Origin of the sequence: Streptomyces sp. NBC_01390, from assembly GCF_045040105.1 — a bacterium.
In the GTDB taxonomy this organism is placed as follows: Bacteria; Actinomycetota; Actinomycetes; order Streptomycetales; family Streptomycetaceae; genus Streptomyces.
This window is the reverse complement of the sequence record NZ_CP109551.1, coordinates 7,682,696-8,144,068: the sequence shown is the minus strand read 5'-3', so window position 1 is coordinate 8,144,068 and position 461,373 is coordinate 7,682,696. Positions and strand designations below refer to the sequence as shown.

The following is a 461,373-nucleotide window of genomic DNA, read 5'->3' as shown; positions in this document are numbered from 1 at the left end:
CAACCTGCGCCCGTCCCGGTACTGGTAGACCTTTCGGACCTCGTATCCGTCGTCTCCGATCTCGTTGTAGATCCTGATCGCCTCGGACTGGAAATCGTGCAGCCAGTCCACCTTCCAGTACTCCATGTCCTCAATCCGTCCTGGGCCCTCACGCCTCTACCGCCACTCACCGGGCTCTGCGCGGATCAGAAGTTCCTCGGACCATGTCTGTGCGAGACCCCCGATACCGTATGGCCTTTGCCAGAACATCTGCCTCACGGGGAGTCCACTGTGCGCCGCTCTTTGCCCGCTGCTGTCGCGCTCGTCGCGTCCGCGTCCCTGCTGTTGACCGCCTGTGGTGGCGACGACAGCGGATCGAAGGACAACGACAAGATCGCCGGGGCCGACACCGGGAGCGAGACCTCAGCATCGTCGACGGCAACCGCTCCGGCCTCGACGTCGGCTGCTTCCACCGACCAGCCCAAGATCGAGCTGCCGTCCGATCTGACGTACAGCTTCGAGTGGCCCGAGACCGGCAACAAGGACAAGGACGCCGTCCTCAACAACAGCAAGCAGTTCATCAAGGCCGTGGACATGGCGATCGCCGAGCAGGACCCGTTGCATAAGGCGTACCTCTACTACTCCGAGGGCGACGCGGCGGCCGGAAGTGAGAAGTTCATCCGGTGGTTCGTGGACCACAAAAGCCGCATCACTGGCACCAAGCGGTACTTCGACGCCAAGGTGAACGTCAACAGTGACGGCACGGCCGGCCTCGTGTACTGCGAGGATCAGAGCAAGGCGTACGACAAGAGCCTCGAGACCGGCGAGACGGATGTGACCGCGCCGTCAAAGGACAGCTATGTCCTGTACAGCAGCCGCCTGCGGGCCAACGAGAGCGACATTTGGATCACGGAGACCCTCACATCCCAACGGGGAAGTTCCGTCTGTCAGTAGCTGGCTGCGCGGCTTCGTGCCCGTCGGCAGTGAACGGGGATGGGGCGAGCAGCGGCCTGCGCCCGCAGGCAGGTACGGCGGGCAAACTTTGCCGTTGCCACAGCGCAACCTTGGCAGCCTGGCGGAACCACCGGTCCCACCGATAGCGTCTAGATTTTGCTAGCACATCTGTCTCACGGGGAGTCTCTGTGAAGCGCCGCTCTTTGCCCATTGCTGCCGCGCTCGTCGCGTCTGCGGCCCTGCTGTTGACCGCCTGTGGTGGCGACGACAGCGGATCGAAGGACAACGACAAGATCGCCGGGGCCGACACCGGGAGCGGGACCTCGGCATCGCCGACGCCGTCCGCCTCGGCATCGACCGCCTCCACCGACCGACCCAAGATCGACCTGCCGTCGGATGTCACGCTCACCTTCACACCAGAGCAGACCGGCGACGCCGTCAAGGACGCCGTCCTCAAGGACAACGCGGAGATGATTCGCGCACTCGACGCGGCCATCGTCGCCCAGAACCCTCGACTCGCCGCCCTGGAGTTCTACACGGAGGGCGAAGGCGCGGTGGCCGCCGAAAAGTGGGTGAAAGCGTTCACCGACGTCGGATGGACGGTAACCGGCGCCGTGCGTTATTTCGATCGCCAGGTCACCGTCAGTTCCAAGGACAGCGCTTCGCTGACTTACTGCGGGGATGAGAGCCAGGGCTTCAGCAAGGTCATCAAGACCAACGAGGTCAAGAAGACACCGCCGAACAAGGACAGCTACGTCGCCTACGGCGTTCAGGTACAGAAGAACAAAGCAGGCGTATGGGAACTTGTGAAGATCCAGTCCACTCGTGGAGTTGACAGGTGCCAGCCATGACCCCACTTCTTCGTCTCACCACGACTGTTCTGATCGCAGGCACAACGTGTCTGGCCGTGTCCCCTTCCGCCATGGCCGCCCAAGATCCCCCTGGGGCAGGGTCGTTCGGCAACGGACCGAGCGGTAATGCCACCGACGACGGCACCCTCTCCGCCACCGCCGGAGCCGTCGTCTTCGACCGTTCCAAGAACGGGTCGGGGCAGTCGGCCGGGCCTGTTGCCGCTACTACGTCCTGGACGCCGCCTGCTTGTTGGTACGCCCCGACGTATTCGCCTGCGCAACTGGAAGAGGTCAAGGTTCCGGTGTGGGAGGCGGGGTCCACCGGCAATGAGTGGGACAGCGCCCAGCGCAAGAAGTACCTGAACGAGGACGATCACTCCAAGGACTTCAACAAGGACAAGGCCGGCAAGGGCTACTGGTGGGGCTCCTACGTCAACAAGTCCTACCCGCCGGGCTGGGACTCCTGCACGGAGGACTACTTCTGGGTCGACACCGGCGACGCCCCGCCCGCCAACATCCCCAACACCATCACGCCGGAGATCCTCGCCGGACTCGCCTACAACGAGATCCGTGTCCCCGGCACCAAGGTGACCCTCGCCCCCGCCGGCCCCACCAAGGTCAACCTCCCCACCTGGGCCTGGCTCGACGCGGCCCAGTTCAAACCGGTCTCCGTCACCGCCTCCGTACCCGTGCTCAACATGACGGCAACGACCGTCGCCGAGCCGGTGTCCCTGAAGATCGAGCCCGGTACCGCCGACGCGCAGGTCTACCCCGCCTCCGGTGTGTGCACGTTCGTCAACGGGCGGATCGGGGAGCCGTACGCCACCGGGAAGGCGAGTCAGACGCCGCCCTGTGGTGTGAAGTACCTGCGCTCCTCCGGCGACGGGTCCTACCCGCTCCGGGCCACCATCACCTGGAAGATCCACTGGACCGGTACGGGCGTCAACGCCCCGCAGGCCCTGCCCGACGGTGAGTTCGGGGCCGAGCAGGCCGTCGTCGTTCAGGAGATCCAGGCCGTCAACCGCTGAGCCGACTCTCCGGTCGACGCCAACCCGTACTTCGCCGCCGTCTCTCGCGGCAGCGTCGCCCACATGCGCGTGCCGCCGCCCGGTTCGCGGGACGCGCCGAAGCCCCAGTCGCCCTCGCAGGCCCGGCATACGCAGGCCAGGACCCGCAGGGAGGCTCGGCGGCGGGTGTCGCACGCTGCCGCGAGGTTCGGTTGGGTGTGCCGGGGGTGGCTGTCGTAGACGATCACCCGGAGGGTGCCGGAGCGGTAGCGGAGGGCGAGGTAGAAGTCCATCGACTCGGTGAACTGGCATGCCGTCGCGGTGAGTTCCGAGACAGCTTGCAGGGCCGGGTCCAGCATGTCCGCCAGGCCATGGCCTCGTAGGAACGCCGTTGTCGCCGCCCTCGCCATCGCCGGGCTCGCGAGTGCGGCCGGGAGGGTCAGGCTGTAGCGGAGGGTTTCGGGAGTGGGGCGGGTGGGGTCCGCCGGGAAGGCGGGGGTGGCTGGGCAGCGGGAGTTGGGTGTGGGCATGGCAGGGCTCCTCATCCATGAGTAGCGGGTTCATCACCTAAAGTAGCGTCCTGGGTGGCTAATGAACCATGCAATTCAGGAAATTGACCCATTCGTGGCTCACTGGTGCTCGATGACGGCAGACTGCTACCGACCCGCAGGGGAAGGAACGGCATGCCACCGAGGACGACACCCACCGAACGCCAGAAACGTCTGGGCAGCGAGCTGCGCAAGATGCGGATGGCCGCCGGGATAACGGCGGACCAGGCTGCCGGGCTGCTCGGCCTCGACCGCGCGAAGGTCTCCAACATCGAGACGGGCATCCGCACCATCAGTTCGGACCGGCTGCGCACCCTCGCCTGCAACTGCGACTGCTCGGACGAGGCTTACGTGGAAGCCCTGGTGAGCATGGCCCGGCCTCGCGGGAGAAGCTGGTGGGAGCGTTACCGGGGCTCCCTCACCCCAGGGCTGCTCGACATCGCCGAGTTGGAGTTCGACGCGACGCGGATGCGTACTGCCCACATCGCCCACATTCCCGGCCTGCTCCAGACCAGCGACCACGCCCTCGAACTCTTCAGGGCCGTACTGCCGCCGTTGCCTCCGCACGAGGTCGCCCTGCGGCTCGCGTACCGCGTGGAGCGGCAGCAGGTCCTCGAAGCCGAGAATCCGCCCGAGTACGTCGGAATCGTGCATGAGGCCGCGCTGCGCATGCAGTTCGGCGGGCCGAAGATCGCGCGCGCCCAGCTGGAGCATCTGCTCACCGTGTCCGAGCGTCCTGCCGTACGGCTGTTGGTGATTCCGTTCGCCGCCGGCACGTTCCCCGGCGCCGGGCAGACCGTCAACTACCTCGAAGGTTCCGTCCCGCAACTGGACACCGCGCAGGTCGACAGCACCCACGGGCCGGAATTCCTGAGCGAGGAGGCGCAGTTGGCCAAGTACCGTACCCACCTGGACTGGCTGGAGCGCATCGCCCTCTCGGCGGACGCCTCCCGCGACTTCATCCGGGACATCGCCAACAGCCTTTGAGGAGACACCAGATGGCCGACATCACCTGGGAAGAGCCCTTCTGCGGCGAGGGAGCGAGCTGCTTCCGCCTCGGCACCGACCCCACCGGCAATGCCTACATAGCCGTAGCCGGGGCCGAGGACAGCTACCTCACCGACACCCGGGAGGCGCTCCGTACGCTCATCCGGGACATCAAGGCCGGCAAGGCTGACCACCTCCTCTGATCCTGTCCCCTGGGCTCTGCAACATTTCCCCCCGCCCACCGCGTCAGTGAGGTGAAAGCAGTTCACGCGCGGCGGACGTCAGCGTGCCGCAGGGTCAGGGGGAACGTATGAGAAAGGTCCGCTCGGACGAGTACGCGGAGTTCGCGGCGGCGCGTGCCGGGCAGTTGTATCGGTCCGCGTGTCTGCTCACCGCCGGGGACACGTACCTCGCCGAGGACCTGGTGCAGGAGACCCTCGGGCGGTTGTACGTCAACTGGGGGCGCGTCTCCCGGGCCAACAACCCCGCGGGGTATGCGCAGACCGTGCTCACCCGCACCTTTCTCACGCATCAGCGGCGGCGCAGCAGTACCGAGCGTGCCACCGACGTGCTGCCCGAGTCGGCCGTTCCCCCCGACGGAACCGACGTGACCATGCGGCTCACCCTGGTCGAGGCGCTCGCCCAACTCCCGCCCAAGGACCGGGCGGTGGTCGTCCTGCGCTATTGGGAGGACCGTTCCATCGAGGAGACGGCGGGCGCGATGAACGTCACCTCGGCCGCAGTGCGCTCCCGTTGCCTCCGTGCCCTCGCCCGGCTGCGCGTCCTCCTCGGTGAGGAACTCGGTGAGTACGCGGTCCGCTGAGGCCCCGTCTCTCCTCCCCCGTCCCGGTACACAATGCCCGTACACAGCAGAAGTGGTGGTTCGTCATGTCCGTTGAACATCGAGACGACCAGTTCGAGGACCGGCTCGGCGCCGCACTGCGCAACGCCGGTGGTGCCTTCGACGCCGATCGTGCCGCCCTCGTCGCCGGCGGTGAGACCCGGGGTCGCCGGCTCCGTACGCGCCGCCGGACCGCGGTCGTGAGCGGCGCCGCCGCGATCGCGCTGGTGGGGGTGGGTGGCGCGCTGATCACGCCCTGGGGTGGAGACGGCAGCGGACAGCGGTCCGTGGGGGCCGCCGGAACGACCGTCGGCCCCGGTGACGCCACCGGCACACCCACCGGCGCATCCACTGGCACCGCCACCTCGCCCGCCGTCTCCGGCGATCAACTGCTCGACATCTTCAAGGGGTTGCTGCCCGAGGGCAAGCTCAGTGAGGTGGACGCGCGGGGCACGGACTCGAAGCAGGGGCCGGCCGTGTACGCAGTGTTCGACGACGGGAAGGGTGCCGGGGCTCTCTCCCTCGGCTTCGGCCGCGTCGCGCCCGGGAGCGATCGGGCCCGGCAGGCGACCACGTGCCCGGACACGGCGTTCGTCCCGTACGACGACTGCGCGCGGAGCACGCTGCCCGGCGGCTCGGTGCTCATGATTCTCAAGGGGTACCAGTACGCGGACCGGCGCGTCGACACGAAGCTGTGGGAGGCGGTCCTCGTCACGCCGGACGGGGGACAGCTGACGATGAGCGAGTGGAATGCCGCCGCCGAGAAGGACGTGCCCATCAGCCGTCCCGAACCGCCTCTGTCGAGCGGCCAGTTGAAGACCTTCGTCACCGACCCCGCGTGGCTCAGGGCCGTCAACGCCCTTCCGGAGGCCTCTCAGCCGCAGGAGTCGCCCGGCGCGCCTCCCGAGATGGAGAAGGGCGCCCTCCTGACGACGCTCACCGGTCTGCTCCCGCAGGGCCTCCACGTCTTCCGCAAGGGTCCTGAGGAGTCCGGCTACGGCTATGTCGTCGTCGACGACGGCAAGGGCAAGAGCTTCGTCCAGATCAATGTGCAGCCCAACATGAAGGACGTCGAGGACGAGCTCTTCGGCGAGGGCTCGGGCGCCGTGACCCTGCCGGACGGTGTCAAGGTCGTCGTCCGTCAGGGTGCCGGCGACGACAAGGGCAAGGGGCTCGTCATGCGGACCGCCGACGCCATCTGGCCCGACGGTCTGCGGGTGGTCGTCAGCGCCTTCAACTCCGCCAGCCAGATCACCGGCCCGACCCGTGACAACCCCGCCCTGACCCTCGACCAGCTCAAGAAGATCGCCACCGACTCCAAGTGGCAGCAGCTGCAGCCCGTCCCCAACTGAGCCTCCGCCGACGGGACTCGGGCTCAGAAGAACTCCGACCACGGCTGGTCCCAGATCTGCTTCACGCACAGCACCAGGAAGAGCAGACCCGCGATCACCAGCATCGCGTTGCTCAGCAATCGGTTGCGCCATTCGGCGGGCGTGCGGGAGGAGTTGAGCAGGACCAGCAGTGTGCCGGCCAGGAAGGGGAGGAAGGCCGCGCCCAGGACGCCGTAGAGGATGATCAGGCGGAAGGGCTGGCCCTGGAAGAGCAGGACGATGGGCGGGAAGGTCAGCCACAGCAGGTACGCGCGGAACGGCCAGGATCGTTCCCGGGTGCCGGAGGCGACCTCCTCGCCCGTCGTGCGTCCCGTCCCGCCTGTGCCGCGTGTACCCCGGAAGCGTTCCACGAAGTCGGCGAACATCAGGCTCACGCCGTGCCAGACGCCGATCAGTGATGTGTAGGAGGTGGCGAAGAAGCCGATCAGGAAGAACTTCGCGGTCGCCGAGCCGTACTTGTCCGCCAGGATGTCGCTCAGCTGGACCAGGCCCTTGTCGCCGCTCGCGATCGCCACGTTCGCGCTGTGCAGCAACTCCGCGCCGACGAACAGCATCGACACCACGAAGATGCCCGTCGTCGCGTACGCGACACGGTTGTCGAGGCGCATCACCTTCATCCAGCCGGTGTTGGTCCAGCCCTTCGCGTTGACCCAGTAGCCGTACGCGGCGAGGGTGATGGTGCCGCCCACACCGCCGACCAGGCCCAGCGTGTTGAGGATCGAGTCCTTCTCGTCGGGGAGGACGGGCAGCAGGCCGGCGAAGGCGTCCCCGAGGTTGGGGGTGACCCGGATCGCCAGGTAGACCGTGACGACGAACATCACGCCCACCAGCACGGTCATGACCTTCTCGAAGACCTCGTACTTGTTGAACCAGACGAAGACCAGGCCCGACAACCCGCACAGGATCGCCCACCACTTGAGGTCCATGACGTCCGGGAACAGTGCCTGCAGCGGCAGCGCGCTCGACGACATCGCCGCCGCGCCGTAGACGAAGCCCCAGATGACGACGTACGCGACGAAGAAGTACGTCGTCCAGCGGCCGAGGCTCGCCCAGCCGTCGAAGAGGGTTCGGCCGGTGGAGAGGTGCCAGCGGCCGGCCGCCTCGGCGAGGGAGATCTTCACCAGACATCCGAGTACGGCGGCCCACAGGAGGGTGTAGCCGAAGTTGCTGCCCGCGATGAGTGTCGCGACCAGGTCACCGGCGCCGACGCCGGTCGCGGCGACCACGATGCCGGGCCCGATGTACTTCCAACTGGACTTACGGGGAGCCGAGTTGGGGCTTGTGGAATCGGAGACGAACGTGGCTTCCGGGTCGGTCGTGGGCCCTGTCGCCCCTGGTTCGTTTGCTTCTGTGGAGTTTCCTGTGGTGTCCGCCATGTACGTCAAGAAAGCGCAAAGGGGCTGGTCGCACAAGAGGGCGTTCCGGAGCCGGACGGTGGACGGCCGGGGCATCCGGCGTCCGGAACACGCAGGCCGCTACGGCTGTCGCCGACCACAGCCGTCGGACCCGCAGGTGCCGAGCTCGAACCACACGGTCTTGCCCGGCCCGTCCTGGTGGCAGCCCCAGCGCCTCGCGAGCGCGTCCACCAGGAACATTCCCCGGCCGCTCTCCCCGGTGCCGGCGCACAGCACCTGCGGAGTGCCGCGGCCGGTGTCGGTGACCTCGCAGCGCAGGACACCGTGCGACGCGGACAGGGTGAGCCGGAACCGGCTCGCCGCGTGCAGCACCGCGTTGGTGACCAGCTCACTGACGAGGAGTTCCGTCACGTCGACGAGGTCGTCCCCGGCCGCGAGGCCGTCCCCGGGCCCGAGGACATCCTGGGCCGCGACCGCTATGTCGTCCCGGGCCGCCGGGCCGTCCCGGCCGGCAGCTTCGTCGCGGAGTTCGTCCCAGGGTTCGTCCCGGCCGGTCAGGCCCCACTCCTCCAACTGCCTGCGCACCTCCGCCCGTGCCTCGCGGGCGGCGGTGGGCCGCGGGTCGTACTCGACGCTCAGATGGCCCGCCCCCAGCGGAGGTTGGGGGTAGGAGCCATACCGAGGGACGGGACCCGGGACATGTCCCCCGGAGCCCCCGGAGAGTTGCAGCATGCCTTCAGGATCGCCTCCACGAACGCCCCCGCGCGCGGGGAGAAATACCTGTTTTCCGCGCCCGCACCCCCAAGTCCGCATCCCCAAGTCCACACCTCCAAGCCCGCCCCTCCGCAGTAGGGGTCGTCAGCGGTGCGTCGTCACCCAGGCCGCGATCTGGGTGCGGTTGGTGAGGTTGAGTTTGCCGAGGATGTGTTCCACGTGGCCCTCGGCAGTACGGCGGGCGATCACCAGGCGGTCGGCGATCTGCTGGTTGGCCAAACCCTCGGCGACGAGCGCGGCGACCTCGGTCTCCCGGCGAGTCAGACTCGTACCGCAGCTGGAGCCGGAGCCGTGACCCGAGCCGGAGCCGGGGGCAAGGCTGGTCAAGTGTCCCGTGCCGGGCGGCGGTTCATGTTTCCGGCCTGTCGACTCCCCCTCCCGCAGCGCGTACTTGACGATCCCGGCGAGGTCGAGGCTCTCCCCCCGGTGGTATGCCCGCTCGTACGCCCGGCGCCCGAGGCCCTCGCGTGCCCGGGTCTCGGCGTCCTGCCGTACGGAGTCGTACGGGGTGGACCGGACCCGGTCGGCGCCGCCGAGGAGGACGGCGGCGCGTTCGTGGGTGTGGTGGTGGGCGGTCTCGATCAGGGCGAGCAGGTCCAGGGTGGGGGCGAGGCCGAGGAGGTCGTGCAGGGTGTGCCCGGTGCGCAGCGCCTCGCGGGCGGGCGGTTCGGCCCGGCGCCAGTCCCCACGGACGGTGTGAGCGAGGGCGAGGGCCCGCAGGACGCCTGAGCGCACCCATTGCTCGCCGTACTCCTCGCACACGCGCAGGGCGTTCTCGCAGACGGCGACGGCTCGGTCCGCCTCGCCCAAGGTAGCCAGCGCGGTGGCCAGTTGGACCCGTTCGAGCCCGGCGAGGCTCGCATGCCCGCCGGTTACGGGTCCCTGCGCCACGGCGTCCTCGAAGTGCCGCAGGGCAGCGGTGGGTTCACCTCCGATGAGCCGGCCGACCCCGACGACGTACCCGGCGTGCGCCGCCTCGGCGGCGTCCCCGAGTCGCTCGGCGAGGGCGAGCGCCTCCTCGGCCCGGCGCCGTCCTCGGGCATGGTCCTCCGGCGACGCGGTGAGCAGGCCGGCGACCCAGAGCGCCCGGGCCCGCTCCCGGCTGGGCCCGGGGTTCGCGTCGAGGGCGCGGTCGAGCCAGTACCGGCCCTCGCCGGACGCGCCGCACGCGTACCAGTGGAACCAGAGGGTGCCGGCGAGACGGAGGCCGGCCCGGGCGTCCTCGGGCCTGCGGCCGTCCGACCCCGGGCCCGTTACGAGGCCGAATTCCAGGGCCGCACGAAGACCGGCCCGGTCGGCGTGGAGGCGGGCGGCCATGCGTGGTTGGTCCGGGCCGAACCAGGCACGCTCGTACGCCGACGCGCGGCTCTGCGTCCAGTCGCGGTGCCGGAGCCGGGCGGCCCGTTCCGCACCGGGCCGCTGCCTCAGCCGGCCGAGGCCGTACCGCCTGAGGGTGTCGAGCAGGCGGTACCGTACGCCGCCGTCGGGGCCCTGTTCCCGGCTCAGTACGGACTTGGCGACCAGCCCGGTCACGGCCTCCAGGACGTCGGCGGTACCGTCCCCGCACACCGCCTCGGCCGTCTCCAGGTCGAAGTCTCCGGCCAGCACCGAGGCCCGCGCCCACACCAACCGCTCCTCCGGCGTGCACAGTTGGTGGCTCCAGTCGATCGTGGCCCGCAGGGTGCGGTGGCGAGGGTGGGTGTGGGTGCCGGTGCGGGTGTGGGCCGGCGGTTCGTCGGCGGCCAGGTCTTCCAAGTCATCCAGGTCTTCCAGGTCACCCGGACTGGTCAGGGCCCCCAAGTCACTCAGGTCGGTCAGGTCGTTCGCGTGGGTCATGCGGGCCGCCGCGAGTTCGATTGCCAGGGGGAGGCCGTCGAGGCGGCGGCACAGGTGGGCCACGGCCGGGCGGTTGGCGGGGGTGAGGGTGAAGCCCGGGACGACTGCGGCGGCCCGGTCCGCGAAGAGGCCGAGGGCCGGGTGGCGGTGGGCCGCGGAGAGGTCGCCGTCCGGGTCGGGGACGGGCAACGGCCGTACGTCCAGCAGGTGTTCCTCCGTCAGGCCCAGACGGTGCCGGCTGGTGGCGAGGATCCGTACGCCCGAAGTGCGTCGCAGAAGTGCGCCGACGGCTTCGGCGCAGGCCCTGTGCAGGTGTTCGCAATTGTCGAGGACCAGCAGGAGCCGACGCGTTCCCAGCTGATCGGCCAACGCGGAAAGAGCGTCCAAGTTGCCCTGGACACCCGGAGAATTTGGGGATCGTGGGTAGCAGCCCAGCGCCTCGGCCACGACCCCCGCCACGAGGTTCGGGTCGGTCACGTCGGCCAGGTGCACGAACCCGACGCCGTCCGGGAAGGCGCGGGACACTCGATCCGCGACGCGTGCGGCGAGGCGCGTCTTGCCCACGCCGCCCGGCCCGGTCAGCGTGACCAGGCGGGCCCTGGCCAGCAGCGCGCGGGCTTCGGTCTGTTCGGCGCGGCGGTCGACGAAGCCGGCTGTCCCGACCGGCGGTCGGGCCGGTGACCGGCGATCCGTCCGTGGCGCTGATCCGCCCATGATCAGTACCTTCCAACAGCCCCCGGCAGGACAAACAGGCAGGTCACACACACGTGTGCACTTGCGCGAGAGCCGCGACGGGCGGGCGCCGGTACGCGTATCCTTCCGGCCCCCACAGCTCTTTCCGGCCCGTACGGGCGACCGGTTCACGCCATCACTCTTTATGCGGTCTTGACCTGCCCATGTCATGGCCGCACGATGGCGCAACACCCGCACCAGTCCGTCGCACGGAAGAACCACCCCCCGCTCCACTCCCCCCACTTCCGGAGAACCCGGAACTCCCGGAGAAATCAGGAGACTTCATGCGACTTCGTATACGAGGCTCAGGCGCTCTCGGCGGCAGACGGTCCGCCGCCGTCGGGTTCCTGTCCCTCGCTCTCGCCCTGGGCGTCGCCTCCACCACCCCCGACGCCACCGCGACCAGCGCCAAGCGCCCGGCGGCCTCGGTGGACGACATCCGCCAGTACGAGATCAACTTCGCGAACTCCACGTCCGACGTCCGCACCGACATCATGGCGTCGGGCGTGACCGTGGACGAGGCCGACGAGGAGCACGTCGTGGTCTCCGGCCGCGCCGACCAGGCCAGGAAACTGGCCCAACGCGGCTACGAGATCACCCTGTTGGGCTCGGCGCCGAACCGCTCCAGCAGCGCCGACGACGTACGGCTGCTCGACTTCCCGACAGCCGACTCCCGCTATCACAACTACGCGGAGATGACGTCGGAGATCAACTCCCTCGTCGCGGCCAACCCCTCCATCGCCAGCCAGCGGGTCATCGGGACCTCGTACTCGGGCCGGAACATCGTCGCCATCAAGCTCAGCGACAACGTCGGCACCGACGAGGCCGAGCCCGAGGTGCTGTTCACCCACCACCAGCACGCCCGTGAGCACCTCACCGTCGAGATGGCGCTCTACCTGCTGCGCAACCTGACCTCCACCTACGCCACCGACTCCCGGGTCAAGGCCATGATCGACTCCCGTGAGATCTGGATCATCCCGGACCTCAACCCGGACGGCGGCGAGTACGACATCGCGACCGGTTCGTACCGTTCGTGGCGCAAGAACCGCCAGCCCAACAGCGGTTCGTCGAACGTCGGCACGGACCTCAACCGCAACTGGAACTACCGCTGGGGCTGCTGCGGCGGTTCCTCCGGCTCGACCTCGTCGGAGACGTACCGAGGTGCGTCGGCCGAGTCCGCGCCCGAGGTCAAGGTGGTCGGCGACTTCGTCCGCAGCCGGGTCGTCGGCGGCGTCCAGCAGATCAAGACGGGCATCGACTTCCACACGTACAGCGAGCTGGTGCTGTGGCCCTTCGGGTACACGACCGCCAACACCACGACGGGCATGACCCAGGACGACCGGGACGCCTTCGCCACGGTCGGCGGGAAGATGGCCGCGAGCAACGGCTACACGCCGGAGCAGTCCAGCGACCTGTACATCACGGACGGCTCGATCGACGACTATCTCTGGGGCACCCAGAAGATCTTCTCGTACACCTTCGAGATGTATCCGACGTCCAGTTCGGGCGGCGGTTTCTACCCGCCCGACGAGGTGATCGACCGGGAGACGGCCCGTAACCGGGACGCGGTTCTGCAGCTGTTGGAGAACTCCGACTGCATGTACCGGTCCATCGGGAAGCAGGCGCAGTACTGCTGAGCGGGGTCTGAAGCGAGATTGTTTCTTCAGGTACTTCAGGTAGTGGGGAACTGCGGGTCCGTCGTGGCTGGTCGCGCAGTTCCCCGCGCCCCTTAAGGGGCGCTCTCCTCAGCGTCTTCCTCGTCCGCGTCCTCGAAGTAGGTGTCGAGGACCTTGTCCAGCTCCGTTTCCCACTCCTGGTGCTGCGACTTCGCCTTCGCCTCGATCTCGACCGGGTACCAGCGGCGGTCCGGGGTGTGGACCGTCACCGTGAACCGCTTGCCGAAGCGTGACGTCTCCGTCTCGACGGCCCCGATCTCGTCCCAGCGGAACTCGCACTCCTGGTCGTCCAGGTAGAGCCGTACGCCTCTGTGGTCGGCGATGATCTTCGCCCGGCGGTCGGACGCCTCGAAGACGGGGCCTTCGGGGACGTCCGCTTCCGCCTCAGCCTCTGTCTCCGGCGCGGCTTCCTCCTCCGGTGAGGTCGCCTCCGGCTCCGCCGGGATCGAGTCCGGGACCGAGTCCGTAACCCCGTCCTCCGGCTCCGCCGGCACGGGTGAAGTGAGCCCGGGGATGGCCGCCGGGTCGATCGCGGCGGTTTCCAGGGGCTGGCTGCTCGAACCTATGCGCTGCTCCACAGGCGGAAGTATGGCGGACATTGCTGTGTCATGGGACAGCAGGGGCCGGTGAGATCGAGATTGGCCGGACCGGAACACCGGCACATCTACACGAACAGGCTCAGGACGGCCGCCACGGCGAACCCCGCCAGCGACAGCACCGTCTCCAGCACGGTCCACGTCTTGAGTGTGTCCCGTTCGCTGATCCCGAAGTACTTGGCGACCATCCAGAAGCCGCCGTCGTTGACGTGCGAGGCGAAGATCGAGCCCGCGGAGATCGCCATGATGACGAGGGCGGTGAACGCCTGCGTGTGGTCGCCCTCGCTGAGCAGCGGCGCCACGATGCCCGCCGTCGTCACGATCGCGACCGTCGCCGAGCCCTGGGCGACGCGCAGCACCACGGAGATCAGATAGGCGAGGACGATCACTGGCAGGCCGACGTCGTTGAACGTGTCGGAGAGTGCCTGCGCGACCCCGCTGGCCTTGAGGACCGCGCCGAAGATCCCGCCGGCGCCGACGACGAGCAGGATGTTGCCGACCGGCTTGAGGGACGCGGTGGACACTCTCTCCAGCGACTTGCGGGACCAGCCGCGACGCAGGCCAAGCAGGTAGTACGCCATGAGCAGGGCGATCGTGAGGGCGACGAACGGGCTGCCGAGGAAGGTGACGAACGAGCGGAAGGTTGAGGGGTCGAGGGCGATCGAGGAGAACGTCGCGGCGAGGATCAGCAGCAGCGGCGTACCGATGATGGCGAGGACCGTGCCGAGCGGTACGGGGGTCTCCTGGGCGGCGACTCCCGCCTCGCGCTGCTCGTCGAGAACCGTTTGCCTGGCTTCCTCGGCGGCCTCCAGCATGTCCTGGGGGACGGGGACGAAGATCCGCTTGCCGATCCACGCCGACCACACCCATGCGGCGGCCACGGCGGGCAGTCCGCAGACGACGCCCATGAGGATGACCCAGCCGAGGTCGACGTGCAGAAGCCCGGCGGCGGCGACCGGGCCGGGGTGCGGCGGCAGGAAGGCGTGCGTGACGGAGAGACCGGCCAGGAGGGGCAGACAGTAGAGCAGGATCGACTTGCCGGAGCGCTTGGCGGCGGCGTACACGATCGGCGCGAGGACGAAGATGCCGACGTCGAAGAAGACGGGGATGCCGAAGACGAGGCCCGTCAGGCCCATTGCCAGGGGCGCTCTCTTCTCGCCGAACAGGTTCAGCAGCCGGGACGCCAACACCTCGGCGCCGCCGCTGACTTCGAGGATCGCGCCGAGCATCGTACCGAGGCCGATGATGATGGCGACGTGGCCGAGGATGCCGCCCATGCCGGACTCGATGACGGAGACGGCGTCGGAGCGCTGGACGGTGCCGAAGAGTTCGGTGACGCTCAGGCCGGCCCCTAGGCCGACGGCTATCGAGACGGTCAGGAGGGCTACGAAGGGTTGGAGGCGGAGTTTGATGATGAGGAGGAGCAGCAGGGCTATGCCGAGGGCGGCGACGGTGAGGAGACCTGCGGTGCCGTCTATGAGGAGGAGTAGTCCGCCGGTGTGGGGTGGGGTCTCGGGCATGTGGGGGTCCTCTGATGGGTTTTGTGGCGAATTTGGGCAGGGGGGAGCGCATTCGTGGCTGGGTGCGGGTTGGGTGTGGTTGCTCGCGCAGTTCCCCGCGCCCCTATAGGTGGCCTGCGGCCCCTATAGGGCGCGAAGGGGTGGGACTCAGTCGGCCAGTACCGCGAGGGCGTCGATCTCGATGAGGAGCCCGGCGGGGAGGCCGACGTAGACCGTCGTGCGGGCGGCCGGAGGCGCTGTGAGGCCCTGGTCCTCGAAGTAGGTGTTGTAGATGCCGTTCATCTCGGCGAAGTGGTCCACGTCCGTCAGATAGACGCGGATCATCATCGCGTCGTCCCAGGTGGCGCCGCCCTCCTCCAGGATCGCCTTGACGTTGGCGAGCGTCTGGAGGGTCTGTTCGCGCAGCGTGGGGCCGGCGGGAGTCGGGGGCTTGCCCTCCTCCGCCGGGAGGAAGCCGACCTGGCCGGCGACCTGGAGGATGTTCCCCTTCCGCACACCGTGGGAGAACTTGGCGGGCGGGGTGGTGTGGGTCCTGGGGGTGAGGGCTGTTTTGCTCATGTCTGTCATGAATCGGTGTCCTTCGCGGGCGTGGGGGTTCTGCCGGAGTACTCACCGCTGATGGCGTCCGCCGTACGGCGCACCAGCGGAAGCAGGGTGAGGAGTTCGTCGGCGGTGACGACGACGTTGGGGGCGGAGACGGACATGGCGGCGACCACCCGTCCGTCGGGACCGGTGAGGGGGGCCGCGACGCAGTTGATGGACTCCTCGTGACCGCCGAGGTCGGTGGCCCAGCCCTGGTCGCGCACCTTCTCCAACTCCCGGACGAATGCGGGGGCGTTGGGGGTCGAGCGGGAGGTGTACATGGGGTAGTCGAGCTTGTCGGCGACGGTCCGCCGCTCGGCCTGAGGCAGGTCGGCGAGGAGCAGCTTGGCGACGGCGGCGACGGTGATGGCGACGGGCTTCCCGATCCGCGAGTACATGCGCACCGGGTAACGGCTCTCGACCTTGTCGATGTAGAGGACCTCGCCCTCCTCGTACACGGCGAGATGGACGGTGTGTCCGCAGATCTCGTTGAGGCGTACGAGGTGGGGGTGGGCGATCTCCCGGATGTCGAGGTTCTCGACGGCTTCCTGGGCGAGGGCGAAGAGGCGGGCGCCGAGGCGGTAGCGCTGGTCGGACTGGCGGTAGACGAGTCCGTGTTCGTGCAGGGTGCGCAGCAGCCGAAGGGCGGTGGACTTGTGGACGCCGAGCCGGTCGGCGACCTGACCGAGGTCGGCGGGGCCCTCTGCGAGCAACGGCAGGATGCTCAGCGCGCGGTCGACGGTCTGGCTCATGGGGTGCGTACCTCCTCCGGGGCCTGCTCGGCTTGCGTCCAGCCGGGGCCGAGTCGAAGTGTCTCCCACGCCCGCTCGTCGAGAGCGGTCAGCCGGTCGGCGTGGTCCCGGGCGGGCGGCGCGGCGAGGTCGCCGGGGGCAGTGAGGACGGCGGCGGCCATGAGGTGGCCGTGCCGGATGCGGTCCCTTACGGGGAGGGCGCGCAGGGTGGCGGAGAGGAACCCGGCGGCGAAGGCGTCGCCGGCGCCCACCGCCGCGACGATGTCGACGCGGGGCGCCCGGACGTGGGTGGCGACGCTGTCGGCGTCCTCGGTCCCGTCCGGCGCGCCGGGGCTCCTGTCGAAGGCGAGGGCCCCGCCCCTGCCCTGCTTGACGATCACCAGCTCCGGCTCGGGCAGCGCCTCCGCGACAGCACGCGCCCCGACCAGCCCCCACGCGTCCCGGGCCTCGTCGGCCCCGACGAAGACGAGGTCGGCCCGCCGCGCCAGGTCCAGCAGTACGCGGGGGCCGTCGGTGTCGGCCCACAGTCCCGGCCGGAAGTTGACGTCGAAGGAGACGAGTGGCCGTCCGGGCCGGGCCTCGGTCAGTTCCCACAGCAGGTCGAGACAGTCGCCGGACAGGGCGGCCGTGATCCCGGACAGATGCAGCACACGCCCCGCGCGGGCCGCCTCCATGTCCACGCTTCCCGTCGACATCACCGAGGCCGCCGACCCGGCCCGGTAGTACGCCACCTCGTGCGCGTCGGTCGCCCGGTCCCCCGCCGTACGGAAGTACACGCCCGTCGGACGCTCCGGATCACGCCGTACGCACGCCACGTCCACGCCGTACGACCCGATCGCCTCGATCAGGTGGTCGCCGAAGCCGTCGTCGCCGACGCGGCTGATCCAGCGGGCGGTGTGTCCGGCGGCGGCGACGGTGCATGCCACGTTGGACTCGGCGCCGCCGATGGCCCGCTCGAAGGACGGTACGTCGGCGAGGCGGCCCGGCCGGGAGGGAAGGAAGGTGACCATGGACTCGCCGAGCGCGACGACGTCCACGACGTCGGGGGCGTTGCAGGGTCCCGTGATGGTCACGATCGTCGTAGCTCCTCGGTGGTGCGGGGGAGGCGGCGGCTCCGTTGACCCCGCGTTGGCGAGATGTTAGACAGCGGTAAGCGATACACGCAATGGTCGTTGCAAGGAGTGCAACGAGCTGGATGAGGCGATGAGGGAGGCCCCATGGGCACCGAGGACGTCGGGAACATCGAGAGCATCCAGAACACGGGGGCCACCGTGCGCGCCGACCGCGCCGGGGCGCTCGCCCGGCTGGCCGACGAACGCGTCGACGCCCGCTTCAAGGGGCTCCCGCCGGACGCGGACGGTCTGACCGTCGGCGAGCTGGCCGCACAGCGCCGCAACCTCTTCACCGGCGGCTTCACCACCCCCGTACTCGCCCTCTCCGCCGAGCGCCTCACCCACAACCTGGAGCTGATGGAGACGTACGCGGCCCGCCACGGTCTCGTCTTCGCACCGCACGGCAAGACCTCCATGGCCCCCCAGCTCTTCCGCCGCCAGCTCGAGCACGGCGCCTGGGGCATCACCCTCGCGGTCCCCCACCAGGTGCGCGTCGCCCGCGCCTTCGGTGTCCAACGGGTCTTCCTGGCCAACGAGTTGGTCGACCCGGCGGCCCTGCGCTGGATCGCGGCGGAGCTGGCCGCCGACCCGGACTTCCACTTCGTCTGTTACGTCGACTCCGTGCGCGGGGTGGAACTGATGGACGCGGCCCTCACGGGGGCGGGCGACCGTCCGCTGGACGTGGTCGTCGAACTCGGCGCCGGTGAGGGTGCCCGGACCGGCGTGCGTACGGAGGCGGAGTGCGCGGCGGTCGCGGACGCGGTGGCCGCCGCGGCGACCCTGCGGCTCGTCGGGGTCGTGGGGTACGAGGGCGAGGTGCCGGGGGCCGACCCGGAGCGGGTGCGGGCGTGGCTGCGGCGGCTGGTGGCGCTGGCGGCGGACTTCGACAAGGCGGGGCGGTTCGCCGGGGCCTCCGTTGAGCAGATCATCGTGAGCGCGGGCGGCAGCGCCTGGTTCGACGCGGTCGCCGACGTGTTCGTCGAGATCCCCGAACTGTCGCTCCCCGTATGCAAGTTGCTGCGCTCGGGGGCGTACGTCTCGCACGACGACGGCCGCTATCGCGAGGTCACGCCGTTCAACCGGGTCCCCGAGGAGGGGTCCCTGGAGCCCGCCTTCCGGCTGTGGACGCAGGTCGTCTCCCGTCCCACCCCCGAGCAGGCCTTCACGAACGCGGGGAAGCGGGACGCGGCGTACGACCTGGACCTGCCGGTACCGCAGGTGGTCCGGAGGGAGGGTGCCGGAGAGCGGCCGGCGACCGGCATCTCGGTCACCGGCCTCTCCGACCAGCACGCCTGGCTGCGTACGACCCCGGAGGCGGATCTGGAGGTGGGCGACTGGCTGGGCCTGGGCCTCTCCCACCCGTGCACGTCGTTCGACAAGTGGCAGCTGATCCCGCTCGCGGAGGCGGACGGCACGGTCGTCGACTACATCCGCACGTTCTTCTGACTCTTTCAACTTCCAAGGAGGCCGACGTGGAAGAGCTCGTCTTTCGGGACGCGGACGTCGTGGACGGTTCCGGCGGTCCGTCCTACCGCGCCGATGTGGTGATCGACGGCGGCACAATCGTGTCGATCGTTCAGGAGGCGGCAGCTGCGGGCTGCCAACGCCCCAAGGCCCGGCGGGAGTTGGACGCGGAGGGGCTGACCCTCTCCCCCGGCTTCATCGACATGCACGCCCACAGCGACCTGGCCCTGCTCCGCGACCCCGCCCACAGTGCGAAGGCCGCACAGGGGGTGACCCTCGAAGTCCTGGGCCAGGACGGGCTGTCGTACGCCCCGGTCGACGACCGCACCCTCGCCGAGGTCCGTCGCGCGATCACCGGGTGGAACGGCCACGGCGACGACATCGACTTCGACTGGCGTTCCGTGGGCGAGTACCTGGACCGTCTGGACCACGGCTTCGACGGCGAGGGCATCGCCGTGAACGCGGCCTACCTCGTCCCCCAGGGCACGGTCCGGATGCTCGCCGTCGGCTGGGAGGACCGCGAGGCGAGTCCTCAAGAGCTGGACCGTATGCGGCGGTTGGTGGCCGAGGGCCTGGAACAGGGCGCGGTCGGCATGTCGTCGGGCCTGACCTACACGCCCGGCATGTACGCCAAGGACGCCGAACTGACCGAGTTGTGCCGGGTGGTGGCGTCGTACGGCGGCTACTACTGCCCGCATCACCGCTCGTACGGGGCGGGGGCGCTCACGGCGTACGCGGAGATGGTGGAGCTGGCCCGTGAGGCGGACTGTCCGCTCCATCTCGCCCACGCCACCATGAACTTCGGCGTGAACGAGGGTCGGGCGCCGGAACTCCTGGCCCTCCTCGACAAGGCGCTGGCGGCGGGAGCCGACCTCACCCTGGACACGTATCCCTACACTCCCGGCTCGACAACTCTCGTGGCGCTGCTGCCGAGTTGGGCGAGCGAGGGCGGCCCGGAGGCGATCCTGAAACGCCTGACGGACCCCGCGACCGCCGAACGGGTCCGGCACCACCTGGAGGTCGTCGGCGCGGACGGCTGTCACGGCGTGCCGGTCGACTGGGAGACGATCGAGATCTCCGGCGTGACGGACCCGGCGCTGAGCGGTTTCGTGGGCCGTACGGTGCGGGAGTCGGCGACCGCGCGCGACGAGACCGCCTGGACGACGGCCCGCCACCTCCTCCTGACCGACCGGCTGGGGACGACGATCCTCCAGCACGTCGGCCACGAGGAGAACGTCCGCGCGATCATGCGCCACCGCGTCCACACGGGCGGCTCGGACGGCATCCTCCAGGGCACCAAGCCGCATCCGCGCGCGTACGGCACGTTCCCGCGGTATCTCGGGCGGTACGTACGGGAGTTGGAGGTCCTCACCCTGGAGGAGTGCGTGGCCCACCTGACGTCCCGCCCGGCGGCGAGGCTACGACTCCCCGACCGGGGCCTGGTCCGCGAGGGCTACCGCGCCGACCTGGTCCTCTTCGACGCGGCGACGGTAGCGGCCGGCTCCACCTTCGAGTCGCCGCGCACGCTGCCGACGGGCATCCCCTACGTACTGATCAACGGCCGGTTCGTGATGGAGGACGGCCGCAGGACGGACGTACTGGCGGGGCGGGCGATCCGCCGCTCGGCCCCGCGCCCCTGAAGGGGCGCGGGGAACTGCGCGACAAGCCACGACGGCGCCGCAGACGCGCCACGACCGATCCCGCCCCGCGCGGAGCGCTACGGCTTGGGCAGGGTGCAACCGCTCGCGCTCAGGTTCAGCTTGTTGTCCAGGCCGAAGCAGGCCGGGATCTGGTAGGTCTCCTGGCCGTAGTTGATGCCCTCGCGCACGGTCACCGCGCCGTTGGCGTCGACCTCGCAGGGGTTGTTGTCGGTGCAGCGCGCACCGTCCTCGTTGCCGGTGTTGTTGACGGCGACGACGTTCCCCGTGGCGTTGTCGACGACCGGCGAGCCCGAGGTGCCGCCGATGGTCTGGCAGGCGGAGGTGTAGCGGACCGAGTCCTTCCAGGTCCACTCGCCTTCCTTGAGGCGGTAGGCGAAGCCGTCGACGTTGCAGGCGTACGTCCGCTTCCAGTAGCCGGAGACGACGGTGATCGCGGTGCCGGCGACCGGGTGGGTGGTGTTGAGCGTGAGCGGGTTGATGTTGTACGAGCTCTTGATCGCCGCGTAGGTGGTCGTGAGCTGGTAGATCGACACGTCGGTGTCGGTCATCGTCGCGTACGCGATCTTGCTGGCGCGCAGGGTGGCGACGCGGGTCGCCGCGGCGTTGAGCAGCCCGAAGGTACGGGTGGACGCCTGGTCGACGATGACCTCGCCGGCCGCCGGGAAGCCGGTCTCCAGGCAGTGGCCGTTGGACATGACCAGTGCCGGGTCGTCGGCCTCGGAGTTCGGGAAGCGGATGAGCGAGCCGGAACAGTTGGAGAGCGAGACGGTGCCGGCGAAGTTGACGGCCTGGATGGCCGGTGCGGCCTTGGCCGCCGGTGCCGCCTTGGTGACGGCGCTCTTCGCGGCGGGCGCGGCCGTGTCGGCCTGCACGGCGAACGCGGGTGCCGCTCCGGCCCCGGTGATCACCAGGGCTGCGAGCGCGGCAAGGAGAGGCTTGTTCATGTGTGGGGGTCCCCTCGTACGAAGGAGCGACCGGAGGTTTTCCGGTCGCTCGCTTTTTGTCATGCACATTGTGATGGGGGAGGGGCGACTGGGGCAAGGAATCGTTTCCGGCCGGGAGTTGGCGGAATCACGCCCACGCGGCGGCCGTACGACCGGGGTCGGCGGGCCGACTCCACGCGGATTGTGACGTTGATCTCATCGTCGCGGAGCGTGTGCGGGGATCCGACTCCGCAACAGTCCGGCAGACCACCTCTCACAAGCCGCACACAGGTTCGAGCCCATTCCGGCCACAGGCGGGGCGGCTACCGGGCGTGACTGCCCCCGTCACAAAGCCTTGTCGCGGGAATCACCGGCATGCCTATGGTGGCGTCCGCTTCCGGCAGGACCTGACCAGTCCACTCGCCGGGAGTGTCCGGCGTATCCACGGGGGGATCGCCCAACACCACGCGAGGCCCCATGCGCGGGCCCGACGTGTCCCTCCCAGGAGTGCGCCCGCAGCCACCCCCTAGAGAGAGGGATACGCGTGTCGCGTAGACCTGTACGAAAGCAGGGCAGACGCCCAAGATGGCTGGCCGGTCTGACGACTTCTGTCGTCCCGCTCGCCTCCCTGGCCCTTCTCGCCTCCATGGCCGTGCAGCCGGTTTCGGCCGTCGGCCAGGATCCGCGTACCAGCCCGGTCGTCGACTCCTACGACGGGTTCGACGCCAAGGGCGCCGAGCAACTGCGCTTCGACCAGTGCCTGATGGCCGACGGGCTGCGCAGGGGCGGGCCGAATCAGTTCGGTCTGGCCAGCACCTCCCTGTCGCTGCCGGCGGACCAACTGCACCAGAAGGCGGACCGCACCTACGGCACCGGTGCGTTCGCCCTGGCATGGGAGAAGGACAGTGCCGACTCAGACGCCTGGGTGAAGAAGGCGACCGACACCCGGCAGTCGTGGAGCACCGCCGTCAGCGGCCTGACCAACTACCCCGGCGCCGCCGTGAAGGAGGACTTCTTCGACAAGACGGGGCTGCTTCCCTGGCTCTACCAGTCGTACTTCAAGTCGGTCGACCTGCAGTCGCCGTTCTACGACCCGTCACCGCAGGCGGACGACCAGACGAAGAAGGCCGCCCTCGCGATCGGTGACCCGCTGTACACCAGCGGTGGGACGAGCCAGGAGCAGGAGGCCTGGAAGCTCTGGAAGAAGAACTCCGGGCCCATCGTTCCGAACGAGATATTCGTTCCGCGGGTGTTCGCCGACGACGCCCGTGTCTTCCTCGCTTCCGGCGGCTTTCCCAGGACCGCTCCGGCGCCGGACACCCCGGAGTACCGCGTCGCGGTGGAGGACCTGAAGACCCGGTTCGCCTCGTGCGCGTGGCACGGTCCGATCGACCCGGACCGGGTGCTCGGCAAGGAGGTGGCGCAGGCGTCCGCCGAGTGGCAGCAGGAGATCGCCTCGCAGGCCACACAGCGCGGCCAGATCCTCACCGCCGGCAACAGCGCCGGAAAGGCGCTGCAGGACGGCGCGTTCGCCCTGGGCAAGCTGCTGGGACAGTCATGGATCGCGGACTACTCCACCCGCTGGCAGGACTACTACACCGAGGGCGGCTTCAACTGGATCGGCGACGGCCAGCTGGAGATCCAGGTGCCGGGCGCCACCGGCAAGTGCATCGAGGTCACGGGCGCCGCGAAGACCAACGGCACCCCCGTACAGATCAACACCTGTAACAGCGGGGTCGGCCAGAAGTGGCAGGTGTGGGCCTCCTACGACGGCGGCCACACCCTGCAGAACCCGAACTCGGGCAAGTGCCTGGAGGTGCTGAACGGCGGCAACGCCGACGGCACGAAGATCCAGATCCGCGACTGCGGCAGCGCCAAGGCCCAGCAGTGGAAGTTCGACGTGCGCAGCGCCACCACGCTGGTGAACGCCGCGTCCGGCAAGTGTCTGCATCTGCCGACGTTCGACAACAGCAAGGACGCGGTGCTGTCGGCGTGCAACGGCTCCACCGCGCAGAAGGTGCGGATCGTCGCCAAGACCCACACCGGCAGCGCCCCGGCGAAGGCCGACGTGGACAAGGCCAAGGCGGCCGTCACCGCCGCGCAGGCGGAGGCGAAGAAGCAACTCGCCGCGATCAAGACGCAGTTGACGACGGCGCAGAAGGCCGTGACCGCGTCGGACAGCGCGCTTCAGGCCGCCTACGGCATCGCCGACACCAATGGTGCTCCGCGGGGTCGTGGTCTGCTGGTGGGGCTGCAGAAGGACCAGGTGACCCGGGGTGCGGCTGCCGCGCTCCAGGCGCTGGTGAAGGCCGGTGAGACGGCGGAGGCCGCGACGCGTGCGTCGGCCGCGGACAGCGCGACCATCGCGCAGCGCGCGTTGGCGCAGGCCGCGCAGTCGAACGCGGAGTTCCGCAAGATGGCCGCCGAGGCGGCGGAGGCGCAGGCCAAGGCCGCGGCGGACGCGGCCAAGCTGCACCGCGACAACGCGAAGAAGGACAAGGAGACCGCGGAGGCCAAGCTCCTCGTCGCGGTGAAGGCCGAGGGCGACGCGAAGGCGGCGGCCGCCGACGCGCACGCCAAGCGGCTGGCGGCGGAGGCCGAGGAGAAGACGGCCAAGGCGGAGAAGGCGGAGGCGGCCGCCAAGCAGGCCGAGGCCGCCGAGCACCGCAGGAACGCCGAATCGGAGGCGACGAAGGCCAAGGAAGCCAAGGACAGGGCCGAGGCTTCGGAGAAGACCGCCCAGAGCAGGCGCGACGACGCGGTCGCCGCCAGGGACAACGCCAAGGAGCTGCGCGACGACGCGTGGGACGCCGAACAGAAGGCGGACACAGCCCGCGCGAAGGCCGACGCGAAGGACGCCTACGCCGAGTCCCTCGACGCCGGTGACGCGGCCGACGCGGCCCGCGCCGCGGCGAACAACGCGGACAAGGCGGCCGACGACGCCGAGGCGGCGGCGGGCCGGGCCCGTTCGGAGGCGAACGCCGCCACACAGGCCGCGGCCGACGCGGACGCCGCGGCGACACGTGCCGAGGCGGCCGCGAAGCGCGCCCGTTCCGACGCGGATGCCGCGCAGGCGGCCAAGCTGAGGGCGGACGCGGCTGTCAGGACGGCCACCAGTGCCGCCGCGGACGCGATCACGGCTGCGCAGCATGCCGCGGCCGAGGCGAAGACGGCGGTACAGCTGGCCGACGAGGCCGAGCAGCACGCCAAGGACGCCAGGACCCAGGCCGACGGCGCCAACAAGGAGGCCGGCAACGCCGTGGCCGCCGCGGCGAAGGCCGCCGGGTTCGCGCACGTCACCGCGCAGGCCGCTGTGGACGCGGGCAAGGCGGCCCAGCAGGTCGCCGCCCCCGCCAACGACGCGATCGAGCTCGGCTCCGCGTACGTCGACAGCGACTCCGCGGCCGGTCTCGTGGTGCTGACGGGTCAGTCGTCGAAGACGATCGCCGAGCAGCAGCAGGCGGTCGCCGACGCGCACGCCAAGAACGCCGCCGCCGAGGCCGACGCGGCGAAGAACCTCGCCGACCAGGCGAAGGGCGACGCCAAGGAGGCGTACACCCACGCGGCGAACGCCGCCAGGTACGCCGCCGACGCCCGCACCTACTCCAAGGAGGCCCTGGGCTACGCGGCCGACGCCGCAAAGGCCGCCGCGGCGGCGCAGGCGTCACTGGCCCGCACCATCGAGTACGACCGGCAGGCCACCGCCGACGCCGTGGCCGCCGACAAGGCGGCCGGCAACGCCGAGGGCTACGCCAAGGACGCCCGCGCCTCCGCCGACGCGGCCGCACTCGACGCCGAGGCCGCCCGCTCCGCCGCGGCCCAGGCCGAACAGGCCGCCAAGGACGCCCGCGCCGCCGCCGTCCGTGCCGACGCCGCCGCGACCGAGGCCGAACAGGCCGCCAAGGACGCCGACAAGTACGCCAAGGAAGCCCAGGACGCGGCCGACCGGACCGAACGGGAGGAGGCCAACCAGGATCGCTCCGAGGGGGCCGGTACGGGCATCCCCGGCGTGTTCGCCGTCCCGGACGAGTCCACCGTCGAGATCGTCAGCTCCAAGCAGATCGGCGTCTGCCCCGGCATGCCGGAGGCCGCCTTCCAGGGCTGCGACGCGAAGTACGACCTGGTCGTCACCTACGAGGCCGACTTCTACCTGTGCACCGACGACCAGGCCCAGGCCACGGCCGACGGTTGCCCGAAGAAGGCATGGATCTTCCTCCAGCGGTCGACGCTGGAGAACATCAAGATCAACGGCTGGACACACAAGTTCTCCGGCAAGGACATCGTCCGCGCCGGCTGGCAGAACCTCTTCGGTGACGTCGCCGGATCGATCCTGTTCTCCGTCTTCGCCGAAGACCTGCTGGACTGCTGGCACGGCGACAAGACCGCCTGCGCCTGGAGCCTCGCCACATACGTCCCGGTCGAGGGCCTGCTCGCCCCGATCGCACGCGCCGTCACGGCCCTCGACGCGGCCGCCAGGACCGGCATCGGCTTCACCGACGCGTGGAAGGCCCTTCGCGCGCTCCACCTGTCCGACGAAGCCATCGCCGGGATCGGCGCCAAGGCGCTCGAGGCTCTCAACAGGGTGCGGAAGTCGTGCGGCGACAGCTTCCCCGGCAGCACACGCGTACTGATGGCCGACGGCACGACCAAGGCGATCAAGGACGTCAGGGTCGGCGACGAGGTTCTCGCCACCGATCCTGAAAGCGGCCGCACCGAGACCCACACCGTCTCCCGGACCATCTACACACCGGACGACACCGACTTCGCCGACATCACGATCGACGTCGGGCACGGGCGGATCACCGCCACGCAGCACCACCCCTTCTGGTCACCCAGCGCCGGACGCTGGATCGACGGAGGGGACCTGCGGGCCGGACAGACACTGCGTACCAGCAGTGGTGCGACCGTCACCGTGCTCCGCGTCCACAACTTCCACCAGCTCCACTCGGCCTACAACCTCACTGTCGACAGCGTCCACACCTACTATGTGCTGGCCGGAACGACACCGGTTCTGGTGCACAACGCCAACGGGTGCCCGACCGGAACGATGGTGCTCGGCATCGGCCGGCACTCGGAAGCGCTGGCCAAGGAGATCCAGGGGGGATACACCTTCAACGGCGACGCGTTCGCGGAAGTGGTCGGCAGGGTCAACGGGAAGCCGGTCGCCCTCTGGATGACCGAGGTGTCGAACGTCCTGCGCAAGAACGGCGCGGTCGCGGTCAGTCTGAAGGGCTTCGACGGAGAAACACCCGTTGAGCAGTTCGCCCTCGCCTACAAGGCCTGGCGCTCCGGCAACTGGGCCGCCACTCAGTGGGAAATGGGCCAGATCGGCCTCCAGATACAGCTCGGGAACTTCAAATGGAGCAAGCTCACGTTCTACGACAAGGAGGGCAAGGTAGTGCCGCGGGACAAGATGCCCGAACCGGACTGGGACGCACTGAATGGGTGAGATGACGCCGGGTTCCACCGGCTCCGAGATGTTCCGCTCGGACAGGCATTTCAAGGTCTGGCAGTACGCCGTCGGTCATCGCAGGCTGCTCCTCCGCAGCAGCCGGGACAGGCCGCCGGACACCCGGATCGAGATCTACTTCGCCAACGTCGATCTCATGCTTCTCCGTCCCGACTACGACGGTCTGGTCATCCGCCGGGCCGACGACGAGGAATGCGGCAGGGTCGGCCTCGACTACGGGGTGGAGGTCAAGCCCGGTCGTCTGTTCCTGCTGGGTGGTGACCTGAGGAGCTTCGTCGTCTCGGCGCCTCCGCAGTGGCACGAGGACGAGGGCGCGATGGACGACCCCTCGTGGTTCGGCCCCCTGCGGGGAACGAACTGAGGACTGCCCGGGAGGTCCCCTTCACGAAGGGGACCTCCCGATGCCGTCCGGCACCGCCGCACACCCTCCCGTCCCCCTACGGGTGCGGCCTCTCCCCTGTTGGTCAGTCAGCTCGCGCTCGTGAGTCGCACGTGGGCTTCGCTCACGCGAGGCCCGCGGCGGGATCAGACGGTGAGGACGACCTTGCCCTGGAGGTGCCCGGCGTCGAGCAACCGGTGGGCGTCGGCGACACGTTCGAACGGGAACGTCTCCTGCACGTGGACCCGGAGCCTGCCCTGTTCGACGAGGTCGACGAGACCTCGCAGGCCGACCGGATCGGGGTCGACCGCGATGCCGCTGAAGCGCATGCCGGCCGCCTCGTACCTGGCGATGAGCTTCACATCCTCCTCGGCGACCGCCGTCACCAGGTGACCGCCTGGGCGCAGCACTTCGAGCGACCGCTCGACGGTGTCGCCGCCGATCGTGTCGAGCACGACATCGATGTCGCGGACCGCTTCGGTGAAGTCGACCGCCGTGTAGTCGATCACCTCGTCGGCGCCGAACCCCTCGACGAGCTTCCGCTTGCTCCCGCTGGCGGTCGTGATCACATGCGCGCCGAGCGCCTTCGCGATCTGGATCGCGACATGGCCGACCCCGCCACCACCGCCGTGGACCAGGACGCGGTCGCCCTCGCTCACGCCGGCGAGGTCGACGAGGCCCTGCCACGCCGTCAGCCCGACCACCGGCAGCGCCGCCGCCTCGACGTGCGAGAGCGACGCCGGCTTGCGTGCCAGATGCAACGCCGGCGCCGACACGACCTCGGCGTACGCGCTCGCCGCCCGCGGGAACATCGGCATCCCGAACACCTCGTCGCCGGGCCTGAACCGCCATGTCAGCGGCCCCTCCTCGACCACGCCGCTGATGTCCCAGCCGAGGACGAACGGCGGCCGGCCGAGCAGCGGGGGGAACTCTCCGGCGCGCAGAAGGGCTTCGATCGGGTTCAGCCCGATCGCCCTGACGCGGACGAGAACCTCGCCCGGGAAGGGCTGGGGCTCGGGCGCGTCCACGATGGTGAGCGCCTCGGGACCGCCGAGCGACTGCTGGGTGATGACTCGCATGACTCTCCTGGCTCTGGAAGGGGGGAGAGGATCCAGGCTAGGTATCCGACAGGAACCGCCAGGTACCTTCGGCGCGGGTACCTTTGGCGCCATGAGCGGTTTCGGTCCCGGTGGTCCCTTTCTCGCCGACTGTCCGGCGCGTCTGACGGTCGAGCTCATCTCCGACAAGTGGACGGCGGTCATTCTCTACGGCCTCAGCAAGGGCCCGGTGCGCCATGGCGAGTTGATCGAACTGATCGGCGGTATCTCCCGCAAAGTGCTCACCCAGACACTCCGGCGGCTCGAGGCGCACGGACTCATCCGCCGCCATGCCTACGCCGAGGTGCCGCCCCGCGTCGAGTACGAGCTCACCCCGCTCGGGGCGACGCTGATCGATCCGATCCACATGCTGACCGAGTGGGCGAGGGCGAACGGCGACGCGGTGCTCGATGCGCTCGACGCCGATCCCGAGCCGGTAACCCGTAGCGACTGAGGCCCCCGCAGGCCACTGACCTTTCCGCCTACCTGAGACGCAGAGGTCATGGGCGCGGACACGGCACGCGTGTCTCCCGAGGACGCGACGAACGCGTACGGTTCGCCGGCCCCGAGTCGCATGACCGCTTCCCACTGGCCGCAGCAGGGCGCTCTCCACGGTCAGCCGGGAGCGCGCGGCGGGCTGGGCGATCGCCGCCCTCAGTTCCTCGGCGGTCATCGGGCCGACGGGATGGGACGCTGCTCGCGAGGGCCTGACGCTACTGGAGGTGAGGGCGGTCGGGTCGTGGTGACGGCCCCGCCCACGCGGGCCTCGAAGCACTCCCGTTCGCCGTCGGCCGACGCGGGACGGAAGCAGGCCCGGACGGTGCTGCCGGGGCGGACTTCGGTCATCTCCGTATAGATGAAGGTTGCCGCGTCGTCCTTGTTCCTGATGCGCACGCTGTGGGTCGGGCCGCCTGCCGTGACGTCGATCCCGTCGCCGATCTCGGTCCCCCAGGTCCGGGCCCAGCTCGCGCCGCACTTCTTGCTGTGTCGCAGCTCGACGTGGGCGCCGGTGGCAGTGCGGTACGAGGCGAGAGTGTCGGGGCCGATGCCGCAGATCAGGCGCATCGGGTCCCGGCCCTCGCAGGCGGCTCCGTGGCATTGGGGAGCGAGGGAGAACGGGACGGAGGCCGGCAGCGGTTCGTTCTCCTGAGCCTCCGAGTCCGAAAGCAGGAAGAACAGCAGGGCCGCAGCACCACCGACGATCACGGTGTACGCCGACGCCAGCACCACCAGGAGCCTGCCTCCGCGCAGGCGCCGCTGCCCGGTCCCGGCGGGCGGCGGCGCCTCCTGAGGATGTGGCCGCGGCGACTCGTCCACGGGAGGGTCGGGCGCCGGGGCCACCGCGCGTCCGCTCCAGTACGACTCGGCGATCTCCCACAGGGCCAGCAGCCGCCCGTCCGGTTCGTTCGCGAGCCGGCACAGTTCCTGTACGGCCTGGCGAGGAGGCAGGCTCTTGCCGTTGAGGTAACGCTCCCACGAGGACTTGCTGTACGCCGTCCGCTCCGCCAGCGCCGCCATGCTCAGCCCCGCACCGGCCCGCAGCTCCCGCAGCGCCGCGGCCAGCCGCGTGTGTTCCGCGGTCACTTCGCATCCGCCGACCGCAGGGCCTGCCAGGTGGGCGGGTCGACGACTCCGTTCACGATCAGCCCGTTCTGCTTCTGCATGCGCTCGACCGCTCGCCGTGTCTTCGGGCCGAAGACGCCGTCGATGTCCCCTGGCGCGGTGCCCGCCCGGTGCAGCAGGCACTGCGCCTCGGCCACTTCGAGCCCCACCTGCGTGTTGGACAGGAGGATGTGCGTGGTCCGGCTCAGGCCCGCGTACCAGCGGCCGTCACGCTGCTCCAGCCGGCAGGTGTAGATGACCGGCACCAGGGACTCCGACACGGTGGCCGGGGCCGCCGTGACAGCATCGCTGCGGTCGTGCGCGAGCTGGGCACGGGCCTCGGTGAGCCGCACGGCCAGCAGGAGCGCCACGGAGACGGACAGCACCGTGACCACGGCTCCCGCCGCGACCGCGGCGCGCAGGTGACGCCCACGATCAGGGCCACCGTCACCACACCCACCGCCCCGGCGACAGCACCGACCACCATCCCGCGCCTGCTCGACGCGCTCTTCTTCCGGCGGTGCCCACGCGCCGCCTCCCCCTGCGCACCCGCACCGACGGCTGTCATCGCCGGCAGCTCGGCCGTCGCGTCGTACGCGTTCTGCCAGCCATGGGCGGCAGCCGGGTCCGCGTACGCGTCGTACGACGGGGCGGGGCGGGGGTCGACCTGCGGGTGGTACACGGTCTGCGACTGCGGGGAACCGGCGGAATCCGGGCGTGCAGCGTGACCGCCGTACCCGTCGACCCCCTCGGCCGGCCCGACCGCATCAGCCGCATCGGCCGCGGCATTCGCGCCGTACGTCCCGTTGTCCGCGCCGTGTGTCCCGTTCTGCCATGACATGAGCGCGCATTCTAGGGACGAAAGGGTTTGCGGAGACAGCTGGGGACAGTTACCGCCGGGAACATGCCGGGCGAACCACTCCACCCGTGTGCCTCCCGAGGACGTGGCGAACACGCACGATTCGCCGGCCCGGAGCCGCATGACCGCTTCCCGCTTCCCGCTTCCCACGGGCCATGGCCGAGCCACCGGAACGTCCGCTCTGCGTCCTCGGGCCGTCGCGGACTGGGCAGCTTCGCGGCATACCGCACAGCTCTTCCGCGAGGCCCGGATCACCGGCCGTGCGCAAGCACCTCCCCGGCGACCCAAGCCCGGAAACGTCGCCGACAGGCCTGGCTGGGAGAAGGAGACCGACCCTCCTCGCCTACGGGTGCAGCTTCTCCCCCTTCACCAGCATCGCCACGAACTTCTCGATCCGACGCGCCCGGGTCTCGGCCCGCTTCGCTTCCTGGACACGGTGGAGGATCGAGTAGCGGTTCTGCCGGTCCAGGGTCTCGAAGAACGCCGCCGCGGCCGGGTCGGCAGCCAGGGCCGCCGCGAGGTCGTCCGGCACCGTGGCGGTCCTCGGGCTGTCGTACGCCGCCTCCCAGCGGCCGTCCGCCTTGGCACGGTCGATCTCCGCCAGCCCCGGCGGACGCATCCGGCCCTGCTCGATCAACGCGGCCACCTTGTCCCGGTTGACCTTCGACCACCTGCTGCGCGCCCTGCGCGGCGTGAACCGCTGCACCCACCACTCGTCGTCGAGCCCGGCCTTCTGACCGTCGATCCACCCGTAACAGAGCGCCACGTCGAGCGCCTGGGCGTAGTCCAGGGCCACGATTCCGGGGCCCTTCTTACGCAACTTCAGCCAGATACCGGCCGAGGCCGCGTGGTTCTCGCCGAGCCATGCCTCGAAGGCCTCGGCGGAGTCGAAGACGACGGTCTCCCTGTCCTGAGTCATCCGGGCAGCGAACCACACGGGACTGACAACGGGCCTGACAAGGGGACCGAAAGCGGGTACGCGACCAGGCCCGGCCCATGGCCTCAGAACCACTGGAACAGTATGGGAATCAGCGCAGGTAACCCAGGCACCAGCAGATAGAGGGCGATCCCGGTCTTGACCTTACGGGTCGTGACCGGGAGTACGGAAACCGCCCAGACCTGCGCTATCGCCGCGTCGCGCTCGCCCTCGGGAAGAGTCCGGTAGAGCAACTTGACGTGGTCCTGCTTGACGACCAGGGCGGAGTGGTAGCCGATCGAGGACGGGTAGACGATCACCAGCGTGTCCACCACCATCACCACCATCACGACGAACACCATCCACGACGCCGCCGACAGCCAGACCATGAAGAGGACCAGCAAACCGATCAGGTGGGCCACCGCCGAGCCGTAGGTCCACAGCATGAACTGCCGCAGGGGGCGTAGTCCCCGGAAGCCGTCGCTGTCGAACTTCATGTTCGGGGTCACTCCGAAGCCGATCGCCTCGGAGCGGTACAGATAGACCGTGAAGACGACGCCCATGACGAGTTGCTTGGCCAGGAAGTAGAAGGCGTACGTGCCTGCCGCGCACAGACCCACGGCCAGTTCGGGGTGGGTGTGCTGGTTGGCCCACCAACCGTCGTAGACCTTGGAGCGCCAGACGGAGTCGGGAAGTTCGGTCGGGTTCCAGGTCTCCAGGAGGCCATGGGTGTTGACGAGGCCGTACAGGAAGTAGGTGGCGGTCGCCATGGCGGCCATGAGGGCCGCCGAGAGGTCCCGGCGGCCGAGCAGCATCAGCCACCAGTTGGTCCGGTCGGCCAGCAGGTTGAGCCGGCGGACCTGGCCTTTGGTCAGTCTCTCCGCCCCTCCGTTGCGCACGTTCATCTGCACGAAGTCGCCGATGGCCTGCACCTGCTGGACGCAGAAGACGGGCGTGACGAACACGACGGCCAGCACGATGATCCCGGCCGGGTCCTGGAGCAGCGACAGACTCACGCCGCTCAGCTGGGCGTCGTCGGAGAACAGGTAGTCCAGGGCCCATCGTGTGTCCGTGTCGGCCGGCGCTCCCAGCACTCCGCCCGCCCCGACCAGTATCAGCAGCGTGAGCGAGCAGGCGAGGCCGAGCAGCCGGATCTTGGCCTTGGCCGTCAGCGGCCAGTACAGGAGGCGGATCCGTCGGCGGACCACCCGCCGACGCGCCGGCGGCAACGTACGCAGTCGGCGCATCACCCAGCGGTAGCCGAGAGGCTCGGTCGGACGGAAGACTCTTCCGATCAGCTGTGGCCGCAATGCCCGGAGCTGTTCCATCCCCGCCCCCCGACGGCCACACACCCGATGGTTCTCATGACCGGTGTCCTGTTTTTCCCCGTCTCAAGTGGTGGAAAACACGACGCGGACCGCGTTACCCGGCCGTAAGCTCGCGGACATGCAGCTGATCCAGTCGACCAAGCTCGCCAACGTCTGTTACGAGATCCGGGGCCCGGTTCTCGAAGAGGCGATGCGGCTGGAGGCGGCAGGGCACCGCATCCTCAAGCTGAACACCGGCAACCCGGCCGCCTTCGGCTTCGAGGCTCCGCCCGAGATCCTCGAGGACATCCTCCGGAACGTGTCGTCGGCCCACGGCTACGGCGACGCGAAGGGGCTCCTGGCGGCTCGCCGGGCGGTCGTCATGCACAACCAGACCCTCGGCATCGAGACGGACGTCGAGCACGTCTTCATCGGCAACGGCGTCTCCGAGCTGATCGTGATGGCGATGCAGGCCCTGCTCGACGACGGCGACGAGGTGCTCGTCCCCGCCCCCGACTACCCCCTGTGGACGGCCGCGGTCTCCCTCTCCGGCGGTACGGCGGTCCACTACCGCTGCGACGAGCAGGCCGACTGGATGCCGGACCTCACGGACATCGAACGCAAGGTCACCGACCGCACCAAGGCGATCGTCATCATCAACCCGAACAACCCGACGGGCGCGGTGTACGACGACGCCATGATCCGGGGACTGACGGACATCGCCCGCCGCCACAACCTCCTCGTCTGCTCTGACGAGATCTACGACAAGATCCTGTACGACGGCACGACGCACACCTCGACCGCGAAGATCGCCCCCGACCTCCTCACGCTCACCTTCAACGGCATGTCGAAGGCGTACCGCGTCGCCGGCTACCGGGTCGGCTGGATGTCGATCTCCGGGCCCCGCGCGCACGCCGACTCGTACATCGAGGGCCTGACGATCCTGGCGAACATGCGCCTGTGCGCCAACATGCCGGGACAGCACGGAGTCGTCGCCGCGCTCAGCGGGCGCCAGACCATCAACGACCTGGTGCTGCCGGGCGGGCGGCTCAAGGAACAGATGGACGTCGCGTACGAGCTGCTCACGCAGATCCCCGGCGTCAGCTGTGTGAAGCCGAAGGGCGCGCTCTATCTCTTCCCGCGTCTCGACCCGAACGTCTTCAAGATCAAGGACGACCGGCGCATGGTCCTGGACCTGCTCCGCCGCGAGAAGATCATGGTCGTGCACGGTACGGGCTTCAACTGGCCCGAGCAGGACCACTTCCGTGTCGTGACGCTGCCCACGGTCGGTGACCTGCGCGACGCGGTGACCCGTATCGGCACCTTCCTGGAGGGCTACAGCCAGCCTTGAACCCACCGGGAGCCACATTCCGTGACCGGGCTCAACTTTAGACTAAATCCAAGCTAGGATGGCTTCCTGTCAGCGCACAGGAGGCCATCTCCCATGTACGAACCGATCCGCACGCCCTCGGTCCACAGCACCCGCACCGCGCTGGCCGACACCGCCTCGGACTTCCCCCACAGGTCGCGCGAGGAGGAGCTGGACATCCAGCTGGCCGTTCACCTCGCCGCACTCCTCACCGCCACCGACGAGCTGCGCGCCCTCGCGCCCTCCGCCGACCTGGACACCGCCGCGGAGCGCCTGGCCGGCGAGGTGAGCAGGCTGCACCGTGGCCGTACGCCGGTCCGCGCGTCCGCCCCCGCGGCCGCCGCCCCCGACCTCACCGTCCTGCACCAGCGCGCCCACGCGCTCGCCGGACGCGCGCTGGTCGTCGCGGCCTCCCGTGCCGACACGGCCGCCGCGATTCTCGCCGCCGAGCGCATGGACGCCCACGCCGAGGTGATCGAGCCCCACGCCCTCGCGTCCCACTGAGCCCCGCCTCCTCCTGCGGGCTCCCCCGACGGCCCCGGTCCGCGTGCTCCCGCAGCGACGCGCGGACCGGGTGCCACAGCACTGCGTTCGCTTTAGCAGGGGTTCTTGTGACGCCGGGTTGTGAGGTGTGGGTGGGTGTGGTGCGGTGCGCTGTGGGGGCTTGCGATTGTGTGCGGCCGCAGGTGCATCGTGGCTTGTCGCGCAGTTCCCCGCGCCCCTGAGGGGGGCTGCCGCCCCTCAGGACGCCGTGGCTGGAATCCGTTGCGTACCGGGACCGGCGCTTCACCCTCTGTTCATTCTTTTGGCCGGGGAACGTTGGATTCCGGGAGCACGCTCCCGCTGTGAGACGAATCGCAGGGATTGTCCTCGCGGTCCTGCTGATCGGCGGCGTGGTGGCAGCCGTCGTGGCGGGCCGGGACAACGGGGACCAGAGCACGGCAACGAAGACCGTGCGTGGAGTGATCGGGTCGGAGAAGGCCGAGTTCTTCGCCGATCCCGACGTGGTGAAGGCCCTTGCCGCCAAGGGCTACACCGTGCGGACGGAGACCTCCGGGTCATGGGCGATGGAAGGGCTCGACCTCAAGGGCTACGACTTCGCCTTCCCGTCCAGCCAGGCGCCCGCCGACGAACTGGCCGCCAAGTACAAGGCACGGCAGCCCCTGCCGCGCCCCTTCTACTCGCCACTCGTCGTCGTGGCCCACGAGAACGCCGCCGAGGTGCTCGCGGCCAACGGACTCGCGACGCTCGACAAGGGGCAGCATCGCGGCACCCTCAAGATGGCCGCCTATCTCCACGCGGCCGAGGCCGACCGCACCTGGCAGCAGCTCAGGGGAGCCGACAAATACGGGGAGTTGACCGGCACCCTCTACATCGCCTCCACCGACCCGGAGAGTTCCAGCTCCGGCGCCCTCTACCTCGCGGCCACGAGCTACGTCGCGAACGGCGGCCGGGTGGTGGCGAGCGACGCCGACATCGCCCGTACGGCGCCCCTGATGCACAAGCTGGTCAGCGTCCAGGGCGCCCAACAGCCCAGCTCCGACGCGGCGTTCAGGGACTTCGTGAGCGGCGCCGGAAACCCGCTCGTCCTCGTGTACGAGTCGCAGGTGGCCGCGTTGCTCGGCGATCAGCAGAGCGCCGACGACCTCACCGTGCTCTACCCGGACACCACCGCCAACAGCGACCACACCGTCGTACCGCTGACCGAAGAGGGCCGCGCGCTCGGTGAACTCCTCAGCAACGACCCGGTGTTGCGCAAGCTCGCCGTCCGGCACGGGTTCCGGCCGCAGGGCGACGCCGCCGAGTTCGTCGCCTCCACCGCGGCCCACGCCGCCTACCTCAACCAGAGACTGACCGGCGTCCGGCAGGCGCCCGTGCCCACCTCCCAGGTGCTGCACGAGATGGCGCGCCGGGCCCGAGGACAGTCGTGACCAGCAGCAGGGGGGATCACACGTGAATTTCCAGAAGCCGGACCAGAGCACGAGCCAGATCAGCGGTCAGAGTGCCAGCCAGAGCGCCAGCCAGAGCGGCGACGACATCTTCACGCTCACCCCGCCCGAGCCCGTCGCCGCCGTGCCGCGCGAGAAGGCCGGCGGGCTCGTCCCCGTCGGCGACGACGTCCGTACGGACATGGCCCGCAAGGCCGCCGAGTACGTCGGACAGCTCGCCGCCCTCGACGCCCGCTCGCCCGAGTTCGCGGGCCGGGTCGGGGAGATCACCGGCCTCGGCGCCGGCGAGATGCGGACCGCCGCCGCGCAGTCCAACCGCATGCTGGAACGGGCCGTGCGCAGCCTGCCGAGCAAGGGTGGGGACGCACAGTCGCAGGTGGCGGGCTCGCTCGTCGAACTGAGGCGTGTCGTAGAGGACTTGGACCCGCGTGACCTGCCCACCGGCAAGGGACGGAAGTTCCTGTCCAGACTGCCCGGCGGCAACAAGCTGCGCGACCACGTCGCCAAGTACGCCTCCTCGCAGGCGACCCTGAACAAGATCGTGGGCTCGCTGCGCGGCGGACAGGACGAACTGCGCAGGGACAGCGCGGCGTTGCAGACCGAACGCGTCCGTCTCTGGGAGACGATGGGCAAGCTCCAGGAGTACGTCGTCCTGACGGAAGCCCTGGACGCGGCCGTCGAGCAGCACATCGGCGGCGTCGACACAGTCGATCCGGCGGGCGCCGACAACCTGCGGGCCGACGTGCTCTTCCCGGTCCGGCAGAAGCACCAGGACCTGCTGACCCAGCTCGCGGTGTGCGCACAGGGCTACCTCGCCATGGACGTCGTACGCCGCAACAACGACGAACTGATCAAGGGCGTCGACCGCGCGGCCACCACCACCGTGTCCGCGCTGCGTATCTCCGTGATGCTGGCCTCCGCCCTCGACAACCAGAAGAAGGTCATCGAGCAGGTCAACGCGCTGCGCGGGACGACCGAGGACCTCATCCGGGGCAACGCCGAGATGCTCGCCACGCAGAGCGGCGAGATCCAGCGCATCGCCGCCGACCCGGCCGTCGGCGCGGAGACCCTGCGCAACGCCTTCCAGCAGATCTACCGCACCCTCGACACCATCGACACCTACAAGGTCCAGGCGACGGAGGCGATGGCGGCGACCGTGGAATCGCTGACCGCCGAACTCCAGCACGCGAGCGCCTACTTGGACCGCAGCCAGTCGCGCAGCGCACTCGACGGAGGCCAGATATGAGCAGGAGACACCGGCTCACGGCCACGGCTTTCCTGGCGCTCGCCCTGCTGACCGCCTGCACCACACAGCAGGACCCCAAGCCACTGTTCGACAACGGCTCCCCCAAGCCCGGCACCCTTCGCGTCCTCGCGTCCAGCGAGCTCTCCGACATGAAGCCCGTCCTCGACCGGGTCGAGAAGGACACCGGCATCAAGGTCCGGCCCACCTACATGGGCACCCTCGACGCGATCGACATGCTGGCGGCGGGGAAGACGGACGGCCGGTACGACGCCCTGTGGCTGTCCTCCAACGACTATCTGCGGCTACGTCCCGACGCGGCGAAGAAGGTCGTGTCCGAGACGCCGATCATGTCGAGCCCGGTCGCCATCGGCGTCAAGGCCGCCACCGTAAAGGAGTTGGGCTGGCAGCCCGACCAGGTCACCTGGTCCCAGGTGGAGGTGGCGGTACGGGACGGGAAGCTGACGTACGGCATGACCGACCCCGCGCGTTCCAACTCCGGTTTCTCCACGCTGATCTCGGTCGCCTCGGGGCTCTCCGGGGCGCAGTCCGCGCTGACCGACGCGGATGTGCAGAAGGCGTCTCCTCGGTTGAAGGAGTTCTTCAAGGGGCAGAAGCTGACGTCGAGTTCGTCGGGCTGGCTCGCCGCCGCCTACGACCGGCGCGGCACCGTCGACGCCCTGCTCAACTACGAGTCCGTCCTCAAGGGCATCCCCGGTCTCACGGTGATCCGGCCCCGCGACGGGGTCGTCACCGCCGACTACCCGATCACCTCGCTCGCGTCGACCGACGCCGCGACCCGGGAGACCGTCCGCCGGCTGACGGAGGCCCTGCGCACCCCGGCGACACAGCGCCGGATCACCGACGTCACGCACCGCCGTCCCGTCGTCGCCTCCGTGCCGTCGGCGGCCGGCCTGGACACCGCACGCCGCCGTGAACTCCCCTTCCCCGGCAGCCGGTCCGTCGCCGACGGCCTGCTCGACGCGTACGAGAACAAGCTGCGCCGCCCCTCCCGGACCGTGTACGTCCTCGACACCTCGGGCTCGATGGAGGGCGACCGGCTGGCCGGCCTCAAGGCGGCGCTGCGCGGCCTGACCGGCGACTTCCGGCACCGCGAGGAGGTCACCCTGATGTCGTTCGGGTCGGACGTGAAGAGTGTGCGGACCCATGTCGTGAGCCCCACCGATCCGAGCAGCGGACTCGACGCGATCCGCCGGGACACGGACGCGCTGACGGCGGACGGCAACACCGCGATCTACACCTCACTGGAGAAGGCGTACGAGCAACTGCGCGCCGACCGCGACACGTTCACGTCGATCGTGCTGATGACGGACGGCGAGAACACGGCGGGCGCGAAGGCTGCGGAGTTCGACGGCTTCTACCGACAACTCACCGCCCAGCAGCGGGAGATACCCGTGTTCCCCATCCTCTTCGGTGACTCCGACCGCGCCGAACTGTCACACATCGCCGAATTGACCGGCGGCCGTCTCTTCGACGCCCAGAAGGGCTCGCTCGATGGCGCGTTCAAGGAGATCCGTGGCTACCAGTAGACAGGCGGGACAGTCCGGGCCCAGAGGCATCCTGGGGTTCCTGGAGTCCCGTAAGAACATCGCCGGCAGCGCGTGCGGGCTGGTGGGCCTGGTGCTGACCTTCACGGGTGTGGCCGGCCCTTACTGGCCGGTCGTCGTCGCGGGACTGTACGGCGCGGGCGCGCTGATCGCCCCGCCGGAGCGGCAGCCACTGCCGGACTTCCCGGACCCGTCGGCGCAACTCTCCGCCCAGCTCGACGAGTTGCGGGGGGACTTCGGGCGGCTCGACGAGTATCTGACGCAGGTCGAGCTGGCGCCCGTGGCGGCCGGGCAGGTGACCGAACTGACCGGGCTCGTCGGCGCGTTGCTGGAACCCGGGTGGGTGTCGGAGGCGCTGGCCCAGGACCCGGAAGGGGTGCACGCGCTGTCGCGGATCGTGCGCCAGGACCTGCCCGAGGCCGTCGACAGCTTCGTACGCGCGCGGTGGTGGACGCGGCTGGCGCCGGGCCAGGAACCGCCGGAACGGCATCTTGAGCGACAGCTCGGGCTGCTCAGGCAAGAGGCGGAGACTCTGGCGGCGGGCCTCAGGGAGATCGAGGCCCGCCGCCAGGAGTCGCACACCCGCTACTTGGAGGGCCGGGGGCCCAAGAGCGGCGGGCTCGGCGACTGACGTACAGCGTGTCGCCGTATCCGCTTACCCGCTGCGGTGTCTGCCGTGCCTGCCGCCCTGTTGATCAGGGGCAGCTGATGCGGGTGTCGCCCGGGTCGGTGGTGCAGGTGTCGAAGCCGGCGCCGCCGTTGGCGGTGTCGTTGCCGCTCACGCCGTCGGCGGTGATGAGCCGGTCGTTGCCGATGTACCCGGTCAGGGTGTCGTTGCCCGGGCCACCGTTCAGGGTGTCGTCGCCCGAGCCGCCGTCGATGTTGTCGTCGCCGTAGTTGCCGTGGGCGGTGTCGTTGCCGTTCGCGGCCCGGATGGTGTCGTTGCCGCCGAGACCGCAGATCACGTCGTTGCCGCTCGTCCCGGTGAGGGTCTCGGTGGCGCTGGTGCCGATGATCGTGCAGCCACGGGCGTTGTTCACGGTGGTGGTCGCCGTGGCCGTGTTGTTGCCCGGGGCGGGGTCGCTCTGGGTCGCGGCGGCCGTGACGGTGTTCCTGAGGGTGCCGGTGGCGCGGGGTTCCACGACGACCGTCACCGTGGCGCCGGAGTTGCCGGCGAGGGTTCCGACGTTGCAGGTGGCGCCGGTGGCGCTGGTCGTGCAGCTGCCCTGGGTGGTGGTGGCGGAGACGACCGAGGCGGCGGGGCCACTGAGCGTGTCGGTGAGGGTGACGCCGGTCGCCGTCGCGGCGGCCGTGGTGTTGGTCACCGTCATCGTGTAGGTGGCACGGTCACCGATGGTCACCGTGCCGGGGCCGCTCTTCGTGACCGACAGGTCCGGGGCCGGCGGGGGCGGAGGCGTGCTGCCGCCGCCCTGGAAGCGGGCCAGCGCGAAGTCGGTGTTCGGTCCGCCCGCGCCGGCGGCGACGATCCTGCCCACGGAGTCGAGCTTCACGCCGTACGCCGTGTCGGCACCGCCGAAGTCCGCGGTCGCCCGACCGCCGGTGCCGAAGCCGCTGTCGAGGCTGCCGCCGGTGGTGTACCGCAGGACCGTGAAGTTGCCGTCGCTGCCGCCCGCGGCGACGATCCGCCCGTCCGGCTGGAGCGCCACGTCGGCGGCGCCGGCGGCGGGCGTGATGACCTGGCCGTCACCGTCGAAGCTCGTGTCCAGGCTGCCGTTGGAGTTGTAGCGGGCGAGCGCGGCCCGGTCGTCGCTGGAGCCGGCCGCGACGATCTTGCCGTCCGGCTGGACGGCCAGGGACTCCACGGCCTCGTAGCCGCCGAAGTCGGTGCGGACGATGCCGTCGCCGTCGAAGCTCGTGTCCACGCTGCCGTTGGAGTTGAAGCGCATCAGCGCGAAGTCGAAACGGGTCGAACCGACCTGGCCCCCGACGACGATCTTCCCGTCGGGCTGCAGTGCCAGCGCACGGCCGTCGCCGCCCTCCTGCGGGACCGGCCCAGCCGGGTTGGCGGTGACTGTGCCGTCGCCGCCGAACGTGGTGTCCGGGATGCCGTCGCTGGTCAGGCGGAGCACCGCCATCTCGCCGCCCGTGTAGCCGGCGGCGACGATCCTGTTGTTGGAGTCGATCGCCACGTCAGTGGCCTCGGTCGGGCCGGCGATGTCGGCGAAGACCCTGCCGTCGTTGCCGAAGCTGCTGTCGATGCTGCCGTCGGCGTTGTAGCGGGCCACCACGAACCAGCAGCAGTCCTCGTACTCGCGCCAGCTCATGCCCACCACGACGATCTTGCCGTCGGACTGCAGCGCCACCGCGTTGGCCGCGCTCCACTGGAGGCTGGGGCCCATGTTGTTGATGGGGGTCGTCACCGTGCCGGCCGCGTCGCCGCCCTGGCCGCCGAAGCCGGGGTCCAGGGTTCCGTCGGGGTTGTGGCGGGTCAGCGCGAAGCGGCTCTCCAGCACCGAGTAGTCGGCGGAGGCGCCGACCGAGACGATCTTTCCGTCGGGCTGCACCGCCACGTCACGGGCCTGGTCGTCGTCGGCGAAGCCGGTGAGCACCTTGCCGTCGCCGCTGAAGGTGGGATCCAGGTCGCCCGGAGCCGCGATCGCGGTGCCCGGAAGGGTCAGGACGAGCGCGAGGCCGATGGCCGCCACGAGGCCGGTGCGGGCGGCCCGAGGTCTCAGAGATCTCAGAACTCTCAGAGGCGTCGGAGCTTTCAGAGTTCTCGGAGGTCTCGGAGGTCTCAGACGGGAGGTGAGTGCTGTGAGTGAGGGGAGAGATGTGAGCATGTCGGCAGCTTTCCGCCGGACACGCCGCATGCCGCTCGCCCGAGGCCCGTATTGCGCCCTCTGGCCGCCGGAAAACCATCACCACGGGTGACCAATAGCACGCACAGACGAAAAAACGGGTCGTGGAAGGTCGGCGAAAGGCCCGGGAAATGTCGGGGAAAGGTCCAGAAAAGGCAGCCCCGCGGCCGGCCGTGACGACATCGCAGGTCAGGGCAAGTCCGACCGGCCGCGGAGATTCAGGGGGTGTGGGCCTCAGCCCAGACGCTGCACCAGCGCCCGGTACTCGTCCCACAGTTCCTTCGGGGTGTGCTCCCCGAAGGTGTTGAGGTGCTCAGGAACCAGTGCCGCCTCCTCGCGCCACACGTCCTTGTCCACCGTGAGCAGGAAGTCGAGGTCGGACTCGGAGAGTTCGAGACCGTCCGTGTCGAGCGCGCCCTTGGCCGGCAGCACACCGATCGGCGTGGCGACGCCCTCGGCCCTGCCGTCCAGCCGGTCCACGATCCACTTCAGGACACGGCTGTTCTCACCGAAGCCGGGCCACACGAACTTGCCCTCGTCGTTCTTGCGGAACCAGTTGACGTAGTAGATCTTCGGCAGCTTGGACTGGTCCTTGTCCTTCGCCACGTCGATCCAGTGCGCCATGTAGTCGCCCATGTTGTAGCCGCAGAACGGCAGCATGGCGAACGGGTCGCGGCGCAGCTCACCGACCTTGCCCTCGGCGGCGGCCGTCTTCTCGGAGGCCACGTTCGCGCCCAGGAAGACACCGTGGTTCCAGTCGAAGGACTCCGTGACCAGGGGTACGGCGGTGGCGCGCCGCCCGCCGAACAGGATCGCCGAGATCGGCACGCCCTTGGGGTCCTCCCACTCGGGCGCGATGATCGGGCACTGCGCGGCGGGGGTGGTGAAACGGGCGTTGGGATGGGCAGCCGGAACACCGGACTCCGGCGTCCAGTCGTTGCCCTTCCAGTCCGTCAGATGGGCCGGAGTCTCCTCCGTCATGCCCTCCCACCAGATGTCGCCGTCGTCGGTCAACGCCACGTTGGTGAAGACCGAGTTGCCCCACAGGGTCTTCATCGCGTTGGCGTTGGTGTGCTCACCGGTGCCGGGCGCGACGCCGAAGAAACCGGCCTCGGGGTTGATGGCGTAGAGCCGGCCGTCCTCCCCGAAGCGCATCCACGCGATGTCGTCGCCGATCGTCTCGACGGTCCAGCCACTGACCGTCGGCTCCAGCATCGCGAGGTTCGTCTTGCCGCAGGCCGACGGGAAGGCCGCGGCGACGTACTTGGACTCGCCGCGCGGCGGGGTCAGCTTCAGGATGAGCATGTGCTCGGCGAGCCAGCCCTCGTCCCGCGCCATCACCGAGGCGATACGCAGGGCGTAGCACTTCTTGCCGAGCAGCGCGTTGCCGCCGTACCCGGAGCCGTACGACCAGATCTCGCGGCTCTCCGGGAAGTGCGAGATGTACTTCGTGGAGTTGCACGGCCACGGCACGTCGGCCTCGCCCTCGGCCAGCGGCGCCCCGAGCGTGTGCACAGCACGCACGAAGAAACCGTCACTGCCGAGTTCGTCGAGGACCGGCTGCCCCATGCGCGTCATCGTGCGCATGGACGCGGCGACGTACGCGGAGTCGGTGATCTCCACGCCTATCGCCGAGAGGTCCGAGCCGAGCGGGCCCATGCAGAACGGGACGACGTACATCGTCCGGCCCTTCATCGAGCCGCGGAAGACGCCCTTGTCCCCCGCGAAGATGTCCCGCATCTCGGCGGGGTCCTTCCAGTGGTTGGTCGGGCCCGCGTCCTCCTCCTTCTCGGAGCAGATGAAGGTGCGGTCCTCGACCCGGGCGACATCGGTCGGGTCGGAGGCCGCGTAGTAGGAGTTGGGGCGTTTGATCGCGTCCAGTTTCCTGAAGGTGCCCTTTTGGACGAGCTCTTCGCACAGTCGCTCGTACTCGGTCTCGGATCCGTCACACCAGACCACGTTGTCCGGTTGCGTCAGTTCTGCGATCTCGTTGACCCACGAGACCAGTTGCTTGTGATTGGTCGGGACGGTGTCGGAGAGGAAGGTGCCAGAGAGAACGGGAGCCGCGATATCGCGCGCCACGATTGCTCCTTGAATGAGGGTTTTTTGTTGACTGCCCCTTGGGGGCCACGACCCGGATGCTTCACGGTGATGATCAATGGCGCTCATCCGGTGCCGACTGCACTCATTTGATCATCCGACCGGAGCGCCCATCTGTCCAGAGGGCCTCACACCTGAGCGACGTGACCATCGCCACTCACCCTTTACCCCCTCTAGAGTTTTCTCCGCGTCACCACGCATTCACCAGCCGTACCCGAGACCCAACACACATGAGAGGCTGGCCACTTCCACCCCCCTCCCGCCGCCGGACTGACGCGTAACTTACGGTTACGTAGGTACGATGGCCGTCATGACTGCGTCCGCCCCCGACGCGCCAATGGACTCGCCGGCCGCCGGCCGGGGCCCCATGGCGCTCTCGCTGCCACATTCCGATGAGATCAAGCCCAAGCTGCGAGGCTGGCTCCACCTCGGCATGTTTCCGGCCGTACTCATCTCCGGCCTGGTACTCACCGCGCTCGCCAGTTCGAGCCGGGCTCGCATCGCCTGCGGCATCTTCACCCTGACCGCCTGCCTGCTGTTCGGCGTGAGCGCGCTCTACCACCGGGGCACCTGGAGCCCGCGCATGGACGGCGTCCTGCGCAGACTCGACCACGCGAACATCTTCCTGATCATCGCGGGCACCTACACCCCGCTGACGATGCTGCTGCTCCCGGCGAGCCAGGGGCAGTGGCTCCTGTGGGGCATCTGGGGCGCGGCCCTGGCCGGCATCGCCTTCCGCGTGTTCTGGGTCGGCGCCCCGCGCTGGCTCTACACCCCCTGCTACATCGCGATGGGCTGGGCGGCCGTCTTCTTCCTGCCGGACTTCATGCGGGCGGGCGGCATCGCCGTCCTGGTGCTGGTCATCGTCGGCGGGCTCCTCTACAGCGCGGGCGGCGTGATCTACGGGCTCAAGCGCCCCAACCCGTCACCGCGCTACTTCGGCTTCCACGAGGTGTTCCACTCCCTCACCCTGGCGGCCTTCATCGCCCACTACATCGGCATCTCGATGGTGGCGTACCAGCACGGATAACCACTGACCTCCACTCTCCGGACGGCCGCGACTCCCGAGTCGCGGCCGTCTTTCGCGTACCCGCACACCCGCACTAGTTGACAGCCTCCATCTTTTGAGAGCTACTCTCATTTCATGGCTACTGTCACTGGAACAGACACGGGCACGGGCACAGACACCCCACCACCCCTCGACCCCCGCCGCTGGTGGGCCCTGGGCGCCCTGGTCGCGAGCATGCTCGTCCTCGGCTTCGACATGACGATCCTCAACGTGGCGCTGCCGACGATGGCGGAGCAGCTCGGCGCGAGCACCGGCGAACAGCAGTGGATGGCGGACGCGTACATCGTCGTGTTCGCCGCGCTGATGCTCCCGGCCGGCCTCCTCGGCGACCGCTTCGGACGGCGCCGGATGCTGATCGCCGGGCTCGGCGTCTTCCTCGCCGGATCGCTCGTCGGCGCGCTGGCCGGGGACGTCAACTGGATCGTCGCGGCCCGCGCCCTGATGGGAGTCGGCGCGGCCCTGGTCATGCCCCTGGCCCTCTCCGTACTGCCCTCGCTCTTCCCGCCCCACGAGCGCACCAAGGCCGTCGGCATCATCTCGGCCGGCTCCGCGCTCGGCATGCCGCTGGGCCCGATCATCGGCGGCTGGCTCCTCAACCACTTCTGGTGGGGCTCGGTCTTCCTGATCAACGTCCCGATGGTCGCCATCGGCATCGCGGCCTGCGTTTTCCTCCTCCCTGAGACCCGCGACCCGGCCTCCCCCAAGGTGGACGTGACCTCCACCGCGCTCACGGCGACGGGCCTGGGCGCGCTCATCTACGCGATCATCGAGGCCCCGACCCGAGGCTGGACCGACGCCCTCGTCCTCACCCTGTTCGCCGCAGCGGCCGTACTCCTCACAGCCCTGGTCCTACGCGAACGCCGAGCCACCCGCCCCATGCTCGACATGACACTGCTCTCCCACCGAGGCTTCCTCCTCAACACGGTCGCGGCGACGCTGGTGATGTTCGTCCTGTCCGGCCTGATGTTCGTCCTCCCGCCGTATCTCCAGGCGGTCCTGGGCACGGACGCCCTGGGCACGGGCGTACGGCTGCTGCCGCTGATGGCCGGCCTGTCGGTGGCCGCTAGGGCGGCCCAGCCGGTGAACGCCCGGTTCGGCTCCCGGGCGACGGTGACCGCCGGCCTGGTGGTCCTGGCCTTCGCGGCGATCCTGGGCAGCCGTACGACGGTCGACTCGACCTACGGCTACACGGCCCTGTGGCTGACCATCGCCGGCCTCGGCTTCGGCTTCGCGGTCGTCCCAGCGATGGACGGCGCCCTGGCCGCCCTACCCTCCGACCGCGCGGGCAGCGGCTCCGGACTCCTGATGACCCTGCGCCAGGTCGGCGGCGCGATCGGCATCGCCCTGCTGGGCAGCCTGTTGGCGAGCACGTTCCGCGACCGCCTCAATACCACCGGCCTGCCCTCCGACCTGGCGGACACGGCCGGCGACTCGGTGGTGGCGGCCCACCTGATCGCCGAGAGGACGGGCTCGACGCAACTCCTGACCTCGGCGAACAGCGCGTACGTCCATGGCATGGGCGTGGTCCTGCTGGTGAGCGGGGTGGCGGCACTGGCGGCGGCACTGCTGGCGGGGGCGTTGCTGCCGAACACCCCGACACACACGGGGGCGGAGCCGAAGCCCGCGACACCCTCGACGTCTCCCGCCCCGACCCCGACGCCTGGCACGACCGCCGAGACGGCTGGCGAGATGGTCGCCGAGACGGCTGTCGAGATGGCTGGCGAGGTGACCTCCGACATGGCTACCGACTTGGCTACCGACCGGCCCGATGGCCGACAATGAGCACATGACGGCCGCACGCACCTCTCCCCTCGCCGACCGCCCCCAGCTGGGCCTCCGCGAGCGGAAGAAGATCAAGACCCGGATGGCGATCCGTGCCGCGACGTACGAACTGATCGAGAACCAGGGGTACGACGCCACGACGATCGAGCAGATCGCCGAGCGCGCCGAGGTGTCGCAGTCCACGGTCTTCCGCTACTTCCCCACGAAGGAGGACATCGTCCTCACGGACGAGTTCGATCCCCTGATCGAGGAGGAGCTGCGCGCCCGCCCGACGGACGAGCCCTGGATGGACTCCCTGCGGTTCGTGATGAAGAAGGCCATCAGCTTCGGCCTGGACCAGGAGCCGGAGGCGACCCGCCTACGCAGCCGCCTGATGATGGAGGTCCCGGCGGTCCGCTCCCGAATGATCGAGAGCATGTCCGTCACCGGCTACCTCCTCTGCCGCATCGTCGCGGACCGCACCGGCCGCGACCCCGCCGACCTGGAGGTTCGCGTCTACGCGATGTCCCTGATCGGCGGCCTGTCGGAGATCACCCTGTACTGGGCGCAGGGTGGTTTCAAGGAGAACCTGAGCGACTTGATGGACCGGGCGCTGAACGTCTTGGAACACGGGCTGCCGCTCCAGAATCCATAAGGCTAGGCAGCTGGCCCCCCCTGTCATCCTGACCGGACGAGGGGTCCAGAACTCCTAATGGACCTCCTCGTCGAAGTCGCCCCCGAGTTTCCCTTGTTCGTCCCACCCGGCCGAGATGGGGGCGCGACGCCCTCGCCAGGGATTACGAGTCCACGGACATCGACGAGACTGCGCTGGCCTCGCAGTCTGCCGTCGAGTGGCGCGTGATGCTCAGCCGTGATGGGGGGTGCTGCGGTAACGGGAGCCGTGGGCCGTTGGCCGTGGCGTACATCTACAGCACGCAGCCGGAGGGCCAACTCCGGGATGTACTGGACCTGAAACGAACGGTCAGCCGAGGATGATCGGATTGGTGAGTGCGGCGACGTGCCCGTTGGGATGGCGGATCTCTACGCGGACGAACGCCGACTGCTCCGCCGTCGTATCCCACTGCACCGAGCCCGCCTCATCACCGGGAAGGGATGCCCGGTGGACCTTCCCTCGATCGGTGTGGAAGCTGACGGTCCCCGCCGGCACACCTCGTACTGCCGCGTGCACCTCCACCTGCGCACCATGAGTCGTGAGCCGCAGCCGCTCTCCCACCCCGGCAACGCGACCATCGGCATGAGCGCTGAACGACACATCCACATCCGCCGACTCCGCGATCCAGCTGCGGCCGGCACGGATCCCGGCCAGGACCGCGTCCGTGCTCAGTTCCTCGGCGAAGACCACGGTGTGAGGGATCCCGATCTGCCCTTCCAAATGGGTGTCGCTGTTGCCCATCGCCGGCCGCCACGAGCCCGTGTGGAGGTCCGCCGCGAGGCTCCGCCCCCACTCGGCCAGGGCCGCCTCGTTGTCAGCGTTCCAGGGCCGGTCCGAGGTCCACGGTCCGTTCCACACCTCCACCACGTCGAAGCCGAGGAAGGGAAACATGAAGTCGCCCGACGGATACGGCGCATGAGGATGCGCGGCAACACACAGGCCCCCTGCTCGATGGACCTGGTCCAGGCACTTGTCCACCAGTCCGTCCCTGACCTGGTGGTTCCAGTCGACGAGCTCGCCGGGATTGAGCCCGAGCGCGAGCCAGTGCCCGGTCTTCGTGGTCACCTCTTCACCGAGAAGGATCAAGAAGTCATCGGCAGCCAGATGCCCCCAGACACCTGGGGCCGCGGCTGAGTTGTGCTCCGTCGTCGCGATGAAGTCGAGCCTGGCCGCGCCTGCCCGAACGGCCAGCTCTTCGGGGGTCAGTTCCCCGTCCGAGTGGACGGAGTGGACGTGACAGTCCCCGCGGTACCAGGCCGCCCCGCGCCCGACCGCCCGTGCCGACGGGAAGCTCAAACTCGACAAGGTTCCCTCCTCAAAGCCCCATCGAGCCAACGCGCGGGCAGCGCAACCCGTTCCATCCCGCTACTGAGCACCGTCTCAGCCGAGACATCAGACCAAGATCTCATTCTGAAATGATCAGTTAGTCGTGGACTAATCGCCCAGGCCCCGTTGACAGTTAGCACCAGTTGCGACTGCGGGCGGACGTCTTGAACATCAGCTTGGGAAGCTGCGAGCATTTGGACTGGTTCGGCCGCTGACCTGGGCGAACGTCGGCCGTGCTCCTTCCGGAGATCTGTTCATTTCACCGTGGTTCCCCGCTGCTCCCCGCTCATTCTGGTGCGGTAGTGGTGCATAGCTGCGGCGTCCAGGTGATCAGCCGGGCTAACGCGACATCCAAAGGGCAGCGCGGAGACCAATGCTGGCCAGCTCTGTTCTATGGCTCAGCCCTCGAAGTTGGTTGCGAGCTCCATATACGCCGCCTCCAACTCCCCTTCGGTATCAAGCACAAGGCAACACACGGGGCACGCGAACGCCTGTGCGTGGGCGGTGGTGGGCTCCCACTCGTCGTGTTCCCCGCAGTAGACGCCAGCGTTGCATTCTTCGACAACGCAGACGTCGTGCTCCAGGTAGCCGTACATATCTCCCCACGCCGGACAGGCCGGGCAGGGCTCCCACCGCCACAGGTAGGTACCGTATCCAGCAGCCTCGTACGGCCGCGGACGCCACACCACGTCACTCGACGGCTCCGACAGAGTGAACTCCAGCTCTGACGAGAGAGCGCCTCGGAAGGCTCCTTCCACATTCCGGGCCACCAGGGTCTTCACCGCTACCGCATCGGTCGGTGACACCTCGCTGTCTCGGTCCATGGACAGGTAGCCGTACGACTTGAGCAGGTCCGCGGCGGCACGCTGAGCCCGCATGCTGGTGGTGTGCAAAGCGGCCGAGACGACGGCGCAGTGCGCGACGCTCAAGGCGTGTCGCGCAGCCTTGTCCCTGCCGAGGGCGTCACCCCACAGGGGAATCCTGGAGATCGCGTCGGCCGTTGTGGCTGCAGTGCTCTTGGCGGCGTCCATAGCGGCACGTGCAGCCTCCTTGGCCTCGGCTTGTGCCAAGTCTTCCGCAGCTTGCTCCATGCCGATCTTCGGGATGGCCGGCATGGCTGCGACCTTGCTGAGATCATGGAAGGCACGGGCGTAACCCCTCCAGAAGTCAGGAGCGGGCGTGTCGAGTTCCTTACGAACGGCCTCAGCTACCTGGAGGGCCGTTGACACTACATGCTCAGCGGTGGCCGGGTTGTGGTGGGCCAGGTGAGCGATGCCGTTGCGGGCTTCCATCACCGGCGTGAACACATCGAGCGTGACGGGCATGCGGCCCTGCATCACGACCTCCGCATCCTTGAATGCCTCGGCCATGCCGATCGTTCGGGCTTGCTCCAGCGGCTTGACTCCTCTCTCTCCCGCGAAGCCAAGTGTGTGGAAGCGCAGCGCCCGGTCCCCATGAGCTGAGATCAACAGCGGGTCGTGGTGGCACAGGACCGCCTTCAGGCAGAACTCGGAGCCCATGCCAGCATGCAGGACTGCGAAGAGACGGTTCCCGCCACGCCAGGAGTCGAGGGCGGATCGCATCATCTGCGCAGCCAGGTCTGTGAATCGCTCGGCGTTCAACTGGTGTTATCCCCCTCCGATTTGGCCCCCATCACCACCTACTAGCCTCGATCTTGAGGCTAGTAGCCGAACCATCCGTTCCGGGACGGCGCGGCCATACCGAGGACTTCGAGTTCGTAGCGGTTGTCGAGTTCGAGGCCGCAGGTGTCGCAGTCGAAGTAGTCGGGGAAGTCTCCTTCCCGACGGGAACGTCTCCCCTTCTTTGGACGCTTAGGCTGGTTTCCAAGGGATGCCGCGACATCGCCGTCTGCTCCGCATACAGGGCATTTCACCGACAGGTAGAGGCACTCGCCGTACTCGCTCCTGTCGGCCTCTGGTTCCACCATGTCGGCCTTCGCGATTTCTTCCGGTGTCTTCCCGTAGTAGAGGACCCGATACAGCTTCTTGGCGCACCTAACCTTCACGGCCACCGCTATCTTGGCTACTTGAAAGCTTTCGCTGCGGAAGTCCTCGGCCACGGGTTCCAGGAGACCGTCTTCCCAGTTCCCCAGCTGCCGCTCATCGACAGCCTCGATGCCCACTCCTTCGGGTGCCTGCTCTGCCGCACTCTGGGCTTCTCGCTGCATCTGTTCGAGGTCCAGCCTTGTGCCTGTCCACGGTCCCCAGAAGGTTGGGATGTTTTCCTGGAGATCTGCCAGGACAGCGTCCGCCACGGTGACAGCGATGGCTAGGGCGTCATGGGTGACGGCGTCGTCGTGAGCGCCGAGGTGCGCCACACCGTTTCGGGCCGTCAGGAGCGGGTCGAGGTCTCGTTCCTTGACCGGCATGGTGATGAGAGCAGCGGCGCGCTTGAAGGCGTCAAGGGCTCCGATGGTCTTGACCTTGGTTTCGGGAGAGGCTGCATAGGTGCTCTGACCGGTGGCGTGGAGGAGACTATTGAAGTCGCGGCCGTCGACGAGAAGGGATGGGTGGCGGGCGGCGAGGAGTGCTTTGAGGAGGTGTTCGGTGCCAATGCCTCCATGGAGTACAGCCATGTCGTTGTCGCTCGTGCACCAGGCGCTCATGGCCCGGTTCATCTGGCGTTGAGCGGAGGCGAGGAGGCTGGTCTTGTCCATGCCTGTAGTCCTGTTCAGGTGGCTTGGCTACTGCCAGGGGGTGGGGCCGGTCCGCAGCCCCAAGCGGCAAGGATGCCACGCCACGATCCACGACGCGGATGCTTCGTGGGCGCAGCCAGCGCGCCGGTGATCGACCGTTAGGTGTTGGCTCGTTCCTTGGGTACTGCCGGGGAGTCACTTGGCCCCGCTGGAGGACCACTTTAAGAGAGAGACGGGGACGTCGGGCCGGGGACGTCGGGCCGGTGACCTGGGGCTTCGATACCTAGTGAGGCGGCCGGTAACGCGACCGAAGTAGACCCCCGTTGACGTGGCGGACCCCTGCATCTGGCACGGCAGTGGCATGGACCTCAGCCGACGACAGTCAGCCACGATGGCGGGGGCGTCGACCGATTAGGCGCGCGTGTGCCTCGCTGCACCCCACCGGCCTCAAGCACGCTATCGGGGCGTGTCGTCGACCAGAGCAAGCGGCCATGGGCGGCCCGTGACGACGGCCGGAGCCCTCAGCTTGGGAAGCTGTCTTCTCTACGGACGGTTGCCGGGCAGCTCTGTGGCGGAACAACTTAGTAGCTGTTGTCGTTCCGATCTTGAGGGGTGTGCGTCGAACGGGAGTCTCGATCGGGTGGTTGGCGCCGGCTGCGGGCATGAAGGCAGGGCCTCTTGGTAGCTCGGGGTTGCGAAGCCAACCGAGATCCAGGAGACCCTGTTGCCGCAGTTGTACGTGCACACGCCGGTGGAGTTCAACTCGGCTGCACCGACGTGTGATTGTGTCGCCCACCGGTTCGGAAACGCAGCCGATCACCCGGAACGTGTTCGGCGGTATCCCTCGGACATGACGGACGCGGAGTGGACCGTGGCCCGGCCGCTGCTGCCCGTGCCGGGCTGGCTGCGCGGCCGGGGCGGACAGCCGGAGGCGTACTGCCACCGGGCAATACTCGACGCGATCCGCTACCTGGTCGACAACGGCATCAAGTGGCGGGCCATGCCCGCCGACTTCCCGCCGTGGGACCGGGTCTACGCGTTCTTCCGCCGCTGGCGCGACCACTGGCTGGTCAAGGAGTTCCACGACCGGCTGCGCGCAAGGATCCGCGAAAGGGACGGGCGCGACACGGAGCCGACGGCTGGCGTGATCGACTCGCAGTCCGTCAAGGCGGACGCCGTCGTCGGTGCGGACAGCCGCGGCTTCGACGGCGGAAAGCTGGTCAACGGGCGCAAGCGGCACGTCGTGGTCGACACGCTCGGCCTGCTGCTGGGCGTGATGGTCACCGCCGCGGACACCGGCGACCGCGCCGCCGCCCAGGTCCTGCTGCGGCAGGTCGCCGACGCCCACCACCGGCTGGAGCTGGTCTGGGCCGACGGCGGCTACACCGGCAGCCTCGTCGAGCGCTGCCTCACCGTGCTCGCCCTGGTCCTCGCGATCGTCAGACGCAGCGACGACATGCGCGGCTTCGTGGTCCTGCCCAAACGGTGGATCGTCGAGCGCCTCTTCGCCCACCTGATGCGCACCCGCCGCCTGGCACGCGACTACGAACGCCGCACCACCAGCGCCGAAGCGATGATCTACTGGTCGATGACCCTGCTCATGACCCGCCGCCTCGCCCGGCCACACCCGCAGCGAGCGTGAACCGTCCCGGCTGCCCCTCGGCCAGCCAGCCCCGCGCGACCAGTCGCTTCGCCTTCGACCGCAGCGCCTCCACCTTGGCCGGCACCACGTCAAGACCGAACAACACGGCCAACTCCTGGCAGGTCAGCGGACCTTGACGGAGCCGGTCCCGGTCCGCGAGCGCGGTGAGGATGCGCTGATAGTCCACCGACAGCACCGACCAGGCCAGCCCCTCACGCCACATCGGAACCTGCGACTTCCTCTTCGCTGCCTCCGGCACCTGCGGCGTCTTTCCGGTCTGCTCCCCGGCGGCTGGCGCGGTCCCCTCGGCCCGGGCGGGGTCCTGCCCGCTCTCGTCCACGGGGGCCAGCACCTCGCCGACCCGCGAGCAGGCGATGGCCCACTCCCTCCATTCCCGCTCGGCCACGGCCAACTCGGCCTGGACACGGTCGGCTTCCTCCCGCAGCTCGTCAACACGACGGCGAGCACCCAGCTCACGCTGTTCCAACAGCCCAACCACCGACGGCATCCACGACCTCCCGGGCAGCGACAACACGACAGGCCACAACTCCCACGGGATCGCCGACCCTACGCCTGACCAGCGGAAACGCAGTCCTCAAGTCCGGAAAGACAACAGCTTCTTAGGGACGTGGCCGACCAACGGCTTGATGAGGGACCACGCAGGCGTTTGGCAGATCCCAATGATTTACCGGGAAGGATCGATGCATTAATAGCCAACAAGACATTGTCCACCACAAGCCTGGGGCTATGATCTGCCCATGATCTGCGAGGCTCGCGCCAAAGTGGCTCCGTAAATCTGCGGAGCCGACCGCCCCAGCCGCGACGTACCCACTTCTCTGGCATCAGGCAGACGATTGCTGTGCGCGCGGCACGGGCGCCGGCCGGGCTGGAGCGGGGCGTAGACAGGAGCGCAGGCCCGGCCGGGGGCTGGGCCGCGCGCGGTGAGCGGAGCGAGCCGCCTTGAACCAGTAGAGAAAGTTGTAACTCAGTCGGTCTCCTGGGGTTTGTCCGATCCCGGGTGATGCTTGACAGTTCGATCCGAGCAGATGGTTGACGGATCGTTCGCGCAGGTCGGTCTCGTGTCCGTGTCAGGCTTCTGCCGAACCGGTCATCCCGGCCGGTTGCCAACCGCCAGCAAGTGGGAGCTCGCCGACAGCAGCTCCGGATAGGGCTCCGCCATGCGCGCCGCAGTCAAGGCCGACTCGTAGAGCGGGGACTCCCCCAGGGACTCGCCCGTGTGGCGTTCGGTCGCGGCCAGGAGGGACCAGGCGGGGCCTTCGATGCCGTAGACCTGGGTGTTGGTGAAGTTGGCGGTGGTTACCTCCTCGAGGAGTTGGGCGCCGGTGTGGAAGTACGCCTTGGTGAACGCCTTTTTTCCGTCGTGGACTTGAGTGGCGAGGATGCCGGAGATGCTCTCTCGCAGGGGCTCCTTGTGGAGGTGGGCGAAGGCCGTGTGCTCGAACAGGGAGGCGTAGCGGTTGATGCCGGCCGCCGCGAGGAGACCGCCCGGTTTGAGGACGCGGTGAGCCTCGGCGAGCGCCCGGTCGCGGTCGGTGCGGTCCGGGAGGTGGTAGAGGGGGCCGAGGAGGAGGACGACGTCGTACGAGGCGTCCTCGGCCGTGAGGTGGCAGGCGTCCCCCAACTCCACCGTGGCGCCGATCCGTTCGGCCTGGGTGAGGTGGCGGGGGATCGGGTCGACGAGGTGGACGTCGTAGCCGTCCGCCACCAGCCAGCGGGCGTGGGCGCCTGGGCCGCCGCCCACGTCGAGGATCCGGGCGGGCGGGGGCGGCAGGTGGCGGCGTAGCAACTCCTGTGTGCGGACCAGCTCCAGGCGGCCGTCCGCCGTCGTGGACAGCCGGTCGGCCTCGTCGATGGTCTCCGTGTAGAACGTCACGATCTCCGGCGCTACCCCAGGACTCGTCATACGGGCATTCTGGTGGCGAACCGGTGGACCAGTCCAGTGATCGGAAACGAGACCTATGCCGCAGCTGAAGTACGAGCAGATCGCCGAAGATCTACGCACTCGGATCGCGAACGGCGAGTTCGGTCCCGGCGACCTGCTGCCCTCCGGCCGCGACTTGGCCGAACAGTGGGACGTATCGAGAGCCACCGTCGTCAAGGCGTACGACGTCCTGCGCAATGACGGCCTGGTCGCCGCTCGGCAGGGTGCCGGATTCATCGTCGCCGAGACTCCCGTAGCCCGGCCGGCGGGTGCACGTCGCGCCGATTCCACACGGGTGACGGGCGGCGCCCCGTACCGACGCCTCGGCGTCCCGGACCGCGCGGTGCCACCCCCTCGCGTGGTGAACGCCCTGGGATTGAAGCCGGGTGAGGAAGCGCTGCGGAGGGTCCGGCTCGTGTTGCTCGACGACGGCTCCCCGCACACATTGGTAAGGGCCTGGTTCCCGCCCGCCATCGCGGACGCGGCCCCGCGCCTCGCCCTCAAGGGGCCCATCGCCGAGGGAACCACGCACTACGTGCGACGCGAGACGGGCCGTATTCCGGCGGAGGGAACGGACACGACGACGGTACGGCTGGCCGACGACGAAGAGGCCCGCTTGCTGGAGGTGGAGCAGCCAACGGCGGTAGCTGTCGTGTTGCACGTGGCCCTGGACCAGAATCACCGACCGCTCGTCTGCGAGGAGGGAGTGACGGCCTCGCATGTGTTCGAGCAGGTCGACAACTACCCCATGCGGTAGAGAAACTGACGTTTCGCTTGACTGGACCGGTCCACCGGTCCAATCTCTTTTTCAGCGCCGCGCACCTGACCGCTACGCGACGCAGTCACTCCATGCCCGGCAGCGGGCAGGAGAGACCCCGGCGACCGCTCGCGACGGCCCCGGGGCGTGGCCGATCTGACAAGGAGACCGACAATGCACCTTGTATCACGGGCACTCGTACGGATGAGGGCGGTACTCTTCGGGCCGCCCGACTCCGGCCACGCACCCCACCAACCGGCCACGGCCCCGGGGGCGTCCCTCAACCACCCCTCCCCCGAGACATGGACCGCCTTCCCCTCAGGCACCCCGCGCCGCCGAGCCCGCTGTCCGTGGCCCGGCACCGAGCTGCCGGAGATCACCGCCGATGACATCGCCAGCACCCTCGTCGGGGCGTACGTCCTGACTGCGGAGGCGCGTCAGCAGCTCAGGCAGGCGCGCCAGTTCGCGGAGGTGAGCTGATGGTCGGGGGACGGGTCCGGGCCGGAGTCCGGCGGGCCGAGATTCCCATGCTGCACGCGTACCGGCTGTGGTTCGAGCACACCCGCAAATGCGGCGGTGGCTGCAAGGGAGCCCGCAAGGTCCAGGACGGTTGTGTGGCCGGGCGGGAGCTGTGGGGTGCTTACCGGCGCGCCCGGAACGAGAAGAACGTGACGGTGACTTCATGACGTGGACCATCCAGCGGGCACCCGGGCGGCCTGTGCGGCGAACCGACGACGACCGGATCGCCGTACCGCTGCGGCTGAACCGGACCGGTAGCGAGCAACCCACCGGCCCGGATGCCGGCACCGTCACCGTCACCGTCACCGACATGGCCCTCACCCTCGCCGAGGCCGAGCACCTCCACGCTGCTCTCTGCCGTGCCCTCGACGGCCAGTCCCCGCCTCCGGCCGCGCCGGAATGTCGTAACTCCGTCCAGACCTCGCCCGGCACCGCTCACCTCAGCGGTCGCGCGTAACCGTGACGCGTGGCCCCGTACCCGACGGATGTTCGCCGGGTACGGGGCCACGGGCCTGCGGTGGCGCGCGCAAGTTCTACCGCACCCCGTTGATCGTCAACGGCGCTTGACATCCCCCTTCCCGCAAGCCACCCCGTCCCCGTTCGGGTCCAGCTTCAGAGGGTCGTCCTGGCCGTTGACCTTCAGGCGGCCGTAGTTGTTCTCCTTCAGCCATGTGCATCGTGACGCGGTCGTCTTCGTCACCTCCGCCGGGAAGTTGGTCGGTACGCACACGTTGATGGAGCCGTAGTGGCGGTCGCAGCCCGAGATGGTGGGGCTGATCTTCTGCGACGTGCGCTTCTTGCCGGGGCCCGTGACCTTGCCCGTCAGGTCGTCCGCGAAGGAGTGGATGTGGGCCGAGGGGGTCTCCCCGGAGTCTGCGGACATGGACATCGACATCGATGTGGATGTTGACGTTGACGACAGGGCTGCCGGGCCCTGTAGGTGGATCCACTTCGCCACCGACGGGACTCCGTTGGCGTCGACCGCGAAGAGCATGTACCAGCCGGGCGGGGCCAGGTTGGGGTTGCTCGTCACGTTGAGGTCGATGTTGTTGCCGTCGACCGACAGGGGCAGGTCGACGAAGCGCTGGTTCGGGTCGGAGGAGTGGGTGACCGCGGCCGGGCGGATCAACTCCGCCTTGACGATGGGGCGGTCGACGGTGATGCGCTGGGTGTCGCCGTAGTTCCACTCGCCGTCGATCACCGAAGTGATCGTCGGACGCGTGCCCTTGAGGAGGTACGGCGGGGTGTAGATCGACACGTTGTGGTTCCAGGTGCCGTTGCCCGGGTTGTCGCCGGTCGACATCACCCGGCCGTCGGGCAGCAGGAACGACGACGAGTGGTAGCCGCGGGCCTGCGGATCGGCGGACACCGGGTCGAAGGTGTTCGTCGCCGGGTCGTAGATCGACGACTCGAAGACCGGGTTGGCCCGGTTGTGCAGCGCCCCGCCCGTCTCCAGCACCTTGCCGTCCGGCAGCAGTACGGCGGACACGTACATCTTGCCCTGGTTGCCGGTCTCGGCCACCTGGCCGTTGCCCAGGTCCACCGTGCCCTGCGGCAGCGGCGGGCCGGCGACGTACGCCGGGTTCGCCGCCTTCAGGTCGATGACGTCGGTGAGGCGGTTGGCGTCGGGGTTGGACTCGATGTTGCCGCCGCCCAGAGTGAGCACCTTCTGGTTCTGGGCCGGGGGCAGCAGCACGCTGGCCGACTGGTCGCGCTGGTCCTTGTTCTGGAGGCCGGAGATCGCGGTCGTCGTGTTGGCCGCGTAGTCGTAGATCGCCGCGCCCGTGCCCGGGGTGCCGTTGCCGAAGACATGGCTGCCCGAGTAGAAGAGGCGGCCGTCCTGCATCAGGATCATCGACGGGTACAGACCCCAGTACGACCAGGTCTGGTTGACCTTCCACAGCGGCTGCCACTGCTGCTCGGCGTTCGACCAGTACTCGGCGGTCACCGACCCGCTCGAGTCCTCGCGCAGCCCGCCGAAGGAGATCACGTCACCGTTGCCGAGGACGGTCGCCGACGGGTACCAGTGACCGTCGTTCATGTCGTTCGTCTTGCTGTACGACTCGGTCACCGGGTCGAAGATGTACGAGTCCTTGTAGCCCTCGTAGCCGTGCCCGCCCGCGACCGGGTACGCCTTGTTGCCGCTCATCACCAGCACGCGCCCGTCCTGGAGTTGGACGTGCCCGGAGCAGAACATGTCCTTCGGCGTGGGGATGACCTTGTACGTGCCGGCGACCGGGTCGTACACCGCGCTGGTGAACGTGCCCGCGTTGAACTGCTCCTCGCTGTTCCCGGAGCCCGCGATCAGCAGCACTTTGCCGTTGTTGAGGACGACGGAGTGCATGGAGCGGACCGGGTTCTGCGTGGGCAGCACGGTCCACTTGCCGTTGGCGCACTCCTCGGCGGTGCCCGTGCAGGACGCGGGCGGGATCGGGTCGGTGACCTGCTCCATCGTGTAGTCGTCGGTCGTGGCGGATCCGGTGCCGTACACCGAGACGCCCCAGGTGATGCGGTCGGTGCCGGCCGGGACGGCCGGCGTGCGGACCGTGGCCTGGGTCCAACTCGCCTGCATGTCCAGGGTTTTGAGGTCGGTCCAGTACTGCCAGCCGAGTGTGGTGTCGTGCCGGAAGAGGGTGAGGGAGGCGTCGGGCGTGGTCGTCTTGTACCAGAGCCCGAGGTCGTACTGCTTACCCGCCGTCACGACGGGCGCGCAGGTCGTGTCCTCGGTGATCAGCGCCTTGCGGTCGCCGCTCACCCGCCGGGTCACCGAGACCTTCATCGCCTTCGAGCCCGAGTGGGCGTCGGCGACCGTGGCGAAGGTGAAGTCGTTGTCGCCCCAGCCGGACTTCTCCCAGCAGTACGGCATGTCGCCGGTGCCCGCCGTCTCGAAGCCGGGGTTCAGTACGAGGTTGGCGGCGGAGGCGGGCTGGGGCGAGGTGAGGAGGAGGCCCGCGGTGAGGGCCCCCGTCCCGACAAGTGCCGCTGTCCGTCTGCCCGTTGTCCGCCATCTACCGAATCTACTGAAACCACCAAATCTGCTGAGACTACCGAATCTGGCGGCTCTGCCGGATCCTGTCATGCGGCTCTCCTTGCTGTTTCGCCTCCGTGCCCGGCCCCTGAATGACCCCGGCGCGGCAGGTAGACCAGCGCTTCGGTGCCGACGAAGCGCAGAATGAAGGTCGTCACCAGCGCGAGCGCGGTGGCGGGCAGCGCGCCCATCCCGAACCGGTCCACGAACAGCGCGATCAGCGGCAGCCGCAGTACGAGGTCGAGGTTGGCGAGCAGTGCGAACCGGCCGGCGCGGTCCCACCAGCGCCGGTGGCGGCGGCGGTCGCGGAACAGCAGGTGCTCGATGAGCAGGAAGTTCCAGGCGACGCCCAGTTGGTTGGCGAGGATCTCCGCCGGTACGTAGTGCAGGCCGGCCGCGGTGAGCCCGTACAGGCCGAGCAGGTTGGGCAGGAAGCCGGTGGCGCCGATCAGGCCGAAGCCGATCATGCGGGCGGCGGGTGAGGCGGTGCGCAGGCCGAGCAGGTGGCGCAGGAAGCGCAGGCCTTCCTGGGCGGTGGACTTGGACTCGCCAGCGTAGCGGTCCTGGAAGACGAAGGGGACCTCGGTGACCTTGCGGGGGCGGCTGCGCACGGCGAGTTCGAGGAGGATCTTGTAGCCGAGGGGCTGGAGGATCCCGGCGGTGACGGCGCTGCGGCGGATCGCGAAGAAGCCGCTCATCGGGTCGCTGATGCCGTGCAGCCTGCGTGGGAACAGGGACTTGGTGAGCCAGGTCGCGCAACGGGACACGGCTACCCGGTAGTTGCCCGCGAGTCCGGCGCGGCTGCCGCCCTTGATGTAGCGGGAGGCGACGACGAGTCCGGCGTTGGAGCGTTCGCCGGTGGCCACCAACTCCGGTACCAGGGACGGCGGGTGCTGGCAGTCGCCGTCCATGACGACGATCCAGTCGGAGGTCGCCGCCTTGATGCCCTCGACGACGGCGCCGCCGAGTCCGCCGACCGCTTCCTCCCGGTGGATGACGGTGACCGGGAACGGGCAGTTCTTCGCGGCCTCGGAGATCACCTGGGGGGTGTCGTCCGTGGAGTCGTCGACGAAGACGACCTCGCAGGGCAGCCGTGCGGGCACCGACTCGGTGATCCGGTGCAGCAACTCCCTTACGTTCGCTGACTCGTTGAAGGTCGGTACGACGATGGTGACGGCGCCGGGCTCGGGTACTTCGGCGGTGCGTACGGCCGGGTCGCCGAGCTCGCCGGGGACTGTGGACTCGAAGCTGCTCATCGGGCGCCTCCCGCGGCGTCGATCCTGCGGATCTCGATCCGGTCGTCACCGGCGCCGAAGGTGGCCACCGGGGTCGAATGCTCCATCGCGGCCTTGACGTTGGGCAGGTCGACCGCGTCGCGCCGTACTGTCGGTGAGGCGACGACGTAGTCCAGGTCCTGCCAGCCCCTGGGCATCGTCTTCGTCACGGCCGGGTCGAGATCGGCCTTGTAGAACCAGATGACTCCGAGTCCGGGCCGGTACCCGTCGTGTACGAGGTCGAGCCAGAGTGCGTCGTCGACGAGGACGCGGGTGCGCGCGGGGTCGTCGACCTCGGTGGCGAGCCAGCTGGAGGCGGCCCGGTAGGGGGCGTTGGCGGAGGCGGTGACGGCGGTGCGGTCGCCGTCGTACCAGCGCGGTACGACGTAGGCGGTCGCGGCGGCCACGAGGATCGCGGCAACCGCGTACCGCGCCCAGGTGAGTTGACGTTTCTCCTCTTCTCGGCGGCGTCTGCGCAGTACCGCGTGGGCGATGCTGGCGGCGCCTCCGGCGAGGACCAGGGCAAGGAAGGGCAGGGCCTGGATGACGTACATGGCGGGTAGATAGCCGCTGGGGCGCATGGCGACCAGGGCGAGGATGCCGACGGTGAGCGCCGGGCCGGCCAGCGCGCGGGCGGTGACCGACCAGCGCCAGGTGACGATCAGGAGCAGGGCGCCGGCGAGGCCGCCCAGCGGCAGGATCCGGTCGTAGTAGAGCCAGGACTGCAGGACGCCGTACGAGCCGGAGCCCTGGTCGAGGATGAAGCCCGAACCTGGCCTGGTCATCTGGTACTTGAGTCCGTCGAACAGCGAGACATGACCGCCGCCGGGGAACAACTCGCCCTTGAGGAGGGCGAAGAGCGGGTACGAGAGGCCGATCAGGGCGCATGCGGTGATGGCGCCGGTGAGGGCGAACTTGCGGGTGTCGCGGTGGCCGTGGCGCCACATGGTGACCAGCAGGGCGGGGAGGATGACGAGCATCGTCTCCTTGGTGAGGACCGCCGCGGCTGCTGCGAGGCCGGCGGCGAAGTGGTGCCACAGATGGCGACTTGGGCTGGCGGCGAGGGTGAAGGCGACCAGTACCCACATCACCGCGATGTTGTCGAGGAAGATCTCGCGTTGGAGCACGACGGACAGCGGTGAGAGCCCGAACAGGGCCATGGCGAGGCCGGCCGCCCAGCGGGGCAGCGACAGCCGGCGCCCGAGGACGTAGACGAGGACCGCACTGATGGCGCTGATCAGCAGCATCGCGACGCGCATGGAGCCGACGGTCATCGAGTCGGGGCTGATCAGCGACGGTATCCAGGTGAGGGCGGCTATCTGGATCCAGCCGAGGGGCGGGTGGTCGTACCAGTAGGTGTAGTGGGCGAGGCCCTTGCCCTGCTGTACGGCCCAGGCCTGCGCGAGGTAGGTGCCCTCGTCGTCGCTGAGCGTCGGGTAGTCGGCGATGTTCCAGCCCTGGATCACCATGATGGCGATGAGCAGGAGACCGCAGGTCAGAAGGTCGGGGCGGGCGGATCGGAGGCGGCTGAAGCGGCTCGGCGGCGGAGTTGTCCGAGGGGCCGAACCGGTTTCGGGCGCAGGCTGCCGCTGCGCGGGGACCTTGGTGGTGGTCGCCGCGGGAAGGGTGGAAGTCACGCAGGAACGTCCTCTCGGGACTCACTGGTTCTGCCGACGGACGGCCACTGACCGGCCTGGGTGAGGTGCGCGCCGACGTGACTGGTCAACTCCCAGTCGGTCTGGCCGCGTTGCTCGCGCCAGACGGCGCGGACGGCGGCCCCGGCGAGGAGCACCTGGTAGAAGGGGCCGCCCACGACGAGCTTGAGATAGTGGACGAACCTGACGCGAAGCCCGTACTGCCTGCCGAAGTCGTGCAGTCCGACGAGCTCGAAGACGAAGGTGACCAGCGCGGTGACGGCCGGCAGGAAGGTGATGAAGGCGATCCCGACGGGCACGTCGAGGAAGAGCGCGACGGCCACGTTGAGCGGGATCACCACACCGGAGATCGCCTGCAGATACGGCGTCATCAGCGTGTAGCGGGCGAGCAACCGCTGCCCGAATCCCGGGAGTTGCTTCCAGTCCTGCTTCCGGTACACCTGAAGGAAGCCCTGGTTCCACCGGGTGCGCTGCCTGAGCAGCGACATCAGTGAGCCCGGGGTCTCCTCCTTGGTCACCATGTCGGAGTCGTAGGCGACGACCACCTTCTTGCCGGTGCTGGACAGCCGTACGCCCAGATCGCAGTCCTCGGCGAGGCAGTTCGGGTCCCAGCCGTCGGCCTCGCGCAGCACGTCCGTCCGTACGAAGACGGTGTTGCCGCCGAGCGGGATGAACCCCTTCTGCGCGTGCAGATGGAGCCGTGACCGGAACCAGAAGAAGTACTCCAGGCAGTTGCGCAGGCTGTACCAGCTGGAGTTGAAGTTGATGAGCTGCACCCCGCCCTGGACCACGTCGGCGCCCGTCGTGCGGAACGCGTGGTCGACGTGGGCGAGCAGCTCAGGGTGGACCTGGTCCTCGGCGTCGAAGACCCCGACGATGCTGCCGCGGCAGTGCGGAAGCGCCGTGTTCATGGCCTTGGGCTTGTTCTTCTTGTCGTGGGTGTCCACGACGACCCGGACACGTGGGTCGCTCTCGGCGGCCCGGTCGGCCACCTCGGCGGTCTCCGGGTCGTCGTGCCCGACGATGACGATGATCTCGAAGTCGGTGTGCGTGGATTCGAGCAGTCGCTGGATCGTGTGATCCAGTACGGCCTGCTCGTGCCGGGCCGGCAGCAGGAGCGAGAACGACAGCTCCTCGCCGCCGTCCGGTCTGCTGAATCGGGTCGAGGCGAGCACCTCGGGTGTGCGCCAGGCGTGCATCTGCCACCACAGGGTGAAGGCAGCCATCCAGAACAAGGCCAGTGACACGGAGGCGATGAAGACAGAGATGAAGACAGACGTGAGCAACAGATCCCCCCAGATCCAAATACCCCCTGTCGCGACAGCGAGTTACCGCTGCCGCGTTCCGGTGGAGAGACTAGGAGGGAACTGTGAAGGGCTGGAGTTGTTCTGATAAATAGCTTGTTTCCGAACGGTAGACCGCTGAGCCGGATGTATCGGAACATGTGCACAAATTTGCCCGGCCCAGAGCGAGTTGGAGGGGCGGGTTCCACCCGATTCCCGCCGGTTGGCGCCGTTCTCAGCCGTTCAACGCGACGCGCAGCCGCTCAGGATCGGTCGTCGGAGCGTTGCAGGTGAAATTACGGCAGACGTACGCGGTCGGTTCACCGCCGACGAGAATCCGTCCGGCGAGCAACGGCAGCTCGTCACTGTCCGCAGTCCCCACGGCGACAACAGTCCCCGGAGCGGTACCCAGAAGTGCCGTACGGTGCAGGGCGGTTGTGGCGGGATCATCGAGCGAAGGCCCGACGACGGCAACCTCCCGGGGCCCGTCGAGCAGCGCCTCCGCGACAGCGAGCCCATACCCGATGAACCGGGGCACACGCGGCCCGAGCGCCTTCACGACTCCCAACGCCCGCTCGGCGGCGGCCCGGTGGGGCTCGGCCCCGGTCTGGGCGGCATAGCCGAGCAGCGCCCCCGCGGCCGCGGTCCACCCGGAGGGCACCGCGTTGTCGGTCGGGTCCTGGGGCCGCCGGATGAGCTGCTCGGCATCGCTCGCGGTGTCGTACAGGGAACCCGACTCCGCGTCGACGAACCGTACGAGGATGTGGTCGAGCAGGAACCCGGCGAACTCCAGCCAGACCCCCTCCCCCGTCACGGAGGTGAGGGCGAGGAACCCCTCGGCGACATCGGCGTAGTCCTCCAACACCCCGGCGTTCGCCCCGACTTGCCCGTCCTTGCTGGTACGGGCGAGCTGGGCCCGGTCGTCCAGGTGAACCCGTACGAGAAGGTCGGCTGCGGCCAGCGCGGCGTCGACGAGGTCGGGCCGCTCGAAGTAGGCGCCGGTCTCGGCGAGCGCGGCGATCGCGAGCCCGTTCCAGGCGGCGACCACCTTGTCGTCCCGCCCGGGAGCGGGCCGCTCACCACGGGCAGCCAGCAACCGCGCCTTGATGGAGTCGACCTTCTCGGCGTCGAACACGCCCTCGTGCTGCGGGAGTTGGAGAACAGAGGCGCCTTCCTCGAAGGTGCCCTCCGTGGTCACCCCGAAGTAGTGCGCGGCGAGTTCCGCGTCCTTCTCGCCGAGCACCTCGGTGAGCTGGGCCGGTGTCCAGACGTAGTAGGCGCCTTCGACGTGCTTGCCGGTCCCGTCGTCGCTGTCGGCGTCGAGCGCGGAGGCGAACCCCCCTTCTGCGGTGCGGAGTTCACGCACCATGAAGTCGGCGGTCTCCAGAGCGACGCGCCGGGCGAGTTCGGAGCCGGTGGCGCGCCAGAGGTGGGCGTACACGCGGCACAAAAGGGCATTATCATACAACATCTTCTCAAAGTGGGGAATCTGCCACTCCCGGTCGACGGAGTACCGGGCGAAGCCGCCGCCGAGCTGGTCGTAGATCCCGCCCCGGGCCATGCGCTCGCAGGTGTCCTGGGCCATCTGCAGCGCGCCCTCGGATCCCGTACGGGCGCCGTGCCGCAGCAGGAACTCCAGGACCATGGACGGCGGGAACTTCGGTGCCCCGCCGAATCCGCCGCGCTGCGCGTCGTACTCCCGGGTCAGCCCGAGCAGCGCCCGCGCCTGCTCCTCCTCGCCTGGCACCTCGGTGCCGCCGTACTGGACCTCCCGCTCGGCGAGATCCCGGGTGATCTTCCCGGCGACCTCGGCGACCTCGTCGCGCCGGTCGGTCCAGGCGGCCCGGACCCCTTCCAGCACCTCCCGGAAGGAGGGCATGCCGCTGCGGGGCTCGGGCGGGAAGTAGGTACCGAAGTAGAAGGGTTCGGCGTCCGGGGTCAGGAACACCGTCATGGGCCAGCCGCCCTGGCCGGTCGCCGCCTGGACGGCCTCCATGTAGACGGCGTCGACGTCGGGGCGCTCCTCGCGGTCGACCTTGACGCTGACGAAGTGCTCGTTGAGGTAGTCGGCGGTGACCTGGTCCTCGAAGGACTCGTGAGCCATCACGTGGCACCAGTGACAGCTGCTGTACCCGACGCTCAGCAGGACCGGTTTGCCGCTCCGCCGCGCCTCCTCGAACGCCTCGGCCGACCAGGGCCACCAGTCGACCGGGTTGTCGGCGTGCTGGAGGAGATAGGGGGACGTCTCATGGGCCAGTCGGTTCGCCATGGGGACCATCCTGCCGCAGGACCGGACGCGTCAGGCGCCAGGCGTGTCCCAGACGGTGACGTTCAGTTTTCCGGTGCCCCTGCTCGGCGCCGTGACGACCTTCAGGTACGCGACGCGGCCCTGGTCGGTCATCAGGCAGAAGCGGTCGCCCGGCTTCGCGTCCGACGTGTAGCCGCCGTTGGTGTTCACGGCGTCCGCGCACTCCTCGGCCGTCGGAGCGGCGCCCGATCCGGGCAGTGGAGCCAGCATGGACCCCGAGCCGGGCACGAACAGATTCGGGTCGCCGAGGGACGCCCCGAAGACGATGTCGGCGCCTTTGAGGGAGCTTCCCGAGACGATCGGTTCGGACGTGTCGAGCTCGATGTAGGAGCCGCTGTCGGTCGTGTCGGCGTCGACGACCTTCGGTCCGAACCGGGCTCGCACGGTGTCGGCGCTCTTGGGGGGCGCCGCGGGCGACTGCTCCTGGCCGGTGTTGTCCGCAGGAGCGGACGACCTGGTCGGCGTCGGCGCCGACTCCACGTTCTTGTCGTCCGAGGAGTCCGGCCGGCTCACCAGCACGGTGACAATGAGTCCCACGACGGGGATGACGATGCCGACGACCCACCAGGCCCAGCGCGGCGGCTGCGGTGCCTGGGGTGGTGTGGGCGGCGCCGTGTGCCACTGCCCGTGCGGCGGACCGCCCGGTGGCTGGTTCGCGCTGGTCATGTCTTGTTCTCCCCGTTCGATGTCTGCGATCACGATAGCTGTGCGGCGTCCCTCCCGCATCAACCGCATCTGCGGTATCTGCGGTATCTGTCGCGTCAACCGGCCTCACCGGCACGGCGATCAGGGACCCACGCCCCCTCGCCCCGATGCGCCGTCCGCAGGACACTTGACCAAGGAACCACCGGGGAGCAGCCGTTGCTGCCGAATTGCCGTCAGATTTGCTGCCAGAGGGGGACACACCATGCGGGACAGCCACCGGGCGGAAGCCGAGCGGCTGTTGGGCCGGGCCGTGGAGGAAGAGGTGCGGCGGTCCGGTGGGCGTACGGACGGGAGTGTGCTGCTCACGCGGGCGCGCGGGGCGCTTGACGCGATGGCGCAGTCGTCCGCGGAGGAGTACGAGGAGTACACGCGGGCGCTCGACGAGGCGAAGGCCGGGCAGCTCACCTTCGGGCAGCGCTACGCACGGGAGGGCGCCGGAACTCCCTTGCTGGTGGCGGCTGTTGCCGCGGTCGCGGCGGGCATCGCCGACCTGGCGCTCGGCACCGGGGCGGGTACCGCCGTGGGCGCGGCGCTGACCGTGGGGGTGGTGGGCGCCGTCGCGACCGTGCTGAAGGTGACGGCCTCCCATGTGCCGGCCGCTCATCATCGCGCCGGCGCTGTGGGTCAGCCCGGCGGTCCCGAGCAGCTGCGGCTGAGCTGGCTGACGGCGCTGGAGGTACGCGGTATCCGCCCGTTCCTCGACCAGCAGCGGGTGCTCAGCGCGTCCACCGGGCCGAAGAAGTCGGGGCCGAAGCTGCGCGGCAGCGACAAGAGTGCGGCGGCCCGCAGGCGCAGTGTCCTGGAGCAGTCGTTCGCCCAACTCCCTGATCCGGACGAGCCGTTCGCGGGTCGGCGTCAGGAACTGGCCCGGATCCGGCAGTGGGTGCACGCGGCCCGCGCGAGTACGGAGACCCGGCCGACCCTGGTCGTGCTGCACGGCGCGTCCGGCAGTGGCCGCAGCGCGCTCGCGATCCACGCGGCGCACGATCTGCGGGACCAGTTCCGGGGGGCGTGCGTGGTGGATCTGCGCGGCGACAGCCCGGAGGAGGCACCGCTGCCCACCCGGGACGCGCTGCTGCATCTGCTGAACCGGCTCGGCGCGTCCCGCGAGCAGTTGCTGTTCCGTGAGCGTTCGTCACCGGAGCAGCAGGTCAGAAGGCTGAGCGAGTTGTACAACCAGCATCTGACCAGTGTCCCGGTGACGATCGTCCTTGACGACGCCCAGGATCCCGAGCAGGTCCGCACCCTGGTCCCGGAGCGTTCCGACAGCCTCGTCATCGTCACCGCGCGCGAGCCTCTCGCCCTCCCGGACGACCTGCCGTTCTGGGTGCATCAGCTGCCCGTGGAGGCGTTGGACGCGGCGGGCGCGGAGGAACTGCTGAGCGCGTCCTCGCGGCCGGAACCGGGGTCGGGGCCGGCATCGGGGTCAGTGGCGGCGGCCGGGTCGGGGCGGGATCCGTACGACGCCGAATCCGAGGAGCGGATACGGGAGTTGTGCGGCGGGCTGCCTCTCGCCCTGCGTATCGCGGGCTCCTCGCTCGGGTCGCGCAGTCGGCGTCAACTGGCCGCGGACCTGGGCGCGTACGGGCCGGTGGAGCCGGTCGAGCGGGTGCTGTGGCTGCGTTACACCGACCAGTCGGAGCAGGGCAGGCGGCTGCTGCGCAGGCTGGCGCTGGCCGGGCGGGCCTCGCTCGGCGCCGCCGCGGCGGCGTCCCTGCTGGCCACGGACCGGACGGAGGCGACCCGTCAGCTGGACGCGCTCGCCCGCGCGGGCCTGCTCGACCATGTCCGGGGCAGCCGTTACCGTCTGCACGACCTGGTCCGTGCCTTCGCGCAGGCCCGCCTCCTGGACGAGGAGGAACCGGCGGAGCGCACGGCCGCGCAGGAACGTCTGATCGTGAGCTACGGCGAGCTGGCCGACTCGGTGCTGCGTCTGGTCGACGGCAACATGTCGACCCGCTCGGACCGCTTCAGCCCGCACGGCTTCACCTCTCTCGACGAGGCGCTGCGCTGGCTGGACGACGAGTCGAGCTTCATCACGGCGACGCTGCGGCACGCGGAGGGCGTCAACCAGGCAGCTGTACTCAATCTGCTGGGCGCGCTGTGCGACTACTGCCTGCTGCGCGGCGACCTCTACCGGCTCGGCGAGATCAGTGAGCTCGCGGAGTCGGTGGACCAGGGGCTGCTGGTCCGTTCCGTGCAGTGGCGTACGGGTATCGCGGCCCGTCAGCTGGGCGAGCTGGACAAGGCGCGTACGACGCTCACGTCGGTCGTCGAGCTGTACATGGAGGCCCATCACGACGCGGGCGCCGCCCGGGCGCTGTGCTCGCTGGGTATCACGCTGCACCACCAGGGCAACCTGGTCGAGGCGGCGGCGAAACTCCAGGAGGCCCTGGATCTCCAGCAGGCTCCCGAACTGGCGACCGACCGCGCCTGGACGATGCACGCTCTCGCCGCCGTCGAACGCGACCGCTCCCGCCTCGCCGAGGCCTGGGACCTGCTGACCCGTTCCCTGGTCCTGCACCGCGAGGGCGAGTCGATCCACGGCGAGGCGTGGGCCCACTTCCAGCTCGGTCAGCTGGGCCTGCGGATGGGCGACGTACCGCGCGCCGAGTCCGAACTGCGTACGGCCCTCGATCTGTACGGCCGTACGCGCGACGCCCGTGGTGAGGCCTGGGCGCTGACCCAGCTGGCCCGGGCGCGGCTGGTCGCCGGGGACGCGTCGGCGGCGGTGGACGGGCTGCGGCGGGCGGCGGCTGTGCACCGGGACAACGAGGACGCGCGCGGCGAGGCGTGGTCGGTCTACTACCTGGGCCAGTCCCTGGAGGAGACGGGCAACCTGGATCTGGCGGTGCGCGAGCTGGAACGTTCCCGCACGATGTTCTCGCGTATCCGGGACGTCTACGGCCTGGCCTGCGCCCGCCATCACTCGGCGCGTGTCACCCGCGACCAACGGGCGGTCCAGACGGGCTCGTTGCGCAACTCCGGCTTCGCCCGGCAGCTCCTGGTGGACGCCCGCGCCGACTTCCAGCGCATCGGGGTCGCCCATGGCGAGGCCTGGACGTGTCTGGAGCTGGCGGTGGTCGACGCCGGCAACACTCGTACTCAGCAGGCGCTGGCCCTGTGCGACGAGGCGATCGGCCTGTTCACCTCGTACGGCGACCGGCGCGGCGAGGACTGGGCGCGCTTCCTGCGCTGCACGCTCCTGCCGTACGCGGCCCCGGGCGGTGTCGACATCGGTACGGCGGTGGCTCAGGAGGAGCTGACCCAGCTCTCGCGTGGCCGCCATCCGTCCCGCGACGAGAAACTCGACGACTACGTCGACGCCTACCAGCTTCTCCTGGAGCGCGGCGTGGCCCTGGAGTCGGGCTGGCAGGCGTGGCGTCTGGGCATGATCCCGAACCGGCACGCCCGGGAGGTCATGGGAGTGCCGGTGGCGGCGGCCGGCCGACGGTAGCCGGGCGGCAGGCGGGAGGTGCGGTCACCGGGTGCCGGGCACCCGGTGGTGCGGCCTCAATCCCGCCCGGATCCCTTGGCGGAGCTCTTGGTGGCTCCGTCGACCGTCTCCTTGGCCGTTGCCCTCGCCGCCGTGGCCTTGGCCGCTTCGTCGGTGGCGCCGGGGGTCCCCGCGGGGTCCGGCGCCTCCTTGAACTGGATCCTGCCCATCTGCTTGTTCATGGACTTCATCAGGGCCCACACGGCGAGAGCCATCACCGCGAACACGATGAAGCCGAGGACGCCGGGGGTCACCTTGTCCTCGTCCACCTCCGCCGCGAAGGAGACGAGGTGCGTCATTGCCAGGCTTGCGCTTGCACTCATGTCAGGCATTGTCGCGGATGCCCGCAAAGAGGTCGTCCTCGGGGAGGGAAGTGTCCACGAGCGACTTCGCGAGCTCGTACTCCTCCGTCGGCCAGACCTCCCGCTGAAGGTCCAGCGGCACCCGGAACCAGCCCCCGTCGGGGTCGATCTGTGTGGCGTGCGCGAGCAGCGCCTTGTCGCGGATCTCGAAGAACTCCGCGCACGGAACATGCGTGGTCAGCGTGCGCTCGGTGCGCTCGAACTCCGACCAGCGCTTCAGCCAGTCCCCGTAGGGCGACTCCAGGCCGCGTTCGAGCAGCGCGTTGTGCAGCGCCTCGGTGCGCGGCCGGTTGAAGCCCTGGTTGTAGTACAGCTTCTGCGGCTGGAACGCCGGGCCGAACTCCGACTCCGGGTAGGCCTCGGTGTCCGCCGCGCCGTCGAAGGCCACCATCGAGATCTTGTGGGTCATGATGTGGTCGGGGTGCGGGTACCCGCCGTTCTCGTCGTAGGTCGTGATGACCTGCGGACGGAACGCGCGGATCTGCTTCACCAGCTCTCCGGCCGCCTTGTCGACGTCCTCCAGGGCGAAGCAGCCCTCGGGGAGCGGCGGCAGCGGGTCGCCCTCGGGCAGGCCGGAGTCGACGAAGCCGAGCCATTCCTGCTTGATGCCGAGGATCTCGCGGGCCTCGTCCATCTCCTTCTTGCGTACCTCGTGGATGTGCTCCTCGATGTACTTGTCGCCCTGCAGCTTCGGATTGAGGATGGACCCGCGCTCTCCGCCCGTGCAGGTCACGACGTGCACGTCCACCCCCTCGGACACGTACTTCGCCATGGTGGCCGCACCCTTGCTCGACTCGTCGTCGGGGTGCGCGTGCACGGCCATCAGTCGCAGCTGATCAGTCAAGACTCAATCCTCAGTAAGTCGGCGCCCGGTGTGAGTGGGCATTCAATGGGGGCCGTCCCGAAGGGACGTCGATGAGGGGCGGCGGTCGGGTGGCGGGTGGGAGGCTTCTATAGTGACCGAACCGAGCGGCCATTAATTCCGGGGCCCGGCCTTTCAGGGCTCTCGCGGAGAGGACGATCATGAGTACGGCGACCACGCGACTGCCCGAGGGACGGTACGGCCGCTCCACGGACGAGCGCGCCGACCGCAAACTCAGGATCGCCGCCGCCGCACTCGGAGCGGTACTGCTCGTCGTGGTCGGCTGGTTCGGCTACCACTATGTCGTCGGTACCAAGATCAGTGCCGAGATCATCACCTTCAAGACGTACGAGGACTCGGTCAGGGTTCATCTGGAGGTCCGCAAGGACTCCGGGACCCACGGCTACTGCACGGTCCGCTCCCAGGCCGAGAACGGCGCCGAGGTCGGTCGCGCCGACTTCCGCTTCGACGGCGACGCCACCCGCATCGACAAGGCCGTCACGCTCCGTACGACGTCCCAGGGCACCACGGCCGAGCTGCTCGGCTGCCACGCCGACTGAGGCCGCCGACCAGGGCCGCCACCGAGGCCGGCGCCGGGGAAATCCGCGGGGTCACTCTCATCACACAACCACTGACCTGCGTCGACATACTTCTGACGGCTTATGTCCTCCCCCTCTCGCCGCTGAATTGTTAGGCTCGTGGTTTCGCCCATCCGTGAAGGAACATTCTTCTGGGTAGGGCGATGCTTTGTATTCCCAGTACCTACGAGGAGCACCTGTGACCCAGACCAGCGAGAACGTCACCTGGCTGACCCAGGAGGCGTACAACAAGCTCAGGGACGAGCTTGAGCACCTTACTGGTCCTGCGCGCACGGAGATCTCCGCCAAGATCGCCGCCGCGCGTGAGGAGGGCGACCTGCGCGAGAACGGCGGGTACCACGCGGCCAAGGAGGAGCAGGGCAAGCAGGAGCTCCGTGTGCGCCAGCTGACCCAGCTCCTGGAGAACGCGAAGGTCGGCGAGGCTCCGGCGGCGAACGGCACGGTCGCGCCCGGCATGGTCGTGACCATCGCCTTCGACGGCGACGAGGACGACACGCTGACCTTCCTGCTCGCCTCCCGCGAGTACGCCAGCTCCGACATCGAGACCTACTCGCCGCAGTCCCCGCTGGGCCGGGGAGTGAGCGACAAGAAGGTCGGCGCGGACGCCCAGTACGAGCTGCCCAACGGCAAGCTCGCCACCGTGAAGATCCTCAAGGCCGTGCCCTACCAGGCCTGACCTTTCGGAATCCCCTGCCTCGGCCCTTGCGATGCCCCCGGCGCCCTCCTGGCGCCGGGGGCATCGGCATGTCAGCTCTCCACCCGGCGGTACTTGCGGACCGCGAGCGTGCGGAAGACGACGATGATCACGACCGACCAGATCAGCGACGCCCACACCGGATGCTGCATGGGCCAGGCGTCGGACGCCTCGAAGCCCGGGGGAAGGTTCCCGAACAGCTCCCGCGCGGCCTGCACGGTGGCGCTGAAGGGGTTCCACTCGGCTACGTGCTGCAGAAAGCCCGGCATCTGGTTGGCGTCCACGAACGCGTTGGAGATGAACGTCAGCGGGAACAGCCAGATCAGCCCGCCCGAGGTCGCCGCTTCCGGTGTGCGCACGGACAGGCCGATGAGCGCGCCGATCCACGAGAACGCGTACCCGAGCAGCAGAAGCAGGGCGAATCCGGCGAGCACCTTGGCGATGTTCTCGTGCGTACGCCAGCCGATGATCAGGGCGACGATCGCGAGGACGACGAGAGTGAGCGCTGTCTGCACCAGGTCGGCGACGGTGCGGCCGGTCAGCACGGCGCCCCGCGCCATGGGCAGCGACCGGAATCTGTCGATGAGCCCCTTGTGCATGTCGTCGGCGATGCCCGCTCCCGCACCGGCGGTGGCGAAGGTGACGGTCTGCGCGAAGATGCCCGCCATCAGGAACTCGCGGTATGCCTGAGTGGAGGTGGACGAACCGACCTGGATCGAGCCGCCGAACACATAGGTGAACAGCACGACGAACATGATGGGCTGGAACAGCCCGAAAATGATCATCTCGGGAATCCGGCGCATCCGAATCAGGTTCCGGCGGGCGATGATCATCGAATCGCTGACGGCGCTCACTTGGTGGTCCCCTTTTCGCTCTGCTCGCCGTTCCCGCCGTTCTCACCGTTCTCGCTGTCCTTCACCTCGGCCACGTGGCCCGTCAGGGAGAGGAAGACGTCGTCGAGGGTCGGGCGGCGCAGGCCGATGTCGTCGATCTCGATGCCGCGGGAGTCCAGTTCGCGGATGACCTCGGCGAGGAGCTTCGCGCCGCCGGTGACGGGCACGGTGAGCTTGCGCATGTGCTCCTCGACGGTGACCTCGCCCTGGCCCTTGCCGAAGCCGTTGAGCACCTCGGACGCGGTCGCTATGTGCTCGCGCTCGTGCACGACGACCTCGACGCGCTCGCCGCCGGTGCGAGCCTTGAGCTGGTCGGAGGTGCCCCGGGCGATGACGCGGCCTTGGTCGACCACCGCGATGTCGTGCGCGAGATGGTCGGCCTCCTCCAGATACTGCGTGGTCAGCAGCAGGGTCGTCCCCCCGGAGACCAACTGCTTGATGACTCCCCACAGTTGCTGGCGGTTGCGCGGGTCGAGGCCTGTCGTCGGTTCGTCCATGAACATCACCGGCGGGGAGACGACCAGGGCCGCCGCGAGGTCGAGCCGGCGGCGCATGCCTCCGGAGTAGGTCTTCGCGGGGCGGTCGGCGGCGTCCGTGAGGTGGAACTGCTCCAGCAGTTCGGCCGCGCGGGCCTTCGCCGGCTTCGCCTTCATCTGGTACAGCTGACCGACCATCTGGAGGTTCTCGCGGCCGGTCAGATACTCGTCGACCGCCGCGAACTGGCCGGACAGGCCGATCGAGCGGCGGACCGCGTCGGGGTGCTTCAGGACATCGATGCCCGCGACGACCGCCGTGCCGCGGTCGGGCCGCAGCAGGGTCGTCAGACAGCGGACGGTGGTGGTCTTACCTGCTCCGTTCGGTCCGAGCAGGCCTAGGACCGTGCCTTCTGGGACGTCCAGATCGACGCCGTCCAGAGCTTTCACGTCGCCGAAGGTCTTCACCAGACCTTCGGCGTAGATGGCGCCTGGCATATCAGTTCTCCACGTCGTTGGGGGATTGCCGCAAGAAGCCCAGATTTTTCTCCTTTGCCCCACCCGGCGGGGAAGAGGAGGATGAGCAAGCGCATGAGAAGGCGAGTGCGGTGGCGTGACACACACCATAACGCGATGTATCGCGTCTCTCAAGGTATTTTTCCAGAGCCACCCGTCCGAGTGACAGCGGGCCGTCGGGCCGTGGCCCGCCGAGGCTCCGGTCTCAGCCGATGACCGTGTAACCGGCCTCGCGCAGCGCCAGACCGACCTCGGCGCAGTGCGCCGGCCCCTTCGTCTCCAGGTGCAGTTCGACCTCCGCCTCCGTGAGGCCGAGTCGCGGGTCGGTCCGGACATGGCTCACGTCGAGGACATTAACGTCGACCACTGACAACACCCCGAGAAGCGTCGCGAGGGCGCCCGGCCGGTCCGTCAGACGCAGCCGAACCGCCAGGTAGCGGCCCTGTGCGGCCATGCCGTGGCGCAGGATGCGCTCCAGCAGCACCGGGTCGACGTTGCCACCGGACAGCACCGCGACGACCGGCCCCTCGAAAGTCCCGGGCCGGCTCAGCAGCGCGGCGACCGGGCTCGCCCCCGCCGGTTCCACGACGAGCTTGGCGCGCTCCAGGCAGAGCAGCAGCGCGGCCGACAGTTCGTCCTCGCTGACCGTGCGGACCTCGTCGACCAGCTCGTCGATGATCCCGAACGGCACGTCACCGGGCCGCCCGACCTTGATCCCGTCGGCCATCGTGACCGGGTTCGCCACGGAAACCGGCCGCCCGGCCGCCAGCGAGGGCGGATACGCCGCCGCGCCCGCCGCCTGTACGCCCACGATCCGTACGTCGGGCCGCACCGACTTCACAGCGACGGCGATGCCGGCGGCCAGGCCGCCCCCGCCGATCCCGACGAGGATCGTGCGGACCTCGGGGCACTGCTCCAGGATCTCCAGACCGACCGTGCCCTGCCCGGCGATGATGTCGGCGTGGTCGAAGGGGTGGATGAACACCGCGCCCGTCCGGTCCGCGTATTCCTGGGCGGCGGCCAGCGTCTCGTCGACGACCTGCCCGGACAGCCTCACCTCGGCGCCGTACTCGCGGGTAGCGCTGATCTTGGGCAGCGGCGCGCCCTGCGGCATGAACACCGTGGCGTTCACCCCCAGCAGCGCCGACGCCAGCGCGACCCCCTGCGCGTGGTTGCCGGCACTGGCCGCGACGACACCGGAGGCCCGCTCCTCGGGCAGCAGCCCGGCGATACGGACGTACGCGCCCCGCAGCTTGAAGGACCCGGTCCGCTGGAGGTTCTCGCACTTGAAGTGCACCGGCGCGCCCACCAGCTGGGACAGGTGCCGGCTGCCCTCCATGGCGGTCATCCGCGCCACGCCCAGGAGCATCTTCTGGGCACCGCGTACGTCGTCGAGAGTGACGGGGCGCAAGGAGTGCAAGGAGTCAGCCGTGCTGTAGCTCATGACTCAAGTCTCGCAGTTCACAGGCGCGGACTCTCGGTGTGACCAAGCTCCGAGACCTGTTTACTCAGCGTCGGTACGGCCCGCCTTCCGGCCGCGTACCCTGTCCCCCAACCCAGCACCCCCTTTCATGAAGCGAGCCCCCGGCCATGCCCACAACACCTGAGATGTCGATGGACATGACGACCGTCGATGACGCCGGTCTCCTCGACACGTTGCAGCACGAGGTCGCAGTGTTCGCGCGCCGTGCCGAACAGACCCGGCTCGGGGGAGTCGGGCAGGTGCGCAACTCGATGGACCGCGCCGCGTATCTGCTGCTCAACCGCCTCGACAAGGAAGGCCCGATGGGCGTCAAGGCGCTCGCGGCGAGCATGGGCATCGACTCGTCGACGGTCACCCGGCAGGTGGCTCCGCTCGTCGACACGGGCCTCGTCAAGCGCACCTCGCACCCCGAGGACGGCCGCGCCGTGGTCCTCCAGCTGTCCCCGCGCGGGCTCGCGCGGCTGGAGGAAGTGCGGTCCTCCAGGCGCCAGTTGATGGCCGAGCTGACGCAGGAGTGGGCACCGGAGGAGCGTGAGGTGTTCTGCACGCTCCTCACCCGCTTCAACACCGCGCTCTCCGCCCGTCAGGCCGCCCAGGGCATCCCGGTGGGGGAAGCGGGACCCGCCTCCTGACGCCGGCGCCGAAACCGTCGCGCACGCGCGCGTGCCTGCCCGCCGGTGGACTGCTGCTTCCTGACTCTTGACGACGGGCAGCACCTGGCCTCAGATGAGACCGGGGCCTTGTCCTACGGCGGGAGGCACGGTGCGAGAACCGCAGACGTCCCCCGGTACCGGACCGGGCCGGGACTTCGAGGCGTTCGTCGCGGGCGCGGCCGGCCGGCTGCTGCACACGGCCACGCTGCTCACGGCGGAGGCGCCGCGGGACAACCCGCGCGCGCGGCGCCTGCTCACGTACGCCTTCGCGCACACGTACGCGAGCTGGGACCGGATGCGCGGCGAGGACCCGTACGACCGGGCCCGCCAGTACCTCGCCGTCCGCTTCGCGCGCGGGGCGTGGCACCAGTACGGCGGCCTCGGCCGGGCCCGTCCGCACCCCGGCAGCGCCCTGGCCGTACTCACCCCCCAGCAGCGGCTGATCCTGGTCCTGCGGCTGTACGAGGGGGTCGGCGAGGAGCAGACGGCGGCGCTGCTGGGGCTGCCCACCGAGCGTGTCCACGCGATCTGTGACCGTGCGACGGCGACGCTGCTGCACCCGCCGCCGGGCCCGGCGCCGCCCGTGGTGGCCGGGCCGAAGGTGGTGCCGTCATGAGCCGGCGGGACCGGGAGGTCGCCGCGCGGCAGATCATGGAGGGCCGGCCGCCCCCGGTGCCGCCCGACCTGTACGTGGAGGTCGTACGGCGCGGCAGCCGCATGCTGCGGCGCAGGCAGGCGGCGCGGCGGCTGATGTGGCTGCTGCTGATCGCCGCGGTGCTCGTCTTCAGCGTGTGGGCGGCGACGGTCCAGCCCTGGGTGGAGCCGCCCTCGCAGACGACTCCGCCCGTGACCGGCTGGTGAGACCCGGTCGCGGTGACCGGGTCTCCGGCCGGCCCGGGACAGGTCCTAGCCGAGGGCCTGCTGGAGGTCCTCCAGGAGGTCGTCGACGTTCTCGATGCCCACGGAGAGGCGGACGAGGTCGCCCGGCACCTCCAGGGCCGACCCTGCGACGGACGCGTGTGTCATGCGCCCCGGGTGCTCGATCAGGGACTCCACGCCACCGAGGGACTCGCCGAGGGTGAACACCTTGGCGCGGTTGCAGACCTCGACGGCCGCCTCCTCGCCGCCCTGGACCTGGAACGAGATCATGCCGCCGAACGCCCGCATCTGCTTGGCCGCGACCTCGTGACCGGGGTGCTCCGGGAGCCCCGGGTACAGAACGCGCGTCACGCGCGCGTGCCGGGTGAGCATGTCGGCGATCCTGGTGGCGTTCTCGCTGTGGCGGTCCATCCGGACGGCGAGCGTCTTGGCGCCGCGCAGCACCAGCCAGGAGTCGAAGGGCCCGGCGACCGCGCCCATCGCGTTCTGGTGGTACGCCAGTTCCTCGCCGAGTTCCTGGTCGCCGGTGACCAGGGCGCCGCCGACGACGTCGGAGTGACCGCCCATGTACTTGGTCAGGGAGTGCACGACGACGTCCGCGCCGAGGGCCAGCGGCTGCTGGAGGTAGGGCGTGGCGAAGGTGTTGTCGACGACGAGCCGGGCGCCGGCCTCACGGGCGATCTGGGCGACGGCGGCGATGTCGGTGATGCCGAGGAGCGGGTTGGAGGGGGTCTCCACCCACACGACCTTGGTCTTCGGGGTGAGGGCGGCCCGTACGGCGGCGGGGTCGCTGGTGTCGGCGACCGACCATTCCACGCCCCACCGGGCGACGACCTTCGCGAAGAGGCGGAACGTGCCGCCGTAGGCGTCGTTGGGGATGACCACGTGGTCGCCGGGGCTGAGCAGCGTACGCAACAGGCAGTCCTCGGCCGCCAGTCCGGACGCGAACGCGAGACCGCGGCGACCGCCCTCCAGGGCCGCGAGGTTCTCTTCGAGGGCGGTGCGGGTCGGATTGGCGCTGCGGCTGTACTCGTAGCCGCCGCGCAGCCCGCCGACGCCGTCCTGCTTGTAGGTCGAGACCTGGTAGATCGGCGGGACGACCGCGCCGGTGAGGGGATCCGCGGTGTTGCCCGCGTGGATCGCGAGTGTCTCGAAGTGCTGACTGATGTGCCTGTCGCTCATGTGCACCGAGGGTAGTGCGCTCCTGGGACTGATGTCGGCCGGCGCCTGTGGGACCGGGTGCGGGGCGGCCCGGACGGGCCTGGTTCGCCAATTGTCAGAGGCGTCTGGTTCGCTTGGGGTATGGAGATTCTCTGGGTCCTGATGGCGCTGGTCATGCTGGGCTTCGTGGTGTTGCCGTTCCTGCGGCGCAGGAGTGCCGGTATTCAGCAGGTCGCCCCCGGGGACCCGGACGCCGCGGACCCGGCGAACTACGGCTTCGTCCGGCAGGAGGCGCTGGACATCCGGATGCCCGGCCCCGACCAGGATCTGCTGGACGTCCTGGACGTCGTGCAGCGCACACAGGACTACAGAGCGGCGGCGCAGCTCCTCGCCGGCACGGAGAAGGACGGTGAGCGGCGCTGGCAGCGTGTGCAGGCCTTCGCGGGCGCCGCGTCGCTGGAGCTGCGGCAGCGCCCCGGCGGGGTGAGCGAGACGCCGGGCGGCCAGTGGCTGCGGGTGTGGCGGACGGAGTCGCCCAAGGACGCGGGCGGCGCGGCGGTGCACGCGGAGTTCCTGGTGCAGCAGGCGTGGCGGACGTCGACGCCCGGGACGGACGAGTTCCGGATCATCATGGAGGAGGCGAAGGCGGCGTGCGGCGACGCGGCGCTCCTCTCCCCCGGTGACCCGGTCCCGTACATCGTGGAGCTGTCGGTGGCGCGCGGACTGGCTTACTCCCAGCCCGAGTTCGAGCAGCTCTGGCTGAAGATCCTCGACCGTGCTCCGGAGCACATGGGGGCGCATCTGGCGGCGCTGCACTACTGGTGCGAGAAGTGGCACGGCTCGCGCGCGCTGGCGATGTCGTTCGCGGAGGCGGCGGCGGCCCGGGCTCCCGAGGGCTCGCTGCTGGCGGCGATGCCGCTGTTCGCGGTCTTCGAGCACCTTCCCGAGGTGAACCTGGTCAGCGGCTTCTACCAGAGCGAGGTGGTGACGAAGGCGATCCACGGCGCTCTGTACGCGGTCCACGCGGCCCGTCCCGACGACCCGATGCTCGCTCATGTCCGCCATCTGCTGATCTTCTTCCTGGTGCGCTCCGAGCGCTGGGCGGAGGCCATGAACCAGCTGGTGCACGTGGACGGCCACGTGGGCGCGCTCCCCTGGACCCTCACCGCCGACCCGGCGTCGGAGTTCGCGGTGTACCGGGCGCTGGCGGTGGCGGGGTACGAGGCGAACGGCGGAAGCCCGGCGACGCTGCTGCGGTGAGGGAGGGGAGTAGGTAGGGCAGGGGACCGGGCAAGGAATGGTTCGGGGAGCGTCCGCGAGGGGCTTCGAGGGTAAGCGGACACCGGGTGGCATGATCATGTCTTGCCTGCCCCCGGGGCCCGTACGACCGAGTTCGCCGAGCGCGCGGCGGCAGCCGCACCCCTGGGCAGCCTGTTGACGGTCCTGCCGTTGATCGCCCACTTCGAGCACGACGACTCGAAGGACACCGCCGCCGACAGCACGCCCGAGATGATCGCCCGGGTGAACGCCGACCCGGCCCACCCGCGCCTGCCGGAACTGCGCCACCTCCTGGCGTACTACCTCTCGCTCCAGGACCGCGACGAGGCCGCGATCGAGCAGTTCAGGCTGGTCGACGGGTACGTGGAAGCCCTGCCGTGGCGCTACCACGGCACGGGAATGGCGGCCCGCTACTGCCGTATCCGCAACCTGTCGGCGCGGGCGGTCGTGTCGGCGGAGACGGACGTGGAGACGGGGCTGGAGTAGACGGGGGCGGGGCAGGAGCGGGGGCGGGGCTCGGGTGAGCTGAGCCCTCTGTCCCCAGCTCCCTGTCCCCGGCCCCCTCCGCGGTCAGCCCTCCGCGCGAGCGGGCAGTCGCCAGCCCGGGCGCGGGAAGTGGCAGGTGTAGCCGTTCGGGTAGTTCTGCAGGTAGTTCTGGTGCTCGGGCTCGGCCTCCCAGAAGGGGCCGACCGGCTCCACCTCGGTGACGACCTTGCCGGGCCACAGGCCGGAGGCGTCCACGTCGGCGATCGTGTCCTCGGCGATCCGCTTCTGCTCGTCGTCCACGTAGTAGATCGCCGAACGGTAGCTGAGGCCGATGTCGTTGCCCTGGCGGTTCTTGGTGCTCGGGTCGTGGATCTGGAAGAAAAGCTCCAGGATCGCGCGGAAATCGGTCGCCTCGGGGTCGAAAAGGATCTCAATGGCCTCCGCGTGCGTGCCGTGGTTGCGGTACGTCGCGTTCGGCACGTCACCACCGGTGTAGCCGACCCGGGTCGCCGTCACGCCGGGGAGACGGCGGATCAACTCCTCCATCCCCCAGAAGCATCCGCCCGCCAGCACGGCCCTCTGCGTCTGCGCAGCCATTGCAGCCCTCCAATTCCTGTCGGCTCGATCACTCGGGCTACCCGGCCCACACACCACCGGCAGCCCTCGCCCGCTTCTTCAACGCGCGAGGGTTCCGGGCAATTCCGGGCGGCACGGTGGGCATCCTGCCCGGCCGACGGACGGGCGCACGGGCGTACGCAGGACCGCTACCCCTGGGCGCTGCCGCGATCGCGGGCCACCGGGACCTGGGGAACGGCCGAGTTGGGGTCGAACCCCGCGAACGCCAGGCCGATGACGAAGCCCGCCACCTCCTCCAGCTGACGGACGCGATCCAGAGCGCCCAGAGTCGCCGGGATCCCGCCGGCGTCCCGTACCAGTTCACCGACGACGCTCAGTGCCGCCGTGTCGTCGCCGCACATCGCCACCGTCACCCGGGGCCCGCCGGCGTCGGGCGGGCTCGTCCACTGGGCGGCGGGGAAGAGATGGAACGCCTTCACGACCCCGGCTCCTGGAGCGAGCCCGGCGATCCGCTCCGCCATCGACTCCCCCTGTCCGGTGAGCAGCGTGCCGACACCATGTGCCACGGCGTTCGTGGGATCGATCAACGGCGTCCCGTCGAGTACGCCGTCCGCCGCGCCCACCAGTTTCAGCGCGTCCTCGACGCCGTCCCACGACACGGCGAGCAGCACCGCGTCTCGCCCGGTGACCACCTCACGCGGCGGGACGGCAAGCACACCGTGCCCCAGCCGTTCGGCAAGACTCTCCGCCTTCGCCCGCGACCGCCCGCCGATCACCACCTCGTGCCCCGCCCGCGCCCAGCCCTCGCCCAGGCCCGCCGCGAGTGTCCCTGTCCCCAGGATCCCGATACGCATCGTCGCCACCTCTCACACCGTGGTTGGTTGGGTAGGCACGGTATGCGGGGCGATACGCACCGATCGGTGCGTGACCGGCACAGGATGATGGGCGGCGAGATGACCGATCACGACGCACACTGCCTCGACTTCGTCGCCGACTGCCGTCTGCGCGCGGCCACCGATCTCTTCACCCACACCTGGGATCCCGTCGTACTGGCGGCTCTTCGCCCGGGGCCGCGTCGGCGCCGTGAGCTGCGTACGGCGATCGGCGGCATCAGCGACAAGGTCCTCACCGAGTCCCTGCGCCGTCTGCTCACCGCCGGACTCCTCGAACGCCACGCCCACGCCGAGGCACCACCCCGCGTCGAGTACGCCCTGACCGGCCTCGGACGGAGCCTGGTCGAGGGCCCGATGGCGGTCCTGGGCCGCTGGGCGATCGAGCACGCCGACGAGCTTCTCGAAACCCGGGAGAGCGGTACGCCACAGGGTTTCTGAGCACGGTCCGACTCAGGAATGTGCCGAGGCCGGGCCCCCTCCGTGTCAGCTCCTGCGTCAGTTCCTACGTCAGCTCCATGTCAGCTTCTGTGTCAGCGTCAGCTTGCGGAGCGCGGGGAGCAGCTCCGCGAGCCGCTCCAACTGGTCGCGCTGGGAGCGGAGGCCAAGAGCCCCGAGACGGGTGACGATGTGCCGAGCACCGGCAGCCGCGTACTCTTCCAGACGCTCTCGGACCTGGGCGGCGGAGCCGGTGACGACTGCCTGGATTTTCTCCAGCTGATCGAGGGGCATGCCGTATGTGGCCTGAGCGTAGGCGTCCATCTCCCGGCGGCCGCGTTCGGCGTCGTCATCGATCCGTACCGAGACGAACAGGGCGCAGGTGATGTCCTCGGCCGACCGGCCGGCATCGGCACCCGCGGAGCGGATGGCGGCGACGCCCGACGCGTAGTCAGCGGGGTCGGGTGGGTAGGGCAGCCATCCGTCGTACAGCCGGCCGGTCCGGGCCAGCGCCGAAGGGGTGGCGCCCCCGAGCCAGACGGGCGGGCCGCCGGCGCGAAACGGCCTGGTCATGGGCGGGATGTCATCGAGCCGGAGAATCTGGCCGTGGAAGTGGGTAGCGCCGTCCCACAGGGCCCGCCACAGTGCGACGGTCTCGTCCAGCCTGGTGAAGCGTCCTGCCCAGGGCACTTCGGACAGCGTGTACAGGGGTTGCCCGAAGCGGCCGGGGAAGCCCGCGCCGACGGTCACGGTGAGCCGGCCGCCGGACAGCAGGTCGATCGACGCCAGTGACTGTGCGGCCTGGACCGGCCGCCGAAGGAACGGCAGCAGTGCGGCTGTTCCCAACGTCACGCTGTCCGTCGTCGGGGCGAGCGCGGCCAGCATCGTCAGGGCCTCGACGCGGGGGCTGATCAGGGAGTCGTTGACGAAGAGCGAGGAGAAGCCGAGACGTTCGGCCCGACGGCCGAAGCCGATCAGCTCTCGGGGGTCGTCGGTCTCGCCCCACTGGGCGGTTCCGGTCGGAAGCAGCACACCGATGTCCATGCCGGAGATCGTCGTCTTCGGTGTGCGGGGCGACAATTCCCCGCAAGGAATGGCCGGGCCCCCACAGCCCCCGTTACAACGGTTGTCATGGATTTCCCCAGCGCTCTACGCGAACGCCGCACCCGCCGTCACATCAGCCAGCTCGATCTGGCGCTGCGGGCGGGGACGACCCAACGGCATGTCAGTTTCATCGAGTCAGGCAGGTCCGTTCCGGGCCGGAACATGGTGGTACGCCTGGCCGAGTCGCTGGAACTGCCGCTGCGCGAGCGCAACGAACTGCTGACGACCGCCGGGTACGCGCCCGTCTACGTGGAGAGTTCGCTCGACGACCCGGGACTGGCCCCCGTACGCACCGCGATCGACCACATCCTGCGTGGACATCTGCCGTATCCGGCGCTGGTGGCGGACCGGCGCGGTGACCTGATCGCCGCGAACTCGGCATTCGACCTGATCACCGAGGGCGTTGCCGCCGAGCTGGTGGGACCGGGGACGAACGTCTACCGTCTGGCGCTGCATCCCGACGGTCTGGCTCCCCGCATTCTCAACCTCGCCGAATGGGCGCGGCACATCCTGGCTCGACTGGGTCATCTGGAGGAGCTGCGCGCCGAACTCGCCGAGTACGTCCCCGAACCGGGGCCGACCGACGGCCTGCTCGGTTTCGCGGTTCCGCTCCGTCTGCGGTCGTCGTACGGGGAGCTGCGCCTGATGACGACGGTGACGACCTTCGCCACGGCGATCGACGTGACGCTCGCCGAACTGAAACTGGAGGCGTTTCTGCCGGCTGACCAGGCGACGGCGGAAGCTCTCGTGGCAGCAGCAACTGCGGCGGGACCCGATGCCTGTTGACACCGGGGCCCGCCGTATCAGGTCGCTTCTGGCCCTGAGATCAAGGAAGTTGACGATCCACGACTGGACGAGCCACGACTACTTGACCGGCTTGTAGAACGCGTACGTCGCGGAGTACGGAACGCTCACCTGGTCAGTACCGGTGCAGGCGGCGGCAGGGGCCACGCCGCCGTGCGTGTTGAGGCGCTGGATGTAGGAGACGTCGGCGAAGACGCCCGCGCCGCGCGTGGTGGTGGACTTGAGGAGGAGCTCCGGGATCGTGCCCGTCTTGGGGGAGTTGGCGACGGCGGCGGCGTTGACCGCGCTGCCGTCCACCGTGGACACCCAGACCGGGCCGCGGGAGTGGAGGGCGACGGTGCGGTGGGAACGGTCGCCCCTGGCCCACAGGGTGGCGGCGGGCTCCAGCAGCTTCCAGGCGCCGTCGGTGCAGGTGTAGGTCTGGACGCCTTCGGCGGAGAAGACACCGGTGAGTCTGTTGCCCTCGGGGACCTTCAGTGCGGCCGGAGCGTCGACGCCGTGACGGGCGGGCTGCACGGGTGCGGCCTGGCCGACGGTCGCGCTCGCGAGCGTGCCGGCGGTTACGGCGGCGAAAGCTGTGGTGGCGAGGACGAGTCGCTTGGCGAGTTTCATCGGGCTTGTCTCCAGAACGTTTTCTGAACGCTGAACCATGAACTGTGAACTCGTAGCTGTGAGTTCGTAGCTGTGAACTCCGTCGATCTTCCGGGCACGGTAATTGCTCCCGTGCCGTCGGACCCGTGCCGAGCCGTGAAGAACAGCGACAAGGAGGTGAACAAGTTGTGTGCACCGCAGCCGAGTTGAGCGCGATACCCACGTGACCCTCCGGTCGGCCCGGGCTGCCCGGCGGAGATCATCACGTCTCACGAGGAGGGAAGTATCGCCGTACGGGTCCCAGCTGGACGAGGGCCTACAGGGCACCCGCACGGGCACGCCGCCGCGCACTCCGGGCCCGGGCCCGGGAGGGGAATCATCAGCCGCCGCGGGAAGTTCACGAGGCATGGCTGTCATCCACAACACGACCATGTCCCCCGGCAAGCTGGAGCTGCTCGCGGCCTGGCTGCCCAGCCGGCCCTGGTATGTCGCATCGGGTCGGGAGCCTGAGTTGACCAAGGCCGGGGGTTTTCGGCTCGATGATCCCGAGGGGGAGGTGGGTATCGAGTTCATGGTGGTCACGGATACGTCCGGCGACACCCCCGTCTCCTACCACGTGCCGCTCAGCTACCGGGGCGCGCCGCTGGGCGGAGCCGACCAGGCACTCGTGGGGACCTCCGAGCACGGGGTGCTGGGCAAGCGGTGGATCTACGACGGGGCCCATGACCCGGTGCTCGTGGCCCAGTTGCTCGCGTTCCTCCAGGGCCGAGCCGAAGCGCAGGCCCAGAGTGTGAGCGGCACTCCCGACCCCTCGGTCACCGGTCACTTCACGGGGGCCGGCTTCTCCGCCGAGGTCGCGTCCCTCGCGGTCACCGACGGCCAGGACGGCACCGCCGTAGTGGTGGAGCCCGGGGCGGACAGTGGGCCGGAGAGCACCCTGGCCCTGCGGGTGACGCGGACCCTCCCGGCGCCGGAAGAGCGGGCCGAGGGTCTCGCCACCGCCGGGACCCGGGGACAGGTCACCGCGGGCTGGCGTCTGCCGGACGGCAGCGAGGGCCGCGCCCCGTTCGTGCTGGTCGGCGACGCCCCGCACTGAGGAGACCGCACGGCCGTACGGCTGGACAGCTGTACGGCGCCTACCGTCCACCGTCGCGGTAGTACGACGCGACGGCCGGCTGCCCGGTGTAGTTGGGGCCCGCGTCGGGATTGGCCCCGAGGTAGGTGAAGGGAAGCCGGACCGGCCTCCCGCCCCGCAGGCTGAGCCGATGATGCCGGGCCGAGTAGTCGAAGCCGGCGGCGCGCAGGGCCGCGAGGACGGGCCGGGAGGCGTCGGTGCCGTCGGGGCGCCGCAGGGTCGCCGGGTCCAGGTGGGCGACCAGGAGGCCGGTACTGGTGAGCCAGGTGGCCGCCCGTTCCAGGAGGGCGAGGCGGTCGCCGATGTAGTGGAGGCCGTGGACGCAGGTGACGAGGTCGTACCGGCGGGCCGGGGACCACTGACCGAGGTCGGCGGTGACGAGTTCGAGGCCGTCGGGCAGTTCCGCCCGCCGCAGCGGGCCGACCAGGTCGACACCGGTGATCACGGCTCGGGGAAGCTGCCGGGAGGCGGCGCGGAGGGCCTGTCCTTCGCCGCTGCACAGGTCGAGCCAGGAGGGCGCCGGGCCGCGACTGTCGAGGAACTCGGCCGGGTCGAAGCCGAGTTCGCGCGCGTAGCTGTTGACGCCGGTCAGGACCCGCTCCCGGTTCATCGTGCTGTTGGCCACGACGGAGTGCCCGGCCAGCCGGTCGTCGTCGATCAACCGGTGCGGCGGTGGGACGTCCGTTGCCGGCGAAGTACCGTCGATCACCTGCCCCATTGTGCGGCACCTTCGATCGAGGGGGGCGGCACAGCCGTCCCGGAAATCACCAGCGGACGCAAATCCTCCGTCCTACGATCGCTCACATGCTGCTTCGAAGAACGTTACGGATGATCACTGTCATCGCTGTGGCCCTCGCAGCGGCGGTGCAGGGAGGTGCCGCGAACGCGGCGCCCGCCGCCCAGGAGAACCAGCCACCGTCACCTGAACGGCAGTTGCTCTACTACAACCACGCCTACGGGGTGTTCGACCGGGAGACCGCCGACGCCATCGAGCACTCCACCTATCTGCGGGAGTTCGCCAACTTCCAGGTCCGCACCACGACCGGCTCCGGTGGCGAGACCTGGACCGGCCGGTATCTGATGGGCCGCGAGACCTACTTCGAACTGTTCGGCGTCGGCGACGTTCCCGGCCAGGACGGCCTCCTCGGCTCCGCCGGAACGGGGCTGTCGACCGAGCGGGCCGGTGACCAGGCCACGGTGATCGAGCGGTTGCGGGCGGAAGGCGTCCCCGACCCGGTCCTGTTCCTCCAGACGCGGGACTTCGGCGACGGCGTCCCGGTGCCGTGGTTCGACGCGGTGCTCACCACCCTCGAGTACGACGGCTACGACGCCTGGGCGATGGAGTACCGGCCCGAGTACTTCGCCGACCCGCGCGGCAACACCGAGCCCCCCGCCTTCCCCGGTGACGTCGGCCGGGAACGCTATCTGTCCGACCTCTACCGCGACCACCTGATGCGTGACGTCACCTCGGTCCGCTTCGCGGTCACCGCGGGCGACCTCGCCGACACGGTGCCGCTGCTGCGGGCCGGCGGCTTCGCCGTCAGGTCGGTGGCGAACGGCGGCATCGTCGCCCAGGGCGGCGGCACGACGATCCGCTACGACGTCGTCACGCGCGAACACGCGGGGATGCGGCGGGTCGAGATGTCCCTCAATCACCCCGTGCCCTACCGCCACGAGGAACAGCTCGGCCATTCGACCCTCACCGTCGGCCCGGGCGCCCGAGCGGTGTGGACGTTCGACGACACCAGCGGAACCAGCTGACCGACGGCCGGATCACCTGAGAACGGAGAGGACTTTCCCCCGTTCCCGCGCCTGACATCGGTAGAGGGCCCCGGCGTCAACCACCCGCCGGGGCCCTCTACCGAGCATCACGCGAACATCTGGCCGTCAGGACGTCAGATCGTCGCCGTGTCGATCACGAAGCGGTAGCGGACGTCGCTCGCCAGGACCCGCTCGTACGCCTCGTTGATCTGCGAGGCGCTGATCAGCTCGATCTCCGAGCCCAGGTTGTGCTCGGCGCAGAAGTCCAGCATCTCCTGGGTCTCCGGGATGCCGCCGATGCCGGAGCCGGCGAGGGTCTTGCGGCCGGCGATCACCGAGAAGAGGTTCAGCGCGACGGGCTCCTCGGGGGCGCCCACGTTCACGAACGCGCCGTCCGTCTTGAGGAGGGACAGGTAGGCGTCCAGGTTCAGCGGGGCCGAGACCGTCGACAGGATGATGTCGAAGGTGCCGCGCAGCTCCTTGAAGGTGGCCTCGTCGCTGGTCGCGTAGTAGTGGGAGGCGCCCAGCTTCAGGCCGTCCTCCTTCTTGCGCAGGGACTGCGAGAGAACCGTCACCTCGGCGCCGAGCGCGTTCGCGATCTTGACGCCCATGTGGCCGAGGCCACCCATGCCGAGGATCGCGACCTTCTTGCCGGGGCCGGCGTTCCAGTGCTTCAGCGGGGAGTACGTGGTGATGCCGGCGCAGAGCAGCGGCGCGGCCACGTCGAGGGCGAGGCCGTCGGGGATGCGGACCGTGTAGTTCTCGTCCACGACGATCTTCTCGGCGTAGCCGCCGTACGTCGGCTCGCCGTTCTTGTCGAGGGCGTTGTAGGTGCCGACACCGCCCTTGAGGCAGTACTGCTCAAGGCCGGCCTTGCAGTTCTCGCACTCGCGGCACGAGTCGACCAGACAGCCGACGCCCACGTGGTCGCCGACCGCGAACTTGGTGACTCCGGAGCCGACCGCCTCGACGACACCGGCGATCTCGTGGCCGGGGACCATCGGGAAGATGGCCTCGCCCCAGCCCTCGCGGGCCTGGTGGATGTCGGAGTGGCAGATACCGGCGAACTTGATGTCGATCAGGACATCGAACTCACCGACCTCTCGACGCTCGATGGTGGTTCGCTCCAGGGGAGCCTTGGCGGAGGGGGCGGCGTATGCAGCGACAGTGGTCATGCCGGGGGTTCTCCTAGGGGGGATTCCGTGCCCGGCCGCCTTCTGACCGGGCACGACGGCCAGTCTGCCGAACGTTCCCCCGTTCGCCCAGTCCACGCCTTTGCGTACGTCCACCGGTCCTACCACTGGCGGGGTCAGGCTCGTGTTCGTACGACCGGGAATACTGGACCGTATGGACGAACATCCCGAATCCGCTTATCAGGCGAACGCCCCAGGCGACGGGCGGCTCCCTGGGGGTGCCCTGGACCGGCGTGCCGAGCTCAGTGAGTTCCTGCGCACCCGGCGGGCCCGGCTCAAGCCGGAGGACGTGGGGCTGCCGGACTTCGGGCGGCACCGCCGGGTACCGGGGCTGCGCCGCGAGGAGCTGGCCCAGCTGGCCGGGGTGTCGGTGGCCTACTACACCCGCCTCGAACAGGGCAACGGGCAGAACGTGTCCGCGGAGGTCCTCGACGCCATCGCCCGTGCCCTGCGGCTGACGGGCGCCGAGCACGCCCACCTCACCCACCTCGCCAAGCCGAAGCAGCACAAGAGGAAGCCGTCGGTGCGGACGCAGGTCGTGCGCGGGACGCTGCTGCAGCTGCTCGACACGATGGACGGGGCGCCGGCGTACATCTCCGGGCGGCGTGCGGACATCCTGGCGTGGAACGCGATGGCGGCGTCCCTCTTCGGGGACTGGGCCGAGCTGCCGCCGCAGGACCGGAACTGGGCGCGGCTTGTGTTCCTGCGGCCCGAGTACCGCGAACTGTTCCTGGACTGGGAGCAGAAGGCGAGCGACATCGTGTCGTATCTGCGGATGGACGCCGGCTGCTTTCCGGAGGACCCGAGGCTGGCCGCGCTGGTGGGCGAGCTGTCGGTGAAGAGCGAGGAGTTCCGGCGGCTGTGGGCGACCCACGACGTCAAGGAGAAGGGCTACGGGGTCAAGCGGTTCCGGCATCCCCTGGTGGGTGAACTGACCCTGAACTACGAGTCGTTCAGGCTTTCCGACGACAGCGACCAGATGCTGATCGTCTACGGCGCGGAACCGGGGTCGCCCTCGGCGGACGCCCTGCGGCTGCTGGCCAGCTGGGGCCGGGACGCGACCCGGGCGGGCACGGTTTCCTGACGGCGGCACGCGAACGGCCCGCCGGGGGAGATCCCCCCGACGGGCCGTGGCGTCAGCGCGTCACCTGCGGCTCACTTGCCGTAGTACGCGTTGTAGACCGAGATCGTCGACTTGTTGCCCTTCTTGTCGCTGATCTTGGCGTGGAAGGAGATCGCCGCCCCCTTCGCCGGGTTCACGACGGTGACCTTGCCGTTCGTCACCGTCAGCTTCTTCCAGGTCTGGCCGTAGTCGTACGACGCGTACACCGACAGCGTCTTCAGGTTGCTGCCGCGCGCCGCGCCCTCGACGACGACGGGGAACGTGACCTTCGTACCGGCCGCGACCTTGTTGTCCAGGCCGACCGGCGCGTTGAAGCGCACCGAGGACACCGGGAGCTTGGCCCCGTCCACCCCCGGCTTCTTCGACCGGAACGTCCAGCTCGCGTCGATCCGGGTGGACGCCTGGGCGATCTTGACGCTGCGCTTGACCGACGTCGTCAGCTTGTACGCGGCGTCGCCCGCGGGCACCGTGAACGCCTTGCCGCCGAACAGCGGGTCGTCGATCGTGGCGACCTTCTGGCCGTTGCGGTAGAGCGTCGTCGCCACCGATGTGAAGTCGGACGAGCCGGGGTGGCCCGCGCCGTCGGAGAACAGCGGCACCAGACCGTAGATGAAGTTGCCGTCACGGTAGACGCCGTAGTCCGGGAGCAGCCGGGGCCCGAAGACGGCGGTGTTCCAGGTGCGCGCGTACTTGCCGCCCCCCTTCAGCGTCTGCGGAAGAGCGAGCGTGTAGTAGGCCTCCGGGATCGAGAAACCGTCCGCGTCCTTGCCGTTGAACTGGGTGAAGTCGAACAGCCACTGGACCTTCTCACCCGTGGACACGTACTGGGTACGGGTGCCCGGCAGCGTCTGCTCGACGAGTGTGCCGAAGGCGAAGTCCTCGGGCAGCAGGGCGCTCGCGCCGAGTGCGCCGGTCCTGTTGGGCTGTCCGCCGCCGAGCCGGTTCGACACCGTGGCGAAGTCGCTCGCCTTGAAGTGGCGGACCTTGTCGCCGGTGATCTTCTTGACCTTGGCGGTGGTGATCGCGTCGTACTCCGCGCCCGTGCCCTTGGTGAACTGGCCGAACCAGGTCTGCGAGAGGCCGGTGACCTCCGCGCCGAGGTGGGCCATCCGCACGTTCGCGAAGGAGTCGAGGTTCACCCCGACACCGATGCCCGGCGGGTCGTACGTGTAGTCGATCATCACGGACAGCGGCTTGGCGTCCGCGTCCGGCACCGTGATGTCCGCCGGCTTGGTGGTACGGGCGTCGATCGTCACCGAGGTGTTCTTGGTGACCGTCAGCTTCGGCTGGACCACCCAGTCGAGGCCCTCACCGCCCAGGTCGGGCTTGGTGAAGTCCTTCGCGATCCAGCCGTCCAGGAGGTACGTGCCCTTGGGCAGACGCATGGTCGTGGTGCCGGTGGTGGCCGTCGGGACCTGGTAGTAGCGGTCCTGGGCCAGGCCCGCGTAGCCGAGGACGACCGTGTTGTACTCGCCCGTCGGCTGCCCGGCCTTGTCGATGTGCTTGATCGTGACGTCGTACGACTCGACCTCACGGTTGACCGCCGCCGCCGTACGGACGCTCTGGGCGCCGGCCGTCGCCGTCACGTACGAGGAGTACGCGCCGTCGAGGGTGCCGCCCAGCTTGGTGTTGACGGTGTAGCCGACCGAGGCGCTGCCGCCCGCCGGGACCTTCAGGGTCGTCGCGGCCAGCTTGAAGAAGCCGGCCGGAGCGGGCTGGCCCTTCGGGTTGGTCGCGGTCGCCGTCAGCTTCAGCGTGACGTCGGCCGTGCCGAGGTTGCGGTAGGTCAGCGGCTTGGTGACCGGGGTGTCGTCGGTGTGCGGCCATGCCTGCGTGCCGAAGCTCACCGACACGGGGTCGGCGATCACGGTCTGCTTGATGGCCTTGTCGACCTGGATCCGGCCCGAACCCTGCTGGAACGGCGTGTACTTGCCGCCCTTCGCGGACCCGGTGAGCGCGCCCTTGAGCTCGGCGTACGTCCAGGTCGGGTGCTCCTGCTTGAGGATCGCCGCCGCGCCCGCCACATGCGGCGTCGCCATCGACGTACCCGAGATGGTGAGGTAGCCGGCCGGCTTCTCGCCGACCTCCTGCTCGATGACGCTGCCCTTGGCGGAGGCGGCCGTGATGTCCACGCCGGGCGCGGTCACGTCCGGCTTGATGGCGCCGTCGCCGACCCGCGGGCCGGTGCTGGAGAAGTCGGCCAGCAGGTCCTTGTCGTCGACCGCTCCGACGGTGAGCGCCGCGTCGGCGCTGCCGGGCGAACCGATCGACTCCGGGCCGGAGTTGCCCGCCGCGATGGCGAAGAGGATGCCCTTTTCGGCGGACAGCTTGTTGACCGTCGCCTCCAGCGGGTCCACCTCGGGGGTGTCCTGGCCGCCGAGGCTGAGGTTGACGACCTGGGCGCCCTGCTCGGCAGCCCACTCCATGCCGGCGATGATGTTGGAGTAGTCACCGGAACCGGTGTCGTCCAGGACCTTGGCGCTGATGATCTTGGCGCCGGGTGCGACGCCCTTGTACTTGCCGCCGGACTTGGCTCCGGTGCCCGCCGCGATGGACGCGACGTGCGTGCCGTGGCCGAACTTGTCGGTGGCGCTCGCGGCCGTGGAGAAGTTCTTGGCCGCGATCACCTGGTCCTTGAGGTCCGGGTGGGTGGCGTCGACACCCGTGTCCACGACGGCGATCTTGACGCCCTTGCCGTCGTAGCCGGCCGCCCACGCCTTCGGCGCGCCGATCTGCGGCACGGACTTGTCGAGGCTGGCCTTGGCGGTGCCGTCGAGCCAGACGTGCGCGATCCCGGCGGCGGTCTTGTCGCCGTTGGTCACCGCGTCCCAGAGTTCGGGAGTGTCCTTCTGCGGAGTCTGTACGGCGTCCGCGTTCAGGAACTTCAGCGTGTGACGGAGGGTGCCCGCGTCGCGGACGTCGGCCTTGGTGGCGGTCGCCGCCCCCGTGTAGCCGACGATGACCTTCAGTCCCTTCTGCTGGGACCTGCGGGTCGCCGCCTTGTTCAACTCCGTGACGTCGAAGAGGCGTTGGTCGAGCTTGCCGCTCGACACGAGCCGGGCGGCGTCGGCCGGTACGACGAGCGTGTGCCCGTCCGTCTTGCGGATCTGTACGGGTATCCTGTCGCGGCCCGCCGCCCGCTCCAGGCCGACGACACGGCCCTTGGCGTCGACGGCGACCCGGTCGCCGGTGATGAGTGTGATGCGGTGCGCGGGCTTGAGCTTCTGGGCAGCGCTGGTCACGCGCTGCTGCTCACCCTTCGCGTTCGTTTCGGCCTTCGCGGAAGCCGGGCTGGTCATGCCCGCCGCGAGAGCAACTGCGGCTGCCGTGGCGACGGTTGCCACGCATGCCCTTTTCACTTGTGTGCGCAAGTCTCCCCCAGGAGCGCTGGCTGAGTACCGGGCAGTTCCCCGTTCACCCGGCAAGGGGGGAGTCCCGTACGCATGAGCGCACACCCCCCGACCGGAATTATGCCGAGGGGTGATCAGCCGCTCAATAGACTGGACGATTACGCGTTGGCTGTTACGAGCCAGTGACGAAACCTTGCGCGCTCTACGTACCGGCGTTCTCCTTCACGGTGATCTTTCCCTTACGGATGGTCGCCACCCTCGGGGCTTTCCTCGCGATCGCCGAATCGTGCGTGACCATGATGAAAGTGAGCCCGAGGTCCTTCCACATGGTTTCGAGTACGTCCATGATCTCGTCGCGCATCGACTCGTCGAGGTTGCCGGTGGGCTCGTCGGCGAGCAGCACCTTCGGCTGCTTGACCAGCGCACGAGCGATGGCGACACGCTGCTGCTGACCGCCGGACATCTCCCCCGGCAGATGTCCGAGCCGCTCGCCGAGCCCCACCGACTTCAGTGCCTCGGCGGCCCGGTCGCGCCGTTCCCTGCCCTTCACGCCCAGCGGCACGAGAGCGGTCTCGACGTTTTCCTGGGCGGACAGCGTCGGAATGAGATTGAAACTCTGGAAGACGAAGCCGATGTTCTCGCTGCGGACTTTGGTGAGGCGGCTCTCGGACAGTTTGGCGAGATCTGTTCCGTCGAGATCGATGCTTCCCTCGGTGGGCCGGTCGAGTCCGCCGAGCATTTGCAGCAGGGTGGACTTGCCGCCGCCGGTGGGGCCCTGGATGACCAGGCGGTCGCCGTCGGCGATGGTCAGGTCGACGCCGGCGAGGGCGTCGACTGTTTGCTTGCCTCGGGTGTAGCGCTTGACCACACCTTTGAGTTCATACATGTCGGTGGCTCCTGGGTGAGGTTGGGGGTGCGAGCTGTCATTCGTCGGCTGCCGGCGGGTGGGGGCTGGTCGCGCAGTTCCCCGCGCCCCTGACAGCCCCCGTCGGCCGTAGCCGAACCCAGCGCTACTCGACTCGCCTGAGCGCGTCCGCCGGGCGCAGCCTGGACGCGCGCCAGCCGCCGAAGGCGCCGGCGATCAGACCGCCGGCGACCGCGAGGCCGACCGCGAGGGCGATGGTGGAGAGCGCGACGGGCGCGGTGAGCGCGACCGAGAGCGCCTTGGACGCGGCCTGCCGCCCGAAGCCGCCACCGGGGAAGCCGCCGCCTCCGCCGGGACCGCCGTTGCCGCCCGAACTGCCCACCTCCGCCTGGAGTTCCGGGCTGATCGCGGTGACGACATACGCACCGGCGAGGCCGAGCGCGATACCGAGGGCGCCGCCCACCAGCCCGTTGACGACGGCCTCACCGACGACCTGCCGGGTGACCCGGCCCGACTTCCAGCCGAGCGCCTTCAGCGTGCCGAACTCGCGCACCCGCCGGGAGACGGCCGAGGAGGTGAGCAGGCCGGCGACCAGGAAGGCGGCGACGAGCACCGCGATGGACAGCCACTTGCCGACGTTGGAGGCCAGGTCGGAGGCGGTGGACAGGGACCCGGAGACGGTGCTGGCGAGATCGGCGGACGTCGTGACCGTCGTACCCGAGATGTTCTTCTGGATCGTCGACTTGACCGCGCTGATCTGCTGGGAGTCGGTCGCCTGGACGTAGATCGTGGTGACCTTGTCCTTGGAGTCGCTGAGGGTCTGGGCCTGCTGCAGCGGGATGTAGAGGTTGGCGGCCGAGTCGCCGCTGTCGGGGGTCGCGATGCCGATGGCCTTGTACTTGACGCTCTTGATGGTGACCGTGCTGCCGACCTTGAGCTTCTTCTCCTTGGCGTAGGCGGCGTCGACGACCACGACCTTCGCGTTCGTCTCGGAGGTCGTGAACGTACGGCCGCTGGTGATCTTCGAGGAGGTCAGCGGGCCGAGGGCCGGCTTGGTGACGTCGGTCCCGTACACCGAGTAGTTGTTGACGTCGAAGTTGGCGCCGCCGCCCTCAACACGCCCCTGGGGAGCGCCTGTTGAGCCGCCGCCGCGGTTTCCGCCGCCCTGGTTGCCGCCGCCGCTCTGCTGGTCCTGCTGGAACTGGCCCTGCCGGAACTGACCGCTGACCTTGATGACCTGGAGGCTCAGTCCGCCGACGGCGTCCGAAACGCCCTTCTGCGTATCGACCTTGGTGACCGTGGAGGCGGCCAGGGTCTGGAAGCCCTGGACGAACACCCGGTCGCTGCTCTGCTCGGCGGTGGAGTCGTTGTTCTGAGCGTCGAACTGGAAGCGCGGCCGCTGGGTGTCCCCGGTGCCCGTCTGGGCCGGGGCGGCCTTGGTGACGGTCATGTCGGTGCCGAGCCCGTACAGCGACTCCAGGACCTTGTCCTGCGCCTTCGACATGCCCGAGGACACCGAGGTGACCACGATGACCAGGGCGATGCCGAGCGCGAGCCCGGAGGCGACGACGAGTGCCGCTTTACGGCGGCGGCGCAGTTCGCGCCTCAGGTAGGTGAAGAACATGGCCGCAAGCTAGGTACAGCGTGTGATGACGCGATAAGCCCCGCATAAGAGATGCATGAGAAGGCTGTGATCAGCCCAGGAAACACCGATGCCGCCCCTGGGGGCGGCATCGGAAAGCTGTGCGGTGAGTGTGAGTCGGGCGGGCCCTGAGGAACCTCAGACCGCCGAACCCGCCTTCCAGTCCGCCCAGTTCAGGTTCCAGCCGTTGAGTCCGTTGGCCGGGTCGACGGTCTTGTCGCCGGTGTTCCGGACGTCGACGACGTCACCGATGATCGAGTGCTCGTAGAACCAGTAGCCCGCGGAGTTCTTGTCGTTGGCACCCTTGGTGTCGTTCAGGCCAACGCAGCCGTGGCTGACGTTGGCGCTGCCGAAGGTCCCGTCGGGGCTCCAGTAGTTGCCGTGCACGAAGGTGCCGGAGGTGGTCAGCCGGATGGCGTGCGGCACGTCCTTGATGTCGTACTCGCCCTTGCCGTCGTCGTCGGTGAAGCCCACGGTCGCGCCGTTCATGCGCGTCTCCTTGAACTTCTCCGACATGACCATCTTGCCTTCGTACGTCTTGTTCTCCGGCGAACCCGAGGAGATCGGGATGGTCTTGACGACCTTTCCGTCCTGGGTGACCTTCATCGTCTTCGTCTTGGCGTCGACGATGGAGACCTGGTTACGGCCGATCTGGAAGGTGACCGTCTTCTGCTGGACGCCGTAGACGCCCTTCGCGCCCTCCACGCCGTCGAGCGCCAGCTTCAGCGTGACGGTGGAGTTCTCCTGCCAGTAGTCGTCGGGCCGGCAGTCCATGCGGGTGTCGTTGAACCAGTGGCAGACGACCTCCTGCCCGCTGGTCGAGTTGACCGTGACGGCCTTCTGCACGGCCGCCTTCTCGGTGATCGCCTTGTCGAAGTTGATCGACACGGGCATGCCCACACCGACGGTCGAGCCGTCCTCGGGGGTGAAGTAGCCGACGAAGCTGTTCGCGGCGGCGACCGTGGTGAACGAGGCGTTCTCGTGCGCCGCGCGACCGTCCGCGTCCTTCGCCTCCGCGGCCACCTTGTAGGTGGTGGCGCGCTCCAGCTGGGCGCTCGGCTTCCAGCTGGTCTTGTCGGCCGATATCTCGCCGGCGACCGCCTTGCCGTCCGCCGTCGTCATCTCCACGGCCGTGAGGGTGCCCTTGGTCACCGCCACCTGGGCCGCGTTGTTGATGGAGGCGTTGTTGGAACCGTCCCCTGGTGTGATCTTGATCTGGGCCTCGGAGGTCTTCGCAGCCGCCGCCTCGTCGGCCTTGGCCTGCGAGGTGTCGGTACCGCTGTCGCCCTTGGAGGCACTGTCGCTGTCGCCTCCGCTGCACGCCGAGAGCACCAGCACGCCACCGAGCAGGGCGGACGCGGCCATCAGACCCTTGCGCCGCCTACTGTCCGTCATCACACGCTTCTCCATCGTTGCCGTATCCCAAAACCACGAGTCCCCGTACGGAACCTGGAACCTGCAAGTCCCCTTGACAATCTTCAACGCTACGACCGGTTCGCCTCGTTCCACATTCGCTCAGCGTGTGGGCCACACCACGTCACCCGGGTCACAGGGGGCTGTCCGCCCGTCCCGCACTCCACCGGGTCGTGTGATGCCACTGCCGGTCACTGCTTCTCCTGAGACGACGAAACCCCGGTCGGCGGTTGCCGACCGGGGTCACGAATTTCCCCAGCCGAGTCAGCCGTCGACCCGATCCCCGACCACTTCGTCGCCGTCGGCCTCATCATCCTCGTCGAGATCCCAATCCGGCGAATCCGGGTCGTAGTCGATCTCCTCACTGCTCCAGGACGCCTGTGCCAGTTCGGTCCCCGGCACCTCACCGACCAGGTCGAACGGGTCCACGAGGTACGCGAGCGCCTCCGCGGTGTCTTCCGTCACAGTGTCCTCGGCGTGCACTCGCTCGTCGGCCGGCATCTCGGTGTCAGCGGCGATCCGCTGCAACGCGGCCTTCGTCAGGGCGTCCACGTCGTCGACCTCGACGACCAGTTCCACGCGAAGCCGTACAAAACGTGATGTCTCTGATGTGCTCATGGTCGAAGAGAGTACGGCTCACAGCGCCCGCAACTTTCCCACGACCCACGCCTTTCATTAGCATCGGGGCCACGGCCAATTCGCCAGCGCCACAAGGGGATCGATATTCCGTGTCAGCCGCACGTCGATCGTTGTTGACCGCCACCGCCGCGGGCACCCTCCTGGGTGCCCTGTGGTTCGTCCCGTCCGCCAACGCGACGGCCGAGAAGTCGGTGGAGCAGCGACACAGAGCGGACACGTCCATGTCCACTATGTCGGAGCACACCCGACAGATCTCCATGCCGAGCACCACCAAAAGTGCGGGCACGAGTACGCGGGTGAGCACGAGTACGACCGCCACCACGACCTCGGCCACCACAACCTCGGACTCGGCCGCAGAAGGCACCCGCCTCGCCGACACCGGCAGCTTCGACACCACGCCGTACGTCGTCGGCGGCACGTTCAGCCTCGCCCTGGGCGCCGCGTTCGTGACGTATTCACTGCGCCGGGAACGCCTGGGGTTCTGACGGACCCCCGAGCGGGACATCGGACTTTTGAGGAACTTTAATAATTTGACGTTTATTTGACTGTCGGTTCATAGTCCGCACATGAAGAGATCATCGAGGGTGCGCGCGTGCGCCACGACGACCGTGGGCGTACTGGCGCTCGCCCTCATCACGGGGTGCGGCGGCGGAGACTCCGGGGCGTCGGAGAAGACGCAGGACGGAAAGACCGCGGAAACCGCGACGACAACGAAGGCCGCGACCAAGGCCGAGCTGGAGAAGCTGCTCGTCGCGACGGCCGACGTGAGCGGCTACAAGGTCGGAATGACCGCCGAGGAGACGAAGGCAGCGGACTCCAAGAGCGACCTCAAGGTCGCCGCGGAGGTCTGCGCGCCGATCGCGTACGCCGTCTCGGGCTTCGCGCCCGGCGACGAGGCGGCCGTCGTACAGACCAAGGTCTCCCAGGACGCGAAGAAGCCCACCGACACGGCTTCGGAGTCCACGGGCGACGTGTCCGACGCGGAGTGGCAGGCCGAGTTCGCGGAGTCCATGAACATCGACATCACCTTCCTCACGCTCTCCTCGTACGACGGTGACGGCGCCGAGAAGACCATGAAGGCCGTCTCCGACGCGGTCGCCGCCTGCGCGGGCGGCTTCTCGATCAAGGGCAGCACGGACACCACGAAGTACGCGAAAGTCGCGCCGGTGAAGACGTCCGGGGCCGGTGACGAGTCCGTGGCGTTCTCCGTGACCGGCGAACCGGACGACTCGGAGGACACCCCCGAAGCGACCGGCTTCACCTACGGCGAGGTCGTGCGCCACGGGAACACCATCGCGGCGTACACCACGGTCAACCTCGCCAAGGTCGTGTCCGGGAAGCCCTACGCCGTCTCGGCCCCCGTCGTGAAGGCACAGTCGGCCAAGCTGAAGTAGCGAAAGCGGCCGAGAGACCGATGCGGGCCCTGGCCGAAAACACCGGCAGGGCCCGCCCCCCTTCCCCCGTAGGCGAGTTACCGCAACGGCCCGGTCACCGGCTCCACCGCGGCGACCAGGTGCCCGCCCCGCACGAACACGTCCGCCGCGGCGAGGTCGGGCGCCAGGAACCGGTCAGGGCCCGGTCCCTGGACGCCCGCCGCCCGTACGGCGTCGATGACGGCCCGGGACGCGGGCGCGGGCGTCAGCCCCTCCCGCAGCTCGATGGCGCGCGTGGCCGCGTACAGCTCCACGGCGATGATCCGGGCGAGGTTGTCGACGGCCGTACGGAGCTTGCGCGCCGCCGACCAGCCCATCGAGACGTGGTCCTCCTGCATCGCGGAGGAGGGAATCGAGTCCGCCGAGGCGGGTACGGCGAGCCGCTTCAACTCGCTCACCAGCGCGGCCTGCGTGTACTGGGCGATCATCAGCCCGCTGTCCACACCGGCGTCGTCCGCAAGGAACGGCGGCAGCCCGTGCGAGCGGTTCTTGTCGAGGAGCCGGTCCGTGCGCCGCTCGGCGATGGACCCCAGGTCGGCGGCGGCGATGGCGAGGAAGTCGAGGACGTACGCCACCGGGGCGCCGTGGAAGTTCCCGTTGGACTCGACCCGCCCGTCGGGCAGGACGACGGGGTTGTCGACGGACGAGGCGAGCTCCCGGTCGGCCACGAGCCGGGCGTGCGCCATGGTGTCCCGCCCGGCACCGGCGACCTGCGGGGCGCAGCGCACGGAGTAGGCGTCCTGGACGCGGGGCGCGCCGTCCTGGTGGTGCCCGGTGAGCTCGGAACCCTCCAGCACGGCGAGCATGTTGGCCGCGCTGGCCCCCTGCCCCGGATGCGGCCGGATGGCGTGCAGCTCGGGCGCGAGCACCTTGTCGGTCCCGAGGAGCGCCTCCATGGAGAGCGCGGCGGTGACGTCGGCGGACTTGTAGAGGGTGTCGAGGTCGGCGAGGGCCATGATCAGCATGCCGAGCATGCCGTCGGTGCCGTTGAGGAGGGCGAGGCCCTCCTTCTCGCGCAGCTGTACGGGCGCGATGCCGTGCTCGGCGAGGAGTTCACCGGCCGGCCGCACCACCCCGTCCGGCCCTTCTGCGTCGCCCTCGCCCATGAGCGTGAGGGCGCAGTGGGAGAGGGGTGCGAGGTCACCGGAGCAGCCGAGGGAGCCGTACTCGTGCACGACGGGGGTGATCCCGGCGTTGAGCACGTCGGCCATGGTCTGCGCGACCTCGGGCCGCACGCCCGTGTGTCCCGAGCAGACGGTCTTGAGCCGCAGGAACATCAGCGCCCGTACGACCTCGCGCTCGACCCGCGGTCCCATGCCGGCGGCGTGCGAGCGGACGATGTTGCGCTGCAGCTGGGCGCGGAGTTCGGGACTGATGTGCCGGGACGCCAGGGCACCGAACCCGGTGCTCACGCCGTACACCGGCTCGGGCTTGGCAGCCAGCGCGTCGATGATCCCCCGGGCCTTCGAGAGAGCGGCGACGGCCTCCCCGGACAACTCGATCCGGGCCCCGCCCCGCGCCACGGCGAGCACGTCGGCCGCGGTCGTCCCGGACGTCCCCACCACCACAGTGTGCATATCCATATTCAGGAGCGTACGCAGTGAATTCCAAGATGTCACTACCGGGTGGCCGGTACACCCCTTACATGGGTCCACATCTCAGCACCGGGCGCACCACCAGACACCGGCCCGCACCCCCAGACACCGGCCCGCACCCCCAGACACCGGCCTGGGCCCTTAAGCACCGGCCCGCACTCTCAGCCCGTCCGGCGATTGAGGACAAGGCCCGTTCAGGGCCGGAGCGGGGGCCTGGGGGCGGCAGCCCCCAGAGACGCCCACACCAACACCCCGCACCTCACGACCCACGCCCACGGAACCGCCGCCGCTCAACAACCCCCTCCCCGGAAGGCTCCGCCGCGGCGAGCCGCACCACCGGATCATCGGGCCCCTCCCGCCCGGCAACCACAGGCCACGCCGCATGAACCGCCTTCGCCCGATACTGCGCCGCATCGGCGAGCCGGAACAACCGGCGAGCCGTCCGCACCGGCCCGATCGCGTCGGCGGTCGAGGCGATCCCACAGGCGACCCCCTCCCCCAGCTCCAACTCACCTGCGCGACGGCACAGTTCACCCGCCGCCCGCACCACGTCGTCGACGGGCGCGCCGACCACCAGCAGACAGAACTCGTCACCGCCGAGACGGGCGGCGAGCGCGCCGGGCAGCATCGCGCCGCACAGCGACAGCACCGACCCGAACCGTTCGAGGAGCCGGTCGCCGACCGCGTGCCCCAGGGTGTCGTTGACGCGCTTGAGCCCGTTCAGGTCACAGACGACCAGGCTGACCACGGCGCCGTCCCGCCGGTGCCGTTCGATCGCCTCGTCGAGGTGGGCGTCCACGGCACGCCGGTTGGCGAGGCCGGTGAGCGCGTCGGTGAAGGCGAGCCGCCGGGCCTCCTCCAGCCGCTCGGTCTGCGCGATCCCGGCGGCGACGACGGACGCCAGGACGGTGGCGAAGTCGGCGTCGGCACGGCCGAAGACGGGGGCACCGACGGGCCGGGCGACGTACAGCTCGCCCCAGGCCCGGCCGTGCAGCACGACGGGGGCGACGACACAGCAGCCGCGCCCCCGGCGCCGTAGCGCGGCGACACGCTGGTGGCAGTACCCGGCGCGCCCCGCCGACGGTCCGCACCCGGGCCCCTCCGCGGTCTCGACCCAGGCGTTGGGCTCACCGCCGCCCGCCCATCGCTCGTGCAGGAACTCGGTGATCTCGGGGAACTGGTGCACGGGATAGGCCTCCCCCTCCGGGAACTCCTCCTCGTCGGGGGCCCGTTCCCCCACGTTCGCGAGGACCCGCAGCCGCCCGAGTTCCCGCTCCCACACCGACAGTGCGGCGAAGTTCCCGGTCAGGGCATGACAGGCACCGAGCGCGGCGGCACGCCAGGTCTCGCGGGGGCTCTGCGCGGCGGCCATGCCCTGCGCGAGCGTCACGACAGCGTGGAGCCGGCTTTCCTCACCCATTGATCCAGGTTAGGAAGGTTTGGGACGGTTTGAGACATCGAGCGAGCGAAAGAGGTGCCCCTACTCCCCCGGCCAGACCGGCGTCCTCTTCTCGGCGAACGCCGCGACCCCCTCCGCGCGGTCGCCCGAGAAGGCCACGGCACGCCACGCCGCGTCCTCCACCTCCAGCCCCGCCTTCAGGTCCAGCCCGAAGCCCACCCGCAACGCCCGCTTGGCCGCCCGTACGCCCACCGGGGAGTGCGCAGCGATCCGGGACGCCAGTGCCAGCGCCTCCTCCCGGTCACGCCCCGTCTCGACCAGTACGTCCACGAGCCCCAGGGCGCGCGCCTCGTCCGCCTCCACCCGCCGCGCGGTGAAGATCAACTCGGCGGCCCGTGCCGCGCCCACCCGCCGGGGCAGCAGCTGCGTACCGCCGCCCCCCGGAATCACCCCCACGGACACCTCCGGCAACCCCACCACCGCCGTACCGTCCGCCACGATCAGATCGCAGGACAACGCGAGCTCGAACCCGCCCCCCAGCGCGAACCCGTGCACCGCGGCGATCGTGGGCATCGGCAGCTCCAGCACACCGGTGTACGCCCCCCGCGCCACCGGCCGCTGCCGGACCAGTTCGGCGTCGGACATCGAGTTCCGCTCCTTGAGGTCGGCACCGACACAGAACGCCCGGTCATGGGTGGAGGTCAGCACCACCGCGCGTACGTCACGGTCGGCGGCCAGCGCGGTACACGCACCGGCGACGGACCGGGCCATGGCGGAGGAGACCGCGTTCATGGCCTTCGGCCGATCGAGGACGAGCTCGGCGACGTACCCGTGCCGCCGCACCACGACGAACTCCCCGAACCGTTCCTCGGACCGTTCCTCGAGTCGCTCGTCGCCCATGACACCCTCCTGGTTAACGCAGGTTAACTACGGCCGCCCCGATCATCGCAGGCGGCCGACGCCCAGGGGAAGAACGGACGGAGAAGGGACCCTCTCCTCGTTCGGGTGACATGGCGCCGATCTCCTGAAATTCCCCTCCTGGGAGCGCATAACGTGCGCTCCGCCGCGGCGCACCCGGGGCGTGAGCGCAACGGGTAGGGATCGCGATGACGGACACCACGACAAGGCCTGTCGACACAGGCAAACCAAGGCACGCACAGGCCCCCCACCGGGTCCCACCGCAGGCCCAGCAGTGGGCCCAGACATGGGCCCCGCCGCAGTTCACGCCTCCTCCCCGGGCCTGGACCCCTCCCCCTCCCCAGGCCCCTCCCCGGCCTCCTGCCGCGCCCCCGACCCCCGAGGCCCCGCCCGTCCCCCTCGTCAACCGCCCGCGAGGCAGGCACCGCAAGCCCCGTCCCCGCAAGGTCCTGCTCGCGGCGGGCGGCTTCGCGCTGGCCGCCGGGGTCCTGAGCCTCGTACGGCTGGCACCCGACGGCGGAGTGGGCGACGTCGGCAGGGCACAGGCCCAGTCGGACCTGGACGCGGACGCGAACGCGCACACGGACGCGAACGCGGACACCGACCCTTCGACCGACCGCACCGGCAACACGGCGGCCACCGTCGGCAGCGTCCCCACGCCGAACCCGTCGGCGAGTGTCCCCATGGGCGGCGCGACCCCGGTCCCGACCACACGCCCGACAGCGCTCCCGACCGCCCTCCCGAGCCCCACGGGCCCACTGCGGCCCTTCCCCCTGGGCGCGCTCCCCGGGCCCCTGAGCCCCGCCGCCGACGCCACCACGATCCCGCAGCAGCCCAGCACACCGACGCCCGCCGCCACCCCCGCCGAGCTACGCCCGGGGACCTCGACACCCGCCCCGGCGGCGCCCCAGCCCCCGCAGCAGACTCCCCCGACCGCCACACCGGCACCCGAGCCCCCCGCACCGGCCCCGAAGCCCGCAACCCCCGGCGGAGTGTGCGTACCGCTCATCGGCCTGTGCGTGGACGCACTGAACCACCACCACTGAGCAACAGCCCCTGGCTCGACGTACGACCCGGGGGTGCCGAGCCGTCTCCGGTCCTACGTGACCGGTCCCGCCCGTCGGGTCAGCAGCCAGGGCTCGACCACGCCGAGGCCGCGCACGGGCCGCTGCCACATGGGCTGGAGCGCGAAGCGGTACACCGGCGGCTCCTCGCCCTCCTTCTCCGCGGTGGCTGCGGCCTCGGCCGCCTCCGCCTCGGAGGCGGGCGCGTCCCCGGTACGGATCAGCTCCTCCGCGAACGCCGCGTCGACGAGCACCGCGTCCCGTGGCGCTATCGACGTCAACCGCGAGGCCAGATTCACCGTCGACCCGAACACATCACCCATTCGGGTGGTAACCGTGCCGAACGCCATCCCGACCCGCAGCTCGGGCATCGTCTCGTCGTGCGCCATCGTCTCGATCAGCCGCAGCGCGATCTCCGCGGCCACGCCCGGCTCGTCCGCCGCGTACAGCACCTCGTCGCCGAGCGTCTTCACGAGCCGCCCGCCGTTCGCCGCGACCAGGTCGGCGGCCGTGGTCTCGAAGGCCTCGACGAGTTCGCCGAGCTCCTCCTCCTCCATACGCCGGGTCAGCCGCGTGAACCCGACAAGGTCGGCGAAGCAGACGGCGAGCCGCCGGTCGACCATCTCCTCGTCGTCGGTGGCCTGCACGAGCCGCCCGGTCGCGGCGGCGAGCTGGCGCCGCCAGACGTACACGAGGAACTCCTCCAGCTCGGGCAGGAGCAGTTCGATCAGCGGGTACGTCACCTCGGTGCGCGTCATTCCGGGCTCGGGCGGCTCGATCAGCCCCGCCAGGAAGGAGTCGATCTGCCACTCGGCCAAACGGGCGGTGGTCTGCCCCGTGGAGCGCGCCACCTGCACGGCCATCGCCTCGCTCAGCAGCCCCGCCTCGACGAGACCGGCGAGCCGGCGCAGCGCGAGTACGTCCGCCTCCGTCAGCGCCTTGGCCTGTCCGATGTCGGCGAAGCCCATCGCCCGCCAGAAACGGGACGCGAGTTCCATGGAGACACCGGCGCTGCGGGCCGACTGAAAGGGGGTGTAGCGCCGCTCGGCACCGAGGATGAGCTGTTCGAGGCGCAGGGCGAGCGGGTCACCGGGGTCGGCGTCCTGCCCATCCACCCGGCTGTCCGCCGCGTCGGAGCCCGTGTCGTCGACGGTCACGCCTGCTGCCCTTCCGATCTGTCACGGTCAGATATCGACCGCCCTCAACGATACGGCCTCGCTCCGCTAGGTCCAGCAGGGACGACGCACCCGGAGTATGTGTGACCGTCACTGGGGGCTGCGCCCCCAGACCCCCGCTTCGGCCTGAACGGCCTCGTCCTCAATCGCCGGACGGGCTGAAGGTGCGGGCCGGCACTGGAGACGGCGGCCTGCCTTGGTGAGACGGCCCGCCCCCAGGGGGGTGAAGGCCGGCCTGCAAACGGACTGGAAACGGGTGGGTGGGTGGGAAACTCTTTTACGCCGGACGCAGGTGCACCACATCCCCCGCGCCCACCGGCTCCTGCACCCCGTCCCGGGTAGCCAGCACCAACCGCCCGTCCCCGTCCACAGCAACCGCCTCCCCCACCAAAGACCTCTCCCCCGGCAACTCCGCCCGCACCGTCCGCCCCAACGTCGCGCACCCCGCCGCATACGTCTCCTGCAGCCCGGACGACACCGGGTCCCCCTCCACCGACCGCCACCGCACGTACCACTGCTCCAGCGACCGCAGCACCGCCCGCAGCAGCGGATCCCGGTCCGTCGCCACGGCCCCCGCCAGCACCAGCGACCCCGCCGTCGGCACCGGGAGCTCGTCCTCGCGCAGGGTGACGTTGATGCCGATGCCGATCACCACCGCGTCCGTACCGGCCCGCTCCGCGAGGATCCCGCCCGCCTTGCGCTCCGCGCCCCCCACACTCACCAGCAGGTCGTTGGGCCACTTGAGGGACGTATCGACGCCCGCGGCGCGTGACAGGCCCGTCGCCACCGCGACCCCGGTGAGCAGCGGCAGCCAGCCCCAGCGGGTCACCGGTACCTCCGTCGGCTTCAGCAGTACGGAGAAGAACAGCCCGGAACGAGCCGGCGCCGTCCACTGCCGGTCCAGCCGGCCGCGTCCGGCGGTCTGCTCCTCGGCGAGCAGGACGAGCCCCTCCTCCGCCTTGCCCGCGTTCGCGAGGGCGACAAGATCGGCGTTCGTGGACCCCGTACTGCGGACGACCTCCACGCCCGACCAGAGCCCGCCCTCCCGGACCAGCGCCCGGCGCAGCGCGCCGGCGTTCAGGGGCGGCCGGTCGAGATCGGACCATCGCCCGTCGTTGCCTGCGTCGTTGTCTGCGTCATCTCGCGGCGTCATGCAAGCCACACTAGATGTGGTAAACGCCGCACTGCTGATGGGTAGGCACGCCACTACGCTACGGATGAGTAGCCCATCCCCCTTCTGAGCACGTCACTCTTTGCAGGGAGCCGCATCCCGATGGCCGAGCCGGTACAGCCGCAGCAGACCGACATCCACACCACCGCTGGCAAGCTCGCGGACCTGCAGCGCCGCGTCGAGGCGGCGACGCACGCCGGATCGGAACGGGCTGTCGAGAAGCAGCACGCCAAGGGGAAGTTGACGGCCCGTGAGCGGATCGAACTGCTCCTCGACGCGGACTCGTTCGTCGAGCTTGACGAGTTCGCCACGCACCGCTCGACCAACTTCGGCCTGGAGAACAACCGCCCCTACGGCGACGGTGTCGTCACCGGATACGGAACGGTCGACGGGCGTCCGGTCGCCGTGTTCTCCCAGGACTTCACCGTCTTCGGCGGCGCGCTGGGCGAGGTGTACGGGCAGAAGATCGTCAAGGTCATGGACTTCGCGCTGAAGACCGGCTGTCCGGTCATCGGCATCAACGACTCGGGCGGCGCCCGTATCCAGGAGGGCGTGGCGTCGCTGGGCGCGTACGGCGAGATCTTCCGCCGCAACACCCACGCGTCCGGGGTGATCCCGCAGATCAGCCTCGTCGTGGGGCCGTGCGCCGGCGGCGCTGTGTACTCCCCGGCCATCACCGACTTCACGGTCATGGTCGACCAGACCTCGCACATGTTCATCACCGGCCCGGACGTCATCAAGACGGTCACCGGCGAGGACGTCGGCTTCGAGGAGCTGGGCGGCGCCAGGACCCACAACTCGGCCTCCGGCGTGGCCCATCACATGGCCGGCGACGAGAAGGACGCCATCGAGTACGTCAAGCAGCTGCTGTCGTACCTGCCGTCCAACAACCTCAGTGAGCCCCCGCTGTTCCCGGAGGAGGCGGACCTCGCCGTCACGGACGAGGACCGCGAGCTGGACGTCCTGATCCCGGACAGCGCGAACCAGCCGTACGACATGCACACGGTGATCGAACACGTCCTGGACGACGCCGAGTTCTTCGAGACGCAGTCCCTCTTCGCGCCCAACATCCTCACCGGGTTCGGCCGGGTGGAGGGCCGTCCGGTCGGGGTCGTCGCCAACCAGCCGATGCAGTTCGCGGGTTGTCTCGACATCGCCGCGTCGGAGAAGGCGGCGCGCTTCGTGCGTACCTGCGACGCCTTCAACGTGCCCGTCCTCACCTTCGTGGACGTCCCCGGCTTCCTCCCCGGTGTCGACCAGGAGCACGACGGCATCATCCGCCGGGGCGCCAAGCTGATCTACGCCTACGCGGAGGCGACCGTCCCGCTCATCACGGTCATCACCCGCAAGGCCTTCGGCGGCGCCTACGACGTCATGGGCTCCAAGCACCTGGGTGCCGACCTCAACCTGGCCTGGCCGACCGCCCAGATCGCCGTGATGGGCGCCCAGGGCGCGGTCAACATCCTGCACCGCCGCACGATCGCCGAGGCCGAGGCGAACGGGGAGGACCTGGAGGTGGTCCGCGCCCGCCTGATCCGGGAGTACGAGGACCACCTCCTCAACCCCTACATCGCGGCCGAGCGCGGCTACGTCGACGCGGTGATCCTGCCGTCCGACACCCGCCGCCACGTCGTACGGGGGCTGCGCCAGCTCCGTACGAAGCGCGAGTCCCTGCCCCCGAAGAAGCACGGCAACATCCCGCTGTAAGGAGCCGGCGTCATGACGATCAAGGTCGTACGGGGCAACCCGACCCCCGAGGAGCTCGCCGCCGCCCTGGCGGTGGTCCGAGCCCGCGCCGTGGCGGCGTCCTCCACCCCGCCCGGCGCACCCGGCACCACCGGGGACGCGTGGGCGGACCCGGCGAGAATCGCCGCCCGCCACGTCCCCAGGCCCGGCCCGACCTCATGGGGCCGCACCTACTGGCCCGCATAGGGCGCTTCCGGGGCACCTCAAAGGGGCGCGGGGAACCGCGCACAGTAGGACGAACAAGGGGTGCCGAATTGAGTACGCCTACTCAGGCGCCCCGACCCGCCAAGCCCCACGCTGGTGGAATGCTGTGGTCCGATCCCGAGAACGAGCCGCCGAAGGAACTGCGCGACGCGCAGCGGATGCTTCGGCGGCTCGGCCTTCTCCTGGCGCTGGCCATGGTTCTCGCGATGATCGTCCTCGGCGTGCGCTAGCCAGGACCTGTCCAGGGCCCGGGGCTCGGGGTCTGGGCCCGCCGATACCCTGACCGTATGACCGATGATCAGTCGCGCCGCCGTCTTGTGCTCGCCTCCCAGTCCCCCGCCCGGCTCAATCTGCTCCGGCAGGCCGGGCTCGACCCCGAGGTGATTGTCAGCGGGTTCGACGAGGACGCGGTGACGGCGCCGTCCCCGGCCGAGCTGGCCCTCGCGCTCGCCGAGGCCAAGGCCGCCGTGGTGGCCGCGCGGCCCGAGGTGCAGGGCGCGCTGGTGATCGGCTGCGACTCCGTCCTCGACCTGGACGGCGAGGCGTACGGCAAGCCCGCCGACGCCGAGGAGGCGACCGCCCGCTGGAAGTCGATGCGCGGCCGTGAGGGCACGCTCCAGACAGGGCACTGCGTCTACGACACGGCGGTGGGCCGCCAGGTGTCGGCGACCGCGTCCACCGTGGTCCGCTTCGGCGAGCCGACGGACGAGGAGATCGCCGCGTACGTCGCCTCGGGCGAGCCCCTCCACGTCGCCGGGGCGTTCACGCTCGACGGCCGCTCGGCACCCTTCATCGACGGCATCGACGGCGGCCACGGCAACGTCATCGGCATCAGCCTGCCGCTGCTACGCAAGCTGCTCGCCGAACTGGGCGTCGGCATCACGGAGTTGTGGACACCCAGGGAGAAGTGACCCGATAAGTGACCGCGGTCAGGGGGTGCTGGGGGTCGGCGGGGGTGTCAGCGGGGAGCCGCCGTTGCCCACGGCCGGGGAGCCGCCACCGGTGCCCTCCGTGCCGTCAGTACCGTCCGGGCCGTCTTGGGGTGCCATGGTCGCGGTGCCGTCCAGCCTGTCGTAGGTCATCAGGAGGAGCACCACCAGCGCCAGCACCACGACCATCATCAGGAACGCCGGCACGCCCACCAGCCCCCAGGCGAACGCCCCGAGCAGCGCGTGCACCACGGCGACGCTGATCAGCAGGATGCGCCCGAGGCCGGCCGGGGAGCGGTCGCGCACTGCGACGAGCACGGCCACCACGCCGCACAGCGCGAAGTAGGCGCCGAAGACCAGGCCGCCGATCTTCGAGGACATGGACATCGTGTCCGGGTCGAGGCCGGCGAGGGACATCTTCTGGTTGTCGACGACGATCCCCAGGAGCCAGTTCAGCGCGGCTATGCCGAAGGCCTCCACGAAGAGGATGATCGCGACGATCCATGCCACCGGTCTGCGGACCACCGGCCCCCACCCACTTTCGACTGCACCACTAGTACGTTCGGTACATCCTGAACGCTACTAACGGGTAAACGCCCGGACAAGGGTTCGGAGGAGGTTCCTCGGCGGGCAGAAAATCATTGGGCCGTTCGTAGGGATTCCACAAAGAAACCGAGTGGGCCGCAGCACGCTCTCACAGAGACCTTGACCACATCAGGGGGCTAGGGTTTCCCGATGGAGTCCCGCGTACATAGGTGCGACAAGGGATTTCACGGGTAGGGCGAGCCTCGCATCACGCTCCGTGTGGGCAAGCTCACCAGTGGGGACGGGTCGATGCGCCGTGTCGGCAGTCCCTAAACTCGGCTTGTTTCAAGGAGGGAGCCTCAATCGTGCGCAAGGTGCTCATCGCCAACCGTGGCGAAATCGCTGTCCGCGTTGCCCGGGCCTGCCAGGATGCCGGAATCGCGAGCGTGGCCGTGTACGCCGACCCGGACCGGGACGCGCTTCATGTGCGTGCCGCCGACGAGGCGTTCGCTTTGGGCGGTGACACCCCGGCGACCAGCTATCTCGACATCGCCAAGGTGCTGCAGGCCGCCAAGGACTCCGGAGCGGACGCCATCCACCCCGGATACGGCTTCCTCTCCGAGAACGCCGACTTCGCCCAGGCCGTCATCGACGCCGGGCTGACCTGGATCGGCCCGCCCCCGCAGGCCATCCGCGACCTCGGCGACAAGGTCGCCGCCCGGCACATCGCCCAGCGTGCCGGCGCGCCCCTGGTTGCCGGCACTCCCGACCCCGTCTCCGGCTCGGACGAGGTCGTCGCCTTCGCCACCGAGCACGGCCTGCCCATCGCGATCAAGGCCGCCTTCGGTGGCGGCGGACGCGGTCTCAAGGTCGCCCGCACCCTCGAAGAAGTACCGGAGCTGTACGACTCCGCGGTCCGCGAGGCCGTGGCCGCGTTCGGACGCGGCGAGTGCTTCGTCGAGCGCTACCTCGACAAGCCCCGCCACGTGGAGACCCAGTGCCTGGCCGACTCCCACGGCAACGTGGTCGTCGTGTCGACGCGTGACTGCTCGCTCCAGCGCCGCCACCAGAAGCTCGTCGAGGAGGCCCCCGCGCCGTTCCTCTCCGAGGCCCAGGTCGCCGAGCTGTACGCGTCGTCCAAGGCGATCCTGAAGGAGGCCGGCTACGTCGGCGCCGGGACCGTCGAGTTCCTCGTCGGCACCGACGGCACGATCTCCTTCCTGGAGGTCAACACCCGCCTCCAGGTGGAGCACCCGGTCACCGAGGAGGTCGCCGGCATCGACCTCGTCCGCGAGATGTTCCGCATCGCCGACGGCGAGGAACTCGGCTACGGCGACCCCGAACTGCGCGGCCATTCCTTCGAGTTCCGCATCAACGGCGAGGACCCGGGCCGCGGCTTCCTGCCCGCCCCCGGCACCGTCACCACTTTCGCCGCGCCGTCGGGCCCCGGTGTCCGCCTCGATGCCGGCGTCGAGTCCGGGTCGGTCATCGGTCCGGCGTGGGACTCGCTGCTCGCCAAGCTGATCGTCACCGGCGCCACCCGCGAGCAGGCCCTCCAGCGCGCCGCCCGTGCCCTGGCCGAGTTCCAGGTCGAGGGCATGGCCACCGCCATCCCCTTCCACCGCGCCGTGGTCACCGACCCCGCCTTCGCACCCGAACTCACCGGCTCGACCGACCCGTTCACGGTCCACACCCGCTGGATCGAGACCGAGTTCGTCAACGAGATCCCCGCCTTCGCCGCGCCCGCCGATGTCGAGGCGGACGAGGAAGCGGGCCGTGAGACCGTCGTCGTCGAGGTCGGCGGCAAGCGCCTGGAGGTCTCCCTCCCCATCTCGCTGGGCATGTCCCTGGCCCGCACCGGCCTCGCCGCCGGAGCCAAGCCCAAGCGCCGCGCCGCCAAGAAGTCCGGCCCGGCCGCCTCCGGCGACACCCTCGCCTCCCCGATGCAGGGCACCATCGTCAAGGTCGCCGTCGAGGAAGGCCAGGAAGTCAAGGAAGGCGACCTGATCGTCGTCCTCGAAGCCATGAAGATGGAGCAGCCCCTCAACGCCCACAAGGCAGGCACCGTCAAGGGCCTCGCCGCCGAGGTCGGCGCCTCCCTCACCTCCGGCGCCCCCATCTGCGAGATCAAGGACTGAGCAAGACCTACGGGGACTGAACAGGCCTACGGCGCCCGAAGCGCCCGGCGAACCGAGCAGTCGGTCCGCCGGGCGCTTCGCCGCTTGTGCCCGATGGCATCCTGGGTACAGGCCGACCCGGTACGGGAGTCGGACGAGAGAGCAGGTGAGCGGGATGGCGGGCACAGCCTCACAGGAGGCAGCCTCACGGGAGGCGACCTCGCAGGAGACGGCGGAGGACGGGGGCGCCGTGGCGCCGCGCGCCATGCGTTCGGACGCCCGCCGCAACTACGAACGGCTGCTCGCCGAGGCGCGCTCCGCCTTCGCCGAGCACGGGACGGACACCTCTCTGGAGGACGTGGCCCGGCGCGCCGGCGTGGGCATCGGCACGCTGTACCGTCACTTCCCCAACCGGCACGCCCTGATGAGCGCGGTCTTCCAGGACTCGGTGAGCGACCTGCTGGCCCGCTCCCGCGAACTGCTGACCGACCCGGAGCCGTGCGCCGCGCTGGTCACCTGGCTGCGCGAGATCGTCACGCACGCCGGTGAGTACCGCGGCCTGGCACGGGCGCTCATGACGGTGTCGTACGACGCCGACTCGGACCTGGCCAGGTGCAGCAGCCCGATGCGGTCGGCGGGCGCGGCCCTGCTCACCCGCGCCCAGCAGGCCGGCACCCTGCGCACCGACGTCGCCATCGGCGACCTGCTCCAGCTCACCAACGCCATCGCACTGGCGGCCGAGGCGACCCCGGACGACCCGGACCTGGCCGACCGCCTCCTGACCCTGACACTGCGGGGCCTGAAGGCAGCACCGCCTCAGTAACCGGGGTCAGCGGCGGCGGAGGTCCGCCACCCGGGTCCGTTCCCGCTCGCGCTCACCGGGTCCGCCGGACTGCTCGCCCAGCATCGTGCCGCGCAGCGGATGACCCGCCGCGCCGCCGGGCAACTGCCCCCGGCGCGGGTTGGGAAGCGGCACGTCCCGGCGCTGTTGGCGGGCCTGGACCTGCTCACCGCCCTGCGGCCCGGTCCCCTGGGAGCCGTTTCCCGAGCCCGACGATCCGGCCACGGCGATCTGCACGCCCTGGTCGGCCAGGGCCTGGAGTTCCGTACCCGCACGGTCGTCGTGGACGGGCGGTTCGTCGGTGACGAGGCGGGTGATCAGATCCGTGGGCACGGTCTGGAACATGGTGTCCGAGCCGAGCTTGGTGTGATCGGCGAGCACGACGACCTCGGCGGCGGCCTGCACCAGCGCGCGGTCGACGGACGCCGACAGCATGTTGGAGGTGGACAGCCCCCGTTCGGCGGTGAGCCCGCTTCCGGAGAGGAAGGCCTTGGACACCCGCAGCCCGTGCAGGGACTGCTCGGCACCGCTGCCGACCAGGGCGTAGTTGGAACCGCGCAGAGTGCCGCCGGTCATCACGACCTCCACTCTGTTCGCGTGGGCCAACGCCTGGGCCACCAACAGGGAGTTGGTGACGACGGTCAGCCCGGGGACCCGCGCGAGCCGGCGTGCCAGCTCCTGCGTGGTGGTCCCCGCCCCGACCACGATGGCCTCGCCCTCTTCGACGAAGCTCGCGGCGAGGTCGGCGATGGCCGTCTTCTCGGCGGTCGCGAGATGAGATTTCTGCGGAAAGCCGGACTCCCGCGTGAACCCGCCCGGCAATACCGCACCGCCATGCCGGCGGTCGAGGAGTCCTTCTGCCTCCAGTGCGCGCACGTCCCGCCGTACGGTCACTTCGGAGGTCTGGACGACGCGGGCGAGCTCACGGAGCGACACGGCTCCATTGGCACGCACCATTTCGAGGATCAATTGACGACGTTCTGCAGCGAACACGAAACTGACAGTAACCCCAACGACCGTCTGCTTTCAGCAGTATGCGCCGAATAACAGAAGTTGTTCGCAAGCGGGTACGGGAAGTGGTATACGTGCCTATCTTCCCTGCTTATGCCGCAGGAAAGGGCAGCAAATCCCCGTGACCAGCGGGAAGTTGCCGCCCTTGTCGTCTCCCGGCCGTCAGGCCTCGCCCGACGCCTTGCGCGTGTGAAGCTGCCGAGCGACCTCGGCGATCGATCCCGAAAGAGACGGATAGACCGTGAACGCGTTCGCGATCTGCTCGACCGTCAGATTGTTGTCGACGGCGATCGAGATCGGGTGGATGAGTTCGGAGGCGCGCGGCGACACGACGCATCCGCCCACGACAATCCCGGTGCCCGGCCGGCACATGAGCTTGACGAAGCCGTCGCGGATGCCCTGCATCTTCGCGCGCGGATTGCGCAGCAACGGCAGTTTGACGACGACGGCGTCGATCTTGCCGCCGTCGACATCGGCCTGGGTGTAGCCGACGGTGGCGATCTCGGGGTCGGTGAACACGTTCGACGAGACGGTCTTCAGGTTCAGCGGGGCCACCGCGTCGCCGAGGAAGTGGTACATGGCGATACGGCCCTGCATGGCGGCGACCGACGCGAGGGCGAAGACGCCGGTCACGTCCCCGGCGGCGTACACACCGGGGGCGGTCGTCCGCGACACCTTGTCGGTCCAGATGTGCCCGGAGTCGCGCAGCTTGACCCCGGCCTCCTCCAGGCCCATTCCGGCGCTGTTGGGAATCGCGCCGACGGCCATGAGGCAGTGCGAGCCGCTGATGACCCGCCCGTCGGAGAGGGTGACCTCGACCCGGTCGCCGACGCGCTTGGCGGACTCGGCGCGGGAGCGGGCCATGACGTTCATACCGCGGCGCCGGAAGACCTCTTCGAGGACGGCGGCGGCGTCCGGGTCCTCGCCGGGCAGCACGCGGTCGCGCGACGACACGAGGGTGACCTTGGATCCGAGGGCCTGGTAGGCGCCCGCGAACTCGGCACCGGTGACACCGGAGCCGACCACGATGAGCTCCTCGGGCAGCTCGGTGAGGTCGTAGACCTGGGTCCAGTTGAGGATGCGCTCACCGTCGGGCTGCGCGTCGGGCAGCTCACGCGGGTGGCCACCGGTGGCGATCAGCACGGCGTCGGCGACGAGGGTCTCCTCGCTGCCGTCCACAGCCCGTACGACGACCTTGCGGGAGCCGTCCATGCCCTGCATGCCGTCGAGCCGCCCACGCCCGCGCAGGACGCGTGCGCCGGCCCGGGTGACGGAGGCGGTGATGTCGTGCGACTGGGCGAGGGCGAGGCGCTTCACCCGTCGGTTGACCTTGCCGAGGTCGACGCCGACGACGCGGGCGGCCTGCTTGTCGGGTGGGGTGTCATCCGCGACGATGATCCCCAACTCCTCGTACGAGGAGTCGAAGGTCGTCATCACCTCGGCCGTCGCGATCAGGGTCTTCGACGGTACGCAGTCGGTGAGCACCGACGCCCCGCCCAGACCGTCGCAGTCGACGACGGTCACCTCCGCGCCGAGCTGCGCTGCCACCAGCGCCGCTTCGTAGCCGCCGGGTCCGCCACCAATGATCACGATCCGAGTCACATACCCCATTGTCCCGTACGCGCCGGGGTGCCGACGCCCGGGGGCCGCCGCACGGGTCCGGGGCGGGCTCAGCGCTGGCCAGAGCCGGACGTCTGTGCGGGTACGAAAGGGGCGTGTGCTGCCGGAGTGACGGCCGTGTCCGCTGCCGTACTCTCGAGCCATGTCGCTCTACGCCGCCTACGCCGGCAATCTCGACGCGCGGCTCATGACGCGCCGCGCCCCGCACTCGCCGCTGCGCGCCACCGGCTGGCTGACCGGGTGGCGGCTGACGTTCGCCGGCGAGCACATGGGCTGGGAGGGCGCTCTCGCGACCATCGTCGAGGCACCGCGTTCCCAGGTCTTCGTCGCCCTGTACGAGATCGCCCCGCTCGACGAGGACTCGCTGGACCGTTGGGAGGGTGTCGGCCTCGACATCTACCGCCGGATGCGGCTGCGCGTCGACACGCTGGAGGGCGAGGAACCCGCATGGGCGTACGTCCTCAACGGATACGAGGGCGGCCTGCCGTCGGCACGGTACCTGGGCGAGATCGCCGATGCGGCGGAGTCGGCGGGGGCGCCGCACGACTACGTGATGGAACTGAGAAAACGCCCCTGCTGACCAGCGGGGGGCCCGCTTGCCACCAGCTGCCCACCCTTTGGTTGGAAACGACAAGACAACGATCGCCATCCCGTAACCTCCGTCATCTACGCGCGTAGGCTCGAAGCGGATACCCTCATGCCGTGAACGCATCTCTTCTTCCGGACGACATCCAGGGCGACCCCTACTCCGCCGCCGACACCGCCGCCGCGCGCCTGCGGGAGCTCACGGGCGCCGAGACCCACGACGTCGCCCTCGTGATGGGCTCGGGCTGGGCACCGGCCGTGGACGCCCTGGGCACCCCCGAGGCCGAGCTCCAGGTCACCGAGCTGCCCGGATTCCCGCCGCCGGCCGTCGAGGGCCACGGCGGCAAGATCCGCTCGTACCGGATCGGCGACAAGCGCGCCCTGGTCTTCCTGGGCCGCACGCACTACTACGAGGGCCGTGGCGTGGCGTCCGTGGCGCACGGTGTCCGTACCGCCGTGGCCGCCGGCTGCAAGACCATCGTCCTGACCAACGGCTGCGGCGGCCTGCGCGCCGACATGCGCCCCGGCCAGCCGGTCCTGATCAGCGACCACATCAACCTCACGGCGACGTCCCCGATCGTCGGCGCGAACTTCGTCGACCTGACGGACCTGTACTCGCCGCGGCTGCGTGCCCTGTGCAAGGAGATCGACCCCAGCCTTGAGGAGGGCGTGTACGCCCAGTTCACGGGCCCGCACTACGAGACGCCGGCGGAGATCCGGATGGCGCGGACCATCGGCGCGGACCTGGTCGGGATGTCGACGGTGCTGGAGGCGATCGCGGCGCGGGAGGCCGGCGCCGAGATCCTGGGCATCTCGCTGGTGACGAACCTCGCGGCGGGGATGACGGGCGAGCCCCTGAACCACGAGGAGGTCCTCCAGGCGGGCCGCGACAGCGCGACCCGAATGGGCGCCCTACTGACCCAGGTCCTCGACCGCCTGTAGCCCAGGCCCAGGGGGCATCCCACTCGCCCGAAGTCCAAGGGCAACGCCGATGCACCCCAGGCCGGCTTTCCCACCCACCCACCCGTTCACCGCATGCATCCAGCCCAGGCCCCGCACCATTTCAGCCCGTCCGGCGTTTGAGGACGAGGCCCCTTCAGGGCCGAAGGGGGGGTCTGGGGGCGCAGCCCCCAGGTACAGGATGGGACGGGTAGGGGCGGCGGGGGCGACAACAATGGCCCCGCACCCGCCCACACACCGCCGCACCACCACAACGAGAGGCACCGACGTGCACGACGACGAACTCATCGCACGCGCCAAGGCGTGGCTGGCCGAGGACCCCGACGCCGAAACCCGTGAGGAACTCGCCAAGCTCATCGACGCCCACGACCTCCCCGAACTCACCACCCGCTTCACCGGCACCCTCCAGTTCGGCACCGCAGGCCTCCGTGGCGAACTCGGCGCCGGCCCCATGCGCATGAACCGCTCGGTCGTCATCCGAGCCGCCGCCGGCCTCGCCGCGTATCTCAAGGCCAAGGGCCAGACGGACGGCCTCGTCGTCATCGGCTACGACGCCCGTCACAAGTCGGCGGACTTCGCCCGGGACACCGCCGCCGTGATGACCGGCGCGGGGCTGCGCGCAGCGGTCCTCCCCCGCCCCCTCCCCACCCCCGTACTGGCCTTCGCCATAAGGCATCTCGGCGCCGTCGCGGGCGTGGAGGTCACCGCCAGCCACAACCCGCCCCGCGACAACGGCTACAAGGTGTACCTGGGCGACGGCTCCCAGATCGTCCCGCCCGCCGACGCGGAGATCGCCGCGGAGATCGCCGCCGTACGCGCGCTGGACGACGTACCGCGCCCCGAATCCGGCTGGGAGACCCTCGACGATGCGGTCCTGAACGCCTACCTGGCCCGTACGGACGCCGTCCTCACCCCCGGCTCCCCCCGTACGGCCCGTACGGTCTACACCGCGATGCACGGTGTCGGCCGGGAGACCCTCCTCGCGGCCTTCGCCCGGGCCGGTTTCCCCGCCCCCGAGCTGGTCGCCGAACAGGCCGACCCCGACCCGGACTTCCCGACCGTCGCCTTCCCCAACCCGGAAGAGCCCGGCGCGATGGACCTCGCCTTCGCGAAGGCCCGCGAGACGAACCCGGACCTGATCATCGCGAACGACCCGGACGCGGACCGCTGCGCGGTGGCCGTACCGGTGTCGGACGGCACGCCCGGCGCCGACTGGCGCATGCTGCGCGGCGACGAGGTCGGCGCGCTCCTGGCCGCCCAGCTGGTCCGGCACGGGGCGCGGGGCACGTTCGCCGAGTCGATCGTCTCCTCGTCCCTCCTGGGCCGGATCGCCGAGAAGGCGGGACTGCCCTACGAGGAGACCCTCACCGGCTTCAAGTGGATCGCCCGCGTCGAAGGCCTGCGCTACGGCTACGAGGAGGCCCTCGGCTACTGCGTGGACCCCGAGGGCGTGCGCGACAAGGACGGCATCACGGCCGCGCTGGTCATGACGGAACTCGCCTCCGAGCTGAAGGCCGAGGGCCGTACGCTCCTCGACCTGCTCGACGACATCGCGGTCGACCACGGCCTGCACGCCACGGACCAGCTCTCGGTCCGCGTCGAGGACCTCTCGGTCATCGCGAACGCCATGAGCCGGCTGCGTGAGCGGCCCCCGACCCACCTCGCGGGCCTGCCGATCACGAAGGCCGAGGACCTCACCCGGGGCACCGAGACCCTCCCGCCCACGGACGGCCTGCGCTACACGCTCGACGGCGCCCGCGTCATCGTCCGCCCCAGCGGTACGGAGCCCAAACTGAAGTGCTACCTGGAGGTCGTCCTCCCGGTGCCCACGCACGCGGATCTCCCGGCGGCCCGGGCGAAGGCGACGGACCTGCTGGAGACGATCAAGCGGGACCTCTCCGCAGCGGCAGGAATCTGAGCCGCACCCGCACCAGCCCGCTCGAACCCGAGTGATGGGGCACCCCCATCACTCGGGTTCCCCGCGGTCAGCGCACGCTCAGCCCGTGGGCATCAACGCCGCCACCCACACACCGGCCCACACCGCCACCAGCACCGCGGCCAGCGGCCAGAGCGGCCGGCCCCGTTCGGCGGCGCCGCTCTCGCCGGTCGGCCGCAGGTCGGCGTCGAGGCGCATGGCGGTCAGTTCGGCGGCCAGGGCGTCGTACGGGTGGGTCAGTCCCCGGCGCCGTTGGAGCCGGCCCCAGCGGGGCGCGGAGACCGCCCAGTCGCCGTCCTGCCAGTCGATCTTCAGCTCCAGGGACCGGCGCCGTACGAACCGCAGCTCGTCCCAGGGGACGTGGCGGGGGCCGCGCAGCCCGGTGACCCAGACGCCGGAGCGGTCGGCGGTGACGCGCCAGGCGAGCTTCATGGGGACGCGGACCGCCCCGTACAGGCCGAGCAGGGAGATGAGCGCCAGATTCCATGTCGAGAGGCCGGGCTCGTCGAACAGGCCCCAGCCCAGCCATACGCCCCACTGCACGAGGAACACGGTGGCCAGCCAGTCCAGCCACCCCGCCCGCCATCGCCGCACCTGACCGACGGCTGCCTGCTGCTCGGCCAACTCCCGTCCCTGCAGCTCCAGTTGGAGGCTGTCCGCGGCGTGTTCGCGGTGCCGGGCGACGCGCCTGCGACCCGCGTCCGGCGACAGCGGCCGGACCGGCCCCGCCGACCACTCCGTCAGCGGCGGCTGCTCGGGATCCTCGTCGGCGCTGACGACGAGGATCTCGGCGCCGTCGAAGGGAGCGCCGTAGAGAACGGCTTCCCGGACGGGCCCGAGGGTGTCGTCGTCAAGCCCCAGCAGCACCCGCCGAAGCTCGTCGTCGGCGTCCTCACCGAACTCCCCCTCCACCTCCCCCACGTCCTCGTCATCGTCGTCGTCCTCGTCGAAGGAGGTGAGTTCGACGGTGAACAGGGGCCGCTCGGCGGCGGGATCGTCGGCGGCGTACACCTCCGTGCTGCCCTGTGCGTCGTCCCGTACGAGGACGCGCAGCACCGGCACCGGAGTCCCGCGCAGCGCGCTCGCCCGTTGCCGTCCGAGCCATCCCGAGGTCAGCGCGGTCGCCCCGAGGCCGGCCAGGAAGACGGTGAAGACCCAGGCGCCCTCCTGGTCCTCGGCCGAGCCCCAGAGGCCGGCGGTGCTTCCGGTCAGCACGCCGAGCGCGAGTACGACGGACCCCAGGCCGAACAGCAGCCGCCCACGCCGTACAGGAGCCTCGGCGCCCGGCACGGGCACGGCGACGCCCGCGGCAGCGGCCACGGCCCGTTCCAGCTGCTCACCGCGCGCCCGCAGCCGTACGGCCACGACGGCCCACGAGCCCAGTACGACGACCACGCCGAAGCCGGTCAGCGCCCACGGCATCGAGGAGGCCTCGGCGGCGAGGGCGAGCAGTAAAAGGGGCGCGCCGACCCACACGAGCTCGGGCCGGGCGAGCACCCACAGCACGTACACCGCGAACCCGGCGGCGACGAACGGCCACAGACCGCCGGCCATCGCCACCAGGGCGCCCACGCACAGCACCAGGGTGGCGAGGCCGGCCGCGACCGACCGGCGTACCCGCAGGAGGGTCCAGCGCGGCGGCAGCGCGGCCGACCAGTCGGCCGCGCGGGAGGTCGTCCAGTCCTGGCAGCCGTCGGGTATGGAGGTGGCGGGCAGCCGCAGCGACTCGTCGGGGAGGGTCACGCGGCTCAGCCGACCGCGATCAGAATCGCCAGCAGAACCGCACCGGCGGCAGCGGGCGCCATGATCTCGTACGCCCATTTCACGGTGACCTCACCCTGTGAGGTCAGCGCCTTCTCCCGGGCCTCCCAGAGCTGGCCCAGGTCGTCCATGGTCTGGTCGTTCTGGGCGCGGGTGGGCCCGGGCGGCACCAGGGACGGCCGTCCGCGACCGCCGCCCGCCTCGCGGGCCTCGCGCATCTTGGCCCGGTTGGCCCGCTTACGGGCGCGCAGCGAGACGGGGATGGCCCACAGCTGGTACTTGGTGCCGGACTCGAGGACGACCTCGTTGGAGAAGCCCGACCGGAAACCGGCGACCTCCCCCCAGGGCACCACGACGACCCGGAACGGGTTGCGCACGCGCAGCCGGTGGTCGTTGGCGAGCACGGCGGGCCGCAGGGTGAAGGCGATCACCAGCGGCACGGCGAACAGGAGCGTGGCGAGCGCCAGCCACGGCGTCCGCCCATGGCCGGCGAACAGCGCGTCACCGCCGAGCCAGCCCGCGAGCCCGAGCAGCAGCACTCCGGCCAGGAGGGAGGACGGTGACCGGTAGACCCGGTCGGCAGACACGGGTGGCGTAGGGCCCTGCGCGGGCGACGGGTGGTCCGGGGTCGTCATGCCCCCGATTCTGCCCGACACCCCGAACAACCCTCACCGCCGGTCGCACCCAGGCCCTTCCAGCCCGTCCGGCGTTTGAGGACGAGGCCGTTCAGGCCGAAGGGGGGTCTGGGGCGCAGCCCCAGCGGGGTCGAAGGGGCGGAGCCCCTGGGGACGGGACGGGTAGGGGCGGCGGGGGCGAATCAAACCGGCCCCCACTCATTTCCCGGGCTGTACAGCCGCTACGCGCGTAGATATGCTCGGCTTGTGACCATGCCCACCACTGCATCAACCGCACTCCCGCTCAAGGACGTGACCACGTCCGACAGCACGCTGCGCCGCTACCTCCACGGGCTGCCCGGCGTCGACGCGGTCGGCCTGGAGGCGCGCGCCGCCTCCCTCGGCACGCGTTCCATCAAGACCACCGCGAAGGCGTACGCCATCGACCTCGCCATCTCGATGGTCGACCTGACGACGCTGGAAGGCGCGGACACCGCCGGCAAGGTCCGGTCGCTCGGCGCCAAGGCGGTCCGCCCCGACCCGACCGACCGCACGGCGCCCGCCACGGCCGCGGTCTGTGTCTACCCCGACATGGTGGCCGTCGCGAAGGAGGCCGTCGCGGGGTCCACCGTGAAGGTCGCCTCCGTCGCCACCAGCTTCCCCGCCGGCCGCGCCGCCCTCGGCGTGAAACTGGCCGACGTGCGTGACGCCGTCGCCGCCGGTGCGGACGAGATCGACATGGTCATCGACCGCGGCGCGTTCCTCGCGGGCAACTACCTGAAGGTGTACGAGGAGATCGTCGCCGTGAAGGAGGCCTGCGGGGCGTCGGCCCGACTCAAGGTCATCTTCGAGACGGGCGAGCTGTCGACGTACGACAACATCCGGCGCGCCTCCTGGCTCGGCATGATCGCCGGGGCGGACTTCATCAAGACGTCGACGGGCAAGGTCGCCGTGAACGCGACGCCCGCGAACACCCTCCTGATGCTGGAGGCCGTACGGGACTTCCGCGCCCAGACCGGCATCCAGGTGGGCGTGAAGCCGGCCGGCGGCATCCGCACCACCAAGGACGCGCTGAAGTTCCTGGTCCTGGTCAACGAGACGGCGGGCGAGGACTGGCTCGACAACCACTGGTTCCGCTTCGGCGCCTCCTCGCTCCTGAACGACCTGCTGATGCAGCGTCAGAAGCTGGCCACCGGCCGCTACTCCGGCCCCGACTACGTGACGGTGGACTGATCCCCATGGCATCCGCACCCGTATCCGCACTCACCTCCGCGTTCGAGTACGCGCCGGCGCCCGAGTCCCGCTCGGTCGTCGACATCGCCCCTTCCTACGGCCTGTTCATCGACGGCGAGTTCGTCGAAGCCGCCGACGGCAGGGTCTTCAAGACGGTCTCCCCCTCCACCGAGGAGGTCCTCTCCGAGGTCGCCCAGGCGGGCGAGGCGGACGTCGAGCGTGCCGTGAAGGCCGCCCGCAAGGCCTTCGAGAAGTGGTCGGCGCTCCCGGGCTCCGAGCGCGCCAAGTACCTCTTCCGTATCGCCCGGATCATCCAGGAGCGCTCCCGCGAGCTGGCCGTCCTGGAGACCCTGGACAACGGCAAGCCGATCAAGGAGACGCGCGACACGGACCTCCCCCTGGTCGCGGCCCACTTCTTCTACTACGCGGGCTGGGCCGACAAGCTCGACCACGCGGGCTACGGCGCGAACCCGCGCCCGCTGGGCGTCGCGGGCCAGGTCATCCCCTGGAACTTCCCGCTCCTGATGCTGGCCTGGAAGATCGCCCCGGCCCTCGCGACCGGCAACACGGTCGTCCTGAAGCCAGCCGAGACGACTCCCCTCTCCGCCCTCTTCTTCGCGGACATCTGCCGCCAGGCGGGCCTGCCCAAGGGCGTCGTCAACATCCTTCCCGGCTACGGCGACACGGGCGCCGCGCTCGTCGCGCACCCGGACGTCAACAAGGTCGCGTTCACCGGGTCGACGGCCGTCGGCAAGGAGATCGCGCGGACCATCGCGGGCACCCGCAAGAAGGTCACCCTGGAACTGGGCGGCAAGGGCGCCAACATCGTCTTCGACGACGCGCCGATCGACCAGGCCGTCGAGGGCATCGTCACCGGCATCTTCTTCAACCAGGGCCAGGTCTGCTGCGCGGGCTCCCGGCTCCTCGTACAGGAGTCGATCCAGGACGAGTTGCTCGACTCGCTCAAGCGCCGCCTGTCCACGCTGCGCCTCGGCGACCCGCTGGACAAGAACACGGACATCGGCGCGATCAACTCCGCCGAGCAGCTCTCCCGGATCACCTCGCTCGTCGCGGCGGGCGAGGCGGAGGGCGCCGAGCGCTGGTCCCCGGCCTGCGAACTCCCGTCCTCCGGCTACTGGTTCGCCCCGACGCTCTTCACGAACGTCACCCAGGCGCACACCATCGCCCGCGACGAGATCTTCGGCCCGGTGCTGTCGGTCCTCAGCTTCCGCACCCCGGACGAGGCCGTCGCCAAGGCCAACAACACCCAGTACGGCCTGTCGGCGGGCATCTGGACGGAGAAGGGTTCGCGGATCCTCGCCGTGGCCGGCAAGCTGCGCGCCGGTGTCATCTGGTCCAACACGTTCAACAAGTTCGACCCCACGTCGCCGTTCGGCGGCTACAAGGAGTCGGGCTTCGGCCGCGAGGGCGGTCGCCACGGCCTGGAGGCGTACCTCGATGTCTGAGCGCACCTATGAGCGTCTGAGTGTCTTCAAGACCTACAAGCTGTACGTGGGCGGGAAGTTCCCGCGTTCCGAGAGCGGCCGGGTGTACGAGGTGAGCGACGCGAAGGGCAACTGGCTGGCGAACGCGCCCCTTTCCTCCCGCAAGGACGCCCGTGACGCGGTCGTCGCCGCGCGCAAGGCGTTCGGCGGCTGGGCCGGGGCCACGGCGTACAACCGGGGTCAGATCCTCTACCGCGTCGCCGAGATGCTGGAGGGCCGCCGGGAGCAGTTCGTCCGGGAGGTCGCGGAGGCGGAGGGTCTGTCGAAGCCGAAGGCCACCGCCCAGGTGGACGCGGCGATCGACCGCTGGGTCTGGTACGCGGGCTGGACCGACAAGATCGCCCAGGTGGTGGGCGGCGGAAACCCGGTGGCCGGCCCCTACTTCAACCTCTCCTCCCCCGAGCCGACCGGCGTGGTCGTGGTCCTCGCCCCGCAGGAGTCGTCGTTCCTGGGCCTGGTGTCGGTGCTCGCCCCGGTGATCGCCACCGGCAACACGGCGATCGTGATCGCCAGCGAGAAGTCACCGCTCCCGGCACTCTCCCTCGGCGAGGTCCTGGCCACCTCGGACGTGCCCGGCGGAGTCGTCAACATCCTCTCGGGCCGTACGGCGGAGATCACCCCGTCCCTGGCCGCGCACCAGGACGTCAACGCGATCGACCTGGCGGGCGCGGACGAGATCCTGGCCAAGGAGCTGGAGATCGCGGCGGCAGACAACCTCAAGCGCGTCCTGCGTCCACAGACTGTGGACAACGCCCAGTGGTTCGCCACCCCGGGCACCGAACGCATGACCGCCTTCCTGGAAACGAAGACGGTCTGGCACCCGACAGGTTCGCTGGGCGCGGGAGGTTCCTCCTACTAGGCCGGCCGCAGGCCGCCTGGTAGGGGCGCGGGGAACTGCGCGACCAGCCACGACGCACTCGCACACGGCATCGGTCAGCAGCTCCCCGCCCCTGCCCCGCATCTCAACCGCCCAAGACCCCCAACGCCTCCCCCACCACCGGAATGCGCCCGATCGACTGCGCCTGCGCGACAGGCCCGGTCAGCATCTGCGAAGCAACCGGCTGGAAGTCGGCGAGCTGGGTGCCCACGCCGTTGTCGAGCGGGTCGACACCCGTACCGGCGAGCGGGTTGGGCTTGAGGCCGGCGACCGGGCCCGTGACATAGCCGACCGTGCCGGTGAGCGCCGCCAGGCCGTTCTGCGCGTCGAGCTGACCCAGCGAGGTGGCGGGGTTCATACGGATGACGTCCACCGCGGGGCCACCCTCGGCGGCGGAGGCCGTCGCGGCACCGGCCCCCAGGGCCGCGCCGGTGGCCGCGAGGGCGATCAGGGCGCGCTGGGCGGTCTGGTTCTGGATGGACGTGTGTCGTGCCATGACTGGTGGCCGCCTTCTGGTGCACTGGGTAATCAGGTCGACACGAAGGGTAGTTGAGGTGTGACGCACCTTTCAAAGCCGACCCGCGGGGTCGGCAGGGGGGTGCCCGATGCCTCACACTGGTGTCTCGTGACCTCCCACCCGCCCATACCCACGCGAGTCGTGCTGCTCTGCGGCCCTTCCGGCTCCGGCAAGTCCCTCCTCGCGGCCCGTTCCGGCCTCCCGGTCCTGCGGCTCGACGACTTCTACAAGGAGGGCGTCGACCCGACGCTGCCGCTGGTCCTGGGAAGCACCGACATCGACTGGGACCACCCGGAGTCGTGGGACGCGGACACGGCGGTCACCGCGATCACCGAGCTGTGCCGCACGGGCCGTACGAACGTCCCCGTGTACGACATCTCGCGCAGCGCCCGCACGGGTGAGGAGCGCGTCGAGATCGGCCGGACCCCGTTGTTCATCGCGGAGGGCATCTTCGCCGCCGAGATCGTCGCGCGCTGCCGGGAGGAGGGCGTCCTCGCGGACGCGCTCTGCCTGAGCCGGGGGCCGGCTCGGACGTTCCGCCGGCGTTTCCTGCGGGATCTGCGCGAGGGCCGCAAGTCGGTGCCGTTCCTGCTGCGCCGCGGCTGGCGGCTGATGCGCGCCGAGCGTTCCATCGTGGCCCGCCAGTCGGCCCTGGGCGCCCACGCGTGCGACCGGGACGAGGCGATGGGCAGACTGGCCGACGCGGCGGCTGGGCGCCGTGTGCAGCCGAGCACGGCAGCCTGACCCCCGCACCACCCCCGTACACCCGCACACACACGAAGAACGGGACTGGATGGACCCCCCGGCCCTCCAGCCCCGCTCTTTTTGTGCTTCCCCCGTGTGGTGCCACCCCCGAGGCCCCCCGGCCCCGGTGGTTCCCCCCCCTGGTGGTGCTTCCCCGTACTCCCCCGTACTTTCCCCCGTTCACCGCTCCCCCGTTGAGCGGTGTTTCCCCCACACCCTCAGGCCACAAGCTCCCCGAAGGATTCCTCCTCGTCACGGCCGAAGCTGAGGACCTCGTCCTCACGCATCCGGCGGAGCGACCGCCAGATGCTGGACTTCACCGTGCCGACACTGATGTCGAGGATCTCCGCGATCTCCGGGTCCGTGCGGCCCTCGTAGTAACGAAGGACCAGCATCGTCCGCTGGAGTTCGGGGAGCCGGGCCAGCGCCTGCCACAGGACCGCGCGCAGCTCCGTGCCGCGCATCGCGTCCGTGTCGCCTGCCGTCTCCGGCAGCTCCTCGGTCGGGTACTCGTTCAGCTTGCGGCGACGCCACGCGCTGATGTGCAGATTCGTCATGGTGCGGCGCAGGTAGCCCCCGACCGCCGCCTTGTCGCTGATCCGGTCCCAGGCCCGGTACGTCGAGAACAGGGCGCTCTGGAGCAGGTCCTCGGCCTCGAAGCGGTCACCGGTGAGGTGGTAGGCGGTTGCGTACAGGGAGGCGCGGCGCTCCTGGACGTAGGCGGTGAACTCCGCCTCCGACAGCGAATGACGCTCCCCCGTGGACTCCCTGTACGCGGCCCCCGTAACCCTCGTGGTACCGCTGGTGCTTCCCCCTGTGTGCGCGTCAACCACCGACATGTACGTGGTGTGCTGACGCCCGGTGCCGCGAACGCACCCCCGCCCGTTCACGGCACCGGACTTCTCAGTGGTCCGGGTGACGTCGTGCAGACGCGTGATCACTGCGTTCGCGCTTGTGCTGTGCAGCGTGCTCATCTCGCGCCCCCCGTCGTGGACTTCCCGGTGTTCGGCTCGGTTCCTGTGCTTCCTTGCCTGTGCCGAGAAGCTTGCCCAAGCCACTTCATGAGGGTGTCCGCCGACTGTCACAGGCGTGCAACAGGGGCTCTTCCCGGGAACAGCGCGGCGAACAACACAGGAAGGTCACAGAGTGGCGCGGTAAAGGGCCGCCGACACCCCGAAATCGCCCGACAAGCCCCTGACAGTCGCAGCCCGGCCCGGCCATGGGCCAGAATGCATCCGTGCCTTCCCTGTTGCTGATCGAGGACGACGACGCCATCCGTACGGCCCTGGAGCTGTCTTTGACGCGCCAGGGACATCGGGTTGCCACCGCTGCCACCGGTGAGGACGGTCTGAAGCTGTTGCGTGAGCAGCGGCCGGATCTGATCGTCCTGGATGTGATGCTGCCCGGTATCGACGGGTTCGAGGTGTGCCGGCGCATCCGGCGCACGGACCAGTTGCCCATCATTCTGCTCACCGCGCGCAGCGACGACATCGACGTGGTCGTCGGGCTGGAGTCCGGCGCCGACGACTACGTCGTCAAACCCGTGCAGGGCCGGGTGCTCGACGCCCGGATCCGGGCCGTGCTGCGGCGCGGGGAGCGGGAGTCCAACGACTCGGCGACCTACGGTTCGCTGGTCATCGACCGCTCGGCGATGACGGTGACGAAGAACGGCGAGGACCTGCAGCTGACGCCCACCGAGCTGCGGCTGCTCCTCGAGCTGAGCCGGCGGCCCGGTCAGGCGCTGTCCCGGCAGCAGTTGCTGCGTCTGGTGTGGGAGCACGACTACCTGGGCGACTCACGGCTGGTGGACGCGTGTGTCCAGCGGCTGCGCGCCAAGGTCGAGGACGTGCCGTCGTCGCCGACGTTGATCCGTACCGTCCGCGGGGTCGGCTACCGGCTGGACTCGCCTCAGTGACGAAACCGCAGGACAAGCTCCGTGGCTGGGCCGCGGCGCGCAGGACGATACTTTCCGGGCTGCGCTTCACCAGCCTGCGGCTGCGGCTGGTCGTGGTCTTCGGTCTGGTCGCGCTGACGGCGGCCGTGTCGGCGTCCGGGATCGCGTACTGGCTCAACCGCGAGGCCGTGCTCACGCGTACGCAGGACGCGGTGCTGCGCGACTTCCAGCAGGAGATGCAGAACCGCGCCGGTGTGCTCCCGGAGAGTCCCACGCAGGACGAACTCCAGCACACGGCGGGCCAGATGGCCGCCAGCAGTCAGCGGTTCAGTGTGCTGCTGGTCGCCGAGGACGGGAGCGGTCGGACGGTCGTCGGCAACTCCGGGGCGCTGGACACCTTCTCGCTGGCCGACGTGCCCAAGTCGCTGCGTACGGCGGTCGGCAGGCAGCAGTCGATCACCGCGAACAACAAGTCCCCGTACCACCTGTACTGGCAGCGGATCATCGACGGCGACAAGCCGTACCTGGTCGCGGGCACGAAGGTGATCGGCGGCGGTCCGGCCGGCTACATGCTGAAGTCGCTGGAGCCCGAGGAGAAGGACCTCAACTCGCTCGCCTGGTCGCTGGGCATCGCCACCGGCCTCGCGCTGATCGGCTCGGCGCTGCTCGCGCAGGCCGCCGCCACGACCGTACTGAAGCCGGTGCAGCGTCTCGGTATCGCGGCCCGGCGGCTCGGCGAGGGGAAGCTGGACACCCGGTTGCGGGTGTCGGGCACGGACGAACTGGCTGACCTCGCCCGGACGTTCAACCACACGGCGGAGGCGCTGGAGACACGGGTGGCCGACATGAGCGCCCGTGACGAGGCCTCGCGGCGGTTCGTGGCGGACATGTCCCACGAGCTGCGTACTCCGCTCACCGCGATCACCGCCGTCACGGAGATCCTGGAGGAGGAGCTCGACGCGGAGACCGGCAGCATCGACCCGATGATCGAACCGGCGGTGAAGCTGGTGGTCAGCGAGACCCGGCGGCTCAACTCCCTGGTGGAGAACCTGATGGAGGTCACCCGCTTCGACGCGGGCACCGCCCGGCTGGTCCTGGACAACGTCGACATCGCTGACCAGATCACGGCCTGCATCGACGCCCGCGCCTGGCTGGACGCCGTCGAACTGGACGCCGAGCGCGGCATCATGTCCCTGCTCGACCCGCGCCGCCTGGACGTCATCCTGGCCAACCTCATCGGCAACGCCCTCAAGCACGGCGGCTCGCCGGTACGGGTGTCGGTGCGCGTGTCCGACAACGGTGCCGGTGCCGACCTGCTGATCGAGGTGCAGGACCACGGTCCGGGCATCCCCGAGGACGTGCTGCCGCACGTCTTCGACCGCTTCTACAAGGCGAGCGCGTCCCGCCCCCGGTCCGAGGGCAGCGGCCTGGGCCTGTCCATCGCCCTGGAGAACGCCCACATCCACGGCGGCGAGATCACCGCCGCGAACTCCCCGAAGGGCGGCGCGGTGTTCACCCTGCGGCTGCCCAGGGACCCGTCGGCCCTGACGGAGACCCCGGCCGAGCCGAACGGCGCGAACGTCGACGGGGAGAGCGCGTGACGAACGTACGGAGGCTACGGAACGTGCGGCCGGTGCGAGGCACGGAAGACGTACACGGCATACCTGACACACGTGGCGCCGGGCGTGCGCGTGGCGTGCGGCCATGGCTGGCCGTGCCGCTGCTCGCGGTGCTGCTCGCCGGGTGTGGGATCCGTGCCACCGAGGTCCCGACGGACTTCGGTCCGGCGCCCTCCCGCGTCCCGTGCTCCCTCTCCGACGTCTCCGGCCCCTCGGCGTCGGGCGGCGCCCCGCAGACGTCCGCGGGCGTCCCGGTCCAGGTGTTCCTGCTGTGCTCCTCCCAGCTGGTGACCGTCGACCGCGCGGTGCGCGTTCCGGACGGTACGGGGGAGGCGGAGCGGCGCGTCCTGGTGGCCCAGGGGCTGCTGGACGAGCTGGCCAGGACACCGCGGGCGAGCGAGACCGAGGCCGGTTACACGACGGACGTGCGCGGCGGGATGAGCGTGAGCGGCCCGGGCCCGAAGGACCCAGAGGACACCCTGCGGCTGAGCACGCCTCCGGCGGACCTCGCGTCGTACGCCCTCGCCCAGATCGTCTGCACGTTCTCCGACTCCGCCGCCGCCGAGGGGGACGGCTCCGTCGTCCTGGGCGGCCCGGGCGCCGGCCCGCCGCGCCGGTACGCGTGCACGCCCGAGGTCCGTTCCCGGCCCGGGGCGCAGGTGCCGCCGTCGTCGGGGGTGGACGGCGGCTGAGCGCCCCGTACAGGCCCGGTGGACATGCCGGGGAGGGGCGGGCGGGCTCCTGTGTGGCACATGCCTCACTCGCCTGTACGGGGGCAACCCGGAACCGATCGTGCCGATGGCCGCGTCTTGGGGGGCGTGCAGCGTCTTGGCTCGGACGGCGAAAGTGCCGCGAAACGCATCCGTGCGGCGGGAGGTGTCCTCCTCGTCGCCCATCTCGCGCTCGTCGCCTGGATCACGCTGCGTCCGCTCGACGTCCCGTGGCAACTGCCACCCAACCTGCAGCCCTTCGCGGGCATACGAGCCGATCTGACCCTCGGCCCGCTGGAGGCCGCCCGGCGCATCACGCAGGGGCTCGCGCTGCTGGCTCCGCTGGGGGTGCTGCTGCCGATGGCGGGCGGACGGCTCGATGTCTCGCCGTTCGCCTCGCTCGTCCGTACGGTCATGGCGGGTGCCATGATCTCGCTCGGCATCGAGCTGTTGCAGACCGGCGTGCCCGGTCAGGTCGTGGACGTCGACTCGCTGCTCCTGAACACGGTGGGCGTGGGCCTCGCGCATGTCGCCGTGGTGCCCGCCGTACGGTCCTGGCTCCGCCGCAGGAGCGACCGCAGGCGCCGGGCGGCCATCCGTACGGAGGACGCGACTCAGGGTAGGACCCCGACGATTCCCAGGGTCGGGATCGCCCCGTAGAGCGATGCTTCGCCCGTTGTGCGTCCGTAACGTTGAGTACAGATGAGGCGGCCGAACAAGCCGGTCGCAGCAGCACCGTACTCACCGAGGAGACGCCATGACCGCCCTTGCCCGCCCCACCAACGGCCGCATGATCGGCGGAGTGTGTGCCGCGCTGGCACGGCGCTTCGGCATCTCCACGACGACGATGCGCGTGATCTTCGTGCTCTCCTGTCTGCTGCCCGGCCCGCAGTTCGTGCTCTACATAGCTCTGTGGGTGCTGCTGCCCTCCGAGCAGCACGCGGCGAAGGCCGGCGCCGCCTGGTAGCCGGTCGCGGACGGCCCGCCCGCATGCCGATGGGGCGCACCCCTGATGAAGGGGTGCGCCCCATCGGCGCGTGCGAGAGGTGGGTCAGCCGAGCGGAATGCCGTTCACCGGGAGGCCGTGGGTGGGCAGGCCCTGCAGCGGGAGGCCGCCGAGCAGGCCGGAGACCGGCGCAGTCGGGCCCTCGGAGAGCAGCTTCGTGACGGCGGGCTGCGCGGCGGCCACGCCCGCGCCGAGTGCGCCCTGTCCCTGGGCCACGGCCTCGGCGGCACCCGGCAGCGCCTTCGACGCGCTCTCCACGGGCAGCGTCTGGGTCACGGAGCTCAGCGCGGCGGAGTCCGGGAGGGCGGGGAGGGCCGGGGCGGCGTTGGCGGCACCCGCACCCGCCGCGGCGAAGGCGGCACCGAGAGCGGCGACACCGAGGGTCTTGGCAGCAGACTGCTTCATAGTGAATGCGTCCTTGAATGCGAGACGGGGATGTGAGCGGTCCACGACCGTAAACACGGGAAGCCGCCTGCCGCAAACATCGAAAAGCGGCCGGGTCGCACCGACCCGACCGCTTCCCGGCTCCCCGGATCAGCCCTACGACTCGACAGAACCGCTGGTGGAGGCGGTTTGCCGGAACAGCCATTCGGATTTCAGCTCGGCATATCCGGGCTTGATGACGTCATTGATCATCGCCAGTCGTTCATCGAAAGGAATGAATGCTGACTTCATAGCATTGACCGAGAACCATTGCATGTCATCGAGCGAATAATCGAACGCTTCGACAAGGTGCTCGAATTCCCTGCTCATCGAGGTGCCCGACATCAGCCGGTTGTCGGTGTTCACCGTCGCACGGAAGTGCAGCCTGCGCAGCAGCCCGATGGGGTGATCGGCGTAGGAGGCGGCGGCGCCGGTCTGCAGGTTGGAGCTGGGGCACAGCTCCAGGGGGATGCGCTTGTCCCGTACGTAGGAGGCGAGACGGCCGAGTTTCACCGAGCCGTCGGCCTGGACCTGGATGTCGTCGATGATGCGCACGCCGTGCCCGAGCCGGTCGGCGCCGCACCACTGGAGGGCCTGCCAGATCGAGGGGAGCCCGAAGGCCTCACCGGCGTGGATGGTGAAGTGGTTGTTCTCGCGCTTCAGGTACTCGAAGGCGTCGAGGTGCCGGGTGGGCGGGAAGCCGGCCTCGGCACCGGCGATGTCGAAGCCGACGACGCCCAGATCGCGGTAGCGGTTCGCCAGTTCGGCGATCTCCAGGGAACGGGCGGCGTGCCGCATCGCGGTGAGCAGGGCGCCGATCCGGATGCGGTGACCGTTCTCCCTGGCCCGCCGCTCACCTTCCCGGAAGCCCTCGTTGACGGCCTCGACGACCTCTTCGAGGGTGAGCCCGGCCTGCAGGTGCTGCTCGGGCGCGTACCGCACCTCGGCGTAGACGACACCGTCCTCGGCGAGGTCCTCGGCGCACTCGGCGGCGACCCGGACGAGGGCGTCGCGGGTCTGCATGACGGCGCAGGTGTGGGCGAAGGTCTCCAAGTACCGTTCCAGCGAACCGGAGTCGGCGGCGTCACGGAACCAGGCGCCGAGCTTGTCCGGGTCGGTCTGCGGGAGTTGGGTGTACCCCGTGTCACGCGCGAGGTCGACGATCGTGCCGGGACGCAGGCCGCCGTCGAGATGGTCGTGCAGCAGGACCTTGGGGGCGCGGCGAATCTGGTCCGGGGTGGGACCGGGAATCGGGGTGCTCGCGGCGGAGGCGCTCTGGCTCGTCATTTCCGCACTCTAACTCCTACGCGCGTAGAACACCTGTCCTCTTTCTCTTTCTTTTTCCCTTTCTTCGCCTGTACGTTTCCGCCGATACGTAATGGTGACCGCGAGGACAGGTCGCGTACCCCGGTGCTTCTGACACTGTTCTGTCATGGCACACCAAGTGACGCCGGTCCGTCAGGCCCGGCTCGGGAGAGCACTGGGTCCGGAGCCGACGTCGGTCAGCGGCGCGGTCCTGCTGCTGCCCGGCGGTGACGAGGTATCGACCCGCAGACCGTCGCCCCTCCTGGCGGCCGCCTCCGTAAGAGCGCTGGGCCGCCGGCTCGCCCGCGCGGGCCGTGCAGACGGACTGGCCGTGCACGTCGTCCACTACCGCTACCGCGGCTGGAACGGCAGCGAGGCGCAGCTCGCGCACGACGCGCGCTGGGCCGTCGACGAGATAGTACGGCGGTACGGCGACGTCTCCGTGTGCCTCGCCGGCGTCGACATGGGCGGCCGGGCGGCGCTGCGCGCGGCGGACCACGAGGCCGTCAACTCCGTACTGGCGCTGGCACCTTGGCTGCCCGAGGAAGATGTGGCGGCACCGCCGGAACCGGTACGGCAGCTGACGGGACGGCGGGTGCTGATCGTGCACGGCACGAACGACGCGCGGACCGATCCCGAACTGTCGTTCCGGTTCGCGGCGCGGGCGAAGAAGGCGAACCGGGACATCTGCCGGTTCGAAGTGCACGCGGACGGACACGGGTTGCGTCAGTACCGGCAGGAAGTGCACGCGCTGGCGGAGGACTTCGTGATGGGGGTGCTGTTCGGGCGGGGGTTCTCCCGGCCCGTGCAGGACGCGTTGGTGGCTCCGCCGCCGCTGGGGTTGAGGATGCCGTTGGCGGCGGGGTTCGGGCGGTCTTTGCGGCGGTAGGTTCGGGGCGGATCGGTTGTGTTCGGGGTGCGGGTCCGTGGGGGCTTGTCGCGCCCACGCGACGGAGTCGCACATCGGAAACAGCCCCGCGCCCCTCAGGGCAACAGGTTGCCCTTTCTCGCCAAGAGGAACTTCTTGAAGGCGGCCACCGGTGGGGTGTCCGGGTGGCCGTCGAGCCAGGCGACGCCGATCTCGCGGGCCGCTCGTGGTGAGGTGACGGTCAGTTCCGCGACTCCCGGGCGGGGGACGGCCGGTGGGGGCAGGAGGGCCACCCCGAGCCCGGCAGCGACCAGCCCCCTCAAGGTCTCCGCCTCCTCTCCCTCGAAGGCGATACGGGGGCGGAAGCCCGCCTCCTTGCACAGGTCGTCGGTGATCCGGCGGAGGCCGTAGCCGGGTTCGAGGGTGACGAAGGTTTCGTCGGCCGCTTCGGCCAGGCGGACTCGTCTGCGGGTGGCGAGGCGGTGGTCGGCGGGGACCACGAGACGGAGTTTCTGTTCGTCGAGACGGCGCGCGACCAGGTCGGGGGCGTCGGGGACGGGCGAGGTCAGGCAGAGGTCCAGTTCGCCGGAGCGCAGCCGCTCGATCATGGCCTCGCCGTAGTTCTGTACGAGGGTGAAGCGGACGCGGGGATGGTCGGCGCGGAAGGCGTGCAGCAGGCCGGGGACGGTCTCGGCGCCCATGGTGTGCAGGAAGCCGAAGGCGACCTTGCCGGTGGCGGGGTCGGCGTCGGCGCGTACCTCGTCGGCGGCCCGCCCGATCTCGGCGAGGGCCCGCTCGACGGAGGCGAGGAACGTACGGCCGGCGGGAGTGAGGGAGACGGTCCGCCCCCGGCGGGCGAAGAGATCCACGCCGAGATCCTGTTCGAGGCGGACCATCGCCCGGGAGAGCGTCGACTGCGGCACCTGCATCTCCTGGGCAGCGCGGGTGACGTGCTCCGTGCGGGCGACTCCGGCGAAGTAGGAAAGGCGTGGGGCGAGAGCCGCGACGATGTCTTCTGTGTCACCGGACGGTGACAGACGAGCTTCTGACCTCTGCTGATGCACCATGGGAACGATTATGGGGTTTCCGTGCATTGGACGGATGAACGGGGGCGTACGTAACTTCGAGGCATGCCTGCTGCCAGTACCGGGGCGGCCACGATCGTGGCCGCCGCCCCTCCGTCGCTCCCCTCGCTCCCCGCCGTCGACTCCCGGATGGCCCCGGGCGGGCCCGGCTACCGGCGGATGAGCTTCGCGCTCTTCCTCGCCGGCGTCGCGACCTTCGCCCTCCTCTACTCCACGCAGGCACTGCTGCCGCTGATCTCCGGCGAGTTCGGCGTACCGGCGAGCGACGCGAGCTGGACGGTGTCGGCGGCGACCGGTGCGCTGGCCCTGTTCGTCCTCCCGATGAGCGCCCTGTCGGAACGGTTCGGCCGTCGTACGGTGATGACCGGCTCGCTGGCCGTGGCCGTGACGGTCGGGATGCTGGTGCCCTTCGCCCCGTCGCTGGGCACGCTGGTCGCGCTGCGGGCGGTGCAGGGTGCGGCACTCGCCGGACTTCCGGCATCGGCGACGGCGTATCTGGCCGAGGAGGTCCGGCCCAAGGCGCTGATCACCGCGATCGGCCTGTTCGTGGCCGGCAACAGCGTGGGGGGGATGAGCGGCCGGGTCATCACGGGCTGGGTCGCGCAGGAGTGGGGCTGGCGGGCCGCGGTCGCCGTGATCGGTGTCGTGGCGGTCGGCTGCGCGGTGGCCTTCCGGCTGCTGCTCCCCGCTCCGCGTCACTTCCGCACGGGCTCACTGCGGCCCCGGGTGCTGGCGCGCACGGTCCGTACGCATCTGGCGAACCCACTGCTGCGGCGCCTGTACGCGATCGGCGCCCTGTTCATGACGGTGTTCGGCGGGGTCTACACGGTGATCGGGTACCGACTGACGGAGGCCCCGTTCAGCCTGCCCCAGGGTGTCGTCGGCTCGATCTTCCTGGTGTACCTGGTGGGTACGGTGTCGGCGTCGACGGCGGGCAAGCTGGTGGCCCGCCTGGGTCGCCGGGGCGCGCTGTACCTGGCCGGCGGTACGACGACAGCGGGCCTGCTGCTGTCCCTCTCGGACACCCTGGCGCTGGTTCTGCTGGGCCTGGTGCTGATCACGGCGGGGTTCTTCGCGGGGCACGCGGTGGCGTCGTCGTCGGTGAGCCACACGGCGAAGGTGGGGCGGGCACAGGCGTCGGCGCTGTACCAGTCGGCGTACTACATCGGCTCCAGCGCCGGCAGTACGTTGGGGGCGGTGGCGTTCCACGCGGGCGGCTGGTCGGGAACCGTGGGGATGGGACTGCTGGCGGTGCTCGGCGTGGTGACGGTGACGGTGATGGGGTCTCGGGCGGCACGTTTGCCTGCGGCGGCTTGACCGGCGTTCATCAGTGGAGGCCGGGACAGCCCAGGTCTTGTTTCCCACCCACCCGCCCGTTTGCTGCATGTATCCAGCCCGGGCCTTGTTTCCCACCCACCCGCCCGTTTGCTGTGTGTATCCAGCGCAGGCCCGCACCTCCAGCCCGTTTGCTGCGTGTATCCAGCGCAGGCCCGCACCTTCAGCCCGTCCGGCGTTTGAGGACGAGGCCCCTTCAGGGCCGATGGGGGGTCTGGGGGCGCAGCCCCCAGGTACAGGATGGGACGGGTAGGGGCGGCGGGGGCGAAAAACCCACTCCACGGGCCATTGTCAGTGGCCTGCGCTAGCTTCGTCGTGTTGGGTCGCGACGGTGCGACGAAGGCAGCCATGGGGTGGGTTGGCGATGAGTGACAGTACGGCTACGGCGACGGCGACAGAACTCGACGTGAAACTGGAACAGCACCGCGTCGAGCTGACCGGGTACTGCTACCGCATGCTCGGCTCCTCCTTCGAGGCCGAGGACGCCGTCCAGGACACCATGGTCCGCGCCTGGCGGAACTACGAGAAGTTCGAGGGCCGCTCCAGCCTCCGCTCCTGGCTGTACCGCATCGCCACGAACGTCTGCCTGGACATGCTGACCGCCGGCAACAAACGCGCCCGTCCCATGGACCTCACCGACTCCACCCCCCTCGCCCGCGCCGCTCTCTCCCCCCGCCCCGACAACACCTGGCTGGAACCGATGCCGGACGCCCGCGTGCTGCCCACCGTCGAGGATCCGGCGGAGGCGGCCGTGGCCAAGGAGTCCGTGCGGCTCGCCTTCATGGCGGCGCTCCAGCAACTCCCCGCCAAGCAGCGGGCCGTGCTGATCCTGCGCGAGGTGCTGGCCTGGAAGGCGAGCGAGGTCGCCGAACTCCTCGAGACATCGGTCGCGTCCGTCAACAGCGCCCTCCAGCGGGCCAGGGCGACCCTCGCCGAGCGGGACCGGGACGGCAGCGGCGTAGGAGCCCATGCCACCGTCTCCGACCCGCTCAGCGAGGAGCAGCAGAAGCTGCTGGAGCGCTACGTCGCCGCGTTCGAGGGCTACGACATGACGGCGCTCACCGCGCTGCTGCACGAGGACGCCGTCATGACGATGCCGCCGTTCGACCTGTGGCTGACCGGGCCGGAGGACATCACCGGCTTCATGACGACACTCGGCGCCGCCTGCGCGGGCTCACACCTCGTGCCGGTCGCCGTCAACGGACTGCCGGGCTTCGCCCAGTACAAGCCGGACGAGGAGACGGGCGGCTACTCCCCCTGGGCGGTCCAGGTGCTGGAGATCTCAGAGGGCCGGATCACCGGGTTCCACTGCTTCCTCGACACCAAGCGCTGGTTCCCACTGTTCGACCTCCCCCTCTCGCTCCCCCGCGATCTCGGCCTCGGTCTCGACGTCGAAGCTGAGTCCGACCAGGTGCAGGAAGGCGAGTAGGGCGGGCGCCGGGTCCCGGAGGCGTATCCGGCCTCCGGCCCGGCGGGCGGTCAGCTGGAGCCGGGCCAGCAGCTCCACGGCACCCAGCCCCGGCGGCCCCAGCCCGGCCACGTCACACACGACGACCGGGTCACGACCACCACCGCGGCCGGTCCCCAGCAGCGCCCGCACGTCCTCGCACAGCCCCGGCACCTCCTCGCGGGTGACGGGGCCGGCCAGCACGAGTACAGCGGGTGTCATGGCGTCCACGAACGGTAGACCGGGCGGCTGCCCGTAACTCATCGCTCACCCGTGTGAGCCCACCCGCTGAGATCGCTTTGACGTGCACCCCTCCTCCCCCGGAGGGTTGCGTGTATGCCCCACGAACCGTCCCCGCCCGCGACACCCCACGGCTCCTCTTCCGCCAGGCCCGTGAAGGAGGCTCCGTGCAGGGGGTACTGACGGGGTTCGCGGTGATCGCCGTGGTCATCGGCGTCGGATACGTGATCGGGCTGCGCGGCTACCTCGGGGACAACGGACGCGAGGTTCTGACCAAGCTCGCCTTCCACGTCGCCAGCCCCGCCCTGCTGTTCACCATGCTCGCCAGGGCCGACCTGTCGGTGATCTTCTCCAGCCGGCTCCTGATCACCGCGCTGAGCACGATCGCGGCGGCCGGTGTCTTCGTCACGGTGGGCGTCGTACGCCGCTGGGGTGCCGGCCCCACGACGATCGGCGCCCTCTGCTCCAGTTACGTCAACTCGGGAAACCTCGGTATCCCCATCGCCGTGTACGTGCTGGGCGACGCCTCGCTGGTCGCGCCGGTGCTGCTGTTCCAGCTGATCATGGTCACGCCGATCGCGCTGACCGTGCTCGATCTGACGAGCACCGCCGAGAAGGGGCCGCTGTGGCGGCAGTTGATCACGCCGTTGCGCAACCCCATAGCCGTCGGCTCGCTCGCCGGGGTGCTGGTGTCGGCGACGGGGGTCAGCGTGCCCGCACCCGTCATGGACCCGCTGACCCTGATCGGCGGCATGTCCGTGCCCGCGGTGCTGCTGGCGTTCGGTATCTCGCTGTGCGGCAGCACCCTGCCCCTGCGCGGTTCGGAGCGGGCTCCCGTACTGCTGTCGGTCGCCCTGAAGTCGGTGGGCCAGCCGGTGGCCGCCTGGGCACTGGCCGCGGGTGTCTTCGGCCTGCACGGCGCGCCCCTGCTCGACGTGGTGGTGACCTCGGCGCTGCCCGCTGCCCAGAACCTCTTCACGTACGCAAGCCGCTACGGCGTGGCGGCGCGGCTGGCCCGCGAGTCGATCCTGCTGTCGACCATCCTCGCCGTACCCGTGCTGGTGGTCGTCGCGACCCTGCTGGGCTGAGCGGCAGGGCCGGGAGGGGACGCCCGCCCCCTTCCCGGCCCCACCGGCACCGGCTTACGCGATCCGCTCCAGCACCACCGGCGCCGCCGTGAACTCCGTGCCCGTCGCCCCGATGTCGTACGACCCCTCGACCGCCTGGAGCGCGTACTCGAAGCGCTCCGGGGTGTCCGTGTGGAGGGTCAGCAGGGGCTGGCCCGCCGTGACCGTGTCGCCCGGCTTGGCGTGGAGCTCGATGCCCGCGCCCGCCTGCACCGGGTCCTCCTTGCGCGCACGTCCCGCGCCGAGCCGCCAGGCGGCGACGCCGACGCCGTACGCGTCCAGGCGGGTCAGGACGCCCGAGGACGGGGCCTTGATGACGTGCTGCTCCTTCGACGTGGGCAGCGGGGCGTCCGGGTCGCCGCCCTGGGCCGCGATCATCCGGCGCCACACGTCCATCGCGGAGCCGTCAGCCAGCGCCTTCGCCGGGTCGGCGTCCTTCACGCCGGCCGCGTCGAGCATCTCGCGGGCCAGGGCGAGCGTCAGCTCGACCACGTCGGCGGGGCCGCCGCCCGCCAGGACCTCGACCGACTCCCGTACCTCCAGCGCGTTGCCGGCCGTCAGACCGAGGGGTGTCGACATGTCGGTGAGGAGTGCGACCGTCTTCACGCCGTGGTCCGTGCCCAGGCCCACCATCGTGGACGCCAGTTCCCGCGCGTCCTCGATCGTCTTCATGAAGGCGCCCGTGCCGACCTTCACGTCCAGGACCAGCGAGCCGGTGCCCTCCGCGATCTTCTTCGACATGATCGAGGAGGCGATCAGCGGGATCGCCTCGACCGTGCCGGTGACGTCGCGCAGCGCGTACAGCTTCTTGTCGGCCGGGGCCAGGCCGTCGCCCGCCGCGCAGATCACCGCGCCGGTCGTGTCCAGGACGTGCAGCATCTCCTCGTTCGACAGCAGCGCCCGCCAGCCGGGGATCGACTCCAGCTTGTCCAGGGTGCCGCCCGTGTGGCCGAGGCCACGGCCCGAGAGCTGCGGTACGGCGGCGCCGCACGCGGCCACCAGGGGGGCCAGCGGGAGGGTGATCTTGTCGCCGACGCCGCCCGTGGAGTGCTTGTCGGCCGTGGGGCGGGACAGCGAGTCGAAGTTCATGCGCTCGCCGGACGCGATCATCGCCGCCGTCCAGCGGGCGATCTCGCGGCGGTTCATGCCGTTCAGGAGGATCGCCATGGCGAGCGCGGACATCTGCTCGTCGGCGACCGCACCGCGCGTGTACGCGTCGATGACCCAGTCGATCTGCTCGTCACTGAGTTCGCCGCGGTCCCGCTTGGTGCGGATGACGGAGATGACATCCATCGACAGGGTCGTCATGGCTTTCCTTCCGGTGGTTCTGCGGAACGGTGCGGCCCCCCGGAGTGGGCGCTCGACCAACTCCGGGGGGCCGCACGGGAGTTACTTACGGGGTGCTTACGGGAGTTACTTCTGGGAGTACTCGGTGAGGTGGTCCGGGCCGAAGGCCTGCGGAAGCATCTCGGAGAGGGGCAGGATGCCCGCCGGGGTCTCAAGGAGCAGGGTCGGGCCGCCGAACTCGTACAGCAGCTGCCGGCAGCGACCGCACGGGACGAGGCTGTCGCCCTTGCCGTCCACGCAGGTGAAGTGCGTCAGCCGGCCGCCGCCGGTGCGCTGCAGCTCGGAGACCAGGCCGCACTCGGCGCACAGCCCGATCCCGTACGACGCGTTCTCGACGTTGCAGCCCGAGACCGTACGGCCGTCGTCGACCAGGGCGGCGACACCGACCGGGAAGCCGGAGTAGGGGACGTAGGCGTGGGACATCGCGTCCCTGGCGAGCTCCCGCAGCTTGTCCCAGTCGACCTGGTCGCTCCGGCCGGCGTTGGTGGGTTCGTTCGTCGTCATTTGCCCTGTCCCTTTCGGTAGCGCATGCCGTCCGCCTTCGGCATCCGCAGGCGCTGCGCGGACAGCGACAGCACCAGCAGCGTGACGACGTACGGGGTGGCGCCCACGAAGTCGTTCGGGACCGCGTCGGTGGTCAGGTACCAGACCAGGACGCCCGCGGCCACCATGAGGCTGATGCCGCCCTGCCAGTGCGCCTTCTTGTACAGCTTCCAGCCGGCCATCGCCACGAGCAACACGAACAGCAGGAGCAGCAGCGCGTGAACGGTCTCGCCGCCGTTGCGCAGCTGCAGTGCATCGGAGTAGCCGAACAGGCCGGCGCCCATGGCGAGACCGCCGGGCCGCCAGTTGCCGAAGATCATGGCGGCGAGACCGATGTAACCGCGACCGCCGGTCTGGCCCTCCAGGTACGTGTGCGAGGTGACCAGTGCCAGGAAGGCGCCGCCGAGGCCGGCGAGGCCGCCGGAGACGGCCACGGCCATGTACTTGTACTTGTAGACGTTGACGCCGAGCGACTCCGCGGCGATCGGGTTCTCGCCGCAGGAGCGCAGGCGCAGCCCGAACGGGGTGCGCCACAGCAGCCACCAGGTGCCGACGAACAGCACGGCCGCGAGGACCGTCACCACCGACAGGTCGGTGAACAGGCCGCCGAGGATGCCGGCGATGTCCGAGATCAGGAACCAGTGGTGGTTCTCGATGGAGTGCAGTCCGCTCGACACACCCGGTACGTCGAAGCTGGGCAGCGAGTCCACGGGCGGGGACTGCTTGGGGTTGGCGCCCGCGTCGGCCGCCTTGCCCTCTGTGAAGAAGAGCTTGGCGAGGTACTGGGTGGCGCCCACTGCGAGCAGGTTGATCGCGACACCGGAGACGATGTGGTCGACGCCGAAGGTGACGGTCGCGACCGCGTGCACCAGGCCGCCGAGGACTCCGAAGCCGATGCCGCACAGCAGACCGAGCCACGGGTTGGACTGCCAGCCGATCCAGCCGGCGCCGAAGGTGCCGAGGATCATCATGCCTTCGAGGCCGATGTTGACCACACCGGACCGCTCGGACCACAGACCGGCCAGGCCCGCGAGCCCGATCGGCACAGCGAGGCTGAGCGCGGCGGAGACCTGGCCCTCGGAGGTGAGCTGGTCGGAGCCGGAGATGACCCGGACCGCGGCGACGAGCAGCAGCGCGCCGGCGACGATCATCAGGATCTGGCCGACCGAACGGCCCGAACGGGGGCCGGAGTTGGCCGCCTTGGGTGCCGTGGGCGGCGGTGTGTCGGTCATCGTGGCAGTCATCACGCCACCTCCTGCTTCTGGGTCGGGGCCGCGGCCTGGGCGGCGAGTTCGGCGCCGACCCGCTGCTGCTGGCGCTTTTGGCCGTAGCGGCGTACGACCTCGTAGGCGATGACGACGCACAGGACGATGACGCCCTGGATGACGCCGAGGATTTCCTTGTCGTAGCCCTCGAACTCGAGGTGGTTGGTGGTGCGCTCCAGGAAGCCCCAGAGCAGCGCGCCCAGGGCGATGCCCACCGGGTTGTTGCGGCCGAGCAGCGCGATGGCGATGCCGGTGAAGCCGATGCCGGTCGGGAAGTCGTTGCTGAACTGGTGGCTGTCGTTGAGCAGGGTCGGCATGCCGATGAGGCCGGCCACCGCGCCCGAGATGATCATGCTGGTGGCGATCATCTTCTTCACTGACACACCGCTCGCGGCGGCGGCCGACTCGGACTGGCCGACGGTGCGCAGGTCGAAGCCGAACCGGGTGCGGCCCAGCACGAACCAGTACGCCACCCCGACGAGCACGGCGATGACGATGAAGCCCCACAGCTCGCCGGCCGCGCCGGTGTCGATCTGGAAGAAGTACGAGGACGAGGGCAGTGGCGTGGTGGAGACGACCGTGCCACCGGCCTGGAGTTCGGCGAGCTTTCCGGGCTGGAGCAGGTAGGCGATGATCGCGGTGGCGATCGAGTTGAGCATGATCGTGGAGATGACCTCGCTGACCCCTCGGGTCACCTTGAGGATGCCCGCGATGGCCGCCCACAGGGCGCCGGTCGCCATCGCGCACAGGATGATCAGCGGGATGGAGATCCAGCCCGGCGTGGTCAGCGCGCCGCCGAGGACGGCGGCGACGAACGCGGCGATCCGGTACTGGCCGTCGACGCCGATGTTGAACAGGTTCATCCGGAAGCCGATGGCCACCGAGACGCCCGCCAGGTAGTACGTCGTCGCCTTGTTGAGGATGTAGACCTGGCTGTCGCTGGCGGTGCCGTAGGTCACCATGTCGCTGAACGCGGCGCCCGGGTTCTTGCCGGTGGCGAGGATCACCAGGGTGGTGACGACGAGCGCGGCGACGATCGCGAGCAGCGGCGCCGCGAGGCCGAGGAGCAGCCGCTCCCTGTCGATGCGTTGGGTCAGCTTTTTCATCGGGCGTCGTCCTCTGCGTGCTCCAGGTGGCCGGTGGCCGCACCCGTCATGGCGGAGCCCAGCTCCTCGGGGGTGATCGTGGCGGGGTCGGCGTCGGCGACCAGACGTCCCCGGTACATCACCCGCAGCGTGTCGGAGAGCCCGATGAGCTCGTCCAGGTCGGCGGAGATCAGCAGCACCGCGAGGCCCTCCCGGCGGGCCTCTCGGATGTGGTCCCAGATCGCGGCCTGCGCGCCGACGTCCACACCGCGGGTGGGGTGGGCGGCGATGAGCAGCTTGGGCGCGTGGCTCATCTCGCGGCCGACGATCAGCTTCTGCTGGTTGCCGCCGGAGAGGGAGCCGGCGGTGACGTCGATACCGGGGGTGCGGACGTCGTACGCCTCGATGATGCGCTCGGTGTCGGTGCGGGCGCCCTTGATGTCGAGGAGCTGGCCGCGGGAGTTGGGCTTCTCGCTGACGTGGCCGAGGATGCGGTTCTCCCACAGCGGGGCTTCCAGGAGCAGGCCGTGGCGGTGGCGGTCCTCCGGGATGTAGCCGACGCCGGCCTCGCGGCGGTGGCGGGTGGGGACGTGGGAGATGTCGGCGTCGCCCAGCGTGATGACGCCGGCGTCCGGGTCGCGGATACCCATGATCGCCTCGACCAGTTCCGACTGGCCGTTGCCCTCCACGCCGGCGATGCCGAGGACCTCGCCCTTGTGGATGGTGAAGGTGATGTCGTCGAGGACGACGCGCTCGACGCCGTCGAGGTCGGTCTGGGCCAGGCGCAGTCCGTCCAGCTTCAGCAGCGGGACGTCGGTGACCGTCGACTCCTCGGTCTCCGGCGTGGGCAGTTCGCTGCCGACCATCAGCTCGGCGAGCTGCTTGGTGGTGGTGCCGGCCGGCTCGACCGTGCCGACGGTCGTGCCCCGGCGGATGACGGTGATCTCGTCGGCCACGGACAGGACTTCGCCCAGCTTGTGGGAGATGAAGATGACGGTGAGGCCCTCGGCCTTCATCCCGCGCAGGTTGTCGAAGAGGGCGTCGACCTCCTGCGGCACGAGGACGGCGGTGGGCTCGTCGAGGATGAGGGTCTTGGCACCGCGGTAGAGGACCTTGAGGATCTCCACCCGCTGGCGGTCGGCGACGCCGAGTTCCTCCAGCAGGACGTCCGTGCGGACGTTCAGGCCGTAGGCGTCGGAGACCTCCTTGATCTTCGCGCGGGCCTTGCCGCCGATGCCGTACAGCTTCTCCGCGCCGAGGACGACGTTCTCGAGGACGGTGAGGTTGTCGGCCAGCATGAAGTGCTGGTGCACCATGCCGATGCCGCGGGCGATGGCGTCGGCCGGGTTGCTAAAGGTGACCGTCTCGCCGTTCACGGTGATGGTGCCCTCGTCCGGCTGCTGCATGCCGTAGAGGATCTTCATCAGGGTGGACTTGCCGGCACCGTTCTCACCGCACAGGGCGTGCACGGTGCCGGTGCGGACGGTGATGTCGATGTCCTTGTTGGCGACGACGCCGGGGAATCGCTTGGTGATGCCGCGCAGTTCGACGGCAGCGGGAGGGCTGGACGCGTTGATGGCGCACTCTCCTCGGAGGAAAGGGGCTGCATAGGGGAGGCCAGGCGTCGGCGACGCTAGCGCGGCAACTCCGCGCTACACGCGTAGAGTTGACACATTGTTATGGCTCGGCGAGAGGGCGGAGGTGCGCCGTCTCGCCGAGCCGGGGTTCCCGAGGGAACCGTCAGGTCAGACGGTGGTCTTGACCTTGATGGTGCCGTCGACGATCTTCGCCTTCGCGGCGTCCAGCTTGGCCTGGATGTCGTCGATGAAGCCACCGCTGGTGGCCAGGCCGACACCGCCCTTGGCGAGCGAGTAGACCTGGTTGCCGGTCAGCGGCTTGCTGTCGTTGACGGACTTGATGAAGTCGTAGACGCCGACGTCGACGTTCTTGACCATCGAGGTGAGGATCGACTCCTTGTACTTGCTCAGACCCGCGATGTTGTACTGGTCCGAGTCCACGCCGATGGCCCAGGCGCCCTTGACGCCGGAGATCGCCTCGATCGCGCCGTTGCCGGAGGAGCCGGCCGCGGAGTAGATCACGTCGGCGCCGCCGTCGAGCTGGCCGGACGCGGCCTCCTTGCCCTTGTCGGGGCTGGCGAAGCCGGAGAAGTCCGAGCCGTGGGTCAGGTACTGGACGTCGACCTTGACCTTGGGGTTGGTGTCCTTGACGCCCTGGACGTAGCCCGCCTCGAACTTCTTGATCAGCGGGGTGTCCACGCCACCGATGAAGCCGACGTGGTCCTTCTTGGTCTTCAGCGCCGCGGCGACACCGGCGAGGTAGGAACCCTGCTCCTCGGTGAAGGTGATGCTGTCGACGTTCTTGGCGGTCGCGACCGCGTCGATGAGGCCGAAGCTGACCTTCGGGAACTTCGCGGCGACCTTGTCGACCGAGGTGGCGTAGGAGAAGCCGACGGCGACGATCGGGTTGTAACCCGCGCTGGCCAGGTCGGTCAGGCGCTGCTCGCGGTCGGCCTCGGTGTCGGAGCTCTTGGCGGTCAGCTCCTTGATGGAACCGTTGAACTCCTTCTCGGCCTTGTCCGCACCGCGCGCGGCGGAGTCGTTGAAGGAACGGTCACCGCGGCCGCCGATGTCGTAGGCGAGGCCGATCTTGAGGCCGCCCTTGCCGCCGTCCGACGACGAGGAGGACGGACTGTCGTTCTCGGAGGAGGTGCTGCCACAGGCTGTGGCAGTCATTGCGAGAGCTGCGGTTGCGATACACGCAGCAGAAAGCTTGGCTACCCGGCGCACGGGAGGCTCCTTCACCTGACCTGAGCGCCATGTCGGCGCTTCGTGTGAGCACCATGCCAGTGCTCGGGCCCGGACGCCCCAGTGGCGTCGGCTTCGCGGCATCGTAACGCGCGTAGATGTCAGAAAATAACCCTCGCGGTAGCCGTTACCGATTCGAGGCAAACGCCGTCTGAACTCGTGCTCTTACGGCTTCCCGGACGATGGTTTCCGTAGGCGCACGATTGGCTTACAACCATGTTGCGCCAATCGACGGAATGTCTCCCGAAGACCCCGCCGCCCGTTTCGGCGGTCCGCCGCGTCGACCAGCAACGCGCGTGGATATGCCGGATGCGTCCGCCGGGAGAGCCGTCCGCTGACCGAAGATTGACCGAAGCCGGGCGAAAATTGACCGAGCACGGACAAAGGCAAAACCAGGCCCGCCCTACGTTCTGATCCATGTCCCCACAGCCACCGCCTCCCCCCAGGGCCGCCGCTGCCCGCCCCGCCCTCCCGGTGTTGCCCTACCGCAAGCCCACCAAGGGCCGCGACTACTGGGTCATCGACGACGTGCTGCCCGGCGTGGACGCCGTGCGCGAGCGCTGTCTCGCCAAGGACGACTGGACGAAGGGCCACCCCTACACCTCGGAGAGCTGGCCCGGGCTGCGGGCCATGCCGGGTCTCGAACCGGCCGAGCTGGGGCGGATCGAGCGGCTGGTGCGGCAGGCGACCGGTGCGAAGGAACTCTGGGTACAGAAGACTCCCGGCGGCGGCACCCTCAACCACAACTGCGTCCAGGTGGTCGGCGAGGGCGAGAGCACGCCCCGCCCGCACACGGACTCACGGTCGCTGTGCCGGTACGCGGCCGTGCTCTACCTCAACCCGGGCGTCCCCAAGGACTGCGGCACCAGCTTCTTCCGCCAGTCCCTGCCCGGCGGGCGCCTCGGCGGCAACACGGTCCAGGCCCCGCACAACAACCTCGTCGAGGCGCTGGGCACCCGGTTCGTGGCCCCGGACGCCTTCGAGGAGGACGTACGCGTCCCGCACAAGTACAACCGCCTGCTCCTCTACAACGCCAACCTCGTACACAGCGCGACCGGTTACTGCGGGACGACACTGGAGGAGAAGCGGATGACGGCGGTGTTCTTCTGGATGGCGTGAGCCGCTTCTCACGTCCGCGCCCCCTCAGATACGACCAGCAGCCCCGGTCACGCGGACCGGGGCTGCTGGTCGTACTGCTTCTACCGCTACTGCTACTACCGCTGCTGTCCGTCGAGCAGCGCGGCGGCGGTGAACAGTTCCACGCCGACGGTGATCGCGTGCTCGTCGGCGTCGAAGTCGCCCTGGTGCAGATCGCGCACCCCGCGCTCGCCCGGCCTGCGCACGCCGAGGCGGGCCATCGCGCCGGGCACGTGCTCCAGGTACCAGGAGAAGTCCTCGCCGCCGAGGCTCTGGGCGGTGTCCTCGACGGAGTGGGCGCCGCGCCGGGCGGTCATCGCGTCGCGCAGCAGTTCGGTGACGTCCGCGTCGTTGACGACGGGCGGGACGCCTCGCACGTAGGTGATCTCGGACTTGGCCCGGTACAGGTTGGCGATCTCGTCGACGGCCGCGTGGACGAGATCGGGGGCCTGGTGCCAGGTGTCGAGGTCGAGGCAGCGGACGGTGCCGGACAGCTCGGCGTGCTGCGGGATCACGTTGCAGGCGTGGCCCGACTCGATCCGGCCCCAGGTCACGGAGAGCCCGCTGCGGGCGTCGACACGCCGGGACACGAGCGCGGGGACGTCGGTGGCGACCCGGGCGGCGGCGGTGACGAGGTCGGTGGTGAGGTGGGGCCGCGCGGTGTGGCCGCCGGCGCCGTCGAGCGAGATCTCCAGCCGGTCGCAGGCGGAGGTGATCGGCCCGTGGCGCAGCCCGATCCGCCCGGCGTCGACCCTCGGGTCACAGTGCACGGCGATGATCCGGCCGACCCCGCTGAGCGCGCCGCACTCGATCGCGTCGGCGGCGCCGCCGGGCAGCACCTCTTCGGCGGGCTGGAAGATCAGCCGCACCGGCCTCGGCAGCAGACCCTGCCGGTGCAGATCGGCGAGGACGAGCCCGGCGCCGAGCAGGACGGTGGTGTGCACGTCGTGGCCGCAGGCGTGGGCGCGGTCGGGCACGGTGGAGCGGTACGCGCAGTCACTCTTCGTGTCCGGGATGGGGAGGGCGTCGATGTCGGCACGCAGGGCGAGGACGGGCACAGAGGTGCCATTGCCCTGTCCCTCGGGTCCCTCGGAGTCGACGCCGATGTCGCCGATGTCACAGACGAGTCCGGTGCCGGTGGCGAGCACGCGCGGCTTGAGGCCGGCCTTCTCGAGCCGTGTCCGGATCGCGGCGGTGGTGCGGAACTCCTGGTTTCCGAGCTCCGGGTGCATGTGCATGTCGCGTCGGAACGCGACGAGCTCGGCGCGCAGTGCCTCCGGCAGCGTGCCGGGGAGCGCGGCTTCCCCGGGGAGATCGGCCTCGGACTCTCGGGACATCATGTGGTTCACCCTTTGAAGGGTAGGACGCCCGGGCGGTCGAATGACCCACGATCAACAAAATTTCAACCTGTTGGGGAAGAAATTCTGACCGCCGGAGGCATACTCGCGAACTGGGATGGGTAAACTCGCCGGTCTTTCCCGGCAGCCACTTCCGTCTACCTCCGCCCACGATGCCACGCCCTCCACCGCGTCGACGGAACTGTCCACGTACCGAAACGTCCACGGTCACGGGCATGAACATTGGCCCCCGCTCGCTGTCGCCCGTGTGAACGCGCCCTCCCGCGCGCCGCTCCCCGGGTAACGTGCACCCCCGTGACCGCCCCGAACCAGGCGTCCGTGACGGACCCCATACAGGCCGCCGTACCGGACTCGCCGGACTTCCTCCACGCCACCCGCGCGTCGTACGACGCCATGGCCGCCGACTACACAGAGCGATACGCGGACCATCTGGCGGACCTTCCCCTGGACCGCGCCCTCGTCGCCGCCTTCGCCGAGCTGGTGCGGGCCCAGGGCCCCGCGCCCGTCGCGGACATCGGCTCCGGCCCCGGCTGGGTCACCGCGAGACTGCACGCCCTCGGCGTCCCGGTGTTCGGCGTGGACCTGTCCCCGCGCATGGTGGCGCTGGCCCGCCGGGCCCATCCCGAACTCCGGTTCCACGTCGGCTCGATGACGTCCCTGGACCTCCCGGACGAGACGCTGGGCGGGGTCCTGGCCCTCTACTCGATCATCCACGTCCCGGACGCCGCGCTGCCCACGGTGTTCGCGGAGTTCCACCGGGTCCTGGCCCCCGGAGGCCATGTCCTGCTCGGCTTCCAGACGGGCCCCGACACCGGCCACCTCCACCTCGAGGAACGCTTCGGCCACGAGATGTCGCTGGACTACTGGTTCCGTACGCCGGACACGGTGGCCGGCCTCCTGGCCAAGGCGGGCCTGACCCTGCAGTCGCAAACGATCCGGGAGCCGGACGGGGACGAGACCCGGCAGCGGGCGTATCTGGTGGCGCGCAAGCCGGCGTAGTCCCGGCGGGTGGACCGCATCATGGGCTGATGGCTCGTCTCCGTGACCTCGTCCTCGACTCGGCCCACCCCGCCTCACTGGCCCGCTTCTGGGCCGCCGCGCTCGACGGATACGCCGTCGCCCCGTACGACGAGGCGGAACTCGCCCGGCTGCGCGGGCTGGGCATCGACGATCCGGAGGACGACCCGACGGTTCTCCTGGAGTCGCGGGACGGCGGCCCCCGGCTGTGGGTCCAGCTCGTCCCCGAGCCGAAGCGCGTCAAGAACCGGCTTCACCTGGATCTGTCGGCGCCCGACCTCGCCACCGAGGTCGACCGGCTCACGGCGCTGGGCGCCACGGTCCTCGCCCGGTACGACGGCCACGTCGTGCTGCTGGACCCGGAGAGCAACGAGTTCTGTGTGACGAGGGGCGCCTGAGAAGCCTCGGGGAAGCGGAAACGGAAGTCAGCGGGATCCGCCGGGGATCAGTGGGACACGGGCGGTCAGCCCGTCGCCTTCGCTTCCGTTGCCGGGTGGCCCGAGTCCGTCGACACGCGCTGTACGTCACGGGCCGAGCCGGTGACGCCCGACAGGAAGCCCTGGGCGCGCGGTGACGCGTTCGCCGTGAGCCAGGCCGGGTCGATGTCGCAGACGGCGACCTTCACGTCCGTGCCCGCCAGGGCCAGCGGAAGGGTGTGCACGACCGTCGAGGGGAAGCTGAGGATCGTACGGCCGATGGGGCCGCGGCGGGCGATCAGTTCGAGGGGGAGGTCCGGGCGGACCACCTCCAGGCCCGTGCAGGCCGCCAGGTCGTGGAGTTTCTCGGCGCTTTCGCGGCGGTGGGCGAAGTAGCGCGTCACACCGTGGGCCTTGGCCAGGGCGCGGACGGCGTCGCGGTAGCGGTCGGCGTCGACCACGCCCGTCTCCACCAGCGACGTACCGACCATGTCCGCGCCCTCGGCGATGTGCGGGGGGCCGAACCGGGAACGGGTCCAGGCGAAGTCGTTGTAGGTGACCTCGACGCCCGCGGGGGTGTCCTCGATCGGCATCGAGGAGAAGATCTCGACCCGGCGCCTGCCGCCCGGGGTCAGTCGGCGGCGGGCCTTCGACGACACCGGGATGAACAGCAGGTCCCGCGCCCCGGGACGCTGTGCCTTGCGGTGCCAGCGCACCAGGCGCTCACCGCGGGCGAGTTGGGAGACGAACTCCATGGTCGCCGTGCCGTCGTCGACGACGACGAGGTCACGGGCCTTGGTGATGTTGAGAAGTACCTGTACATAGCGGGAGAACGGGTCCCCCATCACGATCCGCCGCGTCCTGCGCAGCAGGGGGGCGAGGCCACCGATCGTGCGGAACGGGGCCGAGGTTCCGGCTCGCGCGTCCTCCCAGCGGACCTCGTGGCCCTCCTCGCGGGCGAGCTCGACCATGCGGCGCAGCTGGCCCCGGGTCATCGGGTCGACCGGGGACAGGACGACCAGGGTCAGTCCGCCACCGGAGGGTTCCCGGTGGATCGTCGGCCGGCTCTGGCCTCTGCGCCAGCGGCGCGACGCCTGTCCGGGGACTTTGCCGCCTTTGCGGGTGGAACCGGCGCGGGCGGAAACGACCGGCGCCGGACCGCCGGCCCCCTCCGGGCTGAGCGCATGCGCGTGCACATGCGCCCATTCCAGCACGTTCAGGAGCTGGACCGGGCTCTCGACGAAGGCGAGAGTGTGGGGGCCGGTGGTACCGGCGCGTGGGCTCATCGACGTACGACCGTCGCTTCCGTGAGTACGGACTGGGGAATCCGCGTGGACGGAGTGGTCACCGGCTGGCGCCGGTGAAGCCGCTGAGTGGTGTGGATCAGGCGGTGACGGGCTCGCCCGCAGCAGCCGCGATCTCCGCGTCGGCGATGACGCCGGAGACACGACGGAGCTTCTTCATCGGGCCGATCTCGGACTCGTAGACCTTCTTGACGCCGTCGCCGAGGGACTCGGAGATGGTGCGGATGTCACGGACGAGGCGGGTCAGACCCTGCGGCTCGACGGAGGCGGCCTGGTCGGAGCCCCACATCGCGCGGTCGAGGGTGATGTGACGCTCGACGAAGGTGGCACCGAGGGCGACCGCGGCCAGCGTGGTCTGCAGGCCCGTCTCGTGGCCGGAGTAGCCGATCGGGACGTTCGGGTACTCCTTCTCCAGCGTGTTGATCACGCGGAGGTTGAGCTCCTCGGCCTTCGCCGGGTAGGTCGACGTCGCGTGGCAGAGCAGGATGTTGTCGCTGCCGAGGACCTCGACCGCGTGACGGATCTGCTTCGGGGTGGACATACCCGTCGACAGGATGACCGTACGGCCGGTCTGGCGGAGGGCGACGAGCAGCTCGTCGTCCGTCAGGGACGCGGAGGCGACCTTGTGGGCCGGGACGTCGAACTTCTCCAGGAACGCGACGGCCTCGGTGTCCCACGGGGAGGCGAACCAGTCGATGCCGCGCTTCTTGCAGTGCTCGTCGATCTTGCGGTAGTCGTCCTCACCGAACTCCACACGGTGGCGGTAGTCGATGTAGGTCATGCGGCCCCAGGGGGTGTCGCGCTCGATGTCCCACTGGTCGCGCGGGGTGCAGATCTCCGGGGTGCGCTTCTGGAACTTGACCGCGTCGCAGCCGGCTTCGGCGGCCACGTCGATCAGCTTGAAGGCGTTCTCAAGGTCACCGTTGTGGTTGATGCCGATCTCGCCGCAGATGTAGACGGGCTGGCCGGGGCCGGCGGTCTTCGAACCGAACGAGCGCAAGCGGGTGGAGGTCATTCTGGGGGTTCCTTACTTCTTGTTGAGGGGGTCGAGAGAGGGGCCGAGGATCCAGCTGGCGATCTCTCGGATCGCGCCGTCGCCGCCGGGAACGGTGGTGACCGCGCGTGCGGCGCCGCGCACAACGTCGTGGGCGCTTGCGACCGCCACGGGCCAGCCCACGAGGGCGAAGCACGGGAGGTCGTTGACGTCGTTTCCGACGTAGAGCACGCGCTCCGGCGCGATGCCCTGCTCCTCGCACCACTGCTTCAGTGCGAGGTCTTTCCGGTCGATGCCGTGCAGCACGGGCAGCTGTAGCTTCCGTGCGCGGGCGGCGACGACCGGGTTCTGTTCCGAGGACAGGATGAGCAGCTTCAGGCTGCTCTTGCGCAGGGCGGCGATGCCCAGGCCGTCCCCGCGGTGCACGGAGACGAATTCCCGTCCTTCGGAGTCGATCAGCACCCTGTCATCGGTCTGGGTGCCGTCGAAGTCGAGTACGACCGCGTCGATGTCGTCGGCGGTCGGGAGTGCGCCGGGGCGTTCCGCGTCGAAGAGCGTCGCGAGGGCCCGGGCGCGGGCGAGGTCGTGCGGGTCGTCGATCTCCAGCACACGGGCCGGGTCGGTGCGCACGGGTTCGGTGTGACCGAAGAAACGGTGCTTCGACTTACGGAAGCCCGTCGCGTCCATGGCGTAGACGGCGCCGGTCTCCAGGAGGTCCTGGGGACGGTCCTGGCGGCGGGGCCGGAAGGACTTGTCGTGATTCACGCCATAGCCACCGCCACCGACGGTCACCGTCTCGGTGGCCACGGAGCCGGTGCCGGCCTCGACGGCCGTGCGCTCGCCGGACACCGGCTGCGGGTCGTCGGCGGCGTCGCGCCAGATGAAGCCGTGGAAGGGCGCGACGGTCAGCGCGCTGTCGGCGCCGTTGTGCACCACTGCGTTGACGACGCCGTCGACGTCCTCGCGGATGATGAACGGGCTGGTGCACTGCACGAGCAGGACCACGTCGACCTTGGCGTCGTGCAGCGTCTCGTGGGCGTCCATGGCGTGCAGGACGGCGGCCTCGGAGGTCGCGGTGTCACCGGCGATGGCGGCGGGGCGCAGCACGACCTCGGCGCCGGCCTGCCGGGCGGCGGCGGCGATGGCCTGGTCGTCGGTGGAGACGACGACGTCCGTGACCAGCTTGGCCGCGAGGCACTCACGCACCGCGCGGGCAACCAGCGGGACCCCGCCGACAGGCAGCAGGTTCTTCGCGGGCACGCCCTTGGAGCCCCCTCTCGCGGGGATCACTGCGAGCACGCGGGGCCGCGCGGTCGCTCGGCCCGCTTCCGGGTTGGACTCCGGGTTGGACATTGCCTGCACTCCTTGACGCTCTTCGCGTGTCTGACGGGGGATCCGATGGGTCACAGCTCCCCCATCCGCCGGATCACGGGCGCGACGCGCTGCACGCCGTGCCGGTAGGCGCCGCGGGCCGCGCGACGCACGATCTGCCGCACCGCTCCCGGCTCCTTGTCGGCGGCCGGCGCCCCGGGCAGCGGAACGCCGTCGGGGCCGAGGTGGTGCCGAGCGAGAATACCCGGCAAATATCCCGGAGCCGTCATCGGTGTGTAGTACGGGGCCAGGGGCGGAAGCTTCGAGGATCCCAGAAGTCGGTCGATCCTGTCGCGTGCCGCGTCGAAGGCCGTCTCGTACGAGCCATCCGCGGCGACCCCCTGCCGGGCCACCCACGAAGCGTCGGGAACGGGCTGGTGACCGGCGTCGAGCTGTTCCCAGGAGGCGAGGCAGCCGCTGCCCACGAAGTGGTGGTTGCCGAGCGCCTCGCGCACTCCCAGGTCGCTCAGCACGACGGTCGGAATGGAGCGGTGCAGGGACTCCAGGGCGGCCGTGGAGCTGATGGTGACCAGCAGGTCCGTGCGGTCCAGGACCTCGCCCATGTGCCCGTAGACGAGCTTGAAGTTCGGCGGAAGGTCGGCGCGCTGCGCCAGTTTCTGGTAGGGCAATTCCTCGATGTGCGTGGTGTGCTCGCCGGGCTTGGAGCGCAGCTTGAGGAGCACCTCGCGTTCGGGGTGGAGCTTCGCGTGCTGCACGAGCCGGTCGAGGAGATACGTACGGTCCTTGCGGCTCTCCGGGACGGAGGGCTGAGCGGCGAACACCACCGTGTAGGGGTGACCATGCTCACCTGTGTAAGACGCGCCACCCAGGAAGGGGAGTGCGATCTCGGTCACAGAGGACGAATCGGCGCCCACTCCGTCGTACACGGCCCTGAAACGGTCGGCGTCCTGGCGGGAGTTCGCGAGGACCAGATCGGCGCCGTGGCGCAGCAGGAGGCCGTCGGCGAGCTTTTCGTACACGACCCCGACATAGCCGGTGACGACGACGGGGCGCAGGGCCGTGTCGTCCCACACCTGTGCCAGGCCGTGCAGCATCGCCTGGACGCCGCCGCCGACCAGGGCGAGCACGAGGATGTCGTACGGCTCCTCCTGGTCCATGGCCCGCAGGAACTCCAGGGCGGTCACCTCGCGCAGCGAGTCCGCCTTGACGCCGACCTCCTGGAGCTGGCGGGCGGTGGGGGTGGCTCTGCCTCTGAGGAGGTAGCCGTCGAGATGGATGTCCGAATTATCAGGAGAAATACGACTGGCTGTGAGCGCACCCCATTTCCACCGAGTGTCGGAATCGGCGAGGACGGCGACCCTCATGGGGCTCGTGGTACTGGCTGGCACGCCCAAGACCTTAAGCCGACATGGGGTGCTTCCACCCAATCCCAAGGCAACAAAGGGTTAACAAAGGGCCGCGTCGACTTGAATCAAGACGTCATACGTGCAGAAACCCCCTTGATTCACCGGTCGGACACATGTAGTTCACCCGACATCAAACCCCGGGTAAAGTGAGACGCCCGGAGAGGCTCTAACCTCGGACTCGTGGTCAAGCTCTCCGTCATCGTGCCGTTCTACAACGTGCAGCAATACGCGCCAGACACTCTGAAGAGCCTGCGTGCCAACGCGCGCGAGGACTTCGAGTTCATCCTCGTCGACGACTGTTCTCGCGACGAGACTCCGGACATCCTCGCGCGCGCAGAGCGCAAGCTGCCGGGCGCCGTGCTGGTCAGCCACGAGAAGAACGGAGGCCTGGCCACCGCCCGCAACACCGGTATCGACAAAGCGCGTGGCGAATACCTCACGTTCCTCGACGGCGACGACTGGCTCGCTCCCGACTATTTCCCCCAACTTCTCGCCGCTATTGAGGAGTTGGGCTGCGATTTCGTTCGTACGGACCATGTCCAGTGCACCGGTCGGGCGCGCGCGATCCATCGGGTCCCGCACGGCCGGCGCGGGGTCGTGATGTCGCCGCGGGACGCGATCCTGCCCACCGACCGCACCACCTCCGTCGACTACGCCTACGCCTGGGCGGGCATCTACCACCGCCGGCTCGTCGACCGCGGCATCCTGCACTTCACCGACGGGTTGCGTACGGCGGAGGACCGGCCGTGGATCTGGAAGCTGCACCGGGAGGCGGAGTCGTTCGCCGCGGTGGGGCTGCTCGGCGTCTTCTACCGGCGTGGCGTCGCCTCCTCGCTCACCCAAATCGGTGATGTTCGCCAACTCGACTTCATCCGGGCCTTCGACCAGGTCATCGAGGAGACGGCCCGGGACCCCGAGGCGGCTAGGCTACTGCCGAAAGCAGTGCGCACCTACTGCGCGATCATGGCTCATCATCTCGGAGCGATCGAGAGGTTCGAACCCGCCGTGGCCCGAAAACTGCGCTCGCTGAGCGCCGCCGCGCTGAAGCGGATGCCGCAGGACGTCCTCGCGGAGGCCATCGACTCGATGGACGTCCAGCGGGCCAACCGACTGCGGAAGGTACGGCGCAGGCCCGTCTCCGCGTCCGCCGGGACGGTGTCCGTCTGATGTCCGGCAGTCCTCAGACCCTCAGCAAGAAGACGCGCACCACGCAGATCTTCTGCGCGTCGACGCTCTACGGCGCCGCCACGCTGGCCGCCGCCCTCGACGCCGGCCTCTTCGGGCCGGCCGACCGCAGGCTGCTGCTGATCACCAACAACGCCGCCAACCCCGAGATCACCCCCGGGGTCGACACGATGTCCGGCTTCGACCGGGTGAGCGGGCGGTTCGACGACGTCCTGTCCTGGAACGCGACGATCGCCCCGTTCCACCCCAGCGGCTGGGGCCCGCGCGCCGACGACGTCCCGCTGTGGGAGCGGCATCTGCGGCTGTTGTGGAACCTCGGTGACGACAACATCGAGCTGGCCGTCGAGTCCGTGCAGGTCAACCCGGCCCTCGCACTGTGCCAGCTGTTCACCGGCGCCCCCGTCGACGTCTACGCGGACGGCCTCATAAGTTACGGCCCCACACGCGACAAGATCGACGCACTGGTCGGGACCCGTATCGGGCGCCTGCTCCACCTCGACCTCGTCCCGGGCCTCACCCCGCTGCTGCTCACCGAGTTCGGCGTGCCCGCCGAACTCGTGCCGTCCGAGGCGTTCCTGAAGGTACTGGGCGAACTCGCCGAGGCCGGGGACGAGACGGAGACCTGGCCGAGTCCCCCGAAGGGACAGCCCGCGCTGCTGCTGGGCCAGTACCTCTCCGCGCTCGGCATCCTCACCCCGCACGAGGAGGAGGAGCTGCATCTGCGGATGGTGCGCGGCGCGGTGAAGGCCGGGCACCTCTCGCTCGTCTTCAAGCCGCACCCGACCGCGCCCACGGCCTGGTCGCGGTCCCTGGAGACGGAGGCCAAGAAGCTCGGCGCCGAACTCACCGTCCTGGACCGGCCCGTGCTCGCCGAGGTCCTCTTCCAGCGGCTGCGCCCCGCGCTGGTCGTCGGCTGCTTCTCGACCGGCCTGTTCACGGCGGCCGGCCTGTACGGCATCCCGGTCGCCCGGGTCGGCACGGACACCGTGCTGGAGAAGATCACGCCGTACCAGAACAGCAACCGCGTGCCCCTGACCATCGTGGACATGCTGCTGCCGGACCTCGCGGACGCCAAGGCCGTCAAGAAGTGGTCGATGCCGTCGGAGAAGCAGGTCGGCAAGAACCTGGCCGGGCTGCTCAAGGCGATCGGCTTCTGCATGCAGCCCCGGATCTACTCGCGGCTGCGCCCGGAGGCGGAGAGCTACCTCTCCAAGCACCTCACCGAGCAGACCTGGCGCTACTTCAAGCGCCGCCGTCTGACCTCACTGGCGCTGCCCGGAGCCCTGCCGTCCCAGCTGTCGTTCATCCCGCGCAACGCGACCGTGCGACGGATCGCGCGCCGGGCGCGGGCGTTGAGCAAAACGGTGAAGCGGTGACAACGGGCACTGCGGAGATCTAATCTGCCAAACGCGTCGTCCCTCGGTTCGTATTCGTATACGGACGGGTGGCGACGCGTTGGCGTCCGTGTGCATCCATCCGCGTCCGTCGTACGTCAATGAGCTGACCGGTTGTTCATCCGTGAGAGTTCTGTGCTACCTCTTTGGGTTGCCCCTGGCTCTCCTGGTTACCGTCGCTGAGCCAGCTTCTCCTCTTTCCGAGTTCCCGCTGCGAAAGGCCACTCGATGACCGCGGCCGACCAGACCATGGCCCCTCCGCTCCCGGCCCCGTCGCCGGGCCCGCGGCCGGGGAGTGCCGAACCGGCCGCCGTGCCGCCCTCCGCCGAGGGTGCCAAGCCGAGCCGCCCGGCCAGCCGTCTGAAGGCGCTGGACGGGCTGCGGCTGCTGGCCGCGCTGATGGTCTGTATGTACCACTTCGCCGGTAAGAACGGCCAGGTCGCCGAGTCCTGGCACCAGTCGCCCGGTGTGATGTTCCCGACCCTGTCCCGGTTCGCCACCTACGGCAGCCTCGGGGTGCAGTTCTTCTTCATCATCAGTGGCTTCGTGATCTGCATGAGCAGCTGGGGCAAGACGCTGGGCGACTTCTTCCGCTCGCGCATCGCCCGTCTCTACCCGGCGTACTGGGTGGCGATCGTCATGGTCACCGCCGCCTCGTTCCTGATGCCGGTGGTCGTCCACCATGTGCGCGGCGACGAGTTCCTGGTCAACCTCACGATGATGCAGCAGCCGCTGGGCGTGCCGCGTGTCCTGGGCGTGTGCTGGACGCTGTGGGTGGAGCTCAAGTTCTACGTGCTGTTCGCCCTGTTCGTGGTCTGGAAGGGCGTCAACTACCGCCGGGTGGTGACCTTCTGCATCCTGTGGACGCTGGCCGGCGCCTTCGCCCGGGTCGCGGACAACCCGCTGATCTCGGAGCTCACCTTCCGCGACCACGCCCCCTTCTTCATCGGCGGCCTGGCCCTCTACCTGATCCACCGCTACGGCAGCGACCTGCTCCTGTGGGGCATCGTCGGCATGTCGTTCCTGCTGGGCCAGCGCTACTCGGTGACCGCGCTGTGGCACCCGGGCGCGCAGGGCGACTTCGTCCGCAACCCGTTCGTCATCCAGGCCATCGTGCTGGTCGCCTTCGCGTCCGTCGCGGTGGTGGCGCTGGGCTGGACGAGCTGGGCGAACTGGAACTGGCTGACGCTCGCGGGCGCGCTGACGTACCCCTTCTACCTGATCCACGAGCACCTGGGCTGGTTCTTCATCCGCGTGCTGCACCGCGGCTGGGGCCTCGACCCGTACCTGACGATCCTCGCGTCGGTGGCGAGCCTGCTGACGCTGGCCTATCTGATGCACAGGTTCATCGAGAAGCCGTTCGGCTCCCGGTTGAAGCGGACGATGACGCTCCAGTCGAAGCAGCTGGGCGAGAAGCTGAAGCGGGCGTAACGCAGCAGGTGACAGGTGTGGAGAGGCCCGGGGTCGGACATCCGACCCCGGGCCTCTCCGCGACTCCTCGGTCGATCCCGGTCAGGTCACAGGGTGGCGACGATCGCTGCCACGACGGCTGCGAAGGTGAGGAGGAAGACGGCGGTGTGCCTGTGCGTCGGCTTCTCCATGGGCTGCCCCGAGCGTGCCAACTCCAGCTGGCGTCTTACGTATCCGGTGAAGATGACCCGGGTGATCGCCAGAGCGAGCGCCGTCGCCGTGAACAGCATCAGTGCCTGGTTCTCCCCCTCGTCCGGGGATGTCCCTGTGCGCAGGGCGACGAACACAGCGCCGCCCACGGGCGGCAGCAGCGCCTTCCATTTGTCCTTCTTCTCGGGGATCAGGGACTGCATCGCCACCGCCAGGGCGAGGCCGGCCACGAGCGCGGCGATCCACCACTCGGTGTGGGAGAAGTGAGACGTCAGCATGGAGTTCCTTCTGCTGGGAGTCATGCGAATGGGGAAGGGCCTGGGGTCGGATTCCGACCCCAGGCCCTTCCCCATCGCTGTGCTTGTCAGGAGCGCACGGCCCTGACCCTCTTCACGACCTTGCGGACCGTCGGGTTGCGCCGCAGCGTCTCCGCGCGGACCGTGCTGCCGCCGGGGAGGCGGAGGCTGGTCAGGCGGCGGCGCTTGAAGTAGTGGGCGTTCTCCGCGAGGTGGACCGACAGCCAGGCGGCGACCTCGTCGCGCAGCTGCGGGTGCTTACGGGACTGCATGCAGTACCCGACCGCCTTCACCAGCGGCGACAGCCGCTCGACCAGCCCTGGATCGTCGGACGGCGTGCCGATGCTGGACGCGAGGTCGCGTTCGGCGTCGGGCAGGGCCGCGTCGATGATGGTGAGCGGGATCCGGTTGCTGTTCTCGTACGGCGTGATGGCGTCGAGGAGCGACTCCGTGCCGACCCGGGCGACCGGGATGCCGTAGAAGGTCGCGGCGGTCATCAGCGCGGTGGAGAAGCAGCCGATGACGAGCTGCGGCTTCAGGTACGCGAACACCGTCTCGGCGAGCACCGGTTCGTTCAGCACGCTCAGGTGCACACCGAGCTCCGTGGCGGCGCCCTGCAGGGACGTGGAGTACGCGGCCGGGGCGCTCGGGTGCGGCTTGAACAGCACGGCCGTGTGGCCGGCCTTCGCGGCGGCCCGGAGCATCCGGACGTGCAGCTCCTCCTCTTCCTCCTGGGTGATGAGGTTGATGGCGGACAGGTACTGGCCGAGGAGCACGGCCGTCGGACGGTTCTCGGCCGGGATGCGGGCGGCCAGGATGTCGACGCCCTGCTCCCCGATCTCGTTGAGTACGCCGACGATCGGCTCGTTCGGGATCGGCACCGGCTCCACGCCGTACTCGGCGAGGAGCAGGGGCCGCAGTCCCGGTATGAGGTCGAGGTGCAGCACGCGGGCGATGCGGCTGCTCATGCCGTGCGGGACGCGGTTGCGGGTGGGGCCGTAGCTCATCAGGCCGTCCGCGTACACGTGGATCGGGCTGTCGGCGAAGATCTCGGCGACCGCGCGGGAGGGGTTCGCCTGGATCGACTCGCAGGCGATCTCGACGGGCTCGTCACCGAGGTCCCAGGCCAGGCGTACGGCCTTCTCCCACATGATGGCGTCCTGCGCGCGCGGGGACCAGCCGGCCGGGTGGTGCGGGGAGATGAACTCGTTCCACGAGCGCACCTCGTCGAACTCGGGCCGCAGCTTCTCGAAGCCGGACATCCGGTCGAGCGGGGTGCCCACCTCCGGGATGGCGGCCGTGTTGCTGACGACCAGGATGCGGCGGTGGTCCTCGCGCGGGCCGAAGAGCCCGGCGCGGATCGCGGCCGTCACGGTCGCCGCGGCGTACTGCGTCGCCGAGAAGAAGATCTGGATCATGCCGCGATTCCCTTCATACCGCCGCGCACGCGCCGCAGCAGGTGTACACGCTGCTCGCCCATCCCGATGAGGGCGGCCTGCAGCTCGTCCTCGGACATCTTGTTCAGGGCGTCGGCGCTCATCTGCCGCAGCTTCGCGGCGGTGGGCCGGTCGAACCGGCTGCGCTGGAGGAGCTGGTGCGCGATGACGACGCAGTAGTTGCGCAGCGCCTTCTTGCGCAGCAGCCCGACCTCGGGGTCGCTCGCCAACTCGGCGAGTACGAGGTCGAAGGACCGGAAGAAGTCCAGCTGGCGGACGTCGCCGATCTGGGTGAGCGAGGTGGTGACACCTCGGCGGTAGAAGACCCCGCGCAGGCTGGCGACCAGGTAGGAGTCGGCTCTTCGGTGCAGGTCCCAGATCCAGGGGCGGTCCTCGGCGGTCTTCAGACCGTCGTGGAAGCGCAGCATGCCCTTGTCGAGAAGGCGGCGGTGGTAGACGCCGGCCCAGGCATAGGGGTAGTCGACCATCGTGGTGTCGTCGACCGGCAGGATCGAGGTGCGCGGGTCCAGCGGGACGTTCCGGCGGCCCTCGGGGGCCCGGTGGACGGCCCGCTCGATGCCGTTGACCTGGACGTGGTCGGTGCGTACGAAGTCGACGTCGTGGCGCTGGATGGCGCCGACGAGGTCCTGCAGATAGCCCGGGGCCAGCCAGTCGTCACCGTCGAGGAAGGTGAGGTAGGTGCCTTCGGCCGCGTCGATGCCGGTGTTGCGGGCGGTGGCCAGACCGCCGTTCTGCTCGTGCTGGATCACCCTGCCGTGCTTCAGCCGCTTCGTCAGCTCCAGCAACGCCTCGTAGGTCTTGTCCTTCGTCGAGCGGTCCTCGACGAAGATGAACTCGAAGTCGTCCTGGTCGTTGTTGACGAGACTCGTCACTGTGTCCGAGACATAGGTCTCGATGTTGTAACAAGGGACGATAACGGACAGTATCGGGGGACGATTGGTCACGCGCACACCTGGGCTCTCTCAGCTGCAGATTCCGCGACAGTAAGAGGTATTCGGCGCCGCGTGTCAACTCGGACGTGACCGGACGGTGCTCGATGGATGCGGACCGGGCCGAACTCCCAGCTCATCACGACGACTTGCCGTACGTCATCGCGTACGTCGTCCCGATTCCTGCGAGCACCAGCTCCAGCCCTTCCTCGAACTGTCGGTCGTAGTCCTGGAAGACCTCGGCGCCGGCCGCGGCCGACAGGGGAAAGTCTGCCATCCGCCGGGCCCCCTTCTCGACGTCGCACCCTTCCGGGCACTCGCCGGGCAGCTCGGCTGCACACCGGTTCGACGGGTAGTCCCGGCTGCGACTCGCGGGTCATGGTGGACGGCGACGCGTAGCTTGCCAGTCGCCGCACACCACAACGCAGCGGAGTCCGTCACCGGTCATGTGCGGCAGGCACCGAATCGGCGGGACGGACGGATGGGGGTCAGATGCTGAGCTTCGGGGGGTCCGGCTTGCGTACTACGGACATGCGAAAGGTGATTTTCGTCGTGCTCGCGGCTCTCGCCGTGGGCGGCTGCACGGTACGGACCACCGATCCGGACGGCGGCCCCCGCTCGCCCGTGCACATCCAGGTCTCGCACCCGCCCGCCGACGACAAACCCGGCACCACGGCCACGCCCGGCTCCGAGTCGGCACCCACCCCGGATCCGACCCCGACGCCGAGGAGAGCGGCCCCCGCACCGCCCGCCCCCGTTCTCTGGTCGCGCGGGGACAGCGGGCGGGACGTGCGTGAGCTGCAGGCGCGGCTGCACCAGGTCGCCTGGCTCTACGACGGGCCGACCGGGTCGTACGACGACCTGACGGAGAACGCCGTCAAGGGCTTCCAGGGCAAGCGCGGGCTGCCGCGCACCGGGAGGACCGACACCGTCACCTGGCAGCGGCTGCTGCGGATGACCCACGAGCCCGGACAGTGGGAGCTGTATCTGACCGGCGGGCAGCCGGCCGCCTACCCCGACCCGCGCTGTCTCAGGGGCCGGGTGCTGTGCATCAGCAAGTCGAGCCGGACGCTGCGCTGGATGATCGACGGCCGGACCGTGTCGACGGTGGCCGTGCGGTTCGGCAGCCAGTACACGCCGACCAGGGAAGGCGTCTTCAGCGTCTACTGGAAGTCACGGCACCACGTGTCGACGCTCTACGACTCCCCGATGCCCTACGCGATGTTCTTCAGCGGCGGCCAGGCCGTCCACTACTCCGCCGACTTCGCGGCCCGCGGCTACGGCGGCGCCTCGCACGGCTGCGTCAACGTCCGGGACGAGACGGCCATCGCCGCGATCTTCGCCGAGGTGAGCACCGGCGACAAGGTCGTCATCTACTGGTGAGCCTGCGGCGGGGAGAGGGGAGTGTTCGGGGCGCGGACGGGACCGGGGGAACGTGTCCCGCCCGCGCCAGGTGCACGAGCCGAAAGGTACGGGGGGAACCCCCGGCTCTGTGCGAGGAACCGATGACCAGTCGGCTCACTGTCTACTGCGCCGACGCCGCCGAAAGTGTCACACCCTGCCCCGCGAGAAGGCGTAGACCTGGGTGGTCAGGTGGCCGTCGGCAGCGGCAGGACGCCGTAGGAGGGGTCGGCGGCCGGGGCCGAAGCCTCCTGGGGTTCGTGCGATCCGACCGCGGTGAACGACGTCGGTGTGGGCGTCGGCCTCGTCGCGGCCCGCCCGCCGTGGCTGCCGCCGCTGCCGTTGCCGTGGCCGTTTCCACCGCCGCTGCCGTTGCTGTTGCCGCCGGCGCCGTTCCCCCCCTGGCCGCCGTTGTCACCGGCGCCGTCCTGGCCGCCCTCGGGGCCGTTGTCTCCCTTGCCGCCCCCGGTGCCCGTGCCCGTGCCTGTGTCGGCGTTCGGGTGGACGGCCGGATCGTCCTTCAGCGCGTTCTCGCAGTAGAGCGGCACCTTCTTGGCGCCCTTGGCCGCCTTCTCCAGGGCACGTCTGCGCTCCGCCTCCAGCTTCTTGCCGCTGCGCATGTCGCGGCAGGACGAGGCGAGTCCGCCCCGCCAGTCGCCGGGCAGGCTCATGTCGGAGCGGGACCCCTGGCCCCCGTCCGCCGGGCCCTGCCTGCTCTCCTCGGGTGCCGGGGAGCCGTTGCCGAAGGAGCCCCCGGGCGTGCCGTCGGGGCTGGGGAACGGGAGGCTCCTGCCCTCGGTGCCGTCCGGCGACGGCGAGGCCAGCATGGGGTCGCGTGACTCGGCGGCCGAGACGCTGGCGGTGGGGCGGCCGGGCTCGTCGCCGCCGAACGGGTTCGGCAGGACGACGACGCCCGCGGCCATCGCGACCGAGCCGGCCATCCCGGCGGCCAGCGCGGCACCGAGCCCCAGCCGCAGGGGGCGGCCCAAGCGCGCCGCGAGGCCGCCCCTTCGCGGGGCGGCGCCGGACCGCCCGGCCCCTCCCACCCGTACGAGGCCCATGTCCGCGCCTGTGTCCGACGCGGACGGCGTGGCGGTCGCGGATGCGACGGCGGTGAGGTCCGGGGCCGGGCGCGCCTTGCGGAACGCGGCCAGCGCGGCGGCCTCGCCGGGGAGCTCGGCACCGCTCTGCGGGGGGTCCACGGAGAGCGCGCCCAGGGTCTTGGCAAGCCGCTCCGCCTGGTCGCGGGCCTCGGGGCCCGCGGACGTCAGTGAACCCTCCAGCGGCTCCCCGCTCAGCAGGCGTTCCGCCGCAGCGCGGTCCAGCCACCTGTACTGGTCGTCGTCGGCCATCACATGTCCTTCTGCGTCCGCGAACGCGTATGCGTCACACCGGCCGACGTCACCGCACGTCCGTGCGGTTCCCGTGGGGTCGGCAGCGCGTCGAGCGCGGCGGTCGCGTCCGGGTCCGCCCCCAGCAACTCCGCGAGCCGCCGCAGACCGCGGTGCGCCGCCGTGCGGACGGCTCCGGGGCGTTTGCCGAGGGTCTCGGCGGCCGTCTTGGCGTCGAGGCCGACGACCACCCGCAGGACGACGGCCTCGGCCTGGTCCTGCGGCAACTGGGCGATGAGGGACAGGGTGCTGTCGGTGGCCAGCGACTCCATGGCCTCGCCCGCCGTGTCGGAGTCGGCGGCCCGGCCCGACAGCTCGGTCTCGTCGCCGCCTATGGCGGGGCGGCGGCCGCGCATCCGTATGTGGTCGAGGGCGCGGTTACGGGCTATTCGCGCGGCCCAGCCCCGGAACCGGTCCGCGTCCCCGCTGAACCGGTCCAGGTCACGGGCGATCTGCAGCCAGGCCTCGGACGCCACGTCCTCGGCGTCGGGGTCGCCGACCAGTGTCCGCACGTATCCGAGCAGCCGTGGGTGCACCGCGCGGTACACAGTCCGGAACGCGGTCTCGTCCCCGGTCTGTGCCGCAAGCACCGCGGTGGTCAGCTCCGCGTCGTCCCCCTGCACCACACCTCTTCGCGCCTGAACCGGCACCGCTCTCGCGGACCCTGTTCTCGCCGTCGTGGTTCTCCTGAATGGCTGCGGTCCCAGGCCTCGGTGGACGTGGGTGCCCGACGTCCGCAGCCTGTAGCGAAAGGCACGTTACGGCGTGAAAGCGCTCCTCGTCCATGTCCGTACAACGTGCAACTAACTCGTGACGGAGTGACGGTGTGACAGAAACAGCACGCGCGGCGCTGTAGGAGATACGGGCCGCCGCGCGGCCCGTGCCGCGCGACGGCCGGGGCCTCTCCTGTGGGGGGTGGCGGCTCCGGCCGTCTCCGCGACAGCTGCCCGGTCACCGCCAGTCGTCCCGGCGCCGGGTGCGGGTCACCTTGTGCGCGCCGGAGTCCCGGGCCGCGAGAAACGCGTCGATCGCCTTCCGTTCCGCGTCACCGGTGCTGTCGTCGTCCCGGAAGCGCTCACGCAGGGCGGCGGCGAGCAGGCCTGCCAGAGGCGGGCGGCTCTGCGGCCGGCTGCCTGTCATGTCGTCACCGTCACCGTTCATGTCGGTTCTCCCAGCTGCCGGGCGAGGCGTTTCAGTCCCCGGTGTGCCGCCGTGCGCACCGCGCCGGGGCGTTTGCCGAGGACGCGGGCGGCGGCGGGCGCGTCGAGGCCGACGACCACCCGGAGCAGGACCGCCTCGGCCTGGTCGCGCGGGAGCCCGGCGATCAGCCCGAGGGCGTACTCCGTGGAGAGGGTCTCCAGGGCCTGGTCGGGGGTGCTGTGCGGGCCGCGCAGGTCGAGTACGTCCTGTTCGAGCGCCGTCCCCTGGGGCCGCACCCGTCTTCGGCGCAGCAGGTCGAGGGCGCGGTGGCGGGCGATGGTCGCCGTCCAGCCGCGGAAACCGGCGCCGTCGCCCTTGAACCGGCCCAGGTCGCGGGAGATCTCCAGCCAGGTGTCGGACGCCACGTCCTCCGCCTCGTCGCCGACGAGCCCCCGCAGATAGCCGAGGAGTCCGGGCTGCACCAGCCGGTACGCGACCGCGAAGGCGGCCTCGTCCCCGTCCTGGGCCCGCGCGACGGCGTCCCCCAGCTCCTCGTCGTACAGCTGTACCCGGCGGGGTTCCCGTCGTCCCTGGCCCAAGCGCTGTCCTCGTCCGTAACGGCGTATCGAGTGCGAGTGCGGGTTCGACTCCCCCGTCCCCATGGGCATCTGCGTCGCCCGGCACGGAAACGTCACTCCTCGATCGCTGCTCGATCAGCGCCGGCTCAGCGCTCGACGGGGTTCAGATCGCCGTCGCGTCCCGGCACAGCAGTCGCAGCGAACCGTGGCCGGCGAAACAGCGGCGGGCCTCGTCGGCGGGGTCCCACAACCGCCCGTCGGCCGTGCGGATCCAGTGCCCGCCGTCCGCCTCCAGCCACTCCGCGCCGCCCTCGGCCCGGCGCACGATCACCTCACCGGCGTACGCCCCGAAGCCCCGCAGCACCGACTCCACGGCGGCGTACGGCGTCTGCTCGCGGCGGAGTTCCTCGATCATCCGGTCGACGCGCCACAGACTCTGGGTGGAGTAGTCGAGGCGCAGCCGCGCGCCCTCGCGCATCGTCGCGACGGTGTCGGCGGCCCAGCGCACGGGTTTGGCGGCGGCCTGCGGGCGGGCGGGTGCTCGGTGTGCTGCTCGGTGTGCGATCACATTCCAGGAAAGCGTGCAGGTGGCGATCGGTGTCACCCGATTCCGGCGGCTGACGGGGATCGGCGCGGGACCGCCCCACGTCCACCCCAGGACAACCACAGGAAAGCCACAGGGCTCACCTTCCTCCGAGGGTCACGCCCGTCCCCGTGCCCGGCGCGACACCACCGCGCGCAGCACGCGCCGACCCTCCGTCGACACCGCCAGCGCCTGCCGCAGTCCGCCGGAACCGTGCCCGGCGAGCAGTTCCAGGACGGTGATCTGCCGCCGCAGTTCGGCCGCTACGAGGGGCGAGATGCCCTCCGTACCACCCGCGCGGTGGGACTCGACCGAGGACGGGTCGGCTGCGGAGACGGACGCGGATGCGGAGGCGGATGCGTCCAGGAGCCGGTGGATACGGAGCGCGGCGACGGAGCACGCGTCGGCCCATTCGCGCACTCCGGCGGCGGACCGGACGGCGGGGGCGGCGGCGAGCATCCACCGGGCGAGGAGAGCGGCCTCACCCTCGGCGGAGGCGTCGGGGGCGGGGGCGCCAGCGGCCGGAGGGGCTGTGTCGCCGGTGTCGCCGGTGTCGAGCTTGACGCGGGCCTGTTCCAGGCGGGTCGTCCAGTCCTCCGTGTCGCTGTCGTCGGCAAGGCTGGCCCACAGGGGGCGCAGGATCTCGTCGTCCCCTCCCAGGAGGGACACGCACCGATCCAAACAAGCCAGACCGCTGACCGTCAGGCCACGCTCGTCAGCATCGGCGATCAGTTCCACCAGGCTCATGCAGGCCTCCCCTCCAAGGGCGCCATCCCTTACGGAGCCCGTACTCTCCCCTACTGCGTGCAACGCACCCTGAGCGTCACAGAGGCAGCACACCGAGTCGGTCGAGGAACCGGAAGAACAGGTTTTCGGCCAACGGGTCGGGCTCCGAGGTCAGTACGTCGAGGAGCGGCCCGGCGTTCACGGTGTGACCGGCCTCGGCCGCCCAGTCGACCGCGCGATCGGCCGCGTCGCCGGGTTCCAGGAAGTAGTCGTCGAGGGCGAGCCCCCCGTCGGCGCCCAGGTATCCGGCCATGACCTCGCGCGCCAGACAGGTGGTCCACGCGCCGCTCTCGGGCGCCGCCGCCTCCAGCACCACACAGTGGCTGTCCATGACGTACCCGAAGAGCGCGGGTGCGCCGGTCTCCAGGGCGAGGGTGTTCATGCTGCCGATGTCGGCGCCGCCGCTCGGGTACTCCCACACCTGCCAGCCGTCGTCGCGCCGTTCACGCGAGGTCAGCCCGTCGCGCACCGCGCTCAGGGCGTCGGTCTCGGCGAGCGGCCGCGCGCTCCTGCCCACGATCAAGTAGCCCCAGTAGCCCAATGCCATCCCCCTGGCGTTGTGGTTCTGCTCGCACTGCCCGCGCCGAATAGACCACAGACGCAAGGGGGTTGGAAAGGAGTGCGCACAAGGTCGAATTAGCTCGATCGTGTGATCGTCGGCGTGCGGGCTTGTGATGGGCTGGGCTGTTCGGGCTAGCGTGGTGGTGCGACCTGGGACACCGGGTACGGCGTCAGCGTGCGGGGCCCCTGCTCCACCAGAGGATGGTTCAGGGCCTCCCCGTCGCCCTCTGGCCGTACCCACCTGGCCAGGTCGCACAGGGAACTGGCCTCCCGGGCCCGGACCACGCACACGATGCGTGTCGCCACCCGGGGTCGAGTACGCCGGGAACCAGCTCGCCCAAGACCGTTCGGGGCGCGCGGCTGAACGGACTCACCCCCGCTCAGTCCACAGGAACGGTTGGCCAGGGATCCGACAATCGGACGTCAGACGCCCATGGTGCCGGGGCCCCGCTGGGCCTTCTCGTGCTGCATACGGGTCAGCCGGAGCACGACGAGGATCGCGAGCACGGCCGCCGCGATGTCGGCGACGTCCGAGACGAGCACCTGGGCGACGTCCGACCTGATCGCCTCGGCCGTGTCGGCGCCGTCGTACGCGCCGAACTCGGCCCGGCTGGTGAAGAGCGCGACGAGCCACAGCGCCCACCAGGCGTTGACGAGCGCGTGCGAGGCACGGGTTCCGGCAGAACTGCTCGCGTCCCAGATCTGCAGCATGATCCGGCGCGGGAACCACAGGCTGACGACCGGCACGAACCAGCCCCAGCCCGCCCAGCCGCGCTTCATGGTGTGCCCGAACGGGTTGAACACCTCGGCGTTCACCCGCACGCGCAGGAACCAGACGAGGTAGAAGACGGCCGTCGCGACGAAGGTCGCCGTCTGCGCGACTCCGGCGGCGGCGTAGAGCGTGTCCGCGTGGTCGGCGCGGCGCATGAGGGCGTTGTAGCCGCCGAAGCCGAGGCCGTCGTCCTCGAGGGAGCCCATCACGTCGTACATGGTGAGGCCGGCGTAGACGGCGAAGAGGTCGGCGGCTATGACCACGCCGAGCATCACGGCGACGGCCTTGCCGAGCCCGACCGGCGAACGCAGCCAGGCCGGTCCGTGCGGCTGGACGACGGGGCCGGTGGGCGCGGGCTCCGCCACGGGTGCGGGCGCGGGTACGGACTCGGCCATGGGTACGGGCTCGGCCGCGCAGCCGGAGCACAGGCCGGCGGGCGTCGATGCCTTGTAGACATGGCAGCGCTTGCAGGACATACGGATCCCCCGAAAAGAAACCGGGCGCACCCCCTTCCCAGGGGGCGCGCCCAGCACACGAATACCTGTGCGGAACCTATGCGCACCGGACCCGTACGTCCACCCGTTTTCAGCCCAGCCTTCCCGCCAGCTTCTTGAAGTCGGTCCAGGACAGGGGCGGCTGGGCGCGGGGGTCCCACAGCTTCTGCACGGTCGCCCGCAGCGGCATCCGTATCCCGGCGGCCACCTGGTTCTGTGTCTGCGACCCGGCGAGGTCGCACCAGACGGCGAAGACCCCGCCGAGTATCTGCCCGTCGTACGCCGAGGAGACGGCCGTACTGCCGCGCAGCACCCGCGGCGTCCACTGCTTGTAGATCCGCTCGCCGGTGGGGTAGACGAAGGTGTTCGGCTGCCCGAGCACGTAGTAGAGGTACTCGTCGTTGTAGTTGACGACCTTGCGGCCGACGCTCAGGTATCCGGCCGGTTTCCGGGCGCCGATCTCCTTGCCGGTCCAGTAGGCGACCTGGATGTTCTTGGCCGGCTGGACGGAACTCGACTGGTAGAAGCCGTCGTTCCAGGCACGCAGGGCCGTCTGGCCATGGGCGCGAACGGTGGCGGCCCGGTCGTTGAGCCAGCCCGTCGCGAGGTCGGAGACACCGGCGCCCGCCCCGTACTTCTGGGTGGCCGCGGCGGCGAGCTGGGGGTAGGAGGTCGCCGGGCTGGCGACCGTCAGGGCCCGGTACTCGTCACCGCCCAGGTTCCAGGACGCGCCGGGGAAGAGGTCGGCGTACTCGCCCAGCAGGTCGTCGACGATCTTCGCGGACTCGGGCTTGGAGATGTCGATCGCCCCACGGGCCGGCGTGCCCTGCGCGTTCCTCAACTGGAGGTCGGGGTGGGCGGCGAGTACAGCGCCGAGGTGACCCGGGCTGTCGATCTCGGGTACGACGGTGATGTGGCGGCTCGCGGCGAGGGCGAGGATGTCGCGGACCTCGGCCTTGGTGAGGTGGTCCTTGGACACGATCTCCGGGTGGCTGTCGGAGGCGATCCGGAAGCCCTGGTCGTCGGAGAAGTGCAGGCCCAGTTCGTTGAACTTGAGGTCGCCGAGCTCACGGACGCGGTCCTTGATCCACGACGCGGTGAAATGCTTGCGGGCGATGTCCAGCATCAGCCCGCGCTGCGCCTTGGCCGGCCGGTCGCGCACGACGCCCTCGGGGGCGGTGCTCCCGCCGGTCACCTCCTGCTTGAGGGTGCGGGTGCCGTAGAAGACGCCGGCTTCGGCGGGGCCGGCGACGGTGACGCGGCCGCTCTTGACGGTGAGGGTGTAGGACTCGGGGCCCTTCGCGGCCTGACCCGGGTCCAGCTTGAGCTGGACGTCCCCGGCACGCGGGGCGGCCGTCCCGCCGTACGTCATCCTCAGCTCACCGGCGAGCAGCTTCCCCTCGTCGGCGAGGGCGTCGGCGCCGACGACCACCCGGGCGGTCGAGGCGGGGCGCCAGCCGGGACCGCGGGCGGGTACGTGCTCGCGTACGGCGGGGATGGTGCGGGGGGTCTTGGAGAGCGGGTAGACGCGGGCGGGGGACGGGGAGGGCTGGGCGGGAGACGGGGCGCGGGGTGCGGTGGACGCGGAGCCGGTCGCCCCGGCCGTGTCCGAGGAACGCGCGGCGCCTGTCGACGCGATGTCGCTCCCCGCGTCGGTGTCCGGGCTCGCGTCGCCGACCGGCCAGAGGGCCACGGTCACACCCACCGCACCGGCGGCCACGAGAACACCGGCCCCGAGAAGCAACCCGGGCCCCTGCCCGTACGTCTTCCTCCTCGGACCCCGTTTCCGCTCAGGCGCCCGTCGCCTCCGCCCGGTCACCGGTTTCCACCTGCCCGAGCCTCACGTATCGCCCGCATGCCACGCACCTCCTGATTCGCCTCCACCTCCGAACCTACGACCGCACGCCACCGAAGTGGTCCACCGTACGTTCCTAAACTCTCCCGTTCGGGTGAAATTCAGACGTCCGTCGGACAGCTCCTGACCACTTCTCGATAATGTGAGCGGTACTCCTCCCCCACGCGTCCCACGCTCATCCCACGCTTGTCCCCCGTTTCTCCCGCACATCTCCCTACCCGCCTCCCAAAAACACCGAGGACTCACGCTGTCCGCGCACCGGCTTCCCCACCTCTCCGGCCCGCTCGCCATGCCGGCCCAGACGCGCACCGAGTCCCCCTCTCCTACGCCGTCGAGCCTGGAGCGGTTCAACACCGAGCCCGCCGAGGACATCGAGCGCACGCTCCTCACCTGCCTGCGCAGCCTCCGCTGGGCCCGCCGTCTCACGGACCACCGCCCCTACCCCGACCTGGACTCCCTGCTCGCGGCAGCGGACGAGGCGGCGTACGACCTGACCCCGGGCGACCTCTCCGAGGCCCTGGCCGCCGAGGCACTGCCCGCGCTGCCCGACGAGGTGTACTCGGCGGCCCACATGGCACTGGGTGCGGCGAACGCGGCGTACGAGGCCCGATTCGGGCACGTGTTCGTCATCTGCCTGGACGGCATCCCTCCCTCCCAGGTCCTGAACGAGATCCTGGCTGCCATCCGGTCACGTCTGACAAACGATCCGGAAGAAGAACGGGTGGTGGCGGCAGAGGAACTCCGCGGCCTGGCAAGAGAACGGCTGGGAAACGCCCTCAGGGGCGCGGGGAACTGCGCGACAAGCCACGGACGGCCCGCACCCGGCGAGACCACCGCAAGCACCTCCCCCAGCAACCGCACGCAGTAGCCCGTACGAGCCTGTTTGATCACATCGGTAGGCCCGCTGTAAGCGTTCCGACGACACGTCGCTACGATGGCCAGGGCCGGTGGACCGTACCCGGCCGGGCCCGTCCGACACCGAAGCCGGCGCGGCTCCAGATCCCCGCTCCCGGAGGGTTTTCCGTGCCGGCTGGAACGCTGTACCGCGGCCGGGAAGGAATGTGGTCCTGGGTGGCTCATCGAGTCACCGGCGTCCTCATCTTCTTCTTCCTGTTCGTACACGTCCTGGACACCGCTCTCGTCCGTGTCTCCCCCGAGGCCTACGACAAGGTCGTTGCCACGTACAAGACGCCGATCGTCGCCGTGCTGGAGTACGGCCTCGTCGCCGCCATCCTCTTCCACGCGCTGAACGGCCTCCGCGTCATCGCCGTCGACTTCTGGTCGAAGGGCCCGCGCTTCCAGAAGCAGATGCTGTGGACCGTCGTCGGCCTGTGGGTCGTGCTGATGCTCGGGGCGATCTACCCCGTCCTCGGCCACGCCGCTCGTGAACTGTTCGGGAGCTGACCCACATGGCGACGACTGAAACCACCGCCTCGGGCATCGGCCCCGTCGAGGGCGCGGGCACGTATCCGGGCTACGACGCCGACAACCCGGCGCCCCTGATCGAGGCCCCGCGCAAGCGCACCAAGAAGACCCCGAAGTCCACCCGGGGCAACTTCGAGATGTACGGCTGGCTGTTCATGCGGCTGTCCGGCATCGTCCTGGTCGTCCTGGTCCTGGGCCACCTCCTCATCCAGCTGGTGCTGGACGGCGGTGTCTCCAAGATCGGCTTCGCCTTCGTGGCCGGCCGCTGGGCCGCGCCGTTCTGGCAGGTCTGGGACCTGCTGATGCTGTGGCTGGCGATGCTGCACGGCGCGAACGGCCTGCGCACCGTCATCAACGACTACGCGGAGCGCGCGAACACCCGGCTGTGGCTCAAGGGCCTGCTCTACACCGCCACGGTGTTCACGATCCTGCTGGGCACGCTGGTGATCTTCACCTTCGACCCGAACATCCGCTAGGCCACCGGGTCACAAGGGGCTGAGGTAATTCTGATGAAGATCCACAAGTACGACACCGTCATCGTCGGCGCGGGCGGCGCCGGTATGCGCGCGGCCATCGAGTCGACGAAGCGCAGCCGTACCGCCGTACTGACGAAGCTCTACCCGACCAGGTCCCACACGGGCGCCGCGCAGGGCGGTATGGCCGCCGCGCTCGCCAACGTGGAGGAGGACAACTGGGAGTGGCACACCTTCGACACGATCAAGGGCGGTGACTACCTGGTCGACCAGGACGCCGCCGAGATCCTGGCGAAGGAGGCCATCGACTCGGTCCTCGACCTGGAGAAGATGGGCCTGCCGTTCAACCGCACGCCCGACGGGACGATCGACCAGCGCCGCTTCGGCGGCCACAGCCGCAACCACGGCGAGGCGCCGGTCCGCCGGTCCTGCTACGCGGCCGACCGTACCGGTCACATGATCCTCCAGACGCTGTACCAGAACTGCGTGAAGGAGGGCGTGGAGTTCTTCAACGAGTTCTACGTCCTCGACCAGCTGATCGTCGAGGTCGACGGTGTGAAGCGGTCGGCCGGCGTCGTCGCGTACGAACTGGCGACCGGCGAGATCCACGTCTTCCAGGCGAAGGCCGTGATCTACGCGTCCGGCGGCACCGGCAAGTTCTTCAAGGTGACGTCGAACGCGCACACGCTGACGGGTGACGGCCAGGCGGCGGTCTACCGTCGCGGGCTGCCGCTGGAGGACATGGAGTTCTTCCAGTTCCACCCGACCGGCATCTGGCGCATGGGCATCCTGCTGACGGAGGGCGCCCGCGGTGAGGGCGGCATCCTCCGCAACAAGGACGGCGAGCGCTTCATGGAGAAGTACGCGCCGGTGATGAAGGACCTCGCGTCGCGTGACGTCGTGTCCCGCTCCATCTACACGGAGATCCGCGAAGGCCGTGGTTGTGGCCCCGAGGGCGACCACGTCTACCTCGACCTCACCCACCTCCCGCCGGAGCAGCTCGACGCCAAGCTGCCCGACATCACCGAGTTCGCGCGCACCTACCTCGGTATCGAGCCGTACACGGACCCGATCCCGATCCAGCCCACCGCGCACTACGCGATGGGCGGCATCCCGACGAACGTCCAGGGTGAGGTGCTCCGCGACAACACGACAGTGGTGCCCGGCCTGTACGCCGCCGGTGAGGTCGCGTGTGTGTCCGTGCACGGCGCCAACCGCCTGGGCACCAACAGCCTCCTGGACATCAACGTGTTCGGGAAGCGGGCCGGTATCGCGGCGGCGGAGTACAGCCAGAAGGCCGACTTCGTCGAACTCCCCGAGAACCCGGCGGAGTTGGTGATCTCCCAGGTGGAGCACCTGCGCGAGTCCACGGGCACGGAGCGGGTCGCCGCACTGCGCCTGGAGCTCCAGGAGACCATGGACGCGAACGTCATGGTGTTCCGTACCGAGCAGACGATCAAGACGGCCGTGGAGAAGATCGCGGAACTGCGCGAGCGCTACCGGAACGTCTCGATCCAGGACAAGGGCAAGCGGTTCAACACCGACCTCCTGGAGGCCATCGAGCTGGGCAACCTGCTCGACCTGGCCGAGGTCATGGCGATCTCCGCACTGGCCCGCAAGGAGTCGCGCGGCGGTCACTACCGCGAGGACTACCCGACCCGCGACGACATCAACTTCATGCGCCACACCATGGCGTACCGCGAGGTGGGCGACGACGGCACCGAGTCCATCCGTCTCGACTACAAGCCGGTCGTCCAGACCCGCTACCAGCCGATGGAGCGTAAGTACTGATGGCAACCCCTGTTCTGGACAAGGCGGACGCGGCCGGCGAGCCCGAGCCCGGCTTCGCCGACTCCCCGTACATCACGGCCACCTTCCGCATCCGCCGTTTCAACCCCGAGTTGTCGGCCGAGGCGGTCTGGGAAGACTTCCAGCTGGAGATCGACCCGAAGGAACGCGTCCTCGACGCCCTCCACAAGATCAAGTGGGATCAGGACGGTTCGCTGACGTTCCGTCGGTCCTGCGCGCACGGCATCTGCGGTTCGGACGCCATGCGGATCAACGGCAAGAACCGTCTTGCCTGCAAGACCCTGATCAAGGACATCAACCCCGCCAAGCCGATCACGGTCGAGCCCATCAAGGGCCTGACGGTCCTGAAGGACCTCGTGGTCGACATGGAGCCGTTCTTCCAGGCGTACCGCGACGTGATGCCCTTCCTGATCACGAAGGACACGAACGAGCCGACGCGCGAGCGCTTCCAGACGGCGGAGGACCGGGAGCGGTTCGACGACACCACGAAGTGCATCCTGTGCGCGGCGTGCACGTCCTCGTGCCCGGTGTTCTGGAACGACGGCCAGTACTTCGGCCCGGCGGCGATCGTCAACGCCCACCGCTTCATCTTCGACTCGCGTGACGAGGCCGGCGAGCAGCGGCTGGAGATCCTGAACGACCGTGACGGCGTCTGGCGCTGCCGGACGACGTTCAACTGCACGGACGCGTGCCCTCGCGGCATCGAGGTCACGAAGGCGATCCAGGAAGTGAAGCGGGCGCTGATCACTCGGCGGTTCTGAGGTTCCTGTCTTGACATGTCATGGGCCCCGTTTCCGGTCGCGCACCGAAGACGGGGCCCATGTCCGTGTGTCCGGATCTCGTGAGGCCGTATCGCGCACCGCCCTCTACCGAACGCCTCGTTCCACCTGTCACACTCCGAACCAGTGCGATCCAGGCACATCCGGCAACGTGTGACACGAGAGGCGGATGCATGGGGGAGCCAAAGCCCGAACAGCACTCCGAGTTCAGCAGAAAACCCACATCTCCACCCAATACGTTGCGGCGCGAGGTGCCAGGAGCCGGCTACCCGAACTCCATACACGCCGCAGTGAACATCGCGGCGCCGCTGCTGGCCGGAGGGGCCATAGCGATCAGCGGAGTCGTCGCCGCTGACCACGAGCAGTTCCGCTGGGCCGGTGTCACGCTCCTCCTACTGACACTGGCCGCCATCGTACTGATCGCGAGCGTCCAGTTCGGTTTCCGTGCCGGTCGTTTCCACTTCACCGAGGACGAACTCGACCGATGGGTCGCCAACACCTCGGAAGCGGAGTACTTCAGTTCGGCCCCCAACAGGCAATGGGCCATCGGTCAAGCCCGAAACATCTGGCGCATCAAGGTGCGGCCAGCAGTCCATGCCTACAACGTTGGCACGGTGCTGCTGGGCCTCGGCCTCTCGACGGCGTTGCTGCCGACATCCAGTTCCCATCAAGTCCCTGTCCGTTGGGCGGCCTTCGCTCTCTCCCTTGTCGCCACCATGGGAGAGGCCGTGTGGAGTTGGAGACTCACGGTGCCGCACACACCTCAACTGGCGCCGCCCAGCGACGGCCAGTCGCTTTCGAAGCTCGACAAGGACCCCAAGCACGACTTGTGACAGGGGTTCCCGACCGATGGGAGTGATGAACGTGATGCATGACGTCGTTCTGCCCGGTCAACAGGCCGCCAACTTCTGCCCCATCTGCAATGTCCAATTCCAGGGCGTGTACACCGGGTTGGCCAGGCGGCGGTGGACGAAGGCAAAGGAGCAGGGCGCTGCTGCGGTCACGCAGTTACTGCTGGAGGGAAAGGAGTCGGTCCCTCACAACCCCCCGGAGTGTCTGGGGCGGTTCCTGCCCGCCTGCGTCCTCGCCAAGGAGAGCAGCAGGGAGAGTGCCGAGAGACAAGCTATGGACGTCTGGCGCACGTACTTCGAGGACTCACCGGAGCAGCGCCCACAGTGACATGAGTAGCATGACGGCCTGATCCAGAAGGAGCAAAAAGCCGGGGACAGGTCACGAGGATGGACGGCGCGGACAGAACACAAACCGGAGCGCGGTCCCGGGCCTGGGCCGGGTTGATCGCACTCACTCTCGGCTGCTTCCTGGTCGGCGACACCGTCCATAGGGCCAGAGTGGCTTGGGACGCTGTGGGCGAGTGGTGGCCATGGGCGCTGCTCGCTCTTGCCGGATTCAATCTCCTCCGCTCCGCGGTCTCGGTGAATTCGCTGATCGGACCCGCCCTGTTGGCAGGTGCGGCTCTGTGCGGCCTGGCGCTGTCGCGCGGACTCGACACCCAGGCCGTTCAGAATCTGGGCGTCCCCCTGGCCCTGGCCGGAAGCGGCATAGTGCTGCTACTGACCGCGAGGGAGCGCGATCGGCGTACCCGATGGACCCGCGTCCTGTCCACCGGGAAGGCGCAAGTATCCGTGAACAGCGGCGAGTTGGTGATTCTTCGCGCCCTGGGCGGCGAGCTCGCCGCCCGCTTCGACGCAATGCGTACGCCAGGCGACTCGACGGCGGTCCACGTGACCGTTGTCGCGGGACACGTGCGTATAACAGTGCCGCAGGCATGGCAGGTCAGGGTTCACGCCTCCGGCACCCTACTCACCCGGATCACCGAGACCGGCCGACAGGACAAGAACATCGCCACCGGACCAGTGGCGGGCGTCCGCACTACTCCGGAAAGCGGTGCAGCCCAGGAGACACCACCTCGGCATGAGGTGATCCTCCATCTACTGAGCGTCTGCGGCGCCATCAGCATCGTGTACGTGTGAGTTGCGCACGCCGTGATGGTCGTACGCCAAGTCCGCCACCCACTCCCCCACAAGGGTGTCCGACACCTGCTCGAACACCTCCCGTTCTTCCTCCTTGGTGGGAAGCCGGTGGTGCAACGCGTCCAGCAGATCAAAACGATGCAGGTCGTACACCACCCGCATCAGGCCCGAGTAGGCCTGAGCAGCGATCACCGCCCCCTTGTACGCGACAGCGGCTGCGGCCAGCATCACCGCTGGGAACCAGCGTGCACCCGGCTCGTCACGGAGCGGGACCACCGACAGCAGACCTGTCGCGAGGAAGCTCCAGCACAGGTTGACCGCCGCGTCCAAACCGTCCCGGGTCACGCCCAGAGTCTGCGACATACGCGGCGACACCTGCATGAAGATGCGCGGCCACGACGTGAGGGTGGTGAGCCCATAGCGTTCTCCCGCGGAGATCTCTCCCGAGCGCAGAGCGTTGCCGAGCGCCGTGGGCAGAAGAACCCCGGCGGGAGGCCGTAGGGCGAGTCGACGCTGCGCATCGGCCCCGACCCTCCCCTCGGCCGTATCCGCAGGGACCTTCCCAGCCTGTCGGCGCAGCGCTTCCCACTTCCGCCGCTGGATCTCCGTAAGCACTCCGGCGACCCGGGCGGTCGTCGGCCAGCGGTCCCAGTAGCCCTCCAGCACGCGTACCGCGCGCACTTGGAAAGGCCGAAGCAGCAAAGCCAGCAGTGATGCGCACGCCGTCAGCATCAGCAACGTGCTGACCATGGCGACGGAGCTCCCCGGTACCAGTCGGCCCCAGTCACTACGGCCGGTGAAACTCCCTGCGCGCACAAGGGCCCAGAGGCATCCGACGAACAGCCCGCACGGCACGATCCCGACCACAAACAGCCGCCGCACGAAGTCCCTCCCCCATCGATCAATGTCCCTAGCGCCCCATGCGCACCTGGATACCCATCAGTATGACTAGGAACTTGGTCAACTCCCGTTACAGACTGGGCACATGACCATCCTGAGGAAATCGATCGCGGCACTGTCGGCCGCCGCAGCCACGGCGGCCACCCTGCTCGCGATACCCCCCACCGCCTCGGCAACTCCCGCCCACGACACGGCATACGGCCAACGGCCCCTCGCCCGGGAGAACTTCGACCACCTCCCCCTCGGCCCCGTCACGGCCGGCCGTGGCTGGACGACGGACACCTCCAACGGCACCCTGACCGTCGCCCCGAGTTCGACCGGCAAGGGCCGCGAACTCCGCCTCCACACGGAGGGCAACGGCCGCGCGTTCGTCGTCTTCCCCAACCTCGCCTCGCCCGGCAACAGTTACTGGGCCCGGCTGCGCCTGCGCGTGGACGCCTTCCCCACGGCTCCCGACTGGGCCCACTGGACGATCGCGGAGGCCTCGGGCGCCGACTCCCCCACCCTCGTGCGTCCGTTGGGCGGCCAGTACGCCCCCACGGACCAGGGCAACTTCTGGGGCGTCGGCTCCGATCTCGGCCCGACGGGCGACTGGACGTCGTGGAAGACGTCGGCGCCGGCGGCGGCGTCGAAGTGGAGTTGCGTGGAGTTCCATCTCGACGCTGCGGACAACCGGGTCACGGTGTACTTCGACGGGGTCGAGCAGTCGGACCTGACGGTGGACGGGACGCATCACGGAGGCGCCCAGGACTCCGACTTCGCCTTCCCGACCTTCGACAAGCTGAAGCTGGGCTGGCAGCTGTATCAGGGGAACCCGTCACCGGCGTCGTACGACGTGCGGATGGACGACGTGGTGGTGAGTCCGGGGCGCGCGGGTGGGTGTTGAGAGAACCACTGAGAGTGGGGTGACCCGGTGAGGGGGGGTGAGGCGGGCGGGCGCCCTGCCTCACCCCCCTTCGCTTCGGGTTCAGGCGAGGACGAGCGGGATCGTGGCGGCGAGCTCGTCGCCGAGGGCGGCCGTCTCCGCTTCCGTGGGTGTACGGCGCCCGGTGCCGACCAGTAGGGCGTCAGCGTCGGAGAACTCGGCGGGGAACGGGCTCCCGGCGATCGCCTCCAGCAGGGCGCGTGCCGCCGCGAGGGTCTCGGCGGGCGGCAACTGCGCGGGGTGCGGCAGACGCGCGATCAGGTCCAGGTGATGCAGGGCCCATTCGAGGACGTACGCGGAGAGGTAGTCCCCGACGGTCAGGACCTCGTCCTTGGTGGCGACTCGGACGGTGGGATCAGCGAGCCCGGCAGCGCGACCGGCGGCGGAACCGACGTCGTCGAGGTGGAACTTGAGGAGCCTAGGGTCGCCGTAGGCGGCGGCCAGCCGCGGGATCAGGGCGTCGAGGGGGTCGTCGCCGGTCGGGGGTTCGGTGAGGACGTCCCAGTAGGTGACGGCGTCGACGGTCGGTTCGGTGTCGGGGGCGGCGGGCGTGGCGAGGGTGATCAGGACGTCCTGGGCGTCGATGACGAGGTGACACACCAGGTCCCGCACCAGCCAGCCGGTACAGCCGGAGGGGCGCTCGAAGTCCTCGTCGGGGAGTTCGGCGACGACGGTGAGCAGGGCGTTCCAGGAGCGCGAGAAGAGGTCCACGGGGCGGCACGGTAGTGGGGGGCGGGAAGGGTCGACAAGCAGATTCGGGTGGGGCGGCTCGTGTGCTTGGAAGGTTGGTGCGCGTTACCCGAGTGGAGAACGATCAGGTGCAGCGGCAGTGCAAGGGGCTCGGAGATGACCAGTTTTCACTCGTGGGACACAGTCAAGAAAGAAGTTTTCGACGCCGAGGATATGGAGGAGATCGCCAAGGGAACTCCCGTTTCCCGTCACGCGGCGAACATCCGAGCTACTGTGGATGTCATGACTGAGGCCTACGAGGACGTGCCCTTCAGCGAGCTGCTGCACCATCCGGCCGCGACCACGCGGAAGCTCGACGCCACCCGCGCACTGCGGCTGCGGCGACGCGACGCCGGGGACCTCGCTCTGATGCGGGTCGACCAGATGGAGCGGGATGCCACAGTCGTGGACTTCACCTCCCGCCTGCTCGCCGGACTGGTCCGCACCGAGAACATCGAGGCACTGCGTCAAGCGCTGCCCGAGGCCCTGCCGTGGAGCACCTTCCTGCCCGCCGAGGATGTCGACACGCTCATCGGGGAACTGGTGGACACGGCACGCGGCGCGGCGGCTCTGGGCAACCTCGCCCCCATCGCGCTCCTGCTGACCCAGTGGCGACACAGTGCCGAGATCTACGCGGACCCCTCCCTGCTGGCCATACTCACCCGCGAACCGGAAGGTGACCTCGGCCCCGTGCCTCTGCCTCAGGGCAAGGAGTGAGCCCCAAGCGCGGAGACCGAGCCGCGCCGCCTCCGATCGGCGACGAGTACGACATCCGCTTCGCCAACACCGAGGCCGCCGCCGGCTGGGATCACCTCTCCCGCCAGGCGGCGGGCAACCTGCGCCGCGCCTTCGAGAAGATCCGCGCCACGCCACGAGCCCTGGACAACCCCGACCGCCAGCACCGGCTCAAGGGCAAGCTCGGAACCAGCACTTTCAAGGGCCATCCCCTTGAATGCTGGCAGTACGAGGTGACCGGCGCCGCCCGCATCTGGTACCTCGTGGACGACACCAATCACACAGCTTGGATCACCTACGCGGGCACCGGACACCCGAAGGTCACGGACTGAGCGGTGCGCCACCGGCTCGCGCTCACACAGCCCCAGATTGCCGACCGTATGATCACCCCGAAGTCTTTGAGGTGTCATGAGCAGAGCGACCTCTGAGGAGGGGTCGGGGGGAGGTACGCAGCGATGCGCACCATCACGGAAGGCGTGCTGGAGTCCAGCCAGTGCCCTGAGTGCGGTACGGAGATCCAGGCGGACAGCCGTTTCACCAAGTGGTGTCCGGCCTGCGACTGGAACGTGGACCCGGGCGGCCCGGAACCGGCGAAGGGGCGGCTGGAGACCCTGCGCCGAACGCTGGCGCGGCGGCACGGCGAGAAGCTGCTGGCGACGATGACGTCGGACACGGCGGAGGAGCGGCAGCGGGCTGACCGTGACGTGTCCGGTGTACTGGCGTACGCCATCGCACTGCTGATCCACGGGGTCACGGCCGTGCTCGCAGTGGCCGGGATCTGGTGCGTGGTGAGCGGCTGGGGCGGGTTCCTCATGGTGCCCGGTCTGTTCCTGCTGGCGCTGGGCTGGGCGCTGCGTCCGAGGCTCAACCGGCTGCCCAAGGACGAGGACAACGGCGTCGTCCTGCGCCGCCCGGACGCGCCCGAACTGTTCGCGCTGATCGACGAGATCGCCGTGTCGGCGGGCACGAGTGGTGTGGACGCCGTGGCGGTCAACGCCGAGACGAACGCGAGCGTACAGACGTACGGACTCCGGGACCGCCTCCTGACTCTGGGCCTACCGCTCTGGGAATCCCTCTCCCCCGAGCACCGAATTGCCCTGCTCGGGCACGAGTTGGGTCACTACGGCAACGGGGACACGCGCCGCGGCCTGGTACTCGCGACGGCATACCGCTCGCTCGGCCTCTGGCTCTACTACCTGTCCCCCATCCCGAACCCGACCGCAGTCCAGATGATCACCAACCTGGCGTACGTCGTGCCACGGCTCGTCGTCCAGGGCGTACTGATGCTGCTGGACACCCTGACCCTGCGCGCCACCCAGCGCAGCGAGTACCTCGCCGACTCGGCGGCGGCACAGGCCGGTTCGACGGAGGCGGCGGTAGGCCTGATGGACCGCCTCCTCGTCGCCGGCTCCATCGACATCACCCTGCGCCGCGAGGTGAACGGGCGCCGGATGCGTGGTGGCGGGCGGGCTCGGGGCGCCGAAAGCGAGGGCCTGTGGGAGGAGTTGGCGGCCCACGTGGACTCCATCCCAGAGTTCGAGTACGAACGTCAGCGCCGCGTAGGCGCGTTGCGAGGCCACAGCGTCGACGCGACCCACCCGCCCACCCACTTGAGACGGCGACGACTTCTCGATGGGACGCCGGTGTCGGGGGTGGTGGCTGCGGACGGTGAGCGGTTCGCGCGTATCGCGGGTGAGTTGGCGGGGGCGCGGGGGGTTGTGGCTCGGGAGGTTGTCAGGGATGGATTCGACGGGATGTGACAGAGGCCGAGAACGGGGTGGTTCGACGTGGCCGTCGTCGGAACACACCGCATGTCGCCAGGCTCCGTGACCGCGGCCACCCAGGCCAGGTACGCCGACGACTACAACGGCGACGGCTACCGCGACTACGCGGTCGGGGACGGCGACTCGGTCACCGTGACCTACGGGACCGCGACCGGTCCCGGCACGACGAGTAAGAGGTTCACGCAGAACAGCGCGGGCATCCCGGGCACGTCCGGGGACGCCGGAGGGTACGGCGACGGATTCGGCCGCTCCCTCGCGAACGCCGACCTCAACCGGGACGGGTACGCCGACCTGGTCATCGGCGACCGGTCCGAGAGGGTGAGCGGCAAGACGGCGGCGGGCGCGGTCACCATCATGTGGGGTGCCAGGGCAGGCCTGGGCGCCAAGGCGACTCGTATCCCCGTCACCGCCAACTCCTACTACGGCTTCGGCACCGCCCTCGCGACCGGTGACTTCAACGGCGACGGCAAGCCCGACCTGGCGGTGGCCGACGGGGTCGGAACGGTCTACATCTACCGTGGCGGCATCGGCCCGGCCGGTACGACGGGCAGGGTCACCAAGCACGACCACCGGGACCTGGGCGAGACCACCGCGCTCGTCGCCGGAAAGGTGACGAGGAACAACGCGACGGACCTGTACGTCCTCGGCCAGGGTTACCGGGGCGACGACGGGATGACCCAGGCCGCCTGGTTCCTGCGCGGCGGCGCCACGATCACGTCGGGCAGGCTCACGACGTACAACAACTCGCAGCCCGACTACGGCCCGACGGGCGTCATCGCCGACTTCGACAGGAACGGCTACGGCGACCTCGCGGTCAGCGACGTCCCGCACAGCAAGAGTGCGGGCTCGGTCGTCATCCTGCGCGGGAGCGCCACTGGCCCGGTGAGCACGTACTCCCGCCTCACGCAGGCGACTTCGGGGGTCGCCACGGACGCCACGAAGGGCGACGCCTTCGGCTACTCCCTCTCCGCCGGCGACACGAACCGCGACGGCTACCCGGACCTCGCGGTCAGCGCCGTGTCGGAGAAGGTCGGCTCGGTCGCGGACGCCGGTGGCGTTCACATCCTGCGCGGCAGCAGGAACGGTCTGACCGGCGCGGGTTCCAAGTGGTTCACGCGGGCCACGGCGGGCGTACCGGGCAACCCTGGCCAGTACCAGATGTTCGGCCTCGGCGTCCGCCTGCGCGACATCGACCGGGACGGCGACGCGGACCTGCTGATCTCGGGGCAGTACGGCGGCACGAACGTACTGCTTCGGTCGGCGGGGGCGAGTGGCATCACGGTGGGAGCTGCGAGTGAGGTGAGGGTTCGGGCGGAGTTTCCGCAGTAGGCGGATCTCGACCCGAGGACGGGCCCGGTGACCGACGTGAACTGTCTGTCGGTCACCGGGCCCAGGGATCAGGGATCAGGGATCACGATTTCAAGTGGCGGAGCTCCCGACGCAGAGGCCCCGGATACGGGCCAGCAGGGCGAGGAGGTACGGGTCCGGCTGTACGAGTTGCGCGTGCGCGCTGTGCGGCCACACTTCCCAGCCGGGCCCGGAGTTGGCGTGCACGTACGCCACCACGACCGCGTCGTCCGGGTCGGTGATCAGCCCGTCGCAGTGACGGCACACATGCAGCCCCGGCGGCGTCATGACGCATCGCCGGGCTGGGCGTGGCAGGTGCAGCCGCAGCGGCGCATCAGCAACAGCCCGCCCCCCTCTGGGGCAGGGGCACGTCCTCGGTCTGACGGCAGGCGCGGTGCAGATCCGCGTACTCGGGCAGTTGCGCGACCGTGCATTCCGCCGCCGAGGGTGGGGTGTCCGTGGCGGCGGCACGAATGCTCACAGCGCGGGCTCCTGCTTCCGGTGACGCCGGCAGGCACACGGCGGGAACGCGATCCTCAGGGGGATCGGCTCGTTGCTCCCCAGGACTCTGACAGTGCCTCGGTCCTCGACGATCTCACCGGTTCCCGTGCTCACCGTGTAAACGTGGATTGTCATCCGGACCCCGGGTTCGCACTCCCGCTCGAGGGTTGTAGCTTTCGACATGTCGACCTGCTTCCGTCAGGTGGGCCACGCCCCGGGGCCGTTGACGCGGTCGCCGGGGTCCTTCCTGTGACACATCGTGTCGATTGGAAAGCCCTGTGGCGTTGACCAAGTGTCAACGCCACCGTTCTTGACGGAAGTTGAGCAGAGTGTTATACGCCACACCACAGCGCGTAGTCACGAAGCTCGCTACTGGCCCGCTGCCTGGCGCGCAGGAGCGTGGCCACCGTTTCATGCACGGAGTGGTGGTACCGGGTGAGCTGCGGCGACGCCGCTCGGGCGGCGTTGAGTGAGGTCAGGGCCTCGGCGTTCTGGGCGGTCCATGTCTCGGCGCGGGCTTTGTCGATCCAGAAGTGCGCCGCGCGGGTGGGCGGGTAGTCGTGGGGCAACCGGACGTCCGAGGCAACTGCCAGTGCCTCGTCGTAGTTGTTCTGATCGCCGGCAGCAGCGATCTCATGAAGGTGGACATTGAGCGGACCGAACGCGAGCGTGTAGTCACGGGTCTCGCCGGTCTCCTCGGCCAGTTGCGCGGCTTCACCCATCCAGTCGGCCGCACCGCTGGCGTCTCCGCCTCGGGCTGACAACGTCGCCGCCCGGAGTTGGAGCGTTCCGCGAACGGCCCGGGTGGCGCGCGTACCGTCGTCGTCCAGCTCCCGCAGCGAATGCCGCATGAGGGAGACGCCTCGGTCCAGCCGTGAACTGTCCGCCGCTATCTGCGCGCGCTCGTAGCGTTCGATGGCGACCTGCCGAGGGTCGCCCGACTGCGGGGCCGCGACCGCCATACGGGACAAGGCCAGCCGCGCGAGATCCATGTACCCGATCCGGTACGCCACGATGGCCGCCGTACGAGAGACCTCGGCCTGTGCTGCGTAGGCTCGCTCGCGATCGCATCCCGGGACCACATGGAGCTGTGTGGCCAGAGCCAGTTCGGAGACGAGTCCCGGCAGATCCACTGCGATCTCGGTGAACTGTGCCTTTACGCGGAGGGCACGGAGGAGGCGTACGTCGTCTTCAATGGCATCGAGCGGGCGGGGCGGCGGAGCGTCGTCCGGGGGAAGGTCCCAGTCGTCGAACGCGGTACTGATCGGTGTGAGCAGTGCGTCCAGTTGTTCCTTCTGGAGCGTCTGGACGTATGGCTGGCCACGCAGGACCGAGACGCTCACCGCGAGGGCACGGGCGATAGCAGCGAGCACGGACTCGCTCAAGGCCCGTTCCCCGTTCTCGATACGGCAGAGCTGAGACGTGCGCGCGTCGACCGAGCTCGGAGAGCGAGTAGTCACGGAGGGCGCGGAACTCTCGGATGCGTGCCCCGATACGGTCCGGGGCAACGGAGGCGGTGTCGGACATACTGACCCCCATCGCGATGCTTACACCTCGCAATGTACTCGCGTCGAGATGCACGGGGCGCCGCTCTCTTCCGGTCCGCCTTGCTGACCTTGGGCGCATCCGCTTCTGCGGCCCTCGCCACGGACCTCCTCGCTATCAATGATCTCCTCGGCCCCGCCCGCGTCGATGTCACCGCCACCCTCTACGCCCGCGTCCAGCTCCGTCTCCACCACGACGGCATCGACCTCCTCGGCTGCGCCCCTCCGGAACCCGACGAGATCATCGGCGATCCCGACGGCGGCGACGAACCACCCCTCGCCGGAGCCGCCCTCCGCTGACATTGCCGTCAAGACACCTACGCGTTGTCCCGTAAATGATCTATGAGTGGTTTCGGGCATGGTGGGCTGCTGTGCGGCGGGCGGTCTATTCGGCGAGGGCGAGGTTGTGCATGCGTGCGATGCCGAGCATGGCGTGATGGACACCGTCGCCTTTGAGGCGGCAGTCGCGGAGGATCTTCCAGGTCTTCATGCGGGCGAAAACGTGCTCGACACGGGCGCGGACCTGTTTGTGGGACTTGTTGTGGGCCTGCTTCCACCCGGGCAACTCCTCGCCCGTGCGGCGCCGGTGGGGCATTACGAGCCCGGTGCCCGGATAGCCTCCGTCGGCGATGGTCATCGTGGTGCCGACGGCGGCCTTCGCGCCGGATTCCTCCCATGCCTTGCAGTCGTTGCGGTTGCCGGGCAAGGGCCGGCCGACCACCACGACGAGACGGGTGTCGGCGTCGACGACGACCTGGTGGTTGGTGGAGTACCGGTAGTTCTTCGACTGCTCGGCCACGGTGTGATCGCGGGTGGGCACCAGGGTGCCGTCCACGATGAGCACGGTGTCCTTCGCGAACCGCTTGCGGGGCTGGAGGGCGAGCATCGGCCCGAGATGATCGATGATCCGGTCCGCCGCCGACTTGGAAACCCCGAACAGCGGGGCCAGTTGGCGCATGGTCAGGTTCGTCCGCCAGTAGGCCGCGACCAGCAGCGCCCGGTCCTCCAGCGGCAGGCTCCATGGCCGACCCCTGCGGACTGCGTCTGCACCCTCGCGCCGCAGACCTGTCACCAGCTTCCAGAACTGGCGCGGAATCAGCCCGGTGAACGGAGCTATCCAGGACAGCTCCGACGACGTGATCACACCAGCCACAACAAGATCATCCCACTGTGCCCGTGCCTGCTCAGCCTCGGAGTCATCTTTCGCCGATCAAACTCGTGATCAAGCCGTACCATCCCCGCCATGACAATCGATGTCCTCGCCGAGGACCTCCAGCCCGGCGACCTCCTGGAGCTCTCCACGGAAACGGGCACTCAGATCATCCGGTTGACTCATGTGGAGCGGCGCACCCAGGGCATCAAGTTCATGGGTCGCAATCACCAGGGGATCCTCTACTCCAGCGGCATGAAGTACGGGGAGTTGGCGCGGTGCGTCCAGCCGTAGACCGTCGCGTGGACTGCCGATGGCAGTTACGGGACAGCCCTTAGAAGTCCCACCAGCATCGTTCGAATGGGGCTTCATAGCTACCTACTCATGGAAGCGAAGGAAATACTTCCTCCCACGCTTCCAGACGCCCGTCAAGATTTCCTCCGGACATCATTTTCGCCAATCTCAGAGCAGGTGAGACAAGATTCTTGGCGGCCCTCAGACGACGAATCTGCACAATGTCGAGAGCGCGCCAATCAGTCGACATATCCCGAGCCTCCTCGACCGACATTGGAAGCTCCTGAAACAGAAGGGAAATTAGATGAGAAGGATTCAGGATTTCAATTTCAGGGTTCGGTGGAACCCGCTGCAGGAGGACTACGGCGAGATTCAGGCGGCGGATTACACTCTCACGCCGATCAATCGCGCCCGAGGTCACGGCAGCTTCGAGAGCGTACTCGAGCGCCGAAGCGCAGGTACGCCAAGAATCGACAGACAGGGAGCCGCACTCGTCAGTCAGGCGCATCGTCATCAGCTCAACGACGCCGAGCCACTGCCCGCTACTCAGCTCAGAGACCGTCGGGGTGCGTGAAACCAGAAGCTCAGTGAGCGACTGGAGGTCGAGCGACGCCAAATCATCGGGGCGGTTCATCAGAATTGAACTCCCACCGCGGCAAATGCGGCCCTACCGACTTGCAGACTCTCACTCGATGGCAGGAAGTGACCACTGTGGTTGTTAATATCCAACCCGAAGAACCCGTCTCCCGACGATCCAGCAATATCGGCCTCACCAGCCGCACGGACTGGCGCCCCTCGCGTGAGAACAGAATGCGAAATCTCTTGACCATTGACGAATTTCGGAATTACCACGAGACTCCCATCCTCACGAACCGCCCACTTGACCGTCCCGGAACTGACTGCAGAATCAAATCCGGCGGATCCAGCGCTAGAAGGCGTAACGCCCAACCCGTCCGCCTGGGCGAGCTCCCTCTCAAGCGTTCGTGGCATTGAATTGGGGAAAACGCCACAACCCGGCCCACTGTTATGCACTAGCACCGGCGTATCGCCTGCCAGCACATAGTACGTGTGCTACGCGGCCCCTCTCTATCTGCGTATTCGCAGATCAGCGGTGGTTTCGGGTTCCGCTGGTGTCCGTGGTTGTGCGGGGGAATCCGTGGGTGTTGCCGTCGCTACTGCCGTCAGGAGTCGGGCGGCTGGCACTGGTGCCATTTCTCGCCTCGCCGGTCACCGCGGAGTTTGTCGGGCCACCGTGTACGCGGTTGGGCCGGTGAGCCCTCCATCTGCGCCGTCCCTCATGTCCAGGACATCGAAGCCAGCACCCTCCGCGTAGCGTTCCAGTTCGCGGGGGAACAGGACGCGCCTGCGGATCTCGTCTCGCGCCTCGTCGCCCGAGGGGAGCGACCAGTGCCGATGCATGGTGTTGATCTGGGTCCGCAAGTCCCACGTGTGGCGGATGGTGACGGTGGCGGGTCCTCTCGGGGTGGCCACCGTGGCAGTGGTCGGCTCGCTCCGGGTGATTGGGGCGACGGGGGAACACAGCACGAGCAGCGCTCCTGGCTGGGCATGTGCCGCGAAGGTGGCGAAGACCTGGCTGATCGCCTCGTTGTCGTGCACGTAGGCGAGGCTGTTGCCCATGCAGGTCACCACGTCCATGCGCTTGCCGAGTCGCACTGTGCGCATATCGCCGGTGCGGATGTCCAGTCCCGGCCGGGACTTGTGGGCGTAGTCGACCATGCCGGGCTGGAGGTCCACGCCGATGCACTCGAAGCGCTTGGCCAGGATCTCCAGGTCCCGGCCGGTACCGCATCCGAAGTCGACCAGGGTTTGGGCGTCCGGCCTGTGCAACTCGGTCAGGGTCTGGCACATCTCGGCGCTCATGCTGTCGGACTGGACCACGTCGTAAAGTGCCAGATCGCGGTACAGGAGGTTTGTGGCTTCCACGTGCTCGGCTTCCGTGTTGGGGCTGGTCACATGAGGCTTCGCAGCCCGACCTCCAGGGCGAGCACGTCGCACAGCAGGTCGGGGACGACCAACGCGGAGTCGGCGTTCCTCCCCGCCTTGGCGAGAGCCTTGCCGTCAACGTAGCCGAGGTCCACCAGGATGGACTCCTTCAGCATGTCGTCCAGTACGGGCAAACCGTAGGAGAGCAATGCTCAGGACTTGTGGATCGGTTCCGGGAGGGCGTGCGAAGGGCGTACCTTCCCGAATGATCCTTTGATGGTCACCGAGTAGGCCCGCGTTCGCAGCGCGGGTCGGGAAGGCACGCCCGTGCTCAGCGTAGTGAACGCCGATGGCTCGACCGAGACCGGCTCCCTGATCGACGAGATCGTCCGCGAGGGCGCCCGCCGGATGCTGGCCGCCGCCTTGGAGGCCGAAGTCAACCAGTACATAGCCGAGTTGACGACCGAGACCGACGAGCGGGGGCGTCGGCTCGTGGTCCGCAACGGTCATCACCGGCCCCGGACCGTGGTCACCGCAGCCGGGCCGGTCGAGGTCACCGCGCCTCGGGTGAACGACCGTCGAGTGGACGAGGCCACCGGTGAGCGCAAGCGGTTCTCGTCGAAGATCCTTGCGCCGTGGTGCCGCAAGTCGCCCAAGGTCAGCGAGGTGCTGCCGCTGCTCTACCTGCACGGACTGTCCTCTGGGGACTTCGTGCCGGCGCTGGAGCAGTTCCTCGGCTCGGCCGCCGGACTGTCGTCGGCCACCGTGACCCGGCTGACGAAGCAGTGGGGCGACGACCACGCCGCCTTCCAGGCCCGTGACCTGTCCGACCGGGACTTCGTCTACGTGTGGGCTGACGGGGTGCACCCCAAGGTCCGGCTCGGGCAGGCGCACTCATGCGTCCTGGTCCTGCTCGGGGTGCGCGTCGACGGCACGAAGGAGCTGATCGCGATCGCGGAGGGGCTGCGTGAGTCCACGGAGTCGTGGGCCGACCTGCTGCGCGATTGCCGCCGGCGCGGCATGCGCGACCCGGAGCTGGTGGTCGGTGACGGCGCGATGGGGCTGTGGCGGGCCCTGGCCGAGGTCTTCCCCGCAGCCAGGCATCAGAGGTGCTGGGTTCACAAGGCCCGAAATGTCACGAACGCCCTGCCGAAGTCCGCGCAGCCGGGCGCGACGAAGGCGATGCAGGAGATCTACAACGCCGAGGACCGCACGCACGCCGAGAAGGCAATCGACGCGTTCGCGAAGACCTACGGGCAGAAGTGGCCCAAGGCCGTCGCGAAGATCCTCGACGACCGGGAGGAACTGCTGGCGTTCTACGACTTCCCGGCCGAGCACTGGATCCATCTGCGGACCACAAATCCGATCGAGTCCACGTTCTCCACGGTCAAGCTCCGCACCAAGGTCACTCGCGGCGCTGGCAGCCCAGCCGCGGCCCTCGCCATGGTGTTCAAGCTCGTGGAGTCCGCCCAGGCCCGCTGGCGGGCGATCACCGGCGCACACCTGGTCCCGCTGGTCCGCGCGGGCGCGAGGTTCGAGAATGGCCAGCTCGTGGAGCGAAACGAGGTCGCGGCCTGATGACCGCCCTGGATCCCCTCACCGACGAGGAACTGGACGAACTCGACGAGCTGGCAGGGGCCGCGACTCCGGGCCCGTGGTTCGTCCGCAGCCTCGACGATGCCGACGCCATGAGCCTTGTCGCCGTGAGCACAGTGCCCGACACCGGCCTCGGCGAGCGGTGGCCGGGCTTCGACCACCGCGAAATCGTGGCGGCGACCCTCATCCAACAACCCCGCTACGTCGATGCCGTCGATGAGCGATGGGACGAGAACGCGCACTTCATCGCGGCCACCCGCGGCACCGTCCCCCGCCTCGTCGCCGAAATCAGGCGTCTGCGCCAACAGCTGGAGGCCACCAGTCCTACGAATGGTCAAGAAGCGAACTGATCCACAACTATTGACAATTGCTCCCGGATACGTCCTCGCGCCCGGTAACACCCGCAGGCGCGTCCGTGTCTACGGCGCCACCCGTAAAGACGCGATGAGCAAGCTCACCGAGAAGATCGCCGCCAGCAACCGCGGTCTCCCCATCGCAGCAGCCGACAGCACCGTGAGCGCCTATCTGACGTACTGGCTGGACGGCGTCGCCGTTCACCACCTGCGGGAGAACACCCACACCCGCTACGCGGCCTCCATCCGTCTCCACATCAATCCCGGCCTCGGTGCCAAGAAGCTCGCCCGGCTCACCACCCGCGACGTGCGCACCTTCCTCGACGGACTCCGCACCACCTGCCAGTGCTGCGCCCAGAAACGGGACTCCGTCCGGCGGTCCTGCTGCACCATCGGCCAGTGCTGCGGAAAGCGGCTCTCTCCGCTGACCGTGACGTACGTCCACGCCGTGCTCAAGTCCGCCCTGGAACATGCCGTCCGCGAGGACGAACTGCCGCGCAACGTCGCCCGGAACGTCAAGACGACCACGCCCCGCCCCAGGCGTTTCCAGCCCCTCACCGCCGCCGAAGCCCGGCAGCTTCTCCATGCGGCCAACGGTGACCGGCTTCGCGCCCTGTACGAACTAGCCCTGCGCACCGGACTCCGCAAAGGCGAACTCCTCGGCCTCCACTGGGAAGACCTCGACCTCGACGGCGGCACCGCCACCATCCACCGCTCCCTCCAGCGCACCCGCCGCCAGGGGCTGACCGTCCTGAACACCAAGACCCGCGCCTCCGAACGCCGCATCGCCCTCCCCACCGAATGCCTCAGCTCCCTCAAGATCCACCAGGAACAGCAGCAGGAAGAGCGCCAGGCCGCCGGAACGGGCTCGACAGACAACGGCCTCGTCTTCACCACCCCGAACGGCCAGCCGCTCGACCCCACCAACCTCACCCGCCGCTTCCGCCGCCTCCTCCACAGCGCGGAACTCCGGACGATCCGCTTTCACGACCTCCGACACTCGACCGCCACCCTGCTCCTGGAACAAGGCGTCGACCTCGTCGTCATCAAAGAACTCCTCGGCCACGCCCACATCGGCGTCACCGCCACCGTCTACGCCCACGTCCGACTCCGCCTCCAACGCCAGGCCATCGACACCCTGAGCGACGCACTCCGCACGGGCACCGACGAGCCGCCCACCGCAGCAGCCGTCCGCTGACGTTGCCGTCAGCGTTGCCGTCAAACGCGTCAGAAGCCCCGCCAGGACACACCTGACGGGGCTTCAAGCATCACCTACTGCACTCAGATTTCCTTGCCCAGCTCTTCCGCAAGCCCCTCGTGCAGGGCTTCATTCTGCTCCCGCGTCGATGACCATGCCCGGCTGTAATGAACCAATCGCTTAGCCTCGGCAGCCGAGCAAATACCCAGATCACCTACTGCGCGAATGCAAGCGATTTGCGAGAATCCGCGCTCTTTTAGGTAGTCGAGCACAGCTTCGACTTCCATGCCCTCTCTCAGCTTGGGTCGAAGCTCCTGCAGCGTCGCCTCGTACTGCGCCTGTCCGATCACCTGGATCCTCCAGAATACCTGGTCAGGTCGATGGTGAAGTCAACCTTATGCCCGACAGGTCCACTCAGTCTCTCCCCCTCAATCCTAAGCGACTCATATCCCTGTCTTGCCAGAGACGGAGCTATGTTGCCTCGAAGCTCCGAAAGGACTGGCCCCACCCCAAGACTTCCACGCTCAAGACCGTCCTCTCCATAAACAGCAACGTTGGAAATGGTCACACGCGTGCCATTTACTTCCACGTTGCCGCCCATTCCAACCACCCCGTGCGGAGTGTTTATTTCATGCCAGAGGTAATCACCATCGGCGACATTCGGAAAACCACAGGCAGAGCCACCGGAATTATGCACCAAGACCGGCGTCTCGCCCGCCAGCACATAGTACGTGTGCTACGCGGACCCCTCTACCTGCTTTTTCGCAGGTCAAGCGCAGTTTGCTGGTCCGGTGAAGTGCGTGGGCGTTCGTGGTTGTGCGGGGCTGTTGCCGTCGCTACTGCCGTCAGACGGTTCAGCCCAGGTACGGCTTTTCGCGCTGTTCCAGGAAGTGTTGGAGCCTGAGTCGTTGGGTGTGGTGCATCGGCAGCTGCTCGATCTCTTCCGGCGGCACGAACCGGAGCTCGGTGGACTCGTCGGAAATCTCCAGCCGGCCGCCGGTGATGCGGGCGGTGAAGCAGACGTTGAACTGGCGGCGGACCTCGCAGTCGGTGTAGGCGATGATGTGTTTCGGGTCGGTGTAGGTGCCGACCAGGCCGGTGATCTCGACGTCTAGGCCGGTCTCCTCTTTGACCTCGCGGACTGCTGTGCCTGGCAGGGAGTCGGTGAGGTCCATTCCGCCTCCGGGCAGGGCCCATAGGTCGTTGTCGCGGCGGCGCTGGAGGAGGATGCGCCCGTGGTCGTCGGTGACGACGGCGGAGGCAGCGACGACCATGCTGTTCGGCTTGGGCGCGTTGGGGTCGTCGTAGTACTCGGTGCGGGCCACGGTCAGTCTTCCTCTCGTACGGGGGTTGCGGTCGCCCACACGGCGTCGAAGCTGTCGGCGTAGGTGTCGAACATGCCGCTCTCCTGGTGTCGGCGAAGGTGCCACACGGGGGCTGCGTAGGCGTTGACGCCCCAGACGTGTGCGTTGACGAGTTGCTGGTCGTCGGCGCGGTAGAGGGAGTTGTAGAGCGTGGTTTCGTGGGTGCGGACTTCGATGCCGGGGGTGTCGGCGAGCGGCTTGTAGTGCATGAGCGCGAGGCGGCAGCGGGATTCGATGCCGTGGCCGAACCGCTCTTCCTGGCCGCGGGCTTGGACGTTGTCGCTGTCGGGGTCCCCGATCGCGATGCGGACGGTGCAGCCTTCGGCGGCGCGTTCGGTGAGGAGTTCGTTCAGCCGCGGGTACGCCTCGTGGAGGAAGACGGCCGCGTAGACGAGGATGTCGATCCGCTCCCGGGCTTGGGCCATCAGGTCGGTGAACGTCGAGACGGGGAGGTCGGCCCGCTGTTCGTAGAGCGCGACCAGTTCGGGGCTGATGGCGCGGGCGGGGCGGGCCTGGCGGAGCGCCGGCCAGAGTGCGTGCACGTCTTCTCCCAGGGCCTTGGCCGCCTGGAGGGCGGTGGCACGACGTGGGATACGCCCGAGGTTCACCCAGCGCTCGATCGACTTGGGGTCGACCTCGACCTGCTGAGCGAGTGCGGCGTACGTCCAGCCTCCCGCCGCCATGACGGCTCGTAGTCTCTCGTTCGGCACGAGTCTCCCCCTTCGTCTCAGGACGGCACTAGGGACGTTCTACACGGTGCAGGACGTCCCGCAATGGGGTTTGGTGGAGGTTCCTTCGTCCCGGTGACCGGCGTGAGGATCGGTGCCGACCCTGCGGCACCAACAGGCCCAGGGGCACGCATCAACGCCGCCGAGGAGCGTCACCGTGCGAATGAGCGCCATCCCACGTGTTCCCGCCCTGCGACTGGACGCCCGGTCGCGCGCCGCCTCGCTGGGGTGGTCACGGTGACGGCCCCCACCCCTGATGCCGACGGGCACACCGTCTCGCCCGATGCTGGCACCCTGGTGGTCGACCGGCGAAGCGGCAAGGTGGGCGTGGTGATGGGGCATGTGGGGACGTACGTGCAGCTTCGGCCACCGCGCGGTGGCCGGGAGTGGGACGTGCCGCCCGAGGACGTACGTACGCCGACTCCCACGGAGGAGTTGAGCGCGAAGGTGGCCGTGGCCAACCGGAGGTGGGGACGGTGACCCCTCGCTCGATCCTGCGCTATGAGACCTGGACGCTCCAGCCCGACCGCGAGCCGGACGCGGAGCCGGTCCATTACGCGATGCAGTGCGCCGTGGACGGAGAGACCTCGCCGACAAGCGAGGACTTCGCCGAACCGCAGGACTGGGTACTCCGGCACTGCGGCCAGAACCCGTCCCACCACACCTACCGGGAGATCATCACCCGCCCCTGGCGGACCTGGCGCCAGACGTGACCCACCTCGCTCGCCCAGGCGCCGCACCGCGCTGACCCACCCGACTCCCGTCCCTGCCGGGCGCAGCCGATCGAGGCTCCCCCGCACTCGTCAGCCCCGGCAGGGACGGGCCTCACGCGCGTGCCGTGCCCATGGCTGTGGGGGTTCTGGCCTCTGCCACAGAAAGTCAGCCACGACGACGGGCGCGCCGACCGACCACCCGCCACGTATGTCTCGCTCAACCCCGCACCGGCATCAGCCCAGTTATCTCCATCGTCACGGCCCCCAGCCAGGCAGCAGGCATGGGCGTCCGGGACGGCGCGAGCCCGCCGGGCAGCCTCTCAGGTGCCCGGCCAGTCTGCTGCTGAGCGGTCGCACCGGGGCTTCCGATTGGTGGTCCGGCCTACGTTCCCGGGCTTTGCGCGCCGAGTGGTCGGCGGCCGTCGCCAGCGGGGCGGCAGACAGGAGCAGGCGGCGGTCACCGACCGCCAGCGCGCGGCGGCCCGCGTCAGCGGGACGCCCTTGATCAAGTAAAGAAACTCTGAACAGCTCGCCCCGTGCTGCGTGTGTCCGGTCCCGGTAGATGCTTGACACTTCGATCCCAGCTGATGGTTGACGGTGGCCGTGATCGGCTTTGCTGTGCGCGTCGTTGCGGCGTGTGGCGGGAGGCTGGGATTGGCTCTGGTGGAGTTGTCGGTTGTCGAGCAGAGATACCGGGCTGTTCTGGCGGTGCTGGCGGGTGCGACGGTGACGGAGGTCGCTGCTCGGCTGGGTGTGTCGCGCCAGACGGTGAGCGGGTGGAAGTCCCGGTATGAGGCCTCGGGCCTGGCCGGGTTGGCAGACCGTTCCCGTAGGCCGGCTTCATGTCCGCATCAGGCGTCTGTCGAGGTGGAGGCGGCCGTGTGCGAATTGCGGCGTAAGCATCCGAGGTGGGGGCCGCGGCGGATCGCGCATGTGCTGGAGCGTTCGGGGGCGGTGACGCCGGTGCCGTCGCGGATGACGGTGTATCCCCGCCCGCTGCCTCCAGTCGCTGAAGCTCCACCAGGAACAGCAGCGGCGTGAGCATGACACTGCAGGCACCGAGTGGCAGCACAACGGGTACGTCTTCACCACGCCGCAGGGCTGTGCGATAGACCCAACCAACCTCACCCGCACCTTCACCACCCTCCTCCACAACGCAGGCCTCCGCCGCATCCGCTTCCACGACCTCCGCCACTCCACCGCAACCCTGCTCCTGGAACAGGGCGTCGAACTCATCGTGATCAAGGAACTCCTCGGCCACGCCCACATCGGCGTCACCGCCACCGTCTACGCCCACGTCCGACTCCGCCTCCAGCGCAACGCCATCGGCATCCTCGGCCATGCCCTCCGCAACCCCGCCGAGAGCGCTGGCCAGCCCGACGGCGACGACGACCCACCACTCTGCGCAGTTTCCGTCCGCTGACGTTGCCGTCAACTACTGCCGTCAGACACCGCTGTGGCCCCGTCGGAACGCTCCCGACGGGGCCACTAATTTGCTCCTGCATGCAGGTGTGATGCGCAGATCAGGTTTTCCGGCTACGGCTGGATATCACTCACCACTCCACACCGCAATCTCTCCTCCGGGCATGCAGGTCACTCGCTTTCCCTTAGGCCCGACAAGCCCCCAAGCCTCATACTCCTCGTCCGGAAGGACAGTCAGTTTCGTGCCACTCTCGAATTCGATCATGAGATCCCCGGCTCTTCCCACTTCAGCCTCAGTAATCACGTCACGGGCCAGTCGGACGAGATGAGGAGCAGCAACGTCCGGGGATTCCGGATCGAAAGACACATGATCCCCGGCCGAGACTTGAAGAACCGCCTCGGTCTCGATGCGCAGTTCGCAATCCCCACTGGTCAGGACTGTGAGAGCCGCATCGAAGCAGACACGGGTAACTGCTTGACCCCGAAGGTTCAGGTTCATTCTTACCATCCCACCGGAAGTGGATAAGTGCCGTCAGGATTCATCGGGATATGCGTATCAGCTTTCGAGCCGGGCTTTCCGTCGAGCCCGATCGGCTGGCCATGCTTGTTTGTGAAACGCACATAGCCATCCGGGTACCTTCCGGTCGGATTCATCACGCGAACCATGTCAGCATTTCCGGTAGACCCAGGTTTCTGCCACACACTTCCCTTTCCGGTATCAGCTGTCCGTGCCACCCAGCCATCACCCACTCCAGTGGGACGCTGAGGGCCGATGGCGGGAGTGCATGGTGTCGAATTGTGAACCAGGACCGGCGTGGTACCAGCCAGTACATAGTACGTGTGCAGGTCGTCAACCGTGAGGTTGTAAGTGCGGGCGTACTTGGAGAAGGGGCGGTTTGCGGTGACCGTGACGGTTGAGCCGTCCGGTCTGCGCAGGTGCATGCCGGCCGCGAGGTCTCGCGTTGCCACCCACTGGCCGAGTTCGGGCACCCAGAAGGGATGATCGTGGGTGGCCGTGAGCTTGTTGATGCCGCTGGCCGTGGCGATGGATAGTTCATTGAAGTATTTGTCGGCCTCAGCGATGACGATCAGCCGGGTGACTTTTCTGGGACCGGACTCTCCGGTTTCAGGGTCGGTGGCCTGGACCTCGTCGCCGACCTCGATGTCTTCGATGTCCTTAGTCGTCCCGTCGGCCATAAGGACGTCTGTTCCAGCCAGGAAGCACCTGGCGCAGCCACCGAGCGCCCCCTTGGCCTTACCCGCACTCGCCGTGCCGCCGGTCATCCCCAGACCAGGCTTGTTACCGCCATCAGCTGCGGCCGTGACTGACATGCCAAACCCCATGGCCATATCACGGAAGTTTCGCATCATGCTTGCGGAGCACGATTTCATGGCCCAGCAGACATTCTGCGCCCACCACCCAAGCTGCTCCTCGGCCGCTTCTGGATTAGTCCCGTCTGTCAGATATCCCGGCAGGCTGCCATTGGTAAATCGGATTCCATTTACATACGTGTAGAAGCGTTCGACAAATTCATCCCGCCCCTTCCACTGCTTTGAGATATTGAACCCAGGAAAAATCTCGTCCGGGTTATATTTCCCAACATTCCCGGTATTGCAGTACGAACAAGCCGTCTCACCCTGACGCTGCCCCGTATATCCGGCCCGATCCCCATCGCCAGCGACCGGATAACCATCACCGCAGACGTCACGGAGGCACAGGCCTGACGGGTCGCTGAATGTGATAGGGCTGTTGTTCGAGTACGCATACCCGTTCATCTGGAGCGGGTTCGCGATATCAATAATCGGATCCGCCGACAGGAACCGCCCCGCCCCCTGGTCGTACTCCCGAGCCCCAACATGCGTAAGCCCAGTCGCCGAGTCATCGATCCCGACGCCCAAATAGCTCCGCTTGTCCGGCCAGCTCGTCGGCTTCGGGCCGCGCAGCTCGCCGTACGGCTTGAATGCTCGGCGCGTCACCGGCTGGCCGGCTGTCGTCGCGTCGACCGTTGTGTTCGCCGTGCCCAGGTGGTCGGCCAGCATCACGTTGCGCTTGTGGCCCGTTGTCGCGCCGTTGCTCGTCGTGCGGACGACCGTCGGGGCGCCGGGGTGGGCGTATGCGCGGGACGTGCGGGTGATTGCGCCCGTCGCGTTCGTCGTCACCTCTGTCTCGCCCAGGTACAGGGTCGAGCCCGACGGGGAGTTCTCCAGGAGGCGGTTGCCGGTCGCGTCGTAGACGTATGTCGTTGTCGTGCCGTCGTCCGTGATCGTGGCGGGCTTGTTCTCCCGCGTCCAGATCAGGTTCTGCGTCGTCGCCGAGAGGTCGCGGACCTTCGTGTTGCCCACCGCGTCGTACTGGTAACTGCTGCCCTGGCCCGTCGGGTTGGAGGTGGTCCAGGCCAGGGTGTGCGGCTGCTTGCCCGCCGAGTTGCCGTAGCCGTACTTGAACGTGACGTTCTTCGTCGCGTCCGCCGTGTTGTACTCGGTCATCACGGCGCGGTTGCCCAGCCAGTCGAACGTGAACGACTGGCGGTACGCCGTCGCGCCCGTGGAGACCGTCAGGGAGTCGGGAGCCGTCGCCGTCAGGGTCGACTGCAGTGAGGTGTCAGGAGTCGCCGTGTCCGACAACGTGTCCGGGGCGTCCGCCACCGGGCCCGACGAGGGCGCGTAGTCCGCGCGGTAACCCCACGTCGTACCGTTCGCCGCCTTGCAGCTCTTGCCGTCGACCGGTGCGATGTTCGACGTCCAGGCGTTGACCAGCTCGCCCATCACGTCGTACGTGAAGCACTGCGTGTCCCAGGGCGGGGCGGCCGAACCGTCCGTCAGCTGGCGGGAGTTGGACGTGATCATCCCGGACTGGTCGTACGAGTAGTAGCTGTCCGTGATGCGGTGCGGGTCCGCCGTCTCGCGGTCCGCGACCGTGCGCTGGAGTCGGCCCGTGGAGGGGTCGATGAAGTTCGTCGTCCAGACGCGGTAGGGCTGCGAACCGGACACCGTGCGCAGGGGCTCGCCGTACGGGGAGTAGGTGACGTCCGCCGTGTACCAGGTCTGGCCTGAGGTCGATTCCGGGAGACCATCGCTGTTGTACCGGGTGACGACCTTTTCCTTCGGCAGGCCGCCGACCGCCGGCAGCGTGACCGACAGGGGCTTTCCGGTCGGGGTGTACGTGTATCCGTAGGCGTAGGTGCCGGAGAGGCCCGCGGTCGCCGGGCCCGCCGCCGGGATCACCGTCTCGGTGCCCGTGGGGCGGTACTCCGTGTCATAGCCCGTGACGCGGTTGGTGTAGTCGCCCTGCGGCGTGTTCCGGACCGACGCGACCGGCTGGCCCAGCGCGCCGGGCAGGCTGTCGTACGTGAACGACTTCACCGGCGCGGCGGTCGCCGAGCCCTCTCGGACGTAGGTGACACGGCCGAGGACGTCGTACTCCGTGAACGTCGTCCGGTTCTCCGCGTCCGTCACCTTGTTCGGGCGGTCCGCGTCGTCGAACCAGGTGTCCGTCCTGCCGACGTCCGGGTCGGTGGTCGACTTCACCCGGCCACGCGCGTCGTACACGTACGTCCAGAGGTTGCCCGCCGGGTCCTTGACCTCGGTGCGGTAGCCGCGGGCGTCGTAGGTGTACGTCGTCGTGCGGCCCGCCTCCGGGCCGGCCGCGTCCTTGTAGTGGCGGATCGACGTGACGCGGCCGAGGGCATCGGTTTCGGTGCGCGTCCGGGGGGTGGTCGCGCCGGCCGGGTCCACATAGGTGCTCGTGTCGCCGTAGCTCGTGGACGTCGTGTACTTGTACTGGCCCGCGTGGAACGTCAACTCGTTGTAGGGGCGTTCCAGTCCGTCGTAGCGGAACTTGACCTTGCTCGGGATCAGGGTCTCGGACCTGGGCAGGAAGAGCTCGGTGGCCGGCTCGCCCTGTGCCAGATAGGCGCCCTTCTGCTCGTCCACCAGGCCGTGGTCGTCGTATGTCGTGTCGGTGACGATGCGGCCGGGGCCGTGCGCCTCCGACTGGGTCTGCACCTGACGCAACAGGCCGTCGTAGAGGGTGACTTGCTTGCTGTAGGTGCCGTCGTCCCTGAGTGTGCTGGTGGTGACGGCGGCGGGGCGGGTCACCTTGCCCGTGGCGATCGCCTGCTCATAGTCGATCACCACGTCCGCCTTGCCGCCCGCCGAACGGGACGGGGACCAGCCCTTCACCAGGCGGCCGAGGGCGTCGTACTCGTTGCGCGTGACGCGGTTGTTGGCGTCGGTGACCGTCAGCGCCAGGCTCCGGCCCGGGTCGAAGGTCGTGGTGACGGCGTGGCTCTTGGCGTTGGTCGTCTTCACGGAGGTGACGGGGCCGCCCTCGTCACCGGGCGTGTACTCCGTCGTCGTCGTGCCCGCCGCCGGCTTCGTGACCGTACGGATGCGGCCCAGCGGGTCGTACGTCGTCCTCGCGGCTACCACGTCCGAGGTTCCGGTGCCGTCAATGCCGGTGACTGTCGTGACCAGGCCCCTCGACGGGATCTCGATACCGGCTGTGCTTCCGTCGTAGCTGTTGGTCACCGACTTGATGAGCTTGGTCGCCGGGTCGGCCGCCGCGTACCCCGCGCACGAAGTACCCGTGCTGCGCTGCGACTTGGGCAGACCGATCAGCCATATGACGGGGTTGTGGACGTACGTCGTCACCGTGCACGTCTGGTCGGAGAGGGTCTCGGCGGTGCCGTTCGGCTTGACCACCGCCGTCTCCACCTGGATCGGCAGGCCGTACGTGTCGTCGACCGATGTCAGTGTGCGGACGGCCTGCCAGCTCTTGTCGACGGTCTGGATCTCGTCCGTACGTCTGACTCCGCTGCGGTGGGCCAGGAGCGGGTCCAGGTCCGAGCCGTCCTCGGCCTCCCTCGGGCGGGACGCGGTCTGCTGCGACCAGGGGAAGTTCAGGGTGCGCTTCTGGACCTTTTCGCCGGAGTCGAGGTAGGTGATCGTCTCCGCCGTCATGCCCGCGTACTGCGGATCGTCGTTCGCGAGGAGCGTGTACTCGTCCTCCGAGTCCTTGACCTGGCCTCCGACGCCCAAGAAGTAGCGGGTCTTGGAGTACGACTGGGCCGGCAGGATTCCGATCTTGCTGGTGTTGGGGCCGCCCTTCGTCACCGCCACCTCGCGGTAGCCGCGCCAGTCGCTGAACGTGCGCAGGGACGGGCGGGTGAACTCGTCGTCGCTCTTGGACCAGGCCGGGCCCGTGTACGTGTACTCGGTGTGGATGTCCTGGCCGTGCGAGGTGACCTTGTCCCGCTCCGTGACGGAGGCGACGACGTACTTGTTGAACCACTCCTTCGCGGGGGTCTCGTCGTCGCCGTCCGGGGACCAGCGGACCGGGTAACAGGTGCCGTTGTTACGGCCGTTGTCCGTGGCCGGTGCGCTGGCGCAGCCGCCCGTGTACTCGACCTCGACGTCGCCGCCGCTCTCGGTGGACACCGTGCCGATGCGGGGGCGGGTGAAGCCGGGGCGCTGGTCACTTGGACCGGTGCGGACCAGGTTCGGGAGCTGTTTATCGCTCAGGCGCACCCTCAGCGGGGATTTCGAACCCACTTTGTACTCGGTGAAGCTGACGCCGTCCGTACTCTGGACGGTGCCGGTGCTGTCCCCGGGGGCGAAGCCGACGCGAGTGATCGAGTTCAGCCAGAGGCTGGGGGCCGTGTCGTACCAGTCCTTCGGGAAGGACTGGTTGAGGGTGTACCTGTCGACGTTGCCCAGGCCTGTCCGGCCGGCCCGGGCCCCCTTCGTCGTGATCGTGTCCAGGCGCATCTGCGTCCAGAAGGACGGGAAGGCGGGGCACAACTTCGACGTGGACTTGCAGTTGAGGTTGCCGGGCGTGTCCCACCAGAGCTGGTACGCGCCCGGGTCGTCGGTCTTGGCGAAGTTGGTGTCCGCACACGCCGTCACCGACTCCAGGCAACGCTGTTCGGTGCCGAACTCGACCGTCGCCGACGGCTTCGTCAGGTCCGCTCGCATGCCGTACTCGATGGTCGTCGGGTAGGCGAAGCGGTCGTACTGCTCCGGCGCCGTGAACTTCTTCTTCACGGCGTAGTGGTTCTTCTCCTGCTTCCAGCTGATGACGAGGGCGTTGCCGTGTACGTCGACGACCTTGTCCAAGCCCCAGCGCCATGCCTGCTGCTTGCCCGTGCCGCAGCGGGAGTTGGCGAAGGAGGTGTCGTTGCAGGGTTCGCCCGGGTGGTTGCCGAAGACGGGGACGGTGGAGACGGAGTCGGTGTCGGCGTGACCGCCGCCCACCTTGTTGAGGCCGTAGTAGTACTTGGTGCCGTCGGCGGTGGTGACGATCCAGTACTCGCCGTTGTCGTCCCTGTTCGTGCCGGACGTGACGCGGTGCTCGACCCGGGTGCCGTCGTCCTGCTCGGGACGGTAGATCTCGGTGTCGGTCTCCGGCTTGCTGCCGGCGGGCGCGTCCCGTACGAGTTCGGTGGTCTTGCCCGCGAGCGACATCACCGCGTTGTACGACACCCAGCACAGGTCGGACGTCTTGTCCTTCGCGGCCTTGTTGTTGGGGGTGCCGGACTTGAGCGTCTTGCGGTCGTCCTGGCAGCTTCGGTACCGGCGCTCGATGTGTCCGGGGTCGTAGTCCCAGCCCTCGCCGATCCAGGACACCTGGGGCGAGGAGACCGCCGTACGGCCGTCCACCGTCTGCGAGTTGTACCCGAGGGAGATGTTCGGGGCCGGGCCCGCGGGCGCCGCCGGGACGGTCAGCGGGTAGGACCAGGTGAAGGCGCCCGAGGAACCGCCGGCCGCCCATTTGCCGCCGGACGTTAGAGGGGTCGCTTTGAACGAACCGCCGTTGCCCTGGCCGGAGTCGAGCATGCCCACGGCGGCGCGGTCGCCGGAGGCCGCTACAGCGGTCCCAGCGGTGGCGGGCGAACTGCGGTAGGAAACCCGGGCTATTGACGGGCCGTCAGAAGTGGATTCCGATGTCGCCGAGGCCGGGGTGACCGTCCCGTCGGCCGCCGGGTCGACGACCGCCGTCACCGACTGGGTCGTCGTGTCGTTCGTGGTCTCCAGTTCCACGTACTGCTGGCACGCCTCGACCAGGGGGGTGTCGAGGTAGCACTCGGGGAACTGCACGAACGTGAGACGGGACGCCCAGTCGGCTCCGTAGACGCTCTTGAACTTCGCGTAGTCGACCTTGACCGAGATCGGGACAGCTCCGGTCGCCGGGGCCTGGAGACCCACGACCGCGCCGTCCACGCCCTGCGCGACCGCATCGGTACGGCCGTAGACCCTGACGTCCCAGGTGCCCGTGGGGGCAGCCCGGTCGGGAGCCTGACCGAGGCTGACGGGAAGGGTGCCGGCCGGTTTCGGGTCCGCCACCTGCTGGGCGGTGGCGCCGGTGCGGACGGCGGCCGTTGTCGCGCTCGCGGTGGAGCCGAAGTTGACGCTTCCGGTGCCCACCGGCGTCGTGGTCGTGTTCGGCGGGGGCTGCACCCGGTTGGGGGGCACCACAGCCTTGAGGCTCTCCACGTTCTTCTCTTCGATCTGGCCCGGGATGGGCACTTCCGGATCGAGCGTCTCGAGCTTGAGGGTGTCCTCGCGGCCCTGTTCGGCCGCGGCGGGGTCGGGCGGTACCGCGAACGCCTGCACGGGCAGGAGACCTACCAGCAGGGCCGCGCCGACAGTGGGCACAACAGCCGTACGCAGACGCGACATACGACGACTGCGGGCATGCGAAAAGCGACCGAACACGGTGAGGTCCCCCCGGACCGCTTGGTGCGGGACCAGGATCGGACCACACGTGAGGCTTAGCAGATGCCGGAGATTCTGTGATGGATCTGTGGCGTTTCGCTAGATCACCTGTGCGGATGTGATGATCGACACGGTACGTAACATCTTGTAGCGGTTGGTGACAGGCGGAGCCCGACCTATCCGAGGTAACGGAAGCTGCCACCTCTTTGCGATTTACCACATGATTCTTAACTTCCCCTTATAAATGCCACGCAGATCAGGGGAATTGGAGCCGTTTTACGGCAATTTGGTGTCCTGGGAGTCACTTCACGGGACAGTGCTCGGTGGGCGAGCCACTCCCTCATACGCACACGGTGCCCCGTCCGCTCAATCGCCGCCCGCATGCGCGAAGCGTGACGACAGCCGACTCTTGAGCCATCATCGGCGAGCCCGGTCACGCCTTGTCGCGCGCCCGGTTCCAAGGGGGGAAGGGGAACTCGCCCGATGACGCGCACCACGCGCAACCGGTCTCGCATGCCCGGAAGCCGGACCACCGCCGCCGTACTTACCGCGGCTCTCGCCGCGACGGGCATCGTCTTCGTCAGCCTTGGCCTGGACGACGCTGACTCGGGGCCGAGTTCCGGCGACGGCGCCGCCGAGAGTCGACGCGCTCAGCCGGTCACCGAGGCGGTCGCCGTCGCGCGTGCCGCGAAGACGGGGAAGCCCGTCGAGGTCACCGCGGAGCGGACCGCCCGTTCCACCACCTGGGCGCGGCCCGGCGGTGGCATGGAGAAGAAGCTGTACGCGATGCCGATCCGGGCCAAGGTGGGCGGCGAGTGGAAGGACATCGACTACGACCTGCGCCGGACCAGCGCGGGCTGGGAACCCGCCGCCACCAACACGCGGATCGTGTTCTCGGCCGGTTCGAGCGAGTCGTCCCGCTCCAGCGGATCCTCCGCGTCCACGGCGTCCACCGCGTCCGTCGAGCGCGCCTCCCGCGCCACCGCCGTCCGCCGTGTCTCCCTCCTCAAGGGCACCGTCGCCGGCGCGGCCCTGGCCGCAGATACGACGCCAACTCCCCTCGTCACCCTCACTGTTGACGGCTACGACATCCAACTCACCTGGCCCGGCCCGGTACCCGCCCCGATCATCGACGGCTCCCGCGCGCTGTACCCGGAGATCTTCCCCGGCGCCGACCTCGTCCTCACCGCCGACGACGACGGCTTCGCCCAGCTCGTGGTTCTCAAGAACCGGCAGGCCGCCGCCGATCCCCACGTCCAGCAGCTCACGTACGGCATCTCCGCACCCGAACTGAACTTCCGGCTCAACCCGGTGACCGGCATCCTGTCCGCCGAGACGGCGTACGGCGATGAAGTAGCCACGTCGCCCACCCCACTGATGTGGGACAGCAGCGGCGTCCCTGCGGTGACGGACGGCGGAGTGGGAGCCAGCGCGCAGCCCACCGAGCCCGAGTCACCGGTACCCACCGACATACCCGTACCCGACCCCACGCCCAGCGACAGCACCAGCCCGGCCGACGACGAGCCGATCGAGACGGACGAGCAGGTCGACACGGAGCCGGAGGACCTGCCGTCCGCCTCCGACGGCCCCGCGCCGACCGTGTCCGCGTCCCCGCCGCCGTCCGCACCCCCCGAGCCGACGCCCGCACCCTCACAGACCGGTTCGGCCGCCACCCTCAGTCTGCCCTCCCTCGACGGGCCATCCCCCGACACGCGCGGCGAGATCGTCAAGTCCGGTCTGGCCGGGTCCAATTGGCTGCTCACTCCCGACCAGGGCTTCCTCGCCGACCCGGCCACCATCTACCCGGTCTTCGTCGACCCCTCGGTGAAAAAGAAGGTCCAGACCTGGACCACGGCCTACAGCCGCCACCCCAACGCGACCTTCTACAACGGCAAGGGCTTCAACAAGGGTGGTACGCACGAGGCGCGCGTCGGCTTCGAGTCGGACACCTGGGGCACCTCACGCTCGTACTTCAACATCGAGTTCGACAAGGCCCTCAAGGGCACGAAGATCAAGAGCGCGAAGCTGTACATGCTGGAGACGTACTCCTGGTCCTGCAGCGCCCGCTCGATGAGCGTGCACCTCACCGGACCGGTCGACGCGCACACCAACTGGAAGAACGCGCCGAGGCTGCACGACGGCAACAAGTACGCGGTCAAGGGCTTCGCCCACGGCTACAACTCCGGCTGCCGTGACGCCTACGAGTCGTTCGATCTGCGCGCCGCCGCGCAGAAGCGGGCCGACGAGGGCGCCGCCTCGATCACCTTCGGCATGCGGGCGAGCGACGAGGACTCCCAGTACGCGTGGAAGAAGTTCCAGGCCACCGGCGACTTCCCGCCCTACCTGGACGTGGAGTACAACCGCAGGCCCACCGCACCCGACTCCCTCGACCTCGGCCCCGACGCCAAGTGCACCACCACCGCGCCCTACGTCCGGATTGGCGCCGGGGGCATCACCTTCAGCGCCCACGCGTCCGACCCGGACAGCAACCTCGACTTCCTGGACTTCGACCTCTGGCAGCACGGGAAGTGGAAGGACACCGGGGACCTGCTGGGTACTACGGGCACAGTCCCCGTCGGCCGAGACAGGGGCTCGGCGCTGGTCACCACCAACGCGTTCGCCACCAGCAAGCTGATCAACGGTGGCCTCTACTCCTGGCGGGTACGGGCCTTCGACGACGCCGGAAGCTCCTCCGTCTTCTCACCCCTCAAGACACCGTGCCGGTTCGTGCTCGACCTGTCGGCGCCCAAGCCTCCGCGGGTCAGCTCCGACGACTTCCCGAACGCCGACCGCAAGGACAACGGCCTCGGCCACGACGGCGAGGACGCGAACTGGAGCAAGAAGAAGTTCGGCACACCCGGGATCTTCGTCGCGCGCGCCCTCGACAAGGACGTGGTGCGCTACGAGTGGGGCTTCAACTCCCCCAACTACGCCTTCGGTATGGACCGGACGGTCAACACCGACGTACTCGTCAGCGTGGGCATCCGAGACGCCAAACCCCCGTCCGCCGGCCCGAACGTGCTGTACGTCCGCGTCATCGACCAGGCAGGCAACGTCTCGCAGCCGACCAAGTACTTCTTCTACGTCACCCCACGCGACCAGGCCGACTCACCCGGCGACTTCACCGGCGACAAACTCGCCGACATGATGGTCGTCACCGCGGCCGGCAACCTGGGCCTCTACTCCTCCCGGACCGACGTCAAGGACCTGACCAAGGAGACCGGCGACCTCAACGAGTACTCGATGCCGGGCGCCTACCGGGCAAACCCGGAGCGGGACCCCAACGGCGACGACGGCAAACCGCTCTACGCCTCTCCGCCGAAGGAGCACTTCAAGGGCGCGCTGATCACGCACAACGGTGACATCTACGGGGGCGACGGCCTCCAGGACCTCGTCGTCCGCCTGGGCCAGCGGCTGTGGGTCTATCCCGGGGACGGATACGGCGCCGTCAACTACGACAAGCGCGTCGAGATCCTGCTGCCCGACGGTGCACCCGCCCCCTCGACGCTCACCCAGATCATGTCCGCGGGCGATGCCACCGGAGACGGCCGGACCGACTTCTTCGCCACCGTCGGCGACGCGCTGTGGGTCTTCACCGGCTACCACGGGGCGACCATCGACCAGGCCACCCAGCTCTGGCCCTCCGGCTGGACCGGCCGTGACCTCGTCACCATCCAGGACGTCACCGGCGACGGTGTGACGGACATCGTCTTCCGGGAGGACGCCAGCGCCAAGTTGCGACTCCGCACAGGCATCGCCGCGAGCGGCGGCGGAGTCGACATGACCTCGCTGGCCAGCGGTGGCGGCTCTTCCGGCGGCACCGACACCGAATACGCCCCCGCAGGCTGGGACAACGCCAGCATGCTCCACGTGCTCGGCACCCCGGACGTCAACGGCGACGGCATCCCCGACCTCTGGGCCATCCGCGCGGACGGCTCGGTCCGCTTCTACGCCGGCGGCAAGGCAACGGTGGTAGCGGGCTCCGGGCGGGAGGTCCTCCCCGCGAGGGACTACTGGAAGAACCGCATCGCCGTCGGCTGACCGGATCGGTCGAGGTGGTTCGAGTACGTCGTCGGGGCCCCGTTTCCGCTGGGAACGGGGTCCCCGGGCGTGCCGGGTACACGATCGGGTGAGGTGGTGTGAAGGGGACACGCCTGTTCCTCCCGGCCTACGATGATGGCCTCGACACCAGCCCACAGGAGGCACGTGATGTCCGCAGCACCTGTCGAGCGGGGGCACGGCGAGCAGCCGCTGATCGCGGAAGCAGATCGCATCATGGAGCGTCTTCCGGGTCGCCGCGTCGAGATCATCGGAGGCCAGATCCTCGTGACGCCATCCCCGGACGTCGCACATTCAAGGGCCCTGAAGAAGGTGACGGGTCCACTCACGGCCGCCGGCCTCGACGACCTCGAGACCGAAATCCACCAAGGCGTGGGAGTCTGGCTGCCGAGCGGCCCCGAGGACTACGCGATCCCTGACCTGTGCGTCGTCGAATCGGACATCGACGAATACCTCATCGCGAACAACAGTTACGACCCCGCGGTCTTCCGCCTCGTCCTGGAAGTCACCTCCAGCAACTGGAAGACCGACCTGCAGACCAAGGTCTCCGCATACGCCGAAGCCAGGATCCCCGTCTACGTGATCGTCGACCGCAAACACCAGCGCCTCCACGTCCTCACTGACCCCGCCGAGAACGACTACACCACCCACCGCATCCACGCCCCCGGCGAGATCGTCACCCTCCCCGAGTCGATCGGTGCCAAGGTCAGCCTTGATGTCGCGGAGATCCTGGAAGCCGGGCAGCCGACGCGGACTCCCTGATCGGCAGCCCTGTTCACCGCCCCCCGTTCGCCTCACACGCCTCCCCGGATTCCGTCGACCATCCCCTTACCCTGACGCCATGTCAGATGACGAGTCGTACGAACTGCTCGGGTTCGACAACGTGCTGCTGCCTGTCGGGGATCTCGGGGAGGCGGTCGACTTCTACGAGCGGGCCGGGTTCGGTGTCAACGCTCGGCTCGACGAGGCCGGGATCGCCGTACTGAAGGTCGGCGCGGAGACCCCCGGCCTGCTGCTGCGTGTCGAGGAGGCGCTCGGGCACCGGTCGCCCCCGTGGGCCTCGCCCCGGATCTGGCTGGAGGTGCCGGACGCCAAGGCCGCGTTCCGCGCCATGTCGGCGGCCGGTATCACCCCGCTCGACGCCCCGCTCTCCGTCGCCACGGGCTGGACCGTCGAGATCGCCGATCCGTGGGGGAACGTCATCGGGTTCACGGACTACAGGAAGCGGCCGGAGCTGGCTCGGTCATGAACCCGGGCGACGGTTGATCGCCGTCAGGTCGATGTCGATCCCGAAGGGCGCGGTGACCTTGAGGCTGTCCCGGAAGATGCCGGTGATCACGTACCTCTTCGTGGCCGGGTCGCGCTCGTAGACGTACGCAATCAGGCCCTGCTCGCCGTCCTCCTCGACCCGCCAGAAGTGCGGCACTCCGGCTGCCGCGTACTTGCGGGGCTTGACCTCGCGGTCGCGTTCCAGTGTGTCGGCGGCGACGACCTCGACGGCCAGGAGCATGTCCTCCCGCTCGTACCAGGTCTGGTGCGGGCCTGTGTTCGCGGTTTCCGGTACGACGTTGACGTCCGGTTCGGGGCGGTTACGGGCGTCCAGCTTCACGCTCATCTGCCGTAGGACATCCAGGTCGGCCGGGGCCTGTTCCAGGAGGGTCCGCTCAAGCAGGCGCAGCCCAGCCCGGTTACTACTTGAACGCGTTCAAAAACAGGTCTACAGTCATCCCCGTAAGCGCTTTTGAACGCGTTCAAGTCGTTCAGATCGCTCAAGGGACACGGGGACAAGGACGAAGAACATGGACCTCACAGTCGTCGCATACGTCATCTACCTGCTGGTCAGCGTCGCGTTGACCGTCTGGGTGGCCCGCACCCTCAGTAGCAACGGGCGGGTCTTTCTCGCCGATGTGCTGCGTGGGAACGAGAAGCTCGCCGATGCCGTCAACCATCTGCTCGTCGTCGGCTTCTATCTCGTCAACCTCGGGTTCGTCGCCCTCTATCTGAGCGGGGACGGGGACATCGGCAGCACCCGGGAGGTGTTCGAGGCGCTCTCCACCAAGCTCGGGGTCGTGCTGCTGGTGCTCGGTGTCATGCACCTCGCCAACGTGTTCGTCCTCAGCAGGATCCGGCGGCGGGGTGTCATGGAGCGGGAGCAGGTGCCGCCCGTCGCACCGCAGGGCTGGGTCGCCCCCGCTGCCGGGGCGTGAGCACGATGAGCCACATGAACGCGGTGGGGTCGGGGGACACCACCGCCCGAGCGGACCGGGATGCCACGGGGGGCGTCCCGGTCCGCCGGCTCACCGTCCTGTACGACGCCGAATGCTCGCTGTGCACCTTCGTGCGCGGCTGGCTCGTACGGCAGCCTCAACTGGTGCCGCTCGAGCTGGTGCCGGCGGGGTCGGAGCAGGCGCGGGGGCTCTTCCCCGGCCTCGATCACGCCGCCACCCTCGACGACATCACCGTCGTCGGGGACTCCGGGCAGGTCTATCGCGGCACCGGTGCCTGGGTCGTCGTGCTGTGGGCATTGCGTGAGTACCGGCCGCTCGCCCATCGGTTCGCCACCCCGGCCGGGGCCCGGCTCGCCAAGGGTGCCGTGCTCGCCGCCGCCAAGTGGCGCGGGAGTCAGTGGGGTACCGAGAGGGGTGGGCGTCCCGTGTACCGGCGGCCGGACGGGTGGTCGTACGATCCGCGCTTCGGGTGGTTCCACACGCCGCCCGGGACCCAGCCCGGCTGTGACAGCGGCGCCTGTTCCACTGGTTAGGCTCCTTCCGTGTCAGCAGCGAAAGACAGCCCCGAGCCGCCCGAGTCAGCCGCGTCAGCCGAGTCGTCACGATCCTCCGCGTCCTCCTCGCGTACTCCCGCCAAGAGTGAGCAGACCCGTGCGCTGATCCTGGAGACGGCCATGCGGTTGTTCAAGGAGCGTGGGTACGAGAAGACGACCATGCGGGCCATCGCGCAGGAGGCCGGGGTCTCCGTCGGCAACGCGTACTACTACTTCGCCGGCAAGGAGCACCTGATCCAGGGCTTCTACGACCAGCTCGCCCGCGAGTACCAAGTGGCCGCGCGCGAAGTCCTGGACCGGGAGACGGAGTTGGAGGCCCGGCTGGCCGGGGTGCACCGGGCGTGGCTCGATGTGGCCGCCCCCTACCACGAGTTCGCCGTGCAGTTCTTCAAGACCGCCGCCGACCCGAACAGCCCGCTCAGCCCCTTCTCCGCCGAGTCGGAACACGCGCGCACGCAGGCCATCGACGTACACCGGGAAGTGCTCGCCGGGTCGAAGGCGAAGGTGCCCGAGGAACTCCGGGACGTTCTGCCCGAGTTGATGTGGCTGTCCATGATGGGCCTGGTCATGTACTGGATCTACGACCGTTCGGAGGGCCGTGAGCGCACCTACCGGCTCGCCGGGCGCGGCGCCCGGCTGACCTCGCGAGGAGTGTCCCTGGCCCGTTTCCGGGTGCTGCGCCCGCTGGTCCGCGAGGTCCACGACCTGTTCACCGACTTCCTTCCCGGAATGACCAACGCCCTTCCCGAGGAACCCGGGAAGGGCGAACAGGTCAAGTAGGCGGCAGGTGACGTCAGTTCACCGCGTCCGCCGCCTCATCCGACGCTTCCGTCAGCTCCACGTCGTACACCAGCGGGCCGTCTCCCACCGTCACCTGTCGTGCCCGTGCGCCGTACGAGGCCGCTGTCGCCGCCAGCAGGTAGGCGCCCGGGGCCGGGACGGCGAGGATGTACGAGCCGTCCGCCAGGGAGGTGACCCGGTCCAGTTGGCGTCCGCCCTTGGCGAGGAGGGCCACCGATGCGTCCTCGACCGGTGCTCCCTCCGCGTCGCGGACGTAACCGTGGATCACCGAGGCGTTGGCCGCCGGCCGGGCGGGTTCCGCCGTCTCGGGCTCCTCCTTCGGTTCCACCGCCAGATGCGGCAGGCGCTTCTCCAGGCGGGCCGGCAGCCACCAGTTGGAGTTGCCGAGCAGGTGCATCGCGGCCGGCACCAGGGCCGTACGGAGGATGAACGCGTCCAGCGCCACCGCCGCCGCGAGGCCGATGCCCGCCATCGCGCCCTCCATGTCGCCGCTCAGGACGAAGGCCGAGAAGACGCAGATCATGATCAGGGCCGCGCAGTTGATGACCCGGCTGGTCTCCGCGAGGCCGACGCGGACCGCGCGCGCGTTGTCCTTCGTGTGGACCCATTCCTCGTGCATCCGGCTCACCAGGAACACCTGGTAGTCCATGGAAAGGCCGAAGAGGAGGGACAGCATGATGACCGGGAGGAACGCCGTGATCGGGCCCTCCTTGCCGATGCCGAGCAGTTCCGTGCCCCAGCCCCACTGGAAGATCGCGACCAGTACGCCGAAGGAGGCCGCCGCCGCGATCAGGTTCATCAGCGCGGCGGTCAGGGGGACCACCAGCGAGCGGAACGCCACCATCAGCAGCAGGAAGCCCAGCGAGATGATCGCCGCCACGAAGTAGGGCAGGCGGTCGCCCGTCACCGCCGCGAAGTCCTTGAAGATCGCCGTCACCCCGCCGACGTGGGCTTCGGCCCCGGAGGCCGGGATGACCTCGTCGCGCAGGCGGTCGATCAGCTGGTCCGTCTGTTCCGACTGGGGTGATGTCGTCGGGACGACCTGGATGACCGTGATCCCCTGGGACGGGGGTGCCGCCCCTGCCTGCGCGACGCCCTCGGTCGTACGGATCGTCGAGACGAGCGCGTTCGCGTCACCCTTGGCGACCACCACCTGGAGCGGGCCGTTGAAGCCGGGGCCGAAGCCCTCCGCGAGCAGGTCGTACGCCTGGCGGGTGGTCGTCGACTCCTTGTGATTGCCCTGGTCGGTCGCGCCGAGACGGATGGACAGGACCGGGAACGCCAGGATCAGCATCGCCACCAGAGCCATCGCCGCCGTCGAGCGCGGACGCCTTTCGACGTACGAGGACCAGCGCGCCGCGAGCCCGCTCGCCTCGGCTGGTTCCGGTCCCGTCGCGGCCAGCTTGCGGCGCTGGCGACGGCTCAGGACGCGTATGCCGAGGAGGCCGAGGAGTGCTGGGAGGAGGGTCGTCGCGGCGAGGACACTGAGGACGACCGTGAGGGAGGTCGCGATGACCACGCCGTCCAGGAAGCGCATGTTCATCACCAGCATGCCGGCGAGCGCGATGCACACCGTGCCGCCCGCGAACAGGACTGCCCGGCCCGAGGTGTTGAGCGCCGTCACCGCCGCCTCCTCCGGCTTCAGACCGCGCAGGATGCCCCGGCGGTGCCGGGTGACGATGAACAGCGCGTAGTCGATGCCGACGCCCAGGCCGATCAACGAGCCCAGCAGCGGGGCGACTTCGGGGACGGCGGTGACATGGCTGAGGAGTGCGGTGGCCATCAGGCCGGTGCCGAGGGCGGCGATGGCGACGACGAGCGGCAGCAGCATCGCGAAGAGGGAGCCGAAGGCGAGGAACAGGACGACGGCCGCGGCCAGGATGCCCACCATCTCAGCGATGCCGGTGGGCGGCTCCTGTGTCCTGGTGATCGCCTGGCCGCCCAACTCGACCTGGAGTCCGTCGCGTTCGGCGGCCTGGGCGGTGTCGACGACGTCCTCGACCGTCGCCTTGGGCACCCCGTTCGCCTGCTCGGTGAAGGTGATCTGGGCGTAGGCGATGCGCCCGTTCTCGCTGATCTGGGCCGCGCCCCCGGAGGCGTACGGGCTGGTGACCTCGCCGACCCCCGGCATCTTCGCTATCTCCGCCAGCTTCGGCTCGATCCGGGACCGTACCGAATCGTCCCGTACCGTTCCGTCGTCGACCTTCCACACGACCGTGTCCGTGTCGCCCGCCGACTGCGGGAAGGCCTTCTCCATCAGGTCGTACGCCCGCGTGGAGTCCGTGTTCGGGAGGGAGAAGGTATCCGCGTAGTCCGTGCCTGCGGCGGAGCCCGCGAAGCCCAGTCCGAACACGGCCCCCACCCATAGCAACAGGACCACCAGCCGGTGCCGATAGCACCACCGCGCCAATGCCGCCACGCTCAACACCCCTTGTTCGTCAGGTTGGTTGGTTCGGTCGGTCCCCCAGGTCCTGGGCAACAGGATTGGCGGCCACGCGCGTGCGTGGACACCGGCCCGCCATGACTCTCAAGGAACTCCAAAGCTCGAACCGGGTCCGGCCGCCGGTGGCCCCGCCGATACTGGGGACATGACGGTTCCGGGCGCAGGGACGGACACGGGTGTGGGCACAGGCACAAGTGCGGGCACGGGTACGGGTGTCGGCACCGTGCTGGTGGTGGAGGACGAGCCGAGCATCGCGGACGTGCTCGCCATCGCTCTGCGCTACCACCGCTTCGAGGTGATGGTCGCGGGCACCGTCCGCGAGGCGCTCACGCTCGCCGGGCGCACCCGCCCCGACGTCGCGCTGCTCGACATCATGCTCCCGGACGGCGACGGCCGGGCCCTCGGGCGTGAACTGCGCGAGCGCAGGCCCGAGTTGGCGCTCGTCTTCCTGACCGCGCGGGATGCGCCGGGTGAGATCGTCGGCGCCCTGGGGTTCGGCGACGACTACATCACCAAGCCGTTCAACATCGACGAGGTGGTCGCCCGGATCACCGCCGTCCTGCGCCGGACCCGGTCCGTCGACGTGCTGCCGCAGCGGCCTCTGCTGCGCTACGGCGACCTGGAGCTGGACGAGTCGACGTACAGCGTGCACCGTGCGGGCGGCACGGTCGAGCTGACGCCCACGGAGTACGCGTTGCTGCGGTTCCTGGTGCGCAACGGCGGCCGGATCGTGCCCAAGGAGCAACTCCTGCGGCACGTCTGGCAGTACGAGCACACGCCTCCCGAATCGACCGTCGTCGAGACGTACATCAGCTATCTGCGGCGCAAACTCGACGCGCTCGGGCCGCCGTTGATCACCACCCGGCGCGGTGTCGGATACGGACTCGCGTGAGTGGCCTGGGTCGCGTGAGTCGTATGCGTCTCTTCGGGCTCGGAGTGGGGTGGGGGCAGGGGTTCCGAGCCAGCTGGTGTCGTACCTTCCGGTGCGAGCGCGGGATCCACTCCCTGCGCGTCAAGCTGACGCTCGCCAACGTGGCGCTGCTCGCCCTCGGCATCATCGTGGCGACCGGCGTGAGTGTGATGGGCATGCGGCTCTATCTGCTGGACAGCGTCGACACCCAGCTGATGGGCACCCGGGACTCGATCGGCGGCTCCCGGGTCACGCTGGACCAGATCGACTCGCTGACCGCGTTCGCCGCCCTCACCGACCGGTACCGGCACGCCTCCGACCCCAACTCCCAGGGCCCCGGCTCGCAGGGCTCCGACTCCTCGGGCCCCGCCGCCTCCAACGCCGCCGCCTCGAACGCCGACTCCCTGGTGTCCGACGGCATCTTCGTGGTCCTCGGCGAGAAGGGGCGGGCCATGCCCGTCGCCGGGTTCGAGGCCACCGCCGACCAGCTCGCCCTCGCCGCCGCCGTCTCCGACCCGGCCGCCCTCGCCGGCGACGACGAACCCCACGACATCCGGGTACGGGACGCCCCGTACCGCGTCACGGCCGCCCGCCTCGCCGACGGTACGACCGTGCTCCTGGCCTCCTCGACGGACGCCCTGCACCACGTCCTCGGCAAGGCACTGAAGCTCGATCTCGCCGTCGGGACGCTGCTGCTCGCGCTGCTCGCCGTGCTCACGATGTTCAGCGTGAGCCGCCGGATGGCGCCCCTGGAGGACATGGTCGAGACGTCGACGGCCATCGCCGAGGGCGATCTCACCCGGCGGGTTCCGTCCAGCCGCGATGCCACCCTGGAGGTCGAACAGCTGCGGGTCGCCCTCAACACCATGCTCCACCAGGTCGAGTCGGCGTACCGCACCCGCGAGCGCAGCGCGGCCCAGCTGCGCCGCTTCGTCGCCGACGCCTCGCACGAACTGCGCACCCCGCTGTCCGCGATCCGCGGCTACCTCCAGCTGTACGACAAGGGCATGCTGACCGACCCGGGGGAACGGCGGCGCGCGTGGGACCGGATGAACGGTGAGGCGGACCGGATGGGGCGCCTGGTGGACGAGCTGCTGACGCTGGCCCGCCTCGACCAGCGGCCCGAACTGCGGCTGAGGAACGTCGACTTGAGCCGCCTCGCGCGGGACGCGGCGGAGGATCTGCGGGTCCAGGAGCCCGACCGGCCGATCAGTGTGGACGCCGACGGGGCGATCCTGGTGCGGGCCGACGAGTCGGGGCTCAGACAGGTGCTGGGCAACCTGGTGGGCAACGTCCGCACGCATACGGCCGCCGATGTGCCGGTGCGGCTCGGGGTGGAGCGCGCGGACGGTGTCGTACGGCTGTGTGTCGCGGACCTGGGGCCCGGGCTGGCGCGGGAGGACGCGGCGCGGATGTTCGACCGGTTCTTCCGGGCGGGGGGCGGGGCGGGGAGCGGGCTGGGGCTGGCGATCGTGCAGGGGGTCGTGCTGGCGCACGGCGGGGAGGTGAGTGTGCGGACTTCGCCGGGTGAGGGGCTGGCGGTGACGGTCACCCTGCCCGAGCGGGCGGTTTGTCCGTGAGCGGAGCGCTCCTGGAGGGGTGCTGTGACCAGCGCCCATACCGTCTGGAGACGAGCAGGACGGCGTCCGCGAGCGCCGGGCCGTCGGCGCCGTGCCCCAGTCGGTCAGACGGTCGCGCACCCGGCGTCACCTGGTCCGCGTCCACTCGGTCCGTGTCACCCGGTCCGCGTCAGATCCAGTCGAGGCTCCAGAGGCGGAAGACCCCGGTGCCGTCCGAGAGGTACTGGCCGCCGCTGACGTCCTCGCTGCTGACCGTGTACTCCTTGCGCTGCCACAGCGGGATCATGGGCACGTCCTGGGCGATCAGTTGCTGGAGTGCGCGGAAGTCCTGGGCGGCGCGGTCGCGGTCGGCGTAGCGGCGGCTGTCGAGGATCAGCCGGTCCACCTTCTTGTTGCTGTACTCGTTCTTCATGCTGTTGCCGGTGCCGACCAGCGGGCTGGTGAAGGTGTCCGGGTCGGGGAAGTCGGCGACCCAGCCGACGGCGTAGGCGTCCAACTTCCCTGCCGCGTAACGCTTTTGGTAGTCGGTCCACTCGTAGCCCTTGACGGTGACGTCGAACAGGCCGCCCTTCTCCAGCTGTTGCTTGAGCAGGGCCGCCTCCTCGGCGGCGACGCCGCGCCCCTTGGCGTAGCCGTAGGTGAAGCGGACGGGGAGCTTCACGCCGGCCTCGGTGAGCAGGTCACGGGCCTGGGTGACATTGGGCTCGGGGTAGTCGTCGAAGAACGAGGTGGTGTGGCCGGTGAGGCCTGCCGGGATCAGTGAGTAGAGGGGTTCGGCCGTCCCCTTGTAGACCGTGGCGGCGAGTTCCTCCCGGTTGACCAGCCAGGCCAGGGCGCGGCGGACGAGCGGGTCGTGGAGGGGGGAGTTGGCGCGGAGGTTGAGGACGAGGTTGCGGGTCTCGGCGCTGTCACTCTCGACGACCCGCTGGCCGGGGTCGCTGGGCGAGAGGGCGGCGAGGACGGCGGGCGGCAGCTGACGGGTGGCGACGTCGATCTGCTTGGCCTTCCACGCCTTGTCGAGGGCCGGCGGATTGGCGTAGTACCGCAGGCGGATGGGGCGGCCGGTGGTCTTCAGGGCGCCCTCGTAGCGGTCGTTGGGTTCGAGGAGCGCCTGCTTCTCGTTGGTATACGTCTTCAGGTCGTACGGTCCGGTGCCGTCGACGCCGTTGTCGGTGCGCAGGCCGTTCTTGGGGTAGCGCTCGTGGTCGACGATCGCACCGGCTCCGGTGGCCACCTCGAACGGGAAGGTGGCGTCAGGTGAGTTGAGGTGGAAGGTGACCGTCAGGCCCTTGGCGTCGACCGAGGCGAGCGTGCCGAGCAGTGACGCGGGGCCGACGTCGGAGTTGATGCGCTTGACGCGATCGAAGGAGAACTTCACGTCCTCGGCGGTCATCTTGCGGCCGCTCGGGAAGACGAGGTCGTCGCGCAGGACGCAGACGTAAGTGCGCAGGTCGGAGCCGTCGAAGTCACAGCTCTTCGCCGCGTCCTCGACGGGGTCCGTGCCGTCGGCACGGTAGGTCAGCAGGGTCTGGAAGACGTTGCTGAACAGGGCCCAGGAGCCGGCGTCGTAGGCGCCGGCCGGGTCGAGGGAGGTCACGGCGTCGGTGGTGCCGACGGTGATCGTCCTACCGTGGTCGGATCCTTTCGGCATCAGCTGCCAGCCGATAGCGCCCGCTGCCGTCACAATGAGCAGCGCCGCGAGAATCCGCATGCGTACCGAGCGCATCGGTGTGCCTCCCCAGGCCCCCTGCCTCAGGTGACTCCCCCTGTGGCGGTGATCACCTAAGCACAGGTGTTTGGTGTGGGGGAAGGGACTTCTGGGCAGATGGGGAAGTCCTTACCGACGTCTTGTTGGCCGACCGGACTCAGAACTCGCCCAGCGCTGCGCGCACATGGCGCTCGAGGGTGCCCGCAATCGCCCAACTCGCCCCGCCGTCAAGGCGTTTCCAGCTGGTGGTGGGCCGGCAGGTGATGACAGCGGTGGCGCTGCCCTCGGTGACGTCGAGGTCGATGGACACCTGGATGTGCGGCCCGTACGGCGTCCTGCAGATCAGGGAGACTTTTCCGTGCTCGAGTTCCAGCACCTCGGCGACCACCGGGGTCTGCGCCTTCTTGATGGTGTGGCAACCATGAAGCTTTACCGATCCGTGATCCTCACTCGTTGTGATCAGAGGTTGGGATCAGGGTTGCGATCAGGGGTTGCGATCAGGCCTGCCTGGATGCCAGTTCCACCACGGTGATGTCCGACGGCGCCCCCACGCGCGTGGGCGGGCCCCAGGCGCCGGCGCCCCGGGAGACGTACAACTGTGTGTCGCCGTACCGTTCCAGACCCGCGAGGGTGGGGTTGGCGAGGTCGGCGACGAAGTTGCCGGGCCACAGCTGGCCGCCGTGGGTGTGGCCGGAGAGCTGCAGGTCGACACCGTGCTCGACGGCGTCATGGATCTGCACCGGCTGGTGGGCCAGCAGCACGCTCGCCCGTGAGGTGTCCCGGTCGCCGAGCGCCTTGGTGAAGTCGGGGCCCTGGCCCTCGCTCTCCCCGGCGATGTCGTTGACTCCGGCGAGGTCGAAGGCGGGCAGTTCGACGCGGGCGTTCTCCAGCGGGCGCAGACCGATCCGCCGTACCTCCTCGACCCACTGCTGCGCGCCGGAGAAGTACTCGTGGTTCCCGGTCACGAAGAACGCCCCGTGCCGCGCCCGGAGTTGGGCGAGGGGGGCGGCGGCCGGGCCGAGGTCCTTGACGCTGCCGTCGACCAGGTCACCGACGACGGCGATCAGATCGGGCTGGGTCGAGTTGATCGTGTCGACGACCTTCTGCGCGAAGCCCCGGCCGAGGACCGGCCCGAGGTGGATGTCGCTGACGACGGCGATCCTGAACCCGTGGGCGCCGCGCGGGAGTTTGGCCAGCGGCACGGTGACGCGCTTCACGCGGGGGCCGCGCAGTACGCCGTACGTGCCGTAGCCGACGGTCCCGGCGGCCACGGCGGCGGCCGAACCGGCGACCACCCGGGAGACGAAGAGACGCCGGGAGGGCGCGGCGAGGAGACGGGGAGAGGAGCCCGGGGTGTCGGGGGTGTCCTGACCTTCGGGGGTGCCCGTGGCCCCCTTGGCGGCTTCCGGGCTCTCGGGTGCCCCCGCCGGTACGGATTCCGTCTTCCGGAGCTGCAGGGGCGGTACGAGAGCCCGGTCCGGCCCGCGCCGCTCGAGGAAGCGTCGCAGCAGTGGCCGTACGGCCTCGCCCGCGATCAGGGCCAGCCCCAGATAGATGAACAGGGCGAGCCACAGGAAGCCCGGCCAGGCCAGGGTGCGCTGGAGCCAGAAGGGCGCGCCGCCCCGCTCGGCGGCCAGGGCCGCGATCATCATGACGGGCAGCGCGACGAACACCACCGTGCCGGCCCGGCGGGCGAGACCGGGGCCCGCTGTCGTGTCGCGCACCAGACGGCGCCAGACGTACCAGTGCAGGCCGACAAGAGCGGCGAGCGCCGCGAGCCCGGCGAGCAGAAAGACGATGACCATGCGGGGGTGTCTCCCGTTGTTGCGGGTGGGTCTCGCGTCGTTGCGGGCGGGTCTCCCGTTATTCGGGGGTCGCGCGTTATGAGGTCTGGCGCAAAGCGCGCAGTCCGCGCAACCCGATGCCCCCGACGACCGTCCCCAATACGAAGGAGACGACCGCGAGCACCAGATGCACCCAGAAGTACGCGGTCGGGGTGCCCGCGTCGTCGAACGCGAGTCCGCTGCCGTCCTTGACCAGATTCTTGATGAAAGTGACCCAGATGACCCAGCTCCACACCCCGAAGGCGAGCAGGAACCAGGAGACGGGGCGGCTGAGCTTCATAAGGCCAGTATCGCCGCCGTCCTCCGGGTCCTTCGGCCGGGGTGGGCAGGGCGGTACGACTTCCCGGGCCAGTACATGTACGTTCTCGATCGTGCCCGCCTCGAAAAAGACCGCCAAGCACTCCTTGCTGGTCACCTCCGCCACCCTGTTGTCCGCCGCGCTGATCGCGCCCGTACCGGCGTTCGCGGCTCCCAAGCCGAAGCCGAGTGCCACGCCGTCGGTGACTCCCCCGGCGAAGATGTCGAGCGTGGGCGGTGAGCGGCTCGGCCTGGCCGGGACGCAGGTGAACCTCTCCGACGGGGTGCCGGTGATCCCCAAGGACATCACCGCCCGCTCGTGGATCGTCTCGGACGCCGAGTCCGGCGATGTGCTCGCCTCCCACAACGCGCACTGGCGGCTGCCCCCGGCCAGCACGCTGAAGATGCTGTTCGCCGACACCGTGCTGCCCAAGTTCCCGAGGACGATGAAGCACAAGGTCGCGGTCACGGACTTGGCGGACGTCGGCGCCGGTTCCAGCATGGTCGGCATAAAGGAGAAGGAGACGTACACGGTCCACGACCTGTGGCTCGGTGTCTTCCTGCGCTCCGGCAACGACGCGGTGCACGTGCTGTCCCACATGAACGGTGGCGTCGCGGCCACGGTCAAGGAGATGAACGAGCACGCCGAGGAGCTCCAGGCCCTCGACACGAACGTGGTCAGCCCGGACGGCTACGACGAGAAGGGGCAGGTGTCGTCGGCGTACGACCTGACGCTGTTCGCGCGCTCGGGGCTGCAGAAGAAGGACTTCCGCGAGTACTGCTCGACCGTTTCGGCCAAGTTCCCGGGCGAGACGAAGAAGAACAAGCAGGGCAAGTTGGTTCGCGGGTCCTTCGAGATCCAGAACACCAACCGGCTGCTCGCCGGTGACTCGGACATCTCCGTGTACCAGGGCATCGCGGGGGTGAAGAACGGCAACACCACCAACGCGGGCGCGACCTTCACGGGGGTCGCCGAGCGGGGCGGCAAGGTGCTGCTGGTCACGGTCATGAACCCGGAGAAGACCGAGCACAACGAGGTCTACAAGGAGACCGCCAAGCTGCTCGACTGGGGCTTCCGGGCCGCCGGGAAGGTGCAGCCGGTGGGCGAGCTGGTCGCGCCCAAGGGTGCGACGGGGGCGAGCGCCAAGCCGGGTTCGACCGAGCCCGCGGGCTCCGACTCCGGCTCGGACTCCGGAGAGGCCGGGGGCGGCTCCGGCACGGACGACTCCTCCGCGTCACCGGTCGCGAAGGCGTCCTCCGCGTCCGGGGCCGACGGACGCGGGATGGGCGTCGCGCTCGGGATCGCCGGGGGTGTGCTGGTGCTGTTGGCGGGCGCCGCGTTCCTGGTCAACCGGCGCTGGCCCCTGCCGGAGCTGGTGCGGCGTCGGCGGTGAGGTGGTGGCGGGGGTGGGGTTTCTTCGCCCCCGCCGCCCCTACCCGTCCCATCCCGTTCCTGGGGGCTGCGCCCCCAGACCCCCCATCGGCCCTGAAGGGGCCTTGTCCTCAAGCGCCGGACGGGCTGGAAATGCGGGCCTCGTTCTCAAGTGCCGGACGGGCTGGAGGTGCGGGCCGGGGCTGGAGATGCGGGTGGGGCCTCGTCCTCAGACGCCGGACGGGCTGAAGAGCCCGTCGCCGTCCAGGACGCGCAGAACAGGATCAGCTTTGACGTGAAGTTGATCCACAGCAACAGGGCCACGGGGACGCCGAACGCGCCGTACATGCTCTTCGCCGCCACGCCCTGCATATAGCCGCTCAGCAGCAGCTTCAGCAGCTCGAACCCCGCCGCGCCCATCAGCGCGGCGACGACCAGCCGGCGCCGGGTCGGCTCGACGCCGGGCAGCAGGGTGAGGACGTACAGGAGCAGCAGGAAGTCGGCGAGTACGGCGACGGCGAACGCGGCGAGGCGCAGCAGGACCGCGCCCCAGCCGGCCTCGTCGATGCCGAGTCCCCGTGCCACCCAGCCGACCGCGGCCGAGGCGACGGTGGACGCGGCGATCGTGACGAGGACGGCCCCGCCGAGCCCGACCAGCACACCGGTGTCCTTGACCTTGCGCAGGACGGGGTTCCCCTCGTCCTCGGGCACCTCCCACACCGCCCGCAGACACTCCCGCATCGAGCCGACCCAGCCGATGCCGGTGAGCAGCAGCACGGCGCCGGCGATCACGCCGATCGTCCCGGCGTTCTGGACGAGACCGTTGATGTCCAGCTGCTCGGAGATGCCGGGCACCTGTTCGGAGATCTTGTCCTGCAGTTCGTTCTGGCGGCTGGTGCTGAGCGTGGCGGCGGCGATCGCGGCGGCCACGGTGAGCAGCGGGAACAGTGCGATGAAGCTGATGAAGGTCATCGCGGCGGCGAGACGCGACCACTTCACCCGGTCGAGGCGCTCGTACGACCGCCATATGTGGGTGGCGGTCAGGCGGACGACGATCGGTCCGACGCCGGGGAGCTTCTTCAGCCAGTCCATGGTGAAACTTGTACCCTGCGGGCGCCGGATCCTCGTGGTTCTACCTGGTTCTACCTGGTGGGAAGCGGGCCGCGCTCCACATGGGCTGCCTGCGGCGGCACGAGCGACCCGCCGAAGGTGAACTCGCGCAGCTTGCGCCACACCGCGTCGGACCCCTGCTCGTAGAGCGCGAAGCCGGTGCAGGGCCAGGCGGCCTCGTAGTCGGCGAGTTCCGCGTAGGCACGGTCCATCGCCTCCTCGGCGATGCTGTGCGCGACCGTCACATGCGGGTGGTACGGGAACTGCAGTTCGCGCGCCACGGGCCCGGAGGCGTCCCTGACCTGCTTCTGCAGCCAGGTGCAGGCCTCCGCGCCCTCGACGATCCGGACGAACACGACGGGCGACACGGGCCGGAAGGTGCCGGTCCCGGAGAGCCGCAGCGGGAACGGCCGGCCCGCGGCGGCCACCTCCACGAGGTGTGCCTTGATGGCGGGCAGCGCCTCGGAGTCGACTTCCGTGGGCGGCAACAGGGTGACATGGGTGGGGATACCGTGAGCAGCGGCGTCGCCGAAGCCCGCGCGCCGCTCCTGGAGCTGGCTGCCGTGGGGCTCCGGGACCGCGATCGACACACCGATCGTTACGGTCCCCACGTCGTCTCCTGTTCGTCGTCTCGGTATTGCTCGTGCTCTGTCGCCGTATGGGCTGTTGCTCATATCGGCTGTTGCTCGTACCGGTCGGCTATCGACTGTACGGCCATGGCGTGTCTGCGGGCAGGCGCAACCGTAGTGATGTGCAGCGCTCTTGTGCCGCTTCTGCCGCTTCGTGCGCCGTGCGGTGGTACAGGTACCCAGGCGACTGCGGATCAGTGCTTCGCGGGCAGGAAGCCGACTTTTCCGTAGGCCTGGGCAAGGGTCTCCGCGGCGACGGCCCGTGCCTTCTCCGCGCCCTTGGCGAGGATCGAGTCGAGCGTCTCCGGGTCGTCCAGATACTGCTGGGTGCGCTCCCGGAACGGCGTCACGAAGTCGACCACGACGTCGGCGAGGTCCACCTTGAGCGCACCGTAGCCCTTGCCGTCGTATTTCCGCTCAAGTTCGGCGATGTCCGTGCCGGTGAGGGTGGAGTAGATGCCGAGCAGGTTGCTGATGCCGGGCTTCTCCTCGCGGTCGAAGCGGATCACCGTGTCCGTGTCCGTGACCGCGCTCTTCACCTTCTTGGCGGTGGTCTTCGGGTCGTCGAGGAGGTTGATGAGGCCCTTGGGCGTGGACGCCGACTTGCTCATCTTGATCGACGGGTCCTGGAGGTCGTAGATCTTCGCCGTCTCCTTCAGGATGTACGGCTTCGGGATCGTGAAGGTCTCGCCGAACCGGCCGTTGAAGCGCTCGGCGAGGTCACGGGTCAGCTCGATGTGCTGGCGCTGGTCCTCGCCGACCGGCACCTCGTGCGCCTGGTAGAGCAGGATGTCGGCGACCTGGAGGATCGGGTACGTGAACAGCCCGACGCTCGCCCGGTCGGCACCCTGCTTGGCGGACTTGTCCTTGAACTGGGTCATCCGGGACGCCTCGCCGAAGCCGGTGAGGCAGTTCATGATCCAGGCGAGCTGGGCGTGCTCGGGGACGTGGCTCTGGACGAACAGCGTGCAGTGGTCCGGGTCGAGCCCTGCGGCGAGGAGCTGGGCGGCGGCCAGGCGGGTGTTGGCCGTGAGCTCCTTCGGGTCCTGCGGGAGCGTGATCGCGTGCAGGTCGACGACCATGTAGAACGCGTCGTGGGACTCCTGCAGGGCCACCCACTGGCGCACGGCGCCGAGGTAGTTGCCGAGGTGGAACGAGCCTGCGGTGGGCTGGATTCCGGAGAGCACGCGGGGACGGTCAGAGGCCATGTTGCCCATTGTCTCAGAGGGTGGGGTGAGATTTGCCCCGGAGGTGAGGGGTGGCTCGGAGCGTGGGGGACTGCGGGCCGGTGGGGGCTGGTCGCGCCGTTCCCCGCGCCCCTCAAAGGCCCCAGCCGCGGTCGGGGGGTTTTCGGCACGCGGGGGGCCGCGGGCCCGTGGGGGCCGGTCGCGCCGTTCCCCGCGCCCCTTAAAAGCCCCAGCCGCAGTCGGGTGGCTTCGGTACGCGGGGGACTGCAGGCCCGTCGAGGGTGGTCGCGGCGTTCCCCGCGGCCTTGAGGGCCTCAGCCCAGGTCGATCTCTGGGTACAGGGGGAAGCCCGCCACCAGGTCGGTCGCGCGGCGGGAGATCTCGTCGGAGATCTTCGCGTCCAGGACGTGGGACGCCTTCGAGGGGGCGCCCGACTTCGTCGTGCCCGGCTCGGCGGCGGTGAGGACGCGGTCGATCAGGGCGGCCACCTCGTCCATCTCCGCCGTGCCCAGGCCCCGCGTGGTGAGGGCGGGGGTGCCGATGCGGATGCCCGAGGTGTACCAGGCGCCGTTCGGGTCGGCCGGGATGGCATTGCGGTTGGTGACGATGCCCGAGTCGAGGAGCGCGGTCTCGGCCTGGCGGCCGGTGAGGCCGTAGGAGGAGGCGACGTCGATCAGGTTGAGGTGGTTGTCGGTGCCGCCGGTGACGAGGGTGGCGCCCCGGCTCATCAGGCCCTCGGCGAGCGCGCGGGCGTTGTCGACGATGCGCTGGGCGTAGTCCTGGAAAGCGGGCTGCCTGGCCTCGGCGAGGGCGACGGCCTTGGCGGCCATGACGTGCGGAAGGGGGCCGCCGAGGACCATCGGGCAGCCGCGGTCGACCTGGTCCTTGAGGGAGTCGTCGCACAGGACCATGCCGCCGCGCGGGCCGCGCAGGGACTTGTGTGTGGTGGTCGTCACGATCTGGGCGTGCGGGACCGGGTCGAAGTCGCCGGTGAGGACCTTGCCCGCGACCAGACCCGCGAAGTGGGCCATGTCGACCATGAGGGTCGCGCCGACCTCGTCGGCGATCTCGCGCATGATCCGGAAGTTCACCAGGCGGGGGTACGCGGAGTAGCCCGCGACGATGATCAGCGGCTTGAAGTCGCGGGCCGACGTGCGCAGCGCCTCGTAGTCGATGAGGCCGGTCGCCGGGTCGGTGCCGTACGACCGCTGGTCGAACATCTTGCCGGAGATGTTGGGGCGGAAGCCGTGGGTGAGGTGGCCGCCGGCGTCGAGGGACATGCCTAGCATGCGCTGGTTGCCGAAGGCCTGGCGCAGCTCGGCCCAGTCGGCGTCGGAGAGGTCGTTCACCTGGCGGGCGCCGGTCTTCTCCAGGAACGGGACCTCGACGCGGTCGGCGAGGACCGACCAGAAGGCGACGAGGTTGGCGTCGATGCCGGAGTGCGGCTGGACGTAGGCGTGCCGGGCGCCGAAGAGCTCGCGGGCGTGCTCGGCGGCGAGGGACTCGACGGTGTCGACGTTGCGACAGCCGGCGTAGAAGCGGCGGCCGATCGTGCCCTCGGCGTACTTGTCGCTGAACCAGTTGCCCATGGCCAGGAGGGTGGCCGGGGAGGCGTAGTTCTCGGAGGCGATCAGCTTGAGCATCTCGCGCTGGTCGGCGACTTCCTGGCCGATGGCGTCGGCGACACGCGGCTCGACGGCGCGGATCACGTCGAGGGCGCTGCGGAAGGCGGTGGACTCGGTGGAGAGCGGCTTGGCTGAGGGTTCGGCTGACATGGGGACCTCCGGACGTGGCGTTCGGCATTCACGGCTCGGCCCAGGCGCACGGCACTCACTCACGGACCCCGGCAACGGGTTGCGACGGTCCTGGGGCCGCTTCCCGATGGTCGGTCCCATCCCAGCGCGCCAGTCACGGCCCGCCGGTCAGCCTACCGGGCAGGCCGGAGGCCCGAGCCGCGCTGTCCACCATGCGAGCGACGTCACCCACCTGGGCGTCTGCGGGCGTCAGAGGATGACGTGGGGCAGGAAGCGGGCGTACCCGTCCGTGATCAGGCCGGCCGACTCGCGGATGCCGAGGCCCGCCGACTCGTCCTCGACGACCCAGGCGCCGAGGACGACGTGGTTGCCGTCGAAGGCGGGCAGGGGCGCCAACTCCTGATAGCAGCACGGGTTTTCGTCGTCGTGTACGGCGGGGGCGGGGCTGGTGGTGTTCGGCTCGTGGACCGTCACGCCGGCGCCCTCGCGGCCCAGCAGTGGCTTGGCGACGTAGCCGGTGGTGTGCGCCAGTTCCCGGGGGCCGTCCAGGTAGGCGGGGAGGAGGTTGGGGTGGCCCGGGTGGAGTTCCCAGAGGACGGCGAGGAGGGCCTTGTTGCTGAGGAGCATCTTCCAGGCCGGTTCGATCCACAGGGTGCTGCCGGTGCCGCCGCCGTTGTCCAGGGTGTCGAGGACATGGTCCGCGAACTCGTCGGTGGTGAGCCACTCCCAGGGGTACAACTTGAAGCAGCTGCGGATGAACCGGAGTTGGTTGTCGACGAAGCGGCCCGAGAGCGGGTCCCAGCCGATCTCCTCCATGGAGATCCAGTCGGTGTCCAACCCCGCCTGCTCCGCGGTCTCCTTCAGATACGCGACGGTCATCAGGTCCTCCCCGATCTCGTCGGCGGCGGAGTGCGCGAAGTGCAGGGGGCTGCCGGGCGGGAGGAGGGCGGCCTGCTTCTGCCAGGCGGCGACCAGGCGTTCGTGGAGGGAGTTCCACTGGTCGGCGCCGGGGAAACGGTCCTCCATCCAGAACCACTGGGGTGAGGCTGCCTCGACGAGGGAGGTGGGCGTGTCGGCGTTGTACTCGATGAGCTTCGCGGGGCCCGTGCCGTCGTAGCGGAGGTCGAACCGGCCGTAGACGGACGGGAGTTCGGCGCGGCGGTGCCAGGCCTCGGCGACCGCTGCCGCGATGCGCGGGTCGGTGATGCCGAGGTCGGCGAAACGGTTCGTGGTGACGATGTGGTCGGCCGCGGCGAGACACATGCCGTGGAGTTCCTCGACGGTCTCCTCCAGCGCCTCCACCTCCGGGAGCGAGAAGACGTAGTACCCGCTCTCGTCCCAGTAGGGGCGCAGTGTGTCGTCGGGGTGCCGGGTGAGCGGGTAGACGAGCCCCTGTGCCTCGACGGTCCGCTGCCAGCCGGGGCGGGGCTCGATCGTGTGGCGCCGCATGCCGGGGCTCAGCCGCCCGAGCCGCTGTCGCCGCCGCCGAAGCCGCCCCGGTGGACGCCGGTGCGACTGCTGTCGTCGTCACCGCTGCTCCCGGAACCGCCGCCGCTCTTACCGGACTTGGTGAACGAGCCGCCCTTCACCCAGCCGGACTTCTTCTTGCCGCCGTAGTAGTGGGCGCCGTTGACGGCTGTGACGGTCTTGCAGTTCTTCTCGGCGACGACCTTGTAACCCTTGGCGGCGCGGTAGCTGTCACGGTCGACGCAGCGCTTGTCGGGGTCGTCGGAGGAGCAGGCGGTGAGGGCGGCGGCGAGCAGGCCCATGCCGCCCAGGACGACGGTTCCCGAGCGGAGCTGTCTGCGCGTTTTTCTGCTTGTGTCAGCCATGTCTTGTCTCCCCGTTGGCGTTTTGTGCAGCTTAGGGATCGCCCGGGGACAGTGCTCGGCTGACCCCCTGTTCCTTCCGCCCGTGCCCCTCCCGCCTAGAGTCGCTTTGTGCTCTTTGGAATGGTGTGCGCGCTCAGCGCGGCGGTCTGCTTCGGTACGGCGACGGTGTTGCAGGCGGTGGCCGCGCGGGCGGCGGTCGGAACCGACCCGACGGGGAGCGGCAGGCCGGGTGACGACGCGGCGTTGTTGTTGCGGGCGTTGCGGCAGTGGCGGTACATCGCCGGGCTGGCCCTGGACGGGCTCGGCTTCCTCTTCCAGATCGCCGCGCTGCGGTCCCTTCCGATCTACGCGGTCGGCGCGGCGTTGGCCGCGAGTCTCGCTGTCACCGCGGTGGTGGCCGCCCGGCTGCTGCGGGTGCGGCTGAGCGGGATGGAGTGGGCCTCGGTGGGGGTGGTGTGCGCCGGGCTGGGGATGCTGGGGCTGGCGTCGGGCACGGAGGGGGACCGTGCGGGAACGGACACGCTGCGGTACGCGATGCTCGCGACCGGGGTGGGCGTGCTGGTTCTGGGGCTGCTGGGCGGGCGGTTGCCGGAGCGGGGGCGGGGGCTGCTGCTCGGGTTGGGGGCGGGGTTCGGGTTCGGGGTGGTCGAGGTGTCGGTGCGGCTCATCGATGACGTGTCGGTGGGGGCGCTGGTGACGAACGCGGCGGTGTACGCGCTGGTGGTGGGGGGTGGGGCGGCGTTTCTGGCGCTGACGTCGGCGTTGCAGCGGGGGGCTGTGACCGTGCCGACGGCGGGGATGGTGATCGGGGAGACGATCGGGCCCGCGCTGATCGGGGTGGTGTGGTTGGGGGATCGTACGCGGGAGGGGTTGGAGTGGCTGGCGGTCGCGGGGTTCGGGGTCGCCGTGGTGGGGGCGTTGGCGTTGGCCAGGTTCGGTGAGGCGCCGGAATAGGTGTCTCGCCCCCGCCGCCCCTACCCGTCCCATCCTGTCCCTGGGGGCTCCGCCCCCAGACCCCCCTGTCGGCCCTGAAGGGGCCTCGCCCTCAAACGCCGGACGGGCTGAAAGGGGACCCGCTCACCCCATCGCCTCCATCACCCCGTCCCACAACCGCACCCTCGCCTCCAGCGCGTCTGTCGCCGTCTCCGCCGCCTCTGCCCAGTGCTTGTCACTGGTCCCGCACAGGTCTGCGACCATCTGCATCGCCATGGGCGTGTGCTCCTCGCCGTCGACCTCGATGTGGCGGGAGAGGTAGTCGCGGAACAGGGGGAAGCTGTCGGTGCCCTCCTCCCTGATGACCTGGTCGAACATGTCCGGGATCAGGTCCTCGCGGGAGAAGGCGAAGGCCGCGGCCCGGCAGTGCAGCGGACGGTCCTTGATGATCTCGAACGTGGCACGGACGAACTCGGCTGCGGGAGCGGGGACTTGGGCGACCCGTAGCGCCGAGTCCACGTCGTGCCCCTCCCCCGCCAGGGCGATGAACGTGTCGATACGGGACGTGTTCGCCGTCGCCTCGCTCATGCCGGCCCGGTAGAGCTCGAAGTGGCTGGTGAAGCCGCCGTTCAGCTCGTCGCTCTCCTCCACGAGCACGATGTCGTTGATGAGGCGCCGGCTCACCTCCGACCCGCGCGGCACCCAGGGGACGTCGACACAGGTCAGCTCCCGCTGCAGCGACTTGAGCAGGGACATGAAGTCCCACACCGCGAATACGTGGTGTTCCATGAACGTCGCCAGGTGTTCCCTGGTGTTTATCCGCTGGTAAATCGGGTGGGCGGTCACTTCTTTTCGCACCGGTTCGATCACGGACCGGGCCCGCTCGATTCCTTCGTGGGTCATATCCCAGTCGTACCTGGACATGAAATCTCCCTCGCGTCGGTCGAATGGCGATCGTGCAGCTTTCCCACTCTCCGGGGCAAGCCCTTTCTTGAATTCCGGAAAAGTTACCCCGGGTATCACTGAAAGAACCCCGAAAGCCGCCCTAAAGCCTGATAAAAACCAACCTTCCGGACATCCCGGCGGAGGTTTTGAAAATCTTCATTGAATATTTGAGCGCGGCCGCTTCCCGCTGCGTATACGACGGGGTGACCAGGAATCCCGTCACCGTCACGGTGGCGTATCAAGTGATCCCGGGCCGCGAGACCGAGTTCCACTCCTGGGGGTGGGCCCTGCTGCGTGCGACCGCTCGCGAGCCGGGTTTCCTTGGGGGTGGTGTGCTTGTCGACGGAGAGGCGGAATGGCATGTGGTCTACCGCTTCGACAGTGAGAGTACGGGCCTGGCCTGGGAGAACTCCGTCGCCTGGGCACAGTGGGCGGCCAAGGCACAGGGCCTCGCCCGGGAGACCGGACGCCGGAGCATTCAGGGCTCCAGGACATGGTTCGAGTCCCAGACGGACTCGCCGGCCGCCGCCCCGGCGCCGCCACCGCCACGACCTCCGGACAAGTGGAAACTCTGGCTCGTGAATTTGAGCGCAGTTTTTCCGCCTATCCTCGCATTCAACCTGGTCGCTCTCCCCTACCTCGGCGGAATCAATGCGATCATTCGCACACTATTACTGTGTCTGGCTGTGACGGCACTCGTCACTTATATCCTCATGCCACGTCTTCAGCGCTTCTTCAAGAAATGGCTGTATCCACCGCTCCAGGCGCTCCGTGGACGGCACAAACGGAAGACCGCATGACCGGCGGCATGAACGATGCAAGGGAGGTGGGCGGGTGAAGACCCTGCTCATCGACAATTATGACTCGTACACGTACAACCTGTTCCAGCTGATCGCGGAGGTCAACGGCGAAGAGCCGACGGTGATCCGCAACGACACGCTGACCAGCAGAGTCGACAGTCTGCTGGAATTCGACAAGTTCGAGAACGTGGTCGTCTCCCCGGGCCCCGGGCACCCCGCCACCCCCCGCGACTTCGGGATCAGCGCACGTGTACTGGCCGAGTCCCGGATACCCGTACTGGGCGTCTGCCTGGGCCATCAGGGGATCGCGCTCGGCGAGCGCGGCGGGATCGACCCCGCCCCCGAGCCCCGACACGGGCATCTCTCGACGATCCGGCACGACGAGCGGGACCTCTTCAAGGGCCTGCCGCAGAACTTCACCGCCGTGCGCTACCACTCCCTCGCCGTGCGCGAGCCGCTGCCCGACACCCTTGAGGCCACCGCCTGGGCCGAGGACGGCGTGCTGATGGGGCTGCGGCACCGCACGCGCCCCCTGTGGGGAGTGCAGTTCCACCCGGAGTCGGTCCTCACCGAGTACGGCCGCCGCATGCTCATGAACTTCCGCAACCTCACGGCGGAACGCGCCCGCAAGCTCCGGGCCAAGAACACCGCCGTCACCCGCAGAGCGGCGGCGATGCCCGAGCCCTCCTCCCCGGCGCTCGTCCCCCGGACCACCCGCATTCCCGCCCAGCGCCGCTCCCCGCAACAGCGTCCCACCCACCGTCTCCACACCCGCCGGATCGCCACCGCCGTGGACACGGAGGCCGCGTTCGGCCGGATGTACGCCGGCTCGTCGCGCGCCTTCTGGCTGGACAGTTCACAGGTCGAGAAGGGGCGGTCACGGTTCTCGTTCTTCGGGGACGGGTCGGGCCCGCTCGCCGAGTTCGTGCGCTACGACGTCACGAGCGGCGTCTGTGAGATCGAGCGGCCCGGACGGCCGACGCGCAAGGTCCGGGCGAGCGTCTTCGACTACCTGAAGCGGCAGTTGACGAACCGTCATGTCGATTCCACCGGCCTGCCGTTCGACTTCACCGGCGGCTACGTCGGCTACTTCGGGTACGAGACGAAGGCCGACTGCGGAGCTTCGCCCAACGTCCACCGGGCCCAAACCCCCGACGCCTGCTGGCTGTTCGCCGACCGGCTGATCGCGGTGGACCACCAGGAGGGCTACACGTACGCGGTCTGCGTCGCCGAGGACACTCCGCAGGCCACGCTGGAGGCCGCCGACTGGCTCGACAGCGCCCTGGCCCAGCTCTCCTTCGTGTCCGGTCAGCAGCCGTCGGCACCCGTACCGGCCACCGAGCCGGACCCCGCCGCCGCCGAACCGTGGCTGGTGCGCGACCGGGCCACCTATCTCGCCGACATCGAGGCCTGCCGAAGGGAGTTGACGGCCGGCACGAGTTACGAGGTCTGTCTCACCAACGCGGCCCGGATGCCGGCCCCTCGGGACGCGTACGACTACTACCGGGTCCTGCGCAGGGTCAACCCTGCTCCGTACTCGGCCTTCCTGCGGTTCGGGGACCTCGATGTGGCCGGCTCCTCCCCCGAGCGGTTCCTGCGGATCACCCGGGACGGCATGGCCGAGGCCAGACCCATCAAGGGCACCGCCCCGCGCGGCCAGGACCCGGCGGAGGACGACCGCCTCCGCGACTCGCTCGCCGCCGACGACAAGACGCGCGCCGAGAACCTGATGATCGTCGACCTGCTCCGCAACGACCTGGGCCAGGTCTGCCGCACCGGCACGGTCCGCGTCTCCAGGCTCATGGTCGCCGAGACGTACGCCACCGTGCACCAGCTCGTCTCCTACGTCGAGGGGCGGCTGCGCGAGGGCACCGGCGCGGTCGACGCGGTCCGCGCCTGCTTCCCCGGCGGCTCCATGACCGGCGCGCCCAAGCTCCGCACGATGGAGATCATCGACTCGCTGGAAACCGAGGCCCGTGGCGTGTACTCGGGGGCCCTCGGCTACCTGGGATGCAGCGGCGGCGCCGATCTCAGCATCGTCATCCGGACCGCCGTGATCGCCGACGGCGAGATGCAGCTGGGCGCGGGCGGCGCGATCGTCCTCGGTTCGGACCCGGTCGCGGAGTACGACGAGATGCTGCTGAAGACGGCCGCACAGATGCGGGCCTACGAGGAGTTCGAGAAGTACCAGCAGCGGCACCAGGACGACCGGGAGCACGAGACGTACCCGGAGCGCTTGGAGCACTCGGAGGGCTCCAAGGGCTCGGAGTACCCGACGTACCGGAAGTACCCGGTGTACGAGCGGTCCTCGTCGCTGCCGGCCGCCGCCGAGGAGGCCGCCCGATGACGATCCACCCGTCCGCCACCGCTCCTCCCGCGCCCGCGCCCCGGTCCGCGTCCTTCCCCGCCGATGCCGACGCCCCCGGCAACCTCGCCGCCCATCTCGTCGCCCTCGCCGAACGGCGAGGCTGGAGCGACCGGCCCGCCTTCCACCAGAGCCGGCAGGGCCACCGGTCCTGGACGCACGGGGAGGTGCACGACCTGGCCGCCCGTACGGCGACGGTGCTGGCCCGGCACGGGGTGGGCGCCGGCGACCGGGTGGTCCTCGCGCTGCCCGACGGCATCACCTGGGTGACCGCCTTCCTCGCCGTCGCGCGGCTCGGTGCCGTGGCCGTCCTGGTCAACCCCGAACTCCCGCCCGCCGACCACGCGTTCATGACCGAGGACACCGAGGCCGTGCTGTGCGTGACCGGGCCCTGGATGGAGGAGGGCGAGGGCGAGAAGCGGCGCTTCGCGGGCCGGCCCCTCCTCGGTGCCGACCAGCTCGCCGCCCTCGCCCCCACCGCCGAACCGGCCACCGCAGCACACCCGGTGGACGCGCACACTCCCCTGTACGTGCAGTACACGTCCGGAACCACCGGACGGCCCAAGGGAGTTGTGCACTGTCACGGCGACCCGAAGACCTACCACGACCTCATCGGACGCCGTCTGCTGCGGATCACCCAGGACGACGTCACCCTCTCCGTCTCCAAGCTGTACTTCGCCTACGGCTTCGGCAACGCCTTCGTCTTCCCGCTCTTCTCCGGCTCCTCGGCCGTCCTGGTCGACCGGCGTCCGGCCCCGGCCGCCGTCGACGAACTCGTCGCCCGGCACCGGGTGACGCTGCTCTACTCCGTGCCGTCCGCCTACGCGGCCCTGGTCGCCGACCGGGGCAACGGCCACCAGGCCTGCTTCGCCTCCGTACGGGCCGCCGTCTCGGCCGGTGAGGGGCTCCCGGACGGGCTCGGGCAGCAGATCGGCGAGCTGCTCGGCGCGCCGGTGCTGGAGCAGATCGGCTCGACGGAGGCCGGACACGCCTTCTGCGCCAACAGCCTCGACCACAACCACCCCGGTACGGTCGGCCGCCCCGTCCCCGGTTTCGAGGTCGAGCTGCGCGACCGTGCCGGGGTTCCGTTATCCGAGGCCGAGGTGAATGACGGGGTCGAGGGTGAACTCTGGGTACGGGGACCCACGTTGACGAGCGGGTACCTCAACCAGCCCGAGGAGAACGCCCGTTCACTGGTCGGCGGCTGGCTGGCGACCCGGGACCGGGCGGTACGTGAACCGGACGGCAGCTACCGGCATCTGGGCCGCGCCGACGACATGGAGATGGTCGGCGGCATCACGGTCTCACCGCTGGAGGTGGAGGCCGTACTGCGCACCCATCCGGCGGTGCGGGAGATCGCCGTCGCCGCTCTCACCGACGAGCGGGGCTTCAGCAGACTGCGTGCCTTCGTCGTCCCCGTCGGACCGGCCCGGGCAGGTCTGGAGACGGAACTCATCGAGCTCGCCCGCGAACGTCTCGCCGCCTTCAAAGTCCCCCGGAGCGTCAGCTTCGTCCCGTCGCTGCCCCGCACCTCGACGGGAAAGCTCCGCCGCCATCTGGTCCGCCAGGGCGCCTGGTGACCCCCGCAGGCCCCCGCCGTACAACACGTACCTCAGAAGGGAACGGGCGCATGCCACAGCCGCAGCCCCTGCTCGCCGACCGCGGTTTCTATCTGGGCCCGGTCTTCCGGCGCGCCGCCGACCGCCACGGAGCCGTCTTCGTCACCCTGGACCGGCCGCTCGACGTCAGCCCCGACCTCGGAGTCGATCTCAGCTACACCCAACTGGCCGATCTGGTCGAGGAGTTGTCGGCACGGCTGTGGGCGGCCGGGGTGCGGCCCTCGGAGGAGGTGGTCGTCCACAAGACGGACAACGTCGACATCGTGCTGCTGACCTGTGCCGTCTCCCGGATCGGCGCGGTTCCCGTGCTGCTCTCCCCCGGCCTCGCCGGACCGGTCGTCGGCCAGCTGCTGGCCCGGCTGCACCGCCCCTGGCTGCTCACCGACAGCGCCAAACTCACCGGCCCGCTGAGCGAGTTGGACCTCTCCCCCCTCGTACGCCGAACCCTTGCCGTGAACGCCGACGCGGGCGCCGACGCGCCCGGAGCCGAGCCGCTGGCGATGTACGCCGGTGCCGAGCCCGCCGCCCCGGTCCGCCTCCACCCCCGCGAACCCGCCCTGATCACCCACAGTTCGGGCACCACCGGCATCCCCAAACTCGCCGTGCACTGCGCGAACACCATGTGGAACCGGCTCGTACCGCAGCAGGCGATGGGCTGGCCCACGCGCGGGGAGACGGCCGCGCTGCACATGTCGTTCGTGCACTCGCGCTTCTACCATCTCCTCGGCGTACTCCTGCACTTCGGCAGCCCGCTGCTCCTCATCACCGACCCGACGCCGGCCTCCGTGGGCCCGCTGCTGGCCCGCCACCGCCCGGGCATCGTGGAGACCCACCCCAACACCTTCGTCCTGTGGGAGGAGTTGGCGGACGCCCCGGGTCAACCGCTGTCGCGCGTAAGGTCGTACGGCTCGACGTTCGACGCGATCCACCCGCGGACCGTACGGCGGCTGCTGGGCGCCTCGAAGCGCCGTAGCGCCTGGCTGATCCAGCTGTACGGGCAGAGCGAGACCGGGCCCGTCGCCTTCCAGTGGTTCACCCGGCGCAGTGTCGCCAAGGCGGACGGCCGCCGGGTCGGGATCGGGATACCCGGCTTCACCCGCGTCCGGGTCACGGACGACGACGGCCGGCCCGCCGCGCCCGGCAAGCCGGGTCGCATCGAGGCCCGTACGCGCGGACGCATCCTCACCTACCTCGGAGCGCGCGAGCAGTACCAGCGCCAGCTCGGCGGCGACGGGTGGTGGCAGATGGGCGACATGGGGTACCGGAGCAGGCTCGGCGCGCTGTACCTCATCGACCGCGAGGTCGACCAGATCGACTCCGTGCACAGCAACCTGGAGGTCGAGGACACGCTGATGGACCGGCTGGAGGAGCTGCGCGAGGTCGTCATCGTGCCGGGCGCCGACCGTGAGCCGGTGCCCGTGGTCTGCGTGCGGGACGAGGTGCCGTTGGACCCGGACCGCTGGCGTCAGGCCACCGCCGATCTGCCGACGATGGCCGAGCCCCGGCAGTGGCGGTTCGAGGAGCTGCCGATGACGGCGACGTGGAAGGTGAAGCGGCTGGAGATCACCCGCATGCTGGCCGAGGGCGCACGCGCATGAACCCCCCGGAACAGGCGGCCGACCGGATCCTGGTCGTCGGCGCGGGTCCCGTCGGTCTCTCCGCCGCCCTCGGTCTGCGCGCCCACGGGCTGCCCGTCGTCGTCCTGGAGGCGGACCCCGAGGGCCGTCAACGCCCGGGCAGTCGCGCCCTGTTCGTGCACCGCGAGACCCTGCGCCTGCTGGACGGGATGCGCCCGGGCCTGGCCGCCGAGTTCGCGTCGTACGGGCGTACGTGGCACACCCGGCGCACGCTGTACCGGGGCCGCGAGGTCTACTCCCGCACCTTCCCGGAGCAGCCGAAGGCGTCCACGAACACCCCGCCCTTCACCAGCCTGCGCCAGGTGGACACCGAGCGCTTCCTGCGCGCCGCCTGCCGGGCCGCGGGGGTGGAGTTCGCGTGGGGCGTACGGGTGACGGGCGTCGACTCCTCGCCGACCGGGGTCACCCTCACCGACTCCGACGGCGGCGTCTGGCACGGCACCCATGTCGTGGCGGCCGACGGCGCCCGTTCCGCCGTACGGGCGGAGCTGGGGATCACCATGGAGGGGACGCGCTCGGAGGGGTTCCACGTGGTCGTGGACGTCGCCGACATCCCCGGCGCCGAACTCCCCCTGGAGCGGGTCTTCCACTACGAACACCCGGGCGTGGGCGGCCGAAGCGTGATGCGCGTGCCGTTCACCGGCGGCTTCCAGGTCGACCTCCAGTGCCGCGACGACGACCCGCAGGAGTCGTACGGCACGGAGGAGGCCGTACGGAACTGGCTGCCGGAGGTGCTGGAGGCGCCCGGGTACGGGAACCAGATCCTGTGGGTGTCGACGTACCGCTTCCTGCGCAAGGTCGCGGACGCCTTCACCGACCGGCACCGGCGGGTGCTGCTCGTCGGGGAGGCGGCGCATCTGTTCCCGCCGTTCGGGGCACGCGGGATGAACAGCGGCATCGCGGACGCGGCGGCAGCGGCGGAGGCCATCGCGGCGGTGTCCAGGACGGGGCTGGTGGGAGCGGTCGCCGAGTTCGCCGAAGTACGGCATGCGGCGGCCGTGTTCAACAGCGCCGCCGCCGGCAACGCGCTGGACCACCTGCGTCCACGGCGCCGGATCGAACGGGCCAAGCAGCGCGCGGCGGCGGCCCTCGCCCCGATGCTGCCGTGGTGCGGATCGTGGCTGGAGCACGCACCGTACGGACCCCGTAACGGGGCACCGGCGGTGGCGGGCCGCAAGTACTGACCAAGGTGTACCGAGGTATCAGGAAGAGCACTTGATGACGCGAACAGCAACACAGGCAGCGGCCACGCCAGGGCTGTTGACGTGGACGCCACGCCGGGGCCTGACCGGCCCGGACTCGCACGGTTCCGTGCCGACGATCGGTGAGCGACTGGCGGTCGCCGACTCGTGGCTGCTGCGCGACGGCCGGGTACGGGGCCTTGCCCGGCACCGGGAGCGTTTCCTGCGGGCGTGCGGTGACTCCGGCGGCCCCTCCCTGCGCCAACTGGTCGATTTCTGGCGGGACATGACGGCCGCACTGCCACGCACCGGGGAGTGGTTCCCCCGCGTCGAACTTGGCGCCGAATCACGGGAGTTGAGACTCCTACTCCGTCCCGCACCGCCACTCGGCACGGGCGTACGGGTCTGGGCCGCAGGCCAGTTGGACCCGCGTACCGTCCCCCGCCGCAAGGGGCCCGACCTGGACATCCTGGGCCGGGTCCGGCAGCGGGCGGCCACGGAGGGTGCGGACGAGGCGGTACTGATCGCCCCCTCGGGCGTGGTCCTGGAGGGCGCCACCTCCAGCCTCCTGTGGTGGGAGGACGACACCCTGTGTCTGCCCTCGCCGCAACTCCCCGTCCTGGCCGGAGTCACCGTCGCCCTCATCCAGGAACGCGCCCAGCGCACGGGCATCCGCGTCGCCCACCGCGAACGCACCCTCGCCGACCTGGACGACCGCGAGGTGTGGCTGGTGAACGCGCTGCACGGAATCCGCCCGGTGACGGAATGGACGGGCGGAACGGAACCGCCTATGCGGGCGGGGCGTGCGACACGGGCAACGGAATGGCGGCAATGGCTGGAGGACCTGACCCAACCCCTGGAGTAAACAGGAAAAAAGGTAGGGCAGAAAAAGGTAGGGCAGGACGATTTCAAATCGCCCTGCCCTGTATTCCCATTCCCATTCCCCGAATTCAGCTGCTCTTCTGGACCGCCTGATAACCCCCGGGAGCCATTCGCGTCGCGATGGCGATCCGGTTGTACGCGTTGATGACCGTGGCCGCCCAGATCAGCGCCGCGACCTGCGCCTCGTCGAAGACATCGGCGGCCTCTGCGTACACGCCATCGGGCACATGCCCGTCGTGCACCAGGGTCACGGCCTCGGTCAACGCCAGTGCGGCGCGCTCCCGTTCTGTGAAGAAGGGGGTCTCCCGCCAGGCGTTCAGGGCGTAGATCCGCTGCTCGGTCTCGCCCTGGGCGCGGGCGTCCTTGGTGTGCATGTCGAGGCAGAACGCACAGCCGTTGAGCTGGGAGGCGCGAATCCGGATCAGTTCCAGGATTTCGGGTTCGACCTTGGCGTCCTGAGCGGCGGAAACGGCCGCTCCGTGCAGTGCGCCCATCGAGGCGGAGACCTCGGGAGTGATTTTCTTGAGGGCGACTCGGGATATGGGTTCAATGGTGGTCATGGGATTACTGTATACGCTGAAAACTGCTCCGGGATCAGAAAATCTCCGGAAAGCGAGGCACCTCACGGAGTTCTTGACCCGTCACCCGTCCCCTCCTCCTTCCCCTTCTTCCTGCTCTCGCGCACCGCCAGCCTCCGGACCTCCTCCGCATCCCATCTGCGCTTCAGCTCCTGCGAGCGTTCGCTGAGTTGGATCGGCTCGTCGTCCTCCTCCCGCCACAGGCCCTGTTCCTTGAGCCGGCGGGTCTGTACGTCGACGGGCGGATCGGGGTCGAAGTCGGAGGGGCGCGGGCCCTCGGGGCCGTCGGGGCCGACCCTGACGAGGCGTTCGACCCGGGTGACGCGGTAGCGGACGCCGTCGACGGTCGCGACGTTGGAACGCCTCTCGTCGACGCGGTCGGCGGCCAGGGCGTACTCCGCGGCCTTCTCCTCGCTCAGGCGCAGGGTGAAGGGGGCCATCACGCGCAGCCAGTAGGCGAGGGAGTCCCGCGCGCCCTGGGGCGTGGAGTCGGAGGCGCCGGGGTTGTGCGCGCGCCAACTCCCGTCCACCCGCTCGGAGATCATGTAGACGGCGGGCAGCAGCACCCCGCCCGGATGCGTGTGGATCGCCCGCCGCGCCTCGTCCCGGACCGCCTCCGGCGCGCCGGGCGCGACGCCGACGAACTGGATGAGGTCCAGCTTGAGGATGCCGTCCGACAGCCCGGTACCGGTGACGGGGTCGACCACGAAGCCCTTGGTGCGCGGCCCCACCCGGTACGCCTCGCCGACCTCCGCCGGGTCGGGATCCGACGGGCGGGGCGGCTCGGGACCGTTCGGCCCCATCCGGACGAAGCGTGAGGCCCGTACGATCCGGAAGCGCTCGCCGCGCACCCGTACGTCGTCCACCACCTCCCGGTCCATGCGCACCGCCGCCGCCAGCCACTTGCGCCGGGCGACCTCGTCCCCGGCCTCGTGCGCCTCGCCCGCGCGCATCCGGAACACCGAGCCGAGCGAGTCCCGGGAACCCTGCGGTGTGTCGCTGCCGTAGCCGTAGAGCTCCCAGCCGCCCGTCTCGCACTCCCTGGCGTGGAAGAACTCGGGGATGCCCACCCCCATCAGGTCGGGGTACCGCCGCGCGGCCTCCCCCGCCTCCTGCTCGGCGAAGGCCGCGATCGGGCCGTCCTGGGCGGTGACCCGGACCGTCAGATACGCCGGGACATCGTCCCTGTAGTCGCTCATGTACTGAGCGTGCACACAAATGGCCTGCCGGACACCCGATTTCACCGAATTCGGTGGTTCTGAATTCAGGGGTTCCCTGGCGTGGACCCCTGCGGAGTCGGCGCGTCGCAGGTGCCGAGGGGCGGGCAGAACCAGTCCAACGCCGTGGTGAGAAGCTCCAGTTCGTCGTCGCGGCCGTCCGCGTCCGGGCCGTACACGGTGATCGCGTAGATCTTGCCGTCCGAGGCCACGAACCGCTCGTCGTAGACGTGCCAGGTACCGAGGTCGGCTTCACCCCTGATCGAGTCGGCCAGATACTCCAGCCGGGTTCCCGTGAAGGTGCCGTCGTCGAGGGTCTGCAGGCGGAGCTCCGAGAACCCGGGCGCCTTGGCGGTCGCGCCCGACAGGAACAGCCTGAACGACTCGGCCGGCGACGGCTCCGCCACTTGGTACACCTGGAGGCGGTGAGTCCGGTCAGGACTGTGGTAGTTGACCACACGGATGCCGTACGAGGAGTCCGCCGTGGTGCGTGTCCACCTCTCGGGGAGGGCGATCCGGAAGCCCTCCCCGTCCTCCAACAGCGTGTAGCCGACGGGCGGTTCGGAAACGGGCGCGGAGGACGGGGCCGTCGTGTCCGCCCGCGCCCGGTGCTCCTCGAAGGCCCGCGGATGGTACGGCGCCTCCTCGCGCCGCCGGATCCCCTCGGCGGGCAGGAACACGCACTCGTCGATCTCCAGCCTCCGCAGCCGGTCGCGCCCGAGCTGACCGGCGTACTCGGCGGGCAGCCGAAGCTGTTCGATCAGCGGCCGGATCCGCTCCAGTACGACACGGTTGCCGAGCGGCTGCTGCTTCTTCGTCTCGTCGGGCCGCAACTCCACGGCGAGGACCCACGTCTGGTAGGCCGCGCCCGCCCCTCGGAACGGCCATGCCTCGTTGTACATGATCAACGGCGCGTGCTGTTCGAGCCGGATACGGTCCTTGAGCCACTGGAACCGCGCCCCCTCGGCCCACTCGGCCGGGTCGGAGGCGGCGTCCGGGAAGCGCTGCGGGGAGAGTTCCGGGCCAGCGCCCGGGCGAACTGGCCGCGCTGCGCGGCCACGCACAGGGCGATCAGCTCAAACATCGTGAACGTGACCCAGGCCTGCCAGGGGTCGATCAGGCTGTCGACGTCACCGCTGGACGGCACCAGTACGTCCTTGACTTGTACCCCCTCCTGAAGGAGGGGGCTTTCGGCCATCCCGTTCGCTGCTGTGGCGCTACGCGGCACGTGCTCGGAGCGGGATTCCATGACTTCCTGTTTCTTCGCGCTGTGCCGGTACAAGTCCCGGTCTTACCGGCGCTCCGCAGGCTGATACCGCCAGTCCGGCGGCCTGTTTGACGTTGGTCGCGGCGTTGTGGTCGCGGTCGTGGAGGGTGTGGCACATGGGGCAGGTCCACTCCCGTACGTGCAAGGGTTTGGGCCCGTCTCGGTGCCCGCAGGTGGAGCACACCTGGCTGGTGGGCTCGAACCGGCCGATCCTGACGAACGTCCGCCCGTACCTTTTCGCCTTGTATTCGAGCATGCCGACGAACTGCGACCAGCCCGCGTCGTGCACGCTCTTGGCCAGCCGGGTACGCGCGAGCCCCGATACCGCCAGGTCCTCCACCGCGACCGCTTGGTTATCGCGAATCAACTGCGTGGAGAGCTGGTGGTGGAACTCCTTGCGCGCATCCGCCACCCCCGCGTGAGCGCGGGCGACCTTCAGCCGGGCCTTGGCCCGGTTCCTCGACCCCTTCTTCTTACGGGACAGCTCCCGCTGGGCTTTCCTCAGCTTCTTCTCCGCGCGGCGCAGAAACCGCGGGGAGCCGATCTTCGTTCCGTCGGAGAGGACCGCGAAGTAGGTCAGGCCCAGGTCGATACCGATCGCGGCCCAGGGGTCCGGATCGCCCCAGCGGGCCCGGTCCGTCTCGTCGTCGGTGTCGATGACGAAGCTGGCGAAGTACCGCCCCGCCGCATCCACGATCACCGTCACACTCGACGGCACAACGGGCAGGACCCGCGACCACTTCACCTTCACGTCGCCGATCTTCGGCAGCGACAGCCGCCCACCGCTCGTGATCTTCCAGCGGGCGTTCGCGGTGAACCGGATCGCCTGCCGGGCATCCTTGCGCGACCTGAAACGCGGTGCACCCACCCGCTTCCCCTTGCGCTCCCCCTTCAGCGAGGCGAAGAAGTTCCGGTACGCGGCCTCCACGTCCCGTAAAGCCTGCTACAGGACGACCGAGGACACCTCGCCCAGCCAGGACCGTTCAGGAGTGTTCCTGGCCCGGGTGATCAACTGCCGGGACAGGACAGCGGCCTTGGGGTAGGGCTGCTGGGCCGTGCGGGCATCCTCACGGACGTGCACCGCGTCGTTGAACACGACACGAGCACACCCGAACGCCCTCGCCAACGCGACGCGTTGACCAGGCTCCGGGTACAACCGGAAGGCGTACCGAAGCTGCATTCGCCGATCGTACGAACACACGACACCCCCTGTCGCCGGGAACACCCGTTCCCCACTTCACCCCCGTGACCCGCAGCGTTCCGGCTCCGCCGGAACGACACTGCGGCGCTCCGCCCCACAGTCACGAGATCGGCCTCACCACCGGCGGAAACGCCGACGCACTGCCGATGAAGCCCGGTAGCGCTCGGCGAGCCGGAGAAGCCGTCGCCGTCGCCGTACAGTCCGGAGTCGTACGAGCTGGAGGACGAGCCGCTCGACGAGTCCTTGTCGAGGACGCCGAACGCGACGGCCGTCGTGAGGATCAGCAGCAGCGCGAACAGGGCTCGGCCCCACCAGCGGAGCAGGAAGGCGGGCACCCGCCGGTACAGGGGCGGGTACGCGTCGCGGCCCCGGATCCAGGACGCGACCGCGATGTACACGATGGGGAACAGAAAGAGGGCCAGCAGACCACCGGTCAGCACCGCACCGATCGCCCACAGGCCCAGGATCGCCCCTGCCCACAGCAGCTCCTGGCGTCTGGCCCGTAGGGCGTGCGCGAGGACGCGGGCCGCGTCGAAAGCCGAGCGAGGGCGCCACGATCCGCTGTTCGTTGAGGTGGAGTTCCTCGATGACCCGGTCGCGGAAGTGGGAGTCCAGATAGGTGCCGGCGCACAGCAGCCGGGTGGCCTCGCTGGCGTGGGGTGGGGTGGGCGCCGGGGCGGGCGGGGCGCCTGGTGTCGGCTGTGGCTGCTGCGGCACGTATCCGGTACTCACATGACCCCCGATGCACGTAACGGCCGTTTTCGGACGGCCAGTTGACGACATATCAGCATAGGGGGACAAGTCGTTCCGGGGACAGGGGATTGTCAGAGCCCGCAGACCGTGCGGGCGGAGCCGGACACAGCCGGGCCCCGTCCGGCAGAAGCCTGAACGGGGCCCGGCAGAAAAGCTGTTGGAACTGGGACTGGGACGAGAACTCAGATGAGACCGAGGGCGCGGACCGCGTCGCGCTCCTCGGACAGCTCCTGCACCGAGGCGTCGATGCGGGCGCGGGAGAACTCGTTGATGTCCAGGCCCTGGACGATCTCGTAGACGCCGTCCTTCGTGGTGACCGGGAAGGAGGAGATGAGGCCCTCCGGGACGCCGTACGAGCCGTCGGACGGGATGCCCATGGAGGCCCAGTCGCCGTCCGCCGTGCCGTTGACCCAGGTGTAGATGTGGTCGATGGCGGCGTTGGCGGCGGAGGCGGCCGAGGACGCGCCACGGGCCTCGATGATCGCGGCGCCGCGCTTGGCGACGGTCGGGATGAAGTCCTCCGCGAGCCACTTCTCGTCACTGACGACCTCGGCGGCGTTCTTGCCACCGACGGTCGCGTGGAAGATGTCGGGGTACTGGGTGGCGGAGTGGTTGCCCCAGATCGTCAGGCGCTTGATGTCGGCGACCGTCGAGCCCGTCTTCTTCGCCAGCTGCGTGAGCGCGCGGTTGTGGTCCAGGCGGGTCATCGCGGTGAAGCGCTCGGCCGGTACGTCCGGAGCGGCGGCCTGGGCGATCAGGGCGTTGGTGTTGGCCGGGTTGCCGACGACGAGGACCTTGATGTCGTCCGCGGCGTTGTCGTTGATGGCCTTGCCCTGGGGCTTGAAGATGCCGCCGTTGGCCGAGAGGAGGTCACCGCGCTCCATGCCCTTGGTGCGCGGGCGGGCGCCCACCAGGAGGGCGACGTTGGCGCCGTCGAAGGCTGCGTTCGCGTCGTCCGTGATGTCGATGCCCTGGAGCAGCGGGAAGGCGCAGTCGTCCAGCTCCATGGCGGTGCCCTCGGCGGCCTTGAGCGCCGGGGTGATCTCCAGGAGGCGGAGCCTGACCGGCACGTCCGCGCCGAGCAGCTGGCCGGAGGCGATGCGGAAGAGCAGGGCGTAACCGATCTGGCCGGCCGCGCCGGTGACGGTGACGTTCACGGGAGTGCGGGTCATGGCGTTCTCCGTATGACAGCTGGCGGTGGGGCGTCGCTGCCCCGGGGTTCGGATGATCGATCTCTTGGCGTCAAGAGAGATCCGCCGTCAGGCTATCGCGCATCCGGGATCCCGGATGTCCGGGTCCCGTGTGGCCCACCCCACAGACCCGCCCTGCACACCCACCCCACGGAGTCGCGCCCACCGCGTCAGGAACGGCGACGGCCGCCCCTCCGGGAGAGGAGTGAGGAGCGGCCGCCGCCCGGGGACCGACTGTGCCGGACTCCCGTGGGGGTATCTGTCCGCCTGCCCCGAACCTGCGCGGGCATTCCCCTCGTACGCCGATTGATGAAAATCAGGCGTACGAGGGTCCCCGCGGGTCCGACCCCGGGCCACGCGGCCCGGGTTCGGACCGCCCGGGCTACTGCGTGCAGCCCTTCTGACCGGTCGCCTTGAGCGTGACGCACGCCGTCGCGTCGCCCGCGTCCTTCACGGCCACCATCGGCGTGTACGCGTCGGTGTCCGTGTCGACCGCGCCGGTCTGCTTCGCCGCGCCCGAGGCGGTGACGTCGACCTGGTCGCCCGGGGCCGCCTGGGTGATGCGCGCCCAGGCTGCCTGGCAGGTCTTGCTGTAGCGGACCTCGACGAGCGTGGTGCCGACGGTGACACTGTTGGCGGTCTGCGCCAACTCGCCGCCGCAGCCCATGTTCTCCGGGTCCTTACCGGTGCACGCGGCGCCGCTGCACTCCACACCTACCGGCAGGTCGGGATTGGTGGCGGCCGAGGTGGTCGGCGACGGGCTCGCCTTGGCCTCCGGCGTGTCATCGCCCCGGTTGGTGAGGATCAGGGCCGCCGCGACCACGACCGACGCCCCCACGACGCCCGCGAGGAACATCGTGAGCCGCCGCTTGCGCCGCGAACCGCCGGATCCCCCGCCGGCGCCCGGCCGGGCGTCCTGCGGCGGACCGCCGGGTCCCGGCACAGGCGTACCCGGAGTCCAGGGTGCCGCGCCCGGATATCCGGGCACTCCCGACGCACCGGAGGGCCCGACCGGTCCGGCCGGATCGGCGGGCGGGGCCTGGCGCCCCCCGGCACCGCCCCTCACCGCCGGTCCCTGATATCCGGCTATGCCCCACGAGTTGCTCTCGGCCGAGACGGAACTCGACGAGCCGGCCGAACTCGCGGAGCTCACCGAGCCCCCGGACACACCGCCCCGCGCCGCCCCCGCCCGTACGTCGCCCACCGAGTCCCGGACCTCCGGGGGCGTCGGCTGCGGCGGCACGGTCGGCGAGACGCCCGCGGGTCCGGCGATCCCCGGAGTCACCGTCGCGCTCCGGGCGGGCCGCCCGTTCTTGCCGCTCGCGTTCTTCGTCTCGACGGCAGGCGCTCCGAACTCCCCCAGCGCGGCGCGCGCCTGGGAGATCCGTATCGCCTCCATGGTCATGTCGTGGCGCATCTCCGAGCGGCTCCAGGCGCGCTCGGCCAGCTCCCACATCGTGGTCAGGTGCACCGGATTGGTCCCGGTGACCTCGGCCAGAGCGACGATCGCACCCTTGGGCGCGAGAAGCCGACCGCCCAGATAGCGCTCCCACGACGTCTTGCTGTAGCCCGTGCGGTCGGCAACCGCCGCGATGTTCAGGCCGCTGCGGTCCACAAGTCTGCGCAGCTGGCTCGCGAACTCCTTGACCTGCGGATCCAGTTCATCCGGCAAGGCCTTCCAACGAGGCATAACTCCCCCCTCTTCCCCCCGGTCGTGCTGGCTGTTCTCCCGTGCGTGGTGCCTTGGTGCCTCGGATCCCCTTGGCCGAACCCGTCTCGACTGTCTTGGCTACCCACACGGATGCGCCCGGTCAGGATCTCGGTTCCCGGGGTGGGGGCGCACGGGAGCATTGTCAGGCCTGGAGGTGCACCGTTGCACCCCCTGGCTCACGGTCCAGTGTTCCAGTGTTCCACCGACAACCCTCCCGGTCGGCCGAACCTCTGGCTGGTGCACGGGACGCCCCGGACCGTCCCGATTGCCCACATTAACCCGGCCGTATTGCACCCCGGTTGCAGATCCTCGAACTTATCGACACATCGCCACACGGAAAGCACAAGAGCGGTCACATCGGGTTCTCTTGTGTCAAATTCCTCAACAGCATCAACCAAAAGCGACAGCGCCGACGACGGTGACAAGCGCGAGCACCACCGCGAGGAGTACGGCGACGAGAAGCACCCGCCGCGAGGAGTCCACGGATTTCCCCCCGGAAGCCTCGGAAGCCCCGCCGGACCCGGACCTGGACTCCACCCACCACGGAAGGGTGGGCACCTCCTCCTCGTACACCCCGTCGCCCCCGTCCGCCTCGCCCTGCTGGTCCGGCTTCGCCGGATCCGGGGCCGGTGGGCGGGGCCAGACCTGCACCGCCAGCTCCCGGCGCACGGCGAAACGCTCGGCGTCGGCCGGAGTGAGGCCCGCGACCCGGCACAGGGCGGCTATCGCCTGCCGGGGCGGCGGCTGGGTCGCGTTGAGGTACCGCTGCCAGGAGGACTTGCTGTACGCGGTACGCGCCCCGAGCGCGGCGAGGCTGAGCCCGGTGCGGTCCTTGAGGAGCCGCACCTGCTCCACGAAGTGCCGCACCTCGGGCGGCAGATCGTCCGGCAGCGGCTGCCAGGCGCTCATCGGGCGTCCTCCTCGACGTTCGTCGGCCGGTCCGAGGCATTTGACGACGTCAGAGGGCGGATCGGTTCCCACCGGGGCGAAGTACGGTCCTCGGTGGTCCGGTTCTCCGCAGTCCGGTCCTCTGTGGCCTGCCTGCGGTCCTGGCCGCCCTGCCCGCGGTCCTAGCCGCCCTGGCCGCTGATCGTGTAGTGCAGCGTGTCGTCCAGGAACGGGATCGTCAGCCACGGGTCGGGCTGCGCCATCATCGACAGCAGCACGATGGCCGTGCCCAGCAGCGTGTACGTGACCATGTCCGTGAACCGGGAGCGGACGGCGAGCATCCCGACGTCCGGCACCACCCAGCGCAGTACCGCACCGGCCAGCAGGGCGGCCCCGATCAGCAGCGTCCCGTACCGGAACACGTCGAGCGCGGTCAGCAGCAGGCCGAGTCCGACCGTGCCCAGCACGGCGAGGATCGGCCACTGCCGGGCGGGCGCGGGCGCGTCCCCGGGAGCCGCCCGGCCGCCGCCCTCGGGTCGCGCGGTGTCGCGCGTGAAGAGGGGGAAACGACGCGTCGTACGCCGGGGGCGCCCGTGGACGTCCGGCGCGCTGACGGGGTCGACGGCGGTGGGCTCGGGCGCCTCACCGGACGCCGCGCCGGACTCCGTCGCGGGCTCCGCCCGCCTGTCCTCCGCCTCAGCCGGCACTGCGCTCCGCCGCCTCGACCACGTTGACGAGCAGCTGGGCACGGGTCATCGGGCCGACTCCGCCGGGGTTCGGGGAGATCCAGGCCGCGACCTCGGCCACGCCCGGGTGGACGTCGCCCACGATCTTGCCGTCGGAGCCCCGCGAGACACCGACGTCGAGGACGGCGGCGCCCGGCTTCACGTCCTCGGGGCGGACGAGGTGGGCCGAGCCCGCGGCGGCGACGATGATGTCCGCCCGCTTCAGGTGCGAGGACAGGTCACGCGTACCCGTGTGGCACTGCGTCACCGTCGCGTTCTCGCTGCGCCGGGTGAGCAGCAGCGGCATCGGGCGGCCGATGGTGACACCGCGGCCGACGACCACGACCTCCGCGCCCTTGATCTCGACGCCGTGCGCGCGGAGCAGGGTGAGGATGCCGTTGGGGGTGCAGGGAAGCGGGGCCGGCTCGTTCAGCACGAGACGGCCGAGGTTCATCGGGTGGAGGCCGTCGGCATCCTTGTCGGGGTCCATCAGTTCGAGGATGCGGTTCTCGTCGATGCCCTTGGGCAGGGGCAGCTGGACGATGTAACCGGTGCAGGCGGGGTCCTCGTTCAGCTCGCGGACCGCCGCCTCGATCTCCTCCTGGGTAGCCGTGGCGGGCAGTTCGCGCTGGATGGAGGCGATGCCCACCTGGGCGCAGTCGCGGTGCTTGCCGGCGACGTACTTCTGGCTGCCGGGGTCGTCCCCGACGAGGATCGTGCCGAGGCCGGGCGTGACGCCCTTCTCCTTCAGCGCCGCCACGCGGGCGGTCAGATCGGACTTGATCGCGGCTGCGGTGGCCTTGCCATCGAGAATCTGGGCGGTCATGCCCCCATCCTCGCGGATGACCGCCTCCGGGTTCCAATCCGGGTCCCGATCCGCGTCCTGGATCCGGGTCCTGGATCCAGGTGTCTCACTGGCCACGATGCATGATCACGGATGTTGCACTTGCACAACACATGGACAAAGCGTCTGGACAAGCCCGACCGGCCTGAAGAACGATGAGTCGCACAGTGCCGCGGGCAGGGCCGGGGGGCGGACCGCATCTGTACATCACCTTCCTCCGTTCGGTGCCTCGCGTCGTCCCCGCACTTGACGCATACGGAGGAAGACCCGCCATGAGTTTCGGCGACCCGAACAACCCCTACGGCCCGCCCCAGCAGCAGCCCCAGCAGCCGGCGCCCGGCTACGGCTACCCCCAGCAGACCCCGCCCCAGCAGCCCGGCTACGGCTATCCGACGGCCCCGCCGCTCGGCCAGCAGGGCTACGGAGGCCAGCCGGGCTACGGCGGCTACCCGGGCGGTCCGCTCACGATGCCGGGCAATGTGAAGGCAGCCCGCGTGATGCTGTTCGTCATCGCGGGCTTCCAGGTGATCGGCGCCATCCTCATCGCGGTGTCCGCGGTCGCGATCAACGCCGCGAAGAACGACCAGCAGCTCAAGGACGACGTCGACTTCCAGCAGCTCGCCGACTACTCGTCCGGCGCCCTGTGGGCCATCACCGCGGTGGTTCTCGCCTGGGGGGTCTTCGCGATCGTCCTGGGCGCGAAGTTCGGCAGCGGCGGCAGCGGCATCCGGATCACCACGATGGTCTTCGCGATCATCACCGCCGTCCTCGGCGTCTACCCGTTCATCGTCGTCGGCCTGGTGCACACCGTGCTCGCGATCCTCGTCGCGGTGTTCGTCGGCAAGTCCGAGGGCGCGGCCTGGTTCAACCGGTCGAAGTACCCGGCGGCCCACCAGTAGGCACCATGACGTACTAAGACGCACCAGGACCAGGAGGCGGCGGGCGACGGCCCGTTCACGCCGGTCACCGCCAAGGGCCGTGTCTCACCGCGCACATCGGGAGACACGGCCCTGGTGCGTCGCCCCACCGAGGGCGGGCCCAGAGCGCCGGGCAAGGAAATCGGGCCCGCTGGGATGCCGGGACGGATGGACGCCGGTCGCCTGGCACGTTCCGAGATCGTTGGAACGGCCATGGGACGGCCTGCGTGGCACAGTGGCCCGGCTACTGGAGCGTCTGACCAACGTGCCATGGGGGGAAACCATGCCCGCACACCCGGAATCCGAACAACTCGCCGCGACACTGCGCGCGTTGAAGAACAGATCAGGACTCAGCTACGAAGCACTCGCGAAGCGGACCGACATAGCCGGCTCCACACTGCACCGCTACTGCAAGGGCACCTCGGTGCCGCAGGACTACGGAAGCGTCCACCGCCTCGGCACGGTCTGTGGGGCGTCCCCGGACGAACTGCGGTCGCTGCACCGGCTCTGGGCACTCGCGGACACGGCCCGGCTCAAGGAGAGCGGGGAGTCGAGTGCGGAGTCGGATGCAGAGGGCAGTGCGGAGCCGAACGGGGAAGCCGGCGGGGAGGTGCGTACGGAGACCGGGGGCGCGGTGACGGACCCGGTCGCCGACGAGATACCCGCGACGCCGGCCCCCACCCCGATGCGCCGATCCCGCTACTCGGTCGTCGCCGCGGCGGTGGCCGCGGTCGTGACGCTCGGTGTCTCCGCCTGGGTCCTGTCGACGCAGGAGGCATCGTCCGACAGCCATGACGACCGTGTGCTGTTCTCGTCGGGCTGTCGTTCGGTGGTCGCCATGGGCGAGCACGACACCTGCGTCCACGAGGTGCAGCAGTTGCTGCACGACAAGGGCGCGGACATCGGCGTCGACTCGGACTTCGGGCCGCAGACCCTGCGCCGGGTCACCGCGTTCCAGGTGTTCGCCGGCCTCCCGCCCAACGGGATCGTGGACGACGCGACGAAGAAGGCGCTGTACTCGTCGCCGAACGTGCGCATGAACGTGTGGTCGCCGGAGAAGGTGCGCCAGCGCATCCGTACGGTGTTCAAGGAGGAGCCCGCCAAGGCCGTCGCCATCGCGGACTGCCAGTCCTTCCTGGACCCGCTGCACATCCTGCCCAACACCAACGGCACCCGTAACTGGGGCGTGTTCCAGATCTCCGACGCCCGTCTGCGCGATCTGGGCGGCACCCCGCGGCAGGCGCTGGACCCGGCGTGGAACATCACGGCGGCCAAGCGCCTGTGGGACAGGAACCACGACTTCCACGACTGGCCGAACTGCGAACGAGCCGCCCGCGGCACGGCGTCACCCACCCAACGTCCCTGAAACGCCCGCGGCCCACCGGAACGGATTCCGGTGGGCCGCAGCACGCGCCGTTCAGCAGAACTCGCAAGACACACAGGACTCACGAGACGCGCAGAACTCAGTGGAAGAAGTGCCGCGTCCCCGTGAAGTACATGGTGACGCCCGCCTTCTTTGCCGCCTCGACCACCAGCTCGTCGCGCATCGAACCGCCGGGCTGCACAACCGCCTTGACGCCGGCCGCCGTGAGGATCTCCAGCCCGTCCGGGAACGGGAAGAACGCGTCCGAGGCAGCGTACGCACCGCGCGCCCGCTCCTCCCCCGCCCGCTCGACCGCCAGCTTCGCCGAGTCGACGCGGTTGACCTGGCCCATGCCGACGCCGACCGAGGCACCGTCCTTCGCCAGCAGGATGGCGTTGGACTTGACCGCGCGGCACGCCTTCCAGGCGAAGGCGAGGTCCGCGAGCTCGGACGCGGACAGCGCCTCGCCGGTCGCCAGGGTCCAGTTGGCCGGGTCGTCGCCGTCCGCCTGGAGACGGTCCGTCACCTGGAGGAGCGCGCCGCCGTCGATGGGCTTGACCTCTGCGGGGTGCGAGGGCGCGGCCGGGGCCTTCAGGACGCGGATGTTCTTCTTCTTGGCGAGGGCTTCGAGGGCGCCGTCCTCGTAGTCGGGCGCGACGATGACCTCGGTGAAGATCTCGGCGACCTGCTCGGCCAGCTCCTTGCTGACCGGGCGGTTGACCGCGATGACCCCGCCGAACGCCGACAGCGGGTCACAGGCGTGCGCCTTGCGGTGCGCCTCGGCGACGTCCGAACCGACCGCGATGCCACAGGGGTTGGCGTGCTTGATGATGGCGACGCAGGGCTCGTCGTGGTCGTACGCGGCACGGCGCGCGGCATCCGTGTCCGTGTAGTTGTTGTACGACATCTCCTTGCCGTGCAGCTGCTCGGCCTCGGCGAGACCGGTCCCCGTGCCGTCGACGTAGAGCGCGGCGGGCTGGTGCGGGTTCTCGCCGTAGCGGAGGGTGCTCTTGCGCTCCAGGGCGGCGGCGATGAAGTCGGGGAACTGCGACTCGTCGGCGGGCGCGTAGGCGCTCGCGAACCAGCTCGCCACGGCGATGTCGTACTCGGCGGTGTGCCGGAAGGCCTCGGCGGCCAGCCGCTTGCGGGCGGTGAGGTCGAAGCCGCCGTCCTTGACCGCGGCCAGGACGTCGGCGTACCGCGCCGGGCTCGTGACCACGGCCACCGACGGGTGGTTCTTCGCCGCCGCCCGGACCATCGACGGGCCGCCGATGTCGATCTGCTCCACGCACTCGTCGGGCGAGGCGCCGGAGGCGACCGTCTCGCGGAACGGGTAGAGGTTGACGACGACCAGGTCGAAGGGCTCGACGCCCAGCTCGGCGAGCTGGTTGCGGTGGTCCTCCAGGCGCAGGTCGGCGAGGATGCCCGCGTGCACCTTGGGGTGCAGGGTCTTGACCCGGCCGTCCAGGCACTCGGGGAAGCCGGTGAGCTCCTCGACCTTGGTGACGGGGACGCCGGCGGCGGCGATCCGGCCCGCCGTCGACCCCGTGGAGACGAGCTCCACGCCGGCCTCGTGCAGACCACGGGCCAGCTCTTCCAGACCGGTCTTGTCGTAGACGCTGACGAGCGCCCGGCGGATGACCCGCTTGTTGCTCTCGGCCGTGACAGTGATGTCGGCGATGTCGGCGGTCACTGGATAACTACCTTTCGTCCCTCAATGCGATAGCCGTTGCGGGCGAGCCGCCCCACGACATCGACGAGCAGCCTTCGCTCGACTTCCTTGATGCGCTCGTGCAGAGCGCTCTCGTCGTCCTCGTCCCGGATCTCCACCACGCCCTGAGCGATGATCGGTCCGGTGTCGACGCCGTCGTCGACGAAGTGGACGGTGCAGCCGGTGACCCTGGCGCCGTACGCGAGCGCGTCGCGAACGCCGTGGGCCCCCGGAAAACTGGGCAGCAGGGCGGGATGCGTGTTGACGAACCGCCCGCCGAAGAGGGCCAGGAACTCCTTGCCCACGATCTTCATGAACCCGGCGGAGACGACCAGATCGGGTTCGTACGAGGCCACCGCCTCGGCGAGCGCCGCGTCCCACTCCGCCCGGGTGGCGTGGTCCTTCACCCGGCACACGAAGGTCGGCAGCCCGGCACGCTCCGCGCGCGCGAGCCCCTCGATGCCGTCGCGGTCGGCCCCGACGGCGACGATCTCGGCCCCGTAGGCCTCGGTGCCGGTGGCCGCGACGGTGTCGAGGAGCGCCTGCAGATTCGTACCGGACCCGGAGACCAGCACAACGAGGCGCTTGACTGCCTGGGACTCGGCCACGGCGGGGCCCTTTCTCGGGGGAGCGTTTGTACGGTCGTACAAATGCTTCGCGCCCCGGGATACGGGGAAGTCTACGAAGCGGCCGACCGGCAGCAACGATACCGGCACTCCGGACAGCCCCCACGGGACGGGGGCGTGGCCGGAAGGTAGCGTCTGGGAGGAGCCGGTTCGGGAACGCGGTCGTCATGCGGTGCGTTCACGGGGTGACGGCTCATGCCGAAGCAGCCTTAATCGACAGCCATGAACCAACACCCGTGGCCGTGATCAACCGTGATCAACAAGGGGAAGACGCTCACTTGATGTCCGACCGCAGCCTGCGACTCCTCCCGCTCACCCCGCAGTCGGTGCTGCTGCGGGAGCGCCCCGCGTCGCCGCCCGACGCGCCTTCGGGCAAGAAGACCGGCGACTCCGGCGCGAACGGCGACGGACAGGGAAGCGCGGCCCAGGACGACAACCCGTTCGCCCCGCCGCCCGAGGGCACACCGGACAAGCCGTGGCAACCCCGGCGTCCGGCGGGCGACGACTCCTCCGGGGACGCCGGTCACTCCCCGTGGGGCAGCCAGTGGAGCGACCGGCAGCCCGGCCGTTCCCCGGGCGGCTTCGGCGACCGCTCCGGCCGGCCCGGCGGACAGGGCGGCCCCGAGGGCGCGGGCGACGGACCGGGCACCAACCCGCGCTGGGACCCGACGGACCCGGCCCAGCGCCACGCCCGGTTCGCACTGCTGTGCGGCATGTGGGCCTTCTTCTTCGCCCTCTTCGGCTGGCCCTACGTGGCACTGCTGCTCGGGGCGCTCGCCCTGAACTGGGGCATCAGCGCCCTGCGCGCCAAGCCCCGCACCCCGAACCCGGACGCCCCGGCGCCCTCGCCCGGCACGGGCAGCGTGAAACGGCAGCAGCGGACGGCCGCGATCAGCGGCCTGGTCACGGCCTCCCTCGCCCTCGCCCTGGTCGCCGGGACGATCGCCCTGCAGTTCGTGTACCGCGACTACTACACGTGCAGGAACGACGCGCTCACGACCACCTCCCAGAAGGCCTGCGGCGACCTGCTCCCGAAGCCACTCCGGAAGGTGTTCGGCACGAACAACTAGGGCACGCCTCGGCTATGGCTATGGCTATGGCTGCGGCTGTGTCTCTTCCGGCTCCGCCTGCGATTTCGCTTCCGATTCCGATTCCGGCTCCTGAGGCGGCGTCGACGATGCCTCCTTCAGCGCCGCCCAGCGGGCCTCCCGGGACGCGGTGTCGCCGTACCAGGGTGAGGGTGAGGGTGCCCCGGACGCTGACGGCAGGTCGGTGGGGAGGAAGTCGTACACGGCCTCCAACCCATAGGGATCGCTCACCTCGTACGCCTCATACGGGTCGCCTGCCGTGCTCCCGTGCGGTTTCCTCGCCCCGGCGGGTGCCTCCGCAGGCCTCAGCTTGAGCGTGCCGGTGTCCGCGCCCGAGGTCTTCGGCCGCTTCCGCAGCCGCCCGGCACGCAGCCCCAGGGCCGTCGGGACGGCGACGGCCGCCGTCCACACCAGCGTCGCCGCGCCCATCTGCCACCACACCGGTCCGACATGGGCGAGGGCGCCGCTTCCGAGCGGCCCGCCCGCCAGGGCGGCCAGCGTCGCGAGCGCGCCCGCGCACAGGGCGGCGGCAAGACCCGCGTTCGCGGCGGTACGCCCGCCCGACCAGGGCGTTCTCCCCTCGCCCGGGTCTGCCGCCGCCTGCGCCGTGAACCAGGCCAACGTCAGCCCGGCCACCACCGGTACCGCGACGACCGCCCAGGCAAGCGGGGTGCCCGGCCCGGCCTCAGGCACCGCCGACAGCAACGGGAACGGTGGCAGCAGCGGCGCCGGGTCGGACGCCAGCGGCCCCGTGACATGGTCCGCGCCGAGGGTGAAACCCGGGCCGAGGGCGTAGGCCGCGCCCCACAGTGCCGCGTTGGGGATCAGGGCCAGACACAGCAGCAGTACGGCGATCCGGCCCGACCACGCCTCCGTCAGCTGGAGGAAGGAGGTCCGGGCGGCCCCGCCGTGCCCCACCAGCGACACCGCGACGAGCAGCGCCCCGCCCCCGACGAACACGGCGGTACCGGCCCCGGCAGCACGCCCGGCGGCCAGGAAGCGGCCACGGGCATCCGGGTCCAGGACCGGCCGACGTACTGGCCTGGGCAGCAGACACAGCACTCGGGGCGACACGGGTCCGTGCGGGCGACCGTACGCCGTCCACACCCCGGCGCCCGCCGCCGCCATGGTGAGCAGCGGCACGCAGACGGCCGTCGACGCCCAGTCGGGACGCAGGCCGCCCCCGGACGCGTACAGCGCGACACCCCCGCCGACGGCCAGATAGCCGGCGACGACACCGAGCCAGACGGTACCGGCGGGAAGGGGCGGCACATCCTCTGCCGCCCCCTCCTCCTCCGGGCCCACCGTCGCGTCGCGGGCGGCGCGGTGCAGCAGCCAGACCGGGAGCGCGAGCAGGAGGAGCGGGGTGACACCTACGGGCGCGGGGGCGCCGGACAGGCCGTCCACCCGGACGAGTTCGACTCCGTGGGCGAGCAGCCAGAGCGCGGCGGCGATGTGCAGGGCGCCGTCGGGGCCGCTGTCCGGGTACGGCGAGCTGATCCACAGCACCATGACGAGTACGGCGAACGAACCGAGCCCGAGCCCGGCCGCGACGGCGCCGCCGAGCAGTCCGGCGCCCAGTCCGGGGGAACGGTCACGCAGTCGGTCGCGGATCCGGTCACGCACCCGGTGACGGACCCGGGTACGCAGGAGCGGGAAGGGAAGCCGGCGGTCAGTCGTCTGGGTCACGAACGCCATGCTCCCAACGACACGCGCTTTCCCGGCGTAACAGGCGAACTTACGACGTGTCACCCAATATACGTTTTATGTACCTTCACGCGCGAAGGGGCACCCGGTGACGCAGAGCCCCGCCATCCCGCTGCCCCCGCCCGCCGAACGCCGACGCCTGCGCGAGTCCCTGTCGCTGACGCAGGCTCAGGTCGCCAAACGGGTGGGCGTCAGCCGCGAGACGGTACGCGCGTGGGAGACCGGCCGCACGACACCACGCGGGCGCAGGGCCCAGACGTACGCGAGCCTGCTGGCAGCGGCACCGACACCCAGCACCGCGACCACCTCGACTACGGTCACCGCCGCCGCTTCCGCCGCCGCCCCCCTGACACCCGCTCAGGCCTTCGACGCGCTCTACGCGTTCTGCGCCCCCGCCCTCGTACGGCAGACCTATCTCCTCACCGGACGGCGGGAGTTGGCGCGCGAGTCCGTCGAACGGGCGTTCCAGCTGGCCTGGCATCGCTGGCCGGAGGTGGCCGTGGACCCGGACCCGGCGGGGTGGGTGCGCGCGACGGCGTACGAGTGCGCCCTCTCCCCCTGGCACCGTTTCCGCGCCCGGCACCGCCACCCGGAGGCCCCGCCCGCGGACGCGTCGGACCGCGCGCTGCTGTCCGTCCTCCTGAAACTCCCTCCGCCGTATCGGCGCACCCTGCTCCTCCACGACGGTGTCGGCCTCGGCCTGGCCGAGACGGCGGCGGAGACGGAGGCGAGCACCCGGGCGGCGGCGAACCGGCTCCTGCATGCCCGCGAGACGGTGGCGGCCCGTCTGCCGGACCTCCAGGACCCGGGCCGTCTCGCGTCCCGTCTGGCGGGCCTGGCCACCCACGCCCGGCTGCGCGCCGCCCGCCCCTCGACCGTCCGCGCGGGCAGCGAACGCCGCGCCCGGAACTGGACCCAGGCGGCAATCGCCTTCACCGTCGCCCTGATCGGCGCCACCGCGTTCACCCTCCACACGGCCCCGACACGCTACGAGCCACCGGTGGCCCCGGGGACAACGGTGCAGGGCGTGCCACCCCAGGCGGCCCCGGGACCACTGTCCCGAACGGAACAGAACCTCCGCAGAAAACTCCGAACCACGACGACGAACGGCCCCCAGAGGGTCCTGCCGCAACCAAGGTGAGCACACCTCGCTGTGGGCAGTCGTTCCGCTGGGGCGATGGCATGCCAGTGGGCCCGCCCCAGCAAAGGGAACGGGCCCACATAGGTTCAGCTCAGTACCGCCAGGAAACGTCAGCCGGCGAGAATCTCACGCGCCAGCTTCGCCGTCTCGGTAGGCGTCTTGCCGACCTTGACACCAGCAGCCTCAAGCGCTTCCTTCTTCGCGGCGGCCGTACCGGAGGAGCCGGAGACGATGGCACCGGCGTGGCCCATCGTCTTGCCCTCGGGCGCGGTGAAGCCCGCGACGTAACCGACGACCGGCTTCGTCACGTTCTTCGCGATGAAGTCCGCGGCACGCTCCTCCGCGTCACCACCGATCTCACCGATCATCACGATCAGCTCGGTGTCGGGGTCCGCCTCGAACGCGGCCAGCGCGTCGATGTGCGTCGTACCGATGACCGGGTCGCCACCGATGCCGACGGCCGACGAGAAGCCGATGTCACGCAGCTCGTACATCATCTGGTACGTCAGCGTGCCCGACTTCGAGACCAGACCGATACGGCCCGGCTTCGTGATGTCGCCCGGGATGATGCCGGCGTTCGACTGGCCCGGCGTGATGAGACCGGGGCAGTTCGGGCCGATGATCCGGGTCTTGTTGCCCTGCGCCACGGCGTACGCGTAGAACGCGGCCGAGTCGTGGACGGCGATGCCCTCGGTGATGACGACCGCGAGAGGGATCTCCGCGTCGATCGCCTCGACCACGGCGGCCTTGGCGAAGGCCGGCGGTACGAAGAGGACCGATACGTTCGCGCCCGTCTTCTCGATCGCCTCGGCGACCGTGCCGAAGACCGGGATCTCGGTGCCGTCGATGTCGACGGAGGTGCCCGCCTTGCGCGGGTTCACGCCACCGACGATGTTGGAGCCGTCCGCCAGCATGAGCTTGGTGTGCTTCATGCCCGTGGCACCGGTCATGCCCTGGACGATGATCTTGCTGTCCTTGTTCAGGAAGATAGCCATGGCTGTTCTGTCCCTCTTCCCTTACTTCGCAGCCGCGAGCTCGGCGGCCTTGTCGGCCGCGCCGTCCATGGTGTCCACACGCTGGACCAGCGGGTGGTTGGCGTCGGAGAGGATCTTGCGACCCAGCTCGGCGTTGTTGCCGTCGAGGCGGACGACGAGGGGCTTGGTGACTTCCTCGCCCTTGTCCGCGAGCAGCTGCAGCGCCTGCACGATGCCGTTGGCGACCTCGTCGCAGGCGGTGATGCCGCCGAAGACGTTGACGAAGACGGACTTGACGTCCGGGTCGCCGAGGATGATCTCCAGGCCGTTCGCCATGACGGCGGCGGAGGCGCCACCGCCGATGTCGAGGAAGTTGGCGGGCTTGACCCCGCCGTGCGCCTCACCGGCGTACGCGACGACGTCGAGGGTGCTCATGACGAGACCCGCGCCGTTGCCGATGATGCCGACCTCACCGTCGAGCTTGACGTAGTTGAGGTTCTTGGCCTTCGCGGCGGCCTCGAGCGGGTTGGCCGCGTCCTTGTCCTCGAGCGCCGCGTGCTCCGGCTGACGGAACTCGGCGTTCTCGTCGAGGGACACCTTGCCGTCGAGGGCGATGACCTTGCCGGAGGCGACCTTCGCGAGGGGGTTGACCTCGACGAGGAGGGCGTCCTCCTTGATGAAGGTGTCCCACAGGGTCACGAGGATCTCCGCGACCTGCTCGGCGACCTCGGCCGGGAACTTCGCCTGGGCGACGATCTCACGGGCCTTCTCGATGCTCACGCCCTCGTTGGCGTCGACCGGGACCTTCGCGAGGGCCTCGGGGTTCTCCTCCGCGACGACCTCGATCTCCACGCCGCCCTGGACGGACGCCATGGCGAGGAAGGTGCGGTTGGTGCGGTCGAGGAGGTACGAGACGTAGTACTCCTCGACGATCTCGGGCGCGGTCTCGGCGATCATCACCTTGTGGACCGTGTGGCCCTTGATGTCCATGCCGAGGATGTCCGTCGCGCGGGCGACGGCCTCGTCCGGGGTGGCGGCGAGCTTCACGCCGCCGGCCTTGCCACGCCCACCGACCTTCACCTGCGCCTTGATGACGGACTTGCCGCCAAGCCGCTCAGTTGCCGCGCGGGCCGCCTCAGGCGTGTCGATGACTTCACCGGCCAGCACCGGTACACCGTGCTTGGCGAAGAGGTCCCTCGCCTGGTACTCGAACAGGTCCACGCGCGTCCGTCCCTATCAGTGATCTCGCGGTTCGTTGTCTGCGTGGGCGTGCCGCGAAGGGCAACGTGACGTCCGCTGTGTCACAAGGGTGGCGCACACGATGTCCGAGTGCGCGGCATGTCCGTCCCGCAGGTTATCGCCGCTCGCCGCAGGTCCCTAAATCAGGAATCACACCTGAGCGGTGATACCTGTCACAGAGTGCCACTCTCGGCCCCCGCCCAGCCCCTCGCGAGGGGCGTAAAGACGCGTTAGGGACGCATAGGGGGCAAAGGTGAGGCCTCACCGGGCCGGGGTGAGCCCGGTGAGGCCTCTGGAAGGTCCGTCAACGGCGTTGACGGACCTCCGGCAAGCGGTCCCCTTCCCCTGGGGAGCCGCTCACCGCCGTCCGCCGGTCACGCCCTGACCGGACCGATGGCATTCGGCCGTACGGGGCTTTCCCGGCGGAGTCCGCATGATCCGCACGTCAGGAGACGTACGGGGACCGGGGGCGCGAGTGTCGGAGCGCGGAGTGCCTCGGACACGGAGGGGTGAGGAGTGCGGAGGCCGAAATGGCGTGCGGAGGCTGAGTGGATGCGCGGAAGTCGGGCACCCGGCCGGCACACCCCGTTGGCACTCCGTGCAGTAGGAGGCCCTGTCAGGCGGGGAAGACCGGGATGTCCCGGTAACTGTCCCTGGCCGCAGCACCAGCCGTGCTCGGTGCGATCCCCGGCACGAGGCACACCGGCACCGGCTGGTTCGACCCGACGGCATGCGCATCGCCGTGCCCACCGTGCCTGGAACCGCCACCGTCGACGACGACCCGATCACCGAGCGCCCCGTGGGGCACCCCGGCCGGCAGGCCACCGGGCAACTGCCGCACAGCCGCGCGCGAGACGACCACACCGCCCCGGACCTCCACAGCGCCGCCGACCCGACCGAGGAACCGAGCACCGTAGACACCTTGAGATGTCCCGGCAACCGACACCGCCGGCGCCTTCTCCGGCACCGAGTGATCAGCCGGGGATAAGGCGGAGGTGGCCGACGCGGGAGGTGTGGGGGACGACGGGGAGTCGGGCAAGGGCGCGGGTACAGGTACAGGTACAGGTACAGGTACAGGTACAGGTACAGGTACAGGTACAGGTACAGGTACAGGTACGGGAGGAGAAGACGGGATGGTGGGCGACGCGGGCACGCCGGGAAGCCCGGGCAGCTCAGGCGGCACAGGCAGTGCAGGGAGTTCGGGAAGGACCGGCACGGCGGGCAACGTCGACGCAGGTGGCGCCACCTTCGCCAACTCGCCGGTCACGGTCGCCGCCGGCCGAACCGCATCGCCCCGAACCGCTCCCCCTGGGATCGACGGCACGCCCTCCGCCGCGTGCGCCCGCTCCCCGCAGAGGAACCCGAACACGAACAGCCCGCCCACCAGCACCGCCACTCGCAGCGCGCGCCGCCCCGCCGCCGCACGCGTCACACGCAGTACGGCAACGGGCACGGCGGCTGGCCAGTTCAAGAGGAAAAACTCTCCCGGGCGGCGATACGACGACGAACGTCATGGATCAGCGAGGAGCAGGACGAGGCGGCGCCGATCCTCGCACGGCCCTCCCGAGGTCGCGCAAGTCCCCCGTTACTGATGCGCCCTCATGTCCTTTTTGCCGACCGAAGCCGCCCTCATGACACTCACGTCACCCCGTTGACGCGGTTGATTCGGTTCACGCGGTCAACTCGGCTCACGCGGTCTCGGGTATCGGCAACGGTCGCTTCTCGATCGCCGCGGCCATGATGTCCGGGAACAGATCGGGCGTGCAGGCGAACGCCGGTGCGCCCAGCGCCGCGAGTGCCGCCGCGTGCTCCCTGTCGTACGCCGGCGCCCCCTCGTCCGACAGCGCGAGCAGCGTCACGAACTGCACCCCGGACGCCTTCATCGCGGCGACCCGCTTCAGCATCTCGTCGCGTATGCCTCCCTCGTAGAGGTCGCTGATCAGCACCACGACGGTCTCGGCGGGCCGGGTGATCTGCGACTGGCAGTACGCGAGCGCCCTGTTGATGTCCGTACCGCCGCCGAGCTGCGTACCGAACAGCACATCCACCGGGTCGTCGAGCTGGTCGGTGAGGTCGACGACCGCCGTGTCGAAGACGACGAGTCGGGTGTCGATCGACCGCATGGACGCCAGCACCGCCCCGAACACCGACGCGTACACCACCGACGCCGCCATCGAACCGGACTGGTCGATGCAGAGGACGACCTCCTTCTTCACCGACTGGGAGGCGCGGCCGTAGCCGATGAGCCGCTCCGGCACGATCGTGCGGTACTCGGGGAGGTAGTGCTTGAGGTTCGCCGCGATCGTACGGTTCCAGTCGATGTCGTGATGGCGCGGCCTGCTGATACGGGCACTGCGGTCCAGCGCGCCGGTGAGCGTGGCCCGGGTCCGCGTGGCGAGCCGCTTCTCCAGGTCCTCGACCACCTTGCGTACGACGGCTCTTGCCGTCTCCTTCGTCGTCTCGGGCATCGCCTTGTTGAGGGAGAGGAGGGTGCCGACGAGGTGGACGTCCGCCTCGACCGCCTCCAGCATCTCGGGCTCCAGCAGAAGGGCGGAGAGCCCGAGCCTGTCGATGGCGTCCCGCTGCATGACCTGGACGACGGACGACGGGAAGTACGTCCGGATGTCGCCGAGCCACCGCGCGACCGACGGCGCGGATGCCCCGAGCCCCGCCGAACGGTCCCGCCCCGCCTTGTCCTTGCCCCCGTCTCCCCTCCCGTAGAGCGCGGTGAGCGCCCCGTCCATCGCCGCATCCTGCTTGGAGAGCGCACAGCCGACACCGTCCGCCGAGTCACCTCCGAGTACGAGGCGCCAGCGCCGCAACCGCTCCTGTGCCGGATCCGCCGACTCCGTCGCCGTCGTCATGTCCCCACCCCCACCAGGTTGTTGTCGTCGACGCCCCCGGCACCCGCGTCCGCCGGCCCCAGCAGCAGCCGCAGCACCGGCAGCACGGCGTCCGCTCGCCGGACGTCCAGATCGGGTGCGAAGCCCGGCATCCCGGCGGCGCCGGTCACCGCGCTCCCCGGCTTTCCCGGACCGCGCCGGACCAGTTCCCCCAGCGTTCTGCGCACGCCGGGCTCGTACGCCGAGAACGTGCGCCTCAGCAGGGGCAGCACATCGGTGAACGCCTCCGCCGGCACCCGGGTCAGCCAGTCGTCGACCAGCCCGAGCAGCCCTTCGTCGTGCACGAGCAGCATCCCGCCCCCGGAGCCGCCCCCGACGAACCCCTCGATCCACGCTGCCGCGTCCCCCGGCGCAGTCCCCGGTGACAGCACGAGCCCCATGAGCACGGCCGCCTCGTCCTGTGCCAACTCCCCGTCGTCCAGCAGCAGTCGTACGGCCCGCCCGCGCACGACTCCGGCCACACTGTCCCGCCCGGACAGTACCCGGAGCACGGAGTGCCAGCGTCGCCGCAGCTCGCTGTGCCGTCCCGAGGCGGGAGCAGCGGGAGTACCCGAGACGGGGTCCGGGCGCGCGGTCTCGCCGAGCAGCCCCACCGCCCCGTGCACCGCGTCCACATGGCGCCGCATTTCCTCGGCGGCCTCCGTGTCGAGGGCGGCGCAGGCCGGGGGCAGGCCTACGAAGACGCGCTCGGCGAGGCCCGCCGCGACCTCGGTCAGCGCCCGGGTGTCCGTGCCGCGTACGTCGCCGTAGCGCAGGGACCGGACCAGCGCCGGCAGGGCCTGTGCCAGGTGGCCCACGTCGGCGTCCAGGGCCGCGCGGTCGGCGAGGGCGCGCATCACCACGGGGAGCGCGTCGGACAGTTCGGCGAGCAGACAACGCTCGGCGAGGGCGGTCACGTCGGCCAGCGAACCCGCCCCCACGGCGTCGGCCTCCGCCCTGGCGGTCGCCGCCGAGAACACGGTGGTCCCCCACACACCGGCCTCGGCGATCCGCACCGCCAACTCCGGCTCCCACCGCAGCCGCCATGTCTCCCGGAAGGTACCCGTACTGCCACGCGACGCCGCCTGCTCTCCCCACCCGACCCCGAGCAGCCGCAGTCGGTGCAGCAGCCGACTGCGCTCCGCGTCGGTGTCCTTGCGCAGATCGAGCTCCAACTCCCGCTCCAGCGCCTCCGGTTTGAGCCGCAACCGGCGCTGGAGCCGCGTAAGGTCACGCTGCAATGGGACAGCGGGCGCCGACTCGGGAACCTCTCCGAGCACGTCCCCGACGACGAGCCGGTCGTGCACCAGGGCCAGCGGAACATCCGAGCCCTCGCACATCACCGCCCGCACGGCGTCGGTCGTCTCGGTCAGCCCGGGCAGTGGGCGGCCCCGCATCGCGCCCAGCGTCTCCGCCAGCCGCACCGCCTCGATGACGTGCGCCGAGGAGACCATCCTGTCCTCGTCGCGCAGCAGCCCGGCAACCTTGGTCATCCACCGCTCGACCGGCCGGTCCCGCGCACCGAACAGATGCCCGTACCAGCCGGGCGAGTCGATGCCCGCGCCGTACCCGCTCGCCCGCGCGAGCCGGCGATGCGTCCACGGCACCCAGGTCACGTCCACCTTGACCTTGGGCAGCCCCTTCAGCAGCGCCCGGTCGGCGCCGACACCGACCCTCTGCCGCAGTGCGGGCACATGCCACGCGCCGCACACCACGGCCACTGCGGCATCCCCGAACTCCCGCTGTGCCGCCCGTACTTGGAGGCGCATGTACGCCTCCCGCACCGGATCCCGGTCGTGGCCCCCGGTGCCGTACACCTCCCGCAGCGCGCCCATGGCCTCTTCGAGCACCTCGAAGGGAGCGAACGCGTCGCCCTCCCCCGTCCCCCGGTGCTCGACGACGTCCTCCCACCAGCGCTCCGGATCGTCGTAACCGCCGGTCCGCGCGAGCACGGCGAGCGGATCAACCCGCACCTCGGCCGCCGGGGCGACATCCGGGTCGGCTTCCGGCGCCCGGCCCTCGCTTCCCCCCTCCTCGCCCTCGCCCTCGCCCTCATCCTCCTTTTCCCACGCCAGCGTGTGTGTCGCGGGGAGGTCGATGAAGCGGGCGGGGACCCCGTGTTCCAAAGCCCAGCGGATCGCCACCCACTCCGGGGAGAACTCGGCCAGCGGCCAGAACGCCGAGCGGCCGGGTTCGTCCACGGCGTGGGCCAGCAGGGCGACCGGTGGTCGCATGTCCTCGTCGGCGGCCAGCGGGATCAGGGCGTCGGCCTCGGGCGGCCCCTCGATCAGTACGACCGCCGGCCGTGCCGCCGCCAACGCGGCCCGTACCGCCCGCGCCGACCCGGGCCCGTGATGACGTACGCCGAGCAGCAACGGCCCGGCGCCACCCTCGACGTCGGTCACGCCACTCGCCTCCTGCGCCAAGTCGAGTCACCGTCATCGACCGCCGTACTCACACCACCGACCCGCATGGACACCGAACCGCCCCCCATCGACAACCCGTACACACGCCCCTGCACATCCACGTCCACATGCACGCCCGCAGCCCTGCCCCTGCTCACGCGCTCACCTCACGGCATGCCCGGTAGAAGTCCTTCCAGCCGTCGCGTTCGCGGACCACCGCCTCCAGGTACTCCTGCCAGACCACCCGGTCGGCCGCCGGATCGCGGACCACGGCGCCGAGGATGCCCGCGGCGACGTCGGAGGCCCGCAGGACGCCGTCGCCGAAGTGCGCCGCCAGGGCCAGGCCGTTGGTGACGACCGAGATCGCCTCGGCGGTGGACAGCGTGCCGCTGGGCGACTTCAGCTTCGTCCGGCCGTCCGACGTGATGCCGTCGCGCAGTTCACGGAAGACGGTCACGACGCGACGGATCTCGTCGACACCGTCCGGCACGGCCGGCAGGTCGAGCGAGCGGCCGATCTGGTCCACCCGGCGCGAGACGATGTCGACCTCGGCGTCCGCGCTCTCCGGCAGCGGCAGCACCACCGTGTTGAAGCGGCGGCGCAGGGCGCTGGACAGCTCGTTGACCCCGCGGTCGCGGTCGTTGGCCGTCGCGATCAGGTTGAACCCGCGGACCGCCTGCACCTCCTGCCCCAACTCCGGTATCGGCAGGTTCTTTTCCGACAGGATCGTGATCAGCGTGTCCTGCACGTCGGCCGGGATGCGGGTCAGCTCCTCGACGCGGGCCGTCATCCCCTCCGCCATCGCCCGCATGACGGGGCTGGGCACGAGGGCCTCGCGGCTCGGGCCGTGCGCGAGCAGCCGGGCGTAGTTCCAGCCGTACCGGATCGCCTCCTCCGGTGTGCCGGCCGTGCCCTGGACCAGCAGCGTCGAGTCGCCGCTGACCGCCGCCGCCAGGTGCTCGGACACCCAGGTCTTCGCCGTGCCGGGCACGCCGAGCAGCAGCAGGGCGCGGTCGGTCGCGAGGGTGGTGACGGCGACCTCGACGATGCGGCGGGGGCCCACGTACTTCGGGGTGATCACCGTGCCGTCGGGCAGCGTGCCGCCCTGCAGGTACATGGCGACGGCCCACGGCGACAGTTTCCAGCGGGCCGGGCGCGGGCGGTCGTCCTGCGCGGCCAGCGCCGCGAGTTCGGCGGCGAAGGCGTCTTCGGCGTGCGGGCGCAGTTCCTCCGTGCCGTTCGCGTGAGCGGACTGCTCGTGACGCGGGTCGACGGATGTCGGTTCAGCGGTGACAGGCATGGCTCGGTCCCCCTCCAGCTCGGCCGGTCTTGGCCCGTTCGGATCTGGTGACCACACTGCACCACGCCACTGACAACGCATTCTGACCTGCGAAAATACGGTTTTGAGGGCGGGGCGGGGATCGCTGCGAGGACCGATTGTCAGTGCCGGGATCTACCTTCGATGTCATGACTCAGCAGGGGGTGCGCTGGACGGCGGATCAGGTGCTGGCACTGGCGCCTGACGTCTCGTCACGCAAAGCGGGAAGCAAACTCGGCGCGGCCGGACCGTGGTCGGAGGCCGGCAGTACTGACGAGGGGACGGTGTGGGGGCTGTGCAAGGGCAGTGGCAGCAAGCCGTATCAGACGGTCGTCGACATCGCGGATGCCACCGGGCCCGCGTACAAGTGCAGTTGTCCGAGCCGCAAGTTCCCGTGCAAGCACGCGCTCGGCCTGCTGCTGCTCTGGGCGGGCGGCGACGGCGCGGTGCCGCGAGGAGAGGCGCCGGGCTGGGCGGAGGAGTGGCTGGCGGGGCGGCGGAAGCGTACGGAGGAGAAACGGGCGGCGGAGGCAGCCGGTTCCCCGGCCGGGTCCGCTGATCCGGAGGCGGCGCGGCGCAGGGCTGAGCGCCGGGCCGAGCGGATCACGGCGGGGGCAACGGAGTTGGAGCAGCGCCTCGCCGACCTGTTGCGCGGCGGCCTGGCCACGGCGGAACAGGCGGGCTACGGGCTGTGGGAGGAGACGGCGGCCCGCATGGTCGACGCGCAGGCCCCCGGACTGGCGGCACGTGTAAGGGAGTTGGGGTCGATCCCGGCGTCTGGTCCGGGCTGGCCGGTGCGACTGCTGGAGGAGTGCGCGCTGATTCATCTCCTCGACCGGGGCTGGTTGCGCCGGGACGAGTTGCCGGAAGGTCTGGCGGCGACGGTGCGGTCCCGGATCGGCCTGCCCGGTTCGGCGGACGGTCCGCCGGTGCGCGACCGCTGGCTGGTCCTCGCCCAGTACGAGACGGCGGACGCCCGTCTGACGACGCGCCGGATCTGGCTGCACGGTGCGGAGTCGGGCCGGACCGCCCTGCTCCTCTCTTACGGGGCGGCCGGCCGCGCCCCCGAACTGGCCCTGCCGGTCGGTCTGGCGTTCGAGGCGGAGGTGTCCGCGTACCCCGGTGCCGGGCAGCTCAGGGCGTCCTTGGGCGAGCGGTTCACAGCGCCCGCACCGACGGACGTACGGCCGCAGGGGACGACGACCACACGCGCGGCCGAGCGTTATGGGGAGGCACTCCAGGGCGATCCCTGGCTGGACTCCTTCCCGGTGACGCTGGACCGGGTCATACCCGTCCCGGACGGCGGATCCTGGCAACTGGCGGACGCCGACACCGACTTGGCGCTGCCCCTGGCCCCCTCCGTCGTCGCTCACCCAGGCCTGTGGCGCCTCGTCGCCCTGTCGGGCGGGGCCCCCGTCACGGTCTTCGGCGAGTGCGGTCACCGGGGTTTCACTCCCCTGACCGCCTGGCCGCAGGGGACGGCGGGACAGGCGGTCCAGCTGTGCTGAGGCGGGACGACACTCCACGGCTCACGACACGACGACTCCCCACGACTCCACTCCTGGTCCGGCGAAAGGGAATGCCATGAACGGCAGCAGCGCCTCCTCCCCCGCAGGCTCGCGTTCCGCGGGCTCGCCCTCCGCGGGTGTCTGGGAGGAGTTGGTCACCGCGGCGCTCCTCGGCACGGAGCGGCGTACGCCTCCGGGTTGCCCGCCGGGCAGGCAGGCGCCGGTCGCGCTGCTCGACGCGGCGGCCGTGGAGACCGTACGTCGGCGGGCGGGGCTGCGGCCGGCCCGGGCTGCGAAGCGACCGGAGCCCGCTGCGGCGGACCCGCGCCCGCCGTTGCCCCCCGCCGCTGCCCGCAGACTCGCGCTGCTGCTGGCCGACCGGCCCGGCACTCCCGGCGGCAGCGGTCGCAGGGGTACGGCACCGGATCTGATGGAACTGCTGCCCCAATGGCTCGCGGCGGCGAACAAGCATGGCTACGCGGCCCCTCCCCAGACGCTGCCCGCCCTGCTCGACGCGGCCAGGGGGCGCACGGATCTGCGCCCGGCGGCGTTGGCGTTCGCCGGCCCGCGCGCTCTGTGGCTCGCCCGGCTGAACACGGACTGGCGGTTCGCCCTGCGCTCGACCCCGGGCGGGGGCACGGCCCTGCCCGGCACCGAGGAGTCGGACCGGATCCGGCGACTGTGGCAGGAGGGCCTGTTCGCCGAACGCGTCTCCCTCCTCGCGGCGATTCGCGCGCGGGAGCCCGCCGCCGCCCGGGAGTTGCTGGAGACGACCTGGTCCACGGAGCGCGCCGAGGACCGGCTGATGTTCCTCGACTTGCTCCGCACGGGACTGTGCGCCGCGGACGAGCCTTTCCTGGAGCGGGCGTTGGCCGACCGCAGCCGCAACGTCCGGGCGACAGCGGCCGAGTTGCTGTCCGCCCTGCCTGATTCGGCGCTGGCCGCCCGGATGGCGGTCCGGGCGGGAGCGTGTGTGGCGCTCGACCACACGAACAGCACGCACAACACGGATGTCACACATGGCACCGGTGGCACGAACAGCAGTGGTGACGACGGGAGAGACGGACCTGCGCTCGTCGTCGAGGCACCGCACGAGTGCGACGCGGGGATGGAGCGCGACGGTGTCGTGGCCAAGGCCCCGGCCGGGCGGGGCGAACGGTCCTGGTGGCTGGGCCAGTTGGTGGAGGCCGCCCCGCTCGGCTCGTGGTCGGCGCGGCTCGGCGGACGTACGCCGGAGGAGATCGTGGCACTGCCGGTGACCGACGACTGGCAGAGTGAGCTGCACGCCGCGTGGTGCCGGGCGGCGGTGCGACAGCGGAACGCCGACTGGTCCCGGGCGCTCCTCGGCAGGCCCTCGACACCCGAGGCGGGCGGGCCCGGAGCGGTGTCCCTGGCGGAGCGGGCGAAGCTGCTCGCCACGCTGGACTCCGCCGAACGGGCCGAGTGGGTCGCAGGGTTCATCGCGACGCACGGGCTGTCGGAGGCCTTCCAGCTGCTCGGGGTGTGCGCCGTGCCGTGGGATCCGCCGCTCGGGCGGGCAGTGGTCGACGCGCTCAATATCGCGCGGGACGCGGGGAGTTACCCATGGAGCTTCAGCGGAGTGATGGGGCTGGCGGAACGCTGCCTGGACCCCTCGGAGGCCGGCCGTCTCGACGGCCTGCTGGCGATCCCGGACGAAGGCGAAGACGCATCGCCGGGCGCGGGAAGCTACTGGGCGGAGGCGTTCCAGCGCCTCGTGGGCACATTGCGCCTGCGCGCGGCGATGGCGGAGGAACTGGCGCCGGACAGGTCGGTGGGCGAAGCCTGAACCGCGACGGAGAGCCGTCCACGCCCAGGCCCTACGCCCCCGCCGACTCCCGTGCGTTCGCCCGTACCCACTCCACGACCGCCGCGCCGGTCGCCTCCGGCGTGAAGATCTCCGCGACCCCCTTCTCCCTCAGCGCGGCGATGTCCGCCTCGGGGATGATCCCGGCGCCGAAGACCTTGATGTCGGCCGCGTCGTGCTTCCGCAGAAGGTCGATCACGGTCGGGAAAAGGGTGTTGGGGGCGCCCGAGAGGACGGAGAGCCCGATGGCGTCGGCGTCCTCCTGGATCGCGGTGCCGACGATCTGCTCGGGCGTCTGGTGGAGGCCTGTGTAAATGACCTCCATGCCGGCGTCACGCAGTGCCCGCGCGATCACCTCGTCTCCGCGGTCGTCACCGTCGAGCCCCGTCGGCGCCACCACCACGCGAATCGGACCGGCTGCCGCACCCATCGCTGCCTCCCTGAAGTGAACGAACGTTATGTCAAGCATCCCGCAACCGGCAGTTTCGCGACCGATGTCGAGGGGGAAATCACACGGTGGGACACGTTCGCCACGCACCGGTGGGACCGGCGCAAGGGGAGCCGCATCGAGGTCGTCGCACCACCGCGTCGCGAGCCACGCGCCGGGGCGGGCAAGGCGGGGCGGTGTGTCGGAGATGGCAACGAAGGGCAGCAGGGCACGACAGCGGGGAGCTTCGTCGCCGTACGGCAAGGAGCTTCACCACCCCCTTGGCGTCCCACAGGCCGCATGCCCCACTCGTGCACCATCACCGACGCCACCACCACCGGCCGCCCTCGTCGCGACCCCCACGAGGGCACACGGGGGCCGGAGAAGTCCTCCGCGTGCCGACAGGAGGTCGGCCATGAAGGTCACACGGGCAGCTCTGCCCCTGCTTCCGCTCTGCCAGCGCGTTCTGCCGAGCAGGCTGACGGGGCTCTCCGTCGCCCTTCTCAAAGCGACGGCCCTGGAGTTGGCGATCCTGGCGGGACACCTGCTCCTCTATCCGTCGGGCATCGCCCCGGAACGCAGGGCCGCGACCACCCCGGACCCCACCGTGCCCCCGGAAGCCGTCACCGCGCACCTGCCGGTGGAGCCGAAGCCCCCGGTCGTCCTCCTCCACGGTTTCATCGACAACCGCTCCGTCTTCGTGCTGCTGCGCCGTTCCCTCGTCCAGCACGGCCGGCAGCAGATCGAGTCGCTCAACTACTCCCCGCTGACCTGCGACATCCGCACCGCGGCGGAGCTGCTCGGCCGACACATAGAGGAGACGTGCCGGCGCACGGGCCAACCGCGGGTGGACATCGTCGGGCACAGCCTGGGCGGCCTGATCGCGCGCTACTACGTGCAGCGCCTCGGCGGTGATCTCCGCGTCCGCACCCTCGTCACCCTCGGCACCCCGCACTCCGGCACCCGCGTCGTTCCGCTGGCGGACGCGCATCCGATCGTCCGGCAGATGCGCCCCGGCTCGGATGTCATCCAGGAGCTGCGCCTGCCCGCACCTGACTGCCGGACGCGCTTCGTCAGCTTCTGGAGCGATCTGGACCATCTGATGGACCCGCCGGAGACGGCCTGCGTCGACCACCCGGATCTGTCGGCGCAGAACGTGCAGGTCACCGGCGTCGGTCACCTCGCCCTGCCCGTGCACCCGGCCGTCGCGACCGGGATACGGGAGGCTCTGGACCAGAGCGACGACGTCCTCTCCGCCGGAGCACGGCCCGACCGGGTGCGAAGGGGTGGGCTGACCGTGGCGTAGGAGCCGCCCGGAACGCCTCCCACAGGCCGGTCAAGAGCGCTGAGCGGCCCGCAGAATTCGAACAATCTTCGAACGCCAGGCCAAACCCGTGCCCGCAGTCCCCCGAAACACGGCCGATTGCCCGTTTCCCTCAGGCACGAAACCTGCAGAAGATTGTCGCGCCCGCATACCGCCGGGTACAGTCGCCGCACTGCTCTGCCAGCCCCTGTTGTCGAGGCGAAAGAGAAGTTGGTGAACGAACGTCACCCGTCGGGAGCGATGACCGCCCCGGCTCCGGCTTCCAATGCCGCGACGGCTCAGTACGCGTCGTACGGCACTGAGGAAGTCCCTTTTGGTGACTTCACCACGTACGACCCCACCTTCGCCAACGGTTTGGACGCGGACTTGGGCACGGGTACCGCCACGGGAAATTTCGAAACCGACCCGCTCTTCGGCAACATGCCGGGCGGCGACACCACCGGTTCGTACGACAACTCCCAGTGGTCCACCGGCAGTCACCACACCCTGAACTACGACGCGTACGCGGCCCAGCACCACGCCGCCTACGACACCGGGGCGTACGACACCACCACCTGGGCGCCCGGCTACCAGCAACTCGCCGACATCCCCGCCCAGTCACCGCCGCCGGGCAGCGAGACCAACGGCTGGGGGTCCCCCCTCTGGGAGCAGGACTCCGGCACCTGGATCCAGCCCGAGCACACCGGCGCCGCCGACCAGACCCAGCAGTGGGAATGGGGCACCCAGGTCTCCGACACCGGTGTGTACGACGCCACGCAGTGGAACTCGGACAGCGACCCGGGCGGCACGACCGCTCCGTCCGCCGAGTACGACCATGAGCACGAGCACGGGTACGACCAGCAGGCCACCGCGATGTTCGAGCAGATCACGGACATGGCGGACGTACCGGAGTACGACCGTCACGCGCTCGCCCACGACGAGTCGGACCTAGTCACCGACGGCGAACTTCCCGCCGAGGCCCCGCTGCTCGACGGGCAGGAGGAGTTCGCCCCGGGCATGGTGCCCGGAACCGGGCGCGCGGCGTCCCGTACGGCGGCGCGCAACGCGGGCCGGTCCCGGCGGCGTACCCCGGCCAAACGTTCCGCTCTGCTGACCATCGCCGTCCCGTCCGCCTGTGTGATGGGGGTCGCGGGTATCGCCGCCGCCTCCGTGGGCGGGCTGGACAGTGACGAGGCGCAGAACACGACGGCGTCGGCGCCCGACGGAGTCGCCGTGAAACCGTCCACCGCGAACAACAAGCTCGACTCCCAGCTGGAGAGCCTCTCCGCGGGCGCCGACGACTTCGCCGACCGGGCGAGCCGGACGCAGGAACGAATCGACCTCAAGGCCCAGCAGCTCGCCGACAAGAAGGCAGCGGCGGCGGAGGCGGCCCGCAAGGAGCGACTGCGCCCCAAGTACGCCCTCCCGGTCGCACAGCGCGGCCTCAGCGCCTACTTCGGCCAGGCCGGCATCAACTGGATGTCCGTGCACACCGGCATCGACTTCCCGGTCTCGTACGGCACGACGGTGATGGCCGCGACGGACGGCACCGTCCGGACCCAGTGGAACAGCGCCTACGGCAACATGCTGATCCTGACCGACAAGGACGGCACGGAGACGTGGTACTGCCACCTCTCCAGCTACCAGGTCGCGTCCGGTACGACGGTCAAGGCCGGCGATCCCATCGCGTACTCCGGGAACTCCGGGAACTCGACCGGACCGCACCTGCACTTCGAGGTTCGGCCCGCCGGCGGCTCGGCGATCGACCCGCTCCCGTGGCTGCGCAGCCACGGCCTCGACCCGACGTAGATCCCGTCCGGTTCCCGTCCCCTTTTCACCCGCCGCGTCACCGGCGTGACCCGGGCATCTCGGCGATGCCCGGGTGTCCGGTCAGAGCTTCTCCACCGGCGCGTACCGCAGCAGCAGCCGCTTCGGCTTGTCCTCGCCGAAGTCCACGGTCGCCTCGGCGTTCGAGCCGGTGCCCTTCACGCCCACCACGGTTCCCAGACCGAACTGGTCGTGCGTGACCCTGTCCCCCACCGCCAGCGCGACCACCGGCTTCTCGACACCGCCCCGGCGCGTGGCGAAGCCCGACGCGCCCGAGGCAGCGGTGCGCGAGCGCGAGGACGACAGCGACGACGCCACCCCGGAGGCCGGGCCCGAGGAGGTCGCCGGAGCCATCGCGCCCGTGCGCTTCCACTCCAGATGGGCCGCCGGGATCTCCTCCAGGAAACGCGAGGGCGGGTTGTACGAGGGCTGACCCCACGCGCTGCGCAGCGACGACCGCGTCAGATACAGGCGTTCACGCGCGCGCGTGATGCCGACGTAGGCGAGCCGTCGCTCCTCCTCCAGTTCCTTGGCCTGACCGAGGGCACGCATGTGCGGGAAGACGCCGTCCTCCATGCCGGTCAGGAACACCACGGGAAACTCAAGGCCCTTGGCGGTGTGCAGGGTCATCAGGGTGATGACGCCCGAGCCGTCGTCGTCCTCGTCGGGGATCTGGTCGGAGTCGGCGACGAGGGCGACCCGCTCCAGGAACGCGGCGAGCCCTGCCGGAGCCGGCGCCTCGCCCTCGGCGGGCTGATCGGCCTCCCCGGCCTCGGCGGCCACTCCCGACTCCTGTTCGAACTCCAGGGCCACTGCGGCGAGTTCCTGGAGGTTCTCGATCCGGGTCTCGTCCTGCGGGTCGGTCGACGCCTGCAACTCGGCGAGGTAGCCCGTGCGTTCGAGCACCGCTTCGAGGACGGTCGCCGGGCCCGCGCCCGACTCCACGATCGTCCTCAGGTCCTCCATCAGCGTGTTGAACCGCTTGACGGCGTTGGTCGACCGGGAGGCCATGCCGTACGCCTCGTCCACCCGCTTCAGCGCCTGGGGGAAGCTGATCTTCTCGCGCTGGGACAGCGCGTCGATCATCGCCTCCGCGCGGTCGCCGATGCCGCGCTTGGGCACGTTGAGGATACGGCGCAGCGGCACCGAGTCCTCCGGGTTGGCGAGGACGCGCAGGTAGGCCAGGACGTCCCGGACCTCCTTGCGCTCGTAGAAGCGGACACCGCCGACGACCTTGTAAGGCAGGCCTACGCGGATGAAGATCTCCTCGAAGACACGCGACTGGGCGTTCGTCCGGTAGAAGACGGCGACGTCACCCGCCTTCGCGTCGCCCGCGTCCGTCAGCCGATCTATCTCCTCGGCGACGAACTGCGCCTCGTCGTGCTCGGTGTCGGCGACATAGCCGGTGATGCGCGCGCCCGCGCCCGCGTTGGTCCACAGGTTCTTGGGGCGGCGAGACTCGTTGCGCTCGATGACCGCGTTGGCGGCGCTCAGGATCGTCTGCGTCGAACGGTAGTTCTGTTCGAGCATGATCGTCGTCGCGTCCGCGTAGTCCTCCTCGAACTGGAGGATGTTGCGGATCGTCGCACCCCGGAAGGCGTAGATCGACTGGTCGGCGTCTCCCACGACGCACAGCTCGGCGGGAGGCAGGTTGTACTCGCTGGGCGGTACGTCGGCGTCGTCGCCGGTGTGCTCGGCGGTTCCGACGAGTTCCCGTACGAGCGCGTACTGGGCGTGGTTGGTGTCCTGGTACTCGTCGACCAGGACGTGCCGGAAGCGACGGCGGTAGTGCTCGGCGACGTCCGGGAAGGCGCGCAGCAGGTTGACCGTCGTCATGATCAGGTCGTCGAAGTCGAGGGCGTTGGCCTCACGCAGCCGCGACTGGTACATCGCGTACGCCTGGGCGAGGGTCTTCTCGAAACCGTCGCTCGCCTGGGCGGCGAAGTCCTCCTCGTCGATCAGCTCGTTCTTCAGGTTGGAGATCTTCGCACTGAAGGACTTGGGCGGGAAGCGCTTGGGGTCCAGGTCCAGATCGCGGCAGACGAGCGCCATCAGCCGCTTGCTGTCGGCGGCGTCGTAGATCGAGAAGGAGGAGGTGAAGCCGAGCCTCTTGCTCTCCCGCCGCAGAATCCGCACGCACGCGCTGTGGAAGGTCATCACCCACATCGCGTTCGCGCGCGGGCCGACGAGTTGCTCGACGCGTTCCTTCATCTCACCGGCGGCCTTGTTGGTGAAGGTGATCGCGAGGATCTGGCCGGGGTGGACGCTTCGCTCACCGAGCAGATGGGCGATGCGGTGCGTGAGCACACGTGTCTTGCCGGAGCCGGCGCCCGCCACGATGAGCAGAGGGGTGCCGGCGTGCACGACGGCCGCGCGCTGGTTCTCGTTCAGCCCGTCCAGGAGCGCTGCCGGGTCCACCACGGGACGCGGGGCGCCGTCGCGGTAGTACGCGTCCCGGTCCGGCGGCGTGTCGAACTTCCCGCCGAACAGATCGTCCGGAACGGACTCCGGCGCATGCTCGTCCTCGGGCGGTGGCGGGGGTTCCTCCGCGTGGGCCCGAGGGCTCTGGAGGTCCGCCAGGAAGCTGTCGTCAAAGAGGCTGCTCATCGCTCTCCGAGTCTAGGCGCCCCCACTGACAACCCGCTGCCACCCCGAAAACATCCGCCGAACACCGCCCGGCCCGAGCTGTGGCCGGCACTTGTCCGCCCGAACAGCGGGCCCTCGGTCAGTCCTCCATTCACATGATCAGGCAATTCATCCGATACCACCCCGAACCGAATCCATGAAGCCACGTTTAGGGTCGAGGTCACAAATAAGTATCGGGCATAGCGGTCATCAACCTTCACAGAAGCCACACCCGTTGGTTAGCGTGCCGTAAGGCCGCTCGATCTCCACCGGCGAACATCGCCGGGCCGCGCGGCCCCCGCCGAGTCCGATCGTGCCGCCGTGTGCGGCAGGAGCCGGGGACCCACCGAGAACTTGGGGTGAATCGGTCCGACTGCCTTCCAGGGCAAGGACCGTAGGGCAACCCTTCCGAACCACCCGCCCGAACCCGACAGCTAACCCGGTAGGCGGAACATGGAAGGAGTCGCCTCCCTTGGCGTCGTCGCACCGCAAGTCGCGCCCTACGGGAACGCGCGTAGCAGGCATACGGACCCCCGCCTTCGCCACGGCGGCCCTGACCGCTTCCGTAGCCCTGCTGACCCAGACCGCCAACGCCGCGCCCGGGGGGCCCTCCACGTCCCCGGCGCCCTCGGCCGACGACCGGCCGAGCATGGAGGAGGTCGAGGCGGAGGTCGACGACCTCTACCACCAGGCCGAGTCGGCCGCCGACGTGTACAACGCCGCCAAGGAGAGGGCCGCAAAGCAGCAGGGTCGTGTCGACGCCCTGATGGACGACGTGGCCCGGCGCACCCAGAAGCTCAACGACGCGCGCGAGGAGCTGGGTTCCTTCGCCGCGGCCCAGTACCGCACCGGGTCGGCCGCCCCCGACACGGCGACGTTCCTGCTGGCGGACACTCCGCAGGACTACTTCGACCAGAACCAGCTGATGGACCGTATGACGGCCCGCCAGAAGGACACGGTCGACGACTACATCACCCAGCAGGCCGAGACGACGCGGCAGCGCCGGGAGGCCACCGCGAGCCTGGAGTCGCTCACGGAGTCCCAGGACGACCTGCAGACGACGAAGACCGCCGTCCAGACGAAGCTCGCACAGGCCCGCCGACTGCTCTCCCGCCTCACCGCCGAGGAGAAACTGCGGCTCGCGGCGATCGAACGCGCGAAGCAGGCGGACGCCCGCCGCCAGGCGCAGGAACTCGCCCGGCAGCAGCAGGCCGCAGGGCAGCAACGCCAGCAGGACTCGGCAGCGGCGGCGCAGCAGTCACCGGGCACCGGCGCCTCGGACACCTCCACACCCGCGGTCCCCGCCTCCTCGTACGCCGGCAAGGCCGAGAAGGCCCTCGCCTTCGCACGCGCACAGGTCGGCAAGCCGTACGTCTGGGGTGCGACAGGGCCAGATTCGTACGACTGTTCGAGCCTCACTCAGGCCGCCTGGCGGGCCGCCGGAGTCAGCCTTCCGCGCACCACCTACGACCAGGTGAACGCCGGGACAACCGTTTCGCTCTCCGACATCCAACCCGGTGACCTGGTCTTCTTCTACGAGGACATCAGCCATGTCGGCCTGTACATCGGCAACGGCATGATGATCCACGCGCCGAAGCCGGGTGCGTACGTCCGTGAGGAGTCGATCTTCTACGACGGCGAGTCCGCGATCCACAGCGTGGTGCGCCCGGCCTGACGCCCATGTAGGTTCCGATTAGAGATGTCGCTGTCCGAGTGACTTGTCGTCAACTTGTCAGTCGAAACGCTCTCTTCGATCCACGGCCAGGCCCGGAGCCTGGCCGTGCTCTACCGCACGGGTCCACTACCTCGTTGGTTTTCTCGGCTTCTCATCCACGCTACTCATGGTGGTTGCCAGTGTCCTGGTGTCGATGACATCGGACACGAAGGGGCGGCCATGGGGACTGACCCAGGCGTCGCGGACGCGACAGGTAGCTGGACGGTTCAGGCGGCTTATCGGCGGGCCGACGGTCGGCTGGTCGAGGCCGAACTCGACCGGGTCCCGGTGGACGAGGTGGCCGGCGGACAGCCGGTACGCGAGTTCCGTTGGTACCGGGGCCGGAAGCACTACTCGGGTTGGTACCACGCCGCCACAACGGGTCGTCTCGTGGCCTACGAGAGTCGGCTGGAGCTCGCCCGCATTCTGCTTGCCGATTTCGCGCCGGATGTCACGGAGATCGCGGCCCAGCCGTTCCAATTGGTCGGCCCGGACGGTGACCGCGTTCGCCGTCATGTTCCCGATCTGTTCCTCGTCCATGCCGACGGTCTGGTGACCGTCGTGGATGTCAAGGCGCCCTCACGCATGAGGGATCCCAAGGTGATCGCGCAGTTCGACTGGACACGCCAGGTGTGTTCGCGCCGCGGCTGGGTCTATGAGACCTGGTCGGGGGCCGAGCATGCGGTCGTGGAGAACGTGCGGTTCCTGGCTGGCTACCGGCGCCGGGAGCTGGTGGAAGCCTCGCTCGTCCCGCGTGTGCTGGAGGTTGCCGCCTGCCAGCCGACCATCGGTGCCGTCGAGGCCGCGCTGGCCGGGCAGCACTCGTGCGAGATCGTCCGTCCGGTCGTCCTGCACCTGGTGTGGTCCGGTCGGCTCGTTGCTGACCTGCGGACTCCTCTGAACCGTGCAAGCCGGGTTCGGGTGGCGGCATGAATACATACGCGGTGTCCCTGTTTCCGGGAGTGCGTCTCTTCTTCGGCGGTGACGTCGTCGAGGTCGTGGACGTCGACGGGCTCCGGACGACGGTCCGTAACGAGCGGACGGGCGAGTACAGTTCCGTTCCGCTCGGGCAGCTGGCGGCCGGCGCCCGGTCGATGGATGAGCCTGCGTTGGCTGCCGCGGACGGGGTGGGCCTGCTGCTGGCGTCCTTGTCGGCCGACCAGCGTCAGCGGCTGCGGGAACGCGCCGGGCACGTCCGCGAAGTGCTCAGCGGCTACCAGTCCGGGCACACGGCCGGTGCTCGGCCGGTCGAGCCCCGGCCCGAATATGATCCCGATCTCCCGCTCAAGGAGCGGACTGCGGCCAAAGCCGCTGAGCTGGGTGTTTCGCCTCGCACGCTGCAGCGTTGGGTGACCGCCTACCGGGAAAGCGGCGATGCAGGGCTCGTGGACGCCCGCGCCGGAAGGAGTTCACGCGTCGATCCCCGATGGGAGGAAGCGGTCCGCCACGTGGTGGCGGAGTCGGTGACCAGCTCGACCCCTACTCGGTCGGCGCTGCTGTCGCGGGTCGAGGAACGGCTGAACAGCCAGTACGGCAAGGGCGTCGTCGCTGTTCCGTCCCGGAGCACGGCCTACGCGCGGCTTGCCGTGTTGACCAAGGGCACGAACGCGGTCTCCGGCAGTGCCAAGGCACGCCGTTCGATCGCAGACAGGCCACAGGGCGTCTATGGGCGGCTACGGGCTGCCCGACCGGGTGAGTACGTCGTGCTCGACACCCAGGACCTGGACCTCTATGCCATGGAACCGGTGACCTGCCGGTGGGTTCCGCTCCAGCTCACCGTTGCCCAGGACCTGTTCTCGCGCTGCATCGTCGGCCTGCGGGTGACCGGCTGTTCCACGAAAGCGCTCGATGTCGCCGGTGTGCTCTTCGAGGCGGTCTGCCCTCCGCTGGTGGACTCGGTCCGGCCTGCGGTGGCTCCCTACCACGGTCTGTGGGATGAGGTGGTGTTCACCGAGGAAGGTCTCGTGCCGGGCGGCGGGCTGTGTCCGCCGGAGACGCTGGTCATCGATCACGGGCGGGCGTTCATGTCGGCGCATGTCATCGGGGTCTGCACCCGTCTGGGCATGTCCATTCAGCCAGCCCAGCCGAAAAAACCCACCGACAAGCCGACCGTCGAACGCTTCTTCCGCACCCTGCGGGAGGGACTCATCCAGCACCTGCCCGCCTACAAGGGACCCGACGTCCACAGCCGCGGCGAGGCGGTCGAGGAGGCCGCGTTCTTCTTCATCCACGAGGTGGAGGAGATCATCCGTGAGTGGGTCTCGGAGGTCTATCACCGTCGTGAGCATGACGGACTGGTGATTCCGCAGTGGCCGAAACTGCCGTTGTCTCCGCTGGAGATGCTGCGCATCGGTCTGGCTCGGGCCGGAAGGCTACGCCTGCCGGCGTCGCCAGAGCTGGCTTTTCAGTTCCTTGCGGTCAAGCCGCGGACGATCCAGCACTACGGTGTCGAGGTCGACGGGCTGCGTTACAACGGCCCGGTGCTGGACGGCTACCGCAATACGCCCAGCCCTTATCCCGGTTTCGGACGGCAGTGGCCGATCCACGTCAACCCTGACGACGTGCGGTTCGTCTACTTCCAGGATCCGGCCGACGACTCCTGGCACCCTCTGCACTGGGAACACGCACCCGCACTGAACATGGCGTTCAGCGGTGAGGCCGCTGCTTATGCCCGAAGGCTCGCCGCCCGGGAGGGCCGGCACGTCGAGTCCTCGCAGGCGCTTGCGGATCTTCTGGCCCGCTGGGACCAGGGGATGGTCACCGATCGGCGCGAGCGCCGCATTGCGGTGAGGCTGTCGGCAGAACGCGGGGCTCTGTCCCTGCCAGTGCTGCCGGAACAGGCCGGCCCCCTCACGCCTCAGGAACTGAGGCTGGTGCCGGAGCTGCCGGCCGGGGACGGTGACGACGAGGACGAGCTGTTCGATGTCCCCGATGGCGACGCCTTCTACGCAGACGCCTTCGAGGTGATCGAGTGAGGCAGCCCAACCTGTTCAGCCTCTCCCGCAAGGAAGGCTGGCGCCGCTTCGCCGACGCCCTGCCCCGGCGACGGCCTGAGACGCTGACACTGGCCCAGCTGACCGCGCTGAGCGAGGCGGCAGCCGAGGACTACAACGACTCCCGTCACGACTGGCACGCGAATTTCGGCATCGTGCGGACCCCGCAGCTCGCGGCCATTCACGACGAACTCGAACAGATTGTGGCCAGCAACCGGCAGGACGGCGACCGCATCCGTTCCGCCGCCGTGATCGACGCCTTGCCGGGCCTGGGCAAGACCACCATCGCCAACCTGTTCGGCCGTGATTTCGACCGCCAGCAGATGCGCCGTCTGTCCGCGGTCACCGAGGCCGGGCACGAACGCATCCCCGTCTTCCGCGTCGGACTGACCTCCAACACCACCCTGCGAACTCTGAACCGGATGATCTGCGAGTACTACGGTCATCCAGCCACCGACCGGGCGAACGCCGCCGCTCTGGCCAGTCATGCTCTGGACTGCGTCCTGTCCTGCGAGACCCAGCTCGGCATCATCGATGACATCCACTTCATCGACCTGGACCGCCGCGACGGCCTGGCGGTGTCCAACCACCTCAAGTGGCTGGCCAATGAACTACCGGTCACGTTCGTCTATGTCGGTGTCGGCCTGGCCGAGCGGCGGTTCTTCGCCGACGGCCTGACCGGCAAGAACGTGGCCCTGGCCCAGACCGCACGACGCTGGACCCGACTTGGTGTCGATCCGTTCCGGCTCGACACCGAGCAGGGCCGCCGCCACTGGCGGAGCCTGATCAAGGCCACCGAACGCCAGCTCGTCCTTGCCGAGCACCGGCCCGGGATACTGCTGCGCAGCGCGGACTATCTGTTCGAACGCACCAGCGGGCACATCGGGTCGTACTTCACTCTGGTCATGCGGGGCTGCTACCGCGCGATCCGCAACGGCACGGAAGCCGTCACCCGCGAGGTACTCGACGGGGTCCGGCTGGACGAAGCGTCGGAGCAGGCACGCAAGCAACAGGCTGCCGCAATGGCCCACGCGAAGATCACCACCGTCCTCGGTGATGCCTCGTGACCGAAACGCGTGTGCTGCCACTGCGGATGCCGATCCTGCCTGGTGAGGGTGTGGACAGCTGGCTGGAAGCGCTGAGCCGCCGCAATGGCCTGACTTTCTCGGCGTTCCTGCGTGTCCTGGGACTGCCCCCGCACTCCCTCACCCGCCCGCTGGTCACCGACCTGCCCACCGGCTCCCTTCGCGCGCTGGAGGCCCGCACCGGCCTTCCGCCCGGCCGCCTCGACCGAGCGGTGATCGACCCCGGCTTCCCGTTCGGCCCGCGTCGCCAACGACGATGCCGGTTCTGTCCACAGTGCCTGGCCGAGCGAGAGGGACGCTGGCTGCTGAAGTGGTGGCTCCCCTGGGTCTTCGCCTGCACCACACACAAGGCACTGCTGCACGACACCTGTCCCGGCTGCGGCAAAGGGACGCGCGTCAGGCTGCCCGGACACATCCACCGCTATCCGTCAGCGGCCTGCACCGTCGGATCCCGCCTGGCTTCGGTCTGCGGCACCGACCTGACCAGCGCCGAGCTCATGCCGTTGGCTTCCGATCACCTCCTGCTGGCCGCACAGCGTCGCATCGATGTCCTGCTCACCGACACAGCCACGATCACGGCCCGCACGATCCTGGTTGATCTCAACCACTGCACGTCATGGCTGATGCACACGATCGACGACCACGACGTCGCTCCCATGGGTGCAACGATCCAGCGGCTTTGGCAGCACCGGCCGCTGGCCATGCGGACCCCCGCCGACCGGGTCAAGCCTCTCGGCGCCGCCGTCAACGGCATCATCGCTCACACGGCTCTGCCCTTCCTCGACACCGATGACGCCTTCGCCGTCCAGGCCGTCCGCCTCCTACGAGCCCGGCACGACACACCGAACAAGGTGATCCCCCGAGGCATGACCGCCGAACAGTGGTCCCAACTCTCGCCTCCCGCACAACGGCGCTTCCTGCACGCCAGCGACCACACGATGGGCGCCCTCGACCGCGTCCGGTTCTCCTCCTCCACCTCGCGCGCCCGCGTCCCGGAACCTGCTGATCAACGCGCGACCGCACGCATCCGGCATGTCCCACAACTCCTCTGGCCCAATTGGACAGTCCGGCTCATGCCCCGGGAGGGAACGCAGGAGAACCTGTTCCGCGGCATCGCCGCAGCGCTGCTGCTCCTGCCCGGCGAGCCGGACTTGAGGGCACGCGGCGTGACCGACCGCTTGGGCCCGCACCTGCCGAACGCCATGACCGTCACCTTGCAGCGCGCCCTCAAGTCCGGGCATCCCGCCGTGCTTTCCGCGCTCTGCAACCTCGCCCACTACCTCGACGATCACGGCAGCCCCATCGACTACGAGCGCCGCCGGCGCCTCATCCCCGCACCCCCGATCACCCCCGACGAGTGGCGGGAACTCTGTTTCCGCACAGGCACCCAGCCCGGTGAACAGCTCAACAGCAAGACCTCCCAGGCACCCCGCTACCTCAATGCCCAGCGCTACCTCAACCAGCTACTCACCGGGGCGGACCTGACCGATCCACGCCATCCCCTCGCCCTGCAATCAGTGTCCGACCGCTCCCGATACTTCGCCTTCCCGTCCTCCTTGACCCTCGCCCAGCGCGACGCGCTCCACCACCACGCGGTCGGTATCCTGCACGACCTGAACATCGACGAACCGCTGACCTGGGAACCACCGCAAGAATGCGCCGACGGCCTCGACCTTCCCGGCCAACGCCTCGACGACCTCGACCTGGAGGAAGTGCGACGCATCGTCATCACCGAACAACGCGCCCCACGAGAAGCAGCCAGGGAACTGGACACCACCCTCACCCACATCCGGTTCGCACTCGAACACGTTCCCCGCGAACCCCGCGTCTGGAGCAGGCGATCGAGCGTCGGCTCCTGGCGCCTCCGCCAGCAGGCCAAATCCGTCTTCACGGCGGACTTCCTTCAGCGCGAGTACATCGACAACGGCAAGCCCCTCCGCGACATTGCACGGGAAACCGGCATCCCTCGCCCGCTCGCCGTTGCTCATGCCCGGGCCCTCGGCATCCCCGTCCGCCGCACGCGCAAGCCGTTCCCCATCGACCCGGCCTGGCTGCGCGAGCAGTACCTGACCCACAAACGCTCCACTCACGACATCGCCGAAGAACTCGGCACAAAGGACGAGACAGTCCGCCGACGCCTCAAGCACCTGAAGATCCCCTCGCGGCCACCAGGAGTGCACAGCCGCACCATCATGACCGCCAAGATCGACTCCAATCTCCCCCGCGACATCCGGGCCGCCGTCGAGGGCACTCTCCACGGCTGGCTCCGATTCCATCGCTTCCAGATCGCCATGCGCTTCCCGTCACTCGACAGCGCCGCCCGCTACCTGAAGGTCGAACCAAACGCCCTGGTCACGCAGTTCCAGCGGCTGGAACGCGACATCGGCACCGACCTCTTCCACCGGTCCGCCTTTAACAAGCCCCAACGCCCCAGCGCACGCGGCAAATCGCTGCTACGTGACCTCGCGCACGAACGGGTCCAGGAACTCATGCGCAACGCCCTCAAGGACGACCAGTTCTTCGCCATGCCCGACGAAGACACACTCGCCCGGGCGATGGAGAGCCTCAGCACCCGCCGACCGCCCAGCCCCCTCAGGCCCTACGAGAACATCCCGGTCCCACGCATCCGGATCCGAGCCGAAACGCTCACACTCCTTCGCGATCTCGTCGACCACGCGCCCACCGAATTCTTCGGATCCCGGGTCAGTGCAAGGACCGGCCTCAACCAAGGCAGCGTCTCGGGCCGACTCCGCCAACTCGAACAGGCCGGGTGGCTCACCAGCAGGGTCGAAGACGATGCCAGCTGGCTCAGCCGCGCAACTCCAGGACGCGGCGCGGGACGACGGCGCACCTACTACAGCTTCACCGCCTCGGGACGCCGAGCCGCGACGCACGAACTCCAGCAACGCGCCCCACAGCTCACATCGCTCCCGGCCGCCCCGGAAGAGCGCGATACCGGTCGAACGCCTCGCGAGCATCCGGAACGAACTCCCGATGCCGGACCAGGTCCGTCAGTTCGGACTCAGTCAACCAATCATGCCAAGCGACCTCCGAGGGGTCGGGCTGAATCGGTTGCGTGACGACGACCTCATGCAGACCGAGCCAATACGGGCTGATCACGCCCTCGCACAAGAACTTGAACAGGAAACGAGGGCGGGCATGAACACCAAGTTCTTCCACCAACTCCCGCACAGCAGCATCCTCATAGGACTCGGCCACGTCCACCGCGCCTCCGAGCATCCAGTTGATCTGTCCCGGGAATCGAGTGTCATCGTCTGGACGGCGGTGGACAAAGAACCTCCCTGCACGGTCGCGACACACGATCGTCGATATGCGATGCAGCCACCGGTGACGAATCGCCTCCCCCCTCTCCACAACAGCCAGTACCTCGTCACGCTCGTCAACCCGCTCAACAAGTTCACTCATGGGGCACACGATGGCAGAGGGCACCGACAAGCCCTCCAGCGCACGCACTCTGCTAGGCAGCAGCAGCTCGCATCCTGCCCGGAGGAAAGCGACAAGTGTTCGGTCCAGCCACTAATGGGCGGCGAGGATCTCCTCAAGAACGAACGATGCATCCGTCGGCAGGCCGTCGCCATCGCGAACCGCTCCGGCGCAGACGACCAGGGCCTTCCAGAGCGCCCAACCTTGTCCACGCTCCCAGGTCGCCTCGTCTACCCCTAGCCGATCGCGGAACGCGGCCCGGCTCTTGCCGGTCAGCATCGTCCAGGCGATCGACAGATCGCAGGCCGGGTCTCCGACTCCGCAGGTGCCGAAGTCGATGACGGCCGCGAGCGCACCGTCCTTCACCAAAAGGTTCCCTGAGGCCATGTCACCGTGGAACCAGGCTGGCTTACCATCCCACGAGGCTCGCAACGCCCGTTCCCAGATCTCCTCGGCAGCCTCGGTCCGGATCAGGCCGTCCAACGTCTCCAGGGCTGCCCGGGCCCACCCGTCGTAGGTCGTCAGTGGTCCGCCTCGGAACCAATTGTGCAGTCCCGGGCCCGGTCCGTCTGTCGGGTCGATCCGCTGCAGCGACACGAGGAAATTCGCAAGGTGGATGGCGAACGCCGTCTTGTCCTCGACGACGGCACGGGTGGCTGTGTCGGTTTCTGCGGGAGTCGTTTCGCCGTGACTTCGGGAGTCGTTCTGGAGCGAGTGTCGTGATCAATGTCAGTGACTTTTGATGTCACTCGGGTGCTGCGGGGCCGCCCGCTTGGACATGATGAGAGCCGGAACGACCCGTCAAGAGCGCCTTCAGCGTCGCTTGAGATGACAACCGTCGGTCACTCGGAACTGAGCATTCCGGCTTGTCGGGCTGGCTCTTGGGCGGCCCTTGCCAATCGCTGCCGACTTTGCGTGCGTCAGCGGGAACAGATCACCGTGATCAGGGTGAATGAGGCGTAGAACTCTCCTCCGGAGAGGTCGGCGAACCAGCGACGGCCTCGTTGCTGGTCGATGTATTTCTCGTCGATGGCCTGTTGCATGTTGCGGCCCAGTCCCAGCGTGTGGTCCGCGTCTTGGAAATCCCGGAGGACAGGGGCGGTCGTCACCACGGTCTTGACGAGAAAACCGGCATTATTCGCGAGGCGGGCGAGGCTGCGCCCGATGGTGGCATTTCGGACGACGTGGTCTGTGGTGTAGCGGGTGAAAGCTCGGCTGGTGTCGAGGTCTTCGGAATCGACCACCAGGGTGTCCCAGTCAGGCTCAACCAGCCCGACCACGGCTCCCGGCCGGGTGACATGATGCAGTTGCGCAAGGGCTTCGGCGGGATCGGTGACATGCATGAGGACCCGGTCGATCTTGGCTCGATCCACCGACTCCGCAGCGACAGGCAAGGCGTGGACATCGCCCTCTCGGATCTCCACTACTGACAGTGCATTGGTGCGTTCCCGGGCCATGGCCAGCATGGCAGGGTCCCGTTCGATGCCGATCACCTTGCCCTCCTCGCCGACTCGCTCGGCGAGCGCCGGAAGATCCGTCCCCGGGCCGCATCCAGCATCAAGTACCGTCTGGCCTGGAACAATGTCCAGCAGATCGATCAGCTGCTGCTTGTAAGCGCGGCCGGCGTCGCCCGCAGCAGCGCGCAACATGTAGGAAGCCTGGTCCGGTCGGGTGACACCAAGTGACGTCGACATGCACGCCAGTCAACCATGTTGATCAGTTTCGCAACGTCAACTGACGTGCTGGCCAGCGAAGTTGAGACATCAGCTGCCGCGTGGGCGTCTAGGGTCTGTTGCGAAAGTGCAGGTCGCAGCTACTCATTGAGGCGACCGTTGTTGACAGGCCACTTCGTCTGCCACCTGTACAACGAGAGGCCATACCGCTGGGCAACCGACAGCTCTAGGGAGTCGGCATCCCGAATAGGAGGACGGCCACCAGTATGGCCATCGGGATAGCGAGGGCCACCGCCAGTCCGGCAAGGCAGCCCCAGACCGTCAGTCGAGCACTGGTTCTCGCGTAGTCATCGCTCTTCGGCACGCCCATATCCAACAGTGAGAAACACCGACTTTCTACCTTCAGAGGCACGTGCCCCTGGGACTTCCAGGTGAAGGTGCTGGTCACAGCCACTCGTTGATGGCTGCGACCAGCACGGTTGCTTCGTAGCGGACGGCGAGTTTGTCGTACCGAGTGGCGACGGCCCGGTGGCGCTTGAGCCGGTTGATCCCGCACTGGACCGCGTGCCGCTGCTTGTAGTCGTCCTTGTCGAACTTCGGCGGCCGCCCGCCACGCGATCCACGCTGGAGGCGGTTGCGGACCCGGTCCGCTGGAACCGGGATGGTGGCTTTGATCCCACGTCTGCGCAGGTAGGAGCGGTTGCCGCGGGAGTCGTACGCCTTGTCGGCCCGCACCCGGTCCGGACGCTTGCGCGGCCTGCCGAGCCCCAGCCTCGGAACACGGATGGCCTCCAGGACCGCTTCGAACTGCGGGGAGTCGCCCCGCTGCCCGGCTGTGATCACGACCGACAAGGGCTTCTGCCCCTGTTCGACTGCGAGGTGGATTTTGCTGGTCAGTCCACCGCGGGAGCGTCCGAGGCCGTGGTCGGCCGGCTCGACGAAGATCCCGCCGGGCGGTTCCTTCTGGAGGTCCCCTTTTTCGCTGCCCCGGCGGCGTGCTGGTGGGCCCGGCAGACGGTGGAGTCGACGTTGACCTCCCAGGTGATCAGGCCCTTCGCGTCCGCCTCGACCTGGAGCTGGGTGAGGATCCTTGCCCAGGTGCCGTCTCGCTGCCAGCGCCGGAACAGGTCATAGACCCGGTCCCACGGCCCATAACGTTCGGGCATGTCCCGCCAGGGAGCACCGGTCCGGGTCCGCCACCGTATGCCGTCTATCAGCTGCCGCCGCGTCCACACCTGCGGCCGACCCGGCTTGATGCCCGTCGGCAGCAGACGCTCCAGCCGGGCCCACTGGCCGTTCATCAGATCCCCACGCCCCATAGGACGTGATCATCAACGAACAAGATCCACTTTCGCAACAGACCCTAGTCAGCCGACCTGAGTTTGTTCGGCCAGAGCTTTGGTGTGGGCAAGGCGGTAGGACTCCGTGCCGGTCTGGATTATGGCGCCGTTGAAGGTCAACCGGTCGACGATGGCCGCGCAGAGCCGCGGATCGGTGAACGTCTTCGTCCATCCGCTGAAACTTTCGTTCGAAGCGATCGCAACGCTGTTCTTCTCCTCGCGCTCTGTCAGAACCTGAAACAGCAGCTCAGCGCCCCTGCGGTCGAGCTCCATGTAGCCGAGTTCGTCGACCTATGCGGATATCCGCATAGATTGACCTATGCCGAGACCGCGACTATGCCGACAATCCGCTGGCGACGGTTGCATCCTCGCCTGTCTGGTCTGCGTTTGAGACGTCGAGATGGAAGGGTGATCCGTTGGCGAGTGGCGTCCATCCCTGCGCGAGGGCGGTCCGGATGGCCTGGGCGACATCAGCGGGAACGACCGGCCTGGTCGTCAGACCGAACCAGTTCTCGGGGTGGTGCGAGCCGGTCTCGACGACGAGAACGGTTCCCGGGACGGTGGCGTCCTCGACCGCGAACGTCAGCGGACCCCAGCCGTTTGACTGGCAGTAGGTCGGCTTGTGGCGGACGCGCCAGCGGTAGGTGACGCCGTCCACGACGATGCGCCGGGAACCCTTCTTGACCAGCGCCACCGTCTGCTCCTTCGACTGCCCGTATGTCGCTCCGACACTCCCAGCCCGGCCTCGGGGAAGCAAACCATTTGAGTTTCCTCGGCATAGTCACAAGCGGTCGAGGAAGGCCAAGACTTTGTCGGTGGGCCGGTAGCGGCCCGGCCGGGCGGTGACGGGCGCAGTCAGCGCGAGCGCCTTCTCCTTGATGGTCATGTCGGCGTGGACGTAGGCGTCGGTGGAGCGGACGCCGGCATGGCCGAGCCAGAGCGCGATCACCGTGGTGTCCACTCCGGCCTGCAACAACGACATCGCGCAACTGTGCCGCAGGACGTGCGGGTGGATGCTCTTGTCCAGCAGAGGCGGGCAGGTTCGCGCCGCGGTCTTGGCGTGGGTGCTCAAGCGTTGCGCGACGGCGTCGCGACTGAGGCGCCGGCCGGTGCGGGTGCAGAACAGGGGGTCGCCACTGCGGCCGGCGCGTTCGTTGAGCCAGGAGCCCAGCAGGTTCTGGACGGGACGGTCGAGCGGGACGCTGCGCTCCTTTCGTCCCTTCCCCTCGCAGCGGACGGCGGCGCCGTCGCCCAGAGTGATGTCGCCGCAGTTCAAGCTGGTGAGCTCGGAGACGCGCAGGCCGGTCTGGACAGCCAGTGCCAGCATGGCTTTGTCCCGTCGTCCTTCCCATCGTTTCGGATCCGGCGCGGTCAGCAGCGCGTCGACCTCTGGGCTGGTCAGGAACGTGACGGTCCTCTTGTCGTACCGCTTCGGCGGGATGTCCAGGACCCGCTGGATGAGCAGAGCGTGTTCGGGATGTTGGAGGGCAGCGTAGGAGAACAGGGAGCGGATCGCGGTCAGGCGGACGTTGCGCGTTCTCGTGCTGTTGCCGCGCTCGTCCTCCAGGTGATTCAGGAACGTGGAGATCACGTCCGCGTTCAGGTCGTTCCAGTCCAGCTTCGCCGGAGCAATTCCGGTCCGCTGCTGGACGAAGCCGAGCAGGAGGCGGAGTGCGTCGCGGTAGGCGGCGATGGTACGCGGGCTGGCCTGGCGCTGGCGGGCAAGCCGGTCGATGAAGAATGCCTGCAAGGTGGGTGCGATCAGAGTCATGAGCGGGCCGCCTTCCGGACGCCGTCGCGGCGGGCGGCGGCCAGAGCGAGCAGTTCCGGTGCCGCCGACAAGTACAAGTAGGTGCAGGCCGGTTCGCGGTGTCCCATATAGGTCGATAGTGACGGGATCCGTGCCTGAATGTTGTCCTCGGTGCGATACCAGTGCAGCAGGGTTCGAACGGCGAAGGTGTGTCGCAGCTCGTGCAGTCGCGGTCTGTGCGGGGCGTCGCGGCCGACGCCGACGGCGTCGACCAGGGCCCGAAAGACCGGATGAACGCAGGCGTAGATGAGCCGCTTGGCAGTGAGGGAGATGAAGAACGCGGGGTCCTTGGGCCTGGGCATCAGATCCTTGCGAAGCCTGTCGTACTCGCGCAGCGCGTTCGTGGCGCTGTCCTGCAGCGGGACCAGCCGGGACTTGCCGAACTTGGACTCGCGGATGTGCAGCACGCCCTGGGTCCAGTCAATGTCGTCGCGGTCCAGCTTGATGGCCTCGCCGATGCGCAGGCCGGACGCGGCCAGCAGCCCGATCAGCGTGTGATAAGTCGCCGCCCGCAATGGCTGAGGGATGGTGTCTTCGGTCGCGGCCATGATCGCTGCGATGTCGGCGTCGGAGTAGAGGAAGATCTGACCCCGGCGCCGGTTGTAGGGCACCAGCCCCAGTGGAGGCACCTCGGTCGCCGGGTCGGTTCCGCTCAGATAGCGGGCGAACCCGCGGACCGCGGTGATCCGTCGAGGGCTGACCGTCGTGACCACCTCGGGCTCGCGGGTCTTCATCCAGTCCAGCGCGGCGGCCACGGTCACGGTCTGTTCGCCGCGGTTGTCCATGAAGCTCACGAAGTCCGGCAGCAGATACGCCGCTTCGGCCATCTGGTGCCCCAGCGAACGGCGAAGCCGCAGGTAGTCAGCAAGCGCCTGGTGGAGATCGGTCATGCCGCCTCCGTCCCGGGCCAGGGCTGTGCGACCGCGCGCAGCGCGATGAAGTCGACCTTCGCGTAGAGCGCGGTCGTGGCCAGGTCCTGATGCCGGAGAACCTGGCCGATCGCGGTGAGACCGGCGCCGTTGCGGAGCATGTCGGCGGCCAGGGCATGGCGCAGCCGGTGCGGCCCGACCTTGGGCGAACCGGCCCGCAGACAGGCTCGTTCCACGACGTCGCCGACCAGGTCCGCCCGGATCGGACCATGCGGAGCCCTGCAGGTCAGGAACACGTGACGGGCATCCAGGCGGGGCCTTGCACTGGACAAGTACGCGACCAAGGCTTCGCCGACGTCGGCCGGAAGGGGGAGCCGGTCCTCACGGCGTCCCTTGCCGCGGACAACGATCTCGCCGCAACGCCAGTCCACGTCGTTCAGCAATAGCCGGGCTACCTCGATCGAGCGCAGCCCGAGCCTGGCGACCAGCATCAGGATCGCGTAGTCGCGGACGCCCACCGTTCCCTGGCGCGGAGTGTGGTCCAACAACCGCTGAACATCGCCGGTCGCCATCGTCGGCGGCACGGAGGCGAAGCGCCAGCCGCCCACCGGAGGCACCGCGCCGCCGAGCTTCATCGGGATGACGCCGTGCAGGTGCAGGAACCGCATCAGGGATCGCAGTTCGGCCACCCGTCCCTTCGCCGAGCCCGCCGAGACCCTGGAACACTCCCGCAGCAGGAACGCGTTCAGGTCCGCCCCGGTCAGACCGTACGGCGCGAACTCCCCGTCGGCCATCGCTTGTTCGGTCAGGAAGCGCCGGGCGGTGTTCCCGTAGCGCAGCATCGTCGACGCCGACAGGCCACGCTCGGATTCCATCCACCACCTGTACCGCTCCAGCAGATCCTCCGCCGGCGACGGTGTCACCCGCGGCACTGGCACCACTCCGGCCTCACGCAAGAACGTCAGCAGCGGGACCATGCCGCGCGGCCCAGCCACCCGGCAACGACCCGACTTCCGCAGGTCGGAAAGGTGTTGCTTCAGCCGCCCCTCGTCCAGATCAGCAGCATCGAGGACCTGCTCCGAAAGCCACAGTCCCACCTGCCCCAGATCCTTGAGCATGTTCCTGGAGGTCTGGGCCGTGTACCCGCGTTCCGCCAACCATGCCCGGTAGCCCTCGACCTGTGCGGTCAGGACACCCGCCTTCCGACGCGTACTTCCGAACGGCATCGCCACCCCCTCGCGGGAGCACCCTGCCCCCTCGCTCACGGAGGCTGCCCGGCACGGAAACTATGCAGAGCCATGCACAGCCGAAACCCCACGAAGGAGCGGAACAACGCACACGGCTCCGGCATAGTCGCGGTCTCGGCATAGGTCAATGCATAAAAGATCGACACGGCCGTAGCGGGCGATCGTCTTGGACAGCTGCTTCTCATCGGCGGCTTCGACCAGCTCGTTGACGAGTTTGGTGGCCAGCACGTAGCGGACGCGGAAGCCGTGCATCGCGGCCTCGGTGCCCAGGGCGATCAGCAGGTGCGACTTGCCGGTGCCGGAGTCGCCGATCAGGCAGAGCGGCTCCCCTTTCTTGACCCATTCACAGGTGGCGAGGGTGTTGACGGTCGCCGGGTCGATGTTGGGGTTGGCGTCGAAGTCGAACGCCCGCAGGCTCTTGTCCCGGGGGAAGGAAGCGGCCTTGATCCGGCGCTCGGACCGTCGGCGGGCCCGGTCGTCGCACTCCGCCAGCAGCAGTTCGGCGAGGAAAGCCCGATACGACATCTGATCGCGTGCGGCGCCTTCGGCGAGGTCGGGGAACTGCTGGCGGATGGTCGGCAGCCTGAGCATGCGGCATGCCTGTTCGATCGAGGCGGTGGCGGCTTCTTCGGTCAGTCCGCGCTTGCGTGTCATGATCCCTCTTTCTCGCCGGCCGTGCGGCCGTGCCGTTTCAGGAGCTGGTCGTAGTGGGCCACCGACGGCAGCGGCCGGGTGTCGGGCGGGAGGTGGGACAGCTTCCAGTCAGACAGGAGGGTGACCGTGCCGCCGGTCGCTTCCTGCGGCTGCACGGGTTGGGCCGTGGCGGGCTTCGGGGGCTCGGTGAAAGTCTCGCCTTCGGCGGCCTTGCGGGCCTCCAGCGCAACCGCATCCGCGGTCAGCGCACCGGCCCGGTGGGCCGCGGCGAGTCCGGCGACGACGTGTTCGTGTTCCATGTGGCGTCCCAGCAGCAGCACCTCGATCAGGGCTCTGGTGCCGGCCGCCTCGCCGTGGGCGGCACGGGCCGCGGTCCACCAGGCTTCGTGGACGGGGGTGAACTTCCCTGCGGCTTTGGCCTGTTCGAGGGCGGTCGCTCCGGGGAAGGCGCCCGGCTTGCGCAGGAGTGCTTCCAGGTAGTGGTCCAGGACCAGGCGGGATCCGCCCCGGCCGCTGAGACGTTCGTGGTGGGCGACCACGGTCCGTCCGTCATAGACGACCAGGTCGTTGGCGTGCAGCAGCACACGCAGCTGGCGGCCGATGAGGCGGACGGGGACCGAGTAGGAGTTGCAGCGAACAGTGACCTGGCCGAAGCGATTGACCCGCGGGGTGAACCAGCGGCCGGTCTCGAACACCTCGCGGGGCAATGGCCGCAGCAGCGGCTGTTCCTGAGCGAAGTACTCGCCAATGGTGCGGGTCTTCGACCGTAGACGTCGGCCTTCGTCGTCCAGGTTCCACTGGTCGACCATGGCATTCAGCTCGGTCAGCGAGGCGACCTCGGGGACGGGGACGAAGTGGTTGCGGCGGTAGTAGCCGATCTGCCCTTCGACACCGCCCTTCTCGTGGGCGCCCTCGACGCCGGGACGGCAGTAGAAGGCATCAATGCCCCAGTGCGAGCGGAAGGCCGTCCAGCGGTCGTTCTCCACCCTGGCCCTGGACAGGCCAAGGACCCGCTCGACCGCGGCCCGCAGGTTGTCGTAGCGGATCCGGCCGCGAGGTATGCCGCCCAGCGCCCGGAAGGCGTGCACGTGCCCTTCGAAAAACGCCTCCTGGCCGCAGGAGGCGAACACCCGGTGCACCGCCTTGCCCGAGTAGGACAGCCGCATCGAAAACAGATAGGCCTTGGTCATCTTGCCCGCGAGCATGATGTGCACGTCACCGAAGTCGACCTCGGCCTCCGCCCCTGGCAGATGAGTTTGCGGCACGAACATCGCGTCCGGGCCCACCCCGGCCTGCCGTCGGACCTCCTTGCGGCGGTCCTTCACGTAGAGGCGAACCATGGGATACGAGATGTCGTCGGCCCCATGGTCCTCGACCAGCCGGTCGTGGATCCGCTGGGCGGTGTGGCGCTGCTTGGGCGGAGCGTCCAGGTCAGCCAGCAGCATTCCGTCGATCAGCGGCTTGTAGGGTTCGAGCCGGGACTCCTTGCGCCGCTGCTTCTTCCGCGGCTCGGGCCACTGCCCGTCCAGGGCCCGCCGGACCGTCCTCCAGGTCACGTTGTGCGTGCGCTGAAGCGCCCGCAACGACATGCCCATCCGGTGATCCCGGCGGATCGCCGCGTACAACTCGACCTTCGACTGCGAGTTACCCATGAGGCCCCCAGCGGGAGAAGCACACCTCACAGTCCCACCGCAAGCCCTCAAGTGACGTCAAAACAAACCGACATAGCAAACTCGGTCAGATGGTGACTCCCACAGTCACATCGAAACGGCTCCGGCAGTCACGTACATAACCACACGGGCCGCAGGCTCGCCACCGATCCACCGATAGACCGACCAGTTGTGCGGAAAGCTCTCATCGGGCACGCCGCTGACCAGCGGAACCGGGACCTCCAACGGCAACGCGGGGGCGAGCACCGGCAGCCACCGGTGCTCCTTCTCCACGGCCAGCGCGTACTCCTCGGCAGCGGTAGTCGCACCAGCATCTCGTCACCGAGGCGAAAGGTGCAGTTGTCCCAACCCTGCGCATCGACCGGTCGGACCACAAGGTCGGACCACTGCGGAAACTGCGCGGCGATCAACCTGCCCGCCACCGCGGCATCGACTGGTTTCCGGTCCGGCAACGGCAAAACCTCGGGCGTCTCGTTCATCGGAGGCGAACCTACGACGCCCCATCGGATCGCCACAAGCGATTTCCGATCGTCCCGAACTCAGTCCGGGAACTGTCCGTCCCTCGACCCAAGCGGCTCGAAGCAATACACCCCAGCCGCTGCCCCGCCGAACGCCGCACCTACTGCACCTTCACAGCCGAGAGCTACCGAGCCGCCCGGCGCGAACCCCAACACCGCACCACGGCCTGAGGAAACCGACAGATCTGTCGGACGAATCCTCGACAAGATGCCTGGACAGCACCCCAAAACACCAGGTCCCGTTCCCACCGACCGACAAGTCAAATCGGAACCTACAGCCCAGCCGACGGGGGAGCTCGGCGGGTCAGGTCCAGAGCACGGCGATGAAGATGTTCGCCGTCGTGAACAGGCCCACCAGGCCGAACAGACGCTTGTCCACGGTCTCGTCGTCCCGCTTCACATAGACGAGGCCGAGGATCACGATCAGCAGGGCCAGCTTGAGGCCGATCTTGACGTTGTTGACCGGCTGGTCGTCGGCCTGGTTGAGGCCCACCAGGGCGACCCCGGTGACCAGCATGGTGAAAGCACCGTGCAGCATCGCCGGCACGAAGCGGGCCGTGCCCTGTCCCATCGCCTTCAGCTGGGTGAGAAACCCGCCAAGGAGAGAGGCGATGCCGATGATGTGCAGGCCGACGCAGAGATGGATGAGTACGTCCATGAGCCGGAGCCTAGCCAGCGGCGCCCGCGCCGTATGACACCGGGCCGGGCCTACGGCGTTCGTGAGGCGTCCGCGGGAGTTCGTGAGGCGTCCGCCCGGCGTCCTGTGGGTGAAGGCACCTCGCATATATGCACCCCATAGCACCCTGTAACCCCCACGCGCCCCGTGAACCGCCGCATCGGTCAGCCCTCTGCGCGAGTCGGCGATGCCGGAAGGGGATCACGGTCGCATGCGGTCACCCGACGGTCGGCTGAGACCAGTTCCGTACATGGCGTTACCCCGCCGCACCCTCAGGTTTAGCGTCCTCCACCAGGTGACCGGCTCCCCACCGCCGCCCGGGCCAGGGGCGGCAGTCGGCCACCACCGCCGAGAAAGTCCGGCGGCGGACCGCTCCCCCTGTGCGAGCCGTCGCCGGACGCGCAACCGCCCTCCTGGGCCCGCTTCACAGGCAGCCTTCCGGCGGTCGTCGTAGTGGCGGTCGTACGAAAGGACGTGACGCCCCCGTGGCCGCGCACCGCAAGCCCCGACAGCGCTCACTCAACGGCAATACGGCTCGGACCGCCGCGACGATCGCCCTCGCGGGCGCGGCGACGGCGACCGGCTTCGACGGCATCGGGTACGCCGAGCCACAGCTGACATCGGCGCAGGTGGAGGCCAAGGTGACCAAACTGTACGAGGAGGCGGAGGTCGCCACCGAGAAGTACAACGGCTCGAAGGAGAAGGCCGAGCGGGCGGAGCGGCGGCTGGGCACCCTGCGGGACGAGGCGGCGCGCAAGGAGGAGCGGCTCAACTCGGCGCGGGAGGCGCTGGGTTCGATGGCCGCGGCGCAGTACCGCTCGGGCGGTCTCGACCCCGCGCTGCAACTCGCCCTCTCCGACGACCCCGACGGGTATCTGGACGGCGCGGCGTTCGCCGAACGGGCGGGCAACAGACAGGCGTCGGACGTGGCCCGCGTACGCAAGCAGCTGCGGGAGATCGAGCAGCTGCGCGGGGCCGCCCACGTCGAGCTGGCCGCTCTCAAGTCCCGCCAGGCCGAGCTGAACCGCCACAAGAACACCGTGACGGGAAAGCTGGGCGAGGCCCGCCGACTGCTGTCCCGCCTCACCACGGAGGAACGCGCTCGACTCGCGACGGAGAGCGGCAGTGGCAGTTGGGACGGCGGCTGGGGCGGGGGGCACGCTTCACGGTCGTCGGGGAGTGCGCGAGAGGGCCTGGGGGCAGCCGGAGCCGCTGGGGCCCCCGGTGCGGCCGGGACCTCCGGAGTGGCCGAGGCGCCCAACTCCCGTGCGGCGGCGGCTGTCGCCTACGCGTATCAGAAGCTCGGCAGCCCCTATGTGTGGGGCGCCACCGGGCCGGACGCCTTCGACTGCTCGGGCCTCATCCAGGCCGCGTACCACTCCGCGGGAATCTCCCTTCCCCGCACCACCTACGCCCAGATCAACGCCGGCCGGCGTGTCTCACCGTCCGAGCTCCTCCCCGGCGACCTGGTGTTCTTCTACTCGGGCATCAGCCATGTGGGCATCTATGTGGGCCACGGCCAGATGATCCACGCCCCGAACCCGTCGGCGCCGGTACGGGTGGCACCGCTGGACGAGATGCCGCTCGCAGGCGCCACAAGGGTGGTGTGAGACGACACCGACCAGGCGGCCCCTCTCCCCTAGACCAGACGCCGTGCCGTGGCCCACCTCGTCAGCTCGTGCCGGTTCGACAACTGGAGCTTCCTGAGTACCGCCGACACATGCGACTCCACCGTCTTCACGGAGATGAAGAGCTGCTTGGCGATCTCCTTGTACGCATAGCCCCGGGCGATCAGCCGCAGTACCTCGCGCTCGCGCTGGGTAAGGCGGTCGAGGTCCTCGTCCACCGGTGGGGCGTCCGTGGACGCGAACGCGTCCAGGACGAACCCGGCGAGGCGCGGCGAGAACACCGCGTCGCCGTCCTGGACGCGGAAGACGGAGTCGACGAGGTCCGTGCCGGTGATCGTCTTCGTCACGTATCCGCGCGCGCCGCCACGGATCACCCCGATGACATCCTCGGCGGCATCCGAGACGGACAGAGCGAGAAAGCGCACCGGCTGGGTGGCGTCGCCCATCAACGGCGCACAGCGTCGCAGGACTTCGACACCGCCACCGCCCGGCAGATGGACGTCGAGGAGGACCACCTCGGGCCGGGTGGCGGTGATGACGGTGACCGCCTGGTCGACATCGGCGGCCTCGCCGACCACCTCGACGCCGGTCCGCTCGGTCTCCCCGATCTCGGCCTGGACACCCGTACGGAACATACGGTGGTCGTCGACGAGAACCACACGCACCCGTCGCCCGCCCGTGTCACCGCTGCCGCTGTCGGCGGGCCGACCTGCCTCTGCGGCCGGCGCAGCTGCCGTCGGTTCGGCCGGTCCTGTCGGTTCGGCCGACTCCGCCGAACCGGCCGCTCCGGTCGGCCTGTTGTCCCCGTGCGCCTCGCTCATGACGTGTTCTCCGCCCTCTCCATCTCCAGCTCGACCTCGGTGCCGCCGCTCGGTACCGCGCGCAGCCGCGCCGTACCGCCGTGGCGCTCCATACGGCCGATGATCGATTCTCTGACGCCCATGCGGTCGGCGGGTATGGAGTCCAGGTCGAAGCCGGGTCCGCGGTCCCGGACGGACACGAAGACCGTCCTGCCCTCGACCTCGGCATAGACCTGCACCGCGCCGCCCTCGCCACCGTACTTGGCGGCGTTCACCATCGCTTCCCGCGCGGCCTGCATCTGTGCGCCGGTTCTGTCGTCGAGCGGGCAGTCGCCGACGACCACGACCTCTATGGGGACGCCGTGCTTGTCCTCCACCTCGGCCGCACTGCGCCGCACCGCCTCCGCGAGGGTGCCCGGCTCGTCGTCCTCGTCCTTTCCGGTGCCCTCCGGTTTGTAGAGCCAGTTGCGCAGTTCGCGTTCCTGGGCACGGGCGAGGCGACGCACCTCGTTCGGGCTCTCCGCGTTGCGCTGGATCAGGGTCAGGGTGTGCAGCACCGAGTCGTGCACATGGGCCGCGACCTCCGCACGCTCCTGCGCGCGAATGCGCATCAGGCGCTCCTCGGAGAGGTCCTGGGTCATACGGACGAGATACGGACCGGCCAGCAGCGCTATCCCGACCAGCACCGCGAGCGCCGCCTGCAGCACCGAGCCGAGGTGGGCGGCGGAGCCCTGCAGGACGAAGACGCCGGACACTCCCGCCGTGACCAGCATGACGCCAGCCGCCGCCCGGACGAGGGTGAGGGTGCGCCGGCGGCTGCCGACCTCCATCCAGCGGGCCCGCCGTGCGTTGTCCGCCTGGCGCCAGACCAGGGCGACACCGGCGGCGACGAGCACCGTCGGGAACAGATAGGCCTTGGCACCGCCGCCGAGATTCACGTTGCCGACGAAGACCATCGCCACGACGACCATGAGCAGCAGGGCGACCATCTGCCCCTTGTCCGGCTTGCGGGCGACAAGTCTGCGGCGCCCGTCGGGTGAGGTCTCGGTGCTGACGAGGGACGGGGGCCGCTGGGCCTCGACGCCGCCGACGCCGAGCGGGACGAAGAACCAGAAGGCCGCATACAGCAGCGCACCGAGTCCGTCCGCCATGAACAGGCCGACGAACATGAGGCGCAGCCAGATCACGGGCAGCCCGAGATGCCCGGCGAGCCCCCGCGCCACGCCTCCGAGCCAGCGACCGTCACTGCTGCGGTAGAGCTTGCGCGGGGGCCGCGGTTCGACGACTGGCAACGCTGCGGCTTCGGGCATGCCATCGATGTTCACACGCCCGGCGGGCCCGGGCATCAGGGTCGGCCCCCGAGACTCCCCTGATCTTCCGGCCCGGCTGCCGTCGAACGCTTCCCCCGCCCCGTCTCAGGGCCGATATCAGGGTTCGTCCAGGGTCATACCGACTGCCGCCAGGCCGCCTCAAGCGCCACCATGGACTCATGACAGATCACGCACACGCCGCGACGGGTCCGGGACCCGGCTCCGGCCCACGCCCGGCCTCGGGCGTCGGGCCGCAGGATGCCGCGCCCGCCGCGGCGATCCCGCCCACGGAGAAAGGGGAACCGCGCGCGCCCGAGCACACGGCAACGGACGATCAGCTGCCGGTCAGGTTCCGGCGCGACCGACGGCAGAAGATGCTGGGCGGAGTGTGCTCGGGGCTCGGGCGGGCGTGCGACATGGACCCGGTGATCTTCCGGATCACTCTCGCGGTGCTCTCCGCGACCGGCGGCATCGGCCTCATCTTCTACGGCTTCGCCTGGCTGTTCGTGCCGTACGACGACGAGGAGGAGAACGAGGTCCGCAAGCTGCTCACCGGCCGTGTGGACGGCCAGGCGCTGACGGCCGTGCTCTTCGCCCTGGTCGGCTGCGGGGTGTTCCTGACGATGCTGAGGAACGGCGGGGTGCTCTCCTTCGCCGTCATACTGTCCATCCTCCTCGCGGGAGCCGGCTACTGGTCGCGCAACCGCGGCGCCCCCGACCCCGACCCGCTGGCAGCCCAGGCCGTCGCCGACGCCCCACCGGAGGCCAAGGCGCCCCCGGTTCCCTCCGCCTACCCCTCCTGGTGGCGCGATCCCATCGTCAAGGACGGCACCCACGTCGGCGGTACGGGCTATCTGTGGGGCCCTCCCGACACCCGCGACAGGGACATCACGGCAGCGGTCAACATCACCTACGGCAACTACGGCGGACCCCATCCGGGCATACGGACCCCCTGGCCCAGCAAGCCGAAGCCGCGCGGCGCACGCTGGATCGGCGGCTGGATCTTCCTGCTCGCCCTCCTCGCCGGTTTCCTCGGCACGGCCGCGAGATGGGACGACGAGGCACTCGCCACCAGTTTGCAGACCGGCCTGGCCTGCGCGCTGATCGTGTTCGGTGTCGGCATCGCGGTCAGCGCGTTCCTCGGCCGTACGGGAGCCGGCTCGATCTTCCTGGCGATCATCACCGCGGCCCTGTTGGCAGGTTCGGCCGCACTGCCCAAGGACGTCAGTACCCACTGGGTGCGCACGGAGTGGACACCGACCGCAGTGGCAGACGTACTGCCGAGGTACGACCTCGGTACGGGCGTCGCCACGCTGGACCTGACCGGGCTGCGCCTCGCCAAGGGGCAGACGGTGACGACCGCGGTCGAGGTGGGTGTGGGCAGGATCGAGGTGATCGTGCCGAAGGATATGACGGTGGAGGCGGAGATCGAGGTCGGCATAGGTGACATCCAGTTGCCCGGCGAAGGGAAGCGGGACGTGGACGTGGCACCCGGCAAGCACAAGCAGGTCACGCTGTCGCCGGTCGGCGGGGGCAAGGCCGGCACGGTCGACCTGGACCTCGGGGTCGGCGTGGGACAGGCGGAGGTGGCCCGTGCCGCGTCATGAGTTCCAGCCCGGAAAGCTGATCGCCGGCCTCTTCGTCACCGTCGCGGGCATCACCTACCTGGGCGACGCGGGCGATGCCTGGGAGACACCCTGGTTCGCGGTGATCCCGCTCCTGGTGTTCGGCCTGGCACTGGCAGGCGCGGTGGCCCTGCTGACCGGGGCGATACGCCGCCGCAGGAGATCCCGCCGCGCGGCAACACTCACCGACAACAGAACAGAGACAGCAGAACCCGGGTGAGGACTGCCGGAGGCAGCCGGCTGACCGCCCACCGCACCGGCGGTGGGCACCCGACCACGCGCACCAGCTCTCGAACCACCCGCCGCGCTACCGATAGCCGCCGGACCGCTGCCGCCGTCGCGACCGCAGGGCGGCGTCCACGGAGAAGACGGACGCGCCGGCGAGGACCAGGGGAAGCCAGGCCATCAGATAAGGGAGGTCATTGCCGTAGTAGTACGGGGTGGAGGCCCAGCTCACGGTCAGCCAGAGGCTGAGCGAGATCAGCGCTCCGCCGACCGCCGCCAGCCGGGCGAGCAGCCCCAGCAGCGTGCCGATACCGACTGCCAGCTCGCCGAAAGCGATGGCGTAGCCGAAGCCGGCGGGGCTCTTGAGAGCGAGGTCCACCAGGGCCGGGATCGCGGAGGAGTCCCGGACGCTGCGCATCAGGTCACCGACAGAGCCTGATCCGGAGTCGGCGAAGAAGGAGCTGTTGGTGAGTTTGTCCAGGCCGGCGTAGATGAAGGTGACGCCGAGGAAGACGCGCAGGGGCAGCAGGGCGTACCGGGTCGCGGTGTCCCGCCAGTCCCGGTCGCCGTCGAGATAAGGGGAGCGCGTATCCGATCGAGTGCTGTGAGTCATCGCCCTGAGCCGCCTCTCGCCTGCCATACGTTGACCCCTCAGCAGACCATACGTACGACAACGTGACCTCGCTCACCCCTGGCACAGGATTTTTGCCATCGGTGACCGACCGTTCTCCCGCCCGGCCGAGGACGTACACCCAGTGCGTTCGCTGCGTTCGCTCAGCGAGTCCGTCAGTCCGTAAGTCCGTTCGACCCGTTCGGTGCGTTCGACTTCTCCGGTCCGTTCAGTCCGTCACGTCGATCACGCACCGGTTCGTCTCCACGCCTGCCGCGGTCACGACCTGTACCTCCACCCGGCCGGGCTCCACGTCCGCCGGGACCGGCACCGTCAGTACCTCGTCGCGGGGGTTGCTGAAGCCGCCGGGTACCGGGACCAGGGGGACGTGGACATGGACCGGGCCGATACGGACGACCATGCGGGACAGCCGGTCGGCGGTGCCCGCGCCCGGGGGCACGAAGCCGGCGCCGCGGATCTCGATGTCGTCGCCGGTACGGATCGGGCCGTCCAGATCGCCCGCCTCGCGGGACCGGACGACCGAGAGGATCACCGGTCGGCCGCCCTCCGCGTACTTGCCGGCCACATAGGTCGCCGCCGACACCAGCACCACCACCGCCAGCCCCCACGGCAGGTCCGGCAGCTGATCCGGGCGCCGGGCCAGCCGTACGACCGCGAACAGGAGAGCGACCGTGCCGATCACCACGTACTGGATGTCCGCGAAGGTGCCGCGGCCCGCGTCGTCCGTCAGGAGGTCGGCCGCGCGGGGACGGTCCGCGCGTACCTTCTGCAGGCGCTGGCCGAGGACGCGCAGGCCCACGACCCTGCGGACGAGCACCGCGATGGCGCACACCACCGCGAGGACGGTCACGACACCCGCGCCCCGGGCGAGGTCGAGGCCGGCGATCAGCGCGTCGCGCTCCTCGTGGCCGGAGGCCCCCGCGAGCCGGCCCACCAGGACGAGGACGGCGTATGCCAGGAACAGCACCCAACTCGCCGCCACCACGCGGGAGGTCGACAGCCGGTTGTCCTCGCCGATCAGGGGCGCGAGCGCCCCGCCCCGCGCCCGGTGGAACCAGGACGCGGCGGTCAGCACGCCTCCGACGAGTACGGCGGCCACCAGTCCTGCCGTCCGGGCGGCGGTCCAGCCCGCCCCGATCGCGGTGAGCGCCTGCACGAGCAGCAGGACGCCGATCAGCGCCCAGACGGTGAACGCCGTACGGCGCCACAGCCGCGCGAGCCATACGTCGCCCTCGGCCCGGCCGCGCTCGGCGACGACGGCCGCGGACTGGGTCAGTTCGTCGGAGACCCACTGGCGGGAGGCCGAGGCCGAATGCGCCACGGCGGCCGGCAGCCCCTGCCCGGCCGCGAACCCCTCCCGCATGAGCAGGAACTCGGCGACCGCGCGCCGGTGCCCCCTACGCGCCCCGTGCGGGCAGTCCCCACAGGCGCAGCCACCCCCGTGGTCCCCGGGCAGCACACCTTGCCTCGCCTCCTGCACCGCCACGCCCGACGCCTGCCTTCCCCACACCCGACACGACACATTACGAACCAGGACATCCACTCACCGGAACAAACCGGGGCAGACCGGGACTTCGGGAGCCTCAGACGTGGCTCACGCAACTCCCCTACGACGAGAGCGAATTGTGCCCTACCTAACACTCGTTGTGTGCGGCAGGTCGGCCCCGGCAGGGGAAAAGGCGAGTGAAACCGTGACCCGCTTGTTGACCCGGCTGCGAGAATTCGCGTATGGCCGAGATCATCCAGCGCGACGGGACCTGGGTCTTCGACGGCAGCACGGTCAGGATCACGCCGGGGCTCCACCGTTCCGTGCCGCTGTTCCGGCAGACGTACGGCGAGGTCGCCGTGCCCCTGGAGGCGGTCTCGGGGATCGTCTACGAGCCCGAACGCAAGCGGGGGCGGCTGCGGCTCAGGCTCCGCGAGGGCGCCGACCCGCTGCTCCAGGCGACCGGCGGACGGCTGCCGGACGCTGCCGACCCGTACCGGCTGACCGTGGACATCGACAGGTCGGGAGTCGCCGAGTACCTCGCCGAGGAGATCCGGCACGCCCTGCTCCTCGACCAGGTTCCCAGGGAACCGGCCAAGGCGTATCTGCTTCCGGGTCCGCCCGTGCCGGTGTCGGTGCGGTCCAGCGACGGCATGGTGTCGTTCGACGGTACGCAGGTCCGTATCGACTGGGCCGACACCTCCGACCGGGTCAAGCGGGCCACCGGCCCCCGCATCATCTCCAGCCACGATCTCGTGCAGGTCGACTGGCTGCCCAACTCCGGTTACGAGGACGGCTTCATGCGCTTCGTGACCCGCGAGACGGTGTTCTCCAAGCTGCCGCCCGAGAAGGACCCCTACGCCCTCGACCTGTGGGGCAGCACCCGCCGCGACCTGCTCACGGCGCTCGTCGCGACCGCCGTCACCGCCCGGCTGCCGCACCCCTCCACCCGAGCGCTCGACCACGTGGACCGGGCCCGGCTCGCACCCGCGATCCCGCTCCCGTCCGACCATCACGACGTGCTCCTGCGCAGACTCCGGGAGTTGGGCGAGCTGCACCGCGAGGGCATGCTCACGGACGAGGAGTTCGCGACCACCAAGGCGGCCGTCCTACGGGGTTTCTGAGCCACCTCTCGGTACGGCTAACCCAGCAGATCCGGTTCACTTCTGCTGATGTCCCGCCACAGGGGCTGGTAGTTGATCCACCCGACCAGGTCACCGCCGAGCTGCTCCCGCATCGAGACCGCCTGCTTGTGGTCGATGAGGATGGGCCGGCCCGCGGCCCGCGCGGTCAGCTGGACCTGGCTCGACCGTTCCATCGACACGAACCACCAGGCCGCCGCGTCCACCGAGTCGCCGACCGTGAGCAGCCCGTGGTTGCGCAGCACGAGGGCCTTGCGGGAGCCCAGCGCGGACGCGATCCGGCGGCCCTCGTCGGCGTCCACGGCGACGCCCGTGTACGCGTCGTACAGCGCGTGGTCCTCGTAAAAGGCGCAGCTCTCCTGGGTGATCGGGTCGAGGAGGTCACCGAGGGCGGCGAGGGCGCGGCCGTGCACCGAGTGGCAGTGGGCCACGGCGACGACGTCCGGGCGGGCGGCGTGCACCTGGGCGTGCACGGTGAAGGCCGCCTGGTTGACGTGGTAGCGGCCCTCGATGACCTGGCCGTCCTGGTTGGCCATGACGAGGTCGCTCACGGTGACCTGCTTGAAGGGGATCCCGAAGGGGTTCACCCAGAAGCAGTTGCTGTACTCCGGGTCGCGTGCCGTGATGTGCCCCGAGACGCCGTCCTCGAAGCCGAAGCGGCCGAACAGCCTGATCGCCCCGGCCAGCCGTTCCTTGCGGTGCCTGCGCTCGTCGTCGAGCGACTCGTACATCGGGGGCATCGCGAACTGCAGCTGGTCGGTGGGCAACGGCAGGGGCGGAGTGGGCCCGTGCATAGGTCCTCCAGCACTGGGTTCCTTTACGGAGCGGAAGTTACCGTCGGTCCGCGCAGGAGAACAGGGATGTTTGCGAAGAGATGTGCGACGAGATGAAAGAGATATCTGAGCCAGGGGTCCGAGACTCCGACGAGATGGTGACAGCGACAGTGTCAGGACACCGGCGAATACACGTCACCGGATGTCGGGTATCCGCGTCAGACTCGGCCCCATGAACTGGGCAGTATTCACCACCGCGGAACCCGGCCTGGCCGGAACGGTCGAAAAACGCTTCCGGGCCTTCACCCACCACACCCTCGCCACCCTCCGCAAGGACGGTTCACCGCGCACCTCCGGCCTCGAAGTCCGCTTCCTGCAGGGCGAGTTGTGGCTCGCCATGATGCCGGACTCGTTCAAGGCACGGGACCTGTACCGCGACCCCCGCTTCGCCCTCCAGGCGAACCCCGGCCCGGGGACGGACACGGCCGGCGGCGACGTACGCGTCAGCGGACGCGCGTACGAGGTCGAGGATCCGGCCGCCAAGGCCGCGTACGCCGAAGAGGTGGAACCGCCGGAGCCGTTCCACCTCTTCCGCACCGAGCTGACGGAGGTCGTGCGGACGTACGTCGAGGACGAGAAGTATCTGGTCGTCCAGATCTGGCGGCCCGGAGAGCCGGTACGCACTCTCAGGCGGACGTGAGCCGCACCGCCCGCCGGACTACTCCCACTCGATGGTGCCCGGCGGCTTGCTCGTCACGTCGAGGACGACCCGGTTGACGTCGGCGACCTCGTTGGTGATGCGCGTCGAGATCTTCGCCAGGACCTCGTACGGGAGACGGGACCAGTCGGCGGTCATCGCGTCCTCGGAGGAGACCGGACGCAGGACGATCGGGTGGCCGTACGTACGGCCGTCACCCTGGACACCGACGCTGCGCACGTCCGCGAGGAGGACCACCGGGCACTGCCAGATGTCGCGGTCGAGGCCGGCGGCGGTCAGTTCCTCACGGGCGATGGCGTCGGCCTCGCGGAGGAGGTCGAGGCGGTCCTTGGTGACCTCGCCGACGATCCGGATACCGAGACCGGGGCCGGGGAACGGCTGACGCTGGACGATCTCCTCCGGCAGGCCCAGCTCCTGGCCGACCATCCGGACCTCGTCCTTGAAGAGCTTGCGCAGCGGCTCGATCAGCTCGAACTCGAGGTCCTCGGGCAGCCCGCCCACGTTGTGGTGGGACTTGATGTTGGCCGTGCCGGTACCGCCACCGGACTCGACCACATCGGGGTAGAGGGTGCCCTGCACCAGGAAGGCGACCTCGGGACCCTCGTCCGCGATGATCTCAGCCTGCGCCTGTTCGAAAACGCGGATGAACTCGCGCCCGATGATCTTCCGCTTCTCCTCGGGGTCGGAGACCCCGGCGAGCGCGTTCAGGAAGCGCTCCTCGGCGTCGACGACCTTCAGGGTGACGCCGGTCGAGGCGACGAAGTCCTTCTCGACCTGCTCGGTCTCACCCTTGCGCATCAGCCCGTGGTCGACGTACACGCAGGTCAGCTGGGAGCCGATGGCCTTCTGGACGAGGGCTGCGGCGACCGCCGAGTCCACGCCGCCGGAGAGGCCGCAGACGGCGCGCTTGTCGCCGACCTGCTCACGGATCAGCGCCACCTGCTCGTCGATGACGTTGCCGGTGGTCCAGGACGGGGTCAGGCCCGCGCCCCGGTAGAGGAAGTGTTCGAGGACCTGCTGGCCGTGCGTGGAGTGCATGACCTCGGGGTGGTACTGGACCCCGTAGAGCTTCTTCTCGTCGTTCTCGAAGGCGGCGACCGGGACGACGTCCGTGGACGCCGTGACCGCGAAGCCCTCGGGGGCGGCGGAGCAGGCGTCGCCGTGGGACATCCACACCGACTGGTCCGCCGGGGTGCCCTCGAAGAGGGTGGAGGACGGCTTGGTGACGGCCAGCTGCGTACGGCCGTACTCGCGGGCTCCGGAGTTGTCGACCGTGCCACCGAGGGTGGTCGCCATGAGCTGGAAGCCGTAGCACATGCCGAAGACGGGGACGCCGGCCTCGAAGATCGAGCGGTCCAGGCGCGGGGCGCCCTCCGCGTAGACCGACGAGGGGCCGCCGGAGAGGATGATCGCCGCCGGGTTCTTGGCGAGCATCTCCTCTACCGGCATCGTGCTCGGCACGATCTCGCTGTAGACCCGGGCCTCGCGGACTCGGCGGGCGATGAGCTGGGCGTACTGCGCACCGAAGTCGACGACCAGGACGGTGTCGGGGGCGGGGGTCGCTGCTGACACGGGGGCCTTCCGGCGGTTGGGCGGGGGTCTGTGCGGGTGATTCTACCGGGGTGGACGTGGGACACCTCGCCGTCGCTGGGGGCTGCCGCCCCCAGGCCCCCGCTACGGCCCTGAACGGGCCTTGTCCTCAAACGCCGGACGGGCTGGAGATGCCTGGGAGCGGGATGGAGATACCCGGGTCGGGCGTAGACGCACCGAGGCAGCAGACGCACAAGCCTGCGGGACGCAGGGCTACGGGGCTACGGCATACTGCCCCCATGCTCACGCAACCGACCTTCGTCTTTACCTATGGCAACCGGCCCACCGGCTGCCATGGTCGTGCTGCTTGAGCAACTGACAAGCGACTTTCCAGGCGCCCCGGGCCGACAAGGCCCGGGGCGCCTGCCGTTTCCGGGTCCTGCCGGGCCGGGGCACCTTCTTCCGACAAGGAGCCCCGCATGACCTCTCTCGATGTGACCGGCGCCCGTACCCCTGAGGCCGCCGATGTGATCACCGGCGCACGGGAACGCATCGACGCCCTCGACGACCGGATCATCGGTCTCGTCCAGGAACGGATGGCCGTGTCCGCCGTGATCCAGGAGTCGCGGATCACCTCCGGCGGGCGGCGCGTGAACCTGTCCCGCGAGATGGACGTCCTCAGCCACTACCGGGACGCGCTGGGCAGGCCCGGCACATCCCTCGCGATGACGTTGCTGGAGCTGTGCCGGGGTCGAATCTGAGGTCGCATCTGAGTTCGGGCGCCGTCTCACCCGTCCGGCGCGTGACCGCCGTACGCCGCCTTCGTTGGTACCGGTGTCCGTGCCAGCCAGGGGCGGGCCCGCACAAACCACGCGTGGCTCCAGGGTTGTGACCGGACGGCAGGGGACAGCAGCCCGGTCACATCGGAGAACGGTCGGCCCCGGGGACGCCCGGGGCCGACCGGCACAGCACAGTCGACTGCAGCACAAGGGCCAAAGAGTACGAGTCCGGGTCAAAAGGTTGCGTACTCGGTGACCTTCCAGCACGATGCAGGAACAGCCCAAGTCCCTTAGCAGGCAAGCGCATTGCCTTGCGATCCCCGACTGCCATTGGTCCAGACCAGGCGTGCGCCCCCTGCACGCCGGGGCGCCGACCGTGGGTACAGACCAACAATGCGGCGCAACCCCCCGGCGCCGCTTCCCCCAGGCACCGGCGCTGCCCTGACGCCGGTGCTGACGGAGAAGGGCCCCGCGGCTCCGCCCCGCGGGGCCCTTTGCCATGTCCGGAACCGGGGGTCGTGTCCGGAGCGGGGGTCAGGAACGCGTGACGATCCCGCACTCGCCGTCGCCTATTTCGGCGGCCCCTTCATCGCGGCGGTCGTAGGGGTCGATGGTGGGGCCGGTGGGATCGGCACCCGTCGTGGCGGTGTCCGAGTTGAAGTGCGGGTGGAAGTAGCCGTCGTTCACGTCGCAGTCCGAGTTGCCGAACGTGCTGTCGTAGCGCGAGACGTTGAACTTGCCCGGAGTGACCTGGTACTTGGCCGGGTCGTAGAGCTCGATGTCGAGCACCCGGCGCACGATGGTGCGGGCCACCTCGGTGGCGCCCTTGTCCGCGTGCACCAGCGGGTAGACGAAGGTGTAGTCGGCGTGAACGACAACGGTGTGACTTTTGCCCGCCTCGAACGTCATCCGGCCGCGGGTCTTGATCACGTTGCCCGTCAGGCGCACCTCGGCGGGGTCGAACCGGCTGAACATCAACAGTGGGTCATGCTTCGTGTCCGGTTTACGCAGGGAGGCGTTCAGATCGCCGAGCAGGTCCTTCTGGGTGGGGTCGATCGCCTTGAGCGCGGCTGCGGGACGTCCGCCGCGCAGGGTGACGCGGTCGAGGTTCGCGTCGACCAGGAACTGTTTGCTCTGCTGCAACACCCGTTCCACCTCGGCCTTCGAGAACGAGCCGACCGCCCTGGCCTTCGGCAGGACGATGCCCGCCGCGCCGTCCGAGTACCGCTCGGCGGGTGATCCGGCGAACGGCCTGGCGAGGGTCGGGACATCCGGGTCCACCGCCGACGGCGCCGCGGACGGCGCGACCGTCTCCTCGGGCAGCGGCGAGGCGTCGGCGGTCCCGTCCGACCCGCCGGAACCGAACGGGTCGCCGGGGAGCAGAGACGGCTTCATGGCCACCACCGCCACGGCGATCGCCAGCGGTACGCCGATCACCCCCCACCACCGCCGGCGCCTGGCTGCGCGCTCTTCGGCCGTCCGCCGGGCGGGTTCGGTGCGCCAGCCCACGGGCTGTTCGCCCCGCGCGTCCTGCTGACGCAGCCGTTCGGTGACCATCCGCGCCCGTGCGGAGGGTTCCTTCTGCGCGGAGGCACGGATGTCACGCTCGGTGTCGCGGGTGAACTTCTCCCATATGTCGTCGGGAATCGACGGCTCGGGCTCTTCGGACGGCTTGCCGCCGGACTGATTATCAGACACGAGGGCTATTTCTAGGTGATCCGAAAGCCTCTCCACAACCGGCCCATGCTCAAAACCTTCAGCACATACCCAAATCCGCCAGGTGCAGTCCAGGTGTGACCCAGCACACATAAGTTTTCTGTGAGCGAAGAGCAACCATTCACAGCCACCGCATGTCACACGTTCAGAACCAGGGGCCACGACTGTGCCCCACACCTGGATGTTCCGAGGTCTTGAGGTCTTCATGAAGCTTCGCCGTGCCATGGTCGCCGCAGCGGCGACGGCTGTCATATCCCCGCTGGCCCTGCTGTCCGCACCCGTCGCGTTCGCCGACGAGTCGCCCTCGGCCACCCCGAGCGAGACGGCCGTCACCGAGACGCCCTCGCAGACCCCGAGCGACAGCGCGCCGGCGAGCCCCTCGGACCCCGCGCCGTCCGACACCGGTCTGCCGTCCGACGTGCCGTCCAACAGCGCCTCGCCGAGCGCGAGCGTCAGCGACTCCTCCTCGCCCTCCGCCTCCGTCTCCGCCTCCCCCTCGGTCTCCGCCGAGCCGAGCGAGAACCCGACGGACCCGGACGTCCCGTTCTGCGAGGACCTCGACGAGGACTACAGCGACGCCCGGGTGTCCGCCGACATCAAGGGCCTGCCCGGCAAGATCGTCGCGGGTGACGGCTTCCACGGCTTCAAGCTGGTCGTCACGAACGACTCGAAGGCCGACATCAAGGGTGTCGCCTTCTACGCCGAGATCGAGAACTACGAGTTCGACGAGGCGAAGTTCCTCAGCCCGTACGTCGACCTGGAGTTCAAGAACCCCGAGACCGGCAAGTGGGACCGGATCGGCGACGACGACTGGGCCGGCGACTACTTCTTCTACGTCGACAAGCTGAAGGCCGGGGCCAGCCAGTCCGTCGACCTGCGCGTCAGCATCGACAAGAAGGCCCCCGCGGGCGACGCCTACTCCTTCGGCTCCGGTGCCTACCTCGACAACATCGACGGCCAGGACTGCATCGCCGAGGGCTGGGCCCAGTACGACTTCAAGGTCCTGAAGTCCGGCTCCTCGAACACCGACCCGGGTTCGGCCACGCCGAGCGACAACGGCTCCAAGGACCCGGTCCACAAGCCCCAGGGCAGTGTCTCCGACCTGCCGACCGGCAACCTCGCCGACACCGGCTCCAGCTCCGCCCTGCCGGTGATCGGCCTGGTCGGCGGTGTCGCCGTCGTCGCCGGTGCAGGTGCGGTGTTCGCGATGCGTCGCCGGAAGGCGGGCACGGAGGCGTAAGCCTCCCGCAAGGACAAGAGAAGGACCTGCGCTCGGAGGGGGGCGCGGGTCCTTCTCTTTTTTAAGGCTCTTTGTTTTCAGGCAGCTACGCCTCGGTCACCCCGGTCGTCTTCTTCGGCACCGCCGGGATCCCCAGGAACGGCAGCCGCAGCGCGCCGAACGCCTCGGCCGGAACCGCCGGTGACTTCGGTTCGACCGGCCGCAGACGTTCGTACGCCGTGCCCTGGGCCGGACGCGGGTCCGCCTCGCCGTTGTTCGGCCAGTACGACACCGCGCGTTCCGCCTGGGCGGTGATCGTGAGGGACGGGTTGACGCCCAGGTTCGCGGAGACCGCGGCGCCGTCGACCACCGAGATCCCGGGATGGCCGTGCAGGCGGTGGTACGGGTCGATCACGCCCGTCTCCCGTGACTCGCCGATCGGACAGCCGCCGAGGAAGTGCGCGGTCAGCGGCATGCCCATCAGTTCGCCCACGTTGCTGCCGGCGAAGCCGTTGATCTCGGCGGCGATCGCCGAGGCGCCCTCCGTCGCCGCCCTGATCTGCTTGGGGTTGGGGGAGCCATGACCCTGGCGTGCCGTGAGGAGGCCCTTGCCCGCGCCCTTGGGCTTCAGGTACGTGGTCAGGGAGTTGTCCAGGGACTGCATCACCAGGCCGATGATGGTCCGCTCCGACCAGTGCCGGTTGGAGATCGAGCGCAGGACCAGCAGGGGGTGGCGGGCGGCGTTCGCCAGCCAGCCGAGGGCCCTCGACGACCCTTCCGCGTAAGGGACTTGAAGGATCGACAGACCGCCCATCGAGTTCGATCCCTTGCCGTACCGGACTGGTTCGATGTGGGTGTTCCCGTCGGGGTGGATCGAGGACGTGATGGCGACTCCGCGCGTGAAGTCGACCTTCGTCTCCCCGGTCGCCTTGCGATAGCGGCGGTCGTCGGTCTGGGCGCCGACCAGCGCCTCCGAGTTGGTACGGGTCAGCTCGCCCAACCGGTCGGAGATGTACGGGAGTTGACCGCCCGCCTTCATCCGGTGCAGCAGGGTCTGGGTGCCGTACGTACCGGCCGCGAGGACGACACGGCGGGCCGTGAGGGTGCGGCCCGCGCCCTTCCTCCTCGCGTCCGTCGGGAGCGTGGCCACCGCGTAGCCGCCACGCGAGTCGTCCGTGACGGACACGACCGTGGTGAGGGGGTGGACGACGGCACCCGCCTTCTCGGCGAGGTAGAGGTAGTTCTCGTTGAGGGTGTTCTTCGCGCCGTGCCGACACCCGGTCATGCACTCACCGCACTCGGTGCACGCCCTGCGAGCGGGCCCGGCGCCCCCGAAGTAGGGGTCGGGAGCCTCCGCCCCGGGCGCGGCCTTCACCGCGCCCTCCCCTCCTTCTCCGTCCTCACCGTCTCCGAAGAAGACGCCGACCGGCGCCATGTGGAAGGTGTCCCCGACGCCCATCCGCTCGGCCGCCGCCTTCAGATGGACGTCCGAGGGGGTCATCGTCGGGTTGAGCCGTACGCCGAGCATGCGCCGGGCCTGGTCGTAGTACGGGCCGAGCTCCTCCTGCCAGTCCGTGATGTCACGCCACTGGGGGTCGTCGAAGAACGGCTTCGGCGGTACGTAGAGGGTGTTGGCGTAGTTCAGCGAACCGCCGCCGACACCCGCGCCCGCCAACACCATCACGTTGCCCAGCAGATGGATGCGCTGGATCCCGAACAGCCCGAGCCTGGGCGCCCAGAGGTAGTTCCTCAGGTCCCAGGAGTTCCTGGGGAGCGTGTCGCGGGTGAAGCGACGGCCCGCTTCCAGTACGCCGACCCGGTACCCCTTCTCGGTCAGCCGCAGGGCGGTGACGGAGCCGCCGAAGCCGGAGCCCACGACGATGACGTCGTAGTCGTACTCATGGTCGTCGTCGTGGTCGTACGGCACTTGCTCTCCTCGTTGAGAACAGAAAACGCTGGTTACCGCAGCCTCAGGGCCTTCATGACCTTCAGGCTCCGGCTCATGAACTCCGCGTACTTCTCGTCGTCCATACCCAGGGCCGGGGCCAGCGGCAGCAGGCGCTGCTGGGCGACCGTCTGGGCCTCGGTGTACTTGAGGATGCCCTCGGAGCCGTGGCGGCGGCCGAGGCCGGATTCCTTCATGCCGCCCATCGGGGACTGGACGCTGCCGTAGGCGGCCGCGTAGCCCTCGTTGACGTTGACCGTGCCGCAGCGCACCCGGGCGGCGACGGCTCGGCCACGGGCGCCGTTCTTCGTCCAGACCGAGGAATTCAGGCCGTACGGCGTGGAGTTGGCGAGGGCAACCGCCTCGTCGTCGGTCTTGAAGCGGTAGATCGAGACGACGGGACCGAAGGTCTCCTCCGAGCAGACGGCCATCGGGGTCTCGACGCCGTCGAGGATGGTCGGCTCGTAGAAGTAGGGCCCGATGTCGGGGCGGGCCGTGCCGCCCGCGATGACCTTCGCGCCCTTCGCGACCGCCTCGTCGACGTGCTTCGTCACCGTCGCCAGCTGGCGATCACCGACGAGTGAGCCCATGTCGGCGCCGTACGCGAGGGACTTGCCGAGCCGCATCGCCTTCGTGCGGGCCGCGAAGCGCTCGACGAACGCGTCCGCGATCGACTCGTGGACGTACAACCGCTCTATGGAGATGCAGAGTTGGCCGGCGGAGGAGAAGCAGGCCCGGACCGCGCCCGCCGCCGCCTTCTCGATGTCGGCGTCGTCCAGGACCAACATGGCGTTCTTGCCGCCGAGTTCGAGGGACACGCCGACCAGACGCGCGGCGGCGCCCTGCGCGACCTCGCGGCCGGTACGGGTGGAGCCGGTGAAGGAGACGTAGTCGGCGTGCTTGACGACCTCGGGGCCGATGACCGGGCCCTCACCGAGGACGACCTGGAAGACGTCGGCGGGCAGACCGGCCTCGATGAGCAGGTCCCGGGCCCACAGGGCCGTCAGGCAGGTCTCCGTGTCCGGCTTCATCACGACCGCGTTGCCCGCGACGAACGCGGGGATCGCGTCGCCGACCGACAGCTCCAGCGGGTAGTTCCAGGGAGCGATCTGGCCAACCACCCCGCGCGCGTGGCGCAGTTCGGTGACCTTGGTGAGGGTGGGCATCGCGCCCGCGTGCCGCTTCGGCTTCAGGTACCGGGGGGCCATGCGGCCGTAGTGGCGGGCGGCCACTGCGACGGCCTGGACCTCCTCGTGGGCGTGCAGCCGGGCCTTGCCGGTCTCCAGCTGGATGAGGTCGAGAACCTCCGCCTGGCGGGCCAGCACCAGGTCGTGGAAGCGCAGCAGCACGGCCGCGCGCTGCCGTACCGGGGTCTGCTCCCACACGGCCTGGGCGGTGCGGGCCCGTTCGTACGCCTTCTCCACGTCCTCGGGGGTGGACTCGGGCAGGTCGGCCAGCTTCTCGCCGGTGAACGGGGTGTGGTTGGCGGTGCGACCGGAGCCGACGACACCCTTGGTGAGCTGGGCGACCAGCTCGGGGGTGACCACGTCGGCGGCGGTGCGGGCGCCTGTGGGCGCGGGTGCCAGGGGGTTCGTACCGGTGGGGGCGTCGGTGCCGGGCTTTACCGGGGCCTGCGAGTCCGTCATTGCCGCAGGGTATGACGGCTCGGAGGCTTTGGGTACCCATGGGTAACCCGGATTCACCGAGTACGCACACGGCTTCGGTCCGCAGCGGCATGCCGCCAGTGAGTACTGGCAACGAATCCGCTGATCAGGGCGTTGGGCGTCGCCCGCTCACCCGAGCACCAGCGGAATACGTCACTTTTCCCCGGCCGGGAGTCACGCCCTGTCGATTTCGAGCCGGTCGCGCGCCTCCTTGAAGACGTCCGCCCCCCGCTTCTCGTCCGGCGTCCCCTTGGGCATGTCCACGCGCAGCTCGTACAGCCTGCCGTCGTCGGTCAGGATCTCCACCTGCATGACCCGGACGAGCCTGCCCTCGGTGTCGTAGGTGGTGTCGGCCTGGACGGACTTGTAGCCGCCGACCGTGGTGTTGGTGTACCGGGTGGTCGACTCGCCGTATCCGGCCCAGGTGTCGGCGGCCTCCTTGGCCTGGCCCAGGGGCGAACGGGGCGCCTTGTCCCACAGGGTGAGGCGGACCTGGATGACCGCGTCGTTGTCGTAGATCGCCATCCGGGGCTGGTCGTCGGCGTCGCCCTGCTCGTGGAAACGAACGTACTGGCGGGGAAGGGCGAGGACCGCCCTCAGGTCCTTCTCCTCGTGGGTCGTCCAGCCGTCGAGGGTGGGCTCGGCCTCCGTCGGCGGTACGGGGACGGGGACGGGGGACACGGCTTCCGGCGTGGCGCGCGACTCCTCCACCGCGACCGCCGCGTCCTCTCCGCCGGTCTTCACGACCACGCCCTCGACGACCGCGCCCACGGCCACGAGCGCGACCGCGCCGCCCAGGACCCCGAGGATCACCCGCCGGGAACGGCCGCGACGCGACGCCTTCGGGGCGGCCAGCGAGACGGCGCGGGTCTCGGGGGAGGCCCCGGGCACGGCGTTGCCGGGTACGACCGTCCCGGGCCCGGAAGCAGAAGCAGATGAGGCAGAGGCAGGGGAAACGGGAGCGGGCTCGGGTCCAGACTCGGACTCGGTCGCCCGGCCCTCCGCCTTCAGTCGCATCGTCCCCGCGTCGTCCGTCAACTCCCTGATCCCGGACGGTTCCTGAGCCTTTGTCAGCTCGCCCCGCTCGGGCGCCTTCGGCAGTGGCCAGCCCTTGGCGACCGCTTCCAGGGCCGCGGTGACCTCGTCCGCGTCGGGGCGCTCTGCGGGGTCCTTCACCAGCAGTCGGACGAGCAACGGGCCGAGCGGTCCAGCCTGTTGCGGCTTGACCGGCTCGGCGGCGAGAATCGCGGCGAGCGTGGACTCCAGCGTCGTACGGCGGAAGGGGGACCAGCCCTCGACCGCCGCGTAGAGGAGTACGCCGAGCGACCACAGGTCGGAGGAGGGGCCGGCGCCCCGGCCGGACATGCGCTCGGGCGCGATGAACTCCAGGGAACCGACGAACTCCCCGCTCATCGTGAGGGATTCCTCGCCCATGATGTGGGCGATACCGAAGTCGGTGAGAACGACCCGACCGTGCGGGCCGAGCAGGACGTTGGCGGGCTTCACATCCCGGTGGACGATCCCGACGGAGTGCGCGGCGCTGAGCGCGCCGACCACGGCGAGGCCGATGCGCGCGGACTCCGCGGGCTTGACGGGGCCTCGCTGGAGCACCTCGTGCAGCGACTCGCCACGCACCAACTCCATGACGATCCAGGGGAGTCCGTCCTCGACGACGACATCGTGGACGGACACGGCCGAGGGATGGTCGACGCGCGCGGCGGCCCGCGCCTCCCGGTGGAGGCGGTGCGCTATCCGCTGGTGGGCGGCGTCCTGCGGGTCCCCGGGCAGCCTCGGCTGCTTGACGGCGACCTCGCGCTCGACGAGTTCGTCATGGGCCCGCCACACGGTGCCCATGCCGCCGGATCCGATGCGCTCGGTCAGCCGGTACCGGCCACCGACGAGCCGCCCCACATCGCCCTTGTTGCCCACGCCATTGCCCCCGTTGGTGCCCCCGTTCCCGTTCCCCCCGCCCTTGTTCGCGCCGCCTTCCCCGCCGTTGCTCATGCCTCATCCCTACCCTGCGGGGCGGACGCTTGTCGACGCCGGTTCAGAGCGTCCGTCGTACGGCGAGGCAGTGCCGTACGGCCCACCGTCGCCGCCAGTTTGCGCAGTCGCCGCCAGTCCATGGGGGGCGTGGGAGCCGGCACCCCGGGCCGTTGGCGGGGGACGCGGACGCGCAGGGCGCCCGGTTCGACACGGCAGCGGACGGGGGTGGGCAGGACAAGGGCCTCGCCGTCGAGGCCGACCTCGATCTCGGGCAGGTCGGCCTCGACGACGACCTCGTGGGCGGTGACGACGGTCAGGCCGGTGGCGTACCGGCCGAGGAGCAGTTCGGCGGCCTGGGCCGCGTCCTCGACCTTGATGCCGAGCACCCCGAGGGCGCCGGCGTCCAGGCGCTCACGGCGGCCGAGACCGGCGAAGTCGTCCATGCGGTACGGGTTGTTGCTGACCAGGACTGCCTGCGGCGCGTGGATGACCGTCTCCCCCGGCCGGCTTCGCTCCTGGGGGTAGGCGCGGGCGGTCAGCGTCGCGCCGCGCTCGAAGGTGAGCAGCTCGGGCAGCAGCCCCAGGGTGGTGCCGACCTTGTCGTCGCGGTAGGCGGGGCTCTGCACGATCGAGGCGTACGCGCCGAAGGAGGCGTTGTTGACGAAGGGGCGGCTGACCGCCGTACCGTCGCCGTCTCCGCCGGTGCCGCCGATGCCGCTGTCGAGGAAGCCCAGGTCCACCCTCAGCTCCACCCCGCCCGCGTCCGTGAGGGCGTCGAGGCAGGTCGCCGGGTCGTCGCGGTCGAGGCCGAGGTCCATGGCGAAGTGGTTGCGCGTTCCGGCGGACACGACCAGGAAGGGCAGGTCGTGTTCGGCGGCGACGCCCGCGACCAGGGCCTGGGTGCCGTCGCCGCCGGCCACCCCGAGCAGATCCGCGCCCCCCGCGACGGCCTCCCGGGCCAGGGCGACGACGTCCTCGGGTTCGGGTTTGTCGGGGTCGATCAGATGGACGCGGGCACCGAGCCGCTCCGCCTTCTCGCGCAGCCGGAAGCGCTCGACCTTTCCGTCACCGGAGCGCGGGTTCATGAGGAGGAACGGGCGCAGGGGTGCGGGCGACTCGTACTCGCGGACCGGAATCACATGGGACCTGGTGCTGCTCAGCGCGAATTTCCCGGCCCACACGGCGGCGCCCCACAGGGCGACGGACCCTGTCGCGGGCCACAGCAGGTCGGCGGCGGCGAAGAGCGCGACGACGGCGACGGGAGTGGCGACGGCGAGCACCACCCCCACACCCCGCACGAGGCCGCGCCGGGCGAGCGCCCACCACAGGCTGGACGCGGTGAGCACGGCTCCGCCCACGCCGACCACCGCGAGCAGCAGGCTGCCCATGCCCGCGTAGCCGATCGGCAGCAGTACCGCCAGTCCGGCCGCTCCGAGCGCACCGCGCGCCGCCCAGCGCTGCCGGGCATGCGCACGCCCGAACATCTCGTTGCTCACGCCGGTACCCATGTCCATGTCGACGTTTTAGCAGAGTTCGTATTCAGCCTGCTCACAGGTGGAACAAAGCGGTATTCAAGGGTGACCCGGCTCACCCCGCTGAACAGAATGATCACGGTGCTCTTACCTTGAAGACACGATCGGGTCACGGTATCTTCACGAGCCAGTCGCCACGCGACCCGGTATCGGCGCGCGTATTCGCACTTCCCATTTCCCACCTTCTGGAGAACGTGACGATGGCCGTGCCCGAGACGAATTCCCTGAGACACCACGAGACAGAGGCAGAGATACGGCATCACGTCTCGCGGGCCGAACTGCGGGGCACCCGGGTGCGGTTGGCCGGGTACGCGTATCCGCGCCGAGTGGAGACACCCGACGTCACCACCCAACTCGTCCTGCGAGAGCGGGAGTCGGGCACGGAGTACCGGCTGCCTGTCACGAGCGTCCCGTCCCCGTTCCTGGGCGCCGAGGAGGACGAGGGGCGGTACTCGTACGAGCGGGCCGGATTCGAGGCCACCTTCGACATCGACACCGTCGCCGACGGATCGTCCCTCGGCGACGGGCTGTGGGACATCTCCCTCGCCGTCGGCGCCCCGGGGAACACGCGTGAGGTGCGCATAGGCAGCAGCCGGGCCGACCGGCTGCCCGGCCGTCCCGACGTGCGGATCACGGAGACCGTACGTGGTCGGCGTGCCGTCACGCTCTACACCACCGTCCCGTACGGCAACTACACGATCGACCTCGGCGAGCGGAAGCACCCGGTGCTGAAGCGCATCACGTTCGGGGACGTCCGCTGGCACGCCGGCCGGCCCACCGAGCTGCTGATCACCGGCCGCTGCGCGCTGGGCGCGTGCCCGCGCGGGGCGCTGACCGTGCACCTGCGCAACGAGGAGGAGCCGGGCGCGACGGTGGTCCTCACCGCCGTACGGCCTCCGCACGGCGAGCAGTTCACCGTCCATGTGCCTGTCGCCGAGCTGGGGCAGGGTGTGTGGAGCGGCGAACTCAGGCTCGGGGAACGGGTGTTGCCTTTGCCGCCGCTACCGAAGCGGTTGGCGGCTGCCAAGTGGTGGCGTCGGACGGGGCTTTGGTACGCGAAGCCGGTTTCCCGTCCCGGCGGCGGATTCACTCTCCGGGTGGGCCGGACCGGCAAAAGGGGACTACTCCGGGCGATTCCCCGGGCGGCTCTCCGTTTCCGATAATTGCCACCTCTCCCACTTTCCCTGACTTTCCCTGACTTTCCCTAGTTTTCCCCCTCTTTACGGTCATCCACTCGTGGCAAAGGTGTCGAGGGCGACATCGAAATACTCCTTCGCCTCCCGCACCTTGCCGACGGGCGCCGACACCCACACGTCGTACATCCGCCCGCCCTCCTCCCAGCACAGGTCGTAGGTGTGCCGTGGCCCCTCTGCCGCGCTGAAGCCGTCCCAGGTGAACTCCCAGAGCGCGGCGGCATGTTGCGCGTGCACAGTCTCGGTGACCCGGCCGTCGCGGTAACCCGGGTTCGTGGAGGACCCGTTGGCGTCCGCCTGCTCCATCACCGCGAGGGGGCCGCCCGGTTGGGGGTCGATGACCTTGATCCCGAGCCGGAAGATCTCCCCCGGCGACAAATAGAAGACCCGCTCCTTCTGCTCGGTCCGCGTGAACCCGTCCGGAACGGCGAGCGAGAAACCGCGCGGGTCGCGTGCCAGCCGGTAGCCGGAGGGAGCGGTCGCGGCGGAAGGGGTGGCCCCGGCCGTCGTACTTACACCGGGCGACACCGTCGACGTGCTCGGCGACACCCCCGTCGTACCGGGCGACCTGGTCGACGTACCGGGCGCCGCTCCCGTCGTGCCGGGTGACGCCTCCGACGCCCCCGACACCGACACCGTCGCCGACGCCGTGCTCCCCGGCGAGTCGCCCCCGCTGCCCCCCGAGTGCATCAGCAACGCCGCCGCGGACACCCCCGCCCCGGCCAGCGCCGCGACCAGCACCGCGGCGATGAGCACGGCCCGCCCCGAAGGTCTCGGTGGCCGGTCCGCCGTACGGGAGGAGGTCTTGCGGAGGGCGACCGTCGGCGTCGACTCCCGGCCGCCGGACTCCTCGCGCCGCTGGGTCTGCGGCCGGGCCGGGGTGTACCCGGGCGACAGCTTCGGCGTCCGCCCTGTCGTGCGGAACGCCCGCAGCATCCGCTCCGCCTCCGCCGCGTCGAGGCGCCGCTCGGGATCGCGCTCCAGGAGGCCCCGTACGACGGGCAGCAGCGGCGCGGCCTGCGCCGGTGGCCGTACCTCGTCAATCACGACGGCGTGCAGGATGCCGCCCAACGAGTCGCGCCGGAAAGGTGATTCGCCGCTCAGGGCCGTGCACAGCAGCGCGCCGAGCGACCACAGGTCGGACTCCGGCCCGGTCCTGACGCCGGACATCCGCTCGGGCGCGGTGTACTCGGGCGAGCCGACGAAAGAGCCGGTCTCGGTGAGCGTGGTCGCGCCCGCGACCTGGGCGATACCGAAGTCGGTGAGGACGATCCGGTCGGTTCCGTCCTCAAGGAGGACGTTCGCGGGCTTGACGTCCCGGTGCAGAACACCGGCGGCATGGGCGGTCCCCAGGGCGCCGAGCAGGGCGATACCGATCCGGGCGGCCTCGTCCGCGTCGACGGGGCCGCGCCGGGAGATCTGGTCGGCGAGCGAGCTGCCCTCGATCAACTCCATGACGATGTAGGGGCGTTCGTCGTCCTCGACGACGTCGTGCACGACGATGATGTGCGGATGGTGCAACTGGGCGACCGCGCGCGCCTCGCGCAGGCTGCGGTCGCGCCGCAGCCTGGCCTCGTCGGTCGCGAGAGAGGTGTCCTGCGTCAGCTCCTTGACCGCGACCCGCCGTTCGAGCAGCTGGTCGGTCGCCCGCCAGACGACGCCCATACCGCCCCGGCCGACCCTCGCCTCCAGGCGGTACCGCCCGGCGATCACTCGGAAGCTCTCCCCCTCGGTCCCCATGAGCCTCATCATGCCCCACCGGAGGACGCGACTCCGGGACGGTGCGCGGCGGATGACCGACAACCGCCGTACCCGGCCCGGCGGGCGGGGGCGCGGTCAGCCGGACTTCGGCCGCCACCCTCGCAGTACCGTCGTGAACTGCTCGCGCGCCGTCGCCCAGTCGGCCGCCGGTGAGGACATGTAGATCACGTACTCGGCTCCGTCCCGGCCGAGATACGCCTGCTCGATGGCCCGCCGCGGTCCCGGGAACTCCGAGTCCTTGGCCAGGGCTGTCCAGGTGAAGTCCCAGAGCGCGCCCTTGCGGTCACGGTAGATGTTCGCCTCCAGACTCACCCTGCTGTACTCGCTGAGACGCTTGAGCTGCAGTTCCAGGTCGAGCTGGTGGAGGTAGGGGTCGTCGAAGTCCGGGTCCTTGTCGATGGCAATGCGCAGGAAGTGCTTCCCGCCGTCGGGCGTGTAGTCGATCTGCCCGTTCGTCACCGTCCGCGTCCACCCCTGGGGCAACGGGAGGCTGAAACCGGCCGGATCGTCGACCCGCGCCCAGCCCTTCGGCACGTCGGTGGGAGCGGAAGTGGCAGGACCGGCGGAAGAAGTGGCCGAAGGAGTGGCAGAGGCCGTGTCGGACGCGGAGACGGGCGGCGTGCCCAAGGCGCCGGAACCCGCGTCCTGCGACCGCGAGTTCCACTGGTGCAGCCCGACCGCTCCCCCCACTCCGAGGAGCACCACCAGCGCGGCCACGAGGGCGATCGTCCGACCCCGGCGGCGCGGCCGTCCAGGGGCGGCAGGACCGACGGCGGTTCCCTGCTGAGCCGTGGTGGAACCGGCTGCCGCGCCCCCTATACGGAAGGCCCCGACCTCCCCTTCCGCCGGCAACCGCACCGACCGGCTGTGCAGCGTCGGCACGTACTGCTCGGCCGCGCGGGGCCGTCGACCCTCCGCCGCCTCCGCGAGCATCTGCTCGGCCTCGGCGGCTCCGGGCCGTACGGCGGGATCCTTGAGAAGCAGGGCCGTGATGACGGGCCCGAGCGGACCGGCGTACCGGGGTTCGGCGGGCTCGTCCTCGACGACCGCCTGCATGGTGGTCAGCGGGGAGGTACGGCGGAACGGCGACCGGCCCTCGACAGCCGTGTACAGCGTGGCGCCGAGCGCCCACAGGTCGGAGGACGGTCCCGGGTCGTCGCCGCGCAGCCGTTCCGGGGCGAGGTAGTCGACCGACCCGACGATCTCTCCGGTACGGGTGATGGTCGTGTCCCCCTCGACCTGGGCTATGCCGAAGTCGGTCAGCAGGACGCGGCCGTCCTGGGAGAGGAGGACGTTGCCCGGCTTGATGTCACGGTGCAGTACACCGGCGGCGTGCGCGGCGGTCAGCGCGCGCAGCACCCACAGGCCGATCCTGGCGGCCTCACGCGGCTCGACGCGCCCGGCCTCCTTCACCTCGTCTGCCAGCGAGTTGCCCTCGACGAGTTCCATCACGATCCACGGCCGGCCGTCGTGGTCGAGCACATCGTGCAGGGTGACGACGGCGGAGTGGTTGATCCGCGCCGCCGCGCGCGCCTCGGCCCGGGTCCGGGCGAGCAGGACGGCCTGCTCGCTCTCGGACACGTACAGCGCGGCCGTCAACTCCTTGATGGCAACGGCACGGTGCAGCAGCTCGTCGTGCGCACGCCACACCCGGCCCATGCCACCGCTGCCGATGACGTCGACGAGCCGGTAGCGGCCCGCGAGGAGCTGGCCCTGCATCTGATTCACGTTTCCCCGCAATGGTCTTGACAGGGGCAAGACTAAGGAGCGCCCTCGCCTGAGGGAACCGCAGGGGGCCCTACGGGGACAGCACTGTGACGGTTCTGCCCGCCGGGCACGACCCCAGGGTTCAGCCGGTGGGCTGATAGGTCGCCGCCGCCTGCTCGTACAGGCGGGTCACCTCGTCCCGCTCGGCCTCCGGTCCGCGCACCTGAACCACGTGGTACCGGCCGTCGACGACTATCGCGAGATTGCGTACGAACACCTCGCTGCCGGAGCTGTTCTGCCAGGTGAACTGCCCCTCGACCATGGTCCGTCCGCCCACCTCGATGGTCCGCATCCCGCTGGACGTGGCCCAGGTCGAGTCGCGGAACGGCTGCAACTCGTACTCCCGCTCCCGCTGGTACGCCATCGGATCGGCGCCGGACGTCCTGGTGGTGTCCCGGCCCGGTACGACGATCAGCTGGAACGCGCCGTGCCAGTAGACGACTTGGCCGCGCCCGCTCTTGCCCGTCCTGTCCCAGCCGTCTGCCACGGCGACGCGGAAGCCCGCGGGGTCGGTGCGCACGGTGAAACCGGCGGCGGCAGTGGGCCCGCCGGCCGGCGTCGTCTCGGACGAACCCGCCGACGGGGAGGCGCTGTTGCCCTTGCCGTCCCCGGGCGAGGTCTGCTCGGGCCTCGGTTCGCTGCTCGCGTCCGGAGTGTCGGACGACTGCTCCGGCGCCGCACTGACCTTCCCGGCGGAACCGGTCCGTTCCCCGTCCTGCGTTCCGTCGCTGTCGGCCTTCGGCATGAAGAACATGGCGTACGCGATCGCCGCGGCCAGCACCAGCAGTATCAGGAGGAGCAGGTTGCGGCCCAGTTTGCGGGGCGCCCCCTGTTCCTGCCTGCCCCGCTTGTGCCGGCCGTGCGGACCGGCCGCTGGCAGGCCCGCCTTGCGCCTGCGCACCAGTTCGCCCCGGCGTCGCACGATCGGCAGCCGGCGCGGATCGGTGGGTGGGGCGGCGACGACGTGCGCGCCGGCCTCCGGCTCGGGTGCCGACCTGACGAGGGAGCGCAGCCAGCCGTTCAGCTCCTCGAAGTCGAGCCGCTCGGTGGGGTCCTGACGCAGCAGCGACTCCACGACGGGCCGCAGCGGCCCGCACTCCTCCGCGAAGGCGGGCGGCTCGGCGCACACCAACTGCACCAGCTCGGCCGTCGACTCCTCGGGATAGGGCGCATGCCCCTGTACGGCCCTGAAGAGCAGCGCGCCGAGCGCCCACAGGTCCGTCGCGGGCCCGATGGGCGCGGCCAGCTGCCAGTTCTCGTGGACGGGCCCGGCCTGCTCGGGCGCCCAACGCTCGGTCACCGCCCCGACGACAGCCATCCGCGCCTGCCGTGCCCGCTCGGCGGCCAGCGCGGTGGCGGGCCCACGCCTGGGCGCGTCGGCGACGGCCGCGCCGTCCCAGTGGCCCGGGGGCCGCCCGGGGATATGGTCGGCCGGCGGGCGCCGGTCCTGCGGCTGGGCGTGTGACTGGGCGGGGGGCTGGTCCTGGGGCGCGGCGTGGGTGAGCGGGCGGTGCTGCTGGTGCGGAATGCTGTCGGCCACCCCGTTCGCCGCAGCGCCGTTCCCGCCGGCGGGGAGGGCGGTACGCGCGTGTGCGGTGTGTCCCGGGGCTCCGGTCGCGGGGAGGGCCACACCGTTCCAGGCAGGCGTGTTGCGCACGCCGTAGGGGTCGGCGATCTGCCCCGGAGGCGGAGTGGCCGGGGCCCGCTCCACACCGGCGCCGTGCCCACCAGTGCCCGCGTCACCGGCCGCCTCGATCGACGGCCGGGCACCGGGCAGCGCCATGCGCCCGCTCTGCTCGGCCTCCTGAACCCTGGCCGCTGCCCGGGCCCCCGCCCGATACGCCGCGATGGCTCCGGCGCGGGCCGCCCGGATGTCCCCCTCGGTCTCCAACGCCCGCCGCTCGCCGGTGCCTCCGGTGGTCCCCTCGACGCCCGTCCCGGGCATCCCTCCACCCGTCCGCGCCTCGATGGCCGCACGCCGGGCAGCCTCGGGGTCCGCGCCGGAATCCCCGGCGAACGTCCCCCCGGCAACGCCGTAACCCCCGCCGGATCGTCCGGGACCGCCGACCCCACCGCCGGCCAAGCCCTGCGGCCTCGCTACGGCCTGTCCTCCCGCCGACGAAGCCGGTGCCTGCCCGTACCCGCCCCCGCCGCTACCGCTCCCCGAGCCCGCACCTGCACCCGTCCGCGCCTCTATGGCCGCACGCCGAGCAACCTCGGCGTCCGCGCCGGAATCCCCGGCGAACGTCCCCCCGGCAACCCCGTAACCCCCGCCGCCTCCACCCGGCCGACCCGCACCGCCACCCGTCCCGGGAGCGTCAATCGCCGCGGTCGGGTCCCCCGGCGAGCCGGTCGCCGCCGGACCGTCCCGGCCGGGTACCGGGTCGTACCCGCACAGCGCCTCTTCCGCCGCGCCGACCGCCAACCCCGTGACCATCACGCGTCCGTCGTCGCAGACGAGCACCGTGCGCTCGGTGATGTTGCGGTGCACCCAGCCGTGGGCGTGCAGCACCCGCAGTGCCATGAGGACGTCGGCGGCGACCTCGGCCGCGCGATACGGCGTCAGCGGCTTCTCGGCGAGCAGTGACTCCAGGGGCCTGGCCGGCACCAGTTCACTCACTATCCACAGTGAACCGCCCTGCGCGAACACGTCGAAGACCTGGTCAAGCCGTGGATGATCAGGGATGGACGCGGCGGCCTGCGCGGCCTCTATGGCGCGCAGTACTGTCGGATCACTGGGCCGACGGGTGGCCGCGGACCGCGCGGCAGCACCTCGCACCCGACGCCCGTCCCGCGCCACGAACCCGTCCGGCAGCCCGTCCGCGTCGAGCACCTCGGCCTCGACGACTTCGGGCAACGGCACCTGCCTGACCAGGACTTCCTGCCCGCTGTAGGTGTCGAAGGCCCGGGTCTCGCGCTGTTCGAACTCATCGGACGGCGGCAGCGGCAGGCGGTAGCGGTCGGCGAGCACCCGCCCCGCATATTCCTCCACGATGCCTCCCCCGGCCGTCCGGCTGCTCAATTCCGTTCGCCATACGTCCCGTTCTGCATGCGTACGGTCCGCAACCACTCACGATACGTGCCGGAGGCAACTCACAAAGAGGGGATTCGAGATCTCACGGCCTCAACTCGGAAGCGCGCGCATCACGATTTCGGCTCGAACGTCTCCGTGAAGGTCCGCCATGTCTCCTTGCGCAGCTCACTGTCCCAATTCGACGCTTTCGCCGTGAACATGAGCCCATACCCGAGTTGGCCGTTGACGACGAACCCCCGGTCCACGGACCGGTACTTCGTCCCGCCCTCCGCATAGGTGAACTCCCAGTCGGCCGTGTTCCAGCCGCGGTAGCTCACCTTCGCTATTCGGATCCGGTCGTACTGCGAACGCGTCATGTACTGCTCTTGGTTCTTCCAGTCCGCCACGGGGTCGTTCTTGGGCGTGGTGGTCCATCCCACGAGCAGCCTCTGTCCGTCGGGCCCCGCGAAGCGGGCGCCCGCGGCCCCCGTGGACTCGTACTTCCACCCCGTGGGCAGTCCGATGGAGAACCCCTGCCCACCGGTGTACGTGGTCACTCCCGCGGGGCGACCGGACTCACCGGACGCGCTCACGGACGCACTTGGCGCGCTCCCCGCTCCCGTGCCCGTCCCGGCTCCCGTCTCCTTGCCGGTCGCGGTGTCGGCGCTCTGCCCACCGTCCGCACGGGTGCCGTCGTCCTTGTCCTCCTTGGTCTCGGCGGAGCCGGAGGACGTGGACGTCACCTTGTCCCCGCCGGACTTCGACCCGCCGGCGGAACTGTCGGTGGAGTCGTCGCCCCCGAGCACGAGGGCCAGCACCACACCGAGCACGATGACGGCGACGACCACCGCGATGAGCACCAGCGTGCGCTTCGGCACCACGTCGGTGAGCGGCGCCCTGGGCACGGACCGCGGCGGCAGATCCGGCGGCGGCACCACGGGCCACCCCGAACTGCGCCCCCCGGTACCGGCGTTACCGCTCTGCGCTCCCCTGTCCCGAGCCTGGCCGTCCCGAGCGCCGGGAACGACAGCGCCCTGCGCCGCACCGCCGGTCCGCTGCCCGGTCTCCGGCGCGCCGCTCTTCGCGGCCTCGTCCGTCACCCCGGCGGAAGCCACACTCCCCGAGGCCGCGACGGCCCCGGCCGCTCCCGCGGACTCGGAAGAACCGGCCGTCCCGGCGGAGCCTGACGACTTCGTACGGACTGCGGCTCCCGCCCCGGCACTCGCCGCGACGGCCGCCTTCTTGACGGACCGGAACGCCCCCCGGAACCGCTCGCCGGCCTCTTCGACCCGCTTGCTCCCGGAATCCGACTCGGCCGGACTCCCGCTCTCCGCGCTCTTACCGGCCCCCTTGCCCTTGCCCGGCAGGACCGGCAACGGCACGACCTTCGTGGCGTCCATCGGTTCCGGCACGGCCGGCTGGGGCTCGGGAGCGTGGATCACCGCGTTGAGCATCCTGCGCGCACCGGCGTCGTCGAGACGCTTGGCGGGATCCTTGTTGAGCAGCCCGTAGATCACGTCCTTCAGCGGACCCGCGTTCTTCGGCTCCTCCAGCTGCTCCGTCATCACGGCGGTCAGCGTCGCGATCGCGGATCCCTTGTCGTAGGGCGGCACACCCTCGACCGACGCGTACAGCAGGCCGCCCAGCGACCAGAGGTCGGCAGCGGGGCCGGGCTTGTGGCCTCGGGCCCGCTCCGGCGAGATGTAGGAGGGTGCGCCGACGAGCATGCCGGTCGAGGTGATCGACGGGTCGCCCTCGACCTGCGCGATACCGAAGTCGGTGAGGACGACCCTGCCGTCCTCGGACATCAGCACGTTCGACGGTTTCACATCGCGGTGCAGGATGCCCTCACGGTGCGCGGACCTGAGCACGTCGAGGATCGCGAGGCCCACCTCGGCCGCGCGCCGGGGCTCCAGCAGCCCGTCCTCACGGATGACCTCGGCGAGCGACTTGCCCTCGACGAGCTCCATCACGATCCACGGCCGGTCGTCCTCCTCGACCACGTCGAAGACGGTCACGGCACTGTTGTTGCGGATCCGCGCGATCGCCTTGGCCTCGCGCAGCGTCCGCGTGATCAGCCGCCGCTTCTCGTCCTCGTCGATACTCCCCGGGAACCTCAGCTCCTTGACGGCGACCGTCCGGCCGAGGGTCTCGTCCTCCGCGCGCCAGACGGTACCCATGCCGCCGCGGCCGAGGACTCCTCCCAGCCGGTACCGCCCGGCGAGGAGACGCTCACTCCTGTCCTGACGGGATGCTCCCGCCCGCTCCGCCTCCGACATGCGTCCCCTCAAGCAACCCGCCCTGACAGAGCCTCCATTGTCCCTCACCCGACAACCGGCCGATGCCCCGGGTGCCCCTCGGGACGGACGGCGGCCCGTGGGAAGGAAGGCCGCGTGGAGCAACCCATCCCCCGCCCCACCTGCTGTCACTGCCATCCCCCCTCCCGAATGAACCCCCGTCACGAGCGCGGGCCCCGGTCCCGAACCGGCCCCGCTCGCCGCCGACTTCTGCCCCCGCACCCCGTAGAACGGACGGCTGCCGGGCAAAGATCCCAGCTCACGACACTCGTTCGAGTGACGGTCGGGAGTTCGAGAAGAACGGCCGAGAAGTCACCGGAAGGCCGAAACCCGCGGTTCGGGACCGGAAGTCGCGGAGACGTCAGAGCGGCACGATGTCCGGCGCACCCAGCCGTGCCGCGTCCGCCGTGAGGTCGTCCGGCTGCCGCTGCGACTCACGCTCCGCCTCCACGCGCTTGTCGTAGTGCTCGACCTCACGCTCGATCTGGTCCTTGTCCCAGCCGAGGACGGGCGCCATCAACTCCGCCGCCTCACGAGAACTGCGCGTCCCCCGGTCGAACGTCTCGATCGAGATCCGGGTCCGCCGGGTCAGCACGTCGTCCAGATGCCGCGCGCCCTCGTGCGAGGCGGCGTACACGATCTCCGCCCGCAGATAGTCCTCCGCGGCCTGCAGCGGCTCGCCGAGCGAGGAGTCGGCGGCGATCAGATCGAGCACCTCCTGCGCCAGCGAGCCATACCGGTTCAGCAGGTGCTCCACGCGCACCACATGCAGGCCGGTGCGCGCGGCCGTGCGCGCCCGGGCGTTCCACAGCGCGCGATAGCCCTCGGCACCCAGCAGCGGCACGTCCTCCGTCACGCACTCGGCGACACGCTGGTCGAGTCCGTGCACGGCCTCGTCGACCGCGTCCTTCGCCATCACCCGGTACGTCGTGTACTTGCCGCCCGCCACGACCACCAGGCCCGGCACCGGGTGTGCCACCGTGTGCTCGCGCGACAGTTTGCTGGTGGCGTCGGACTCCCCGGCGAGCAGGGGCCGCAGGCCCGCGTAGACGCCCTGGACGTCGTCCCTCGTCAGCGGCACCGCGAGTACCGAGTTCACGTGTTCCAGCAGGTAGTCGATGTCGGCGCTGGAGGCCGCCGGGTGGGCCTTGTCCAGGTCCCAGTCGGTGTCCGTCGTCCCGACGATCCAGTGCCGGCCCCACGGGATCACGAACAGTACGGACTTCTCGGTGCGCAGGATCAGCCCGGTCGTCGAGTGGATCCGGTCCTTGGGCACGACCAGATGGATGCCCTTGGACGCCCTGACGTGGAACTGGCCGCGCTCGCCGACCATCCCCTGGGTGTCATCGGTCCACACCCCGGTGGCGTTGACGATCTGCCGGGCGCGGATCTCGTACTCCCCGCCGCCCTCGACATCCTGCACCCGGGCGCCGACGACCCGCTCCCCCTCCCGCAGGAAGCCGGTCACCCGCGCGCGGTTGGCGACCTTCGCGCCGTACGCCGCCGCCGTGCGCACCAGGGTGGCCACGAAGCGGGCGTCGTCCATCTGCGCGTCGTAGTACTGCAACGCTCCGACCAGCGCGTCCTTCTTCAAGGCGGGTGCGACACGCAGGGCGTGACGGCGGCTCAGGTGACGGTGCGTCGGCAGACCCCGCCCATGCCCTCGGGCCATCGACATCGCGTCGTAGAGCGCGACGCCCGCCCCGGCGTACAGCCGCTCCCAGCCCTGGTGCTGCAGCGGATACAGGAACGCCACCGGCTTGACCAGGTGCGGGGCGAGCCGCTCCAGCAACAGCCCGCGTTCCTTCAGCGCCTCTCTGACGAGGGCGAAGTCGAGCATCTCCAGATAGCGCAGGCCGCCGTGGATGAGCTTGCTGGACCTGCTCGACGTGCCCGACGCCCAGTCACGGGCCTCCACGAGACCCGTGGACAGACCGCGGGTCACGGAGTCGAGCGCGGTGCCCGCTCCGACCACGCCGGCGCCCACGACCAGCACATCCAGCTCACGCTCGGCCATTGCTGCCAGTGACTCGGCACGCTGTGCCGGTCCCAGTGCCGCTGTCCTCATCGCTGCCTCCCGCTGTCGGTCGCGCCGGCCGTGTCCGCACGCCCGGCCGACTGTGGTTCCGCCGTAGGACTGCGCCTGCCCGAATCCCTCTGCCCGAATTCTGACCGGGTCGCCCGACTTCGGCCACCACCCGCCCTCAGCCTGTGGACAACCTGCACAGAAACACCTGTGGAAACTCGCCCACCCAATCACGCATATCGGTCATATTTACTCCTAGTCTGACATTGCGCTCGCTCGTTCTGTCCACAGGGCTTGCGCACCTGTCCCGCTTCGGCTACTGGGAAGGACGGCCCACGCATGCCCGCAGACCTCGCCGTCATCGGACTCGGACATCTCGGCCTGCCACTGGCCCAGGCGGCCGTCGCCGCCGGCATCCCCACTCTCGGGTACAAGACCGGCCCCGAGGCCGGTTCCCTCACCGCCGCCGAACTGCGCCGGATGCTCTCCAGAGGCTTCCGGACCGCCGTCGGCCCCGCCGAACTCGGCCGTGTACGCACCGCCGTCATCTGCGCGCCCACCCCACGCGGCGCCGACGGAGCCCTTGACCTGAGCCAGGTGGAGGCCGCCGCCCGCACCCTCGCCGCGCGCCTGCGCCCGCACACCACGGTGATCCTGGAGTCGCCCGTTCACCCGGGAACGACGGAGGAGTTCCTGCGCCCCCTCCTCGAAGAGGGCTCCGGGCTGAAGGCGGGCCGCGACTTCCACCTCGCCTACTCCCCCAGCCGCGTCGACCCGGGCAACCGCGACTTCACCCCCGCCAACACCCCGAAGGTCATCGGCGGCCTCACCCCCGCCTGCACCGAGTCGGCCGCCGCCTTCTACGGCAGGCTCACCGACAAGGTCGTACGCGCGCGTGGACCCCGGGAAGCGGAAACGGTCCAGCTCCTGGAGACCAACTTCCGGCACGTCAACATCGCCCTCGTCAACGAGATGGCGGTCCTCTGCCACGACCTGGGCGTCGACCTGTGGGACGTCATCCGCTGCGCGGAGACCAAGCCCTTCGGCTTCCAGGCATTCCGCCCGGGCCCGGGCGTAGGCGGCCACGCCGTCCCCCAGGACCTGCACAACCACACGGGCCACACCGGCCGCACGGGCCGCGCCCTGCGCATGGTGGAACTGGCCCAGCAGGTCAACGACCACATGCCCCAGTACGTCATCCAACGCGCGGCCACGCTCCTGAACGAGCACGGCAAATCGGCCCGGGGCGCACGCGTACTGCTGCTGGGCGTCACCTACAAGCCCGACCTCGCCGACCAACAGGGCTCCCCCGCCCAGGAGATCGCGATCCGCCTGATGGAGCTGGGCGCCTCCGTCAGCTACCACGACCCCCACATCCCGTCCTGGAGCGTCCTGGACCGCCCCGTCCCCCGCGCGGACTCGCTCTACGAGGCGGCGGCCGACGCCGACCTGACGATCCTCCTCCAGCAGCACCGCACGTACGACCTGCAGGGCCTGTCGGTGAAGGCACAGTTGCTGCTGGACACGCGGGGGGCGACTCCTACGGGGGCGGCGCACCGGTTGTGAAGGGGGGCGCGTGCGAACGGCTGAGCCTCGGGGACCGGTGGCGCGGGCGCTCCCGCCTCGGTACCGTACGAGGCAGGTGGAGCCCCACCGCAGGGGTAACTGCGGCAGGCTCCTGAATGGTTCACGGGTGTCCGCCCCTAATTCTCGTGGGGGCGGCCGCTCACCAACCGTATGTCCGCAAGATGCACCACCTTCGGCACCGAGCCGCCCGATGGCGAGTACCGGTACCGTGCAAAAGGGTGGAGCCCACCGCAGGGTCTAGCTGCGGCAGGCTCCTCGATGGTTCACGGGTGTCCGCCCCTAGTTCTTGTGGGGGCGGCCGCTCACCATCCGTAGGTCCACAAGATGCACCTCCTCCGGAACTTGACCGCCCGAAGACGGAGCCGAACCCAGCGGGTGGGCTTGCGGTGACGACCCATGGGCGCCCCCTTCCGCGACACCGCCCATAGACCCGGTAGGCGGCTTGCTGGAACTCGGGCCGGGCCCCGATGGGCGGGGGTCCGGAACCATGTCCTTGGAAGGGGGCGCTCCAGAGAACTGGGGCGCCGACACACACGCTAGCGGCCTCGCCACCCTTGATCGGCGCGCATTCGCCCCGAACGCAACCGTGTGCCCCCACCGGCGAAACGCGCCCCACCAGCGCCACTTGGACACACGAAAAGGGCCCGACCACCCCCACGGGTGATCAGGCCCCTCGACATCGCTCAGGCCGAGCGCGGCGTCAGCTCATCGCATGTGCTGCGAGTCCGCCACCGTCACCTCGACGCGCTGGAACTCCTTGAGGTCGCTGTAGCCCGTAGTGGACATGGCGCGGCGCAGGGCGCCGAAGAAGTTCATCGAGCCGTCGGGCGTGTGCGAGGGGCCCATGAGGACCTCCTCGATCGTGCCGACCGTGCCGAGGTCGACCTTCTTGCCGCGCGGCAGTTCCTCGTTGACGGCCTCCATGCCCCAGTGGTGGCCCTTGCCGGGCGCGTCCGTGGCGCGGGCCAGCGGGGAGCCCATCATGACCGCGTCGGCGCCACAGGCGATCGCCTTGGGGAGGTCGCCGGACCAGCCGACACCGCCGTCCGCGATCACGTGCACGTACCGGCCGCCGGACTCGTCCATGTAGTCGCGGCGGGCGGCGGCCACATCGGCGACCGAGGTGGCCATCGGGACGCGGATGCCCAGCACGTTGCGCGTGGTGTGGGCGGCGCCGCCGCCGAAGCCGACCAGCACGCCTGCCGCGCCGGTGCGCATCAGGTGCAGGGCCGCGGTGTAGGTGGCGCAGCCGCCGACGATCACCGGGACGTCCAGCTCGTAGATGAACTGCTTCAGGTTCAGCGGTTCGGCAGCGCCGGAGACGTGCTCCGCGGAGACCGTCGTACCGCGGATGACGAAGATGTCCACGCCCGCGTCGACGACGGCCTTGGAGAACTGGGCCGTGCGCTGCGGGGAGAGCGCGGCGGCGGTGACCACGCCCGAGTCGCGCACCTCCTTGATGCGCGCGCCGATCAGCTCCTCCTTGATGGGAGCCGCGTAGATCTCCTGGAGGCGGCGCGTCGCGGTGTCCACGTCCAGCGCGGCGATCTCGTCGAGCAGCGGCTGCGGGTCCTCGTACCGGGTCCAGAGGCCTTCGAGGTTGAGGACGCCGAGGCCGCCCAGCTCGCCGATGCGGATCGCGGTGGCCGGGGAGACGACCGAGTCCATGGGGGCCGCCAGGAAGGGCAGCTCGAAGCGGTAGGCGTCGATCTGCCAGGCGATCGAGACCTCCTTCGGGTCGCGCGTACGACGGCTGGGGACGACGGCGATGTCGTCGAAGGCGTACGCCCTACGGCCGCGCTTGCCGCGCCCGATCTCGATCTCAGTCACGTGTGTGGCCTTTCCATCCTTGGTTGTGCGCCTCCCAGTATCCCCGACGGGTACGACAAAGGCGGCCCCGGAGTGCCTCCGGGACCGCCTCTCGCACGTCCGGTTACCGCTCGCGCCTACTTACGGCTGTAGTTGGGCGCCTCGACCGTCATCTGGATGTCGTGCGGGTGGCTCTCCTTGAGGCCCGCCGAGGTGATGCGGACGAAGCGGCCCTTGGTCTCCATCTCGCCGACCGTGGCCGCACCGACGTATCCCATGGTCTGGCGCAGGCCGCCGACGAGCTGGTGCAGCACGTTGGCCAGGGGACCGCGGTAGGGCACCTGGCCCTCGATGCCCTCGGGGACGAGCTTGTCGTCGGAGCCGACGTCGGCCTGGAAGTAGCGGTCCTTGGAGTACGACTTCGCCTGGCCGCGCGACTGCATGGCGCCCAGCGAGCCCATGCCGCGGTACGACTTGAACTGCTTGCCGTTGATGAACTGCAGCTCGCCCGGGGACTCCTCGCAGCCGGCCAGCAGGCTGCCCAGCATGACGGAGTCGGCGCCGGCGGCGAGCGCCTTGCCGATGTCGCCGGAGTACTGCAGGCCACCGTCGCCGATCAGCGGGATACCGGCGGCGCGGGCCGCGAGGGCCGCCTCGTAGATGGCCGTCACCTGGGGGACGCCGATGCCGGCGACCACGCGGGTGGTGCAGATGGAGCCGGGTCCGACGCCCACCTTGATGCCGTCGACGCCCGCGTCGATCAGGGCCTGGGCGCCGTCGCGTGTGGCGACGTTGCCGCCGATCACGTCGACGTGGACGCTCGACTTGATCTTCGACATCCAGCTCAGGGCGTTGCTGTTGTGACCGTGCGAGGTGTCGACGACCAGGAAGTCCACGCCCGCCTCGGCGAGCGCCTGGGCGCGCTCCAGCGCCTCGGGGCTGGCACCGACGGCCGCGCCGACGAGCAGCCGGCCCTCGGAGTCCTTGGCGGCGCTCGGGTACTTCTCGGCCTTGACGAAGTCCTTGACCGTGATCAGGCCCTTGAGGAGACCGGAGTCGTCGACCAGGGGAAGCTTCTCGATCTTGTGGCGGCGCAGCAGCTCCATGGCCTCGGTGCCGGAGATGCCGACCTTGCCCGTGACCAGCGGCATCGGCGTCATGACCTCACGGACCTGACGCGAGCGGTCGGTCTCGAAGGCCATGTCGCGGTTGGTGACGATGCCGAGCAGCTTGCCGCTGCCGTCGGTCACCGGGACGCCGCTGATGCGGAACTTGGCACACAGCGCGTCGGCCTCGCCCAGCGTCGCGTCCGGGTTCACCGTGATCGGGTCGGTGACCATGCCGGACTCGGAGCGCTTCACGAGGTCGACCTGGTTGACCTGGTCCTCGATGGAGAGGTTGCGGTGCAACACGCCGACGCCACCCTGCCGGGCCATGGCGATCGCCATGCGCGACTCGGTGACCTTGTCCATCGCCGCGGACAGCAGCGGGATGTTGACGCGGACGTTGCGGGAGATGCGGGACGAGGTGTCGACCGCGTTGGGCAGCACTTCCGATGCGCCCGGCAGCAGCAGCACGTCGTCGTAGGTGAGCCCGAGGGTCGCGAACTTGGCGGGCACTCCGTCGACGTTGGCAGTCATGACACCTTCCCCAAATGGCCTTGCTCGGTGCGGATGTCCATGCTAACGGGAAGCACGGGTCCCGAATTCCACGGTGCGGGGTGCCCCGGGGCTTCGTATGTTCGTACGGAATCGACTGTTCGTACGGAGTCGGCGCCCCGGCCGTTCATACGGGGCCGGGAAACGCGGCCGGGCAAAGGGCGCCCGGCACTGCGGCCCCTACTGCTCCGCCAGTGCTCGCAGCCTGCTCAACGCGCGATGCTGGGCCACGCGCACCGCGCCGGGTGACATTCCCAACATCTGGCCCGTCTCCTCCGCCGTGAGGCCCACCGCGATGCGCAGCAGGAGCAGTTCACGCTGGTTCTCGGGGAGGTTGGCCATGAGTTTCTTGGCCCATTCGGCGTCGCTGCTGAGGAGGGCCCGTTCCTCGGGGCCCAGGGAGTCGTCGGGGCGTTCCGGCATCTCGTCCGAGGGGACCGCGGTCGAACCCGGGTGGCGCATCGCGGCACGCTGGAGATCGGCGACCTTGTGCGCTGCGATCGCGAAGACGAACGCCTCGAACGGGCGTCCGGTGTCGCGGTAGCGCGGCAGGGCGAGGAGTACGGCGACGCAGACCTCCTGCGCCAGGTCCTCCACGAAGTGCCGCGCGTCGCCCGGCAGTCGGGACAGCCGGGTGCGGCAGTAGCGCAGGGCGAGGGGGTGGACATGGGCGAGCAGGTCGTGCGTGGCCTGCTCGTCCCCGTCGACGGCGCGATGGACGAGGGAACCGATCACCCCATGGGCATAAGCCGCCTCGTCGTCACGCATCGGACCATGGTGCCTTGGCGCCGCTCTCTCCGTGGCACCGCGTCCGTTGTTGTGCACCGAAGCGTTATGAGCAGGTGCGCCGGAACTCATATCCTGCGCCCTCCCCTTCCGCTCGACCGACTCGTGCCCGAGGAACTCCACACCTCAAGGATGCGGCATCCGCGGCGAAACGAGCAGCGGTTGTCCGGCGGGCCGTTTTGCGACCCCCGCCCACCATGCGGTAGGCGGGGACTTTCTCACCCCCGGCGAGGTCCACCTAACGGACCAGACCCCAGCGGAAACCGAGCGCCACCGCGTGCGCGCGGTCAGAGGCGCCGAGCTTCTTGAAAAGGCGCCTGGCGTGCGTCTTCACCGTGTCCTCGGAGAGGAACAGTTCGCGTCCGATCTCCGCGTTCGACCGGCCGTGGCTCATGCCTTCCAGGACCTGGATCTCACGCGCGGTGAGGGTGGGCGCGGCGCCCATCTCGGCCGAGCGCAGTCGGCGCGGCGCGAGCCGCCAGGTCGGGTCGGCCAGCGCCTGCGTCACCGTGGCCCGCAGTTCGGCGCGCGAGGCGTCCTTGTGCAGATAGCCGCGGGCACCGGCGGCGACGGCGAGCGCCACGCCGTCCAGGTCCTCGGCGACGGTGAGCATGATGATGCGCGCTCCGGGGTCGGCGGACAGCAGCCGCCGGACCGTCTCGACGCCGCCCAGACCGGGCATGCGTACGTCCATCAGAATCAGGTCCGAACGGTCGGCACCCCAGCGGCGGAGGACTTCCTCGCCGTTGGCCGCCGTGGTCACGCGCTCGACACCGGGCACGGTCGCGACCGCGCGGCGGAGCGCCTCTCGGGCAAGCGGGGAGTCGTCGCAGACGAGGACGGATGTCATGGCCGCCCTCCGCAGCTGATGCGCGTCACCTTGAGCCTCCAGGCTGGTACAGAATTGTCACCTGTGCGGTTGACACTCGACCGATTTTCTCGGCAGTGGGTACTGCCGCCCGTCCGAGCGCTTGTTCCTCCAACCGCCTCCGCACTCTCAACGACGGTCACTCGAAAGAGTTACGGGGCTGTGTGTCGTCTTCGGCACTCTACGTGAGGGCGTGGACACGGTGCAGACATGCACAACAGACCCTCAACGTTTCATCACAACCTATGCCCCATTCAGACTGTTTTCTTCCCTTTTGTTGGTGTCTGAGGCTAGATTCGCAATGAGTCATATTTTCATCTCCTTAGATCGTAGTTGTACGGTCAGGGGCACCACCTCAGCCCAGAACGGCAACAAGGGGACAAACAATGGCAGATTTCTCCCGCCTTCCCGGTCCGAACGCGGACCTCTGGGACTGGCAGCTCCTCGCGGCCTGCCGTGGGGTCGACAGCTCGCTCTTCTTCCACCCGGAGGGAGAGCGCGGTGCGGCACGGAGCGCTCGCGAGAACTCGGCCAAGGAGGTCTGCATGAGATGCCCGGTCCGCGCGCAGTGCGCGGCACACGCGCTGGCGGTGCGCGAGCCGTACGGCGTGTGGGGCGGATTGACCGAGGACGAACGCGAAGAGCTGATGGGACGGGCCCGTAACCGGCTGGTGTCGGCGTCGGCCGGTGGCGGGGACCTCGACTCGAACAACTGAAGGAACGTTTCTTCGGCGCGGCCCGTATGGGCACGCGCACGCGTGCCCACCCGTCTCAGACCCGGTCCGCCGCCTGCGCGAGCTGGTCCAGCGTCGCCGCCACCGCCGGCACCTGCGCCAGGTCGGGCAGGGTCAGCGCGACGATCTCCCGCCGGACCGCCGGTTCCAGCGTCACGGTGCGCACGCCCCGCGGCCGTACGGACTCGACGGCGAGCCGGGGCAGGACCGCCACGCCCAGACCCGCGCCCACCAGACCGACCACCGCGGGGTAGTCGTCGGTCGCGAAGTCGATGCGCGGGGTGAAGCCCGCGCTCTCGCAGGCCTCGACCAGCTGGCCCCGGCAGCGCGGGCAGCCGGCGATCCAGGACTCGGCGGCGAGTTCGGTCAGGGCGACCGACTCGGCGCGGGACAGCCGGTGCCCTTCGGGTACGAGGCCGACGAGCCGGTCGGTGAGAAGGGGGCGGACCACCAGGTCGTCCCACTCACCGGCGCCGGCCGCTCCCTCGTAACGGAAAGCGAGCGCCACATCGCAGTCGCCCTCGCGCAGCAGTTCGACCGAGTGCGGGGGTTCGGCCTCCTCCAGGGAGACCCGGGTGCCGGGGTGGGCGGCGCGCAGGGCGGCGAGGGCTGTCGGGACGAGGGTGGAGCTGCCGCTGGGGAAGGAGACCAGCCGGACCCGGCCCGCCCGCAGCCCGGCGATCGCCGCGATCTCCTCCTCCGCCGCCGTGAGGCCCGAGAGGATGCCGGCCGCGTGTCGCACGAGGGCCTCGCCCGCCTGGGTCAGGCGCATCCGGCGTCCGCTGCGGATGAGCAGCGGGGTGCCGACCGAGGCTTCCAGCGCTTTCATCTGCTGGCTCACGGCGGGCTGGGTGCAGCCCAGTTCACGGCCCGCAGCCGAGAAGGAGCCGGTGGAGGCCACAGCACGCAGGACGCGGAGATGACGGGCTTCGATCATTTTTCGATCATAAGTGATTCTTTGGTTCTGCGGCGAATAATGCGTCGACACTTTGGGGACGAGTGACTTAGCGTGTGGTCGTGGGCATGAATGCGACGGGTGAAGCGGCGAGTACGGGGGCGAGAGTCGTGATGAAGGTGTTGTCCGTGAACGTGGGTCGTGCGCAGTCCGTGCCGTACACGGACCATCCGCAGGGCACCGGTATCGACAAACGGCCGGTTGACGGGCCGGTGCGGGTGGCGGCGCCCGGGCCCAAGGGGATCGGCGGCAGCGGTCTGGCCGGAGACACGGTGTGCTCGAAGCAGCACCACGGCGGCGACGAACAGGCGGTGTACGCGGTCGCGCGCGAGGACCTCGACGCATGGGAACGCGAGCTGGGCCGCCCGCTGCGCGACGGGATGTTCGGCGAGAACCTCACCACGCGAGGCCTGGACGTGTCCGGTGCGCTGATCGGCGAGCGCTGGCGGATCGGGTCCGAGCTGGTCCTCGAGGTCACCAGCGGCCGCATCCCCTGTGCGACGTTCCAGGGCCATCTGGGTGAGAAAAAGTGGGTGCGGCGGTTCACCGAGCGGGGTGCGCCGGGCGCCTATCTGCGGGTGATCGAGCCGGGCGAGATACGGGCGGGCGACCCGGTCGACATCGTGCACCGGCCGGATCACGAGGTGACGGTCGCCCTGTACTTCCGGGCCCTGACGACCGAGCGGACTCTGCTGCCACGGCTGCTCACGGCCGGTGCGGCGCTGCATTCGGAGGCGGCGGCAGCAGCTGACGCGTATGTGAAGAAGTACGGCTGACTCGCGGATGGGGCACGGCCGCTGACAAGGGATTACCCGAGGCGTCCGGGCGGGGACTTCACGATCGGGAGGGAGCGTGCAGGCGGCGGACGGGCACAGCCGGGGTCACTAATCTTGCGCCATGACAACGGCTTTGATTACGGGATCCACCGCGGGTATCGGCGCCGCGTTCGCGCGGCGGCTGGCGGCCGACGGCCACAACCTCGTCCTGGTGGCGCGCGATGCCAAACGGCTCGGCGAGCAGGCGACCGAACTGCACGACCGGCACGGCATCGAGGCGGAGGTACTGAGCGCCGACCTCGCGACGGACGTCGGCATCGAGGCGGTGGCCGCACGCCTCGGGGACCGCAAGAACCCCGTCGACCTGCTGGTCAACAACGCCGGCTTCGGTAACAAGGGCCGCTATCTCGACGTCTCGATGGCGGACGAGCTGCGGATGCTCAAGGTGCACTGCGAGGCGGTGCTGCGGCTGACCAGCGCCGCGGCCGAGGCCATGCGGGAGCGGGGACGCGGGGGTGTCGTCAATGTGGCGTCCGTCGCCGCGTTCGTGCCGCGCGGTACGTACGGGGCATCGAAGGCCTGGGTCGTGCAGTTCACGCAGGGGGCGGCGAAGGATCTGGCGGGGAGCGGGGTGCGGCTGATGGCGCTGGCTCCCGGTTTCGTGCGTACGGAGTTCCATGAGCGGGCCGGGATGGGGACGGACAACATCCCGAACTGGATGTGGCTGGACGCGGACAAGCTGGTCGCGGCGGCGCTCGCCGATCTGGCCCGGGGCAAGTCGCTGTCGATCCCGGACCCGCGCTACAAGGCGCTGATGGGCGTGGTGAAGGTGACGCCGCGGGCACTGCTCGGCGGGATCTCGTCGAAGACGGGGCGGAAGTACGGGCCTCAGTGACGCGTTTACGGGCCGGCGTGAAGGAGGTGGTGCCGCGACTCCGGTGGGAGTATGGAGAGAGGTACCGGACCCAGGGGGGCCGGAGGCGGCGCCATGACATTCGTACAGCTGATTGACTGCAAGACCAGTCGGTTCGACGAGATGAACCGGTTGATGGACACCTGGGTCGAGCAGACCCAGGGCAAGCGGAGCGCGACGCACACCCTGATCGGCAAGGATCTCTCGGACTCGTCGCACTTCGTCGAGATCGTGGAGTTCCCGTCGTACGAGGAGGCGATGCGGAACTCGAACCTTCCGGAGACGGACCGGATCTTCCGGGAGATGGTCGCCCTGTGCGACGAGATGCCGACGTTCACGGATCTGGACGTGGTGCGGGACGAGCAGTTGTGCGCGGACGCCTCGCGGCGCTTCTTCGAGGTGGTCGCCACCCGCGGTGAACTGCCCCCGCTCAACGACCTTTTCGTGGAGAGCTACCACGACCACGATCCGTCCAACGAGCAGGATGCCATCGGGCTGGACGCGGCCCGGCGCGAGATGCAGATGTGGCGTGAGGGCTTCGACTTCGCGTTCACCATTCACGACCAGATCGCCCAGGGCGACCGGGTCTGCACCCGCTGGACGTGGAGCGGGACCCAGCGCGGCGACTTCCTCGGGATTCCCAGCAGTGGCAGGCAGGCGTCGATGACGGGTACGACCATCCACCGGTTCGACGCTGACGGGAAGATCGTCGAGGGCTGGTGGGAGTACGACCGGCTGGGGCTGATGGGGCAACTGGGAGCGCTCGACTCCCTGGAGCAGTAGTCACTCCCCGGAGGAGGAGAGAGCATCGGACCGCCCGCGAAGGGAGAAACCCCCCGTTCCAGCCAGGAACGGGGGGTTTCTTCGTGCCGTGTGAGCTGTTGGCTCAGTGGGCGTGGCCGTGACCGCCGGCCGCGGCCGGCTCTTCCTCTTCCTTCTTCTCGACGACCAGGGTCTCGGTCGTGAGGAGGAGGGAGGCGATCGAGGCCGCGTTCTCCAGGGCGGAGCGGGTGACCTTGACCGGGTCGATGACACCGGACTTGACCAGGTCGCCGTACTCGCCGGTGGCGGCGTTGAAGCCCTGACCCTTGTCGAGCTCGGCGACCTTGGAGGTGATGACGTAACCCTCCAGGCCGGCGTTCTCGGCGATCCAGCGCAGCGGCTCGACGGCGGCCTTGCGGACGACCGCGACACCCGTCGCCTCGTCGCCGGTCTTGCCGAGGTTGCCCTCGAGGATCTTCACGGCGTGCACGAGCGCGGAGCCACCGCCGGAGACGATGCCCTCCTCGACCGCGGCGCGGGTCGCGGAGATCGCGTCCTCGAGACGGTGCTTCTTCTCCTTCAGCTCCACCTCGGTGGCGGCGCCGACCTTGATCACGCACACGCCGCCGGCCAGCTTCGCGAGGCGCTCCTGGAGCTTCTCGCGGTCCCAGTCGGAGTCCGTGTTCTCGATCTCGGCCTTGATCTGGTTCACGCGGCCGGCCACGGCACCCTTGTCGCCGCCACCGTCGACGATGACCGTGTCGTCCTTCGAGATGGTGACGCGGCGGGCGGTGCCCAGCACGTCGAGGCCGACCTGGTCGAGCTTGAGGCCGACCTCCTCGGCGATGACCTCGGCGCCGGTGAGCGCGGCCATGTCGCCGAGCATCGCCTTGCGACGGTCACCGAAGCCGGGGGCCTTGACCGCGACCGCGTTGAAGGTGCCGCGGATCTTGTTCACGACCAGGGTCGACAGGGCCTCGCCCTCGACGTCCTCGGCGATGATCAGCAGCGGCTTGGAGGAGTTGGTCTGGATGACCTTCTCCAGCAGCGGCAGCAGGTCCTGGATGGAGGCGATCTTGCCCTGGTGGATCAGGATGTACGGGTCGTCGAGGACGGCCTCCATACGCTCCTGGTCGGACACCATGTACGGGGACAGGTAGCCCTTGTCGAAGGCCATGCCCTCGGTGAAGTCGAGCTCCAGGCCGAAGGTGTTGGACTCCTCGACGGTGATGACACCGTCCTTGCCGACCTTGTCCATCGCCTCGGCGATGAGCTCGCCGACCTGCGTGTCCTGCGCGGAGAGCGCGGCCACGGCGGCGATGTCGGACTTCTCCTCGATCGGGCGGGCGGTCGCGAGGAGTTCCTCGGACACAGCCTTGACCGCCGCGTCGATGCCCTTCTTCAGGGCGGCCGGGGAGGCGCCGGCGGCGACGTTCTTCAGGCCCTCGCGGACGAGCGCCTGGGCCAGCACGGTGGCGGTGGTCGTACCGTCACCCGCGATGTCGTTGGTCTTGGTCGCCACCTCCTTCACCAGCTGGGCGCCGAGGTTCTCGAACGGGTCGTCGAGCTCGACCTCGCGGGCGATGGTGACGCCGTCGTTGGTGATGGTGGGGGCGCCGAACTTCTTGTCGATGACGACGTTGCGGCCCTTGGGGCCGATCGTCACCTTCACCGTGTCGGCAAGCTTGTTGACGCCGCGCTCAAGGGCGCGACGGGCGTCCTCGTCGAACTTCAGGATCTTCGCCATGGGAGCGGTTCAGCCCTCTCGGAAATGTGGGTGAAACGAACTGCGCCCCCAGCACCCGGCTTGTTGAGAGTCGCGGGGGCCAGGGGCGCAGTTCACTGCAATGCTGGTAATGCTGATTAATCCGGGTGAATTACTTCTCGACGATCGCGAGCACGTCGCGAGCCGAGAGGACGAGGTACTCCTCGCCGTTGTACTTCACTTCGGTGCCGCCGTACTTGCTGTACAGCACGATGTCGCCGGTCTTCACGTCGAGCGGCAGGCGCTCGCCGTTCTCGAAGCGGCCCGGGCCAACTGCCAGGACGACGCCCTCCTGGGGCTTCTCCTTGGCGGTGTCCGGGATGACCAGGCCAGAGGCCGTGGTCTGCTCGGCTTCGAGCGGCTGGACCACAATGCGGTCCTCGAGCGGCTTGATGGCAACCTTGGAGCTGGTGGTCGTCACGATCCGACCTCCCCCTTCGGAGATCTCACGGGGTTAACTGTCTGAGGTGGCGACCAGGTGGATCCGTCGTCGCGGGTGCCGGACCTGCCCGTCGCTGTTGGCACTCTCCAGGGGGGAGTGCCAGAACTGAGACTATGACTGCGATTAGCACTCGGTCAAGCGGAGTGCCAATGTCTCCGACGGTTTGGCGGGCGGGGGGTCGGTGATCCTGGGGTCCGGTGAGGTGCTGGTCGTTGGTGTGAGCGCCGGTTTCTGGGGGCTCTGCCCCCAGGCCCCCGTGGTCGCGCTGGACGCGCTCGTCCTCAAACGCCGGACGGGCTGAAGGGTCGCCGGGCGTTCGGAAAGTGCTCGGGTCAGAGGTAGTCCTCCAGGCGGCCCACGCTCAGGCCTCTCCTCTGCACCTCCCGGAGGAGCTGCAGGGTCCGTTCGACCAGGGGTGGGGCGTTCAGGTCGTCGTCGGGGCCTACCAGGGCGATGGTGCCCGGTCCCAGTGGCTGCTCCCCCGGGGTCCACAGCACCAGCGTCGAGGCCCCGCAGTCCGAGGCCGCTCTCAGGGTGGTCGTGTCGTAGGTGCCGTAGGGCGGGCGGAAGAGGCGGGGGCGGAGGCCGAAGCGTGCGCGGAGGCTGTCCTGCTGGCCGCAGATCTCGGCGCGCTGGCCGGCGTACGGCAGGCCCCGTAGGGACTGGTGGTCCAGGGTGTGGTTCTGGATGCTCGCGCCGACCTCGCGCAGGCGGGCGAAGTGGGCGTAGCCCGGGCCCACGACTCTCGACGTGAGGAACATGCTGACCGGGAGGCGCAGTTCGCGGACCAGGTCGACGAAGCGGGGGTCGCGTTCGGCGCCGTCGTCGTAGGTGAGGAAGACGACCTTGTCGTGGGTCGGGACGCGGTCGACGACCGGGGGGAGGCCGGGGCCTGCTGTGCGGATCCTGCGTGGGTGCGTGGACGGGGGCGGGGCCAGGCGCACGGGGGACGACAGGCCCCAGCGGCGGTACGCCTGCGCGTCGGTGGTCGGGGAGGAGTGTGTGCGGCTCTGGTGGGCCGCTTGGGCCGCTTTTCTGCCCAGGCGTTCGATGGGGGCCACGGACTGGGCGCAACCCGTGGACGTTGTCGCCAGGAGCGCGGCGGCGAGTGCGGCGGCGGCCAGCGGGCGCACGGTCACAGGTAGTCCTCAAGACGGGCCACCGCGTATCCCTTGGCGGTGACGAGTTTCATGAAGCGGCGGACCATGTCGGGCATCGTGCCCTTCCCGTCGTCCCTGCCCCGGAAGTGGCTGAGGACGATGTCCCCGGGGTGGAGGTCCCGGTCGCCTTCCCGGTAGTCCCAGTGGTCGGCGAAGACCTCCTCGTTCCACAGGGGGACGTACTTCACTCCGCACGACTTCGCCGCGCGCAGACTGTCCTGGTCGTAGTTGCCGTACGGCGGGCGGAAGAGGGCGGGGCGGGTGCCGTAGCGCTTGGTGATCACTTCCTGCATGCCGCAGATCTCGGTCCGCTGCTGTTCGTAGGAGAGGGCCGGCAGGTAGCGGTGGCGGAGGGTGTGGTTGTTGAGTACGACACCCCGGTCGCGCATCTTCCTGAAGTAGCCGTAGTCCTCCTTGACCAGGTAGTCGCTGAGGAAGGCGGTGTACGGGATCTTCAGTTCGCTCATCATCCGCAGGAACGCCGGGTCCTTCTCGGCGCCGTCGTCGATGGTGAGGAAGACGACCTTGTCGCGGGTGGGGATCGTGGTGAAGACGGGTGGCAGGCCGCGTTTCTCGTGGTCGTCCACCTCGAAGCCCTTGCGGGTGGTGAGTCTCGGTTTGTGGGTGGGGGGCGTGGGTGCGGTCAGCGGGGGCCCGGCCAGGCCCCAGCGCTTGGCCGTGGCGACCCGGGTGGCGGCGGAGCGGCCCAGGTTCTGGGCGTACGCGTCGAGGGCGCGCGCCGGGGGTGCGTGGAGGCGCAGTTCCTGGCCCGGGGCGGGGTGGGTGCTCTTCGGCGGGGCGGCTCCTTCCGTGCAGCCCGAGGCGAGCGCGGCCAAGGCGAGCGCGACGATCCCGGCACGGGCCACTGACCGCTTTTTGTAATTTTGTCCTACTGTTCGCATGGTGCCGGATCTTCCCAGCGCGGGACCCGGGAACGCGGCCGACACCGCCGCCGGAAGCACGTCGTCCACCGGCTGGCCCACAATGACCCGGTGAACGACCTCGCCGCACCCCTCTCCGCCTTCGCCGCCCTGCTCACCCCGGTGGGCCGCGCCCTCCTCGACGAGGTGCGCGGTACCGAGCCGGCCCGTGAGCTGGCCGTCGCCACCCGGCTGCGCCGCGAGCACCCCGCCGAACTGGTCTCGGCGGCGCTCGGTCAGGAGCGCCTGCGGCAGCGGGCGGTGGCGAAGTTCGGCGCCGAGGACGCCGGGCGGATGTTCTTCACGCCCAACGGGGTCGAGCAGTCGACTCGGGCGAGCGTGGCCGCGTACCGAGCGGGGCGGTTCGCGGAGTTGGACGTGACCTCCGTCGCCGACCTGTGCTGCGGGATCGGCGGCGACGCGCTCGCGCTCGCCCGGGCCGGCATCCGTGTCCTCGCCGTGGACCGGGATCCGCTCACGGCCGCCGTCGCGCGCGCGAACGTCGAGGCGCTGGGGATCGGGGATCTGGTGGAGGTGCGGGAGGCCGATGTCACTGACGTGGACACGGCCTCGTACGACGCCGTGTTCGTCGATCCCGCACGGCGCGGGGGGCGCGGGCGGATCTTCGATCCCGAGGCCTACTCGCCGCCGCTTTCGTGGGCCGTGGAGGCGGCGCGGAAGGCTCCGCTGGCCGCGCTGAAGATCGCTCCCGGTGTGCCGCACGAGACGGTTCCCGCCGACGCCGGGGCCGAGTGGATCTCGGACGGCGGGGATGTGAAGGAAGCGGTGCTGTGGTTCGGGACCGAGCCCGGGGTCGTTCGGGCAACTCTGCTGCCCGGGCCGCGTGTTCTGGTCGGGCGGGGGCTGCCGGATCCTCAGGTGCGTCCGGTGGGGCGGTACTTGTACGAGCCCGACGGTGCCGTCATCCGGGCGCATCTGGTGGCGGAGGTGGCCGAGGAGGTCGGCGGAGGGCTCGTCGACGAGACGATCGCCTATGTGACGGCGGATGAGCTGCGGGACACTCCGTACGCCTCCGCCTATGAGATCACCGATCAACTGCCTTTCGGGGTGAAGAAGTTGAAGGCTCTGCTGCGGCAGCGGGAGGTCGGGTCGCTGACCGTGAAGAAGCGGGGGTCGGCGGTCGAGCCCGAGGAACTCCGCAGGATGGTGAAGCCTCGGGGGGCCAATTCCGCGACGGTTTTTCTTACTCGGGTGGCGGGGGCGCCGGCGATGCTGGTGGGGCATCCCATGCGGTGAGCTCCGCTGGTTGAGCGGGCTTTTTGGCTGCCGGCCCGGTGGGGGCTTGTCGCGCAGTTCCTCGCGCCCCCAGGGGCGCCCCTACGGGGTCCATTTTTGCGCTCGGGTTTGTAGCAAGTGCCGTTCTCGTTCGTTCTGGGTTAGTTCTGACGCTCTTAGGAATTCTGCTGCTGCCTCCTCTGTGCGGCCCAGGCGGAGGAGGAGGTCGCCTCGGACGCTGGGGAGCAAGTGGTAGTCCCGCAGGGCCGGTTCGGTTGTCAGGGTGTCGATGATCCGGAGGGCGGCGGCCGGGCCCTCGGCCATCGAGACCGCCACCGCTCGGTTCAACTCCACCACCGGGGACGGGGACCGTACGGCCAGGGCCGCGTACAGGGCGGCGATGCGGGGCCAGTCCGTGGCTTCGTAGGAGTCGGCGTGGGCGTGGCAGGCGGCGATGGTGGCCTGGAGGACGTACGGGCCCGGGCCTGATGTCGTGGTCGTGGCACCGGCCGCTTCGGCTCGGGCCAGGGCCGTGAAGCCTCGGGCGATCAGCATGCGGTTCCAGCGGGAACGGTTCTGGTCCTTGAGGAGCACCGGCTCGCCGGTCGGGCCCGTGCGGGCCGCCGATCGGGACGCCTGTAGCTCCAACAGGGCCGTCAGCGCGTGCACTTCGGGTTCCTTGGGCATCAGGGCCGACAGCACGCGGGCGAGCCGCAGAGCGTCCTCACAGAGGGCGGGGCGAAGCCAGTCGTCGCCGGCTGTGGCCGCGTAACCCTCGTTGAAGATCAGGTAGATGACCTCCAGGACCGAGCCGAGTCGGGCCTCGCGCTGTGGGCCGTAGGGGACCTCGAAGGCGACGTTCTTCGTCGCGAGCGTTCGTTTGGCGCGGACGATGCGCTGGGCGACCGTCGCCTCGGGGACCAGGAAGGCGCGGGCGATCTCGGGGGTGGTGAGGCCGCCGAGGAGGCGGAGGGTGAGGGCGATACGGGCCTCGGCGGACAGCACCGGGTGACAGGCGGTGAAGACGAGGCGCAGCAGGTCGTCGTCGATGTCGTCGGGGGCGGACGGCTCCACCGGCGGGGTGGTCGTCTCCAGGGTCCGGCCGATCTCCGCCAGCTTGCGGGCGTACGTCTCGCGGCGGCGGACCAGGTCGATCGCGCGGTGCTTGGCGGTGGCCATGAGCCAGGCGCCCGGGTTGTCGGGGACGCCGTCGCGGGGCCACTGTTCGAGAGCGGCGACCAGGGCGTCCTGGGCCAGTTCCTCGGCGATGCCTATGTCCCGGACGGTGCGGGTGACGGCCGCGATGATGCGGGGGGATTCGAGGCGGAAGACCGTCTCGACGGATCGCTCGGTCACGGAGTCGGAGGTGGGCTGCTGGGTCACAGCCCACCATCAGACACCGTCGGCGGCGATCGGCCAAGGAAGCCGGCGGGGCGCCCCCGGGGGGGGCTCCGCTCAGCCCTCCGCGATCTCCCGCACCTCGCAGGTGACCGTCCAGTGCTCCTCGTGGACCTTCAGGAAGCGCTTGGTCCACTCCAGGGCCTCGGCCTTGTCCTTGCACTGCATGATCGCGTAGCCGCCGACGATCTCCTTGGACTCGGTGAAGGGGCCGTCGGTGACGGAGAGCTTGCCGTCCTGCCAGTGCACACGGGTGCCCTGTGCAGTGGGGGTGAGGCCGGCGGTGTCGAGCATCACGCCGGCCTTGGTGATCTCCTCGATCAGCTCGCCCATGCGCTGCATCAGCTCGGGGCTGGGGCCCTCGGCGGGGGCGGTGGCTTCGTCGATCTTCACGAGGGAGAGGTAGCGGGGCATCGTGTTCCTCCTTGGGCGGGGCCCGGTTCCTTTCCGGGCTCTCACCTGTGCGTCGAACGGGGAGGGCCGGGATCGACACTGCTGCGGAAGTTTCTTCGAGAAGTTTTTCCCGAAGGCGTTTTCGCAGCTCAGAGGCTTCCACTCAAGGCTACAAGGCGATCAGCGCAAGGTCGCCCACAGTTCTGCCGCCTCCGGCTCCTGGGCGACCACCCGGTTGGCGTCGGACGCCGCCGGCACCACCGGCATCGTCACCGTCGTCAGCTCGTCCGCCGACAGGCCCTGCACGCTCTGGCCCAGGCTCGACAGCTTGCTGAGCGAGTTCAGGCCGGTGTCCGTGGTCAGACTGGCCGTGGCCACGTCGGCGACCTTGTACAGCTTGGCCGGGCTGGTCAGCAGGTTCGTCGAGGAGATCTGCTGGAGGAGGGCCTTGACCAGTTTCTGCTGGAGACCTATTCGGCCCAGGTCGCTGCCGTCGCCTATGCCGTGCCGGGTGCGGGCCAGTGCGAGGGCCCGGGTGCCGTCGAGGTGGTGTTCGCCCGCCGCCAGGTCGAGGTGGCTGTCGACGTCGTGGATGTCCTCGTCCGTCGTCACCGTGACGCCGCCGAGCGCGTCCACCAGGTCCGCGAAGCCGGCGAAGTCGACCTCCAGATAGTGGTCCATGCGGACGTTCGTCATCGCCTCCACGGTCTTGACCGCGCAGACCGGGCCGCCGACCGAGTACGCCGTGTTGAACATGACGCGGTACGCCTCCGCCGTCGAACCCCCGTCCGACAGGGGGCAGGACGGGCGTGTGACCAGCGTGTCGCGCGGGATGCTCACGATCGTCGCCTTCGTGCGGCCCGCGTCCAGGTGGACGACCATCGCGGTGTCGGACCGCGCGCCCTCGCTGCTGCCGCCGCCGAGTGCCTGGTTCCGCTTGCCGCTGCGCGAGTCCGAGCCCAGGACCAGGATGTTCAGCGCCTCGCTCGGCAGGGGTGTCGCCGAGGCGGACGCTCCTGCCGAGGGCAGCGACCGCGTCTTCGCCGGGCGGTCGTCGCCGAGCGCGCTGTCGATGTCGACGCTCTTGATGTTGTCGTTCAGATGCCAGTAGGCGTAGCCCGCGACCCCGGCGGCGAGCACCAGGGTGCCGGCCAGGGTGAAGCCGACGGCCTTCATCCAGCGCGAGGACCGCCGGCCCGTCTGCCGGCCCACCTGTCTTTCCGCGCCCCCGTCGTCGCCCGACGTCTGTTCCTCGTCTCCCGCCACAGGGAGGAACGTACGTCCGAATTATTACGAGCAGGGGCGCATGCCCGGCATTCTTCGGAAAATCTCACACTTCTCAGCCCGGGATCACCCTTCGACCAGGGCCTCAGCCCAGCGTGACCGTCGGTACGGCGTTGCTCCCGCTCCATGTCCCGTTGAAGCCGAAGCTCACCGAGCCGCCGCTCGGCACCGTGCCGTTGTACGAGGCGTTCACGCAGGTCACGGCCGCTCCCGCCTGGGTGCAGGTCGCGTTCCAGGCCTGGGTGATCTGCTGACCCGCGCCGTACGTCCAGCTCACCTTCCACGACGACAGCGAGCGGCCCGCGGAACAGGCGATCGTCACCTGTCCGGTGAACCCGGTGTTCCACTGACTCGGGACGCTGTACGTCGCCGTGCAGCCCTCCGTCGACGGGGTGTCGCCGAACGACTGGGCGATGGCGTAGTACGCCGGTTTCGGCACGAAGCTCTCGGTGTACGGGGTCGCCGCGCCGTATCCGTCGAACACGTCCGGGATCCACGAGTCGGAGTCGGTGAAGCCCCAGACGGTCACGCCGACGCACCTGGTCACGGCCACACAGGCGCCCATGACGGCCTTGTAGTCGGCCGCCTGCTGGGTCAACCTGGCATCCGTGGCAGGCAGTTGCATACGGATGTCGAGTTCTGTGATCGCCACGTCGACGCCCAGATCGGCGAACCGCTGGATGTTCTGCTGGAGGGTCGAGGGGTACTGACCGAGGATCAGATGAGCCTGCAGGCCCACTCCGTCGATCGGGATCCCGCGCTCCTTCAGGGACTTGACCAGGTTGTAGAGGGCCGTGCTCTTCGCGTTGACGCCCTCGACGTTGTAGTCGTTGATGTAGAGCTTCGCCGTCGGGTCGGCCGCCCGCGCCCAGGTCAGGGCCTGCGCGATGTAGTCGGTGCCGAGGTTGTTCGACCAGAGCGTCGAGCGGTAGGTGCCGTCCTCGTTGAAGGGCTCGTTCACCACGTCCCAGGCCGCCAACTTGCCCTTGTAGCGGGTGACTTCGGTGGTGATGTGGTCCTGGAGGACGGTGCTGAGCTGGGCCGGCGTCCAGGTGCCGTTCGCCAGCCAGCCGGGGTTCTGGCTGTGCCAGACCAGGGTGTGGCCGCGTACCTGCTGGTTGTGGGCCTGGGCGAAGGCGACGATCTGGTCGGCCTCGGTCCAGTTGTAGGTGCCTCGGGTGGGCTCCACCGACTCCCACTTCATGGCGTTGCCGGGGGTGAGCGAGTTGAACTGGGCGCCGGCGAGGTCGCCGTATGTGCCGGTGAGTTTGGAGCCGGTGACGGCTGTGCCTATGACTTTGCCCTTGGTGGTGGCGAGGTCGCGCAGTGGGGGATCTGCCGCGGTTGCCGTGCCGGCGAGGCCTAGGAGGAGCGTGGCGGTGGTGGCGACGCCGGTGAGGAGGGTCAGCAGGCGGGGTCGTAAGACTGCTTTGTCAGCTGTTCTGGAGGGGCTCATTGCGGGTGCCTCCGAAAGTTTCGGTTGTTCAACCGATTGACTTCGGAGCAGTGTGGGGGGACTTGCGTCGCTCGTCAATACAGTTGTGCCACTAGGAGACCGGTGCTTCACCTGCGGGTCCGTCGTGGCTGGTCGCGCAGTTCCCCGCGCCCCTTTGGGGCGCCGGCGGCGCACCCGTGCTGTTGCGTACCACCAGGCTTGTTGCCAGTTCGACTCTTGTTGCTCCTGAGGTGCCGTCCTCGCGGCCGAGGTTCAGGACCAGCTTGGCTGCCGTTTCTGCCATTTCCATCAGGGGCTGGCGGACGGTCGTCAGTGGGGGGCCGACCCAGCGGGCGATCGGCAGGTCGTCGAAGCCGACGACGCTGAGGTCCTCGGGGATGCGCAGACCGAGTTCGCGGGCGGCCTCGTACAGGCCGAGGGCCTGGAGGTCGTTGCCGGCGAAGACGGCGGTCGGGCGGTCCGGGGAGCGCAGGAGTTCGAGGCCGGCGCGGTAGCCCGTCTCGTGGTGGAAGTCGCCCACCTTGATGAGGGCGGGCTCGACCGGCAGGCCGGCCGTCTCCAGCGCGGCGCGGTAGCCGTCGACGCGGGCGCGGCTGCACATCATCCGGGAGGGGCCGCTGATCGCCGCGATGCGGGTGTGGCCCAGTTCGACGAGGTGGCGGGTGGCAGCCAGGCCGCCCTGCCAGTTGGTCGCACCGACCGAGGGCACGTCGTCGCCGGGGTCGCCCGCCGGGTCCATCACCACGAACGGGATGGAACGGCTGGTCAGCAGCGCCCGCTGGGACTCGTCGAGGCCCGAGAGGACGAGGATCACGCCGTGCGGGCGGCGCGCCGCGACCTGGTCGGCCCAGGTGCGGCCCGGGGTGAGGCGGCCCGCGCTCTCGGAGAGGACGACGCTCAGCCCCTCCTCCCGCGCCGCGTTCTCCACACCCCGGATGACCTCCATCGCCCACGCGCTCTCGAACTCGTGGAAGACCAGGTCGATCAGCGGGGAGCGGGTCGCCTCGGCGCGGCGGCGACGGTAGCCGTAGGCCCGCAGCAGGTCCTCGACGCGGGTCCGGGTCGCGGGGGCGACATCGGCACGACCGTTGAGCACCTTCGAAACAGTCGGAGCGGAGACGCCTGCCTCGCGGGCGATCTCGGCGAGCGTCGCGGTCTGCGTGGACTGCGGTGTCGGCTGCGTTTCAGCGGGTTTCGAGGGTCTCATGGCGGCGATCGTATCCCTGCGCGACCTCTTGACGAAGACCCTGTCCCACCATAAGTTCCCGGAACATTCGAAGTACCACCCGAAAGATTCGTACAGAGACTCATTCAGGTTTCGTTCAGAACATTCGCGAGAGGTGCTGTCATGGAGTCGAACAGAGGGCGGTCCGCCCGGCCCACCGGTACGGCGTTCAGCAGGCGCTGGGTGCTCGGCGCCGGCGCGTCCGCCCTGCTCACCACCGGCCTCAGCGCCTGCGGCTCGGGTGAGGGTTCGGGCGGTGGCGGGGACACGGTCACCGCGTTCGTGTACGGGGACGACGCCGTGAAGGTCCAGGCCGCGGCTGTCGCGCGGTTCAACAAGTCGGCCGCCAGCAAGACGGCCAAGGGCAAGGTCAAGCTGGAGAAGATCCCGGGCTCGGACTACTCGGCGAAGCTGCGCACGGCGATGGGCTCGCCCAGCGCCCCGGACGTCTTCTTCAACTGGGGCGGCGGCTCCATCAAGGCGTACCAGGAGGCCGACAAGATCGTCGACCTGACCGACGTCATCGAGAACGACCCGGTGCTGAAGAACGGCTTCCTGCCCTCCGTGCTCGCCGCCGGTGATCTGGGGGGCCGGCACTACGGGATACCGATGCGCGGTATGCAGCCGGTGATCCTCTTCTACAACAAGACGGTGTTCGCCGAGCAGAAGCTCCAACCGCCCACCACCTGGGACGAGTTGCTCGCCGCCAACGCCAAGCTGAAGAAGGCGGGGATCACCCCCTTCGCCCTCGGCGGCTCCGACCTCTGGCCCGAACTGATGTGGCTGGAGTACCTGGTGGACCGTATCGGCGGCCCCGAGGTCTTCAAGCGCATCCAGAACGGCGACGCGGAGGGCTGGGGCGACCCGGCGGTCCTCAAGGCCGCCGAGATGGTGAAGGAACTCATCGACGACGGCGCCTTCGGCTCCAAGTTCACCTCCGTGTCGTACGTCAACGGCGGCGCTCCGGCGGTGTTCGCCAAGGGCAAGGCGGCGATGCATCTGATGGGCTCGTGGGAGTACTCGACGCAGCTCGGCAAGTTCCCCGACTTCGCCAAGTCGAACCTGGGCTGGGCGGCCTTCCCGAAGGTCGAGGACGGCGTCGGCGACGTCCGCAACGTCGTCGGCAACCCCACCAACTACTGGTCGATCAACCCCCGTACGCAGAACAAGGACGCGGCGATCGCCTTCCTCAAGGACTGTGCGTCCGAGGCGTACGCGAAGGACCTGGTCGCCCTCGGCGACGTACCGACCACCTCGAACGCGGCGGCGCTGCTGTCCTCCGCACCCAACCCTCAGTACGCGAAGTTCCAGTACGAGATGGTCCAGCAGGCGCCCGCGTTCACGCTCTCCTGGGACCAGGCGCTCGGCGACGAGCTGGGCACGAAGATGCACACGGAGATCGGGAAGCTCTTCACGGGCAAGTCGTCGCCCAGTGAGTTCGTGTCGGCCTGCAAGGAGCTGAAGTGAGCTCGACGGTCACTTCCGGGGGCGGCCGGGCCGTGAAGCGGGCCGGGCGGCCGACTGCCGTCTGGGCGCTCCCCGCGGTCCTCTTCTTCACCTTCTTCGCGGTCGTCCCGATGGGCCTCGCCTTCTATCTCTCCTTCACCAAGTGGGACGGCCTCGGCGACCCGAAGCCGGTGGGTCTGGCCAACTGGCAGAAGCTGCTGGACGATCCGCGGCTGACGCAGTCGCTGTGGCTCACCGTCCTGCTGACGGCGGCGAGTTGGGCGTTCCAGACGGTCGTGGCGCTGCTGCTCGGGGTGTGGGCGGCGGGGCGGCAGCGCAACCGGGCGGTGCTCTCGGCGATCTTCTTCGTCCCGTTCCTGCTCTCCTCGACCGCCATCTCGGTCCTCTTCTACGCCCTGCTCGACCCGAACTTCGGCATCATCCAGAAGGACACCCTCGGCTCGTCCAGCGGCGCGTTCCTCGCGATCGTGTTCGTCGGCGGCTGGCAGTTCATCCCGTTCCACACGCTGATCTACCAGGGCGGGGCCCGCCAGATCCCCGAGGTCCTCTATCAGGCGGCGGCGATCGACGGCGCGGGCCGCTACCGCCAGTTCTTCTCGATCACGCTGCCGCAGCTACGGCACACGATCACCACGTCGACCGTGCTGATCGTCGTCGGCTCGCTCACGTACTTCGAGACCGTCCTGATCCTGACGAAGGGCGGCCCGGGCACGGACACGGCGATCCTGCCGTACCTGATGTACGAGGCGGGCTTCAAGTCGTACGACTTCGGCTACGCGAGCGCCATCGCGTCCGCGCTCGTGCTGGCCGCGACCGGCCTGTCCCTGGTCCTCATCCGGCTGACCGGCTTCGGCGGCATGCGCAGTACGCGTGAAGGGATGTGACGGAGTGTCACACGACACGCTTCCTCGTCCCACGACGACCGACAAGCGCCCGGACCGGCCGCGGACCGACGCCCACCGTCGGCGCAGGCACTGGTCGAGGCGCGCCAACCCGTTGGCGGGTCTGGGTTCGATCATCTGGCTGGTGATCGTCCTCGTCCCGATCTACGCCATGCTGTCGGCCTCGCTCACCGGACCCGACAAGGCGCTCACCGGCAACCCCCTGAAGCCGCCCACCGATCCGACCCTCGACAACTACAACACCGTTCTCCACTCCGGCTTCTGGCATCTGCTGAGCAACACGGTGATCGTCGCGGTCACGGTCGTGGTCATCGTCATCGGGCTCTGCGTCCCGCTGGCGTACGTGGCCGTGCGCACCCGCACCCGCTGGTCGGGGGCGGCCTTCCGGCTGTTCCTGCTCGGGGTGGCGATCCCGGCCCAGGCGGTGGTGGTCCCGCTCTATCTCCTCATCGCCAAACTCGACCTGTACGACAGCCTGTTGGCGGTGATCCTGCCGACGGCGGCCTTCGCGATGCCGGTCTCGGTGCTGGTCCTCACCGGCACTCTGCGGGACATCTCGGAGGACCTGTACGAGGCGATGGCCCTCGACGGCGCCTCCCCCGTCCGCATGCTGTTCCAGCTGACCGTCCCCCTGGCCAAGGGCGGCATCAGTACCGTCGTGATCTACGCGGCCCTGCAGGCCTGGAACGGCTTCCTCTTCCCCCTGATCTTCACCCAGTCCGACGAACCCCGCGTGCTCACCCTCGGCCTCTTCAACTTCGTGAGCCAGTTCGGTGTGAACATCCCCGCCCTGCTCGCGTCGGTCGTCCTCTCGGGCATCCCGATCTTCGCCGTCTATCTGGTGGCCCGGCGGGCGCTGATCGGTGGCCTGATGGGTGTGGGCGGCAAATGAGCACGGGCGCCGACGCAGACACCGAACTCACAGACTCTGACAGGAGTTCCATGACGACCGCCCCCTGGCGTGACCGCGCCCTGTCCGCCGACGACCGCGTCGACGACCTGCTCTCCCGGATGACCCTGGAGGAGAAGACCGCCCAGCTGTACGGCGTCTGGGTGGGCGCCTCGACGGACGGCCACGGGGTCGCCCCGCACCAGCACGACATGACCGCCGACTACGAGTGGGACGAGCTGATCACCCGGGGCCTCGGCCAGCTCACGCGTCCCTTCGGTACGGCCCCCGTGGACCCGACGCTGGGCGCGCAGGCACTGGCCCGCGCCCAGCGTCGGATCGCCGGGGCGGGCCGCTTCGGTATCCCGGCGCTGGCCCACGAGGAGTGCCTGGCGGGCTTCACGGCCTGGCGCGCGACCGCCTACCCGGTCCCGCTGGCCTGGGGTGCCACCTTCCACCCCGAGCTGGTCGAGGAGATGGCCGCCCGTATCGGCCACGACCTCGCCTCGGTCGGCGTGCACCAGGGCCTCGCCCCGGTCCTGGACGTCGTACGGGACGCACGCTGGGGCCGGGTGGAGGAGACGATCGGCGAGGACCCGTATCTGGTGGGGACGATCGGGTCGGCGTATGTGCGGGGTCTGGAGTCGGCGGGGATCATCGCCACGCTGAAGCACTTCGCGGGGTACGCGTCCTCGGCGGGCGCCCGCAATCTCGCTCCCGTCCGCGCGGGCGTGCGGGAGTTCGCGGACGTGACCCTGCCTCCGTTCGAGATGGCGCTGCGCGAGGGCGGGGCGCGTTCGGTGATGGCTGCCTACAACGAGACCGACGGCGTCCCGGCCTCCGCCGACGCGCACCTTCTCACCCAACTCCTGCGCGAGGAATGGGAGTTCACGGGAACGGTCGTCTCGGACTACTTCGGCATCGGCTTCCTGGAGTCCCTGCACCGGGTCGCGGGTACGCCGGCGGAGGCGGCCCAGGTCGCCCTGGCGGCCGGCATCGATGTCGAGCTGCCGTCGATCCGGAGTTACGGCGACGCACTGGTGGCGGCGGTACGCGCGGGGGACGTACCGGAGTCGCTGGTGGACCGGGCGGCGCGCCGGGTCCTGACGCAGAAGTGCGGGCTGGGTCTGCTGGACGAGGACTGGCGGCCGGAACCGGACGGGCCGATCGACCTGGACTCGGCCGGAAACCGGGCGCTGGCCCGCCGGTTGGCCGAGGAGTCGGTGGTGCTGCTGGACAACCCGGACGGGCTGCTCCCGCTGGCCCCCGACACCCGGATCGCGGTGGTCGGGCCGAGGGCGGCGGACGCGCTGGCGATGCTCGGCTGCTACTCGTTCCCGTCGCATGTCCTGCCCAGCCATCCGGAGACCCCGGTCGGCCTGGACATTCCCACGCTCCTGGACTCCCTGCGCGCCGAACTCCCGGACGCCAAGGTGACGTTCGCGGAGGGCTGCGACACCTCGGAACCGGACACCGGGGGCTTCGAGGAGGCCGTGGCCCGGGCGGCCGAGGCCGATGTGTGCGTGGCGGTGCTCGGCGACCGAGCGGGACTGTTCGGCCGGGGCACGTCGGGCGAGGGCTGCGATGTGGCGGAGCTGCAACTGCCCGGTGTGCAAGCTGAGTTGCTGGACGCGCTGGTGTCGACGGGCGTGCCGGTGGTGCTCGTGCTGCTCACCGGTCGGCCGTACGCGCTGGGCCGCTGGCACGGCCGGCTGGCTTCGGTGGTCCAGGCGTTCTTCCCCGGGGAGGAGGGCGGCCCGGCGGTGGCGGGAGTGCTGTCGGGCCGCGTCACCCCGTCGGGCCGGCTGCCGGTGAGCGTGCCCAGGGAGCGCGGAGGCCAGCCGTGGACGTACCTCCAGCCGCCGCTGGGACTGGCGGGCGGGGTGAGCAGCCTGGACCCGACGCCGCTGTACCCGTTCGGGCACGGGCTCTCCTACACCTCGTTCGTCTGGGAGGACTTCACGGAGGGGGCTTCGGCGGAGGGGGGCCCGGCGGAGATCGGCACGGACGGTTCGTACGAGGTGTCGGTGACCGTCCGCAACACCGGTGCGCGGGCCGGGGCGGAGGTCGTCCAGCTGTATCTGCACGACCCGGTGGCCTCGGTGACCCGGCCGGACGTACGCCTGATCGGTTACGAGCGGCTGGAGTTGGCGCCGGGGGCCGCGAGCCGGGTCACGTTCCGCTTCCACGCGGATCTGTCGGCGTTCACGGACCGCTCGGGACGCCGGGTCGTCGAACCGGGCGGGCTGGAGCTGCGGCTCGGGGCGTCGAGCGCGGACGTGCGGCACGCGGCGCGCGTTCGACTGGTGGGAGGCACAAGGGAGTTGGGGGTGGATCGGCGGATGCGGTGCGAGACGTCGACCGACCCGGTGGGGTAGCCCCGCCCGGTCGCCTCACGGGACGGCGGGGCCGCTCAGGTAGCGGCCCTGCGTGTCGTACGGCCAGGGGTTGGACACGCAGCCCTTGAGGCCGTCGATCTGCTGCATCATCGCGGGCGCGGGGCGGCCGGGACCCGGGCAGGTCTCGTGCCCGTGGCCGAGCCAGTGGCCGACCTCGTGGTTGACGATGAGGGCGCGGTACTCGACCGGCGGTCCGTCGAACTGGGGGGAACCCAGCTGCCAGCGCTTGAGGTTGATCACGACGTCGGAGCCCGTACGGCAGTTGACCTCGCCTATGTGGTCCGCCTGCCGTACGTCGCACAGCTTGTCGGTGGTGGCCGCGGTGGCGACGCGGAACGTCAACTCTGCTTCTGGCCCAGTGACTTGACGGAAGCGCGCGCCCGACCGGCCCCAGCCGCGCCGATCATTGAGGATGACACCGATCTGCCGGGCGGCGTCCGTCGGGTCGACACCCGCGCCCTGCTCGACCTGGACGCGGAAGGGGGTCCCGGAGGCGGGCCCGGTGACGGTGACCGGGGCCGTGTCGAAGGTGCCGGGGCCGGCAGCGGGGATGGTGGGCTGCGAGGAGGATCCGGTCCCCGTGCCCTTCCCGGCGCCTTTTCCTGCGCCCTTCCCGGACCCGGAAGTGCCGGTGGCGGGCGGGGACTTGGGTGACTCGGACGGCTCGGGGGCCGCACCGACGGTGGAGTCGTCCGGGGGCCGGCTCGTGCTGCCCGCACCCCCACCCGGAGTGGGCTCGGCCGATGGCCGGGCAGCCTCCGAGGAGCGGGAGTGCGACGCACTGTCCGGCAGCAGCCGGGGCAGCAGGAACGGCACCGCCGCCGTACCGAGCGCGGCGAGGCAGACCGTCGCGCCGATCGCCCCGATACGGGTCCGGCGCCTGCGCCGCCGCCGTAACGCGATCAGCCGGCGCGGGCCGCTCACAGCACGTCGTTGCTCACTCATCGGGGGGAACCGCCTGTCTCGTTCGTACTGCCGTTACTGCTCGGACCAGTCGCCGAGGAGGGCTCGACGCTGGATGGCTCGGCCGTGGCGGGCGGGGCGAGGGATGGCTCAGCCGTGGAGTCCGTACCATCTGCGGCCGTTTCCGCCGTTTCCGGCGTTTCCTCTGCGTTCTCTGCTCTCTCCGCCTTCTGTGCCAGCGCGGCTTTCTCCGCCTCCAGCACCTCGTGCTTCCCCTCGGACAGCAGCACCGGACTGCCCGCCGCGGCCAGCAGCTGGTCGCCGTCGACCGGTGGGGAGACCCTCGTCTCGGTGTCCGGGCCGACGGCCAGCTCCACGGTGCTGTTCTCGTAGACGTAGCTGACGCTGACGGACTGGCCGCCCCACAGCTGGGGGCCCGACTCGACGACCCGCGCCTCGATCCGGCCGGGCAGCCATGCCGTACGACAGGTCGCGGTGGGCTCCGGCTGGACCGGGCAGTCGACGAGGGTGTCCGCCTCCGTCGTGACCCGGAACGTCACGGGGAAGGCGCGCTCGTCGATCCGGCCGACGTACTCCCCGGGAGCCTTGCCGGCCGTCAGGACGGTCCCGATCAGGTCGCCCAGCTCCCGGGTCAGCGCCTTGGCCGCCCGTGCCTTGCGGGCGGCGTCCGTCATCGCCCCGGGCACCGGTGCGGTCGCTGCCGGCGGTGACGGTTCTGGTGGCGTCGCGGAGGGGACGGCGGGCGGTGCGACGGCCGGGCTGACGGGCGCGGACGCGTTGTCCCCCGGGCCGCCGAGCACGACCGTGCCGACGCCTCCGATCGCGAGGACCCCGGTCACCGCACCGGCCACGGCGGCCCGCGCCCGGACCCGGCGGCGCCTGCCGAGGCGTACCGCCTCCTGCGTCAGATCGGGCAGCGGGGCGAGCCCGGCGGCGGCCCGCTCCATCAGCTCCCTCAGCTCCCCGACGACCGCGTCGTCGGGCCCGGCGTCCGGCTCGGGCCCGTGCGGGCGGCCGGGTGGCGTGTCGTGCACGGATGCTCCTCTCAGCACTGGCGGCGTTCGGGGGTAGGGGGATACGGGGACACAGGGGTCCGGGGATACCGGGATTCAGTACTCGGCGGTGTACACATGGGCCTCCCCCAGCACCGCGCGCAGCCGGGTCAGGGAACGGGAGCACTGGCTCTTGACGGTGGACTCGCTGCACCGCAGTTGTGCGGCCACCTCCGACACGCTCAGGTCCTCCCAGTAGCGCAGGACGACCATCGCCCTTGCCCTGGGCGGGAGTTGGCCGAGCGCGGCCATGAGGGTGACGCGCAGGTCGGGTCTGGGTGCGGCGGGCGCGGGGTCGGGGCGGGCGTGGGCGAGCAGGTCGCGCAGCCGGCGGCGCCGTTCGTGCAGGAAGAGCCGGGTCAGGACGGTACGGGCGTAGGCGTCGAGGTGCTCGGCACGGCTCGCCCGGTGCCAGTGCTGGAAGAGCCGGGCCAGCGTGGACTGCACCAGGTCACGGGCGTGCTCGCGGTCACCGCAGAGCAGATACGCCGTCCGGTAGAGCCGCTGTCCGCCGGCTCGCGCGTACTCCTCGAAGTCCCGCTGCCGGACCGTCGCCGACATCCACCCTCCCGTTTCCCGTTCCGCGTATGGCTTGCGTGCGGCTGTGGAGTCACACGCCGCAAAGGCACACGTGCCTCATACGCATCACGCCCCTCACACGCCTCACAGGTCTCTGTCTCACCTGTTCTTGAGCGTGCTCGGGGCGGAAAGGTTGAAGGGGTTCGGGAAAATTTCTCGTGGGCCCGGTTGTCGGCCGCTCGTGGGCTCAGCCGAAGCGGCCCGCCACGTAGTCCGCCGTGCGCTGGTCGGTCGGGCTGCCGAAGACGTCGTCGGTGGACCCGTGTTCGACGATGCCGCCGGGTGTGCCCTGCTCGGCGAGGAAGAACGCGCACTGCTGGGAGACTCGGGCGGCCTGCTGCATGTTGTGGGTGACGATCACGACGGTCACCTCGCCGGCGAGTTCGTGGATCGTCTCCTCGACGCGGCGGGTGGAGGTGGGGTCGAGGGCCGAGCACGGTTCGTCCATGAGGAGGACCCGGGGGCGTACGGCCAGTGCGCGGGCGATGCACAGGCGCTGCTGCTGGCCGCCGGAGAGCGCGCCGCCCGGCTGCCGGAGCCGGTCGCGGACCTCCTTCCAGAGGCCCGCCCGGGTCAGTGACTCCTCCACCAGCTCGTCCTTCGCGCGGCGGCCCGTGCGCGTGCCCGTCAGACGCAGGCCCGCCACCACGTTGTCGTAGATCGACATGGCCGGGAACGGGTTCGGCTTCTGGAAGACCATGCCGATCCGGCGCCGCGCGTCGGTCAGCCGCCAGGACGGGTCGTAGATGTCCTCGCCGTCGAGGAGCACCTCGCCCGCCATCTGTGCCGCCGGGATCATCTCGTGCATCCGGTTGAGTGTGCGCAGGAACGTCGACTTGCCGCAGCCGGAGGGGCCGATGAGCGCGGTGACCTGCCCGGCGGGCATGGTGAGGGAGACCCGGCTGAGGACCTGGTGGCTGCCGAACCAGGCCGCGACGTCACGGGCTTCGAGCGTGGCGGGCACGGTGACCGCACCGGCCGGTGCCGTGGCCGGCGCGGCGGGCAGGACGATCGTGTCGGTCATGGGGTCGGTCAGCGAGTCGGTCACGGCGGGTACCTCGTGTCGGAGAAGTCGTGGCCCGGAAGGAGGCACGGCGGAGTTCGCGGCGGGATTCATGGCGGCGTTCACAGCAGGTTGGGCAGCAGTTCGGTGGCGTGGGTGGCGACCTGGAGGCCCAGGACGGCGACGACCGGGGCGAAGACGATCCAGGTCTGGTGGCGGCCCCACCGGTGCCAGGTCCACACCGCGGCCACCGCCACGAGCAGCAGTGCCTGCAGCCACATCACCAGCGGCCAGGGCACCCCGGAGGGCCGGGCGAGCGGCTCCTCGGCGTGCGGCAGGGTGCCGGAGCGGATGACGGCCGCCGGGGTCTCGGCGGGCGCGGACACCAGGTCGGCGTCGACGCGCAGGACACCGTTCGGCATGAAACGCGGGCCGGTGGCGGTGACCAGCACCAGGCGTCCCTTTCCGGCGGCGAGCGGCTCGGGAGCCGGATCACCGGCCCGTCGTACGCCGATGACCTGGTACTTCGCCTTGCCCTGGCCGGTGACGACGGTGAACCTGTCGCCCGCCGCCAGGTCGGCCAGCCGTCCGAAGGGGCCGCCGTAGGCCGCGGCGCGGCCCAGCAGCACGCTGGTGCCGGCCTGTCCGGGCATCGGCGTGTCCCGGCGGTGACCGGGCCCGTCGGTCAGTACGGCGGAGTCGGTGCCCTCCAGGACGACCTGGGACATGCCCAGGGCGGGTACGTCGATCAGCGCGACCGGCGTCCCCGGGGCGAGCAGGCTGCCCTGCTGGTCGACCTGGGCCACCGGGGCGGTGCCCTGGGCGAGTTGGTCGCGCAGCGCGTCGAACGCGGCCTGCTGGGCGCTGTGTTGCTGGATGCCGCTGACCAGCAGCAGCTGTGCGGTGACGCCGAGCAGCAGGGCGGCGAGGCTGAGCAGGCCGCCCCGGGCGAGATGGCGGACGGCGGTGACGCTCGCGACGCGCGTCCTTGTGGCGGACACTGCCGGTGCGAGCGGGGTCTGTACGGCGACCGTCACGGCGGCCCGCCTCCTTCGCGGTTCAGGGGGTTGGAGAGGGAGTCGGGGGACCGTGGCGGCGGTCCCCCGACGTGGTGGAGCGGGGATCAGGTGGACTTGACGACGAAGTTCGCGCCGTTCTTCGAGTTCACCGTGGTGGAGCCGGCGTAGAAGGCGTGCAGGGTGTGCCTGCCCTTGGCCAGCTTCGGGAGGGTGACGGTCACCTTGCCGGCGCTGAGCGTGCCGGTGGCGATGACGCGGGTGCCCTCGTAGACACGGACCGTGCCGGCGGGCGTGGTGCCGGTCGCGGTGACCTTCACGGTGACCTTGGCGCGGGCGGTGTGGCTGATCGAGGCCGGGGCGCTGGTGCTGACGGCCGGGGTCGCCTTGGTGACCTTCAGGGAGACGGTCGCCGAGGAGGTGTTCAGCTTGGCGCTGCCCGCGTAGGACACGCTCAGCGTGTGCGTGGCCACCTTGAGGTGGTTCGACAGGCTGACGGTGACCTTGCCGGTGCTGCTGAGGGTGCCGGTGCCGAGGGTGGTGGCGCCCTCCTTGACGGTGACCTTGCCGGCCGGGACGACGCCGTGGGTGCCGGTCACGGTGACGGCGACCTTCGGGGTGACGCCGTACGCGGTCGTGGCGACCGTCGCCTTCGTGGTGCTGGCGTACTTGACGGCGCCGGTCCAGGAGGCGGCGTCGCCGGTGCCGATCAGGTTGGCGGCGGCGACCGTGGCGGTGTAGTTGCCGACGGCGAGGCCGGTGAAGGCCAACGACGTGATGGTGGCCGGGACGTCCTTGGTGCCCACGAGCGCGCCGTCGGCGTCGGTCAGCGTCACGCGGTAGTCGGTGACGGGCTGGGCCGGGGCGGGGGTTGCGGGCGTCCAGGCCAGCTTGACGCTTGCGTCGCCGAGGGTGGTCTTCAGGGCGGGCGCGGCGGGCGTCTTCGCTTCGAGGCCGCTGATCTCCAGGCCGCCGACCTTGGCGTGCTTGGCGAGGTTGACAGAGCCGTTGTACGACTCGTTCACGAAGCCGAACTTGGCGATGACCGCTTCGGCGGTGTCGGAGGCGAGGGCCGCCTCGTGGGTGCCGCTGGTGACGAAGACGTCGTAGAGGTCCTTGTCGAAGAAGACGCTGCTCGGGTCGATCGCCCGGGTCGGGACGACGTTGTAGACGTCGCGGCCGAAGGTGGCGTTCTCGTAGTAGCCGCCGACCGGGGAGAGCTTGCCGTTGACCGTGGTGACCGGGCTGGTGGCGCCGGTGTCGCCGGGCAGCGTGACGCTCGCCAGGTGCGCGCCGGCGGCGACCGCGGCCTTGCTGTGGTCGGGGGCGATGTTGTTGTTCTGCGCGATCCAGCTGCCCACGGAGAACGGGACGAGCGTGCCGTCCGCGGTCAGCGCGGTGTCGGCCTGGTTCTCCTGAGTGGTCGCGATGCTCGGGTCGACCGTGTTCTCGTTGAGGCCGATCGCCCCGAGGAAGAACTTGCGGGTGCCGGAGCCGCTCTGCGGGAGGACCGGGTGCACGGTCTGGCCGTTGACCTTGTGGTCGCTGCCAGCCGCGTAGACGTCGTGCAGCTGGTCGACGGTCAGGCTGTCGAGGCCGGTGCCGCGCACCGCGACGCCGACCGCGTCCCGGGCGAACGGGATGTAGGTGAGCGCGGTGCCGGAGACGCTCGGGCCGCCCGAGGAGCGGGCGAAGTCGACCTGGCCCTTGATGGCGACGCCCTGGCCGTTGGGGAACAGGTCACCCGTCAGCGACATGCTGAGCGCGGTCCGGCCGGGGCCGGAGCCGTTGGGCCGGTTGAACGTCGTACCGCCCGAGCGGGTCTGGATGGTGGCGGAGCCGATCGCGTCGTACGAGGCGAGGCCCGCGCCGGCCGTCGACTTCACGGCGGAAGCGGCGTAGCTGGTGTCGTTGACGGTGTCACCGGCGAGGGCGTTCAGGACGTCCTGGGTGGTGTCGGAGCCCACGCCCACGAGCTGGCGGAACGTTCCGGCGGGGGTGGGGTCGGCGGATGCCGGGCTCGCGAGAGCCAGCGTGCCGGACACCACGGCGGCGGCGACCATGGCCGCGGTGAGGCGCGTTCTGCGCATCGGGGTTCTCCTGTTGTGCGTCGGGTGCGTCGGGTGGAACCGATGGGTGTGGCAGATCTGGCAGGGTGGTACGGGCCGTCCGCCCCGACTGACTTTCGGGGCGGGCGGCCGTCTGTGGGGAGCCCCGGCCGGGTGGCCGTGGGCTCCGGGGCTCAGCCCCGGCCGGGTGGCAGCAGCTTTCGCAGCCGCTCCGGCAGGGTGAGTTCGGGGATGACGGTCACGGTGCGACCGCCGGGAAGGGGGACCCGGAGCGGCAGCCGCAGCCTGCCGCCGCCCGCGAAGGGCGCTCCGATACCGGCCGCGGCGCCGAGCGCGGCGCCCACCGGGACGGCGTAGCGCAGGGAGTTGGCCGGGTCGGCGGGTGTGGTGCCGGCGGCGGTGGTCTGGACGGCCTGACCGCCGCCGTACGAGGGCCGGTCGCTGGGCGAGGGGCTCGCGCCACCGCCGGACGCCCCGCCACCGGTCGTACCGCCGTCGGTCGCGGCACCGCCCTGCGTACCGCCCGTACCGCCCAGGCCGCCGGAGGTGCCGGAGTCACCGCCCGACACGCTGCCGCCGGTTCCGCCGGTCCCGCCGCTCGCTCCGCCGGAGGAGGCGGAGCCGCCCGGGTCGGTGGACGGGCCGGTGTAGTGGGCGAGGGCGGCGGCGGCCTGGACCGCCTTGTCCCGCAGGGACTTCGGCAGCGGGGCGTAGCCGCCCGGGAGACGGCCGGGGTCGGCGCCGCTGATCTGGCCCTTGCCTGCGGCGTACGTCAGCAGCGCCGCGTAGTCCTTGCGGGCGGCGGGGCCGAGCTTCGCAGGGCGTACGGCCGCGTAGACGAGCTGGGCGAGCGGGTACGCGCCCTTCGCGGTGGCCTTGGCCGGGCTGATCTCGGGGGCGTGCGCACCGGAGGCGCTCGCCGCGGCGGCGGTGAGGGACGCGGTGGTGGGCGCGGTGAACGTGCCGGCGGCGTTGCGCAGACGCGCGGTCTGGAGGCCGTACCGGGCGGCGGAGGCCGCGTCGGTCACCGTGATCACGAACCGGGAGCCGACGGTCTGCGGGCCGGGCGTCTTGTACGAGGGCGGGCTGGCCAGCGGGTCCCAGATCGCCTTCCACAGGCTGTCGGCGCGCCGGGTGTGCAGGGCGCCGGCGTGCATGTCCGAGACGTACGGGTGGAAGTCGATCATGCACTGGGGTGCGGTGGCGCCGGTCCCGGGCGGGACCGTGCACCAGGGGTCGCTCTTGGGGTAGGTGTCGGTGTCGGCCGGGTCGAAGGCGAACCCGGTGGGGTTCACGTCCGTGTTGGTGCTGAAGTACGGGTTGACCCGCATTCCCCAGTCGTCGGAGACACCCGCGAGGAAGTTGCGGGCCTCCTTGTCGGAGACGATCCACTGCCAGACCGCGCGCGCCGAGTCGCTGTGGCCCAGCGCGGTGAGCAGGTCGGTGTCGGTGGCCGGGGTCTCGGGGACCGACAGTTCGGCGAACTCCGGGTTGAGCGCGATGAACTCGGGGTCGCTGGCCAGGCCGGCCGGGTTGTTCTTCGCCCAGCCGTAGCCCTTCGCCGCGGTGGAGCCGACGACCGACCCCCAGGGGGAGTTGCGGTAGGACTCGGTGAGCAGCTTGGCGACCAGCCGGGGTGTCAGGTCGAGGGACTCCACCTTGGTACCGGCGAGTCTGCGGACCTCCTCGGAGGCGCCGGCCTTGGGTCTGCGTTCGACGGTGAAGCCGATGACGGTGCCCGAGAGCACGGTCGGCGCGTAGACGGTCGGGTCCGCCGGGGCGGTCGTGCCCGGGTCGGCGCCGAGGGCCCGGGTGGTGAACGCCAGGCCGGAGGTGCCGTCGGCGATGAGGCGGGAGCGGGTGTCGGGCTCGCCGAGCTCCGTGTAGCCGTACACCCGGCCGCTCGGGCAGAGCGCGGTCTGCCAGCTGGATACGGCGTCGGCGGCGAGTTCGCTGCCGCTGGTCGCGCGCTCGTCGGAGCCCAGCGCGCAGTTGGCACCGACCGTGTTGAAGCCGAGCCGGACGGCGACGCGGTTCTTCCAGTTGGTCGCGGACACCGGGGAACCGGCGTTGACCTGGCTGGTGTCGGCGTAGGGCTTGCCGTCCAGGTCGAGATGGCCCTGCGGGACGATGACCAGCCAGCAGGAGCGGGGCCTGACGACCCCGTTCTGCCGTACGGGGGTGCCGCAGCCCAGGTGCGGGGCCTCGTTGGCGGTCTGCACCTCGACGTACTCCCGGCCGGTGCCGTCGGCGCCGGTGCGGGCGAAGTCGACCTCGTTGGTGGTGTTGCGGTTGAACAGGGCGTTGTTCTGGGTGCCGGAGGTGATCAGCGTGCCGTCGACGGCCTTGAAGGGGACCTCGCCGAGCCCGGAGACGTTTCCGGCACCGAAGCGGTCGTCCTGGCCGTAGTTGGTGGGGTCGGCGCTGTAGAAGACCTTGCGGGTGTCGTCGTACTCGTTGCCGGGCCAGCTGCCCCGGTCGGTGGTCGGGGACGCGCCGTACTGGCACTGGGTGCGCGAGGGGCCGGGGTTGGCGGGGACGGTGCCGTCGTCGTCTCCCCAGCACTGCATGATCTGTACGAAGTCGGTGTTGAACAGGGTGCCCGCGAGGGTGGTCGGGGCGCCGCCGGTCCAGGAGACGGTGACCGCCTGGCTGGTGAGGTGCTCGGTCTGGCTGACGGTGAACTTCATGTCCTTGAACTCACCGCGCCCGGAGACGGTGACCGCCGAGCCGCTGCCCGTGTCGGCGGTCGCGGGCGGGGCGGTCTGGGCGACGGCCATCCCGGCGAGGGCACCGACGGCCGCCCCGGCGACGAGGCGCACCAGCAGCCGGCGTATTCGGCCGTTCGCCTTCGGACTCCTCGCCTGCGGGTGGTTCGCCTTCAGGCTGTTCGCCGTCAGGCCGTTCGCCTTCGGGTTGGTGGTCATCGGGAGTCCCCGTCCGTCGTGTGGGCGGCGTCCGTACGGGAGTTGTCGCCCGGGGTGCGGGCGCCGAGCGCGCGGGCCACGGCCGACGGCAGCAGGACGAGCCCGAGGATGAGCAGCACCGCGAGCAGCATCAGGGTCTGGGTGCTGGTCCAGCCGCCGCGTCCGGCCACCGCGACCGGCTGGGCCAGGGCGATCGTGCCGTCGACGGCGGTGCCGCCGCCCGAGCCGGTGGCGGAGTTGCCGCCCGAGGACGAGGACAGGGCCTGCCCGGTGTCGGGGTCGACGGCGGGCTTCCCGTCGCCGCCCCCGCTCGCCGCGGCGCCCCCGGCCGCGCTTCCGCCGGCCGCCGAACCGCCGCCGGTCGCGCCCCCGGACGCGGTGCCCCCGGTCGCCGTACCGCCGGTCGTGCCCCCGGACGTCGTACCGCCGGAGCTGCCCGAACCGCCCGAACCACCCGCCCCGGCAGCCGGCTTGGCGCCGCCGCTGCCCGTGGTGCAGGGCGCGGCGCCCTTCTTGTCGCAGGCGGCCGGGTAGGGGGCGGTCTCGGCGAGCCTGTTGCGGCCGTCGGCGCTGAAGGTGGGGTTGTTGCAGCCCTTGATGTTGATGTTCTGCGTCTTCACACCGGGGATCCGGCGGATCTGGTCGAAGCCCGCCTGCACCAGGTTGATCGGCAGTGGCGAGTAGCCGAGCTGGGGCGCCTGCTGCTGTCCCTGGCACATGAAGTAGTAGGAGAACGCGCCGAGCGTCTTGCCCTTGTCCTTGGTGAACGTGCCCTGCACCTTCAGCGGCAGGATCATGTACGAGTAGCTGGACAGCGGGTAGTTGCGCTTGTCGGTGTCGTTGTAGACGCCTTCGAGCTTCTGGGTGAGGTAGTCGGCGGAGGCCTTGTTGGTGTTGATCTTCGCCTTGAGCAGCGAGACGGCGACGTTCTTCGGGGTCGGCTCGGTGTAGTAGCCCGCGTGGTTGAGGACCTTGGCGACCGGATAGCCCTCGTTGATGGCGTACGAGTAGTTGACGTACCCGATCGCTCCCTCGCCGTAGTTCTGGGCGACGTATCCCGCCACGCCCGGGTCGCCGGACTGGGCGATCATGCCGGAGACGGTCGGGTAGTACGAGGTCTGCCCGCAGGCGCCAGAGCGGCCGACGCGGGCGCAGTACGCCTTCCACAGCGACGCGTGCTGGTTGGCCATCCACATCGTGAACTGGGCGGTGGAGCCCGAGCCGTCGGACCGGACGACCGGGACGACGGCTCGGTGCGGCAGCTGGAGCCCCGGGTTGTCGGCCTTGACGACCGGGTCGTCCCAGTACTTCACGACGCCGGTGAAGATCTTGGTGACCACGTCTCCGGAGAGGCGGAGGTTGGTGACCTTCCTGCCGTTGACCGTGAGGTGGTACATGAAGGAGGTGCCGCCCGCCACGATCGGCATGTAGGCGTAGCTGCCGGCGGACGGGCGTTCGGCGGCCGAGCCGTCGGTCGGGTTGGTCTGGAACGGGATGTCCGAGACCGCGAAGTCCACCGTGCCGCTGAGGAACTGGCGGCGGCCGTCGGAGGAGCCGCTACCCGCGTAACTGATCCGCATGCCGTACTGGTTGACGGCCTTGCGCCACTGTTCGATGGCGTTCTCCGCCCAGGTCGAACCGGCCCCGGCGACCGGGGTGTAGCTCTCGGCGGCGGCGGGCGCGGCGAGCGGCCCGGCCAGCAGCGCGGCGACCACGCCGAGCAGGGCGGCGAGCGCCGCCGACGCGCGCAGGCGCCGGAGGGCGGTGGTGAGGTGGCTGCGCATCAGTCGTTCTCTCCGGGGGCGGGGGCGGGCACGGGTGCGGACACGGGAGCGGATGCGGCGGTGTCGGGCGGCTGTGGGACGTCGTCGAACAGAGACAGCCCTGCGACAGACACAGGCGTGTGCAGTTCGTCGAAGCGGGTGACGTCACGGCGGGAGGCGCGGGCGGTACGGCGGGCCTGGCGGCGGGTCTGATGGCCGGGGCCGCGTCCGCCGATCACCCGGGCGATCACGAACAGCACCAGCACCATGGTCATGAGCACGGCCGCCGCGCCGAAACCACGGGCGATCATCTCGGGCTGCGGTGACTTGACGAAGTTGAAGACGGCCAGCGGCAGGGACACCATCGGCCCAGCGGTCGGGTCGGCGTTGAGCGCCGCCGTGAAGCCGGCGGTCAGCAGCACGGGCGAGGTCTCGCCGATGCCGCGCGCGGTGCCGAGGATGACGGCGGTGGCGAGTCCGGAGCGGGCGGTGGGCAGGACGACGTGCCACACCGTGCGCCAGCGCGGCGCGCCGAGCGCCTCCGCCGCCTCGGTGAGGGTGCCCGGTACGAGCCGCAGCACCACGTCCGAGGCCCGGATCACGATCGGCAGCATCATCACGCTGATCGCGAACCCGGCCGCGAGGCCCGACTTGGGCATCCCGAGGCCGAGGATCCAGACGGCGTACACCATCAGGCCGGCCACGATCGACGGCAGCGCGGTCATCGCCTCGACGATGGTGCGCACGAACCGGGAGAAGCGCCCGGGGATCTGGTTGAGGTAGACGGCGCAGGCCAGTCCGAGGGGGACGCTGATCGTCAGCGCGATGGCCATCATGATCAGCGTGCCGACCATCGCGTGGGCGATGCCGCCGTTCGTCAGCGGGTCGAGCGGGCCCGCCGCCTGCATGTCCTGGGTGAAGAAGTTGCCGTGCGGCAGGGCCTCCTTGCCGCGCCAGGCGGTGAAGCCGACGACGAGGGCGAGGGCGGAGAACAGCAGGCCGGCCGCCGTCCACAGCACGACCGTCATCACCCGGTCCCGTACGGCCTGCCCGTCCTCCTCGAACCCGGTCAGCACCGCGTAGAGGGCGAGGAAGACGAGGTAGGCGGTGACGGCGAAGCCCAACGTGCCGGAGAACGGGGCAAGTTCACCGAACAGCAGGGTGGTGACGCACAGCGCGGAGGCGGCGGCGCCGGTCAGGGACAGCACGGCGGAGCGGCTGACACCGCCGATACGGCGTGGTTTCTCGGGAGGAGAAGCGGATTCCGCCGCGACGGGCACCCCATGCGCGGCACCCCCGCCGGGAGTCTCTTCCGCTACGTCGGTCACTTCGGCCACGACAGTCATCTCAGGCCTCGCTCTGGGCGCCGGAGCGGGAGCGGGCCGCGACGGAGGAGGCGGTGAAGTTGACCGCCAGGGTGAGCAGGAACAGCGCCAGGCCCGCCGCCATCAGCGCCGACATCCCGAACTCGGAGGAGTCTCCGTAGTGCAGGGCGATCAGTGAGGAGACCGAGTTCGCGCCGGTCTGCAGGATGTGCGGCTGGATGGTGAAGACCGGCGAGATGATCAGGTAGACCGCGATGGTCTCGCCGAGCGCCCGGCCGAGCCCCAGCATCGTGCCGCCGATGATGCCGCCCTTGCCGTACGGCAGGACGACCGAGCGGATCATTCCCCACCGGGTGGCGCCGAGCGCGTAGGCGCCCTCCCGCTCGCCCGCCGGGGCCTGGGAGAAGACCTCGCGCATCACCGAGCACTGGATCGGCGCGACCATGAGCGCGACGACGATCCCGGCGACGAAGGTGGACGCCGTGTACACGCTGTCGGAGGCGAGCGGATCGCCCGGCTGGGTGCCGTCCACCCTGAACAGCGGTATCCAGCCGAGCCAGTCGGACAGCCAGCGCGACAGCCCGATCACATGCTGCTGGAGAAAGAACAGCCCCCACAGCCCGTAGACCACCGACGGTACGGCCGCCATCAGGTCGACCATGCTCACGAGGGTGCGGCGCAGCCCGCGCGGGGCGACGTCGGAGATGAACAGGGCCGTGCCCACGGCCAGCGGTACCGATATGGCCACCGCGACGAGGGCGATCAGCAGGGTGCCGGTGAGTACGGCCGCGATGCCGAAGTTGTGAACGTCCGGCTGCCAGGCGGCAGTTGTGAGGAATTTCAGCCCTTGGGCATGCAGGGCCTGCCCCGCCCGCAGCAACAGGAACAGCCCGACGGCCGCCATGATGGCGAGGACCACGACCCCGGTGGCCGTCAACTGAACCCGGAAGACCCGGTCGCCCAACCCCCTGGCGGCGTACAGCCGTCGAGGCACGGGTCTGTCGGACTCCGGTCTGCCGGAATCCTCCTGCGTGGACACCACGTACGCCCCTCAAGAAACGGAAACGACTCTCCCCGCGCCGTACCGGAGGGCACCGCGCGGGGAGAGTCAATGGCCGGATCCTGTCGTCCACACGCGTCATATGTGGACATTGCGTGAACGAGTCATGTCAACCTGGTGGGTCTGCTGTGGAGACGGCTCCGGCGTCACCCGGCCCGCCGCTTCACCTCCCCCCGCGACCTGCGGTCGAGCACGCCCTAGGGTGATCACATGCCCACGCCCACTCCGGAGCCGACCCGCTCCCCCGCCCCCGGCCCTCGCCAACTCCAGCCGACAGCAAGGTCGTTCGGCGCCGAGGCCGACCGCTACGACCGGGCCCGCCCCCGCTACCCCGACGCCCTGGTGCACCGCATCGCCACCACGACCCCCGGCCCGGAGATCCCGGACATCCTGGACGTCGGGTCCGGTACGGGCATCGTCGCCCGTCAGTTTCAGGCAGCGGGGTGCCGGGTGCTCGGGGTGGAGGTCGACGCGCGGATGGCCGAATTGGCTCGGCGGAGCGGGGTCGAGGCGGAGGTGGCGTCGTTCGAGGAGTGGGACCCCGCCGGGCGGGCCTTCGACGCGGTGGTCTCCGCGCAGGCCTGGCACTGGGTGGACGCGGTCGCCGGCGCCGCGAAGGCCGCTCAGGTGCTGCGGCCCGGGGGTCGACTCGCCCTGTTCTGGAACGTGTTCCAGCCCTCGGCCGCCGTCACCGACGCCTTCGCCGAGGTCCACGACCGGGTCCTCCCGGACACCCCCAACCTCTGGGGGAAGCCCGCCCTCGACTCGTACGCGCCCCAGTTCGCCGAGGCGACCGACGGGATACGCCGGGCGGGCGACGCGTTCGGCGAGCCCGAGGAGTGGCGGTACGAGTGGGAGCACACGTACACCCGCGACGAGTGGCTGGACCTGCTCCCCACCCACGGCCGCACCGCCCAGCTACCACCCGCCCGGCTGACGGAGCTCCTGACCACGACCGGCGCCGCACTCGACGCGCTGGGCGGCGATTTCGCCGTCCACTACACGACAGTGGCGATCACGGCGCTCCGGACACCCGACGCCGCATCGCGCCCAGCGTCTGCCCGGCCATGAGGAGGCAGGCCACCAGGGACAGCGGCCAGATCCACACCGGGGCACCGCTGTTGTAGACGGGGGTCAGCGCGGCGAGGGTCGACAGCCGGCCGGTCACCGGCTCGTCCGCCGTGGCCACACGTACAGCAGGAGCCCGACGAGTATGCACGCGGTGGCCGGTCCGAGAAGCACGTCGTCCCACACGAGGCGGTGTCCGTGCGGCATGCGCGACGCGGTACCGAGGGCGAGCCCGACGCCGAACAGAATGTCCGACCACGCGCCCGTCCGGCCCCGGCCCTCCGGCGGCCCTTGCGGGGTTCCGGGCCGCGAAAGCCGGACAACCCCCTGCCCGACGAGTCCCAGGGCGATGGCGAACCCCGCCACGTACTTGACGACTTCCACAGGCTCTGCCCCTTGTTCTGCCCCCATGCTCGGCCCCCGCCTTGACTGGAGATGGGGACATCACATCACTCGCCCACGACCTCGAACCGCCACCGGTGCACCGCTCGCGCCACCAACTCCGCCCCCGGCTCAGGAAGTTCGGGCAGTTCGGCCTCGTACTCCGCGTCCCACCACGTGATGACGAGGACGCGGTCACCCGGAGCCCGGAGTGTCTCGCGGCGCAGGGGTTCGGCCGACAGCGTCTGCACCCGGGCCCAGGCGAGGAGTTCGTCCCCGCCGCCCTCGACGGCCTTCGCCTCCCACATCAACGCGACGGTCATGCGTACAGGTTCCCCTCGCCCACCGCATGCGAATGGCCGGGCACGTGCGGGTCGGTCACCGGCAGCGACGAGTCCGCGGACAGGTCCCAGTCGGAGGGGGCCCGGTTGCGGGCGACCATCTCGGCGCCCAGCGCGGCCACCATCGCGCCGTTGTCCGTGCACAGCTTGGGCCGGGGCACCCGGAGCCGGATACCGGCCGCCTCGCAACGCTCCTGGGCGAGCGCCCGCAGCCGCGAGTTGGCGGCCACGCCTCCGCCGATCATCAGGTGGTCGACGCCCTCGTCCTTGCAGGCCCGCACCGCCTTCCGGGTCAGTACGTCCACCACCGCCTCCTGGAAGGAGGCCGACACGTCACGCACCGGCACCTCCTCCCCCGCCGCCCGCTTCGCCTCGATCCAGCGGGCCACGGACGTCTTGAGCCCGGAGAAGGAGAAGTCGTACGCCGGATCGCGCGGCCCGGTCAGCCCGCGCGGGAACGCGATGGCCTTCGGGTCGCCCTCGCGCGCGTACCGGTCGATGACCGGGCCGCCGGGGAAGCCCAGGTTCAGCACCCGCGCGATCTTGTCGAAGGCCTCGCCGGCCGCGTCGTCGATGGTCGCGCCCAGCGGACGTACGTCCGAGGTGATGTCGGCGGACAGCAGCAGGGAGGAGTGGCCCCCGCTGACCAGCAGGGCCATCGTCGGCTCCGGCAGCGGGCCATGCTCCAGCTGGTCGACGCAGATGTGGGAGGCGAGATGGTTCACGCCGTACAGCGGCTTGCCCAGCGCGTAGGCGTACGCCTTCGCCGCCGAGACCCCGACCAGCAGCGCGCCGGCGAGCCCGGGTCCGGCGGTGACGGCGATGCCGTCGAGGTCCTTCGCGCTCACCCCCGCTTCCTTCAGCGCCCGCTCGATGGTGGGCACCATGGCTTCGAGGTGCGCGCGGGACGCCACCTCGGGCACGACACCCCCGAACCGGGCGTGCTCGTCGACGCTGGACGCGATGGCGTCCGCGAGGAGCGTGGTCCCCCGCACGACACCGACGCCGGTCTCGTCGCAGGAGGTCTCGATGCCGAGGACGAGCGGCACGTCCTTGGAGTCAGCCATTGGAGTCAGCCATTACTTTCGGTTCCTTGTACGGGTGCGGAAGGTACTGATGCCGACGGATCACGCAGCCGCATCACCAGGGCGTCGACGTTCCCCGGCTGGTAGTAGCCGCGCCGGAAACCGATGGGCTCGAAGCCGAACCTCTCGTACAGCTTCTGGGCGCGCACGTTGTCCACCCGGCACTCCAGCATCACCTCGGCGCACTCGAACGCGGTGGCCGCCCGCAGCAGTTCGGTCAGCAGCAGGGCGCCGAGGCCGGTGCCCCAGTGCTCGCGGGCTACGGCGATCGTCTGGACGTCGGCCCCCGTGGCGGAGCCACTGTCGGACTCGGTACCGGCTGTGGCGAGCCCCGCGTATCCGATGATCCGCCTGCCGCCCCCCTGGGCACCCTCGGCGTCCTCGGCTTCCTCCGCGACGAAGTACCGCCGGGTCGCGTCCGGTCCCCGCGCGTGGGCCAGGTCCGACCAGAACATGCCCCGGGACCAGGCGTCCTCGGGGAAGAGGTCCTTCTCCAGCTCCAGCACGGGCTCGATGTCCCACCAGCGCATCTCGCGCAGCACGGCAGTCGTCACTTGGGGGTGACCACCTTGTAGTTCTTGGGGACCTGGGCGTCCGGGCGGCGCAGGTAGAGGGGCCGGGGTTCGGGCAGTTCGACGCCCGCCGCCAGCCGTTCGGCGGCCAGCGAGGCGAGGGCCGCGGCGGAGACGTGCTCGGGCCCGTGCGCGCTCGGGAAGGTGTCCGGGTAGAGCAGGGCACCCGCGCCGACGGCAGGCAGGCCCGCGACCTGGTCGGCGATGTCCGCCGGCCGGTCGACGGACGGCTCGGTCACCCTCGTACGGGAGTCGCTGTAGCGCGCCCAGTAGACCTCCTTGCGGCGGGCGTCGGTCGCCACGACGAAGGGGCTGCCCTCCGGGACGTCGGCGGCGTACGCGAGGCCGTCCAGTGTGCAGACGCCGTGGACGGGGACGCCGAGCGCCAGTCCGAAGGTGTCAGCGGTCATCAGGCCGACGCGCAGCCCGGTGTAGGGGCCGGGGCCGATGCCGACGACGACGCCGGTGACGGCGTCGAGGCCCGTGCCCGCCTCGGCGAGGATCCGGTCGACGGCGGGCAGCAGCAGTTCCCCGTGCCGGCGCGCGTCGACCTGGCTCGACGCGGCGACGACGGCCGTCCCGTCGTGCAGGGCGACCGTGACGGCCGGAGTGGCGGTATCCAGAGCGAGCAAGAGCACGCGAACAGCCTACGGCGCCCGCGCCCCCCGTACGGCCGCTCCGGTCGGCGGTACGACTGCTGCTACCGTCACCGCAAAACGGGACGTACGAGACGAAGAGGTGGGCGCTGGTGACCAGGAGCAGCTCGGGATTCGTGGCCGGGCTCACCATGGCGGCTCTCGCCGGGGTCGGCTTCCTCGCCTACCAGGCCTCGGCGAACGTCCCCCTGCGTCCGGGCGCCGAGCGCGTGTCCTCCTCGACGCCGGTGACCACCTCGAAGGCCCCCCGGGACACCCGGCACCCGGGGGCGCTGCCGACCGGTTCCGGTGCGGGCAGGCGGGTCGTGTACTCCCTGGAGGACGACCGGGTCTGGCTGGTCGGCACGGACGGCAGGGCGCGCCGCTCGTTCACCGTCACGCCCGGCAATGTCGATCCGGCACCGGGCAGCTACCTGGTCACCTCCCGCTCGAACTCGATCACGGGGACCGACGGCACCCCCATCGAGCACGTCGTGCGGTTCACGGGCGTGGACGGCGTGGCCATCGGCTTCAGCGCCGCGCTGGACGGTCCGGCTCCGGAGGTCGACCCGGAGATGCGCACGGGGGGCATCCGGGAGACCCGGTCGGACGGGGACGCGATGTGGGAGTTCGCGATGATCGGCGAGAAGGTCGTCGTGATCCGCTGAACGGGTCAGGCGACTGAACGGGCTAGGCGGCTTCCGGCTGCCGCCGGAGGGACACCTCGGGCGGGCGCGGCGGTGTCGAGATCGCGCGGGCGGCGGCACAGGACGCCAGCAGATCGCGCATGGACACCCCGGGGACCGCGTTCCGCTTCGGCTCGGGCGCGTTCGTGCTCATGCTCGCGCTCGTGTTCCCGGTAGCCGACATGGACGCCTCCTGAGGTCCGGGGGCGGACGTAGTTAGGTAAACCTAACTACGAGCTGGATACCATGTGACCACGGGCGCCACACCCGACGCAACATCTTGCCGACGGATTGTCGGAACATTCACGCGAACGTTCACACGGCACTCAGGTCAACCGTCGCCCACCGCTCCCCCACCCCCGTGAGGGTGACGTGCCGCACCTCGTCCGTGGTGTCTCCGACAGCCCGGTGGATGAGGAGATGCAGCCGGTCGTCGGTCAGCTCCTCGACCTTGCCCTCGCCCCACTCCACGACGATGACGGACTCGGGCAGCGAGACGTCGAGGTCGAGGTCCTCCATGTCGTCGAGACCGCCGGCCAGCCGGTACGCGTCCACGTGGACGAGCGGCGGCCCCTCGCCCAGGGAGGGGTGGACGCGGGCGATCACGAAGGTGGGCGAGGTGACCGCGCCCCGGACCCCGAGCCCCTCGCCGAGTCCGCGCGTCAGCGTCGTCTTGCCCGCGCCCAGCTCACCGGTGAGCATGACGAGGTCGCCGGCCCGAAGCATCTTGGCGAGCCTGCGGCCCAACTCCCGCATCTCGTCGGGTGAGTTGACGGTGAGCTCGGACGACAGGGAGGACGTGGGGCACGCGGGGGACTCAGCCGGGCCGTCGTGCGCTGCTGCTGGTGCTTCCATAACCGGAAACCGTAGCCCCTGCGGGCACGGCGCCCGCGCGGGTGAGCAGGTCGGCGAGCCGGTCGGTGACCACCTCCGGGTGCTCCAGCATCACCAGGTGACCGGCGTCCGGCACGAGGACCAGCTCGGCGTCCGGCAGCAGGTCGGCGATGGCCTCGCTGTGCTCGCTCGGCGTGACGAGGTCCCCGACCCCGGCCAGCACCAGTACGGGCAGGTCCCTGAAGTGGGCGAGGGCCTCGGTCTTGTCGTGCTCGGTGAAGGCCGGGTAGAACTCGGCGACGACATCGATGGGCGTGCCCTCGATCATCCGCTCGGCGAACCGGGCGACGGCGGGATCGACGTCCCGCGACGCGAACGAGTACCGCTTGATGATGCCGGTGAAGAGATCGGCGGTGGCCCGCCGCCCCCGCTCCACCCACTCGGCCTGCTGCCCCAGCGCCTTCAGCACACCGGGCAGCACCCGCCGGACGGCGTTCACGCCCGCCACGGGCAGCCCGAAGTTGACCTCGCCGAGCCGCCCCGACGACGTACCCACGAAGGCGATCCCGACGACCCGCTCCCGTACGACGTCCGGGTACTCGTCGGCGAAGGCCATGACGGTCATCCCGCCCATGGAGTGCCCGACGAGCACGATCGGCCCCTCGGGCACGGCGGCGTCGAGGACGGCTTTCAGGTCCTGCCCGAGCTGGTCGATGGAGACGGGCGTCCCGTCGCCCAGCTGAGCGACCCCGCGTCCGGACCGCCCATGGCTGCGCTGGTCCCAGTACACGGTGCGCACGACACCGCGCAGGGCGGTCCGCTGGAAGTGCCAGGAGTCCTGGTTGAGGCAGTAGCCGTGGCTGAAGACGACGGTGACGGGGGCCGGGGCCTTGCGCCCGAAGAGCCGCCGCCGACGCGGGGTGAGGGCGGACGCGGCCGCCGGGTCGACGTCGTCGACCTCGTAGTACAACTCGGTGCCGTCTTCGGCGTACGCCTTGCCCGGGGTGCCGCGCAGCGCGCCGTAAGGGCCCGCCGAGTCGAGCACGAGCCGCGCCCTCTCGCGCATACCGCGCCCCACGGTGAGCCGCTCGACGGCGACACCCGCGGCGGCGCCGGCGGCGACCACCCCTATGGCGACGCCCGCGATGCCGGTCGCCCGGCGCCAGCCCCCGCTCGTCACCTGCGCGGCAGAGGCCACGGCCGCGGTGGCGGCGCTCGCGACGACCTCCGCACTGCTCTCGCTCACGTACCGCTCCTCGCTGGAGATCCACTGAACTGACGGGTAAGACTGACGGGGTGGGACTTACGGGGTAAGGGGGAGGCGGAGTGGTGCCGGTGGTGCCGGGGTTACTCGTGCCTCCGGGCCCAAGAGCCCTACCGGCGACTACCCCCGACCACCCTCTTGTTACTCATTCACGTACACGCGTGGCACCCGGGTTCCGATGCGGGTGACGATTTCGTACGCGATCGTCCCGGCCGCCTGTGCCCAGTCCTCGGCGGTGGGCTCACCCCGGTCACCTGGTCCGAAGAGCAGGACCTCCGCGCCCGCCTCGGGCTCGTCGCCCCCCAGGTCGACGACGAACTGGTCCATGGCGACCCGCCCGGCCACGGTCCGCCACTTGCCGCCGATCAGGACGGGGCCGGTGCCGGAGGCGTGGCGCGGGATGCCGTCCGCGTAGCCGACGGGGACGAGGCCGAGGGTGGTGGCGCCGGGGGTGACGTAGTGGTGCCCGTAACTGACGCCGTGGCCGCCCGGTACGTGCTTGACCAGCGCGAGTGAGGCGCCCAGCGTCATCACCGGGCGAAGGCCGAGGTCGGCGGAGGTGCCGATCTCCGGGCTGGGCGAGATGCCGTACACGGCGATCCCCGCCCGCACGAGGTCGAAGTGCGTGTCCGGACGGCTGAGCACGGCGGGCGAGTTGGCGAGATGCCGCACCTCGGGCCGCAGTCCGTGCCGTTCGGCGTACGCGACCATGTCGTGGAAGCAGGTGAGCTGGGCGTCGATGGAGGGGTGTTCGGGTTCGTCGGCGCAGGCGAGGTGGGACCAGAGCCCGGTGACGCGGATCAGCCCGTCCCGCTCGGCGCGCAGCGCGGCGGCGACGAGCGCGCACCAGTCGTCCCCCGGCTGACAGCCGCCGCGGCCGAGCCCGGTGTCGGCCTTCAGCTGGACACGGGCGGGCCGCCGGGCGGCGGCAGCGGCCTCGACCACCTCGCGCAGGGCCCACATCCCGCCCACGGACACGTCGATGTCGGCCTCGACGGCCTCCTGCCACGGCCCGCCCGGCGTCCAGAGCCAGCACATGACCCGGACATGGCGGGGAATCCCGGAGTCCGGCCGCCGCAGGGCGAGGGCCTCCTCCGGGGTGGCGGTGCCGAGCCACTCGGCACCCGCCTCGACGGCTGCGCGAGCACACCGGAGCGCCCCGTGGCCGTACGCGTCGGACTTGACGACGGCCATCAGGGCCGCCCCGCGCGCGCGGGCACGCAGGGTCCGTACGTTGGCCCGCAGGGCGGCCAGGTCGATCTCGGCGCGGGCTCGCAGGGCGGCGCGCGGCGGGGCTGCTGTCTCACTCATGGCGCCCCCAGTGTCTCAGAGGGACCGCGGAGCACACCCGCGGCTACCCCGCGGCCCGTCGTCCCCATACGAACACCCGGTCGCCGGTCTTCAGTACGCCCCAGAGGGTACGGGCGTCGGCGAGCCGCATATTGACGCAGCCCATGGAGCCGACGGTGGTGTAGATGCTGCCGTAGACGGCGTGGAAGGCCTGGCCGCCGCTGAAGAACTGGGCGTAGGGCATAGGGGTGTCGTAGAGCGTCGAATGGTGGTTCTTGTGCTTCCAGTACACCTTGTGCCACCCGCCACGCGTCGGATAGGCGGCCCGCCCGGTCCGGACGGGCACGGGTCCGTAGACGACCTTCTTCCCCTTCTGCACCCAGGTCAGCTGCCGCCCGAGATCGACACAGGCGACGCGGTAGGTCCGTACGGGGCATTTTCGAGCCGCGTTCGGATTCTTCCGCGCGGACAGCAGCTGCATACGCGACCAGGTGACGGGCCCGGCGAATCCGCTGTCCGGCTTGATCTTGTACTTGCGCTGGAAGGCGCGGATGGCCCGACAGTCGGCGGCGGACTGCTTGCCGTCCACCTTCAGCTTCAGCCAGAACTCGACCTGCCGCTGGTAGGGCCCGGCCAGCTTGGAGCAGGCCACTTTCCGGGCGGCTTCCTGGAGGGGTACGTACTCGATGAGGTCATACGTCCCCCGCTCGGCCTCGGCCGGCTCGACGGCGTCCTCCTTGCGGGTCGGCGTGTACACCCGCGGCGCGAGCAGCTGGTCCGGGGTGTCGAAGGTCCAGGGCTGGGAGGGAGCGGGGGGTACGCCGGGGACGAGGACGCCCTCGGGGCCGGGGGCGGGTGACGGCACGGGATCCGCCACGGCGGGGCCGACGGGCAGCACGGCCACTGCGACAAGCAGCGCGGTGAGCCCTCGGAGCACGAACGGTCGAGTACTGATCATGCGATCAGGAGAACGCGGGGTTGACGCCGCCTGGGTCAGCCGCGCGGCGGGGTCACCCGACCGTGCGTCACCCGGCGGTGCGTGACCCGACCGTACGTGGCCCGCCGGTGCGCCTCAGAGGCCCCGAGCACCCCGCCGCCCGTCCCGAACGTCCTGCCAGGCCCTGCGCACCCCCTCCGCCACATCCTGCGCCCCCACCGGCGCCCCCTCGGCCGCCAGCCTCCCGGCCAGCCCGTGCAGATACGCCCCCGCACTCCCCGCGTCCATCGCCGAGAGCCCCGCCGCCAGCAGCGACCCGCACAGCCCCGACAGCACATCTCCGCTGCCGGCGGTGGCAAGCCACCCGGTGCCGGTCGAGTTCACCCGCACAGCACCCCTCTCCGAACCCCCCGCCGAATCGGCGATCAACGTGGTGGAGCCCTTGAGGAGCACGGTCGCCCCATACCGGGCGGCAAGCTCACGCACGGCCGACAACCGGCCTCCCTCCACCTCTCCGCGCCCCACGCCGAGCAGCGCGGCGGCCTCCCCGGCGTGCGGGGTCATCAGCGTCGGCGCGGTACGCCCCCGCACCGCGTCCCGGTCCGCCAGCCGCAGCCCGTCCGCGTCGATCAGCACGGGTACGTCCGCCTCCAGCACCTCCGCGACCGTGGCGGCGTCTTCCCCGGCCCCGGGCCCCACGACCCACGCCTGGACGCGCCCCGCCCTGTGCGGCCCCTGGTCGGACACGAGCACCTCGGGAAAGCGGGCGATCACCGCGTCGGCGGCCGGCCCCACGTACCGTACGGCTCCGGCTCCGCCCCGCAGCGCCCCCGCGACGGCGAGCACGGCGGCCCCCGGATACCGCGCCGAGCCGGCCGCGATGCCGACGACGCCCCGCCGGTACTTGTCGCTCTCGACACCGGGCACCGGCAACAGCCGGGCGACGTCCGCGTGTTGCAACGCCTCCAGCGCGGCCCGCTCGGGAAGGACCTCCCCGAGCCCGATGTCGACGAGCCGCACGGTCCCGGCGTACTCACGCGCCGGATCGATGAGCAGCCCCGGCTTGTGGGTCCCGAAGGTCACGGTCAGATCGGCCCGGACCGCCGCCCCGGACACCTCACCACTGTCGGCGTCGACCCCGCTGGGCAGATCGACGGCGACAACGGCGACCCCCACCTCCCGCACGACGTCCACCAACGCCACGGCATCACCCCGCAGCCCGCCCCGCCCCCCGATCCCGACGATGCCGTCAACGACGAGGTCGGCGCGCCGGATCGCACCCTCGGCAACACCAGACTCGGAAACCGCCGTCCCGCCCGCTGCCCGCAACGCCGCGAGCCCCCCGGCATGCGTGCGCTCCGGGGCGAGCAGCACCGCCGTGACGCCCGCTCCACGCCGGGCGAGCCTGGCCCCGGCGTACAGGGCGTCGCCGCCGTTGTCGCCGCTGCCGACGAGCAGGACGACCCGGGTGCCGTAGACCCGCCCCATCAACTGACCGCAGGCGACAGCCAGTCCGGCCACCGCGCGCTGCATGAGCGCACCCTCCGGCAACCGTGCCATCAGCTCATGCTCGGCCGCCCGTACCGTCTCCACGCCGTACGCAGTTCGCATGGTCCGAGTCTCCCGCACGACCGACGACCCGGCCCGCCGAGCCCTGCCTCTACAAGGTGGGCCTACCCCTCGGCCACCACCACGGCGGAAGCCACCCCCGCGTCATGACTGAGCGACACATGCCACGAACGCACCCCGAGTTCCTCCGCGCGCGCGGCCACGGTCCCCGTCACCCGCAACCAGGGCCGCCCACTGTCCTCGACGCAGACCTCCGCGTCCGTCCACAGCAGCCCGGCCGGAGCACCCAGCGCCTTGGCGACCGCCTCCTTCGCGGCAAACCGAGCGGCAAGCGAGGCGACCCCACGCCGCTCCCCACTGGGCAACAGCAACTCGCTTTCCAGAAACAGCCGTTGCGCCAGCCCAGGCGTCCGCTCAAGCGAGGCCCGAAACCGCTCGATCTCGGCGACGTCGATCCCGACTCCGATAATGCTCATCCGGGCACTCTACGATCCGTCAGCCCTGTTCAGGAGCAGCACCCGGCACAACCTCCGGGTCCCCGGCGAACACGTCCGCCACGCACTCCGCCGTGCCGGCGCGGTCGAGCCAGTCGTCGAGGCGGGCAAGGTCGGCGCAGGTGGTGACGCGGTCGCGGATGTCGCCGGAGACGGGGAGCCGCCTTACTTCCAGCACGGTCAGAATCGTCCTGGCCTTCCCCTCCGCCAGGCCGTGCGCGTAGCCGATGGCCCACTGCTCGGCGTATCCCGGCGGCCAGTTCTCGATCTTTCCCCGCAGATACGCGATCTCTCCGGGCGGCAACCCGTCCCGTTCGAGGATCTCCTTGAGCCGGCGGTGGAGTTCGGCCATGGCGCTGTCGGGCGAAAGACCCGCCAGAGCCATGGCCGCCACAAGCCCCGTGGCGATACCGGAGACTTCCTCTTCCAGGTCCGGGCGCATCACGCGGCGGCCCGCAGCTCGCACCACACGAATTTCCCACGATTCCCGAACCGGCTCAGCGGTTGCCACCCCCATAGGTCGGCACAGGCCCGCACCATCCCGAGCCCGCGCCCGTCCTCCGACTCGACGAGCTGTTCCAACTCCCGTGGCGGCTCCGGCGGTCGGGGGTCCGCGTCCCAGGCCCCGATCCGCAGCACGCCAGCCGACCAGCGGACGCGTAGGGCGGCGGGGCCCTTGGTATGCCGTACGGCGTTGCCGACCAGCTCGGCGGCGAGGAGTTCGGCGGTGTCGACGAGGCCGATGAGTCCGTGCATGGTCAGGATCAGACGGAGGGTGCGGCGGCTGACGGTGACGGCGCGGGGGTCGTTGGGGATGTAGAGGGAGTACTCCCAGGACTCGGGGTCGGTTTCCTTCTCGAATGCGGGCATGCGTCAACTCCCGTTCGGTGATGGGGGTCGCGGTCGGGCGGGCGGTGGCATGCCGCAGCCGTCGTGGCAGGACGGAGTGGTGCGCTTCCGGGGATCCCGGCGTTTCGCAGAGTGCGCGTCGCGTCACCGACGGTAGACCTAAGATGTCATCCAGTTCAAGCTGGTCGCGTAATCTGACCTCGAACGAGCCGCACCAGCAATCGTGTTGAACCAAGGAGCAAGCCATGGTCCTGAGGCGCGAACCAACCGCACGCCAATTGCGCCTGGCGACCGAACTGCGCAGGCTCCGCGAGGCAGCAGGGCTCAGCGCCACGGAGGCAGCGGCGCTGCTCGGGACGGGTCGCGTCCAGATCAGTCACATCGAGTCCGGACTCACAGGCGTGAGTGAAGAGCGACTTCGCCGTCTGGCGTCCCACTACGCCTGTACGGACGAGGAGTTCATCCGGGCCCTGGTCGCTATGGCCACCAGCCGGACGCGCGGCTGGTGGGAGGAGTACCGGGGTCTGCTACCTACGCCGTTCCTGGACCTCTCCGAGCTGGAGCACCACGCCAAGTTCCAGCGACATGTGGCAATCCTGTACGTGCCGGGCCTACTGCAGACTGAGGAGTACGCACGTGCCGTCTTCTCGTCCAGACTGTCCGAACTCACCCACGATGAGCTTGAGTTGCGCATCAGGCACCGCATGGCGCGCCAGGAGATCGCGATCCCCTACGAAGTGGTGATTCATGAGGCCGCGCTTCGAATCAGGGTCAGCGACCGCGCGGGATCGAAGTCCCAACTCGCCAAGCTTCTGGAGCTGTCGGAAGCAGATCACGTCACCTTGCGTGTCATCCCCTTCGACCTGGACGGCTTCGCCAAAGCCTCAAGCACGATGACGTACGTGGGCGGCCCCGTACCCAAGCTCGACACAGTCGTCCGTGACGCACCCCATGGCTCGATGTTCATCGATTCCGAAGCTCAGCTCAGCACCTACCGAACAGGCTTCCGTACAGTGGAGGTGGCGGCACTCGAACCCGAACAGTCGCGTGACTTCATCCACAAGCTGGCGAATGAGCTGTGAGGCATCCCGTGGACAATTGGCGGAAGTCGTCCTACTCGGGCGAGGGCGACGGCAACGAGTGCGTGGAGATAGCCAACTCCCCCACCCACACAGCCATCCGCGACTCCAAAGCCCCGACCGCCCGCACCCTCACCTTCCAGCCCGCCGCCTTCGCCCCCTTCCTCGGCGCCCTCAAGTCGCCCCCTGGGCAGGCCTCTTCACCCCGCTGAATACGGCGTGGCCGGTGAAGCGGAGGTTCATGATTCCTCCCCGCCCCACCGGCCACAGCCAACGCACGCCAGCACGTGCCGCTACACCTGACGGTCCCCTCGCCAGCTGACCGACGTCAGTGCGGCCAGACCACCATGGGCCACGCCCCTGTAGGTCACTGTCCGCTCCGGGCCCACCTCGTGCGCGACACGCCTCGCCAGCTCCGCCCCTTCGCGGAACAGCCGCTCCCACGCGTCGTCGTACTTGCCTTCGACCCGGTCCCGCAAGTCGAGGTTCACCGTGGTGTCGATGGACCGCGCCCACTCGTACAGGTGGGTGACAAGGCCGTCGGACAAGGCAAGCGCTGCGGACGGATCATCCGGGAAGAAGTCCCCGAACCCCTCCGAGCGCAGCGGACCGAACTTGAACTCACCCTCGACCGTGAGGTCGACCGGGTGCGGAGGCGTGCCATGGCTGTCACGCTCCCAGTGGAGCCGGTCGCAGCCCCAGCACAGCCACTTCGCCGTACCGTGCTGCTCGTCCCAGAACCGCACCGACCACGTCGGCCCGAGTTGCTTGGCCAGCCGCTGGGCGAGCGCGAGTCCCCGCTTGACGTGCCCGCGCAGGTCCGGGCGCGCGGCGAAACCCTCCGGAGGACGGGCCGCCGACCAGGAACGCAACGCCTCCGTCAGCTCCACCGGGAGGAGCAGCCGCTCGTCGTCCAGCGGGACGGAACGGGTGAAGGCGCCGAGGTCGTCGTAGGCCCAGGGATCTTCCGTCTCGTACAGCGGAGACGGTTCGCCCCGTGCCTGCACCAGCAGGTGCCGCGGTTCTGCGAGGGTCATGCGATGTTCGCTCCGATCACGAATCCGTTGTCGCCCACGCTAACGGCCACGCGCTGGACCTTGCCGTTGAAGGTGACTTCCAGGATCGGCCTGCCGGCTCCCTGGGTGCCGACCCTCGTGCCCTCGGTCAGTGCCTTCTGCACGAGGGTCGGGATGTCCTCCAGCCGGACTCCCGCGTTCGCGAACTCTCCCGCGTGCCGGAACATGATGTGGGTCAGGCCCGCGTTGACGGTGCCCTTCTCGAGCCAGGCGATGGGCACACCGGGCTTGGCGTAGTTGATGACCCAGATCGTGTTCGCCCTGTCGATCTTGACGCCGGCGTCCTTGAGCTTGTCCAGCAGCTTTGCGTCAAGGGCACCCCGGGCGATCTTCGCCCGTTCGGCCACCGCGGTCGCGACACGCAGCCCCATGCCCGCCGCGCTGGTGGCGTTGGCGACATCGAGGGCGCCTGTCTCCCCGTAGATCTTCTTCAGATCCGCGAGTATCTGTGCGGCGTTCTCACCGGTTTTGACAGCCAGTTCCACGCCTTCGGCGAGCTTGACCGCCTCCGCGAGCTTCGTGAACATCGACTGCGGAATGACGAGCGTGGCAGCCCAGGCACAGCTGGACTTGTCGCCGTGGTAGCACTTGGCGACGTCACCCAGCACGATCTCGTACAGGATCGCGCCGGCCTTCTCACCGAAGAGTGCCTGCCAGCCGATCCGGGTGATGTCCCCGAAGCTGAAGTGGTGGGTCCACTTCTGGTCCTGGTTCTCGAACGACTTCGTGTCGAGGAATACCCAGTCCGCCTTGGGACAGCCCGTCTCGGTGGCGGGGACATCGGGGTTGGCGCAGTAGTAGTAACTGACCGTCAGGTTGAGGTGCAGCTGGTACGTCACCGTGCAGCCCTGGGGCACGTAGTCGCACTGGTTGAGCTGCTCGGCCGGTGCCGCGTCGGTCATCTTGTCGATGACGTAGAAGACACCGTCGATTCCGGAGCCGGCGCCCGTCGAGACCTGCTTGTTCGCGTCGTTGCGCTCCGACTGGTCGGCCGCCTCCTGCGCCGAGTCCGCGTACTTCTGCGCGTCCTTCGCCGCCTCCTCCGCGAGTGTCGCCTCCGCGTCCGCCCGGGTGGCCGCCGCGCGGGCGTCCTTCGCCGCCTGCTCGGCCTCCGAGGCCGCCTGGCGGGCCGCTGCCGCGTCCAGGGCCGCCTGGTCGGCGGAGGCGCGGGCGTCCTTGGCGTAGCCCTCGGCCCGGCCCGCCGCCTTGTCGGCCGCTGCCGCGTCCTGCGTCGCCTGCTGGTCGTACTCGATGGTGCGGGCCAGCGACTTCTGTGCCTCGGCCGCGTACGTCGCCGCCTCGGCCGAGTAACCCAGCGCCTCCTTGGCCGACTTGCGGGCCTGCGCCGCGAACCCGGCGGCCTCGCCGGCCAGCACCAGGGCCGCCTTCGCGTCGCCCGTCGCCGCGTTCGCGGTGCTCTGCGCCTGCGTCGCGACCTGCGCCGCGTTCGCTGCGTGCGCCTCGGCGACCGCCACCTGCTGCTCGGCGATCGTCTTCGTCGACTGACCGGTCAGGACCGCGAGTCCCGCCGCCGAGTCCGTCGTGACGTACGGCGAACCGAGCTGGATCGCGTCGTTCGCCGGCGCGGCCACCTGCTGCGCCGAGTTGCGGGCATCCTCCGCCGCCTGCGCGGTGGCGTACGCGTGACCGACGGCCTCCGCCGCACCCGCGACCGCCTTGACGGCCTCGGCCCTGGCCACGTCGGCGTGCGCCTTCGCCTCCAGCGCGTGCTTCTCGGCCTCGTCGGCCAGCTGGACCGCCGCACTGGCCGCCTGGGCGGCGACCTGCGAGGCCTTGATGGCGTCGGCCGCCGAGGCCGTCGCCGTACGGACCGCCGCGTCGGCCTGCAGCTTGGCCGCGTTCGCCGCGTCCGAAGCCGCACGGGCCCGCTTGGCGGCGGCCTCCGCGCGTGTCGCCGCCGCGTCGGCATCGGCCGCCGCCCGCGTCGCCGCGTTCGCCTCACCACGGGCCGACGCCGCCGCCGACTCCGCCTGCGTGGCAGCCACGCCAGCCGCGTCGGCCGCCGTCCGGGACGCCGTCGCCTGGTCGTCGGCGTCGTGCGCCTGGGCGTACGCCTCCTTCGCGTCCGCCTTCGCGCGCGCCGTGTTGGCCCGGCTCTCGGCGTCCCACGCGTCGTCCCGCTTGCCCTTGGCGTTGTCCCGCGCCGCCTCCGCGTCCTGACGACGCTCACGTGCCGTCGTCTCGGACGCCTCGGCACGGCCCTTCGCGTTGTTGGCCTCGGTCGCGTACCCCTCGGCGTTCTGCCGGTGCTGCGCGGCCTCGGCCTGCTTCTGCGCGGCGGTCTCCTTCTCCGCCTTCGCCGTCAGCTCCTCCTTCTCCGCGTTCAGCCGCTGCGCGTGGGCCTCGGCAGCCGCCGCCTTCGCGTCCGCCTCCGCCGCCTGCGTCTCGACGAGCTTCGTCTTGGCGAGATCCCGGGCCGTCTTCGCGGCCTGCGCCTGTACGGCGGCGGCGTCGGCCGCGGCCTTCGCCTGCTCCCTGGCCTGCTGCGCGGCGGCCGTACGGAACGCCGCCTTCGAGGCCGCTGTCTGGGTCACCGCGCGGGCCGCGATGGTCGCGCTGTCGCCGGCGGCGGCACGGGTCGCCGCGTCAGCGGTCTCACCGGCCTTCACCAGCGCGTCGAGCGCGGCCGAGGACGCCTTCGTGACCTGCGCCTTCTGCAGACCGACCAGCAGCGCGCGGCCCCTGGGGGCACCGGCCTGGTCGGCGATCGCGTACGCCGCCTGCTGAGCCGTGTCCGTCACCGCGGCCGACTTCTTCGCGGCGGCCGCCTGCGCGTTGATCACCGCGAGCTGCTTCGTCGACTCGGCGCGGGCGGCGGTGATGCTCGCCTTCACCTTGGTGAAGGTGGCCGTCGCCGGGTAGTCCAGGTCGTCGGTGCCCTGGTGACCGGACGGTGTGATGTCGAACTTCTGCGGGACGGTGCCCGTGCAGTCCCACATCCGGCCGTCGCGGCTGTTGGCGTACGACGCGAGGTCGAGGCAGTTGCCGGTGCCCGGGTTGAACAGCCGCGTGGTGGCGTGGGTGTCGTACTGCCACTTCTGGGCGGCGTTCTTGTCGCTGCACGTCCCGATCTGGACGGCGGTCCCGTTGGCGGTACCGGCGCCCTTCACCTCCAGGCACTTGCCGGAGTTGACGTTGACGAGTGTGTCGCCGCTGATCTGCCACTTCTGCCCGGCGCCGCCGTTGCAGGTGTAGATCTGCACGATCGAGCCGTTGGTCTTGCCCGCGCCCGCGACCTCGAGGCACTTGTCGGCGGCGCCGTTCGCGTGGACGACCATCGGGCTGGTGCCGATCCAGCCGGGACCACCGGCGGACCAGTAGCTCTGCCAGCGGGTCAGGTGATCGGCGATCCAGGACTGGCCCAGCATCTCGCCGAGCGCCTTCGAGCCGGCCGCGAGCGCCTTCACCGCGTCACGGTTGGCGGTCAGGATCTGGTTTCGAGGGACTGCCTGGGCGGCGATCTCCTGCTGCCACTCGGCCGACGCAGCGGCGACCTGCTTGCCGAGCACCCTGTTCGGGTCGACCGGCCCGCGCCAACCGCACGCCGCGAACCGGGTCTTCAGGTCCTCGACGGCGAGCCGGTACTCGACAGTGCCCGGTTCGGCGGCCGTACGCGGGAAGCCGCCCGACGCCAGGAAGAGCCGGGCGTTGTCCGAACCCGTCGGCTCCATGCTCCAGTTGACCAGGTTGTCCCAGGCCTGGTGCTCCTCGTAGGCCTGCTTCCAGTTCGGATCCGAGCCGGACGGGCTCGTGCCGTAGAGCGGGGTACCGAGGTTCTTGACGGCCGTCACCGTGGCCGCGTCGGCCGCCGGGGTCGGATCCTCGTACAGATCGTCCTCGGACTTCCAGAACTGTGCCCAGATCCACTGGGAGATACCGGTCTGTTGGAAGAAGTCCTTCTCCGCGCTGCCGGGCAGCCCCGGCGGGTCCTGGAAGTCCGCGACGCTCTTGAATCCGCCCGGGGTCGGCAACCCCGTCACCGGCTTCTTCCACACGTCGAGTCGGTCGTGGAGGGCGGTGCCCTCCTTGTCGGCGGCGGCTCGGTCCTGCTGGAACGCCGTCGCCAGCGGAGTGCTGGTCCAGTACTCGCGGTTCGCCGCCGTGTGCAGCTTGTCCGGGGTCTGGTTGAGCGCGTCCTGCGCGGTGGTGAACATGCCCGGGCCACCGAGCCGCAGCGCGTCGGCCATCAGGCACTGGTCCTGGCGCAGTTGCTGCGCGGCGGCGCTGTCGAATCCGTCGTAGCTGTCGGTGGCGTCGGCCACGGGCGCGGTGTCGTCGGCGTACCGGGCGGCGAGCTCTGGCCTGGCGACGACCGCGCTCAGGACGGCTATGGAGAGAACGACCGGAACCACACGCGCGAAGCGTGTTGTCGATCTTCGCAACAACAAAGAGAACATCCCCCTCGTGAACACATGCAGGCAGGGGTCACCTGTCCTGCCCGTCCGAAGAGGCAGACCTGGCGGCGGTTCCCCCGTGCGCAGTCTGATGTGCGCGATGGCGAACGGGTCGGGTCCGCCTGGCGCGCGGGATCACCATAGACATGTCACACGTCCCACACAAGACACAACCGTATGACGACGCGAGGGCGGGAACGCCGGGAACACCCGGAACGCAAAGGGCCCCGTCGCTCGAAAGCGACGGGGCCCTTTGACACTGCGTGCACTGCATAACATGGGAATTGTGGAGATGGCGGGAATCGAACCCGCGTCCAACGGTGCGGAATCAGGGCTTCTCCGTGTGCAGTTCGCTGTGCTTTTCTCAGCCCCGGCAATCACGCGAACAAGTCGCCGACGGGCTCAGTCACTGTTAGATTTCCCTCTTCACCCCGTGACCGGGATCAAGGTTTAGTCCCCTAGCTGATGCCAGGATCCGGGTCGGGAACACTCCCGGGCTGACACTCCCATTAGTGCGGAGCAGGCTCGTCGCTACCTGAAATCAGGCGGCGAGAGAGAACTGCTGCGCGGGAGAATCGCTGTTGGAATTGGCGATTATTTTTTTCGGCCTGTGGTTTACGAGATCATGGCCGCTTCCTCGACACGCTTCACCTGCTTCGACAGCCGCTGTCGAAACCGATCATCCCCATGTTGTTTTTTCAAAACGTGCGCCCTCTGTGGGGTGCAGTCGCCATCGTACGTGACCAACGCACGCCGATGCCACCGTATTCCGTGCCGCTGCCCGTGGCGCTACGCGTGCTGCTGCTTGCGCCGCACCGCCGAGACCGCCCGGTCCGTCTCGCGCCGGTCCTGCTTCTCCCGCAGCGTCTGTCGCTTGTCGTACTCCTTCTTGCCTCGCGCCAGCGCGATCTCGATCTTCGCCCGGCCGTCCTTGAAGTACAGGGCGAGGGGCACGATCGCGTGACCCGACTCCTGCGACTTCGACTCCAGCTTCTCGATCTCCGCGCGGTGCAGCAGCAGCTTCCGCTTGCGCCGGGCGCTGTGGTTGGTCCAGGTTCCCTGGCTGTACTCGGGCACGTGCACGTTGTGCAGCCACGCCTCGTGCCCGTCGAGCTGCACGAAGCCGTCGACGAGCGAGGCCCGCCCCTGACGCAGCGACTTCACCTCGGTACCGGTGAGGACCAGACCGGCCTCGTAGGTGTCGATGATGGCGTAGTCGTGGCGCGCCTTCTTGTTCTGGGCGACCAGCTTGCGCCCTGTTTCCTTAGCCATAGTGCGGCCATTTTCGCACCATGAGGGCGCTGAAAGGAAAGTCGATTACCAGGACCAGGGGACCAGGGGGGGGACCAGAGGACTACAGGGGATCGCCCAGCCCGCTGAGCACGGTCTCCGCCTGTTCCAGTGCTCCCCGGTCGGCGTCGAGGTCGGGCGTGAGGCCCACGCCGTCGACGCCACGCCCCGAAGGAGTGCGGTAGTGGCCGACGGTCAGCTCGGCGACGGAGCCGTCGGGCAGCCGGCTCGGCATCTGCACCGAGCCCTTGCCGAAGGTCCTGGAGCCCACGACGACCGCCCGCCCACGGTCCTGGAGCGCGCCGGTGAGCAGCTCGGCCGCGCTCATCGTGCCGCCGTCGACCAGCGCGACCAGCGGCCGGGTGGTGTCGCCGCCCGGTTCGGCGTGCAGGGCACGCTGCTCGCCGTTGACGTCGTACGTGGCGACGAGGCCGCCGTCGAGGAAGGCGGAGGCGGCGGTGACGGCCTCGGTGACCAGCCCGCCGGAGTTGCCGCGCAGGTCGAGAATGATCCCGGCGCGGGCCGGAGCGTCCCGTACGGCGTCGCGCACCACGTCTCCGACCCCCTTGGTGAAGGCGGCGACCCGGATGACGGTGACCTTGCTCTCGGCGACCCGGCGGACGGTCGCCGAGTCCGTGGAGAGCTGCGCCCGGCGTACGGTCTCGCTCCACGCGCGCGTGCCGCGCTCCAGCCCGAGCCGGACGGTCGTACCGGCGGCGGCGTCCTGCGCGTCTCCGCGCAGTAAGGAGACGACCTCGGTGACCGGCTGCCCGTCGACCGCGTGGCCGTCGACACTCCGCAACCGGTCTCCGCTACGGATCCCGGCGCCGTCGGCGGGCGACCCGGACCGCACCCTGGTGACCTCGATACGGCCGTCCCGCTCGCGCCGCGCCCACAGTCCGACGCCCGTGTACCGGCCGTCGAGGGCCTCCTCGAACTCCTCGTACTCCCCCGGGGAGTACACCGCTCCCCAGCGGTCCCCGCTGCGGCTGACCGCGCGCTCGGCGGCCTCCATGGGGGACTTGCCCTCGGCCATGGCCGCCGCAGCGGCCTCGGCGACGTCCTCGTGGTGCCCTGCGGGGGTGGCGGAACGGGCCCGGTCCGGGGCGGTCTCGCGCTCGGCCGGCTCGGGGAACGAGCCGGTGGCCGCTCCGGCGACCAGGACACTGGCGAAGAGCAACGTCAGAGCCGCCCCGCGGCCTGCACGGCGGGGCTGGGTGAACAGTGCTCGGCCCGACATGCCGGTGAGTCTAGGACAAGCCGAAGGGCCGTACGGTCGGATGTCCGAACGGCCCCCTTGGCATGCGTCACACCTTCAGGTACTTGCGCAACGCGAAGAAGGCGGCCAGCGCGGGCATCAGCAGACTCGTCGCGAGGATGAGCGGAAGCTTGGTGAGTACGGCGTCCCAGCCGATGAAGGTGATCAGGTTCAGCTTCTCGGACAGGGCCAGCCCGTGGTCGATGATGAAGTACCGCCCGACGAGCAGGAAGGCACAGGCGACACCGCCACCGATCAGCCCGGCGACGGCGGCCTCCATGATGAACGGCGCCTGGATGTAGAACCCGGAGGCACCGACGAGCCGCATGATCCCGGTCTCACGCCGACGGCTGAACGCGGAAACACGCACGGTGTTGACGATCAGCATCAGCGCGACGACGAGCATCAGCGCCATCACCGCCCGGGCGGCCCAGTTCATGCCGTTGAGCAGTCCGAAGAGGTTGTCGAGGATGCCCTTCTGGTCCTGCACGGACTGCACACCGTCACGCCCGTCGAAGGCGGTCGCGATGACCTGGTACTTCTCCGGGTCCTTGAGCTTGATCCGGTACGACTCCTGCATCTGGTCCGGGGTGAGCGAACTGGCCAGCGGGGAGTCGCCGAACTGCTCCTTGTAGTGCTTGTAGGCCTCGTCCGCGGACTCGTACGTGACGTTCTCCACGACCGAGTCCATCTTCTCCAGGTCGCCGAGGATCTGCTTCTTCTGGTCGCTGGTCACCGCGCCCTTGGCACAGTTCGGGTCGGACTCGGCGTCGCTCTTGTTGCAGAGGAACACCGAGACGTTGACCTTGTCGTACCAGTAGCCCTTCATCGTGCTGACCTGGTCACTCATCAGGAGCGACCCGCCGAACAGGGCGAGGGACAGGGCGACGGAGACGATGACGGCGAAGGTCATCGTCAGATTGCGACGGAGACCGACACCGATCTCCGACAGTACGAACTGGGCGCGCATGGCGAGCTCAAGCCTTTCCGGGAACTCCAAGGACCGTAAACGTCACTGACCGTCAGTGCTGGTAGCCGTAGACGCCGCGCGCCTGGTCGCGGACGAGACGGCCCTTCTCCAGCTCGATGACGCGCTTGCGCATCTGGTCGACGATGTTCTGGTCGTGCGTCGCCATCACCACGGTCGTGCCCGTCCGGTTGATCCGGTCGAGCAGCTTCATGATGCCGACGGAGGTCTGCGGGTCGAGGTTGCCGGTGGGCTCGTCCGCGATGAGGAGCTTGGGCCGGTTCACGAAGGCTCTCGCGATGGCCACGCGCTGCTGCTCACCACCGGAGAGTTCACCGGGCCTGCGGTCCTCCTTGCCGCCCAGGCCGACGAGGTCGAGCACCTGGGGCACGGACTTGCGGATCTCGCCCTTCGACTTGCCGATGACCTCCTGCGCGAAGGCGACGTTCTCGGCGACCGTCTTGTTCGGCAGCAGCCGGAAGTCCTGGAACACGGTCCCCAGCTGGCGCCGCATCTGCGGCACCTTCCAGTTGGAGAGGCGCGCGAGGTCCTTGCCCAGGACGTGCACCTGACCGTGGCTGGCGCGCTCCTCGCGGAGGATCAACCGAAGGAAGGTGGACTTTCCGGAGCCGGAGGACCCGACGAGGAAGACGAACTCACCCTTCTCGACCTCCAGGGTGACATCCCGGAGGGCGGGGTGGTTCTGCTTGGGGTAGACCTTGGAGACGCTGTCGAATCGGATCACGGATACACCACGGACCATCGGGGGCAGGTGACCGTGACCATACGCGAACCGGGGACGCGAGCGCAGGCGCCGGAGTGCTTTGCGCAAGGGTTGTGCCCATTTATGACGGTCGACGGCAGCCCCGGATCTTCGACTGACCCGTGCGAGCGGTGGGCAGGATAAGGCGAACCGCGCCGAAATCCGCGGAACCTGGCACAGTGGAGCGTGGAGTGGGGAACGGTTGCGTTCCCGGAAGCGTTGTGTACGTGGAAGCGGCGCAAGGAGGGCAAGGCGCATGACGTACGACCGATTGGTGTGCGCGAACTGCGCGGCGCCCGTGAGCGAGGGACGCTGTCCCGTCTGCCGGGCCAACCGCGAGCGGCTGCAACAGGAGGGCCCGTTCGCAGGCATGAACCCGATGGCGCTGATCGCGCTGCTGGCGGTGCTGATAGCGGCACTGGCACTGGTGGCTCACCAGACGGCATAGCCGGGGCGCGGGCACGACGGCACGGCGAGGTGCCGACGACGACCCGGTAACAGCCCACGGGAACCACAGGGCACAGGGCACAGGGAAGAAACGCAGGACGCACGAAGGGCCCGGAGCGACGAAGCTCCGGGCCCTTGTGTGTACGCGAGGCGTACGTACCGCCACTACTACCGGGTACGGCGGGTGCTACTAGGCTGCGGCGCCGCCACGGCCACCCACGAGGCGCGGCAGGACGCGGAAGGCGACACCGCCGGCGATCATCGTGGCCGCACCGAGGATCAGGAAACCGGTCTCCATGGCACCGGTCTCGGCGAGCTCGGCGCCCGAACCCTGGGCCGCGGTCTCCGAGCCCGTGTCGGTGAGGGCCGAGGAGCCCTCCTCCTGCACGGAGGTGTTCGAGCCACCGTCGGGGTTGGTGTTGCTGTTGCCGCCGTCATCGCTGCCGCCGTTGCCCGTGCCGGTCTCGTCCGTCGGGTCGTCGGACGGAGTGTCGGTCGGGTCCTCGTCGGTCGGCTCGCTCGGCTCGGTGGAGGGCTCCTCCGGCTCCGAGGGCTCCGGGATGGCCGTGGTCGGGTCCGGGTCGGGCAGAGTGGGCTCGGGATCGGCCGTCGTCGGGTCCGGGTCCGGCTGGGTCGGCACACCGGTCGGGTCCGCGGTCGGGGTCGGGTCCGGGCTCGGCGTGCCGGCGCAGATCACGACCAGGTCGCACTCGTCGGCAGAGGCTATGCCGGCGGCGGTGAAGGACGCGCCGGCGGCAATCACCGCTCCGGCCGCGATCCGCGCGACCCGGATCCGCGTCTTGTTCGTCATATGGCTGGTACCCCCAGTAGCTGAATTCGTCAGTGGAGCTGCGCTCGGGGCCGTGATCGACAGGGGCGGCAGTGAGCACCCCCGGTTCACATGCGCCCCAGAGATACGCATGCCGAGCCTTACCTTTTCGATTTTCCAAGAGCACGTCAAGGTCGTTGCGCGCGCAATGTCCTCTTGCTCCTCGCTTGCCGCACATCGGACCCTGTGAGTGTGATGTAAAACCCAGACATCCCCAGACACAGAACAACCGCCGCCCTGTGGGCGGCGGTTGCTTTGTCGACAAGGAGCTCTTCGGGCGGCTCCTGCGGGGTGCTACTTCTCCTGCTGCTTGCGCCAGCGAATTCCGGCTTCGATGAATCCGTCGATCTCACCGTTGAACACGGCCTCGGGGTTGCCGACTTCGAACTCCGTACGCAGGTCCTTGACCATCTGGTACGGGTGCAGGACGTACGAACGCATCTGGTTGCCCCAGGAGTTGCCGCCGTCGCCCTTGAGGGCGTTCATCTTGGCCTGCTCCTCCTGGCGGCGGCGCTCCAGCAGCTTGGCCTGGAGCACGTTCATCGCGCTGGCCTTGTTCTGGATCTGCGAGCGCTCGTTCTGGCAGGAGACGACGATGCCGGTGGGGAGGTGGGTGAGGCGGACCGCGGAGTCGGTGGTGTTGACGCCCTGGCCGCCGGGGCCGGAGGAGCGGTACACGTCGACGCGCAGCTCGGACTCGTCGATCTCGATGTGGTCGGTCTGCTCGACGACGGGCAGGATCTCCACACCGGCGAACGAGGTCTGGCGACGGCCCTGGTTGTCGAAGGGCGAGATCCGGACAAGCCGGTGGGTGCCCTGCTCGACGGAGAGGGTGCCGTAGGCGTACGGCGCGGTGACGGCGAAGGTGGTCGACTTGATGCCGGCCTCTTCGGCGTACGACGTCTCGTAGATCTCGGTCTTGTAGCCCTTCTGCTCCGCCCACCGCAGGTACATGCGCTGCAGTTTCTCGGCGAAGTCGGCGGCGTCCACGCCACCGGCCTCCGCACGGATGTTGACGAGGGCCTCACGGGCGTCGTACTCGCCGGAGAGGAGGGTACGGACCTCCATCTCGTCGAGGGCCTTCTTCACGGAGGTGAGCTCGGACTCCGCCTCGGCGCGGGTGTCCGGGTCGTCCTCCTCCTCGGCCATCTCGAAGAGCACGCTCAGATCGTCGATCCGTCCGCGCAGCGCCTCGGCCTTCCTCACCTCCGCCTGGAGGTGGGAGAGCTTGCTGGTGATCTTCTGCGCTTCTTCCGGGTCGTCCCACAGGGACGGCGCTGCCGCCTGCTCCTCGAGCACGACGACATCTGCCCTCAGCTTGTCGAGGTCCAGGACGGCCTCGATCGACTCCATGGTCGAGGAGAGGGACTTGAGCTCTTCGGATACATCGACGACTGCCACGACACCAGCGTAACGGCTCCGCCGGAGAGGCAGACTTTCGGCGCCGGGTCTGGGACGGCACGGCTGCTCCGGCCAGGGGTTCGTCCTGCCGGACCTGGGATGGAGGACGAGGCCGGTTCCGCCCGACCCTGTTTCCCACCCACCCACCCGTTCACCGCATCTGACCAGCCCAGGCACCACCGCCACCTCTCCGGCCCAGGCCCGCACCCTCAGCCCGCCCCGGCACCCATCCAGCGCAGGCTGCATTTCCAGTCCGCCGGGGCGCCCTTCCAGCGCAGGCTGCATTTCCAGTCCGCCGGGGCACCCTTCCAACGCAGGCCCGCATTTCCAGCCCGTCCGGCGATTGAGGACAAGGCCCGTTCAGGGCCGGAGCGGGGGGCTGGGGGCGGCAGCCCCCAAGGTCACGGGGTCGCCGGTGCGGAGCTCTTCGTGTTCTGGGGCGGCGTCGCCCCCGCGTCGTCGCCCGACACGGCCACCCACGTACCGACCCCCGCCACCGCCACCAGCACCACCGCGGCCGCCCCCAACGTCACCCTGCGCCGCCGCGCCGAGGCCCGGTGCCGCGCCGACCCGGGCCGCGCGGCACCCACCGGACGCGGCACACGGGCCGTACCGAGCGCCCCGCCCGCCAGCTCGTCCGGCCCCGGCACCCTCATCGACGTGTGCGTGTCCCGGTTGGAGTCCGGCTTGGCGCCCCGCACCAGAGGCACCGCACCCCGCCGCACCCGCTCCCCCGCCGGCACGGCCAGCTCGTCGTACGCCTCGTCCCGCGAACCGTGACCCTGGACCTGGCCCTGGCCCTGCCCCTGGCCGGACTCCTCCCCGTCCTCCGAGTCGGGCTCGTCCACGTCCAGCGGCGGCATCCCCACCAGCAACGGCAACTGCTCCCGCAGCCGTGCCCCCAGCTCGGACGCCCGCAGCCGCGACGCCGGCGCCTTCGCCAGGCACTGCACGAGCAGCTGCCACAGTTCCTCGGGGATCCCCGGGAGGGGGACCACCGTCTCCGTGACATGCCGGCGCAGGACCGCGCCGGGGTGGCCGCCGCCGAAGGGTGTGAAGCCGGCCAGCAGTTCGTACAGGACCGTCGCCAGCGCGTAGATGTCGACGGCCGCGCGCGGAGGCAGGCCCTCGACGATCTCCGGCGCCAGATAGTCCGGCGTACCGATGATCTTCGTGGCCCGGGTCCGCCGCGGTGAGTCGATGAGTTTCGCGACGCCGAAGTCCGTCAGGAGGGCGGGGTGCGAGCCGCCGGGGCCCAGCGGGCCCTGCATGTCCAGCAGCACGTTCTCCGGCTTCACGTCGCGGTGCACGACCCCGGCGGCGTGTGCGGCGGACAGGCCGTCCGCGATGTCGGCCACTATCGCGACCGCGGCCTCCGGGGCGAGCCGGCGCTCGCGGTCGAGCCGGGTGCGCAGGTCCGTACCCCGCACCAGGTCCATGACGAGCGCGAGGTCGTTGCCGTCGACCACCAGGTCCCGTACGGACACGATGTTCGGATGTTCGAGGCCGAGCAACGCGGTCCGCTCCTGCACGAAGCGTCCGACGAGCTCCTGGTCCGACGCCAGGTCCTCGCGCAACAGCTTGACGGCGACGGGCCCCTCGGGCCCCTCGCCCAGCCACACCGTGCCGGCGCTGCCCCGCCCCAGGATCTGGTTGGCGGTGTACCGGCTGCCGATCTTCCGTGCCAAGACTGCTCCTACAGACGCGTGTTGCCTACGCTGCGCCGATCCGGGGCACTCTCCCCGGACCCCAGCCGACAGACCTCGACCTCAGCCGATAAAACTACGCGTCCGGAGCCATAACCTTCACCGCCGGGACGGAAATCACCCGCCAGGTGTCGACAAATCCCCAGAGTCGCACCGGAACACGGCCGGAGTGCCGACCGACTGATCCTCAAATGCCCTGGCTACGACCCGATTGCGTGAACAGCCTCCCGCAGGCGGGGATCCGCCGGTCTACTGGCCCGCCGGGTTCCCGGAAGCCCCTGAATCCCCTCACAGTCTGCCCACCCAGTCGCTGACCTTGCCGTACCAGTCACCGAGTTGATCGAAGAACCCCTTCGTCGACCCGATCCACCCCTGCAGCGGGCTCAGTTCCCAGATCAGCCACGAGGCGATGAACAGGATGACGATCGTGAACAGGCACCCCTTGAGACAGCCGAGCCCCGGGATCTTCATCGGGTTCGAGCTGCGCTGCCGGGGTTCCCTCGGCTCGCGCGGCGGCCGGCCCTCGGGCTGCTGAGGGCGCTGGGGCTGCTGGGGTGCCGGGGGCGCGTACCGCTGCTGGGGCTGCTGCGGCGGTTGCTGATGCTGGGGCGCGTACTGCTGGTGCTGGGGCGGCTGGCCCTGTCCCGGCCCCTGCGGATAGCCGTAACCGGGCTGGGGCTGCGGGCCCCGCTGCTGCTGACGCGAGGGCGGCGGCTGCTGCTGGTACGGCGGCTGCTGGGGCTGTTGCTGCGGCGGCCGGCCCGGCTGTCGCTGGGGTCGGCGGCGCAGGGGGTCCTCGCCGGGGTCCAGGTACTGGACCTGCGTCTGCTCGTTGCGGTCCCGGGCGGCACGCAGCTGGTTCTGCCAGGGGTGCGGCTCCTCGGGCCCGCCGGGGCCACCAGGGCCACCGGTCTGGTTCTGCGGCACGGGTGGCATGACGGCCGTGGGATCCGCGGCGCCCATCGCCCCCGCGCCGCCGGGCCCCCCGGTGTGCGGCAGCACGCTGGTGGCACCGTTCGGGTCGTACGCCGGGGCGCCCGCCCCGTAGGGCAGCACCTGCGTCGGGTCGCCCGACCCGGGCACCGCGGTCGGCGCCGGATCCGGTGCGAGCAGGTGGACGACCCCTTCGGCCGCCGCGATCTGCATCGAGTTGGCGTGGACGCCGATGCCCTCGGCGACGACGCGCAGCCCGCGCGCGAGGTTCTCGGCGCTGGGCCGTTCGTCCGGGTTCTTGCGCAGGCAGCGCTCGATGACCGTCCACAGGGGTTCGGGCACGGTCGACGGGCGGCGCGGTTCGGCGGTGAGGTGCTGGTGCAGGACTTCGAGGGCGGACCCGCCGCCGAACGGCGGACGGCCGGTGACCAGCTCGTACATCAGGATGCCGGCGCCGTAGATGTCGACGGCGGAGGTCTGTGGACGGCCTTCGGCGGACTCCGGGGCGACGTACGCCGGCGTGCCGACGAACTCGTGGGTGCGGGTGAGGCCCGGGGAGTCGGCGAGGCGGGCGATGCCGAAGTCGGTGAGCATCGGGTGCATCCGGCCGTTGTCCTGCATGAGCAGGACGTTGGCCGGCTTCAGGTCCCGGTGCACGACTCCGTCGGCGTGGCTGACGGCGAGCGCGTCGGCGATCTGCGCGGTGAGGAGGGCGGCGGCGACGGGGGTGAAGGGGCCGTTCTCGCGCAGGTACTTGTGCAGGTCGGGGCCGTCGATGAGGTCCATGACCAGCGCCAGCAGATCGCCCTCGACCACCAGGTCCCGTACGCGGACGATGTTCGGGTGGATCAACCGCAGCAGCACGGACCGCTCGCGCAGGAAGCGCATCACGATGTCCGCGTCGTTGGCGAGCTCCTCCTTGAGGACCTTGATCGCCACGGCCTCGCCGGGCTGGCCGGGCACGGCCGCCTCGGCTCCCGCGGTCTCCCTCTGGCGGGCGCGCCAGACGGTGCCTGTGGCGCCGCGTCCCAGCGGCTCCTCAAGGAGGTACTTGCTCCCTACCGGCCGCACGTCGTGGCTCCCTTACATACGTACATCCCGTACACGGTGTTTCCGTCCCACTGTAGTGCCGTGCCCACGGGAGACCCTGGGCAACGGCGGCCTCCACAGACGGCTACGTACGACCTCCGTCGCGCGTTCGACACAAAGAGGCCGGAAAGTCGTCGGAAAGTCGATGGCAAAGACGTCTCGATCGGTCCCCCCGGTTGCCTAATCCCGAACGTGACCGATCTCAAATCGATTACCAAACCGATCCCAAACGGACAGTCGCCGGTCACTGGTCAGGCACTTTTACGGGCAGAGGTGACCATTCAAGATCACTTATCGGTGGGGGGCGGGCGCGTTGTCAGTGGCAGGTGCGAGGATGCCTCCAGTACTGGCCTACGTGCTCGTGTGCGGTGGGGGAAGTCCGCGGTGGTGGGACCCGTGGCGTGACTTCGTCCTCCTTTTACGGGTGTCCGTGCAGAAGGGACCGCTGACGGCGATGCAGATCCGGCTGACCGTCGTAGACCCACTGGGGCCGCCCTCGGAGCCGTGGGCGCGTACCGCGAGCTGCGACGTGGTGGTCACCGCTCCCGCCGGCACGGCGCTGGCCACGGTCGCCTCGGCCCTGGCGTCGGTGGTCGCGGGTGACGGGGGTTCCTCCCTGCCCGAGCGCGGCCGGGAGCGCGAGAGCGGCGGCGCGGTGGTGCTCTACGCGGGCGACCAGCGCCTCGACACCCAGCGCTGCACCCTCGGCGAGCCCCCACTGGTCGACGGCGCCGTGCTCGCCCTGGGCACCCCGGCCGAACCGGAGCCGCACCCCGAGGCGGACGAGGTGGCGGCCCAGCTGCACGTGGTCGCGGGACCGGACGCGGGCGGGGTCCATCTCCTGCACGGCGGCCAGATCACCATCGGCCGCTCCGCGGACGCCGACGTCCCCCTGGACGACCCGGACGTCTCCCGGCTGCACTGCGCGGTCACGGTCTCGGAGGACGGCCGCATAGCGGTCGCGGACCTCGACTCGACGAACGGCACGACGCTGTCCGGCGCCCGCCTCGGCACCCGCCCGGTCCGCCTCGCACCGGGCGCGCTGCTGCGCATCGGCGAGTCGGCCCTCCGGCTGACGCCGCCCGGCCATGCGGGCGCCCGCATGGGCACGACCCCTGACGGCGAGGGACATGTCCGCGTGAGCGTCGCCGAAGGGCACGCGAAGGCACCGGGGCGCACGACGGACAGGTCTTCCCCGTCGGCGTCCCCGTCCGCTGCCGCCCACGCGCGCGTGCAGCCCGGTGGCACGGCGAAGCCGCCCTCCGGTGAGACCCATCACGCCTACGGTTCGGCGAGTTGGGGAGCAGCCGGAGGCGTGTCGGAGGCCGCGCAGCCGGTCGTCCCGGGGCAGGGCCGGGCACCGCGGATCGAGAACCGGCGCTCCACGGGCGCGGCGGGCACAGCCATGACGTCGGGCGGCGCCGGGGACACCCACGGAGCGGGACTGTCCCTGCCGGGGTCGATGTCCGGCGCGGGCGCGGTCCCGCGAGCCCGCGCTCACGACGAGGCGTACAGGGAAGACACGGCCGACGCACCAGAGGATGACGCCGAGGCTGCCGCGGGCAGCGGGCGCAAGGGGACGCCCCTCCGGGGGACGGACGTCCCACAGGGCGTGCGCAAGCGCGGCGGGCTCTCCAAGTGGGCGCGCCGGCTGACCGGCGGGCGCGCGGAGCAGGACCTGTCCGAGGGCGAGGCGTACGACGACGAGGAGCCGGTGTCCGACCAGGCGGCCCCGGAGTTCGCTGAGCCCCCCGCGCAGGCACCGGAGAGCTGGCCCGACCCGGCGGCGCTGCTGCTCACGGCCCTCGGCCCGGGACCCCGGCTCTGGGAGCGCGGCCCGGGACACCCGGAAACCCTCACGGTCCGGCTCGGTACGGCGGACCGGGCGGCCCCCGACGGCTCCGGGCTGCTGCCCGCCGTACCAGTGACCGCGGGGCTGCGTGAGGTCGGGGCGCTGGGGCTGGCGGGGCCGCGCGCGCGGCTCTCCGGGCTGGCCCGCGCGGTGGTGGCCCAGCTGACGGCGCTGCACTCCCCCGAGGTCCTGGAAATCGTCCTGATCAGCACGGACCGCTCGCGCACCGCCGAGCAGCGGACCGCCGAGTGGGCCTGGCTCGGCTGGCTCCCGCATCTGCGCCCCGGGCACGGCCAGGACTGCCGTCTCCTCCTCGCCTACGACCGCGAACAGGCCACGGCCCGCGCGGACGAACTCCTGCGGCGCCTGGAGGACCACGACGCGGAGGCGGCGGCGAAGAGCCCCGCCGGCCCCGCCGAGGCCGGCGGCGGAGAACCGGACGTCGGTGCCCCGGGTGACCGGGGAGCGGCCCGGCGGCCCTCCTGGGCCCGGGACGACGAACCTGCCGAGTCGGCGGACGGTTTCGCGGGCCCGTACACCGTGGTCGTGGTGGACGGGGACCCTGGTGGTGCGGCGGTCCGGGAGGCCGTGGCGCGGCTGGCGCAGGAAGGACCGCGGGCCGGGATCCACGTCCTGTGCCTCGCGGAGACGGAGGCGGCGTCGCCCGCGTCACCGGTGACGGAGACGTACGAGGCGGCGTGCGCGGCCTCGCCCCCGTTCCGTGAGTGCGGGGCGGTGGCGCTGCTCAGCGGCGACGTGGCCACCGCGCTGCATGTGATGCGGGTGGCACGGACGGGAGCGAACTCACCTGGCCGCACCGGCTCCGCCGACATGAACATCCCCGGCGCGGAGGGCCCGTCGCCCGCCGGAAGCGCAGGAAGTGCCGGGAGAGGTGGCAGCGCCGGGCGCGCCGGGCTGGTCGGTCAGGGCTCCGTTGCCGCCGTGGACGCCGTGTCCCTGGCCTGGGCCGAGCGGTTCGCGCGGGCGCTGGCTCCGCTGCGCACCGACGGTGCCGCCGGGGCACGGCAGCAGCGCGTCTCCGCGCCGTTGCCGCAAGCGGCGCGGCTGCTCGACGAGTTGGGGCTCGCCCGGGCCACCCCGGCGTCCCTGATGGCCCGTTGGGCGGACGCGGCCGACGACAAGGAGACCCTCGGTGGCCGGGCCTGGGCCGTCCTCGGCGCCGGTCCGCGCGGGCCCGTCGGCGTGGACCTCGCGGCGGAGGGACCCCACCTGCTGATCGAGGGGCCACCCGGCAGCGGGCGTACGGAGTTGCTGCGGGCGGTGGTCGCGTCGCTGGCCGCGGCCGAGCGGCCCGACCGGCTGGGCATCGTGCTGATGGACGGCCGGGACGGCACAGGTGGGAGCGGTGGGAGCGGCGGCGGGGGCGCACAGCACGGCGAGGGCCTGCGGGTGTGCACCGACCTTCCGCATGTCACCACTCACCTCACGGCCAACGACCCGGTGCGCATGCGGGAGTTCGCCCAGTCGCTCAGCGCCGAGCTGAAGCGCCGGGCCGAGTTGCTCGGGCGGGTCGGGTTCGCCGAGTGGCACACCGGGCGCGAACTGTCCGGCCGGATCGGGCCGCAGCGATCGGGGTCGGGGTCCGGTTCGAGCACGGGGTCGGGGGCCGGCGCAGGTTCGAGTACGGGTCCAAGGGCGGAGATGTCGGGGGGCGGGGGCGGGGCCGGGGATCTCGACACGCCGTCCAGCTCGACGTTGCGCCTGCGTCCGGCGGCGAGTCGGCGGCGTACGGAGCCACCGCCCCTGGCCCGTCTCGTGGTGGTCGTGGACGATCTGGACGCGTTGGTGTCGCCCGCACTGGGCTCCCCGGGGCGGCCGTCGGCGGGGTCCGTGGTGCGGGCGTTGGAGGCGGTGGCCCGGGAGGGCGAGCGGCTCGGGGTGCATCTGGTGGCCGCGGCGGGCGTCGGCGGACGTACCGCGGAGACGGAGCTGGCCCGGGGGGCCGCGCTGCGGGTCCTGCTGGACGCGCCCGCGCCGGGGCCGGACGAACCCGCGGCCGGGCGGGGGCGGTTGAGCGGGGCACACGGAAGGGGCATCCCGTTCCAAGGGGGGCGGGTGACGGGGCGTATCCCGCGTACGGCGACGCTGCGGCCGACGGTTGCCGCGCTGGACTGGCAACGGATGGGGGATCCGCCGGCGCGGCGGCCGGTGCGTGAACTGGGCAATGGGCCCACGGACTTGGCTCTGCTCGCCAGCGCGTTGGAACGGGCGGCGCGGTCTGTGTCGGCGACGGAGGTGCCGTCACTGCTGTGACGGCACGTCACCATCCCTGGGGGCTGCGCCCCCAGACCCCCCTCCGGCCCTGAACGGGCCTTGTCCTCAAGCGCCGGACGGGCTGAGGGTGCGGGCCTGGGCTGGACAGATGCCGTAAACGGGTGGGTGGGTGGGAAAACTCGGCCTGGGCTGGGCGCCGGGTGCGTGGGAAGGCGTTTCGAGGGCACCCTTGGACACGACGCGGTCACGATCACCCGCCTGACACCGCAGGCGTACTTGCCGACCCCCACGACCGGGCGTAGACCGGACCGCACGGACAGCGCCGAACACGTTCAACGCCGAACGACGAACGGGGCAGACATGCGCAGCATTCTTCGTACACGCACCCTGACCGCCCTCTCCGCCACCGCCCTCGCCCTCACCCTCGCCTCCTGCGGCTCCGACGACGACCCGGGCGACAAGGGCACCGACACCAGCACGGGCACCGGCGGTGACACCTCCGCCTCCGTCAAGCTCCCCAAGCTGGACGGCCAGACGCTGGAGGTCGCCGCCGTCTGGACGGGACCCGAGCAGGAGAACTTCACCAAGGTTCTGCAGGAGTTCGAGAAGCGCACGGGCGCGAAGGTCAACTTCGTGCCGACCGGCAACAACACCTCGACGTTCCTCGGTACAAAGATCCAGGGCGGCAAGCCCCCGGACGTCGCGTTCCTGCCCCAGGTGGGTGTACTGCACCAGTTCGCCGAGAAGGGCTGGCTCAAGCCGCTCGGCGCGGACGCCCAGGCCCAGCTCGACAAGAACTTCGACGCCGGCTGGAAGGAGCTCGGCGCCTTCGAGGGCAAGCAGTACGGCATCTACGTCAAGGCCGCCAACAAGTCCCTGGTCTGGTACAACACCGCCGCGTTCGAGGCCGCGGGCGTCACGGACACCCCCACCACCTGGAAGGACTTCGTCGCCACCGCGCAGACGCTCTCCGACGCCGGCTCCCCCGCCGTCTCCGTGGGCGGTGCCGACGGCTGGACCCTCACCGACTGGTTCGAGAACGTCTATCTGTCGCAGGCCGGGCCGGAGAAGTACGACCAGCTCGCCCAGCACAAGATCAAGTGGACCGATCCGTCCGTCAAGGACGCCCTGACCACCCTCGCCGAACTCTGGGGCAAGGACGATCTCCTCGCGGGCGGTCGTTCCGGCGCGCTGGCGACCGAGTTCCCGAAGTCGGTCATCCAGACCTTCTCCGGTGACACCCCGGCGGCGATGGTCTTCGAGGGCGACTTCGTGGCCGCCAACATCAACGCGGACACGAAGGCGAAGATCGGCACGGACGCGAAGGTCTTCCCGTTCCCGGCGGTCGGTGCCAAGGCCCCTGTCGTCAGCGGCGGTGACGTCGCCGTGGCGCTGAAGGGCGGCGCGGGCGCCCAGGCCCTTCTGACGTTCCTGGGTTCGACGGACGCGGCCGAGATCTGGGCGGCGCAGGGCGGCTTCCTCTCGCCCAGCAAGACGATGGACCAGTCGGCGTACAAGGACGATGTCACCCGAGACATCGCGAAGGCCCTCATCGCTGCCGGTGACGACTTCCGCTTCGACATGTCCGACCAGGCCCCGGCCGCCTTCGGCGGTACCCAGGGCGTCGGCGAGTGGAAGGACCTCCAGGACTTCCTGAAGAACCCGAAGGACGTGGCGGGCACCCAGCGGCAACTAGAGGCCGACGCCGCCAAGGCGTACAAGAACGGCTGACGGCGCCGACATGGAGTCGCAGAGAGACAACAAGCCGACCGTCACCACGAAGAACGCGAAGAACGGGACCACCGACAAGACCAAGAGCGTCACCGGCACCCGCTGGTGGGTGGCAGGCCTGTTCCTGCTGCCCGCCCTGGTCCTGCTCGGCTCGCTCGTCGTCTACCCGATCGGTTACTCCGTCTGGCGCAGCCTGTACGACGCCGACGGATCCGGTTTCGTCGGGCTGGAGAACTACGGCGACATCTTCACGAACGACGCCACGCTGACCGCCGTACGCAACACGGCGATCTGGGTGGCCGTCGCGCCCGCCCTCGTCACCGCGCTCGGTCTGATCTTCGCTGTGCTGACCGAACGGGTGCGCTGGGGTACGGCGTTCAAGCTGATCGTCTTCATGCCGATGGCGATCTCGATGCTCGCGGCGGGGATCATCTTCCGCCTCGTCTACGAGCAGGACCCCGATCAGGGTGTCGCCAACGCGATCGTGACGTCCGTGCACGACGCCTTCGTGGACTCCTCCGTCTATCCGAAGGCCCGCCCGAACGCCCAGGCGAGCGACCTCAAGTCGTCCGGCGGAGGCTCGTTCACCTCCACCGGAACCTTCAGCCCGGGCACCCCGGCGCTGCTGCCCCTCGTGGGCATCGCCCCCAACAAGCTCCCCGGCACACCCGAGAACGCGAAGGCGGCCGGCGCCTCGGGTTCCGGGATCAACGGCACCGTCTGGCTGGACTTCAAGCTCGGCGGTGGCGGTACGAAGGGGCAGGTCGACCCGGGTGAGAAGGCGCTGAAGGGGGTCAAGGTCGAGGCCGTGAAGGACGGGAAGGTCGTCGCCTCGGCGACCAGCGGCGCCGACGGGACGTTCACCCTGCCCGCCGACGCCGACGGGGCCCAACTGCGCCTGCCGGGCTCGAACTTCGCCGCCGCCTACAACGGGATCGACTGGCTCGGGCCGACCCTGGTCACCCCGGCCATCATCGGCAGCTACACCTGGATGTGGGCCGGGTTCGCGATGGTGCTCATCGCGGCGGGGCTCGCGGGCGTGGACCGGAATCTGCTGGAGGCGGCGCGGGTCGACGGCGCCAACGAGTGGCAGGTGTTCCGGCGGGTCACCGTGCCACTGCTCGCACCCGTGCTGGTCGTCGTGCTCGTCACGCTGATGATCAACGTGATGAAGGTGTTCGACCTCGTCTACATCATCGCCCCGCAGCCCAGTCAGGACGACGCCAACGTCCTCGCGCTCCAGTTGTTCCTGTCGTCGTTCGGCGGGGGCGGCAACTACGGCGTCGGCAGCGCGATCGGCGTCATTCTGCTGCTGCTCGTCCTGCCGGTGATGTTCGTCAATCTGCGTCGACTCAGGAAGGAGCGTCAGCGGTGACGGCTCTCGACCCGACTCTCGATCCCGCCCTCGACCGGCCCGTGCGCGCCAGGCGCTCCGTCGCAGCCCGCGTGGCCGCCGGCGCCGCGGGCGGTGTGATGCGGTTCTTCCTCATCCTTGTCGCGCTCGTCTGGATGGTGCCGACGTTCGGGCTGCTCGTGTCGTCGTTCCGCGACCCGACGGACATCGCCACCTCCGGATGGTGGAAGGTGTTCACGGCTCCCGGGCAGCTGACCGCGAAGAGCTACAAGACGCTGCTGGAGAACGACGCGATCACCAGTTCGCTCCTCAACACCGTCTGGATCACGGTGCCGGCGACACTTCTGGTCGTCATGATCGGCGCGATGGCCGGATACGCCTTCGCGTGGATGGACTTCCGTGGGCGCGACTGGTGGTTCCTGGTCGTCGTCGCGCTGCTCGTCGTACCCGTGCAGGTGGCGTTGATCCCGCTCTCCGACCTGTTCGGGAAGATCGGGATCTTCGGCGACATCATCGGGGTGGTGCTGTTCCATGTGGGGTTCGGGCTGCCGTTCGCGATCTTCCTGCTGCGGAACTTCTTCGCGGAGATCCCGCGTGAGCTGCTGGAGGCGGCCCGGCTGGACGGCGCGGGCGAGATGAGGCTGTTCGCGACCGTCGTCCTGCCGCTCGCCGCGCCGGCCATCGCGTCCCTGGGGATCTTCCAGTTCCTGTGGGTGTGGAACGACATGCTGGTCGCGCTGGTGTTCTCCGACTCGCAGTCGCAGCCGCTGACGGTCGCGCTCCAGCAGCAGGTACGTCAGTTCGGCAGCAACATCGAGGTACTGGCGCCGGGCGCGTTCATCTCGATGGTGATCCCGCTGGCCGTGTTCTTCGCGTTCCAGCGGCAGTTCGTGTCGGGGGTGATGGCGGGCGCGGTCAAGTAAGCAAGTAACCCAGTAAACGGATAAGCATCTCACTTGTGGGGTTACGGGTCCAAACACCCATGTCCCCCACATGCCGCAATCGGCGTAACCAAGTCACTCCATCGGCCGTTCCCGGGCAGTAGGCCCGCGTCGACCCACCGACCCATGGATGTGCCTTGCCCAGGTTCAGTGTCATCGTCCCCGCGTACAAGGTTCAGGCGTATCTGCAGGAGTGCCTGGAATCGGTGCTCGGCCAGTCGTATCCGGATCTCGAAGTCATCGCCGTCGACGACTGCTCGCCCGACGCCTGCGGTGCGCTCGTCGACGAGTTCGCGGCGCGCGACGCCCGGGTGCGCCCCGTCCACCTCCCGGAGAACGGCGGGGCGGGCGCGGCGCGCAACGCGGGCATCGAGCGCGCGACCGGGGACTATCTCGTCTTCGTCGACGGCGACGACGCCCTCGCCCCGGACGCCCTGCGGGCGATCGCCGACCGGATCAAGGAGGCGGGCGACCCGGACGTCCTCGTCTACGACCACGCGCACGCCCTCTGGACCGGCGAAACCGTCCGCAGCCCGTTCCTCCATCAGCTCACCGAGCAGGGCCCCGTCCCCTTCCGGCTCGACGACCGGCCGTTGCTGCTCAAGCTGCCGCTGGTGGCCTGGAACAAGGCGTACCGGCGGGAGTTCGTCGAGCGCGAGGGCCTCACCTTCCCGGCGGGTGCCTGTGCGGACATCCCCTGGACGGTGCCGGCGCTGCTCGCCGCCGAATCGGTGGCGACCCTGGACCGGGTGTGCGTCCACCACCGCAGGCAGCGGCAGATCAGCGACACTCCCCCGACTCAGGGGCACTTCGACATTCACGAGCAGTACGAGCGTGTCTTCGCGTTCGTCGACGAGCGCCCCGAACTCACGCACTGGCGGCCGGTGTTGTTCCGGCGGATGGTCGATCAGCTGATGTCGGTGCTGGCCCGCCCCGACCGGCTGCCGCGCACCGCCCGTGCCGAGTTCCTGCGCAGGTCCCGGGACCACTACCGCCGTTACCGCACTCCGGGCGCCGCCGTCCCGCTGCACGCCCGGCTCCGGCACCTGCTCGTCCGGACGGGCAGCTATCGCACGTATCGGGTGGTGCGGCTCGCGTCCGCGCTGCGCCGGCACCTCACCCGTTTCGTCAAGTCCTTTGCGCGCAGGGTCCGTTCGGCTGCGCTGCGGCTGCACTACCGGGTCCAGCGGCGGTTGCCGGTGCGGGCGGAGCGGGCTGTCTTCACCAGTCACTCAGGGCGCGGGTACGGCTGCAACCCGGGCGCCCTCGAAGCCGCGTTCCGTTCTTTCGTGCCGGGCATGCGGACGGCGTGGGTGGCCCGCCCGGAGTTCCATCACACGCTCCCGACGGCGACCGCCCGGGTGCGTCCGGGCACCGCTGCCTACTGGACAGCGCTGGCCCGCTCCAAGTACCTGGTGAACAACGGGAGTTGGGACAGCCGTTTCGTGAAGCGGGCCGGCCAGGTGGTGATCCAGACCCAGTACGGGACGCCGCTGAAGCGCATGGGCCTCGACCTCCAGGACCGGCCGGCCGCCGCCCGTGACACCGACTTCACGGCGCTCGTCGCGGACGTCGACACCTGGGACCACTGCCTGTCGGCCAACCGCCACTCGACCCTCGTATGGGAGCGGGTCTTCCCCGGCGGCTACACCACCCACGAAACCGGGCAGCCCCGCAACGACGTGTTCCAGCAGGCGACTTCGGCGGACGTGGCCCGGCTGCGCGAGTCGCTCGGCATCCCCGAGGGCTCGGTCGCGATCCTGTACGCGCCCACCCACCGCGACTATCTGCGCGGCCCCCGGCATACGCTCGACCTGGAACGCGTCCTGCGTCAACTCGGCCCGCGCTACGTTTTGTTGGCCCGCGCCCATCACATCTACGACGCCCCCCTGACACCCGCCTCCGGCGGCCGGCTGATCGACGTGACCGGCCATCCGAACATCGAGTCGCTGTGTCTCGCCTCGGACGCGCTGGTCACCGACTACTCGTCGCTGATGTTCGACTACGCCAACCTGAACCGGCCGATCGTGATCCACTCGGACGACTGGGAGGCGTACGAGGCGGCCCGTGGCACGTACTTCGACCTGCGCGCCTTTCCGCCGGGCGCGATCGCGCGCAGCGAGGACGAGCTGATCGACATCTTCGCGACCGGCCACTGGCGCGGGTCGCGCTCCGCGCAGCTGCGGGCCGCGTTCCGCGAGCGGTTCTGTCCGTACGACGACGGGCGCGCCGCCGAACGGGTCGTGCAGCGGCTGGTGCTGGGCGGGACGGCCGGGCAGGCCCCGGTCACTCCGCTCGCCGAGCGCCACCCGGTGCCGTCGGCGGCGGACGCGTTCGCCGGCGTCCCGCTCGCGAGCGTGCCGCACCCGCAGTCCAGCACCGACGGCACGCCCGTCCTCAACGGCTCCTGAGCGACGTACCGCTCGACGGCTACCGCTCAATCGGTATTACTCGGTACTGCCCGCTACTACTCGACGACGAGGTCGACCTCGATGTTGCCGCGCGTGGCGTTGGAGTACGGGCAGACCTGGTGGGCCTGCTCGACCAGCTTGCGGCCGGTCTCCGCGTCGACGGTGTCGGGCAGCTCGACGCGGAGGGTGACCTTGAGGCCGAAGCCCTCACCCTGCTTGCCTATGCCGACCTCGGCGGTCACGGCGGCGTCACTGACGTCGACCTTGGCACCGCGGCCGACCAGGCCCAGCGCGCTGCCGAAACAGGCGGCGTAACCGGCGGCGAAGAGCTGCTCCGGGTTGGTTCCGGCGCCGTTGCCACCCAGCTCCACCGGCATGGCCAGCGCAAGGTCGACCTTGCCGTCGGAGCTGACCGCGCGGCCCTCCCGGCCGTGCGTGGCGGTGGCGACTGCGGTGTAGATCGCGTCCATGGAAGCCGTCCCTCTCATCGAACTCATCAACATCAGAGCTTCTCGGGGAGCCCCCTGCGGAGCCCCTTGATGGAGATAATTAGAGCACACAATTCAATTGTGCACAACTAGATGGCGGGCAAGGAGGTACTCTGGAGTCATGTCAGCAACCTCCGCCGAGGACTACCTCCGTCTCGACCAGCAGATCTGCTTCTCCCTGAACGCGGCGTCGCGCGCCTTCAACGGCGTCTACCGCGTGGTCCTCAAGGACCTCGGGCTCACCTACCCGCAGTACCTGGTGATGCTCGTGCTGTGGGAACACGGCCAGCTGCCCGTGAAGAAGGTCGGCGAACACCTGCGCCTCGACTCCGGCACCCTGTCACCGCTGCTCAAGCGGCTGGAGACGGCCGGTCTCGTCCGGCGCGAGCGCAGCGCCCGGGACGAGCGGTCGGTGGAGGTGCGGCCGACCGAGGATGGCCTCGCGCTGCGCGAGCGGGCGCTGCAGGTGCCGCGCCGGATCGGCGCGGCGACCAGCTTCGACGTGGACGAGCTCCGCGCGCTGCGGACCCGTCTTGACGAGCTCACTGTCGCCCTGGACGAGGCAGCGCTGGAGGCGTAGCGCTCACTCGCGGGGCGGGTGCGGCGCCGTTGTGGCTGGTCGCGCAGTTCCCCGCGCCCCTGCCGAGCGCCCTGCGCTCGTACAGGCGCAGCGTCACCCCGCTTCCCGTCAGCTCCATCTTCGGCTCGAACTTCCCCTCCAGCAGCGCCAGTTTGGTCCGTTCGGTCGGGCTGTCCGGGTGCCAGCCGGGGCGCAGGGCGTACGGCTCGGCGACCAGCCAGACATGGTCCAGCCCCGCCAGTCGGCACCGGAGCGCGGCCGGGCCCGTCTCGACGCCGTAAAGCGTGCCGGACGTCCGCGCGGACTCGGCGAGGGCCAGGTCCCGGGTCCCGCGGAACCCCTTCGGGTACGCCAGTGCCGAGCGCCGTCCGATCGCCGGCAGGAACAACACCGGATCGCCGGGGCGCAGTTCACGGGAGGCGAGCGCAGAGGCGACGGCGAGGTTCTCGCCGCCGCGCTGGGCCATGGAACGGTCCTCTCGCAGCAGCGGCAGCTGGTGCGCGCAGACGAGGGCCACGGCGAGCACCCCGGCCGCGGCGACGGTCGCGCGGGGCGGTCGCGGCAGGGCCCGCACGACACGGTCGGCCCCGGCGGCGACGAGAAGGGGCGCGCCGGCGAGGGCGTACAGGACGTACCGGGCGTCGTACAGGGGCGACCACTGCGAGACGGTCATGAGGACCGTGGGCGGTACGAGGAGCAGCGGGAGGGCGACGGCGGGGAGGGTCGGTCCACGGCCGGGGCGTGCGTTCCGGGGGTGGAGCAGCGCCACGTACAGCAGGACCAGACAGGGCACGAGAACCTCGTCCGTCGGGCCGGTGAACTGGCGTACGAGCTGGTCCACGCTGCCCTGGCCGGGCCGCCGCAGCCATGCCACCTGCGCCGACTGGGCGTGCGAGAGCAGCGCCAGCGGAAGCAGCGCGGACGTCACGACACCCGCCGCGCACAGCCAGCGGGCCCACACGCACCGGGGGACGCGGGTGAGCGCGAGGGTGACGGCATGCGCGAGGAGCAGCAGTACGGCGAACTCGTGGAGGAGGCAGGTGACGGTGAGGACCGCTCCGTACGGCATCCAGGAGCGGTCCGCGACCGCGCGTACGAGCAGCAGCGTCGCGCCGGCCGCGCCGGCCGCGACCATCGCGTACGACCGGCCCTCCTGGGCGTAGTGGCCGACCATCGGATTGACCGCGTACAGCAGCCCGGCCCAGAGGCCGACGCGGGGGCGGGCCAGGCGGCTGCCGAGTGCCGCGACGAGGCCCGCGGTGGCGGCCGCGGCGAGGACGGAGGGGAGCCGCAGGAGGACCTCGCCGGGGTGGACGGCGAGGACGGGCCGCATGAGCAGGTAGTACAGGCCGTGCACGGCGTCGACCTCGTGCAGCAGCCGCCAGATCTGCGGCACCGTGCGCTGCGCGACCTGGAAGGTGGCCGCCTCGTCACGCCATATGCCGCCCCGGTCCAGTCCCCAGCAGCCGATCACCAGCATGACGGCCATGGGGATCACCGGGACCGCGACGGCGGCTGTCTTCGTCTTCATCTCCTTGTTCATCGGCCTGTTGATCACGGGCCTGATTTTGTGCGATGAAAGAATTTTTGCTGCTGATTGATGATGAGTGCTGGTGGATTAATTACAGTTCGATGATGTATTGACGTGAATGAGGCTTTCATCCGGATTACGATCCGGCCGTGACGAGACCCCCCACCTCCACCCCCATCACCCCCCTCCTCACTCTCGCCGTCGGCTGGGCCGCCTCCCGTGCCCTGATGCTGTGGCTCCTGGTTCACGACGGCCTCCCGCTGCTCGGCGGCGGTGGCGTGGCACGTGAAGTGCAGCGGCTGTACTTCCGCTGGTACGGCGTACTCACCCAGGGCACGTTCCCGGTGGACGACAAGCTGTGGCAGTACCCGCCGGGCGCGGGTCCGGTGCTTCTGTCGCCCGCGCTGCTGCCGACGCTGACGTATTTCGAGGCGTTCGTGTTGCTCACGCTCGCCGCCGACGCGCTGATCCTGTTCGCCCTCACGCGCGCGGGAAGGCGTCCGGGCCGTTCCCTGCGCGGTGCCGGGTACTGGACGGCGAGCCTGCCGCTCCTCCTCCATGTGCCACTCGCACGCTACGACGTGCAGGTCACGGCATTCGCCGTCATCTCCCTGTTGACGTTGTCGCGGTCCCCGCGCGCGTGCGGGGCGTTCGCGGCGCTGGGCGCCCTGGTGAAGGTCTGGCCGGCGCTGGTGCTGCTGGGGACGCCGAAGGGCCGTACGACCCGGTCGGCATGGACGTCCGGGACGGTCACGGCGGCGGCCGCCCTGGCCCTCCTGGCGACGGTCTTCAGCAACCCCTTCTCCTTTCTGCGCCAGCAGGGCGGCCGGGGCGTGCAGATCGAGTCGTTCGGCGGCACCGCGCTCTCCCTCGCCACCCGCGCCGGGTGGCCGGGGCGCGTGCGCTACCAGTACGGCGCGATGGAGTTCGTGGGCCCGTACGTCTCGTCGGTGGCGGCACTGTCCCTCGCCCTGACCCTCGTGGCGTTCGGGTTCCTGCTGCTGTGGCGGGTGCGGGCCCGGCACTGGACGGAGGCGACGCCGTTCGACGCGGCGCTGACCGCCGTACTCCTCTTCACGGTCACCAGCAGGGTCATCAGCCCGCAGTACATGGTCTGGCTGCTCGGGCTGGCCGCCGTGTGCCTGACCTCGCGGCACACCGGCCAGCGCCCGGTGGCGTGGCTGCTGGTGGCGGCCTCGGTGGTCACCGGCCTCGACTATCCCGTCCTGTACGCGGACGTCGCGCACTGCACCTGGACGGGGGTGACGGTGATGGTCGTACGCAACGGCCTGCTCGGCGCGGCGGCGATCCTGTCCTTCGTACGACTGTGGCGCTCGACCCGTCCGGCCGGGGTTCCGCTTCCGTCGCCCACTTCCGCACGTCCGCTTCCCGAGCGGGAACCAAGTGCGGCTTAACGGGAGTTAACTGGCAAAGGCGAAGCGAGCACCCGACTCGTCCGACCACACCACCACACGAGGGGACGGCCGAACATGACCTGGCTGATCACCGGCGGCGCCGGCTACATCGGGGCGCACGTCGTGCGCGCGATGACCGAGGCGGGAACCCCGACCGTGGTGTACGACGACCTGTCCACCGGTATCGCCGAGCGGGTCCCGGACGGCGTCCCGCTGGTGGTCGGATCGACCCTGGACGGGGAGCGGGTGGCGCGGGCCCTGCGGGACCACGAAGTGACGGGCGTGGTCCATCTGGCGGCGAAGAAGCAGGTGGGCGAGTCGATGGACCGCCCCCTGGACTACTACCGGGAGAACGTGGAGGGGCTGCGCGTCCTGCTGGAGGCGGTCACGGCGGCCCGCGTCCCGTCCTTCGTGTTCTCGTCCTCGGCGGCGGTGTACGGCATGCCGTCCGGCGCCGAGGACGGGGCCCTGGTGTCGGAGGACACGCCGTGCGCACCGATGAGCCCGTACGGGGAGACGAAGCTGGCGGGCGAGTGGCTGGTCCGCGCGACGGGCCGGGCGACAGGCCTGGCGACAGCGAGCCTGCGCTACTTCAACGTGGCGGGCGCGGCGGCCCCGGAGTTGGCGGACGTGGGCGTCTTCAACATCATCCCCATGGTCTTCGAACGCCTGACGGCCCATGAACCCCCGCGCATCTTCGGCGACGACTACCCGACCCCGGACGGCACCTGCGTGCGGGACTACATCCACGTCGTGGACCTGGCGGAGGCCCATGTGGCGACCGCCAGGGCGCTGGAGGCGACACCCGGCCTCGACCTCACCCTCAACATCGGCCGGGGGGAGGGCGTCTCGGTCCGCGAGCTGATCGACCGCGTGAACGAGACGACGGGCCACACCCTGCCCCCCGTCGTGTCCCCGCGCCGCCCGGGCGACCCGGCGCGGGTCGTGGCCTCGGCCGACCGCATCACCGCCGAACTGGGCTGGAAGGCGAGGCACGACGTCCAGGACATGATCACCTCGGCGTGGGCGGGCTGGGTCCGGCTGCATCCGGAGGCGGGGGAACCGGGACCGGGGGAACCGGGGTAGTCCGCTGTACGGACAGGCTGGGCCTACTAGACCTACTGGGCCTACTGGTTGTTCAGATAGGCCAGTACCGCCAGCACCCGGCGGTGGCCGCTGTCGCTCGGGGGCAGGCCCAGCTTCAGGAACACGTTGCCGATGTGCTTGCTGACCGCGCGTTCCGTGACCACCAGCGTCCTGGCGATCGTCGTGTTGTCGTGGCCCTCCGCCATCAGCTTCAGGACCTCACGCTCGCGCGGGGTGAGGGAGTCGAGAGGGGAGTCGCGGCGGCGGGTGAGGAGTTCGGTCACGACCTCGGGGTCGAGGGCGGTGCCGCCGTCGGCGACGCGGTCCAGGGCGTCGAGGAACTCGTCGACCCGGCCCACCCGGTCCTTGAGGAGATAGCCGACACCGCTCGCTCCGCCGCCCAGCAGCTCCGCCGCGTACGACTCCTCCACGTACTGGGAGAGGACCAGCACCGGAAGGCCGGGAATCCGCTCCCTCGCCTCCAGCGCCGCCCGCAGACCCTCGTCGCGGAAACCGGGAGGCATCCGGACGTCCAGCACGGCCGCGTCCGGACGGTGTTCGAGAAGGGCGGGGAGCACCTCGGGGCCGCTGCTCGCGACGGCCACGACCTCGTGCCCGGCCGACGTCAGGAGGAGGACGAGCCCTTGTCTCAGCAGGGCGTTGTCCTCGGCGATCACTACGCGCATGACGGTCCTGTTCTCGATCCGGTCCAGCTCGCGGGTCCAGTTCGCCGGTCGAGCGGCGATCGCGCTCACCATACGCAGGGCAGTTCCACCTCGATCACGGTCGGCCCCCCGACGGGGCTCGACAGGTCCACGCTGCCGTCAAGGGCGGCCACCCGGCGGCGCATCCCGAGCAGTCCGGTGCCGCCCTTCTCGTCGGCGCCGCCCTGTCCGTGGTCGCCCACCCGGACCTTCAACCCCCTTGGCACCCGGACGAGTTCGACCCAGGCGGTCGGTGAACCGCTGTACTTCGCCGCGTTGGTCAGCGCCTCGGCGACCACGAAGTAAGCGGCGGCCTCCACCGCCGCGGGCGCCCGTACGCCGTCCTCGACACCGTCGTCGACCACGCCGACGTCCAGGCCGCTGCTCGACGCCAACGCCCGTACGGCGCCGACCAGTCCCCGGTCGGTGAGGATCGGCGGATGGATGCCGCGCACCACGTTGCGCAGCTCGGCCAGCGCCTCCTCGGCCTGGTCCTGGGCGTCCTCCAGCAGCTTGCGGGCGGCGTCCGGGTCACGGTCGTACGCCCGTTTCGCGAGGCCGATCCGCATGGACAGGGAGACCAGGCGGGCCTGGGCGCCGTCGTGCAGATCCCGTTCGATACGCCGGAGTTCGGCGCCGTGCGCGGCGACCGCGTCGGCCCGGGTCGCCTTCAGCTGCTCGACGCGCTCCACGAGCCGCGCCTTGGGCGAGGGCTTGAGCAGCGCGGCCGACCAGGAGGCGTCGAGGTCGGCGAGCCGGCTGATGAGAGGGAGGACGACCGCCTCGCGGCGCAGCAGTCCGCACCACACACCGTCGACGACGAGGCCCACCGGCCAGAGCGGGATCATCAGCAGCGGCAGGGCGCCGTACACGTAGTGGGCGAGCATCCAGGTCAGGTCGGTGCGCGTACCGGGGTCGCGGACCACGATGCGCAGCTTCTCCTTCAGCCTGCCCTCGATGGGCAGATACGCCTCGGGGATCTCCACTCCCGACCACTCGGTCGTCATCCGCCGCTTGGTGCCGGCGATCCGCCGGATGAGCAGGACCGTCTCGGGCAGCAGCCCGGCGCCGACCACCGCGAGCGTGGCTGTGGCCGTGATGAGCAGGACGGTGATGAAGATGTACGAGCCGAAGGCCAGGATCGCGACCGCGACCAGCTGGACCGTGGCCCGCGCCGCCTGCCGCACTGTCTTCCACATGGTCATCAGGCTAGGCGACGGCCGCCCGGCGCACGGGAGAGCCCGCTCCCGGACGGCGGTGCAGCCCACTCCACCATGGATTGGGGAGCACACCCCCTCACCCGTCGATCCCGTACGGTCACGGCTGGGCCTGGGACAGCCCCGCTACAGCGCCTGCAGCGCCGCCGTGGTCGCCCGGGCCAGTGACGCCAGGTAGCCCTTGGGCAGCTTCGGGTTCCGGATCACCACCGAGCGCCAGTAGAGCGGCCCCGAGATCAGGTCGAGGGCCAGTTCGGGGTCGATGCCCGCACGGACCTCCCCCCGCTGCTGCGCCGCCGCCACGATCCCGCTCGCGACGCTCTCCTGCCCCTCCCGCAGCGCCTTCTGCATGGCTTCGGCGATCTCCGGGTTGCGGGCCGCCTCCGCCTGCAGGTCGGGGATGACCTGCGAGGCCACCGGGTGGCGCAGCGCACGGGACGTCAGCTCGTACAGCATCCGCAGGTCGCCCTCCAGCGTGCCGGTGTCCGGCGCCGGGAGCCCCTGCACGGCGATCGCCGAGACCAGGTCCAGCACCAGATGCAGCTTCGAACGCCAGCGCCGGTACACCGCCGTCTTGCCGACGCCCGCCCTGCGCGCGATGCCCTCGATGGACATCCGGGCGTACCCGGCGGACGCCAGTTCCTCGAACACGGCCGCCCGGATCGCCTCCGTCACGTCCTCGCGCAGTACGGCGGCTCCGGCGGGGGCCCGGCGGCGGGTCCGTGCCGGTGCGGTCCCGGGCTCGTCGGTGTTCGTCGTCATACGGACCAGCATAGGGGCGTATCGACGAAACGGTTGCGTTCCGACGCCGAATCGGAATACGCTCCCGTCACGACGATACGGTCCCGTCCCGACGTAAGAGTATGGCAAGAATCGCGTAAGGAACCCAAGGCACCGGCGGGGGACGCCTGCGACGGGAACCGGTCGCGCACCCCCTTCCCCCCGAGCGAAAGCAGCGGATGTGAGCCAGGCCCTCGACACACCGCCCCAGTCCACGCCACCCCTGTCAGGCGTCACGCAGGCCGGTGACCACCTCACGGCGCTCGCCGTCCGGCACGGCCTCTCGGTCAGCGGCGCCCGTCCCACCCTGCGCACGTACGTCAGCCAGCTGTGGGCACGGCGCCACTTCATCACCGCGTTCGCCACCGCCAAGCTCACCGCTCAGTACAGCCAGGCGAAGCTCGGCCAGATCTGGCAGGTGATGACCCCGCTGCTCAACGCGGCGGTCTACTACTTCATCTTCGGCATCCTGCTGGGCACCAGCCACGGCGTGCCGGACTACATCCCGTTCCTGGTCACGGGCGTGTTCATCTGGACGTTCACACAGGGCGCGATCATGGCGGGCACCCGCGCGATCGCCGGCAACCTCGGCCTCGTCCGGGCCCTGCACTTCCCGCGCGCCGCCCTCCCGATCTCCTTCTGCCTCCAGCAGCTCCAGCAGCTGCTGTTCTCGATGACCGCACTGATCGTCATCCTGCTCTGCTTCGGCATCCCCGTCACCGCCTCCTGGCTGCTGGTGATCCCCGCCCTGGCACTCCAGTTCGTGTTCAACACGGGCGTGGCGATGATCATGGCGCGGATGGGCGCGTCGACGCCGGACATCGCCCAGCTCATGCCGTTCATCCTGCGCACCTGGATGTACGTGTCGGGCGTGATGTGGAGCCTCGACAAGCTGGGCAAGAAGGACAACCTGCCGCACGTGGTGGTGGTGATGCTGGAGACCAACCCGGCGGCGATCTACATCGACCTGATGCGCTTCGCCCTGATCGACAGCTACCACGCCAGCCAGCTCCCGGCGCACGTCTGGCCGATCGCGGCCGGCTGGGCGCTGCTCGCGGGCGTCGGCGGTTTCATCTACTTCTGGAAGGCTGAGGAGACGTACGGCCGTGGCTGAGAACCCGAACGAGCAGATCCCCACCGTCGTCGCCAACGGCGTCGACATCGTCTACCGGGTCAACGGCACGGGTGCCGGTCGCGGTACCGCGACCGCCGCCCTCAACCGCATGATGCGGCGCAAGCAGAGCGAGAAGGCGGCCGGTGTACGCAAGGTGCACGCCGTCAAGAACGTCTCCTTCGTCGCCTACCGCGGCGAGGCCATCGGCCTGATCGGCACCAACGGCTCCGGCAAGTCGACCCTGCTCAAGGCCGTCGCCGGACTGCTGCCGGTGGAGAACGGCAGCATCTACACGGACGGGCAGCCTTCCCTCCTCGGCGTCAACGCGGCCCTGATGGGCGACCTGACGGGCGAGCGCAACGTCTACCTCGGCGGTCTCGCGATGGGCATGTCCCGGGAGCAGATCAAGGAGCGCTACCAGGGCATCGTCGACTTCTCGGGGATCAACGAGAAGGGTGACTTCATCACCCTGCCCATGCGGACGTACTCCTCCGGTATGGGCGCCCGCCTGCGCTTCTCCATCGCCGCCGCCAAGGACCACGACGTACTGCTGATCGACGAGGCGCTGGCCACCGGCGACCGGTCCTTCCAGATGCGCTCCGAGGAACGCATCCGCGAGCTGCGCCAGCACGCCGGCACGGTGTTCCTGGTCAGCCACAACAACAAGTCGATCCGCGACACCTGCGACCGCGTCCTGTGGCTGGAACGCGGCGAACTGCTCATGGACGGCCCGACGGACGACGTACTGAAGGAGTACGAGGCCTTCACGAACCGCCCAGCAGCCAAGCCCGCCCGCGCCGCCTAGTGGCCGCCGCCTAGTGGCGGAATACCCAGGTGCGGTAGACGAGGAAGCGGAACGCCGAGGCGAGCACGATCGAGACGCCCTTCACCTCATTCGACTCGACCGGCCCGTGCAATGCCAGTCCGTGATAACCGATGTAGAACAGGCCGCTTTCCATCGCGATGCCGATCGCGCTGAACACGAAGAACAGCGCGATCTGCTGCCTGGTGCGTGAGGCCCTGTCCCGGTACGTGAAATAGCGGAAGCCCAGATAGTTCGAGCACATGGCGATGAGGCTGGACAGCACCGTGGCCGTCATCGCCCGCCAACCGAGCCCGTGCAGCAGCACGTTGAAGAACAGGAAGTTCACGAGCACGCCGCTGCCGCCGACGGCTCCGAATTTCACCGCTTCGAGGATTACGCGCCGCACCGACCGGACCGAAACGGGCGGCCGCTTCTCGGAGACATTCACACTCACGACCGCGACTTTATCCGAGGTGTCCGGTCTAGCAGAAAAGGGTAAATTCCCCGTCTGCTTTTCTCTAACAGTTGTCAAGAAAACGAGGGCGCCCCCGGCCGTAACGGCCGGGGGCGCCCCTTCACGTACCGCCTGCCCGCCTACGAATGAGCCCGCAGCAGCGTCCGCATCGTCCGCATCGCGACCGACAGGTTCGCCAGGTCGAAGGCGTCCGAGCTCTGGATCTCGTCCAGGGTCGTGCGCGCCCGGCCCAGGAGCGCGGTGTTCTTCTCCTCCCACGCCTTGAAGCGCTGCTCGGGCGTCGACGAGCCGTTGCCGACCGCGAGGACGTCCGCCGTGAGGGACGCGTGGGCCGCGTACAGGTCCTCGCGGATGGAGGCGCGCGCCATGGACTGCCAGCGGTCCGCACGCGGCAGCTCGATGATGCGGTCCATGAGCTGGGCGATGTGGAGACGGTCGGCGAGGTCGTAGTAGACCTCGGCGACGTCCATCGGGTCGCGGCCCATCCGGTCGGCGACCGAGACGATGTCCAGCGTCGGGAACGCGGACGAGAAGCCCGCGACCCGGGTGGCGAGTTCGTCGGGGACGCCGGCGCCGGTCAGCTCGTCGTAGATCTTCTGGTACCACTCCAGATCCGCGCCGCTCAGCAACCTGGCCAACTGGGACCAGACCTGACCGACCCGCTCGCCGAAGAACTCGATGGTCTCCGTGAGTTGCACCGGCTGCGGCCGGTTGTTGAGCAGCCAGCGGGTGCCGCGCTCCACAAGTCGCCGCGAGTGGAGGCGGATCCGGGTCTGGACGGCGGCCTCGACCGTGTTGTCGAGCGCCTCGACCGCGTCCCACACCGCGCTGGAGTTGAAGATCGCGCGAGCCGCGGTCTGCGCCCGCACCACCTCCTCCAGCGAGGCGCCGGTCTCCTCGCGCAGCCGGTGCAGGAAGCTCGTACCGCCCGTGTTGACCGTGTCGTTGACGAGTACGGTCGTGATGATCTCGCGGCGCAGCGCGTGCCCGGCGATCTGCTCGGGGAACTTCCTGCGCAGCGCGCTCGGGAAGTAGGCGTCCAACAGGCGCCGCAGGTACGGGTCTTCGGGCAGCGAGGTGCGCAGCAGCTCGTCCGAGACCGTGATCTTCGTGTACGCGAGGAGTACGGCCGTCTCCGGACCGGTCAGCCCCTGCCCCGCGTTCAGCCGTTCACGGATCTGCCGGTCGGTCGGCAGGAACTCGATGGCCCGGTCCAGATGGCCTTCGCGCACCAGGTGACGCATGAAGCGCTGCTGGGCGTGGAGCATGTCCGGGGACTGGGCGAGGGCGTTGGCGATGGCCGTGTTCTGCGCGTAGTTGTTGCGCAGGACGAGCGTGCCGACCTCGTCGGTCATCTGGGCGAGCAGCTTGTTGCGCTGCTTGACGGTCATGTCACCTTCGGTGACAAGGGAGTTGAGCAGGATCTTGATGTTCACCTCGTGGTCGGAGGTGTCCACGCCCGCGCTGTTGTCGATGGCGTCGGTGTTGATCTTCCCGCCGCGCTGCGCGAACTCGATCCGCCCGAGCTGGGTGAGCCCGAGGTTGCCGCCCTCGCCGACGACCCTCACGCGCAGGTCGCCGCCGTCGACACGGATGGCGTCGTTCGCCTTGTCACCGACGTCGGCGTGCGACTCCGTACTCGACTTGACGTACGTACCGATGCCGCCGTTCCACAGCAGGTCGACCGGCGCCTGGAGGATCGCCTTCATCAGGTCGGCCGGGGTCATCTTGCCGACGGCGCCCTCGATGCCGAGCGCCTCGCGGATGTGCGAGTTGACCGTGATGGCCTTGGCGGTGCGGGGGAAGATGCCGCCCCCTGCGGAGATCAACTGGCTGTCGTAATCCGCCCAGCTGGACCTCGGCAGCTCGAACAGACGCCGCCGCTCGGCGTACGAGGTGGCCGCGTCGGGCTTCGGGTCGATGAAGATGTGCCGGTGGTCGAAGGCGGCGACGAGCCGGATGTGCTCGCTCAGCAGCATCCCGTTCCCGAACACGTCACCGCTCATGTCACCGACTCCGACGACGGTGAAGTCCTCGCTCTGGGTGTCGACGCCCAGCTCGCGGAAGTGCCGCTTGACGGACTCCCACGCACCGCGCGCGGTGATGCCCATGCCCTTGTGGTCGTACCCGGCCGAGCCGCCCGACGCGAAGGCGTCGCCGAGCCAGAAGTTGTACGACTGGGCGACCTCGTTGGCGATGTCCGAGAACGTCGCGGTGCCCTTGTCGGCGGCGACGACGAGATAGGTGTCGTCCTCGTCGTGCCGTACGACGTCGGCGGGCGGCACGACCTCGCCGGCCACCAGGTTGTCGGTGATGTCGAGGAGCGCCGAGATGAACGTCTTGTAGCTCCTGACCCCCTCGGCGAGCCACGCGTCCCGGTCCACACTCGGATCCGGCAGCTGCTTGGCGACGAACCCGCCCTTGGCACCGACCGGCACGATGACGGTGTTCTTCACCATCTGCGCCTTGACCAGCCCGAGGATCTCGGTGCGGAAGTCCTCACGCCGGTCCGACCAGCGCAGCCCGCCGCGCGCGACCTTGCCGAACCGCAGGTGGACGCCCTCCACCTTCGGCGAGTAGACCCAGATCTCGTACGCCGGACGCGGCGCGGGCAGGTCCGGGATGGCCTGCGGGTCGAACTTCATGGAGACGTAGTCGTGCGGCTTGCCGCCCGCGCGCTCCTGGTAGAAGTTCGTCCGCAGGGTCGCCTTGATGACGGTGAGGAAGGACCGCAGGATGCGGTCCTCGTCGAGGGAGGCCACCTGGTCGAGGGCCGCGTCCAGCTCCTCCATGAGGGCGTCGGTCAGCTCGACGCCCGCCCGCTGCCGCTCCGGCGACATCCGCGCCTCGAACAGCGACACGAGCAGCCGGGTGGTGTGGACGTTGTTGCGGAGGGTGTCCTCCATGTAGTCCTGGCTGAAGGTGGAACCGGCCTGCCGCAGGTACTTGGCGTACGCGCGCAGCACCAGCGCCTGCCGCCAGTCGAGGCCCGCGCTCAGCACCAGCGCGTTGAAACCGTCGTTCTCGGCCTGGCCGGTCCAGGTGGCCGAGAAAGCCTCCTGGAAACGCTCCCGGCCGTCGTCCCCGAGATAATCCCCGCCGCCGCTCAGCGACTTGGGCAGCCTGAGCCCGAAGTCGTAGATCCAGGCGGTGGTCCGGTCCGAGCAGCGCAGCTCGTACGGCCGCTCGTCGATCACCTCGACACCGAGCCGGTTGAGGACGGGGAGTACGGCGGACAGCGAGACGGACTCGCCGGTGCGGTAGATCTTGAAGCGGCGCTCACCGGGCGCCGCGCTCACCGGCTCGTAGAGGCTCAGCGCGAAGTTCGTGCCGACGCCCAGCTTCTCCAGGTGGACCAGGTCGGCGACGGCGGCACGCGGAGTGTGGTCGGCCTTGTAGCCCTCGGGGAAGGCGTTCCCGTACCGGCGCAGCAGTTCGGCGGCGCGCTCCTCACCGCACTCGGCGTTGAGGGCCTCCGCGAAGCCGTCGGCCCAGGAGCGGGCGGCCTCGACGAGCCGCGCCTCGATGCGTTCCTTGTCCTGGTCGGACAGCTGCGGCAGTTCGGTGCCCTGCGGAACCCGGACGACGAAGTGCAGCCGCGACAGGATGGACTCGGTGTTCCAGGCGGTGAAGTCGACGCTGGTGCCGCCGAGCTCCTCCTTCAGAATGTCGATGATCCGCAGCCGTACGCCGGTGGTGTACCGGTCCCGCGGCAGGTAGACGAGGGCGGAGTAGTAGCGCCCGTACTCGTCCTGGCGCAGGTAGAGCCGCAGTCGGCGCCGCTCCTGCAGATACAGCACCGAGGTGACGATCGCCCGGAGTTCGTCGGGCGGTGTCTGGAAGATCTCGTCGCGCGGGTAGGTCTCCATGATCTGGAGCAGGTCGCGTCCGTCGTGGCTGTTGGGCCCGAATCCGGCGCCCCGCAGCACCTCGTCGACCTTGCGGCGGACGACGGGCACCCGGCGCACGGACTCGGTGTAGGCGGCGGAGGAGAACAGCCCCAGGAACCGCCGCTCACCGACGACGTCACCGTTCTCGTCGAACTTCTTGACCCCGACGTAGTCGAGATACGACGGCCGGTGAACCGTGGCGCGGCTGTTGGCCTTCGTCAGTACGAGGAGCTTGTGCTCGCGGGCCTTGGCCCGGGCGTCGGCGGGCAGCCGCTCGAAGGACGGGCTGACCGGATGCCCCTCGTCCTCGGAGTGGAGCGGATCGGCCCGCAGGATGCCGAGCCCGGTCCCGGGCACGGCGGCCAGCGAGTCGTCCCCGCGCAGTTCGTACTCGCGGTAGCCGAGGAAGGTGAAGTGGTCCTGCGCGAGCCAGCGCAGCAGCTCGCGCGCCTCCTCGACGTCCTGGTCGACCAGGTCGTCGGCGGTCGGCTCCTTGGGCAGTTCCTCGGCGATGCGCAGCGCGGCATCGCGCATCTTGTCCCAGTCCTCGACGGCCTCACGGGTGTCGGACAGGACACGCAACAGGTCGTTGGTGATCTGCTTCAGATCGGCGCGGTCGGTCTCGCGGTCGATCTCGACGTGGATCCATGACTCGATGTGCGCGTCGTGCGGCAGCTCGGCGCTCCCGCCCGCCGCACCACCGGCGACCGGGTCGGGCAGCACCTCGATGAGCCGGCCGGTGAGGTCCCGTCGTACGACGAACTGCGGATGGACGACGAGATGGATGCCGCGACTCTGCCGGGACAGTTCGTTGGTGACCGAGTCGACGAGGAAGGGCATGTCGTCGGTCACGACCTCGACGACGGAGTGGCTGCACGTCCAGCCGTTCTCCTCGACGGTCGGGGTGTGCACCCGCACGCTCGCCGTTCCCTGCGGACGGGTCGCGCCCAGCCGGTAGTGCGCGAAGGCGGCGCCGAAGACGTCGTCGGGTTCGCGGCCGAGAAGGTCCTCCGGGGCGGTGTGCAGGTAGTAGCGCTGGAGGAACGCGAGCACGGTGTCGTGGTCCGGGGTGCCGGGGTCTCCGCCGGGCGCGGTTGCACGTGTCGTCCCGGTCGGTAGGTGCCCCCCGACCGGGCTGTTCTCAGCTACCCGGGCGGCCCTTTCGAGCAGCTCGGCCTTGGCTTCGTCCAGCTTGGTCTGCATTGTCCTCTGACTCCTGTCGCGCGCCGTTGCGTGACGTAGAAGGAAGTACGGTCCCTCCAGAGGTGCAACGCCTCGACGCGGGGTCTCCGGTCTGTTCCGACGCTATGCCGCAAGGGGGGAAGAGCGGGGGGTTATCAGCCATTCTCGGCACCCCGACGGAGTGTGACGCTGCTCTCGGCAGCGCCGGTCCATGGGATGCGTACGGCGTCCTGGGAACCCTCGGGGTTCCGTCCCGCCCGCGCCGACCAGCGATCGCCACCCGGGCACGGATGTGGTCCGTGCATTCCGGGCGCAAGGCAGGGACGACTGCGCCCCCGCGACGTATCGCGCTGATCACGCCACCAGGCTATCGCTCATGACGGGGGCCACGTCATACGCCATTTGTGTACAAAAACGGGTCGGCAAGTTTGCCAGTCTGCACAGTGGAGAAAGGGAGAGGCCCCAAAACACCTCGCCCGACGACCATGCGGACGACTACTCGGACAACTACGCGGCCAGCCGCTCGGCCTCGGCGACAGCCTCCTCCAGGCTGTCCACCACAGGCACACCCACCTCTTCGAGGCTGGCCCGGCCATGGGAACCACCGGTGTAGAGCACGGCCAGCGCACCCACGTGCAGGGCGGCGATCGCATCGTCGGCGGCATCCCCGATGACCACCGTGCGCGCGGCCTCGACGCCGGTGAGAGCACCCAGATGGCGCACCATGTGCTCGGCCTTGCTGCCACCGGAGGGCCCGGTCCGCCCGTCGACCCGGACGAAGTGCGGCTCGATCCCGAATCCCCTGACCAGCGGGACGAGCTCGGCATGCCCGTACATGCTGAGAATGGACTGACTGCGCCCCGCCGACTGCCACCCCGCCAACAGATCCCGCGCACCCACGGCCAGCTCACACGCCACACGGTGCTCCGCGTAGTACCGGTGGAAGATCTCGTCCATGACGGCCCACTCGGCATCCGTGGGCAGCCGCCCGAGCAGCCGCTCGTAGAACCGCGGCACCGGCACGCAGTACAGCTCCCTGTACTGCGCCAGCGTGATCGGCGCCAGCCCCAACTCGGCGAACGCGGCGTTCGTGGCCCCTATGACGGCATCGGTGTCATGAAACAGGGTCCCGTTCCAGTCCCACACGATGTGCGCCGTTCCGTGCTTCCCCATAGGAAGAAAGTACCCGTCACCCGAGAACCCGACCCATTGGGCCACGGTTCCCGGCAGGCGCCAGCCCGCATATTCAGCCCGTCCGGCGCTTGAGGACGAGGCCCGTTCAGCGCGACCTTCTTTCCCACCCACCCGCCCCCACCGCTTCTGCAGCCCAGCCCGCACCCGCCGCCAGTCCCCGGCGGCACCCCTCCAGCCCCGGCCGCATTTCCAGCTCCGGCCCGCACCTCCAGCCCGTCCGGCGCTTGAGGACGAGGCCCCTTCAGGGCCGACAGGGGGGTCTGGGGGCGCAGCCCCCAGGAACGGGATGGGACGGGTAGGGGCGGCGGGGGCGAAAACCCTCCAGCCCCACACACCTCACCCCAACAACCCCACCAACTGAGGAATCTCCTGCGTGGCATACCAGAGCAGCTCATGATCCTCCGCCCCGTCCACCGTGAACTGCGCATCGTCATCCCCCCGATCAGCCGCCCCCAACGCCGCCGCGGCCGCAGCAACATCCCCCTCCGCATCACCCGCATCGACATGCACAGCCGCGACCTTCCCCAACGACACAGGCCCACCGACCCGCACCTCACCCAGCGCCCCCGGATCAAGCCCCCGATCGGGGTCGGCGACCGCCACCCCGTCCGCGACCTCCAGCGCGACGACCACACGCCGACGGATCACCCCCGGCTCCATCGCAAGCAACCGCAGCGACGCCAGCGCGGCCCGATTCAGCGCCGAGTACTCCAGTTCCTCGATGTCGTCGGACAGATACCACTCACGCAACGCGGGCGTGACGGCGTACGCGACGAACCGCCCCGCCCCCAGCTCACCCGTCTTGTACGCCTCGGCGAGGCCGGGGAGGGTCAGAGGGACGTAGACGCGCATGACTGACCGCTTTCGTAGTTCGTAGAAGGCGTTGAAGAAGGCGTTGCAGGAGGCGTTTCCGACGACGCGGGAGGACCCTCAGGATACGTCGCGGCGTCCCCTTTCGAGTCCCCGCTCACGCCTCTCCGAACGTCAACCGCACTCCTCAAAATTCACCCCGCCCACAGCTCCCACCAGGCCTTTACCCTCCGAGAACCACCCTGATAAGTGAACCCCGACCCCCCTCACCCAGCACCCCGCCCCTCCTTGCACGCGGCCGGTTACTCCCCGTACAAGATCCCCACCAGAAAGTTACCGCCCGGTATCCATCCGGGCCGCGAGAACGGGGACATTCCATGAACAAGGTGATGACAAGGACGGTTCGCCGCACCCCGTCCCACCCGCCGGTACGCAGGGACACCCGCCGCCCCGGCAGCACCCCGCACCGCACCACCCCGGGCGGAGGCACCCCTCGCACTCCCCTCCCCCACGCCGCCACCCCCACCGACACCCGCCCAGAACCCCGAGTCCCCACCCAGGGCGGCCGACAGGAACAGCACCCGGAACAGCACGGGACCCCCACCCACCCGCTCCAGCACCCCTCCCAGCCCCGCCAGGCACCCTCTCAGCCGCCCCGGGCTCTCCCCCAGCCCCGACCCACCGACCTCTTCGCCGACCGCCTCCTGGCGGTCCTGAGCGGCGAACGCCCCGTCCACAGCATGCTCCGCCACACCGTGGGCCGCGCCTACGACGAACTGGCCCGGCTCGCGGAACGCGGCCCCCTGCGCACCCGCGGCACCCGCCCCGTCGTCCGCGACGTCGGCTACTACGAGCCCAGCCAGGGCGCCCTGGAGGCCTTCGCCCGCATCGGCGCCGGCGACCAGCTTCGCGCGATGGCCTTCCGCCTGGAACTGGGCCGGGACTACCGCTGGCGCTGCACAGCGGTGGAACTGGGCGGCCCCCGAAGGCCGCACACAGCGGACGACTAGACCAGACCTCGTAGCTCCACAAACCGAAGGGCCGGCCACCCTCGCAGGATGCCCGGCCCTTCGAACAACACGTAAGCGACTACCCAAAGTCACTCACGAACCACTAACTACCAACCACCAACTACCACCGCTTACTTCTTGCGTTACTTCTTACGCCGCCGCCCGCTGCGCTGCTTGCGCCGCTCGGCGCGGGTGAGCCCGTCCGCCTCGGACCGCACCTCGTCGTCGTCCCCGACGAAGTCGCCCTCGACGATGCCGCCCTCGCCGTCCACGGTCGGCGCGGAGAAGTGCAGCCGGTCCGGCCGCTGCGGAGCGTCGAGACCCTTGGCACGGATCTCGGGCCGGGAACCGGCACTCGCCTGCGCCGGCACCGAGTCCTCGGCGCCCTTGTCCAGGGACGGCTTGGCGTCCGCGACCGGGACCTCCTCGACCTGCTGCTCGACCTGGACCTCCAGGTTGAACAGGTAGCCGACGGACTCCTCCTTGATGCCCTCCATCATGGCGGTGAACATGTCGAAGCCCTCGCGCTGGTACTCGACCAGCGGGTCCTTCTGCGCCATGGCGCGCAGGCCGATGCCCTCCTGGAGATAGTCCATCTCGTAGAGGTGCTCGCGCCACTTGCGGTCGAGGACCGACAGCACGACCCGGCGCTCCAGCTCACGCATGATCTCGGAGCCGAGCTGCTCCTCACGCGACGCGTACTGGTCGTGAATGTCGTCCTTGATCGACTCGGAGATGAACTCGGCGGTCAGCCCGGCACGGTCGCCGGCCGCCTCCTCCAGCTCGTCGACGGTGACCTTCACCGGGTAGAGCTGCTTGAAGGCGCCCCACAGCCGGTCCAGGTCCCACTCCTCGGCGAAGCCTTCGGCGGTCTCCGCGGCGATGTACGCGTCGATGGTGTCGTCCATGAAGTGCTGGACCTGCTCGTGCAGGTCCTCGCCCTCCAGGACGCGGCGCCGCTCGCCGTAGATGACCTCGCGCTGCCGGTTGAGGACCTCGTCGTACTTGAGGACGTTCTTGCGGGTCTCGAAGTTCTGCGTCTCGACCTGCGACTGGGCGGAGGCGATGGCACGGGTGACCATCTTGTTCTCGATCGGTACGTCGTCCGGAACGTTCGCCATCGACATGACGCGCTCGACCATCTGGGCCTTGAAGAGCCGCATCAGATCGTCACCGAGGGAGAGGTAGAAGCGCGACTCACCGGGGTCGCCCTGACGTCCGGAACGACCGCGGAGCTGGTTGTCGATACGCCGGGACTCGTGCCGCTCAGTACCGAGGACGTAGAGCCCGCCGAGGTCCTTGACCTCCTCGAACTCGGCCTTCACAGCCTTCTCGGCCCGCTCCAGGGCGGCCGGCAGGGCCGCCGCCCACTCCTCGATGTGCTCCTCCGGGTCGAGGCCGCGCTGCCGCAGCTCCGCCTCGGCGAGGTCGTCGGGGTTGCCGCCGAGCTTGATGTCCGTACCACGACCGGCCATGTTCGTGGCGACCGTGACGGCACCCCTGCGGCCGGCCTGGGCGACGATGGTCGCCTCCCGGTCGTGCTGCTTGGCGTTCAGCACCTCGTGCTGGATGCCGCGCTTCGAGAGCTGCTGCGACAGGTACTCGGACTTCTCCACCGAGGTCGTGCCGACGAGGATCGGCTGACCCTTCTCGTGCTTCTCGGCGATGTCGTCGACGACCGCCTCGAACTTCGCGACCTCGGTGCGGTAGATCAGGTCGGACTGGTCCTTGCGGACCATGTCTCGGTTGGTCGGGATCGGGACGACACCGAGCTTGTAGATCTGGTGGAACTCGGCGGCCTCGGTCATGGCCGTACCGGTCATGCCGGAGAGCTTGGAGTAGAGGCGGAAGAAGTTCTGGAGGGTGATGGTCGCCAGGGTCTGGTTCTCGTCCTTGATGTCCACCCCTTCCTTGGCCTCGATCGCCTGGTGCATGCCCTCGTTGTAGCGGCGGCCGGCGAGGATACGGCCGGTGTGCTCGTCGACGATCATGACTTCGCCGTCGATGACGACGTAGTCCTTGTCGTTCTTGAAGAGCTCCTTGGCCTTGATGGCGTTGTTCAGGTAGCCCACCAGCGGCGTGTTCACCGACTCGTACAGGTTGTCGATGCCGAGCCAGTCCTCGACCTTGGCGACACCCGACTCGTGGATGGCGACGGTGCGCTTCTTCTCGTCGACGTCGTAGTCGCCGGTCTCCTCGATGCCCTTGAGGGGGTTGCCCGTCTCGCCGCGCTTGAGGCGCGTGACCAGCTTGGCGAAGTCGCCGTACCACTTGGTGGCCTGGTCGGCCGGGCCGGAGATGATGAGCGGCGTACGGGCCTCGTCGATGAGGATCGAGTCGACCTCGTCGACCACCGCGAAGTTGTGGCCACGCTGGACGAGCTCGTCCTGGGACCACGCCATGTTGTCGCGCAGGTAGTCGAAACCGAACTCGTTGTTCGTGCCGTACGTGATGTCGCAGGCGTACTGCTCGCGGCGCTGGGCCGGCGTCATGTTGGCCAGGATGCAGCCGACGGTCAGGCCCAGGAACTTGTGGACGCGGCCCATCATTTCGGAGTCGCGCTCGGCCAGGTAGTCGTTGACCGTGATGAGGTGAACGCCGTCTCCCGAGAGGGCGTTCAGATATGTGGGCAGCGTGCCGACCAGGGTCTTGCCCTCACCGGTCTTCATCTCGGCGACATAACCGAGGTGCAACGCGGCGCCGCCCATGATCTGGACGTCGTAGTGCCGCTGGCCGAGGGCTCGCTTGGCTGCCTCACGCACGGTGGCGAAGGCCTCGGGCAACAGGTCGTCCAGACTCTCACCGTCGGCGTACCGCTGCTTGTACTCATCGGTGAGGGCCCGCAGCTCGGCGTCGGAGAGGTCGACGAAGTCCTCTTCGATGGAGTTGACCTGGTCCGCGATGCGGTGCAGCTTGCGCAGGATTTTGCCTTCGCCTGCACGCATGATCTTTGAGAGGACGGACACGGGGGTTGGTCTCCTTGCCGGTCGGGCCGGGACGGTCGGTTTCCACTGTCTTGACTGAGCAACGGCCATCGTATGCGAGGACCCCGCCAAGCCGGGAGGTCTGCCGACGGGACAGCCACAAGGAGAACGGCCGGGAGTCACGGATGGTGCCGCGTGCCACCCATGAATTGCACGAATTGTGATCACGAACTCACGCTCGGCAAAAGGGATGGCGCCCTCATCCCGTCCCCGAGCAGAATCGGCCGATGGACCCCGTCACTCTCACCACCGACCGTCTGCTCCTGCGCACCGTCGGCCCCCACGACACGGACGCCGTGTACGCAGCGGTGCAGGACCCCGACATCCAGCGCTGGACGACGATCCCGTCGCCCTACCTCCCCGAACACGCCGAGGGCTTCACCACCCAGCTGGTGCCCGACGGCTGGGCGAACGGCTCGATGTTCACGTTCGGCGTCTTCCTCCCCGAAGGGGAGGAACTGGTGGGCATGCTCGCCCTGACCAGGCGCTCCCTGGGGGTGAGCGAAGTCGGCTTCTGGGCCGACAAGGCCCACCGGGGCAACGGCTACATCACGGAGGCCACGATCACCGCCTCCCGCTGGGCCTTCACCCACATGTCGGTGGACCGCGTGGAGTGGCGGGCGGAAGTAGGCAACACGGCGTCCTGGACAGCGGCCGAACGGGCCGGCTTCACCATGGAGGGCACCCTGCGCTCAGCAATCAACAACAAGGGAGTACGCCGAGACTGCTGGGTAGCTTCCCTACTCCCCTCAGACGTGGGCCTCCCCTCATCGGCCCCGTACCTCCCGGCCCCCGACACCCCCAGCCACTCCGCCACTTAAGAACAACCCCCACCCAGCCCAAGCGCCCTCGCCCACCCGGCCCGACCTCCTTCCTCCCAGCACCGGCCCCTCCCCCAAGCTCCGACCTCTCCCCCGAGCTCCGGCCGCATTTCCAGCTCCGGCCCGCACATCCAGCCCGTCCGGCGCTTGAGGACAAGGCCCCTTCAGGGCCGGAGGGGGGTCTGGGGGCGCAGCCCCCAGGAACAGGATGGGACGGGTAGGGGCGGCGGGGGCGAACTCCCTCCACGCCCCAAGCCCCACTGTCAGTCCCACCCCCTATCGTGCGGAAGCATGACGAGCAGCCCGCCCTCCCCCACTCACCCAACCCACCCCACCCCCCACACCCACCTCTCCGCCGACGAAGCCCGCCGCATCGCCCTACGCGCACAGGGCTTCCTCGGCACCCCCAACCGCAAGGCAGCCGTCCGCGGCATCCTCCGCCACCTCGGCGCGGTCCAGCTCGACACGATCTCCGTTCTCGCCCGCTCCCACGAACTCATCCCGTACGCCCGCCTGGGCGCCATACCGCGCAAGAAGATCGAAGACGCCTACTGGAACCCGGCCCAGGCGAACCCCCACGCCTTCGAGTACTGGTCCCACGCCGCCTGCATCCTCCCCGTGGAGGAATGGCCCCACTTCGCCTTCCGCCGCCGCGCCTACCGCTCCCGCCCCCAGTGGAACCACGACCTCCCGCCCGGTGTCTACGACCAGGTCATCGCCCAACTCCGCACGCAAGGCCCCCTCACGGCAACGGAGTTGGGCGGCGCGAAGCGCACCAGCGAATGGTGGGACTGGTCCGGCACCAAGGTCGCCGTGGAACGCGCCCTGATGTACGGCGAGGTGGTGTGCGTGGAACGCCGGGGCTGGAAGCGGGTGTACGACCTGGCCGAGCGCGCCATCCCCGCCACGCTGCTGCACGACGAGCTGGACGACGCCGAATGCCTGCGCCGCCTCGTCGGCCTCGCGGGCCAGTCCCTCGGCGTCGGCACCCGCGCGGACATCGCCGACTACCACCGCCTCAAGGCGGAGCAGGTCGACGCGGTGATCGCGGACTCCGGCCTGGTCCCCGTCACGGTCGAAGGCTGGGGCAAACCGGCCTGGGCCGACCCTGCGGCCCTGGAGACGCCCGTACGAGGCCGCCACCGCACGACCCTGCTCTCCCCGTTCGACTCCCTGATCTGGGAACGGGCCCGCACGGAACGGATCTTCGGTTTCACCCACCGCCTGGAGGCCTACGTCCCCAAGCCGAAGCGCGTGCACGGCTACTTCGCGATGCCGGTCCTCGCCGGCGGCCACCTCGTCGGAAGAGTGGACCCCGCCCGCGAGGGCAGCACCCTGGTGGCCAGGCAGGTCACCCTGAACGGCCCCAAGGCGGTCCCGGCGGTGGCTCAGGCCCTGCTGGAGGCGGCAAGCTGGGTGAACTGCACGAACGTACGAGTGGAACGAGTGGACGCCCCGGACCTACGCGCCCCTCTCACCAGGGAACTGGCCGCGGCCCTCGGGTGACCAGTGACCGGTGACCGGTGACCGGTCGCTCTACCGGATTTCGAGGATCTTCTCCCGCATCGCGTAAACCACCGCCTCCATCCTGGAGTGCAGCTGCAGCTTCTCCAGGATGTTGCGCACATGGTTCTTCACGGTGTTCTCGGAGATGAACAACTCCTTGGCGATGTCACGGTTGTTCATGCCGGTGGCGACCAGCTTGAGTACTTCCAGTTCGCGATCCGTGAGCCGGGGCGCCGGAACCAGTCGCCGCTCGTCCGTCCGCTGGATCATCGACTTGAATTCGGTGAGGAGTTTCGACGCCATCGAGGGGCTGATCTGCGACTGCCCGTCGGCCACCGCACGAATGGCCGTGGCCACCTCGTCCGTGGAGATCTCCTTGAGGAGATAGCCGGTCGCACCCGCCTTGATCGCCTCGTACAGATCGGCTTCCTCATCGCTGATCGTCAGCATGATGATCTTGGCGCTGGGCGCGACCTCCTTGATGGAGGTGCACGCCTCGATCCCACCGCGCTTCGGCATCCGTACGTCCATCAGGACGATGTCGGGCAGCAGGTCGGCCGCCTTGTCGACAGCCTCCGCACCGTCGCCGGCCTCGCCGACGACCTGGATGTCCTCCTCGGCCGCGAGCACGATCTCCAGTCCACGACGGAAGAGCGCGTGATCGTCCACGACAAGAACCCTGATCGGCTCCTTGCGCGAGGTGCCCGCGTCCGGGCCCGTGCCGTTGACGCCGTCGTCGGCATCCTCGACCCGCATCGGTCCGAAGCTGTCCGCCATCGTTCCTCCCCCTGAAGGCTGTGGCCCGTGGTCCTGTGCCATCGCCAACCCAAGGCAACGGCCCATCGGTTGGACCGTTGCGGCCATGATTCCATGCCCGGGCGACAGTGCGGTGACGGAGCGGGCACCGAAGGGGTCGCACACGGGTGCCCCTGGGGGCGCACACGCGCTCCAGGGGCACCCGCTCGGCTGTCACCGAGGCGGGGTCAACCGCCCAGCGTGCCACCCGCCGCGGGGGAGTGCGTCTCCTGGTGGGCGACCATCGGGTCCGTGTTGAGGTGGATCACGCCGTAGTCGTAGGCATGCCGCCGGTAGACGACACTCGGTTCCTTGGTCTCGGAGTCGACGAACAGGTAGAAGTCGTGCCCGACCAGTTCCATCTCGTAGAGAGCCTGGTCAAGCGTCATCGGGGAGGCAACGTGGGTCTTCTCGCGGACGATGAGGGGACCTTCGCCCTTCACTTCCAGCGAGCCGATCCTCTTGACGGGCACGCCGTCCGCGTCTTCCGCGTGGACGGGGTGACCGTTGCCGTTCAGCGTTGCCGCGTCCGGGACGTGGTCGGCGACCTCGGCGGCTGTCAGCCGGCCGGCGCCTCGGCGGGTGTAACGCTTGTCGTGCTGCTTGCGCAGCCGGGCCTCGAGCTTGTCCGCAGCGAGGTCGAGTGCCGCGTACGGGTCGCTTGCCGCTGCTTCCGCCCGGATCACCGGACCGCGGGAGTGGAGCGTGATCTCCACTCGGTCGGAGCGGTCGGCCTGCCGGGGGTTGGGCTCCTTGGACACCTCTACGTCGAGGCTGATCACCTTGCCGTCGAGCTTCTGGATTCTGTCCAGCTTCAACTTCTCGGCGACGTGCTTCCGGAACCGCTCGGGCACCTCGGTCTTGCGTCCCTTGACGACGATGTCCACGCAGAACTCCGTTCCCGGATCGCTCCGCTTCAGTGGCGAAGCGTCTCCCTTTCGCACCAGGCTCCGGTGTACTCCGGAACCTCGGACTCGGTGACTTCCACCTCCTCCTCCCCCATGGGCAAGATCCCCACGCGGCCGGCCGGGGTGATTAAGCAAAACCCGCAGCACGGCATTCGGATTTTCGAGGTGTGGCCTGCGGCTTTCCCTCACAACCGAACATATCTCGCCCGGACGGATGTCGTCACCCTCTACTGCCGCGTACCTCCGTTCCAGTTAATTGACCCTCTCACTACCTGCAACGATGCAAGATCGCGGTCAGTTCCGGTTTATTTCGAAAGAATCAGGCGTCGCCGCGACCACGGCCGCGCAGATCATGCCTCTGAAGCTGCCAGGCGCCACCATTGCCGACACTCCTGGCCTCCGCTCCACATCGACATCCACATCCGTGGCCGTGACTCCTGTGCACCGCTGCACTCTGCCTTCCCGTCCCGCTTCGGAGTACACGGCATTTCTCACTCCTCTCACGTTCCCCTCCTCTCCCGACCGTTCAGCCCCGTCCGACCAGTCCACCTCTCCCGTCTCCCCGCACCCGACCGCTTCCCGCACGGCACGGGTGGCCTCGGCCAGCGAGGCTCCCGTCGTCATCAGGTCGTCGACCAGGACGACCGAACCCGCACCGGCGAGCAGCCGCTCGCCCCCGGCGACGACTCTCAGGGCGCCCGCGAGATTGTCCAGCCGCTCCCGGGAGCTGAGGCCCGCCTGGTCGGCCACCGCACGCCGCTGCCGCAGCACCGCCAGTACCCGGGCCGGCGTGCCGGACGCGCGCAGTTCACCCGCTGCGGCGAGCGCGATACGCCGAGCCGGATCGTGCCCCCGGGCCCGCACAGCCCGACGCGCGGACGGCACAGGGACGAGCAGCACGCCCGTACCATCGCGCGGGGCCATGGCCGGCCCCGCCCGCACAGCTCCCGCCAGCGCCGTCCCGAGCGGCCCCGCGAGTGCCAGCGCACCCCTTTCCTTGTGCGCGAGGAGTACCGCGCGCACCTCGTCCGCGTACCGGACCGCCGCGTGCACCACCGGCAGTCCGAGCGGCTCCGGCACGGGTCGCACCCTGCTGGACGCGGCCCCGTTCAGAGCGGCACGGCACTCCGCGCAGAGCACCGTGCGGGGCCTTCCACAGCCCCCGCACTCGGCCGGCAGCACCAGGTCGCCGAGATCCTGCCACCAGCCCCGCATGCCCACCACTGTGCCAACACCGGCGCCACCCTGCCACCCCTGTGGAAAACGCCCTGTGGACAACTCCACGCGCCCGCGAGAAGCACCTGAAAAACACCGACGGCCCGCCGGACATCACATCCGACGAGCCGTCCACTCCACTGCCCCGAAGGCCGGCGACTCACCCCGGGTACACCGGAGCCGACCCTTCCTTGACCAGCTTCTGCCACTTGGACCCGGACAGCAGCCGCACGATCCCGTCCTCCTCCGAGTACGCCACCAGCGGCAGCCGCTCGTCCTCGGACGCGGCGATGCTCTTCACGCCGGTCAGCGCGGCCGGCGCCGCCCCCACCGGCGTCGAGCCGTCGACCTGCACGTATCCCATCTGCTGCACGCCGCCCTGCTCACGCCCCACCACCACGAGCCGACTGTCACCGGCCCACGACATGGCGGTGACCTCCTCCAGCTGCGGTGTCACGGTGTGCAGTTCGAGGACCGACACCACCGACTGCTCGCCGGTCCGCTTCCCCTTCGTCTCCTGCGCGGCCGGCTTCTCCTGAGCCGACCCGCCCGACGTCCGCGCCGACCGCTCGTCCCGCTCGATCCGCCCGATGTACAGGGACCGCAGGCCGTCCTTCTCCACGATGAGCGCGATCCGCACCCCGTCGGCGGCCACCCGTACCGCTTCGACATGCCCGTCGAGCCCCGGCGTCCTCACCTCAAGCGGCTCGCCCGCGCCCTTCTCCAGGAACAGCAGCCGGGGCTTCGCGGGGTTGCGGTCGGCCACCCACAGGTCGCCGTCACCGTCCCAGCTGGGTGTCGTCAGACGGTCGGCCTTGGCGGCGCCCTGGCTGGTCAGCACGGGCTCACCGAGCGACCCGCCCGACACCAGCGACCCGACGTACAACGTGGTTCCGTCGAGCGAGACCCCGGCCGCGCTGTCCTCGTCGCGCGAGACCGCCGCGGACCGCAGTTGCTTCCCGCCCTCACCGAACGCGCCCGGCACCGGCGTGACGTCCGCGGCCGCTTCGAGACTGTCGCCCGCCACGCGTACGAGGCGGTGCTTGCCGTCGATGAAGTACTGGAACTGGGGGTGCTCCACCGCACCGCGCGCGGCGACGGTCTCGGCCTGGTCCTTGCGGAGGTCGCACAGCTGGGTGCCGTTGGCGCGCTGCAGTGCGACCTCGTCGACCCCCGTGGGGGTCAGGTCCTGCAGCGTGTAGAGGAGCTGGGCGGCCATCTCGGTGCACTTGGCGGCCCCGACGCGGCTCGCCTTGTCGTTGAGCGGCACCGTCAGCCGGTTCTGGTCGTCGGGGGCCAGCGAGGTGACACCCTTCTTGAGTGCCGTACCGGTGGGGAAACTCGACCGGACGACCGGTCCCAGCCAGCGCGAGGGCCCCTCCAACAGCGAACTCACCGTCTGCGTCATCGAGTCGACCTTCTTGCGGACGTAGACCGGATCGGCGACGGACACGGGCTGCCCGTTCGACTCCGTCGGCGTGTTCGACGCGAAGTAGTACCTGTTGACCGACGTGTAGTTGCGCAGGAAGTCCGACTTGCCCATGACAATGCCTTGGGGCAGGTCGTCGATGCGCCACTGCCCGCTCTTCTTCTCACGCGTGAGGTGCAGCGTCTCCCGGTACTGCCCGTCGGCGGGTTCGTACGACTGCCGGGAGTCCAGCGTGGCGAACCTGCCGCCGGTCAGCGTGGACGCGTAGTCCGCGGAGTCGTCCCGGTTGCCCGCGGGGACGGGATCGGCAGTGGGCCCGCCGTCCAGCACGGTGGTCGACGCGTCCGGCCGCCAGGTCTTCGCGGCACGCGGCGTCAGATACTTGAGCGCGGTCTCATAGTGGGGATCGTCGCTGGTCAGCGCCTCCAGAAAGCCCTGGACGATCTGTCCGGGCGGCGCGTTCTCGTGGGGCGGCAGGGCGAAGACCCGTACCTGGGCGTCCTGCCGGGGCGTGGACTCGACTCCGCGCAGATCCCCGCTGTCGGGCATCGAGGCGCATCCGGCCAGCAGTACGGCGCCACAGGCGGCGTACACCACCGCGCGAACCGTTTCCCGCCGCCGACCGTCCCGCTCGCGGTCAGGGCCCACGAAATGCCTCCCCTTGCTCGTCCACCCGCTCCGACCCCGCATCCGGGGACACCTCGTCCGAGGACTGCGGCTCCGTACCGGACATGCCGTCCCACCGTGCACCACCGACCGGACGCGGCACGACGCGCGAGCCGTTGCCGGGCAACGCCGTGGGGTCCGCCGTAGGGGCGACCGCGCCGAGCCTCGGCGCTATCGGCCGCTGTTCGGCCGCCGCCGTCCGCACCGGCACCGTGGCCAGCTTGTCGCCGCCGGCGTGCGGCAGACCCGCGTCGTTGAGGCCCCGATGGCGCCGTGAGTCCTTGGGCTCCAGCGGTATCGGCGAGCCCCGCAGGGGTTCGTCGGCGGTGCGCGGAAGCGTCATCCGGAACTGCGATCCGCCGCCCGGCTCGCCCCACGCCTGCAGCCAGCCGCCGTGCAGCCGGGCGTCCTCCAGCGCGATGGACAGGCCGAGACCCGTACCGCCGGTGGTACGCGCGCGTGCCGGGTCGGCCCGCCAGAAGCGGCTGAAGACCCGGGTCGCCTCACCGGGCTTCAGCCCGACCCCGTAGTCACGTACGGCCACCGCGACAGCACCGCCCGCAGCGGCCAGCTTCACGACGACGTCCTTGCCCTCGCCGTGCTCCACGGCGTTGACCACGAGGTTGCGCAGCACCCGCTCCACGCGCCGCGCGTCGGCCTCCGCCACCACAGGCTGCTGGTCGCCGACGACCCGTACCGTCGTCCCCTTGCGCTCGGCCAGCGGCGCGGCACCGCTCACCACCCGCCGTACGACCTCCCTGAGGTCTATCGGCTCGGCCTCCAGCGCCGCCGCGCCCGCGTCGAACCGGCTGATCTCCAGCAGGTCCGCGAGCAGCGTCTCGAACCGGTCCAGCTGATCGGCGAGCAGTTCGGCCGACCGCGCGGTCACCGGATCGAAGTCCACGCGCGCGTCATGGATGACATCGGCGGCCATCCGTACGGTCGTCAGCGGCGTCCGCAGTTCGTGCGACACGTCGGACACGAACCGTCGCTGCATCCGCGAGAGCTCCTCAAGCTGCTGGATCTTCAGCTGGAGATTCTGCGCCATCTTGTTGAAGGCCTCGCCGAGCCGCGCGATGTCGTCCTCGCCGGTGACCTTCATCCGCTCCTGCAGCCGCCCGGCGGAAAGCCGCTCGGCGATCCCCGCCGCCATCCGCACCGGCGTCACGACCTGCCGCACCACAAGCCAGGCGATGGCCCCCAGGAGTACGACGACGAACAGCCCGGCCGTCGCCAGCGTCCCCTTGACGAGGCTCAGCGACTTCTCCTCCTGGGTGAGCGGGAAGAGGTAGTACAGCTGGTACGGGTCCCCGTTCGGGTCGTCGACCTGCTTGCCGATGACCAGCGCGGGCTGCGACTCGCTGCCGTTGGTGTAGATGACGCGGGTGTAGCTCTGGGCCATCAGAGGGCTGTCGTCGGCCCTGTCGCGCAGCGCGTCGGGCACGCTCGCCGTCGGATCCACCCAGCCGGAGGCACGCGGTCCGCGTCCGCCACCGCTGTCGTCGCTCGCCGGACCGACCGGGAGCGTCACGACGTCGAAGGCACCCTGGCCACCGCTGGAGAGGGACTCCACCAGGTCGCTCATCCACGGAATGAGGGTCTGCGCGGGTCGACCGCCCGTGCCGGAACCGTCTTCCCCACTGGTGCTGGCCGCCGTGTCCGCGTTCTGCTTGGCCGCCGCGAACCCGCCCGCGGCCTGACTCTGCGACGCCTTCACCTTGGCGTCCAGGAGCCCGTTGCGCACCTGCCCGATGACGACGAAGCCGAGCAGCAGCACGACGCCGAGCGACATCAGCAGCGTCGTGGCGACGACCTTGAGCTGGATGTTGCGCCGCCACAGCCGCATGACGGGCAGCAGCGGCCGGCGCACCCAGCGCATGAACAACCGGAGGACCGGGCTGCCCTGGACACCGCCCTGGAGCAGCCCGCCCTCGAAGAACTGCCGCCAGCCGGAGCCGGCACCGCTCAGCTTCCGCCGCCCGACAGGCCGCCCCGCACGCCCCCCGGAACGCCCGGGGGGCGAAGCGGCACTGTCCTCGGACATGTCAGCTCGGTCCTGCCTTGTAACCGACGCCACGGACGGTCACTACGATCTCCGGCCGCTCCGGGTCCTTCTCGACCTTCGAACGCAGCCGCTGCACATGAACGTTGACCAGGCGGGTGTCCGCCGCGTGGCGGTACCCCCAGACCTGCTCCAGCAGCACCTCACGCGTGAAGACCTGCCACGGCTTGCGCGCGAGCGCGACCAGCAGATCGAACTCCAGAGGCGTCAGCGCGATCGACTGCCCGTCCCGCTTCACGGAGTGACCGGCGACATCGATGAGCAGGTCGCCTATGGCCAACTGCTCGGGCGCCGGCTCCTCCGACCTCCGCAGCCGCGCCCGGATCCGGGCGACCAGCTCCTTCGGCTTGAACGGCTTCACGATGTAGTCGTCGGCACCCGACTCCAGGCCCACGACGACGTCGACGGTGTCGCTCTTGGCCGTGAGCATCACGATCGGCACCCCGGACTCCGCCCTGATCAGGCGGCACACCTCGATACCGTCCCGGCCGGGAAGCATCAGGTCCAGGAGCACCAGATCGGGCTTGGACTCACGGAAAGCGGCCAGCGCCTTGTCGCCGTCAGCTACGAAAGACGGCTCAAAACCTTCACCACGCAACACAATGCCGAGCATCTCGGCCAGTGCGGTGTCGTCATCGACGACAAGGACTCGTCCCTTCATAAACGACATCATCCCATTAACTAAATCGTTACCTGTCGTGACCTGTCACACAGCTCTACCAGCGCCTCAGCCGTCACAGGCGACACAACGCCCGCTTCGGTGACGATCGCCGTCACTAGCTCGGGAGGCGTCACATCGAACGCCGGGTTGTACGCCTGAGTCCCCAAGGGTGCCACCGGAATCCCGCCTCCCGCCTCCGCTCCCGGCACCGGCACCTGAGGCGCGGCGATCTCCGTCACCTCATGTCCGGCACGCTGTTCCACCTCTATGGACGCCCCGTCGGGGGTGTCCGGATCCACCGTCGTCACCGGCGCCACCACGATGAACGGCACGTGGTGGTACCGGGCCAGCACGGCGAGCGGGTAGCTCCCCACCTTGTTCGCCACCGAACCGTCGGCCGCGATCCGATCGGCACCGATCAGTACGGCGTCCACCTCCCCTGCGGCGAACAGAGAGCCCGCCGCGTTGTCCGTGAGCAAGGTGTACGCCATTCCGCTGCGCGCCGCCTCATACGCCGTCAGGCGAGCACCTTGCAGCAACGGGCGCGTTTCGTCCACCCAGAGCCTGCGCAGCCGCCCCTCCCGGTGCGCCGCCAACGCCACCGCGAACGCCGTTCCCTCCCCACCCGACACCAGCGACCCGGTGTTGCAGTGCGTGAGCACCCGGTGTCCGCCGCCGGGCAGCAGCTCGTCCAGCAGCGCCAGCCCGTGCACCGCCATCCGCGCGCTGGCCTCGGCGTCCTCCCGGTGCAGCACCCGTGCCGCGACCAGGGCCGCCCCGGCCGCCTGTTCCCGGTCACCGCTCCTCGCGAGCTCCGCCCGGTACGCGTCCCGGGCCCTGCGCACCCCGACAGCGAGGTTGACGGCGGTGGGCCTGGCCTGCGCCAGTGCGACGGCGGCCTCGTCCACGTCGAAGCCGCGCACGGCGGCGAGCGCGACACCGTACGCCCCCGCGATACCGAGCAGCGGCGCCCCACGCACCGCCAGCGAACGGATCGCCGCCACCAGCGCGGGCGCGTCCGTACAGACCAGCTCGACCTCCTCCGCCGGGAGTCTCGTCTGGTCGAGAAGGACCAGCACCGGGCCCTCGGGAGGTTCCTCCCAACGGAGCGCCGGTATCTCGGTGGGCCGGTTGTCCTCGCGGGATTGCGCGTACTGATCAGCCATCCGCCCAGTCTGCCCCCTGTCCGTCGGACAATTGAAGGAGTCCAGCCCATACGGGGGCTGATCCCACCGCGCGCTCCCCATGGCACGATGGCTGCCAACCTGCCGCGAACGCGGACGGGCACCGTGAAGGAGCGACGATGAACGACACTCCGGGCTGGGCCTCGCCCGGATCTGCCCCCTCCGAAGGGCAGCAGCCCGGCGCGTCCGCCCCCGCCGACCGCCCCGGTCCCGGTGAACCCGCGGACCAGCCGCTCCCCGACACGACCGGCTCCGGCCCGAAGTGGTCCCAGCAACAGCCGCCACCCGCCCAGTGGTCCGCGCCCACCGGCCCCCAGAGCCCAGGTCAGACCCCGCCTCCACCACCGCCTCCCCGCCCGGGCTGGGGCGGCCACCCCGGCGCCCCCGGCGGATACGGCGGATACGGCGGCCCAGGAGCCCCGGGCGGGTACGGCGGATACGGCCCGCCCGGCGGCCACCCCGGCTGGGGAGGCAACTGGGGCGGTCCCCCGCCCGCGGCCAAGCCCGGCGTGATCCCGCTGCGCCCCCTCGGCGTCGGCGAGATCCTCGACGGAGCCGTCTCGACCATGCGCGCCTACTGGCGCACCGTGCTGGGCATTTCGCTCACCGTCGCGATCGTCACGGAGATCGTCTCCGTCCTCGTCCAGGGCCTCTTCCTGGACGACAGCGCAAGCGTCGACACCCTCGACGGCTCCAGTGCGAGCCTCGACGAGGTGGGCCGTGCCATGGGAGACGCACTGCTCGGTTCCGGCGTCATCTTCGTGATCTCCCTGATCGGCACCGTCATCGCTACGGCGCTGCTCACGACCGTGACCAGCCGCGCCGTGCTCGGCAAGCCGGTCACCATCGGCGAGGCCTGGCGGGACGCCCGCCCGCAGATCCCGAAGCTCTTCGGCCTCATCTTCCTGCTGCTGCTCACCGTCGTCGCGATCTTCGCCGTCGGCATCGCACCGGGCCTCCTCGTGGCCTTGTCCGCCTCGGAGAGCGGCGGCGTGGCACTCGCCGTGCTGGGCGGCTTGGGCGCGAGCATCGTCGTGCTGTGGCTGATGATCCGCTTCTCCCTGGCCTCGCCGGCGCTGATGCTGGAGAAGCAGAGCATCGTGAAGTCGATCAGCCGTTCCGCGAAGCTCGTCCGCGGCTCGTGGTGGCGGGTCTTCGGCATCCAGCTGCTCGCCTCGCTCATCGCCGGCATCGTCGCGGGCATCGTCGTCCTGCCGTTCACCTTCATCGCCGGAGCCCTCACCGGAGACGGCATCAGTGGCGTCCTCGACGGCACGGGCAGCGTCGGCTGGACGTTCCTCGTCGTCAGCGGCGTCGGCTCGGTGATCGGCTCCATGATCACCTTCCCCATCACCGCGGGCGTGACCGTGCTCCTGTACATCGACCAGCGCATCCGGCGCGAGGCCCTCGACCTCGACCTGGCCCGCGCCGCAGGCGTACACAACAGCGGCTCCGGCGCCCCGGGCGCCACCGCGGGGAGCTGATGCGGTGAGCCTGACGGGGGGATTCCTCACCACGGTGCCGGCCCTGCCGCCCACCGCCGAAGCAGCCGTACGAGCTCTGCTGCGCGCCGGCGACACCGCCGTACTGTCACTGGCGGCCGACGACCCGCCGGTGACGATTCCTCGCGATCCCGCGCGCGAGGCAGCACAGCGCGAGCTGTCCAAGCGCATGTACCACGAGAACGATCCCGGCCTGTTCCAACGGGCCATGGACGCCTTCTGGGACTGGCTCGACAGGGTGTTCAACGCGGCCTCGACAGCGACCCCAGGAGGGATGGTCGGACTGGTGGTCGTCCTCCTGGCCGTCGCCGCCGTGATCGGCGCCCTGTGGTGGCGCCTCGGCAGCCCGCGCCCCGGCCCCACCTCGTCCGCCGCGCTCTTCGACGACCGCCCCCGCAGCGCCGCCGAACACCGCGCCGCCGCCGAGGCACACGCCGCCCAGGGCCACTGGAACCAGGCCGTCCAGGAACGCTTGCGTGCCGTCGTCCGCTCCCTGGAGGAGCGCGCGCTCCTCGATGCCCGCCCCGGCCGCACCGCCGACGAGGCGGCCGCCGAAGCGGGCCGTACCCTGCCCGCGCACACCGACCGCCTGCGCACCGCGGCCCGCGACTTCGACGAGGTGACGTACGGCGGGCGCACCGCGACCCCCCAGATGTACCGCCGGCTCACCGAACTCGACACCGACCTGGAACGTACGAAACCGGCCCTCGCGAACATCAGCAGCACCCCGAGCACGGCCCCCAGGAGCCACCAGGGAGCCGCCGAGTGAGCATCGAGACCACGCCCCTCCCCGCCACCACGTCGACCTCGCCAACCGCCCGCCAGGTGTGGACCCGCGCGCGGGGCATCGTCCTCGGCGTCGTCCTCCTCCTCGTGGGCGCCGTCACGCTCGCCGTGATCAACTCCGGCACCCGGCGCGGCGGCCTCGACCCACGTTCCGCCGACCCCCACGGCAGTCGCGCCGTCGCCACACTCCTCGCCGAACGAGGCGTGTCCACCCGCGTGGTCACCACCCTCGCCCAGGCGAGCACCGCAGCCGACGCGGACACCACACTCCTGATCGCGGCCCCCGATCTGCTGACCGACCGTCAACAGCGGCAACTGCACGCGGCGACGGGGAACTCCGGCGGACGTACCATCCTGGTCGCCCCCAGCAGCCCGTCCGTCGAGACACTCGCCCCCGGCGTCACCGCCGACCGCGCGATCAGCTTCGACTCGAAGCTCTCCCCCGGCTGCGACCTGCCCGCCGCCCGCCGAGCGGGCACCGCCGACACGGGTGGCTTCCGCTACGACACCACAGTCCCCGGCGCCGACGTGTGCTACCCGAGCAACGGCCTGCCCACTCTCGTACGCGTCCCCGCGGCCACCGGGAACGGCGACACCGTCGTCCTCGGCGCGCCCGACATCCTGTACAACGATCGGCTCGACAAGCACGGCAACGCCTCGCTCGCCCTCCAACTGCTCGGTTCCCGCCCCCACTTGGTCTGGTACCTCCCCTCGCTCTCCGACGACTCGCGCACCGAATCCGGCGAGCGCAGCCTGTTCGACCTGCTCCCTTCGGGATGGGGCTGGGGCACCCTGCAGCTCTTCTTCGCCGCGGTCCTGGCCGCCTTCTGGCGGGCACGCCGCTTCGGCCCCCTCGTACCCGAACGTCTCCCGGTGGCGATCCGCGCCTCCGAAACCATCGAAGGCCGCGCCCGCCTCTACCGCAAAACCAACGCCCGCGACCGCGCGGCAGGCGCTCTTCGCTCCACCACCCGCATTCGCCTCGCCCCCCTGGTAGGCGTCCCCGTGCCCCAGGCACACGCGCCCGAGGCCTTGCTCCCCGCTCTGTCCGCCCACCTCCACGACCACGGCGACGGACAGTCCCTGCACTCCCTGCTCTTCGGCCCGCCGCCCCGCGACGACGCCGCACTCATCTCCCTCGCCGACCAACTCGACGCCCTCGAAAGAGAGGTACGCCGTCCATGATGGACCCGACCACTGACAACGCCGGGATCACCGGGAACCCGGACACCGCCCGGGCTTCCCTGGAAGCCCTGCGCGCCGAGATCGCCAAAGCCGTGGTCGGCCAGGACCCCGCCGTGACCGGCCTCGTCGTCGCCCTCCTCTGCCGCGGACACGTGCTGCTCGAAGGAGTCCCTGGAGTAGCCAAAACGCTGCTCGTCCGGGCCCTCGCCTCCGCTCTCGAACTCGACACCAAGCGCGTCCAGTTCACTCCGGACCTGATGCCGAGCGACATCACGGGCTCCCTCGTCTACGACACCCGCAGCGCGGAGTTCTCCTTCCAGCCGGGCCCGGTCTTCACCAACCTCCTCCTCGCGGACGAGATCAACCGCACGCCCCCGAAGACCCAGTCGTCCCTCCTGGAAGCCATGGAGGAACGCCAGGTCACGGTCGACGGCACCCCGCGGCCCCTCCCCGACCCGTTCCTGGTCGCCGCGACCCAGAACCCGGTCGAGTACGAGGGCACGTACCCCCTCCCCGAAGCCCAACTGGACCGTTTCCTCCTCAAGCTGACGATCCCTCTCCCCTCCCGGCAGGACGAGATCGACGTCCTGACCCGCCACGCCGAGGGCTTCAACCCACGTGACCTGCGCGCCGCCGGCATACGCCCCGTGGCAGGCCCGGCCGACCTGGAAGCTGCCCGCGCGGCCGTCGCCAAGACGACGATCTCCCCCGAGATCACCGCCTATGTGGTGGACATCTGCCGCGCCACCCGCGAGTCCCCGTCCTTCACGCTCGGCGTCTCCCCCCGAGGCGCCACGGCCCTCCTCGCGACCTCCCGCGCCTGGGCCTGGCTGACGGGCCGCGACTACGTCATCCCCGACGACGTCAAGGCGCTCGCCCTGCCCACCCTCCGCCACCGTGTGCAACTCCGCCCGGAGGCCGAGATGGAGGGCGTGACGGCCGACTCGGTCATCAACGCGATCCTCGCCCACGTCCCCGTTCCCCGCTGATGCCACTCACCGGCCGCGCCGCCCTCGTGGCGGCCCTGGGCTCGATCCCCGTCGGCGTCTGGGGCCCGAGCTGGACAGGCTTCCTCGCCGTCAACGGCCCGCTGGCGATCGCCTGCGCCTGCGACTACGCCCTGGCCGCACCCGTACGCCGCCTCGGCCTGAGCCGCTCCGGCGACACATCCGCACGCCTGGGCGAACCGGCGGACGTGACGCTCACCGTCACCAACCCCTCCGGCCGCCTGTTCCGCGCCCGTCTCCGCGACGCCTGGCCGCCCAGCAGCTGGCAGTCCGGCACCGAGGTGGAGGCCTCCCGCCACCGCCTGGCGGTCCCCGCCGGCGAACGCCGCCGCGTCACCACCCGGCTACGTCCCACCCGCCGAGGCGACCGCCAGGCCGAACGCATCACGATCCGCTCGTACGGCCCTCTCGGTCTCTTCGCCCGCCAGGGCAACCACCACGTTCCCTGGACCGTGCGCGTCCTCCCGCCGTTCACCAGCCGCAAACACCTCCCCTCGAAGCTCGCCCGCCTACGCGAACTCGACGGCCGCACCAGCGTCCTGACCCGCGGCGAAGGCACGGAATTCGACAGCCTGCGCGAGTACGTTCCCGGAGACGACACCCGTTCCATCGACTGGCGCGCCACAGCCCGCCAGACCACGGTCGCCGTACGCACCTGGCGCCCCGAACGCGACCGCCACATCCTCCTGGTCCTCGACACCGGCCGTACGTCGGCGGGCCGCGTGGGCGACGTCCCCCGCCTGGACGCCTCGATGGACGCAGCACTTCTCCTGGCAGCCCTGGCCTCCCGCGCAGGTGACCGCGTGGATCTCCTCGCCTACGACCGCCGGGTCCGGGCTCTCGTCCAGGGCCGAGCCGCAGCCGACGTTCTCCCGTCGCTGGTCAACGCGATGGCCACCGTGGAACCCGAACTCCTCGAAACGGACGCCCGCGGACTCGCGGCCTCCGCGCTCCGTACGGCCCCCAGGCGCTCCCTGATCGTTCTGCTCACCAGCCTCGACACGGCCCCCATCGAAGAGGGCCTGCTCCCGGTCCTCCCTCAACTGACCCAGCGCCACACAGTCCTCGTAGCCGCGGTGGCAGACCCACACATCGCAACCATGGCAACAGCCCGAGGAAACACCGAAGCGGTGTACGAGGCCGCAGCCGCCGCCCAGGCACAGACGGAACGCCACAGAACCGCCGAACAACTCCGCCGCCACGGCGTCACGGTCGTCGACGCCACTCCAGACGCCCTGGCGCCGGCACTGGCGGACGCATATCTGGCCCTGAAAGCCGCAGGACGCCTTTGAACGGTGTCTCGAATGGTGTCTCTCCTGGCCGAAGAGACACCATTTCCAATCAACACCGAAACGCAGAAAAGCCCCGGACCGGTTTCCCGGTACGGGGCTTTTCGCAATATTTGTTCGGCGGTGTCCTACTCTCCCACAGGGTCCCCCCTGCAGTACCATCGGCGCTGTGAGGCTTAGCTTCCGGGTTCGGAATGTAACCGGGCGTTTCCCTCACGCTATGACCACCGAAACACGGTGAAACACATATCAACCGCACCACCCCCCATAACCAACGGGGGTGGGGTTGTTCGTGGTTTCAGAACCAACACAGTGGACGCGAGCAACTGAGGACAAGCCCTCGGCCTATTAGTACCAGTCACCTCCACCCGTTACCGGGCTTCCAGATCTGGCCTATCAACCCAGTCGTCTACTGGGAGCCTTAACCCCTCAAAGGGGGTGGGAACACTCATCTCGAAGCAGGCTTCCCGCTTAGATGCTTTCAGCGGTTATCCCTCCCGAACGTAGCCAACCAGCCATGCCCTTGGCAGGACAACTGGCACACCAGAGGTTCGTCCGTCCCGGTCCTCTCGTACTAGGGACAGCCCTTCTCAATGTTCCTGCGCGCGCAGCGGATAGGGACCGAACTGTCTCACGACGTTCTAAACCCAGCTCGCGTACCGCTTTAATGGGCGAACAGCCCAACCCTTGGGACCGACTCCAGCCCCAGGATGCGACGAGCCGACATCGAGGTGCCAAACCATCCCGTCGATATGGACTCTTGGGGAAGATCAGCCTGTTATCCCCGGGGTACCTTTTATCCGTTGAGCGACGGCGCTTCCACAAGCCACCGCCGGATCACTAGTCCCGACTTTCGTCCCTGCTCGACCCGTCGGTCTCACAGTCAAGCTCCCTTGTGCACTTACACTCAACACCTGATTGCCAACCAGGCTGAGGGAACCTTTGGGCGCCTCCGTTACTCTTTAGGAGGCAACCGCCCCAGTTAAACTACCCATCAGACACTGTCCCTGATCCGGATCACGGACCCAGGTTAGACATCCAGCACGACCAGACTGGTATTTCAACGACGACTCCACAGACACTGGCGTGCCCACTTCACAGTCTCCCAGCTATCCTACACAAGCCGAACCGAACACCAATATCAAACTATAGTAAAGGTCCCGGGGTCTTTCCGTCCTGCTGCGCGAAACGAGCATCTTTACTCGTAGTGCAATTTCACCGGGCCTATGGTTGAGACAGTCGAGAAGTCGTTACGCCATTCGTGCAGGTCGGAACTTACCCGACAAGGAATTTCGCTACCTTAGGATGGTTATAGTTACCACCGCCGTTTACTGGCGCTTAAGTTCTCAGCTTCGCCACACCGAAATGTGACTAACCGGTCCCCTTAACGTTCCAGCACCGGGCAGGCGTCAGTCCGTATACATCGCCTTACGGCTTCGCACGGACCTGTGTTTTTAGTAAACAGTCGCTTCTCGCTGGTCTCTGCGGCCACCCCCAGCTCGGAAAGCAAGTTTCCTCACCGGTGATGGCCCCCCTTCTCCCGAAGTTACGGGGGCATTTTGCCGAGTTCCTTAACCATAGTTCACCCGAACGCCTCGGTATTCTCTACCTGACCACCTGAGTCGGTTTAGGGTACGGGCCGCCATGAAACTCGCTAGAGGCTTTTCTCGACAGCATAGGATCATCCACTTCACCACAATCGGCTCGGCATCAGGTCTCAGCCCTAGTGTGCGACGGATTTGCCTATCGCACGGCCTACACCCTTACCCCGGGACAACCACCGCCCGGGATGGACTACCTTCCTGCGTCACCCCATCACTCACCTACTGCAGGTCTGGTCCGTCGGCTCCACCACTCCCCCTTGCCCGAAGGCTCCGGGGCGGCTTCACGGACTTAGCATCGCCTGGTTCAATGTTTGACGCTTCACAGCGGGTACCGGAATATCAACCGGTTATCCATCGACTACGCCTGTCGGCCTCGCCTTAGGTCCCGACTTACCCTGGGCAGATCAGCTTGACCCAGGAACCCTTAGTCAATCGGCGCACACGTTTCCCACGTGTGTATCGCTACTCATGCCTGCATTCTCACTCGTGAACCGTCCACCACTAGCTTCCGCTGCAGCTTCACCCGGCACACGACGCTCCCCTACCCATCCCAGCAGGCGTTGGCCCTATTGCTGGAATGACACGACTTCGGCGGTACGCTTGAGCCCCGCTACATTGTCGGCGCGGAATCACTAGACCAGTGAGCTATTACGCACTCTTTCAAGGGTGGCTGCTTCTAAGCCAACCTCCTGGTTGTCTGTGCGACTCCACATCCTTTCCCACTTAGCGTACGCTTAGGGGCCTTAGTCGATGCTCTGGGCTGTTTCCCTCTCGACCATGGAGCTTATCCCCCACAGTCTCACTGCCGTGCTCTCACTTACCGGCATTCGGAGTTTGGCTAAGGTCAGTAACCCGGTAGGGCCCATCGCCTATCCAGTGCTCTACCTCCGGCAAGAAACACACGACGCTGCACCTAAATGCATTTCGGGGAGAACCAGCTATCACGGAGTTTGATTGGCCTTTCACCCCTAACCACAGGTCATCCCCCAGGTTTTCAACCCTGGTGGGTTCGGTCCTCCACGAAGTCTTACCTCCGCTTCAACCTGCCCATGGCTAGATCACTCCGCTTCGGGTCTTGAGCGCGCTACTGAATCGCCCTATTCGGACTCGCTTTCGCTACGGCTTCCCCACACGGGTTAACCTCGCAACACACCGCAAACTCGCAGGCTCATTCTTCAAAAGGCACGCAGTCACGACGCATTGAGTAAACTCAATGCGCGACGCTCCCACGGCTTGTAGGCACACGGTTTCAGGTACTATTTCACTCCGCTCCCGCGGTACTTTTCACCATTCCCTCACGGTACTATCCGCTATCGGTCACCAGGGAATATTTAGGCTTAACGGGTGGTCCCGCCAGATTCACACGGGATTTCTCGGGCCCCGTGCTACTTGGGTGTCTCTCAAACGAGCCGTTGATGTTTCGACTACGGGGGTCTTACCCTCTACGCCGGACCTTTCGCATGTCCTTCGCCTACACCAACGGTTTCTGACTCGCCTCACAGCCGGCAGACTGTGAAAGAGAGATCCCACAACCCCGCACACGCAACCCCTGCCGGGTCTCACACGTATACGGTTTGGCCTCATCCGGTTTCGCTCGCCACTACTCCCGGAATCACGGTTGTTTTCTCTTCCTGCGGGTACTGAGATGTTTCACTTCCCCGCGTTCCCTCCACACACCCTATGTGTTCAGATGTGGGTGACAGCCCATGACGACTGCCGGGTTTCCCCATTCGGAAACCCCCGGATCAAAGCCTGGTTGACGACTCCCCGGGGACTATCGTGGCCTCCCACGTCCTTCATCGGTTCCTGGTGCCAAGGCATCCACCGTGCGCCCTTAAAAACTTGGCCACAGATGCTCGCGTCCACTGTGCAGTTCTCAAACAACGACCAACCACCCACCACCCCACCCACACGGGCGAGTTCACTGGGGCCGGCACTGAAGGCGACCGTTTCCGGCCGTACCCTCAGACACCCAACAGCGTGCCCGACACCCCCGCCCCCCAGATCAGCTTTCCACGCCCCCCAAAAGGGGACAGTACTTGCAGCCTGAGACGACCGACGGTGCCGAATAATCAACGTTCCACCCATGAGCAACCACCGTCGAACGTATGCCGACGTAATGGTCCTGGACCACCAGACAATGTCTGGTGGCCTAGATGCTCCTTAGAAAGGAGGTGATCCAGCCGCACCTTCCGGTACGGCTACCTTGTTACGACTTCGTCCCAATCGCCAGTCCCACCTTCGACAGCTCCCTCCCCGTAAGGGGTTGGGCCACCGGCTTCGGGTGTTACCGACTTTCGTGACGTGACGGGCGGTGTGTACAAGGCCCGGGAACGTATTCACCGCAGCAATGCTGATCTGCGATTACTAGCAACTCCGACTTCATGGGGTCGAGTTGCAGACCCCAATCCGAACTGAGACCGGCTTTTTGAGATTCGCTCCGCCTCACGGCATCGCAGCTCATTGTACCGGCCATTGTAGCACGTGTGCAGCCCAAGACATAAGGGGCATGATGACTTGACGTCGTCCCCACCTTCCTCCGAGTTGACCCCGGCAGTCTCCTGTGAGTCCCCATCACCCCGAAGGGCATGCTGGCAACACAGAACAAGGGTTGCGCTCGTTGCGGGACTTAACCCAACATCTCACGACACGAGCTGACGACAGCCATGCACCACCTGTACACCGACCACAAGGGGGCACCCATCTCTGGATGTTTCCGGTGTATGTCAAGCCTTGGTAAGGTTCTTCGCGTTGCGTCGAATTAAGCCACATGCTCCGCTGCTTGTGCGGGCCCCCGTCAATTCCTTTGAGTTTTAGCCTTGCGGCCGTACTCCCCAGGCGGGGAACTTAATGCGTTAGCTGCGGCACCGACGACGTGGAATGTCGCCAACACCTAGTTCCCACCGTTTACGGCGTGGACTACCAGGGTATCTAATCCTGTTCGCTCCCCACGCTTTCGCTCCTCAGCGTCAGTAATGGCCCAGAGATCCGCCTTCGCCACCGGTGTTCCTCCTGATATCTGCGCATTTCACCGCTACACCAGGAATTCCGATCTCCCCTACCACACTCTAGTCTGCCCGTATCGAATGCAGACCCGGGGTTAAGCCCCGGGCTTTCACATCCGACGCGACAGACCGCCTACGAGCTCTTTACGCCCAATAATTCCGGACAACGCTTGCGCCCTACGTATTACCGCGGCTGCTGGCACGTAGTTAGCCGGCGCTTCTTCTGCAGGTACCGTCACTTTCGCTTCTTCCCTGCTGAAAGAGGTTTACAACCCGAAGGCCGTCATCCCTCACGCGGCGTCGCTGCATCAGGCTTTCGCCCATTGTGCAATATTCCCCACTGCTGCCTCCCGTAGGAGTCTGGGCCGTGTCTCAGTCCCAGTGTGGCCGGTCGCCCTCTCAGGCCGGCTACCCGTCGTCGCCTTGGTGAGCCACTACCTCACCAACAAGCTGATAGGCCGCGGGCTCATCCTGCACCGCCGGAGCTTTGAACCCACCCCCATGCGAGGGAAGATATTATCCGGTATTAGACCCCGTTTCCAGGGCTTGTCCCAGAGTGCAGGGCAGATTGCCCACGTGTTACTCACCCGTTCGCCACTAATCCACCCCGAAAGGCTTCATCGTTCGACTTGCATGTGTTAAGCACGCCGCCAGCGTTCGTCCTGAGCCAGGATCAAACTCTCCGTGAATGTTTACCGGATATCCGGTGCACACACACGAGAGCGGAACAGTCAAGCGGAATAAGCCCGACCGTTCACAGCGTCCTCGCTGTGTTTGTGTTACTTCAAAGGAACCTCGAACTCACAGAACATTCCGTGAGCCGGGGTATCAACAAATCTGGCGTTGATTTTTGGCACGCTGTTGAGTTCTCAAGGAACGGACGCTTCCTTCGTACTCACCCGAGAGACTCTCTCAGGCTTTCCTCCGGGCAGTTTCCCTTCGGTCCTACTGTTTAACTTTGTCTTGCTGTCCTGCGTTTCCGACTCTATCAGACCGTTTCCGTATCCGATTTCCTCGGTGCTTTCCAGGTTTTCGCTTTCGCGTTTCCCTTTCCGGCGACTCCGACTTTATCAGAAGTTTTTGGCCGGACTGACCGGCTGTTCATTCCTGAGATTCATCGGGGTGTGGTCCTCAAGAATCCAAGTCCTCGAGAAACCAGTAGATTTTCACCGCCGCCACCGAGCCTGTCCGGCTCTAGGCAACTGCTCTAATCTACCTCCCCACTACCTCCGCGTCAACGGCTCTTGTGGGGCGAAGAGGAGACTAGCAGCCCGGAAGCCGTGTTCGCACATCAGGCGGCTGCGGGGACAGCGGCACTGCGCTCGGCCGCTGTCAGGTCACCCGTCTCGCCGGCCCGGGCCGCTCGACCGCCGAGGACATATACGTAGGCGAGGAAGGACAGTTCGGCGATGACGCCGATCGTGATGCGCGCCCATGTGGGCAGGCCGGACGGGGTGACGAAGCCTTCTATGGCGCCGGAGACGAAGAGGACCAGGGCCAGTCCTATCGCCATGCCCAGGGCTGCTCGTCCTTCCTCGGCCAGTGCCGTGCGGCGGGAACGCGGGCCCGGGTCTATGACGGTCCAGCCGAGGCGCAGGCCCGTACCGGCCGCCACGAAGACCGCGGTCAGTTCGAGGAGGCCGTGCGGAAGGATCAGGCCGAGGAAGGTGTCCAGCCGGCCCGCCGAGGACATCAGACCAAGGCCGACACCCACGTTGAGCATGTTCTGGAAGAGGATCCAGATGACCGGGAGACAGAGGAAGACTCCCAGGACCAGGCACATCGCGGCGGCCTGGGCGTTGTTCGTCCACACCTGGGCGGCGAAGGAAGCGGCGGGGTGGCTGGAGTAGTACGTCTCGTACTCGCCGCCGGGGCGGGTGAGGGCGCTCAGGTCGTCGGGTGCCGCTATGGAGGACTGCACTTCGGGGTGCGTTCCTATCCACCAGCCCAGGAGGACCGCCACCGCCGTGGAGATGAGCGCGGTGGGCACCCACCAATGGCGCGATCGGTAGACCGCTGCGGGGAAGCCGTGCGTGAGGAAGCGGGTGACGTCACGCCAGGACGCGCGGCGGGTTCCTGTCACGGCACTACGCGCGCGTGCCACCAGTTGGCTGAGCCGGCCGGTGAGCTGGGGGTCCGGCGCACTCGACTGGATGAGCGAGAGATGGGTGGCAGTGCGTTGGTAGAGGGCCACGAGCTCGTCCACCTCGGCTCCGGTGAGGCGGCGCTGGCGGCGCAGCAGTGCGTCCAACCGGTCCCACTCGGCTCGGTGGGCGGAGACGAAGACGTCGAGGTCCATCGTTTTGCCTGCTCCTCGGCTGTTCGTCGACTGCACGTCGTCGGTGTCGGCTTGTCGTACTGCGGCGCGATGCGCCTTCAGCTTGGCAGACTGGCGGTTCCATGGGCAGGTCAGGGGAAGGACGGCAGGCGTGAGTGAGCTGGTTACGGGCGAGGCGGTGGCGCTGGAGTTGCGCCCCGCGAAACTGCCCAGCAGGGCGCTTGCCGTGTTGCTGGACCTTGTTGTGGTCGGGCTGGTCTACACCGTCGTCACCATTGTTGTGGTCGTGTCCACGGCCTCGCTGGACGAGGCGGCACAGGTCGCTCTGTCCATCGCGGCTTTCATTCTGGTGCTGGTGGGCGCGCCAATCGCGGTGGAGACACTCAGCCATGGCCGTTCGCTCGGCAAGCTGGCGTGTGGTCTACGGGTGGTACGGGACGACGGCGGGCCGATCCGGTTTCGGCATGCACTGGTGCGGGGCGCGGTCGGTGTGGTCGAGATTCTGATCACGTTCGGGGTCGTGGCCTGTATCGCCTCGCTCGTTTCGGCGCGGGGCCGGCGGCTCGGTGATGTCGTCGCGGGCACGCTCGTCGTACGGGAGCGAGTACCCGTCGGTCGGGCCGCTTTCGTTCCTCCGCCACCGCCCTGGTTGTCCGGCCGGTTCGCGGAGCTCGATCTGTCGGCCGTGCCCGACGGCCTGTGGCTGGCCGTACGTCAGTATCTGACGCGTATGCAGCAACTGGATCCGCAGGTGGGCTGGGCCATGGCCGAGCGGCTCGCGTCCGATGTGGCGGCGCGTACGGGGACTCCGGCGCCGCCCGATGTTCCACCGGCGGCCTATCTCGCGGCCGTGGTGCAGGAGCGGCAGGTACGCGAGGCTCGGCGGGCGTTCGGGAGCGCACCGGTGAGCAGCGGGCCGGGGACGCCTCAGTTCTTCGGGGCTCCGGTGCCGCACTCGCCTGCTGGGATTACCTATCCTGCGGTCGCCGAGGCCGCCGCCCCTGTCCCGGTCGTCGAAGCGGCGCCGCAGGACCGAAGCGAGGCCAGTGGTCGCCGTCCCTCCGGCGGGTTCGCACCGCCCGCCTAGTCGGCGAACGTGGACGGCGGGGACTCCAGGTGTTCAAGCTCGATGCCTGGTGCGGCCAGGACCACGTCGCCGGCGATGTGCACGGCGTGCTGTTCGCCCGTGTCCAGGGCTGTGACCTGGTATTCGTCCACTGTCAGGGGGTCGTTGTCAGTGGCGTGTGCTTCTCTTTTCACCAAGGCCCAGGACTGGTCCACGGTGCGTGGGGCGAGTACCGGGTCCGTGAGGGCGACGAGGCGTACGCGGGTCGCTGCGGCGGAGGGGGTGAGGCGCAGGAGACGGGCGGTGGCGATCAGGAACGCGGGGGATGTGCCGGTGAAGGCATGGGCGGGGACGTTGCCTTCGGTGGCGTGAATGCCGGTGGGGTCGGTGCGGACCCAGGTGACACCGTCGAGTGCGGCACCACGGACCTGCCAGCTCGCCGCGTGGAGTTCGAGGCGGATCGGACGGCCCAGGTCGTCGAGGGTGAGGTCGACGGAGCCGCTGTGGTCGCCCGAGGGTGTGGTCAGTTGGGAGACATAGCGCCAGCCGGAGGGGCCGGGGGCGCAGTGGAAGTGTTCTTCTGCGAGAGGGGTGTGGTCGTGCGGATCGTGGAGCGAATAACGGCCGCGGGGCATGGAGGTCCTGGGATTTTCGGACTGTCGCTTGAGACTCCGAGACTCTGACTGAGCCTCGGCAAAGGGGCAGGCCCCCGGCACGGGGGTGCGGGGGCCTGCCTCGGAGGTCCTGCTGGTGGTGGGCGCGTCAGTGCGCTGACGTGCTCACCACTGGCTGGGTCGCTCAGTAGCGGTAGTGGTCCGGCTTGTACGGGCCCTCGACCTCGACCCCGATGTACGAGGCCTGCTCCGGGCGGAGCGTCGTCAGCTTCACGCCGAGCGCGTCGAGGTGGAGACGGGCGACCTTCTCGTCGAGGTGCTTGGGGAGCACGTAGACGTCGGTCGGGTACTCGTCGGGCTTGGTGAACAGCTCGATCTGGGCCAGGGTCTGGTCCGCGAAGGAGTTGGACATCACGAACGACGGGTGACCGGTGGCGTTGCCCAGGTTGAGCAGGCGGCCCTCCGACAGCACGATGAGGACCTTGCCGTCGGGGAACTTCCAGGTGTGGACCTGCGGCTTGACCTCGTCCTTGACGATGCCCGGGACCTTGGCCAGGCCGGCCATGTCGATCTCGTTGTCGAAGTGGCCGATGTTGCCGACGATCGCCTGGTGCTTCATCTTGGCCATGTCCGAGGCCATGATGATGTCCTTGTTGCCGGTCGTGGTGATGAAGATGTCGGCCTTGTCGACGACTTCGTCGAGGGTCGCGACCTGGTAGCCGTCCATCGCCGCCTGGAGCGCGCAGATCGGGTCGATCTCGGTGACGATGACGCGGGCGCCCTGGCCGCGCAGGGACTCTGCACAGCCCTTGCCCACGTCGCCGTAGCCGAAGACGACCGCGGTCTTGCCGCCGATGAGGACGTCGGTGGCGCGGTTGATGCCGTCGATCAGGGAGTGGCGGCAGCCGTACTTGTTGTCGAACTTCGACTTGGTGACGGCGTCGTTGACGTTGATCGCCGGGAACAGGAGGGCGCCGTCGCGCTGCATCTCGTACAGCCGGTGGACGCCGGTCGTGGTCTCCTCGGTCACGCCGCGGATCTCCGAGGCGATCTGGGTCCACTTCTGCGAACCCTCGGTGATGGTCCGGTCGAGGAGTTCGAGGACGACACGGTGCTCGTCGGACTCGGCGGTGTCGGCCGAGGGGACCTTGCCGGCCTTCTCGTACTCGACGCCCTTGTGGACGAGCATGGTGGCGTCGCCGCCGTCGTCCAGGATCATGTTCGGGCCGCCGGTGGGGGTGTTCGG

At 69.7% G+C, this 461,373-nt stretch carries 386 protein-coding genes, 3 rRNA genes, 1 other RNA gene, 12 pseudogenes and 1 riboswitch (2 of these 403 only partly in view); of the genes and pseudogenes, 167 read left to right on the top strand and 235 right to left on the bottom strand.

All coding sequences use genetic code 11. The features are described from left to right. Window positions 1-126, bottom strand: partial view of a DUF6881 domain-containing protein gene (locus tag OG241_RS36730; RefSeq protein ID WP_405821625.1) — the start only. The gene continues 168 nt to the left of window position 1, outside the view; only the first 126 of its 294 coding nucleotides appear in the window; its start codon is at window positions 124-126; its stop codon lies off the left edge, out of view. Window positions 127-270: 144 nt separating this feature from the next. Here OG241_RS36730 and OG241_RS36725 point away from each other — a divergent pair, with 144 nt between their 5' ends. From OG241_RS36725 to OG241_RS36715, 3 genes are all read left to right on the top strand, one after another. Then, window positions 271-933, top strand: coding sequence for a hypothetical protein (locus OG241_RS36725; RefSeq protein WP_405821624.1), 663 nt, complete (start codon window positions 271-273; stop codon window positions 931-933). A gap of 188 nt (window positions 934-1,121) precedes the next feature. Further along, on the top strand, window positions 1,122-1,784 hold the full coding sequence (locus OG241_RS36720) for a hypothetical protein (protein ID WP_405821622.1): 663 nt from the start codon (window positions 1,122-1,124) through the stop codon (window positions 1,782-1,784). Beyond that, window positions 1,781-2,812: a hypothetical protein gene (locus tag OG241_RS36715; protein WP_405821620.1), complete on the top strand. Its 1,032-nt coding sequence runs from the start codon at window positions 1,781-1,783 to the stop codon at window positions 2,810-2,812. Before OG241_RS36720 ends, OG241_RS36715 begins: the two co-directional genes overlap by 4 nt. Here OG241_RS36715 and OG241_RS36710 read toward each other — a convergent pair. After that, window positions 2,785-3,321: an ATP-binding protein gene (locus OG241_RS36710; protein WP_405821618.1), complete on the bottom strand. Its 537-nt coding sequence runs from the start codon at window positions 3,319-3,321 to the stop codon at window positions 2,785-2,787. The two genes, OG241_RS36715 and OG241_RS36710, sit on opposite strands and share 28 nt — an antisense overlap. A 153-nt stretch (window positions 3,322-3,474) precedes the next feature. On the opposite strand from OG241_RS36710, the gene OG241_RS36705 reads away from it, so the two are divergent. From OG241_RS36705 to OG241_RS36690, 4 genes are all read left to right on the top strand, one after another. Continuing rightward, on the top strand, window positions 3,475-4,326 hold the full coding sequence (locus tag OG241_RS36705) for a helix-turn-helix domain-containing protein (RefSeq protein WP_405821616.1): 852 nt from the start codon (window positions 3,475-3,477) through the stop codon (window positions 4,324-4,326). Window positions 4,327-4,337: 11 nt separating this feature from the next. Next, on the top strand, window positions 4,338-4,529 hold the full coding sequence (locus OG241_RS36700; protein WP_405821615.1) for a hypothetical protein: 192 nt from the start codon (window positions 4,338-4,340) through the stop codon (window positions 4,527-4,529). Between the two features lie 107 nt (window positions 4,530-4,636). Beyond that, complete coding sequence (locus tag OG241_RS36695) at window positions 4,637-5,149, top strand: SigE family RNA polymerase sigma factor (RefSeq protein WP_405821613.1); 513 nt, start codon at window positions 4,637-4,639, stop codon at window positions 5,147-5,149. Between the two features lie 65 nt (window positions 5,150-5,214). Beyond that, a complete protein-coding gene (locus OG241_RS36690) occupies window positions 5,215-6,519 on the top strand; it encodes a hypothetical protein (protein ID WP_405821611.1) in 1,305 nt (434 codons plus the stop codon). 23 nt (window positions 6,520-6,542) lie between these two features. Here the strand turns inward: OG241_RS36690 and OG241_RS36685 are convergent, their stop codons facing one another. The 3 genes from OG241_RS36685 to OG241_RS36675 all read right to left on the bottom strand — a co-directional run bounded on the left by OG241_RS36685 (window position 6,543) and on the right by OG241_RS36675 (window position 11,237). Continuing rightward, window positions 6,543-7,934 (bottom strand): Nramp family divalent metal transporter, encoded by a 1,392-nt coding sequence (locus OG241_RS36685; protein ID WP_405821609.1) that lies wholly within the window; start codon window positions 7,932-7,934, stop codon window positions 6,543-6,545. 99 nt (window positions 7,935-8,033) lie between these two features. Next, entirely contained in the window at window positions 8,034-8,645 is a 612-nt protein-coding gene (locus tag OG241_RS36680) for an ATP-binding protein (protein ID WP_405821607.1), read from the bottom strand. Between the two features lie 126 nt (window positions 8,646-8,771). Further along, window positions 8,772-11,237 (bottom strand): ATP-binding protein, encoded by a 2,466-nt coding sequence (locus tag OG241_RS36675; RefSeq protein ID WP_405821605.1) that lies wholly within the window; start codon window positions 11,235-11,237, stop codon window positions 8,772-8,774. 302 nt (window positions 11,238-11,539) lie between these two features. Between OG241_RS36675 and OG241_RS36670 the strand changes: the two genes are divergently transcribed. Further along, window positions 11,540-12,892, top strand: coding sequence for a M14 family metallopeptidase (locus OG241_RS36670; protein WP_405821603.1), 1,353 nt, complete (start codon window positions 11,540-11,542; stop codon window positions 12,890-12,892). 92 nt (window positions 12,893-12,984) lie between these two features. Here the strand turns inward: OG241_RS36670 and OG241_RS36665 are convergent, their stop codons facing one another. The 5 genes from OG241_RS36665 to OG241_RS36645 form a co-directional block, all read right to left on the bottom strand. Further along, window positions 12,985-13,509: a hypothetical protein gene (locus OG241_RS36665; RefSeq protein WP_405821601.1), complete on the bottom strand. Its 525-nt coding sequence runs from the start codon at window positions 13,507-13,509 to the stop codon at window positions 12,985-12,987. An 86-nt stretch (window positions 13,510-13,595) separates the two neighbouring features. Then, window positions 13,596-15,047: a GntP family permease gene (locus tag OG241_RS36660; protein WP_405821599.1), complete on the bottom strand. Its 1,452-nt coding sequence runs from the start codon at window positions 15,045-15,047 to the stop codon at window positions 13,596-13,598. Window positions 15,048-15,194: 147 nt separating this feature from the next. Next, window positions 15,195-15,614 carry a RidA family protein gene (locus OG241_RS36655; protein WP_405821598.1) on the bottom strand — a complete coding sequence of 140 codons (420 nt, stop codon included), beginning with the start codon at window positions 15,612-15,614 and terminating at the stop codon, window positions 15,195-15,197. After that, window positions 15,611-16,381 (bottom strand): IclR family transcriptional regulator, encoded by a 771-nt coding sequence (locus tag OG241_RS36650; protein WP_405821596.1) that lies wholly within the window; start codon window positions 16,379-16,381, stop codon window positions 15,611-15,613. Before OG241_RS36650 ends, OG241_RS36655 begins: the two co-directional genes overlap by 4 nt. Further along, on the bottom strand, window positions 16,378-17,454 hold the full coding sequence (locus OG241_RS36645; protein ID WP_405821594.1) for a sugar kinase: 1,077 nt from the start codon (window positions 17,452-17,454) through the stop codon (window positions 16,378-16,380). Before OG241_RS36645 ends, OG241_RS36650 begins: the two co-directional genes overlap by 4 nt. A 144-nt stretch (window positions 17,455-17,598) precedes the next feature. On the opposite strand from OG241_RS36645, the gene OG241_RS36640 reads away from it, so the two are divergent. Both OG241_RS36640 and OG241_RS36635 read left to right on the top strand, forming a co-directional pair. Then, complete coding sequence (locus tag OG241_RS36640; RefSeq protein WP_405821592.1) at window positions 17,599-18,939, top strand: amino acid deaminase; 1,341 nt, start codon at window positions 17,599-17,601, stop codon at window positions 18,937-18,939. A 26-nt stretch (window positions 18,940-18,965) separates the two neighbouring features. Further along, entirely contained in the window at window positions 18,966-20,597 is a 1,632-nt protein-coding gene (locus OG241_RS36635; protein ID WP_405821590.1) for an amidohydrolase family protein, read from the top strand. Window positions 20,598-20,674: 77 nt separating this feature from the next. On the opposite strand, the gene OG241_RS36630 is transcribed toward OG241_RS36635, so the two are convergent. Continuing rightward, window positions 20,675-21,562 carry a serine protease gene (locus OG241_RS36630; RefSeq protein ID WP_405821589.1) on the bottom strand — a complete coding sequence of 296 codons (888 nt, stop codon included), beginning with the start codon at window positions 21,560-21,562 and terminating at the stop codon, window positions 20,675-20,677. Window positions 21,563-22,085: 523 nt separating this feature from the next. Here OG241_RS36630 and OG241_RS36625 point away from each other — a divergent pair. Both OG241_RS36625 and OG241_RS36620 read left to right on the top strand, forming a co-directional pair. Beyond that, window positions 22,086-26,990: a polymorphic toxin-type HINT domain-containing protein gene (locus OG241_RS36625; RefSeq protein ID WP_405821587.1), complete on the top strand. Its 4,905-nt coding sequence runs from the start codon at window positions 22,086-22,088 to the stop codon at window positions 26,988-26,990. Then, a complete protein-coding gene (locus tag OG241_RS36620; protein WP_405821585.1) occupies window positions 26,983-27,372 on the top strand; it encodes a hypothetical protein in 390 nt (129 codons plus the stop codon). The genes OG241_RS36625 and OG241_RS36620 overlap by 8 nt, the downstream gene beginning before the upstream one ends. Before the next feature lie 164 nt (window positions 27,373-27,536). Here OG241_RS36620 and OG241_RS36615 read toward each other — a convergent pair whose 3' ends face one another. After that, entirely contained in the window at window positions 27,537-28,469 is a 933-nt protein-coding gene (locus tag OG241_RS36615) for an NADP-dependent oxidoreductase (RefSeq protein ID WP_405821583.1), read from the bottom strand. 91 nt (window positions 28,470-28,560) lie between these two features. Here OG241_RS36615 and OG241_RS36610 point away from each other — a divergent pair, with 91 nt between their 5' ends. Then, on the top strand, window positions 28,561-28,941 hold the full coding sequence (locus OG241_RS36610) for a winged helix-turn-helix transcriptional regulator (protein ID WP_405821581.1): 381 nt from the start codon (window positions 28,561-28,563) through the stop codon (window positions 28,939-28,941). Window positions 28,942-29,156: 215 nt separating this feature from the next. Here the strand turns inward: OG241_RS36610 and OG241_RS36605 are convergent, their stop codons facing one another. Both OG241_RS36605 and OG241_RS36600 read right to left on the bottom strand, forming a co-directional pair. Further along, window positions 29,157-30,071 (bottom strand): helix-turn-helix domain-containing protein, encoded by a 915-nt coding sequence (locus tag OG241_RS36605; RefSeq protein ID WP_405821579.1) that lies wholly within the window; start codon window positions 30,069-30,071, stop codon window positions 29,157-29,159. Next, on the bottom strand, window positions 30,068-30,484 hold the full coding sequence (locus tag OG241_RS36600; RefSeq protein WP_405821577.1) for a peptidoglycan-binding protein: 417 nt from the start codon (window positions 30,482-30,484) through the stop codon (window positions 30,068-30,070). The genes OG241_RS36605 and OG241_RS36600 overlap by 4 nt, the downstream gene beginning before the upstream one ends. 27 nt (window positions 30,485-30,511) lie before the next feature. Here OG241_RS36600 and OG241_RS36595 point away from each other — a divergent pair, with 27 nt between their 5' ends. Continuing rightward, a complete protein-coding gene (locus tag OG241_RS36595) occupies window positions 30,512-30,817 on the top strand; it encodes a hypothetical protein (RefSeq protein WP_405821575.1) in 306 nt (101 codons plus the stop codon). Window positions 30,818-31,291: 474 nt separating this feature from the next. Here the strand turns inward: OG241_RS36595 and OG241_RS36590 are convergent, their stop codons facing one another. Both OG241_RS36590 and OG241_RS36585 read right to left on the bottom strand, forming a co-directional pair. Next, the gene (locus OG241_RS36590) at window positions 31,292-31,867 is read right to left on the bottom strand and encodes a YdeI family protein (RefSeq protein ID WP_405821574.1); all 576 of its coding nucleotides are present in this window, start codon (window positions 31,865-31,867) and stop codon (window positions 31,292-31,294) included. An 83-nt stretch (window positions 31,868-31,950) separates the two neighbouring features. Then, window positions 31,951-33,192 (bottom strand): hypothetical protein, encoded by a 1,242-nt coding sequence (locus tag OG241_RS36585; RefSeq protein WP_405821573.1) that lies wholly within the window; start codon window positions 33,190-33,192, stop codon window positions 31,951-31,953. Between the two features lie 118 nt (window positions 33,193-33,310). Between OG241_RS36585 and OG241_RS36580 the strand changes: the two genes are divergently transcribed. From OG241_RS36580 to OG241_RS36555, 6 genes are all read left to right on the top strand, one after another. Beyond that, entirely contained in the window at window positions 33,311-34,522 is a 1,212-nt protein-coding gene (locus OG241_RS36580; RefSeq protein WP_405821571.1) for a pyridoxal phosphate-dependent aminotransferase, read from the top strand. 93 nt (window positions 34,523-34,615) lie between these two features. Beyond that, the gene (locus OG241_RS36575; protein WP_405821569.1) at window positions 34,616-35,044 is read left to right on the top strand and encodes a hypothetical protein; all 429 of its coding nucleotides are present in this window, start codon (window positions 34,616-34,618) and stop codon (window positions 35,042-35,044) included. Window positions 35,045-35,385: 341 nt separating this feature from the next. Continuing rightward, the gene (locus tag OG241_RS36570; protein WP_405821568.1) at window positions 35,386-36,471 is read left to right on the top strand and encodes a hypothetical protein; all 1,086 of its coding nucleotides are present in this window, start codon (window positions 35,386-35,388) and stop codon (window positions 36,469-36,471) included. 58 nt (window positions 36,472-36,529) lie between these two features. Further along, window positions 36,530-37,735: a toxic anion resistance protein gene (locus tag OG241_RS36565; protein ID WP_405826634.1), complete on the top strand. Its 1,206-nt coding sequence runs from the start codon at window positions 36,530-36,532 to the stop codon at window positions 37,733-37,735. Then, window positions 37,732-39,282 (top strand): substrate-binding and vWA domain-containing protein, encoded by a 1,551-nt coding sequence (locus OG241_RS36560; RefSeq protein WP_405821566.1) that lies wholly within the window; start codon window positions 37,732-37,734, stop codon window positions 39,280-39,282. Before OG241_RS36565 ends, OG241_RS36560 begins: the two co-directional genes overlap by 4 nt. Continuing rightward, window positions 39,269-39,931, top strand: coding sequence for a hypothetical protein (locus OG241_RS36555; protein WP_405821565.1), 663 nt, complete (start codon window positions 39,269-39,271; stop codon window positions 39,929-39,931). The genes OG241_RS36560 and OG241_RS36555 overlap by 14 nt, the downstream gene beginning before the upstream one ends. Before the next feature lie 64 nt (window positions 39,932-39,995). Here the strand turns inward: OG241_RS36555 and OG241_RS36550 are convergent, their stop codons facing one another. Continuing rightward, window positions 39,996-41,966 (bottom strand): calcium-binding protein, encoded by a 1,971-nt coding sequence (locus OG241_RS36550; RefSeq protein ID WP_405821563.1) that lies wholly within the window; start codon window positions 41,964-41,966, stop codon window positions 39,996-39,998. Between the two features lie 387 nt (window positions 41,967-42,353). Continuing rightward, entirely contained in the window at window positions 42,354-44,201 is a 1,848-nt protein-coding gene (locus tag OG241_RS36545) for a phosphoenolpyruvate carboxykinase (GTP) (RefSeq protein ID WP_405821561.1), read from the bottom strand. Window positions 44,202-44,529: 328 nt separating this feature from the next. Here OG241_RS36545 and OG241_RS36540 point away from each other — a divergent pair, with 328 nt between their 5' ends. The 3 genes from OG241_RS36540 to OG241_RS36530 all read left to right on the top strand — a co-directional run bounded on the left by OG241_RS36540 (window position 44,530) and on the right by OG241_RS36530 (window position 47,704). After that, window positions 44,530-45,249, top strand: a complete 720-nt coding sequence (locus tag OG241_RS36540; RefSeq protein WP_405821559.1) for a hemolysin III family protein — start codon at window positions 44,530-44,532, stop codon at window positions 45,247-45,249. 114 nt (window positions 45,250-45,363) lie between these two features. After that, a complete protein-coding gene (locus OG241_RS36535) occupies window positions 45,364-47,070 on the top strand; it encodes an MFS transporter (protein ID WP_405821557.1) in 1,707 nt (568 codons plus the stop codon). A gap of 4 nt (window positions 47,071-47,074) precedes the next feature. Beyond that, window positions 47,075-47,704 carry a TetR/AcrR family transcriptional regulator gene (locus OG241_RS36530; protein ID WP_405821556.1) on the top strand — a complete coding sequence of 210 codons (630 nt, stop codon included), beginning with the start codon at window positions 47,075-47,077 and terminating at the stop codon, window positions 47,702-47,704. Window positions 47,705-48,031: 327 nt separating this feature from the next. Here the strand turns inward: OG241_RS36530 and OG241_RS36525 are convergent, their stop codons facing one another. The 3 genes from OG241_RS36525 to OG241_RS36515 form a co-directional block, all read right to left on the bottom strand. Then, window positions 48,032-49,027, bottom strand: coding sequence for a CehA/McbA family metallohydrolase (locus OG241_RS36525; protein WP_405821554.1), 996 nt, complete (start codon window positions 49,025-49,027; stop codon window positions 48,032-48,034). Between the two features lie 419 nt (window positions 49,028-49,446). Then, window positions 49,447-50,670 (bottom strand): hypothetical protein, encoded by a 1,224-nt coding sequence (locus tag OG241_RS36520; protein ID WP_405821552.1) that lies wholly within the window; start codon window positions 50,668-50,670, stop codon window positions 49,447-49,449. 59 nt (window positions 50,671-50,729) lie between these two features. After that, the gene (locus OG241_RS36515; protein ID WP_405821550.1) at window positions 50,730-51,725 is read right to left on the bottom strand and encodes a hypothetical protein; all 996 of its coding nucleotides are present in this window, start codon (window positions 51,723-51,725) and stop codon (window positions 50,730-50,732) included. Between the two features lie 829 nt (window positions 51,726-52,554). Here OG241_RS36515 and OG241_RS36510 point away from each other — a divergent pair. Further along, window positions 52,555-53,346 (top strand): IS5 family transposase, encoded by a 792-nt coding sequence (locus OG241_RS36510; RefSeq protein WP_405812650.1) that lies wholly within the window; start codon window positions 52,555-52,557, stop codon window positions 53,344-53,346. Here the strand turns inward: OG241_RS36510 and OG241_RS36505 are convergent. Then, window positions 53,303-53,854, bottom strand: a complete 552-nt coding sequence (locus tag OG241_RS36505; protein ID WP_405812652.1) for a hypothetical protein — start codon at window positions 53,852-53,854, stop codon at window positions 53,303-53,305. The genes OG241_RS36510 and OG241_RS36505 overlap by 44 nt on opposite strands. Window positions 53,855-54,454: 600 nt before the next feature. Then, window positions 54,455-55,270 carry a class I SAM-dependent methyltransferase gene (locus tag OG241_RS36500; RefSeq protein WP_405821548.1) on the bottom strand — a complete coding sequence of 272 codons (816 nt, stop codon included), beginning with the start codon at window positions 55,268-55,270 and terminating at the stop codon, window positions 54,455-54,457. A gap of 55 nt (window positions 55,271-55,325) precedes the next feature. Here OG241_RS36500 and OG241_RS36495 point away from each other — a divergent pair, with 55 nt between their 5' ends. The 4 genes from OG241_RS36495 (at window position 55,326) to OG241_RS36480 (ending at window position 57,021) form a co-directional block, all read left to right on the top strand. Continuing rightward, window positions 55,326-56,045: a GntR family transcriptional regulator gene (locus OG241_RS36495; RefSeq protein WP_405821546.1), complete on the top strand. Its 720-nt coding sequence runs from the start codon at window positions 55,326-55,328 to the stop codon at window positions 56,043-56,045. Window positions 56,046-56,219: 174 nt separating this feature from the next. Next, the gene (locus OG241_RS36490) at window positions 56,220-56,525 is read left to right on the top strand and encodes a hypothetical protein (RefSeq protein WP_405821545.1); all 306 of its coding nucleotides are present in this window, start codon (window positions 56,220-56,222) and stop codon (window positions 56,523-56,525) included. Then, window positions 56,525-56,731 carry a hypothetical protein gene (locus OG241_RS36485; protein ID WP_405821544.1) on the top strand — a complete coding sequence of 69 codons (207 nt, stop codon included), beginning with the start codon at window positions 56,525-56,527 and terminating at the stop codon, window positions 56,729-56,731. The genes OG241_RS36490 and OG241_RS36485 overlap by 1 nt, the downstream gene beginning before the upstream one ends. After that, window positions 56,728-57,021: a hypothetical protein gene (locus tag OG241_RS36480; RefSeq protein ID WP_405821542.1), complete on the top strand. Its 294-nt coding sequence runs from the start codon at window positions 56,728-56,730 to the stop codon at window positions 57,019-57,021. Before OG241_RS36485 ends, OG241_RS36480 begins: the two co-directional genes overlap by 4 nt. Before the next feature lie 96 nt (window positions 57,022-57,117). Here the strand turns inward: OG241_RS36480 and OG241_RS36475 are convergent, their stop codons facing one another. The 6 genes from OG241_RS36475 to OG241_RS36450 form a co-directional block, all read right to left on the bottom strand. After that, window positions 57,118-59,643, bottom strand: a complete 2,526-nt coding sequence (locus OG241_RS36475) for a galactose oxidase-like domain-containing protein (RefSeq protein ID WP_405821540.1) — start codon at window positions 59,641-59,643, stop codon at window positions 57,118-57,120. Continuing rightward, the gene (locus tag OG241_RS36470) at window positions 59,640-60,848 is read right to left on the bottom strand and encodes a glycosyltransferase (protein WP_405821538.1); all 1,209 of its coding nucleotides are present in this window, start codon (window positions 60,846-60,848) and stop codon (window positions 59,640-59,642) included. The genes OG241_RS36475 and OG241_RS36470 overlap by 4 nt, the downstream gene beginning before the upstream one ends. Then, window positions 60,845-62,503, bottom strand: a complete 1,659-nt coding sequence (locus OG241_RS36465; RefSeq protein WP_405821536.1) for an ArnT family glycosyltransferase — start codon at window positions 62,501-62,503, stop codon at window positions 60,845-60,847. The genes OG241_RS36470 and OG241_RS36465 overlap by 4 nt, the downstream gene beginning before the upstream one ends. After that, window positions 62,500-63,747, bottom strand: coding sequence for a glycosyltransferase (locus OG241_RS36460; protein WP_405821534.1), 1,248 nt, complete (start codon window positions 63,745-63,747; stop codon window positions 62,500-62,502). The genes OG241_RS36465 and OG241_RS36460 overlap by 4 nt, the downstream gene beginning before the upstream one ends. 292 nt (window positions 63,748-64,039) lie before the next feature. Next, window positions 64,040-66,073, bottom strand: a complete 2,034-nt coding sequence (locus tag OG241_RS36455; RefSeq protein ID WP_405821532.1) for a thioredoxin domain-containing protein — start codon at window positions 66,071-66,073, stop codon at window positions 64,040-64,042. Window positions 66,074-66,103: 30 nt separating this feature from the next. Then, the gene (locus tag OG241_RS36450) at window positions 66,104-66,778 is read right to left on the bottom strand and encodes a hypothetical protein (protein ID WP_405821531.1); all 675 of its coding nucleotides are present in this window, start codon (window positions 66,776-66,778) and stop codon (window positions 66,104-66,106) included. Between the two features lie 241 nt (window positions 66,779-67,019). Here OG241_RS36450 and OG241_RS36445 point away from each other — a divergent pair, with 241 nt between their 5' ends. Continuing rightward, the gene (locus OG241_RS36445) at window positions 67,020-70,274 is read left to right on the top strand and encodes a tetratricopeptide repeat protein (protein ID WP_405821529.1); all 3,255 of its coding nucleotides are present in this window, start codon (window positions 67,020-67,022) and stop codon (window positions 70,272-70,274) included. Window positions 70,275-70,330: 56 nt separating this feature from the next. Here the strand turns inward: OG241_RS36445 and OG241_RS36440 are convergent, their stop codons facing one another. Continuing rightward, a complete protein-coding gene (locus tag OG241_RS36440) occupies window positions 70,331-70,645 on the bottom strand; it encodes a hypothetical protein (protein ID WP_405821527.1) in 315 nt (104 codons plus the stop codon). After that, entirely contained in the window at window positions 70,638-71,519 is an 882-nt protein-coding gene (gene mca, locus OG241_RS36435) for a mycothiol conjugate amidase Mca (protein ID WP_405821525.1), read from the bottom strand. The genes OG241_RS36440 and mca overlap by 8 nt, the downstream gene beginning before the upstream one ends. Window positions 71,520-71,698: 179 nt before the next feature. Here mca and OG241_RS36430 point away from each other — a divergent pair, with 179 nt between their 5' ends. After that, window positions 71,699-72,097: a DUF4307 domain-containing protein gene (locus tag OG241_RS36430; protein ID WP_405821524.1), complete on the top strand. Its 399-nt coding sequence runs from the start codon at window positions 71,699-71,701 to the stop codon at window positions 72,095-72,097. Between the two features lie 217 nt (window positions 72,098-72,314). Next, window positions 72,315-72,812 (top strand): transcription elongation factor GreA, encoded by a 498-nt coding sequence (greA, locus tag OG241_RS36425; protein WP_319092307.1) that lies wholly within the window; start codon window positions 72,315-72,317, stop codon window positions 72,810-72,812. Between the two features lie 71 nt (window positions 72,813-72,883). Here the strand turns inward: greA and OG241_RS36420 are convergent, their stop codons facing one another. The 3 genes from OG241_RS36420 to ilvA all read right to left on the bottom strand — a co-directional run bounded on the left by OG241_RS36420 (window position 72,884) and on the right by ilvA (window position 76,156). Beyond that, on the bottom strand, window positions 72,884-73,663 hold the full coding sequence (locus OG241_RS36420; RefSeq protein ID WP_405826632.1) for an ABC transporter permease: 780 nt from the start codon (window positions 73,661-73,663) through the stop codon (window positions 72,884-72,886). 17 nt (window positions 73,664-73,680) lie between these two features. Continuing rightward, on the bottom strand, window positions 73,681-74,694 hold the full coding sequence (locus OG241_RS36415) for an ATP-binding cassette domain-containing protein (RefSeq protein ID WP_405821522.1): 1,014 nt from the start codon (window positions 74,692-74,694) through the stop codon (window positions 73,681-73,683). Window positions 74,695-74,917: 223 nt separating this feature from the next. Next, on the bottom strand, window positions 74,918-76,156 hold the full coding sequence (gene ilvA, locus OG241_RS36410; protein ID WP_405821521.1) for a threonine ammonia-lyase: 1,239 nt from the start codon (window positions 76,154-76,156) through the stop codon (window positions 74,918-74,920). A gap of 164 nt (window positions 76,157-76,320) precedes the next feature. Here ilvA and OG241_RS36405 point away from each other — a divergent pair, with 164 nt between their 5' ends. From OG241_RS36405 to OG241_RS36395, 3 genes are all read left to right on the top strand, one after another. After that, on the top strand, window positions 76,321-76,827 hold the full coding sequence (locus tag OG241_RS36405) for a MarR family winged helix-turn-helix transcriptional regulator (protein WP_405826630.1): 507 nt from the start codon (window positions 76,321-76,323) through the stop codon (window positions 76,825-76,827). A gap of 130 nt (window positions 76,828-76,957) precedes the next feature. Continuing rightward, complete coding sequence (locus OG241_RS36400) at window positions 76,958-77,464, top strand: sigma factor-like helix-turn-helix DNA-binding protein (protein ID WP_405821519.1); 507 nt, start codon at window positions 76,958-76,960, stop codon at window positions 77,462-77,464. After that, entirely contained in the window at window positions 77,461-77,709 is a 249-nt protein-coding gene (locus tag OG241_RS36395; protein ID WP_405821518.1) for a hypothetical protein, read from the top strand. Before OG241_RS36400 ends, OG241_RS36395 begins: the two co-directional genes overlap by 4 nt. Before the next feature lie 45 nt (window positions 77,710-77,754). Here OG241_RS36395 and OG241_RS36390 read toward each other — a convergent pair whose 3' ends face one another. Continuing rightward, window positions 77,755-78,909, bottom strand: a complete 1,155-nt coding sequence (locus OG241_RS36390; protein WP_405821516.1) for a cystathionine gamma-synthase — start codon at window positions 78,907-78,909, stop codon at window positions 77,755-77,757. Window positions 78,910-79,029: 120 nt separating this feature from the next. On the opposite strand from OG241_RS36390, the gene OG241_RS36385 reads away from it, so the two are divergent. Both OG241_RS36385 and OG241_RS36380 read left to right on the top strand, forming a co-directional pair. Then, entirely contained in the window at window positions 79,030-80,148 is a 1,119-nt protein-coding gene (locus OG241_RS36385; RefSeq protein ID WP_405821515.1) for a hypothetical protein, read from the top strand. Window positions 80,149-80,277: 129 nt separating this feature from the next. Then, window positions 80,278-80,652: pseudogene (locus OG241_RS36380) on the top strand (hypothetical protein); the annotation flags it as partial. A gap of 84 nt (window positions 80,653-80,736) precedes the next feature. Here the strand turns inward: OG241_RS36380 and msrA are convergent. Next, window positions 80,737-81,249: a peptide-methionine (S)-S-oxide reductase MsrA gene (gene msrA / locus OG241_RS36375; protein WP_405821513.1), complete on the bottom strand. Its 513-nt coding sequence runs from the start codon at window positions 81,247-81,249 to the stop codon at window positions 80,737-80,739. Window positions 81,250-81,416: 167 nt separating this feature from the next. After that, a complete protein-coding gene (locus OG241_RS36370; protein ID WP_405821511.1) occupies window positions 81,417-82,082 on the bottom strand; it encodes an NADPH-dependent F420 reductase in 666 nt (221 codons plus the stop codon). 99 nt (window positions 82,083-82,181) lie between these two features. On the opposite strand from OG241_RS36370, the gene OG241_RS36365 reads away from it, so the two are divergent. After that, complete coding sequence (locus tag OG241_RS36365) at window positions 82,182-82,559, top strand: winged helix-turn-helix transcriptional regulator (RefSeq protein ID WP_405826629.1); 378 nt, start codon at window positions 82,182-82,184, stop codon at window positions 82,557-82,559. Window positions 82,560-82,628: 69 nt separating this feature from the next. Here the strand turns inward: OG241_RS36365 and OG241_RS36360 are convergent, their stop codons facing one another. Then, window positions 82,629-83,600 carry an LLM class flavin-dependent oxidoreductase gene (locus OG241_RS36360; protein ID WP_405821509.1) on the bottom strand — a complete coding sequence of 324 codons (972 nt, stop codon included), beginning with the start codon at window positions 83,598-83,600 and terminating at the stop codon, window positions 82,629-82,631. An 87-nt stretch (window positions 83,601-83,687) separates the two neighbouring features. Between OG241_RS36360 and OG241_RS36355 the strand changes: the two genes are divergently transcribed. Continuing rightward, window positions 83,688-84,446: a helix-turn-helix domain-containing protein gene (locus tag OG241_RS36355; RefSeq protein ID WP_405821507.1), complete on the top strand. Its 759-nt coding sequence runs from the start codon at window positions 83,688-83,690 to the stop codon at window positions 84,444-84,446. Between the two features lie 78 nt (window positions 84,447-84,524). Here the strand turns inward: OG241_RS36355 and OG241_RS36350 are convergent, their stop codons facing one another. Next, window positions 84,525-85,076, bottom strand: coding sequence for a DUF3455 domain-containing protein (locus OG241_RS36350; RefSeq protein ID WP_405821506.1), 552 nt, complete (start codon window positions 85,074-85,076; stop codon window positions 84,525-84,527). A 385-nt stretch (window positions 85,077-85,461) separates the two neighbouring features. Between OG241_RS36350 and OG241_RS36345 the strand changes: the two genes are divergently transcribed. Further along, window positions 85,462-86,151, top strand: coding sequence for a maltokinase N-terminal cap-like domain-containing protein (locus OG241_RS36345; protein WP_405821504.1), 690 nt, complete (start codon window positions 85,462-85,464; stop codon window positions 86,149-86,151). A 40-nt stretch (window positions 86,152-86,191) separates the two neighbouring features. Here OG241_RS36345 and OG241_RS36340 read toward each other — a convergent pair whose 3' ends face one another. Next, a complete protein-coding gene (locus tag OG241_RS36340; RefSeq protein ID WP_405821502.1) occupies window positions 86,192-86,899 on the bottom strand; it encodes a class I SAM-dependent methyltransferase in 708 nt (235 codons plus the stop codon). Between the two features lie 119 nt (window positions 86,900-87,018). Here OG241_RS36340 and OG241_RS36335 point away from each other — a divergent pair, with 119 nt between their 5' ends. After that, window positions 87,019-87,951: a DUF5829 family protein gene (locus OG241_RS36335; RefSeq protein ID WP_405826627.1), complete on the top strand. Its 933-nt coding sequence runs from the start codon at window positions 87,019-87,021 to the stop codon at window positions 87,949-87,951. Window positions 87,952-88,085: 134 nt separating this feature from the next. Here the strand turns inward: OG241_RS36335 and OG241_RS36330 are convergent, their stop codons facing one another. After that, on the bottom strand, window positions 88,086-89,126 hold the full coding sequence (locus tag OG241_RS36330) for an NAD(P)-dependent alcohol dehydrogenase (RefSeq protein ID WP_405821500.1): 1,041 nt from the start codon (window positions 89,124-89,126) through the stop codon (window positions 88,086-88,088). Window positions 89,127-89,298: 172 nt separating this feature from the next. Between OG241_RS36330 and OG241_RS36325 the strand changes: the two genes are divergently transcribed. Further along, a complete protein-coding gene (locus tag OG241_RS36325; RefSeq protein WP_405821499.1) occupies window positions 89,299-90,228 on the top strand; it encodes a helix-turn-helix transcriptional regulator in 930 nt (309 codons plus the stop codon). A 71-nt stretch (window positions 90,229-90,299) separates the two neighbouring features. On the opposite strand, the gene OG241_RS36320 is transcribed toward OG241_RS36325, so the two are convergent. From OG241_RS36320 to OG241_RS36300, 5 genes are all read right to left on the bottom strand, one after another. Further along, entirely contained in the window at window positions 90,300-93,626 is a 3,327-nt protein-coding gene (locus OG241_RS36320) for a S8 family peptidase (RefSeq protein ID WP_405826625.1), read from the bottom strand. A 193-nt stretch (window positions 93,627-93,819) separates the two neighbouring features. Further along, window positions 93,820-94,503 (bottom strand): ABC transporter ATP-binding protein, encoded by a 684-nt coding sequence (locus OG241_RS36315; RefSeq protein WP_405821497.1) that lies wholly within the window; start codon window positions 94,501-94,503, stop codon window positions 93,820-93,822. 124 nt (window positions 94,504-94,627) lie between these two features. Then, window positions 94,628-96,106 (bottom strand): ABC transporter permease, encoded by a 1,479-nt coding sequence (locus OG241_RS36310; protein ID WP_405821496.1) that lies wholly within the window; start codon window positions 96,104-96,106, stop codon window positions 94,628-94,630. Window positions 96,107-96,262: 156 nt separating this feature from the next. Beyond that, the gene (locus OG241_RS36305) at window positions 96,263-97,534 is read right to left on the bottom strand and encodes an Ig-like domain-containing protein (protein WP_405821494.1); all 1,272 of its coding nucleotides are present in this window, start codon (window positions 97,532-97,534) and stop codon (window positions 96,263-96,265) included. Between the two features lie 267 nt (window positions 97,535-97,801). Next, window positions 97,802-98,155 (bottom strand): hypothetical protein, encoded by a 354-nt coding sequence (locus tag OG241_RS36300; protein ID WP_405821492.1) that lies wholly within the window; start codon window positions 98,153-98,155, stop codon window positions 97,802-97,804. A 110-nt stretch (window positions 98,156-98,265) separates the two neighbouring features. Between OG241_RS36300 and OG241_RS36295 the strand changes: the two genes are divergently transcribed. Together OG241_RS36295 and OG241_RS36290 are read left to right on the top strand one after the other, a co-directional pair. Next, complete coding sequence (locus OG241_RS36295) at window positions 98,266-98,661, top strand: cell wall protein (RefSeq protein WP_405821491.1); 396 nt, start codon at window positions 98,266-98,268, stop codon at window positions 98,659-98,661. A gap of 81 nt (window positions 98,662-98,742) precedes the next feature. Beyond that, window positions 98,743-99,570, top strand: a complete 828-nt coding sequence (locus tag OG241_RS36290; protein WP_405821489.1) for a hypothetical protein — start codon at window positions 98,743-98,745, stop codon at window positions 99,568-99,570. Between the two features lie 77 nt (window positions 99,571-99,647). Here the strand turns inward: OG241_RS36290 and hutH are convergent, their stop codons facing one another. The 3 genes from hutH to OG241_RS36275 form a co-directional block, all read right to left on the bottom strand. Next, the gene (gene hutH / locus OG241_RS36285; protein WP_405826623.1) at window positions 99,648-101,186 is read right to left on the bottom strand and encodes a histidine ammonia-lyase; all 1,539 of its coding nucleotides are present in this window, start codon (window positions 101,184-101,186) and stop codon (window positions 99,648-99,650) included. 277 nt (window positions 101,187-101,463) lie between these two features. Continuing rightward, window positions 101,464-102,624, bottom strand: coding sequence for a diguanylate cyclase domain-containing protein (locus tag OG241_RS36280; RefSeq protein WP_405821487.1), 1,161 nt, complete (start codon window positions 102,622-102,624; stop codon window positions 101,464-101,466). A gap of 60 nt (window positions 102,625-102,684) precedes the next feature. After that, the gene (locus OG241_RS36275) at window positions 102,685-103,503 is read right to left on the bottom strand and encodes an enoyl-CoA hydratase/isomerase family protein (RefSeq protein WP_405821485.1); all 819 of its coding nucleotides are present in this window, start codon (window positions 103,501-103,503) and stop codon (window positions 102,685-102,687) included. A 206-nt stretch (window positions 103,504-103,709) separates the two neighbouring features. Here OG241_RS36275 and OG241_RS36270 point away from each other — a divergent pair, with 206 nt between their 5' ends. Next, window positions 103,710-104,567 carry a hypothetical protein gene (locus tag OG241_RS36270; protein ID WP_405821483.1) on the top strand — a complete coding sequence of 286 codons (858 nt, stop codon included), beginning with the start codon at window positions 103,710-103,712 and terminating at the stop codon, window positions 104,565-104,567. Window positions 104,568-104,620: 53 nt separating this feature from the next. Here OG241_RS36270 and OG241_RS36265 read toward each other — a convergent pair whose 3' ends face one another. Together OG241_RS36265 and OG241_RS36260 are read right to left on the bottom strand one after the other, a co-directional pair. Then, on the bottom strand, window positions 104,621-105,742 hold the full coding sequence (locus OG241_RS36265) for an adenylate/guanylate cyclase domain-containing protein (protein ID WP_405821481.1): 1,122 nt from the start codon (window positions 105,740-105,742) through the stop codon (window positions 104,621-104,623). Between the two features lie 295 nt (window positions 105,743-106,037). Continuing rightward, the gene (locus OG241_RS36260) at window positions 106,038-106,913 is read right to left on the bottom strand and encodes a biotin--[acetyl-CoA-carboxylase] ligase (protein WP_405821479.1); all 876 of its coding nucleotides are present in this window, start codon (window positions 106,911-106,913) and stop codon (window positions 106,038-106,040) included. A gap of 120 nt (window positions 106,914-107,033) precedes the next feature. On the opposite strand from OG241_RS36260, the gene OG241_RS36255 reads away from it, so the two are divergent. The 4 genes from OG241_RS36255 (at window position 107,034) to OG241_RS36240 (ending at window position 109,792) form a co-directional block, all read left to right on the top strand. Next, on the top strand, window positions 107,034-108,638 hold the full coding sequence (locus OG241_RS36255; protein ID WP_405821477.1) for an acyl-CoA carboxylase subunit beta: 1,605 nt from the start codon (window positions 107,034-107,036) through the stop codon (window positions 108,636-108,638). 12 nt (window positions 108,639-108,650) lie between these two features. Beyond that, window positions 108,651-108,863: an acyl-CoA carboxylase epsilon subunit gene (locus OG241_RS36250; RefSeq protein WP_405821475.1), complete on the top strand. Its 213-nt coding sequence runs from the start codon at window positions 108,651-108,653 to the stop codon at window positions 108,861-108,863. Between the two features lie 119 nt (window positions 108,864-108,982). Continuing rightward, a complete protein-coding gene (gene mmpB / locus OG241_RS36245; RefSeq protein WP_319092342.1) occupies window positions 108,983-109,111 on the top strand; it encodes a morphogenic membrane protein MmpB in 129 nt (42 codons plus the stop codon). A gap of 57 nt (window positions 109,112-109,168) precedes the next feature. Continuing rightward, the gene (locus OG241_RS36240) at window positions 109,169-109,792 is read left to right on the top strand and encodes a nucleoside triphosphate pyrophosphatase (protein WP_405821473.1); all 624 of its coding nucleotides are present in this window, start codon (window positions 109,169-109,171) and stop codon (window positions 109,790-109,792) included. Between the two features lie 18 nt (window positions 109,793-109,810). Here OG241_RS36240 and OG241_RS36235 read toward each other — a convergent pair whose 3' ends face one another. Then, the gene (locus OG241_RS36235) at window positions 109,811-110,335 is read right to left on the bottom strand and encodes a hypothetical protein (protein ID WP_405821471.1); all 525 of its coding nucleotides are present in this window, start codon (window positions 110,333-110,335) and stop codon (window positions 109,811-109,813) included. 365 nt (window positions 110,336-110,700) lie between these two features. Here OG241_RS36235 and OG241_RS36230 point away from each other — a divergent pair, with 365 nt between their 5' ends. Continuing rightward, window positions 110,701-112,473 carry an acetyl/propionyl/methylcrotonyl-CoA carboxylase subunit alpha gene (locus OG241_RS36230; protein WP_405821470.1) on the top strand — a complete coding sequence of 591 codons (1,773 nt, stop codon included), beginning with the start codon at window positions 110,701-110,703 and terminating at the stop codon, window positions 112,471-112,473. Between the two features lie 244 nt (window positions 112,474-112,717). After that, window positions 112,718-113,275, top strand: a complete 558-nt coding sequence (locus OG241_RS36225; protein WP_405826622.1) for a TetR/AcrR family transcriptional regulator — start codon at window positions 112,718-112,720, stop codon at window positions 113,273-113,275. Between the two features lie 6 nt (window positions 113,276-113,281). Here OG241_RS36225 and OG241_RS36220 read toward each other — a convergent pair whose 3' ends face one another. Continuing rightward, complete coding sequence (locus tag OG241_RS36220) at window positions 113,282-114,286, bottom strand: DeoR/GlpR family DNA-binding transcription regulator (RefSeq protein ID WP_405821469.1); 1,005 nt, start codon at window positions 114,284-114,286, stop codon at window positions 113,282-113,284. A gap of 180 nt (window positions 114,287-114,466) precedes the next feature. Further along, window positions 114,467-116,068, bottom strand: a complete 1,602-nt coding sequence (locus OG241_RS36215) for an NAD(P)H-quinone dehydrogenase (RefSeq protein ID WP_405821467.1) — start codon at window positions 116,066-116,068, stop codon at window positions 114,467-114,469. Here OG241_RS36215 and OG241_RS36210 point away from each other — a divergent pair. The 3 genes from OG241_RS36210 to OG241_RS36200 all read left to right on the top strand — a co-directional run bounded on the left by OG241_RS36210 (window position 116,067) and on the right by OG241_RS36200 (window position 119,387). Then, window positions 116,067-116,504, top strand: coding sequence for a gamma-glutamylcyclotransferase (locus tag OG241_RS36210; protein WP_006375921.1), 438 nt, complete (start codon window positions 116,067-116,069; stop codon window positions 116,502-116,504). The two genes, OG241_RS36215 and OG241_RS36210, sit on opposite strands and share 2 nt — an antisense overlap. 122 nt (window positions 116,505-116,626) lie before the next feature. Beyond that, entirely contained in the window at window positions 116,627-117,451 is an 825-nt protein-coding gene (locus OG241_RS36205) for a purine-nucleoside phosphorylase (protein WP_006375920.1), read from the top strand. A gap of 232 nt (window positions 117,452-117,683) precedes the next feature. Then, a complete protein-coding gene (locus tag OG241_RS36200) occupies window positions 117,684-119,387 on the top strand; it encodes a phospho-sugar mutase (protein ID WP_405821465.1) in 1,704 nt (567 codons plus the stop codon). 78 nt (window positions 119,388-119,465) lie between these two features. On the opposite strand, the gene OG241_RS36195 is transcribed toward OG241_RS36200, so the two are convergent. The 3 genes and pseudogenes from OG241_RS36195 to OG241_RS36185 form a co-directional block, all read right to left on the bottom strand. After that, on the bottom strand, window positions 119,466-121,148 hold the full coding sequence (locus tag OG241_RS36195) for a hypothetical protein (protein WP_405821463.1): 1,683 nt from the start codon (window positions 121,146-121,148) through the stop codon (window positions 119,466-119,468). A gap of 5 nt (window positions 121,149-121,153) precedes the next feature. Further along, window positions 121,154-121,801: a PH domain-containing protein gene (locus tag OG241_RS36190; protein ID WP_405821462.1), complete on the bottom strand. Its 648-nt coding sequence runs from the start codon at window positions 121,799-121,801 to the stop codon at window positions 121,154-121,156. 60 nt (window positions 121,802-121,861) lie between these two features. Next, window positions 121,862-122,018: pseudogene (locus OG241_RS36185) on the bottom strand (condensation protein); the annotation flags it as partial. Between the two features lie 35 nt (window positions 122,019-122,053). Between OG241_RS36185 and deoC the strand changes: the two are divergent. The 3 genes from deoC to OG241_RS36170 are packed head-to-tail and all read left to right on the top strand — an operon-like array spanning window position 122,054 to window position 125,377. Continuing rightward, window positions 122,054-123,013 carry a deoxyribose-phosphate aldolase gene (deoC, locus tag OG241_RS36180; protein WP_405821460.1) on the top strand — a complete coding sequence of 320 codons (960 nt, stop codon included), beginning with the start codon at window positions 122,054-122,056 and terminating at the stop codon, window positions 123,011-123,013. A 5-nt stretch (window positions 123,014-123,018) separates the two neighbouring features. Then, on the top strand, window positions 123,019-124,479 hold the full coding sequence (locus tag OG241_RS36175) for an aldehyde dehydrogenase family protein (RefSeq protein ID WP_405821458.1): 1,461 nt from the start codon (window positions 123,019-123,021) through the stop codon (window positions 124,477-124,479). Further along, complete coding sequence (locus OG241_RS36170) at window positions 124,472-125,377, top strand: aldehyde dehydrogenase family protein (protein WP_405821456.1); 906 nt, start codon at window positions 124,472-124,474, stop codon at window positions 125,375-125,377. The genes OG241_RS36175 and OG241_RS36170 overlap by 8 nt, the downstream gene beginning before the upstream one ends. 103 nt (window positions 125,378-125,480) lie before the next feature. Here the strand turns inward: OG241_RS36170 and OG241_RS36165 are convergent, their stop codons facing one another. After that, window positions 125,481-125,891, bottom strand: coding sequence for a hypothetical protein (locus tag OG241_RS36165; protein ID WP_405821454.1), 411 nt, complete (start codon window positions 125,889-125,891; stop codon window positions 125,481-125,483). 60 nt (window positions 125,892-125,951) lie between these two features. On the opposite strand from OG241_RS36165, the gene OG241_RS36160 reads away from it, so the two are divergent. After that, complete coding sequence (locus tag OG241_RS36160; RefSeq protein WP_405821452.1) at window positions 125,952-126,656, top strand: uridine kinase; 705 nt, start codon at window positions 125,952-125,954, stop codon at window positions 126,654-126,656. A 218-nt stretch (window positions 126,657-126,874) separates the two neighbouring features. Here the strand turns inward: OG241_RS36160 and OG241_RS36155 are convergent, their stop codons facing one another. Then, a complete protein-coding gene (locus OG241_RS36155; protein ID WP_405821450.1) occupies window positions 126,875-127,630 on the bottom strand; it encodes a SigE family RNA polymerase sigma factor in 756 nt (251 codons plus the stop codon). A 263-nt stretch (window positions 127,631-127,893) separates the two neighbouring features. Between OG241_RS36155 and afsQ1 the strand changes: the two genes are divergently transcribed. The 5 genes from afsQ1 to OG241_RS36130 all read left to right on the top strand — a co-directional run bounded on the left by afsQ1 (window position 127,894) and on the right by OG241_RS36130 (window position 131,846). Continuing rightward, window positions 127,894-128,571 (top strand): two-component system response regulator AfsQ1, encoded by a 678-nt coding sequence (afsQ1, locus tag OG241_RS36150; RefSeq protein ID WP_006383553.1) that lies wholly within the window; start codon window positions 127,894-127,896, stop codon window positions 128,569-128,571. Continuing rightward, on the top strand, window positions 128,568-130,151 hold the full coding sequence (locus OG241_RS36145; protein WP_405821448.1) for an ATP-binding protein: 1,584 nt from the start codon (window positions 128,568-128,570) through the stop codon (window positions 130,149-130,151). The genes afsQ1 and OG241_RS36145 overlap by 4 nt, the downstream gene beginning before the upstream one ends. 23 nt (window positions 130,152-130,174) lie before the next feature. Continuing rightward, window positions 130,175-130,861: a hypothetical protein gene (locus tag OG241_RS36140; RefSeq protein ID WP_405826620.1), complete on the top strand. Its 687-nt coding sequence runs from the start codon at window positions 130,175-130,177 to the stop codon at window positions 130,859-130,861. Window positions 130,862-130,987: 126 nt separating this feature from the next. After that, a complete protein-coding gene (locus tag OG241_RS36135) occupies window positions 130,988-131,539 on the top strand; it encodes a VanZ family protein (RefSeq protein WP_405821447.1) in 552 nt (183 codons plus the stop codon). Between the two features lie 97 nt (window positions 131,540-131,636). Continuing rightward, the gene (locus OG241_RS36130; RefSeq protein WP_006383556.1) at window positions 131,637-131,846 is read left to right on the top strand and encodes a PspC domain-containing protein; all 210 of its coding nucleotides are present in this window, start codon (window positions 131,637-131,639) and stop codon (window positions 131,844-131,846) included. Between the two features lie 84 nt (window positions 131,847-131,930). Here OG241_RS36130 and OG241_RS36125 read toward each other — a convergent pair whose 3' ends face one another. Together OG241_RS36125 and OG241_RS36120 are read right to left on the bottom strand one after the other, a co-directional pair. Continuing rightward, window positions 131,931-132,290: an ATP-binding protein gene (locus OG241_RS36125; protein WP_405821445.1), complete on the bottom strand. Its 360-nt coding sequence runs from the start codon at window positions 132,288-132,290 to the stop codon at window positions 131,931-131,933. A 135-nt stretch (window positions 132,291-132,425) separates the two neighbouring features. Further along, window positions 132,426-133,595 (bottom strand): adenosine deaminase, encoded by a 1,170-nt coding sequence (locus OG241_RS36120; RefSeq protein WP_405821444.1) that lies wholly within the window; start codon window positions 133,593-133,595, stop codon window positions 132,426-132,428. Window positions 133,596-133,740: 145 nt separating this feature from the next. On the opposite strand from OG241_RS36120, the gene OG241_RS36115 reads away from it, so the two are divergent. Further along, window positions 133,741-134,502: an alpha/beta hydrolase gene (locus OG241_RS36115; RefSeq protein WP_405821443.1), complete on the top strand. Its 762-nt coding sequence runs from the start codon at window positions 133,741-133,743 to the stop codon at window positions 134,500-134,502. 95 nt (window positions 134,503-134,597) lie between these two features. On the opposite strand, the gene OG241_RS36110 is transcribed toward OG241_RS36115, so the two are convergent. After that, a complete protein-coding gene (locus OG241_RS36110; protein ID WP_405821441.1) occupies window positions 134,598-135,548 on the bottom strand; it encodes a LysR family transcriptional regulator in 951 nt (316 codons plus the stop codon). 63 nt (window positions 135,549-135,611) lie between these two features. Between OG241_RS36110 and OG241_RS36105 the strand changes: the two genes are divergently transcribed. Both OG241_RS36105 and OG241_RS36100 read left to right on the top strand, forming a co-directional pair. After that, on the top strand, window positions 135,612-136,883 hold the full coding sequence (locus OG241_RS36105) for an MFS transporter (protein ID WP_405821439.1): 1,272 nt from the start codon (window positions 135,612-135,614) through the stop codon (window positions 136,881-136,883). 382 nt (window positions 136,884-137,265) lie between these two features. Then, complete coding sequence (locus OG241_RS36100; protein WP_405821437.1) at window positions 137,266-138,330, top strand: sigma-70 family RNA polymerase sigma factor; 1,065 nt, start codon at window positions 137,266-137,268, stop codon at window positions 138,328-138,330. 30 nt (window positions 138,331-138,360) lie between these two features. On the opposite strand, the pseudogene OG241_RS36095 reads toward OG241_RS36100, so the two are convergent. Further along, window positions 138,361-138,570 (bottom strand): annotated as a pseudogene (locus tag OG241_RS36095) (hypothetical protein); the annotation flags it as partial. 185 nt (window positions 138,571-138,755) lie between these two features. On the opposite strand from OG241_RS36095, the gene OG241_RS36090 reads away from it, so the two are divergent. Then, complete coding sequence (locus OG241_RS36090; RefSeq protein WP_405821435.1) at window positions 138,756-139,676, top strand: AEC family transporter; 921 nt, start codon at window positions 138,756-138,758, stop codon at window positions 139,674-139,676. Window positions 139,677-139,730: 54 nt separating this feature from the next. On the opposite strand, the gene OG241_RS36085 is transcribed toward OG241_RS36090, so the two are convergent. The 6 genes from OG241_RS36085 to OG241_RS36060 all read right to left on the bottom strand — a co-directional run bounded on the left by OG241_RS36085 (window position 139,731) and on the right by OG241_RS36060 (window position 146,762). Next, window positions 139,731-141,014 (bottom strand): thymidine phosphorylase, encoded by a 1,284-nt coding sequence (locus tag OG241_RS36085; RefSeq protein ID WP_405826619.1) that lies wholly within the window; start codon window positions 141,012-141,014, stop codon window positions 139,731-139,733. 114 nt (window positions 141,015-141,128) lie between these two features. Continuing rightward, window positions 141,129-141,566, bottom strand: a complete 438-nt coding sequence (locus OG241_RS36080) for a cytidine deaminase (RefSeq protein ID WP_405821433.1) — start codon at window positions 141,564-141,566, stop codon at window positions 141,129-141,131. Further along, window positions 141,563-142,849, bottom strand: coding sequence for an ABC transporter permease (locus OG241_RS36075; protein ID WP_405821431.1), 1,287 nt, complete (start codon window positions 142,847-142,849; stop codon window positions 141,563-141,565). Before OG241_RS36075 ends, OG241_RS36080 begins: the two co-directional genes overlap by 4 nt. After that, entirely contained in the window at window positions 142,849-143,976 is a 1,128-nt protein-coding gene (locus OG241_RS36070; protein WP_405821430.1) for an ABC transporter permease, read from the bottom strand. Before OG241_RS36070 ends, OG241_RS36075 begins: the two co-directional genes overlap by 1 nt. Beyond that, window positions 143,973-145,499, bottom strand: a complete 1,527-nt coding sequence (locus tag OG241_RS36065; RefSeq protein ID WP_405826617.1) for an ABC transporter ATP-binding protein — start codon at window positions 145,497-145,499, stop codon at window positions 143,973-143,975. Before OG241_RS36065 ends, OG241_RS36070 begins: the two co-directional genes overlap by 4 nt. A 201-nt stretch (window positions 145,500-145,700) precedes the next feature. Beyond that, window positions 145,701-146,762, bottom strand: coding sequence for a BMP family protein (locus tag OG241_RS36060; protein WP_405821428.1), 1,062 nt, complete (start codon window positions 146,760-146,762; stop codon window positions 145,701-145,703). Window positions 146,763-147,197: 435 nt separating this feature from the next. On the opposite strand from OG241_RS36060, the gene OG241_RS36055 reads away from it, so the two are divergent. Continuing rightward, entirely contained in the window at window positions 147,198-147,899 is a 702-nt protein-coding gene (locus OG241_RS36055) for a DUF6445 family protein (protein WP_405821426.1), read from the top strand. Between the two features lie 95 nt (window positions 147,900-147,994). Here the strand turns inward: OG241_RS36055 and OG241_RS36050 are convergent, their stop codons facing one another. Beyond that, window positions 147,995-149,254, bottom strand: a complete 1,260-nt coding sequence (locus OG241_RS36050; RefSeq protein WP_405826615.1) for an amidohydrolase — start codon at window positions 149,252-149,254, stop codon at window positions 147,995-147,997. Between the two features lie 315 nt (window positions 149,255-149,569). Between OG241_RS36050 and OG241_RS36045 the strand changes: the two genes are divergently transcribed. Beyond that, a complete protein-coding gene (locus OG241_RS36045; protein ID WP_405821424.1) occupies window positions 149,570-150,274 on the top strand; it encodes a class I SAM-dependent DNA methyltransferase in 705 nt (234 codons plus the stop codon). Between the two features lie 29 nt (window positions 150,275-150,303). After that, window positions 150,304-150,690: a VOC family protein gene (locus OG241_RS36040; protein ID WP_405821422.1), complete on the top strand. Its 387-nt coding sequence runs from the start codon at window positions 150,304-150,306 to the stop codon at window positions 150,688-150,690. 65 nt (window positions 150,691-150,755) lie between these two features. On the opposite strand, the gene OG241_RS36035 is transcribed toward OG241_RS36040, so the two are convergent. The 4 genes from OG241_RS36035 to OG241_RS36020 form a co-directional block, all read right to left on the bottom strand. Next, window positions 150,756-151,994 carry a hypothetical protein gene (locus OG241_RS36035; protein WP_405821420.1) on the bottom strand — a complete coding sequence of 413 codons (1,239 nt, stop codon included), beginning with the start codon at window positions 151,992-151,994 and terminating at the stop codon, window positions 150,756-150,758. A 97-nt stretch (window positions 151,995-152,091) separates the two neighbouring features. Next, window positions 152,092-153,027 (bottom strand): N-acetylneuraminate synthase family protein, encoded by a 936-nt coding sequence (locus tag OG241_RS36030; protein ID WP_334589023.1) that lies wholly within the window; start codon window positions 153,025-153,027, stop codon window positions 152,092-152,094. 12 nt (window positions 153,028-153,039) lie between these two features. After that, entirely contained in the window at window positions 153,040-154,359 is a 1,320-nt protein-coding gene (locus OG241_RS36025) for a cytidylyltransferase domain-containing protein (RefSeq protein ID WP_405821418.1), read from the bottom strand. A gap of 50 nt (window positions 154,360-154,409) precedes the next feature. Continuing rightward, window positions 154,410-155,726, bottom strand: a complete 1,317-nt coding sequence (locus tag OG241_RS36020) for a DUF6716 putative glycosyltransferase (RefSeq protein ID WP_405821416.1) — start codon at window positions 155,724-155,726, stop codon at window positions 154,410-154,412. A gap of 198 nt (window positions 155,727-155,924) precedes the next feature. Between OG241_RS36020 and OG241_RS36015 the strand changes: the two genes are divergently transcribed. The 3 genes from OG241_RS36015 (at window position 155,925) to OG241_RS36005 (ending at window position 159,754) form a co-directional block, all read left to right on the top strand. Beyond that, window positions 155,925-156,911 (top strand): glycosyltransferase family 2 protein, encoded by a 987-nt coding sequence (locus OG241_RS36015; RefSeq protein ID WP_405821414.1) that lies wholly within the window; start codon window positions 155,925-155,927, stop codon window positions 156,909-156,911. Further along, window positions 156,911-158,305: a polysialyltransferase family glycosyltransferase gene (locus OG241_RS36010; RefSeq protein ID WP_405821412.1), complete on the top strand. Its 1,395-nt coding sequence runs from the start codon at window positions 156,911-156,913 to the stop codon at window positions 158,303-158,305. The genes OG241_RS36015 and OG241_RS36010 overlap by 1 nt, the downstream gene beginning before the upstream one ends. A gap of 246 nt (window positions 158,306-158,551) precedes the next feature. Further along, on the top strand, window positions 158,552-159,754 hold the full coding sequence (locus OG241_RS36005; RefSeq protein WP_405821410.1) for an acyltransferase family protein: 1,203 nt from the start codon (window positions 158,552-158,554) through the stop codon (window positions 159,752-159,754). 86 nt (window positions 159,755-159,840) lie between these two features. Here OG241_RS36005 and OG241_RS36000 read toward each other — a convergent pair whose 3' ends face one another. The 4 genes from OG241_RS36000 to OG241_RS35985 form a co-directional block, all read right to left on the bottom strand. Next, on the bottom strand, window positions 159,841-160,221 hold the full coding sequence (locus OG241_RS36000) for a hypothetical protein (protein ID WP_405821408.1): 381 nt from the start codon (window positions 160,219-160,221) through the stop codon (window positions 159,841-159,843). 86 nt (window positions 160,222-160,307) lie between these two features. Continuing rightward, complete coding sequence (locus OG241_RS35995) at window positions 160,308-161,657, bottom strand: polysialyltransferase family glycosyltransferase (RefSeq protein ID WP_405821406.1); 1,350 nt, start codon at window positions 161,655-161,657, stop codon at window positions 160,308-160,310. Beyond that, on the bottom strand, window positions 161,654-162,640 hold the full coding sequence (locus OG241_RS35990) for a glycosyltransferase family 2 protein (RefSeq protein WP_405826613.1): 987 nt from the start codon (window positions 162,638-162,640) through the stop codon (window positions 161,654-161,656). The genes OG241_RS35995 and OG241_RS35990 overlap by 4 nt, the downstream gene beginning before the upstream one ends. A gap of 124 nt (window positions 162,641-162,764) precedes the next feature. Then, window positions 162,765-162,902 carry a TetR/AcrR family transcriptional regulator C-terminal domain-containing protein gene (locus tag OG241_RS35985; RefSeq protein ID WP_405821404.1) on the bottom strand — a complete coding sequence of 46 codons (138 nt, stop codon included), beginning with the start codon at window positions 162,900-162,902 and terminating at the stop codon, window positions 162,765-162,767. A gap of 254 nt (window positions 162,903-163,156) precedes the next feature. On the opposite strand from OG241_RS35985, the gene OG241_RS35980 reads away from it, so the two are divergent. Then, window positions 163,157-164,008 carry a L,D-transpeptidase family protein gene (locus tag OG241_RS35980; RefSeq protein ID WP_405821402.1) on the top strand — a complete coding sequence of 284 codons (852 nt, stop codon included), beginning with the start codon at window positions 163,157-163,159 and terminating at the stop codon, window positions 164,006-164,008. Window positions 164,009-164,214: 206 nt separating this feature from the next. On the opposite strand, the gene OG241_RS35975 is transcribed toward OG241_RS35980, so the two are convergent. From OG241_RS35975 to OG241_RS35935, 9 genes are all read right to left on the bottom strand, one after another. After that, window positions 164,215-165,378, bottom strand: a complete 1,164-nt coding sequence (locus tag OG241_RS35975; RefSeq protein ID WP_405821400.1) for a hypothetical protein — start codon at window positions 165,376-165,378, stop codon at window positions 164,215-164,217. After that, the gene (locus OG241_RS35970; RefSeq protein ID WP_405821398.1) at window positions 165,378-166,040 is read right to left on the bottom strand and encodes an RNA polymerase sigma factor; all 663 of its coding nucleotides are present in this window, start codon (window positions 166,038-166,040) and stop codon (window positions 165,378-165,380) included. Before OG241_RS35970 ends, OG241_RS35975 begins: the two co-directional genes overlap by 1 nt. Window positions 166,041-166,368: 328 nt before the next feature. Beyond that, on the bottom strand, window positions 166,369-166,557 hold the full coding sequence (locus OG241_RS35965) for a hypothetical protein (protein ID WP_405821397.1): 189 nt from the start codon (window positions 166,555-166,557) through the stop codon (window positions 166,369-166,371). Between the two features lie 17 nt (window positions 166,558-166,574). Then, a complete protein-coding gene (locus tag OG241_RS35960; protein ID WP_405821395.1) occupies window positions 166,575-167,156 on the bottom strand; it encodes an RNA polymerase sigma factor in 582 nt (193 codons plus the stop codon). 142 nt (window positions 167,157-167,298) lie between these two features. After that, window positions 167,299-167,703 carry a hypothetical protein gene (locus tag OG241_RS35955; protein WP_405821393.1) on the bottom strand — a complete coding sequence of 135 codons (405 nt, stop codon included), beginning with the start codon at window positions 167,701-167,703 and terminating at the stop codon, window positions 167,299-167,301. A gap of 132 nt (window positions 167,704-167,835) precedes the next feature. Continuing rightward, on the bottom strand, window positions 167,836-168,465 hold the full coding sequence (locus OG241_RS35950) for a hypothetical protein (protein WP_405821391.1): 630 nt from the start codon (window positions 168,463-168,465) through the stop codon (window positions 167,836-167,838). A gap of 76 nt (window positions 168,466-168,541) precedes the next feature. Further along, a complete protein-coding gene (locus tag OG241_RS35945) occupies window positions 168,542-169,045 on the bottom strand; it encodes a hypothetical protein (RefSeq protein WP_405826611.1) in 504 nt (167 codons plus the stop codon). 443 nt (window positions 169,046-169,488) lie between these two features. Next, entirely contained in the window at window positions 169,489-170,313 is an 825-nt protein-coding gene (locus OG241_RS35940; RefSeq protein WP_405821389.1) for a DUF4328 domain-containing protein, read from the bottom strand. A 109-nt stretch (window positions 170,314-170,422) separates the two neighbouring features. Next, window positions 170,423-172,051: a beta-N-acetylhexosaminidase gene (locus OG241_RS35935; protein ID WP_405821388.1), complete on the bottom strand. Its 1,629-nt coding sequence runs from the start codon at window positions 172,049-172,051 to the stop codon at window positions 170,423-170,425. A 424-nt stretch (window positions 172,052-172,475) separates the two neighbouring features. Between OG241_RS35935 and OG241_RS35930 the strand changes: the two genes are divergently transcribed. The 8 genes from OG241_RS35930 (at window position 172,476) to OG241_RS35895 (ending at window position 178,663) form a co-directional block, all read left to right on the top strand. Next, window positions 172,476-173,054 (top strand): 2-oxo-4-hydroxy-4-carboxy-5-ureidoimidazoline decarboxylase, encoded by a 579-nt coding sequence (locus OG241_RS35930; protein ID WP_405821386.1) that lies wholly within the window; start codon window positions 172,476-172,478, stop codon window positions 173,052-173,054. Window positions 173,055-173,209: 155 nt separating this feature from the next. Then, window positions 173,210-173,590, top strand: coding sequence for a succinate dehydrogenase, cytochrome b556 subunit (gene sdhC / locus OG241_RS35925; protein WP_079054090.1), 381 nt, complete (start codon window positions 173,210-173,212; stop codon window positions 173,588-173,590). Between the two features lie 5 nt (window positions 173,591-173,595). Further along, window positions 173,596-174,087, top strand: coding sequence for a succinate dehydrogenase hydrophobic membrane anchor subunit (locus OG241_RS35920; protein ID WP_405821383.1), 492 nt, complete (start codon window positions 173,596-173,598; stop codon window positions 174,085-174,087). A 33-nt stretch (window positions 174,088-174,120) separates the two neighbouring features. After that, window positions 174,121-175,875, top strand: a complete 1,755-nt coding sequence (sdhA, locus tag OG241_RS35915) for a succinate dehydrogenase flavoprotein subunit (protein ID WP_405821381.1) — start codon at window positions 174,121-174,123, stop codon at window positions 175,873-175,875. Continuing rightward, window positions 175,875-176,654: a succinate dehydrogenase iron-sulfur subunit gene (locus OG241_RS35910; protein WP_405821379.1), complete on the top strand. Its 780-nt coding sequence runs from the start codon at window positions 175,875-175,877 to the stop codon at window positions 176,652-176,654. Before sdhA ends, OG241_RS35910 begins: the two co-directional genes overlap by 1 nt. Window positions 176,655-176,845: 191 nt before the next feature. After that, entirely contained in the window at window positions 176,846-177,505 is a 660-nt protein-coding gene (locus OG241_RS35905; protein ID WP_405821377.1) for a hypothetical protein, read from the top strand. 34 nt (window positions 177,506-177,539) lie between these two features. After that, window positions 177,540-177,851 (top strand): hypothetical protein, encoded by a 312-nt coding sequence (locus OG241_RS35900; protein ID WP_405821375.1) that lies wholly within the window; start codon window positions 177,540-177,542, stop codon window positions 177,849-177,851. Between the two features lie 170 nt (window positions 177,852-178,021). Next, window positions 178,022-178,663: a hypothetical protein gene (locus OG241_RS35895; RefSeq protein ID WP_405821373.1), complete on the top strand. Its 642-nt coding sequence runs from the start codon at window positions 178,022-178,024 to the stop codon at window positions 178,661-178,663. On the opposite strand, the gene OG241_RS35890 is transcribed toward OG241_RS35895, so the two are convergent. Further along, window positions 178,622-179,413: a hypothetical protein gene (locus OG241_RS35890; protein WP_405821371.1), complete on the bottom strand. Its 792-nt coding sequence runs from the start codon at window positions 179,411-179,413 to the stop codon at window positions 178,622-178,624. The genes OG241_RS35895 and OG241_RS35890 overlap by 42 nt on opposite strands. Window positions 179,414-179,648: 235 nt before the next feature. Here OG241_RS35890 and OG241_RS35885 point away from each other — a divergent pair, with 235 nt between their 5' ends. Further along, window positions 179,649-180,449: a hypothetical protein gene (locus OG241_RS35885; protein ID WP_405821369.1), complete on the top strand. Its 801-nt coding sequence runs from the start codon at window positions 179,649-179,651 to the stop codon at window positions 180,447-180,449. Between the two features lie 81 nt (window positions 180,450-180,530). On the opposite strand, the gene OG241_RS35880 is transcribed toward OG241_RS35885, so the two are convergent. Continuing rightward, a complete protein-coding gene (locus tag OG241_RS35880; protein WP_405821367.1) occupies window positions 180,531-181,199 on the bottom strand; it encodes a maleylpyruvate isomerase N-terminal domain-containing protein in 669 nt (222 codons plus the stop codon). 261 nt (window positions 181,200-181,460) lie between these two features. On the opposite strand from OG241_RS35880, the gene OG241_RS35875 reads away from it, so the two are divergent. The 4 genes from OG241_RS35875 to OG241_RS35860 all read left to right on the top strand — a co-directional run bounded on the left by OG241_RS35875 (window position 181,461) and on the right by OG241_RS35860 (window position 185,065). After that, entirely contained in the window at window positions 181,461-181,934 is a 474-nt protein-coding gene (locus OG241_RS35875; protein ID WP_405821365.1) for a hypothetical protein, read from the top strand. Further along, window positions 181,931-182,284 (top strand): hypothetical protein, encoded by a 354-nt coding sequence (locus tag OG241_RS35870; RefSeq protein WP_405821363.1) that lies wholly within the window; start codon window positions 181,931-181,933, stop codon window positions 182,282-182,284. Before OG241_RS35875 ends, OG241_RS35870 begins: the two co-directional genes overlap by 4 nt. A 123-nt stretch (window positions 182,285-182,407) precedes the next feature. Then, window positions 182,408-183,712, top strand: a complete 1,305-nt coding sequence (locus OG241_RS35865; RefSeq protein ID WP_405821361.1) for a M48 family metalloprotease — start codon at window positions 182,408-182,410, stop codon at window positions 183,710-183,712. A gap of 51 nt (window positions 183,713-183,763) precedes the next feature. Then, on the top strand, window positions 183,764-185,065 hold the full coding sequence (locus tag OG241_RS35860; protein ID WP_405821359.1) for an FG-GAP and VCBS repeat-containing protein: 1,302 nt from the start codon (window positions 183,764-183,766) through the stop codon (window positions 185,063-185,065). A gap of 90 nt (window positions 185,066-185,155) precedes the next feature. Here the strand turns inward: OG241_RS35860 and OG241_RS35855 are convergent, their stop codons facing one another. The 3 genes from OG241_RS35855 to OG241_RS35845 form a co-directional block, all read right to left on the bottom strand. Then, window positions 185,156-185,371: a hypothetical protein gene (locus OG241_RS35855; protein ID WP_405821357.1), complete on the bottom strand. Its 216-nt coding sequence runs from the start codon at window positions 185,369-185,371 to the stop codon at window positions 185,156-185,158. Between the two features lie 46 nt (window positions 185,372-185,417). Further along, the gene (locus OG241_RS35850; RefSeq protein WP_405821356.1) at window positions 185,418-185,564 is read right to left on the bottom strand and encodes a hypothetical protein; all 147 of its coding nucleotides are present in this window, start codon (window positions 185,562-185,564) and stop codon (window positions 185,418-185,420) included. Window positions 185,565-185,916: 352 nt separating this feature from the next. Next, on the bottom strand, window positions 185,917-186,969 hold the full coding sequence (locus OG241_RS35845; protein ID WP_405821354.1) for a DNA-binding protein: 1,053 nt from the start codon (window positions 186,967-186,969) through the stop codon (window positions 185,917-185,919). A gap of 231 nt (window positions 186,970-187,200) precedes the next feature. Here OG241_RS35845 and OG241_RS35840 point away from each other — a divergent pair, with 231 nt between their 5' ends. Next, window positions 187,201-187,428, top strand: a complete 228-nt coding sequence (locus tag OG241_RS35840) for a hypothetical protein (RefSeq protein ID WP_405821352.1) — start codon at window positions 187,201-187,203, stop codon at window positions 187,426-187,428. 85 nt (window positions 187,429-187,513) lie between these two features. Here OG241_RS35840 and OG241_RS35835 read toward each other — a convergent pair whose 3' ends face one another. After that, window positions 187,514-188,281: a transposase gene (locus tag OG241_RS35835; RefSeq protein WP_405821350.1), complete on the bottom strand. Its 768-nt coding sequence runs from the start codon at window positions 188,279-188,281 to the stop codon at window positions 187,514-187,516. 90 nt (window positions 188,282-188,371) lie between these two features. Between OG241_RS35835 and OG241_RS35830 the strand changes: the two genes are divergently transcribed. Then, a complete protein-coding gene (locus tag OG241_RS35830) occupies window positions 188,372-188,572 on the top strand; it encodes a hypothetical protein (RefSeq protein WP_405821348.1) in 201 nt (66 codons plus the stop codon). An 88-nt stretch (window positions 188,573-188,660) separates the two neighbouring features. Here the strand turns inward: OG241_RS35830 and OG241_RS35825 are convergent, their stop codons facing one another. The 3 genes from OG241_RS35825 to OG241_RS35815 all read right to left on the bottom strand — a co-directional run bounded on the left by OG241_RS35825 (window position 188,661) and on the right by OG241_RS35815 (window position 190,692). Next, a complete protein-coding gene (locus OG241_RS35825; protein ID WP_405821346.1) occupies window positions 188,661-189,206 on the bottom strand; it encodes a hypothetical protein in 546 nt (181 codons plus the stop codon). 593 nt (window positions 189,207-189,799) lie between these two features. Then, complete coding sequence (locus tag OG241_RS35820) at window positions 189,800-190,546, bottom strand: class I SAM-dependent methyltransferase (RefSeq protein WP_405821345.1); 747 nt, start codon at window positions 190,544-190,546, stop codon at window positions 189,800-189,802. Then, complete coding sequence (locus OG241_RS35815) at window positions 190,543-190,692, bottom strand: hypothetical protein (protein ID WP_405821343.1); 150 nt, start codon at window positions 190,690-190,692, stop codon at window positions 190,543-190,545. Before OG241_RS35815 ends, OG241_RS35820 begins: the two co-directional genes overlap by 4 nt. 151 nt (window positions 190,693-190,843) lie before the next feature. Between OG241_RS35815 and OG241_RS35810 the strand changes: the two genes are divergently transcribed. Genes OG241_RS35810 through OG241_RS35800 form a run of 3 tightly spaced genes read left to right on the top strand, consistent with a single transcriptional unit; the run spans window position 190,844 to window position 193,663 of the window. Continuing rightward, complete coding sequence (locus tag OG241_RS35810) at window positions 190,844-192,094, top strand: IS256 family transposase (RefSeq protein ID WP_405816475.1); 1,251 nt, start codon at window positions 190,844-190,846, stop codon at window positions 192,092-192,094. Continuing rightward, complete coding sequence (locus tag OG241_RS35805) at window positions 192,094-192,462, top strand: hypothetical protein (RefSeq protein WP_405816476.1); 369 nt, start codon at window positions 192,094-192,096, stop codon at window positions 192,460-192,462. The genes OG241_RS35810 and OG241_RS35805 overlap by 1 nt, the downstream gene beginning before the upstream one ends. 10 nt (window positions 192,463-192,472) lie before the next feature. Next, window positions 192,473-193,663 (top strand): tyrosine-type recombinase/integrase, encoded by a 1,191-nt coding sequence (locus tag OG241_RS35800; protein ID WP_405821341.1) that lies wholly within the window; start codon window positions 192,473-192,475, stop codon window positions 193,661-193,663. Window positions 193,664-193,746: 83 nt separating this feature from the next. On the opposite strand, the gene OG241_RS35795 is transcribed toward OG241_RS35800, so the two are convergent. From OG241_RS35795 to OG241_RS35785, 3 genes are all read right to left on the bottom strand, one after another. After that, complete coding sequence (locus OG241_RS35795; RefSeq protein WP_405821340.1) at window positions 193,747-194,013, bottom strand: hypothetical protein; 267 nt, start codon at window positions 194,011-194,013, stop codon at window positions 193,747-193,749. Window positions 194,014-194,517: 504 nt separating this feature from the next. Further along, the gene (locus tag OG241_RS35790) at window positions 194,518-194,988 is read right to left on the bottom strand and encodes an NUDIX hydrolase (protein WP_405821338.1); all 471 of its coding nucleotides are present in this window, start codon (window positions 194,986-194,988) and stop codon (window positions 194,518-194,520) included. Window positions 194,989-194,990: 2 nt separating this feature from the next. Beyond that, the gene (locus OG241_RS35785) at window positions 194,991-195,710 is read right to left on the bottom strand and encodes an XRE family transcriptional regulator (RefSeq protein WP_405826610.1); all 720 of its coding nucleotides are present in this window, start codon (window positions 195,708-195,710) and stop codon (window positions 194,991-194,993) included. Window positions 195,711-195,983: 273 nt separating this feature from the next. Between OG241_RS35785 and OG241_RS35780 the strand changes: the two genes are divergently transcribed. From OG241_RS35780 to OG241_RS35765, 4 genes and pseudogenes are all read left to right on the top strand, one after another. Further along, window positions 195,984-196,235, top strand: coding sequence for a hypothetical protein (locus OG241_RS35780; RefSeq protein WP_405821336.1), 252 nt, complete (start codon window positions 195,984-195,986; stop codon window positions 196,233-196,235). Continuing rightward, window positions 196,223-196,468: a hypothetical protein gene (locus OG241_RS35775; RefSeq protein WP_405821335.1), complete on the top strand. Its 246-nt coding sequence runs from the start codon at window positions 196,223-196,225 to the stop codon at window positions 196,466-196,468. The genes OG241_RS35780 and OG241_RS35775 overlap by 13 nt, the downstream gene beginning before the upstream one ends. Before the next feature lie 669 nt (window positions 196,469-197,137). Continuing rightward, window positions 197,138-197,455: pseudogene (locus OG241_RS35770) on the top strand (helix-turn-helix domain-containing protein); the annotation flags it as partial. Beyond that, window positions 197,454-197,891 (top strand): annotated as a pseudogene (locus tag OG241_RS35765) (tyrosine-type recombinase/integrase); the annotation flags it as partial. The pseudogenes OG241_RS35770 and OG241_RS35765, both read left to right, overlap by 2 nt. Before the next feature lie 126 nt (window positions 197,892-198,017). On the opposite strand, the gene OG241_RS35760 reads toward OG241_RS35765, so the two are convergent. Beyond that, a complete protein-coding gene (locus tag OG241_RS35760; RefSeq protein ID WP_405821333.1) occupies window positions 198,018-198,389 on the bottom strand; it encodes a DUF6188 family protein in 372 nt (123 codons plus the stop codon). A gap of 2 nt (window positions 198,390-198,391) precedes the next feature. Then, on the bottom strand, window positions 198,392-205,570 hold the full coding sequence (locus tag OG241_RS35755) for a polymorphic toxin-type HINT domain-containing protein (protein ID WP_405821331.1): 7,179 nt from the start codon (window positions 205,568-205,570) through the stop codon (window positions 198,392-198,394). Window positions 205,571-206,089: 519 nt separating this feature from the next. Here OG241_RS35755 and OG241_RS35750 point away from each other — a divergent pair. From OG241_RS35750 to OG241_RS35740, 3 genes are all read left to right on the top strand, one after another. Beyond that, window positions 206,090-209,647, top strand: a complete 3,558-nt coding sequence (locus OG241_RS35750; RefSeq protein ID WP_405821330.1) for a DNRLRE domain-containing protein — start codon at window positions 206,090-206,092, stop codon at window positions 209,645-209,647. Between the two features lie 168 nt (window positions 209,648-209,815). Then, on the top strand, window positions 209,816-210,427 hold the full coding sequence (locus OG241_RS35745; RefSeq protein WP_405821328.1) for a Uma2 family endonuclease: 612 nt from the start codon (window positions 209,816-209,818) through the stop codon (window positions 210,425-210,427). Window positions 210,428-210,506: 79 nt separating this feature from the next. Next, complete coding sequence (locus tag OG241_RS35740) at window positions 210,507-210,914, top strand: VOC family protein (RefSeq protein WP_405821327.1); 408 nt, start codon at window positions 210,507-210,509, stop codon at window positions 210,912-210,914. Here the strand turns inward: OG241_RS35740 and OG241_RS35735 are convergent. Further along, window positions 210,909-211,319: a Uma2 family endonuclease gene (locus tag OG241_RS35735; RefSeq protein WP_405826608.1), complete on the bottom strand. Its 411-nt coding sequence runs from the start codon at window positions 211,317-211,319 to the stop codon at window positions 210,909-210,911. The genes OG241_RS35740 and OG241_RS35735 overlap by 6 nt on opposite strands. Before the next feature lie 145 nt (window positions 211,320-211,464). Here OG241_RS35735 and OG241_RS35730 point away from each other — a divergent pair, with 145 nt between their 5' ends. The 3 genes from OG241_RS35730 to OG241_RS35720 are packed head-to-tail and all read left to right on the top strand — an operon-like array spanning window position 211,465 to window position 213,227. Next, a complete protein-coding gene (locus tag OG241_RS35730; RefSeq protein ID WP_405821325.1) occupies window positions 211,465-211,872 on the top strand; it encodes a hypothetical protein in 408 nt (135 codons plus the stop codon). A 14-nt stretch (window positions 211,873-211,886) separates the two neighbouring features. Further along, entirely contained in the window at window positions 211,887-212,426 is a 540-nt protein-coding gene (locus OG241_RS35725) for a thiol-disulfide oxidoreductase DCC family protein (RefSeq protein WP_405821323.1), read from the top strand. 9 nt (window positions 212,427-212,435) lie between these two features. Next, window positions 212,436-213,227: a TetR family transcriptional regulator gene (locus tag OG241_RS35720; RefSeq protein WP_405821321.1), complete on the top strand. Its 792-nt coding sequence runs from the start codon at window positions 212,436-212,438 to the stop codon at window positions 213,225-213,227. 13 nt (window positions 213,228-213,240) lie between these two features. Here OG241_RS35720 and OG241_RS35715 read toward each other — a convergent pair whose 3' ends face one another. Continuing rightward, on the bottom strand, window positions 213,241-215,658 hold the full coding sequence (locus OG241_RS35715) for an MMPL family transporter (protein ID WP_405826607.1): 2,418 nt from the start codon (window positions 215,656-215,658) through the stop codon (window positions 213,241-213,243). A gap of 256 nt (window positions 215,659-215,914) precedes the next feature. Here OG241_RS35715 and OG241_RS35710 point away from each other — a divergent pair, with 256 nt between their 5' ends. Then, window positions 215,915-216,583, top strand: coding sequence for a response regulator transcription factor (locus OG241_RS35710; protein WP_405826605.1), 669 nt, complete (start codon window positions 215,915-215,917; stop codon window positions 216,581-216,583). A 23-nt stretch (window positions 216,584-216,606) separates the two neighbouring features. Next, window positions 216,607-218,181 carry an ATP-binding protein gene (locus OG241_RS35705; RefSeq protein WP_405826603.1) on the top strand — a complete coding sequence of 525 codons (1,575 nt, stop codon included), beginning with the start codon at window positions 216,607-216,609 and terminating at the stop codon, window positions 218,179-218,181. A 169-nt stretch (window positions 218,182-218,350) separates the two neighbouring features. Here the strand turns inward: OG241_RS35705 and OG241_RS35700 are convergent, their stop codons facing one another. The 4 genes from OG241_RS35700 to OG241_RS35685 form a co-directional block, all read right to left on the bottom strand. Then, entirely contained in the window at window positions 218,351-219,907 is a 1,557-nt protein-coding gene (locus OG241_RS35700; RefSeq protein ID WP_405821319.1) for an ABC transporter substrate-binding protein, read from the bottom strand. Window positions 219,908-220,046: 139 nt separating this feature from the next. Continuing rightward, a complete protein-coding gene (locus OG241_RS35695) occupies window positions 220,047-220,277 on the bottom strand; it encodes a hypothetical protein (RefSeq protein ID WP_405821317.1) in 231 nt (76 codons plus the stop codon). Between the two features lie 109 nt (window positions 220,278-220,386). Then, entirely contained in the window at window positions 220,387-221,694 is a 1,308-nt protein-coding gene (locus OG241_RS35690) for a metallophosphoesterase (protein ID WP_405821315.1), read from the bottom strand. Between the two features lie 76 nt (window positions 221,695-221,770). After that, the gene (locus OG241_RS35685; RefSeq protein ID WP_044473570.1) at window positions 221,771-222,013 is read right to left on the bottom strand and encodes an SCO4848 family membrane protein; all 243 of its coding nucleotides are present in this window, start codon (window positions 222,011-222,013) and stop codon (window positions 221,771-221,773) included. 91 nt (window positions 222,014-222,104) lie between these two features. Here OG241_RS35685 and OG241_RS35680 point away from each other — a divergent pair, with 91 nt between their 5' ends. Beyond that, window positions 222,105-223,424 carry a D-alanyl-D-alanine carboxypeptidase family protein gene (locus tag OG241_RS35680; protein WP_405821312.1) on the top strand — a complete coding sequence of 440 codons (1,320 nt, stop codon included), beginning with the start codon at window positions 222,105-222,107 and terminating at the stop codon, window positions 223,422-223,424. 146 nt (window positions 223,425-223,570) lie between these two features. Here the strand turns inward: OG241_RS35680 and OG241_RS35675 are convergent, their stop codons facing one another. The 6 genes from OG241_RS35675 to OG241_RS35650 all read right to left on the bottom strand — a co-directional run bounded on the left by OG241_RS35675 (window position 223,571) and on the right by OG241_RS35650 (window position 229,914). Continuing rightward, window positions 223,571-224,494 carry a YihY/virulence factor BrkB family protein gene (locus OG241_RS35675; protein ID WP_405821310.1) on the bottom strand — a complete coding sequence of 308 codons (924 nt, stop codon included), beginning with the start codon at window positions 224,492-224,494 and terminating at the stop codon, window positions 223,571-223,573. A gap of 50 nt (window positions 224,495-224,544) precedes the next feature. Further along, on the bottom strand, window positions 224,545-225,123 hold the full coding sequence (locus OG241_RS35670) for a 2'-5' RNA ligase family protein (protein WP_405821308.1): 579 nt from the start codon (window positions 225,121-225,123) through the stop codon (window positions 224,545-224,547). A 212-nt stretch (window positions 225,124-225,335) separates the two neighbouring features. Next, window positions 225,336-226,349: a tryptophan--tRNA ligase gene (gene trpS / locus OG241_RS35665; protein ID WP_405821304.1), complete on the bottom strand. Its 1,014-nt coding sequence runs from the start codon at window positions 226,347-226,349 to the stop codon at window positions 225,336-225,338. Window positions 226,350-226,642: 293 nt separating this feature from the next. Beyond that, window positions 226,643-228,103 (bottom strand): glycine hydroxymethyltransferase, encoded by a 1,461-nt coding sequence (locus tag OG241_RS35660; RefSeq protein WP_405821302.1) that lies wholly within the window; start codon window positions 228,101-228,103, stop codon window positions 226,643-226,645. A 228-nt stretch (window positions 228,104-228,331) separates the two neighbouring features. Then, window positions 228,332-229,531: a glutathionylspermidine synthase family protein gene (locus OG241_RS35655; RefSeq protein ID WP_405821301.1), complete on the bottom strand. Its 1,200-nt coding sequence runs from the start codon at window positions 229,529-229,531 to the stop codon at window positions 228,332-228,334. An 8-nt stretch (window positions 229,532-229,539) separates the two neighbouring features. Next, window positions 229,540-229,914, bottom strand: a complete 375-nt coding sequence (locus OG241_RS35650; protein WP_405821299.1) for a hypothetical protein — start codon at window positions 229,912-229,914, stop codon at window positions 229,540-229,542. 120 nt (window positions 229,915-230,034) lie between these two features. Here OG241_RS35650 and OG241_RS35645 point away from each other — a divergent pair, with 120 nt between their 5' ends. Then, window positions 230,035-230,868: a hypothetical protein gene (locus OG241_RS35645; RefSeq protein WP_405826601.1), complete on the top strand. Its 834-nt coding sequence runs from the start codon at window positions 230,035-230,037 to the stop codon at window positions 230,866-230,868. A 123-nt stretch (window positions 230,869-230,991) separates the two neighbouring features. Here OG241_RS35645 and OG241_RS35640 read toward each other — a convergent pair whose 3' ends face one another. After that, a complete protein-coding gene (locus tag OG241_RS35640) occupies window positions 230,992-231,750 on the bottom strand; it encodes a DUF3050 domain-containing protein (RefSeq protein WP_405821297.1) in 759 nt (252 codons plus the stop codon). 194 nt (window positions 231,751-231,944) lie between these two features. On the opposite strand from OG241_RS35640, the gene OG241_RS35635 reads away from it, so the two are divergent. The 6 genes from OG241_RS35635 to OG241_RS35610 are packed head-to-tail and all read left to right on the top strand — an operon-like array spanning window position 231,945 to window position 240,259. Further along, the gene (locus tag OG241_RS35635) at window positions 231,945-232,592 is read left to right on the top strand and encodes an antibiotic biosynthesis monooxygenase (RefSeq protein ID WP_405826599.1); all 648 of its coding nucleotides are present in this window, start codon (window positions 231,945-231,947) and stop codon (window positions 232,590-232,592) included. A 34-nt stretch (window positions 232,593-232,626) separates the two neighbouring features. Continuing rightward, the gene (pabB, locus tag OG241_RS35630; protein ID WP_405821295.1) at window positions 232,627-234,939 is read left to right on the top strand and encodes an aminodeoxychorismate synthase component I; all 2,313 of its coding nucleotides are present in this window, start codon (window positions 232,627-232,629) and stop codon (window positions 234,937-234,939) included. Continuing rightward, window positions 234,936-236,537, top strand: coding sequence for a benzoate-CoA ligase family protein (locus OG241_RS35625; protein WP_405821293.1), 1,602 nt, complete (start codon window positions 234,936-234,938; stop codon window positions 236,535-236,537). Before pabB ends, OG241_RS35625 begins: the two co-directional genes overlap by 4 nt. Window positions 236,538-236,587: 50 nt before the next feature. Then, the gene (locus OG241_RS35620) at window positions 236,588-238,174 is read left to right on the top strand and encodes a class I adenylate-forming enzyme family protein (protein ID WP_405821291.1); all 1,587 of its coding nucleotides are present in this window, start codon (window positions 236,588-236,590) and stop codon (window positions 238,172-238,174) included. Continuing rightward, entirely contained in the window at window positions 238,171-239,397 is a 1,227-nt protein-coding gene (locus OG241_RS35615) for an FAD-dependent monooxygenase (RefSeq protein WP_405821289.1), read from the top strand. Before OG241_RS35620 ends, OG241_RS35615 begins: the two co-directional genes overlap by 4 nt. Window positions 239,398-239,431: 34 nt before the next feature. Further along, entirely contained in the window at window positions 239,432-240,259 is an 828-nt protein-coding gene (locus OG241_RS35610) for an aminotransferase class IV (RefSeq protein ID WP_405821287.1), read from the top strand. 85 nt (window positions 240,260-240,344) lie between these two features. Here OG241_RS35610 and OG241_RS35605 read toward each other — a convergent pair whose 3' ends face one another. From OG241_RS35605 to OG241_RS35565, 9 genes and pseudogenes are all read right to left on the bottom strand, one after another. Beyond that, a complete protein-coding gene (locus OG241_RS35605; RefSeq protein ID WP_405821285.1) occupies window positions 240,345-240,836 on the bottom strand; it encodes a carboxymuconolactone decarboxylase family protein in 492 nt (163 codons plus the stop codon). A gap of 62 nt (window positions 240,837-240,898) precedes the next feature. Beyond that, on the bottom strand, window positions 240,899-242,053 hold the full coding sequence (locus OG241_RS35600) for a DUF5954 family protein (protein ID WP_405821283.1): 1,155 nt from the start codon (window positions 242,051-242,053) through the stop codon (window positions 240,899-240,901). Window positions 242,054-242,667: 614 nt separating this feature from the next. Then, a pseudogene (locus OG241_RS35595) lies at window positions 242,668-243,200 on the bottom strand (hypothetical protein); the annotation flags it as partial. Between the two features lie 88 nt (window positions 243,201-243,288). After that, a pseudogene (locus tag OG241_RS35590) lies at window positions 243,289-244,518 on the bottom strand (RNA-guided endonuclease InsQ/TnpB family protein). Between the two features lie 956 nt (window positions 244,519-245,474). Further along, window positions 245,475-246,464, bottom strand: a complete 990-nt coding sequence (locus OG241_RS35585; RefSeq protein WP_405821282.1) for a malate dehydrogenase — start codon at window positions 246,462-246,464, stop codon at window positions 245,475-245,477. 400 nt (window positions 246,465-246,864) lie between these two features. Next, on the bottom strand, window positions 246,865-248,172 hold the full coding sequence (locus OG241_RS35580; protein WP_405821280.1) for an XRE family transcriptional regulator: 1,308 nt from the start codon (window positions 248,170-248,172) through the stop codon (window positions 246,865-246,867). Between the two features lie 411 nt (window positions 248,173-248,583). Beyond that, window positions 248,584-249,102 carry a helix-turn-helix domain-containing protein gene (locus OG241_RS35575; RefSeq protein ID WP_405821278.1) on the bottom strand — a complete coding sequence of 173 codons (519 nt, stop codon included), beginning with the start codon at window positions 249,100-249,102 and terminating at the stop codon, window positions 248,584-248,586. 161 nt (window positions 249,103-249,263) lie between these two features. Next, entirely contained in the window at window positions 249,264-249,788 is a 525-nt protein-coding gene (locus OG241_RS35570; RefSeq protein ID WP_405821276.1) for a DUF3017 domain-containing protein, read from the bottom strand. Then, the gene (locus OG241_RS35565; RefSeq protein WP_405821274.1) at window positions 249,778-250,632 is read right to left on the bottom strand and encodes a bifunctional methylenetetrahydrofolate dehydrogenase/methenyltetrahydrofolate cyclohydrolase; all 855 of its coding nucleotides are present in this window, start codon (window positions 250,630-250,632) and stop codon (window positions 249,778-249,780) included. Before OG241_RS35565 ends, OG241_RS35570 begins: the two co-directional genes overlap by 11 nt. A 290-nt stretch (window positions 250,633-250,922) precedes the next feature. Here OG241_RS35565 and OG241_RS35560 point away from each other — a divergent pair, with 290 nt between their 5' ends. Further along, window positions 250,923-251,549 (top strand): hypothetical protein, encoded by a 627-nt coding sequence (locus OG241_RS35560; protein WP_405821272.1) that lies wholly within the window; start codon window positions 250,923-250,925, stop codon window positions 251,547-251,549. A 301-nt stretch (window positions 251,550-251,850) separates the two neighbouring features. After that, entirely contained in the window at window positions 251,851-252,933 is a 1,083-nt protein-coding gene (locus OG241_RS35555) for a helix-turn-helix domain-containing protein (RefSeq protein WP_405821270.1), read from the top strand. Between the two features lie 97 nt (window positions 252,934-253,030). On the opposite strand, the gene purH is transcribed toward OG241_RS35555, so the two are convergent. Beyond that, window positions 253,031-254,602 carry a bifunctional phosphoribosylaminoimidazolecarboxamide formyltransferase/IMP cyclohydrolase gene (gene purH / locus OG241_RS35550; RefSeq protein WP_405826597.1) on the bottom strand — a complete coding sequence of 524 codons (1,572 nt, stop codon included), beginning with the start codon at window positions 254,600-254,602 and terminating at the stop codon, window positions 253,031-253,033. A 17-nt stretch (window positions 254,603-254,619) separates the two neighbouring features. After that, entirely contained in the window at window positions 254,620-255,249 is a 630-nt protein-coding gene (gene purN / locus OG241_RS35545; RefSeq protein WP_405821268.1) for a phosphoribosylglycinamide formyltransferase, read from the bottom strand. Window positions 255,250-255,548: 299 nt separating this feature from the next. On the opposite strand from purN, the gene OG241_RS35540 reads away from it, so the two are divergent. After that, window positions 255,549-256,337, top strand: a complete 789-nt coding sequence (locus OG241_RS35540) for a hypothetical protein (RefSeq protein ID WP_405821266.1) — start codon at window positions 255,549-255,551, stop codon at window positions 256,335-256,337. A 24-nt stretch (window positions 256,338-256,361) separates the two neighbouring features. Here OG241_RS35540 and OG241_RS35535 read toward each other — a convergent pair whose 3' ends face one another. After that, a complete protein-coding gene (locus OG241_RS35535) occupies window positions 256,362-258,053 on the bottom strand; it encodes a DUF6350 family protein (protein ID WP_405821264.1) in 1,692 nt (563 codons plus the stop codon). Window positions 258,054-258,150: 97 nt separating this feature from the next. On the opposite strand from OG241_RS35535, the gene OG241_RS35530 reads away from it, so the two are divergent. Beyond that, on the top strand, window positions 258,151-259,203 hold the full coding sequence (locus tag OG241_RS35530) for a helix-turn-helix domain-containing protein (RefSeq protein ID WP_405821262.1): 1,053 nt from the start codon (window positions 258,151-258,153) through the stop codon (window positions 259,201-259,203). 110 nt (window positions 259,204-259,313) lie between these two features. On the opposite strand, the gene sucD is transcribed toward OG241_RS35530, so the two are convergent. Then, complete coding sequence (gene sucD, locus OG241_RS35525) at window positions 259,314-260,198, bottom strand: succinate--CoA ligase subunit alpha (RefSeq protein ID WP_319092466.1); 885 nt, start codon at window positions 260,196-260,198, stop codon at window positions 259,314-259,316. 21 nt (window positions 260,199-260,219) lie between these two features. Beyond that, entirely contained in the window at window positions 260,220-261,398 is a 1,179-nt protein-coding gene (gene sucC / locus OG241_RS35520) for an ADP-forming succinate--CoA ligase subunit beta (RefSeq protein WP_006383804.1), read from the bottom strand. 748 nt (window positions 261,399-262,146) lie between these two features. Between sucC and OG241_RS35515 the strand changes: the two genes are divergently transcribed. After that, complete coding sequence (locus tag OG241_RS35515; protein ID WP_405821259.1) at window positions 262,147-262,404, top strand: hypothetical protein; 258 nt, start codon at window positions 262,147-262,149, stop codon at window positions 262,402-262,404. 700 nt (window positions 262,405-263,104) lie between these two features. Here the strand turns inward: OG241_RS35515 and OG241_RS35510 are convergent. From OG241_RS35510 to OG241_RS35500, 3 genes are all read right to left on the bottom strand, one after another. Next, on the bottom strand, window positions 263,105-264,280 hold the full coding sequence (locus OG241_RS35510; RefSeq protein ID WP_405821257.1) for a VWA domain-containing protein: 1,176 nt from the start codon (window positions 264,278-264,280) through the stop codon (window positions 263,105-263,107). Then, a complete protein-coding gene (locus OG241_RS35505) occupies window positions 264,277-266,703 on the bottom strand; it encodes a DUF5682 family protein (RefSeq protein WP_405821255.1) in 2,427 nt (808 codons plus the stop codon). The genes OG241_RS35510 and OG241_RS35505 overlap by 4 nt, the downstream gene beginning before the upstream one ends. A gap of 154 nt (window positions 266,704-266,857) precedes the next feature. Continuing rightward, complete coding sequence (locus OG241_RS35500) at window positions 266,858-268,003, bottom strand: AAA family ATPase (RefSeq protein ID WP_405821253.1); 1,146 nt, start codon at window positions 268,001-268,003, stop codon at window positions 266,858-266,860. Between the two features lie 167 nt (window positions 268,004-268,170). On the opposite strand from OG241_RS35500, the gene OG241_RS35495 reads away from it, so the two are divergent. Then, complete coding sequence (locus tag OG241_RS35495) at window positions 268,171-269,529, top strand: SWIM zinc finger family protein (protein ID WP_405821251.1); 1,359 nt, start codon at window positions 268,171-268,173, stop codon at window positions 269,527-269,529. 76 nt (window positions 269,530-269,605) lie between these two features. Then, on the top strand, window positions 269,606-271,336 hold the full coding sequence (locus OG241_RS35490; RefSeq protein WP_405821249.1) for a DUF5691 domain-containing protein: 1,731 nt from the start codon (window positions 269,606-269,608) through the stop codon (window positions 271,334-271,336). A gap of 31 nt (window positions 271,337-271,367) precedes the next feature. Here OG241_RS35490 and OG241_RS35485 read toward each other — a convergent pair whose 3' ends face one another. Then, the gene (locus tag OG241_RS35485) at window positions 271,368-271,784 is read right to left on the bottom strand and encodes a cobalamin B12-binding domain-containing protein (protein ID WP_405821247.1); all 417 of its coding nucleotides are present in this window, start codon (window positions 271,782-271,784) and stop codon (window positions 271,368-271,370) included. A 412-nt stretch (window positions 271,785-272,196) separates the two neighbouring features. Between OG241_RS35485 and OG241_RS35480 the strand changes: the two genes are divergently transcribed. Together OG241_RS35480 and OG241_RS35475 are read left to right on the top strand one after the other, a co-directional pair. Then, a complete protein-coding gene (locus OG241_RS35480; protein ID WP_405821245.1) occupies window positions 272,197-273,087 on the top strand; it encodes an esterase/lipase family protein in 891 nt (296 codons plus the stop codon). A 258-nt stretch (window positions 273,088-273,345) separates the two neighbouring features. Next, the gene (locus tag OG241_RS35475; protein ID WP_405826596.1) at window positions 273,346-274,893 is read left to right on the top strand and encodes a M23 family metallopeptidase; all 1,548 of its coding nucleotides are present in this window, start codon (window positions 273,346-273,348) and stop codon (window positions 274,891-274,893) included. A gap of 81 nt (window positions 274,894-274,974) precedes the next feature. Here the strand turns inward: OG241_RS35475 and pcrA are convergent, their stop codons facing one another. Continuing rightward, entirely contained in the window at window positions 274,975-277,518 is a 2,544-nt protein-coding gene (gene pcrA, locus OG241_RS35470) for a DNA helicase PcrA (protein WP_405821243.1), read from the bottom strand. 325 nt (window positions 277,519-277,843) lie between these two features. Further along, window positions 277,844-278,001: riboswitch (cyclic di-AMP (ydaO/yuaA leader) on the top strand. A 7-nt stretch (window positions 278,002-278,008) separates the two neighbouring features. Between pcrA and OG241_RS35465 the strand changes: the two genes are divergently transcribed. From OG241_RS35465 to OG241_RS35445, 5 genes and pseudogenes are all read left to right on the top strand, one after another. Next, window positions 278,009-279,211 carry an NlpC/P60 family protein gene (locus OG241_RS35465; protein WP_405821241.1) on the top strand — a complete coding sequence of 401 codons (1,203 nt, stop codon included), beginning with the start codon at window positions 278,009-278,011 and terminating at the stop codon, window positions 279,209-279,211. Window positions 279,212-279,430: 219 nt separating this feature from the next. After that, window positions 279,431-280,183: a TnsA-like heteromeric transposase endonuclease subunit gene (locus OG241_RS35460; RefSeq protein WP_405821239.1), complete on the top strand. Its 753-nt coding sequence runs from the start codon at window positions 279,431-279,433 to the stop codon at window positions 280,181-280,183. Between the two features lie 65 nt (window positions 280,184-280,248). Further along, the gene (locus OG241_RS35455) at window positions 280,249-282,225 is read left to right on the top strand and encodes a helix-turn-helix domain-containing protein (RefSeq protein WP_405821237.1); all 1,977 of its coding nucleotides are present in this window, start codon (window positions 280,249-280,251) and stop codon (window positions 282,223-282,225) included. After that, window positions 282,222-283,310: a TniB family NTP-binding protein gene (locus OG241_RS35450; RefSeq protein ID WP_405821235.1), complete on the top strand. Its 1,089-nt coding sequence runs from the start codon at window positions 282,222-282,224 to the stop codon at window positions 283,308-283,310. The genes OG241_RS35455 and OG241_RS35450 overlap by 4 nt, the downstream gene beginning before the upstream one ends. Before the next feature lie 26 nt (window positions 283,311-283,336). After that, window positions 283,337-283,675 (top strand): annotated as a pseudogene (locus tag OG241_RS35445) (TniQ family protein); the annotation flags it as partial. Between the two features lie 2,572 nt (window positions 283,676-286,247). Here OG241_RS35445 and OG241_RS35440 read toward each other — a convergent pair. The 13 genes and pseudogenes from OG241_RS35440 to OG241_RS35380 all read right to left on the bottom strand — a co-directional run bounded on the left by OG241_RS35440 (window position 286,248) and on the right by OG241_RS35380 (window position 297,211). Then, window positions 286,248-286,754: an NUDIX hydrolase gene (locus OG241_RS35440; protein WP_405821233.1), complete on the bottom strand. Its 507-nt coding sequence runs from the start codon at window positions 286,752-286,754 to the stop codon at window positions 286,248-286,250. A 111-nt stretch (window positions 286,755-286,865) separates the two neighbouring features. Beyond that, window positions 286,866-287,402 (bottom strand): annotated as a pseudogene (locus tag OG241_RS35435) (phosphotransferase); the annotation flags it as partial. 290 nt (window positions 287,403-287,692) lie between these two features. Then, window positions 287,693-288,466: a methyltransferase domain-containing protein gene (locus OG241_RS35430; RefSeq protein ID WP_405821232.1), complete on the bottom strand. Its 774-nt coding sequence runs from the start codon at window positions 288,464-288,466 to the stop codon at window positions 287,693-287,695. Window positions 288,467-288,889: 423 nt separating this feature from the next. Next, a protein-coding gene (locus OG241_RS35425; protein ID WP_405821230.1) for an IS5 family transposase occupies window positions 288,890-289,764 on the bottom strand; the annotation gives its coding sequence in 2 pieces (ribosomal slippage) (window positions 288,890-289,371 and window positions 289,371-289,764; 876 coding nt in all). A 48-nt stretch (window positions 289,765-289,812) separates the two neighbouring features. Then, window positions 289,813-290,076: pseudogene (locus OG241_RS35420) on the bottom strand (ATP-binding protein); the annotation flags it as partial. Between the two features lie 43 nt (window positions 290,077-290,119). Further along, on the bottom strand, window positions 290,120-290,479 hold the full coding sequence (locus OG241_RS35415) for a hypothetical protein (protein ID WP_266662396.1): 360 nt from the start codon (window positions 290,477-290,479) through the stop codon (window positions 290,120-290,122). 87 nt (window positions 290,480-290,566) lie between these two features. Beyond that, on the bottom strand, window positions 290,567-291,556 hold the full coding sequence (locus OG241_RS35410; protein WP_405812739.1) for a tyrosine-type recombinase/integrase: 990 nt from the start codon (window positions 291,554-291,556) through the stop codon (window positions 290,567-290,569). Then, window positions 291,553-292,485, bottom strand: a complete 933-nt coding sequence (locus OG241_RS35405) for a tyrosine-type recombinase/integrase (RefSeq protein ID WP_405812737.1) — start codon at window positions 292,483-292,485, stop codon at window positions 291,553-291,555. Before OG241_RS35405 ends, OG241_RS35410 begins: the two co-directional genes overlap by 4 nt. Further along, window positions 292,482-293,690 (bottom strand): site-specific integrase, encoded by a 1,209-nt coding sequence (locus OG241_RS35400; protein ID WP_405812736.1) that lies wholly within the window; start codon window positions 293,688-293,690, stop codon window positions 292,482-292,484. The genes OG241_RS35405 and OG241_RS35400 overlap by 4 nt, the downstream gene beginning before the upstream one ends. Window positions 293,691-293,834: 144 nt before the next feature. Next, a pseudogene (locus OG241_RS35395) lies at window positions 293,835-294,365 on the bottom strand (ATP-binding protein); the annotation flags it as partial. Continuing rightward, window positions 294,362-296,017 carry an IS21 family transposase gene (gene istA, locus OG241_RS35390; protein WP_405821228.1) on the bottom strand — a complete coding sequence of 552 codons (1,656 nt, stop codon included), beginning with the start codon at window positions 296,015-296,017 and terminating at the stop codon, window positions 294,362-294,364. The gene istA and the pseudogene OG241_RS35395, both read right to left, overlap by 4 nt. A gap of 105 nt (window positions 296,018-296,122) precedes the next feature. Then, window positions 296,123-296,308: a phosphotransferase gene (locus OG241_RS35385; RefSeq protein WP_405821227.1), complete on the bottom strand. Its 186-nt coding sequence runs from the start codon at window positions 296,306-296,308 to the stop codon at window positions 296,123-296,125. A 549-nt stretch (window positions 296,309-296,857) separates the two neighbouring features. Further along, window positions 296,858-297,211, bottom strand: a complete 354-nt coding sequence (locus OG241_RS35380; protein ID WP_405821225.1) for a hypothetical protein — start codon at window positions 297,209-297,211, stop codon at window positions 296,858-296,860. 503 nt (window positions 297,212-297,714) lie between these two features. Here OG241_RS35380 and OG241_RS35375 point away from each other — a divergent pair. After that, window positions 297,715-298,839, top strand: coding sequence for an NlpC/P60 family protein (locus tag OG241_RS35375; RefSeq protein WP_405821224.1), 1,125 nt, complete (start codon window positions 297,715-297,717; stop codon window positions 298,837-298,839). 29 nt (window positions 298,840-298,868) lie between these two features. Here the strand turns inward: OG241_RS35375 and OG241_RS35370 are convergent, their stop codons facing one another. After that, entirely contained in the window at window positions 298,869-299,678 is an 810-nt protein-coding gene (locus OG241_RS35370) for a LuxR C-terminal-related transcriptional regulator (RefSeq protein ID WP_405821223.1), read from the bottom strand. Beyond that, entirely contained in the window at window positions 299,675-301,003 is a 1,329-nt protein-coding gene (locus tag OG241_RS35365) for a PspC domain-containing protein (RefSeq protein ID WP_405821222.1), read from the bottom strand. The genes OG241_RS35370 and OG241_RS35365 overlap by 4 nt, the downstream gene beginning before the upstream one ends. Before the next feature lie 143 nt (window positions 301,004-301,146). Here OG241_RS35365 and OG241_RS35360 point away from each other — a divergent pair, with 143 nt between their 5' ends. Both OG241_RS35360 and OG241_RS35355 read left to right on the top strand, forming a co-directional pair. Then, window positions 301,147-302,574, top strand: a complete 1,428-nt coding sequence (locus OG241_RS35360; RefSeq protein WP_405821220.1) for a PspC domain-containing protein — start codon at window positions 301,147-301,149, stop codon at window positions 302,572-302,574. Beyond that, complete coding sequence (locus OG241_RS35355) at window positions 302,561-302,812, top strand: hypothetical protein (RefSeq protein ID WP_405821218.1); 252 nt, start codon at window positions 302,561-302,563, stop codon at window positions 302,810-302,812. The genes OG241_RS35360 and OG241_RS35355 overlap by 14 nt, the downstream gene beginning before the upstream one ends. Window positions 302,813-302,899: 87 nt before the next feature. On the opposite strand, the gene OG241_RS35350 is transcribed toward OG241_RS35355, so the two are convergent. Both OG241_RS35350 and OG241_RS35345 read right to left on the bottom strand, forming a co-directional pair. After that, window positions 302,900-303,430, bottom strand: coding sequence for a DoxX family membrane protein (locus OG241_RS35350; protein ID WP_405821216.1), 531 nt, complete (start codon window positions 303,428-303,430; stop codon window positions 302,900-302,902). 226 nt (window positions 303,431-303,656) lie between these two features. Further along, window positions 303,657-304,934 (bottom strand): hypothetical protein, encoded by a 1,278-nt coding sequence (locus OG241_RS35345; protein ID WP_405821214.1) that lies wholly within the window; start codon window positions 304,932-304,934, stop codon window positions 303,657-303,659. 242 nt (window positions 304,935-305,176) lie between these two features. Between OG241_RS35345 and OG241_RS35340 the strand changes: the two genes are divergently transcribed. After that, entirely contained in the window at window positions 305,177-306,058 is an 882-nt protein-coding gene (locus OG241_RS35340) for a DUF4429 domain-containing protein (RefSeq protein WP_405821212.1), read from the top strand. Between the two features lie 17 nt (window positions 306,059-306,075). On the opposite strand, the gene OG241_RS35335 is transcribed toward OG241_RS35340, so the two are convergent. Next, window positions 306,076-306,870, bottom strand: a complete 795-nt coding sequence (locus OG241_RS35335; RefSeq protein ID WP_405821210.1) for a class II aldolase/adducin family protein — start codon at window positions 306,868-306,870, stop codon at window positions 306,076-306,078. Window positions 306,871-307,081: 211 nt separating this feature from the next. Between OG241_RS35335 and OG241_RS35330 the strand changes: the two genes are divergently transcribed. Next, window positions 307,082-307,549 carry a pyridoxamine 5'-phosphate oxidase family protein gene (locus tag OG241_RS35330; protein WP_405821208.1) on the top strand — a complete coding sequence of 156 codons (468 nt, stop codon included), beginning with the start codon at window positions 307,082-307,084 and terminating at the stop codon, window positions 307,547-307,549. A gap of 18 nt (window positions 307,550-307,567) precedes the next feature. Here the strand turns inward: OG241_RS35330 and guaA are convergent, their stop codons facing one another. Further along, a complete protein-coding gene (gene guaA, locus OG241_RS35325; RefSeq protein WP_405821206.1) occupies window positions 307,568-309,139 on the bottom strand; it encodes a glutamine-hydrolyzing GMP synthase in 1,572 nt (523 codons plus the stop codon). A 434-nt stretch (window positions 309,140-309,573) separates the two neighbouring features. Between guaA and OG241_RS35320 the strand changes: the two are divergent. After that, window positions 309,574-309,858 (top strand): annotated as a pseudogene (locus tag OG241_RS35320) (chorismate mutase); the annotation flags it as partial. A 552-nt stretch (window positions 309,859-310,410) separates the two neighbouring features. On the opposite strand, the gene OG241_RS35315 reads toward OG241_RS35320, so the two are convergent. Further along, the gene (locus tag OG241_RS35315; RefSeq protein WP_405821205.1) at window positions 310,411-311,574 is read right to left on the bottom strand and encodes a hypothetical protein; all 1,164 of its coding nucleotides are present in this window, start codon (window positions 311,572-311,574) and stop codon (window positions 310,411-310,413) included. Window positions 311,575-311,797: 223 nt separating this feature from the next. Between OG241_RS35315 and OG241_RS35310 the strand changes: the two genes are divergently transcribed. After that, entirely contained in the window at window positions 311,798-312,832 is a 1,035-nt protein-coding gene (locus tag OG241_RS35310; RefSeq protein WP_405821203.1) for an LAETG motif-containing sortase-dependent surface protein, read from the top strand. A gap of 85 nt (window positions 312,833-312,917) precedes the next feature. On the opposite strand, the gene OG241_RS35305 is transcribed toward OG241_RS35310, so the two are convergent. The 4 genes from OG241_RS35305 to OG241_RS35290 all read right to left on the bottom strand — a co-directional run bounded on the left by OG241_RS35305 (window position 312,918) and on the right by OG241_RS35290 (window position 319,920). Next, window positions 312,918-314,738 (bottom strand): GMC oxidoreductase, encoded by a 1,821-nt coding sequence (locus tag OG241_RS35305; protein WP_405821201.1) that lies wholly within the window; start codon window positions 314,736-314,738, stop codon window positions 312,918-312,920. A gap of 32 nt (window positions 314,739-314,770) precedes the next feature. Then, window positions 314,771-316,402: a succinic semialdehyde dehydrogenase gene (locus tag OG241_RS35300; protein WP_405821199.1), complete on the bottom strand. Its 1,632-nt coding sequence runs from the start codon at window positions 316,400-316,402 to the stop codon at window positions 314,771-314,773. 192 nt (window positions 316,403-316,594) lie between these two features. After that, complete coding sequence (locus tag OG241_RS35295) at window positions 316,595-318,274, bottom strand: serine/threonine-protein kinase (RefSeq protein WP_405826594.1); 1,680 nt, start codon at window positions 318,272-318,274, stop codon at window positions 316,595-316,597. A 146-nt stretch (window positions 318,275-318,420) separates the two neighbouring features. After that, window positions 318,421-319,920, bottom strand: a complete 1,500-nt coding sequence (locus OG241_RS35290) for a diacylglycerol/lipid kinase family protein (protein WP_405821197.1) — start codon at window positions 319,918-319,920, stop codon at window positions 318,421-318,423. A 224-nt stretch (window positions 319,921-320,144) separates the two neighbouring features. Between OG241_RS35290 and OG241_RS35285 the strand changes: the two genes are divergently transcribed. Beyond that, on the top strand, window positions 320,145-321,101 hold the full coding sequence (locus OG241_RS35285; RefSeq protein WP_405821196.1) for a hypothetical protein: 957 nt from the start codon (window positions 320,145-320,147) through the stop codon (window positions 321,099-321,101). A 63-nt stretch (window positions 321,102-321,164) separates the two neighbouring features. On the opposite strand, the gene OG241_RS35280 is transcribed toward OG241_RS35285, so the two are convergent. From OG241_RS35280 to OG241_RS35260, 5 genes are all read right to left on the bottom strand, one after another. Next, window positions 321,165-322,871, bottom strand: a complete 1,707-nt coding sequence (locus OG241_RS35280) for a serine/threonine-protein kinase (protein ID WP_405821194.1) — start codon at window positions 322,869-322,871, stop codon at window positions 321,165-321,167. Window positions 322,872-322,967: 96 nt separating this feature from the next. Then, the gene (locus tag OG241_RS35275) at window positions 322,968-324,611 is read right to left on the bottom strand and encodes a serine/threonine-protein kinase (RefSeq protein WP_405826592.1); all 1,644 of its coding nucleotides are present in this window, start codon (window positions 324,609-324,611) and stop codon (window positions 322,968-322,970) included. Window positions 324,612-324,741: 130 nt separating this feature from the next. Further along, a complete protein-coding gene (locus tag OG241_RS35270) occupies window positions 324,742-327,651 on the bottom strand; it encodes a protein kinase (RefSeq protein ID WP_405821192.1) in 2,910 nt (969 codons plus the stop codon). A gap of 152 nt (window positions 327,652-327,803) precedes the next feature. Continuing rightward, a complete protein-coding gene (locus OG241_RS35265; protein WP_405821190.1) occupies window positions 327,804-329,951 on the bottom strand; it encodes a serine/threonine-protein kinase in 2,148 nt (715 codons plus the stop codon). Window positions 329,952-330,330: 379 nt separating this feature from the next. Next, a complete protein-coding gene (locus OG241_RS35260; RefSeq protein ID WP_405821188.1) occupies window positions 330,331-332,037 on the bottom strand; it encodes a glycerol-3-phosphate dehydrogenase/oxidase in 1,707 nt (568 codons plus the stop codon). Between the two features lie 297 nt (window positions 332,038-332,334). On the opposite strand from OG241_RS35260, the gene OG241_RS35255 reads away from it, so the two are divergent. Beyond that, complete coding sequence (locus OG241_RS35255) at window positions 332,335-333,561, top strand: nucleotide sugar dehydrogenase (RefSeq protein ID WP_405821186.1); 1,227 nt, start codon at window positions 332,335-332,337, stop codon at window positions 333,559-333,561. 726 nt (window positions 333,562-334,287) lie between these two features. Here OG241_RS35255 and OG241_RS35250 read toward each other — a convergent pair. The 4 genes from OG241_RS35250 to OG241_RS35235 all read right to left on the bottom strand — a co-directional run bounded on the left by OG241_RS35250 (window position 334,288) and on the right by OG241_RS35235 (window position 338,685). After that, window positions 334,288-335,412 (bottom strand): GuaB3 family IMP dehydrogenase-related protein, encoded by a 1,125-nt coding sequence (locus OG241_RS35250; RefSeq protein WP_405821184.1) that lies wholly within the window; start codon window positions 335,410-335,412, stop codon window positions 334,288-334,290. Window positions 335,413-335,528: 116 nt separating this feature from the next. Continuing rightward, a complete protein-coding gene (gene guaB, locus OG241_RS35245) occupies window positions 335,529-337,031 on the bottom strand; it encodes an IMP dehydrogenase (RefSeq protein WP_405821182.1) in 1,503 nt (500 codons plus the stop codon). 198 nt (window positions 337,032-337,229) lie between these two features. Further along, window positions 337,230-337,817 (bottom strand): sigma-70 family RNA polymerase sigma factor, encoded by a 588-nt coding sequence (locus OG241_RS35240; RefSeq protein ID WP_006377792.1) that lies wholly within the window; start codon window positions 337,815-337,817, stop codon window positions 337,230-337,232. 256 nt (window positions 337,818-338,073) lie between these two features. Then, the gene (locus OG241_RS35235) at window positions 338,074-338,685 is read right to left on the bottom strand and encodes a response regulator transcription factor (RefSeq protein WP_003948568.1); all 612 of its coding nucleotides are present in this window, start codon (window positions 338,683-338,685) and stop codon (window positions 338,074-338,076) included. 404 nt (window positions 338,686-339,089) lie between these two features. Between OG241_RS35235 and OG241_RS35230 the strand changes: the two genes are divergently transcribed. Beyond that, window positions 339,090-339,419: a WhiB family transcriptional regulator gene (locus OG241_RS35230; protein ID WP_319092507.1), complete on the top strand. Its 330-nt coding sequence runs from the start codon at window positions 339,090-339,092 to the stop codon at window positions 339,417-339,419. 55 nt (window positions 339,420-339,474) lie between these two features. Here the strand turns inward: OG241_RS35230 and OG241_RS35225 are convergent, their stop codons facing one another. After that, window positions 339,475-340,374, bottom strand: coding sequence for a LysR family transcriptional regulator (locus OG241_RS35225; RefSeq protein WP_405821181.1), 900 nt, complete (start codon window positions 340,372-340,374; stop codon window positions 339,475-339,477). 131 nt (window positions 340,375-340,505) lie between these two features. Between OG241_RS35225 and OG241_RS35220 the strand changes: the two genes are divergently transcribed. The 3 genes from OG241_RS35220 (at window position 340,506) to OG241_RS35210 (ending at window position 342,864) form a co-directional block, all read left to right on the top strand. Further along, the gene (locus OG241_RS35220; RefSeq protein WP_405826590.1) at window positions 340,506-341,168 is read left to right on the top strand and encodes an MOSC domain-containing protein; all 663 of its coding nucleotides are present in this window, start codon (window positions 340,506-340,508) and stop codon (window positions 341,166-341,168) included. Window positions 341,169-341,289: 121 nt separating this feature from the next. Further along, window positions 341,290-342,063, top strand: a complete 774-nt coding sequence (locus OG241_RS35215) for an SDR family NAD(P)-dependent oxidoreductase (RefSeq protein ID WP_405821179.1) — start codon at window positions 341,290-341,292, stop codon at window positions 342,061-342,063. 93 nt (window positions 342,064-342,156) lie between these two features. Beyond that, complete coding sequence (locus OG241_RS35210) at window positions 342,157-342,864, top strand: ester cyclase (protein ID WP_405821177.1); 708 nt, start codon at window positions 342,157-342,159, stop codon at window positions 342,862-342,864. 103 nt (window positions 342,865-342,967) lie between these two features. Here the strand turns inward: OG241_RS35210 and groL are convergent, their stop codons facing one another. The 4 genes from groL to OG241_RS35190 all read right to left on the bottom strand — a co-directional run bounded on the left by groL (window position 342,968) and on the right by OG241_RS35190 (window position 347,112). Next, window positions 342,968-344,590, bottom strand: coding sequence for a chaperonin GroEL (groL, locus tag OG241_RS35205; RefSeq protein WP_405821175.1), 1,623 nt, complete (start codon window positions 344,588-344,590; stop codon window positions 342,968-342,970). A gap of 130 nt (window positions 344,591-344,720) precedes the next feature. Then, window positions 344,721-345,029, bottom strand: a complete 309-nt coding sequence (groES, locus tag OG241_RS35200; protein ID WP_006377800.1) for a co-chaperone GroES — start codon at window positions 345,027-345,029, stop codon at window positions 344,721-344,723. Window positions 345,030-345,382: 353 nt separating this feature from the next. Further along, complete coding sequence (locus OG241_RS35195; RefSeq protein ID WP_405821173.1) at window positions 345,383-346,189, bottom strand: polysaccharide deacetylase family protein; 807 nt, start codon at window positions 346,187-346,189, stop codon at window positions 345,383-345,385. Beyond that, a complete protein-coding gene (locus tag OG241_RS35190) occupies window positions 346,186-347,112 on the bottom strand; it encodes a polysaccharide deacetylase family protein (protein WP_405826588.1) in 927 nt (308 codons plus the stop codon). The genes OG241_RS35195 and OG241_RS35190 overlap by 4 nt, the downstream gene beginning before the upstream one ends. 90 nt (window positions 347,113-347,202) lie before the next feature. Here OG241_RS35190 and OG241_RS35185 point away from each other — a divergent pair, with 90 nt between their 5' ends. Continuing rightward, window positions 347,203-348,387: a THUMP-like domain-containing protein gene (locus tag OG241_RS35185; RefSeq protein WP_405821171.1), complete on the top strand. Its 1,185-nt coding sequence runs from the start codon at window positions 347,203-347,205 to the stop codon at window positions 348,385-348,387. A gap of 81 nt (window positions 348,388-348,468) precedes the next feature. Here the strand turns inward: OG241_RS35185 and OG241_RS35180 are convergent, their stop codons facing one another. From OG241_RS35180 to OG241_RS35160, 5 genes are all read right to left on the bottom strand, one after another. After that, the gene (locus tag OG241_RS35180; RefSeq protein ID WP_405821170.1) at window positions 348,469-349,749 is read right to left on the bottom strand and encodes an RNA polymerase sigma factor; all 1,281 of its coding nucleotides are present in this window, start codon (window positions 349,747-349,749) and stop codon (window positions 348,469-348,471) included. A 72-nt stretch (window positions 349,750-349,821) separates the two neighbouring features. Beyond that, complete coding sequence (locus OG241_RS35175) at window positions 349,822-350,178, bottom strand: YciI family protein (protein ID WP_319092515.1); 357 nt, start codon at window positions 350,176-350,178, stop codon at window positions 349,822-349,824. A gap of 159 nt (window positions 350,179-350,337) precedes the next feature. Further along, complete coding sequence (locus tag OG241_RS35170) at window positions 350,338-351,423, bottom strand: LCP family protein (RefSeq protein WP_405821167.1); 1,086 nt, start codon at window positions 351,421-351,423, stop codon at window positions 350,338-350,340. 103 nt (window positions 351,424-351,526) lie between these two features. Beyond that, window positions 351,527-352,897 carry an endo-1,4-beta-xylanase gene (locus OG241_RS35165; RefSeq protein WP_405821165.1) on the bottom strand — a complete coding sequence of 457 codons (1,371 nt, stop codon included), beginning with the start codon at window positions 352,895-352,897 and terminating at the stop codon, window positions 351,527-351,529. Window positions 352,898-352,988: 91 nt separating this feature from the next. Beyond that, a complete protein-coding gene (locus OG241_RS35160) occupies window positions 352,989-354,104 on the bottom strand; it encodes a LacI family DNA-binding transcriptional regulator (protein WP_405821163.1) in 1,116 nt (371 codons plus the stop codon). Window positions 354,105-354,245: 141 nt separating this feature from the next. Here OG241_RS35160 and OG241_RS35155 point away from each other — a divergent pair, with 141 nt between their 5' ends. Genes OG241_RS35155 through OG241_RS35140 form a run of 4 tightly spaced genes read left to right on the top strand, consistent with a single transcriptional unit; the run spans window position 354,246 to window position 359,758 of the window. Then, window positions 354,246-355,589: an ABC transporter substrate-binding protein gene (locus tag OG241_RS35155; protein WP_405821162.1), complete on the top strand. Its 1,344-nt coding sequence runs from the start codon at window positions 354,246-354,248 to the stop codon at window positions 355,587-355,589. Further along, window positions 355,586-356,473, top strand: coding sequence for a carbohydrate ABC transporter permease (locus tag OG241_RS35150; protein ID WP_405821160.1), 888 nt, complete (start codon window positions 355,586-355,588; stop codon window positions 356,471-356,473). Before OG241_RS35155 ends, OG241_RS35150 begins: the two co-directional genes overlap by 4 nt. A gap of 4 nt (window positions 356,474-356,477) precedes the next feature. Beyond that, a complete protein-coding gene (locus OG241_RS35145; RefSeq protein WP_405821158.1) occupies window positions 356,478-357,383 on the top strand; it encodes a carbohydrate ABC transporter permease in 906 nt (301 codons plus the stop codon). A 50-nt stretch (window positions 357,384-357,433) separates the two neighbouring features. Then, window positions 357,434-359,758: a glycoside hydrolase family 3 N-terminal domain-containing protein gene (locus tag OG241_RS35140; RefSeq protein WP_405821156.1), complete on the top strand. Its 2,325-nt coding sequence runs from the start codon at window positions 357,434-357,436 to the stop codon at window positions 359,756-359,758. A gap of 15 nt (window positions 359,759-359,773) precedes the next feature. On the opposite strand, the gene OG241_RS35135 is transcribed toward OG241_RS35140, so the two are convergent. The 10 genes from OG241_RS35135 to pstC all read right to left on the bottom strand — a co-directional run bounded on the left by OG241_RS35135 (window position 359,774) and on the right by pstC (window position 373,479). Next, window positions 359,774-360,724 carry a DUF3152 domain-containing protein gene (locus OG241_RS35135; protein WP_405821154.1) on the bottom strand — a complete coding sequence of 317 codons (951 nt, stop codon included), beginning with the start codon at window positions 360,722-360,724 and terminating at the stop codon, window positions 359,774-359,776. After that, window positions 360,721-361,737, bottom strand: coding sequence for a hypothetical protein (locus OG241_RS35130; protein WP_405821153.1), 1,017 nt, complete (start codon window positions 361,735-361,737; stop codon window positions 360,721-360,723). Before OG241_RS35130 ends, OG241_RS35135 begins: the two co-directional genes overlap by 4 nt. A gap of 75 nt (window positions 361,738-361,812) precedes the next feature. Then, a complete protein-coding gene (locus tag OG241_RS35125) occupies window positions 361,813-362,316 on the bottom strand; it encodes a SigE family RNA polymerase sigma factor (RefSeq protein WP_334589146.1) in 504 nt (167 codons plus the stop codon). A 205-nt stretch (window positions 362,317-362,521) separates the two neighbouring features. Continuing rightward, a complete protein-coding gene (gene pstB, locus OG241_RS35120) occupies window positions 362,522-363,298 on the bottom strand; it encodes a phosphate ABC transporter ATP-binding protein PstB (protein WP_405826586.1) in 777 nt (258 codons plus the stop codon). Window positions 363,299-363,459: 161 nt separating this feature from the next. Further along, window positions 363,460-364,374 (bottom strand): sortase, encoded by a 915-nt coding sequence (locus OG241_RS35115; RefSeq protein ID WP_405821151.1) that lies wholly within the window; start codon window positions 364,372-364,374, stop codon window positions 363,460-363,462. A gap of 86 nt (window positions 364,375-364,460) precedes the next feature. Beyond that, window positions 364,461-366,443 (bottom strand): Ig-like domain repeat protein, encoded by a 1,983-nt coding sequence (locus OG241_RS35110; protein ID WP_405821149.1) that lies wholly within the window; start codon window positions 366,441-366,443, stop codon window positions 364,461-364,463. Between the two features lie 152 nt (window positions 366,444-366,595). Beyond that, entirely contained in the window at window positions 366,596-369,349 is a 2,754-nt protein-coding gene (locus tag OG241_RS35105) for a hypothetical protein (RefSeq protein WP_405821147.1), read from the bottom strand. After that, window positions 369,346-371,133, bottom strand: a complete 1,788-nt coding sequence (locus OG241_RS35100; protein WP_405821146.1) for a substrate-binding domain-containing protein — start codon at window positions 371,131-371,133, stop codon at window positions 369,346-369,348. The genes OG241_RS35105 and OG241_RS35100 overlap by 4 nt, the downstream gene beginning before the upstream one ends. Beyond that, window positions 371,133-372,449 carry a phosphate ABC transporter permease PstA gene (pstA, locus tag OG241_RS35095; protein WP_405821144.1) on the bottom strand — a complete coding sequence of 439 codons (1,317 nt, stop codon included), beginning with the start codon at window positions 372,447-372,449 and terminating at the stop codon, window positions 371,133-371,135. The genes OG241_RS35100 and pstA overlap by 1 nt, the downstream gene beginning before the upstream one ends. Before the next feature lie 10 nt (window positions 372,450-372,459). Further along, a complete protein-coding gene (gene pstC / locus OG241_RS35090; RefSeq protein ID WP_405821143.1) occupies window positions 372,460-373,479 on the bottom strand; it encodes a phosphate ABC transporter permease subunit PstC in 1,020 nt (339 codons plus the stop codon). Window positions 373,480-373,707: 228 nt separating this feature from the next. On the opposite strand from pstC, the gene OG241_RS35085 reads away from it, so the two are divergent. Next, window positions 373,708-374,568 carry a class I SAM-dependent methyltransferase gene (locus OG241_RS35085; protein ID WP_405821141.1) on the top strand — a complete coding sequence of 287 codons (861 nt, stop codon included), beginning with the start codon at window positions 373,708-373,710 and terminating at the stop codon, window positions 374,566-374,568. Here OG241_RS35085 and OG241_RS35080 read toward each other — a convergent pair. The 6 genes from OG241_RS35080 to tsaB all read right to left on the bottom strand — a co-directional run bounded on the left by OG241_RS35080 (window position 374,513) and on the right by tsaB (window position 377,582). Further along, window positions 374,513-374,686, bottom strand: coding sequence for a hypothetical protein (locus tag OG241_RS35080; protein WP_405821139.1), 174 nt, complete (start codon window positions 374,684-374,686; stop codon window positions 374,513-374,515). The genes OG241_RS35085 and OG241_RS35080 overlap by 56 nt on opposite strands. After that, window positions 374,662-374,949 (bottom strand): hypothetical protein, encoded by a 288-nt coding sequence (locus OG241_RS35075; RefSeq protein ID WP_405821137.1) that lies wholly within the window; start codon window positions 374,947-374,949, stop codon window positions 374,662-374,664. Before OG241_RS35075 ends, OG241_RS35080 begins: the two co-directional genes overlap by 25 nt. Before the next feature lie 65 nt (window positions 374,950-375,014). Continuing rightward, window positions 375,015-375,269, bottom strand: coding sequence for a hypothetical protein (locus OG241_RS35070; RefSeq protein ID WP_405821136.1), 255 nt, complete (start codon window positions 375,267-375,269; stop codon window positions 375,015-375,017). Next, on the bottom strand, window positions 375,266-376,354 hold the full coding sequence (gene tsaD / locus OG241_RS35065) for a tRNA (adenosine(37)-N6)-threonylcarbamoyltransferase complex transferase subunit TsaD (protein WP_405821134.1): 1,089 nt from the start codon (window positions 376,352-376,354) through the stop codon (window positions 375,266-375,268). Before tsaD ends, OG241_RS35070 begins: the two co-directional genes overlap by 4 nt. A 5-nt stretch (window positions 376,355-376,359) precedes the next feature. After that, window positions 376,360-376,902, bottom strand: coding sequence for a GNAT family N-acetyltransferase (locus tag OG241_RS35060; RefSeq protein ID WP_405826585.1), 543 nt, complete (start codon window positions 376,900-376,902; stop codon window positions 376,360-376,362). Window positions 376,903-376,922: 20 nt separating this feature from the next. Next, window positions 376,923-377,582, bottom strand: coding sequence for a tRNA (adenosine(37)-N6)-threonylcarbamoyltransferase complex dimerization subunit type 1 TsaB (gene tsaB, locus OG241_RS35055; protein ID WP_405821132.1), 660 nt, complete (start codon window positions 377,580-377,582; stop codon window positions 376,923-376,925). Window positions 377,583-377,692: 110 nt separating this feature from the next. On the opposite strand from tsaB, the gene OG241_RS35050 reads away from it, so the two are divergent. Next, window positions 377,693-378,247, top strand: coding sequence for a hypothetical protein (locus OG241_RS35050; RefSeq protein ID WP_405821130.1), 555 nt, complete (start codon window positions 377,693-377,695; stop codon window positions 378,245-378,247). Window positions 378,248-378,269: 22 nt separating this feature from the next. Here OG241_RS35050 and OG241_RS35045 read toward each other — a convergent pair whose 3' ends face one another. The 9 genes from OG241_RS35045 to OG241_RS35005 all read right to left on the bottom strand — a co-directional run bounded on the left by OG241_RS35045 (window position 378,270) and on the right by OG241_RS35005 (window position 385,523). Next, on the bottom strand, window positions 378,270-378,449 hold the full coding sequence (locus OG241_RS35045; protein ID WP_405821128.1) for a hypothetical protein: 180 nt from the start codon (window positions 378,447-378,449) through the stop codon (window positions 378,270-378,272). Window positions 378,450-378,580: 131 nt separating this feature from the next. Next, the gene (tsaE, locus tag OG241_RS35040) at window positions 378,581-379,120 is read right to left on the bottom strand and encodes a tRNA (adenosine(37)-N6)-threonylcarbamoyltransferase complex ATPase subunit type 1 TsaE (RefSeq protein WP_405821126.1); all 540 of its coding nucleotides are present in this window, start codon (window positions 379,118-379,120) and stop codon (window positions 378,581-378,583) included. Then, window positions 379,083-380,345, bottom strand: a complete 1,263-nt coding sequence (locus tag OG241_RS35035) for an alpha/beta fold hydrolase (protein WP_405821124.1) — start codon at window positions 380,343-380,345, stop codon at window positions 379,083-379,085. Before OG241_RS35035 ends, tsaE begins: the two co-directional genes overlap by 38 nt. A gap of 159 nt (window positions 380,346-380,504) precedes the next feature. Beyond that, window positions 380,505-381,674 (bottom strand): alanine racemase, encoded by a 1,170-nt coding sequence (gene alr / locus OG241_RS35030; RefSeq protein WP_405821123.1) that lies wholly within the window; start codon window positions 381,672-381,674, stop codon window positions 380,505-380,507. Window positions 381,675-381,717: 43 nt separating this feature from the next. Continuing rightward, window positions 381,718-382,611 (bottom strand): L,D-transpeptidase family protein, encoded by an 894-nt coding sequence (locus OG241_RS35025; RefSeq protein WP_405821121.1) that lies wholly within the window; start codon window positions 382,609-382,611, stop codon window positions 381,718-381,720. A gap of 114 nt (window positions 382,612-382,725) precedes the next feature. Then, a complete protein-coding gene (locus tag OG241_RS35020; RefSeq protein WP_405821119.1) occupies window positions 382,726-384,201 on the bottom strand; it encodes an NAD(P)H-hydrate dehydratase in 1,476 nt (491 codons plus the stop codon). A gap of 62 nt (window positions 384,202-384,263) precedes the next feature. Further along, window positions 384,264-384,635, bottom strand: coding sequence for a holo-ACP synthase (locus tag OG241_RS35015; RefSeq protein ID WP_405821117.1), 372 nt, complete (start codon window positions 384,633-384,635; stop codon window positions 384,264-384,266). Between the two features lie 19 nt (window positions 384,636-384,654). Beyond that, window positions 384,655-385,119, bottom strand: a complete 465-nt coding sequence (locus OG241_RS35010) for a hypothetical protein (RefSeq protein ID WP_405821116.1) — start codon at window positions 385,117-385,119, stop codon at window positions 384,655-384,657. Next, window positions 385,095-385,523, bottom strand: a complete 429-nt coding sequence (locus tag OG241_RS35005) for an ATP-binding protein (RefSeq protein WP_405821114.1) — start codon at window positions 385,521-385,523, stop codon at window positions 385,095-385,097. The genes OG241_RS35010 and OG241_RS35005 overlap by 25 nt, the downstream gene beginning before the upstream one ends. Window positions 385,524-385,747: 224 nt before the next feature. Here OG241_RS35005 and OG241_RS35000 point away from each other — a divergent pair, with 224 nt between their 5' ends. Together OG241_RS35000 and OG241_RS34995 are read left to right on the top strand one after the other, a co-directional pair. After that, window positions 385,748-386,584 carry a helix-turn-helix domain-containing protein gene (locus tag OG241_RS35000; protein ID WP_405821112.1) on the top strand — a complete coding sequence of 279 codons (837 nt, stop codon included), beginning with the start codon at window positions 385,748-385,750 and terminating at the stop codon, window positions 386,582-386,584. An 8-nt stretch (window positions 386,585-386,592) separates the two neighbouring features. Then, a complete protein-coding gene (locus tag OG241_RS34995; protein ID WP_405821110.1) occupies window positions 386,593-386,793 on the top strand; it encodes a DUF397 domain-containing protein in 201 nt (66 codons plus the stop codon). A gap of 81 nt (window positions 386,794-386,874) precedes the next feature. Here OG241_RS34995 and OG241_RS34990 read toward each other — a convergent pair whose 3' ends face one another. The 7 genes from OG241_RS34990 to ftsE all read right to left on the bottom strand — a co-directional run bounded on the left by OG241_RS34990 (window position 386,875) and on the right by ftsE (window position 396,332). Beyond that, window positions 386,875-387,618 carry a hypothetical protein gene (locus OG241_RS34990; protein ID WP_405821108.1) on the bottom strand — a complete coding sequence of 248 codons (744 nt, stop codon included), beginning with the start codon at window positions 387,616-387,618 and terminating at the stop codon, window positions 386,875-386,877. Continuing rightward, a complete protein-coding gene (locus tag OG241_RS34985; protein WP_405821106.1) occupies window positions 387,615-392,075 on the bottom strand; it encodes an RICIN domain-containing protein in 4,461 nt (1,486 codons plus the stop codon). Before OG241_RS34985 ends, OG241_RS34990 begins: the two co-directional genes overlap by 4 nt. Window positions 392,076-392,356: 281 nt before the next feature. Beyond that, window positions 392,357-392,759: a transfer-messenger RNA gene (ssrA, locus tag OG241_RS34980) on the bottom strand. Window positions 392,760-392,861: 102 nt separating this feature from the next. After that, window positions 392,862-393,344, bottom strand: a complete 483-nt coding sequence (smpB, locus tag OG241_RS34975; protein ID WP_405821104.1) for an SsrA-binding protein SmpB — start codon at window positions 393,342-393,344, stop codon at window positions 392,862-392,864. 82 nt (window positions 393,345-393,426) lie between these two features. Next, on the bottom strand, window positions 393,427-394,602 hold the full coding sequence (locus OG241_RS34970) for a S41 family peptidase (RefSeq protein ID WP_405821102.1): 1,176 nt from the start codon (window positions 394,600-394,602) through the stop codon (window positions 393,427-393,429). A gap of 67 nt (window positions 394,603-394,669) precedes the next feature. Next, window positions 394,670-395,590: a permease-like cell division protein FtsX gene (gene ftsX, locus OG241_RS34965; protein WP_405821100.1), complete on the bottom strand. Its 921-nt coding sequence runs from the start codon at window positions 395,588-395,590 to the stop codon at window positions 394,670-394,672. A gap of 52 nt (window positions 395,591-395,642) precedes the next feature. Next, window positions 395,643-396,332 (bottom strand): cell division ATP-binding protein FtsE, encoded by a 690-nt coding sequence (ftsE, locus tag OG241_RS34960; protein WP_405821098.1) that lies wholly within the window; start codon window positions 396,330-396,332, stop codon window positions 395,643-395,645. A 274-nt stretch (window positions 396,333-396,606) separates the two neighbouring features. Between ftsE and OG241_RS34955 the strand changes: the two genes are divergently transcribed. Then, window positions 396,607-396,798, top strand: a complete 192-nt coding sequence (locus OG241_RS34955) for a hypothetical protein (RefSeq protein ID WP_405821097.1) — start codon at window positions 396,607-396,609, stop codon at window positions 396,796-396,798. A 189-nt stretch (window positions 396,799-396,987) separates the two neighbouring features. Here the strand turns inward: OG241_RS34955 and OG241_RS34950 are convergent, their stop codons facing one another. The 4 genes from OG241_RS34950 to OG241_RS34935 form a co-directional block, all read right to left on the bottom strand. Then, window positions 396,988-397,608: a hypothetical protein gene (locus tag OG241_RS34950; RefSeq protein WP_405821096.1), complete on the bottom strand. Its 621-nt coding sequence runs from the start codon at window positions 397,606-397,608 to the stop codon at window positions 396,988-396,990. A gap of 312 nt (window positions 397,609-397,920) precedes the next feature. After that, a complete protein-coding gene (prfB, locus tag OG241_RS34945; protein WP_405821094.1) occupies window positions 397,921-399,027 on the bottom strand; it encodes a peptide chain release factor 2 in 1,107 nt (368 codons plus the stop codon). 401 nt (window positions 399,028-399,428) lie between these two features. Continuing rightward, window positions 399,429-400,715: a serine/threonine-protein kinase gene (locus OG241_RS34940; protein WP_405821093.1), complete on the bottom strand. Its 1,287-nt coding sequence runs from the start codon at window positions 400,713-400,715 to the stop codon at window positions 399,429-399,431. A gap of 306 nt (window positions 400,716-401,021) precedes the next feature. Further along, window positions 401,022-402,737 (bottom strand): serine/threonine-protein kinase, encoded by a 1,716-nt coding sequence (locus tag OG241_RS34935; protein WP_405821091.1) that lies wholly within the window; start codon window positions 402,735-402,737, stop codon window positions 401,022-401,024. Window positions 402,738-403,209: 472 nt separating this feature from the next. On the opposite strand from OG241_RS34935, the gene OG241_RS34930 reads away from it, so the two are divergent. From OG241_RS34930 to OG241_RS34910, 5 genes are all read left to right on the top strand, one after another. Then, entirely contained in the window at window positions 403,210-406,881 is a 3,672-nt protein-coding gene (locus tag OG241_RS34930; protein WP_405826583.1) for an FHA domain-containing protein, read from the top strand. A 321-nt stretch (window positions 406,882-407,202) separates the two neighbouring features. Beyond that, window positions 407,203-408,573, top strand: coding sequence for an ABC transporter substrate-binding protein (locus OG241_RS34925; RefSeq protein WP_405821090.1), 1,371 nt, complete (start codon window positions 407,203-407,205; stop codon window positions 408,571-408,573). Between the two features lie 10 nt (window positions 408,574-408,583). Next, window positions 408,584-409,948: a carbohydrate ABC transporter permease gene (locus OG241_RS34920; protein ID WP_405821089.1), complete on the top strand. Its 1,365-nt coding sequence runs from the start codon at window positions 408,584-408,586 to the stop codon at window positions 409,946-409,948. Window positions 409,949-410,046: 98 nt separating this feature from the next. Further along, a complete protein-coding gene (locus OG241_RS34915) occupies window positions 410,047-410,850 on the top strand; it encodes a carbohydrate ABC transporter permease (RefSeq protein ID WP_405826582.1) in 804 nt (267 codons plus the stop codon). Between the two features lie 155 nt (window positions 410,851-411,005). Further along, entirely contained in the window at window positions 411,006-413,279 is a 2,274-nt protein-coding gene (locus OG241_RS34910) for a CDP-glycerol glycerophosphotransferase family protein (RefSeq protein ID WP_405821087.1), read from the top strand. Window positions 413,280-413,335: 56 nt separating this feature from the next. On the opposite strand, the gene OG241_RS34905 is transcribed toward OG241_RS34910, so the two are convergent. After that, entirely contained in the window at window positions 413,336-413,749 is a 414-nt protein-coding gene (locus OG241_RS34905) for an organic hydroperoxide resistance protein (RefSeq protein ID WP_405821085.1), read from the bottom strand. 139 nt (window positions 413,750-413,888) lie between these two features. Between OG241_RS34905 and OG241_RS34900 the strand changes: the two genes are divergently transcribed. Next, complete coding sequence (locus tag OG241_RS34900) at window positions 413,889-414,347, top strand: MarR family winged helix-turn-helix transcriptional regulator (RefSeq protein WP_405821083.1); 459 nt, start codon at window positions 413,889-413,891, stop codon at window positions 414,345-414,347. Here the strand turns inward: OG241_RS34900 and OG241_RS34895 are convergent. After that, a complete protein-coding gene (locus OG241_RS34895) occupies window positions 414,310-415,905 on the bottom strand; it encodes a glycosyltransferase family 39 protein (protein WP_405821081.1) in 1,596 nt (531 codons plus the stop codon). The two genes, OG241_RS34900 and OG241_RS34895, sit on opposite strands and share 38 nt — an antisense overlap. 122 nt (window positions 415,906-416,027) lie before the next feature. Here OG241_RS34895 and OG241_RS34890 point away from each other — a divergent pair, with 122 nt between their 5' ends. Together OG241_RS34890 and galE are read left to right on the top strand one after the other, a co-directional pair. Beyond that, complete coding sequence (locus OG241_RS34890) at window positions 416,028-417,293, top strand: glycosyltransferase 87 family protein (RefSeq protein ID WP_405821079.1); 1,266 nt, start codon at window positions 416,028-416,030, stop codon at window positions 417,291-417,293. A 75-nt stretch (window positions 417,294-417,368) separates the two neighbouring features. Then, window positions 417,369-418,379, top strand: coding sequence for a UDP-glucose 4-epimerase GalE (galE, locus tag OG241_RS34885; RefSeq protein ID WP_405821077.1), 1,011 nt, complete (start codon window positions 417,369-417,371; stop codon window positions 418,377-418,379). Between the two features lie 41 nt (window positions 418,380-418,420). On the opposite strand, the gene OG241_RS34880 is transcribed toward galE, so the two are convergent. From OG241_RS34880 to OG241_RS34870, 3 genes are all read right to left on the bottom strand, one after another. After that, entirely contained in the window at window positions 418,421-419,065 is a 645-nt protein-coding gene (locus tag OG241_RS34880) for a response regulator (protein ID WP_405826580.1), read from the bottom strand. 65 nt (window positions 419,066-419,130) lie between these two features. After that, on the bottom strand, window positions 419,131-420,282 hold the full coding sequence (locus OG241_RS34875) for a histidine kinase (protein WP_405821075.1): 1,152 nt from the start codon (window positions 420,280-420,282) through the stop codon (window positions 419,131-419,133). A 144-nt stretch (window positions 420,283-420,426) separates the two neighbouring features. Continuing rightward, a complete protein-coding gene (locus OG241_RS34870) occupies window positions 420,427-421,074 on the bottom strand; it encodes a TetR/AcrR family transcriptional regulator (protein ID WP_405821073.1) in 648 nt (215 codons plus the stop codon). A gap of 187 nt (window positions 421,075-421,261) precedes the next feature. Here OG241_RS34870 and OG241_RS34865 point away from each other — a divergent pair, with 187 nt between their 5' ends. Together OG241_RS34865 and OG241_RS34860 are read left to right on the top strand one after the other, a co-directional pair. Further along, entirely contained in the window at window positions 421,262-422,194 is a 933-nt protein-coding gene (locus OG241_RS34865; RefSeq protein WP_405821071.1) for an ABC transporter permease, read from the top strand. Continuing rightward, entirely contained in the window at window positions 422,187-422,999 is an 813-nt protein-coding gene (locus tag OG241_RS34860) for an ABC transporter ATP-binding protein (RefSeq protein ID WP_405821070.1), read from the top strand. The genes OG241_RS34865 and OG241_RS34860 overlap by 8 nt, the downstream gene beginning before the upstream one ends. Window positions 423,000-423,009: 10 nt before the next feature. Here the strand turns inward: OG241_RS34860 and OG241_RS34855 are convergent, their stop codons facing one another. The 4 genes from OG241_RS34855 to OG241_RS34840 form a co-directional block, all read right to left on the bottom strand. Continuing rightward, entirely contained in the window at window positions 423,010-423,453 is a 444-nt protein-coding gene (locus OG241_RS34855) for a GtrA family protein (protein ID WP_405821068.1), read from the bottom strand. Window positions 423,454-423,593: 140 nt separating this feature from the next. Further along, the gene (locus tag OG241_RS34850; RefSeq protein ID WP_405821066.1) at window positions 423,594-428,567 is read right to left on the bottom strand and encodes an NAD-glutamate dehydrogenase; all 4,974 of its coding nucleotides are present in this window, start codon (window positions 428,565-428,567) and stop codon (window positions 423,594-423,596) included. Window positions 428,568-429,053: 486 nt separating this feature from the next. Beyond that, a complete protein-coding gene (locus OG241_RS34845; RefSeq protein ID WP_405821064.1) occupies window positions 429,054-429,719 on the bottom strand; it encodes an HAD family hydrolase in 666 nt (221 codons plus the stop codon). A 357-nt stretch (window positions 429,720-430,076) separates the two neighbouring features. After that, entirely contained in the window at window positions 430,077-430,592 is a 516-nt protein-coding gene (locus OG241_RS34840; protein ID WP_405821062.1) for a DUF6912 family protein, read from the bottom strand. Window positions 430,593-430,927: 335 nt separating this feature from the next. Here OG241_RS34840 and OG241_RS34835 point away from each other — a divergent pair, with 335 nt between their 5' ends. Beyond that, window positions 430,928-431,560 carry an Rv3235 family protein gene (locus tag OG241_RS34835; protein ID WP_405821060.1) on the top strand — a complete coding sequence of 211 codons (633 nt, stop codon included), beginning with the start codon at window positions 430,928-430,930 and terminating at the stop codon, window positions 431,558-431,560. Window positions 431,561-431,703: 143 nt separating this feature from the next. Here the strand turns inward: OG241_RS34835 and secA are convergent, their stop codons facing one another. Next, complete coding sequence (secA, locus tag OG241_RS34830) at window positions 431,704-434,526, bottom strand: preprotein translocase subunit SecA (RefSeq protein WP_405821058.1); 2,823 nt, start codon at window positions 434,524-434,526, stop codon at window positions 431,704-431,706. 245 nt (window positions 434,527-434,771) lie between these two features. On the opposite strand from secA, the gene OG241_RS34825 reads away from it, so the two are divergent. Together OG241_RS34825 and OG241_RS34820 are read left to right on the top strand one after the other, a co-directional pair. After that, complete coding sequence (locus OG241_RS34825) at window positions 434,772-435,365, top strand: GNAT family N-acetyltransferase (RefSeq protein WP_405821057.1); 594 nt, start codon at window positions 434,772-434,774, stop codon at window positions 435,363-435,365. Window positions 435,366-435,656: 291 nt separating this feature from the next. After that, window positions 435,657-436,871, top strand: a complete 1,215-nt coding sequence (locus tag OG241_RS34820; protein ID WP_405821055.1) for a winged helix-turn-helix domain-containing protein — start codon at window positions 435,657-435,659, stop codon at window positions 436,869-436,871. A 30-nt stretch (window positions 436,872-436,901) separates the two neighbouring features. Here the strand turns inward: OG241_RS34820 and OG241_RS34815 are convergent, their stop codons facing one another. The 7 genes from OG241_RS34815 to mtnA all read right to left on the bottom strand — a co-directional run bounded on the left by OG241_RS34815 (window position 436,902) and on the right by mtnA (window position 445,773). Beyond that, entirely contained in the window at window positions 436,902-437,648 is a 747-nt protein-coding gene (locus OG241_RS34815) for a response regulator (RefSeq protein WP_405821054.1), read from the bottom strand. Between the two features lie 206 nt (window positions 437,649-437,854). Beyond that, complete coding sequence (gene hpf / locus OG241_RS34810; protein ID WP_405821052.1) at window positions 437,855-438,553, bottom strand: ribosome hibernation-promoting factor, HPF/YfiA family; 699 nt, start codon at window positions 438,551-438,553, stop codon at window positions 437,855-437,857. Window positions 438,554-438,868: 315 nt separating this feature from the next. After that, window positions 438,869-439,789, bottom strand: a complete 921-nt coding sequence (locus OG241_RS34805) for a ComF family protein (protein ID WP_405821050.1) — start codon at window positions 439,787-439,789, stop codon at window positions 438,869-438,871. Between the two features lie 160 nt (window positions 439,790-439,949). Beyond that, a complete protein-coding gene (locus OG241_RS34800; RefSeq protein ID WP_405821048.1) occupies window positions 439,950-441,866 on the bottom strand; it encodes an LpqB family beta-propeller domain-containing protein in 1,917 nt (638 codons plus the stop codon). Continuing rightward, the gene (mtrB, locus tag OG241_RS34795) at window positions 441,856-443,928 is read right to left on the bottom strand and encodes an MtrAB system histidine kinase MtrB (protein WP_405821046.1); all 2,073 of its coding nucleotides are present in this window, start codon (window positions 443,926-443,928) and stop codon (window positions 441,856-441,858) included. Before mtrB ends, OG241_RS34800 begins: the two co-directional genes overlap by 11 nt. Before the next feature lies 1 nt (window position 443,929). Next, window positions 443,930-444,619 carry a two-component system response regulator MtrA gene (mtrA, locus tag OG241_RS34790; RefSeq protein WP_189148219.1) on the bottom strand — a complete coding sequence of 230 codons (690 nt, stop codon included), beginning with the start codon at window positions 444,617-444,619 and terminating at the stop codon, window positions 443,930-443,932. 8 nt (window positions 444,620-444,627) lie between these two features. Then, window positions 444,628-445,773, bottom strand: a complete 1,146-nt coding sequence (gene mtnA / locus OG241_RS34785) for an S-methyl-5-thioribose-1-phosphate isomerase (RefSeq protein WP_405821044.1) — start codon at window positions 445,771-445,773, stop codon at window positions 444,628-444,630. A 137-nt stretch (window positions 445,774-445,910) separates the two neighbouring features. Between mtnA and OG241_RS34780 the strand changes: the two genes are divergently transcribed. The 5 genes from OG241_RS34780 to OG241_RS34760 are packed head-to-tail and all read left to right on the top strand — an operon-like array spanning window position 445,911 to window position 451,563. Next, entirely contained in the window at window positions 445,911-447,275 is a 1,365-nt protein-coding gene (locus tag OG241_RS34780) for a hypothetical protein (RefSeq protein WP_405821042.1), read from the top strand. Window positions 447,276-447,279: 4 nt separating this feature from the next. Beyond that, the gene (locus OG241_RS34775; RefSeq protein ID WP_405821040.1) at window positions 447,280-448,062 is read left to right on the top strand and encodes a DUF4129 domain-containing protein; all 783 of its coding nucleotides are present in this window, start codon (window positions 447,280-447,282) and stop codon (window positions 448,060-448,062) included. Next, window positions 448,059-449,264 carry a DUF4350 domain-containing protein gene (locus OG241_RS34770; protein WP_405821039.1) on the top strand — a complete coding sequence of 402 codons (1,206 nt, stop codon included), beginning with the start codon at window positions 448,059-448,061 and terminating at the stop codon, window positions 449,262-449,264. Before OG241_RS34775 ends, OG241_RS34770 begins: the two co-directional genes overlap by 4 nt. Continuing rightward, entirely contained in the window at window positions 449,264-450,253 is a 990-nt protein-coding gene (locus OG241_RS34765) for a MoxR family ATPase (RefSeq protein ID WP_319092624.1), read from the top strand. The genes OG241_RS34770 and OG241_RS34765 overlap by 1 nt, the downstream gene beginning before the upstream one ends. After that, complete coding sequence (locus tag OG241_RS34760) at window positions 450,253-451,563, top strand: DUF58 domain-containing protein (RefSeq protein WP_405821038.1); 1,311 nt, start codon at window positions 450,253-450,255, stop codon at window positions 451,561-451,563. Before OG241_RS34765 ends, OG241_RS34760 begins: the two co-directional genes overlap by 1 nt. 112 nt (window positions 451,564-451,675) lie before the next feature. On the opposite strand, the gene rrf is transcribed toward OG241_RS34760, so the two are convergent. The 4 genes from rrf to OG241_RS34740 form a co-directional block, all read right to left on the bottom strand. Next, window positions 451,676-451,792: ribosomal RNA gene (rrf, locus tag OG241_RS34755) — 5S ribosomal RNA — on the bottom strand. Between the two features lie 96 nt (window positions 451,793-451,888). Continuing rightward, a 23S ribosomal RNA gene (locus OG241_RS34750) occupies window positions 451,889-455,012 on the bottom strand. Between the two features lie 319 nt (window positions 455,013-455,331). Next, a 16S ribosomal RNA gene (locus tag OG241_RS34745) occupies window positions 455,332-456,858 on the bottom strand. Together the 16S, 23S and 5S rRNA genes form the textbook arrangement of a ribosomal RNA operon. Before the next feature lie 602 nt (window positions 456,859-457,460). Then, window positions 457,461-458,468, bottom strand: coding sequence for a stage II sporulation protein M (locus tag OG241_RS34740; RefSeq protein ID WP_405821036.1), 1,008 nt, complete (start codon window positions 458,466-458,468; stop codon window positions 457,461-457,463). A gap of 130 nt (window positions 458,469-458,598) precedes the next feature. Here OG241_RS34740 and OG241_RS34735 point away from each other — a divergent pair, with 130 nt between their 5' ends. Further along, a complete protein-coding gene (locus OG241_RS34735) occupies window positions 458,599-459,534 on the top strand; it encodes an RDD family protein (protein WP_405821034.1) in 936 nt (311 codons plus the stop codon). Here OG241_RS34735 and OG241_RS34730 read toward each other — a convergent pair. Together OG241_RS34730 and ahcY are read right to left on the bottom strand one after the other, a co-directional pair. Further along, the gene (locus OG241_RS34730; RefSeq protein WP_405821033.1) at window positions 459,531-460,148 is read right to left on the bottom strand and encodes a hypothetical protein; all 618 of its coding nucleotides are present in this window, start codon (window positions 460,146-460,148) and stop codon (window positions 459,531-459,533) included. The two genes, OG241_RS34735 and OG241_RS34730, sit on opposite strands and share 4 nt — an antisense overlap. Before the next feature lie 163 nt (window positions 460,149-460,311). Then, a protein-coding gene (gene ahcY, locus OG241_RS34725) for an adenosylhomocysteinase (protein WP_405821031.1) crosses the window boundary here: on the bottom strand, window positions 460,312-461,373 show its 3' portion. Its footprint extends 396 nt past the window's final position; only the last 1,062 of its 1,458 coding nucleotides appear in the window; its start codon lies beyond the right edge, outside the window; it ends in the stop codon at window positions 460,312-460,314.

Coding starts and splice junctions, on each gene's coding strand:
- OG241_RS36715 (WP_405821620.1), top strand. CDS start 1,781: ATGACCCCACTTCTTCGTCTCACCACGACTGTTCTGATCGCAGGCACA.
- OG241_RS36710 (WP_405821618.1), bottom strand. CDS start 3,321: ATGCCCACACCCAACTCCCGCTGCCCAGCCACCCCCGCCTTCCCGGCG.
- OG241_RS36705 (WP_405821616.1), top strand. CDS start 3,475: ATGCCACCGAGGACGACACCCACCGAACGCCAGAAACGTCTGGGCAGC.
- OG241_RS36700 (WP_405821615.1), top strand. CDS start 4,338: ATGGCCGACATCACCTGGGAAGAGCCCTTCTGCGGCGAGGGAGCGAGC.
- OG241_RS36695 (WP_405821613.1), top strand. CDS start 4,637: ATGAGAAAGGTCCGCTCGGACGAGTACGCGGAGTTCGCGGCGGCGCGT.
- OG241_RS36690 (WP_405821611.1), top strand. CDS start 5,215: ATGTCCGTTGAACATCGAGACGACCAGTTCGAGGACCGGCTCGGCGCC.
- OG241_RS36685 (WP_405821609.1), bottom strand. CDS start 7,934: ATGGCGGACACCACAGGAAACTCCACAGAAGCAAACGAACCAGGGGCG.
- OG241_RS36680 (WP_405821607.1), bottom strand. CDS start 8,645: ATGCTGCAACTCTCCGGGGGCTCCGGGGGACATGTCCCGGGTCCCGTC.
- OG241_RS36675 (WP_405821605.1), bottom strand. CDS start 11,237: ATGGGCGGATCAGCGCCACGGACGGATCGCCGGTCACCGGCCCGACCG.
- OG241_RS36670 (WP_405821603.1), top strand. CDS start 11,540: ATGCGACTTCGTATACGAGGCTCAGGCGCTCTCGGCGGCAGACGGTCC.
- OG241_RS36660 (WP_405821599.1), bottom strand. CDS start 15,047: ATGCCCGAGACCCCACCCCACACCGGCGGACTACTCCTCCTCATAGAC.
- OG241_RS36655 (WP_405821598.1), bottom strand. CDS start 15,614: ATGACAGACATGAGCAAAACAGCCCTCACCCCCAGGACCCACACCACC.
- OG241_RS36650 (WP_405821596.1), bottom strand. CDS start 16,381: ATGAGCCAGACCGTCGACCGCGCGCTGAGCATCCTGCCGTTGCTCGCA.
- OG241_RS36640 (WP_405821592.1), top strand. CDS start 17,599: ATGGGCACCGAGGACGTCGGGAACATCGAGAGCATCCAGAACACGGGG.
- OG241_RS36630 (WP_405821589.1), bottom strand. CDS start 21,562: ATGAACAAGCCTCTCCTTGCCGCGCTCGCAGCCCTGGTGATCACCGGG.
- OG241_RS36620 (WP_405821585.1), top strand. CDS start 26,983: ATGGGTGAGATGACGCCGGGTTCCACCGGCTCCGAGATGTTCCGCTCG.
- OG241_RS36615 (WP_405821583.1), bottom strand. CDS start 28,469: ATGCGAGTCATCACCCAGCAGTCGCTCGGCGGTCCCGAGGCGCTCACC.
- OG241_RS36610 (WP_405821581.1), top strand. CDS start 28,561: ATGAGCGGTTTCGGTCCCGGTGGTCCCTTTCTCGCCGACTGTCCGGCG.
- OG241_RS36590 (WP_405821574.1), bottom strand. CDS start 31,867: ATGACTCAGGACAGGGAGACCGTCGTCTTCGACTCCGCCGAGGCCTTC.
- OG241_RS36585 (WP_405821573.1), bottom strand. CDS start 33,192: ATGGAACAGCTCCGGGCATTGCGGCCACAGCTGATCGGAAGAGTCTTC.
- OG241_RS36580 (WP_405821571.1), top strand. CDS start 33,311: ATGCAGCTGATCCAGTCGACCAAGCTCGCCAACGTCTGTTACGAGATC.
- OG241_RS36575 (WP_405821569.1), top strand. CDS start 34,616: ATGTACGAACCGATCCGCACGCCCTCGGTCCACAGCACCCGCACCGCG.
- OG241_RS36560 (WP_405821566.1), top strand. CDS start 37,732: ATGAGCAGGAGACACCGGCTCACGGCCACGGCTTTCCTGGCGCTCGCC.
- OG241_RS36540 (WP_405821559.1), top strand. CDS start 44,530: ATGACTGCGTCCGCCCCCGACGCGCCAATGGACTCGCCGGCCGCCGGC.
- OG241_RS36535 (WP_405821557.1), top strand. CDS start 45,364: ATGGCTACTGTCACTGGAACAGACACGGGCACGGGCACAGACACCCCA.
- OG241_RS36530 (WP_405821556.1), top strand. CDS start 47,075: ATGACGGCCGCACGCACCTCTCCCCTCGCCGACCGCCCCCAGCTGGGC.
- OG241_RS36515 (WP_405821550.1), bottom strand. CDS start 51,725: ATGGACAAGACCAGCCTCCTCGCCTCCGCTCAACGCCAGATGAACCGG.
- OG241_RS36510 (WP_405812650.1), top strand. CDS start 52,555: ATGACGGACGCGGAGTGGACCGTGGCCCGGCCGCTGCTGCCCGTGCCG.
- OG241_RS36505 (WP_405812652.1), bottom strand. CDS start 53,854: ATGCCGTCGGTGGTTGGGCTGTTGGAACAGCGTGAGCTGGGTGCTCGC.
- OG241_RS36500 (WP_405821548.1), bottom strand. CDS start 55,270: ATGACGAGTCCTGGGGTAGCGCCGGAGATCGTGACGTTCTACACGGAG.
- OG241_RS36495 (WP_405821546.1), top strand. CDS start 55,326: ATGCCGCAGCTGAAGTACGAGCAGATCGCCGAAGATCTACGCACTCGG.
- OG241_RS36490 (WP_405821545.1), top strand. CDS start 56,220: ATGCACCTTGTATCACGGGCACTCGTACGGATGAGGGCGGTACTCTTC.
- OG241_RS36485 (WP_405821544.1), top strand. CDS start 56,525: ATGGTCGGGGGACGGGTCCGGGCCGGAGTCCGGCGGGCCGAGATTCCC.
- OG241_RS36480 (WP_405821542.1), top strand. CDS start 56,728: ATGACGTGGACCATCCAGCGGGCACCCGGGCGGCCTGTGCGGCGAACC.
- OG241_RS36475 (WP_405821540.1), bottom strand. CDS start 59,643: ATGACAGGATCCGGCAGAGCCGCCAGATTCGGTAGTCTCAGCAGATTT.
- OG241_RS36470 (WP_405821538.1), bottom strand. CDS start 60,848: ATGAGCAGCTTCGAGTCCACAGTCCCCGGCGAGCTCGGCGACCCGGCC.
- OG241_RS36460 (WP_405821534.1), bottom strand. CDS start 63,747: ATGGCTGCCTTCACCCTGTGGTGGCAGATGCACGCCTGGCGCACACCC.
- OG241_RS36455 (WP_405821532.1), bottom strand. CDS start 66,073: ATGGCGAACCGACTGGCCCATGAGACGTCCCCCTATCTCCTCCAGCAC.
- OG241_RS36450 (WP_405821531.1), bottom strand. CDS start 66,778: ATGACCAGCGCGAACCAGCCACCGGGCGGTCCGCCGCACGGGCAGTGG.
- OG241_RS36445 (WP_405821529.1), top strand. CDS start 67,020: ATGCGGGACAGCCACCGGGCGGAAGCCGAGCGGCTGTTGGGCCGGGCC.
- OG241_RS36440 (WP_405821527.1), bottom strand. CDS start 70,645: ATGCCTGACATGAGTGCAAGCGCAAGCCTGGCAATGACGCACCTCGTC.
- OG241_RS36430 (WP_405821524.1), top strand. CDS start 71,699: ATGAGTACGGCGACCACGCGACTGCCCGAGGGACGGTACGGCCGCTCC.
- OG241_RS36420 (WP_405826632.1), bottom strand. CDS start 73,663: ATGATCATCGCCCGCCGGAACCTGATTCGGATGCGCCGGATTCCCGAG.
- OG241_RS36415 (WP_405821522.1), bottom strand. CDS start 74,694: ATGCCAGGCGCCATCTACGCCGAAGGTCTGGTGAAGACCTTCGGCGAC.
- ilvA (WP_405821521.1), bottom strand. CDS start 76,156: ATGAGCTACAGCACGGCTGACTCCTTGCACTCCTTGCGCCCCGTCACT.
- OG241_RS36405 (WP_405826630.1), top strand. CDS start 76,321: ATGTCGATGGACATGACGACCGTCGATGACGCCGGTCTCCTCGACACG.
- OG241_RS36395 (WP_405821518.1), top strand. CDS start 77,461: ATGAGCCGGCGGGACCGGGAGGTCGCCGCGCGGCAGATCATGGAGGGC.
- OG241_RS36390 (WP_405821516.1), bottom strand. CDS start 78,909: ATGAGCGACAGGCACATCAGTCAGCACTTCGAGACACTCGCGATCCAC.
- OG241_RS36385 (WP_405821515.1), top strand. CDS start 79,030: ATGGAGATTCTCTGGGTCCTGATGGCGCTGGTCATGCTGGGCTTCGTG.
- msrA (WP_405821513.1), bottom strand. CDS start 81,249: ATGGCTGCGCAGACGCAGAGGGCCGTGCTGGCGGGCGGATGCTTCTGG.
- OG241_RS36370 (WP_405821511.1), bottom strand. CDS start 82,082: ATGCGTATCGGGATCCTGGGGACAGGGACACTCGCGGCGGGCCTGGGC.
- OG241_RS36365 (WP_405826629.1), top strand. CDS start 82,182: ATGACCGATCACGACGCACACTGCCTCGACTTCGTCGCCGACTGCCGT.
- OG241_RS36360 (WP_405821509.1), bottom strand. CDS start 83,600: ATGGACATCGGTGTGCTGCTTCCGACCGGAACCGCCCAGTGGGGCGAG.
- OG241_RS36355 (WP_405821507.1), top strand. CDS start 83,688: ATGGATTTCCCCAGCGCTCTACGCGAACGCCGCACCCGCCGTCACATC.
- OG241_RS36350 (WP_405821506.1), bottom strand. CDS start 85,076: ATGAAACTCGCCAAGCGACTCGTCCTCGCCACCACAGCTTTCGCCGCC.
- OG241_RS36345 (WP_405821504.1), top strand. CDS start 85,462: ATGGCTGTCATCCACAACACGACCATGTCCCCCGGCAAGCTGGAGCTG.
- OG241_RS36335 (WP_405826627.1), top strand. CDS start 87,019: ATGATCACTGTCATCGCTGTGGCCCTCGCAGCGGCGGTGCAGGGAGGT.
- OG241_RS36330 (WP_405821500.1), bottom strand. CDS start 89,126: ATGACCACTGTCGCTGCATACGCCGCCCCCTCCGCCAAGGCTCCCCTG.
- OG241_RS36325 (WP_405821499.1), top strand. CDS start 89,299: ATGGACGAACATCCCGAATCCGCTTATCAGGCGAACGCCCCAGGCGAC.
- OG241_RS36315 (WP_405821497.1), bottom strand. CDS start 94,503: ATGTATGAACTCAAAGGTGTGGTCAAGCGCTACACCCGAGGCAAGCAA.
- OG241_RS36310 (WP_405821496.1), bottom strand. CDS start 96,106: ATGTTCTTCACCTACCTGAGGCGCGAACTGCGCCGCCGCCGTAAAGCG.
- OG241_RS36305 (WP_405821494.1), bottom strand. CDS start 97,534: ATGGAGAAGCGTGTGATGACGGACAGTAGGCGGCGCAAGGGTCTGATG.
- OG241_RS36300 (WP_405821492.1), bottom strand. CDS start 98,155: ATGAGCACATCAGAGACATCACGTTTTGTACGGCTTCGCGTGGAACTG.
- OG241_RS36290 (WP_405821489.1), top strand. CDS start 98,743: ATGAAGAGATCATCGAGGGTGCGCGCGTGCGCCACGACGACCGTGGGC.
- hutH (WP_405826623.1), bottom strand. CDS start 101,186: ATGCACACTGTGGTGGTGGGGACGTCCGGGACGACCGCGGCCGACGTG.
- OG241_RS36280 (WP_405821487.1), bottom strand. CDS start 102,624: ATGGGTGAGGAAAGCCGGCTCCACGCTGTCGTGACGCTCGCGCAGGGC.
- OG241_RS36275 (WP_405821485.1), bottom strand. CDS start 103,503: ATGGGCGACGAGCGACTCGAGGAACGGTCCGAGGAACGGTTCGGGGAG.
- OG241_RS36270 (WP_405821483.1), top strand. CDS start 103,710: ATGACGGACACCACGACAAGGCCTGTCGACACAGGCAAACCAAGGCAC.
- OG241_RS36260 (WP_405821479.1), bottom strand. CDS start 106,913: ATGACGCCGCGAGATGACGCAGACAACGACGCAGGCAACGACGGGCGA.
- OG241_RS36255 (WP_405821477.1), top strand. CDS start 107,034: ATGGCCGAGCCGGTACAGCCGCAGCAGACCGACATCCACACCACCGCT.
- OG241_RS36250 (WP_405821475.1), top strand. CDS start 108,651: ATGACGATCAAGGTCGTACGGGGCAACCCGACCCCCGAGGAGCTCGCC.
- mmpB (WP_319092342.1), top strand. CDS start 108,983: ATGCTGTGGTCCGATCCCGAGAACGAGCCGCCGAAGGAACTGCGCGAC.
- OG241_RS36240 (WP_405821473.1), top strand. CDS start 109,169: ATGACCGATGATCAGTCGCGCCGCCGTCTTGTGCTCGCCTCCCAGTCC.
- OG241_RS36225 (WP_405826622.1), top strand. CDS start 112,718: ATGCGTTCGGACGCCCGCCGCAACTACGAACGGCTGCTCGCCGAGGCG.
- OG241_RS36210 (WP_006375921.1), top strand. CDS start 116,067: ATGTCGCTCTACGCCGCCTACGCCGGCAATCTCGACGCGCGGCTCATG.
- OG241_RS36215 (WP_405821467.1), bottom strand. CDS start 116,068: ATGGCTCGAGAGTACGGCAGCGGACACGGCCGTCACTCCGGCAGCACA.
- OG241_RS36200 (WP_405821465.1), top strand. CDS start 117,684: ATGGCCCCGCACCCGCCCACACACCGCCGCACCACCACAACGAGAGGC.
- OG241_RS36190 (WP_405821462.1), bottom strand. CDS start 121,801: ATGACGACCCCGGACCACCCGTCGCCCGCGCAGGGCCCTACGCCACCC.
- deoC (WP_405821460.1), top strand. CDS start 122,054: ATGCCCACCACTGCATCAACCGCACTCCCGCTCAAGGACGTGACCACG.
- OG241_RS36175 (WP_405821458.1), top strand. CDS start 123,019: ATGGCATCCGCACCCGTATCCGCACTCACCTCCGCGTTCGAGTACGCG.
- OG241_RS36170 (WP_405821456.1), top strand. CDS start 124,472: ATGTCTGAGCGCACCTATGAGCGTCTGAGTGTCTTCAAGACCTACAAG.
- OG241_RS36165 (WP_405821454.1), bottom strand. CDS start 125,891: ATGGCACGACACACGTCCATCCAGAACCAGACCGCCCAGCGCGCCCTG.
- OG241_RS36155 (WP_405821450.1), bottom strand. CDS start 127,630: ATGAGCACGCTGCACAGCACAAGCGCGAACGCAGTGATCACGCGTCTG.
- OG241_RS36130 (WP_006383556.1), top strand. CDS start 131,637: ATGACCGCCCTTGCCCGCCCCACCAACGGCCGCATGATCGGCGGAGTG.
- OG241_RS36125 (WP_405821445.1), bottom strand. CDS start 132,290: ATGAAGCAGTCTGCTGCCAAGACCCTCGGTGTCGCCGCTCTCGGTGCC.
- OG241_RS36120 (WP_405821444.1), bottom strand. CDS start 133,595: ATGACGAGCCAGAGCGCCTCCGCCGCGAGCACCCCGATTCCCGGTCCC.
- OG241_RS36115 (WP_405821443.1), top strand. CDS start 133,741: ATGGCACACCAAGTGACGCCGGTCCGTCAGGCCCGGCTCGGGAGAGCA.
- OG241_RS36110 (WP_405821441.1), bottom strand. CDS start 135,548: ATGGTGCATCAGCAGAGGTCAGAAGCTCGTCTGTCACCGTCCGGTGAC.
- OG241_RS36105 (WP_405821439.1), top strand. CDS start 135,612: ATGCCTGCTGCCAGTACCGGGGCGGCCACGATCGTGGCCGCCGCCCCT.
- OG241_RS36100 (WP_405821437.1), top strand. CDS start 137,266: ATGAGTGACAGTACGGCTACGGCGACGGCGACAGAACTCGACGTGAAA.
- OG241_RS36080 (WP_405821433.1), bottom strand. CDS start 141,566: ATGACGACGAACGAACCCACCAACGCCGGCCGGAGCGACCAGGTCGAC.
- OG241_RS36075 (WP_405821431.1), bottom strand. CDS start 142,849: ATGACTGCCACGATGACCGACACACCGCCGCCCACGGCACCCAAGGCG.
- OG241_RS36070 (WP_405821430.1), bottom strand. CDS start 143,976: ATGAAAAAGCTGACCCAACGCATCGACAGGGAGCGGCTGCTCCTCGGC.
- OG241_RS36055 (WP_405821426.1), top strand. CDS start 147,198: ATGTCCCCACAGCCACCGCCTCCCCCCAGGGCCGCCGCTGCCCGCCCC.
- OG241_RS36050 (WP_405826615.1), bottom strand. CDS start 149,254: ATGTCCCGAGAGTCCGAGGCCGATCTCCCCGGGGAAGCCGCGCTCCCC.
- OG241_RS36040 (WP_405821422.1), top strand. CDS start 150,304: ATGGCTCGTCTCCGTGACCTCGTCCTCGACTCGGCCCACCCCGCCTCA.
- OG241_RS36035 (WP_405821420.1), bottom strand. CDS start 151,994: ATGAGCCCACGCGCCGGTACCACCGGCCCCCACACTCTCGCCTTCGTC.
- OG241_RS36030 (WP_334589023.1), bottom strand. CDS start 153,027: ATGACCTCCACCCGCTTGCGCTCGTTCGGTTCGAAGACCGCCGGCCCC.
- OG241_RS36025 (WP_405821418.1), bottom strand. CDS start 154,359: ATGTCCAACCCGGAGTCCAACCCGGAAGCGGGCCGAGCGACCGCGCGG.
- OG241_RS36010 (WP_405821412.1), top strand. CDS start 156,911: ATGTCCGGCAGTCCTCAGACCCTCAGCAAGAAGACGCGCACCACGCAG.
- OG241_RS36005 (WP_405821410.1), top strand. CDS start 158,552: ATGACCGCGGCCGACCAGACCATGGCCCCTCCGCTCCCGGCCCCGTCG.
- OG241_RS36000 (WP_405821408.1), bottom strand. CDS start 160,221: ATGCTGACGTCTCACTTCTCCCACACCGAGTGGTGGATCGCCGCGCTC.
- OG241_RS35995 (WP_405821406.1), bottom strand. CDS start 161,657: ATGATCCAGATCTTCTTCTCGGCGACGCAGTACGCCGCGGCGACCGTG.
- OG241_RS35985 (WP_405821404.1), bottom strand. CDS start 162,902: ATGGCAGACTTTCCCCTGTCGGCCGCGGCCGGCGCCGAGGTCTTCCAG.
- OG241_RS35980 (WP_405821402.1), top strand. CDS start 163,157: ATGCGAAAGGTGATTTTCGTCGTGCTCGCGGCTCTCGCCGTGGGCGGC.
- OG241_RS35975 (WP_405821400.1), bottom strand. CDS start 165,378: ATGGCCGACGACGACCAGTACAGGTGGCTGGACCGCGCTGCGGCGGAA.
- OG241_RS35965 (WP_405821397.1), bottom strand. CDS start 166,557: ATGACAGGCAGCCGGCCGCAGAGCCGCCCGCCTCTGGCAGGCCTGCTC.
- OG241_RS35950 (WP_405821391.1), bottom strand. CDS start 168,465: ATGAGCCTGGTGGAACTGATCGCCGATGCTGACGAGCGTGGCCTGACG.
- OG241_RS35940 (WP_405821389.1), bottom strand. CDS start 170,313: ATGTCCTGCAAGCGCTGCCATGTCTACAAGGCATCGACGCCCGCCGGC.
- OG241_RS35930 (WP_405821386.1), top strand. CDS start 172,476: ATGCCGGCCCAGACGCGCACCGAGTCCCCCTCTCCTACGCCGTCGAGC.
- OG241_RS35920 (WP_405821383.1), top strand. CDS start 173,596: ATGGCGACGACTGAAACCACCGCCTCGGGCATCGGCCCCGTCGAGGGC.
- sdhA (WP_405821381.1), top strand. CDS start 174,121: ATGAAGATCCACAAGTACGACACCGTCATCGTCGGCGCGGGCGGCGCC.
- OG241_RS35910 (WP_405821379.1), top strand. CDS start 175,875: ATGGCAACCCCTGTTCTGGACAAGGCGGACGCGGCCGGCGAGCCCGAG.
- OG241_RS35905 (WP_405821377.1), top strand. CDS start 176,846: ATGGGGGAGCCAAAGCCCGAACAGCACTCCGAGTTCAGCAGAAAACCC.
- OG241_RS35900 (WP_405821375.1), top strand. CDS start 177,540: ATGCATGACGTCGTTCTGCCCGGTCAACAGGCCGCCAACTTCTGCCCC.
- OG241_RS35890 (WP_405821371.1), bottom strand. CDS start 179,413: ATGGTCAGCACGTTGCTGATGCTGACGGCGTGCGCATCACTGCTGGCT.
- OG241_RS35885 (WP_405821369.1), top strand. CDS start 179,649: ATGACCATCCTGAGGAAATCGATCGCGGCACTGTCGGCCGCCGCAGCC.
- OG241_RS35875 (WP_405821365.1), top strand. CDS start 181,461: ATGACTGAGGCCTACGAGGACGTGCCCTTCAGCGAGCTGCTGCACCAT.
- OG241_RS35865 (WP_405821361.1), top strand. CDS start 182,408: ATGCGCACCATCACGGAAGGCGTGCTGGAGTCCAGCCAGTGCCCTGAG.
- OG241_RS35860 (WP_405821359.1), top strand. CDS start 183,764: ATGTCGCCAGGCTCCGTGACCGCGGCCACCCAGGCCAGGTACGCCGAC.
- OG241_RS35855 (WP_405821357.1), bottom strand. CDS start 185,371: ATGACGCCGCCGGGGCTGCATGTGTGCCGTCACTGCGACGGGCTGATC.
- OG241_RS35830 (WP_405821348.1), top strand. CDS start 188,372: ATGACAATCGATGTCCTCGCCGAGGACCTCCAGCCCGGCGACCTCCTG.
- OG241_RS35825 (WP_405821346.1), bottom strand. CDS start 189,206: ATGAACCGCCCCGATGATTTGGCGTCGCTCGACCTCCAGTCGCTCACT.
- OG241_RS35815 (WP_405821343.1), bottom strand. CDS start 190,692: ATGCTGAAGGAGTCCATCCTGGTGGACCTCGGCTACGTTGACGGCAAG.
- OG241_RS35805 (WP_405816476.1), top strand. CDS start 192,094: ATGACCGCCCTGGATCCCCTCACCGACGAGGAACTGGACGAACTCGAC.
- OG241_RS35785 (WP_405826610.1), bottom strand. CDS start 195,710: ATGGCGGCGGGAGGCTGGACGTACGCCGCACTCGCTCAGCAGGTCGAG.
- OG241_RS35760 (WP_405821333.1), bottom strand. CDS start 198,389: ATGAACCTGAACCTTCGGGGTCAAGCAGTTACCCGTGTCTGCTTCGAT.
- OG241_RS35755 (WP_405821331.1), bottom strand. CDS start 205,570: ATGTCGCGTCTGCGTACGGCTGTTGTGCCCACTGTCGGCGCGGCCCTG.
- OG241_RS35750 (WP_405821330.1), top strand. CDS start 206,090: ATGACGCGCACCACGCGCAACCGGTCTCGCATGCCCGGAAGCCGGACC.
- OG241_RS35745 (WP_405821328.1), top strand. CDS start 209,816: ATGTCCGCAGCACCTGTCGAGCGGGGGCACGGCGAGCAGCCGCTGATC.
- OG241_RS35740 (WP_405821327.1), top strand. CDS start 210,507: ATGTCAGATGACGAGTCGTACGAACTGCTCGGGTTCGACAACGTGCTG.
- OG241_RS35730 (WP_405821325.1), top strand. CDS start 211,465: ATGGACCTCACAGTCGTCGCATACGTCATCTACCTGCTGGTCAGCGTC.
- OG241_RS35725 (WP_405821323.1), top strand. CDS start 211,887: ATGAACGCGGTGGGGTCGGGGGACACCACCGCCCGAGCGGACCGGGAT.
- OG241_RS35705 (WP_405826603.1), top strand. CDS start 216,607: ATGCGTCTCTTCGGGCTCGGAGTGGGGTGGGGGCAGGGGTTCCGAGCC.
- OG241_RS35700 (WP_405821319.1), bottom strand. CDS start 219,907: ATGCGCTCGGTACGCATGCGGATTCTCGCGGCGCTGCTCATTGTGACG.
- OG241_RS35690 (WP_405821315.1), bottom strand. CDS start 221,694: ATGGTCATCGTCTTTCTGCTCGCCGGGCTCGCGGCGCTCGCCGCTCTT.
- OG241_RS35685 (WP_044473570.1), bottom strand. CDS start 222,013: ATGAAGCTCAGCCGCCCCGTCTCCTGGTTCCTGCTCGCCTTCGGGGTG.
- OG241_RS35675 (WP_405821310.1), bottom strand. CDS start 224,494: ATGGACTGGCTGAAGAAGCTCCCCGGCGTCGGACCGATCGTCGTCCGC.
- trpS (WP_405821304.1), bottom strand. CDS start 226,349: ATGGCCTCTGACCGTCCCCGCGTGCTCTCCGGAATCCAGCCCACCGCA.
- OG241_RS35660 (WP_405821302.1), bottom strand. CDS start 228,103: ATGTCAGCCGAACCCTCAGCCAAGCCGCTCTCCACCGAGTCCACCGCC.
- OG241_RS35655 (WP_405821301.1), bottom strand. CDS start 229,531: ATGCGGCGCCACACGATCGAGCCCCGCCCCGGCTGGCAGCGGACCGTC.
- OG241_RS35650 (WP_405821299.1), bottom strand. CDS start 229,914: ATGGCTGACACAAGCAGAAAAACGCGCAGACAGCTCCGCTCGGGAACC.
- OG241_RS35645 (WP_405826601.1), top strand. CDS start 230,035: ATGGTGTGCGCGCTCAGCGCGGCGGTCTGCTTCGGTACGGCGACGGTG.
- OG241_RS35640 (WP_405821297.1), bottom strand. CDS start 231,750: ATGACCCACGAAGGAATCGAGCGGGCCCGGTCCGTGATCGAACCGGTG.
- OG241_RS35625 (WP_405821293.1), top strand. CDS start 234,936: ATGACGATCCACCCGTCCGCCACCGCTCCTCCCGCGCCCGCGCCCCGG.
- OG241_RS35620 (WP_405821291.1), top strand. CDS start 236,588: ATGCCACAGCCGCAGCCCCTGCTCGCCGACCGCGGTTTCTATCTGGGC.
- OG241_RS35615 (WP_405821289.1), top strand. CDS start 238,171: ATGAACCCCCCGGAACAGGCGGCCGACCGGATCCTGGTCGTCGGCGCG.
- OG241_RS35610 (WP_405821287.1), top strand. CDS start 239,432: ATGACGCGAACAGCAACACAGGCAGCGGCCACGCCAGGGCTGTTGACG.
- OG241_RS35605 (WP_405821285.1), bottom strand. CDS start 240,836: ATGACCACCATTGAACCCATATCCCGAGTCGCCCTCAAGAAAATCACT.
- OG241_RS35600 (WP_405821283.1), bottom strand. CDS start 242,053: ATGAGCGACTACAGGGACGATGTCCCGGCGTATCTGACGGTCCGGGTC.
- OG241_RS35585 (WP_405821282.1), bottom strand. CDS start 246,464: ATGACCCGCACTCCCGTGAACGTCACCGTCACCGGCGCGGCCGGCCAG.
- OG241_RS35580 (WP_405821280.1), bottom strand. CDS start 248,172: ATGCCTCGTTGGAAGGCCTTGCCGGATGAACTGGATCCGCAGGTCAAG.
- OG241_RS35575 (WP_405821278.1), bottom strand. CDS start 249,102: ATGAGCGCCTGGCAGCCGCTGCCGGACGATCTGCCGCCCGAGGTGCGG.
- OG241_RS35565 (WP_405821274.1), bottom strand. CDS start 250,632: ATGACCGCCCAGATTCTCGATGGCAAGGCCACCGCAGCCGCGATCAAG.
- OG241_RS35560 (WP_405821272.1), top strand. CDS start 250,923: ATGAGTTTCGGCGACCCGAACAACCCCTACGGCCCGCCCCAGCAGCAG.
- OG241_RS35555 (WP_405821270.1), top strand. CDS start 251,851: ATGCCCGCACACCCGGAATCCGAACAACTCGCCGCGACACTGCGCGCG.
- OG241_RS35540 (WP_405821266.1), top strand. CDS start 255,549: ATGTCCGACCGCAGCCTGCGACTCCTCCCGCTCACCCCGCAGTCGGTG.
- OG241_RS35535 (WP_405821264.1), bottom strand. CDS start 258,053: ATGGCGTTCGTGACCCAGACGACTGACCGCCGGCTTCCCTTCCCGCTC.
- sucD (WP_319092466.1), bottom strand. CDS start 260,198: ATGGCTATCTTCCTGAACAAGGACAGCAAGATCATCGTCCAGGGCATG.
- OG241_RS35515 (WP_405821259.1), top strand. CDS start 262,147: ATGCGCATCGCCGTGCCCACCGTGCCTGGAACCGCCACCGTCGACGAC.
- OG241_RS35510 (WP_405821257.1), bottom strand. CDS start 264,280: ATGACGACGGCGACGGAGTCGGCGGATCCGGCACAGGAGCGGTTGCGG.
- OG241_RS35500 (WP_405821253.1), bottom strand. CDS start 268,003: ATGCCTGTCACCGCTGAACCGACATCCGTCGACCCGCGTCACGAGCAG.
- OG241_RS35495 (WP_405821251.1), top strand. CDS start 268,171: ATGACTCAGCAGGGGGTGCGCTGGACGGCGGATCAGGTGCTGGCACTG.
- OG241_RS35490 (WP_405821249.1), top strand. CDS start 269,606: ATGAACGGCAGCAGCGCCTCCTCCCCCGCAGGCTCGCGTTCCGCGGGC.
- OG241_RS35485 (WP_405821247.1), bottom strand. CDS start 271,784: ATGGGTGCGGCAGCCGGTCCGATTCGCGTGGTGGTGGCGCCGACGGGG.
- OG241_RS35480 (WP_405821245.1), top strand. CDS start 272,197: ATGAAGGTCACACGGGCAGCTCTGCCCCTGCTTCCGCTCTGCCAGCGC.
- OG241_RS35475 (WP_405826596.1), top strand. CDS start 273,346: ATGACCGCCCCGGCTCCGGCTTCCAATGCCGCGACGGCTCAGTACGCG.
- pcrA (WP_405821243.1), bottom strand. CDS start 277,518: ATGAGCAGCCTCTTTGACGACAGCTTCCTGGCGGACCTCCAGAGCCCT.
- OG241_RS35460 (WP_405821239.1), top strand. CDS start 279,431: ATGGGGACTGACCCAGGCGTCGCGGACGCGACAGGTAGCTGGACGGTT.
- OG241_RS35440 (WP_405821233.1), bottom strand. CDS start 286,754: ATGAGTGAACTTGTTGAGCGGGTTGACGAGCGTGACGAGGTACTGGCT.
- OG241_RS35430 (WP_405821232.1), bottom strand. CDS start 288,466: ATGTCGACGTCACTTGGTGTCACCCGACCGGACCAGGCTTCCTACATG.
- OG241_RS35410 (WP_405812739.1), bottom strand. CDS start 291,556: ATGACTCTGATCGCACCCACCTTGCAGGCATTCTTCATCGACCGGCTT.
- OG241_RS35405 (WP_405812737.1), bottom strand. CDS start 292,485: ATGACCGATCTCCACCAGGCGCTTGCTGACTACCTGCGGCTTCGCCGT.
- OG241_RS35400 (WP_405812736.1), bottom strand. CDS start 293,690: ATGCCGTTCGGAAGTACGCGTCGGAAGGCGGGTGTCCTGACCGCACAG.
- istA (WP_405821228.1), bottom strand. CDS start 296,017: ATGGGTAACTCGCAGTCGAAGGTCGAGTTGTACGCGGCGATCCGCCGG.
- OG241_RS35380 (WP_405821225.1), bottom strand. CDS start 297,211: ATGGACGTACTCATCCATCTCTGCGTCGGCCTGCACATCATCGGCATC.
- OG241_RS35370 (WP_405821223.1), bottom strand. CDS start 299,678: ATGAGCGAGGCGCACGGGGACAACAGGCCGACCGGAGCGGCCGGTTCG.
- OG241_RS35365 (WP_405821222.1), bottom strand. CDS start 301,003: ATGCCCGGGCCCGCCGGGCGTGTGAACATCGATGGCATGCCCGAAGCC.
- OG241_RS35360 (WP_405821220.1), top strand. CDS start 301,147: ATGACAGATCACGCACACGCCGCGACGGGTCCGGGACCCGGCTCCGGC.
- OG241_RS35350 (WP_405821216.1), bottom strand. CDS start 303,430: ATGACTCACAGCACTCGATCGGATACGCGCTCCCCTTATCTCGACGGC.
- OG241_RS35340 (WP_405821212.1), top strand. CDS start 305,177: ATGGCCGAGATCATCCAGCGCGACGGGACCTGGGTCTTCGACGGCAGC.
- OG241_RS35335 (WP_405821210.1), bottom strand. CDS start 306,870: ATGCACGGGCCCACTCCGCCCCTGCCGTTGCCCACCGACCAGCTGCAG.
- OG241_RS35330 (WP_405821208.1), top strand. CDS start 307,082: ATGAACTGGGCAGTATTCACCACCGCGGAACCCGGCCTGGCCGGAACG.
- OG241_RS35310 (WP_405821203.1), top strand. CDS start 311,798: ATGAAGCTTCGCCGTGCCATGGTCGCCGCAGCGGCGACGGCTGTCATA.
- OG241_RS35300 (WP_405821199.1), bottom strand. CDS start 316,402: ATGACGGACTCGCAGGCCCCGGTAAAGCCCGGCACCGACGCCCCCACC.
- OG241_RS35295 (WP_405826594.1), bottom strand. CDS start 318,274: ATGGGCACCGTGTGGCGGGCCCATGACGAACTCGTCGAGCGCGAGGTC.
- OG241_RS35290 (WP_405821197.1), bottom strand. CDS start 319,920: ATGGACATGGGTACCGGCGTGAGCAACGAGATGTTCGGGCGTGCGCAT.
- OG241_RS35280 (WP_405821194.1), bottom strand. CDS start 322,871: ATGGGGACCGAGGGGGAGAGCTTCCGAGTGATCGCCGGGCGGTACCGC.
- OG241_RS35275 (WP_405826592.1), bottom strand. CDS start 324,611: ATGCAGGGCCAGCTCCTCGCGGGCCGCTACCGGCTCGTCGACGTCATC.
- OG241_RS35265 (WP_405821190.1), bottom strand. CDS start 329,951: ATGTCGGAGGCGGAGCGGGCGGGAGCATCCCGTCAGGACAGGAGTGAG.
- OG241_RS35260 (WP_405821188.1), bottom strand. CDS start 332,037: ATGAGGACAGCGGCACTGGGACCGGCACAGCGTGCCGAGTCACTGGCA.
- OG241_RS35255 (WP_405821186.1), top strand. CDS start 332,335: ATGCCCGCAGACCTCGCCGTCATCGGACTCGGACATCTCGGCCTGCCA.
- guaB (WP_405821182.1), bottom strand. CDS start 337,031: ATGACTGCCAACGTCGACGGAGTGCCCGCCAAGTTCGCGACCCTCGGG.
- OG241_RS35240 (WP_006377792.1), bottom strand. CDS start 337,817: ATGCGTGACGACGAGGCGGCTTATGCCCATGGGGTGATCGGTTCCCTC.
- OG241_RS35235 (WP_003948568.1), bottom strand. CDS start 338,685: ATGACATCCGTCCTCGTCTGCGACGACTCCCCGCTTGCCCGAGAGGCG.
- OG241_RS35230 (WP_319092507.1), top strand. CDS start 339,090: ATGGCAGATTTCTCCCGCCTTCCCGGTCCGAACGCGGACCTCTGGGAC.
- OG241_RS35225 (WP_405821181.1), bottom strand. CDS start 340,374: ATGATCGAAGCCCGTCATCTCCGCGTCCTGCGTGCTGTGGCCTCCACC.
- OG241_RS35220 (WP_405826590.1), top strand. CDS start 340,506: ATGAAGGTGTTGTCCGTGAACGTGGGTCGTGCGCAGTCCGTGCCGTAC.
- OG241_RS35215 (WP_405821179.1), top strand. CDS start 341,290: ATGACAACGGCTTTGATTACGGGATCCACCGCGGGTATCGGCGCCGCG.
- OG241_RS35210 (WP_405821177.1), top strand. CDS start 342,157: ATGACATTCGTACAGCTGATTGACTGCAAGACCAGTCGGTTCGACGAG.
- groL (WP_405821175.1), bottom strand. CDS start 344,590: ATGGCGAAGATCCTGAAGTTCGACGAGGACGCCCGTCGCGCCCTTGAG.
- OG241_RS35190 (WP_405826588.1), bottom strand. CDS start 347,112: ATGCGAACAGTAGGACAAAATTACAAAAAGCGGTCAGTGGCCCGTGCC.
- OG241_RS35175 (WP_319092515.1), bottom strand. CDS start 350,178: ATGCCCCGCTACCTCTCCCTCGTGAAGATCGACGAAGCCACCGCCCCC.
- OG241_RS35165 (WP_405821165.1), bottom strand. CDS start 352,897: ATGAGCCCCTCCAGAACAGCTGACAAAGCAGTCTTACGACCCCGCCTG.
- OG241_RS35160 (WP_405821163.1), bottom strand. CDS start 354,104: ATGAGACCCTCGAAACCCGCTGAAACGCAGCCGACACCGCAGTCCACG.
- OG241_RS35155 (WP_405821162.1), top strand. CDS start 354,246: ATGGAGTCGAACAGAGGGCGGTCCGCCCGGCCCACCGGTACGGCGTTC.
- OG241_RS35140 (WP_405821156.1), top strand. CDS start 357,434: ATGACGACCGCCCCCTGGCGTGACCGCGCCCTGTCCGCCGACGACCGC.
- OG241_RS35135 (WP_405821154.1), bottom strand. CDS start 360,724: ATGAGTGAGCAACGACGTGCTGTGAGCGGCCCGCGCCGGCTGATCGCG.
- OG241_RS35125 (WP_334589146.1), bottom strand. CDS start 362,316: ATGTCGGCGACGGTCCGGCAGCGGGACTTCGAGGAGTACGCGCGAGCC.
- OG241_RS35110 (WP_405821149.1), bottom strand. CDS start 366,443: ATGCGCAGAACGCGCCTCACCGCGGCCATGGTCGCCGCCGCCGTGGTG.
- OG241_RS35105 (WP_405821147.1), bottom strand. CDS start 369,349: ATGACCACCAACCCGAAGGCGAACGGCCTGACGGCGAACAGCCTGAAG.
- OG241_RS35100 (WP_405821146.1), bottom strand. CDS start 371,133: ATGCGCAGCCACCTCACCACCGCCCTCCGGCGCCTGCGCGCGTCGGCG.
- OG241_RS35085 (WP_405821141.1), top strand. CDS start 373,708: ATGCCCACGCCCACTCCGGAGCCGACCCGCTCCCCCGCCCCCGGCCCT.
- OG241_RS35070 (WP_405821136.1), bottom strand. CDS start 375,269: ATGACCGTCGCGTTGATGTGGGAGGCGAAGGCCGTCGAGGGCGGCGGG.
- tsaD (WP_405821134.1), bottom strand. CDS start 376,354: ATGGCTGACTCCAAGGACGTGCCGCTCGTCCTCGGCATCGAGACCTCC.
- OG241_RS35060 (WP_405826585.1), bottom strand. CDS start 376,902: ATGCGCTGGTGGGACATCGAGCCCGTGCTGGAGCTGGAGAAGGACCTC.
- OG241_RS35045 (WP_405821128.1), bottom strand. CDS start 378,449: ATGTCGGCTACCGGGAACACGAGCGCGAGCATGAGCACGAACGCGCCC.
- tsaE (WP_405821126.1), bottom strand. CDS start 379,120: ATGGAAGCACCAGCAGCAGCGCACGACGGCCCGGCTGAGTCCCCCGCG.
- alr (WP_405821123.1), bottom strand. CDS start 381,674: ATGAGTGAGACAGCAGCCCCGCCGCGCGCCGCCCTGCGAGCCCGCGCC.
- OG241_RS35025 (WP_405821121.1), bottom strand. CDS start 382,611: ATGATCAGTACTCGACCGTTCGTGCTCCGAGGGCTCACCGCGCTGCTT.
- OG241_RS35020 (WP_405821119.1), bottom strand. CDS start 384,201: ATGCGAACTGCGTACGGCGTGGAGACGGTACGGGCGGCCGAGCATGAG.
- OG241_RS35015 (WP_405821117.1), bottom strand. CDS start 384,635: ATGAGCATTATCGGAGTCGGGATCGACGTCGCCGAGATCGAGCGGTTT.
- OG241_RS35005 (WP_405821114.1), bottom strand. CDS start 385,523: ATGCCCGCATTCGAGAAGGAAACCGACCCCGAGTCCTGGGAGTACTCC.
- OG241_RS35000 (WP_405821112.1), top strand. CDS start 385,748: ATGGTCCTGAGGCGCGAACCAACCGCACGCCAATTGCGCCTGGCGACC.
- OG241_RS34990 (WP_405821108.1), bottom strand. CDS start 387,618: ATGACCCTCGCAGAACCGCGGCACCTGCTGGTGCAGGCACGGGGCGAA.
- OG241_RS34985 (WP_405821106.1), bottom strand. CDS start 392,075: ATGTTCTCTTTGTTGTTGCGAAGATCGACAACACGCTTCGCGCGTGTG.
- smpB (WP_405821104.1), bottom strand. CDS start 393,344: ATGGCTAAGGAAACAGGGCGCAAGCTGGTCGCCCAGAACAAGAAGGCG.
- OG241_RS34970 (WP_405821102.1), bottom strand. CDS start 394,602: ATGTCGGGCCGAGCACTGTTCACCCAGCCCCGCCGTGCAGGCCGCGGG.
- ftsX (WP_405821100.1), bottom strand. CDS start 395,590: ATGCGCGCCCAGTTCGTACTGTCGGAGATCGGTGTCGGTCTCCGTCGC.
- OG241_RS34955 (WP_405821097.1), top strand. CDS start 396,607: ATGACGTACGACCGATTGGTGTGCGCGAACTGCGCGGCGCCCGTGAGC.
- OG241_RS34950 (WP_405821096.1), bottom strand. CDS start 397,608: ATGACGAACAAGACGCGGATCCGGGTCGCGCGGATCGCGGCCGGAGCG.
- OG241_RS34930 (WP_405826583.1), top strand. CDS start 403,210: ATGCAGATCCGGCTGACCGTCGTAGACCCACTGGGGCCGCCCTCGGAG.
- OG241_RS34925 (WP_405821090.1), top strand. CDS start 407,203: ATGCGCAGCATTCTTCGTACACGCACCCTGACCGCCCTCTCCGCCACC.
- OG241_RS34920 (WP_405821089.1), top strand. CDS start 408,584: ATGGAGTCGCAGAGAGACAACAAGCCGACCGTCACCACGAAGAACGCG.
- OG241_RS34915 (WP_405826582.1), top strand. CDS start 410,047: ATGCGGTTCTTCCTCATCCTTGTCGCGCTCGTCTGGATGGTGCCGACG.
- OG241_RS34905 (WP_405821085.1), bottom strand. CDS start 413,749: ATGGACGCGATCTACACCGCAGTCGCCACCGCCACGCACGGCCGGGAG.
- OG241_RS34900 (WP_405821083.1), top strand. CDS start 413,889: ATGTCAGCAACCTCCGCCGAGGACTACCTCCGTCTCGACCAGCAGATC.
- galE (WP_405821077.1), top strand. CDS start 417,369: ATGACCTGGCTGATCACCGGCGGCGCCGGCTACATCGGGGCGCACGTC.
- OG241_RS34880 (WP_405826580.1), bottom strand. CDS start 419,065: ATGCGCGTAGTGATCGCCGAGGACAACGCCCTGCTGAGACAAGGGCTC.
- OG241_RS34875 (WP_405821075.1), bottom strand. CDS start 420,282: ATGTGGAAGACAGTGCGGCAGGCGGCGCGGGCCACGGTCCAGCTGGTC.
- OG241_RS34870 (WP_405821073.1), bottom strand. CDS start 421,074: ATGCTGGTCCGTATGACGACGAACACCGACGAGCCCGGGACCGCACCG.
- OG241_RS34850 (WP_405821066.1), bottom strand. CDS start 428,567: ATGCAGACCAAGCTGGACGAAGCCAAGGCCGAGCTGCTCGAAAGGGCC.
- OG241_RS34845 (WP_405821064.1), bottom strand. CDS start 429,719: ATGGGGAAGCACGGAACGGCGCACATCGTGTGGGACTGGAACGGGACC.
- OG241_RS34840 (WP_405821062.1), bottom strand. CDS start 430,592: ATGCGCGTCTACGTCCCTCTGACCCTCCCCGGCCTCGCCGAGGCGTAC.
- OG241_RS34835 (WP_405821060.1), top strand. CDS start 430,928: ATGAACAAGGTGATGACAAGGACGGTTCGCCGCACCCCGTCCCACCCG.
- OG241_RS34825 (WP_405821057.1), top strand. CDS start 434,772: ATGGACCCCGTCACTCTCACCACCGACCGTCTGCTCCTGCGCACCGTC.
- OG241_RS34820 (WP_405821055.1), top strand. CDS start 435,657: ATGACGAGCAGCCCGCCCTCCCCCACTCACCCAACCCACCCCACCCCC.
- OG241_RS34815 (WP_405821054.1), bottom strand. CDS start 437,648: ATGGCGGACAGCTTCGGACCGATGCGGGTCGAGGATGCCGACGACGGC.
- OG241_RS34805 (WP_405821050.1), bottom strand. CDS start 439,789: ATGCGGGGCTGGTGGCAGGATCTCGGCGACCTGGTGCTGCCGGCCGAG.
- mtrB (WP_405821046.1), bottom strand. CDS start 443,928: ATGTCCGAGGACAGTGCCGCTTCGCCCCCCGGGCGTTCCGGGGGGCGT.
- mtrA (WP_189148219.1), bottom strand. CDS start 444,619: ATGATGTCGTTTATGAAGGGACGAGTCCTTGTCGTCGATGACGACACC.
- mtnA (WP_405821044.1), bottom strand. CDS start 445,773: ATGGCTGATCAGTACGCGCAATCCCGCGAGGACAACCGGCCCACCGAG.
- OG241_RS34780 (WP_405821042.1), top strand. CDS start 445,911: ATGAACGACACTCCGGGCTGGGCCTCGCCCGGATCTGCCCCCTCCGAA.
- OG241_RS34765 (WP_319092624.1), top strand. CDS start 449,264: ATGGACCCGACCACTGACAACGCCGGGATCACCGGGAACCCGGACACC.
- OG241_RS34760 (WP_405821038.1), top strand. CDS start 450,253: ATGCCACTCACCGGCCGCGCCGCCCTCGTGGCGGCCCTGGGCTCGATC.
- OG241_RS34740 (WP_405821036.1), bottom strand. CDS start 458,468: ATGGACCTCGACGTCTTCGTCTCCGCCCACCGAGCCGAGTGGGACCGG.
- OG241_RS34730 (WP_405821033.1), bottom strand. CDS start 460,148: ATGCCCCGCGGCCGTTATTCGCTCCACGATCCGCACGACCACACCCCT.